Source organism: Pseudomonas fluorescens, assembly GCF_001648775.1.
Classification (GTDB): domain Bacteria; phylum Pseudomonadota; class Gammaproteobacteria; order Pseudomonadales; family Pseudomonadaceae; genus Aquipseudomonas; species Aquipseudomonas fluorescens_M.
The window spans coordinates 1-461,373 of the sequence record NZ_LVEJ01000010.1; the positions used below are offsets into that span (position 1 = coordinate 1).

The 461,373-nt window shown below is 58.9% G+C and carries 374 protein-coding genes, 4 tRNA genes, 4 pseudogenes and 1 riboswitch (1 of these 383 only partly in view); of the genes and pseudogenes, 196 read left to right on the top strand and 186 right to left on the bottom strand.

The window, feature by feature from the left end:
* Positions 1 to 82 precede the first annotated feature (82 nt).
* Positions 83 to 294, top strand: a riboswitch (cobalamin riboswitch).
* A 99-nt stretch (positions 295 to 393) separates the two neighbouring features.
* The 6 genes from cobW (at position 394) to A8O26_RS10265 (ending at position 10,902) form a co-directional block, all read left to right on the top strand.
* Entirely contained in the window at positions 394 to 1,467 is a 1,074-nt protein-coding gene (gene cobW / locus A8O26_RS10240; RefSeq protein ID WP_064117889.1) for a cobalamin biosynthesis protein CobW, read from the top strand.
* A 3-nt stretch (positions 1,468 to 1,470) separates the two neighbouring features.
* The gene (cobN, locus tag A8O26_RS10245) at positions 1,471 to 5,319 is read left to right on the top strand and encodes a cobaltochelatase subunit CobN (protein ID WP_064117890.1); all 3,849 of its coding nucleotides are present in this window, start codon (positions 1,471 to 1,473) and stop codon (positions 5,317 to 5,319) included.
* Between the two features lie 214 nt (positions 5,320 to 5,533).
* Positions 5,534 to 6,538: an ATP-binding protein gene (locus tag A8O26_RS10250; RefSeq protein ID WP_064117891.1), complete on the top strand. Its 1,005-nt coding sequence runs from the start codon at positions 5,534 to 5,536 to the stop codon at positions 6,536 to 6,538.
* A gap of 2 nt (positions 6,539 to 6,540) precedes the next feature.
* Positions 6,541 to 7,203: a VWA domain-containing protein gene (locus A8O26_RS10255; RefSeq protein WP_081265172.1), complete on the top strand. Its 663-nt coding sequence runs from the start codon at positions 6,541 to 6,543 to the stop codon at positions 7,201 to 7,203.
* A gap of 186 nt (positions 7,204 to 7,389) precedes the next feature.
* Positions 7,390 to 9,036 carry a phospholipase D-like domain-containing protein gene (locus A8O26_RS10260; RefSeq protein ID WP_064117893.1) on the top strand — a complete coding sequence of 549 codons (1,647 nt, stop codon included), beginning with the start codon at positions 7,390 to 7,392 and terminating at the stop codon, positions 9,034 to 9,036.
* A gap of 309 nt (positions 9,037 to 9,345) precedes the next feature.
* Positions 9,346 to 10,902, top strand: coding sequence for a TerC family protein (locus tag A8O26_RS10265; protein ID WP_064117894.1), 1,557 nt, complete (start codon positions 9,346 to 9,348; stop codon positions 10,900 to 10,902).
* Between the two features lie 177 nt (positions 10,903 to 11,079).
* Here A8O26_RS10265 and A8O26_RS10270 read toward each other — a convergent pair whose 3' ends face one another.
* The gene (locus tag A8O26_RS10270) at positions 11,080 to 11,517 is read right to left on the bottom strand and encodes a thioredoxin family protein (RefSeq protein ID WP_064117895.1); all 438 of its coding nucleotides are present in this window, start codon (positions 11,515 to 11,517) and stop codon (positions 11,080 to 11,082) included.
* 335 nt (positions 11,518 to 11,852) lie between these two features.
* Between A8O26_RS10270 and A8O26_RS10275 the strand changes: the two genes are divergently transcribed.
* The 8 genes from A8O26_RS10275 (at position 11,853) to A8O26_RS10310 (ending at position 18,525) form a co-directional block, all read left to right on the top strand.
* Positions 11,853 to 12,701, top strand: a complete 849-nt coding sequence (locus A8O26_RS10275) for a transporter substrate-binding domain-containing protein (RefSeq protein WP_064117896.1) — start codon at positions 11,853 to 11,855, stop codon at positions 12,699 to 12,701.
* 51 nt (positions 12,702 to 12,752) lie between these two features.
* Positions 12,753 to 13,415, top strand: a complete 663-nt coding sequence (locus A8O26_RS10280) for an amino acid ABC transporter permease (RefSeq protein ID WP_003225455.1) — start codon at positions 12,753 to 12,755, stop codon at positions 13,413 to 13,415.
* 9 nt (positions 13,416 to 13,424) lie between these two features.
* Complete coding sequence (locus tag A8O26_RS10285; protein ID WP_064117897.1) at positions 13,425 to 14,087, top strand: amino acid ABC transporter permease; 663 nt, start codon at positions 13,425 to 13,427, stop codon at positions 14,085 to 14,087.
* Positions 14,084 to 14,875, top strand: coding sequence for an amino acid ABC transporter ATP-binding protein (locus A8O26_RS10290; protein ID WP_064117898.1), 792 nt, complete (start codon positions 14,084 to 14,086; stop codon positions 14,873 to 14,875). The genes A8O26_RS10285 and A8O26_RS10290 overlap by 4 nt, the downstream gene beginning before the upstream one ends.
* A gap of 30 nt (positions 14,876 to 14,905) precedes the next feature.
* Positions 14,906 to 15,295 (top strand): RidA family protein, encoded by a 390-nt coding sequence (locus tag A8O26_RS10295; RefSeq protein WP_016984340.1) that lies wholly within the window; start codon positions 14,906 to 14,908, stop codon positions 15,293 to 15,295.
* 147 nt (positions 15,296 to 15,442) lie between these two features.
* A complete protein-coding gene (locus A8O26_RS10300; protein WP_064117899.1) occupies positions 15,443 to 16,207 on the top strand; it encodes an IclR family transcriptional regulator in 765 nt (254 codons plus the stop codon).
* Between the two features lie 39 nt (positions 16,208 to 16,246).
* Positions 16,247 to 17,461 carry an amino acid deaminase gene (locus A8O26_RS10305; RefSeq protein ID WP_064117900.1) on the top strand — a complete coding sequence of 405 codons (1,215 nt, stop codon included), beginning with the start codon at positions 16,247 to 16,249 and terminating at the stop codon, positions 17,459 to 17,461.
* A 131-nt stretch (positions 17,462 to 17,592) separates the two neighbouring features.
* A complete protein-coding gene (locus A8O26_RS10310) occupies positions 17,593 to 18,525 on the top strand; it encodes a sugar kinase (protein ID WP_064117901.1) in 933 nt (310 codons plus the stop codon).
* A gap of 116 nt (positions 18,526 to 18,641) precedes the next feature.
* Here the strand turns inward: A8O26_RS10310 and A8O26_RS10315 are convergent, their stop codons facing one another.
* Together A8O26_RS10315 and A8O26_RS10320 are read right to left on the bottom strand one after the other, a co-directional pair.
* Positions 18,642 to 18,917: a peptidylprolyl isomerase gene (locus A8O26_RS10315; RefSeq protein ID WP_007912322.1), complete on the bottom strand. Its 276-nt coding sequence runs from the start codon at positions 18,915 to 18,917 to the stop codon at positions 18,642 to 18,644.
* Positions 18,918 to 18,968: 51 nt separating this feature from the next.
* Positions 18,969 to 21,506, bottom strand: a complete 2,538-nt coding sequence (locus tag A8O26_RS10320; RefSeq protein WP_064117902.1) for a PAS domain-containing hybrid sensor histidine kinase/response regulator — start codon at positions 21,504 to 21,506, stop codon at positions 18,969 to 18,971.
* Between the two features lie 131 nt (positions 21,507 to 21,637).
* Here A8O26_RS10320 and A8O26_RS10325 point away from each other — a divergent pair, with 131 nt between their 5' ends.
* Positions 21,638 to 22,744: a PilT/PilU family type 4a pilus ATPase gene (locus A8O26_RS10325; RefSeq protein WP_064117903.1), complete on the top strand. Its 1,107-nt coding sequence runs from the start codon at positions 21,638 to 21,640 to the stop codon at positions 22,742 to 22,744.
* A gap of 6 nt (positions 22,745 to 22,750) precedes the next feature.
* Here the strand turns inward: A8O26_RS10325 and A8O26_RS10330 are convergent, their stop codons facing one another.
* From A8O26_RS10330 to A8O26_RS10375, 10 genes are all read right to left on the bottom strand, one after another.
* On the bottom strand, positions 22,751 to 24,706 hold the full coding sequence (locus tag A8O26_RS10330) for an acetoacetate--CoA ligase (protein WP_064117904.1): 1,956 nt from the start codon (positions 24,704 to 24,706) through the stop codon (positions 22,751 to 22,753).
* 67 nt (positions 24,707 to 24,773) lie between these two features.
* Positions 24,774 to 25,547 carry a 3-hydroxybutyrate dehydrogenase gene (hbdH, locus tag A8O26_RS10335; protein WP_064117905.1) on the bottom strand — a complete coding sequence of 258 codons (774 nt, stop codon included), beginning with the start codon at positions 25,545 to 25,547 and terminating at the stop codon, positions 24,774 to 24,776.
* A 7-nt stretch (positions 25,548 to 25,554) separates the two neighbouring features.
* The gene (locus A8O26_RS10340; protein WP_064117906.1) at positions 25,555 to 26,946 is read right to left on the bottom strand and encodes a GntP family permease; all 1,392 of its coding nucleotides are present in this window, start codon (positions 26,944 to 26,946) and stop codon (positions 25,555 to 25,557) included.
* 285 nt (positions 26,947 to 27,231) lie between these two features.
* Complete coding sequence (locus tag A8O26_RS10345; RefSeq protein ID WP_064117907.1) at positions 27,232 to 28,638, bottom strand: sigma-54 interaction domain-containing protein; 1,407 nt, start codon at positions 28,636 to 28,638, stop codon at positions 27,232 to 27,234.
* Positions 28,639 to 28,784: 146 nt separating this feature from the next.
* On the bottom strand, positions 28,785 to 30,359 hold the full coding sequence (locus A8O26_RS10350) for an ABC transporter ATP-binding protein (RefSeq protein ID WP_064117908.1): 1,575 nt from the start codon (positions 30,357 to 30,359) through the stop codon (positions 28,785 to 28,787).
* Between the two features lie 9 nt (positions 30,360 to 30,368).
* The gene (locus A8O26_RS10355; RefSeq protein ID WP_064117909.1) at positions 30,369 to 31,391 is read right to left on the bottom strand and encodes an ABC transporter permease; all 1,023 of its coding nucleotides are present in this window, start codon (positions 31,389 to 31,391) and stop codon (positions 30,369 to 30,371) included.
* A complete protein-coding gene (locus A8O26_RS10360) occupies positions 31,391 to 32,452 on the bottom strand; it encodes a microcin C ABC transporter permease YejB (protein WP_064117910.1) in 1,062 nt (353 codons plus the stop codon). Before A8O26_RS10360 ends, A8O26_RS10355 begins: the two co-directional genes overlap by 1 nt.
* Positions 32,452 to 34,320 carry an extracellular solute-binding protein gene (locus A8O26_RS10365; RefSeq protein WP_064117911.1) on the bottom strand — a complete coding sequence of 623 codons (1,869 nt, stop codon included), beginning with the start codon at positions 34,318 to 34,320 and terminating at the stop codon, positions 32,452 to 32,454. Before A8O26_RS10365 ends, A8O26_RS10360 begins: the two co-directional genes overlap by 1 nt.
* A gap of 132 nt (positions 34,321 to 34,452) precedes the next feature.
* On the bottom strand, positions 34,453 to 34,734 hold the full coding sequence (locus A8O26_RS10370; protein WP_007912303.1) for a peptidylprolyl isomerase: 282 nt from the start codon (positions 34,732 to 34,734) through the stop codon (positions 34,453 to 34,455).
* Positions 34,735 to 34,833: 99 nt separating this feature from the next.
* Positions 34,834 to 35,703, bottom strand: coding sequence for an esterase/lipase family protein (locus A8O26_RS10375; protein ID WP_064118356.1), 870 nt, complete (start codon positions 35,701 to 35,703; stop codon positions 34,834 to 34,836).
* A gap of 333 nt (positions 35,704 to 36,036) precedes the next feature.
* On the opposite strand from A8O26_RS10375, the gene A8O26_RS10380 reads away from it, so the two are divergent.
* Positions 36,037 to 37,116, top strand: coding sequence for a hypothetical protein (locus A8O26_RS10380; RefSeq protein WP_064117912.1), 1,080 nt, complete (start codon positions 36,037 to 36,039; stop codon positions 37,114 to 37,116).
* A gap of 54 nt (positions 37,117 to 37,170) precedes the next feature.
* On the opposite strand, the gene A8O26_RS10385 is transcribed toward A8O26_RS10380, so the two are convergent.
* On the bottom strand, positions 37,171 to 38,247 hold the full coding sequence (locus A8O26_RS10385) for a 3-deoxy-7-phosphoheptulonate synthase (RefSeq protein ID WP_064117913.1): 1,077 nt from the start codon (positions 38,245 to 38,247) through the stop codon (positions 37,171 to 37,173).
* A 617-nt stretch (positions 38,248 to 38,864) separates the two neighbouring features.
* Between A8O26_RS10385 and A8O26_RS10390 the strand changes: the two genes are divergently transcribed.
* The 8 genes from A8O26_RS10390 (at position 38,865) to A8O26_RS10425 (ending at position 43,793) form a co-directional block, all read left to right on the top strand.
* Positions 38,865 to 39,626: a carbon-nitrogen hydrolase family protein gene (locus A8O26_RS10390; protein ID WP_064117914.1), complete on the top strand. Its 762-nt coding sequence runs from the start codon at positions 38,865 to 38,867 to the stop codon at positions 39,624 to 39,626.
* Positions 39,623 to 40,066: a GNAT family N-acetyltransferase gene (locus A8O26_RS10395; RefSeq protein ID WP_064117915.1), complete on the top strand. Its 444-nt coding sequence runs from the start codon at positions 39,623 to 39,625 to the stop codon at positions 40,064 to 40,066. Before A8O26_RS10390 ends, A8O26_RS10395 begins: the two co-directional genes overlap by 4 nt.
* 127 nt (positions 40,067 to 40,193) lie before the next feature.
* Positions 40,194 to 40,835: a response regulator transcription factor GacA gene (gene gacA, locus A8O26_RS10400; protein ID WP_024012761.1), complete on the top strand. Its 642-nt coding sequence runs from the start codon at positions 40,194 to 40,196 to the stop codon at positions 40,833 to 40,835.
* Between the two features lie 2 nt (positions 40,836 to 40,837).
* Positions 40,838 to 42,661, top strand: a complete 1,824-nt coding sequence (gene uvrC, locus A8O26_RS10405) for an excinuclease ABC subunit UvrC (RefSeq protein WP_064117916.1) — start codon at positions 40,838 to 40,840, stop codon at positions 42,659 to 42,661.
* A 32-nt stretch (positions 42,662 to 42,693) separates the two neighbouring features.
* The gene (gene pgsA, locus A8O26_RS10410; RefSeq protein WP_016984200.1) at positions 42,694 to 43,254 is read left to right on the top strand and encodes a CDP-diacylglycerol--glycerol-3-phosphate 3-phosphatidyltransferase; all 561 of its coding nucleotides are present in this window, start codon (positions 42,694 to 42,696) and stop codon (positions 43,252 to 43,254) included.
* Between the two features lie 60 nt (positions 43,255 to 43,314).
* Positions 43,315 to 43,390: transfer RNA gene (locus tag A8O26_RS10415), tRNA-Gly, on the top strand.
* A gap of 47 nt (positions 43,391 to 43,437) precedes the next feature.
* Positions 43,438 to 43,511 (top strand) — tRNA-Cys (locus A8O26_RS10420).
* A gap of 195 nt (positions 43,512 to 43,706) precedes the next feature.
* Positions 43,707 to 43,793 (top strand) — tRNA-Leu (locus tag A8O26_RS10425).
* 136 nt (positions 43,794 to 43,929) lie between these two features.
* On the opposite strand, the gene A8O26_RS10430 is transcribed toward A8O26_RS10425, so the two are convergent.
* The 10 genes from A8O26_RS10430 to A8O26_RS10475 all read right to left on the bottom strand — a co-directional run bounded on the left by A8O26_RS10430 (position 43,930) and on the right by A8O26_RS10475 (position 54,363).
* The gene (locus tag A8O26_RS10430; protein WP_064117917.1) at positions 43,930 to 44,214 is read right to left on the bottom strand and encodes a hypothetical protein; all 285 of its coding nucleotides are present in this window, start codon (positions 44,212 to 44,214) and stop codon (positions 43,930 to 43,932) included.
* A gap of 279 nt (positions 44,215 to 44,493) precedes the next feature.
* Positions 44,494 to 44,724 (bottom strand): hypothetical protein, encoded by a 231-nt coding sequence (locus A8O26_RS10435; protein ID WP_008082703.1) that lies wholly within the window; start codon positions 44,722 to 44,724, stop codon positions 44,494 to 44,496.
* Between the two features lie 118 nt (positions 44,725 to 44,842).
* Entirely contained in the window at positions 44,843 to 45,073 is a 231-nt protein-coding gene (locus tag A8O26_RS10440) for a hypothetical protein (RefSeq protein WP_064117918.1), read from the bottom strand.
* Positions 45,074 to 45,144: 71 nt separating this feature from the next.
* Positions 45,145 to 46,782 carry an ATP-binding cassette domain-containing protein gene (locus tag A8O26_RS10445; RefSeq protein WP_064117919.1) on the bottom strand — a complete coding sequence of 546 codons (1,638 nt, stop codon included), beginning with the start codon at positions 46,780 to 46,782 and terminating at the stop codon, positions 45,145 to 45,147.
* 144 nt (positions 46,783 to 46,926) lie between these two features.
* Entirely contained in the window at positions 46,927 to 47,964 is a 1,038-nt protein-coding gene (locus A8O26_RS10450) for a DNA topoisomerase IB (RefSeq protein ID WP_064117920.1), read from the bottom strand.
* A 71-nt stretch (positions 47,965 to 48,035) separates the two neighbouring features.
* Complete coding sequence (gene modC / locus A8O26_RS10455) at positions 48,036 to 49,115, bottom strand: molybdenum ABC transporter ATP-binding protein (protein ID WP_064117921.1); 1,080 nt, start codon at positions 49,113 to 49,115, stop codon at positions 48,036 to 48,038.
* A gap of 3 nt (positions 49,116 to 49,118) precedes the next feature.
* Positions 49,119 to 49,799: a molybdate ABC transporter permease subunit gene (gene modB / locus A8O26_RS10460; protein WP_008082690.1), complete on the bottom strand. Its 681-nt coding sequence runs from the start codon at positions 49,797 to 49,799 to the stop codon at positions 49,119 to 49,121.
* The gene (modA, locus tag A8O26_RS10465) at positions 49,800 to 50,567 is read right to left on the bottom strand and encodes a molybdate ABC transporter substrate-binding protein (RefSeq protein WP_064117922.1); all 768 of its coding nucleotides are present in this window, start codon (positions 50,565 to 50,567) and stop codon (positions 49,800 to 49,802) included.
* A 169-nt stretch (positions 50,568 to 50,736) separates the two neighbouring features.
* Positions 50,737 to 51,801, bottom strand: coding sequence for an NAD(P)H-dependent flavin oxidoreductase (locus A8O26_RS10470; RefSeq protein ID WP_064117923.1), 1,065 nt, complete (start codon positions 51,799 to 51,801; stop codon positions 50,737 to 50,739).
* A 108-nt stretch (positions 51,802 to 51,909) separates the two neighbouring features.
* Complete coding sequence (locus A8O26_RS10475) at positions 51,910 to 54,363, bottom strand: hypothetical protein (protein WP_064117924.1); 2,454 nt, start codon at positions 54,361 to 54,363, stop codon at positions 51,910 to 51,912.
* A 189-nt stretch (positions 54,364 to 54,552) separates the two neighbouring features.
* On the opposite strand from A8O26_RS10475, the gene acuI reads away from it, so the two are divergent.
* The gene (gene acuI, locus A8O26_RS10480) at positions 54,553 to 55,536 is read left to right on the top strand and encodes an acrylyl-CoA reductase (NADPH) (RefSeq protein WP_064117925.1); all 984 of its coding nucleotides are present in this window, start codon (positions 54,553 to 54,555) and stop codon (positions 55,534 to 55,536) included.
* Positions 55,537 to 55,600: 64 nt separating this feature from the next.
* Entirely contained in the window at positions 55,601 to 56,059 is a 459-nt protein-coding gene (locus tag A8O26_RS10485; RefSeq protein ID WP_064117926.1) for a GyrI-like domain-containing protein, read from the top strand.
* Here A8O26_RS10485 and ada read toward each other — a convergent pair.
* From ada to A8O26_RS10505, 5 genes are all read right to left on the bottom strand, one after another.
* Complete coding sequence (gene ada / locus A8O26_RS10490; RefSeq protein WP_064117927.1) at positions 56,056 to 57,123, bottom strand: bifunctional DNA-binding transcriptional regulator/O6-methylguanine-DNA methyltransferase Ada; 1,068 nt, start codon at positions 57,121 to 57,123, stop codon at positions 56,056 to 56,058. The two genes, A8O26_RS10485 and ada, sit on opposite strands and share 4 nt — an antisense overlap.
* A gap of 87 nt (positions 57,124 to 57,210) precedes the next feature.
* Positions 57,211 to 57,876: a DNA oxidative demethylase AlkB gene (alkB, locus tag A8O26_RS10495; RefSeq protein WP_064118357.1), complete on the bottom strand. Its 666-nt coding sequence runs from the start codon at positions 57,874 to 57,876 to the stop codon at positions 57,211 to 57,213.
* A 5-nt stretch (positions 57,877 to 57,881) separates the two neighbouring features.
* Positions 57,882 to 58,592 carry a 2OG-Fe(II) oxygenase gene (locus A8O26_RS10500; RefSeq protein ID WP_064117928.1) on the bottom strand — a complete coding sequence of 237 codons (711 nt, stop codon included), beginning with the start codon at positions 58,590 to 58,592 and terminating at the stop codon, positions 57,882 to 57,884.
* A 92-nt stretch (positions 58,593 to 58,684) separates the two neighbouring features.
* Complete coding sequence (locus A8O26_RS29935; protein WP_172828142.1) at positions 58,685 to 58,858, bottom strand: hypothetical protein; 174 nt, start codon at positions 58,856 to 58,858, stop codon at positions 58,685 to 58,687.
* A gap of 28 nt (positions 58,859 to 58,886) precedes the next feature.
* Positions 58,887 to 59,189 (bottom strand): DUF1883 domain-containing protein, encoded by a 303-nt coding sequence (locus A8O26_RS10505; protein ID WP_016984992.1) that lies wholly within the window; start codon positions 59,187 to 59,189, stop codon positions 58,887 to 58,889.
* A 210-nt stretch (positions 59,190 to 59,399) separates the two neighbouring features.
* Here A8O26_RS10505 and A8O26_RS10510 point away from each other — a divergent pair, with 210 nt between their 5' ends.
* Positions 59,400 to 59,756, top strand: coding sequence for a hypothetical protein (locus A8O26_RS10510; protein WP_064117929.1), 357 nt, complete (start codon positions 59,400 to 59,402; stop codon positions 59,754 to 59,756).
* A 70-nt stretch (positions 59,757 to 59,826) separates the two neighbouring features.
* Positions 59,827 to 60,057, top strand: a complete 231-nt coding sequence (locus tag A8O26_RS10515; protein ID WP_008082673.1) for a hypothetical protein — start codon at positions 59,827 to 59,829, stop codon at positions 60,055 to 60,057.
* A gap of 3 nt (positions 60,058 to 60,060) precedes the next feature.
* Here the strand turns inward: A8O26_RS10515 and A8O26_RS10520 are convergent, their stop codons facing one another.
* Together A8O26_RS10520 and A8O26_RS10525 are read right to left on the bottom strand one after the other, a co-directional pair.
* On the bottom strand, positions 60,061 to 60,354 hold the full coding sequence (locus tag A8O26_RS10520; protein ID WP_404943022.1) for a hypothetical protein: 294 nt from the start codon (positions 60,352 to 60,354) through the stop codon (positions 60,061 to 60,063).
* A gap of 129 nt (positions 60,355 to 60,483) precedes the next feature.
* The gene (locus tag A8O26_RS10525; protein WP_007912238.1) at positions 60,484 to 60,669 is read right to left on the bottom strand and encodes a hypothetical protein; all 186 of its coding nucleotides are present in this window, start codon (positions 60,667 to 60,669) and stop codon (positions 60,484 to 60,486) included.
* 258 nt (positions 60,670 to 60,927) lie between these two features.
* Here A8O26_RS10525 and galU point away from each other — a divergent pair, with 258 nt between their 5' ends.
* The 9 genes from galU to gorA all read left to right on the top strand — a co-directional run bounded on the left by galU (position 60,928) and on the right by gorA (position 72,178).
* Complete coding sequence (gene galU, locus A8O26_RS10530; protein WP_007912230.1) at positions 60,928 to 61,767, top strand: UTP--glucose-1-phosphate uridylyltransferase GalU; 840 nt, start codon at positions 60,928 to 60,930, stop codon at positions 61,765 to 61,767.
* A gap of 433 nt (positions 61,768 to 62,200) precedes the next feature.
* Positions 62,201 to 63,634, top strand: coding sequence for an NAD(P)/FAD-dependent oxidoreductase (locus A8O26_RS10535; protein ID WP_064117931.1), 1,434 nt, complete (start codon positions 62,201 to 62,203; stop codon positions 63,632 to 63,634).
* On the top strand, positions 63,631 to 64,482 hold the full coding sequence (locus tag A8O26_RS10540) for a HemK/PrmC family methyltransferase (RefSeq protein WP_064117932.1): 852 nt from the start codon (positions 63,631 to 63,633) through the stop codon (positions 64,480 to 64,482). The genes A8O26_RS10535 and A8O26_RS10540 overlap by 4 nt, the downstream gene beginning before the upstream one ends.
* Before the next feature lie 21 nt (positions 64,483 to 64,503).
* On the top strand, positions 64,504 to 65,769 hold the full coding sequence (locus tag A8O26_RS10545) for an aminotransferase class I/II-fold pyridoxal phosphate-dependent enzyme (RefSeq protein WP_064117933.1): 1,266 nt from the start codon (positions 64,504 to 64,506) through the stop codon (positions 65,767 to 65,769).
* A gap of 48 nt (positions 65,770 to 65,817) precedes the next feature.
* Entirely contained in the window at positions 65,818 to 66,153 is a 336-nt protein-coding gene (locus tag A8O26_RS10550) for a chorismate mutase (protein WP_064117934.1), read from the top strand.
* Entirely contained in the window at positions 66,150 to 68,219 is a 2,070-nt protein-coding gene (gene pabB, locus A8O26_RS10555) for an aminodeoxychorismate synthase component I (RefSeq protein ID WP_064117935.1), read from the top strand. The genes A8O26_RS10550 and pabB overlap by 4 nt, the downstream gene beginning before the upstream one ends.
* A complete protein-coding gene (locus tag A8O26_RS10560; protein WP_064117936.1) occupies positions 68,219 to 69,088 on the top strand; it encodes a prephenate dehydrogenase dimerization domain-containing protein in 870 nt (289 codons plus the stop codon). Before pabB ends, A8O26_RS10560 begins: the two co-directional genes overlap by 1 nt.
* Before the next feature lie 98 nt (positions 69,089 to 69,186).
* Positions 69,187 to 70,713 (top strand): MFS transporter, encoded by a 1,527-nt coding sequence (locus A8O26_RS10565; protein WP_064117937.1) that lies wholly within the window; start codon positions 69,187 to 69,189, stop codon positions 70,711 to 70,713.
* Between the two features lie 106 nt (positions 70,714 to 70,819).
* A complete protein-coding gene (gene gorA, locus A8O26_RS10570) occupies positions 70,820 to 72,178 on the top strand; it encodes a glutathione-disulfide reductase (RefSeq protein WP_008082669.1) in 1,359 nt (452 codons plus the stop codon).
* Here the strand turns inward: gorA and A8O26_RS10575 are convergent.
* The gene (locus tag A8O26_RS10575) at positions 72,175 to 73,191 is read right to left on the bottom strand and encodes a DNA-binding protein (protein ID WP_064117938.1); all 1,017 of its coding nucleotides are present in this window, start codon (positions 73,189 to 73,191) and stop codon (positions 72,175 to 72,177) included. The two genes, gorA and A8O26_RS10575, sit on opposite strands and share 4 nt — an antisense overlap.
* A 178-nt stretch (positions 73,192 to 73,369) precedes the next feature.
* Between A8O26_RS10575 and A8O26_RS10580 the strand changes: the two genes are divergently transcribed.
* The 3 genes from A8O26_RS10580 to ahpF all read left to right on the top strand — a co-directional run bounded on the left by A8O26_RS10580 (position 73,370) and on the right by ahpF (position 76,695).
* The gene (locus tag A8O26_RS10580; RefSeq protein ID WP_064117939.1) at positions 73,370 to 74,308 is read left to right on the top strand and encodes a site-specific integrase; all 939 of its coding nucleotides are present in this window, start codon (positions 73,370 to 73,372) and stop codon (positions 74,306 to 74,308) included.
* Between the two features lie 136 nt (positions 74,309 to 74,444).
* On the top strand, positions 74,445 to 75,008 hold the full coding sequence (ahpC, locus tag A8O26_RS10585) for an alkyl hydroperoxide reductase subunit C (RefSeq protein ID WP_007912224.1): 564 nt from the start codon (positions 74,445 to 74,447) through the stop codon (positions 75,006 to 75,008).
* Between the two features lie 124 nt (positions 75,009 to 75,132).
* Positions 75,133 to 76,695 (top strand): alkyl hydroperoxide reductase subunit F, encoded by a 1,563-nt coding sequence (gene ahpF / locus A8O26_RS10590; RefSeq protein WP_064117940.1) that lies wholly within the window; start codon positions 75,133 to 75,135, stop codon positions 76,693 to 76,695.
* Positions 76,696 to 76,947: 252 nt separating this feature from the next.
* On the opposite strand, the gene gloA is transcribed toward ahpF, so the two are convergent.
* Positions 76,948 to 77,469 (bottom strand): lactoylglutathione lyase, encoded by a 522-nt coding sequence (gene gloA, locus A8O26_RS10595; protein ID WP_064117941.1) that lies wholly within the window; start codon positions 77,467 to 77,469, stop codon positions 76,948 to 76,950.
* Positions 77,470 to 77,607: 138 nt separating this feature from the next.
* Between gloA and A8O26_RS10600 the strand changes: the two genes are divergently transcribed.
* Positions 77,608 to 78,126: a DUF4946 domain-containing protein gene (locus A8O26_RS10600; protein WP_064118358.1), complete on the top strand. Its 519-nt coding sequence runs from the start codon at positions 77,608 to 77,610 to the stop codon at positions 78,124 to 78,126.
* A gap of 218 nt (positions 78,127 to 78,344) precedes the next feature.
* On the opposite strand, the gene A8O26_RS10605 is transcribed toward A8O26_RS10600, so the two are convergent.
* The 3 genes from A8O26_RS10605 to A8O26_RS10615 all read right to left on the bottom strand — a co-directional run bounded on the left by A8O26_RS10605 (position 78,345) and on the right by A8O26_RS10615 (position 81,468).
* On the bottom strand, positions 78,345 to 78,710 hold the full coding sequence (locus tag A8O26_RS10605) for a histone-like nucleoid-structuring protein, MvaT/MvaU family (protein ID WP_016774912.1): 366 nt from the start codon (positions 78,708 to 78,710) through the stop codon (positions 78,345 to 78,347).
* Between the two features lie 234 nt (positions 78,711 to 78,944).
* Positions 78,945 to 80,480, bottom strand: a complete 1,536-nt coding sequence (locus A8O26_RS10610; RefSeq protein ID WP_064117942.1) for an EAL domain-containing protein — start codon at positions 80,478 to 80,480, stop codon at positions 78,945 to 78,947.
* Positions 80,481 to 80,595: 115 nt separating this feature from the next.
* Positions 80,596 to 81,468: a LysR family transcriptional regulator gene (locus A8O26_RS10615; protein ID WP_064117943.1), complete on the bottom strand. Its 873-nt coding sequence runs from the start codon at positions 81,466 to 81,468 to the stop codon at positions 80,596 to 80,598.
* Between the two features lie 76 nt (positions 81,469 to 81,544).
* Between A8O26_RS10615 and A8O26_RS10620 the strand changes: the two genes are divergently transcribed.
* Positions 81,545 to 82,492 carry a DMT family transporter gene (locus A8O26_RS10620; protein ID WP_064117944.1) on the top strand — a complete coding sequence of 316 codons (948 nt, stop codon included), beginning with the start codon at positions 81,545 to 81,547 and terminating at the stop codon, positions 82,490 to 82,492.
* Positions 82,493 to 82,737: 245 nt separating this feature from the next.
* Positions 82,738 to 83,814, top strand: a complete 1,077-nt coding sequence (gene hppD, locus A8O26_RS10625) for a 4-hydroxyphenylpyruvate dioxygenase (protein ID WP_007912211.1) — start codon at positions 82,738 to 82,740, stop codon at positions 83,812 to 83,814.
* A gap of 127 nt (positions 83,815 to 83,941) precedes the next feature.
* On the opposite strand, the gene rarD is transcribed toward hppD, so the two are convergent.
* The 5 genes from rarD to A8O26_RS10650 all read right to left on the bottom strand — a co-directional run bounded on the left by rarD (position 83,942) and on the right by A8O26_RS10650 (position 91,119).
* On the bottom strand, positions 83,942 to 84,823 hold the full coding sequence (gene rarD / locus A8O26_RS10630; RefSeq protein ID WP_064117945.1) for an EamA family transporter RarD: 882 nt from the start codon (positions 84,821 to 84,823) through the stop codon (positions 83,942 to 83,944).
* Positions 84,824 to 84,963: 140 nt separating this feature from the next.
* Positions 84,964 to 87,084, bottom strand: a complete 2,121-nt coding sequence (locus A8O26_RS10635) for an acyltransferase family protein (RefSeq protein ID WP_081265174.1) — start codon at positions 87,082 to 87,084, stop codon at positions 84,964 to 84,966.
* Positions 87,085 to 87,193: 109 nt separating this feature from the next.
* Positions 87,194 to 88,207, bottom strand: coding sequence for an aldo/keto reductase (locus tag A8O26_RS10640; RefSeq protein WP_064117946.1), 1,014 nt, complete (start codon positions 88,205 to 88,207; stop codon positions 87,194 to 87,196).
* A 69-nt stretch (positions 88,208 to 88,276) separates the two neighbouring features.
* Positions 88,277 to 89,176 carry a LysR family transcriptional regulator gene (locus tag A8O26_RS10645; RefSeq protein WP_064117947.1) on the bottom strand — a complete coding sequence of 300 codons (900 nt, stop codon included), beginning with the start codon at positions 89,174 to 89,176 and terminating at the stop codon, positions 88,277 to 88,279.
* Positions 89,177 to 89,808: 632 nt separating this feature from the next.
* Positions 89,809 to 91,119 carry an MFS transporter gene (locus tag A8O26_RS10650; protein ID WP_064117948.1) on the bottom strand — a complete coding sequence of 437 codons (1,311 nt, stop codon included), beginning with the start codon at positions 91,117 to 91,119 and terminating at the stop codon, positions 89,809 to 89,811.
* Between the two features lie 172 nt (positions 91,120 to 91,291).
* On the opposite strand from A8O26_RS10650, the gene A8O26_RS10655 reads away from it, so the two are divergent.
* From A8O26_RS10655 to A8O26_RS10670, 5 genes and pseudogenes are all read left to right on the top strand, one after another.
* Positions 91,292 to 92,410 carry a sugar diacid recognition domain-containing protein gene (locus A8O26_RS10655; protein WP_064117949.1) on the top strand — a complete coding sequence of 373 codons (1,119 nt, stop codon included), beginning with the start codon at positions 91,292 to 91,294 and terminating at the stop codon, positions 92,408 to 92,410.
* Between the two features lie 217 nt (positions 92,411 to 92,627).
* A complete protein-coding gene (locus A8O26_RS10660) occupies positions 92,628 to 93,770 on the top strand; it encodes a glycerate kinase (RefSeq protein WP_064117950.1) in 1,143 nt (380 codons plus the stop codon).
* Positions 93,771 to 93,971: 201 nt separating this feature from the next.
* Positions 93,972 to 94,691, top strand: a pseudogene (locus tag A8O26_RS30585) (MCP four helix bundle domain-containing protein); the annotation flags it as partial.
* A 309-nt stretch (positions 94,692 to 95,000) separates the two neighbouring features.
* Positions 95,001 to 95,597, top strand: a pseudogene (locus A8O26_RS30590) (methyl-accepting chemotaxis protein); the annotation flags it as partial.
* 41 nt (positions 95,598 to 95,638) lie between these two features.
* The gene (locus A8O26_RS10670; protein ID WP_064117952.1) at positions 95,639 to 96,826 is read left to right on the top strand and encodes a pyridoxal phosphate-dependent aminotransferase; all 1,188 of its coding nucleotides are present in this window, start codon (positions 95,639 to 95,641) and stop codon (positions 96,824 to 96,826) included.
* Between the two features lie 117 nt (positions 96,827 to 96,943).
* Here A8O26_RS10670 and A8O26_RS10675 read toward each other — a convergent pair whose 3' ends face one another.
* From A8O26_RS10675 to A8O26_RS10695, 5 genes are all read right to left on the bottom strand, one after another.
* Positions 96,944 to 97,921, bottom strand: coding sequence for a 2-hydroxyacid dehydrogenase (locus tag A8O26_RS10675; protein WP_064117953.1), 978 nt, complete (start codon positions 97,919 to 97,921; stop codon positions 96,944 to 96,946).
* Between the two features lie 18 nt (positions 97,922 to 97,939).
* Positions 97,940 to 99,238, bottom strand: a complete 1,299-nt coding sequence (locus A8O26_RS10680; protein ID WP_064117954.1) for an MFS transporter — start codon at positions 99,236 to 99,238, stop codon at positions 97,940 to 97,942.
* 108 nt (positions 99,239 to 99,346) lie between these two features.
* Positions 99,347 to 100,324: a sugar kinase gene (locus A8O26_RS10685; RefSeq protein WP_064117955.1), complete on the bottom strand. Its 978-nt coding sequence runs from the start codon at positions 100,322 to 100,324 to the stop codon at positions 99,347 to 99,349.
* On the bottom strand, positions 100,317 to 101,099 hold the full coding sequence (locus A8O26_RS10690) for a sugar phosphate isomerase/epimerase family protein (protein ID WP_064117956.1): 783 nt from the start codon (positions 101,097 to 101,099) through the stop codon (positions 100,317 to 100,319). Before A8O26_RS10690 ends, A8O26_RS10685 begins: the two co-directional genes overlap by 8 nt.
* 151 nt (positions 101,100 to 101,250) lie before the next feature.
* Positions 101,251 to 102,279: a LacI family DNA-binding transcriptional regulator gene (locus tag A8O26_RS10695; protein WP_064117957.1), complete on the bottom strand. Its 1,029-nt coding sequence runs from the start codon at positions 102,277 to 102,279 to the stop codon at positions 101,251 to 101,253.
* A gap of 223 nt (positions 102,280 to 102,502) precedes the next feature.
* Between A8O26_RS10695 and A8O26_RS10700 the strand changes: the two genes are divergently transcribed.
* Positions 102,503 to 105,343: a hypothetical protein gene (locus A8O26_RS10700; RefSeq protein WP_172828143.1), complete on the top strand. Its 2,841-nt coding sequence runs from the start codon at positions 102,503 to 102,505 to the stop codon at positions 105,341 to 105,343.
* Between the two features lie 247 nt (positions 105,344 to 105,590).
* The gene (locus A8O26_RS10705; protein ID WP_253756807.1) at positions 105,591 to 108,236 is read left to right on the top strand and encodes an autotransporter outer membrane beta-barrel domain-containing protein; all 2,646 of its coding nucleotides are present in this window, start codon (positions 105,591 to 105,593) and stop codon (positions 108,234 to 108,236) included.
* 60 nt (positions 108,237 to 108,296) lie between these two features.
* Here the strand turns inward: A8O26_RS10705 and A8O26_RS10710 are convergent, their stop codons facing one another.
* The 3 genes from A8O26_RS10710 to A8O26_RS10720 form a co-directional block, all read right to left on the bottom strand.
* Complete coding sequence (locus A8O26_RS10710) at positions 108,297 to 108,938, bottom strand: DUF1345 domain-containing protein (protein WP_016984456.1); 642 nt, start codon at positions 108,936 to 108,938, stop codon at positions 108,297 to 108,299.
* A gap of 181 nt (positions 108,939 to 109,119) precedes the next feature.
* Positions 109,120 to 112,218, bottom strand: coding sequence for an efflux RND transporter permease subunit (locus A8O26_RS10715; protein ID WP_064117959.1), 3,099 nt, complete (start codon positions 112,216 to 112,218; stop codon positions 109,120 to 109,122).
* A 15-nt stretch (positions 112,219 to 112,233) separates the two neighbouring features.
* A complete protein-coding gene (locus tag A8O26_RS10720; RefSeq protein ID WP_064117960.1) occupies positions 112,234 to 113,391 on the bottom strand; it encodes an efflux RND transporter periplasmic adaptor subunit in 1,158 nt (385 codons plus the stop codon).
* 275 nt (positions 113,392 to 113,666) lie between these two features.
* Between A8O26_RS10720 and A8O26_RS10725 the strand changes: the two genes are divergently transcribed.
* From A8O26_RS10725 to A8O26_RS10735, 3 genes are all read left to right on the top strand, one after another.
* Positions 113,667 to 114,368, top strand: a complete 702-nt coding sequence (locus A8O26_RS10725) for a response regulator transcription factor (protein ID WP_007912171.1) — start codon at positions 113,667 to 113,669, stop codon at positions 114,366 to 114,368.
* Positions 114,369 to 114,372: 4 nt separating this feature from the next.
* Positions 114,373 to 115,674: an ATP-binding protein gene (locus A8O26_RS10730; RefSeq protein ID WP_064117961.1), complete on the top strand. Its 1,302-nt coding sequence runs from the start codon at positions 114,373 to 114,375 to the stop codon at positions 115,672 to 115,674.
* Positions 115,675 to 115,815: 141 nt separating this feature from the next.
* Complete coding sequence (locus A8O26_RS10735) at positions 115,816 to 116,019, top strand: hypothetical protein (RefSeq protein ID WP_064117962.1); 204 nt, start codon at positions 115,816 to 115,818, stop codon at positions 116,017 to 116,019.
* Positions 116,020 to 116,096: 77 nt separating this feature from the next.
* On the opposite strand, the gene A8O26_RS10740 is transcribed toward A8O26_RS10735, so the two are convergent.
* Genes A8O26_RS10740 through A8O26_RS10755 form a run of 4 tightly spaced genes read right to left on the bottom strand, consistent with a single transcriptional unit; the run spans position 116,097 to position 118,531 of the window.
* The gene (locus A8O26_RS10740; RefSeq protein ID WP_064117963.1) at positions 116,097 to 116,861 is read right to left on the bottom strand and encodes an anti-sigma factor family protein; all 765 of its coding nucleotides are present in this window, start codon (positions 116,859 to 116,861) and stop codon (positions 116,097 to 116,099) included.
* On the bottom strand, positions 116,861 to 117,385 hold the full coding sequence (locus A8O26_RS10745; protein WP_081265175.1) for an RNA polymerase sigma factor: 525 nt from the start codon (positions 117,383 to 117,385) through the stop codon (positions 116,861 to 116,863). The genes A8O26_RS10740 and A8O26_RS10745 overlap by 1 nt, the downstream gene beginning before the upstream one ends.
* A 22-nt stretch (positions 117,386 to 117,407) precedes the next feature.
* The gene (locus A8O26_RS10750) at positions 117,408 to 117,941 is read right to left on the bottom strand and encodes a tetratricopeptide repeat protein (protein ID WP_064117964.1); all 534 of its coding nucleotides are present in this window, start codon (positions 117,939 to 117,941) and stop codon (positions 117,408 to 117,410) included.
* Positions 117,942 to 117,970: 29 nt separating this feature from the next.
* Complete coding sequence (locus tag A8O26_RS10755) at positions 117,971 to 118,531, bottom strand: cytochrome b (RefSeq protein WP_064117965.1); 561 nt, start codon at positions 118,529 to 118,531, stop codon at positions 117,971 to 117,973.
* Between the two features lie 152 nt (positions 118,532 to 118,683).
* Here A8O26_RS10755 and A8O26_RS10760 point away from each other — a divergent pair, with 152 nt between their 5' ends.
* Positions 118,684 to 119,457: a class I SAM-dependent methyltransferase gene (locus tag A8O26_RS10760; RefSeq protein ID WP_064117966.1), complete on the top strand. Its 774-nt coding sequence runs from the start codon at positions 118,684 to 118,686 to the stop codon at positions 119,455 to 119,457.
* Between the two features lie 43 nt (positions 119,458 to 119,500).
* On the opposite strand, the gene A8O26_RS10765 is transcribed toward A8O26_RS10760, so the two are convergent.
* Both A8O26_RS10765 and A8O26_RS10770 read right to left on the bottom strand, forming a co-directional pair.
* Positions 119,501 to 119,980, bottom strand: coding sequence for a hypothetical protein (locus A8O26_RS10765; RefSeq protein ID WP_064117967.1), 480 nt, complete (start codon positions 119,978 to 119,980; stop codon positions 119,501 to 119,503).
* A 218-nt stretch (positions 119,981 to 120,198) separates the two neighbouring features.
* Positions 120,199 to 120,534 (bottom strand): DUF2834 domain-containing protein, encoded by a 336-nt coding sequence (locus tag A8O26_RS10770; protein ID WP_064117968.1) that lies wholly within the window; start codon positions 120,532 to 120,534, stop codon positions 120,199 to 120,201.
* A gap of 249 nt (positions 120,535 to 120,783) precedes the next feature.
* Here A8O26_RS10770 and ilvA point away from each other — a divergent pair.
* A pseudogene (gene ilvA / locus A8O26_RS10775) lies at positions 120,784 to 121,773 on the top strand (threonine ammonia-lyase, biosynthetic); the annotation flags it as partial.
* Between the two features lie 30 nt (positions 121,774 to 121,803).
* Here the strand turns inward: ilvA and A8O26_RS10780 are convergent.
* Together A8O26_RS10780 and eco are read right to left on the bottom strand one after the other, a co-directional pair.
* Positions 121,804 to 122,109 carry an NIPSNAP family protein gene (locus A8O26_RS10780; protein ID WP_064117969.1) on the bottom strand — a complete coding sequence of 102 codons (306 nt, stop codon included), beginning with the start codon at positions 122,107 to 122,109 and terminating at the stop codon, positions 121,804 to 121,806.
* 21 nt (positions 122,110 to 122,130) lie between these two features.
* A complete protein-coding gene (eco, locus tag A8O26_RS10785; RefSeq protein ID WP_064117970.1) occupies positions 122,131 to 122,616 on the bottom strand; it encodes a serine protease inhibitor ecotin in 486 nt (161 codons plus the stop codon).
* A 366-nt stretch (positions 122,617 to 122,982) separates the two neighbouring features.
* On the opposite strand from eco, the gene A8O26_RS10790 reads away from it, so the two are divergent.
* Positions 122,983 to 123,252 (top strand): DUF1652 domain-containing protein, encoded by a 270-nt coding sequence (locus A8O26_RS10790; protein WP_064117971.1) that lies wholly within the window; start codon positions 122,983 to 122,985, stop codon positions 123,250 to 123,252.
* On the opposite strand, the gene A8O26_RS10795 is transcribed toward A8O26_RS10790, so the two are convergent.
* A complete protein-coding gene (locus tag A8O26_RS10795; protein ID WP_064117972.1) occupies positions 123,249 to 123,647 on the bottom strand; it encodes a hypothetical protein in 399 nt (132 codons plus the stop codon). The two genes, A8O26_RS10790 and A8O26_RS10795, sit on opposite strands and share 4 nt — an antisense overlap.
* 89 nt (positions 123,648 to 123,736) lie before the next feature.
* Positions 123,737 to 124,006 carry a DUF2790 domain-containing protein gene (locus A8O26_RS10800; protein ID WP_064117973.1) on the bottom strand — a complete coding sequence of 90 codons (270 nt, stop codon included), beginning with the start codon at positions 124,004 to 124,006 and terminating at the stop codon, positions 123,737 to 123,739.
* Positions 124,007 to 124,502: 496 nt separating this feature from the next.
* On the opposite strand from A8O26_RS10800, the gene A8O26_RS10805 reads away from it, so the two are divergent.
* A complete protein-coding gene (locus tag A8O26_RS10805) occupies positions 124,503 to 124,799 on the top strand; it encodes a hypothetical protein (protein WP_064117974.1) in 297 nt (98 codons plus the stop codon).
* 108 nt (positions 124,800 to 124,907) lie between these two features.
* Here the strand turns inward: A8O26_RS10805 and A8O26_RS10810 are convergent, their stop codons facing one another.
* The 7 genes from A8O26_RS10810 to A8O26_RS10840 all read right to left on the bottom strand — a co-directional run bounded on the left by A8O26_RS10810 (position 124,908) and on the right by A8O26_RS10840 (position 135,308).
* On the bottom strand, positions 124,908 to 125,936 hold the full coding sequence (locus A8O26_RS10810; protein ID WP_216637706.1) for a tetratricopeptide repeat protein: 1,029 nt from the start codon (positions 125,934 to 125,936) through the stop codon (positions 124,908 to 124,910).
* Between the two features lie 138 nt (positions 125,937 to 126,074).
* Positions 126,075 to 126,854, bottom strand: a complete 780-nt coding sequence (locus A8O26_RS10815; protein WP_253756810.1) for a tetratricopeptide repeat protein — start codon at positions 126,852 to 126,854, stop codon at positions 126,075 to 126,077.
* Positions 126,855 to 126,859: 5 nt separating this feature from the next.
* The gene (locus A8O26_RS10820) at positions 126,860 to 127,792 is read right to left on the bottom strand and encodes a tetratricopeptide repeat protein (protein WP_064117976.1); all 933 of its coding nucleotides are present in this window, start codon (positions 127,790 to 127,792) and stop codon (positions 126,860 to 126,862) included.
* A 32-nt stretch (positions 127,793 to 127,824) separates the two neighbouring features.
* Positions 127,825 to 128,814, bottom strand: coding sequence for a tetratricopeptide repeat protein (locus tag A8O26_RS10825; protein WP_064117977.1), 990 nt, complete (start codon positions 128,812 to 128,814; stop codon positions 127,825 to 127,827).
* 2 nt (positions 128,815 to 128,816) lie between these two features.
* Positions 128,817 to 132,383, bottom strand: a complete 3,567-nt coding sequence (locus A8O26_RS10830) for a LysM peptidoglycan-binding domain-containing protein (protein ID WP_064117978.1) — start codon at positions 132,381 to 132,383, stop codon at positions 128,817 to 128,819.
* Between the two features lie 28 nt (positions 132,384 to 132,411).
* Positions 132,412 to 133,269 carry a DUF4123 domain-containing protein gene (locus A8O26_RS10835; RefSeq protein ID WP_064117979.1) on the bottom strand — a complete coding sequence of 286 codons (858 nt, stop codon included), beginning with the start codon at positions 133,267 to 133,269 and terminating at the stop codon, positions 132,412 to 132,414.
* Positions 133,260 to 135,308 (bottom strand): type VI secretion system Vgr family protein, encoded by a 2,049-nt coding sequence (locus A8O26_RS10840; RefSeq protein ID WP_064117980.1) that lies wholly within the window; start codon positions 135,306 to 135,308, stop codon positions 133,260 to 133,262. Before A8O26_RS10840 ends, A8O26_RS10835 begins: the two co-directional genes overlap by 10 nt.
* A gap of 374 nt (positions 135,309 to 135,682) precedes the next feature.
* On the opposite strand from A8O26_RS10840, the gene A8O26_RS10845 reads away from it, so the two are divergent.
* Positions 135,683 to 136,984, top strand: coding sequence for an OprD family porin (locus tag A8O26_RS10845; protein WP_064117981.1), 1,302 nt, complete (start codon positions 135,683 to 135,685; stop codon positions 136,982 to 136,984).
* 131 nt (positions 136,985 to 137,115) lie between these two features.
* Here the strand turns inward: A8O26_RS10845 and A8O26_RS10850 are convergent, their stop codons facing one another.
* From A8O26_RS10850 to A8O26_RS10895, 10 genes are all read right to left on the bottom strand, one after another.
* Entirely contained in the window at positions 137,116 to 137,709 is a 594-nt protein-coding gene (locus tag A8O26_RS10850; protein WP_437339879.1) for a hypothetical protein, read from the bottom strand.
* A gap of 72 nt (positions 137,710 to 137,781) precedes the next feature.
* Positions 137,782 to 138,720: a carbohydrate kinase family protein gene (locus A8O26_RS10855; protein ID WP_064117983.1), complete on the bottom strand. Its 939-nt coding sequence runs from the start codon at positions 138,718 to 138,720 to the stop codon at positions 137,782 to 137,784.
* A 13-nt stretch (positions 138,721 to 138,733) separates the two neighbouring features.
* Positions 138,734 to 140,230, bottom strand: a complete 1,497-nt coding sequence (gene xylB, locus A8O26_RS10860) for a xylulokinase (RefSeq protein WP_064117984.1) — start codon at positions 140,228 to 140,230, stop codon at positions 138,734 to 138,736.
* A 290-nt stretch (positions 140,231 to 140,520) separates the two neighbouring features.
* Positions 140,521 to 141,993 carry a mannitol dehydrogenase family protein gene (locus A8O26_RS10865; protein ID WP_064117985.1) on the bottom strand — a complete coding sequence of 491 codons (1,473 nt, stop codon included), beginning with the start codon at positions 141,991 to 141,993 and terminating at the stop codon, positions 140,521 to 140,523.
* Between the two features lie 15 nt (positions 141,994 to 142,008).
* A complete protein-coding gene (locus A8O26_RS10870) occupies positions 142,009 to 143,112 on the bottom strand; it encodes an ABC transporter ATP-binding protein (RefSeq protein WP_064117986.1) in 1,104 nt (367 codons plus the stop codon).
* A gap of 165 nt (positions 143,113 to 143,277) precedes the next feature.
* Positions 143,278 to 144,108, bottom strand: coding sequence for a carbohydrate ABC transporter permease (locus A8O26_RS10875; RefSeq protein WP_034154211.1), 831 nt, complete (start codon positions 144,106 to 144,108; stop codon positions 143,278 to 143,280).
* 8 nt (positions 144,109 to 144,116) lie between these two features.
* A complete protein-coding gene (locus tag A8O26_RS10880; protein ID WP_064118362.1) occupies positions 144,117 to 145,043 on the bottom strand; it encodes a carbohydrate ABC transporter permease in 927 nt (308 codons plus the stop codon).
* Positions 145,044 to 145,198: 155 nt separating this feature from the next.
* On the bottom strand, positions 145,199 to 146,509 hold the full coding sequence (locus tag A8O26_RS10885) for an ABC transporter substrate-binding protein (protein WP_064117987.1): 1,311 nt from the start codon (positions 146,507 to 146,509) through the stop codon (positions 145,199 to 145,201).
* A 340-nt stretch (positions 146,510 to 146,849) separates the two neighbouring features.
* Positions 146,850 to 147,755 carry an AraC family transcriptional regulator gene (locus A8O26_RS10890; RefSeq protein WP_064117988.1) on the bottom strand — a complete coding sequence of 302 codons (906 nt, stop codon included), beginning with the start codon at positions 147,753 to 147,755 and terminating at the stop codon, positions 146,850 to 146,852.
* A gap of 90 nt (positions 147,756 to 147,845) precedes the next feature.
* A complete protein-coding gene (locus A8O26_RS10895) occupies positions 147,846 to 148,733 on the bottom strand; it encodes a hypothetical protein (protein ID WP_064117989.1) in 888 nt (295 codons plus the stop codon).
* Between the two features lie 331 nt (positions 148,734 to 149,064).
* Here A8O26_RS10895 and A8O26_RS10900 point away from each other — a divergent pair, with 331 nt between their 5' ends.
* Positions 149,065 to 152,928 (top strand): hypothetical protein, encoded by a 3,864-nt coding sequence (locus tag A8O26_RS10900; protein WP_064117990.1) that lies wholly within the window; start codon positions 149,065 to 149,067, stop codon positions 152,926 to 152,928.
* Positions 152,929 to 152,969: 41 nt separating this feature from the next.
* Here the strand turns inward: A8O26_RS10900 and A8O26_RS10905 are convergent, their stop codons facing one another.
* On the bottom strand, positions 152,970 to 154,262 hold the full coding sequence (locus A8O26_RS10905) for a glycosyltransferase (RefSeq protein WP_064117991.1): 1,293 nt from the start codon (positions 154,260 to 154,262) through the stop codon (positions 152,970 to 152,972).
* A 286-nt stretch (positions 154,263 to 154,548) separates the two neighbouring features.
* Here A8O26_RS10905 and A8O26_RS10910 point away from each other — a divergent pair, with 286 nt between their 5' ends.
* Complete coding sequence (locus tag A8O26_RS10910) at positions 154,549 to 158,436, top strand: hypothetical protein (protein WP_064117992.1); 3,888 nt, start codon at positions 154,549 to 154,551, stop codon at positions 158,434 to 158,436.
* Between the two features lie 33 nt (positions 158,437 to 158,469).
* Here A8O26_RS10910 and A8O26_RS10915 read toward each other — a convergent pair whose 3' ends face one another.
* Positions 158,470 to 158,829 carry a response regulator gene (locus A8O26_RS10915; protein WP_064117993.1) on the bottom strand — a complete coding sequence of 120 codons (360 nt, stop codon included), beginning with the start codon at positions 158,827 to 158,829 and terminating at the stop codon, positions 158,470 to 158,472.
* Between the two features lie 264 nt (positions 158,830 to 159,093).
* On the opposite strand from A8O26_RS10915, the gene A8O26_RS10920 reads away from it, so the two are divergent.
* From A8O26_RS10920 to A8O26_RS10940, 5 genes are read left to right on the top strand one after another with little or no spacing between them, the layout of a single operon-like run.
* A complete protein-coding gene (locus A8O26_RS10920; protein ID WP_064117994.1) occupies positions 159,094 to 162,597 on the top strand; it encodes a response regulator in 3,504 nt (1,167 codons plus the stop codon).
* Positions 162,597 to 163,430 carry a CheR family methyltransferase gene (locus A8O26_RS10925; protein WP_064117995.1) on the top strand — a complete coding sequence of 278 codons (834 nt, stop codon included), beginning with the start codon at positions 162,597 to 162,599 and terminating at the stop codon, positions 163,428 to 163,430. The genes A8O26_RS10920 and A8O26_RS10925 overlap by 1 nt, the downstream gene beginning before the upstream one ends.
* On the top strand, positions 163,427 to 164,020 hold the full coding sequence (locus tag A8O26_RS10930; protein WP_064117996.1) for a chemotaxis protein CheB: 594 nt from the start codon (positions 163,427 to 163,429) through the stop codon (positions 164,018 to 164,020). Before A8O26_RS10925 ends, A8O26_RS10930 begins: the two co-directional genes overlap by 4 nt.
* Positions 164,014 to 165,228, top strand: a complete 1,215-nt coding sequence (locus tag A8O26_RS10935; RefSeq protein ID WP_064117997.1) for a hybrid sensor histidine kinase/response regulator — start codon at positions 164,014 to 164,016, stop codon at positions 165,226 to 165,228. Before A8O26_RS10930 ends, A8O26_RS10935 begins: the two co-directional genes overlap by 7 nt.
* Positions 165,229 to 165,272: 44 nt before the next feature.
* On the top strand, positions 165,273 to 165,650 hold the full coding sequence (locus A8O26_RS10940) for a response regulator (protein WP_064117998.1): 378 nt from the start codon (positions 165,273 to 165,275) through the stop codon (positions 165,648 to 165,650).
* 74 nt (positions 165,651 to 165,724) lie between these two features.
* Here A8O26_RS10940 and A8O26_RS10945 read toward each other — a convergent pair whose 3' ends face one another.
* The 3 genes from A8O26_RS10945 to A8O26_RS10955 all read right to left on the bottom strand — a co-directional run bounded on the left by A8O26_RS10945 (position 165,725) and on the right by A8O26_RS10955 (position 170,060).
* Positions 165,725 to 167,395: a response regulator gene (locus A8O26_RS10945; protein ID WP_064117999.1), complete on the bottom strand. Its 1,671-nt coding sequence runs from the start codon at positions 167,393 to 167,395 to the stop codon at positions 165,725 to 165,727.
* A complete protein-coding gene (locus A8O26_RS10950; protein ID WP_064118000.1) occupies positions 167,392 to 168,894 on the bottom strand; it encodes an ATPase domain-containing protein in 1,503 nt (500 codons plus the stop codon). The genes A8O26_RS10945 and A8O26_RS10950 overlap by 4 nt, the downstream gene beginning before the upstream one ends.
* Positions 168,895 to 169,004: 110 nt before the next feature.
* Positions 169,005 to 170,060 (bottom strand): tetratricopeptide repeat protein, encoded by a 1,056-nt coding sequence (locus tag A8O26_RS10955; RefSeq protein ID WP_064118001.1) that lies wholly within the window; start codon positions 170,058 to 170,060, stop codon positions 169,005 to 169,007.
* Positions 170,061 to 170,233: 173 nt separating this feature from the next.
* Between A8O26_RS10955 and A8O26_RS10960 the strand changes: the two genes are divergently transcribed.
* The 3 genes from A8O26_RS10960 to A8O26_RS10970 are packed head-to-tail and all read left to right on the top strand — an operon-like array spanning position 170,234 to position 173,529.
* Positions 170,234 to 172,369, top strand: a complete 2,136-nt coding sequence (locus A8O26_RS10960) for an FUSC family protein (RefSeq protein WP_064118002.1) — start codon at positions 170,234 to 170,236, stop codon at positions 172,367 to 172,369.
* On the top strand, positions 172,359 to 172,559 hold the full coding sequence (locus A8O26_RS10965; protein ID WP_064118003.1) for a DUF1656 domain-containing protein: 201 nt from the start codon (positions 172,359 to 172,361) through the stop codon (positions 172,557 to 172,559). The genes A8O26_RS10960 and A8O26_RS10965 overlap by 11 nt, the downstream gene beginning before the upstream one ends.
* Positions 172,560 to 172,563: 4 nt before the next feature.
* A complete protein-coding gene (locus A8O26_RS10970; protein ID WP_064118004.1) occupies positions 172,564 to 173,529 on the top strand; it encodes an HlyD family efflux transporter periplasmic adaptor subunit in 966 nt (321 codons plus the stop codon).
* 193 nt (positions 173,530 to 173,722) lie between these two features.
* Here the strand turns inward: A8O26_RS10970 and A8O26_RS10975 are convergent, their stop codons facing one another.
* From A8O26_RS10975 to A8O26_RS11010, 8 genes are all read right to left on the bottom strand, one after another.
* Entirely contained in the window at positions 173,723 to 175,144 is a 1,422-nt protein-coding gene (locus tag A8O26_RS10975; protein ID WP_064118005.1) for an efflux transporter outer membrane subunit, read from the bottom strand.
* Complete coding sequence (locus tag A8O26_RS10980; protein ID WP_064118006.1) at positions 175,141 to 178,332, bottom strand: efflux RND transporter permease subunit; 3,192 nt, start codon at positions 178,330 to 178,332, stop codon at positions 175,141 to 175,143. The genes A8O26_RS10975 and A8O26_RS10980 overlap by 4 nt, the downstream gene beginning before the upstream one ends.
* 15 nt (positions 178,333 to 178,347) lie before the next feature.
* Positions 178,348 to 179,601 (bottom strand): multidrug efflux RND transporter periplasmic adaptor subunit MexE, encoded by a 1,254-nt coding sequence (gene mexE, locus A8O26_RS10985; RefSeq protein WP_064118007.1) that lies wholly within the window; start codon positions 179,599 to 179,601, stop codon positions 178,348 to 178,350.
* A gap of 271 nt (positions 179,602 to 179,872) precedes the next feature.
* A complete protein-coding gene (locus A8O26_RS10990; protein ID WP_064118008.1) occupies positions 179,873 to 181,612 on the bottom strand; it encodes a dipeptidase in 1,740 nt (579 codons plus the stop codon).
* A gap of 243 nt (positions 181,613 to 181,855) precedes the next feature.
* Positions 181,856 to 182,371, bottom strand: coding sequence for a hypothetical protein (locus tag A8O26_RS10995; protein ID WP_064118009.1), 516 nt, complete (start codon positions 182,369 to 182,371; stop codon positions 181,856 to 181,858).
* Positions 182,368 to 183,102, bottom strand: a complete 735-nt coding sequence (locus A8O26_RS11000; protein ID WP_064118010.1) for a hypothetical protein — start codon at positions 183,100 to 183,102, stop codon at positions 182,368 to 182,370. The genes A8O26_RS10995 and A8O26_RS11000 overlap by 4 nt, the downstream gene beginning before the upstream one ends.
* A gap of 4 nt (positions 183,103 to 183,106) precedes the next feature.
* Complete coding sequence (locus A8O26_RS11005) at positions 183,107 to 183,604, bottom strand: PAAR domain-containing protein (protein ID WP_064118011.1); 498 nt, start codon at positions 183,602 to 183,604, stop codon at positions 183,107 to 183,109.
* A gap of 337 nt (positions 183,605 to 183,941) precedes the next feature.
* Entirely contained in the window at positions 183,942 to 184,856 is a 915-nt protein-coding gene (locus A8O26_RS11010; protein ID WP_034154182.1) for a LysR family transcriptional regulator, read from the bottom strand.
* Positions 184,857 to 185,125: 269 nt separating this feature from the next.
* On the opposite strand from A8O26_RS11010, the gene A8O26_RS11015 reads away from it, so the two are divergent.
* The 4 genes from A8O26_RS11015 to pgm all read left to right on the top strand — a co-directional run bounded on the left by A8O26_RS11015 (position 185,126) and on the right by pgm (position 191,355).
* Complete coding sequence (locus tag A8O26_RS11015; RefSeq protein ID WP_064118012.1) at positions 185,126 to 186,148, top strand: zinc-dependent alcohol dehydrogenase family protein; 1,023 nt, start codon at positions 185,126 to 185,128, stop codon at positions 186,146 to 186,148.
* 547 nt (positions 186,149 to 186,695) lie between these two features.
* The gene (locus A8O26_RS11020) at positions 186,696 to 188,156 is read left to right on the top strand and encodes a hypothetical protein (RefSeq protein WP_064118013.1); all 1,461 of its coding nucleotides are present in this window, start codon (positions 186,696 to 186,698) and stop codon (positions 188,154 to 188,156) included.
* 49 nt (positions 188,157 to 188,205) lie between these two features.
* Positions 188,206 to 189,603 carry a PLP-dependent aminotransferase family protein gene (locus A8O26_RS11025; RefSeq protein ID WP_064118014.1) on the top strand — a complete coding sequence of 466 codons (1,398 nt, stop codon included), beginning with the start codon at positions 188,206 to 188,208 and terminating at the stop codon, positions 189,601 to 189,603.
* A gap of 105 nt (positions 189,604 to 189,708) precedes the next feature.
* Entirely contained in the window at positions 189,709 to 191,355 is a 1,647-nt protein-coding gene (gene pgm / locus A8O26_RS11030) for a phosphoglucomutase (alpha-D-glucose-1,6-bisphosphate-dependent) (protein ID WP_064118015.1), read from the top strand.
* Positions 191,356 to 191,413: 58 nt separating this feature from the next.
* Here the strand turns inward: pgm and A8O26_RS11035 are convergent, their stop codons facing one another.
* On the bottom strand, positions 191,414 to 192,109 hold the full coding sequence (locus A8O26_RS11035; protein WP_064118016.1) for a pirin family protein: 696 nt from the start codon (positions 192,107 to 192,109) through the stop codon (positions 191,414 to 191,416).
* 277 nt (positions 192,110 to 192,386) lie between these two features.
* Between A8O26_RS11035 and A8O26_RS11040 the strand changes: the two genes are divergently transcribed.
* Complete coding sequence (locus A8O26_RS11040) at positions 192,387 to 194,861, top strand: UvrD-helicase domain-containing protein (RefSeq protein ID WP_064118017.1); 2,475 nt, start codon at positions 192,387 to 192,389, stop codon at positions 194,859 to 194,861.
* 49 nt (positions 194,862 to 194,910) lie between these two features.
* On the opposite strand, the gene A8O26_RS11045 is transcribed toward A8O26_RS11040, so the two are convergent.
* Positions 194,911 to 195,183 (bottom strand): DUF1652 domain-containing protein, encoded by a 273-nt coding sequence (locus A8O26_RS11045; protein ID WP_016983056.1) that lies wholly within the window; start codon positions 195,181 to 195,183, stop codon positions 194,911 to 194,913.
* A gap of 263 nt (positions 195,184 to 195,446) precedes the next feature.
* Here A8O26_RS11045 and A8O26_RS11050 point away from each other — a divergent pair, with 263 nt between their 5' ends.
* From A8O26_RS11050 to A8O26_RS11115, 14 genes are all read left to right on the top strand, one after another.
* Complete coding sequence (locus A8O26_RS11050) at positions 195,447 to 196,262, top strand: helix-turn-helix domain-containing protein (RefSeq protein WP_064118018.1); 816 nt, start codon at positions 195,447 to 195,449, stop codon at positions 196,260 to 196,262.
* A 52-nt stretch (positions 196,263 to 196,314) separates the two neighbouring features.
* Positions 196,315 to 197,721, top strand: coding sequence for an NAD(P)/FAD-dependent oxidoreductase (locus A8O26_RS11055; RefSeq protein ID WP_064118019.1), 1,407 nt, complete (start codon positions 196,315 to 196,317; stop codon positions 197,719 to 197,721).
* Positions 197,722 to 197,763: 42 nt separating this feature from the next.
* On the top strand, positions 197,764 to 198,108 hold the full coding sequence (locus A8O26_RS11060) for a cupin domain-containing protein (protein WP_034154173.1): 345 nt from the start codon (positions 197,764 to 197,766) through the stop codon (positions 198,106 to 198,108).
* Between the two features lie 58 nt (positions 198,109 to 198,166).
* Positions 198,167 to 199,252 carry a polyamine ABC transporter substrate-binding protein gene (locus A8O26_RS11065; RefSeq protein ID WP_007914896.1) on the top strand — a complete coding sequence of 362 codons (1,086 nt, stop codon included), beginning with the start codon at positions 198,167 to 198,169 and terminating at the stop codon, positions 199,250 to 199,252.
* A 468-nt stretch (positions 199,253 to 199,720) separates the two neighbouring features.
* On the top strand, positions 199,721 to 201,184 hold the full coding sequence (locus tag A8O26_RS11070; protein ID WP_064118020.1) for a serralysin family metalloprotease: 1,464 nt from the start codon (positions 199,721 to 199,723) through the stop codon (positions 201,182 to 201,184).
* A gap of 92 nt (positions 201,185 to 201,276) precedes the next feature.
* Complete coding sequence (locus tag A8O26_RS11075) at positions 201,277 to 201,699, top strand: AprI/Inh family metalloprotease inhibitor (RefSeq protein ID WP_155740651.1); 423 nt, start codon at positions 201,277 to 201,279, stop codon at positions 201,697 to 201,699.
* Positions 201,700 to 201,910: 211 nt separating this feature from the next.
* On the top strand, positions 201,911 to 203,686 hold the full coding sequence (locus tag A8O26_RS11080; protein ID WP_064118021.1) for a type I secretion system permease/ATPase: 1,776 nt from the start codon (positions 201,911 to 201,913) through the stop codon (positions 203,684 to 203,686).
* A complete protein-coding gene (locus A8O26_RS11085; RefSeq protein WP_064118022.1) occupies positions 203,683 to 205,032 on the top strand; it encodes an HlyD family type I secretion periplasmic adaptor subunit in 1,350 nt (449 codons plus the stop codon). Before A8O26_RS11080 ends, A8O26_RS11085 begins: the two co-directional genes overlap by 4 nt.
* Before the next feature lie 2 nt (positions 205,033 to 205,034).
* Positions 205,035 to 206,405 (top strand): TolC family outer membrane protein, encoded by a 1,371-nt coding sequence (locus tag A8O26_RS11090; RefSeq protein ID WP_064118023.1) that lies wholly within the window; start codon positions 205,035 to 205,037, stop codon positions 206,403 to 206,405.
* 324 nt (positions 206,406 to 206,729) lie between these two features.
* Complete coding sequence (eprS, locus tag A8O26_RS11095; protein WP_064118024.1) at positions 206,730 to 209,681, top strand: autotransporter serine peptidase EprS; 2,952 nt, start codon at positions 206,730 to 206,732, stop codon at positions 209,679 to 209,681.
* Positions 209,682 to 209,777: 96 nt separating this feature from the next.
* Complete coding sequence (locus A8O26_RS11100; RefSeq protein ID WP_064118025.1) at positions 209,778 to 212,855, top strand: autotransporter serine protease; 3,078 nt, start codon at positions 209,778 to 209,780, stop codon at positions 212,853 to 212,855.
* Between the two features lie 57 nt (positions 212,856 to 212,912).
* On the top strand, positions 212,913 to 214,601 hold the full coding sequence (locus A8O26_RS11105) for a polyurethane esterase (RefSeq protein WP_064118026.1): 1,689 nt from the start codon (positions 212,913 to 212,915) through the stop codon (positions 214,599 to 214,601).
* A 199-nt stretch (positions 214,602 to 214,800) separates the two neighbouring features.
* A complete protein-coding gene (locus A8O26_RS11110; RefSeq protein WP_064118027.1) occupies positions 214,801 to 216,654 on the top strand; it encodes a polyurethane esterase in 1,854 nt (617 codons plus the stop codon).
* 241 nt (positions 216,655 to 216,895) lie between these two features.
* Positions 216,896 to 217,270, top strand: coding sequence for a hypothetical protein (locus A8O26_RS11115; RefSeq protein ID WP_064118028.1), 375 nt, complete (start codon positions 216,896 to 216,898; stop codon positions 217,268 to 217,270).
* Positions 217,271 to 217,323: 53 nt separating this feature from the next.
* Here A8O26_RS11115 and A8O26_RS11120 read toward each other — a convergent pair whose 3' ends face one another.
* Entirely contained in the window at positions 217,324 to 217,548 is a 225-nt protein-coding gene (locus A8O26_RS11120) for a YgdI/YgdR family lipoprotein (RefSeq protein ID WP_064118029.1), read from the bottom strand.
* Between the two features lie 194 nt (positions 217,549 to 217,742).
* Here A8O26_RS11120 and A8O26_RS11125 point away from each other — a divergent pair, with 194 nt between their 5' ends.
* The 4 genes from A8O26_RS11125 to A8O26_RS11140 all read left to right on the top strand — a co-directional run bounded on the left by A8O26_RS11125 (position 217,743) and on the right by A8O26_RS11140 (position 224,305).
* Positions 217,743 to 219,395, top strand: coding sequence for a VRR-NUC domain-containing protein (locus A8O26_RS11125; RefSeq protein ID WP_064118030.1), 1,653 nt, complete (start codon positions 217,743 to 217,745; stop codon positions 219,393 to 219,395).
* On the top strand, positions 219,392 to 221,698 hold the full coding sequence (locus A8O26_RS11130; RefSeq protein WP_064118031.1) for an ATP-dependent DNA helicase: 2,307 nt from the start codon (positions 219,392 to 219,394) through the stop codon (positions 221,696 to 221,698). The genes A8O26_RS11125 and A8O26_RS11130 overlap by 4 nt, the downstream gene beginning before the upstream one ends.
* Positions 221,699 to 221,772: 74 nt before the next feature.
* A complete protein-coding gene (locus tag A8O26_RS11135; protein WP_064118032.1) occupies positions 221,773 to 223,692 on the top strand; it encodes a hybrid sensor histidine kinase/response regulator in 1,920 nt (639 codons plus the stop codon).
* Between the two features lie 76 nt (positions 223,693 to 223,768).
* Positions 223,769 to 224,305 (top strand): hypothetical protein, encoded by a 537-nt coding sequence (locus tag A8O26_RS11140; RefSeq protein ID WP_064118033.1) that lies wholly within the window; start codon positions 223,769 to 223,771, stop codon positions 224,303 to 224,305.
* Positions 224,306 to 224,662: 357 nt separating this feature from the next.
* Here the strand turns inward: A8O26_RS11140 and A8O26_RS11145 are convergent, their stop codons facing one another.
* The 4 genes from A8O26_RS11145 to A8O26_RS11160 all read right to left on the bottom strand — a co-directional run bounded on the left by A8O26_RS11145 (position 224,663) and on the right by A8O26_RS11160 (position 228,807).
* Positions 224,663 to 224,959, bottom strand: coding sequence for a hypothetical protein (locus A8O26_RS11145; RefSeq protein WP_064118034.1), 297 nt, complete (start codon positions 224,957 to 224,959; stop codon positions 224,663 to 224,665).
* Between the two features lie 186 nt (positions 224,960 to 225,145).
* Positions 225,146 to 226,489 carry a cation:proton antiporter gene (locus A8O26_RS11150; RefSeq protein WP_064118035.1) on the bottom strand — a complete coding sequence of 448 codons (1,344 nt, stop codon included), beginning with the start codon at positions 226,487 to 226,489 and terminating at the stop codon, positions 225,146 to 225,148.
* Between the two features lie 90 nt (positions 226,490 to 226,579).
* Positions 226,580 to 227,437 (bottom strand): glucose 1-dehydrogenase, encoded by an 858-nt coding sequence (locus A8O26_RS11155; protein WP_064118036.1) that lies wholly within the window; start codon positions 227,435 to 227,437, stop codon positions 226,580 to 226,582.
* Between the two features lie 215 nt (positions 227,438 to 227,652).
* Positions 227,653 to 228,807: a MalY/PatB family protein gene (locus tag A8O26_RS11160; RefSeq protein ID WP_064118037.1), complete on the bottom strand. Its 1,155-nt coding sequence runs from the start codon at positions 228,805 to 228,807 to the stop codon at positions 227,653 to 227,655.
* Between the two features lie 355 nt (positions 228,808 to 229,162).
* On the opposite strand from A8O26_RS11160, the gene fdnG reads away from it, so the two are divergent.
* The 7 genes from fdnG (at position 229,163) to A8O26_RS11200 (ending at position 238,234) form a co-directional block, all read left to right on the top strand.
* Positions 229,163 to 232,228 carry a formate dehydrogenase-N subunit alpha gene (gene fdnG / locus A8O26_RS11170; protein ID WP_155740652.1) on the top strand — a complete coding sequence of 1,022 codons (3,066 nt, stop codon included), beginning with the start codon at positions 229,163 to 229,165 and terminating at the stop codon, positions 232,226 to 232,228.
* A 14-nt stretch (positions 232,229 to 232,242) separates the two neighbouring features.
* Positions 232,243 to 233,178 (top strand): formate dehydrogenase subunit beta, encoded by a 936-nt coding sequence (gene fdxH, locus A8O26_RS11175; RefSeq protein WP_034154153.1) that lies wholly within the window; start codon positions 232,243 to 232,245, stop codon positions 233,176 to 233,178.
* Positions 233,175 to 233,840 carry a formate dehydrogenase subunit gamma gene (locus A8O26_RS11180; RefSeq protein WP_064118040.1) on the top strand — a complete coding sequence of 222 codons (666 nt, stop codon included), beginning with the start codon at positions 233,175 to 233,177 and terminating at the stop codon, positions 233,838 to 233,840. Before fdxH ends, A8O26_RS11180 begins: the two co-directional genes overlap by 4 nt.
* A 3-nt stretch (positions 233,841 to 233,843) precedes the next feature.
* The gene (gene fdhE, locus A8O26_RS11185; protein WP_064118041.1) at positions 233,844 to 234,770 is read left to right on the top strand and encodes a formate dehydrogenase accessory protein FdhE; all 927 of its coding nucleotides are present in this window, start codon (positions 233,844 to 233,846) and stop codon (positions 234,768 to 234,770) included.
* Between the two features lie 45 nt (positions 234,771 to 234,815).
* Positions 234,816 to 236,219, top strand: coding sequence for an L-seryl-tRNA(Sec) selenium transferase (selA, locus tag A8O26_RS11190; protein ID WP_172828150.1), 1,404 nt, complete (start codon positions 234,816 to 234,818; stop codon positions 236,217 to 236,219).
* Positions 236,216 to 238,132 carry a selenocysteine-specific translation elongation factor gene (selB, locus tag A8O26_RS11195; protein WP_064118364.1) on the top strand — a complete coding sequence of 639 codons (1,917 nt, stop codon included), beginning with the start codon at positions 236,216 to 236,218 and terminating at the stop codon, positions 238,130 to 238,132. The genes selA and selB overlap by 4 nt, the downstream gene beginning before the upstream one ends.
* 6 nt (positions 238,133 to 238,138) lie before the next feature.
* Positions 238,139 to 238,234: transfer RNA gene (locus A8O26_RS11200), tRNA-Sec, on the top strand.
* Between the two features lie 233 nt (positions 238,235 to 238,467).
* Here A8O26_RS11200 and A8O26_RS11205 read toward each other — a convergent pair.
* The 4 genes from A8O26_RS11205 to A8O26_RS11220 all read right to left on the bottom strand — a co-directional run bounded on the left by A8O26_RS11205 (position 238,468) and on the right by A8O26_RS11220 (position 244,369).
* A complete protein-coding gene (locus tag A8O26_RS11205; protein ID WP_064118043.1) occupies positions 238,468 to 238,827 on the bottom strand; it encodes a DUF6124 family protein in 360 nt (119 codons plus the stop codon).
* A 534-nt stretch (positions 238,828 to 239,361) separates the two neighbouring features.
* Complete coding sequence (locus A8O26_RS11210; RefSeq protein WP_064118044.1) at positions 239,362 to 240,657, bottom strand: OprD family porin; 1,296 nt, start codon at positions 240,655 to 240,657, stop codon at positions 239,362 to 239,364.
* Positions 240,658 to 240,986: 329 nt separating this feature from the next.
* Positions 240,987 to 242,690, bottom strand: a complete 1,704-nt coding sequence (locus A8O26_RS11215) for an amidase (protein WP_064118045.1) — start codon at positions 242,688 to 242,690, stop codon at positions 240,987 to 240,989.
* A gap of 302 nt (positions 242,691 to 242,992) precedes the next feature.
* Positions 242,993 to 244,369, bottom strand: coding sequence for an aspartate aminotransferase family protein (locus A8O26_RS11220; RefSeq protein WP_064118046.1), 1,377 nt, complete (start codon positions 244,367 to 244,369; stop codon positions 242,993 to 242,995).
* Positions 244,370 to 244,528: 159 nt separating this feature from the next.
* On the opposite strand from A8O26_RS11220, the gene A8O26_RS11225 reads away from it, so the two are divergent.
* Positions 244,529 to 245,134, top strand: coding sequence for a TetR/AcrR family transcriptional regulator (locus A8O26_RS11225; RefSeq protein WP_064118047.1), 606 nt, complete (start codon positions 244,529 to 244,531; stop codon positions 245,132 to 245,134).
* 9 nt (positions 245,135 to 245,143) lie between these two features.
* Here the strand turns inward: A8O26_RS11225 and A8O26_RS11230 are convergent, their stop codons facing one another.
* Positions 245,144 to 246,421, bottom strand: a complete 1,278-nt coding sequence (locus tag A8O26_RS11230) for an OmpP1/FadL family transporter (RefSeq protein ID WP_064118048.1) — start codon at positions 246,419 to 246,421, stop codon at positions 245,144 to 245,146.
* Positions 246,422 to 246,553: 132 nt separating this feature from the next.
* On the opposite strand from A8O26_RS11230, the gene A8O26_RS11235 reads away from it, so the two are divergent.
* The 3 genes from A8O26_RS11235 to aspT all read left to right on the top strand — a co-directional run bounded on the left by A8O26_RS11235 (position 246,554) and on the right by aspT (position 251,096).
* Positions 246,554 to 247,669 carry an AI-2E family transporter gene (locus A8O26_RS11235; protein WP_064118049.1) on the top strand — a complete coding sequence of 372 codons (1,116 nt, stop codon included), beginning with the start codon at positions 246,554 to 246,556 and terminating at the stop codon, positions 247,667 to 247,669.
* 96 nt (positions 247,670 to 247,765) lie between these two features.
* On the top strand, positions 247,766 to 249,379 hold the full coding sequence (locus tag A8O26_RS11240) for a mechanosensitive ion channel family protein (protein WP_064118050.1): 1,614 nt from the start codon (positions 247,766 to 247,768) through the stop codon (positions 249,377 to 249,379).
* Between the two features lie 25 nt (positions 249,380 to 249,404).
* The gene (gene aspT, locus A8O26_RS11245) at positions 249,405 to 251,096 is read left to right on the top strand and encodes an aspartate-alanine antiporter (protein ID WP_064118051.1); all 1,692 of its coding nucleotides are present in this window, start codon (positions 249,405 to 249,407) and stop codon (positions 251,094 to 251,096) included.
* 172 nt (positions 251,097 to 251,268) lie between these two features.
* Here aspT and A8O26_RS11250 read toward each other — a convergent pair whose 3' ends face one another.
* Genes A8O26_RS11250 through A8O26_RS11270 form a run of 5 tightly spaced genes read right to left on the bottom strand, consistent with a single transcriptional unit; the run spans position 251,269 to position 268,361 of the window.
* Complete coding sequence (locus A8O26_RS11250) at positions 251,269 to 253,365, bottom strand: HlyD family efflux transporter periplasmic adaptor subunit (protein WP_064118052.1); 2,097 nt, start codon at positions 253,363 to 253,365, stop codon at positions 251,269 to 251,271.
* Positions 253,365 to 254,711: an efflux RND transporter periplasmic adaptor subunit gene (locus A8O26_RS11255; protein WP_172828144.1), complete on the bottom strand. Its 1,347-nt coding sequence runs from the start codon at positions 254,709 to 254,711 to the stop codon at positions 253,365 to 253,367. The genes A8O26_RS11250 and A8O26_RS11255 overlap by 1 nt, the downstream gene beginning before the upstream one ends.
* Entirely contained in the window at positions 254,708 to 255,481 is a 774-nt protein-coding gene (locus A8O26_RS11260) for an efflux RND transporter periplasmic adaptor subunit (RefSeq protein WP_064118053.1), read from the bottom strand. The genes A8O26_RS11255 and A8O26_RS11260 overlap by 4 nt, the downstream gene beginning before the upstream one ends.
* On the bottom strand, positions 255,462 to 257,000 hold the full coding sequence (locus tag A8O26_RS11265; protein ID WP_064118054.1) for a TolC family protein: 1,539 nt from the start codon (positions 256,998 to 257,000) through the stop codon (positions 255,462 to 255,464). Before A8O26_RS11265 ends, A8O26_RS11260 begins: the two co-directional genes overlap by 20 nt.
* A gap of 45 nt (positions 257,001 to 257,045) precedes the next feature.
* Positions 257,046 to 268,361 (bottom strand): VCBS domain-containing protein, encoded by an 11,316-nt coding sequence (locus A8O26_RS11270; RefSeq protein ID WP_064118055.1) that lies wholly within the window; start codon positions 268,359 to 268,361, stop codon positions 257,046 to 257,048.
* 251 nt (positions 268,362 to 268,612) lie between these two features.
* Between A8O26_RS11270 and A8O26_RS11275 the strand changes: the two genes are divergently transcribed.
* Together A8O26_RS11275 and A8O26_RS11280 are read left to right on the top strand one after the other, a co-directional pair.
* The gene (locus tag A8O26_RS11275; RefSeq protein WP_064118056.1) at positions 268,613 to 269,413 is read left to right on the top strand and encodes a DUF2092 domain-containing protein; all 801 of its coding nucleotides are present in this window, start codon (positions 268,613 to 268,615) and stop codon (positions 269,411 to 269,413) included.
* A gap of 1 nt (position 269,414) precedes the next feature.
* The gene (locus A8O26_RS11280) at positions 269,415 to 269,993 is read left to right on the top strand and encodes a hypothetical protein (protein WP_064118057.1); all 579 of its coding nucleotides are present in this window, start codon (positions 269,415 to 269,417) and stop codon (positions 269,991 to 269,993) included.
* Here A8O26_RS11280 and A8O26_RS11285 read toward each other — a convergent pair whose 3' ends face one another.
* Both A8O26_RS11285 and A8O26_RS11290 read right to left on the bottom strand, forming a co-directional pair.
* A complete protein-coding gene (locus A8O26_RS11285; RefSeq protein WP_064118058.1) occupies positions 269,994 to 270,587 on the bottom strand; it encodes a hypothetical protein in 594 nt (197 codons plus the stop codon).
* Between the two features lie 87 nt (positions 270,588 to 270,674).
* Complete coding sequence (locus A8O26_RS11290; protein WP_064118059.1) at positions 270,675 to 271,340, bottom strand: NADPH-dependent F420 reductase; 666 nt, start codon at positions 271,338 to 271,340, stop codon at positions 270,675 to 270,677.
* Positions 271,341 to 271,439: 99 nt separating this feature from the next.
* On the opposite strand from A8O26_RS11290, the gene A8O26_RS11295 reads away from it, so the two are divergent.
* Entirely contained in the window at positions 271,440 to 272,327 is an 888-nt protein-coding gene (locus tag A8O26_RS11295) for a LysR family transcriptional regulator (RefSeq protein WP_064118060.1), read from the top strand.
* Between the two features lie 13 nt (positions 272,328 to 272,340).
* On the opposite strand, the gene proP is transcribed toward A8O26_RS11295, so the two are convergent.
* The 3 genes from proP to A8O26_RS11310 all read right to left on the bottom strand — a co-directional run bounded on the left by proP (position 272,341) and on the right by A8O26_RS11310 (position 274,964).
* Positions 272,341 to 273,843, bottom strand: coding sequence for a glycine betaine/L-proline transporter ProP (gene proP, locus A8O26_RS11300; RefSeq protein ID WP_064118061.1), 1,503 nt, complete (start codon positions 273,841 to 273,843; stop codon positions 272,341 to 272,343).
* A gap of 144 nt (positions 273,844 to 273,987) precedes the next feature.
* Positions 273,988 to 274,647 (bottom strand): DUF3313 domain-containing protein, encoded by a 660-nt coding sequence (locus A8O26_RS11305; RefSeq protein WP_064118062.1) that lies wholly within the window; start codon positions 274,645 to 274,647, stop codon positions 273,988 to 273,990.
* Positions 274,647 to 274,964, bottom strand: coding sequence for a hypothetical protein (locus A8O26_RS11310; RefSeq protein WP_064118063.1), 318 nt, complete (start codon positions 274,962 to 274,964; stop codon positions 274,647 to 274,649). Before A8O26_RS11310 ends, A8O26_RS11305 begins: the two co-directional genes overlap by 1 nt.
* Before the next feature lie 162 nt (positions 274,965 to 275,126).
* On the opposite strand from A8O26_RS11310, the gene A8O26_RS11315 reads away from it, so the two are divergent.
* From A8O26_RS11315 to A8O26_RS11325, 3 genes are all read left to right on the top strand, one after another.
* Positions 275,127 to 275,834: a response regulator gene (locus tag A8O26_RS11315; protein WP_064118064.1), complete on the top strand. Its 708-nt coding sequence runs from the start codon at positions 275,127 to 275,129 to the stop codon at positions 275,832 to 275,834.
* Complete coding sequence (locus A8O26_RS11320; protein ID WP_064118065.1) at positions 275,831 to 277,159, top strand: ATP-binding protein; 1,329 nt, start codon at positions 275,831 to 275,833, stop codon at positions 277,157 to 277,159. Before A8O26_RS11315 ends, A8O26_RS11320 begins: the two co-directional genes overlap by 4 nt.
* Positions 277,160 to 277,255: 96 nt before the next feature.
* Positions 277,256 to 278,440 carry a DUF2252 family protein gene (locus A8O26_RS11325; RefSeq protein ID WP_064118066.1) on the top strand — a complete coding sequence of 395 codons (1,185 nt, stop codon included), beginning with the start codon at positions 277,256 to 277,258 and terminating at the stop codon, positions 278,438 to 278,440.
* Between the two features lie 13 nt (positions 278,441 to 278,453).
* Here the strand turns inward: A8O26_RS11325 and A8O26_RS11330 are convergent, their stop codons facing one another.
* Positions 278,454 to 279,557, bottom strand: coding sequence for a GlxA family transcriptional regulator (locus A8O26_RS11330; protein WP_253756815.1), 1,104 nt, complete (start codon positions 279,555 to 279,557; stop codon positions 278,454 to 278,456).
* A gap of 47 nt (positions 279,558 to 279,604) precedes the next feature.
* Between A8O26_RS11330 and A8O26_RS11335 the strand changes: the two genes are divergently transcribed.
* From A8O26_RS11335 to A8O26_RS11360, 6 genes are all read left to right on the top strand, one after another.
* A complete protein-coding gene (locus A8O26_RS11335) occupies positions 279,605 to 280,600 on the top strand; it encodes an ABC transporter substrate-binding protein (protein WP_064118067.1) in 996 nt (331 codons plus the stop codon).
* A gap of 61 nt (positions 280,601 to 280,661) precedes the next feature.
* Positions 280,662 to 281,780 (top strand): aryl-sulfate sulfotransferase, encoded by a 1,119-nt coding sequence (locus A8O26_RS11340; RefSeq protein ID WP_064118068.1) that lies wholly within the window; start codon positions 280,662 to 280,664, stop codon positions 281,778 to 281,780.
* Between the two features lie 78 nt (positions 281,781 to 281,858).
* Positions 281,859 to 283,148 carry an NAD(P)/FAD-dependent oxidoreductase gene (locus A8O26_RS11345; protein ID WP_064118069.1) on the top strand — a complete coding sequence of 430 codons (1,290 nt, stop codon included), beginning with the start codon at positions 281,859 to 281,861 and terminating at the stop codon, positions 283,146 to 283,148.
* 25 nt (positions 283,149 to 283,173) lie between these two features.
* The gene (locus tag A8O26_RS11350; protein ID WP_007913292.1) at positions 283,174 to 283,731 is read left to right on the top strand and encodes a helix-turn-helix domain-containing protein; all 558 of its coding nucleotides are present in this window, start codon (positions 283,174 to 283,176) and stop codon (positions 283,729 to 283,731) included.
* 21 nt (positions 283,732 to 283,752) lie between these two features.
* Positions 283,753 to 285,099: a glutamine synthetase family protein gene (locus A8O26_RS11355; RefSeq protein WP_064118070.1), complete on the top strand. Its 1,347-nt coding sequence runs from the start codon at positions 283,753 to 283,755 to the stop codon at positions 285,097 to 285,099.
* Between the two features lie 83 nt (positions 285,100 to 285,182).
* Positions 285,183 to 285,479 carry a DUF3144 domain-containing protein gene (locus A8O26_RS11360; protein ID WP_064118367.1) on the top strand — a complete coding sequence of 99 codons (297 nt, stop codon included), beginning with the start codon at positions 285,183 to 285,185 and terminating at the stop codon, positions 285,477 to 285,479.
* Here A8O26_RS11360 and A8O26_RS11365 read toward each other — a convergent pair.
* Positions 285,448 to 286,257, bottom strand: a complete 810-nt coding sequence (locus A8O26_RS11365; RefSeq protein WP_064118071.1) for an AraC family transcriptional regulator — start codon at positions 286,255 to 286,257, stop codon at positions 285,448 to 285,450. The two genes, A8O26_RS11360 and A8O26_RS11365, sit on opposite strands and share 32 nt — an antisense overlap.
* A gap of 107 nt (positions 286,258 to 286,364) precedes the next feature.
* On the opposite strand from A8O26_RS11365, the gene A8O26_RS11370 reads away from it, so the two are divergent.
* From A8O26_RS11370 to A8O26_RS11390, 5 genes are all read left to right on the top strand, one after another.
* Positions 286,365 to 287,252, top strand: coding sequence for an EamA family transporter (locus A8O26_RS11370; protein ID WP_064118072.1), 888 nt, complete (start codon positions 286,365 to 286,367; stop codon positions 287,250 to 287,252).
* 90 nt (positions 287,253 to 287,342) lie between these two features.
* Complete coding sequence (locus tag A8O26_RS11375; protein ID WP_064118073.1) at positions 287,343 to 288,557, top strand: aldose 1-epimerase family protein; 1,215 nt, start codon at positions 287,343 to 287,345, stop codon at positions 288,555 to 288,557.
* Between the two features lie 150 nt (positions 288,558 to 288,707).
* Positions 288,708 to 289,268: a Crp/Fnr family transcriptional regulator gene (locus A8O26_RS11380; RefSeq protein WP_081265179.1), complete on the top strand. Its 561-nt coding sequence runs from the start codon at positions 288,708 to 288,710 to the stop codon at positions 289,266 to 289,268.
* A gap of 168 nt (positions 289,269 to 289,436) precedes the next feature.
* A complete protein-coding gene (locus tag A8O26_RS11385; protein ID WP_064118074.1) occupies positions 289,437 to 290,372 on the top strand; it encodes an SDR family oxidoreductase in 936 nt (311 codons plus the stop codon).
* 469 nt (positions 290,373 to 290,841) lie between these two features.
* Positions 290,842 to 292,209, top strand: coding sequence for an LLM class flavin-dependent oxidoreductase (locus tag A8O26_RS11390; RefSeq protein WP_064118075.1), 1,368 nt, complete (start codon positions 290,842 to 290,844; stop codon positions 292,207 to 292,209).
* A 205-nt stretch (positions 292,210 to 292,414) separates the two neighbouring features.
* On the opposite strand, the gene A8O26_RS11395 is transcribed toward A8O26_RS11390, so the two are convergent.
* From A8O26_RS11395 to A8O26_RS11405, 3 genes are all read right to left on the bottom strand, one after another.
* On the bottom strand, positions 292,415 to 293,491 hold the full coding sequence (locus tag A8O26_RS11395) for a flavin monoamine oxidase family protein (protein WP_064118076.1): 1,077 nt from the start codon (positions 293,489 to 293,491) through the stop codon (positions 292,415 to 292,417).
* Between the two features lie 68 nt (positions 293,492 to 293,559).
* Positions 293,560 to 293,901 (bottom strand): carboxymuconolactone decarboxylase family protein, encoded by a 342-nt coding sequence (locus tag A8O26_RS11400; RefSeq protein WP_064118369.1) that lies wholly within the window; start codon positions 293,899 to 293,901, stop codon positions 293,560 to 293,562.
* A gap of 14 nt (positions 293,902 to 293,915) precedes the next feature.
* Positions 293,916 to 294,689: an SDR family NAD(P)-dependent oxidoreductase gene (locus A8O26_RS11405; RefSeq protein WP_064118077.1), complete on the bottom strand. Its 774-nt coding sequence runs from the start codon at positions 294,687 to 294,689 to the stop codon at positions 293,916 to 293,918.
* A 166-nt stretch (positions 294,690 to 294,855) separates the two neighbouring features.
* Between A8O26_RS11405 and gcvA the strand changes: the two genes are divergently transcribed.
* A complete protein-coding gene (gene gcvA / locus A8O26_RS11410) occupies positions 294,856 to 295,767 on the top strand; it encodes a transcriptional regulator GcvA (protein WP_064118078.1) in 912 nt (303 codons plus the stop codon).
* A 6-nt stretch (positions 295,768 to 295,773) separates the two neighbouring features.
* Here gcvA and A8O26_RS11415 read toward each other — a convergent pair whose 3' ends face one another.
* Both A8O26_RS11415 and A8O26_RS11420 read right to left on the bottom strand, forming a co-directional pair.
* A complete protein-coding gene (locus A8O26_RS11415; RefSeq protein WP_064118079.1) occupies positions 295,774 to 296,409 on the bottom strand; it encodes a cupin domain-containing protein in 636 nt (211 codons plus the stop codon).
* Positions 296,410 to 296,412: 3 nt separating this feature from the next.
* Positions 296,413 to 297,156, bottom strand: coding sequence for an SDR family oxidoreductase (locus A8O26_RS11420; protein WP_064118370.1), 744 nt, complete (start codon positions 297,154 to 297,156; stop codon positions 296,413 to 296,415).
* A gap of 728 nt (positions 297,157 to 297,884) precedes the next feature.
* On the opposite strand from A8O26_RS11420, the gene A8O26_RS11425 reads away from it, so the two are divergent.
* Positions 297,885 to 298,289 (top strand): nuclear transport factor 2 family protein, encoded by a 405-nt coding sequence (locus A8O26_RS11425; protein ID WP_064118080.1) that lies wholly within the window; start codon positions 297,885 to 297,887, stop codon positions 298,287 to 298,289.
* A 138-nt stretch (positions 298,290 to 298,427) separates the two neighbouring features.
* On the opposite strand, the gene A8O26_RS11430 is transcribed toward A8O26_RS11425, so the two are convergent.
* Positions 298,428 to 299,531, bottom strand: a complete 1,104-nt coding sequence (locus A8O26_RS11430) for a Gfo/Idh/MocA family protein (RefSeq protein WP_064118081.1) — start codon at positions 299,529 to 299,531, stop codon at positions 298,428 to 298,430.
* Positions 299,532 to 299,754: 223 nt separating this feature from the next.
* On the opposite strand from A8O26_RS11430, the gene A8O26_RS11435 reads away from it, so the two are divergent.
* A complete protein-coding gene (locus tag A8O26_RS11435) occupies positions 299,755 to 300,975 on the top strand; it encodes an MFS transporter (protein WP_064118082.1) in 1,221 nt (406 codons plus the stop codon).
* A 1-nt stretch (position 300,976) separates the two neighbouring features.
* Here A8O26_RS11435 and A8O26_RS11440 read toward each other — a convergent pair whose 3' ends face one another.
* Positions 300,977 to 301,864, bottom strand: a complete 888-nt coding sequence (locus A8O26_RS11440; protein WP_064118371.1) for a LysR family transcriptional regulator — start codon at positions 301,862 to 301,864, stop codon at positions 300,977 to 300,979.
* A 228-nt stretch (positions 301,865 to 302,092) separates the two neighbouring features.
* Here A8O26_RS11440 and A8O26_RS11445 point away from each other — a divergent pair, with 228 nt between their 5' ends.
* The 5 genes from A8O26_RS11445 (at position 302,093) to A8O26_RS11465 (ending at position 307,484) form a co-directional block, all read left to right on the top strand.
* Positions 302,093 to 303,073 (top strand): MBL fold metallo-hydrolase, encoded by a 981-nt coding sequence (locus A8O26_RS11445; RefSeq protein WP_062378634.1) that lies wholly within the window; start codon positions 302,093 to 302,095, stop codon positions 303,071 to 303,073.
* A gap of 240 nt (positions 303,074 to 303,313) precedes the next feature.
* On the top strand, positions 303,314 to 303,994 hold the full coding sequence (locus A8O26_RS11450) for an alpha/beta hydrolase (protein WP_064118083.1): 681 nt from the start codon (positions 303,314 to 303,316) through the stop codon (positions 303,992 to 303,994).
* Between the two features lie 59 nt (positions 303,995 to 304,053).
* Entirely contained in the window at positions 304,054 to 304,809 is a 756-nt protein-coding gene (locus A8O26_RS11455) for an SDR family oxidoreductase (RefSeq protein ID WP_062378588.1), read from the top strand.
* A gap of 236 nt (positions 304,810 to 305,045) precedes the next feature.
* Positions 305,046 to 306,152: an alkene reductase gene (locus A8O26_RS11460; RefSeq protein ID WP_064118084.1), complete on the top strand. Its 1,107-nt coding sequence runs from the start codon at positions 305,046 to 305,048 to the stop codon at positions 306,150 to 306,152.
* A 120-nt stretch (positions 306,153 to 306,272) separates the two neighbouring features.
* A complete protein-coding gene (locus A8O26_RS11465) occupies positions 306,273 to 307,484 on the top strand; it encodes an MFS transporter (protein ID WP_064118085.1) in 1,212 nt (403 codons plus the stop codon).
* An 87-nt stretch (positions 307,485 to 307,571) separates the two neighbouring features.
* On the opposite strand, the gene A8O26_RS11470 is transcribed toward A8O26_RS11465, so the two are convergent.
* Positions 307,572 to 308,516, bottom strand: coding sequence for a GlxA family transcriptional regulator (locus A8O26_RS11470; RefSeq protein ID WP_064118086.1), 945 nt, complete (start codon positions 308,514 to 308,516; stop codon positions 307,572 to 307,574).
* Positions 308,517 to 308,821: 305 nt separating this feature from the next.
* On the opposite strand from A8O26_RS11470, the gene A8O26_RS11475 reads away from it, so the two are divergent.
* A complete protein-coding gene (locus A8O26_RS11475) occupies positions 308,822 to 309,544 on the top strand; it encodes an SDR family NAD(P)-dependent oxidoreductase (protein WP_064118087.1) in 723 nt (240 codons plus the stop codon).
* A 291-nt stretch (positions 309,545 to 309,835) separates the two neighbouring features.
* On the opposite strand, the gene alaE is transcribed toward A8O26_RS11475, so the two are convergent.
* On the bottom strand, positions 309,836 to 310,303 hold the full coding sequence (gene alaE, locus A8O26_RS11480) for an L-alanine exporter AlaE (RefSeq protein ID WP_064118088.1): 468 nt from the start codon (positions 310,301 to 310,303) through the stop codon (positions 309,836 to 309,838).
* Between the two features lie 23 nt (positions 310,304 to 310,326).
* Positions 310,327 to 311,250 carry a LysR family transcriptional regulator gene (locus A8O26_RS11485; protein WP_064118089.1) on the bottom strand — a complete coding sequence of 308 codons (924 nt, stop codon included), beginning with the start codon at positions 311,248 to 311,250 and terminating at the stop codon, positions 310,327 to 310,329.
* A 179-nt stretch (positions 311,251 to 311,429) separates the two neighbouring features.
* Here A8O26_RS11485 and A8O26_RS11490 point away from each other — a divergent pair, with 179 nt between their 5' ends.
* Positions 311,430 to 312,077 carry a hydrolase gene (locus A8O26_RS11490; RefSeq protein ID WP_064118090.1) on the top strand — a complete coding sequence of 216 codons (648 nt, stop codon included), beginning with the start codon at positions 311,430 to 311,432 and terminating at the stop codon, positions 312,075 to 312,077.
* 167 nt (positions 312,078 to 312,244) lie between these two features.
* Entirely contained in the window at positions 312,245 to 312,490 is a 246-nt protein-coding gene (locus A8O26_RS11495; RefSeq protein WP_081265190.1) for a hypothetical protein, read from the top strand.
* A gap of 87 nt (positions 312,491 to 312,577) precedes the next feature.
* On the opposite strand, the gene A8O26_RS11500 is transcribed toward A8O26_RS11495, so the two are convergent.
* A complete protein-coding gene (locus tag A8O26_RS11500) occupies positions 312,578 to 314,995 on the bottom strand; it encodes a hypothetical protein (RefSeq protein WP_155740653.1) in 2,418 nt (805 codons plus the stop codon).
* Here A8O26_RS11500 and A8O26_RS29770 point away from each other — a divergent pair.
* A complete protein-coding gene (locus A8O26_RS29770) occupies positions 314,984 to 315,271 on the top strand; it encodes a hypothetical protein (protein ID WP_155740654.1) in 288 nt (95 codons plus the stop codon). The two genes, A8O26_RS11500 and A8O26_RS29770, sit on opposite strands and share 12 nt — an antisense overlap.
* Positions 315,272 to 315,462: 191 nt before the next feature.
* Here A8O26_RS29770 and A8O26_RS11505 read toward each other — a convergent pair whose 3' ends face one another.
* From A8O26_RS11505 to A8O26_RS11525, 5 genes are all read right to left on the bottom strand, one after another.
* Entirely contained in the window at positions 315,463 to 316,761 is a 1,299-nt protein-coding gene (locus tag A8O26_RS11505; protein ID WP_064118093.1) for a carbohydrate porin, read from the bottom strand.
* 85 nt (positions 316,762 to 316,846) lie between these two features.
* Complete coding sequence (locus tag A8O26_RS11510; protein ID WP_064118094.1) at positions 316,847 to 319,252, bottom strand: glucose/quinate/shikimate family membrane-bound PQQ-dependent dehydrogenase; 2,406 nt, start codon at positions 319,250 to 319,252, stop codon at positions 316,847 to 316,849.
* Positions 319,253 to 319,662: 410 nt separating this feature from the next.
* Positions 319,663 to 321,474 carry a di-heme-cytochrome C peroxidase gene (locus A8O26_RS11515; protein WP_064118095.1) on the bottom strand — a complete coding sequence of 604 codons (1,812 nt, stop codon included), beginning with the start codon at positions 321,472 to 321,474 and terminating at the stop codon, positions 319,663 to 319,665.
* 239 nt (positions 321,475 to 321,713) lie between these two features.
* Entirely contained in the window at positions 321,714 to 322,607 is an 894-nt protein-coding gene (locus tag A8O26_RS11520; RefSeq protein WP_155740655.1) for an HNH endonuclease, read from the bottom strand.
* Between the two features lie 25 nt (positions 322,608 to 322,632).
* The gene (locus A8O26_RS11525) at positions 322,633 to 324,966 is read right to left on the bottom strand and encodes an AAA family ATPase (RefSeq protein WP_064118097.1); all 2,334 of its coding nucleotides are present in this window, start codon (positions 324,964 to 324,966) and stop codon (positions 322,633 to 322,635) included.
* Between the two features lie 392 nt (positions 324,967 to 325,358).
* Here A8O26_RS11525 and A8O26_RS11530 point away from each other — a divergent pair, with 392 nt between their 5' ends.
* Entirely contained in the window at positions 325,359 to 327,140 is a 1,782-nt protein-coding gene (locus A8O26_RS11530) for an amidohydrolase family protein (RefSeq protein WP_064118098.1), read from the top strand.
* Between the two features lie 110 nt (positions 327,141 to 327,250).
* On the opposite strand, the gene A8O26_RS11535 is transcribed toward A8O26_RS11530, so the two are convergent.
* The 6 genes and pseudogenes from A8O26_RS11535 to A8O26_RS11560 form a co-directional block, all read right to left on the bottom strand.
* On the bottom strand, positions 327,251 to 328,489 hold the full coding sequence (locus A8O26_RS11535) for a hypothetical protein (RefSeq protein ID WP_064118099.1): 1,239 nt from the start codon (positions 328,487 to 328,489) through the stop codon (positions 327,251 to 327,253).
* 182 nt (positions 328,490 to 328,671) lie between these two features.
* Positions 328,672 to 329,605, bottom strand: a pseudogene (locus tag A8O26_RS11540) (XdhC family protein).
* A gap of 12 nt (positions 329,606 to 329,617) precedes the next feature.
* Positions 329,618 to 330,970: a c-type cytochrome gene (locus A8O26_RS11545; protein WP_064118100.1), complete on the bottom strand. Its 1,353-nt coding sequence runs from the start codon at positions 330,968 to 330,970 to the stop codon at positions 329,618 to 329,620.
* Positions 330,971 to 330,987: 17 nt separating this feature from the next.
* On the bottom strand, positions 330,988 to 333,240 hold the full coding sequence (locus A8O26_RS11550) for a xanthine dehydrogenase family protein molybdopterin-binding subunit (RefSeq protein WP_064118101.1): 2,253 nt from the start codon (positions 333,238 to 333,240) through the stop codon (positions 330,988 to 330,990).
* Entirely contained in the window at positions 333,240 to 333,695 is a 456-nt protein-coding gene (locus tag A8O26_RS11555; protein WP_064118102.1) for a (2Fe-2S)-binding protein, read from the bottom strand. The genes A8O26_RS11550 and A8O26_RS11555 overlap by 1 nt, the downstream gene beginning before the upstream one ends.
* A gap of 77 nt (positions 333,696 to 333,772) precedes the next feature.
* On the bottom strand, positions 333,773 to 334,705 hold the full coding sequence (locus tag A8O26_RS11560) for an AraC family transcriptional regulator (protein ID WP_064118103.1): 933 nt from the start codon (positions 334,703 to 334,705) through the stop codon (positions 333,773 to 333,775).
* Positions 334,706 to 334,937: 232 nt separating this feature from the next.
* Here A8O26_RS11560 and A8O26_RS11565 point away from each other — a divergent pair, with 232 nt between their 5' ends.
* Complete coding sequence (locus A8O26_RS11565; protein WP_064118104.1) at positions 334,938 to 336,182, top strand: MFS transporter; 1,245 nt, start codon at positions 334,938 to 334,940, stop codon at positions 336,180 to 336,182.
* A 16-nt stretch (positions 336,183 to 336,198) separates the two neighbouring features.
* On the opposite strand, the gene A8O26_RS11570 is transcribed toward A8O26_RS11565, so the two are convergent.
* The 4 genes from A8O26_RS11570 to A8O26_RS11585 all read right to left on the bottom strand — a co-directional run bounded on the left by A8O26_RS11570 (position 336,199) and on the right by A8O26_RS11585 (position 339,114).
* Positions 336,199 to 336,660, bottom strand: coding sequence for a hypothetical protein (locus A8O26_RS11570; RefSeq protein WP_064118105.1), 462 nt, complete (start codon positions 336,658 to 336,660; stop codon positions 336,199 to 336,201).
* A 519-nt stretch (positions 336,661 to 337,179) separates the two neighbouring features.
* A complete protein-coding gene (locus A8O26_RS11575) occupies positions 337,180 to 337,635 on the bottom strand; it encodes a MaoC family dehydratase (protein ID WP_064118106.1) in 456 nt (151 codons plus the stop codon).
* A 16-nt stretch (positions 337,636 to 337,651) separates the two neighbouring features.
* The gene (gene panB / locus A8O26_RS11580; RefSeq protein WP_064118107.1) at positions 337,652 to 338,485 is read right to left on the bottom strand and encodes a 3-methyl-2-oxobutanoate hydroxymethyltransferase; all 834 of its coding nucleotides are present in this window, start codon (positions 338,483 to 338,485) and stop codon (positions 337,652 to 337,654) included.
* 14 nt (positions 338,486 to 338,499) lie between these two features.
* Positions 338,500 to 339,114: a LysE family translocator gene (locus A8O26_RS11585; protein ID WP_064118108.1), complete on the bottom strand. Its 615-nt coding sequence runs from the start codon at positions 339,112 to 339,114 to the stop codon at positions 338,500 to 338,502.
* A 137-nt stretch (positions 339,115 to 339,251) separates the two neighbouring features.
* Here A8O26_RS11585 and A8O26_RS11590 point away from each other — a divergent pair, with 137 nt between their 5' ends.
* Positions 339,252 to 339,707, top strand: coding sequence for an Lrp/AsnC family transcriptional regulator (locus tag A8O26_RS11590; protein ID WP_003212635.1), 456 nt, complete (start codon positions 339,252 to 339,254; stop codon positions 339,705 to 339,707).
* A gap of 144 nt (positions 339,708 to 339,851) precedes the next feature.
* Here the strand turns inward: A8O26_RS11590 and A8O26_RS30595 are convergent, their stop codons facing one another.
* A complete protein-coding gene (locus A8O26_RS30595; protein WP_064118109.1) occupies positions 339,852 to 340,064 on the bottom strand; it encodes a hypothetical protein in 213 nt (70 codons plus the stop codon).
* A 179-nt stretch (positions 340,065 to 340,243) separates the two neighbouring features.
* Positions 340,244 to 341,149: a LysR substrate-binding domain-containing protein gene (locus A8O26_RS11600; protein ID WP_064118110.1), complete on the bottom strand. Its 906-nt coding sequence runs from the start codon at positions 341,147 to 341,149 to the stop codon at positions 340,244 to 340,246.
* Positions 341,150 to 341,243: 94 nt separating this feature from the next.
* Between A8O26_RS11600 and A8O26_RS11605 the strand changes: the two genes are divergently transcribed.
* Positions 341,244 to 342,410, top strand: coding sequence for an MFS transporter (locus A8O26_RS11605; RefSeq protein WP_064118111.1), 1,167 nt, complete (start codon positions 341,244 to 341,246; stop codon positions 342,408 to 342,410).
* Between the two features lie 90 nt (positions 342,411 to 342,500).
* Here A8O26_RS11605 and A8O26_RS11610 read toward each other — a convergent pair whose 3' ends face one another.
* On the bottom strand, positions 342,501 to 343,415 hold the full coding sequence (locus A8O26_RS11610) for a LysR family transcriptional regulator (protein WP_064118112.1): 915 nt from the start codon (positions 343,413 to 343,415) through the stop codon (positions 342,501 to 342,503).
* A 213-nt stretch (positions 343,416 to 343,628) separates the two neighbouring features.
* On the opposite strand from A8O26_RS11610, the gene A8O26_RS11615 reads away from it, so the two are divergent.
* From A8O26_RS11615 to A8O26_RS11625, 3 genes are all read left to right on the top strand, one after another.
* Positions 343,629 to 344,960 (top strand): nucleobase:cation symporter-2 family protein, encoded by a 1,332-nt coding sequence (locus tag A8O26_RS11615; RefSeq protein ID WP_064118113.1) that lies wholly within the window; start codon positions 343,629 to 343,631, stop codon positions 344,958 to 344,960.
* 31 nt (positions 344,961 to 344,991) lie between these two features.
* The gene (locus tag A8O26_RS11620; protein ID WP_064118114.1) at positions 344,992 to 345,501 is read left to right on the top strand and encodes a nucleoside deaminase; all 510 of its coding nucleotides are present in this window, start codon (positions 344,992 to 344,994) and stop codon (positions 345,499 to 345,501) included.
* A gap of 188 nt (positions 345,502 to 345,689) precedes the next feature.
* Positions 345,690 to 346,811 (top strand): SMP-30/gluconolactonase/LRE family protein, encoded by a 1,122-nt coding sequence (locus A8O26_RS11625; protein WP_064118115.1) that lies wholly within the window; start codon positions 345,690 to 345,692, stop codon positions 346,809 to 346,811.
* 96 nt (positions 346,812 to 346,907) lie between these two features.
* Here the strand turns inward: A8O26_RS11625 and A8O26_RS11630 are convergent, their stop codons facing one another.
* The gene (locus tag A8O26_RS11630) at positions 346,908 to 347,720 is read right to left on the bottom strand and encodes a DUF1206 domain-containing protein (RefSeq protein WP_064118116.1); all 813 of its coding nucleotides are present in this window, start codon (positions 347,718 to 347,720) and stop codon (positions 346,908 to 346,910) included.
* A 111-nt stretch (positions 347,721 to 347,831) separates the two neighbouring features.
* A complete protein-coding gene (locus tag A8O26_RS11635; RefSeq protein ID WP_064118117.1) occupies positions 347,832 to 348,965 on the bottom strand; it encodes an aminotransferase class V-fold PLP-dependent enzyme in 1,134 nt (377 codons plus the stop codon).
* Between the two features lie 127 nt (positions 348,966 to 349,092).
* Between A8O26_RS11635 and A8O26_RS11640 the strand changes: the two genes are divergently transcribed.
* Positions 349,093 to 349,704 carry a dTMP kinase gene (locus A8O26_RS11640; protein WP_064118118.1) on the top strand — a complete coding sequence of 204 codons (612 nt, stop codon included), beginning with the start codon at positions 349,093 to 349,095 and terminating at the stop codon, positions 349,702 to 349,704.
* A 22-nt stretch (positions 349,705 to 349,726) separates the two neighbouring features.
* Here A8O26_RS11640 and A8O26_RS11645 read toward each other — a convergent pair whose 3' ends face one another.
* Positions 349,727 to 351,070 (bottom strand): MFS transporter, encoded by a 1,344-nt coding sequence (locus tag A8O26_RS11645; protein WP_367600744.1) that lies wholly within the window; start codon positions 351,068 to 351,070, stop codon positions 349,727 to 349,729.
* 253 nt (positions 351,071 to 351,323) lie between these two features.
* On the opposite strand from A8O26_RS11645, the gene A8O26_RS11650 reads away from it, so the two are divergent.
* Together A8O26_RS11650 and A8O26_RS11655 are read left to right on the top strand one after the other, a co-directional pair.
* On the top strand, positions 351,324 to 351,590 hold the full coding sequence (locus tag A8O26_RS11650) for a hypothetical protein (protein WP_064118372.1): 267 nt from the start codon (positions 351,324 to 351,326) through the stop codon (positions 351,588 to 351,590).
* A gap of 63 nt (positions 351,591 to 351,653) precedes the next feature.
* On the top strand, positions 351,654 to 352,583 hold the full coding sequence (locus tag A8O26_RS11655; RefSeq protein ID WP_064118120.1) for a ZIP family metal transporter: 930 nt from the start codon (positions 351,654 to 351,656) through the stop codon (positions 352,581 to 352,583).
* A gap of 29 nt (positions 352,584 to 352,612) precedes the next feature.
* On the opposite strand, the gene A8O26_RS11660 is transcribed toward A8O26_RS11655, so the two are convergent.
* From A8O26_RS11660 to xylA, 5 genes are all read right to left on the bottom strand, one after another.
* Positions 352,613 to 353,572 carry an EamA family transporter gene (locus tag A8O26_RS11660; protein ID WP_064118121.1) on the bottom strand — a complete coding sequence of 320 codons (960 nt, stop codon included), beginning with the start codon at positions 353,570 to 353,572 and terminating at the stop codon, positions 352,613 to 352,615.
* A 243-nt stretch (positions 353,573 to 353,815) separates the two neighbouring features.
* Positions 353,816 to 354,952 (bottom strand): sugar ABC transporter permease, encoded by a 1,137-nt coding sequence (locus A8O26_RS11665; RefSeq protein WP_064118122.1) that lies wholly within the window; start codon positions 354,950 to 354,952, stop codon positions 353,816 to 353,818.
* Entirely contained in the window at positions 354,953 to 356,509 is a 1,557-nt protein-coding gene (xylG, locus tag A8O26_RS11670; RefSeq protein WP_064118123.1) for a D-xylose ABC transporter ATP-binding protein, read from the bottom strand.
* 167 nt (positions 356,510 to 356,676) lie between these two features.
* Positions 356,677 to 357,678 carry a D-xylose ABC transporter substrate-binding protein gene (xylF, locus tag A8O26_RS11675; RefSeq protein ID WP_064118124.1) on the bottom strand — a complete coding sequence of 334 codons (1,002 nt, stop codon included), beginning with the start codon at positions 357,676 to 357,678 and terminating at the stop codon, positions 356,677 to 356,679.
* A gap of 149 nt (positions 357,679 to 357,827) precedes the next feature.
* Positions 357,828 to 359,144, bottom strand: coding sequence for a xylose isomerase (gene xylA, locus A8O26_RS11680; protein WP_064118125.1), 1,317 nt, complete (start codon positions 359,142 to 359,144; stop codon positions 357,828 to 357,830).
* A gap of 176 nt (positions 359,145 to 359,320) precedes the next feature.
* Between xylA and A8O26_RS11685 the strand changes: the two genes are divergently transcribed.
* Positions 359,321 to 360,499 carry a XylR family transcriptional regulator gene (locus tag A8O26_RS11685; protein WP_064118126.1) on the top strand — a complete coding sequence of 393 codons (1,179 nt, stop codon included), beginning with the start codon at positions 359,321 to 359,323 and terminating at the stop codon, positions 360,497 to 360,499.
* Between the two features lie 177 nt (positions 360,500 to 360,676).
* Here A8O26_RS11685 and A8O26_RS11690 read toward each other — a convergent pair whose 3' ends face one another.
* The 7 genes from A8O26_RS11690 to A8O26_RS11720 form a co-directional block, all read right to left on the bottom strand.
* A complete protein-coding gene (locus tag A8O26_RS11690; RefSeq protein ID WP_064118127.1) occupies positions 360,677 to 361,192 on the bottom strand; it encodes a cupin domain-containing protein in 516 nt (171 codons plus the stop codon).
* A 122-nt stretch (positions 361,193 to 361,314) separates the two neighbouring features.
* Positions 361,315 to 363,714, bottom strand: coding sequence for a TonB-dependent receptor (locus tag A8O26_RS11695; protein ID WP_064118128.1), 2,400 nt, complete (start codon positions 363,712 to 363,714; stop codon positions 361,315 to 361,317).
* A 67-nt stretch (positions 363,715 to 363,781) separates the two neighbouring features.
* The gene (locus tag A8O26_RS11700) at positions 363,782 to 364,729 is read right to left on the bottom strand and encodes a FecR domain-containing protein (RefSeq protein WP_064118129.1); all 948 of its coding nucleotides are present in this window, start codon (positions 364,727 to 364,729) and stop codon (positions 363,782 to 363,784) included.
* On the bottom strand, positions 364,729 to 365,238 hold the full coding sequence (locus tag A8O26_RS11705) for a sigma-70 family RNA polymerase sigma factor (RefSeq protein WP_064118130.1): 510 nt from the start codon (positions 365,236 to 365,238) through the stop codon (positions 364,729 to 364,731). The genes A8O26_RS11700 and A8O26_RS11705 overlap by 1 nt, the downstream gene beginning before the upstream one ends.
* A 129-nt stretch (positions 365,239 to 365,367) precedes the next feature.
* Positions 365,368 to 366,411, bottom strand: a complete 1,044-nt coding sequence (locus A8O26_RS11710) for an alpha-xenorhabdolysin family binary toxin subunit B (protein WP_064118131.1) — start codon at positions 366,409 to 366,411, stop codon at positions 365,368 to 365,370.
* A gap of 27 nt (positions 366,412 to 366,438) precedes the next feature.
* On the bottom strand, positions 366,439 to 367,638 hold the full coding sequence (locus A8O26_RS11715) for an alpha-xenorhabdolysin family binary toxin subunit A (RefSeq protein WP_064118132.1): 1,200 nt from the start codon (positions 367,636 to 367,638) through the stop codon (positions 366,439 to 366,441).
* 244 nt (positions 367,639 to 367,882) lie between these two features.
* Complete coding sequence (locus A8O26_RS11720; protein WP_064118133.1) at positions 367,883 to 368,788, bottom strand: helix-turn-helix domain-containing protein; 906 nt, start codon at positions 368,786 to 368,788, stop codon at positions 367,883 to 367,885.
* A 162-nt stretch (positions 368,789 to 368,950) separates the two neighbouring features.
* Between A8O26_RS11720 and A8O26_RS11725 the strand changes: the two genes are divergently transcribed.
* From A8O26_RS11725 to A8O26_RS11745, 5 genes are all read left to right on the top strand, one after another.
* Positions 368,951 to 370,309, top strand: a complete 1,359-nt coding sequence (locus A8O26_RS11725) for a glutamine synthetase family protein (RefSeq protein WP_064118134.1) — start codon at positions 368,951 to 368,953, stop codon at positions 370,307 to 370,309.
* 157 nt (positions 370,310 to 370,466) lie between these two features.
* Positions 370,467 to 371,555, top strand: a complete 1,089-nt coding sequence (locus A8O26_RS11730; RefSeq protein WP_064118135.1) for a polyamine ABC transporter substrate-binding protein — start codon at positions 370,467 to 370,469, stop codon at positions 371,553 to 371,555.
* A complete protein-coding gene (locus tag A8O26_RS11735; RefSeq protein WP_064118136.1) occupies positions 371,552 to 372,853 on the top strand; it encodes an NAD(P)/FAD-dependent oxidoreductase in 1,302 nt (433 codons plus the stop codon). Before A8O26_RS11730 ends, A8O26_RS11735 begins: the two co-directional genes overlap by 4 nt.
* Before the next feature lie 174 nt (positions 372,854 to 373,027).
* Positions 373,028 to 374,683: an intermembrane transport protein PqiB gene (locus tag A8O26_RS11740; protein ID WP_064118137.1), complete on the top strand. Its 1,656-nt coding sequence runs from the start codon at positions 373,028 to 373,030 to the stop codon at positions 374,681 to 374,683.
* Positions 374,684 to 374,699: 16 nt separating this feature from the next.
* Positions 374,700 to 375,251 (top strand): PqiC family protein, encoded by a 552-nt coding sequence (locus tag A8O26_RS11745; RefSeq protein WP_064118138.1) that lies wholly within the window; start codon positions 374,700 to 374,702, stop codon positions 375,249 to 375,251.
* On the opposite strand, the gene A8O26_RS11750 is transcribed toward A8O26_RS11745, so the two are convergent.
* A complete protein-coding gene (locus tag A8O26_RS11750; protein WP_064118139.1) occupies positions 375,209 to 376,513 on the bottom strand; it encodes a sensor histidine kinase in 1,305 nt (434 codons plus the stop codon). The two genes, A8O26_RS11745 and A8O26_RS11750, sit on opposite strands and share 43 nt — an antisense overlap.
* Before the next feature lie 327 nt (positions 376,514 to 376,840).
* Between A8O26_RS11750 and A8O26_RS11755 the strand changes: the two genes are divergently transcribed.
* The 6 genes from A8O26_RS11755 to A8O26_RS11780 all read left to right on the top strand — a co-directional run bounded on the left by A8O26_RS11755 (position 376,841) and on the right by A8O26_RS11780 (position 384,699).
* Positions 376,841 to 377,530 carry a histidine phosphatase family protein gene (locus tag A8O26_RS11755; RefSeq protein WP_064118140.1) on the top strand — a complete coding sequence of 230 codons (690 nt, stop codon included), beginning with the start codon at positions 376,841 to 376,843 and terminating at the stop codon, positions 377,528 to 377,530.
* A 47-nt stretch (positions 377,531 to 377,577) separates the two neighbouring features.
* Entirely contained in the window at positions 377,578 to 379,293 is a 1,716-nt protein-coding gene (arnT, locus tag A8O26_RS11760; RefSeq protein WP_064118141.1) for a lipid IV(A) 4-amino-4-deoxy-L-arabinosyltransferase, read from the top strand.
* Positions 379,290 to 380,807 (top strand): ArnT family glycosyltransferase, encoded by a 1,518-nt coding sequence (locus A8O26_RS11765; protein WP_064118142.1) that lies wholly within the window; start codon positions 379,290 to 379,292, stop codon positions 380,805 to 380,807. Before arnT (A8O26_RS11760) ends, A8O26_RS11765 begins: the two co-directional genes overlap by 4 nt.
* A gap of 224 nt (positions 380,808 to 381,031) precedes the next feature.
* Positions 381,032 to 382,045, top strand: coding sequence for an iron ABC transporter substrate-binding protein (locus A8O26_RS11770; RefSeq protein ID WP_064118143.1), 1,014 nt, complete (start codon positions 381,032 to 381,034; stop codon positions 382,043 to 382,045).
* Positions 382,046 to 383,644, top strand: coding sequence for an ABC transporter permease (locus A8O26_RS11775; RefSeq protein ID WP_064118144.1), 1,599 nt, complete (start codon positions 382,046 to 382,048; stop codon positions 383,642 to 383,644).
* The gene (locus A8O26_RS11780; protein WP_064118145.1) at positions 383,641 to 384,699 is read left to right on the top strand and encodes an ABC transporter ATP-binding protein; all 1,059 of its coding nucleotides are present in this window, start codon (positions 383,641 to 383,643) and stop codon (positions 384,697 to 384,699) included. The genes A8O26_RS11775 and A8O26_RS11780 overlap by 4 nt, the downstream gene beginning before the upstream one ends.
* Here the strand turns inward: A8O26_RS11780 and A8O26_RS11785 are convergent, their stop codons facing one another.
* Entirely contained in the window at positions 384,700 to 385,590 is an 891-nt protein-coding gene (locus tag A8O26_RS11785) for a site-specific integrase (protein WP_064118373.1), read from the bottom strand. It abuts the gene before it with no gap.
* A gap of 433 nt (positions 385,591 to 386,023) precedes the next feature.
* Between A8O26_RS11785 and arnB the strand changes: the two genes are divergently transcribed.
* The 14 genes from arnB (at position 386,024) to A8O26_RS11855 (ending at position 401,604) form a co-directional block, all read left to right on the top strand.
* Positions 386,024 to 387,172, top strand: coding sequence for a UDP-4-amino-4-deoxy-L-arabinose aminotransferase (gene arnB, locus A8O26_RS11790; RefSeq protein ID WP_064118146.1), 1,149 nt, complete (start codon positions 386,024 to 386,026; stop codon positions 387,170 to 387,172).
* On the top strand, positions 387,169 to 388,191 hold the full coding sequence (arnC, locus tag A8O26_RS11795) for an undecaprenyl-phosphate 4-deoxy-4-formamido-L-arabinose transferase (protein ID WP_064118147.1): 1,023 nt from the start codon (positions 387,169 to 387,171) through the stop codon (positions 388,189 to 388,191). Before arnB ends, arnC begins: the two co-directional genes overlap by 4 nt.
* Positions 388,188 to 390,179, top strand: a complete 1,992-nt coding sequence (arnA, locus tag A8O26_RS11800; protein ID WP_064118148.1) for a bifunctional UDP-4-amino-4-deoxy-L-arabinose formyltransferase/UDP-glucuronic acid oxidase ArnA — start codon at positions 388,188 to 388,190, stop codon at positions 390,177 to 390,179. Before arnC ends, arnA begins: the two co-directional genes overlap by 4 nt.
* Positions 390,179 to 391,063 carry a 4-deoxy-4-formamido-L-arabinose-phosphoundecaprenol deformylase gene (gene arnD / locus A8O26_RS11805; protein ID WP_064118149.1) on the top strand — a complete coding sequence of 295 codons (885 nt, stop codon included), beginning with the start codon at positions 390,179 to 390,181 and terminating at the stop codon, positions 391,061 to 391,063. The genes arnA and arnD overlap by 1 nt, the downstream gene beginning before the upstream one ends.
* Positions 391,060 to 392,712, top strand: coding sequence for a lipid IV(A) 4-amino-4-deoxy-L-arabinosyltransferase (gene arnT / locus A8O26_RS11810; protein WP_064118150.1), 1,653 nt, complete (start codon positions 391,060 to 391,062; stop codon positions 392,710 to 392,712). The genes arnD and arnT (A8O26_RS11810) overlap by 4 nt, the downstream gene beginning before the upstream one ends.
* Positions 392,709 to 393,053, top strand: coding sequence for a 4-amino-4-deoxy-L-arabinose-phosphoundecaprenol flippase subunit ArnE (gene arnE / locus A8O26_RS11815; protein ID WP_064118151.1), 345 nt, complete (start codon positions 392,709 to 392,711; stop codon positions 393,051 to 393,053). Before arnT (A8O26_RS11810) ends, arnE begins: the two co-directional genes overlap by 4 nt.
* Positions 393,050 to 393,454, top strand: a complete 405-nt coding sequence (gene arnF, locus A8O26_RS11820) for a 4-amino-4-deoxy-L-arabinose-phosphoundecaprenol flippase subunit ArnF (RefSeq protein WP_064118152.1) — start codon at positions 393,050 to 393,052, stop codon at positions 393,452 to 393,454. The genes arnE and arnF overlap by 4 nt, the downstream gene beginning before the upstream one ends.
* Positions 393,451 to 394,830 (top strand): UDP-glucose dehydrogenase family protein, encoded by a 1,380-nt coding sequence (locus tag A8O26_RS11825; protein WP_064118153.1) that lies wholly within the window; start codon positions 393,451 to 393,453, stop codon positions 394,828 to 394,830. The genes arnF and A8O26_RS11825 overlap by 4 nt, the downstream gene beginning before the upstream one ends.
* Positions 394,827 to 396,422, top strand: coding sequence for a glycosyltransferase family 39 protein (locus A8O26_RS11830; RefSeq protein ID WP_064118154.1), 1,596 nt, complete (start codon positions 394,827 to 394,829; stop codon positions 396,420 to 396,422). Before A8O26_RS11825 ends, A8O26_RS11830 begins: the two co-directional genes overlap by 4 nt.
* A gap of 36 nt (positions 396,423 to 396,458) precedes the next feature.
* A complete protein-coding gene (locus A8O26_RS11835; protein ID WP_064118155.1) occupies positions 396,459 to 396,977 on the top strand; it encodes a GNAT family N-acetyltransferase in 519 nt (172 codons plus the stop codon).
* A 197-nt stretch (positions 396,978 to 397,174) separates the two neighbouring features.
* Entirely contained in the window at positions 397,175 to 398,341 is a 1,167-nt protein-coding gene (locus tag A8O26_RS11840) for an MFS transporter (protein ID WP_064118156.1), read from the top strand.
* A 169-nt stretch (positions 398,342 to 398,510) separates the two neighbouring features.
* The gene (locus A8O26_RS11845; RefSeq protein ID WP_064118157.1) at positions 398,511 to 399,200 is read left to right on the top strand and encodes an HPP family protein; all 690 of its coding nucleotides are present in this window, start codon (positions 398,511 to 398,513) and stop codon (positions 399,198 to 399,200) included.
* A gap of 142 nt (positions 399,201 to 399,342) precedes the next feature.
* A complete protein-coding gene (locus tag A8O26_RS11850) occupies positions 399,343 to 400,449 on the top strand; it encodes an enoyl-CoA hydratase/isomerase family protein (RefSeq protein WP_064118158.1) in 1,107 nt (368 codons plus the stop codon).
* Positions 400,450 to 400,452: 3 nt separating this feature from the next.
* A complete protein-coding gene (locus tag A8O26_RS11855) occupies positions 400,453 to 401,604 on the top strand; it encodes an acyl-CoA dehydrogenase family protein (protein WP_064118159.1) in 1,152 nt (383 codons plus the stop codon).
* Positions 401,605 to 402,052: 448 nt separating this feature from the next.
* Here A8O26_RS11855 and A8O26_RS11860 read toward each other — a convergent pair whose 3' ends face one another.
* The 7 genes from A8O26_RS11860 to A8O26_RS11890 all read right to left on the bottom strand — a co-directional run bounded on the left by A8O26_RS11860 (position 402,053) and on the right by A8O26_RS11890 (position 410,055).
* A complete protein-coding gene (locus A8O26_RS11860; protein ID WP_064118374.1) occupies positions 402,053 to 402,928 on the bottom strand; it encodes an NAD(P)-dependent oxidoreductase in 876 nt (291 codons plus the stop codon).
* 177 nt (positions 402,929 to 403,105) lie between these two features.
* Positions 403,106 to 403,879, bottom strand: coding sequence for an enoyl-CoA hydratase (locus A8O26_RS11865; RefSeq protein WP_064118160.1), 774 nt, complete (start codon positions 403,877 to 403,879; stop codon positions 403,106 to 403,108).
* Between the two features lie 15 nt (positions 403,880 to 403,894).
* On the bottom strand, positions 403,895 to 405,022 hold the full coding sequence (locus tag A8O26_RS11870) for an acyl-CoA dehydrogenase (protein ID WP_064118161.1): 1,128 nt from the start codon (positions 405,020 to 405,022) through the stop codon (positions 403,895 to 403,897).
* 140 nt (positions 405,023 to 405,162) lie between these two features.
* Positions 405,163 to 406,356: an acetyl-CoA C-acyltransferase gene (locus A8O26_RS11875; RefSeq protein ID WP_064118162.1), complete on the bottom strand. Its 1,194-nt coding sequence runs from the start codon at positions 406,354 to 406,356 to the stop codon at positions 405,163 to 405,165.
* Between the two features lie 12 nt (positions 406,357 to 406,368).
* Positions 406,369 to 407,130, bottom strand: a complete 762-nt coding sequence (locus tag A8O26_RS11880) for an SDR family NAD(P)-dependent oxidoreductase (protein WP_064118163.1) — start codon at positions 407,128 to 407,130, stop codon at positions 406,369 to 406,371.
* A 16-nt stretch (positions 407,131 to 407,146) separates the two neighbouring features.
* Positions 407,147 to 408,811, bottom strand: a complete 1,665-nt coding sequence (locus tag A8O26_RS11885) for an AMP-binding protein (protein ID WP_064118164.1) — start codon at positions 408,809 to 408,811, stop codon at positions 407,147 to 407,149.
* A 227-nt stretch (positions 408,812 to 409,038) separates the two neighbouring features.
* Complete coding sequence (locus A8O26_RS11890) at positions 409,039 to 410,055, bottom strand: AraC family transcriptional regulator (RefSeq protein ID WP_064118165.1); 1,017 nt, start codon at positions 410,053 to 410,055, stop codon at positions 409,039 to 409,041.
* Between the two features lie 285 nt (positions 410,056 to 410,340).
* Between A8O26_RS11890 and efeU the strand changes: the two genes are divergently transcribed.
* The 4 genes from efeU to efeO (A8O26_RS11910) are packed head-to-tail and all read left to right on the top strand — an operon-like array spanning position 410,341 to position 414,568.
* Positions 410,341 to 411,189 carry an iron uptake transporter permease EfeU gene (gene efeU / locus A8O26_RS11895; RefSeq protein WP_064118166.1) on the top strand — a complete coding sequence of 283 codons (849 nt, stop codon included), beginning with the start codon at positions 410,341 to 410,343 and terminating at the stop codon, positions 411,187 to 411,189.
* Positions 411,190 to 411,197: 8 nt separating this feature from the next.
* Entirely contained in the window at positions 411,198 to 412,397 is a 1,200-nt protein-coding gene (gene efeO / locus A8O26_RS11900; RefSeq protein WP_064118167.1) for an iron uptake system protein EfeO, read from the top strand.
* Between the two features lie 18 nt (positions 412,398 to 412,415).
* Positions 412,416 to 413,714 carry an iron uptake transporter deferrochelatase/peroxidase subunit gene (gene efeB, locus A8O26_RS11905; protein WP_064118168.1) on the top strand — a complete coding sequence of 433 codons (1,299 nt, stop codon included), beginning with the start codon at positions 412,416 to 412,418 and terminating at the stop codon, positions 413,712 to 413,714.
* A 29-nt stretch (positions 413,715 to 413,743) separates the two neighbouring features.
* Positions 413,744 to 414,568 (top strand): iron uptake system protein EfeO, encoded by an 825-nt coding sequence (gene efeO, locus A8O26_RS11910; protein ID WP_064118169.1) that lies wholly within the window; start codon positions 413,744 to 413,746, stop codon positions 414,566 to 414,568.
* A gap of 121 nt (positions 414,569 to 414,689) precedes the next feature.
* On the opposite strand, the gene pssA is transcribed toward efeO (A8O26_RS11910), so the two are convergent.
* Positions 414,690 to 416,033: a CDP-diacylglycerol--serine O-phosphatidyltransferase gene (gene pssA / locus A8O26_RS11915; RefSeq protein WP_064118170.1), complete on the bottom strand. Its 1,344-nt coding sequence runs from the start codon at positions 416,031 to 416,033 to the stop codon at positions 414,690 to 414,692.
* Between the two features lie 216 nt (positions 416,034 to 416,249).
* Between pssA and A8O26_RS11920 the strand changes: the two genes are divergently transcribed.
* Both A8O26_RS11920 and A8O26_RS11925 read left to right on the top strand, forming a co-directional pair.
* A complete protein-coding gene (locus A8O26_RS11920) occupies positions 416,250 to 416,813 on the top strand; it encodes a TetR/AcrR family transcriptional regulator (protein WP_064118171.1) in 564 nt (187 codons plus the stop codon).
* 55 nt (positions 416,814 to 416,868) lie between these two features.
* Positions 416,869 to 417,348, top strand: a complete 480-nt coding sequence (locus tag A8O26_RS11925; protein WP_034153955.1) for a DUF1348 family protein — start codon at positions 416,869 to 416,871, stop codon at positions 417,346 to 417,348.
* 118 nt (positions 417,349 to 417,466) lie between these two features.
* On the opposite strand, the gene sfnG is transcribed toward A8O26_RS11925, so the two are convergent.
* The gene (sfnG, locus tag A8O26_RS11930) at positions 417,467 to 418,561 is read right to left on the bottom strand and encodes a dimethylsulfone monooxygenase SfnG (protein ID WP_064118172.1); all 1,095 of its coding nucleotides are present in this window, start codon (positions 418,559 to 418,561) and stop codon (positions 417,467 to 417,469) included.
* 358 nt (positions 418,562 to 418,919) lie between these two features.
* Here sfnG and A8O26_RS11935 point away from each other — a divergent pair, with 358 nt between their 5' ends.
* The gene (locus A8O26_RS11935) at positions 418,920 to 419,699 is read left to right on the top strand and encodes a TSUP family transporter (protein ID WP_064118173.1); all 780 of its coding nucleotides are present in this window, start codon (positions 418,920 to 418,922) and stop codon (positions 419,697 to 419,699) included.
* Here the strand turns inward: A8O26_RS11935 and nudC are convergent.
* The 4 genes from nudC to A8O26_RS11955 all read right to left on the bottom strand — a co-directional run bounded on the left by nudC (position 419,667) and on the right by A8O26_RS11955 (position 424,026).
* Positions 419,667 to 420,497, bottom strand: a complete 831-nt coding sequence (gene nudC, locus A8O26_RS11940) for an NAD(+) diphosphatase (RefSeq protein ID WP_064118174.1) — start codon at positions 420,495 to 420,497, stop codon at positions 419,667 to 419,669. The genes A8O26_RS11935 and nudC overlap by 33 nt on opposite strands.
* A 6-nt stretch (positions 420,498 to 420,503) precedes the next feature.
* Complete coding sequence (locus A8O26_RS11945; RefSeq protein ID WP_064118175.1) at positions 420,504 to 421,316, bottom strand: crotonase/enoyl-CoA hydratase family protein; 813 nt, start codon at positions 421,314 to 421,316, stop codon at positions 420,504 to 420,506.
* 204 nt (positions 421,317 to 421,520) lie between these two features.
* The gene (locus tag A8O26_RS11950) at positions 421,521 to 422,444 is read right to left on the bottom strand and encodes a magnesium transporter CorA family protein (RefSeq protein ID WP_064118176.1); all 924 of its coding nucleotides are present in this window, start codon (positions 422,442 to 422,444) and stop codon (positions 421,521 to 421,523) included.
* 7 nt (positions 422,445 to 422,451) lie between these two features.
* Positions 422,452 to 424,026 carry a RimK family protein gene (locus A8O26_RS11955; RefSeq protein WP_064118177.1) on the bottom strand — a complete coding sequence of 525 codons (1,575 nt, stop codon included), beginning with the start codon at positions 424,024 to 424,026 and terminating at the stop codon, positions 422,452 to 422,454.
* Between the two features lie 92 nt (positions 424,027 to 424,118).
* Here A8O26_RS11955 and A8O26_RS11960 point away from each other — a divergent pair, with 92 nt between their 5' ends.
* Entirely contained in the window at positions 424,119 to 425,219 is a 1,101-nt protein-coding gene (locus tag A8O26_RS11960; protein WP_064118178.1) for a GNAT family N-acetyltransferase/peptidase C39 family protein, read from the top strand.
* A gap of 59 nt (positions 425,220 to 425,278) precedes the next feature.
* Here the strand turns inward: A8O26_RS11960 and A8O26_RS11965 are convergent, their stop codons facing one another.
* Entirely contained in the window at positions 425,279 to 426,424 is a 1,146-nt protein-coding gene (locus A8O26_RS11965) for a PQQ-dependent sugar dehydrogenase (RefSeq protein ID WP_064118179.1), read from the bottom strand.
* Between the two features lie 52 nt (positions 426,425 to 426,476).
* A complete protein-coding gene (locus tag A8O26_RS11970; RefSeq protein ID WP_064118180.1) occupies positions 426,477 to 426,797 on the bottom strand; it encodes a hypothetical protein in 321 nt (106 codons plus the stop codon).
* A gap of 189 nt (positions 426,798 to 426,986) precedes the next feature.
* Here A8O26_RS11970 and A8O26_RS11975 point away from each other — a divergent pair, with 189 nt between their 5' ends.
* Positions 426,987 to 427,853: a Ku protein gene (locus A8O26_RS11975; protein ID WP_064118181.1), complete on the top strand. Its 867-nt coding sequence runs from the start codon at positions 426,987 to 426,989 to the stop codon at positions 427,851 to 427,853.
* A gap of 144 nt (positions 427,854 to 427,997) precedes the next feature.
* Here A8O26_RS11975 and lpxO read toward each other — a convergent pair whose 3' ends face one another.
* On the bottom strand, positions 427,998 to 428,897 hold the full coding sequence (gene lpxO, locus A8O26_RS11980; RefSeq protein WP_064118375.1) for a lipid A hydroxylase LpxO: 900 nt from the start codon (positions 428,895 to 428,897) through the stop codon (positions 427,998 to 428,000).
* 381 nt (positions 428,898 to 429,278) lie between these two features.
* Here lpxO and A8O26_RS11985 point away from each other — a divergent pair, with 381 nt between their 5' ends.
* Both A8O26_RS11985 and A8O26_RS11990 read left to right on the top strand, forming a co-directional pair.
* On the top strand, positions 429,279 to 430,865 hold the full coding sequence (locus A8O26_RS11985; RefSeq protein WP_081265182.1) for an ABC-F family ATPase: 1,587 nt from the start codon (positions 429,279 to 429,281) through the stop codon (positions 430,863 to 430,865).
* 261 nt (positions 430,866 to 431,126) lie between these two features.
* On the top strand, positions 431,127 to 432,314 hold the full coding sequence (locus A8O26_RS11990; protein WP_064118183.1) for an MFS transporter: 1,188 nt from the start codon (positions 431,127 to 431,129) through the stop codon (positions 432,312 to 432,314).
* A 124-nt stretch (positions 432,315 to 432,438) separates the two neighbouring features.
* Here A8O26_RS11990 and A8O26_RS11995 read toward each other — a convergent pair whose 3' ends face one another.
* Both A8O26_RS11995 and A8O26_RS12000 read right to left on the bottom strand, forming a co-directional pair.
* On the bottom strand, positions 432,439 to 433,476 hold the full coding sequence (locus A8O26_RS11995) for an alpha/beta hydrolase family protein (RefSeq protein ID WP_064118184.1): 1,038 nt from the start codon (positions 433,474 to 433,476) through the stop codon (positions 432,439 to 432,441).
* A 236-nt stretch (positions 433,477 to 433,712) separates the two neighbouring features.
* Positions 433,713 to 434,324, bottom strand: a complete 612-nt coding sequence (locus tag A8O26_RS12000; RefSeq protein ID WP_064118185.1) for an FMN-dependent NADH-azoreductase — start codon at positions 434,322 to 434,324, stop codon at positions 433,713 to 433,715.
* 125 nt (positions 434,325 to 434,449) lie between these two features.
* Between A8O26_RS12000 and A8O26_RS12005 the strand changes: the two genes are divergently transcribed.
* Complete coding sequence (locus tag A8O26_RS12005) at positions 434,450 to 435,358, top strand: LysR substrate-binding domain-containing protein (protein ID WP_064118186.1); 909 nt, start codon at positions 434,450 to 434,452, stop codon at positions 435,356 to 435,358.
* Entirely contained in the window at positions 435,355 to 435,714 is a 360-nt protein-coding gene (locus A8O26_RS12010; protein ID WP_038361199.1) for an MmcQ/YjbR family DNA-binding protein, read from the top strand. Before A8O26_RS12005 ends, A8O26_RS12010 begins: the two co-directional genes overlap by 4 nt.
* Before the next feature lie 106 nt (positions 435,715 to 435,820).
* On the opposite strand, the gene A8O26_RS12015 is transcribed toward A8O26_RS12010, so the two are convergent.
* Both A8O26_RS12015 and A8O26_RS12020 read right to left on the bottom strand, forming a co-directional pair.
* Complete coding sequence (locus A8O26_RS12015; protein ID WP_064118187.1) at positions 435,821 to 436,252, bottom strand: DUF1294 domain-containing protein; 432 nt, start codon at positions 436,250 to 436,252, stop codon at positions 435,821 to 435,823.
* Positions 436,249 to 437,079, bottom strand: a complete 831-nt coding sequence (locus A8O26_RS12020) for an undecaprenyl-diphosphate phosphatase (RefSeq protein WP_064118188.1) — start codon at positions 437,077 to 437,079, stop codon at positions 436,249 to 436,251. Before A8O26_RS12020 ends, A8O26_RS12015 begins: the two co-directional genes overlap by 4 nt.
* A gap of 304 nt (positions 437,080 to 437,383) precedes the next feature.
* Between A8O26_RS12020 and A8O26_RS12025 the strand changes: the two genes are divergently transcribed.
* The 9 genes from A8O26_RS12025 (at position 437,384) to A8O26_RS12065 (ending at position 445,750) form a co-directional block, all read left to right on the top strand.
* Entirely contained in the window at positions 437,384 to 439,018 is a 1,635-nt protein-coding gene (locus A8O26_RS12025; RefSeq protein ID WP_064118189.1) for a methyl-accepting chemotaxis protein, read from the top strand.
* 279 nt (positions 439,019 to 439,297) lie between these two features.
* Complete coding sequence (gene pnuC / locus A8O26_RS12030) at positions 439,298 to 439,861, top strand: nicotinamide riboside transporter PnuC (protein WP_064118190.1); 564 nt, start codon at positions 439,298 to 439,300, stop codon at positions 439,859 to 439,861.
* Positions 439,858 to 440,382 (top strand): AAA family ATPase, encoded by a 525-nt coding sequence (locus A8O26_RS12035; protein ID WP_064118191.1) that lies wholly within the window; start codon positions 439,858 to 439,860, stop codon positions 440,380 to 440,382. Before pnuC ends, A8O26_RS12035 begins: the two co-directional genes overlap by 4 nt.
* Before the next feature lie 357 nt (positions 440,383 to 440,739).
* On the top strand, positions 440,740 to 441,189 hold the full coding sequence (locus tag A8O26_RS12040; protein ID WP_064118192.1) for a hypothetical protein: 450 nt from the start codon (positions 440,740 to 440,742) through the stop codon (positions 441,187 to 441,189).
* A gap of 1 nt (position 441,190) precedes the next feature.
* The gene (locus tag A8O26_RS12045; RefSeq protein WP_064118193.1) at positions 441,191 to 441,766 is read left to right on the top strand and encodes a hypothetical protein; all 576 of its coding nucleotides are present in this window, start codon (positions 441,191 to 441,193) and stop codon (positions 441,764 to 441,766) included.
* Between the two features lie 73 nt (positions 441,767 to 441,839).
* Positions 441,840 to 442,862: a hypothetical protein gene (locus A8O26_RS12050; protein ID WP_064118194.1), complete on the top strand. Its 1,023-nt coding sequence runs from the start codon at positions 441,840 to 441,842 to the stop codon at positions 442,860 to 442,862.
* 63 nt (positions 442,863 to 442,925) lie between these two features.
* Entirely contained in the window at positions 442,926 to 443,606 is a 681-nt protein-coding gene (locus A8O26_RS12055) for a C39 family peptidase (protein ID WP_064118195.1), read from the top strand.
* Between the two features lie 44 nt (positions 443,607 to 443,650).
* Positions 443,651 to 444,397 (top strand): hypothetical protein, encoded by a 747-nt coding sequence (locus A8O26_RS12060; protein WP_064118196.1) that lies wholly within the window; start codon positions 443,651 to 443,653, stop codon positions 444,395 to 444,397.
* A gap of 45 nt (positions 444,398 to 444,442) precedes the next feature.
* A complete protein-coding gene (locus A8O26_RS12065; RefSeq protein WP_064118197.1) occupies positions 444,443 to 445,750 on the top strand; it encodes a transporter in 1,308 nt (435 codons plus the stop codon).
* A 64-nt stretch (positions 445,751 to 445,814) separates the two neighbouring features.
* On the opposite strand, the gene A8O26_RS12070 is transcribed toward A8O26_RS12065, so the two are convergent.
* The gene (locus A8O26_RS12070; RefSeq protein WP_064118198.1) at positions 445,815 to 447,140 is read right to left on the bottom strand and encodes a sigma-54 dependent transcriptional regulator; all 1,326 of its coding nucleotides are present in this window, start codon (positions 447,138 to 447,140) and stop codon (positions 445,815 to 445,817) included.
* A gap of 355 nt (positions 447,141 to 447,495) precedes the next feature.
* Between A8O26_RS12070 and A8O26_RS12075 the strand changes: the two genes are divergently transcribed.
* The 3 genes from A8O26_RS12075 to nhaB all read left to right on the top strand — a co-directional run bounded on the left by A8O26_RS12075 (position 447,496) and on the right by nhaB (position 450,928).
* On the top strand, positions 447,496 to 447,762 hold the full coding sequence (locus A8O26_RS12075; RefSeq protein ID WP_064118199.1) for a hypothetical protein: 267 nt from the start codon (positions 447,496 to 447,498) through the stop codon (positions 447,760 to 447,762).
* A gap of 279 nt (positions 447,763 to 448,041) precedes the next feature.
* Entirely contained in the window at positions 448,042 to 449,331 is a 1,290-nt protein-coding gene (locus A8O26_RS12080) for a delta-60 repeat domain-containing protein (protein WP_064118200.1), read from the top strand.
* 94 nt (positions 449,332 to 449,425) lie between these two features.
* Entirely contained in the window at positions 449,426 to 450,928 is a 1,503-nt protein-coding gene (gene nhaB, locus A8O26_RS12085) for a sodium/proton antiporter NhaB (RefSeq protein WP_064118201.1), read from the top strand.
* 124 nt (positions 450,929 to 451,052) lie between these two features.
* On the opposite strand, the gene A8O26_RS12090 is transcribed toward nhaB, so the two are convergent.
* The 3 genes from A8O26_RS12090 to gnd are packed head-to-tail and all read right to left on the bottom strand — an operon-like array spanning position 451,053 to position 454,371.
* A complete protein-coding gene (locus A8O26_RS12090) occupies positions 451,053 to 451,874 on the bottom strand; it encodes a Cof-type HAD-IIB family hydrolase (RefSeq protein WP_064118202.1) in 822 nt (273 codons plus the stop codon).
* A complete protein-coding gene (zwf, locus tag A8O26_RS12095) occupies positions 451,871 to 453,394 on the bottom strand; it encodes a glucose-6-phosphate dehydrogenase (RefSeq protein WP_064118203.1) in 1,524 nt (507 codons plus the stop codon). The genes A8O26_RS12090 and zwf overlap by 4 nt, the downstream gene beginning before the upstream one ends.
* Positions 453,391 to 454,371, bottom strand: coding sequence for a phosphogluconate dehydrogenase (NAD(+)-dependent, decarboxylating) (gnd, locus tag A8O26_RS12100; protein WP_007914838.1), 981 nt, complete (start codon positions 454,369 to 454,371; stop codon positions 453,391 to 453,393). Before gnd ends, zwf begins: the two co-directional genes overlap by 4 nt.
* A 273-nt stretch (positions 454,372 to 454,644) precedes the next feature.
* On the opposite strand from gnd, the gene A8O26_RS12105 reads away from it, so the two are divergent.
* The 4 genes from A8O26_RS12105 (at position 454,645) to A8O26_RS12120 (ending at position 459,556) form a co-directional block, all read left to right on the top strand.
* On the top strand, positions 454,645 to 454,824 hold the full coding sequence (locus tag A8O26_RS12105; RefSeq protein ID WP_064118204.1) for a DUF6026 family protein: 180 nt from the start codon (positions 454,645 to 454,647) through the stop codon (positions 454,822 to 454,824).
* Positions 454,825 to 455,021: 197 nt separating this feature from the next.
* Positions 455,022 to 456,770, top strand: coding sequence for a phosphoethanolamine transferase CptA (locus tag A8O26_RS12110; RefSeq protein WP_064118205.1), 1,749 nt, complete (start codon positions 455,022 to 455,024; stop codon positions 456,768 to 456,770).
* Positions 456,771 to 456,915: 145 nt separating this feature from the next.
* Entirely contained in the window at positions 456,916 to 459,162 is a 2,247-nt protein-coding gene (locus A8O26_RS12115; protein WP_064118206.1) for a TonB-dependent siderophore receptor, read from the top strand.
* 184 nt (positions 459,163 to 459,346) lie between these two features.
* Positions 459,347 to 459,556, top strand: coding sequence for a hypothetical protein (locus A8O26_RS12120; protein ID WP_064118207.1), 210 nt, complete (start codon positions 459,347 to 459,349; stop codon positions 459,554 to 459,556).
* 525 nt (positions 459,557 to 460,081) lie between these two features.
* Here A8O26_RS12120 and A8O26_RS12125 read toward each other — a convergent pair.
* The 3 genes from A8O26_RS12125 to zapE all read right to left on the bottom strand — a co-directional run.
* The gene (locus A8O26_RS12125) at positions 460,082 to 460,579 is read right to left on the bottom strand and encodes a GNAT family N-acetyltransferase (protein WP_064118208.1); all 498 of its coding nucleotides are present in this window, start codon (positions 460,577 to 460,579) and stop codon (positions 460,082 to 460,084) included.
* Positions 460,580 to 460,697: 118 nt separating this feature from the next.
* Entirely contained in the window at positions 460,698 to 461,279 is a 582-nt protein-coding gene (locus tag A8O26_RS12130; RefSeq protein ID WP_064118209.1) for a DinB family protein, read from the bottom strand.
* Positions 461,280 to 461,296: 17 nt separating this feature from the next.
* Positions 461,297 to 461,373 carry the end of a cell division protein ZapE gene (gene zapE, locus A8O26_RS12135; protein ID WP_064118210.1) on the bottom strand. The gene runs 1,042 nt beyond the window's last position, so the window shows 77 of its 1,119 coding nt (coding positions 1,043-1,119); the start codon falls outside the window, past its right edge — the gene reads right to left on this strand; it ends in the stop codon at positions 461,297 to 461,299.

The window sequence follows — 461,373 nt, forward strand, 5'->3', positions numbered from 1 at the left end:
AACCGCCAGCGGCAGCACCCGCAGCAACGGATATGCCCCCAATCCAAAAAACCCAAAACATTGACCCATAAGCAAGCCATGCGTAGCCTTGCGCTTTCGAGGTTCTTCGGCCCACGCCGAAGCTAAGAAGGGAACGCGGTCAATGCCGCGGCTGCCCCCGCAACTGTGAACGGTGAAATTCACTGCCACGCCACTGCCAGCTCAACCCATGAGCCAGCGGGAAGGCGCAGCGAATGCCAGGCCCCGCGCCTGAACACCGTCAGCCAGGAGACCTGCCTCGTCACAGATTCTCACTACAACCGGGCGGGGTGATCCGGTGGCGAACGCTTCCGGCGCGCACGCGCGTGGCCGGTTCTCGTCCCGTATGCCCGCCGCTTGCCAAAGGGCATACCGATGAAAACACTGGCCAAACTCCCTGTCACCATCGTCACCGGCTTCCTCGGCTCGGGCAAAACCACGCTGCTGCGACACATGCTCGACAACGCCCAAGGCCGTCGCATCGCGGTGATCGTCAACGAGTTTGGCGAGTTGGGCATCGACGGTGAAATCCTCAAGCAATGCACCATCGGCTGCACCGAAGAAGAAGCCACCGGCCGCGTTTACGAACTGGCCAACGGCTGCCTCTGCTGCACCGTTCAGGAAGAATTCTTCCCGGTCATGCGCGAACTGGTTGCCCGTCGCGGCGACCTCGACCACATCCTCATCGAAACCTCGGGCCTGGCCCTGCCGAAACCGCTGGTGCAAGCCTTCCAGTGGCCGGAAATCCGCAGCGCCTGCACCGTTGACGCGGTGATCACCGTGGTCGACAGCCCAGCCGTGGCCGCTGGCACCTTCGCCGCGTTCCCGGATCAGGTCGATGCCCAGCGCAAACTCGACCCGAACCTCGATCACGAATCGCCGCTGCACGAATTGTTCGCCGACCAACTGGCCAGCGCCGACCTTGTCATCCTCAACAAGGCCGACCAGACCAGCCCGGAAGACTTGGCCCGTGTACGCGCCGAAGTCGCCGAAGAACTGCCACCCGCGGTAAAAATCATCGAAGCCAGCAACGGTCGTCTGCCGCTGGACGTGCTAATCGGTCTCGGCGCCGGTTCTGAAGAGCACATCGACAGCCGCCACAGCCATCACGACCATCATCACGGTGAAAGCGATGACGACCACGATGACCACGATCACGACGCTTTCGATTCGATCTCCATCGAACTGCCGCAAGCCGACGAAAGCCTGCTGCTCGACGCGCTGACGCAATTGGTGGTCAAGCACGGCATCCTGCGTGTCAAAGGCTTCGCGGCGATCCCGAACAAGCCAATGCGTCTGCTGATCCAGGGCGTGGGCACGCGTTTCGACAAGCACTTCGACCGTCAATGGGGCGCCGATGAAGCGCGCGTGACGCGTCTGGTGTTGATCGGTCAGGAACTCGATGCGGCGCAACTCGAAGCGCAACTGCGCGCTGCGCTCAGCGTTTAAGCCATGCACCTGCTCAGGACCCAGCCCGGCGGATTCGTCTCGGATGACAACATTGCCGACCTTGGACAAACCCCCGCCGAACTGGTGATCCTGTGCAGCGGCGACTCCAGCCTGGCGCTGCTCGCCGAAGCCGCGCAGCAATTGCCCGAGGATTATCCGAGCCTGCGCCTGGCTAACCCTATGCAGGTGCAGAACCACGCTTCGGTCGACTTGTACGTCGATGAAGTGCTGCGTCACGCCAAGGTGATTCTGATTTCGCTGCACGGCGGCATTGCTTATTGGCGCTACGGCGTCGAGCGTCTGGTCGAGTTGGCCGAGCGCGGCGTGCAGGTGATTCTGGTGCCGGGCGATGACCGGCCCGATCCGGAGCTCAGCGACTTGAGCACCGTCAACGCCGAGGAACGTGACCGACTCTGGCAGTTCCTGCGCCAGGGCGGTATGGGCAATGCACTGGATTTCTTCCGCTGCCTGGCCAACCGCTGGCTCGCCCGCGATTACGCTTGGCAAGAGCCGCAAACCCTGCCGCGCACGGCGATTTACCATCCACAAAAAACCTCCGCCGCACTGAGTGACTGGCAAGCGGAATGGCTGCCCGATCAACCGGTCGCGGCGGTGTTGTTTTACCGCTCGCATCTGCAGGCGGCGAACACCGCGTTCATCGACGTTTTCTGCCAGCGCTTGCAGGTGGCGGGTTTGAATCCGTTGCCGATCGCGGTGGCCAGTTTGAAAGAACCCGGCTGCCTGACGGTGGTCGAGGATTGGCTGGACGAAGTCGAGGCGGGGGTTATTCTCAACACCACTGGTTTTGCCCAGTCGAGCCCGGAAGCGCCGCACTTGCGGCCGTTTCGCCGCAATATTCCAGTGATTCAGGCGATCTGCGCGCAGGACAACGAACCCGGCTGGCGCGCCAGCGAGCAGGGCCTCGGCCCGCGCGATCTGGCCATGCACATTGCCTTGCCGGAACTCGACGGGCGGATCATCAGCCGGCCGATCAGCTTCAAGGATCTGGCCTGGCGCAGCGAGCGCAGTCAGTCCGATGTGGTCTGCTATCGCGCGCAGCCCGAGCGCATGGATTTCGTCGCCGAACTGGCGCGGCGCTGGATCGACCTGGCGCGGGTGCCGAACGGCGAAAAACGCATCGCGCTGATTCTCGCCAATTACCCGACTCGCGACGGACGCATCGGCAACGGCGTCGGTCTCGACACGCCGGCAGCGGCGCTGAATATTCTGCGCGCGTTGCAGGCCGAGGGTTATCCGATCACCGCAGAGTTGCCGCAGAGCGGCACTGCGTTGATCCAGCAATTGCTCGGCGGCGTCAGCAACGATCTCGACACCATCGATCAGCGACCCTGCCAGCAAAGTCTGGCGATGGACGCTTACCTGACAATGTTCAACGCACTGCCCGAGGCCAATCGTGCCGCTGTGGTTGCGCGTTGGGGCACGCCAGAAAACGATCCGATGTGCCGCGACGGGCGGATGATGATCGCCGGCATTCGTTTCGGTCTGACCTTTGTCGGCATCCAGCCGGCGCGCGGGTATCAGGTTGACCCGAGCGCGGTGTATCACGACCCGGATCTGGTGCCGCCGCACGGCTATCTCGCGTTCTATTTCTGGCTGCGCAACACCTACGGCGCGCACGGTGTTATTCACGTCGGCAAGCACGGCAACCTCGAATGGCTACCGGGCAAAGGCGTCGGGCTGTCGGAGAATTGCTGGCCGGACGCGCTGCTCGGGCCGTTGCCGAATATTTACCCGTTTATCGTCAACGACCCGGGTGAGGGCGCTCAGGCCAAACGACGCACGCAAGCGGTGATCATCGACCACTTGATGCCGCCGTTGACCCGCGCCGAAACTTACGGCCCGTTGCGCAATCTGGAACTGCTGGCCGACGAATATTACGAAGCACAACTGCTCGACCCACGCCGCGCGCGGGAGTTGCAGCGCGACATTCTGCAACTGGTGCGCGATACGCAGATCGATCGCGAACTGCAACTCGATGCCGGGCTGGACAGCGACGCCGACGCCGCAATCTGGTTGCCGCGTCTGGACACGTATTTGTGTGATTTGAAGGAATCGCAGATCCGCGATGGCCTGCATATTTTCGGTGAGTCGCCGAGTGGGCGGTTGCGCATTGATACGTTGTTGGCGTTGTTGCGTATTCCGCGCGGAGACGGGAAGGGCGCGCAGTCGAGCCTGTTGCGAGCACTCGCCAAGGCATTCGAACTGGGTTTCGATCCGCTCGATTGCACGTTGGCCGACCCATGGACCGGCCCGCGTCCCGAAGCACTGCAAGCGCAAAGCGACGATTCCTGGCGCACCGCCGGCGACACCCGCGAACGCCTCGAACTGTTTGCCACACAGCTGATTTCCCAAGCCCTGCACGATCCCTGTGGGAGCGAGCTTGCTCGCGAAGGCGTCGTGTCAGCCAACACTTCATTCACTGACACACAGCTTTCGCGAGCAAGCTCGCTCCCACAGGGATCGGGGGGGGCTGATGTGAATGCGATCATCCAGTCTCTGCGCGAAGTCGTTGCCCCACGCCTCGATGCCTGCGGCCCTGCCGAAATGCGCGGCCTGCTCGATGCCCTCAGCGGCCGCTTCGTTCCTGCCGGCCCAAGCGGCGCGCCCAGCCGTGGTCGCCTCGACGTGCTGCCGACCGGGCGCAATTTCTATTCGGTCGACGTCCGTAACCTGCCCACCACCACCGCCTGGCGCATCGGTTTCCAGTCGGCCACGTTGATTCTTGAGCGGCACTTGCAGGACCACGGCGATCACCTGCGCCAGCTCGGCTTGTCCGTGTGGGGCACCGCAACCATGCGCACTGGCGGTGATGACATTGCCCAGGCCATGGCGTTGATGGGCGTGCGTCCGGTGTGGGCCACCGGCAGTCAGCGCGTCGATGATTTCGAGATTCTGCCGTTGAGCCTGCTCGATCGTCCGCGTGTCGATGTCACGTTGCGCGTGTCCGGGTTCTTTCGCGATGCCTTCGCCAACCTGATCCGCCTGTTCGACGCCGCCGTGCAAGCAGTGGCTGCGCTGGATGAGCCAGACGACCTCAACCCATTGGCCGCGAAAGTCCGCGCGGAACGCGAGGCGCTGCTGCAATCAGGCCTCGACGAAGACACCGCGCGGCGCCAGGCCGGTTGGCGGATTTTCGGCGCCAAACCCGGTGCCTACGGCGCGGGCGTGCAGGGCGCGATCGACGGGCGTTTGTGGCAAAGCCGCGACGATCTCGCCGAGGTTTATCTGAACTGGGGCGCTTACGCTTACGGCGGTTCCGACGAAGGCACTGCCGCTCGCGAACAGTTCGTCCAGCGCCTCAGCCAAGTGCAAGCGGTGCTGCAGAATCAGGACAACCGCGAACACGACTTGCTCGACTCCAACGACTATTACCAGTTCCAGGGTGGCATGCTCGCCGCCGTGGAGAGCCTGCGCGGTGAAGCCGCGGCGAGTTATCACGGCGACCACAGCCAGCCGGATCTACCGAAGATCCGCACCTTGAAGGAAGAGCTGAACCGGGTGATCCGTTCGCGCGCGGCGAATCCGAAGTGGATCGACGGGGTCAAGCGGCACGGCTATAAAGGTGCGTTCGAAATGGCCGCGACGGTCGACAACCTGTTCGCGTTCGATGCGACGACGCAGCTGATCGATGATCATCAATACGCGTTGTTGGCGGATGCTTATTTGCTCGATCCGGCGACGCGGGAGTTTGTGCGCGAGCATAATCCCCATGCGCTGCGGGACATGACCGAGCGGATGCTCGAAGCGCAGCAGCGGGGGATGTGGCAGGCGCCGGGGGCTTATAAAGAGGCGTTGGAGAATCTGCTGCTGGATATAGAGGAAGATATGTAGCCGGTCAAAAGCTACCCTCACCCCAGCCCTCTCCCGGAGGGAGAGGGAGCCGATTTGCGTTGGCTTTTAGGCCGGAGTTCAACCCGATTATTCAGGTCGGCGCAACTTGCAAGAACACCCGGATCAGTTCCCTCTCCCCCTGGGAGAGGGCTAGGGTGAGGGCCACCCCAACTGACACCCCACACTACCAACGACCACGAAAGAGAAACCCCAAATGACCGACACCCCGCATTTCCCGCTCTCCGCCGTGGTTGGCGCCGATGACCTGAAACTCGCACTGTGCCTCACCGCCATCGACCCGAAAATCGGCGGCGTACTCATCGAAGGCCCGCGCGGCATGGCCAAATCCACCTTGGCTCGCGGTTTGGCCGACCTGCTCGCCAGCGGCCAATTCGTCACCTTGCCGCTGGGCGCCACCGAAGAACGTCTGGTCGGCACCCTCGACCTCGACGCCGCGCTCAGTGCCGGGCGCGCGCAATTTTCGCCTGGCGTGCTGGCCAAGGCCGACGGCGGCGTGCTCTATGTCGATGAGGTCAACCTGCTGCCGGATCACCTCGTCGATCTGCTGCTCGACGTCGCCGCCAGCGGCACCAACCTGATCGAGCGCGATGGTATCTCCCATCGGCATTCGGCGCGGTTCGTGCTGATCGGCACGATGAACCCGGAAGAGGGCGAGTTGCGCCCACAATTGCTCGACCGTTTTGGTTTGAACGTCGCCCTCAGTGGCCACACGGCGCCGACCGAGCGCGGGCAGATCATTCGCCGGCGACTGGATTTCGACAGCGACCCGCAAGGGTTTTGCGCGCAGTGGGAAACACAGCAAAAAGCGTTGCGCGAACGTTGCGAAAGCGCCCGCGAAGCCTTGGCCGATATACCGCTGGACGATGTCGCCCTGGCGCAGATTACCGAGCGTTGCTTCGCTGCTGGCGTCGATGGCTTGCGCGCCGATCTGGTGTGGTTGCGCGCCGCTCGGGCACATGCTGCATGGCGCGCTGCTGAGGCTATTGAAGAACAGGATATCGACGCGGTCGCTGAATTCGCCTTGCGCCATCGTCGTCGCGAACAGCCCGCATCCAGCCCACAACAACCGCCGGCGCAAGCGCCGAGCAACGCGCAGACCGAGCCGGGCGAAGGGCAGGGCCAATGGGGCGACATGCCGGCCCCGGCACTCGCCACCGGCGCGCGCCGTGAAGTGCCGAGCTGGCCAAAAAAGCCTTAGGCATTCGCCCCCGATCCGACGCGGGGGCGAATGCCAGACCCCGCGCCGGTCGGCTCGACAACGGACGTCAGGGCAAGCGCCATGCCGCCCGCAGCGGTACGGTGAACTGGCCGGGAACGCTGCTCAATGGCCGCCCGCAAAGCCGTGAGGATCTGCTGTTTGCGCAACGCACGCGCACCTCGCATGAGTTGTGGCTGGTGATCGTCGATGCCTCGGCGTCTACCCGTCGCCATCAGGCCTTGAGCGATGCCAAAGGTCTGCTTGCGCAATTGTTCGATGACGCCTACCGCCAGCGTGCGCGGTTGGCGTTGTTGACCGCCAGCGGTTCTGCGCCGAAATGGCAGGTGCAGGGGTTGAAGGCCTCCAGCGGCTTGCGCGTGTGGCTGGATACACTGGGCGCGGGCGGCGGCACTCCGTTGCTGGCGGCGTTAACCGAGGCGCAACAATGGCTGACGCGGCGGCGCAAGCGCTTTCCCGCCGAGCAGCAGCGTTTGCTGGTGGTGACGGATGGACGCTTGAAAGACGGGTGCGGATTGCCGGCGCTGGGGTGTCCGGGGCTGTTGATCGATATCGAACGTGGACCGATTCGGCTTGGTCGGGCGCGGGATCTGGCGGCGGCGTTGGATGCCGAGTATCGACATATCGATGAACTGATTTCGATCTGACGGTGCCGGCGATTGATCGGCCGTCTTCGCGAGCAGGCTCGCTCCCACAATGGAATCGGGATTCGACGCAAACTCCCTGTGGGAGCGAGCTTGCTCGCGAAGGCATCGACTCGGTCTCCAAGCCAAACAACCAAAACCCGCATCCCTGCTCTATGCTGCACCCAGCCCAATCACAAGGAGTGAGCGATGCGCGTACTGGTCAAAAATCCCTCGGACGATTTCCGCGTCAAGGCCTACGCCGGCACCAACGGCGTACTGCTGGCGATGGACCTCGCCGAGTCCCGTCGCCAGGGTCTACTCGGCTTCGCCATCGAAAAGCAGCAGGGCGCCAAACCCTGGTTGTTCCTGTTCAACAGCCTGACCTTCCCCGGTAAAACCCACACATTTGCGCAATTTCATGCCACGCCAAGCGATAAAGCCCCGCTGCAGAAATTTCGCTGGGCCGATTACGCGGCCAATCCGGGGATGACGATTCACTACCGCGTGCACTTGGCGTACGGCACGCCGGATGCGCCGGTACTGGGCGAGGCGCTGGAGCTGACCATCACCTGCGACGATGGTCACCCCTGCGATCAAAGCGTGATTTTCAATCGCGCCGTTGCCGCCAGTCAGGCGTTTCAGCGCAAGTTTCCCGACCTCGACGCACAGATCAGCGCCAACAAAAACATGCCCATCGAAGCCTGGCCCGATGCCGCGCGACAGTGGCTGGAAAACGGTTTGCTTGGGCGTCTGCTGGGGTTTATCGAGCGCGCGGTCGATGCTCAGTGGGCGCTGGACATCGCGATTTACGAGTATCAGTTGCAGGTCATCGTCGACGCGGTCGATGCCGCGTTTGCGCGGGGGGTGCAGGTGCGCGTGCTGTATCACGCCCGGCCGGATGACGAAGACACCACCATCAATGAGGCGAGCCTGGCGAAACTGCCGGCGACCAGCAAGCTCGGGCGGGTCACCCACAACATTTTCCACAACAAATTCATTGTCCTCAGTCGTGTCGGCGAGGGCGGTCAGCGCACGCCGCAAGCGGTCCTGTGCGGCAGCACCAATTTCACCGCCAACGGCGTCTATCGTCAGGCCAACGTGGTGCATGTACTTGATGACGCGGCGGTCAGCGCGAGTTATCTGCGCACCTTCGAAGAGGTCTGGGCCACGCCTGCCGACGTCGGCGCCACGCGTGACTGGATCACCGCGCACAACCCGATGGACGCCACACAGCCGCTGTTTGCCGGGTTCTCGCCGCGCACCGGCGGCGCCGATCTGCGTGAGTTCGTCGAGATCATCGAGGCGGCGCAGAAGGACGTGCTATTCGTCACTGCGTTCGCCTTGCCGGACAGCATCCTCAACGCACTGTTGGGCCAGCCGCACGACGACATCCTGCGTTATGGCCTGCAGAACACCGCCAGCCGCATCACCGGGTTTCACGCCGACCGCAGCGCCGAATTCGCCGCCACAGCGTTGCTCAACACCGGCCTGGAAGGCTGGCTGCGCGAGAACATGAAGGGCCAGAAGGGCAACTTGCTGGTGCACACCAAAGCGGTGGTCACCGACTTCACCACAGATGCGCCGACGATCATCAGCGGCAGCCACAACCTCAGCGCTTCAGCGAGCAATGGCAACGACGAAAACTACCTGATCATTCGCGGCGACACCGCTCTGGCGGATCGTTACGGCCTCGAACTGTTGCGGTTTTACGAGCATTACCGCTTTCGCTATTTCGCGAAGAAACTGGCGTTGAAGCAGGTGAGTCCGTTGGCCGTGGATGACAGCTGGACCAACGATTACTACCTCGAAGGCGATTTGCGTCAGTTATCTCGGTTGCGCTTTGCCGGCCGCTGATAGCGCGGTGGAACAACTCCTTCAGCGGCTATTCGGTGCGTTTTACAGATTTTGAAATGATTTGCCGCTGTAGGAAATGTTCCCAAAGCCTGTACGCTCCAAGGCCATTTTTCATTCAGGATTTGCATGAACACCCTCTCGGAGCCTCCCAGTTTCAGCTTCCCCTCGCGCCATGGCGCGGTCTTGACGCACTCGCAACATCCAGTTTTTCGACTCCCGACTATCGTTGATAACGCGGCTTCAGAGCCTTCGCGTTGCACTTTGCCGTGTCCGGCAGCCTGAATTCACTGAGAGAGATCGAGACGTTTTATGGAATGGTTAGCGGATCCCACAGCCTGGTTGGGCTTGTTGACATTGATCGTGCTGGAACTGGTGCTGGGTATCGACAACCTGGTGTTCATCGCCATTCTCGCGGACAAGTTGCCGCCGCATCAGCGTGACCGTGCGCGGATCATCGGCCTGTCGTTGGCGCTGATCATGCGTCTGGGCCTGTTGGCGAGTATTTCCTGGCTGGTGACCCTCACGCAGCCGTTGTTCGAGGTGTTCGACAAGAGCTTCTCCGGCCGAGACCTGATCATGCTGTTCGGTGGTGTGTTCCTGTTGTTCAAGGCAACGATGGAGTTGCACGAACGACTGGAAGGCCACGTTGGCGAACGTTCGAGCAACACGGCCTATGCGCTGTTCTGGCCGATCGTGGCGCAGATCGTGGTGCTCGATGCGGTGTTCTCGCTCGACGCGGTGATTACCGCCGTGGGCATGGTCGATGAGCTGGCGGTGATGATGATCGCCGTGATCATCTCGATCGGTCTGATGATCGTCGCGAGCAAACCGTTGACGCGCTTCGTCAATGCGCACCCGACCGTGATCATGCTGTGTCTGGGCTTCCTGATGATGATCGGTTTTGCCCTGACCGCTGAAGGCCTGGGTTTCCACATCCCGAAAGGTTATCTGTACGCCGCCATCGGTTTCTCGATTCTGATCGAGGTGTTCAACCAGATCGCCCGGGCGCGTCGCAAGCGTTCGATGCAAGGCTTGCGGCCGATGCGCGAGCGTACGGCGCACGCGGTCATGCGTTTGCTTGGTGGTCGTAAACTGGCCGTTGAAGAAGTCGGTGAAGAAATCTCTGACCTGCTCGACGATGGTGACGCGCCGAGCGCCGAGCTGTTCGACCGACGCGAACGGGTGATGATCAGCGGCGTGTTGCAACTGGCCGAGCGGCCGATCCGCCGTTTGATGACAGTACGCGCCGATGTCGACAGCATTGATCTGGCTGACGACGCCGAAGCGATTCGCACCAAGCTGATGCATTCCTCTTACTCGCGCCTGCCGCTGATTCGCCACGGTGCGGTGGATGAGCCCTTGGGCTTCGTCCACAAGAAAGAACTGCTAAAAGAGTACCTCGCTGGCGTAGAGCCGAACCTCGAACACCTAGCGCGCAAGACGATCAACCTGCTCGACAGCTATTCGATCCTCAATGCGCTGGAGCAGATGCGCGCGGCATCGACGCACATTGCCTTTGTGGTCAACGAATTCGGTGATTTCGTCGGCGTGCTGACGATGACCGATATTCTTGAATCGATTGCCGGTGAATTGCCGGACGCCAGCGAAATCGAAGGCCCGGACGTGGTCGAGGCGCAGGGCGGGTTTATCGTCAGCGGTGCGTTGAACCTGGCGCGTGTGCGTCAGCGCACCGGGTTTGGCGCCGAGGCGACCGAGGACTATCAGACGGTGGCGGGACTGGTCATGAGCTTGCTCGACCGGCTGCCGATGAAGGGCGACCGTCTGGAGCATGCAGGCTGGCAGATGACAGTGGTAGCAGTTGAAGAGCGGCGTGTGACGCAGGTGCTGTTGGTTGCCGCCGCGTAGCATTTGAGTTGTCGGTCGGCTGTACTGGCCTATTCGCGAGCAGGCTCGCTCCCACATTGGAACGCGTTTCAAGGGTGGGAGCGAGCCTGCTCGCGAATACGATTTATCGTGCACCGCGGTATTCACGGATGGAAGGTGTGGCGATCCTTGCCGGTATGCTTTGGCTCATACAACGCCTCATCTGCGATACAGACTCCGCAGGCGGGCATGCGGGACAGTGTGCAGAGTTCGAAGTATCCGGCGTAACCAAGGCAGGTCATGCGGCCGTTTGCGAGGTGCAGTTGCCGCTTTGGTCCTGCCAATGTGCTCGGCAAAATCCCGTGCGAGCGTTTCCTCAGTGCCGATGCCTTTGAGCTTCTTCACCAGTTTGCCGTTCTTGTAAAACAGCACGGTGGGCGTCCCCGTGACCAGTGGATGACGCGGCGACTCGCCGGTATTGAGCATGTAGATATTGGCGCGATGCCGATACGGCTCGGCCGTCTGACGAAAGATCGGCCCGGCCCACTCGCAGGCGGGGCAGTGTTCGTTGGCGAAGTAGAGGATCACCGGGCGCCAGGTTTTCAGGGCTTTGCGGTAGGTGGGCGGCAAGGTAAAGAGGGGGATATTCGCGCTCATGAGCCTGTCCTTTCGGCCGTCGTTGAATCCGATGACGGTAAACCCGCCTGATCCCTGCGCCTACTGTCAGAGTTGACAGGTGTAATGCGCGTCGTTTTGTGTCAGGCGCCCCGAAACGTGGCGCGAATACCCCACGTGTGTAGCCAACGGTAGCGTGTCTTCAAGGGGGCTTTCGTAACAGCGCCTCTGTGCTTTTTTGCATCTCTTTGATTTCGTAAACATTTCGCTTCGCCGCAGATTCTCATCCAGTCCTGTGGCACACTTTCTGCTGTCTATTCCGTAGTAACAAACCGAGTTCCGGTATAGCGGAATAAACAGCCTCTGGAGTGCTTGCCATGCATCGCCGACCTTCCTTGTTCAAAGCGTGTGTTTTTGTTCTCGCGGCTTCGTCCGCTGTCATGGGCATGGCCCAGGCAGCCGACAGCAAGCTCGACAGTGTGCTGGCCCGTGGCAAATTGATTGTCGGTACTGGCAGTACCAATGCGCCGTGGCACTTTCAGGGCGCGGACGGCAAGTTGCAGGGGTTTGATATCGACATTGCGCGGATCGTCGCCAAAGGTCTGTTCAACGACCCGAGCAAGGTCGAGTTCGTGGTGCAGTCGTCCGATGCGCGGATCCCCAATCTGCTCACCGACAAAGTCGACATGAGCTGCCAGTTCATCACCGTGACCGCCAGCCGTGCGCAGCAAGTGGCGTTCACGCTGCCGTACTACCGCGAAGGCGTTGGCCTGCTGCTGCCGAACAACAGCAAGTACAAGGAAATCGAAGACCTGCAAGCCGCTGGCGACAGCGTCACTGTGGCCGTGCTGCAAAACGTCTATGCCGAAGAACTGGTGCATCAGGCACTACCGAAAGCCAAGGTCGATCAGTACGACAGCGTTGACCTGATGTACCAGGCGGTGAACTCCGGCCGTGCCGATGCTGCTGCCACCGACCAGTCCTCGGTCAAATACCTGATGGTGCAGAATCCTGGCCGCTATCGCAGCCCGACCTATGCGTGGAGCCCGCAAACCTACGCGTGCGCGGTGAAACGCGGCGATCAGGACTGGCTGAACTTCGTCAACACCGCGCTGCATGAAGCCATGACCGGCGTTGAATTCCCGACTTACGCAGCATCGTTCAAGCAATGGTTCGGTGTAGATCTGCCTTCGCCAGCAATTGGTTTCCCAGTCGAATTCAAATGATCCCGTGAGAGTGGGGCGATTTACTTCGCCCCGCTCAAGGTACTGCTGACCATGAACTATCAGTTGAACTTTGCCGCCGTGTGGCGCGATTTCGACACCTTGCTGGCGGGGCTCGGTCTGGGCCTTGAACTGGCCTTGGTGTCGATCGCCATCGGCTGCGTGATCGGCCTGCTGATGGCGTTTGCCTTGCTGTCAAAGCATCGCGCCTTGCGGGTGCTGGCTTCGGTGTACGTCACGGTGGTGCGTAACACGCCGATTCTGGTGTTGATTCTGTTGATCTACTTTGCCTTGCCGAGCTTGGGAATCCGTCTGGATAAGATCCCGTCGTTCATCATCACCCTGTCGTTGTATGCCGGGGCGTACCTGACCGAAGTGTTCCGCGGTGGTTTGCTGAGTATCCCCAAAGGGCAGCGCGAAGCCGGGCTGGCCATCGGTCTCGGCGAATGGCAGGTCAAGGCCTACGTCACGGTGCCGGTGATGCTGCGCAACGTCTTGCCGGCACTGTCCAATAACTTCATTTCGCTGTTCAAGGACACTTCGCTGGCCGCTGCGATTGCGGTGCCGGAGCTGACCTATTACGCGCGCAAGATCAACGTCGAAAGCTACCGGGTGATCGAAACCTGGCTGGTGACCACGGCGTTGTATGTCGCGGCCTGCTACCTCATTGCCATGCTGCTGCGATACCTCGAGCAGCGTCTGGCAATCCGCCGATAGGAGGCTGCGATGTACGAATCACCCAGTTGGTTACATGAGTTGTGGGTCGCGCGCGAACCGCTTTGGCAGGGCTTTTTGACCAGCGTGCAGGTATCGGCGCTGGCCATTGTGCTCGGCACGATGCTCGGCGTGGTTGCCGGTCTGGTGCTGACTTACGGCAAGTTCTGGATGCGCGCACCGTTCCGTTTCTATGTTGATCTGATTCGCGGCACGCCGGTGTTTGTGCTGGTGCTCGCTTGCTTCTATATGGCGCCGGCGCTCGGTTGGCAGATCAGTGCGTTTCAGGCCGGCGCGTTGGGCCTGACGCTGTTTTGCGGTTCTCACGTTGCCGAGATTGTGCGGGGTGCGCTGCAAGCATTGCCGCGCGGGCAGATGGAAGCGAGCCAGGCCATCGGCCTGACGTTTTACCAATCGCTCGGCTACGTGCTGTTGCCTCAGGCCTTGCGGCAGATCCTGCCAACCTGGGTCAACTCGTCCACCGAAATCGTCAAGGCCTCGACCTTGCTCTCGGTGATCGGCGTGGCCGAATTGCTGCTCAGTACCCAACAGATCATCGCCCGGAACTTCATGACCCTGCAGTTCTATCTGTTCGCCGGTTTTCTGTTCTTCGTCATCAACTACGGCATCGAATTACTCGGCCGGCACATTGAAAAGCGGGTGGCCTTGCCATGACTCAAACTCACGTTTCCCCACAGAATCAGGCGTTGCTGGACATTCGCGGCCTGCATAAACAGTACGGCGCGGTCGAGGTACTCAAAGGTGTCGATCTGAGCATGCAGCGCGGCAACGTGGTCACGCTGATCGGCTCCAGCGGTTCGGGTAAAACCACATTGCTGCGTTGCGTGAACATGCTTGAGGAATTCCAGGGTGGGCAGATCCTGCTCGACGGCGAATCCATCGGCTATGACGAAACCAACGGCAAACGCATCAGACACGCGGAAAAGGTCATCGCCCGGCATCGTGCGATGACCGGCATGGCGTTCCAGCAATTCAACCTGTTCCCGCATCTGACCGCGTTGCAGAACGTCACCCTGGGCTTGCTCAAGGTGAAGAAAATGCACAAGGACGAAGCCGTGGTGCTCGCCGAAAAATGGCTCGAGCGCGTTGGCCTGCTGGAACGGCGCAATCACTTTCCCGGTCAGTTGTCCGGCGGTCAGCAACAGCGCGTGGCCATTGCCCGAGCGATTGCGATGAACCCGAGTTTGATGCTGTTCGATGAGGTCACCTCGGCCCTCGACCCGGAACTGGTTGGCGAAGTGCTCAACGTGATCAAGGGGTTGGCCGAAGACGGCATGACCATGTTGCTGGTAACCCACGAAATGCGTTTCGCCTTCGAGGTTTCGGACAAGATCGTCTTCATGAATCAGGGGCGGATCGAAGAGCAGGGGCCTCCCAAGGAGCTGTTCGAACGCCCGCAATCACCGCGTCTGGCTGAGTTTCTCAAGAACACGCGGTTTTAATTTTTCGTTTTGTCATCAGGAGAAGTACCCATGAGCATTACTCGTTACGGCACCGGCAGCACCGCCGCTGGTGGCCAGCCCCGTCCCTTCGCTCGCGCCGTTGAAGCGGATGGCTGGCTGCATGTGTCCGGCCAGGTGCCGGCGGTGGATGGCGAGATCATTGTCGGCGGCATCGTCGAGCAGACCCACCAGACCATGAAGAACCTGATCGCGATTCTCGAAGAAGCCGGTTATGGCCTGGAAGACGTGGTGCGTGCTGGCGTGTGGCTGGACGATCCACGGGATTTCAGCAGTTTCAACAAGGTCTTCGGCGAGTACTTCAAGCCTGAACACGCACCGGCACGCGCCTGTGTGCAGGCGAGCATGATGGTTGATTGCAAGGTCGAGATCGATTGCATCGCCTACAAGAAAAAGGTCTGAAATCTTTGCTGATTTCTTCGCGAGCAGGCTCGCTCCCACATTTGAAATGCAATCCCCTGTGGGAGCGAGCCTGCTCGCGAAAGCGGCCTACCAAGCGACGCAATACTCTCGGTAAACTCCCGGCGACTTTGAATGGGAACCACTGAAATGACCGAAGACACCATCAAACGCCGGGCCCGCGGTCTGGACCGGGCGTTCGATATCCTCGATTTCCTCAAGGAAATCGGCCAGCCGCTGCGCCCGAACGACATCGCCAACGGCATCGGCAGCCCGAAATCCACGGTCTACGAACTGGTCGCTTCGCTGCTGGAACGACGGATTCTGGAGCCGGTGGGCAAGGACGGTCACGTCTATCTCGGGCGGCAGTTGTACTTCCTCGGCCAGGCGCACCTGCGTCATTTCGACCTCAGTCGCGAGGCCGATCACGCCTTGCAGGAAATCGTCAGCCAGACCCATGAAACCGCGCAGATGTGCCTGCTCAACGGGCGTAAATACACGGTGGCGTTGATGAAGGAGGGCGAGCGGCATTTCCGTATTTCCTCCGACATCGGTGAAAACGCGCCGATCCCGTGGACCGCCTCCGGACGCTTGCTGCTCGCGCATTTGAGCGATCAGCAAATCATCGATTTGATCGACGAGGACGATTACATCCTGCCGGATGGCGAACGCTTGCCGCTGGAGCTGTTCCTGGCGCAAATCCGCCAGGCCGGCATCGACGGATTTTTCTCCTTCGACAGCGTCGCCGACACCTTTACCCATTGCTTCGCCGCCCCGGTCAAAGACCCCGGCGGCGTGGCCATTTGCACCCTGTGCATCGTCGCCCCACGGGCCGACGCGAAAAACAATTACAACGACTATCGCCGGGTTCTGATCGAGAGCGCCAACAGCCTCGCCCGGCGCATCAACGAATAATCGCGGCTGCCTGCGGCCGTGAACACGAGGAGTTCGACCATGACGACTGCCATCAATACTGCTATGGAAAAGGGCGGCGCGGCCATTGGCGCGCAACTGGTACGCGACGTCAGCCTGCCGGCCCTGGTGCTGCACCGCGAGGCGCTGGAGCACAACATCCGCTGGATGCAGAAGTTTGTCAGCGACAGCGGCGCGCAACTCGCGCCACACGGCAAAACCAGCATGACCCCGGCACTGTTCAAGCGTCAGCTCGACGCCGGCGCATGGGGCATCACTCTGGCCAGCGCTACTCAAACCCGCGCCGCCTACGCCCACGGTGTGCGCCGGGTGCTGATGGCCAACCAATTGGTCGGCACACCGAACATGGCCTTGATTGCCGATCTGCTGGCTGATCCATCGTTCGATTTCTATTGCATGGTCGATCATCCGGACAACGTTGCCGATCTCGGCGCTTACTTCGCCTCGCGCGGGGTCAAGCTGAACGTGATGATCGAGTACGGCGTAGTCGGTGGCCGTTGCGGTTGCCGCAGCGAGCAGGAAGTCATCGCACTGGCCAAGGCCATCAACGCGCAACCGGCGCTGGCTTTGACCGGCATCGAAGGTTACGAAGGGGTGATTCACGGCGATCATGCGGTCAGCGGCATTCGCGAATTCGCCGCATCACTGGTGCGCCTGGCGGTGCAGTTGCAAGACAGCGGCGCGTTTGCCATCGGTAAGCCGATCATCACGGCCTCGGGTTCGGCCTGGTATGACCTGATTGCCGAATCGTTCGAAGCACAGAACGCCGCCGGGCGTTTCCTCAGCGTGTTGCGTCCGGGCAGCTACGTCGCCCACGACCATGGCATCTACAAAGAAGCGCAGTGCTGCGTGCTCGATCGCCGCAGTGATTTGCACGAAGGTCTGCGCCCGGCACTGGAAGTCTGGGCACACGTGCAGTCGCTGCCCGAGCCGGGCTTTGCAGTGATCGCGCTGGGCAAGCGTGATGTCGCGTTCGATGCCGGTTTGCCAGTGCCGTTGTTGCGTTACAAGGCCGGCGCGTTGCCGGCGGTGGGTGATGACGTCGGTGCGTGTAAAGTCACGGCGGTGATGGATCAGCACGCGTTCATGACGGTGGCGCCGGGCGTTGAGTTGCGCGTGGGTGACATCATTTCCTTTGGCACATCGCATCCGTGCCTGACGTTCGACAAGTGGCGTGTTGGGTTGTTGGTGGATGAGCAGTTGTCGGTGATCGAGAGCATGGAGACTTGTTTCTAAGGCTTGAAACCGAGTCGCGGCCATTCGCGAGCAAGCTCGCTCCCACAGGTGAAATGCATTCCAAGTGTGGGAGCGAGCCTGCTCGCGAAGGCGTCCGATCAAACGCCACTGAATCAACAGAGACCCCTTACATGAACACCCTTAGCCCCCTGGGCCCGAACATTCCGCGTATCGCCCTGATCGGCGAATGCATGATTGAACTGCAGCAGCGCGCCGACGGCAGCCTGCAGCAAAGCTTCGGCGGTGACACGCTCAACACTGCGGTCTATCTGTCCCGCGCCTTGGGCGACAAGGCACAGGTCGATTACGTCACCGCGCTGGGCGATGACAGTTTCAGCGACGCCATGTGCCAGATCTGGTCCGACGAAGGCATCGGCCTCGAACGGGTCCAGCGCCTGCCCGGACGTTTGCCGGGCCTGTACTGCATTCAGACCGACGCCAATGGTGAGCGGCGTTTCCTCTACTGGCGCAACGAGGCGGCGGTTCGCGACTGCTTCACCACCGCGGCTGCCGAACCGATTCTGGCTGCGCTGCCTGATTACGACGTGTTGTATTTCAGCGGCATCACCCTGGCCGTGCTCGGTGCGCTGGGCCGTGAGCGTTTGATCCAGACTCTGATTGAAGCGCGCGAGCGTGATGCGCGGATCGTTTTCGACAACAACTATCGGCCACGGCTTTGGGCCTCAGTAGAAGATGCGCGCGTGGCGTATCGCAGTGTGTTGCCCTACGTTGATCTGGCGTTGCTGACGGTGGATGACGAACAGGCGCTGTTCGGTTTCGCCGATTGCGATGCGGTGTTTGATGCTTACGCGCAGTTCGGCACCGCGGAAGTGGTGCTCAAACGGGGGGCCGAGGCGTGTCTGATTCAGTGTGACGGCGAAACGTTTGAAGTGCCGGCGCAGAAGGTCGAGAAGGTGGTAGACACCACAGCGGCGGGGGATTCGTTCAGTGCGGCGTATTTGGCCAGTCGCTTGATGGGGGACGGTCCGGCGGAGGCTGCGCTGGCGGGGCATGTGTTGGCGAGCCGGGTGATTCAGGTACCCGGAGCGTTGATTCCGAAATAGGTTTTGTATGGCCGCTTGCTGCGCAATCGGTTCGCGAGCAGGCTCGCTCCCACAGGGGAATGCATTTCAAAATGTAGGAGTGAGCCTGCTCGTGATAGGGCCCGAAAGGCAACCATTCAATCGCGGTAAAACACCTGCACCAGGTGATAACCGAATTTGCTCTTGATCGGCCCATGCACCGTGCGCAGCGGCTTTTTGAAGATCACCGCATCAATCGCGCCGACCATCTGCCCCGGCCGCACTTCACCCAGATCTCCACCGCGCTTGCCGGACGGGCAGGTCGAAAATTTCTTTGCCAGCACATCAAACGCTTCACCCTTGGCGATGCGTTGTTTGAGCTGTTCGGCCTCTTCGGCGGTTTTCACCAGAATGTGGCGGGCTTGGGCTTTCATCGTGCGATACCTGATAACGGGGTGACGGCGGGGCGCGGATTATGCCTCAAGTCACGGGGTTTGACTGATCATCGTGCGGATCTTGCTGGCGAGTAACTCAATGGCAAACGGTTTGGCGACCATGTCCATGCCGTCTTCGAGAAAGCCCTGACGTTCGGCCGCTTTCTGCGCGTAGCCGGTCATGAACAGCACTTTCAGGCTCGGGCGATGCTGCCGGGCAATTTCCGCCAGCTGGCGCCCGTTCATGCCCGGCAGACCGACGTCAGTGACCAACAGGTCGACGCGCAGATCCGATTCCAGCAGCGGCAGGGCGGTCTTCGCGTCTTCGGCTTCGAACGCCCGATAACCGAGCTCCTTGAGCAGATCGAGCACCAGCATGCGCACCGCCGGATCATCCTCGACGACCAGCACCGTTTCGCCGGCTGCCGTGGCCGAGAGCGGCTCGACGCTCGTGGCTGTTGGCCGCTGCGCTTGCAGCGCATGCAGCCGCGGCAGGTACAGGCGCACGCAGGTGCCTTGACCGGGCAAGCTGTCGAGGCTGACGTGCCCGCCCGATTGCTGGGCGAAGCCGTAAATCATCGACAAGCCCAGGCCAGTGCCTTGACCGATAGGTTTGGTGGTGAAAAACGGATCGAATGCCTTGGCCCTGACCGATGGCGTCATGCCGGTGCCATTATCACTGACCGCCAGCATCAGATAGTCACCGGCCTTCACCGGTTCCAGTGTGGTGATGTCACTGCCGTCGAGGTAGACATTGGCCGTTTCGATCAGCAGTTCTCCGCCGTCGGGCATCGCGTCGCGGGCGTTGATCACCAGATTGAGCAGGGCGTTTTCCAGTTGACTGACGTCGGTGCTGACCGGCCACAGATCTTGCGCCAGTTTCAATCTGAGTTCGATCGGATCGCCCTTGGTCCGCCGGATCAGGTCTTCCAGCGAGGCAATCAGCTCGTTGACGTTGAGCTGTTTGCGGTCCAGTGACTGGCGCCGGGAGAACGCCAGCAAACGGTGGGTCAGGGCCGCCGCGCGATTGGCCGATGACACCGCAGCTTCGGTGAAACGCCCGATCTCGTTGGCCCGCCCGTTGGCAATGTAGCGCTGCATCAAGTCGAGGCTGCCGATGATTCCGGTGAGCATGTTGTTGAAGTCGTGGGCAATGCCGCCGGTGAGCTGGCCGACCGCTTCCATCTTCTGGGCATGGCGCAATGCATCTTCGGCGCGCTCGCGCTCGAACATTTCGTTCTGCAGACGCTGATTGGCCTGGGCCAATTGCTCGGTGCGGGCGCTGACGCGTTCTTCCAGTGTTTCGTTGAGATTACGCAGCGCTTCTTCGGTTTTCTTGCGCTCGGTTTCGTCGATGACAAAGATGTAGAAACCGTTGACCGCGCCATCTGCACCGTGGCGCGGCAGGTAGTTCATCAACGCATGGCGGCTGCTGCCATCACGGTGGGTGGTGTACAGACTGAACGAACATGGCCGGCCGGACAGCGCTTCGGCAATGTACGGCGCGCGCAGGAAATAGGCTTCTTCACCGATCACTTCGCGAATGGTGCGGCCATAGAGTTCCTGCGGCGTCAGCCCATACCAGTCGAGATAGGCGGCGTTGTTCAGGCGAAAGCGTTCTTCGTGATCGACATAACTGATCAGGATCGGCATGGCGTTGATGATCAGTTGCAGTTCTGTCTGGCTTTGGCGCAACGCCTGCTCGGTGTGTTTGCGCTCGGTCAGGTCCAGGGCCGCGCCGAGGAAACGCACGGGCCGACCGTGGTGATCCTTGTAGCAACGGCCACGGGCAAACACCCAGCGCAACTCACCGTCAGGTTGCAGCAGACGATACTCCTCGGCGTATTCGGTGCCGTGGGTGATGCAGTGTTTGATGCTGCGGGCGATCAACGCGCGGTCTTCCGGGTGCACGCCCTGCAAGTAATCCGTGATGGGTAAGCGGCTGGCCTGCGTCGGATCGACGCCATGCAACTGGGCAAAATGCGCATCGGCGATGAAGCGATCTTCGCCGATGTCCCAATCCCAGGTGCCCACGGCGTCGGTGGCGGCCAGGGCCAGTTGCAGGCGCTCTTCGGTTTGCCGTTGCGCCTTGAGGCTGTCTTCGGAGCGTTGCTGCAATTCCAGTGCGATGCGCCGGCGTTCGTTGGTTTCAATCGCGGTGACCAGAATGCCGGCGACCTGCGCGGTTTCATCGCGAATCGGGCTGTAGGTCAAATCCAGCCAGAAGTCGCAATCCTTGCCGTCACGCTGCAGGGTAAAGCGTCGTTCGCTGTAGGTGCGCACTTGGCCTTGTAGGACGGCGCTGTAAATTGGGTCAGTAAAGTCGCGAAGTTCTGGCCATATAAGGTGTGCCGGCTGTCCGAAAGCGTGCGGATGCTTGCTGCCGGCAAGCATGGCGAAGCCGTTGTTGTAGATCTGCGTGAGTTGCGGCCCCCACAGCAGCAGCATCGGCATCGGCGAATGCAGCACGATGTCCACCGCGGTACGCAGGCTTTGCGGCCATTGACTGGCGTCGCCCAGTGCCGTGCTGTTCCAGTCAGTGCGGGCAATCAGCGCCTGAGCGTCGTCGTGGGTGGGTACAGCGTTCATCGCGTAAGTCCTGGGCATCGTTCGGTGAGGCGGCGTCTACTATCCTTCGGGAGGGTAGACGCACAATGTACCGCTGCGTCACGACAGCGGGCCATCTCTGATTACTGAAAGCTTCGTAGGTGAATTTGACCATGGAAATCGATGCGCTGTTAACACGCCTGGCCAGTCAGCACGGTTCGGACCTGTTCTTGTCCACCGGAGCGCCGCCCAGCGCGCGATTTCAAGGCGTGTTGACGCCGTTGGCCGAGGAGCCGTTCAAACCCGGTGACGTCGCTGCCATTGCCAACTCCCTGATGGACGCCGAACAGCGTCGGGAGTTCGATCGGGATCTGGAAATGAACCTGGCCATCTCGCGCGCCGGCATCGGACGTTTTCGGGTCAATCTGTTTAAACAGCGCAATGACGTGTCGATCGTGATCCGCAACGTCAAACTCGATATTCCACGCTTCGAAGACCTCAAACTGCCGCCGGTATTGCTGGAGACAGTGATGCTTAAACAAGGCTTGATTCTGTTCGTCGGCGCCACCGACTCCGGTAAGTCGACGTCACTGGCGGCGTTGATCGATCACCGCAATCGCCACAGTCGCGGGCACATCATCACCATTGAAGACCCTATCGAGTACATCCACCGCCATCGGCTGTCGATCATCAATCAGCGCGAAGTCGGCGTTGACACCCGCAGCTTTCACGCCGCGTTGAAAAACACCCTGCGCCAGGCCCCCGACGTGGTACTGATCGGCGAAATTCGCGACCGCGAGACCATGGAGCACGCACTGGCGTTTGCCGAAACCGGGCATCTGGTGCTTTCGACGCTGCATGCCAATAACGCCAATCAGGCCTTGGAGCGAATCATCAATCTGTTCCCCGAAGAACGCCGGCCGCAGTTGTTGCATGCGTTGGGCAACAATCTGAAAGCCTTTATCTCGCAGCGGCTGGTACGCACGATTGATGGGCAGCGGCGGGCGGCTGTCGAGGTCATGCTGGGATCGCCGACCATCGCTGATCTGATCCGGCGCAATGAACTGAGTGAGTTGAAAGTCATGATGGAAAAGTCCGCGGAGCTGGGCATGCAGACCTTCGACGCGGCGCTACACGCTTTGGTCGTCGAAGGTTCGATCAGCGAGGACGAAGCGCTCAAACATGCCGATTCGGTGAACAACCTGCGTCTGCGCCTCAAGCTGCAGGCCGATGCTGCACCGGCGCCACCCGCCTCGGGTGAGTGGGGCCTGATGGACTGAGTGGCCTCAGTCCCTGAGTTCAACACGGTCGCGAAATTGCTCCAGCGCTTGCGGGTTAGCCAGAGCGTCGGTGTTTTTCACCGGTTGCCCATGCACCACGTTTCTCACGGCAAGCTCAACGATCTTGCCGCTGATGGTGCGCGGTATATCGGTGACGGCAACGATTTTCGCCGGCACATGCCGCGGTGTGGTGTTGGCTCGGATCACTTGGCGGATCTGCGCTTGCAGTGGCTCATCCAGTTCGATGCCTTCCTGCAAGCGCACAAACAGCACCACACGTACGTCGTCCTGCCACTGTTGGCCAATGGCGACGCTGTCGAGTACCTGCGGGACTTTCTCCACTTGCCGATAAATCTCTGCGGTGCCGATGCGCACACCGCCGGGGTTGAGCACCGCATCAGAGCGGCCGTGAATCATCATGGCGCCGTGGTGCAGTTGTTCGGCGTAATCGCCTTGCGCCCAGACACCGGGGAAAAGGCTGAAATAGGATTGCTGCAGTTTGCTGCCATCCGGGTCATTCCACAGGCCTATCGGTATCGCCGGAAAGTGCCGGGTACAGACCAACTCACCTTTCTCGCCGATCACGAGTTGACCGGCGTCATTCCACACTTCCACGGCCATGCCAAGACTCTTGCCCATGATCTCGCCGCGCCTGACCGGTGACAGCGGGTTGCCGTTGACGAAGCACGAGACGATGTCCGTGCCACCGGACATCGAGGCCAGGCACACGTCGGTTTTGAAGTCTCGGTAGACGTAGTCGTAACTTTGCGGCGACAGGGCTGATCCGGTGCAGAGCAGGGTCTTCAGGCTGCCCAGATCATGGCTTTCGCGCGGTGTGCAGCCACTGCTTTCGAGTGTCGCAAGGAACTTGGGACTGGTGCCGAACACGGTGATGCGTTCGTCGTCGATCAGGTCGAGCAAACGCGCAGGGTCGGGATGAAACGGTGAGCCGTCGTACAGCACCACGGCGCTGCCCACCGCCAGGGCCGAGACCAGCCAGTTCCACATCATCCAGCCACAGGTGGTGTAGTAGAACAACCGGTCGCCGGGGCCAAGATCACAATGCAGACCGTGCTCCTTGACGTGTTGCAGCAGCACGCCGCCGGTGCTGTGGACGATGCATTTCGGCACGCCGGTGGTGCCGCTCGAATACAGCACGTAAAGCGGATGATCAAACGGCACCGCGACAAAATCCGGTTCGCCAGCGGCTTGGTAAAAGTCATCCCACAGGCTGACTTCGGCGTGGGTGCGGTAATCCGCGACGCGGGCCTGTGGGCGTGCGTACGGCACGATGATCAACTGTTGCAGCGAGGGCAGTTGTTGCAGGATTTCGTTGAGCTTGCCGGTCTGGTCTATTTCTTTACCGGCGTAGCGATAGCCGGCGCAGGTGATCAACACTTTAGGCTCGATCTGGCCGAAACGGTCGATCACGCCGTGGGTGCCGAAGTCCGGCGACGAGCACGACCAGATCGCCCCAAGGCTGGTGGTGGCCAACATTGCGACCAGGGTTTGCCAGGTGTTGGGCATGCACGCTGCCACCCGATCGCCGAGGCCGACGCCGCAGGCTTGCAAACTGGCCTGAAAGCCAGCGACCTGTTCGGCCAGCTCAGCCCAGGTCAACTGTTCACGCTGGCCGTTTTCCGCCACGGCGATGACTGCCACGGCATCGTCGCGACGGCGCAACAGGTGTTCGGCAAAGTTCAGCGTGGCGCCGGGAAACCATGTAGCGCTGGGCATCTGTGGGCCTTCACGCAGCACGGCGTCGGGCTGGCTGTGGAAGCGAATATCGAAGCAGTCGACGATGGCTTGCCAGAATTCACTGCGCTGCTCGATGCTCCATTGGTGCAGGGCAGGGTAGTCGTCAAGGTGCAGCGAATGACGCTGATTGACCGCGCGCCGAAAGGTGTCCATGCGCGACTTGGCGATGCGCTCGGCATCGGGTTGCCAGAGAATCCCGGACATTGGTTTGCCTCTTTTTATCTGAATCGTACAGGTTCAGGATCACACCGAACCTGTGCAGGAATGGGGCTTACTGCGCCAGCCATCCACCATCAATATTCCACGCTGCGCCACGCACCTGACTGCCGGCCTCACTGCACAGAAACAACACCAATTCCCCCAGATGTTGCGGCGTGACGAACTCCAGCGACGGCTGTTTTTCCGCTAGCAGATCATGCTGCGCCTGCTGCGGATCGACGCCCTTGGCCGCACGATCATCGATCTGCTTTTGCACCAATGGGGTCAACACCCAGCCCGGGCAGATTGCGTTGCAAGTGACATTACTGGTGGCGGTTTCCAGACCGATCACTTTGGTCAGGCCGATCACGCCGTGCTTGGCGGCAACATAAGCCGCTTTACCGGTCGAGCCGACTTGGCCGTGCACGGAGGCGATATTGATGATCCGCCCCCAACCTTTGGCGCGCATGCCCGGCAGGCTCAACCGGGAGCTGTGAAACACCGAAGACAGATTGATCGCAATGATCGAGTCCCAGCGCTCCACCGGGAATTCCTCGACCGCCGCAACATGCTGAATGCCAGCATTGTTGACCAGAATATCGACCCCGCCGAACTCGCGCTCGGCATAGGCGATCATCTCGGCAATCTGTGCCGGGTCACTGACGTCGGCGGGATGATGGCCGACCTTGCCGCCGTATTGCCCGACTTCGGCGATGACGGTGCAAGCATCGCCAAACCCGTTGAGAATCAGGTTGGCGCCAGCCTTGGCCAGGCTCAGTGCAATGCCCAGACCGATGCCGCTGGTGGAGCCGGTGACCAGTGCGGTTTTGCCCGAAAGAGTCGTCATGAATACCTCACACAATGCCAGTGGCGTAGAAAGTGCCGATCACTACGAAAACCGCGAGGGTCTTGATCAGCGTAATACAGAAAATGTCTTTATAGGCTTCACGGTGGGTCAGACCGGTGACCGCGAGCAGGGTGATCACCGCGCCGTTGTGCGGCAGCGTGTCCATGCCGCCGCTGGCCATCGCCGCCACACGGTGCAGCACTTCCAGCGGAATATTCGCCGCGTGGGCGGCGCTGATGAACTGGTCGGACATCGCCGCCAGCGCAATGCTCATGCCGCCCGACGCCGAGCCGGTGATACCGGCCAGCAGCGTAACGGTAATGGCTTCGTTGACCAGCGGATTGGGGATTTGCTTGAGCCAGTCGGCCAGCACCAGAAAGCCCGGCAGCGAGGCGATCACCGCGCCGAAACCATATTCGGAGGCGGTATTCATTGCCGCCAGCAGGGCACCGCTGACGGCACTTTTACTGCCTTCAGCGAGCTTGCTGCGGATCGCCTTGAAGCCAAACACCAGCACCATGAGGATGCCGATCAGCAGCGCCGCCTGCACGGCCCAGATCGCCGTGAGTTTGGCGATCTCGGTAGTCACTGGCGTGGCCATGCCCGGCAGCGCGAGGCTGTGGGTCTTGCCATACCACTGCGGTATCCACTGCGTGAACAGCAGGTTCATGATGCCCACCGCGAGTAATGGCGACAGCGCGAGCCACGGGTTCGGCAGCTTGAGATCTTCGGCGGTTTCCGGTTCGTTGCGCAACTCGGTGCCGTAGCCTTCACCCGCGCGTTGGGCCTTGTTGCGCTGGCGCTGCAGAAACAACATGCCGCTGCAGAACACGAAAATCGTGCCGATCACCCCCAGCCACGGCGCGGCCCACGCAGTGGTGTTGAAAAAGGTGCTGGGGATGATGTTCTGGATCTGCGGGGTGCCGGGCAGGGCGTCCATGGTGAACGAGAACGCACCGAGGGCGATGGTGGCCGGGATCAGCCGTTTAGGGATGTTGCTCTGCCGGAACATCTCCGCAGCGAACGGATACACCGCAAACACCACCACAAACAGCGACACGCCGCCGTAGGTGAGCAGGGCGCAGACCAGCACGATCACCAGCATCGCTTGTCGGGTGCCGAGCAAGCGAATCGCCGCCGCAACAATCGAACGGGAGAACCCCGAGAGTTCGATCAACTTGCCGAACACGGCGCCCAGCAGGAACACCGGGAAGTAGAGCTTGATGAAACCGACCATTTTCTCCATGAACACCCCGGTGAACGCGGGGGCGACAGCAGAAGGGTCGGTGAGCAGGACTGCGCCGAGGGCGGCAATCGGGGCGAAGAGGATGACGCTGTAGCCACGGTAGGCGGCAAGCATCAGCAGCGCGAGGGCCGCCAAGGCAATGATCACACTCATGGTGTGTCTCTCCAGAATTGTTATTTTTGTGGGTGAAGCGGGTGTGGGAGAGGTGTTAGCGAGATCTGTGCCAGATACTTAACTCTTTGAAAGATAAGAGTTATTTATTTTATCTTCGGCGGAGTGACCATGATTGTCTCTCTTTTGAGACTTGCGATGACAGGAATGACGCTTTCGCGAGCAGGCTCGCTCCCACATGGAGAACGCGTTCCAATGTGGGAGCGAGCCTGCTCGCGAAGCTTTTGATCATGTCCGTAAATAGAGACATCAGTCTCGATAATGAGATCAGGCAATCCCCAGCGACACCATTTTTTTGTAGAGCGTCGACCTCCCCAGCCCTAACCGAGCTGCGGCTTCCGGCACGTTTCCCGCACACTGCGCTAGCGTGGACGCGATCAATTGCCGATCAAAACGCTCTCGCGCCTGCGCGAATGTTTCCTGCTTCAATAGATTTAACGTCGGTGCCATAGTGTGCTCAACCGGCGTAAATGTACCGATGGCCGCGCGAATATCCTGCACCGTGAGGATCAAGTCATCACTGAGCAGCGCCGCCCGCTCGAGCACATTGCGCAACTCACGAATGTTTCCCGGCCATGCGTGTTGCCCAAGCAGCCCAAGGGCATCACGGTGCAGCTCATGCTGACTGCGCAGTTCTTCGAGGATCGCTTCACTGAGCGCCGGCAGATCATCCAGACGTTCACGCAGCGGCGGCACCTGGATCGGCAGCACGTTGAGGCGGTAATACAAATCGGCGCGGAATTCACCGCGTTTGATCGCCGCTTGCAGGTCCGTCGAGGTGGCGGCGATCACTCGCACGTCACTCTGGATCACTTCGTTGGAGCCTACAGGCTCGAATTCCTTTTCCTGCAACACCCGCAGCAGTTTGCTCTGCAGGGGCAACGGCATGTCGCCGATTTCATCGAGGAACAGCGTGCCGCCCTGGGCAATCTGCAATTTGCCGGTGCGCCCCTTGCGGTCGGCGCCCGTGAATGCGCCGGGCGCGGTGCCGAAAAATTCAGCTTCGAGCAATGCCTCGGGAATCGCTGCGCTGTTGATGCTGACGAACGCTTTGTGCGCTCGCGGCGAAGCGCTGTGAATGGCCTGGGCCAGCAGTTCTTTGCCGGTGCCGGTTTCACCGAGCAGCAACACCGGCGACTCGGCGCTGGCGCTGCGGCGGGCGCGGCGTTTGACTTCAAGGCTGGCGGCGCTGGTACCGATGAAATGCGCGAAGTTGTATTTGGTCTGCCGCGCGCGCAGCAGTGAGCGAGTCGAAGCCAGTTCTTCCTGCATGCTCAGGTAGCGCTTGAGCATCGGCGAGAGAGTGCGCAGTTCATCGAACAAGGCAAAACCGATCGCGCCGATCACCGTGCCAGCGTCGTCGTGGATCGGCAGGCGCATCACCACCAACGGTTCTTTCGGCGTGTCTTGCATGTCCAAAAGAATCGGCCGCCCCGTGCGCACCACCTCGCGCAGCAGGCTGCCGGGGATCACGCTTTCGCAGGGTTTGCCAATCGCGCCAGCGGCCGAATCCAGACCGAAGCGGCGCGCGTAACGTTCGTTCATCCAGACGATATTGGCGTCGCGGTCGACAATCACTGTGCCTTCGCTGGACTGTTCGATGATCTCGAACAGCGAGCGGATTGCCAGGGTGCGAACCCGTTGGTAGTCCTTGAGGCTTTCGGTGGTGTTCATCTGACGGCTGATCCTGATTGTTTGTTGCCAGTGCCGGCCCACAGGATCGTCGTTGTTCACAAAACCTGCGAACGATCAAATCCACTGTGGGAGCGAGCCTGCTCGCGAAGGCCGCGACTCGGTTTCAAGTCGAATGGAGATTATGCCTAGCCCGGATGCGCCGCCGCCAACAGCTCTTTGGTATATGGATGCTGCGGCGCATCGAACACCTCATGACTGGCGCCACGCTCGACCACTTTGCCGTCCTTGATCACAATCATGTCGTGGGCGAGGGCGCGCACCACCGCCAGATCGTGGCTGATGAACAGATAGGTCAGGCCGTGTTTTTCCTGAAGGTCGCGGAGCAGGGCGACCACTTGTTTCTGCACCGTGCGGTCAAGTGCCGAGGTCGGTTCATCGAGCAGGATCAGCGCCGGTTTCAGCACCAGTGCCCGGGCGATCGCGATGCGCTGGCGCTGGCCACCGGAGAATTCGTGCGGGTAGCGATGGCGGCTTTGCGGATCGAGGCCGACTTCCTTGAGCACGCGGATCACTTGTTCATCGCACTCATCGGCGCTCGACTCGCAATGCACTTCCAGGCCTTCGCTGATGATCTGCGCCACTGACATGCGCGGGCTGAGGCTGCCGAACGGATCCTGAAACACCACCTGCATCTGCCGCCGCCAGGGCCGCAACTGCTTCTGGTTGAGACCGTCGAGCGCTTCGCCCTGAAAGCGGATGCTGCCCTCGGAGTCGAGCAAGCGCAGGATCGCCTGACCCAGTGTCGACTTGCCTGAGCCGGATTCGCCAACGATGCCCAAGGTCTTGCCGCGCTGGATGCTCAGACTGATGCCGTCCACCGCACGCAGGTGTTGCTTGCGCTGAAACAGACCACCGCCGATGAGGAATTCAACCTTGAGGTTTTCCACCTCCAGGACGTTTTCACGATTATCGCGCGGCAAGGCTTCGCCTTCCGGTTCGGCGTTGAGCAATACGCAGCTGTACGGGTGCTGCGGTGCCGTGAACAGCGTTTCGCAGGGGGCCTGTTCAACGATTTGTCCGGCCTTCATGACACACACGCGCTGGGCGATGCTGCGGACCAGATTGAGGTCGTGGCTGATCAGCAGCAGCGACATGCCGAGCCGCTGTTGCAGGGATTTGAGCAGCAGCAGGATCTTGCGCTGCACGGTGACATCGAGCGCTGTAGTCGGCTCGTCGGCGATCAGCAACTCGGGTTCGCAAGCCAGGGCCATGGCGATCATGACCCGTTGCCGTTGCCCGCCGGACAGCTGATGGGGATAGGCCTTGAGCCGCTCTTTGGGTTTCTGGATGCCAACCAGTTCGAGCAGTTCGAGAATGCGCTGTTGCGCCGCTTTACCGCCGAGGCCACGGTGCAGCAGAAGGGTTTCGCCGATCTGCTTTTCGATCGTGTGTAACGGATTGAGCGAGGTCATCGGCTCCTGAAAGATCATCGCAATGCGGTTGCCGCGCAGTTCACGCAAGACCTTGGGGTCGGCACCGACCAGTTCCTCGCCGCGATAGCGAATGCTGCCGGTGGTCTGCGCTTCGCTTTGCGGGAGCAATTGCAGGATCGAGTGGGCGGTGACCGACTTGCCCGAACCCGACTCGCCAACCAATGCCAGGCATTCGCCGGGACGAATGTCCAGGCACAGGTCACGCACCACGTTCTGGCCGTGGAAGGCGACGTTGAGGTTGCGGATTTCTATCAGGTTATCAGTCATGGTCACGCTTCAGGATCGAGGGTCGAAGGCGTCACGTAACGCTTCGCCGATGAACACCAATAAAGAAAGGATCAGCGCCAGGGTAAAGAACGCCGTCAAGCCGAGCCACGGCGCTTGCAGGTTCTGCTTGCCCTGGCCGATCAGTTCGCCCAGCGAGGCACTGCCGGCGGGCATGCCAAAACCGAGGAAATCCAGCGCCGTAAGAGTAGAAATCGCCCCGGTCAGAATGAACGGCAAATAGCTCAGTGTGGCGTTCATCGCGTTGGGCAGGATATGCCGGACAATCACCTTGCGGTCGGTCAAGCCCAACGCGCGCGCAGCCTTGACGTATTCCAGGTTGCGCCCGCGCAGGAACTCGGCACGCACCACATCGACCAGCGCCAGCCATGAAAACAGCGCCATGATCCCCAGCAGCCACCAGAAATTCGGTTCGACAAAACCGGAGAGGATGATCAGCAGGTACAACACCGGCAGCCCCGACCACACCTCAAGCAAACGCTGCCCGAGCAGGTCGACCCAACCGCCGTAGTAGCCCTGCAAGGCGCCGGCTGCGATGCCGATCAGAGCGCTGACAAAAGTCAGCATCAACGCAAACAGGATCGATACTCGCGCACCGAAAATCACCCGCGCCAACACATCCCGCGCCTGATCGTCGGTGCCGAGCCAGTTGACCGAGGTGGGTGGGCTCGGCGCCGGTTTGTTGAGGTCATAATTTGGCGTGTCATCACTGAACGGGATCGGCGGGAACAGCAGCCAGCCGCCATCCTTGCGAATCAGGTTCTGTACATATTCGCTGCGATAGTCGGCCTGAAACGGCAGTTGTCCGCCGAACTCCTGCTCGGTGTGACGCTTGAGCACTGGGAAGTACCACTGTCCTTGATAGCTGACCATCAACGGCTTGTCGTTGGCGATCAGTTCACCGCCGAGGGTCAGCAGGAACAGACCGATGAACAGCCACAGCGACCACCAGCCACGACGGTTTTTCTTGAAACGTTCGAAACGGCGACGGCCTAACGGCGAGAGCTTGAACATCAGGCATTCCTCGCGGCGAAGTCGATGCGCGGGTCGACGAAGGTGTAGCAGAGGTCGCCGATCAGTTTTATCAAAAGGCCGAACAGCGTGAAGATGAACAGCGACCCGAACACCACCGGGTAATCTCGGGACACGGCCGCTTCGTAACTCATGCGGCCGAGGCCGTCGAGGGAGAAGATCACTTCGATCAGCAGCGAACCGGCGAAAAACACGCTGATGAAGGCTTGGGGAATCCCCGAGACCACCAGCAGCATCGCATTGCGGAATACGTGCCCGTAGAGCACGCGGCGCTCGCTCAGGCCTTTGGCCCGGGCAGTCACCACGTATTGGCGGGTGATTTCATTGAGAAACGAGTTCTTGGTGAGGATCGTCAGCGTGGCGAAACCACCGATCACCAGCGCTGTCACCGGCAATACCAGGTGCCAGAAGTAATCGGTGATCTTGCCGAGGGTCGACAGCGACTCGAAGTTGTCCGAAACCAGACCGCGAACCGGGAACCAGTTCAACGATGTACCGCCGGCAAACACCACGATCAGGAACATCGCAAAGAGGAACGCCGGCATCGCGTAGCCGATGATGATCGCGGTGCTGCTCCAGATGTCGAAATGGCTGCCGTGGTGCACGGCTTTGCGGATGCCCAGCGGGATCGATACCAGATAGGTGATCAGCGTCGCCCACAATCCGAGGGAAATGGTCACCGGCATTTTTTCCAGAATCAGGTCGGTGACGGTTGCGCCGCGAAAGAAGCTCTTGCCGAAGTCCAGTTGCGCGTAGTTCTTGAGCATCAGCCACAGGCGTTCATGGGCGGGTTTGTCGAAACCGTATTGTTTTTCAATGTCCTTGATCAATTGCGGATCGAGGCCACGGCTGGCGCGCGAGGTACCGCTCATGGTTTCGCCCGAACCACCGCCGACATTGCCGCCGCCGATGCCTTGCAAGTGTGCGATCGCCTGTTCCACCGGGCCGCCGGGCGCGGCTTGAATGATCACGAAATTGACCAACAGAATGATCACCAGCGTCGGGATGATCAGCAGCAGACGCCGCAGTATGTAAGCCCACATCAGTGCGCTCCTCCGGGTCTGCCACGGCCGATTTTTTCGGCGGTCATCTGTTGGTTGGTCAGCGCGGTACTGCTGATTTCCCACCAGCTCTCGATCGCTTCGTCATTGCTCGCCTGAACCGACGGGATACCAAAGCGGTTCCACCACACGGTCGAGGTGCCCGGCGGGTAATAGTTGGGAATCCAGTAGTAGTTCCATTGCAGCACCCGATCCAGCGCGTGGGCGTAATGCAGCATGTCCGATTGTGTTGAGGCGCGGATCAGGCCGTTGATCAAGGTGTCGACCGCCGGGTTTTTCAACACCATGTAGTTGTTGGCGCCGGGGTCGTTGGCCGAGGCGGAAGCGAAGTAATTGAGCAATTCGCCACCCGGAGAGGTGGTCACCGGATAGCCGGTGACGATCATGTCGTAGTCACGGCTCATCAGCCGATTGACGTACTGCGAAGAATCGATGCGGCGGATATCCAGGTTGATGCCGATCTGTTTCAGCGTGCGTTTGTATGGCAACAACAGGCGATCCATGCCGTTCTGGCTGACCAGGAAAGTGAAGCTCAATGGCTCGCCCTCGGCATTCACCAGTTGATCGCCGTCCGGTTTCCAGCCTGCTTGCTCAAGCAATTCGAGAGCCTGCAACTGCTTGTCGCGGATCAGGCCGCTGCCATCGGTTTTCGGCGCTTCGAAGACAGTGGTGAAGACTTCATCGGGAACCTGTCCGCGCAGCGGTTCGAGGATTTTCAATTCCGCCGCATCCGGTAGCGCACGAGCCGCCAGATCGGTGTTGGAAAAGTAGCTTTGCTGGCGGATGTACAGGTTGCGCATCATCTGCCGGTTGCTCCACTCGAAATCCCAGAGCATGGCCAGCGCCTGACGTACGCGACGATCCTTGAACATCGGTTTTTGCAGGTTGAATACGAAACCCTGGGCCGATTGAGGTGCTTCGGTGGCCAGGTGAGCCTTCTGCAGGCGCCCGTCGCTCAGGGCCGGGCTGTCGTAACCGATTGAGTAGCCGGTAGCAGAGAATTCGCGGTTGTAGTCATACGCGCCGCCGCGCAGCACCTGGCGAGCGACGTCGGTGTCGCCGAAGTACTCGATACTGAAGTGGTCGAAATTGTAGAGGCCACGACTGACCGGCAAGTCCTTGCCCCACCAGTCGGCATTGCGTTCGAACGTGATGCTGCGCCCCGAGTCGACCTTGCCGACACGATAAGGGCCGCTGCCCAGCGGCGGTTCATAGCCGCCACCGCCAGCGAAATCGCGACTCTTCCACCAATGTTCGGGAAACACTGGCAGGGTCGCGATGTCCAGCGGCAGGGTGCGGTTTTCATTGTTTTTGAAGTCGAATCGCACGGTCAGCGGTGCTTCCACTTCGACGCCTTTGACGTCGGCGAACTGCGTGCGATAACGCAGGCTGCCTTGGGTCATCAATAGATCGTAGGTGTAACGCACGTCTTGCGCGGTGATCGGTTTGCCGTCAGCGAAACGTGCCTTGGGATTGATGAAGAAACGCAGAGAAAGCCCGTCATCCGAGCGCTCCATTTTTTCCGCCACCAGGCCGTAGACGGTGTACGGCTCATCCATCGAGCGTTGCGCCAGCGGCGAGTAAAGCAGGCCATCGATCTGGGTGACGCCAATACCTTTGTCGATGTAGGGCAGGACATGATCGAAGTGGCCAATCTCGATCGCCGAGCGACGCATCGTGCCGCCCTTGGGGGCTTGCGCATTGGTGTAGTCGAAGTGGCTGAAGCCGGGAGCGTATTTGGCCGGCTCGCCATAAACGGTCAACGCGTGTTGCGGTGCCGCGTTCACGCCGGTGACGCCCGACAGCAGGGTGAGGGCGGTAAGCATCAATGTGGGGAAAACCAGTCGCATTGTCAGCCTTGGAGCGAGAAATCGATAAGCGCAATTTGTACGCGAGAGGCGCGTCTGTCGCCAGCCGTATGTGTAACTGAAACACAACGGCCCACCAGATGGCGGGCCGTTGGGGAGCAGTCAGGCGAACTATCAGTCCTGACGGCTGGTGACTTCCAGCAGGTGATAACCGAACTGAGTCTTCACCGGGCCTTGCACGACGTTGATTGGCGCGCTGAAAACCACGGTATCGAATTCCTTGACCATCTGGCCAGGACCGAAGGAACCCAGGTCGCCGCCCTGACGGCTGGACGGGCAAGTGGAGTTGGCCTTGGCGACTTCGGCGAAATCAGCGCCGCCTTCGATCTGGGCCTTTAGTTCGTTGCACTTGTCTTCGCTGGAAACCAGGATGTGGCGGGCAGTGGCTTTAGCCATGGGGAAAATCTCCAATCTATTTCAGTAAAGTGTGGAGCCTACCGGATTCAGTGGGCGAATTCTCGGCAAAGTTCCGTTCGACGGTCCTGCATCGTGCCTTCAGAGATCCGCGGCTTGCAGACGCGCTGCATGCTCGAGGTACAGATCGATCGGGTCGGGCAGGGCGGCTGCGCTGGTAATCGTACGGCGCACACTGCCCAGATGATCCAGTGGATAGTCGGAGCGAATCACGGTGCCCAGGTGTGAGCTGTAGCGGCCGACGAAGCCATCATTTTGTCCGGCCTCGGTAATGAAGTACTCCGCCAGTCCACGGCAGACCTCATGCACCGGGTCGAGCGTGGGCACTCGAGTCGCTGGCAGGGTACCGCTCCATGAATAGTAGCGGACACCGTCAACCAGCTCCGCGCCGTGTCCACCCCAGGTAGTTGGCAGACCTTGCGGGTATTTGTCATTGAAGTCCCCCACACCTGCGGTGGTCAGGGCGTTGAGAGCCGCCAGGGCATTCTGCGGAAGCGTCAGGCTGCCGCTCAATAACGTCAGGAACTCGGAAAACAGCGTTACTACATTCAATGCGACGGCTTCCGGCAACCGATCCGGGATCAGCGCCTTGCGCAGGAAGTCAGCCAGTTCTGAACCGTGATTCGGGCCGCTGACGGAGGTAACCGAAGCGACGGCGTGCGGCACATGCGCAGCAGCATATCGCGCCGTCAGTGCGCCTTGACTGTGTCCGATGAGATTGACTTTTTCAGCGCCGGTGCTAGTGAGCACGCGGTCGATTTGCTGCAGTAGCTGTTCACCCCTTGTTTCGTTGTCATGGGTGGCAGACAGGTGCGGGACCAACACCCGGTTGCCAGTTGCCTTAAGTGCCTCTTTTACCTCGTGGAAAAGTTCGAAATGACCGATTCGCTCAAATCCGAACAGGCCGTGTATCAACAGTATGGGATAGCGAGTTGTAGCATTCCGTTGCATGTTCTTACCTTTTTCACAGAAGTTCATCGGGAAAACTGTGAGCCACTCTAAAACACTCATGCCGTTGGCGAAGTAAGAAGAGGCCTAGGTTGTCCGACGAATCTGGATCAGGTGGCGTAGGGCGTTTCTGTTTCTCATGAGGCTCGAATCGGAAGTTGCGGACGTCCTCTGCTGAATTAATCGATTTTTTCGGTTACTGGCCTACTCGATCCGTAGCTTTTGCCCGATGGTTGCGGCGAACTGGGCTGACATCGAAGCCTTCAGGGATGGCGTTCAATATTCGTTGTCACGCCATCGATGAGATTGGCGTTTATCCAAGGAATGGAGCGGCGAATGAACACCCATGAAATCGAGTTTTGCTACCGGATGCGTCACCCTGTCAGTGTCGGCATTTCGGCAGAGCCGTTGCCAGCGCCATCGCTTGATTCACTGGAGGGGGCGGTGCTCGATCCGGCTCTGAACAGGGTCGTCGTGCGTGTCGCGCCTTATGCAAACATGGCGAGCGGAGATCAGTTGCTGTTGAGCTGGGAAGGCCTGGATGTCGAGGGTTTTAGCTACCAGCATGAGATGGTTCGTTTCGTCAGCGACTCGCAGGTTGGCAACGATGTCATTTTCGTCATCAAGGGCATGCACATCGCGGCTCTGGATGGCGGTTCCCTTGAGGTCTACTGGACGCTTGTCAGCGCGGGTTTGTCCGAACCGCTGTCGTCTGTGCGCCTGGCATTATCGGTAGGCGATACACCGTCGCAACTGTTGGCTGCGCATGTCGAAGGTGTCATCGGTGGCACGCTTGATCCCGCGCGGGTGAGGGAGGGGGTGCTTGTTACGCTGCAGCCTTATGGCCGGATGGCCGCTGGCGACCGGGTGTCGCTTATCTGTAACAACGGCGCTTCGCCGACGCCGTTCACCGATACCTTGAAAGTTGAAGCCTTTGCGGTTGCGCAGGCACTGTCATTCTGGGTTGCCCCGGAGTATTTTGCTGTGCAGCCTGGTGGCGAGTTGACCCTGCATTATCGCGTCGAACAAGCGTGTGGAGCAGTACGTGAATCCACGCCGGCAACCGTTCGCATGATTCCATTTCTGCGGGGCGAGTTGGCCGCGCCTGATGTGCTGGAAGCCGAGGATGGCTTGCTGTTGACGGAGGATGCGATCGATGGCGCGACCGTTGTGATCGGCAATGCTCAAACACAGGAAGGCGAATTGGTCTACCTCAAGTGTGACGGGGACTTGTTCAATCATCGGGATGACCGCGAGATCACGCGGGAGACCGCCGGCAAACCGCTGATTTTTATCGTTCCGCATCGTTTCTGGCGCGAGCACCTTGGGGGGACTGTTCGTGTCGCTTATACGGTTGAGCGATTGGACGACATCAGTCAGGAGTCTGCGGTGACGCGAGTGCAGGTAGAGGCCTGACTGTATTCGCGCCCGCCCTCCGGGTTCAACGAAACCGGAGGGCAAGCCACTTCATCAGCCTTGAGCGTGTGCGCGCAAACGTTGGGCGGCATCCCGCAACAGGTGTTCGGTTGCACTGAAACCCAGGCAGCCGTCGGTGACGGATACCCCGTAGCGCAGATTCGCGCTGAGCGGCTGACAGCCTTCGAACAGATGCGACTCGATCATCATGCCGATCAATGAACCGTCGCCTTGAAGGCGCTGTTCGAGCACGTCGTTGAAAACGGCGGGCTGACGCAGTGGGTCCTTGCCGCTATTGGCGTGGCTGCAATCCACCATGATCCGGCTGGGGATTTTCAATCGGTTCAAATCAGCATGGATTTTCGCCACGCTGTCGCGATCATGGTTCGGGCCCTGATGGCCGCCGCGCAACACCAGATGGGTGTCAGGGTTGCCTGGGGTCTGAATGATTGCTGGATGGCCTTGGCTGTCGACGCCGAAGTGCCGGTGTGGGTGGGCTGCCGAGCGCATCGCGTCTACTGCAATGGCTGCGCCACCGTCGGTGCCGTTTTTGAAGCCGACAGGCATGCTCAAGCCACTGGCCATTTCCCGGTGAATCTGTGATTCGGTGGTGCGGGCACCAATCGCAACCCAACTGAGCAGATCGTCGAAGTAGCCGGCAGCCATGGGTTGCAGTAGCTCGGTAGCCACTGGCAAGCCGAGTCGGACCATTTCCAGCATCAGTTCGCGGGAGAGTGTAAGTCCGCCAGCCATGTCATCGCTGCCGTCCAGATGCGGGTCGTAGGCCAGGCCTTTCCAGCCAACGGTGGTGCGCGGTTTTTCGACGTAGGCGCGCATGACCAGAAGCATTTCGTCGCGGACCTCGTCAGCAAGGCATGCGAGTTTGCCGGCGTACTCAAGTGCGGACTGTGGGTCGTGGATGGAACAGGGGCCAACAATGACCAGCAGGCGCTGGTCTTCACCATCAAGGATGGCGCGAACCGCTTGGCGGTGGGTGGCGACTTGCTGACTCAAGGCAGTGCTCAGCGGCAATTGCTGTTTGAGCTGCAACGAGCTGGGCAGACGCAGGGTCAGCGCTTCGTTGGCAGAATCGAGAGTGGACAGTGGCAGAGCAGAAACGGACGAGTTCATATTCGGTCTTCCTGGGCAGGCGGCGGGTGCTTCCCGCTCGCTCGGCCCTACTGGGGTGTTCGACAGTTGGCCGTATTGGCTATGTGTGTGTGCTTGCCACCTGTAGGTGACCGATCGGAGGCGGCAGGCTGTCCCGAGCGGAAGCTGGTAAATCGCCAGGCGCTAAAGCTGTCGTAACGGTAATAAGTGGCGTAGTTCATGGGTTGAATCCTCAAAGTGTCTGGTGTGTTGCTAAATAGTCAGGGCCTGAAAAAACAAAACCCCCGGTCGGGAAGCCGACCGGGGGTTGAGAAACTCTCTGGTGGCGACCCGTTTACATGGGCGCCGTGTGGGTATCAGGCGCGCCAGTGGCTAAACCAATACCCAAAATAAAAGCTGACCGGAGCACATACGTCAGTCGCCCGGGCAGCCGAAACCGAGCGCAGGGCGCTGGCGGTACGTAGCTGTGAAAGGGCGTTGAGCATGGTCTGTCTCCGATGAATGCGCCGAGCTTACTAGAGGCGGATACGCCTCAGCAATCGGAAATTGCTATTGCATCGGCAACCAAATACCTATTGATCAAGTGCTGCAGGAGTTGTGACACACTCTGCGTTTTAACCGCGCATCAAGGAAGAATCATGTCGACACTGATCATTGCCGCCGCCCAGGCTGTCTCCATCGCCGGTGATCTCAACGCCAATATTGCCAGTCATATGCGTTTTATGAGGGCGGCTGCGGAGCAGGGTGTCGAGCTTCTGGTTTTTCCAGAGTTGTCCCTGACCGGCTATGAGGGCGAGATGGCCGCAAGATTGGCGATTGATCCGCTGGATGCGGTGTTAGCACCGCTGCGAGACCTCGCCCACGAACTGCGTATCACCACTGTCGTTGGCGTGCCGATTCGCCAGAAAGCGAACTCTGCCGTGTTGATTGGTGCACTGATATTGGCGGCTGACGGCTCTTTCGGGGTTTACAGCAAGCAGCATTTGCACGCGGGTGAAGAGGTTTTCTTCGCGCCGGGTGCTGGTGGTCCGCCTCTGGTCTTTGGCGCTGATACCGTTGCCTTGGCAGTCTGCGCCGATTTTTCTCACGCCAGCCATGCGGCCGCAGCCGCCAGGCAAGGTGCCAATATTTATGCGGCTGGGGTATTGATCAGTGAAAAAGGCTACGCCTCGGATACGGACTTGCTTCAAGGCTATGCCCGTGAGCATTCGATGGTGGTGTTGATGGCCAATCATGGCGGACCTACCGGCGGGTGGGTGTCAGCGGGGCGCAGTGCGATCTGGTCTGCTCAGGGATCACTGATTGTCGAGGCGCCCGGGCCCGGTGACGTTCTGGTCGTTGCCCGGCGCGAATCCGGCGCATGGCAGGGGCATGTCGTGGCGTTGACGGAGGCGCAATGACCTACCAGTGGCGACGTGCAACACCCGAGGATCTGACATTTTCGCGAAATCTCACCTGTCAGAATATGTTGCGTTACTACCTGCATCATGACCTGTTGTGGCAGGACGAGGCTTTCGACGTAGCGTGGGCGGGGCGCGAGAACTGGTTGATATCGAGCGGTGATGAGGTGGCAGGTTTTCTCAGCCTCAGTCGGGATGCGCGGGCTTTGTATATTCGTGAACTGCAGATGGCTGAACCGTTTCAGGGGCAGGGCGCAGGTTCCTGGGCAATCGATCAGGTTATCGCGATGGCTCGCAAGGAGCGGCGTCCGGCATTGCGCCTGACGGTGTTCAAAAATAATCCGGCAAAACATTTGTATGAAAGAAAAGGACTACACGTTCAGGGTGAAGATGAGTGTTTCCTGCGAATGCAGCTTGATATCAGTACACCTGTGCTCTGAAACCCACGGCCTGCAAGCCCTGAAAGATGAAATGAAACTTTTTAAATGCGCCTTTCCGCTAGGTCTGTCCGGCACTTTTTGCTAAGGTGTCCGGCATCCCAATAAGACCATATCGCGAGGTGTCTGCTTGATTAGGGTGCTAGTGGTCGACGACCATGATCTCGTTCGTACAGGCATTACCCGTATGCTGGCCGATATCGATGGCTTGCAGGTGGTGGGTCAGGCCGAGTCAGGGGAGGAATCCCTGATCAAGGCCCGTGAATTGAAGCCCGATGTGGTTTTGATGGACGTCAAGATGCCTGGCATCGGTGGCCTGGAAGCCACGCGCAAACTTTTGCGCAGTCATCCGGATATCAAAGTAGTGGCCGTCACGGTGTGTGAAGAGGACCCGTTTCCGACTCGCTTGCTGCAGGCGGGTGCCGCCGGTTATCTGACCAAGGGTGCAGGGTTACCTGAAATGGTCCAGGCGATTCGCCTGGTGTTTGCCGGCCAGCGCTACATCAGCCCGCAGATCGCCCAGCAGTTGGCGATCAAATCCTTTCAGCCTACCAACGATTCGCCGTTCGATGCGTTGTCCGAGCGCGAGATTCAGATCGCCCTGATGATCGTTGGCTGCCAAAAGGTTCAGATCATTTCTGACAAACTGTGTTTGTCGCCGAAAACCGTGAATACCTACCGCTACCGTATTTTCGAGAAGCTTTCGATCAGCAGCGACGTCGAACTGACACTGCTGGCGGTGCGTCACGGCATGGTTGATGCCAGCGCCTGATCATGACTGAAGTATTCGATTCCGGCGCCTTTCTGTCGACGGTCAGTGGGCGTCCCGGTGTGTATCGCATGTTCGACAGCGATGCGCGCTTGCTCTACGTCGGCAAGGCCAAGAACCTCAAAAAGCGCTTGGCCAGTTATTTCCGCAAGACCGGTCTGGCGCCGAAAACCGCTGCCCTGGTCGGGCGTATCGCTCAGGTCGAAACGACCATCACGGCCAACGAAACCGAGGCGCTGCTGCTTGAGCAGACGCTGATCAAGGAATGGCGGCCGCCGTACAACATTCTGTTGCGCGACGACAAATCCTACCCCTATGTATTTTTGTCCGATGGGCAGTTCCCGCGCCTGAGCATTCATCGCGGCGCGAAGAAAGCCAAGGGCAAATACTTCGGTCCGTACCCGAGCGCTGGCGCCATTCGCGAAAGCCTCAGTCTGCTGCAAAAGACTTTTTTCGTTCGCCAGTGTGAAGACAGTTACTACAAGAACCGCACCCGGCCTTGTCTGCAGTATCAGATCAAGCGCTGCAAGGCACCCTGTGTCGGATTGGTCGAGCCTGAAGTTTATGCCGAGGATGTTCGTCACTCGGTGATGTTCCTCGAGGGCCGCAGTCACGCGCTGACCAATGAGCTGTCAACGGCGATGGAAGAGGCCGCGATCAATCTTGAGTTCGAGCGAGCTGCCGAGTTGCGTGATCAGATCGCACTGCTGCGTCGCGTTCAGGATCAGCAGAGCATGGAAGGCGGCACGGGCGATATCGATGTCATCGCCGCATTCGTCAATCCGGGTGGCGCCTGCGTTCATTTGATCAGTGTTCGCGGCGGTCGGGTGTTGGGCAGCAAAAATTTCTTTCCCCAGGTCGGGATCGAAGAAGACGTGTCTGAAGTCATGGCGGCATTCCTCGGGCAGTACTTCATCAGCAGTCCCGAGCGCGATTTGCCGAGCGAGTTGATCGTCAACGTGGTGCACGAGGACTTTCCGACGTTGATCGAGGCCATTCACGAGTTGCGCGGTCGCGAGTTGGCCATCAGTCACCGGGTGCGCGGTACACGTGCGCGTTGGCAGCAATTGGCAGTTACCAACGCCGAGCAGGCGCTGAGCGCACGCCTGGCCAACCGTCAACACACCGCTGCGCGCTTCGAAGCCCTGGCTGAAGTGTTGAATCTGGATGAGCCGCCACAGCGCCTGGAATGCTACGACATCAGTCATTCCAGTGGTGAAGCAACCGTTGCGTCCTGCGTGGTCTTTGGGCCTGAAGGCGCGATCAAATCCGATTACCGCCGCTACAACATCGAAGGCGTGACCGCGGGCGACGACTATGCCGCCATGCATCAGGCGCTAACTCGACGTTTCAGCAAGCTGAAAGAAGGCGAGGGCAAGTTGCCGGACATCTTGTTGGTTGACGGTGGCAAGGGTCAGTTGTCGATGGCGCGTGATGTGCTCAACGAACTGGCCGTTCCCGATCTGATCCTGCTGGGCGTTGCCAAAGGCGCAACGCGCAAGGCAGGCTTCGAAACGTTGTATCTGAATGATGCAGCGCACGAGTTCACCTTGCGTGGCGACTCACCGGCGTTGCACCTGATTCAGCAGATCCGCGATGAAGCTCACCGCTTCGCCATTACCGGACACCGCGCGCGCCGTGGTAAAACCCGCCGTACGTCAACGCTGGAAGGCGTTGCCGGGGTAGGGCCGACGCGGCGACGCGACTTGTTGAAACATTTTGGTGGATTGCAGGAGCTGTCTCGTGCAAGCATCGAAGAGATCGCCAAAGCCCCGGGGATCAGTAAAAAGCTCGCAGAGTCGATTTATGCAAACCTGCATAGCGAGTAGAATGCCCCTTCACCTCGTAGCCAGTTGTGCCGATGAATATCCCTAATCTGATTACCGTTCTACGCGTCCTGCTCATTCCAATCTTCATTTTGCTGTTCTATCTGCCTTACCAGTGGAGCTACATGGCCTCCGCCTCGGTGTTTGCCTTTGCGGCAGCCACAGACTGGCTGGATGGTTATCTGGCCCGTCGTCTGGAACAGAGCACGCCATTTGGTGCGTTTCTCGATCCGGTCGCCGACAAACTCATGGTTGCCGTGGCGTTGGTGCTGCTGGTGCAAGAGCACGGCAATCTCTGGCTGACCTTGCCAGCAGCGGTCATCATCGGTCGCGAGATTGTGGTATCGGCATTGCGTGAATGGATGGCCGAACTCGGTGCCCGCGCCCACGTTGCCGTATCGAATCTGGGCAAATGGAAAACCGCGGCGCAGATGCTTGCACTGGTCATCCTGTTGGCCAATCCAAAGGACTTCAGCTTCTGGGTTGTGCTGGGTTATGCGTTGCTGATGGTCTCCGCAGGCCTGACGCTGTGGTCGATGGTTCAGTACCTTCGCGCCGCCTGGCCACATCTGAAGACTGATGTTGAAAAGAAATAAAACTTTTTTGAATCAAGGGGTTGACGGAGCTTCTTAATTCTATAGAATGCGCATCACCAAGCGGGAATAGCTCAGTTGGTAGAGCACGACCTTGCCAAGGTCGGGGTCGCGAGTTCGAGTCTCGTTTCCCGCTCCAAGTTTAAAACGCGTTTGTTGTTGTGCTACTGATAGCAAACGTTTTGAGGCCGAGTAGCAAAATGGTTATGCAGTGGATTGCAAATCCACCTACGCCGGTTCGATTCCGACCTCGGCCTCCACTATAAACAAGCTCCGTAGATCCATGATTTACGGAGCTTTTTTATTTGCAGTGCGCTGCAAGATTTAGTCTTGAAAACGGCCATTGCGAACTTGCTTCACCGGGAACGGATGTATATATTTCCCGCTCGGCTGTTGAAGCCTTGATCCTGTCAGGATCGCCACTCAGCTGCCGGACAGAGCAACACCGCGCTACCGCCCGAATGGCGAAACTGGTAGACGCATGGGACTTAAAATCCCCCGCTCGTAAGGGCGTGCCGGTTCGATTCCGGCTTCGGGCACCATCTTGAATCAAGGGTTTGCCGGCGAAAGCTGATGCAAGCCCTTGTTTGTTTCCGGGGCAATGTTTCGACGACCACAAATTCCGAGCAGAACACCTGAAGCGAAAGCCCAGCCATCGAGCTGGGCTTTTTTATGGCCTTAAACAAATGCCTGATGAGCAAAGCCTCGAGGCAAACGCTGGCGGCCGGACATCGCTGTCAGCCGTTCAGTCCACTCCGCGCGCCAATTCGCTGCACCGTGAGTGGTTTTGGCATGCCTGGCTGTGCGTCGGGCGGCATTGCGCTGGTCTTTTCTCGCTTGTTTGTAGGCATCGGTGTTACGGCAACTGCGGCATTTCACACGGTTGAGTTCGCGGCTGGCAGTGAGGTGTTTACCTTTGTGACCACAAGCCAAATGCCCGTCGACGTTGAAATGGATAACCATGAACCGTCTCCTTTGTGACGTGTACTGGTTATGACATCTGACAGCCAAAGGTGTTCGCCGAGTCAAAACCCAGGCAAAAAAACACCCGCATGCGGGCGGGCGTTGAATGTGTCACTAAAGGAGTGATTTCACAGTAAGTGAGGGGAGGTGAAGGTTTTGTGAAAAAAAACAGACCCTCGCGCGCGAATATAAATGGCGGGCAACCCAAGGCCCGGTGACGTTACGCCGCCGCTGCAGTATCTCGCTTGGTTTTCGTGAGGACGATGATTTCGCTTGTGGTTATCTGAACCGAGGCAGCGGCCGATCAACAGGCTTGAGTGCTGACAGCGTGTTGCGAATCAGCGGCGCATCCTTTTCGATATCGTTCAGCCGATCACGAATACGCAGGGCCGTCGGGTGACCGCCTTGATGGTCGACCCAGTCGGCGATCTCTTTGCAAGCGGCCGCGAGGCGCGCCTGCCGGGCGTCGAGCAAGGTGAGGAGGGTGGTGATGGACTCTTTTTCGGACATGGAACACCTCCGTTCAATGAAACCAGAGCTGCAGCAAAAAGCCCGCGTGCTGCGAGCCTTCTGCCGTGGGGCGCTGCTCCTTCAGCTGGTTTCAGTATAGACCCGCTTTTGATCGACATCAGCCGGACGATTCGCGGGCCGGTAGTGGGGAACTGACTGCGTTGAGACGCGTGCATTCACGCGTTGCTTCTTTCTCCGTGTCGTAGCCATCGCCGATGAACCCGCCCGTGCGCGTGTCGCAGATTCGAAACCAGCTAATGGCTTCGGCGGGATCATGCTGGCTGTCTTCGGCGCGTCGACCGTGAATAATGATCTTGTTGCAACGCTTCACGACGAAAATGTCTTCCATGGCGTCACCGCAGCTGATTCGTGTCAGATCAACTATAGAACCCCTCAGCAATCGTGCAAAAAATAGTCAGTTCAGCTCGTCGGTTGCCACTGCCAGCCAGTGGAGTTCCAGCTCAAACAATGACTGGGGTTTAACGCGCGTATAAACGCCTGATCGTGGGAAACCGCGACAATGGCCCCGGGAAATGTCTGCAAGGCTTGCTCGAAAGCTTGCACAGACGCGAGGTCGAGGTGATTGGTCGGTTCATCGAGCAGCAGCAATTGCGCCGGTGTCTGCCGCCACAACGCCAGTGCGAGCGCAGCTTTCAAACGTTCGCCGCCGCTGAGCGCAGCACAGGGCTGAGTCGCGCGCTGCGCATCGAGTTGCAGGTGGGCGAGGTAGCTGCGCAAGGTGCCTTCGCTCAAAGGTGTGCCCTGGGCCTTCAATTGTTCAACGATCGAGGTTTTTGCATCCAGCAGGGCCAATTGCTGATCGAGAAAGGCGAAAGGCACATGGGTGTTGCAGGTGCCGCTCACGGGTAACTGTTCGCCGGCCAGCACTTTCAACAGCGTTGATTTGCCACAACCATTGGGACCGGTGATTGCCACGCGCATCGGCCCATGGAGGTTCAAATTCAGTCGACTCGCGGGTGAGGCAATCGCTAACCACGGTAAACACGCATCGACCAAGGTACACACTTGCCGACCATTTGGGACCACACTTCCCGGCAGGTTGATCAGCACACCTTCATCCGGCAGGACATTCGCATAAGCGCGGCGCACCCGCTCATCCAGGTCGGTTTTTTGTGCCTGATGACCCACCTTCACATGGCCCATGATTTCCCTCGCCGCGGCTTTCATGGCTGCCCGTTCAAAGCCGGAAACATTCGCCGTTTCTGCGTTTCGCCGGCTTCCGGCCGCGTGGCGCTGGATCGTGTCGTGCTCGCGTCGCAGTCGTGCGCGCGCTCGCTGGCGTTCGATTCGGGCTTGATCGAGCTGTGCTTGCGCTGCTGCCTGATGGATTTGGCGTTGCTCGGCGAACGCTGAATATTGGCCACTGAAGACTGTGACGCCCATGGGGGTCAGCTCGATGATGCGCTGCATGTGCTCGAGCAGTTGCCGGTCATGACTGACAACGATCAGGCCGCCGCGCCATGTTTGCAGGCTGTTCATCAGCCATTGCCGGCCCGCACTGTCGAGATGATTGCTCGGCTCATCCAGCACCAGCAGTTGCGCACGGCTCAGGAATGCACCGATCAGGGCGATTCGGGCTTGCTGGCCACCGCTGAGCTTTGCTGTCGGATGCGTTGCGGCAATACCGCTTAGGCCAGCCTCATCAAGTCGCTGTCGCAGGCGCTCGCGCAGATCCCAGCAATCACCGATGGTGTCGAAGTCTGCGGCAGTGGCGAGGCCCTGATCGAGTCGATCGAGTGCGGCCAGCACACAGGCTGTGCCGGTTGCTTCGGCGACGGTTTGTCCGGGTGTGGCGGCGAAGGTTTGCGCAACGTAGTGCACGCACACTGAACTCACCACGCTGCCGGCAGTGGGTTGCAAGTGCCCGGCGATCAACTGCGCGAGTACGCTTTTACCGACGCCATTGCGTCCGACAATGGCGGTGGGTTGATCATCAAATGTCAAATTCAGTGCATCGAACAGCGTCTCGCCATTGGCGAACTGAAAACCCAATTGATTCAGTGAGACGAGAGCAGGCGTACGCGAGACGTGAGTCATCGGCACCTCCAGAAAATGTTGTGAGCACAGACACGCGCCGGGGGCGGCATGTCGCGATTACATTTTTAGAAGGCCTGGTTGTTCACTTCTGCGGTCGTCCTGAGGAGGGAAAGGTGGCTAGCCTAAACGACGCTGCCTGGTCGATCAAGGCGCATCGGTCATGTCACTCATTCGTTCGAGAAACATCGCCAGTGCCACCTCTTCGGCACGCAAGCCTTTGCGCACGCGTGGGCGTGGCAGTTCGGCCAGCGCCCCGAGCATGAATTTTTCCACCACGGCGGGATGGATGTAGCACTTGCGGCACACTGCCGGCGTGTTGCCCAACTGCTTGGCCACACCCTTGACCATCTCGACGACGTGGCGCTTGGCTTCGGTCTCCGACTCGTGGGTCAGCTCGCGCAACACGGCCAGTGCCAGGGCGCTGCCGGCCCAGGTCCGATAATCCTTGGCGGTGAAGTCGGCGCCGGTCAGGGTTTGCAGGTAAGCATTGACGTCGGAAGAGCTGACGGTATGCCGTTCACCGTTTTCATCCAGATACTGGAACAGGTTCTGCCCGGGGATTTCCAGGCAACGTTTGATGATGCGCGCCAGGCGCCGATCCTTGACGGTGATCTGGTGTTCGATGCCGCTCTTGCCGCGAAACTGAAACAGGATCGCGCTGCCGTTGACTTCAACATGGCGGCTGCGCAGCGTGGTCAGGCCGTAGGACCGATTGTCCCGCGCGTATTGCGTGTTGCCGACGCGGATCAGCGTGGCATCGAGCAGGGTAATCACGGTCGCCATGACCTTGTCGCGACTGAAACCGGGCGCAGCCAGCAGCGCTTCGAGTTGTTTGCGCAATTTCGGCAAGGCCAGGCCGAACTCACGCAGGCGCGAATATTTGTCGGCGTCACGCACTTCGCGCCAGCGTGGGTGATAGCGATATTGCTTGCGGCCACGCGCGTCGCGGCCGGTGGCTTGCAAGTGGCCGCGCGGATCCGGGCAGATCCACACATCGGTGTAGGCCGGCGGTACGGCGAGGGCATTGATGCGTTTGATTTCGTCGGGGTCGGTGATCCGCTGGCCCGACGGCTCGAAATAGTTGAACTTGCCGCGCAGTTTCTTGCGGGTGATGCCGGGCTGGATGTCATCGACGTAGTGCAGGTCGGATGGCAGTGTGGCGGTCAGCTCGGTATCAAGCATGGCGGCTTCCTTCAAAGGGCGGCGGTGTGTAAAACGATTGACCGCACGCCGGGGCCGTCGTGCCGAATGATTTACGCCAGGACCGCAACCGCCTTGATCTGTGCCCAGAGTTGCTGGCCCGGGTGCACGCCGAGTTGATCCCGAGAGAACCGCGTGATGCGCGCCACCAGTGGCGTGCCGCCGGCGTCGAGACGAATCAGCACATGCGCGGCGTTATCCGCCGCTTGTTCGCTGACCACGGTGACCGGCAGCCGATTGAGGATGCTGCTGAACTCGGTGTTGTGCAGAGTGAGGCTGATGTCCCGCGCATGCACTTTGCAGCGCAACGCCTGACCGAGTGCCATCGGTGCATGCGTGACGCGAATGCTCATTTCAGTGGCCGGAAGTTGCAGGCTCAGCAATTGATAATCCGCGTCGTAGGCACAGACCTGACCTTCGATGATCACCCCGGCGTCGTCGCCCATCGCCATTGGCAGATCCAGACGTGCGAGGGTCTCGCCGATCGGACCACTGGCCAGGGCTTTGCCGTCGCTGAGCAACACCAGGTGATCGGCCAGTCGTGCGACTTCATCCTGCGCGTGGCTGACGTACAGCACAGGAATGTCCAGTTCGTCATGCAGACGTTGCAGGTACGGCAGTATTTCGCTTTTGCGCTGACTGTCGAGGGCGGCCAATGGCTCGTCCATCAACAGCAGTTTCGGGCTGGTCAGCAACGCGCGGGCGATGCCGACGCGTTGGCGTTCGCCACCAGACAAATGCTGCGGATGACGCTCGAGCAAATGCCCGATGCCTAACAGCTCGGTGGCTTGGGCCATGTCGACCCGGCGCTGGGATTTGGCGATGCGCTTGAGGCCGAACTGCAAATTGGCCAGCACTGACAGGTGTGGAAACAGGCTGGCTTCCTGAAACACATAGCCGAGGGCGCGTTTGTGCGGCGGCACGAAAATGCCGTTATCGCTGTCCTGCCAGATTTCGTCGTTGATCCGGATAAAGCCCTGTTCGGCCCGTTCGAGCCCGGCAATACAGCGCAGGCAGGTGGTTTTGCCAGAGCCGGAATGACCGTACAACGCGGTGACGCCACGCCCCGGCAAGTGCAGGTCGACGTCGAGGCTGAAGCCTGAATAAGCGATGTTCAGACGTGCATCAATCATTGATCAACTCCAACCCGCGCGGGTCTTGCGGCTGGAGTAGAGCGCCAGCAACACCAGAAACGAAAACACCAACATGGCCCCGGCCAGCCAATGCGCCTGCGCGTATTCCATGGCTTCGACGTGGTCGTAGATCTGCACCGAGACCACGCGGGTTTTGTCGGGGATGTTGCCGCCGATCATCAGCACGACGCCAAACTCACCGACGGTGTGGGCGAAACCGAGGATCGCCGCCGTCACGAAGCCGGGGCGTGCCAACGGCAGAATCACACTGAAAAAAGTGTCCCATGGGTTGGCGCGCAAGGTCGCGGCCACTTCCAGTGGGCGGGTGCCGATCGCCGAGAACGCGTTTTGCAACGGTTGCACCACGAACGGCATGGAATAGATCACCGAACCGATCACCAGCCCGGTAAAACTGAACGTCAAGGTGCCGAGGCCCAGCCATTGGGTGAATTGGCCGAGAAAACCGTGCGGCCCCATCATCAGCAGCAGATAGAAACCGATCACGGTGGGTGGTAGCACCAGGGGCAAGGCGACAATTGCCCCGATGGGGCCGCGCAACCACGAACGGGTGCGCGACAACCACAGGGCAATCGGAGTGCCGACGACCAACAGGATCGCGGTGGTCAGGGAAGCCAGTTTCAGGGTCAGCCAGATCGCCGCGAAATCGGCACTCGTCAGCGACATTTAGAGCTGATAGCCGTAAGACTTGATCACCGCAGCGGCTTTCGGGCCTTTGAGGTATTCAACCAGTGCTTTGGCGGCAGCGTTGTCTTTGCCTTTGTTGAGGATGACCGCGTCCTGTTTGATCGGGTCGTGCAGGTTGGCCGGCACGATCCACGCCGAGCCGCTGCTGACTTTGCCGTCCTTGTAGATCTGCGACAGGGCCACGAAGCCCAACTCGGCGTTGCCGGTCGAAACGAATTGGTAAGCCTGGGTGATGTTCTGGCCTTCAACGATCTTGGCTTTGGTCGCCTCGGTCAGTTTCAGCTTCTCCAGCACTTGGGTGGCGGCCAGGCCGTAAGGCGCGGCTTTCGGGTTGGCGATGGACAAATGCTGGAATTCATTCTTCTTCAGCACGTCGCCTTTGGCATCAACGTAACCTTCTTTTGCCGACCACAGCGCCAGGGTGCCGATGGCGTAGGTGAAGCGCGAGCCCTTGACGGTGTCGCCTTCTTTTTCAAGTTTTTCCGGGGTGGTGTCGTCAGCCGAGAGGAACACTTCGAACGGCGCGCCGTTTTTGATCTGGGTGTAGAACTGGCCAGTGGCGCCGTAGGCTGCGACCAGTTTGTGCCCGGTGTCTTTTTCGAAGTCGGCGGCAATCGCCTGGATCGGTGCGGTGAAGTTGGCGGCGACAGCGACCTGCACTTCATCAGCCTGCGCAGCGCCCATGGCGAAGACGGTGAGCAGGGAGGCCAGGCAGGTTGGGGCAAAACGTGAGGCACGAATGGTCATGTAACAGCTCCGTTGTTGGCGTGTGCAGAGGGCAGTTATTGTTAGGGGTGGCTGCGCCGATGCGAGGGGTGAAATCGCTATATAGATGAATATATAGCGAAATGCCGCTAAACGGAAAGTCTTGCTTGAACCCAGCGAGAGGACACTGAATTCCCCACGCTGTTCGGGCTCAACGACGAAGCAATTTCGCCAAGGCTCGGTGCGCCAATTGCCGGGTCAGGTCAGCGCTGCTGACGTCTGTCCCCAAGGTGAATGCCTGGCCCGCCCAGAGGTTGGCGAACTGCGCTTCATTTTTGGCTCGCAGTGGCATCAGTGCTCCGCCGGACAAAGGAAATGCGGGCGCCTTGGACGACATCGGGCCCAATTCGCGCATGATGCGATTGAGAATACCTCGGGCCGGGCGTCCGGTAAAAATATTGGTAATGGCGGTTTCACTTTCCTTGGCCGTGCGCAGTGCCTGGTGGTGCGCGGCACTGACTTTCGCCTCCGGAGTGAACAGGTACGCAGTACCGACCTGCACCGCCGATGCACCGAGCATCAACGCTGCGGCAACGCCGCGTGCATCGGCAATGGCACCGGCGGCGATCACTGGAATCTTCACCGCATCGACCACCTGCGGCACCAGGGCGAAGGTGCCGACCTGACTGCTCAGGTCTTCACTGAGAAACATCCCTCGATGGCCGCCGGCTTCGTAGCCCATGGCGATGATCGCGTCGCAACCGTTTTGCTCCAGCCACACGGCTTCATCGACGGTGGTGGCCGAGGAAAGGATTTTTGCCCCGGTGGCCTTGACCCGATCGAGCAAGGATTTCTCCGGCAGGCCGAAGTGAAAACTCACCACTTGCGGGCGAAACTCTTCCAGCACTTCGCAGGCTGCCGCATCAAAGGGTGCGCGGTTAGACACCGGTGTCGGTGCATCGAAGTCGACGCCGAGTTCGCGGTAATACGGTTGCAGCAGGTTCTTCCAGTCGCGCGCCCGTTGCTCATCCGGCTGCGGTGGCTGATGACAAAAGAAGTTCACGTTGAAAGGTTTGTCGGTGTGCGCACGAATCGTTTTCAACTCTTCGCGCAGCTGTTCGATGTTCAGCATCGCTGCCGGCATTGAGCCGAGGCCGCCGGCGTTGCACACAGCGATTACCATCGATGAGTTTGTCGCACCGGCCATCGGGCCCTGAATGATCGGCAACTCAATGCCGAGAAGGTCAAGAATGCGGGTATCTGGCCATTGGCTCATGACAGCGGTTCTCCGAACGACGAAACGGGCAGGGACGGCAGAAGCGGTTTTTAGCAGCAAAACCGCTTCGGGAGCCAGTTCGAAATTCAGAACAACGCATGCAGTTTTTCAGCGTCGATGAAATCCGCCACCACCACCGCCACCAAATGAATGGTTCATGAATTGCGAAGAGTTGTGGAAGTTGTTGGTGCGCTGATTGCCGAAGTTGCGCGCGGCGGATTCGCGGTTGAGGTTTTGCAACTGCGCATTGTTGTTCACCGGCGCGGCCCGTGTCGAACCACCACCGCCGACCATTGATTGCCAGCCATTGTCGGTTTTCTTGTAGACGTTGCCGTCGTGCCCGGCATAGACGTTGTCGCCAACGCGTGCCGCGCCACTGTTGCGTCCACGGACACCGCCATATTGGGTGGTGTTGCCGGTGTTGGGGTTGTACACGGCCCCGCGATTGGCGGTGACTTGTGTGCCATTGCGCGCATTGCCGGCGGTGACGCGCTCGCCGGCAATGGCGCCGCCGTTCGGACCGACTGCCACGCCACTGCGCCCGGCTGCGTAGTTGCCGGTGTAGACGTTGTGCACGGCGCCCCGTTGCCCGGCAGCCGCAACGCCGGTGCGTGAATTATAGGAAGCACCGACCTGACCCGCCCAGCGGTTACCGGTCCAGGCGTTGTAACCCGCGCCGTAGCGACTGACCGTCGCCCGATCACCCCACTGATGGTAGATGTTGCCGGTGGTGCCGGCCCAGCCGCCGGGGCCCCAGGCGACAGCGCCGCCGCGATAACCGTAAGCGGCGCCACCCCACGCCAGTGGTGCCGGATACAGATGCGGGCCCCACGCATAGCCCCAGCCATAATTGCCCCACCACGGATAAGCGCCCCAGCCCCAGCCCATTGCCACGGTGCTGCCGCCCCAACTCCAGCCAAATCCGAAACCAAAGGTCCAGCCGGTCCACGGCGTATAGCGGATGGCGACGCCGAAACCGTAGGTCACGGGCGGTCCATACCAGACGCTGCCAACCCAAGGCGTATACGGATAACCGGTGCCGTAGACCACGACGCCAGTCGCCGGATCGAGATTCGAGCCTTGATAGCCCGGCGTGTAGCCGACCACCACGGTATCGCCGCTGGACTCATAGACTTTGACGTAAGTGAGGTAATGCATGGGCGAGCTCGGCGGGATCGAATAGATCACCGCCGGTACGGATGTGGCCACGGTCCAAGGGCCGTTCACCGTGGTTGAGGTGAACCAGATGCCGTTTTCCACCGCATACCAACTGTCGTTGTCGACGCGAATGATCGGGGTGGCGCTGTTGACCACGTATTGCAGTGGCGTGTTGTCGATGGCTTTGAGTTGTGGCTCGCCATCGAACTGCGGAGCGCTCATCTTCACCGCGCTTTTCTTGATCGCCGAAGTTTGTGGAATGGTCGCGGCAATCGCCGCTTCCTTGGCCTGTGGAGTGCCGGCGACCGATGCCTTGACGTTTTCCTTCGGGCTGTCGTCGGGGATGTTGGCGAAGTCTGCCGGCAACTTGTCCGCCGGGGTAAATGTCCACGGCCCCTGCATGTCGCTGGCCCGGAACCAGCGCCCGGAGATCAGCACGTAACTGTTCTGATCGCCAATTTCCTTGAAGATGTGCCCGGTGGTATTGCTCACGTACAACAGGCTGGTGCCCTGAATGGGCAGCCACTGTGGTGCGCCGTCGGTGACCAACAGTTCGGTGGGGGCGGTGGCGATAAAGATTTTTGGTTGCGGCGGTTTGGCCAGGCTCGGCACTTTGTCTTTCGGATCACTCTGGCCGGTCAGCAGGTCGACTTGCCGGCTTTTGATGGCGGCCTGCTTGGCTTTCTCAAGATCGGCAGGTGGCGCGGCCAGACGTGTGTACTCGCCGTTCAACTGGTCGGCAACCATCCAGCCATCGAACACGTGCAGGTAATGTTTGCCCTGTGCGTCTTTCAACAACAGCGGCCGCGTGTTGATCACCCGTTGCAATGCCGTGCCATCTACCGGCCGATATGCCGCATCGCCATCGATATAGACGAGCAGGGCGGGGACGTCGGAGGTGATGATGGCCGGCGGGGTGTTTTCCAGTGGCGCGTTATCAGCCTGCTGTTCTGCCGACAACACGCCGACGGCGGCTTCCAGTTGATCGAGCGAGATGGTTTTCTTGCGGTTTTCAGCATCTTTTTGCAGCGCGGAGACCCAAGTGTCGGCCTGACTGGCATCCGCCGGGAAGTCGGCTTTGATGATTTTGTATTGATCGAGCGCGACCCAGCGTGTGGCTTTGTCGACCAGTGTGTGCGCGCTGAACTGGACGATGCCGTAGGTGGATTTGCCGTCGGCAGCGGTGGCTTCGACGGCCGCGCGGGCATTCAGGGTGTAGCCATCCCAACTGTCGAGTTGCGGCTGATACACCGTCAGTTTCGCCTTGCCGCTGGTGATCACCTGCGGCCACGCTGGTGCGCTCGGTGCTGTGTCGGCGGCCGGTGCGGCGGGGGCGGCCCACGCAGTGCCCAAGCTCAGCAGGCTCAGGATCAACAGCACAAAAAACCAGCGCGGGTAAGTCATTGTCAACTCCATCGACAGGCCGATTTCTGAAGGAATAATCGCGAAAGCACAACCGTCGGAAAAGCATAGTCGCCCGCCGTGGAAATACCCGGCCGATTCGCAGATTGGCTGAAAGTCGAGTGTGGCAATGTGTTGCGATGTGGTATTCCAATGGACGCAATCTTCACATCCATTCCACGAGAGGTCGCCATGTTCAACGCCATCCTGATCGATAAAGACGACAGCGGTTATCGCGCCAGCGTGCAGCAGATCAACGACGATCAATTACCCGAAGGCGATGTAACTGTACGAGTCGCCTACAGCACGCTGAATTTCAAGGATGGCTTGGCGATTACCGGCAGCAGTCCGGTGGTGCGCAAGTTTCCGATGGTGCCGGGGATCGATCTGGCCGGCACTGTAGAAAGCAGTGCTCACCCCGACTATAAAGCGGGTGATCAGGTGCTGCTCAATGGCTGGGGTGTCGGTGAAAATCACTGGGGCGGACTGGCGCAAAAGGCCCGGCTCAAAGGCGATTGGCTGATTCCATTGCCCAAGGCGTTTACCGCCGCACAAGCGATGGCCATCGGTACGGCCGGTTACACGGCGATGCTGTGCATCCTCGCGCTGGAGCGCAATGGCGTGACTCCGGATCAGGGCGAAGTGCTGGTGACGGGCGCTAACGGTGGCGTCGGCAGTTTCGCCATCGCGTTGCTCAACAAGCTGGGTTATCAAGTGGTGGCGTCGACCGGTCGACTCTCCGAGCATGAATATCTGAAACAACTGGGCGCCAGCGAAATTATTGATCGCGCAACCTTGTCCGAACCGGGCAAACCCTTGGCGAAGGAGCGCTGGGCAGCAGTGATCGATTCGGTGGGCAGTCATACATTGGCCAACGCCTGCGCCAGTACTCGCGCAGAAGGCACCGTCGCCGCCTGCGGTCTGGCGCAGGGCATGGACTTCCCGGCCTCGGTCGCGCCTTTCATTCTGCGCGGCGTGACCCTGGCCGGCATCAACAGCGTGACGCAGCCCAAGGCGCGCCGCCTGGAAGCCTGGGACCGTCTGGCCAAGGATCTGGACTTCGCTTTGCTGGCATTGATCAGCCACGAAATTGCCTTGAGTGAAGCCATCGATGCAGCACCGAAACTGCTCGCGGGACAGTTGCGCGGACGGGTTGTAGTTGACGTCAATCGCTGACAAAGTAAGCGCCATTGCGGCGTCGCGAGTGCCGCATTTCAATCAATAGGGAGTGGCACATTCGATGGAATTGAAACGGCAGTACGTCGATCCGTTCATTGTTTCAGGATTGCGCGTTCGCACTGACAATGCTGCAGAGAAAAAGGCAGAAACCGCGAAAATCGGTGCAGTCTGGGAGCAATTTCACCAAGAACAATTAGCGGCAGTCATTGCCGGTAAGCCAACTGAGTCGCCGGCTTATGGTGTGTACTTGAACTATGATTCGGATACTTCAGGCGCGTTTGATGTGATAGCCGGCGTCGCCGTAATTACGCCAGCGCCAGATTTTCAAACAGTAAAAGTCGAGGCCGGCGACTATCTGATTTTTGCGGCAGAGGGGCCGTTGCCCGGAGCGGTGATTGAGACGTGGGGTAAAGTCTGGACTTTTTTCAACGAGAATCCGCAGATTCAGCGCCGCTACGCCACGGACTTCGAGGCCTATACCGGCCCCGAATCCGTCTCGATCTACATCGGTATCCGCTAAGGCTGCGTTTCGCGCTCGAGCAGCTGTCGTTTGCGTTCGACACCCCAGCGATAGCCCGACAAATTGCCATCGCTGCGCACCACGCGGTGGCAAGGGATCGCCACCGCCAGGCGATTCGCCCCGCACGCCTGAGCCACCGCGCGCATCGAGGTCGGCGCGCCGATGCGCTGGGCAATTTCGGCGTAACTGGCGGTGCTGCCGAGCGGGATTTCACGCAATGCTTGCCAGACACGTTCCTGAAACGCCGTCCCGCGCACGTCCAGTGGCAGGTCGAGGCCAATGGCCGGCGCCTCGATAAAACCCACGACTTTGGCGATCAACTGTTCGAAACCGCTGTCCGCGCCGATCAGGTTGGCTTTACGAAACTGATCCTGCAAGTCACAGACCAGTTGATGCGGGTCGTCACCCAGCAGAATCGCGCACACCCCGCGCTCGCTCTGCGCCACCAGAATCGCGCCGAGCGAACATTGGCCGACCGCAAAGTGGATGTCGTTGTTCTGACCGGCAGCGCGGTAGTCTCCAGGTTTCATGCCCAACAGTTGGTTGGCTGACTCATAGAAGCGGCTGTTGGAGTTGAAGCCTGCGTCGTACAACGCATCGGTCACCGAGCCACCGCCGGCCAGGCGTTCACGGACTCTGCGCGAACGGTGGGCGGCGGCGTAGGCTCTCGGTGTGAGGCCGGTCGCGGCTTTGAACACCCGATGGAAATGAAACGGGCTCAAACCTGCGGTTTCTGCGAGTTCGTTCAACGGCGGTGGGTTCTCGGCGGTTTCGATCTGCCGGCAGGCTATTGCGACGGTCGCCGCATGCTGCGCCGCGACATCACTTTGATCCTTGCTGGCGCGTTTGCTAGGTCGATAGCCCGCTGCTTCAGCCTGTTCGGCGGTATCGAAAAATTCGACGTTCTGTGGTTTTGGCAGCCGGGCGAGGCTGCTCGGGCGGCAATAGATGCCGGTGGTTTTTACCGCGTAGACAAATTGCCCGTCCGCCTGCGGGTCGCGTGCAATCACAGCGGCCCAGCGTGGATCATTTTCGGTAGTGAGCGTGGTCGAAAGCGTTTTCATGATGGGTAATCCGTTGACCTGTTTGATTCAGGTTAACCAGCGTCGCCTGGCGCAACACTCCGGGCCTTGCGGTCAAATTTTGCGAGCTTACCGGGCGACACGAAACGTCAGATTGATCCGCTGTTCACCCAGGCGTGAATGCTGACCTTGCTTGATCGGCAGGACGCCGTGGAAGCGCAAGCGATCAACGCCGCCCCAGACCACCATGTCGCCGTGCAGCAGCGGGATTCGCTGGGTTTTGTCACTGCGGGCAAAGCCGCCGAACAAGAACATGGCCGGCAATCCGAGGGACAGGGAAACGATCGGCGCGGCGTAGTCCTTTTCGTCTTTATCCTGATGCAATGACATCTTTGCGCCAGGGACATAGCGATTGATCAGGCAGGAATCGGCATTGAAATCAGAGAACCCGGCTCGCTCGGCTGCCGAGTGTGCCAACTCGGTGAATGACCGCGGCATCTGCGGCCAGGGTAGACCGCTGAGCGGGTCGACACTTGAGTAGCGATAGCCACTGCGATCAGTGATCCAGCCCCACTCGCCGCAACTGCTGGTGCCGACCGACATGCTGAAACCTCCCGGCGTCATCATGTGACGCAACGGGGCCGCAGCGAGAACGGCGTCCAGCGCCGGCAGTATCTGATCGACAATCGGCAGGGCGAAGCCGCGCAACAGCCATGATTGCTCACCAATCCGTTCGGCTCGGGCGTGTTGTTCGGGTTCGTGGTCAGCGAACAGGTCGAGAGTTGTCGAGGACATGGCCATCAGGTTGCGTCGTGAAAGATGATGCCTAGGGTATGCCTTTTTCCGCTGTGCAGGCGACTGACGCCATGACGCATGGTCACCCGATAGTCGCCGCGCACGCCTTTGACCGGGCGTTGATTCACCGCAAAGATCAGCGCGTCACCTTGTTTCAGGTCCTGCACCAGCGGGCGCGATTGCATGCGCGGGCGTTGCTCGGTGAGCACGAATTCGCCGCCGGTAAAATCCTTCCCCGGTTCTGACAGAAGAATCGCGACTTGCAGGGGAAAAACCGATTCGCCGTACAAATCCTGATGCAGGCAGTTGTAGTCCTGCGCACCGTACTGCAATAAAAGTGGAGTAGGGCGCGACTGGCCGGCCGCATGGCAGCGCTGAAGAAATTCGCGGTGGGTCTGGGGAAAGCGCTCCGCCAGGTTCATGCGCTGGTACCAGCGATTTGCCAGCGGCAGCAGACGTGGGTAAAGCGCAGTGCGCAGGCGTTCGACGGTTGCGGGAAGCGGATAGCGGAAATACTTGTATTCGCCGCGACCGAAGCCGTGACGCGCCATGATGACCTGCGAGCGAAACGGTTCGGCTTGCGAATAGAGCGCACTCAAGCGCACACAAGTTTCTGGCGACAGCAGCGAGCGGATAATCGCGCAACCGTCGTCATCCAATTGCTGTTCCAGGCTTGCCCAGTCGAGCATTTCCAGCCGGGAGGGGGACATCGACATGCTGACTCCTTGATTCGAGATCGAGGTCGTCAGTCTGGACAGCGCGCTGCGGCAGAACACTCCGCCGCTTGCGGTCGAATTCCTGTCGCTACTTACAGGGCTTTGCTGACGGCAATGTCGCTGATCACTTCTTTCGGATCATGGAGCTTGTCGAGCTCAGCCTTGGCTTCCTCTTCAGTCCCGTTCACCAGCTGAGCGAACTCAAAACGGCGCTCACCGTTGAGTTTGTACTTGATGACGTATTTGGTCGTTTGGGCCACGGTCATGCTTACCTCTCTGAATGGGCGGAACGGCTCAGCTGAGTTTGGTGCTGGAGCGGCGGATGATCTTGATCGAATGCGTCAACGTCGGTTTGCGAGTCACGCTGATAGGGCGACGGTTGACGGTGTCGATGGTGATGTTCCAGAAACCGGTGCTCGGCGCAGTGATGCGGGCCGGAAAGGTGTCGAAAGCGCCGCCGTGATAGGTGTGACGTCCGCCATTTTTAAAGCTGCGGAAGTTGGCGTCGTTCATCAGACGGATGTTGCACATTTGCGAGCATTGGATGACGACGATGTCGTCTTCGTTGAGGTGCTCGCGCTGGTGAATAAATTTCATGGGCGCCTCCAGAAGGGCTTTTTCTACAAAATCAAAACGATAGCTTGTCAATGAGCGCAGTTTATCAGCCTGAACGGGTTATTATCTGGCCGTCGGGCGTTGCTTTGACAATTTTGAACAGATATTCGCGATTGGATGCGGGTTAAATGCAGAAGACCCCGGAGAAAAACGGCATTTGTGCTGTCGGACGGTCTTTAACGGAGGTTTTGTATGAAGTGGGGTGTGGTGTGTCTGCCGGTGGTTTTGGCTTTGGGTGGTTGCGCGAGTGTTTCCGAAATCAATGAAACGCTGCCGACCGTGAGCGTGATCTCTGGCAAGAAACCCCATGAATATGCGCAGTGCCTCGTCGATAAACTGGCTGACAGCCGTGGCGCACTGCAAGTCCAACCGCACAAGGACGGCGTGCGAGTGATCGTTCCGGGGAAGCTGTCCTCGGGCCCGGCCGCCGTGTTTGATATCGAAGATCGCTCCGGCGGCAGCAGCATCAAGCTGCATGAGCGCATGTCGAATGTGCCTGTACGTCCGCGCGATGTTCGCAACGCTGCCAATGCGTGCATTTCCGGCTGATAGACTATGGGTCATCAGCTTGATGCCGTCACAGTCATGCTGTGACGGCATTTTCATTTCTGGAGTCGCGATGAAGCGAGAGCAAGTACGGGAGCGCCACGTAGAGGGCCTGATCTCTGCCACCCATGTGATTCAGAACCCGGCGAATCCGGGGGAGTGGATCGTGTTTTTCAAGAAGAGCGCCGGGCGCAGTTATTTCCTGGTGGACGATAACGACGAAGTCGAGTCATTCAATCGACTCGACGATCTGATCGAAGTGGTGCGCGGCCTCGGCATCAAATTCGCCGAAATTCATATGTAAGGTCTATTTGCAGACCACGACAACGCTGCGGTTTTTGTAGTTGCCGACATCGACGCCCAGGGTTTTGTCGCTTTCTTTGGGCTGCGGCGTACCGTCCGTGCCGACGATGCGATAACCGGTGCCAGCGCACGATGCATCGGCTTTTTCGTAGCACGTGGCCCAGGAGTTGGCTTCGCCGGAGCAGTCGATCGACAGCCCTTGTTCGCCGTTGTTCAGGTACGTGGGTTGAGAGGTGGCACAGCCGGCCAGTGCCAATACCGCAATCAGTGGCAGGAATTTTTTCAGAGTCATGTTCATGGTCTTCAGCGAAGGGGACTAGACGCTCTGACAGCGCCGGTGTGAAAAGGTTATAGCGTTTGGCCACTTGTTTGTACGTGGGCACAAAAAAGCCCTGCTCAAGGCAGGGCTGGGGCATATCGCAGCAGATCAGTCCTGATCTTTGCCACGGCGCTTGGCCGATGCCGGAGTGTCCGTAAATACGGAAGCGACATCGGTCGCCATTTGCTCGCTGTCGAAAGGCCCGGCAATGTGTTCACCATTGGTGGTGGTCAGCGTCCACTTGCCGTCTTTCTTGTCGATCACATACCCGTTGATGATTTTTACCGCGGCCATCTATTTGTCTCGTTCGCTGGTTCAAAGGCGCCATGATACCGGCAAATGCTCGCATTGGGGGGCGATGAGCGTATGGTGATTCAGTTTGTCGGGCGCTTTGAGCTACGCTGATCTGGCTGCGCCAGGATGCCGATGGAACTATCGGCGAGAATATTTCTCTATGTTGGCATCGGTTAGCCAGTGCGGGGCATTGTAAGGTGCACGCCGCCTGATTAGACTGCGCCGAAACTCGTACACACAGCCCTTTCAAGGACTTATATGATCAAGAAATGCTTGTTCCCAGCAGCCGGTTACGGTACTCGCTTCCTGCCAGCGACTAAAGCCATGCCTAAAGAAATGCTGCCGGTGGTAAACAAGCCACTGATCCAGTACGGCGTTGAAGAAGCTCTGGACGCTGGCCTGACGGAAATCTCGATCGTGACCGGTCGTGGCAAACGCGCTCTGGAAGACCACTTCGACATCAGCTACGAGCTGGAAAACCAGATCAAAGGCACCGACAAAGAGAAATACCTGGTCGGTATCCGCAAACTGCTCGACGAGTGCTCGTTCTCCTACACCCGCCAGACCGAAATGAAAGGTCTCGGCCACGCGATCCTGACCGGTCGCCCGCTGATCGGTGACGAACCGTTCGCCGTGGTCCTGGCGGACGACCTGTGCGTCAACCTCGAAGGCGACGGCGTCCTGACCCAGATGGTCAAGCTGTACAAGCAGTTCCGCTGCTCGATCATCGCCATCCAGGAAGTCGACCCGCAGGAAACCAGCAAGTACGGCGTCATCGCCGGCGAAATGATCCGCGACGACATCTATCGCGTTCACAGCATGGTCGAGAAGCCAAAGCCGGAAGACGCACCGTCGAACCTGGCGATCATCGGTCGTTACATCCTGACCCCGGACATCTTCGACCTGATCGAACAGACCGAGCCAGGCAAGGGCGGTGAAATCCAGATCACCGACGCCCTGATGAAACAAGCCCAGAACGGCTGCGTCATGGCCTACAAGTTCAAAGGCAAGCGTTTCGACTGCGGTGGCGCTGAAGGCTACATCGAAGCGACCAACTTCTGCTTCGAGAACTTCTACAAGACTGGCAAGGCTTATTAAGAGCGCTTGATCGGTTTGTAGGTATGTCACACGGCTCGGCTCGTGTGACGCAAAAAAACAAACGCCCCGACTTGTTCGGGGCGTTTGCGTTTCCGCGAGAAGGAAAATTAATCTCCAGTCTTTTCCATATCTAAGTTCAGCCATCGTTGGCTGTTTTGCCGAAAAATCGATATTTTGTAACTTAACATTTAAGTTTGGTATGCGGCCGAAAAATATTAATTTAAGTTTCGATGATTAACTGATTGGTTAGCCTTCGTGTTTGTTAGGCTTTGCTGGCTTTTTGTTGGTTGAATGTGTGAAGGTATTTCAAAGATACAATATGAAACAAATGCTCTATTGAACTGGTATGTAGCGAAACTATAGAAATGTTTTGTTTTTAAAAAGGTGGAAATTCAATTCTCTTAAACCGTAAGTAATATTTTGAGGTCAAAACATGGAGTTCGACGTCATTGTTGTAGGGGCGGGTGCTGTGGGTGGTTCAATCGCGTATGAGTTGTCATCGCGAGGTTTAAAAGTCTGTCGGGTCGGCGAAACCGATCGTGCGAATGCAGCCTCGAGGGCTGCCGGGGCAATGAACGGTTGTTTTGGTGAGGTTACCAGTGGGTTGCTGGCGAGCGATTTTGGCCGCCTGAAGCTGGATATGGATCGTCAAGCCCAGCAACTATGGCCAAGCTGGGCGGAACGTTTGGCCGTTTCTTCTGGTAATCCGACATCCCTGTTCACTGCAATGGGGACTCACGTTTTGCTCAATACGGCGGGCATGGACGAAGTCGATAGCGTCAACTACGACACTATCGAGAGCACGCTGACTGAGTATGGCGAACCCTTCGAAGTCATCGATCCACGTAAAATGGAGTGGCTCAAGCCGAATCATCTCGTTCGTCCTCTACGAGGGCTGTACATTCCGAACGAACATTCAGTGAACTCCCACCTGTTACTGGAAAAACTGGATGCTGCATTTGTCGCTGAAGGGGGCACTCTGAAGAATGAGAATGCCGAGCGAGTGCTGGCAGAGGGCGGTGTAGTCACTGGTGTGGAGTTGGGCAGTGGAGAGGTACTTTGGGCACGAAAAGTCATCGTCGCTGCGGGCGTTCACTCTCTGGATTTGCTGAGTCACTTTGACGAGGTGGTTAAGAGGATTCCACCATTGTTCAGTGGGTATGGCGTGTCCATACTGGTGAAAATGCCGGAGGGGGGCGATCTGCCTAACTCCGTCATTCGTACCCCGAACCGTGCATTTGCCTGCGGCCTGCACTGCGTCCCCCGTGGTGATGGAATTCTATACCTTGGGGCGACCAATATTATTTCCGAGCAGCCTAAGAAATACGCGCTGATTTCGGATGTGCAGTTCTTGCTTGATTGTGCTGTCGATCAGTTGAGTTTAGATCTCCATGGAGCAGAAGTCATTTCCATTCAGGTCGGCAACAGGCCCATTCCGGCAGACGGATTCCCATTGATAGGTGAGTGCGGTATAGAGGGGCTTTGGCTCGCAACAGGCACTTATCGGGACGGGTTGCATCAGTCGCCGTTATTGGCAGGCTATATAGCTGACTGTTTGACTGGCATGAAAAGTAATAGTCTTGATCTCAGTCCGTTTACGCCAGTGCGCGCTCCACTGACCGGATTTGCCCGCGAAAACACTGTTAAAGAAACGGTGCAACAGATGTTTGCAACGGGCTATGAGTATCGCTGGGATATAAAACCTTATTGGTTTCCACTGCTGGATGAGGGGTTGTCGCGCAACTATCAAAAGTTGATAGATGATTTGCACCCGTCGTTTACTCCGCCACCGGAGTTGGTAGCGTTTTCTTATCTGTACGAGTCAATCCTGAATAAACTCTCCCAATATTACCGGGAGTGGTCATGAGTCTTACTGAACGTGAGTTCCTCGCTATTGACCAGGCGCGAGAACTGCTGAAAAAGTCCGGCGTCTGGAGTCTGGAAGAAGACCTGAGTTGTCTTGTGGATCGCTTTATCGAGCGCGCGGATAAGAGTTTGGCACTGGAGGAGTTCATGTTGGCGGTCCAGGAGCGCTGCAACCGGATTCCGCTCGGGCATATTGTCGGCACGGTGGACTTTGACGATTTGTCGCTTGTCGTCGGGAGTGGGGTGTTCATCCCGCGACCTCATAGCAGAGTCATTCACAAATGGATTGAGCGCAGTGCAGCGCTGGAGTCGGGCTCAAAGGTTCTGGATCTGTGTGCGGGCAGCGGCGCCATCGGTCTGGCGATTGCCCGGCGCAGACCTGATCTCGACGTCACTTGCGTAGAGTTTGATCCGATAGCCATCCAGTATCTCAAACGCAATATTGATCGCTTGTCGTTCAAGGGCGTACACGCAGACCACCTGCAGGCAGATATTCTCGACGAAAAGGCGTTTGCGCAATTTGATCAGCAGATCGACCTTATTGTCGCCAATCCTCCCTACGTTCCGCAGGCCCAGGAGTTGCTGCCCGAATGGGGTGAGCACCATCCTCCTGCGTCTGTTTATTCCGGGGCCGATGGTCTTGAGTTGATTCGGCAGATTATTGCTCTCGCCGACCGATTGCTCGTTCGCGATGGCTGGCTTGTGATGGAGCACGGCGAGGATCAGGCCGAAGCGTTGCGAGAACTGTTCAGGCTCGCTCATCTGGCAGAGATACAAACAGTGATTGACAAGGACCAGTCTGATGCGTCGGGCAGCTCGGTAATGACTATCGGCCGCAAGCCTCAGTAAATTTGGAAAGGAGCTTTAGCAATGGATGTGCAAGTCAAGCAAGACTGGATGAGCATTCGCCGTGGCAACACCACCGGTGCACTGACAACTGCCTATGAGGAAGGGTTGACGGGTTTTACCGTCACGAGTCGTATCGGCAAGCAGATCACCCTTCAGGAAGGAGGTGTGTACACCGAATTTGTGTCGTGCTCGTATTTGGGGCTCGAAACCCATCCTGCACTGATTGAGGCTGCACAACGGGCACTCAACAAATGCGGGCTGCACCTGTCCTCTTCTCGGAGTGCGATGCGTCCGCATTATCTACCTCACCTGGAGGATCTGCTTGGTCAGGTTTACAGAGGTAGCGCGGTTGCAGTGTTCACCTCTACCAGCAGTGTGCATCTGGGTGTTCTGCCTCTGTTGGGCAGTGGGTCATTGGCGGGCTATCCCATCAGAAAGAGAGTGCATTGGCTAATGGACAAAACTGCCCATGCTTCGATGCAAGTTCTGAGGGGGATTCTTGAGCAATTCGGTTCTGTTTCCAGAGTTGAATCTACTGATTTGGAGTCGCTGACCGACACGCTGAAAGAGTGCTCGAACAGGGGCGAAACCCCAGTGCTCTTGATTGATGGCATTGGATCAATGAGTGGTTTGGTACCCATAGCCGAACTTTCCCGGCGATTAGAGTCTGCGCAGGGATATCTATATGTAGACGATGCGCACGGTATTTCGATTGTCGGCCGACATGGTGCGGGTTATGCGTTTTTTGCGGTAGATCATTCGTTGCCTGCAAATATTATTCTGGCCGGGTCACTTTCCAAGGCTTTCGGCGGTGCAGGTGGTTTTGTCGTGGTCTCGGAATCGCAGGATGTCGAGATCATCCGAACTTCAGCAAACCCATTGATATTTGGTCACTCCATTATGGTGCCGATGCTCGCGGCGAATGTTGCCTCGGCGCAAATTCATCTCACTGATGAAATTGATGTGCTGCAACGGCGCCTCTGGAAAAACGTCCGCCTTTTAGATTCTGTCACCGATCACCAGTTGCTCAATGCTGGTATTCAATCGCCAGTCAGGGGGGCCTTTTTTGAAACCGAAGAGGCCGGATTACAGGCTGCACGGGCCCTGCGCGATCAGGGCATGCTGCTGTTCCCTGTCTTTTATCCGATCATCGCCAAAGGTAAGGCAATGCTGCGATTTGCAGTGTCGGCTGATCACAGTGAGCAAGAGATCAGATCGCTCGGGGTTGCTTTGCAAGTGTTGTCGCGAAACGGGACGTGGGCACCGAATCTCAGCGAACCAGCCTGAATATGACCGTCGTATACCTTGTAGAAATTGGCTAATGGAGGTGCATGTATGCAACAACAAGGACAGTTAACACAGACAGGAACGTCAAACATTTTGCAACCATTGCGAGAAAGGCTCGATTCGATAAATTTGCAGGTGGTTGATCTGCTTTCGGAGCGCATGAAGTTGTGCATGGATATTGCCGAGCTTAAAGCCGCACATGGCATAGCGATGATGCAGCCCGGGCGAATTTCCTATGTGCTCGATATGATCAAGGAGCGATCATTGGCTTCGGGGCTCAGGCCGGAATACACCGAATCGGTATTCAATCTGATCATTGCGGAGACGTGTGTGCGGGAAGACGTGCTGATCAATCAGCGTCTGAGTCAGAGCGTGTCCTCATGAAAATACTGATGATTGATAACTTCGACTCCTTTACCCATAACATCGCCCAATATCTTTTCGAGGTAACGGGGGTATCTGCAGACATTGTAAAGAACTCTGTTTCCTACAGCGAGCTGGGCATCGAACGATATGACGCTGTGGTGTTGTCGCCGGGCCCCGGATATCCTGCCGAAGAGGAGGATTTCGGTGTCTGCGGTAGTGTCATTTTGCATTCTCCTGTACCGATACTTGGTATATGCCTGGGGCATCAGGGTATTGCACAATTCCTTGGCGGTTCTGTCGGGCATGCCCCAAGTCCTGTGCATGGCTATCGCAGCCCCATTACGCATACAGGTAAAGGGCTTTTTCGGGACTTGCCCGAGCAGTTTGATGTGGTCAGGTACCACTCGTTGATGTGCACAAGTTTGCCATTAGAGCTTCAATGCACAGCCTGGACGCCCGAAGGCGTGGTAATGGCAATCGAGCACATCACTCGGCCTATATGGGGCGTGCAATTCCACCCGGAGTCCATTGATTCGGAGTATGGGCATGCGTTACTGAGCAACTTCATACGCATGGCGCTTGAACACAATGTCAGTGTGAGAAGTCGGCTGGAGTCCGATACGGAATGCGCTTCGTCAAAAAGCGCCTATGTCGCGGTGGGGGGCGAGCTGAATATGCAGCTCGCGTACCGCGAGCTGCCCGAAAACATGGATCCCCAGGCGGTATTTTCGTCCCTTTATGCAAATGACCGTTTCGCGTTCTGGCTGGACAGCGAAAAGTCGGAGAGACCGAATGCTCGTTACTCGATCATGGGCAGTGGGGAGGGGCAGGGCGCTATAAGGCTTGATTACAATGTCACTGATGAATACCTGACACTCGATGGGCCAAAAGGCAAAAAAAGTATCAAAGGCGACTTTTTCACCTTGGTTGCACAGATTTTTGAAGCCGTTCAGATCGCCACTCCACAGTACTTACCATTTGGTTTCAAGGGAGGTTTTGTCGGTTACCTGGGATATGAGTTGAAAGCACTGACCGGAGGAGGAAAGACCTATCGGTCGAGTCATCCGGATGCGGCATTCATGTTTGCGCCGCACTTTCTGGTCTTCGATCATCAGGACGGTAAAGCTTATCAGTGCATGATCACTGCCACGGGAGAGGCGGGCGTTTGGCCGGCGCTGCCTCGCATCGCCGAGCTTGTAGAAACGCCCGCCCTTTTTGGTGAAAAGTTCGTTCCTGGGGCTGTAGATCAACTGAAGCTTTCACTTGATGATGGACCGGATGATTACATTGCCAAGATCACTCAGTCGCTGCAGTACATTACCGATGGCGAGTCTTACGAGATTTGTCTGACTAATCGCGCAAAAATGGCATACGACGGTGTTCCATTGAGTGCTTACAAGCGAATGCGTCATGCCAGCCCCGTACCTTATGGGGCATATCTTTCATTTGCGCAGTTCTCGGTGCTCAGTGCATCGCCGGAGACTTTTCTCAGAATTGATGACAGCGGGATGATCGAGTCCCGGCCAATCAAAGGAACGAGGCCGCGCAGCAAGCTGCCTTTTGAAGACCAGAGGCTGCGTGACGAGCTTCAGGTTTCATCTAAGGACAGAGCAGAGAACCTGATGATTGTCGATCTGGTCCGCCATGACTTGAATCAGGTGTGTCGTCCAGGAAGCGTACATGTTCCCGAGATTTTCTCGGTCGAAAGCTTCTCGTCGGTACATCAACTGGTTTCCACAGTTCGCGGTCACCTTAGATCTGAAGTGGCAACGCTTGAGGCGATTCGCGCCTGTTTTCCGGGTGGCTCTATGACCGGAGCACCTAAGAAGCGCACGATGGAAATCATTGACGTGTTGGAATCCTCGGCACGAGGTATCTATTCTGGCGCTTTGGGATGGTTATCTTTCAGTGGTGCTGCAGAGCTCAGCATTGTCATACGCACAGCGGTTGTCCAGGACGGCGAGGCGACCTTCGGTATTGGCGGTGCGATCGTTGCACACTCTGATCCGCAACAGGAACTTGAAGAGACATTGGTCAAGGCTAGCGTGCCTTACTACAGTTTTATCGCAGGGAGCGAAGCGTGATGAACGACACGGTAGTCGTGCTGGGTGGTGCGGGGCTGGTGGGGGCCCTCTTCACCCGCATACTTATGCAATACGGATGCAATGTCCGCGTGGTGGATCGTAGGCCTCCAGAACAGCCCAGTGTTTTTCATGAGGTCGATGTCACCAACCCGTTCAGTAATACCGAACACATTTTTGAAGGGGCGACGGCGGTTGTTTTTGCTTTGCCGGAAAGTGTGGCGATTCGGTCAATACCTTGGGTGCTTGGGGCTGTTTCGAGCAATGTTTTATTTGTTCCGACTTGTTCTGTTCAGGATCCGTTTTACCGAGCTCTGAAGAATGAGTCTCCTCAACAGCCCTTTGTCGGGATTAACCCGATGTTTTCACCCAAGCTTTCCGTTCAGGGGCGTACCGTTGCTGTTTGCTTGGATACGGAAGATTCGCCTTCAACCTTTATCGAACAGTACCTGCTCGGCGCAGGAATGAAGATCAAGCGAATGACGCCTGTTGCGCACGACGAACTGATGGCGCTTTGTCAGGCGTTGCCTCACGCCGCCATTCTTGGTTTTGGCCTTGCGTTGTCCAAGTGCTCACTGGACCTTGAGAGCGCGCTGGAAGTGATGCCGCCACCTATGCGTACCATGATGGCGTTGTTGTCTCGCGTATTGGTGAATCCACCCGAAGTTTATTGGGATATTCAGCTGGAAAATGACCACGCCATCAAACATCGTGAGGCGTTGGCAGAGGGAATGAAGCGCTTGATGGAGAGTGTTCGTAGCCAAGATTACGATGGATTTAGCAATGATCTGCAAGGTGTTTCAAATGCATTGGGTCGTCGTTTGAATTCGGGGGCAGTCGATTGTCAGCACGTGTTTTCACTGCTGAACTGATCCATGTACGCCAGGGAAGTGCGTAGGAAAACGTTTCACGGGGGGGGAGTATGAAGAGTGCCCCGTGAAACACTCTTTTTGTCTAAGGAGTTTTATCCGTGGCATTAACAAATGAGTCTACCCGCAGTAACGCATCAAGGCGCTGGTTCGGCCTCGGCGTGTTGATGTTGCCAGTGCTACTGGTAACCGTTGATAACACCGTACTGGGTTTCGCATTACCCAAAATCGCCGAAGCTTTGTGCCCAAGTGCCAGTCAACAACTGTGGATGATCGACGCCTACTCGTTGGTGCTCGCCGGACTGCTGGTGTCCATGGGTAGTCTGGGAGATCGGGTCGGGCACCGCAAGTTGCTGCTTATCGGCTCGCTCGGATTTGCTGTGGTATCGGTGCTGACCGCCTATTCTGAGACGGCCTTGCAGTTGATTATCGGGCGTGCATGCATGGGGATTTTCGGGGCGATGCTGATGCCTTCCACATTGGCATTGATACGTTCGGTGTTTGAGGATCGAGAGGAGCGCAGGCTGGCTGTCGCGATCTGGGCCACGACATTGACCGTCGGTTCGGCTCTGGGGCCTTTGGTGGGCGGAGTGTTGCTGCAGTTCTTTGATTGGGGCGCGATTTTTCTGTTGGCGGTACCCGTTCTGATTCCGCTGTTGGTGTTGGGTCCGCTATTGCTTCCTGAGTCGGAGCGTGATGCATCTGGGCCGTTGGATCCGATCAGCATTCTTCAGTCGATGGCCGCCTTGGGTGGCATCGTCTACGGCATCAAGCATGCCGCCAGTGAAGGTGTTGACGGGGTCGTACTGGGGGCCTTTCTGGTCGGCGTATTGGCAGGCTGGATGTTTGTCCGGCGCCAGTTACGTCTTCCTGTGCCGCTGATGGATATGACTCTGTTCCGCAACGGGACTTTTAGCGGGTCTGTTCTGATCAATTTGATGAGTCTTGCGTTCCTCGTTGGTTTTGTTTTCTTCACCACTCAGTTTTTGCAGATTGTCCTGCAGATGTCGCCTTTGAGTGCGAGCCTAGCGTTGGTGCCGGGCCAAATCATGGCGATTGTGGTGGGAATGGCGGTCGTCCCGGTCGCTCAGCGTATGCCTGTGCATGTGCTGATACCGATTCTGGTGGCCTTCGCCGCTGTGGCGTTTTTACTCGTGGCCAGCGTGGGCAGTAGTCTTGCGGTATTGGTTGCGGCGTTCGCGTTGCTGAATATCGGAGTAGGCGCGATCGCTACGGTTTCCAATGACGTGATTTTGTCGGCGGCGCCCCCAGCTAAGGCCGGTGCAGCTTCCGCTATCAGTGAAACAGCCTATGAGGTAGGCGTCGTTTTGGGGACGACCCTGCTTGGTGGCCTGGTTACGGCTCACTATCGCGCAGACTTGCAGCTTCCAGCGTTTTTGAGCGATGCCCAGACGATGCTGGCAAGTGAAACGCTGGCTGGCGCTCATCATGTGGCGACGGGGTTGGCGGGGGATCAAGCGCAACAGTTAATGCAGCAGGCGGGAAGTGCATTTGAAGGCGGAATTGCATTGGTATCGTGGGTCGCTTTCGGTTTGGCATTCATAGCAGTTTTGATCGCCTGGCGTACGCTGCGGTTACCAAAGGCTCAGTCCGCAGAATGTCACTGAGCAAAAGCTTGCTGCTCGAACCCTTGGCATTGGTCATCGGCATAACGGCAGAGGCTTGCTCAATGAGCATCTGCAGGTATGCTGATCCCCTGCCGAGGAGATAGAAATGGCCTACGATTTTGACCTTTATGTGATTGGTGCCGGTTCCGGCGGTGTGCGCGCTGCGCGTTTTGCGGCCGGGTTCGGTGCGAAAGTGGCGGTGGCCGAGAGCCGTTATCTGGGCGGGACCTGTGTCAACGTCGGTTGCGTGCCGAAGAAGCTGTTGGTGTACGGCGCGCATTTTGCCGAAGACTTTGAGCAGGCATCCGGTTTTGGCTGGAGTCTGGGAGAGGCGAATTTCGATTGGGCGACGCTGATTGCCAACAAGGATCGCGAGATCAATCGCCTCAATGGCATTTATCGCAATCTGCTGGTCAACAGCGGCGTGACCCTGCATGAGGCGCACGCGAAGATTGTTGGTCCGCATGAAGTTGAAGTGAATGGTGAGCGCTTTACCGCGAAAAACATTCTGATCGCCACCGGTGGCTGGCCACAGATTCCGGAGATTCCGGGGCGCGAACATGCCATTGGTTCGAATGAGGCGTTCTTCCTCAAAGAGTTGCCAAAGCGTGTGCTGGTGGTCGGTGGCGGTTACATCGCGGTCGAGTTCGCCGGTATCTTCCACGGCCTCGGCGCGAACACCACGCTGCTGTATCGCGGTGATCTGTTCCTGCGCGGTTTTGATGGTTCGGTGCGCAAGCACTTGCAGGAAGAGCTGACCAAGCGCGGTCTGGATCTGCAATTCAATGCCGACATCGCGCGTATCGACAAGCAGGCCGACGGCAGCCTGAAGGCCACGCTTAAGGATGGTCGGGAGCTTGAGGCGGATTGCATTTTCTACGCCACTGGCCGCCGCCCGATGCTCGACAATCTGGGGCTGGAAAACACCGATGTGCAGCTCACCGACAAAGGCTTTATCAAAGTCGACGAGCAATACCAGACCAGTGAGCCATCGATTCTGGCGCTGGGCGACGTCATCGGTCGCGTGCAACTGACGCCTGTGGCGTTGGCCGAAGGCATGGCTGTAGCGCGTCGTCTGTTCAAGCCCGAGCAGTATCGTCCGGTGGATTACAAGATGATCCCGACGGCGGTATTCAGCCTGCCGAACATCGGCACGGTCGGTTTGACCGAAGAGGAAGCGCGCGAGGCTGGCCACGATGTGGTGATCTTCGAAAGCCGTTTCCGGCCGATGAAGCTGACCCTGACCGAGTGTCAGGAGAAAACGCTGATGAAGCTGGTGGTCGACGGCAAGACCGATAAGGTCCTCGGCTGCCACATGGTTGGCCCGGACGCCGGCGAGATCGTTCAGGGCTTGGCGATTGCCTTGAAAGCTGGCGCGACCAAGCGCGATTTCGACGACACGATCGGGGTGCACCCGACGGCCGCCGAAGAGTTTGTCACCATGCGTACGCCGGTCGGCGCTTAAGCGTCTTTCGATTTGGCTGAGTCTGGCGCTGCCGCAACGGTAGCCGCCAGACGCTGGCTTTCTTCCAGGCTTGCCTGAGCCTTGTTCAATTCCTTTTCCAGTGACTGGTTGAGCAGTGTCTGCTCCTCGACGTTCTGTTTGAGTGTCTGGCTTTCCAGTGTGGCCACGCGCAAGCGTTCCTGGAGGAGGGTGCGCTCGCTGTCGACACGGGTCGCTTGTTCCAGCAGTTGATCCTGGCGCTGATTGCTCTGTTTGAGTTGATCCTGCATCAGGCTCAGCTCGCGCTGTGTGCCACGGTTCTCGGTAAGCAGGCGTTCGTTGTCACGGTGCAATTGGGTGATTTCGTCCTGGCGCACCATTGCGCTTTGCTGTGCCTGACGCAATTCGGCTTGAATCTGCTGCACTTGTGCTTCGTGACGGCTCTGTTCCTGTTCGCGCTGCTCTTTGCTGGCGTTGCGATAGTGCTCGAGTGCATCGCGAGCGTGCAGGTGTTTCTCTTCCAGTGAGCGGATCTGCTCGTCCTTGTCCTGCAAGCGCAATTCAAAATCGGCCAGCGCCTGATTGAGCCCGGCATTGCGGGTTTGCTCGGTTTGCAGCATCGAGCGCGTATTGCCAAGCGCTTCGGATTCACGCGCCAGTGCCGCGCCTTGAATATCGTGCTCGTGTTCGAGCTTTTCCAGTGCCTGACGCGCCTGTTTCAGCTCCGACTCCAACGCTTCGCGCTGTTCCTCAAACTGCTCGCGGGCCTGCTCGATAGGCTCTTGCGCCTGCTCTTTCAGACGCTGAGCGAGGCGAGAGACGAGAGCGGTCAACTCATCATCGATTGGCTCTGCCGAGGCTTCAATAGGTTGCGCGCCGTCGTCCAGCTCTTTCAGGTAACGATGGATCGTGGTTTTCGAGCCGGTGTTACCCATTTCAATGCGTACTGCATCGATGCTCGGGTGTTCGCCACGGGCGAGGATCGCTGTGCGCGCGATCTGCACCAGTGCTTTGGTAATGCCGCCACGGGCCATGTGAACTCCTACGGTTACGTACTGTGGTACATGCCACTAAAGTACGCAGTGTACCATCTCAAAAATAAAGATAAACCTTTGATATTAAAGACGCGGGATATACTGGTATTACCCAGTGTCAGACGGCAAAATGCCTGTCTGCACCCTTCAATCAGTACGCCAGCGAGAAGTACAGCCCATGAGCGATCTGGATCGCTATCTGCAAGCCGCCACCCGTGACAACACGCGCCGAAGCTATCGCGCGGCCATTGAGCATTTCGAAGTGAAGTGGGGCGGGTTCCTGCCGGCCACGGCCGACAGCGTCGCGCGGTATCTGGTGGCGCACGCCGAGGAGCTGTCGATCAATACGCTGAAACTGCGTCTGTCGGCGCTGGCGCAGTGGCACAACAGCCAAGGATTTGCCGATCCGACCAAGGCGCCAGTGGTGCGCAAGGTCTTCAAAGGGATTCGCGCGTTGCACCCGGCGCAGGAGAAACAGGCGGAGCCATTGCAGTTGCAGGATCTGCAGCGTGTCGTCGATTGGCTTGAGCAGGAGGCGCAAACCGCAAAAGAGCAGCAGGATCGCCCGTTACTGCTCAAGGCTTACCGTGATCGCGCATTGATTCTGCTGGGATTCTGGCGCGGCTTTCGCAGTGATGAGTTGTGCCGATTACAGATCGAACATGTGCAAGCGCACGCCGGCAAAGGCATCACCTTGTATCTGCCACGCAGCAAGGGTGATCGGGAAAACCTCGGTCAGACCTACCAAGCGCCGGCGTTGTTGAAGTTGTGTCCGGTGCAGGCCTACATCGACTGGATCACCGAGGCGGCGCTGGTGCGCGGCCCGGTTTTCCGCAGCATCGACCGCTGGGGCAATCTGAACGAGGAAGGCCTACACGCCAACAGCATCATTCCTCTACTGCGCCAGGCGCTGCAGCGCGCGGGCATTGCCGCCGAGAACTACACCAGTCACTCACTGCGCCGCGGCTTTGCCACGTGGGCCCATCAAAGTGGCTGGGATTTGAAATCGTTGATGAGTTACGTCGGCTGGAAGGATATGAAGTCCGCGATGCGCTATGTTGAAGTCAGCCCATTCCAGGGGATGGCTCGGATTACGGATAACCCGGCTTCGTCGTAGATATCGTTTTCTTCTATTAATAGAGTCAGCTAATAGCGAAAACAAATCAGCAGCATCAGGTTTGCCAATGAGCCATCCGTCGAGTGAGTGGGTAGGATTCACCCATCGAATTCACAACCCTGACGGAGAGTCATCAATGCCTATCATCAACAGCCAAGTAAAACCGTTCAAAGCTACCGCGTTCAAAAACGGCGACTTCGTTCAAGTCTCGGACGCTGACCTGAAAGGCAAGTGGTCGGTCGTGTTCTTCTACCCAGCCGACTTCACCTTCGTTTGCCCAACCGAGCTGGAAGACCTGGCTGACAACTACGCTGCCTTCCAGAAACTGGGCGTAGAGATCTACAGCGTTTCCACCGACACCCACTTTGCTCACGCTGCCTGGCACAACACCTCGCCAGCCATCGGCAAAATCGAATACACCATGATCGGCGACCCGACCCACGCCATCTCCCGCAACTTCGACGTGCTGATCGAAGAAGTTGGCCTGGCTGACCGTGGCACCTTCGTGATCAACCCTGAAGGCCAGATCAAAATCGTTGAACTGAACGATGGCGGCGTTGGCCGTGACGCTTCCGAGCTGCTGCGCAAGATCAAGGCTGCTCAGTACGTTGCTGCTCACCCAGGCGAAGTTTGCCCAGCCAAGTGGAAAGAAGGCGAGGCCACTCTGGCACCGTCCCTGGACCTGGTCGGCAAGATCTAAGTCTGTGACACGCAACTCAGGGCGGTACGCCGCACCTTCTTAAGTACGCTGCACCGCCCCATAAAAATGCCCGGGCGAGATTCGCTCGGGCTTTTTTTCGCCTCAAATAAAGGAAATCGCCCGTATGTTGGACGCCAATCTTAAAGCCCAGTTGAAATCGTACCTGGAACGGGTCACCCAGCCGATCGAGATCGTTGCCTCCCTCGACGACGGTGCGAAATCCCGTGAAATGCTGGAACTGCTGAAAGACGTAACTAGTCTTTCGAGCCAAATTACGCTGATCGACAGCGGTGACGACGCGCGCAAGCCATCGTTTTCGATCAACCGCCCGGGCGCTGACATCAGTCTGCGTTTCGCCGGTATCCCGATGGGCCACGAGTTCACTTCGCTGGTACTGGCCTTGCTGCAAGTCGGCGGCCACCCATCGAAAGCCAGTGTTGAAGTGATCGAGCAGATCCGCTCACTCAAAGGCGAGTTCAGCTTCGAGACGTACTTCTCGCTGTCCTGCCAGAACTGCCCGGACGTGGTCCAGGCACTGAACTTGATGGCCGTGCTCAACCCGAACATCCGCCACGTCGCCATCGACGGCGCGCTGTTCCAGGACGAAGTCAACGATCGCAAGATCATGGCCGTGCCGAGTATCTACTTGAACGGTGAAAACTTCGGTCAGGGCCGCATGGGTCTGGAAGAGATTCTCGCCAAACTCGACACCGGCGCCATCGAGCGTCAGGCCGAGAAGATCAGTGCCAAGGAAGCCTTTGATGTGTTGGTCGTCGGCGGTGGCCCGGCCGGTGCTTCGGCCGCAATTTACGCTGCACGTAAAGGCATTCGCACTGGCGTCGCCGCTGAACGCTTTGGCGGACAGGTGCTGGACACCATGGCCATCGAAAACTTCATTTCCGTACAGGAAACCGAAGGGCCGAAACTGGCCACGGCGCTGGAAGAACACGTCAAACAGTACGACGTCGACATCATGAATCTGCAGCGCGCCGACAAGTTGATCCCGGGCAAAAACGGCGAGCTGCATGAAGTTCACTTTGCCAGCGGCGCGACCCTGAAGGCCAAGAGCGTGATTCTGGCAACCGGCGCGCGGTGGCGTGAAATGAACGTGCCGGGTGAGCAGGACTATCGCAACAAAGGCGTGGCGTACTGCCCGCACTGCGACGGCCCGCTGTTCAAAGGCAAGCGTGTGGCAGTGATCGGCGGCGGTAACTCCGGCGTTGAAGCAGCCATCGACCTGGCCGGTATCGTGTCGCACGTAACGCTGCTGGAGTTTGACGTACAGCTGCGTGCCGATGCCGTATTGCAGCGCAAACTGCACAGCCTGCCGAACGTCACCGTGATCACCAGTGCGCAAACCACTGAAGTCACCGGTAACGGCGAGAAGGTCAACGGTCTGCGCTACAAGGATCGCAACACTGACGAGGTGCGCACTGTCGAGCTGGAAGGGATCTTCGTGCAGATTGGTTTGCTGCCGAACACTGACTGGCTCAAGGGCACCATCGAGCTGTCGCCACGGGGCGAGATTATTGTCGATAACCGCGGCGAAACTTCGATTCCGGGGATCTTCGCTGCCGGCGACGTGACCACTGTGCCGTACAAGCAGATCGTGATTGCGGTAGGCGAGGGCGCCAAGGCTTCGCTGAGTGCTTTTGATCACCTGATCCGCACTTCGGCTCCGGCATAACGCCAAGCCAGAAATGAAAAAACCCGTGAGCGATCACGGGTTTTTTATTGCGCGTTAAAAGCGGCCCCTCACCCCAGCCCTCTCCCGAAGGAAAGGGAGCCGACCGAGGTGTCTGGCGCTGTCCGTCGACCTGAAAGATCCAGCCGATTATGGATTCAACGCCAATCGATCAAGTCGGTGTAAGTCTCCAATGTCCCCCAATCAGTTCCCTCTCCCTCTGGGAGAGGGTTAGGGTGAGGGGCCTTTCAGCTTTTACAGTGGCGCAGGCTGAATGATCTCGACCCAGTAACCGTCCGGATCCTTGATGAACGCCAGGCTCTTCATGCGGCCATCGCTCAAGCGCTTCTGGAAGTCGCAGCCCAGTTCTTCAAAGCGTGCACACGCAGCCACGATGTCCGGCACCGAAATGCAGATGTGGCCAAAACCACGCGGATCAGTGTTGCCATTGTGATAGGCGAAGTCGGCATCATTTTCGGTGCCGTGGTTATGGGTCAGTTCGAGAATGCCCGGAATCGACTTCATCCACTCGGTGCGGGCAGCGGCGTCGGCCGGGATCTGCGCTTTGTCGACCAGTGCGAGGAAGTACAGGCTGAATTCGGCGTCCGCGAAGTCACGTTTCTCGACCAGCGAAAAACCCAGCACGCGGGTGTAGAAGTCCAGAGACTTGGTGATGTCCTTCACACGCAGCATGGTGTGGTTGAAGACGAAGTTGCGGGTTGCGCTGTCTGGCGTGGCGGTGACGCCGGGGAAAGTGTTCAGTTCGTGCAGGCTCATGGGCCCTCCAATAACTATGGGCGAGTGAATGGGCGCAATGATACGCATGCCCGCCGGCATCGCCAAATGAAAGGCAGGCTTGCCCTGCGCGCGGGCGGGGCTCAGACTTTGCCGCTCAATCTGCGAGTGCGTCCGGCAATGATCCGACTGTTGAAAAGGCTCTTTGGTTTAATTGGTTTTTCTTTGGTAGCCGTTTGCGTTTCAGCAAACGAGCCAAGCATCACGTGGCCGGCAGGTTGGGAGGTTGAGGTACTCCCGGACACAGCGCCTCAGGTTTTTCGCCAGCGGGCGGTCAAGAACGATGCCGATGGCAATCAGGTGATGGTCATGGAGTTGACCATGACCCAGGTCGAGGCGGGCCATCAGGTCAATTTGCAGGGCGTGTTGCTGGAGATGCGCAAGTCGGTTCAGAAAGACTTTTTCCAGGGTGGCTATCAAAGTGTCTGCAACAAGGTGCATCCCGCTGCGCTGGGTTCTTTGTCGGCACTGGAAACGACTTGCACGGTGACCGAAAACGGTCGGCATGTGTTGTCGCAAACGTTGGTTGCGGCGGTCGATGCGGATAAGGCTTATGTTCTTTCGTATGCCGGTCAGGCCGAGGTTTATAAGGCGAGCGCGGAAGAAATAGTGGCGGTACGAAACAGCCTGAAACTTTAATCATCTGTTCTATTCGAAGGGCGGTTAGATACCCGAAGGGATTAAGCACAAAGTTTAAGCTCGGCGCGGACGGCAACACCAGGCATCAAATTGTTTAGCGCCGTGGCTCACCAACGTTACAGGTGAAAACCAAACTTTGTGATGAAATTCATTTCATTTGTTAGATATTGTCAATAAAAAAGCCCCGCATGATGCAGGGCTTTGTTGTTGGCGTGGGATTAACCGCGCAACCAGGAATCAACGGTGGCTGCACCGTACTGTTCCTTCCAGGCTTTCAGGCCACGGTGGTTGCCGCCTTTGGTTTCAATCAGTTCGCCGGTGTGCGGGTTCTGGTAAACCTTGACCACGCGAGCGCGGCGGGTTTTAGGTGCTGCAGACTGTTGCAGACCGGATTTTGCCGGGTTCGGATCGAGGATGGCGATGATGTCTTTCAGGCCTTTGCCGTAGGTTTTCATCAGCCCCTGGAGCTTTTCTTCGAATTCGATTTCTTTCTTGAGCCCGGCATCGTTCTTCAGCGATTCCAGCTGCTTGAGCTGTTCCTGAAGGGCCTTTTCAGCTGCACGAAATTCAGCGAGTCTGGACAATATCTTTACTCCAATAGTGTGTTTGGCTGATACCAACCGCAAACAAAGCTATAAGCCAAGAGCCTTGAAGCGACTCGGTGATAATGGCTCACCTGCCAATCTTGCAACAGGCATGAAAAATTGTAGTAGTTAATGAGCCAAGAGTAAATCCTGACTTTTTCTCCATGTAACAAACACAGTCTTTTGTATCAAATTGGTGCGCCTTGTCGCAGGGCGCGGCCAGACCGCATTTAGTTAATGGTGACTTAATGCGCTGATGAAATCCGCCGCCGCCATCGGTTTGCCGAACAGATAACCCTGCAGGAAGTTGACGTTATGTGCGGTCAGATAATCGGCCTGCGCCTGGGTTTCGACACCTTCGGCAACAATACCCAGATCGAGTTTGGCCGAGAGTTCGATAATGGTGTCGAGAATATGCCGCGACAGTGCGTCGATGCCGATCATGGCGACAAAACTCTGGTCGATTTTCAGGAAGTCGACATTGAACTTGCGCAGGTAGCCGAGGCTGGAATGCCCGGTGCCGAAGTCATCGATGGCGATCATCACCCCCAACTGATGCAGTTGCTCAAACAACTGCCGAGTGATGTCGGTGGGTTCGATCAGCTCGCGCTCGGTCAACTCCAATATCAGATTGATGCTGCCGGGTGCGAACGCGGCCAGCAGTTCGCGGCAATCGTCGACCAGCTCAAGGTCCTGGCAATGGCTGGCCGTGATGTTGATGCCGAGGTGGAAGGGTGTGGCGAACGAGGCGGATTGTGGCCCAAGCAGGGCGGCGGTTTGCTGCATCAAGGCGCGGGTCATCGGCACGATCAAGCCTGAGTGCTCGGCGAACGGGATAAACAGATCCGGGCGCACCAGTCCTTCTTTCGGGTGGTTCCAGCGCATCAGCACTTCGGCGCCCGACCATTTCTTGCTGTCGCCGTGCACGACTGGCTGGAAGTACGGAATAAACTCGCCAGCCTCCAGCGCCCGCAGCATTTCATGGCTGGGCGACGTCGAGCGTTTCTGCAAAACATGCCCGATCGCACCCGACACTACGCCAAAAAAGATCAGCAGGCTGAACAGCGGCGGATATTCATCAGCCATGTAGCGCCAGGTTTCGCCTTGGGGAAAACCGGCGGCAACGCTGTACGCATAGTGCGAAGAATTGAGCATGCTCTGGGCCACCGGCAGCGCCGGCAAGTGGCCTTGATGGACTTTGCCGTCGGCCGACAGCCAGTTGTTGCCGACCTGCAGTAACAGCAGGGTGTGCCGACCGATCAAGCGCAGAATATTGCTCAAGTGATAGCCGTCGAGTGTGGTCAGTGCGCCACCGCGCCCCTCACTCAGCCGATAAACCAGCAATGCGGTGTTGGGCGTCACCGGATTGCCGTTCATCAACCACAGTTTGCCTTGGGCGTAATCACCGGCGTTGACGGCTTCCTTGTAGTCACCGAATAACGAACTGCAATAAAGATTGTCGTCCCACACCAGATTGGTCGAGCGCACGAACGGGCGGCGGGTGACTTGCTCGCGCAGGGCCAGTTTGACGTTTTCGCACGTCTGCCCGGCCAGCGGCAGTAATTCCCGGGCAGCCTGCGCCGTGTTGTCGAGCATCAGGTCAAATTGGCGCAACGCCTCTTCTGCCGTCTGTTGCGAACCTTGCTGCAAGGTGCGTTCAGCCTGCATGTACAGAATCACACTGCCCAAAACCACAGGCAGCAGGCCGCTGAGCAGCGTGATGAAAAGGCGGGTGCTGCGTTTGCGGCGGGGTCTGACGGTTAACGGCATGGGCGCATCCTGTCGCGAGAAAGTGGGGCGCTCGAATGCAGGCCGGGCAAGGGCACGCCGCCGAAAAACAGATCAGCCAGAACGGATGATAGATGGCGCACAGCGCTTGTGCCGCTCATCGTTGATGCATTGCGCTGGCCAATTGAATAAAGGCCAATGCCGCCGGTGATGCCTGGCGCTGATCGAGCACCGCGAGACCGACCTGCCGCTGGACGACGGGATTCAGCGGCACTTTGACGTAGCCGTGCTGTGCCGTATCCGGCAACGACCCCTCAGCCACAACGGTGATCGCATCGCCACGGCTGACCGTGTCGAGGGTGCTGAGCAATTGCGAGCAGCGGTAGCGAATATTCGGCTGCAATCGCGCGGCATTGAACAGCCGCGAAACCAGCTCCGACGAGCCAGCCTCGGTAAGTACGAACGGGTCGTCACAGAGGTCATTCAGGCCGACGGCCGTGCGTGCGGCCAAAGGATGATCAGCCGGGAGCAGGGCGACCATTTGGTCTTCGATCAAGGCAAAGGTATCGAAGCGCTCTTGGGGAAGCACCACGAACCCGATATCGATCCGTCGCTCCTCCAGCCACTGGATCACTTGCCGGTCCGGGCCTTCATCAATGTGCACTTCGATGCCGGGATGCGCTTCGCGATAGCGCCGCAGAATAGTCGGCAGCAGCTTGATCGAAGATGTTGGACCGAATGAGCCAATGCGCAATGTGCCGCGTTTCATCCCCCGCGCATCGGCGGCCTCCTGGCGCAGGGTGTTGGCCAACCCGAGCATCGCCCGTGCGCGCAGCAGCAACTGTTCACCGATATCGCTGAGTTCCACTGGCGATTGATGCCGGCGCAGCAATTCGATACCCAACTCCTGCTCCAGCGATTTCAGCGCATGCGACACCGCTGATTGCGAAATGCCCAGACGATGGGCGGCGAGGGTGAAACCGCGCAATTCGGCCACCAGCGAGAAAATCTCCAGTTGCGTCAGGGTCATGAGTGAATGCTCATTTTACGATGATCAGGAATGAGATGAATGATACGCCATCCATTCAATTTCCTTGGGAAGCGTCATGCGTAATGTTCAACAAACCCACGCGCAATCGTCCGACATGCCGGTCTATCTAACGTTGGCCGCAGTGACCATGATCTGGGGCGGCACGTTTGTCGCCGGGCGCTTTCTGGCGGGCAGCCTCAGTCCGATGTTCGCCGCGAGCCTGCGTTTTTTGCTGGCAAGCGCCGCGTTGCTCGGCTTTCTGTGGGTGGCGCGGATGCCTCTGGCACGACCGACGCGTCGCCAGTGGCTGCAACTGACGCTGCTGGGGTTGTTCGGGATCTTCTTTTACAACCTGTGTTTCTTTTATGGACTGCAGTACATCAACGCGTCGCGCGCTTCGTTGATTGTCGCATTGAACCCGGCGCTGATCGGCCTCGCTTCATGGCTGCTGTTCAAGGAGCGTCTGGGGCGATTGAAAGTGCTCGGTATCGCCACGTGCATTGCTGGCGCAAGCCTGGTGATCGTCAGTCGCAACCCGCAACTGTTGGCCGCAACCGCAGATGCGTGGATCGGCGATCTGTTGATTTTCGGCTGTGTCGTCGGCTGGGGTGTGTATTCGCTGTGTTCCCGAGACCTCAACCAAACGCTGGGGCCGGTGCAGACCGTGACGTATTCGATTTTGCTCGGGACGGTCATGCTGTGGGCGCTGGCCGCAGTGCGTGGCGAGTTGAGCTGGACGGTGCTGTGCAATCTCGGCACGCCACAATGGCTGAGCCTGATCTACCTCGGCGTGTTCGGTTCGGCGCTGGCCTACATTGGCTACTATCGCGGCATTCGCCAGATTGGCGCGACGCGTTCCGGCGTATTCATCGCGCTCAACCCGTTGACCGCAGTGATCCTCGGCGCCGCGTTGCTTGGCGAACAACTCACGCCGGCCATGTGCGTGGGCGGCGTGTTGATCCTCGCGGGCATTTACCTGTGCAACAAAGCCTTTGCACCGGGCGTAAAAAAGCGGATTTTATAGAGAGAGCAGACAGGCCTATTTACGCTGTGTAGAATCGGGTTACGCATACAATAATAATCGTCTTCTGGCAGCAGAAGCCTCGCCCGCAAGAGCCTTGGGTCGACAATGAAGATATTCGGGTTTCAACTGATCTACGGTGACTTCCTCGCCCGCAGTGTGCGTGGCATCTCCTGTGCGCCACCCACCCACCTCGCATGACTGACAAATAACCCTGGTTAATTGATAAGAAATGATGAGGCGTCACCATGGCAGATTTATACGAAAACCCAATGGGCCTGATGGGCTTTGAATTCATCGAGCTCGCATCGCCGGTGCCGGGCACGCTGGAGCCGATCTTCGAGATCATGGGCTTCACCAAAGTCGCCACCCACCGCTCCAAGAACGTGCACCTGTACCGTCAGGGCGCGATCAACCTGATTCTCAACAACGAACCCAACAGCGTCGCTTCGTACTTCGCGGCTGAACACGGCCCGTCCGTTTGCGGCATGGCGTTCCGCGTCAAGGATTCGCAAAAAGCCTACAACCGCGCACTGGAACTCGGCGCTCAGCCGATCCACATCGAAACCGGTCCGATGGAGTTGAACCTGCCGGCGATCAAAGGCATTGGCGGTGCGCCGCTGTACCTGATCGACCGTTTTGGCGAAGGCAGTTCGATCTACGACATCGACTTCGTGTTTATCGAAGGCGTTGATCGCAATCCGGTGGGCGCCGGTTTGAAAATCATCGACCACCTGACCCACAACGTCTATCGCGGTCGCATGGCCTACTGGGCGAACTTCTACGAGAAGCTGTTCAACTTCCGCGAAATCCGCTACTTCGACATCAAGGGCGAATACACCGGCCTGACCTCGAAAGCGATGACCGCACCGGACGGCATGATTCGTATCCCGTTGAACGAAGAATCGTCGAAGGGCGCCGGGCAGATCGAAGAGTTCCTGATGCAGTTCAACGGCGAGGGCATCCAGCACGTTGCGTTCCTCACCGACGACCTGATCAAGACCTGGGATCAGTTGAAGAAGATCGGCATGCGCTTCATGACCGCGCCGCCGGACACTTATTACGAAATGCTCGAAGGTCGTCTGCCGAATCACGGCGAGCCGGTCGATCAGCTGCAATCGCGCGGCATCCTCCTCGACGGCGCGTCGGAGCAGGGCGACAAGCGTCTGCTACTGCAGATCTTCTCGGAAACCCTGATGGGCCCGGTGTTCTTCGAGTTCATCCAGCGCAAAGGCGATGATGGTTTCGGCGAAGGCAACTTCAAGGCCCTGTTCGAGTCGATCGAGCGTGATCAGGTGCGTCGTGGTGTGCTCGCTACCGAATAATCCGCTACCCCGCTAAAAACTGTGGGAGCCAGCCTGCTGGCGATAGCGTCTTCAGATTCAACATTGATGTTGACTGACAGATTGCAATCGCCAGCAGGCTGGCTCCCACATTTGTTTTGTGTTGCGCTTATGGGCGGCGTTGGCGCATCAGGTGTTTAAAGCCTTCGAAGACCAGCACCACAACCGCCAGCCAGATCGGAATGTACGTCAGCCATTCACCGGACTTGATGCTCTCACCGAGCAGCAACGCCACACCGAGCAGCAGCACCGGCTCAACATAACTCAACAAGCCAAACAGACTGAACGGCAGCAAGCGGCTGGCAATGATGTACACCACCAGCGCCGATGCACTGATCAAACCGAGCAGCGGGATCAGCCACATCAGCCCCGGGTATTGATCGAACACGCCAAAACCCTGCTCGCCGCCCTGCACGAACCAGTACGCCACTGGCAGCATCAGGGTCATGTCGACCCACAAACCGCCGAGGTTGTCGGTCTTCAGGTATTTGCGCAGCACGAAGTACAGCGGATAACCGACCACGACCACCAGCGTCGCCCAGGAAAAACCGCCGACCTGATACAGCTCATTGAGCACGCCCAAACTGGCGAAGAACACTGCAATTTTTTGCAGGTACGAGAGGCTTTCGCCGTAGGCAATCCGTCCGGTCAGCACCATCGCCAGTGGCAGCAGGAAGTATCCCAGCGAAACATCAAGGCTGTAGCCATTGAGCGGCGCCCACATGAACAGCCACAGTTGCACGCCGAGCAGGGCGGCCGAGACGATCAGCCCGCCGATCAGCTTCGGCTTCGCGGTCATTAGCCGGACCAGTTCCAACACCCGCCGCCATTCGCCCGACACCAGCATGAACACGGTCATGCACGGCACGGTCAGCAGCATCCGCCAGCCGAAAATCTCCACGCCACTCAACGGCGTGAGCAACGAGGTGTAGTAATACATGACGGCAAACAGCACCGAGGCTGAAACCGATAGAGCGATACCTTTAGACAAACTGTCCTCGCGGGGTTGATGGTCAAACGGGGCGCGAAGGATACGTGGTTTTTGTGCTGAATATTGGCCAGATGCTCAATATTCTCCACACGCACACATTGCTGTTAACAAGCGTAGTCAGTGTGGCCCGGCTCGAAACCTTATTGTGCAACCTGCAAGGGGTTGCCGAAGCGCTTGATATACATCTCGCCGAACTTGTAAGAGGCGTAATCGGTGATGTGCCCAATGTCACGATAGACCGGCAAACCATCGACGCTGGTCATGCACGCAGCGTCTTTGCACTGGACGATTTTCGGGTCAATGACGATCAATCCGGGGTATTCGGCTTTCAGGTCATTGAAGAGTTTTTCCAGCACCGGCTCCTTGGCCCCGGACCATGGCGCCGTTGCGCAGAGACTGCTTTGCTCGGCACTGCCCATCAACCCGCGCAACTTCACCTGTTGCAGCAGACAGGTATTGATACCCGGTGGCATGGGCAGGGTGTTCTCCAGAAACACTGGCGTCGCACCGGATTCGACAATGATATCCAACGCTTTACGGATCGCTACGCCGAGGCGTTGCTGCGACAGTTCCACGCTGCGAGGGTCATCGCGTCGGGTGACGATGTCATTCTTCAGATAGGCCTCCCAGAACTGGCCGACGATCACGTACTTGAAATGCCTCTTGGCGATCATCTCGTAATAGCGTTTAGCGGCGTTGTGGCATTTTTCAAACAATGCGTTCTTGTGTTTACTCTCGTCGTAGAGGTAGATCCCGGGCAAGGCCAGGCACGCCGGGTAGCCCTGTGTGAGCACGGCAAGATTGGCGTCCTTGGCCAGTGTTTCAACAAAGCCCCAGTAGTGATTGGAAAACGAATCGCCCATCAGCAATATTTGTGGTGCAGCCTGCGCGGCGCCCGACAGGCAGCCAGGATCGGCGCCATCGCTGACCCCCAGACATGCCTCCCGAGTGCCCGGAACAGCAGCTTTCAAGCCGTTGAACACATCGCTGTAACCTTGATTGAAGCGGCTCGGCCAGCCTTCGTTTCTGACGCTGGCAGCGTGCAGCAGCGACAGGCCGACAGCGGGCACAACCATCAGCACTACCAGCGTTTTGCCAAAGCCAAGTCTTGCCTTGCGGAACTTGTTTTCGATCAGCACATAGGAAAGCCAGGCGGTAAGGAAGGTGGCGACGAAGTAAACGATCGTGACTGGCGGGGTGAGGGCGATGCCCATGTAACTCATCACCGCGAGGATTGGCCAATGCCACAAGTACAGGGAGTAAGAGAGGGTGCCGATAAACACCAGGGGTTTGAACGCCAGCAACTTCGAGGTGATGCTCGCATCGCCAATACCCTGAAACAGCAACGCAGCAGTGGCGAGGCACACGGCGATGGCGTGGTATTGCGGAAAGCCCGGCAAGATATCGTCGCGGGTCGCGCAATAGATAATCGTCACAAGCGAAAGCGCACAGACCAGAGAGGCACTCAGACGACTGAGCCTGAACGTGCCCGTGCTGAAGATCACCGCACAGGAGCCGATCATCAATTCAAAAATCCGCGCGGTGAAGAAGTAGTAATTTTTATCAGGAACGTTGTAGGACAGGTACAACGCGAGTGCCATGGCCGCCACGGTCAAGCCGAACACAGCCATGTTGAAAACGTTTTTCGCCAAGTAGCGGTGGAGCAACCAGAGGCCCAGCGGCAGGGCCAGATACCATTGCCATTCGATGGCCAGCGACCAGGTGTGCAACAGCGGCAGGCTTGCCGCGTCGGGTGTGGCGTAACCCGTGGTCACCTTGGAAAAGTACTGGTTGGAGATGATTAACGAGGTGTACTTTTCGCTTTTGAGAAAGTCGATGTAGTCATCGGGCAAATACAGCAGCGTCGTGACCAGCAATGTGACGACCAGTAATGCCACAACGGCCGGTTGTAATCGCCAGATCCGCCGTGTGTAGAACCCTGAGAAAGTGAACGTGCCTTGGTGAAGCGACTTCATGATGATCGCGGTAGTCAGATAACCCGAGATCACGAAGAAGATATCGACGCCGATAAAACCGGACGGGAAAAGCGCAAGACCGCCGTGGAAAATCAACACCAGCAGAACCGCGATCGCGCGAAGTCCGTCAATGTCCGCACGGTAGGCCAGTGAGGGTTGGCGATCGCCGACTGTTGCAGGCTCTATGGCCGAAGAGGGCAGGCGCAGATCTTTTTTGTCGCCCAGGAGTTTAAGCAGCAACCCGCGCAGTGGCTTCCGGGAGAGCTCGGCGGAGCGATTGGACATGTGCTAATCCCTGGCAAATTCCGGACGATCGATCACTTTTTCCGTTGGATCGCGCTTGATTCATTCAAAAACAGCCGATTGTATCGGCTGTTGGGGGTTAGGGAAAAGCCTAAACCTGATGCGGTTTACGCCCCGACACAAAATGGCTCACATCGTTGAACCCCGGTGTCGACGCATGCCCCGGCGTCACCAGCGAGTCAATAAACGCTTCGTCCTCGGCGCTGATCTTCACCGCCTGCGCCTTGCTGTAAGCGTCCCATTGCGCCTCAGTGCGCGGCCCGACAATCGCCGAGGTGACCGCGCGGTTGTTCAATACCCAGGCAATCGCGAATTCAACCATGCCGACACCGCGCTGTTCGGTGTACTGATGAATCTGCTGGGCGATGCGCAAGGATTCCACCCGCCATTCGGTTTCCAGAATGCGTTTGTCCTGGCGCCCGGCGCGGCTGTTGGCGTCCGGTTTGATGTCCGGTGCGTATTTGCCACTGAGCACACCACGCGCCAGCGGGCTGTAAGGCACTACGCCGAGGCCGTAGGTTTGCGCGGCGGTGATTTGCTCGGTTTCGGCCTGGCGGTTGACGATGTTGTACAGCGGCTGGCTGATCACCGGGCGATCAACGCCAAGGTTGTCGGCGACGCGGATCACCTCGGCAATCCGCCAGCCGCGATAGTTCGACAAACCCCAGTAGCGAATCTTGCCCTGACGAATCAGATCGCCAATCGCCGACACGGTCACTTCCAGGGGTGTGTTGTGGTCTTCGCGGTGCAGGTAATAGATGTCGAGATAGTCGGTGCCGAGCCGGGTCAGGCTGGCCTCGATGCCGTTGAAGATATGTTTACGGCTCAAACCGCTGCGGTTCGGCAAGCCGTCCACCGGGCCGAAACCGACCTTGGTCGCCAACACCCATTCCTGCCGATGCCGGGCGATCGCTTCGCCGACGATCTCTTCCGAGCGGCCTTGCGTATAGACGTCGGCGGTGTCGATGAAATTGATTCCCTGATCCCAGGCCTTGTCGATGATGCGCAGCGAGTCTTCTGCGCTGGTCTGCTCGCCGAACATCATCGTGCCGAGGGTGAGGGTGGACACCTGCAACCCCGAATGCCCCAGTGTGCGATAGCTCATGCCGATATCCTTTTTGTCGCGGGGAAAGCCTTAATCAAATACCAGAAGCAGGTGACGCGGCAAAGTCATTTATCGGCGCAATGCCGCACAACGCTCGCGCAAAAATACCTGCAACACCTTGACCCGTTCGGACACTTGCACCCGATGCGGACAAAGCAGATTGAACGGCACACTTTCGCCCTGCCAGTCATCGAACAGCGTCAGCAAGCGTCCGGCCTGCACGTCCTGGGCGACGTCGAGCCAGGCTTTGTAGGCGATGCCATGCCCGGCCAACGCCCAGCGCCGGGCCACTTCGCCGTCGTCGCTGAGGTAGTCGCCATGCACTTCGACTTCGACGATTTCATCGTCGCGCGTGAACCGCCAGGTGTTGTAGGGCCGGCCATTACGCAAATAGAGCAGGGCGCTGTGCTCGCTCAATTCGCCGGGATGTTGCGGGGTGCCATGTTGTGCCAGATAGTCAGGGCTGGCGCAGGCGACACGCCGGTGCTGCGGCAGAATCGGCAACGCCACCAGTGTCGAATCGCTCGGCACGCCGAAGCGCAGCGCGACGTCAACGGTCTCGCGGAACAAATCGGCATGCCGGTCGTTGAGTAGCAATTGCAGCTGAATATGCGGGTGCTCGCGCTTGAAGTCGTCCAGCCACGGCAGCAACACGTTGCGCCCGAAGTCGGAGGGCGCCGCCAATTGCAGCACGCCGCTGAGGCCCTCGCTCTGCCGCTTCAGCGCCAGCTCGCCTTCGGCCAGTGCCGCCAGCGCCAGACGCACGCTCTCGAGGTATTGCCGACCTTCTTCCGTCAGACGCATGCTGCGTGTGGAACGCGCGAACAAGCGAATGCCGAGACGGGTTTCCAGGCGTTTCAGGGCAATGCTGGCGGCGGCCGGCGTCAGTTCGAGTGCCCGCGCGGCAGCGGAAATGCTGCCGGAATCGGCGACACGGACGAAGATCTCCAGATCGAGAATCGAGCTCATTGCTAAAAATCCTTTAAAGATCTTTGCGTTTTTGCGGGATTTTTCTGTGATTGGCAAGGGTTGACACTGCAATCAATCAACAATCGAGGGGGATACGTATGACCTGGACATTCGATCATCTGGCCTTCAATACCGCTGACGGTCAGACCTTGCAGGACAGTGCTTTAGAAGCCCCTCACCCTAACCCTCTCCCAGAGGGAGAGGGGACCGACCGTGGTGTTTGAGCGAGTTACGCCGACGTGCACTACCGAGTCGAACTCAGGCCTTGAAAAGCACCAAAATCGGCTCCCTTCTCCCGGTCGAACTCAAATCTTGAAAAGCACGGCAATCGGCTCCCTTTCCCCCCTCGCCCCCCTGGGGGAGAGGGGACCGACCGTGGTGTTTGAGCGAGTTACGCCGACGTGCACTACCGAGTCGAACTCAGGCCTTGAAAAGCACCAAAATCGGCTCGCTTCTCCCGAGTCGAACTCAAATCTTGAAAAGCACGGCAATCGGCTCCCTTTCCCCCCTCGCCCCCCTGGGGGAGAGGGCTGGGGTGAGGGGGAACAGATCTACCGAACACCACAAACCCCAAGCCGAACCCCCAATAAAAAACGGCCCTGAAAAGGGCCGTTCTTCCTCGCATCAAAACCTCAAGCGCGCAACGTCCGCGTCATGCGCAACGCGAGCAGACTCCCGCCCACAATCACACCCGCCAACAGATACAACGCCGCATCGGTCGACCCCGTGCTGTCCTTGACCCAACCCACCAGATACGGGCTGAGGAAGCCAGCCATCTGCCCCATCGAGTTGATCAACGCCAGGCCACCGGCCGCAGCGCCCGCGCTCAACATCGCGGTCGGCACCGGCCAGAACATCGGCAGGCCGGTCAGCGCGCCCATGGTGGCAATGGTCAGACCCAGAATCGCAATCGCCGGGTTAGCGGCGAAATTCACCGCAATCACCAGACCGATCGCGCCCATCAGCATAGGCACCACCAAGTGCCAGCGACGTTCTTTACGCAAGTCCGCCGAACGCCCGACCACCAGCATGAACACCGCCGCCAGCAGATACGGAATCGCACTCAGCCAGCCGATCACCAGGTTATCGCTGAAACCGAGGTTCTTGATGATCGACGGCAGCCAGAAGTTGATCGCGTACACGCCGCTCTGAATGCAGAAATAGATCAGGCCGAACGCCCAGATCGCCGGGTTCTTGAACACCGCCAACAACGAATCGGAGGTGGTTTTCGGCTTGTTCGCCAGGTCTTCGGCCTGATCGGCCTCAAGCACCGCGCGCTCATGCGGCGTCAGCCACTTGGCGTTGGCGAAGCTGTCGCTCAGGAGGAAATAGGCAAGGGCGCCGAGGATCACCGTCGGAATGCCTTGCAGCAGAAACATCCACTGCCAGCCGTCCAAACCACCTTGCCCTGCGGCGAAGTGATTGAGAATCCAGCCAGAGAACGGGCTGCCAAGCAAACCGGACACCGGGATCGCCGACATGAACAGCGCCATGATCCGCCCACGGCGGAAGGTCGGGAACCACTGCGAGAGGTACAACACGACGCCCGGGAAAAACCCGGCTTCGGCCGCGCCGGTAAACAAACGCAGGGTGTAGAACTCGGTGGGTGTGGTGACGAACAACAGGCAGGTCGACAGCGTGCCCCAGGTGATCATCATCACTGCAATCCAGCGCCGTGGACCGAATTTGGTCAACGCCAGGTTGCTCGGCACGCCGCACAGCACGTAGCCAATGAAGAAAATCCCGGCGCCGAGGCCGTACACGGTTTCGCTGAATTTCAGGGCGTCGAGCATCTGCAGTTTGGCAAATCCAACGTTGACCCGGTCGAGGTAGTTGAACAAGTAGCAGATGAAAATGAAGGGGATCAAACGCAGGGTGATGCGTTTGTAGACGGCGTTTTTATCGTCTTCGATGGTCTGGGTAGCTGCGGCGCTGTGCGACATAGCGGCTCTCTCTTTATTATGATTTTTTGCGATGCAAAGGGTAACGTTGATCGCCCTGAGAGTCTCGGTCACCTTTGGCCGGATTGTCTTTGTGCCTGAGCACAGGGTTTGCCGTCAGACCCTGTGCGGGTGAACAACTTGTCCGTGCCTGTTTTCAAGGATTCCAGCGCTTATGTTCGAACTCGATCACGACCTCGCCCAGGACATCGTCGACCGGGCCATGGCCATTTTGCCCTACAACGTCAACGTCATGGACAGCCAGGGGCTGATCCTCGGCAGTGGCGAGCCGGAGCGCATCAACACCCGTCACGAAGGCGCGCAACTGGTGTTGGCCAACGGTCGGGTGGTGGAGATCGATGCGCAAACCGCAGTGCATTTGAAGGGGGTGCAGCCGGGCATCAATTTGCCGCTGTTGCTCGATCAGCGCTTGATCGGCGTGCTTGGCATTACCGGTGAGCCGGAGCAATTGCGCACCTACGCGCAGTTGGTGCGCATGACCGCCGAAATGCTCGTCGGTCAGCGTAACCAGCAGGCCGAGCAGCAATGGCGGCGGCAGCGTTGTGATGATCTGCTGGCGCTGCTGCTGAGCGAGGCGGGGGATTCGCCGCGCCTGGTTGATGAGGCGCAGCAACTCGGGCTCAAACCGCAATTGACGCGGGTGCCGTATCTGTTCGAACTGGGTCTGGAGCATGGGCCGGGGCAAACGGTGGAGGCGCTGAGTGCCTGGTTGATGTCGCGTTATCCCGATAGCTGGTGCGTGAGTTCGGCCAAATCGTCACTGCTGTGGTGTCGTCCGGCGAGTCACAACGTCGAGCATGATCGCCTGCTGGAAAAACTCGATGGGCTGGGCTGGAACATTTTGCGTATTGCCGTCGGTGGCCAGGCGGATGGACTGACCGGGTTGCGTCGTTGTTATCGACGCGTCGGCGATTTGCTCGCCTATGGCCGTGAAGTGTTGCCGCATTCACGGCTGCTGACGCTGCATCGTTATCGCTTGCCGGTCATGTTGTGGCGGCATCGCAATGATGATGCGCTGGATGAACTGCTCAAACCGTTGCGCAAGGTCATCGCCAAGGACGCCAACGGCCAGTTGCTGGCGACACTGCGCAGTTGGTGCGAACACGACGGGCAGAGCCAGGCGTGTGCCGATGCCTTGGGGATTCATCGCAACAGTCTGCGTTATCGGATGGAGCGGATCGCCGAGTTGAGCGGGGTCGATCCATTGCGGCTCGATGGGATGTTGGCGCTTTATCTTGGGGTGCAACTGCTGCCACAGACAGATCCGAATTGATTGGGCGCCTATAAGGAAGCCTTCGCGAGCAAGCTCGCTCCCACAGGGGAACGCATTTCAAATGTGGGAGCGAGCTTGCTCGCGAAGGCGTCAGCGCCTTCAATAACAATCCTTTTGTGGAAATGAACAATAAACGCCCACGCCGCTTGTGCAGCGGACAGGCGTCAATGCGCAAGCCGACTGGCAGCATGAGGGGCATTGCAACTGGAGAATTCGCATGAAGATCGTCATCGCCCCCGATTCGTTCAAGGACAGCCTGAGTGCCCAAGGCGTCGCCGAGGCCATTGCGTTGGGCCTGGCGCAGGTCTGGCCGCACGCGACACTGGTCAAATGCCCGATGGCCGACGGCGGCGAAGGCACGGTCGAGTCGATTCTCGCCGCCTGTGAAGGCGAACTGCGCCGTACCCGCGTACGTGGCCCGTTGGGCGCGCCGGTCGACGCTGCGTGGGGCTGGCTGCCGCACAACCACACAGCGATCATCGAAATGGCCGAGGCCAGCGGTTTGCAATTGGTGCCGCTTGGCCAACGCGATGCCTGCATCAGCAGCACTTTCGGCACCGGCGAACTGGTTCGTGCCGCGCTGGACGCCGGCGCGCAGCGGGTGATTCTGGCCATTGGCGGCAGCGCGACCAACGACGGCGGCGCCGGAGCGGTGCAGGCCTTGGGCGTGAAATTGCTCGATGCGCAGGGGCAGACGCTGGTGCCCGGCGGCTTGGCATTGGCGCAACTGGCGCGTGTCGATCTGAGCGAACTCGATCCGCGACTGGCGCACGTGCGCTTCGATATTGCGGCGGACGTGAATAACCCACTCTGCGGTCCGCACGGCGCTTCAGTGATTTTCGGCCCGCAGAAAGGTGCCTCACCGGCGCAAGTGCAGCAACTCGATCAGGCCTTGGGGCACTTCGCCCAATTGTGCGCGCAGGCGTTGGATAAAGATGTGCGCGATGAGCCGGGCAGCGGCGCGGCAGGTGGTCTGGGGTTTGCCGCCAAGGCTTTCCTTGGCGCGCAATTTCAAGCCGGGGTTGAGGTGGTCGCCGAACTGGTCGGCCTTGCTGAAGCCGTCAACGGCGCGGACCTGGTGATTACCGGAGAAGGGCGATTCGATGCGCAAACCCTGCGCGGCAAGACGCCGTTCGGTGTCGCGCGGATTGCCAAACGGCACGCAGTGCCCGTAATCGTTATCGCCGGGACATTGGGCGAGGGTTATCAGGCACTTTACGAGCACGGCATCGACGCGGCTTTTGCCGTCACCAGCGGCCCGATGACGCTGGCGCAGGCCTGCGCCGAAGCACCGCGCCTGTTGCGTGAACGCGCCACCGACATCGCCCGCGTCTGGCAAATGGCCAAACACAACGTTTGAATCTGACTCACAGGGTGTTTCAATCTTGTAACACCCTGAAAAATAATTGCTCTTGACCCGCAATCTTCCTAAAGCCTGGCCGATACAAGGATCAGGCGCGCACAAAATCTCCTAAAACAGTGACGCCGGACTGAAGCCCGCCCTCCGGGCCAGTGATCACGGCATGGACGCTGGTAGTTTCTATCTTCCGAGAGTCCAACTATGTCCTTGCGTAACCTGAATATCGCGCCGCGTGCCTTCCTCGGTTTTGCCTTTATCGCCTTGTTGGTGATCGTGCTCGGCGTGTTCGCCGTCAACCGCATGACCACCATCCGCCAGGCGTCCATTGACATGGCGACGAATCAACTGCCCAGCGTCGGCTATCTCGGTGTCGTGACAGAAAACGTCCTGCGCCTGCGCATTCTGTCGTTCCGTATTCTGGTCAACCGTGATCCGGCAGGTTTGCAAGAAGCCCAGACGCGCATCGGCGTGCTGGTGGACAAGGTCCGCAGTGCCCAGGCCAGCTACGCCGCGCTGCCGGCTGGCGACGAAGAGACCGCACAATATCGGGCTTTCGCAGCAACGCTCGATAACTACCTGCAAGCGCAAAACCAGATGATGGAGCTGTCGCGCCAGGACAAAGTCGATGAGATGCGTACCCTGATCAACACGCGGATCAAGGACGGCACCGACCAGATGGGCGAACAGCTCAACAAACTCATCGCGATCAACGCCGCTGACGCGAAAGTCGCTTCCAGTCAGGCCGGCGAACATTACGACAGCGCCATTACCGGCATCATCATCGTTTCGGTGTTTGCCGCACTGGCCACGGTGTTGCTCGCCTTGCTGTTGACCCGCAGCATTGTCACACCGTTGAACCGCGCCGTGCAGGCCGCGCAAACCATCGCCAGTGGCAACCTCACCAAAAACATCGAAGTCGATGGCAAGGACGAACCGGCGCGCCTGCTCGAAGCACTGGCCGCGATGCAGACCAACCTGCGCAAAACCATCGAACAGATCGCCGGTTCTGCCACGCAACTGGGCGCCGCCGCTGAAGAGCTCAGCGCGGTCACCGAAGAGGCGTCCCGTGGCTTGCAACAACAGAACAACGAAATCGAACAAGCCGCCACCGCCGTCAACGAGATGACCGCCGCTGTGGAAGAAGTCGCGCGCAATGCCGTGTCGACCTCTGAAGCCTCGAACCAGTCGACCCACGCCGCCCGCGAAGGTCGCGATCAAGTGGTGAAAACCGTCGACGCGATCCAGACCATGACCCACGACGTGCAGAACACTGCGCAAATGATCGAAGGCCTCGCCGCGCAGGGCCGCGACATCGGCAAAGTGCTCGACGTGATCCGCGCCATCGCCGAACAGACCAACCTGCTGGCGCTTAACGCCGCCATCGAAGCGGCACGTGCGGGTGAAGCTGGACGCGGCTTCGCCGTGGTCGCGGACGAGGTGCGCGCCTTGGCCCACCGCACCGCGCAGTCGACCCAGGAAATCGAAAAAATGGTCGCCGGCATCCAGAACGGCACCGGTGAAGCGGTTTCGTCGATGCAGCAAAGCAACCAGCGCACCCAGTCGACCCTGGAAATGGCCCGAGCGGCCGGCGTGGCGCTGGAGCAGATCACCCAGTCGATCCATCAGATCAACGAGCGCAACCTGGTCATCGCCAGCGCCTCGGAAGAGCAGGCGCAGGTCTCGCGTGAAGTCGACCGCAACCTGGTCAACATCCGCGATCTGGCCACGCAATCGGCCGCCGGGGCGAACCAGACCAGCGCCGCGACCCATGAACTGTCGCGCCTGGCGGTGGATTTGAACGCGATGGTGGCGCGTTTCGTGATTTGAGATACGGTGAAGGCTGGAGACCGCGCAATCAGGAGACGTACATGCGCTATTCAGCCTTGACCCAACGAATCGCCGGAGAGGGGGCGTCAGCCTGGCAGATTCATGACCGAGCGCTGGAGTTGCGCGCCGAAGGTGTCGATGTCTTGCTGTTGAGTGTCGGCGATCCGGATTTCGATACGCCACTGCCGATTATTCATGGCGCGATCGACAGTTTGCTGGCGGGCGATACGCATTATTCCGAAGTGCGCGGTCGTTTGGCGCTGCGCAAGTTGATTGCCGAACGGCATCGTCGGCGCAGTGGTCAGGCTGTCGATGCCGATGATGTGATCGTCATGCCCGGCGCGCAGTGCGCGGTGTATTCGGTCGCACAGTGTTTGCTCGATCCGGGCGACGAAGTGATCGTCGCCGAACCGATGTACGTCACTTATGAAGGTGTGTTCGGCGCGTGCGGCGCGACGGTGGTACCGGTGCCGGTCCGTCCGGAAAACGGCTTTCGCGTGGATCCCGCCGATGTCGCCGCGCGGATCACCGCTAAAACCCGTGCGCTGTTACTCAACAGCCCGAATAACCCCTCCGGCGCGAGTCTGTCGCTGCTGATCTGGCAGGAGCTGGCGGCGTTGTGCGTACGGCATGACTTGTGGCTGATCAGCGACGAGGTCTACAGCGATTTGCTGTACGAAGGCGAGCATGTCAGCCCGGCGAGTTTGCCGGGCATGGCGGTACGCACGGCGACGATCAACAGCCTGTCGAAATCCCACGCCATGACAGGGTGGCGTATCGGCTGGATGATCGGGCCGCGGCCATTGGCCGAGCATCTGGTCAACCTGTCGTTGAGCATGCTGTTTGGTCTGCCGGACTTTGTGCAGAAAGCCGCGCAAATTGCGCTGGAAACCGATCTGCCGGAAGTGACCCACATGCGCGAGGAATATCGCTTGCGCCGCGATCTGGTGTGCGAACGGTTGCGCGGTTGCCCGGGGCTGCACCCGATTCGCCCCGATGGCGGCATGTTCGTGATGGTTGATGTGCGCCAGACGGGCCTTGGCGCTCAGGCGTTTGCCGAGCAGTTGCTGGAAGGTTATGGCGTGTCGGTGCTGGCCGGTGAAGCGTTCGGGCCGAGTGCGGCGGGGCACATCCGGATTGGTCTGGTGGTCGATCGGGTGAAACTGGCGGATGCCTGTGCGCGGATTGCGCTGTGTGCGGCGCAGCTGTTACAGGCGCGTAGTGCCTGATGGTTGTGTGTTGCCTGTTCCGGCCTCTTCGCGAGCAGGCTCGCTCCCACAGGGGAATGCGTTTCAAATGTGGGAGCGAGCTTGCTCGCGAAGGCGGCACTACAGCCACCGATTAACTCAGCCCTGCCAGGCTGATGGATTCACCAGATTCGCCGGTTTTTCCCCAGCCAGCGCCGCGAGCAAATTCTCCACCGCACAGCGCGCCATCGCTTCGCGCGTCTCATACGTCGCCGAGCCCATGTGCGGCGTCGCCACCACATTATTCAGTTGCAACAACGGCGAGTCATGCTGCAACGGCTCACGCTCGAACACATCCAGCCCCGCCGCACGAATGCGTTGATGACGCAGCGCCTCGATCATCGCCGCTTCATCCACCACTTTGCCCCGCGAGATATTGATGAAAATGCTTTCCGGACGCATCAAGGCAAACTGCTCGGCACCGATCAAACCTTCCGTTTGCGCCGTCAGTGGCAAGGTCAGGCAAATGAAATCGGCCTGCTTGAGCAGATCCTCAAGGCTGCGATATTGCGCATCAAACCGCGCCTCGACCGCCGGTTTGCGTGACTGGCTGTGATAGATCACCGGCATGCCAAAACCGAAATGCCCACGCTGGGCCAACGCTTCGCCGATGCGGCCCATGCCGATGATGCCCAGCGTCTTGCCATGCACATCGGTGCCGAAATGCGCCGGGCCGATGTTGCGATTCCATTGGCCGCTGCGCACCATGTTCGCCAGCTCGACCACACGCCGGGCGGCGGCGAGGATCAACGCAAAACCGGTGTCAGCGGTGGTTTCGGTGAGCACGTCCGGGGTGTTGCTCAGCAGGATCTTGCGCCGGCTCAGGTAATCGATGTCGTAGTTGTCGACGCCCACCGAGACGCTGGCGATGGCCTCCAATTGCGGCGCCAGATCGAGCAACGCAGCATCGAGCTTCAGGCTGGCGCCGAGCAAACCGTGAGCACGGGGCAGGGCATCACGCAGTTGCATGAGGCCGTCGGCGTCGAGGCTGTCGATCAGTGTCACGTCGCAGTGTTCCTGCAGACGCGCCATCAACGCTGGCGAGAGTTTCTTGTACAACACAACCTGCTTTTTCATCGCAATGTTCTCTTCAATTCAGGGATGCGCCGGCACCGGACGTGGCGCAGTGGCTTTGGCCACGACGCGATCACTGGCGCCGGGCTTGAGAAAAATCGTCAGCACCACCGACAGCAGCAACGCGCCGCTCATCAACAGATACGAAGCGCCGGGCGAACCGGTGGAACTGTTCAGGTAACCGACCAGATACGAACCGCCGAACGAGCCGAGCGCACCCATGCTGTTGATCAGCGCCATCGCGCCACCGGCGACGTTGGCCGGGAGAATTTCCGGGACGATGGCAAAGAACGGCCCGTAAGGCGCGTACATACAGGCGCCGGCAATCACCAGCAATGTGTACGACCACCAGAAGTGCTCAGCGCCCAGTGCGTAAGAGCCGTAGAACGCAATTGACGCGATCAGCAGCGGTGGCCAGACGAAACTTTTGCGCTTCTGCAACTTGTCCGAACCCCACGACACCGCGAGCATGCCGATCACCGCCGCCAGGTACGGCAGCGCCGACAGCCAACCGGCTTCGATCATGTCCATTTGTGCGCCGGCCTTGAGAATCGACGGCAGCCACAACACGAAGCCATAGACGCCGATGCTCCAGCAGAAAAACTGCAGCGCGAGAATGATCACCTTCGGCGAACGGAACGCCTCGGCGTAGTTCTTCACCGCTTTGATACCGACCTGCTCAGCGGCCAGAGCGCTTTCCAGATCCTGCTTCTCCTGATCACTCAGCCACTTGGCCTGGGCCGGACGATCATCGGCCAGACGCCACCAGATAAACGCCCAGATCACCGCCGGCAAGCCTTCAATGATAAACATCCAGCGCCAGCTGAAATGCTGCACCAGGTACCCCGAGACCACCGACATCCACAGCATCGTTACCGGGTTGCCGAGGATCAGAAAGGTGTTTGCCCGTGAGCGTTCGGCACGGGTGAACCAGTGGCACAGATACACCAACATCGCTGGCATCACCGCCGCTTCGACCACGCCGAGCATGAAGCGGATGACGATCAGCCAATAGGCGTTGGAGACCACGCCGGTCAGCGTCGCAAGGCCGCCCCAAAGGATCAGACTGACGAAGATCAGCTTCTTCACGCTGTGTTTTTGCGCGTAGATCGCGCCCGGCACCTGGAAGAAAAAGTAACCGAGGAAGAACAGCGCGCCGAGCAGCGATGACAGGCCCGGGGTGATCATCAGGTCGGCGGCCATGCCGGACGCGGCGGCGAAACCGTAGTTGGCGCGATCGAGATACGCCAGGCTGTAGGTGATGAACACGATCGGCATGATGTACCACCAGCGGCGGGTGGCGAGGGTTGCGGTTTTCATGGTCTTGCTCCTGAGCTTGTTGTTTTTGTCGCAGCAGGTTCAATTATTTGCAGTGACTAGGCGGGCCTCTTCGCGAGCAGGCTCGCTCCCACAGTGGATTTTCTGAGCTCACATAACCCCTGTGGGAGCGAGCCTGCTCGCGAAGGCGGCCTGAAACTCAACCGATAACTCCTGGCGGGTCGGCAACCCTTCCATATCCCCGCGACTCTGCACCGCCCGACTGCCAATCCAGTTCGCGCGCTGCACCGCCTCGGCAAAACCCTGATGTTCGAGCAGGGCACTGATCATCCCCACCGCAAAACCATCACCGGCACCGACCGTATCGACGACTTTCGCCACCGGCACTCCGGCGACAAATCCCGACGCCAGATGCGTGCGGTAATAGGCACCCTCCGGTCCGAGTTTGATCGCCACTGCTTCGGCACCTTGATCGAGATAAAACGCGGCGATGTCCGCCGGATCTTCAAAACCGGTCAGCAAACGACCTTCGCTCAACCCCGGTAACACCCAATGGGCGAGGGCGGCGAGGCGGTTGATCTCGCTGATCATCTCGCGCTCGCTGGCCCACAGGCTCGGGCGCAGATTGGGGTCGAAGGAAACGCTGCGCCCGGCCTCACGCATACGCGTCATCAGTTCAAACGACATGGCTCGCGCCGAGGCCGACAGCGCCGGCGGAATGCCGGTGGCGTGCAGATGGCGGGCGCCGAGCAGGTTGTCGGTGATCGACTGCGGCGACAGGTGACTGGCCGCCGAACCACGACGGAAGTACTCGACTTGCGGATCGCTGCCATCGTCATTGCGCGATTTGAACTGGAAACCGGTCGGGTGCTGTTTATCGACGTCGACGTGGCTGCAATCCAGACCTTCCTTGATCAAGGTCTCGACCACAAAACGCCCGAGCGAATCATTGCCGACCCGGCTCAGCCAAGCGACGTTGAACCCCAGGCGCGAAAGGCCGATCGCGACATTGCTGTCGGCTCCGGCGATGCGCTTGTGAAAGTGCTCGACCGCCGCCAGATCACCGGTCTGCTCAGCGACCAGCATCGCCATGGTTTCGCCGAACGAGAGAATATCGATCTCAGACATGAGCAGGCTCCAGACGGGATTGGCCGAGGCGGGCGAGGGCGGCGACGTGCTCCGTGGTCAGTTGCACCAGATCTTCGCCCTGCAACGGATATTCGGCGGCGCGCATAACGCCTTGGGCCATGTGCCGCAACAGTTGTTCCCACAGATGCAGGTCACTGACCGTCGGTGGCACCGCCACCAGTTTGCCGTCCGGCCGGCGGGCCACGGCTTTGCAATGCACGTAACCGACGTGGCGGCCCAACAGGCGCGCAGCGTTGGCGGCGGACTGGTCCTGCCACTGCCAGTTACCGATGTCGAAGGTCATCTTGATCGGCAAGTTGTGCTGCTCGACGGCGGCGAAGAAGCGCTGAAAGGGTTCGATGCGACCGCCGTGCAAGGTCTGGTCGTTCTCCACCAGCAACTGCACCGGGCTGTGCTTCAAGCGTTCGGCCAGGGCTTGCAAGTCGTTGGTGTCGGTGAAGTAGCCGAGAGAAACCTTCAGCCATTTTGAGCCGAATGCTTCGGCGTTTTGCAGTGCGCTGATCAACTCGGGGTTGGGGCGCGATTGCCCGGCGAGCCACAGCTCAGTGGGCGAGGAATAAATGCTTTGCAGGCCCTGCGCCTGAGTGGCGGCGCAGAGTTGCGCGGGCACTTCGCGGGTCAGTAATTCTTCGCGCCACTCGATGCGATCGGCACCGGCGGCGGCGAGCACGTCGATGAAAAAATCCTGCCCGCGCTGGCGCACAAGCTCGGCGCCATAGCTGGACAAACTGATGGAAACGGCGGGTTTATTCATTGTTATTGACCTCTGAAACCGGTTTCATTTTTGTTCAAAAAAATATCAGTGAAGGAGGGTTTGTTCTTGCGGGCCTCTTCGCGAGCAAGCTCGCTCCCACAATGGAATGCGATCAACCTGTGGGAGCGAGCTTGCTCGCGAAGGCGTCAGATCAGACACCACCAACCTCACGGGTCGACCCACGCTCAACCAGCACCGGCGCAAAATCCACCACCCGCGCCACCGCATCATCCCCACGCAAGCGCTTGAGCAAACACTCAAACGCCCGCGCGCCTATCTCCTGCGTCGGCTGAGCCAGCGCGGTAATCCCGCTGCCCACCAGCGGATACCAATCCAGATCGTCCAGGGCAATCAGCCCGACATCCTCGAACAGCCGACAGCCAATCTGGCGCAAGGCAGTCGTTGCGGCCAGCGCCGCCACGCCATTGGCGCAAAACAGCGCTTTGGGGCCGTTACCGGGTGTGTTTAAAAAGGTTTGAAGCTGGGTGCTCAGATCATCGCCGGTTTCCAGCACCGCCCCAGTCAAGGCCGAGCGTTGGGCAATCTGCGCCTGAAAACTGCTGACCCGCTCAATCCGCGAACTGGTGCCGTCATAGGGTTCGGTCACCAACAGCACATCGCGATAGCCACGCTGCTCAAGGTGCGCGAGGGCCATCTCCACCGCTTGCGGGTTATTCAACCCAACCATGTCGCTGTCGAGCCCGTCGACCTTGCGATCAACCAGCACCAGCGGCATCTCGCGGCGCAACTCGTGCAACTCGTCACGGTGATGACCCAGCGTATTCACGATCAGCCCTTCGATGTTGTAGGAGCGCAACAGCGCCAGATGCTGGCGTTCCTGCTCGTCATCGCGGTCGGTGTTGCACACCACCAGGCTGTAGCCGTGCGCACGGCAAGCGGTTTCCACCCCGTGCATCACGGCAATCGAATAAGGGTTTCGGATATCGGCGACGAGCATGCCGATCAGGCGCGTGCGCCCGCGTTTCAGACCGCGGGCCATCTGGTTGGGGCGGTAGCCGAGTTCGCAGATGGCCTGTTCGATGCGCAGGGCAATGGCGTCGGATAGCAGGGCGCGGTCATCGCCGATGAAGCGCGAGACGCTGGCCTTCGAGACCCCGGCGCGTTCGGCGACGTCGAGCATCGTCACGCGGCTGCGTTGGGCGGTGGAGAAATCATTCACGGTTGAGTCTTCTTATTGTCTGAAACCGGTTTCAGGAGACACCAATTTCTTCGATTGCGTCAAGTGAAGATCTGGCTGGAAGTGGATAGGTAGACCGCCGTTTCCGACAGACGGTAGTGACACCTGTCAGATCTGACAGTTGGCAGATGATGGGGGCGAGCGCCTAATTCGCTCATCGGATCAGCGATCGTTTTTACCAGCGGAATTTAAATTGACGTGGTGGATGGAAATCATGAGTTCAGTCGGTATTTCCAGAAATAGTCCCTCGAACGGTGTATTTGCCGCACCACTCTCAGTCGAGGGTATTGATGACAATGATCTGGATGGCTATATCCCCAGAGATATTTTGTTAAAGGGCACTCGTATCGTTATTCCTCGCCCGGATGACACCGGAGCTAATGACCAATTGATGGTGTTTTGGTTTCAGAATTCAAAAGAAACAACTATTTTTGACCAAAACTATCCATCGGGAATTGTCGATCCCTTCGTTTATGTGGCCTTGACGTCGCAACAAATGGCAACTGATGGTGTTGCGCAAGTTTATTACAAGTTTTGGAAGAGAGGTGGCGGTAATCCGGATGAGTCGCCACCACGCATGCTGACCATTGATCACAGGGCTCTTTTGAGCTTTCCGGAACCCTTGGCGGTGGACGCAACAATCTGGGGGTATTGGAATAACAATACGAACCCGCCATTGCCAAATGGTGGCACTCTTCGAATTCGCCCTCTTGATAATATTGCTCAGCCATTAGATGTCGCGTGGATTGTATGGAGAGGATATCGGAGTCTTAACGGAAGTGGTCCGGAGGTGGCGGAAGTTTATGGTCGCTGGAGTAAGGCACTTTCTGCTACAGATATAAAAAACGGCTTCAATTATGTAGTGCCGTTTCAAAATCATATTAGTTCGCTGATTGACAATGATTCCGCTATTGTTGTTTGCCAATTGTTCCGCGGCGGCAAGATTATTGCTGAATCAGAAAAAGGATTGGTGAAAGTCGATCGAGTAACACCTGGTAAACCTGGCCCTTTCGGCCTGACCTCGCAAGGAGAGACGATAATGGGAATTAAATTTGTACCTAAAAAACAACGGCCGATGTCTACTGGTGTTTCATCCGCCGCTGGGCCTTTTGCGGATATTTCAGTAGAAACATTGGCGGATGGTTTTATTGCAAAAGCTGTAATGGATTCCGGTAAGTTGATAATCAATTTCACTCGTACACCTGATGAATTGGATGGCGATAGTATTGATGTTAAATACCGTGAAAAAGGAGAGCCGAACTGGACTGATTACCCAATGTCCATCGACCTTGACCCGGTTGCCGAACGGCCGGTTGGCACCATCCCACTGCCGTTGGATGCCGGTTTGTTCGCTGAAAAGGCTACCTCACCCGGTCCGACTGTCTGGGAACTCATGATTGAGCTTTATAAAGGAGGGGGCGGTAACAAGGAGGACTCCAAACCTTTGGAATTCAACGTAGATCAGCTCGAACCGGTCAGTACAAAAAATCCTCCCAGAAAAATCAAGCCAACGCCAGTTCCGGTTTTTGTCAATGGAACCCCGCTTCCGCTGCGGAATATTGACCGGGACTGGATAACTACTAATCCGAATATGAACTTCACGATCAATATTACTTATTTCGGGCGTCGTCTTGACGACAATCTGACCGTCTGGTTGAGTTCCGCTACGCTAAATTCACCACGATTTGAAGTCTTTAATGGCCAGGTCCCCGCTGGTGGTACGTTCGATATTGCTAGCAGCGAGTTGCTTAAATTCACGAATGGACGCGTTAATTTAACTTATCGCTGGGATGACTGGCTGGGTAATCTGGGCGAGGAGTCAGTTTCTACTCCCATTCTGACACTGGCATTGCCGCAAGCGCCAGTGATATCAAGAGCTCCGCTGGTGCCAGAAACGGATCCAAATTACAGCGCGCCGCTCTATTGGGAAAACTTTGACGGCGGGATTGCGGCTATCGTCGAAAACGCCTCTATCACAAACGCGTTGGCCGGGGATAATGTCTTTGTAGTAGTTACAAGATCTGATGATCTCTCCAATTTTGTCGACACTGGAAAACAGCCATGGGCTAATGGCAATTTGAGCTTTGATCTTACCTACTCAAATCTCAATCAGATATTTAACGGTGCCGACGAACCCGTGGAAGCCACGATCCACTGTGAAATAGAGCGAACCAATATTCCGAATGCTGTTTCACCTTCTAGAACCATTACGTTGGCATTCGATATTGCGGGTGTGATACCACCAAATCCTCCTGATCTGGAAAATCCGGATCTGCAACTACCGGTTGTGAAGGGGATGTCTAACGTTGATAACGTCATCGCGGCTACTGATCGCGACAAGCCAGGTACTTTCAAAGTAACGAACGGTCTTGCAGATCCGGACATTGAACCGGGGCATACCGTCAAGTGTTATTTAGGGAGCTCCACTACACCTTTTGAGGTGTTTAGTCCGATTGTCCCTGTATCAGAGTTTGAGGTTGTGATTCCGGCAGGTGACATGGCTAAGTTGACACCCCCTAGCGATACAGCTCGTTACACTATCGAGAAAACTGGGGTCGGTAAAAATGTCAATAAATCCTTGCCGCAAACGGTAGTAGTCAATCGTATTCCGGTCGTACTCCCGGCACCTACTATCAGAATCCGCAGGCCTGATCTTCGCGACTATATCGAGTGCTACGCGATGACCAGTCCCACGAGCGGTTATGTTCTGGGACTGCAGATCGCAAAAGATCCGCTGCTGCCGGTGGGCACGGTTATCGAGGCAAAATTTGAAGCGCACTCGAATGCGCAGGGTACTGCGTTGATTGCCGGTACGGCGGCCTCGGCGCCTTATACCATTGCTGGGCCCACCGTGCCTGATGTTGCTGGCGTGGGTACCGCTGCACACTTCAAGGCCGCACAGCCTGTGCGACTCGGTCGGGAGGTATGGGGAAAATACTGGTATGAAGCCCAAGGTGGTCAGCAATCATCTACGCCGGTCATTAAACGTTTGGATACTATCAATAACAGCTTCCAGTATTGCGATCTGACAGAAGCGCCAGTCTAGGGCTGCGATCAATAGCGTTATTTTTTCATCGCGAGAGGGGCGATTGTCTCTCTCGCGATTTTTATAGCTATTCAGGAGAGTTTGATTATGCCTGCACTCTGGAAGGATAAATCACCGTGTATATAAGGACTATTCCTACATAAAACATTCGGTTTTCTTATTAGGCTGTCGGACGTTTTTTAGGTGCGCACTTGTAACACTGCCGAAAAAGCAGAGGTTGGAATTGTGCAGACTTGAGGAAGTACCCATGTCCCTTTCTATTTTCTCCAAACACACGAATATCATCAGACTGATGATCGCGGCGACATTGATCTCCGCGCCCCAGGCCTACAGTCGAACCCTGTTACCAGGCGAGAGTGAAGTGGTCACCAGTCCATCGGTGCCAGAAGCCTGGGTGGTGTCCCAAGGGGGAACGCTGACCATCGACAACTCGACAGCGCTGACCATCAGCTCACGAAGTGCCAATGTCATTTTTAGCGGTGGCCAAAGCCAGCGCATCGATGCAAACACCTCTTCGTTGAATATGTCCGGTGCTACGGTCAACAGCGCGGCGGGCCGGGGAGCCATCCAGCTACTCGACAGCACTGCTACGATCGACAACTCGACTATCACCAGCACCAACAGTTTCGGGCTTTTGCTGGGACGTAACATCAGCACCCCTGCATCATCCTCTGCCACCGTTACTGGCAAAAGTGTCATCACCGGCGCGATAGGCGGTGCGCAAGCGGTAGGTTTTGCCGTGCTCAACCTCACAGATTCCACTGTCGTTGGCACTGGGGCTACCAGTTATGGTGTGCAACTGGGCGGTGCAACACTTTCAGCGATGGGCAGCACGATTACCGGCGCACAGGACGGCCTGCAAATCGTGACCGACACGGTCGGCATCAACGCCAGCACCGTGACGCTCAACAACACCAGCGTGAGCGGCGGCACCGGATCGGCGATCGTGCTGGGCTCTTCCGGCGCTGCCGGTACAGTTGCGACAATCAGTGTTCTGGGGAACTCCCAATTGTTCGGTGGCAACGGCAATCTTTTACAAGCAACCAATCGCTCCACCGCCAATCTCACCGTTGATGCAAGCCAGTTGAGTGGCAACGTAGTGGCCGATACGGGCAGTTCGGTTTCTCTACTGATGCAGAACGGCGCCGCGCTGGAAGGTGATTTACAGAACGTGACCCAGATCAGTCTGGACTCCCGCAGCACGCTCAATGGCGATGTCCTGTCCGTTGCAGGTACAGCCTCAAAGGTCAATCTGAACAATAACGCCGTGCTCAATGGCAACGTTGAAAACGTCACCAGTCTGTCGCTGAACAATGGCAGCCAAATGACCGGCAATGTGTTGGCGGACACCAATGGCCGTGTCGAGCTGGACAATCGTTCGGCAATCAACGGCAACGTCGAAAACGTCTCAAGTCTTGTATTGAACAATGGCAGCAACCTCACTGGCGACGTCATCACGGCTGCCAATGGGAGTGTATTGCTGGACAATGGTTCGCTACTCACCGGCCAGATAACCAATTCGGGCAACCTGACCATCAACAATGCGGCGCAGTGGGTCATGACCGGCGACAATACCGTGCAGCAACTGGGCATGAACAACGGTGTCGTGCAAATGGGCACGAACGAGCAGTTCCAGCAACTGAATGTCGGCGATCTTTCCGGTCGCGGTACGTTTGCGATGGGCACGGATCTGGGCAACGGCAATACGGACTTCCTGAATGTCACCGGCAACGCGACTGGGCAACATCAATTGCAAATCGCTGCTACCGGCACCACGCCTGTCACCGCCGAAGCCGTGAAGGTCGGCAATATCGCTGCGGGCGATGCGAGTTTTTCGCTGGGAGGACGTGAGACGGTTGACGCGGGCACGTTCGTGTATCGGTTGGCCAAGGAAGGTCAGGGTCTGTACCTGAATCCAGACAAGGAAACCGTGAGTACTTCGAGTAACACCGCTCTGGCCTTGGCGGGCAGTGCTCGCAGTGTCCTGAATTCCGAGGCAGCCATGCTCAGCGATCAACTGGGTGACCGCAGCCTGAGCATCCGCCCAGAAGCATCGATGCGTGCGATGGATGACAGCTCGGTAAAACTGAGCAACAGCGTCTGGGTTCGCACTTACGGTAACCAGTACAACGTCGACAACGCGTATGGCGACGGTTACACCCAGAACCAGACGGGTATTACCGGTGGCGCCGATACGGTCGTCGATATTGCCGGGCGCGCATGGGTGCTCGGTGGATTTGTCGGCACGAGTCGAACAGACATCGATCTGAAATATGGCTCCAGCGCCATTGTCGACAGCGTGAACGCAGGTGTTTACGGCAGCACGTTTGATGTCGACAGCGGTGTGTTCGTCAATCTGATGGCCAAGATCAATCAGTTCGATAACAAAGCCAAAGTGACCATGAGCGATGGCACCCGGACCAAGGGTGACTACAAGTCTCTGGGATTAAGTGGTTCTGCAGCAATCGGCAAACATATTCGCCTCAAGGATGATTATTTTGTCGAGCCGCAGGTGCAGATATCAACGGGCGTTGCGCAAAGCGATGAATACAGGCTCGACAATGGCCTGCAAGTCAAAGCCGATACCATGCGTTCCGTTCAGGGCAAAGTCGGTGTTCGTGGCGGGCGCGTCATCACGCTGGATAACGGCAGTCTGCTGGAGCCAAGCCTGTCGACCGCGGTCAATCACGAGTTTGTCAAAACCAACGAGGTCAAAATCAACGACGACAGTTTCGATGATGATCGTGCCAGCAGCTCTGTGGAGTATGGCGCCGGTCTCAAGTGGACACCGGCTCAGCGTACCTGGCAGGTTTCCGGTCAAGTAGGCGGTAGCAAAGGAACAACCGTGAGTCAGGACTGGAGCGGTAGCCTGCGAGTCAGCTACTTCTTCTGATCGGTTACCGATGAAATGAAAAAGCCCTGACAGTGTCAGGGCTTTTTTTTCGGAAATTGTTCAGCCAAACAGTCCGGCGGCGATATTGATGGAGAATCCCAGTATCGCTGTGTTGAAGACAAACCCGATCAGTGATTGTGCCAATACGATCTTGCGAATATCCCGGGTCGCCACGCCCACATCCGCTGTTTGCACCGCCACGCCGATGGTGAAGGAGAAGTACAGAAAGTCCCAATAGTTGGGCGTGGTCAGTCCTTCGGCGAAACGCAGCGCCGGTTCCTTGCCATCCCACGTGTAATACAACCTTGCGTAATGCACGCAGAAAATCACTCCGATCAGCAGCCACGAACCGATCACCGTGAGTGCGGTGAACCCGTAATGCATGAGCTTGCGCGTGGTTTCCAGATCCTTGCTGCCAGCCAGTTCAAAGGTAATGGTGGCCAGGCTGGCCAGCGCGGCGATGCACACCACGAACAGCACCAGCCCGGCATTTTCATCTTCGACTTCAGCGATGCGTTTGACGTCCGGGGCCTTGGCGCGCACGGTCAGCCAGAACATCAGGATCAAATAGGTCCAGACACCCGCATTCCAGCCGATGAGGATTTTGCTGACGATGGAATCGGCGGGTGCCAACAGGCCGGTGGCGAGGCCGAACAGGGCGGCGGCAGACAGGCGAGGGTGGGTGCGTGCGAGAAAGCGCATGGGGACTCGATGGGCCAGGGTGGTTCAGACACCTTAGCCCAGCGATGGAGGATATGACCACAGGCTCGAGTTTATGACGATCCCTGTGGGAGCGAGCTTGCTCGCGAAGGCGTCGGTACATTCAACATAAATGTTGGCAGACCGGACGCTTTCGCGAGCAGGCTCGCTCCCACAGTTTGGATCAGTGGGGCTTGGTGAAGCGTTGTACGAGCTTCATGACAACGACGAAGAACACCGGGACGAAGATCACCGCTAACGTTGCGGTGATCATCCCACCGATCACGCCGGTGCCGATGGCCTGTTGGCTGGCCGAGCTGGCACCCGTGGCGATGGCCAACGGCACCACGCCGAGAATGAACGCCAGCGAGGTCATCACGATGGGCCGCAGACGCAAGCGCGCCGCCTGCAATGTCGCATCGATCAGGTCATGACCTTCGTCATACAGGCTCTTGGCGAACTCGATGATCAGGATCGCGTTTTTCGCTGACAGACCGATGATGGTGATCAGCCCGACTTTGAAGAACACATCGTTGGGCATCCCGCGCAACGTTACGGCCAATACCGCACCGAGCACGCCCAGCGGCACCACCAGCAACACCGAGGTCGGGATCGACCAACTCTCATACAGCGCTGCCAGACACAGGAACACGATTAGCAATGACAGGCCCAACAGAATCGGCGCCTGACTACCGGACAAACGCTCCTGCAACGACAGCCCCGTCCATTCCTGGCCCAGGCCTTTAGGGCCTTGCGCGACCAGTCTTTCGATTTCCGCCATGGCCTCACCGGTACTGTGACCGGGGGCCGGTTCGCCGGAAATCGCAATGGCCGGGTAGCCGTTGTATCGGGTCAGCTGCGCCGGGCCTTGCGTCCATTTCGCTTGCACGAAGGCCGACAGCGGAACCATTTTGCCGTCGTTGTTGCGCACGTGCATTTTCAGCAGGTCGTCGACCTGGCTGCGGCTGTCTCCTTCAGCCTGGACCACCACCCGTTGCATCCGGCCCTGATTGGGGAAGTCGTTGACATAGGAGGAGCCCACGGCCGTCGATAGCACGTTACCGATTTCGGCAAACGATACGCCCAGCGCGTTGGCCTGGCGGCGATCCACTTCCAGCTGCACTTGCGGCGCTTCGGCCAGCGCGCTTTCGCGCACGTTCATCAGCACCGGGCTTTTCTCGGCAGCGGCAAGCAATTCGGTGCGCGCCTGCATCAAGATCGCATGGCCGAGGCCACCACGGTCCTGCAAACGGAACTCGAAACCGCTCGACGTGCCGAGGCCATCCACGGGCGGTGGCAGTACCGAGAATGCCACGGCGTCCTTGATCTGACTCAGCGCGATATTGGCGCGATCGGCGATCGAGCTGGCGGAGTCGTCGCTGCTGCGCTGTGACCAATCCTTCAGTGTCGAAAACGCCAACGCTGCGTTCTGCCCGCTGCCGGAGAAACTGAAACCGAGAATCACCACACTGTCACTGATTCCCGGCTCGCCGGCGTTATGCGCCTCAAGCTGTTCGGCCACTGCTACGGTGCGATTCTTGGTGGCGCCAGGTGGCAGTTGAATATCCGTGATGGTGTAGCCCTGATCTTCCACCGGCAGGAACGAGGAGGGCAGACGCGCGAAGCACAGGCCCAGTCCCACCAACAGCACAACATAGATCAGCAGGTAACGCCCGGTACGCTTCAGCGCATAACCGACCCAACCCTGATAACGATCGGTCAGGCGTTCAAAGCGGCGGTTGAACCAGCCGAAGAACCCGGACTTCTCGTGATGCTCGCCCTTGGTAATCGGCTTGAGCAGTGTCGCGCACAGTGCCGGCGTGAGGGTCAGCGCGAGGAACGCCGAGAACAGAATCGACGTCGCCATCGACAGCGAGAACTGCTGGTAAATCACCCCGACCGAACCCTGCATGAACGCCATCGGAATGAACACCGCCACCAGCACCAGGGTGATGCCGATAATCGCGCCGGTAATCTGCGTCATTGCCTTGCGCGTGGCTTCCTTGGGCGACAGGCCCTCGGTGGCCATGATCCGTTCGACGTTCTCCACCACCACGATGGCGTCATCCACCAGAATGCCGATGGCCAGCACCATGCCGAACATCGTCAGCACGTTGATCGAAAAACCCAGCGCCAGCATGGTCGCAAATGTACCCATCAACGCCACTGGCACCACCAGCGTCGGGATCAGCGTGTAACGCACGTTCTGCAGGAACAGGAACATCACCGCGAACACCAGCAACATCGCTTCGCCCAAGGTGTAAACCACTTTGGTGATCGAGACTTTGACGAACGGCGAAGTGTCGTACGGGATCTTGTATTCGACGCCGGCCGGGAAGTAGCGCGCCAGCTCGTCCATCTTCGCCCGCACCAGGGTCGCGGTGTTGAGGGCGTTGGCCCCCGGCGACAACTGCACGCCGACGGCGGTGGACGGTTTGCCGTTGAGACGTGTGCCGAACTGATATTCCTGGCTACCGATTTCGACCCGCGCGACGTCACCGATACGCACAGTGGAGCCGTCGCGATTGGCCTTGAGCACAATGTCGGCGAACTCTTGCGGCGTCGACAACTGGCCTTTGACCAGAATGGTCGCGGTGATTTCCTGGCTCGACGGATTCGGCAGATCACCAATGCTGCCGGCGGACACCTGGGCGTTCTGCGCGACGATGGCGGCGTTGACATCGGCCGGCGTCAGGTTGAAGGCGATCAGCTTTTGCGGATCGATCCAGATGCGCATGGCCCGTTCGGCACCATACAACTGCGCCTTGCCGACACCGTCCAGACGCTTGATCTCGTTCATCACGTTGCGCGCCAGATAATCACTGAGCGCGACGTCATCGAGTTTGCCGTCGCTGGAAGTCAGGGTGATCAGCAACAGGAAGCCGGACGAAACCTTTTCGACCTGCAAGCCTTGCTGATTGACCGCTTGCGGTAGGCGCGATTCAACAACCTTGAGGCGGTTTTGCACGTCGACCTGCGCCAGTTCCGGGTTGGTGCCCGGCTGGAACGTGGCTTTGATCGTCGCGCTGCCGAGGCTGCTCTGCGATTCAAAATACAGCAGGTGATCGGCGCCGTTGAGCTCTTCCTCGATCAGGCTGACGACGCTCTCATCGACGGTCTGCGCCGAGGCACCGGGGTACACGGCGTAGATTTCAATCTGCGGCGGGGCGACGTCGGGGTACTGCGCCACCGGTAATTGCGGGATGGCCAGCGCACCGGCCAACAGGATGAACAATGCGACTACCCAGGCAAACACCGGGCGGTCGATAAAGAACTGCGGCATAGAAAAGCGTCCTGCTTACTGACCAGAGGTCTGGGCAAGTGGAAGAGGGGTGTCGTCGATCTGCACTTTCTCGCCGGGACGGGCGTGTTGCAGGCCTTCGATGACAATGCGGTCGCCCGGTTTGAGGCCGCCAGTGACGATCCAGCGATCGTTCTGCACCGTGCCCAGTTGCACCGGTTGCTGGGCCACGCGCATTTGCTCGTCAACGGTCAGCACTTGCGCGATACCGGCGCTGTCACGCTGCACCGCACGTTGCGGCACGGTGATGCCGTTCTGGATCGTTGCCTGCTCCAGACGCACGCGGATGAAACTGCCCGGCAGCAAGTCGAGGTCCGGGTTAGGGAATTCACTGCGCAGAATGATCTGCCCGGTGCCCGGATCGACAGTGATGTCGGCGAACAACAGTTTGCCCGGCAATGGATAGAGGCTGCCGTCGTCCTGAATCAAGGTCGCTTTGACTTGATCCTGGCCGACCTGCTGCAGTTGCCCGGAACGGAACGCGCGGCGCAACTCATTGAGCTCACGGGTCGACTGGGTAACGTCGGCATGAATCGGGTTGAGCTGCTGAATCAGGGCCAGTGGCGTGGTTTCGTTCTGGCCGACCAGCGCACCTTCAGTGACCAGCGCGCGGCCGACGCGGCCGGAGATTGGTGCAGTGACGGTCGCGTAACCGAGGTTCAGTTTTGCGCGCTCCACCGCCGCCTTGTTGGCGGCGACGTCAGCGGCGGTTTGCCGGGCATTGGCGCGCGCGTTGTCGTAGTCCTGGCCGCTGATGGCCTTGTCGTCGATCAACTGGGCGTAACGCTGCTCCTGCAACTTCGCCTGGAACGCATTGGCCTCGGCCTTGCGCAGCGCGGCTTCGGCGCTGTCGAGGTCAGCCTTGAACGGTGCCGGGTCGATGCGGAACAACACATCGCCCTTTTTCACGTCGCTGCCTTCGCGGAAGGTGCGTTGCAGCACCACACCCGGGACCCTGGCGCGCACTTCGGCAATGCGTGGCGCGGCAATCCGTCCGCTCAGTTCGCTGCTGATCGACAGCGGATGAGTCTGGATGGTCTCGATGCGCACGGTCGCTGGCGGCGCCTGTTCTTCGGCGTTCGAGGATGAATCACAGGCGCTCAGCGTCAGCGCCATTGCGATCAGGCCGAGCCCGGCCAGCAGATGTTTCGACATGTACAACCCCCAATATTGATGCCCGCATCCTACGGACAGACGCCGAGATTAGCGGTGAAGCTTTGTAGGCGCTGTGTGAAATTGTGTAAGGGTTTTACTCAGGGACGGGTGAGGGCGTATATCCTTCAGGCCTTGAATTCTTTTGTGACGGTTACACCGCATTCGCGAGCAGGCTCGCTCCCCCATGGGTTTTGTGAACAGTGCAAAACTATGTGGGAGCGAGCCTGCTCGCGAATGCGGTCTGACATCCACCACAGCAATATCTGGAACACCTAATGCCCAACATCCTCCTGGTCGAAGACGACACCGCCCTCGCCGAACTGATTTCCAGCTACCTGGAGCGCAACGGCTATTCCGTCAGCGTGATCGGCCGTGGCGACCATGTGCGTGAGCGAGCGCGGGTCAATCCGCCGGATCTGGTGATCCTCGACCTGATGCTGCCGGGCCTCGACGGCCTGCAAGTCTGCCGCTTGTTGCGCGCCGACTCGGCGACGCTGCCGATCCTGATGCTGACGGCCCGCGACGACAGCCACGATCAGGTGCTGGGGCTGGAAATGGGCGCCGACGATTACGTCACCAAACCGTGCGAGCCGCGCGTTCTGCTGGCGCGGGTGCGCACCTTGTTGCGCCGCAGCAGCCTCGGTGAACCGCTGACCGCCAATGACCGCATCCTCATGGGCAATCTGTGCATCGACCTGTCCGAGCGCACCGTGACCTGGCGTGATCAACCGGTCGAGCTGTCCAGCGGCGAATACAACTTGCTGGTGGTATTGGCGCGCCACGCCGGCGAAGTGTTGAGCCGCGACCAGATCCTGCAACGTTTGCGCGGCATCGAATTCAACGGCACCGACCGCTCGGTGGACGTGGCGATTTCCAAGCTGCGCCGCAAGTTCGACGACCACGCCGGCGAGGCGCGCAAGATCAAGACTGTGTGGGGCAAGGGCTACTTGTTCAGCCGTTCCGAATGGGAATGCTGAGCTGATGTTTCGCATCCTGTTTCGCCTGTATCTGGTGACGATCGTCTCCTACAGCGCGGCGATCTATCTGGTGCCGGATCTGGTGGTCATGGCGTTCCGGGATCGCTTCGTCACCTACAACCTCGACTATTCGCGCGGTCTGCAATCGCTGATCACCCGCCAGTTTCACGCGGTGCCGCACGATCAATGGCCGGCGCTGGCGGCGTCGATGGACAAGGATTTCCAGCCACTGCACATCGTCTTGGCTCGCATCGATGATGCCGAGTTCAGCACCATCGAGCAGCAGCGCCTGCGCCGCGGTGAAAACGTCGTGCGCATTGGCGATTGGGGCTGGCGCACGCTGGCGGTGACGCCGCTGGATGACACCACTGCGGTGCAAATGGTCGTGCCGCCGGACCCGATGGACGTCAATCTGTTGTACTGGAGCATTAACGTCCTGATCGGCGCGAGCCTGCTGGCCTGTCTGTTGATGTGGCTGCGCCCGCACTGGCGCGATCTGGAACGCCTCAAAGGTACCGCCGAACGCTTCGGTAAAGGCCATTTGAGCGAACGCACGAAAATCGCCCAGAGTTCCAACATCGGCAGCCTCGCCAACGTCTTCGACACCATGGCGGGTGACATCGAAAACCTGCTCAACCAACAACGCGATTTGCTCAACGCCGTGTCCCACGAACTGCGCACGCCGTTGACGCGTCTGGATTTCGGGCTGGCCCTGGCGCTGTCTGATGATTTGCCAACCGCCAGCCGCGAGCGCTTGCAGGGTCTGGTCGCACACATCCGCGAGCTGGATGAACTGGTGCTGGAGCTGCTCTCCTACAGCCGTTTGCAGAATCCCGCGCAGTTGCCGGAGCAGGTCGAGGTGTCGCTGGATGAGTTCATCGACAGCATTCTGGGCAGCGTTGATGAAGAACTCGAGTCGCCGGAAATCGTCATCGACGTGTTGCTGCACGGTCAGCTCGAACGCTTCTCGCTCGATCCGCGCCTGACCGCGCGCGCGATCCAGAACCTGCTGCGCAACGCCATGCGCTATTGCGAAAAGCGCATCCAGATTGGGGTGCAGGTCAATGCCGAGGGCTGTGAGATCTGGGTGGACGATGACGGCATTGGCATTCCCGATGATGAGCGTGAGCGGATTTTCGAACCGTTCTATCGACTCGATCGCAGTAGGGATCGCGCCACCGGTGGGTTCGGCCTTGGCTTGGCCATCAGTCGCCGGGCACTGGAAGCGCAGGGCGGCACGTTGACGGTTGAAGGCTCACCGTTGGGCGGTGCGCGCTTCAGGCTGTGGTTACCAACGCTGACGTAATTCCGATCAGTGGTAGCGATTCCATCTTTTACCTGTCAGGTTTGACAGTATCCATCTCACGTGTCGCCCAGTTAAATGATGCATCGATGCAATGCCTTCGTCACTGCATCGACTAATTCAAAAACTCGTGAGGATAAGGCCATGGATGAAAAAGGAATCAGGAAAAATTCCCCTTATTCAGCCAGGAAGCCTATCAAAGGAACCGTCGCGAGGATTTATAAACTTCTGTGGCTTGCGACTGATAACGTGCAGGTCGTTGTGAATCTGGATGAAGGACGCGGGACAGCAGCAATTTCGGCCCCCAAAGACCAATATTCTGTTGGCGACAGAATCGGTGATGAGTAACCAGAATGCCTTTGAATACACACTGCGCAACGAGTGCAGCCTGACTCCCCGTCAGGCCGCACTTTAAAATGCTCATTTTACTTTGCGGACATGTTGCCATTCGCTAACAGTTCGCCCAGTTTTTCCAGGTCGCTTGCGGGGTTGCGGCCAATCAACATCCACGCGTGCTCACGCTCGGTCCAATACACCACATTCATCTCATGCCGCCGCTCGTGCGCCAACGGCTGACTGCCGCTGTTCGAACGGGTCACGCACAGCGCCAATGGACCGTGCTTTGCGTCCAGATAAACAATCTGCGCGATGGGCACGCCGTCGTACTCAAGCATTTGCGCTCGTTTGAATTCGGCACCCGGCAGCTTCAACGTGGCAGGCGACAGGTTCAGCCCAAGGCGCGCATCGACCGTGCGCAGTTGCGCGCGCTGGGATGCGTCGTCAGTCGGCAGATGATCAAGCGTCTGCGGCACGTACAGCGCCATGTAATCGCCCACCAATCCACGCCAGTTGTTCGATTGCGCGGCATGCCAGCCGAGGAATAACCGGTCGGCCAACACGCCACCGGCCAACAGCGCTGCAGCCGCGCCACCGATGAACCAGCGACGGTTGAAGCCCGGGCGCTGAGGTGAAGGAATGGCATCCAGCCGCGCCTGCAAACGGTCCAGCGGCGCCTGTTGCGCCAGTTCGTCATAGGCGTTCTTGTACGGCAGGTTGCTGCGGCTGAGCCATTGCACGCGCAGGCTGAGCAGCGGGTCTTCGGCAATGGCATGGTCGAGTTGATGGCGATATTCGCCGTCGAGTTCGCCATCGAGGTAGGCGACCAGTTGTTCATCCGAAGGTGTGTTCATCAATGGTCTCCTTCGGTGGATTTCGGCACCGCTTGCAGGGGCGGATATTCGGCAAGTTTCAGGCGGGCGGTGGCCAGACGGCTCATCACCGTGCCGATCGGTACTTGCAGGATTTCGGCAACTTCGCGGTAGGACAAGCCTTCGACATAGGCCAGATACACCGTTTCGCGCTGGGTTTGCGGCAAGGCATCGACGCGGCGAATCACCTGCGCCGCCATCACGTGAGTTTGCGCGACGTATTCACCATCGAACGCCAGTTGGCCATCGGCTTCGACCTGGCCAGTTCCCTGACGCACGCGGCGGGCGCGTACTTCATTGAGCCAGATCGAGTGCAGAATGCTCAGCAACCAGCGATCCATGCGCGTGCCGGCCACGTATTGCGCCGAACGTTCCAACGCGCGCACACACGTCGCCTGGACCAGATCCTCGGCCACATGCCGATTGCGCGACAGCAGCAAACCGTAGCGCCACAGGCGCGCCAGGTGCTGTCCGAGTTCTGCTCTGAAGGCCTGATCGCTGACGATGATGGCGGTCCTTATTAAATGCTCAGGTTTTCGTTGAATCGTTGATGGCTTCGGCCAGGTCCTGATATTCCTCGCACGCCGTGCCGCAAATCGATTTGATCTGCTGCAACTGCTCTTGCGCCAGGTCGACGCGGCCTTTGATCACATAGGCCTCGCCGAGGTATTCGCGCACTTGCGCGTACTGCGGATCGAGTTTTACCGATTGCAGGTAATAGCCGATGCCTTCGTCGGTGCGCCCCAGTTTGCGCGTGGCATAACCGCGATAGTTGAGGGCCTTGGCGGTGTTCGGCTGTTTCAGCGTGTCGAGCAACGCCAGGGCTTCTTCGTAGCGACCGACCTTGGCGAGGCGATAGGCGTAGTCGGTACGGTCAGCGTCCGGCAGCAGGCTGCTGGTTTGCAGCACGCACTTCTGCGTTTTGCTGTCCCAGACCTGGCCTTTCGGGCATTCGGGCTTCTGCACCGGATCTTCTTCATCACCGTTGGCGAGGGCCAACTGGCTGGACATCGCGGCGACCAGCAACAACGGGGCGGCGAACATAACGGAACGGATAGTCATGGGCAAGGCTCCAGTGTGAAAGTGGCACTTCAGTTCGAAACGCGCCCCGGCAACATGCGGCGCAAGGTGTTGTCGCGCAGGCCGTAGTGATGCACCAAGGCAACCACGGCATGCAGAGTCGCCAGAATAATGATGGCCCAGGCCACCTGTTCATGCAGGCCACCGAAGGTCGACTTCATGCTTTTATCGAAGGCGATCAAGGTTGGGACATCGAACAGGCCAAAGAAGTTGAAAGGTTCTGCCTGGGCCCAACGCAGCAGGAAACCCAGCACAATCTGACTCAACAGCAGCGCGTACAAGGCCAGATGCGCGGTTTTTGCCAGAATGTTCATCACCCCCCGATTGGCCGCCGGCAACCGGCGCCCCTTGAACAAGCGCCAGAACACCCGCGCGATCACGATCACCGCCAGCAAAATGCCGAACGAGATGTGCAAGGCCTGCAATTCCTTGCGCAACGGCGTGCCTTTGGGCAGCTGTTCCCAGATTTGTGCGCAGGCAAACAGACCGATCACCAACAGCGCGGTCAGCCAGTGCAGGCTCATGGTCAGACGATCGTAACGGACGGGCAGTTCATCGGTAGCGGGGCGCATGGGTCATCCTCATCGGTAATGTTCAGTTAACACCCAAGGGTGAATTTTTATTCATTGCATTGTCAGTGACTGTTCAGGGCAGGGGTAAATTCAAGCGCTATGCTCGTCAGCGTCTGCCATCGATCCGATGTTTTGCCGTAAGGAGAGTTGCCATGAACGACCACGTCCATCACTCAGCCGCTGCCGGCTATAAAACCGCTGCCGACACTTACGTCAAAGGCCGGCCGGATTATCCGCCGCAGGTGACGGAGTGGCTGAAGGTGACGCTGGGTCTGGATGGGCACAAAACCGTGATTGATCTGGGCGCTGGCACTGGCAAATTCACCGGGCGTCTGGTGGCGACGGGCGCACAGGTGATCGCAGTGGAGCCGGTGCCGCAGATGCTGGAAAAACTCTCCGACGCCTGGCCTCAGGTTCTGGCGGTGAGCGGCACGGCAACCGACCTGCCGTTGCCCGATGCGTCCGTCGACGTGGTGGTCTGTGCGCAGGCGTTTCACTGGTTCGCCAGCGCCGAGGCGCTGACGGAAATTGCTCGAGTGCTCAGACCCGACGGCAAACTGGGCCTGATCTGGAACCTGCGCGACACGCAAGTCAGTTGGGTGCCCAAGCTCGATGCGATCGTCAACGCGCTGGAAGGTGACACGCCGCGCTATTACACCGGTGCCTGGCGCCAGGCATTTCCGCATCCGGCGTTCGGCGCGCTGCAATTGCAGCAGTTTCACAACGGTCATACCGGATCGCCGGAAGACGTGATTTTCAATCGCGTGCGCTCCACCAGTTTCATCGCCGCACTGCCGGAGGCGCAGCGGGCGAAGGTCGATGAACAGATTCGCGCGTTGATTGCCGCAGAGCCGCAACTGCGCGGCAAGGATGTGGTGACGGTGCCGTACGAAACGGCGGCGTATGTTGCGGTGAAGCGGGGGTGATGCAGCCGCGCTGTGAGAGGCATTCGGCTGCCCGGATAGCGCGTTATTCTTTGTCCGGCGTTCCAGACAGTCTAGTTGTCAAACCGCTGAATTTGAACACGCCTTTCTTAACGGCAACTGTCTTCTCTCCAGTCAGGGTTTTACCTACAAACTCAATAGTACCCTCCAGTCGGGGATCGTTGACTGACGGTACAAGCGTTAGAGTCATCTTGCCTGTCGTTGAAAAGTACGATGTCAAATTAGCCAGGTTACCAAACGCATAGCTCGCTCGATAACGACGGTCGTCCTCGCTAAGAATGTGGTCGCCCGTGTCGGCGTTTTCAGGGACGTAGACACTCAGCCATGCATATTGAGGGCGAGGGGATTCAGAGATGACCTGCTCACCAAGGCCTTGCCAATAAGGGCCCGGATCAGGTGAGAACCCTTCGGTCAAACGCACTTTGCCCGCGTTGAACAGCGGGCGCACACCTGCTTCCGTCTCCGCAGTAAATTCCCCGGTAGTGTCTTTCTCGAAATCACTCATCGCCAATGCTCCTGATGTATGAACTCAGTGGGAGGAAGCTCCCGGTGAGGATTCAAGTTACTGCATCAGGTTTCTCCGCATAACTGTCAGAGTTGACAGTTGACATCGAGGTTGATGAGGCATTCTTGATCGAGATACACCTTGCCGTTACAGGCACCATCCCGTGTAGGAGCGAGCCTGCTCGCGAAAGCCATCTGACCGACGCGCAATAATCCGGATCAACTCACCCGAGCCAGATCCGCCGCCTTGCGCCGCTCGCGAACCCCACGCACCACCAGATACAACAACGGCCCAACCGAAACAAAAACCGCCGTCACCAACACATACGGCACCACCGACCAGACCGACTGCCCACGCGACCGCGCATCCTTGAACATCCAGACGCCCGCCAGTGTTGCCAGCAGATACAGATCAATCACCACCTGCGCGGTGTCGGGGCGTGACATCAGGCTGATGCCGAAATCGATCAGCGATTGCTCAGCCTGGAGCATTACCGAAACCGTGTAACCGGCAAAAGCGAGCAAAGCCGTGAGGGGCAGGGCGATCGACATCATGCAATCCTTCCTTGGTGTGATGAGAGAAGCGCCAGACTAACGCCGTCGAGTTAACTTGGCCATTGACTTGCCAGTAGCGCGCAGGCTAATTTCCAGCCCATGACTTCGACTGTATCGCGTTGCCAGCCAATTATTATTACCGCCATTCCTCATTTGGCGGGCTAGCTCACGACTGCAGCACCCAACCCGCCCTAGAGGCGGGTTTTTACTTTCTGTCTCCGGGGTTTTGAAAAATGTCAGGAGACGACCATGCCACACAGCCCCGACCAGCAAGCCCTGCTTGAGCACTATGTAAAAAAGATCCTGGCCGCGCCGGTGTACGACATCGCGGTGCGCACGCCTTTGCAGGCGGCGCCGGCCTTGTCCGACGCGTTGGGCAACCGCATTCTGCTCAAGCGCGAAGACCTGCAACCGACGTTCTCCTTCAAGATCCGTGGCGCCTACAACAAACTGGTGCAACTGAGCGACGAACAGAAAAAACGCGGAGTCATCACTGCCTCGGCCGGCAATCATGCGCAAGGTGTGGCGTTGGCGGCGCGCGAGTTGGGGATTGCCGCGACCATCGTCATGCCGCAGACCACGCCGGAGCTGAAAGTGCTGGGGGTGCGCAGTCGCGGTGCCGAAGCGTTGCTGCATGGCGAGAGCTTTCCGTTCGCGCTGGCCCATGCGCTGCAACTGGCGGAACAGACTGGACGCACCTTCGTGTCTCCGTTCGATGACCCGGAAGTGATTGCCGGGCAGGGCACCGTGGCAATGGAAATCCTTCGTCAGCATCAAGGTGCGCTGGATGCGATCTTTGTGCCGGTGGGCGGTGGCGGGCTGATCGCCGGCATCGCCGCTTACATCAAATATTTGCGCCCGGAAGTGCGGATCATCGGCGTTGAATCCGAACATTCGGCGTGTCTGAAGGCTGCGCTGGAAGCCGATCAACGCGTCGTATTGCCCAATGTAGGTACGTTCGCCGATGGCGTGGCGGTGGCGCAGATTGGCGCATTCGGGTTTGAGGTTTGCCGTTTCTGCGTCGACGAAGTGATCACCGTCAGCAATGACGATCTGTGTACTGCCATCAAGAATATCTACGACGATACCCGCTCGATCACCGAGCCTTCCGGCGCGCTGGCCGTTGCAGGGATCAAGCAATACGTGGCGCGAACCGGAGTGCGCGAGCAGACGTTCGTGGCGATCGACTCGGGCGCCAACATCAACTTCGACAGCCTGCGGCATGTCGCCGAGCGCGCCGCCGTGTGCGGTGTCTCGGCGTGAAGCGGCTTACGGCAGCAAAGGGCGCAGGAAGCTGCGCTCGTAGCTGACGATGAACTTTTTTTCGACCAGATCGGCAACCAGCGCGGTACTTTCCGGGTCCGTCAGCGCGATGTGCCGATAGCTTTCGTAGTCCGCCAGTGACGGAAAACTGAACAGGCAATAGGCGATATTGCTTGCACCTTCGGACGGCAAAAAGTAGCCGTGATGCGTGCCGCCCAGTCGTTCGACGATGCTGAGCCAAGCCTTGGCGTAGGCCTCGAACTCGGTTAACTGGTAAGGATCGATGACATATCTGACGTGGCAGGTAATCAAGCAGGATGCTCCTTGCTCAGGTTATTCCTGAAGCGCTGTACCGACTTTGTCCGAGGCCGACCAGATGCGATAACGCACTTCGACGTCTGACGGCGCATACACCACCACCGGCAATTTGCTGTTGTAACGCAACATGAAGCCGTCGCCGACGACAGGCACGAATGCGCGTTTCTTCTGGCTGCCGGGCGGGCAGGCCATCATCGTGCTCATCGGCCCGATGACTTTTTCCAGGCGGTAGAACGGATAACCCCAGCCTTCGAGATTCTTCTCATCGAGCACGCCGCCCAGGCGCTGGCGATTGCAATCCACCTCGAGGGTTTTGCCGGCAAGGATTTCCACCTGGAAGTTCTCTTCCTGCTCCTGCTTGGGCAAATGAATGACCTGACGGCTGAACCCGGCTTCAGCCTTGGGGTACGGCGCGACGTCTTCGAGCTTGGCCGCGTGGGCGAGAGTGGACAGGCTGGCGATGATCAGCCCGGTGGTCGCGTAAACGCGTAAAGAACCCATGGAAGCCTCCGTGCGGGTGTAGGGTGGTCAATGGGCATTCTTACTGCCATGGGCGCTGAATGCAAACCGGCGTCGACTTGCAAATTGCAGTGCCCCAAGGGCATTTCTTGCATTTTGCAATTGGCAAAATACTGGCCACGTCGCCAAGTGCTTGATTTTGCGAGGGTCAAAACGAGCCGATGAAAGGCACGCTTTATGCGTCCTTTTAGTGCGGCGCACCGGGTTTGGGCGCCTACACTCCAATGGGCATTTCGCAGTACCACCGCTTGTCGCACCATGGAAACAGCGGGGACACACCCGTGCAGGGGCAGCAACGGTCAGCGTGAATACTTGATTGGCATCTCACAGTAAGGAGAGGGTTTCGCCATGTTTCTGTCTGCCTTGGAACTACGCAATATCATTGAAAGCAGTTTCCTGCCGAAACGCTGCCAGTGCACGCTGTCGCCAGACTTGTCGATGACCGTCAAGGTTTTCGGCGATCACCAGACCGATCAGGTCGATCTGTTGGTCAGCGGCATCGACGCCAGCCACCTCAATGGCTGTCGTGAAATCAATGAACTGATCGCCGGGTTGCGCTCGGATCTGAACAAGCAAGCTGTACAACATCACTACAGCCCACGCTCCAGAGCCATCTAACGCACCGTTTCACCCAGTTCGACCGTCACGCGCCGGGCCTGCACAAAACCAAGGCCCAGCGCGAACTCGACCAGCACCGCGAGCAAAATCCCGGGGCCGGCATGGCCGTTCAGCCATTCGGCAAAACCCAGCACCGCCAAACCAAAACAACCGACGATAAACCCGTTGCTCAGCGCATTGCGCCCCAGCGACGGCGGCGCGTTGCGCACCAGATAAAACATCACCCCCAATGCCGCAAACAGTACCGCACTGCGCCGCGCGACAAACCCGGCACCTTCGGAATATTCAATGCTCCAGATCGCCAGCAGGATGTCCGGGACAAAGCCCCAGACCAGCGCCAACACAAAACACAACGAAGAAGTGATGCTCGACAACGTGCGAAACGACAACTGCATGGCCAATCCTTGCGGCAGTGAGGAGGGCCCCGAGCATAACCGCCGAAACTCCCCACGCCTACCGCAAACCCGCAAATCAGACGTTTCTGTCAGTTCTGGAAGTTGCACGCGTCAGATAATTTCCGGTAGCTGATTTCCTCAGGCTTACCGGCGTTATCGATGTACTTCATGTCGGCCGTGACCACCTTGCAGGTTTGCGTTGGCGGCTCGGTCAACGACACCACCTTGGCCACCTGCAGCGGCATGCCGTACTCATAGGGCACGGCTTTGGACGTGGCGGACGTGTCATTGGCCTGGGCCAGCCCGGCGAACGCGGTGCAGGCGAGGGCGGCGCTGAGCAATAAAGGGCGAATGTTCATGAAAGGACTCCCGTGTGGCGGTTCTAGAGTTCGGCGTGATGCACCCGAACCTGCCGCACTGGGCAACAGCCAAAATGGCTGAGGGCGTGCGGTTCAGTAGAGTTTTTGACCACGGCGTTAAGGGATGGTTAACCGAGCTGAACGCCGGCTGTCAGGGAGTGCGGCGGTTTTCTTTGGAAGGTTTGGCGAATTCCTACAAAGGCTGGTGCCTTGTCTGCTTTCGGCGGGTGGAGTGGGGCGGTTATTGTCGGTTGCCGCTGCAAAATCAGTGGTTCGGGTTTGGTCACCTGAGAAAAGTTCGTTGCATATGTGCCATCATTTGCCCCGCGCGGGTCTTCTGGTCCGCGAAGTGCACTGCTGTGGCGGCTGTGTGCAGGACGCCTTCGGGCGAGCTGAGTTTTGAACTGTTCTCGGTTGACCAAGCCTGTACACGGCCGCCTCCCACCGTTTGGTCACGGCTATGGCGGTTACCTTCTAATACAGTTGAGTAATCAAAATGCCAATAATTAAACTGCTACAAAACCGCTATCTCCCCCTCAGCAGCAACGTCACCGAAACCCCGACACTGCTCATCGACACCCAAGCCAACCCGAAAGACATCCTCGAAGCCGCCGTCCAGCGCATCCGCGCCGCCGCCGACCTGCTCGAAACCTTGCATTGCCTGTGTTTCAAACACGCTGACGTGCAGGATATTCCGCACATCACCCATGCGCTTTACCTGCTGACGCAGGATGGCAATGATTTGCTGCAGGTGGCGCAGCAGCAGATGTTGAGTTGGACCGCGCCGGTTTGATGGGCTAGTGAAAACGGCAGGAGTGAACAGCCGAATTTACGCGGGCTGATTCACTTGCTGCCGGTTAATGAAGGCGGGGTGTTGTGCGACTAACGCCTCGGGCTACGGTCAATCTCCCAGCTTGTCAGGGAAAAATGAGAGGGGTGGGTGTGTAGCTTTCCACTGTGTTGCGAAAACTTTTGATTGCTCGATTTGCTCGGGTGTCATTTTCTCAGCGATTTTTTCTATCTTCCGGTCAACATAATCTTGAATGCCTCCGGCATCATTCAAGTCTTTCATTAGATAGAACATCGCATAGCCTTCGACTAGATTCAGTGGGTAGCCAATTTTATCTGGCGTATGCGAAATGTAAGCACCATAGTTGCTCATAGCATCTTGCTCGCCAGTTTCAGCTGCAATTTTTAGCCAATGATGGACAGCCTGCATGTCGCCGTCCCTGTAAAGAATTTCCAGATAGTTATTCATCGCTTTAGGGTATCCACCCTCTGACGAAAGCCTTAACCAATTTCGGACCGATTCGTCGCGTTTCCCAGGGATAAAAAAGAATCCCTTCCCCTGCCGCTCACTCACCGCCATCCAATACTGCGCAAGTGGGTAACCAGCGTTTGCTGACTTTTCAAGCCATTCGTCATTCAAAGTTATTTCATACATCAAGAATAGAGACTCAGCGTCACCGCTGTTCGCTTTTGCCAACGCTAGTTCTTTGGCATACGCAAACCACTGAGCAGGACTTTTGGAACTGGCAGGGCAGTTATCCATTATCTTGCACAGATCCGAATTTTTACGGCCTAGCTGGATCATCGCGTATATGGAGCCATTCATCGCAGCCGTTTCATACCAGTGCTGTGCTTCGGGCGTCATGTATCGGTTGCGCTTTCTTAGCGCTTCGCCTAGGTAGTATTGCGATTCCACGTTTCCAGCTTGCGCTTCTTTTTCTAATACAGGAAAGGCTGCATCAAGCTTTAACTGGTTGTATAAAGTAATACCTGCAGATACTTCGTGCGCTGGCAGCGACGCAAAAGTAGGCGTGGCACTTGTTAATAGTGTCGCGATAATAAAATATCTAAATAGCCTCACTGGCGTTAAAGTCCTAACTTGTCGGGAAAAAATGAGAGTGGTGGGTGAGTGGTTTTCCACTCTTTAGCTATTCTTTCTGAATCTTCAATCTGTGCTGGTGTCATTTTTTCGCGAATTTCTTCACCTTTTCGCTCAACATATCTTCCGATTCCGCCAGCATCACCTAGATCTTTAAGCAATGTAAAAAGCGCATAACCTTTAACTAGATCTTAGGGGGTAATCCAGTTTGTCCGGAGTGTGGGAAATATAGGCGCCATAGCTGCTTACTGCCAATTGGTAACCACTGCGGGCTGCTAACTCAAGCCACTGGCGAATACTTGCTGTGTCGCCTTCTCTATGTAAAATTTCCAGGTAATCCATCATTGCTTTTGGATATCCGCCTTCCGACGAAAGCAAAAGCCATTTTTTTACAGATGCATCACGTTTTCCTGGAATCAAGAAGAAACCTTCGCCCTGACGTTCGCTGACCGCCATCCAGTACTGCGCGAGCGAGTATCCCGCGTTTGCGGATTTCTCTAACCACTCACGATTCAGAGTGATTTCATACATTAGATACAAGGATTCGGGATCGCCTTCCTGCGCCTTTGGTAGAACTAATCCTTTAGCTTGTGCAAACCATTCCGCTTGGGTTTTCTTGAATGGAGGGCAGTTGCCAATCTTCTGACAAAAGTCATTTTTGTGTCGGCCCAGTTGAATCATTGCGTAGATATTGTCTTTTTCTGCTGCCTTTTCATACCAATATTGCGCTTCAGGTGCCATGTAGCGACTTTTTTTTCGAATGATTTCTGCTAAGTAATATTGAGAATCGGAGTTCCCATCGTTGCTTTCAATTTGGAGTTGTTGAGTCGCTGCGTTTATTCTAAGTTGATTGTATAAGACCAATCCCGAAGCTCTTTCAGGGACACTGTCTGCCGCCAGGCTTGGCTCTGCCCAAGAAAAAAGAGCAATTAATAACGGCCAAGTCAAGAATTTGGTCATTCTGGTTATCTGCCTAGCTTTTCGGGGAAGAAGGAGAGGGGCGGGTGAGTGGCTTTCCATTCCTCAGCGACAGCTTTTGAGTTCTCTATCTGTTCAGGCGTCATTTTGCTCCCAATTTCTTCGAGAGTATCTTGAACGAAATCTTGAATCGCGCCTCCACCATCCAGCTCTTTCAGCAGGCTAATCAGTGCATAACCTTTAACAAGGTCTAGGGTATAACCAACTTGGTCAGGCGCATGGGCAATGTAAGAGCCATAACTGCTAATTGCTTTTTGATCGCCCGTTTCAGCTGCTGCCTGAAGCCAATGGCGCACCCCTTCAAGATCGCCTTTCTTATACAGGATCTCAATGTATTCCATCATTGCTTTTGGGTTGCCGCCTTCAGAGGCAGCTTTCAGCCATTTGCTGATGGCCTCATCACGTTTTCCAGGTATAAGAAAAAATCCCTCACCTTGTCGATCACCGACGGCCATCCAATATTGCGCGAGCGCATAACCTGCGTTTGCAGATTTTTCCAACCAAGTACGATCGAAAGTTATTTCATACATTAAATACGAAGACTCAGGGGTGTCTGTGCTTGATGCCATTTTTTTAGCCTGAATCAACCAATCAGCGCTTGATTTTTTACTCGCGGGACAATTGGTCATTTTTCTGCAGAGGTCATCGTTTTGGCGGCCTAGCTGAATCATGGCAAATACAGAACCATTATTCGCAGCGGTTTCGTACCATTGCTGCGCTTCAGCAGTCATGTACCGGCTTCGCTTTCGAAGTGCCTCGGCAAAGTAATACTGTGAATTCACATTTCCCGAGTCGGCCTCTTTTTTTAGTTCGCGAATCGCCAGGTCTAATTTTAGCTGGTTGTATAACACCACTCCCAGGGTTGATTCATTTGTTCGCGAATCTGCTGAGCTGTTTGCAGAAAGAGCGGCGATCAGCATTGCTAAAATAATTCTAAATACTCGCACTGCTATTAATAACCTAGCTTGTCAGGGTAAAACGAGAGAGGCGGGTGGTTGGCCTTCCACGTTTTTGCGAGCTCTTTTGCTTTTTCTATTTGCTCTTTTGACATGTTTTTTTCTATGTCGGGTAATGTGCCATTGACGTCTCGTACTACATTGCCTCCACCATTAAGTTCCAGCAGGTTTGAAAGTAAAGCATATGATTTTATTGGGTCGAATGCGAAACCGTATTTTGAGTTTTCTTCGCCTATGTAGGATGCATATCCAAATACACCTTCTACGTAGCTCGAGTCAGCTGCTTTTTCGTTCCAGTTTCTGAACGAGGCTAAATCATTTTTTTCGATCATGATGGCGGCTAACCCCATCATTGCAAGTGGATAACCATTTTCAGCAGACGCCTTCATCCATCGTTCGATAGCTTGGTTGCGTCTCGAGGGAAGTAAAAATGAACCACTTCCTTCTTGGTACTTCGTCGCCAGACGGAACTGCGCAAATGCGAATCCGTTCTCTGCTGACTTCTCCAACCAGTCATCATTGCCTGTCATTTCATATAACAGGTACATTGATTCGCTATCTCCCTGCGTTGCGCGTTGAATTGCAAGGCTTTTAGCTTTAATTACCCAACTGCTAGGAGAGTCTTCACCTGGTGGACAGTTTTTCATAGTTGAACACAAGTCGTCTTCAATTCTCCCAAGGCGAATCATAGAGTAGATGTTCCCCTTTTTTGCGGAGCCTTCGTATGCTTTTTTAGCTTCCGGAGTCATGAAGCGGTTATTTTTTCTTAATGCTTCACCCAGATAATAAAGTGCTTCGTCATCACCGCCTTCGGCTGCTATTTTTAGTGGTTCGATTGCAGAAATAGCTTTGTATTGATTGTAAAGCTCTATACCTTTTTTCTTTGCCTCAAGTTGTTGTGAGGTAAGCTCCGCGTGCGCGCTTACACACATTAAAAGAAAAACTGCAAAAAAAGGTATTCGGATTAAGCTTGACTTTATTTTCAATTTTATGCGCTCGCAGGGGGCAAGTATTTTACGGATGTTCTCGGTATATAACTGTTTTCGCCCATTACAATTTTACAAGTTCCATCAATACGCTGGCCTAATATTTTTGAATTTTCCTTGTAGCGTGTTCTTGCTTTATTTCCCCTTGGGTCGGTAAAGCTGAGCACCGGATCACCCATGAAAGTATCGAGTAAATGACGGTTTTCACAATATTTTTGACCGATATCAACTGGTTCAGTGCCAAACTTATTCATGCTTGCGCAAGCTAGTTCGAATTGTTTTTGAGCTTCTTCCAGTTTGTCCTTTTCTTTTGCATTGGTGACTATGTGGTCGATAATTATCCCAATTGCTATCTGCTGAGTTAGATGTGCTTTTTCTTTTGGATAGGTTTGTTTGCTAAAAGTTGGCGACGTGTCGCTTTCTTTTGTATTGGCGGCAATTGAGAACTCTTCGGGGGTGGAGGTAAGAGTCATTAAAATGGGGCCGAGTGCTGCCGGAGTGGCTTCCACAACCCATGCTTTTAGTTCATCTGGATTCTGGTACTCAACAATAGCATGAGCGATTGGGCCGCCTTTTCCTCCGCTGGTCATTGCGTCATATAAGTCCATGACTAAACTCCAACCCATAAGATAAGACATTTCCACACTAAGCCCAGCTGCTCCTAATGCGTTCAGCGCGGATGCGAACTTACCTGCTTCAGGGTCCATCCACTCTACCTTTCTGCCTTTCGCTTTGTGCAGTTCCTTGCGGTACAAGTTGATGAGGTCAACTACTGCCTCATAACCAACTTCGAATTTAAAGCTACCGTTAGCACCAGGACCCAGCACTACCGCCGCTTTCAAGTTCAAAATAAACCGCCCCTTATCCAGAGACACCTGCGCCGTTCCCTGAAAGCCCGCACCTAACGCGACTCCAACGGAGCCGCTCAGCTTGGCCATTGTCAGCCATGGATTCGCGCTTTTCGCGTCTTTAGCGCTGCCAACGCCCATCGTTGGCGCGGTGCGCAGGGCGACGAGTTCTTTAGGCGGTGCCCAGTTCATTACTCCGGTGAGTTCAATCGCGGCTTGCAAGCCTCCAAACACGTTGAAACTGGCTTTTGCGCCGTTTTCGACTTGCACTTTGGCGAAGCGGCCGCCTCGCAGTTGATCTGTGCTTTTGGTATCGGCGTAGGTGCCGGATTTCGACTGGTGCTCAAGATCGGGAGTAGGGCTGTTGTCGCCGCTGTCGGCCTTGGCTTGTTTGGCGGCGGCGTGATCGGCACGTTCTTCTTTTGCAGAGGCATCTTCACGCTGTGCGCGTTTTACCGGGCTCAGTGACGCCCCGTACTTGACGTTGCCGAAGATCGGGCTCAACTCGACGCTGCCGGCTAGCAGCAACGATGCTCCGGCGTAGCCCCATGCCTTCACACCAAAGTGGAAGGAGAAGCGGCCGAAATTCATTTTTTGCGGGCTGCCGTCCAGGAAGTAATCAAGCGTGATCTCTGGAGCACTGGCTTTGGCAGGCATGTCGACTTTCATCAACTGAACTTCGCCACGGGCGAGGTCGAGGCTCAGTCCCATCTCGCCAGATATCTGGAAGCCCTCGGCGGCAGACATTTTGGGGCCTTCGAGCTTTACTTCGCCGTGAATGTTTGGCTGTGGAGGTGTCAGGCAACGGACCAATTGCGCCTGAGGGCTGGCATCAAAAAGTCTTACTTTGCCGCGCACACTTTTCTTGAACACCAGTTGCTGAAGGTGTTCGCCCCAGTTGGTCAGGGTCGCGTCGTCTTCGAGTTCAGTGACCTCATAGCCTTGCTTTTTCAAGTAAGCATAAAAGTCTTTGGCTTTGAACCAGCCTTTTCCATCGAAACAGTCTCCGACCTGATCGCTGAATTTTATTGCGCCCTGATCTAGAAGCCATTGGCGGAACGAGTTGATTTCGCTGTTTTTATCGGAGCCTTCGGTAGCGTCCGCGGGCAAACTTTCAGTTACCTTTTTTATTGAACCGACTGCTTTTTTTGAATCCTCTTTCAGGATCTTTTTTGCGTCTTTCAGGTTCGCCATGCTGAACCAGCCCAGGGGCGTACCCTTGGCATCCGAAAGACTGACTTCACGCAGCGGAAAGCCCGGTTTCACCATGCGGTCGACCGGTTTTGGCTGGAACTCTTCCGGGTCCCAAATCAGATAACGCGCAGGCTTGCTGTTGCTGACATTGCTTTGGGCTTTTGCTTGAAGGTCGTCTTTGGTCTTTTGCAGGCTATCCCATTTGGTACGTTCCACATCAACCAGGCCCGCCGGCGCTTGGGCGTTCTGGCCTGTTGCCTCGATCCAGCGTTTGTATTTCTCTTGAAGCTGCGCTGTAACTTCCGCCTGCTCTTTCTCGGTATCCAGATACAGTTTGAACTGCTCGATGCCGGAAGGAAGGCCGTCACTGATCAGCGCGAATTCTGGAAGTGCAATGCCGTATTCAGACGCTTTGATAATGGATTCAGTGTAAGCATGGTAATCAAGCGCATCGGCGTTTTTGTAGAGCGTCAAGACATACCCGACCAGATCGGCGGTGCAGTCATTCATGCCGCTGCAGATGTTTTCGTAGCTTTTTTTCTTTTCCGCCAGGGCTTTCGCAACGTCTTCCAGCGGGACTTGCTTGAAGTCTTTGTTGCCGAGGAGTTTCTTGCGGGCTTCCAGATAGGCTTGCACCCGTGCGCGCGCCTCAATCGCCTCTTTGGAATAAAGCGAGCCACTTTCGTAGGTGTAGCCTTCCAGCTTCGCGGCCGCTACCGCTTCTTTTTTCAGCGCATGCCACTCAGCCCTCCGCTTGTAAAAATCGGCATAGGCTTTGTGGACGTCCTGGTCAGTAGCCAGGTCTGCCGTTAGACGGTCCATGCGCGATTGCGCGGTGTCCTCTTGTGGAGACTGTGCAGGAGCCGCTGCCGGTTTGTTTCCGTTAACTTCGTTTTGCCTCTTTTTGGCGGTGGCGGGATCGATTTCGATCTCATCTCCCATCGCTTCAAATTCTTCCATACGCGTACGCTTCGCGCCCGTGAGGAAGTTGCTCAACTTGGGCTCAAGGAAGTATTCCAGCAAACCCGATTCCTGCAGCCCGTTCAGGCGTGCATCACGTGGTTTGCTGGGGGCAATCATTTTATCCAGCGCGAACATCGATTCTTTGATAGCGGACTTTGCTCGCTCGGGGAGCAGCCAGAATTCTTGCTCTTCGGTGGCGTAAATCGCGCTGGCAAACTTTTTAGAACACGGAGGCGCGTGGGGTTTGAAGGTCTTTGAACTCTGATCTGGGGTGTCCTTGACCGGATCCAGTTCAACCAGGTCCTCAGCGGAGCACTGAGTGGGCGCTTCCGGGGCTGCCTGCGCAGGCGCTTGCGACGCGGCGGGCGGCTGAGCTGCAGGCGCGGCAGGCGCGGCGGTCGCTTGAGCGCTTTTGGGCACGCTCAGGTTCCATCCGACTTTGACGTTATCCGCATTGGTGATGAAGGGGTTGAGCTGGCGAAGTTGCGCCACGGTGCTGTTGTAGCGCGAAGCGATCTGGCCCAGGGTTTCGCCGGGCATGACGGCGTGATTCGTGATTTCCATGGTGATTCCGTTCTGTTGTCGCGTCGCCCTAACGTTGGGCGACGGCGGCTGATTCCAGGAGCCGATCTACTTTGATAAACGACTCGTCCTTAGATTGCAGGATCGCCATGATCTCAGGCTGTGTTGCGAATAGCGGACCGTTCACGGCATGGCCAAGCTTGAGCAGGTGATCACCGTCATAAATGTTGCTTTTGAGCAGCAGGTCGAGGTTGTCGGCGATGTCGTTCAAGCGCTCATCGTCTGGCTCTTCAAACGCTGCGTATTCCTCATCCACCCAATAAGCCCATCCCAGGCGCGCTTGAACTTGCGCGGCAGCCTCAGGAAGATTGAATGCCGCTTTGTCACCAAGCCACGTCGATTCCTCGTTGGCTTTCCAGGCCAACCATGGACCGCGCTGCTGACCGAAATGGATCGGCGCAGGGCAGTAGACAGCGTTCCAGCAACCGAGCAACTGGTCGAAGGTTTTCCCCGCGGTAAACGCCAGCGCTGCCCACAGACTCGGTTTGTGGAAGCTCAACAAGCTTTGCCCACCGGAACCGTCGTTGGCTCTGAGCAGCCAGCGCGCGTGAGCCAATGCTTTTTCGGGATCAGGTGTTGAGATTGCAATTCCCGAAAAGCGTTCCTCACAAAGTGTTGCCGCTACGTTTGCCACTTTGCTGCCCCGAGGGGCCACCAGCCACAACGGGCCATCAGGAATCTCGGCGAAGTCGGTGCTGAAAAACAGCCCTTGAGAAACCACCGGTTCGCCTACTCGATAGAGTTGACTCAAGGCTTGCGGCTGAAGCCCCTGGTCGATGATGAAGCAGAGCGACTCGCTCGCAGCCGGCAGGTCGGAAAAGTTGTAGCGAGGCTCTGCGAGCAGAGTGTTCAGCGCTTTTACATGCATGTGCAATCCTTACGGCTGCAAGCGCCGTTGCTTTGTTTTCCGCACAGCGGTGTGATACCGGACTCATTCAGGCGGGCGGGGAGTGGTGCTTTACCAGCCTTATCGGCATCCGCCACTTTCATAGGCCCCGGCAACAGAGGTGCCGCAGGCGTCCCGACCCCAGGCGAGCCGCCGGTATTGATCTTCACCTCGGCGCCGCTGATGGTCACACCACCGGCATCCACCTTCACAAAACTCCCACCAGCCTTGGCCGTGAGCTCCATTGCGCCTTCGACCACAACCTTCTGGCCGGCGTAGTAATGGATTTCTGACCCGGCCTCGACAAACTGCGCAGTCCCCACCTTCAAATGCTGTGTCACACCCACCGTCAGGTGATCATCCGCACGCATCTCGCTAATCCGATCCAGATGCGTAATCCGGTGCTCTTCAACCTTGAACTCGCTCAGCGTATTGGCTTCAACGGTGTCGTGCCGTTCGTTACCGACGCGAATCTTCTGGTCGTGCTCGATGTTCTCGTCCCAGTCGCGCTGGGCGTGGATGTAGATCTGCTCGGCGCCTTTCTTGTCTTCGATGCGGAATTCGTTGTAGCCCTTGCCGCCCGGTGAGCTCAGGGTCTTGAAGGTGCTGCGGGTTTTGTTTGCCGGCAGGTCGTAGGGGACGACGTTTTCCTTGTGGTACAGGCAACCGGTGACCAGTGGCTGGTCGGGATCGCCTTCGAGGAAGGTGACGAGGACTTCCATGCCGATGCGCGGGATGGCGATGCCGCCGTACGCTGCGCCGGCCCAGCCGCTGGCGACGCGCATCCAGCAGGTGGTTTTGTCGTTGGATTGACCGTCGCGGTCCCAGTGGAATTGCACTTTGATGCGGCCGTATTGGTCGCAGTGGATTTCTTCGCCTGCGGGGCCGGTGACGACGGCGGTCTGGCTGCCGAGGACTTTCGGTTTCGGGTGCTCAAGGGCAGGGCGGTAGTGCGCGTCCCAGGGGGTGGCGAGGAAGCTGTTGCGGTAGCCCTGGTGGAAATCGCTTTTGTGGTCGGTGACGTCGCTGGTGACGTTTTCGCCGAGCACTTGCGGTTGTTTGCCTTCGTGGAAGACTTCCAGCAGCAGCCACAGGTCGTTCCACTCGGCGCGCGGGTGTTCGGCGAGGGTGAGGAAATGGCCGCTGGTGAGGGTCGGTTCGTCACCTTTACCTTCGGCGAGTTTGTAGTCGCTGCGATGGCGTTCGAGGGCGCGGGTGGAGAGGAACTTGCCGCGCTCGCGGGTGGTGAAGCGGCCGGGGTAGTCGTAGTCCTCGAGGTCCGGGGCGAACTCGGTTTTCACCGCGCCTTCGGGGAGGATCTTCGGTTTCTCGAAGTCGTAGTCGCGACGGCTGACGCGGGTGGTGCGGGTTTCCAGGCGCAGGTTGAAGCGCTTGATCACCGGTTTGTCGGCGGCCATGCCGGAGTCTTGCTGGTAGCTCACCGGTTTCAGCTTGCGGAACACCGTCTGGTCGTCGCCGAACACCAGTTTGTGGCCGCTGCTGCTGTGCTGGAAGTGGAAGTGAATGCCTTCTTCTTCGCACAGACGCTGGATGAAATGCAGGTCGGATTCGTCGTACTGCACGCAGTAGTCGCGCTGCGGGTATTCGGCGCCGAGCTGGAAGCTGTAGGCGTCGGCAAGGATGCCGCGATCCTCCAGCACCTGGGCGATGATCTTCGGTACGGTCAGTTGCTGGAAAATCTGCTGATCGTGGTTGTGCCGCAGGTACGCCAGTTGCGGTACCAGGCTGAGGCTGTAACGGGTCAGGGTCTTGCCGGAATCGCCCTGCTCGATGCGATAGACCAAACCATGGATCTTGCCTTCGCCGGTGGCGCCAAAGGTCAGGATGCCGGGCTTGTGCAGCAGTTCTTCGAGTTTCAGGTCGGGGCGGGCGCTGACCAGTTCGAGGTCAAAACGGAACGGTTCGTTGAGGGCTTCGCGACCGGTGAAGCTGAGGACTTGCAGGTCGGCGTTGGCGCCTTCAAGCGTGAGGGTGATGTGGGTTGCGTTGGCGTCCAGCATGCCTTGAATTCCGTCCGTTGAATAAGCAGGGGACAGATGATGGAGGATTAAACCGCCTCGTTCAAGGCGCAAATGCCGTAGGAACCCGTTCCGCGAAGCCTGGGGGAAACCCTTAGACAAGGCCTTTCGCCCAATGAATACGGGCGGTTCGGGGAGGCGCCCGGCCACAAATCAGCTGACTCTGAGCGTACGGGCGCAGAGGAACAGGCAGTCAGTTTCAGACTAAAGTCGCCTTTAATGCGTAAAAGCCATCTGCCATCATCGCTGTTCACCCCTGCGTGTTCACTTCTTCCCGGCTCAGACTGACCCGGGACGGGAGCTATTTTTCTGGCTTATTGCGCCCGTGCGCAAACGCTGCATTGTTGGAGTTTTTCATGCGTCCCCCATTTCCCCTCATCACCCCGCGCCAGTCGTTTGGCTTCGGAGCCTTTGTGCTGTGCGCAGGTTTTACCGCACAGGTTCAGGCCAGCGGATTCCTTGAAGACACCACGGCGAAAATCGAGTCGCGCACGGTGTACTTCAACCGCGATTTCCGTGATGGGAACACCTCGAACGCTCAGGGCGCCTCCAAGCGTGAAGAGTCGGCACAGGGCTTTATTCTTAATCTGCAATCGGGCTACACCGAAGGCACGGTGGGTTTCGGTATCGATGCACTGGGCATGCTTGGGTTTCAACTCGATTCTAGCCCGGACCGCAGTAACAGCGGCTTGCTTCCATCGAGCGGCAACGACCCGCGTGGTTCGAAAGGGCAGTACGCAAAAATGGGTTTGACCGCCAAGGTCAAGGTTTCGGACACGGTGCTGAAGTACGGCGCGCTGCTGCCGGATCTGCCGCTGCTGAAATACAACGACGGTCGTTTGCTGCCGACCATGTTCAACGGCGCCATGTTGACCTCTAAAGAGCTGAAAGACCTGACCTTCATGGCCGCGCGCCTGGACAAGTACACCGCGCGCGATTCCACTGATTCGCAAGACATCCGCGTGCACTGCAAGAACAAGCGCTACGCCTGCAACACCACCGCCGATCATTTCGACATGTACGGCTTCGACTACAAGATCAACGATCGCCTGACCGCGCAGTATCACTACGCAGAACTGGAAGACATCTATCGGCAGCACTTTGTCGGGCTGCTGGGTAATCAACCGTTAGGCGGCGGTGTACTCAAGGCGGATCTGCGGGTGCTGAAAAGTGCTGACAGCGGCGATGCCAAGGCCGGTTCCATTGATAACCGTGCGTTGAGCGGCCTGTTGTCCTATGCGCACTCTGGTCACACGTTCAGCGCCGGATGGCAGCGCATGAACGGCGATAACTCGATGCCGTACCTCGATGGCAGCAACCCGTATTTGGTCAACTATGTGCAGGTCAACGACTTCGCCGCCGCGCAGGAACGTTCCTGGCAGTTGCGTTATGACTATGACTTCAAGGCCATTGGCATCAACGGTTTGAGCTTCCTGACCCGTTATGTGAACGGTGATCACATCAAGGTGTTGGGCAGTGATCAGGAAGGGAAAGAGTGGGAACGCGACAGCGAGTTGAAGTATGTGATTCAGACGGGCACGTTCAAGGATGTGAGTCTGCGTTTGCGTAATGCGACGTATCGCACCAACTACGAGAAGTTTGCCCGGGATGTGGATGAGACACGGTTGATTGTGAGTTATAGCTTTTCGGTGTTGTAAGGCATTGATCTGTAGCGTCTGATCGACTGCTATCGCGAGCAGGCTCGCTCCCACATGGGTTCAATGTCGGACACAGCCTCTGTGTTCACTGAAGATCTATTGTGGGAGCGAGCCTGCTCGCGAAGGCGTCCTTACAACCAATGCCAGAACCGGCTCCAGAACCCCCGATTCAAATCATCCTTGCACCCGGCATACTGCCGCGCATACACATCCGAACGATTCTGCACTTTGCGCGCCGTCGGCATCAGCCAGGCTTTGCTCGCGTAGGTCTTGTTGCGAAAGCCGCCCCAGCCTTCGTGATAGTTGAGGTACTGGTTGTAGGCGTCGTACTTGTACACGCCGTTGATCGAGTAGGTCTTGTCCATGTACCAGCCGACAAAGTCGATGGCGTCGTCGAAGTCTTCGCGATCGGCTCCGCCGCGGCCAGTACTTTTCTGATAGTCGGCCCAGACTTCATCCTTGGCTTGCGCGTAACCCGAGGCGGTGGAAACGCGGCCCCACGGGATGACCCAGAGCAGGTATTTGCGCGGCGTCTTGGCGTCGTAGCGGTAGCCGGATTCTTGATACATGATCGCAAAGGGCACCTGAATCGGCACGCCCCAGCGTTTTTGCGTGACTTGCGCCGCGTCGTACCAGTCGCTTTTTTCGCGGAAGATTTCGCAGATGTCTTCCGGCGAACGGGGCGGCGAGGTGCCGCACCCGCTCAGTAGCGTTGCCAGTGTCATTAGTCCAAGCGTCTGCCCGTAATTCAAAAGCCGTTATCCCGTCGTGCGCAAAAAGGCCGACAGTCTACGCGCTCAGCTCAATTGGTGACGATAGGGCAGATCCGGGCCGGTCTTGCTGCAGGTCAGCGCGGCGGCTTGTACGGCGAACTTGAGCATGGCGTCGATCTGCTCGCGAGCGAGTTGCTGCACGCCCTCGACCGAGTCCAGACCGTGCTCGGTCAACCAGGTGATCAACGCAGCCTGGAAGGTATCGCCCGCGCCAACGGTGTCGGCGATCTTCACCGAGGCCGCCGGCACTGACCATGTGCCGTGCTGGCGGCTGAACACCGTGGCGCCGTCGCCGCCACGGGTGAGGAAGACGATCTGGCAGCGATGCTCGAGCCAGCCTTCAATCACGCGCTGCGGGTCCTGTTCGGGATAGAGCAGGCTCAAGTCCTCATCGCTGACTTTGATCAGATCGGCCAGTGGCACCAACGTGGCGATGCGCTCGCGCCACAGGTCGATGTTCGGCTCGGGATTGAGGCGCACGTTCGGGTCGAGGGTGATCAGGCGCTTGCCACTTTCACGCTGCACCAGTGCGAGCAGGGTGTCGCCGATCGGCTGCACCACCAGCGAGAACGAGCCAATGTGCAGGCCGCGTACCTCAGGGCCCAACACTGGCAGATGCGCAAGACTCAGTTGTCGGTCCGCGCAGCCTTCACCGCGAAAGCTGTAGTGCGGCGAGCCATTGGCGCCCACGGCGACCATGGCCAGCGTGGTCGGTGCGGCGAACTCCACCAGATAGTCCGGGCACACACCTTCGTCCTGCAGCACTTGCTGCAAACGACGGCCGAGGTAGTCGGTAGACAGTCCGCCAAACAAGGCCGAGTCCACGCCCAGACGGCGCAAACCGACGGCGACGTTGAACGGCGATCCGCCGGCAATCGCCTTGAAATTCACTTTCGAGGCCAGACCGCTGGCGTCGTCTTCGCTGAAAAAATCAAACAGGGCTTCGCCACACACCAAATACATAATTGTTTGCTCTTTATAGGGTTGCGACATGCTGTTGATAGCGTTCGTAGGCCTGCTGGAACGCCGCGACGTTGGCGGCGATCGGCAGGGTTTCACTGCTCAGGTCCAGCGTCACGCAGCGCTGGCACAGGTCGGCGAGGCTGTCTTCGTGGCCGTTCGACCAGGATTTGCACCACGCCGCTTGTATCGCCGCGCCAAGGGCGGCGGCTTCGCTTTGCTCGGTACAGATCACCGGGGTGTTCATGATGTCGGCGACGATCTGCCGCCATACCGCGCTTTTCGATCCGCCGCCGATCAGGCAAATGCTGCGGCTTTGTAAACCATTCTGGCGCAGCAAATCCAGCCCGTAGCGCAAACCGAAGGTGGTGCCTTCGACGGCGGCGCGGCACAGATTGGCCTGCGTCAGGTTATCCAGCGTCAAGCCGTGCAGGCTGCCGGTGGCATGGGGCAGGGCGGGGACGCGCTCGCCGTTGAGGAACGGCAGCATGTTCACGCCGTCGGCGCCGATGGGGGCCTGGGCGACGAGGTGGTTGAATTGTTCCAGGTCGAGATTGAACAACTCACGAATCGCCCCGGTGGCGTTGGTCAGGTTCATGGTGCAGATCAGCGGCAACCAGCCACCGCTGGAGGAACAGAAGGTTGCGACCGAAGCATCCGGGCTGACTTTCGGCACGTCGGAGTACGCATAGACGGTGCCCGAGGAACCGAGGCTCATGGTGATCGCGCCGGGTTGAATATTGCCGGTGCCGATGGCGCCCATCATGTTGTCGCCGCCACCGCTGGAGACGAGCGCGTTGGGGTTGATGCCGAGCTGTTCGGCTATCGCCGGAAGGATTGTGCCGACCGCTTGGTGCGCGTCAATCAGCTCCGGTAGCGCGGCTTGCAGGCGCCCGCTGGCGTCGATGTCGCGCAGCAGTTGCAAGTCCCATTGGCGGGTGCGTACGTTGAAATAGCCGGTGCCGGAGGCGTCGCCGTATTCGCTGCAGGCGCGGCCGGTCAGCCAGAAGTTCAGGTAGTCGTGGGGCAGCAGGATGCGCGCGATGCGTGAGAACACCACGGGGTGCTGTTCTTTGGTCCAGAGCAGTTTCGACACGGTGTAGCCTGGGGCGATGACCACGCCCAAGCGTTCCAGCGAGCCTTTTTCGCCGCCCAGATGAGTCAGCAGACGATCGTTTTCGGCGCTGGTTTCGGTGTCGCACCAGAGCTTGGCCGGGCGCAGGACTTCACCTTGATCGTCGAGCAGGACCAGGCCGTGTTGCTGGCCGGAGACGCCGACGCCGAGGACCGCCTGACCGTCGACATTCGCCGCCAGTAGTGCGCGGCGGGTGGCGAGGGCGAAGGCGTCCAGCCATTGCTGGGTATCTTGTTCGCGGCGACCGTTGGCGCCGCTGATCATCGTGTGCGCGGCGGCGCCCTGACCGAGGACTTGACCGCTGGCGGCGTCGAGGATGATTGCTTTGGTGCCTTGGGTGCCGCAGTCGATGCCCAGGAAGAGTTGTTGTGTTGTCATGTGTGAACCACTCGGGGTGTGGTGAAGATCAAGAGCTTACCCCCTCACCCCAACCCTCTCCCCCAAGGGGGCGAGGGGGAAAGGGAGCCGATCGGGGGGCTGTTCAAAACCTGAGTTCGACTCCGGTTCTCTCAACCGGGGCTGTTCAAAACCTGAGTTCGACTCCGGTTCTCTCAACCGGGGTTGTTCAAATCCTGAGTTCGACTCCGGACGTTCAGGTCGGTGTAACTTGTACAAACCACTCGGTCAGTCCCCTCTCCCTCTGGGAGAGGGCTAGGGTGAGGGGCTTTTCAGGCGAGAATCCGCTCCAGAGTCCGCGTCACACCCTCCTCGCGCAAGCTATTGCAGCACCACTCAAACGCCGCGACAAACTCCGCCGAACGTGGTATCGCCGTGCCGAAAATCTCCTCAACCGCCAACAAACGCTGGGTAATTAAAGCATCGTCCGCCACCAACGCCTGACAAAACGTCGCCCGTGGATCAGGAATCGAATAGGTATCACCATTCTCATCCACACCCTTCAAATACAACGCCCACGCCGCCACCACCAACGCCGCACGCTTGGTCTCCTGCCCATCGGCAATCAACCGGTTGATCGTCGGAATGGTGAACTTGGGAAACTTCGACGAACCGTCCGAACACACCCGCTCCAACTGATCGGCAATCGCCTGATTGGAGAAGCGCGCCACCAGCGTGTTTTTGTAATCGGTCAGATCAATACCCGGCACCGGCGCCAGTTGCGGCGTCACGTCCAGATCCATATAGGCGCGCATGTAACGCACGAACAGCGGGTCGTTCATGGTCTCGTGAACAAACCGATAGCCCTTCAAAAAGCCCAGATAAGTCAGCGCCAGATGGCTGCCGTTGAGCAATTTGATCTTCATTTCTTCGTAGGGCGAAACATCGTCGGTGAACTGCACGCCGACCTTTTCCCAGGCCGGACGACCGTTGACGAATTTATCCTCAAGCACCCACTGCACAAACGGTTCGCAGACCACCGGCCAGGCATCGTCTACGCCGTGTTTGTCGGCCAGTTGCAAGCGGTGCGCGGTGCTGGTCATCGGTGTGATGCGGTCGACCATGGCGTTGGGGAAACTGACGTTGGCGTCGATCCAGCTGCACAGATTGCTGTTGCGCAACGTGGCAAATGCCAGCAGCGCCTTGCGGGTCACGGCGCCGTTGTGCGGCAGGTTATCGCAAGACATGACGGTAAACGCCGGGATGCCCGCCGCCCGGCGTTTTTCCAGGGCTGCACACAAGAAGCCGAACACGGTTTTTGGCGCCTCGGGATGGGCCAGATCGTGCTGGATCTGCGGCAGGTGCGCCATGAACTCGCCGTTGCTGTCGTCGATGCAATAACCGCCCTCGGTGATGGTCAGCGAGACGATGCGGATCTGTGGGTCGGCAAGTTTATCGATCAACGCCTGAGCGCCGTCCTCGGCCAGCAGCATGTCGCGAATCGCGCCGATCACACGGACTTCGGTGTCGTCGCTGTCACCGAGTTCGAACAGGGTGAACAGGTAATCCTGTTCCTTGAGGTCATCGCGGGCGCGGCGGTCTTCGGCGCGCAGACCGACGCCGCAAATGGCCCAGTCGAGGGCTTCGCCGGTGTTCATCAGGGCATCGGTGTAATACGCCTGATGCGCGCGGTGGAAGCCGCCGACACCGATGTGCGCGATGCCCTGGCGCGTGTCGCTGAGGCTGTAGACCGGCAGTTGCACTTCGGCGGCCAAACGTTGGAGATTCTGTTGGTTGAGTTTCATCGGGAGTTCTCGAAATCAGGCCGCAGCGCGCAGCGGACGGGTCAGCGCGACACCTTCGGCATCGAATAAATGGCAGTGTGCAGGGTCCAGGTGCAGGCTCAGTTGTTCGCCGTAACGGCTGGCCAGATCACCGCGCACGCGCATGGTCAGAGCTTCGCCGGCGTTGGTGGTGACGTGGCAGAAGGTGTCGCTGCCCAGACGTTCGCTGACGTCAGCAGTGACTTGCAGGGTGCAGTCGCCCGGTTGTGCAAGTTCCAGATGTTCCGGACGAATACCCAGGGTCACGGCGCTGCCGACACTCAGATTACCGGCGCTGAACGGCAGGGTGATGCGCGTGCCGGCGTCCAGTGAGACCTCGCAGCTCTGGCCGTCGACGCGGGCAATCGTACCTTTGAGAAAGCCCATTTTCGGCGTGCCGAGGAACCCGGCGACGAACAGGTTGGCGGGGTTGTGATACAGGTCCAGAGGCGAGCCGACCTGTTCGATCTTGCCGCCATTGAGCACCACAACCTTGTCGGCCATGGTCATCGCTTCGACCTGATCGTGGGTCACGTAGATCATCGTCGCTTGCAGGTCTTTGTGCAGGCGCAGCAGCTCCAGACGCATCTGCACGCGCAGCGCAGCGTCGAGGTTGGACAGCGGTTCGTCAAAGAGGAAGATTTTCGGGTTGCGCACGATGGCGCGGCCAATCGCAACGCGCTGGCGCTGACCGCCGGAGAGCTGCTTCGGCTTGCGCTCAAGCATCGGCCCAAGCTCAAGAATCCGCGCCGCTTCGCCGACTTTCTTCTCGACTTCGGCTTTCGGCACGCCGGCCAGATCGAGGGCGAACGACATGTTCTTCTTCACGGTCATGTGCGGGTACAGCGCGTAGGTCTGGAACACCATCGCCAGATCACGCTTGGCCGGGCTGACTTCAGTGATGTCGCGGCCATCGAGTTCGATGGTGCCGCCACTGACTTCTTCGAGGCCGGCGATCAGGCGCAGCAGGGTGGATTTACCGCAGCCCGAGGGGCCGACGAAGACCACGAATTCCTTGTCGTTCACCTCAAGGTCGATGCCTTTGATGATGGAGAAACCTTCGAAGCCTTTTTGCAGATTCTTGATTTTCAGGTTGGCCATGATGATGGGCCTCCGCAATTTATTATTCAGATGAACCGGATCGGCTTTTCTGTGGGAGCGAGCCTGCTCGCGAAAGCGGTGTGTCATCCAACCCTGATGGCGACTGACACGGCCCCTTCGCGAGCAGGCTCGCTCCCACAGGGGATAGTGTTGGGTTCGGGATCTTCATTTCACGGCGCCAAAGGAGAGGCCGCGTACCAGTTGTTTCTGGCTGATCCAGCCGAAGATCAGAATCGGTGCGCACGCCAGGGTCGACACCGCCGACAACTTGGCCCAGAACAAACCTTCCGGGCTCGAATACGATGCGATCAACGCAGTCAGTGGCGCAGCTTTCGAGGAGGTCAGGTTCAGCGACCAGAACGCCTCGTTCCAGCACAGGATCAGCGACAGCAGCACGGTGGAGGCGAGGCCACCCTTGGCGATCGGCAGCAATACGCGAACCATTTCCTGCCACAGCGTGGCGCCGTCGAGGCGGGCGGCTTCGAGGATGTCTTTGGGGATGTCCTTGAAGTAGGTGTAAACCATCCAGACCACGATCGGCAGGTTGATCAGCGTGTAGATCACGATCAGCGCGATGCGCGTGTCGAGCAGGCCGAAACTCTTCGCCAGCAAGTAGATCGGCATCAGCACGCCCACCGGCGGCAGCATTTTGGTCGAGAGCATCCACAGCAGCGTGCCTTTGGTGCGCTGGGTTTCGTAGAACGCCATCGAGTACGCTGCCGGCACCGCGATCAACAGGCACAGGGCCGTGGCACTGAAGGAAATCACCACCGAGTTCCAGGCGAAACTGAAGTAATCGCTGCGCTCGTTGATGTGCAGGTAGTTCTCCAGCGTCGGCGTGAAGATGAACTGCGGCGGCGTGGCGAACGCGTCGATTTCGGTTTTGAAACTGGTCATCACCATCCAGAAGATCGGGAAGAAAATCACGATCGCGATGGCCCAGGCCAGGGTGCCGAGCAGCAGGCTTTGCAGCCGGCGGGATTGTTGGAGAGTCATGGCAGGCCTCAGGCTTTGTCAGTCAGGTTTTTGCCGATCATCCGCACCAGAATGATCGCGGCGATGTTGGCGATGACCACGGCAATCAAGCCACCCGCCGAAGCCATGCCGACGTCGAACTGCACCAGCGCCTGGTTGTAGATCAGGTAAGCGAGGTTGGTCGAGGCGTAGCCGGGGCCGCCGTTGGTGGTGGTGAAAATCTCGGCGAACACCGACAGCAGGAAGATCGTTTCGATCATCACCACCACGGCAATCGGCCGCGCCAGATGCGGCAGGGTCAGGTGCCAGAAGATCGCGATCGGCCCGGCACCGTCCAGGCGCGCAGCTTCTTTCTGTTCCTGGTCGAGGGACTGCATGGCGGTCATCAGGATCAGGATCGCGAAGGGCAGCCATTGCCACGAAACAATGATGATGATCGACAGCAGCGGGTAGTGCGCCAGCCAGTCCACCGGCTCGGCACCGAACAGCTTCCAGACGTAGGCGAGGATCCCCGAGACCGGATGGAAAATCAGGTTCTTCCAGATCAGCGCGCCTACCGTGGGCATGATGAAGAACGGCGAAATCAGCATCACCCGCACAATGCCGCGACCGAGGAATTCACTGGCCTCCAGCAAGGCACTGATCAACACGCCGAAGACCACGCTGATCAGCAACACGCTGCCGACCAGCAACAACGTGTTGGTAGCACCGGGCATGAAGCCCGAGTCGGTCAGGAAATAGGTGAAGTTCTCAAACCCGACGAACTGGTTTTCACCGGGGTAGAGCAGGTTGTAGCGGATCATCGAGAAGTAGATGGTCATGCCCAGCGGCACGATCATCCACAGCAGCAACAGGGCCACCGAAGGGCTGACCAGAAACCAGCCGGGGTTGCGTACGCGGACTTTGCGCTGGGGTTGCGACAAGTCGAGGTGGGCTTTGGCAGTTGAAGTATTCATGGCGATCACAACCGAGTCATACAGACCTATGGAGATCCCATGTGGGAGCGAGCCTGCTCGCGAAAGCGCTGGATCAGTGCCATGTGTATTGGCTGGCACGACGCCTTCGCGAGCAGGCTCGCTCCCACAGGAGGCAGGAGCAAGTCGTTCAGCGGTTACTTGGGATAACCGGCGCGCTTCATCTCGCGTTCAGTGGTTTGCTGCGCGGCAGCCAAGGCTTGATCCACTGTGGTCTGGCCGATCAGCGCCGCCGAGAACAGCTTGCCGACCTGCGTACCCACGGCCTGGAACTCAGGAATGGTCACCAATTGAATGCCGATGTACGGCACCGGTTTCAGCGTCGGTTTGCTTGGGTCGGCCGCTTTCAGCGACTCCAGGGTGACTTTGGCGAACGGCGCGGCGCTCATGTAGGCGTCGCTGTAGGTCGAAGCGCGAGTGCCCGGCGGGACGTTGGCGATGCCGTCGGTCTTGGCCACCAGTTCGCCGTACTCTTTGGACGTCGCCCAGGCGCTGAATTCCTTGGCGGCGTCTTTGGCCTTGGAACTGGTCGGAATCGCCAGCGCCCACGAGTACAGCCAGGCCGAGCCTTTGTCGGTGACCTGATGCGGGGCGAAGGTGAAGCCAACGTGGTCGGCGACCTTGCTCTGGGTCTTGTCGGTGACGAACGAGCCGGCGACGCTGGCGTCGACCCAGATCGCGCATTTGCCGCTGTTGAACAGCGCGAGGTTTTCGTTGAAGCCGTTGCTGGACGCACCCGGCGGGCCGGATTTCTTCATGGTATCGACGTAGAAGTTGAGGGCGTTTTTCCACTCTGGCCCGGTGAATTCCGGCTGCCATTTTTCATCGAACCAGCGCGCGCCGTAAGCGTTGGCGACGGTGCTGATCAGCGCCATGTTCTCGCCCCAGCCGGCTTTGCCGCGCAGGCAGATGCCGTACTGTTCTTTGTCTTTTTGGGTGAGTTTTTCCGCGAACCCGGCGATCTGTTCCCAGGTCGGACGCTCGGGCATGGTCAGGCCGGCATCCTTGAACAGGTCGGTGCGGTAGTAGGTGATCGAGCTTTCCGCGTAGAACGGCAAGGCGTACAGCGAACCCTTGACTGACAGGCCCTCACGCACCGACGGGAACACATCGTCGAGCGCGTAACTGGGGGGCAAATCCTTCATCGGCTCCAGCCAACCCTTGGCGCCCCACAGTGCCGCTTCGTACATGCCAATGGTCAACACGTCGAACTGGCCGCCCTGGGTGGCGATGTCCGTGGTCAGACGTTGACGCAGGACGTTTTCTTCCAGCACCACCCAATTGAGCTTGATGTCCGGATGCTCGGTCTCGAAAGTTTTCGAGAGCTTTTGCATGCGGATCATGTCGCTGTTGTTGACGGTGGCGATGGTCAGGGTCTGGGCGCCAAGGCTGACGCTGCTGAGGGTCATGCAGGTGAGGGCAAGCAGAGCTTTTGCAGTGGGTTGCATCGTGCACTCCTTTTCTGCGTCCGGTGGGAGGCAGAAAGACAGTTATTGTTTTTGTGTCTTCCGGGGCAGGAAGAATGTGCACTGATTACAGCCTTCAATTGCCGGACTGACAAATCATCCCTAGCACTTGAATCGATACTTTTTTGCACTGGGGTTTGTCGGGGTTAACGCAGGGAAGGGCTTTGCAGCGGTCCGGGGCTGTCGGATGCGTACAGGTTTTCAGAACGCTGCTATGTAAATGTGGGAGCGAGCCTGCTCGCGAATGCGTAGCTTCAGCCGCCAAATCTGTAGCTGATACAGCGCGTTCGCGAGCAGGCTCGCTCCCACAGGTATGGGGTTATCAGAGGTGGTTTTGTTCGGTCAGGCGTTGCACCGCCAGGCGTCGATAATGCGACGGCGTCATGCCCTTGAGCTGCTGAAAGCGCCGGTTGAAGTTGGAAATATTGTTGAACCCCGACTCGAAACACACCTCGGTCACCGGTTTGTCGCCATCGGCCAGCAATTCGCATGCCTTGCTGATGCGCAGGCGATTGACGAATTCGATGAAGTTGCGCCCCGTGGCCTGTTTGAACACACGGCTGAAGTAGGTTGGCTTCATGCCCAGATGCTCGGCGACTTCTTCCAGGGTTATCTCCCGGGCGTAATGCGTGAAGATGTAATCGACCGCGCGGTTGGTGCGATCGATGTTGTGTTCATCGGCCAGTTGCGGCGTTGTCGCGCCAGACAACAGTTGATAGTCGTCACAGGCCGCAAGCAACTCCATCAGAATGAAAAAGTGCCCAAGGCGGGTAATGCCTTTGGAGTCGGCAATGCGCTGCATCAACGTCATGGCGTGGCGGATCGTGCGTTGGCTGCGGAACTCGATGCCGTACTGCGCGCGTTCGAGCAGCGGCGCCAGTGTCTTCAGCTCGGCGAACACCTGATGGCCACTGTCGAACAGCTCATCGGTGAAGTTGACCAGCATGTCGCGCTTTTCGACCACTTCGTCTTCCGCCACCTGGCTGATCCAGTTGTGCGGCAGATTCGGGCCGGTCAGGAACAGCGTCTCAGGATAGAAGTTGCCGATGTAATCGCCGATGAACACCTTGCCGGAGCTGGCGACGATCAGGTGCAGTTCGTATTCCTTGTGAAAGTGCCAACGCACTAACGGGCAGGGAAAACCGTGCTGACGATAGATGATGGACAACCCGTTGTGGTCATCCATCAACTCGTACGAAGGGTCGGTCACGCGGGCGGTTCGAGTCATGACGGGCTGCTTTTTTTGTTATCGCCTGCCGATCATGCCTCGTTTGGCGTGTGCTACGCCAGTTTGCGGTTGTCTGTTCGTCCGCGCGCCTCAACCGGCCTGTAGACGCAGTGCCACGGTTTTATCGAGGGCCTTCTGCACATTGGCCATTTGACAGAAAAACACGATGTTGGAGTTTTTAAGAAAGTCGAAGTTGATGATGTTGCAGCGCTTCGCCCAGTCGGTTTTGCTTGGGTCAAACCACAGGTCCAGTTCATTCAAAATGCGCTGCGGGCCGCCAACGGTGTAGCTGGTGGCCGACAGCGACCAGAAGTCCCACTTGGGAGGAGTGAGTAGGACGTTGGCGATGTAGCTGTGCAGGTCGGAGGTGTTGACCAGCGTCTGGCCGATCCAATGGTGGTCGATCTGCAGCAGGAAGCGACTGTCTTTGTTCTCGCGGGTCATGGGAGCGGCAACCACCAGACGTTGCAGCGGGCTGATTTTCTTCAACTGGCCAAGTGTGAGATGCCGATTGTTTTCCGGAATTAGCCGTTCGCCGAGGTGCGTCAATATCAGCTGTTTGAACGCTGCATAATTGAATGCAGTATCGCCCGAGGCGAGTTCATGGAAATCGAGAATAATGAACTCATTGGGACTTCTTTCAAGAAACGCTTTTATGTCGCGTACCAAGTCACCCAAGTTGCGCGTGGAGCGATAGTTGTTGTGCTGAAAACGGAACTTGTCGAGGTCTTGCCCCTTGTTGTCGTACACCAACCGAAGGTCCAGCGCCCTGGCACCGCGATTCAGTTGTGAGAAGAACGAGATGTCCTGGCAGGCGAGCCAGTTTTTCCCTGGATACAGTGGGTAAGATGCCTCCCAGTCACAGCCGGCATTGTGCGTGCCAGGCAGTGTCAGTTCACGAAGCGTGAGGTTGTCCAGTTCCGCAGTTGCGGCCATCCATTGGTGCGTTGTGAAGTCTTCTTGGTTGTAGTTGTTCATGTTGCACATCCTCTTTACGGTAATAACGGTAAGTGTCGGAGGGTGTTTATAAGGTGGTTTATTTATTGTGCCAATCGTTGTTTTGATGCAAGTAGTGTAGTAGTTGAAAGTTACAGTTTGATAGAGGATTTCATGGGTGGGGTGTGCAATTAATTGTTCCGTTTTTGCTGTTTTAAAGTGTGCTGATAATAATTTGAAATTAATCTGTGCTTTTATTGTGTTGATCAATATTACTATTCTGGCGTTTCCCGTTGTTGTGCTGGAAGTGAACAAGGATTGTTCACTGGCATGATGAGATGTAAGGGCGTACCTCGTTCAGGATGAAATATTTATGATGCCTTCGTTATATGGACATTTGCCCGGCATTGATCTTCACGCGGCACTCGCAGAGTCCGCGAGCAGGCAGCAAAAATGGGATGAGCAGGAAAAACAGCGTGTCGTTGAAGCGCTCACTGAGGCTATCGCGCAAAAACCGGACGCGGCGCATGTGGATGTTCAGGCGCTTTTTGTTGCGCGAGTCAGTGGCTCTGCGCTGGATGCCATTCATGCGCCGGCACGCAGGGCCTTGTTGGCGCTCATCGACGAGCAAGGAATCCGCAAACAAAACGCCCTGACCGCCGACACACTGATCGGCGTCGACCCCAATGCCCGATTGTTTGCCGTGATTGACGGTTATCAATGGCCGTTGTCCACGGCGTTTGTCGGTTCCGCGCTCGATGAAGATGAACTCGGCAGGTTGGCTGCGTGTGCGGCGCTCACTGGCGGCTATGTGTTCTCCGCTGAGGTGATTGGAGTCGAACAGTGGCTGCGATTTGAACAGTTTATTGTGCCGACCAGCGTTGCCGATACGAAAAACCTGATTGCGTTTGTGCAGTTCAAACTGCCGGCCAGGCCGCCCTTGGGTGACTACCATGAGCTGCTCAGGGCACCGGTGAGTTCGCCATTCCACCTGTCGCAGGCAGACAGGTCGATCATCAGGGAGATGTGCGCACAGTCGGCATCCGCCAGCGCCAGCTTGTTTCAGTTCCTCAATATCAAGAATTTCAATCTGATTCCGCCCAATGATCGGCGTCGGCACGCGGCGAGCCTGTTGCACGCGCTGCTGAATCGGCCCCGGGCGAGGGCGCTCGGCAAGGCGCTGCATGAACGTCTTGAGTGGCATCTTGAGACGGATGACAGCGCAACGAGTGAGCGGCAGCTCAAACTCATGATTGCCGCGGCACTGATTATCAGCTTGAGCCCTGCGCAAGAGCCCGACGCCGGTTATGACGTGTATCGGCCGGAGACTGCGCAGTGGACGGCGCAGCAGGTGCAGGAAGATCTCGAGCGTTATCTGGTCGACAACGGCCGGGTCGATGCCGATCACGCGCCCTTGGCCGCCTATCTCTTGCTGTGCGGTAACGCCCCCGAATGTGTCGTCAAGGAAACACCGGTCGGCCTGTCGCTGGAAAAACCGCTGTGGGTGGTTTTAACGCAAGCCGTGGCGTTGATCGAACTGGCGGCGCCGGGCGCATCACGCATGATGACCCATGCGCAAATCATGGCGTTTTCGCAGCTCTCGCCGGTCACGATCGAGCTGCAGCAATTGCACGAATTGACGGCCGTCATGCCGATCGTCCACTGGGCAGTGATGAACAGGGTGATCCCTTATCGCGCCGAGAAAGACTACGACAAGGACACTTTGCTCAAAGCCACGGCGTACTTCACTCGATACATCGAAGCGCTGCATCAATTGGAAAATGGCTTGACCATGGCACCGCCGGATCGGCGAAAGCTCGGTGTCGCCGAGCTGACCAAAGTCTTGCCGAAAGGACCCTACCTGGAACAAAAGGCATTCAGCTTCAACTATCAGGGCTCGATCCGCGAAAGAAACTGGCTGGACGCGCTCAACTTCGTTAATCCAGCCGGCATCGTCATAGAAGCTTATGACTACCTTGTCAGTGAAACCGGAGCTGATGAGATGCAATTGTCGAAGTTGCTGCGCCTGCGCTTCTCCATGCTGGATTTATACCTGTCTGGTGATCTGCTCGAAGACGGGCGACTCTCCAGCCGGTTCAAGACTCGCGACAATTTCAATCCTCCCGCCGGCGCTTTTGCCAACTTGTCTGAGTTACCGGCGCTCGACACGTTGTACGAGGCAGCCTTCGAGCAGTACTACCAGCAGGTGCAGGAAAGTCTGACTTCGGTGATCAAAATGACCATTGCCAGTTTGCCCGAGGCGGACAGGGACGTGCTCAACAATGGCAACCTGAGCCTGTATACCGTTCGCCAGGAGGTCAGCAATTTCACCCCGGGTTTCGAGACTCAAATGCAACGCGATGAGATGAAAGGGCGCTATGGCCTGATCCTTTGCAGTTCCAATGGCAATGAACACCGTTGCTACGAATTGTTCACCTTGCGTGGTGTGTGCCGTGAACGTCCCGCGTTCGTGGGGATGCTGCAAAGCAGCGGCATCATCGATGATGTTCCGAGCCTTTCTTACGTAGGTGGCAACACCGCTTTTCAGCCGAAAAACCGATGGCGTCTATGGCCTCTGGACTTCGCCGCCTACCGTGAGGGCAGCGAACCGCGCAATGGCGAAGTCTCCAGAGTGGTGGTCGAGAAACTCTGGCAAATCGCTGTACAGGCAGAGGATATCCAGCCGGTTGCCTTGTTTTTCTCGGCACAATTGCACCGTTTCGCCGACTTCATCATCACTCATCATCCCGTCGCTCCGCGCCAGGCGTTGTACGACGCGGTGACGCCGCGCACAGAACTGGAACAGTGGCGCCTGGGCAAGGATGCAGTACAGAACGCATTTATAGACTTGGTAGTTCCATTTAAAAGGTGTGTTGAAGACATCAAAACGGGCAATGCGCCACGGGTGGTCGAGGGCATTGGTGGTTGCATTCTGGACGGTCTGGCGGTGCTGGGACTCCTGATCGGTCTGGGCGCGACGGTTGTCAGCGTGATTGTCAAAAGCGCTTCAACGACGGCAAAAATGCTCAGCATTGCCAAGGCTGGCGGGCGCGTCGTCGCGGCGCTGGCGAACCCGGTCGATGGCGTGCCGACGCTGGTCTGGAAAGGTCTGCGCAAGGTTCCGCGAGGCCTGCTGTTACTGAGCGACGGTGCGGTCAGTGCCGCACACACGGCCACCGGGCAATTGCGAAAGTTGACCGGTACGCAGCGGGCTCAGGATTTGATCGAGGCGGGGCGACTCCGCGGTCATTGGCGCGCCCCGGGCAAACGGGCTGAAGCCGTCAATCTGGCCGTGCTGCAAGAAGATGCCCATTGGTATGCGATGAGCGAACTGGCCAATGGCAGTTGGAATTGGCGGGTTAAATATCACCAGTTAATGAGTGCGCCGCCTGCGCGGTGGTTCTTTAAGGTCAAGGACTTTGGTTTCACCCGCTTCTACGTCAAGAAGGCGCTGCGTATTGCCAGGCTTAAACTCGATAACGCCATTTCCCAGTTCATAGGATCACCCGCCGAATTAGTCCGTGACGTGGTCAAGTACGTATTTGGCAGCGACAGTACCGCCGCGCTGAAACTGGTCTTCGAAAATCTATCCGCCATGCGCAAGGATCTGGACTCGCTGACATTGGCCAATGTTGCTTTCAAGCAAGGTGACAACGGGGTGTTGGCGGCGTTGCGCCCAGCCGCTTACAAGCGGTGGAAAAACGGCATCGAGACGGGGGCCGAACTGGAGGGAGAGGCCAACAAGTTTCTGGATATCTACCCCGAACAACTGGATGACTATTATCGTGTACTGAACTATGACAATCCGGGCGATGCGCTGTTGAGCGACGTGTTGATTCATGAAATGGCGCACGGCGCGCCGCAGGCGTTGGATCTTTATCACACGCGTGCGCTGGTCGATCGGTCACCGGCCGAGTTTGATATCACCGGTTTGCTTGAGCTCGCCCGCAATGCCGACAAGGCGCACCCGGACACCTTGCTCAATCCGAATGTCCGAATGGCTCATCGAGAGGGATTCAGGGAGTTCGAGGGGGCGTTATCCAGCCGATTGCCGATCATTCGCAGCCATCCTGCGTTGGCGAACGCGCAATCGTATGCATTGGCCGCCAGTTTGCTGAGTCAGCGCAAAACCCACGCTGTGGAGTTTTACCAGAATATTTATGAAATCGAGCGTGCACTCGATATCACCGATGATGACCAGTTCATCCAGTACACGATATCGCTGGTTCTGGCGTGAAGGCTGCAAGCCGGGCACTGCCCGGCTTGTGTGGAACGGAATCAGGCGTTGCGGTTTTTCGCTTCAATCCACTGAGACATGTATTGAGTGCTCTTGTGCAAATGATGGCGCAGCATAGTGCCGGTGAAATTGCGCGTTCTGAGTGCCTGTAGATGCTGCTGGCAGAATCGCAGTTTCTCAATCAGCGCCGGGCCATGTATGTCGCGCTGATAGCGCTCGCCAAGCAAGGTGTTGGCGGCTTGTTGTGCGGCGTGCCATTGGCTTTCGTCCTGATAGAGCTGAACGGCACGATGGGCGAACTCGCTGGCGCTGTGCGTGACAGCACCCGGCCAGACGGCATCGCCGTGCATGCCCTCGGCGCCAATCGGCGTGGTGACACTGGGCGTGCCGCACAACATCGCATCGAGCAGTTTGCCCTTGATACCCGCGCCGAAACGTAACGGCGCCAGACAAACCCGCGCTGCGGACATGACCTGTAAGGCATCCTCGGCCCAGTTCAATACATGAAAACCTTGTGCGGCGTTGTGCAACGCCGTGGCTTTAGGGGGCGTGTAGGCGCCGTAGATGTGCAGTTGTGCCTGCGGCAATTGCTGGCGAATCAGCGGCCAGACCGTCGATTTCAGCCAGAGCACCGCGTCCCAGTTCGGCGCATGCCGGAAATTGCCGATGCTGAGGAAGTGCGCGCGCTCGCCAAATGCTTTCGGTGCGGCGGTCGGCAGATCAACCATCAGCGGGCACCAATGCAATTGTTGGCGCGGCAAGCCGAACTGCTCGATCAGCAAGTCGATTTCCACTTCGGAAATCATCAGGTTCAGATCGCAGCGGTACAACGCCGCGACTTCGCGCTTGGCCAGGTCAGTGTTGGCCATCAGTTCGAATTCTTCGCGCAGTGCCGGAGCAAACAAGGCGCTGAAGTCATCCTGAGCGTGGTCGGCTTTCAAGTGCTCCTTGAGGCGCTGGTGGCGCGCGTGGCGCAGGCTCTGCAGGTCGGACGTTTCCAGCACGCGCAGGGCGCCGGGGCACTGTTGTTCGACGCGCCAGCCGAATTGCTCCTCCATCATGAACTGATCGAACAGAACGATATCCGGCGCCAGTTCGCTGATGAACGTATCAAAGCTGCTGTTGTTGAGTTCGATCGGCACTTCACGAATGCCCAGAGCCGTCAGATCCGCCTTGTGCTCGCCGACGCCGGCGGGACTGCTAAAGGTGATTTCCCAGCCTTGTTGCAAAAACGTTTCGAGAATCTGCATGACGTGCCCGCTGGCCGCCGAGGAACGTGGCTCGGGCCAGACGTAACCGATGACGAGGACTTTGGTGGCGTGCGGATGAATCATGACAGGCATCTCTGTAAGGCGAACAGGCGGAAAAGTTTGCCATTAAACCACAAAGTTTGATCATGATTAACTTGTATGCGTTTTTGTTGTTTAAGTGAGTGTGGTTATTGCTTGATGTGTATTGTTGGCTTGATCCGGGTTGTTTATATAATTTGAAACTTAGTAGGGCTGTTGGTCAGTGGCTGTTCTGCATACTCTTGGATTCTCGTAAATGTGCTGCAAGTAATCTTCTTGTCGGACATTTGGGTTGGACTTATTCAGAATAATATTCAAGAGATAAAAATCAATGACAACGTTACTGGTCGACAATCTATCTGACAGTGATTCAAAAGCTGCTCTTGTCAGTCGTATCGAAAACCGCGAGCAAGCGGACCAACTGGAAAAAGACAGCATCATCAAGCGGTTGAAAGAGGCCATCGCCGATCGTAAAGAGACGGTGAAAGTTGCCTTGCAGTCGCTGTTCATTTCCCGGGTGCCCGGTTCTACGTTTGATGATGTGAATGAACCTGCGCGTATTGCGCTGGTGAAAATCATTGATGAATTGCGCATCCGCCAAATGAATTTGATCTTGGGTAGGCCCTTGATCGGGTTTGATGAGCAATCCGGTTTTTTTCACCAGGTCGATGTCGATCGCTGGCCGCTTACCCATGGCCAGGCTGATTCCAGTGCTATAGAAGATGAACTGGGCATGCTCACTGAGTGTGCCGCGCAAACCGGTGGCTATTTGTTTTCGGATGAAGTGATCAGTGTTCATCAGTGGCTACGTTTCAACAAATATATCCTCCCGACCCGTGTCGCCGAGACGAAAAACCTAATCGCATTCCTTGAGTTTAAGCTGCCGTCAAGCCCACCGTTGGGCGACTACCATGAGCTTCTCAGATCATCTGAAGATTCACCGTTTCATCTGTCGGTGGCTGACCGGACGATTATCAAAGAAGTTTGCGCGCAGGCGGCATCCGGTCGTGACAGCTTGCTGCAATTTCTCAACATCAGAAATTTCAATGTGATCCCAGCCGTTGAGCGGCGTCAGCATGCCGCGGTCTTTCTCGAGACGTTGCTTGGCAATTCGAAGGCGAAGGCATTGGGAATGACGCTGCATGAGCGTCTTGAGTGGCACCTTGAGACCGATGACAGTGCAACGACCGAGCGGCAGCTCAAACTCATGGTCGCCGCCGCACTGATTATCAGCCTGAGTCCCTCTCAGGGGCCACTGCCCAACGCCGCTTACGAGGTGTATCGGCCGGAGACCGCAGAGTGGACAGCGGAGCAAGTCCGAGATGATCTGGAGCGTTATCTGGTCGATAGCGGCCGGGTCGATGCCGATCACGCGCCCTTGGCAGCCTACCTTTTACTGTGCGGTAGCGCACCTGAGTGTGTTGTTCAGCAGACGCCAGCCGAACTAACACTGGACAAACCGGTGTGGGTGGCTTTGACGCAAGCCGTGGCTTTGATTGAGCTGACTGCGCCAGGGGCATCGCGCTTGCTGTCCTATACGCAAATCATGGCGTTCGCGGAACTCTCGCCAGTAACGATTGAACTGCAGGAATTGCACGAAGTGACGGCCATTCTTCCGATCCTCAATTGGGCGGTGATGAATGGTGTCGTCCCGTATCATGCCGAGAAAGACTACAACAAGGAAACTTTGCTCAGCGCCACTGCGTACTTCACTCAATACATTGATGCATTGCATCAATCGGGAAAGGGGTTGACCAGTACGCCTCCTGATCGCAGAAAGCTCGGTCTGGCCGAACTGGAAAAGCTAATGCCTAAGGGGCGGTACCTCGAACAGAAGGCTTTTAGATTCAATTATCAGGGCTCTATTGGCGAAAAGAGTTGGTTGGATGCGTTCAACTTTATCAATCCTGCGGGTATTGTCCTGGAGGGATATAACTACACCGTCAGCGAAATCGGTATTGATGAGATACAACTGTCGAAAGTGCTTCGACTGCGATTCTCGATTTTAGACTTGTACTTGTCTGGTGATCTGCTCGAAAACGGGCAACTTTCCAGCCGGTTCAAAGCAAGCGACGATTTTAATCCTCCCGCTGGCGCTTTTGCCGATTTATCCAGGTTGCCCGCCCTTGATGCGCTGTACGAAGCGGCGTTCGAGCAGTACTACAAGGGCGTGCAGGAAAGCCTCGCTTCAGTCATCAAAATGTCCATTGCCAGTTTGCCGGAGTCCGACAGGTATGCGCTCAACAATGGCAACTTGAGTCTGTATACGGTTCGCCAGGAGACCAGCAATTTCACACCAGGGTTAGAGACACAAAAACAACGCGATGAGATGAAAGGGCGCTATGGCTTGATCGTTTGCAGTTCTAACGGCAATGAACACCGATGCTACGAATTATTTACGTTGCGAGGCCTGTGTCGTGAGCGTCCCGCGCTCCTGGGGCAGTTGCAAAGCAGCGGCATCATCGATGAGGTTCCGAGCCTTTCCTTCGTCGGTGCCCGGACTGATTTTCAGCCCCAGAAGCGATGGCAACTATGGTCTCTGGACTTCGCGGCATACCGCGATGGCAGCGAACCGCGCGGTAGCGAGGCCTCCAGAGTTGTGGTCGAGAAACTCTGGCAGGTTGGCGTGGAGGCAGAGGATATCCGTCCTGTCGCGTTGTTTTTTTCACCGCAATTGCAAAATTTCGCCAACTTCATCATGACTCACCATCCCGTCGCACCTCGTCAAGAGTTGTACGACGCAGTGACTCCGCGCACAGAACTGGAGCAGTGGCGCGTAAGTAAGGAGGCCACGCAGAACGCATTTTTAGACTTGGTCGTTCCCTTCAAAAAGTGCGTTGAAGACATCAAATCGGGAGATGCGCCCCGAGTGGTCGAGGGCATTGGTGGTTGCGTCCTTGATGGGTTGTCCGTGTTGTTCTTGCTGATCGGTCTGGGCGCCACGGTTGTCAGTGTGATTGCCAAAACCGGGTCAACGACGGCGAAATTATTGAGTATTGCCAAGGCGGGCGGGCGCGTTGTGGCCACCTTGGTCAATCCTGTCGATGGCCTGCCGACACTGGCCTTGAAAGGTGCACGCAGGGTTCAACGAGGGTTGCTGTTGTTGAGTGACGGCGCGGTCAGTGCCGCGCACACGGCGTCTGGGCAGCTGCGAAGGTTAACCGGTGGTCAGCGATCCAGCGATCTGATCCAGGCCGTGCGCCATACTCATGTGAACCACGGCACTTGGCGGGCCGCCGAGAATGCGGTCGAGGCAATCGATCTGGCGGTGTTGCAACGCAACAACCAATGGTATGCGCTGAATCTACGAACCGGTGGAGCATGGGGGCCGAAGCTGAAGAACTTGAAGCTCGCGGACTTTTCACTGCTGCGGCTGTTCCGTAAACCCAAACCCCATAGCTATACCCGTGGTTACGTTAAAAAAGCGATTCCACACGCGAAAGGCAAACTTGATAACGCCATTTCGCAACTTGTGAGGAATTCTCGAGAGCAAGAGATCCGCGATATGGCGAAGTGCTTGTTCGGCAGTGACACCGACGAAGCGCTGACGCTGATTGCCGACAACTTACGCGCAATGCGCCAGGATCTTGACCGTGTGACGCTGGCCAATATGTCTTTCCGGCAAGGCCCGGAAAAAGTGCTGGCAGCATTGCGTCCGGCAGCCTACAAACGCTGGAAAACCGGTATTCAGACAGGCGCTCCATTGAAAGGCAACGCACAAAAATTTATCGACATCTACCCCGGAGAACTGGATGACCACTTTCGTGTGGCGAACTATAACGAAGCCAGACTCAGTGACGTACTGATTCACGAACTGTCTCATGGAGCGCCTGACTTGCTGGATTTGTATTACTGTCAGACGTTCGCCGGCAAGGTGCCGGCCGAATACGACGTCATTGGCTTGGCTGAACTGGCTCGGGACGCACGAAAGGCACATCCCAAGAACCTGTCCAATCCGCATCATGAACTGGCTTACCCCAAGGGATTTGAAGAGTTTGAAGCAACTCTCGACTCGCGTCGCACGATCGTTCGTAAAAACCCCGCACTAGTGAATGCGGAATCTTATTCAGTGGCCGTGGCGATGCTGCATCAACGAGAAACCGACTATGCGGTGTTCAACTTCAATCTTTCCGCTCTGCGCAATGCCTTGAAGAACACCGAGCAAGGGCAATTTCTCAAAGGCACGTTACTGCTTAACATGACAAAACATCCTCACTGAAAACAGCAAGCCGGGCATGGCCCGGCTTGCTTCTTAGTTGAGGAGGCTTTTGACTTTGTCGCGCAACTGATCAATTGAAAATGGCTTGCCGATGGAATGCATGCCCGCAGGCACTTCGATGGTTTCGGCATAGCCACTGGCGAACAGGATCGGCAGCGCGGGGCGCAGCTTGCGCGCCTCGGTGGCGAGTTCGCGGCCATCCATGCCCGGCAGGCCGACATCGGTCATCATCAAGTCGATGGGCTTGCTCGCGTCATTGAGTATTTCCAGCGCCTGCTCGCTGCCATCCGCCTCCAGCACCTTGAACTCCAGTTCCTCCAGCACATCGACGATCAGCATACGCACGATGTCATCGTCTTCGACTACAAGGATGGTGGACTGGGTGGCGGACATAATGGGGCTCTCAAAAAATGGAATTCAGGTGCGTCGGCCGATCAAAACTACCGGGCTCTTGCATGAGTAAGTGGCGCATAGCCACAAGTTCCCGGATTGATACAAAAAAGAATAGGCGCAAACAGGCCGGCAAGGATAACCGTTGGCCATCGCGCGAGCGCGGGCAAATGTAGGAAATTGCGGTTAAACCTGTGAGAAAAATGGATCCATGCCGCTGTTTTGGGGCAAACTCCCTGTTTTTCAACAGTTCGACAAGGCTGCCCCATGTCCTCTCCGTCTACGGTTGATGAGCAACGGTTTCGCAAACTCCTGAGCCGCAACATCAGTCTGCCCTTGGGCGTTGGTGCGCTCAGTGCCGTGTTCTTCGTGTCGCTGATCACTTATCTGCTGTCGGTTATCCAGTGGGTGGAGCACACCGATCGGGTGATCAATAACGCCAACGAAGCGGTGAAACTCACCGTCGATCTGGAAACCGGCATGCGTGGCTTCCTGCTCAGTGGCGATGAACACTTCCTCGACCCGTACGAGACCGCCAAGCCACGGATCACGGTGGCGCTCAACACCTTGCTCGAACTGACCGCCGACAACCCGGTGCAAACCGATCGCCTGCGCCGTCTGCAGGCCTTGCAGACCGAGTGGGCGAATTACGCGCAATCGATGATCGATCTGCAGCGCAGCAGCGGCGACTATAAAGGCGCGGTCAAGGCCGGGCGTGGCAAACGCCTGACGGACGAGATTCGCAAGCAGTTTGAAGATGTGATCGAAACCGAGCAGGTGTTGCGCACCACGCGCAATGAAGACGTGCGTCGCACGACGATCTGGAGCATCAGTCTTTATCTGTTGTTCATCGCCGGTATCAGTGGCTTGCTGGCCTACATCGGCCGTCGCGATCTGGTCAATCTGTCGACCAATTACAGCGCCAACCTCGCGGCACAACAGGCCAGCGCCGGGCGTCTGGAGCAACAGGCGTGGCTGCGCAACGGCCAGACCGAACTCGCCGAGCAAGTGTTGGGGCAACTGACGCTTAATCTGTTGGGCCGCAACATTCTGCAGTTCTGCGCGCAATACATGGGCACGGCCGTGGCCGCGCTGTATGTACGCGAAGAGCACGGTGGCCTCAAGCGTGTGGCCACTTACGGTTTCTCCCGCGAGCAGGAAGAACAGGATCAGTCGATCTACAGCGGCGAAGGCATCGTCGGCCAGGTGGCGCAACAGGCACGACTGATTCGTCTCGATTCGGTGCCGGCCGATTACTTCAAAGTCAGCTCCGGCCTCGGCGAAGGTTTGCCGCACAGTGTGCTGGTGGTGCCGACCAGCGATGATGAACGGGTCAACGGTGTGATCGAACTGGGCTTCTTGCGCCCGTTGACGGATCGCGATATCGAACTGCTGGAACTGATCGCCGGCAACATCGGCACGTCGATCGAAGCCGCGCGCTACCGTCAGCGTTTGCAGGAAGTGCTGGCGGAAACCCAGCAGCTCAACGAAGAGTTGCAGGTGCAGCAGGAAGAGCTGAAAACTGCCAACGAAGAACTCGAAGAGCAGTCGCGGATTCTCAAGGAATCCCAGGCGCATCTGGAAACCCAGCAAGTCGAACTGGAGCAGACCAACGAACAGCTCGCCGAACAGGCGCAGACCCTGGCCGAACAACGCGACGCGATGGACTTGAAGAACACCGAACTCAATCAGGCGCAAGTACAGCTCGAAGAGCGCGCGGAAGAGTTGCAGCGTTCGAGCAAGTACAAGTCCGAGTTCCTCGCCAACATGTCCCACGAACTGCGCACGCCGCTCAACAGTTCGTTGATTCTGGCCAAGTTGCTGGCCGAGAACCCGCAGGACAATCTCAGCGCCGAACAGGTCAAGTTTGCCGAGTCGATCTATTCGGCCGGCAACGATCTGCTCAACCTGATCAACGACATTCTGGATATTTCCAAGGTCGAGGCCGGCAAGCTTGAGGTGATCCCCGAGAACACCAGTGTCGCGCGTCTCGCGGACGGCTTGCGCAGCGTGTTCGAGCCCTTGGCGGCGGACAAGCGCCTGACCTTCAGCGTTGACCTGCAACCCGATGCGCCGGTGACGCTGTTCACTGATCGGCAACGTCTGGAGCAGGTGATCAAGAACTTGCTATCCAACGCGGTGAAATTCACCGAGTCCGGCGCGGTCAGCCTGACCATCAGCGGCCAGCCCAATGATCGCGTGGCATTCATCGTGCGTGATTCCGGGATCGGCATTGCCGCGGATCAGCAGGACAGTATTTTCGAGGCCTTCCGCCAGGCCGACGGTACCACCAACCGCAAGTACGGCGGCACCGGCCTGGGGCTGTCGATCTCGCGCGATCTGGCAACATTGCTCGGCGGCTCGATCAGCGTCAGCAGCGCGCCGGGGCAGGGCAGTGTGTTCACCCTGGTGTTGCCGCAGCAGTACAGCGAGACGGCGGATAGCCGATCCGCACCGCTGACGCTCACTCCGCCGGCGGCCTTCGTCAGCGCGCCGGTTGCTCAGGCGCCGGCAGCCATGGTTTCGCCGTTGGCGCCGGTGCACATTCCGCGCTTTGCCGATGACCGCGACAAGGCACCCTTCGCCACCCGCTGCATTCTGGTGGTTGAGGATGAGCCGAACTTTGCGCACATCCTCTACGACCTGGCGCATGAACTGGGCTACCAATGCCTGGTCGCCCACGGTGCTGACGAAGGCTATGACCTGGCGAAAGAATTCGTCCCGGATGCGATCCTGCTGGACATGCGTCTGCCGGACCATTCCGGTCTGACCGTGCTGCAACGCCTGAAAGAGCACGCCGAAACCCGGCACATCCCGGTGCACGTGATTTCGGTCGAAGACCGCGTCGAAGCGGCGATGCACATGGGCGCCATCGGCTATGCGGTGAAACCGACCACCCGCGAAGAGCTCAAAGACGTGTTTGCCCGTCTCGAAGCCAAGCTCACGCAGAAGGTCAAGCGCGTGCTACTGGTCGAAGACGACGACTTGCAACGTGAAAGCATCGCGCGACTGATCGGCGACGAAGACATCGAAATTACCGCCGTCGGCCTCGCGCAAGATGCGCTGGAGCGGCTGCGCACGACGATCTACGACTGCATGGTCATCGACTTGAAGCTGCCGGACATGCTCGGCAATGACCTGCTCAAGCGCATGTCCACCGAAGACATTTGCTCGTTCCCGCCGGTGATTGTCTACACCGGGCGCAACCTGACCCGCGATGAAGAGGCCGAACTGCGCAAGTATTCGCGTTCGATCATCATCAAGGGCGCACGCTCGCCGGAGCGTCTGCTGGACGAGGTCACACTCTTTCTGCACAAAGTCGAATCGCAGTTGTCCCATGAACGGCAGAAGATGCTCAAGACCGCGCGCAGCCGCGACAAGGTCTTCGAGGGTCGCAAAGTGCTGCTGGTGGACGACGATGTGCGCAACATCTTCGCCCTGACCAGTGCGCTGGAGACCAAAGGCGCAGTCGTGGTGATCGGTCGTAACGGCCGTGAAGCGATTGAGAAATTGAATGAAGTCGAGGACATCGATCTGGTGTTGATGGACGTGATGATGCCGGAAATGGACGGTTTTGAAGCCACCATTGAAATCCGCAAGGATCCGCGCTGGCGCAAGCTGCCGATCATCGCGGTGACGGCCAAGGCCATGAAGGACGATCAGGAGCGCTGCCTGCAGGCGGGCGCCAATGATTACCTGGCCAAGCCCATCGATCTGGATCGCCTGTTCTCGCTGATTCGCGTGTGGTTACCGAAGATGGAACGTATTTAGTGGAACGCAGTAGTTCAATCGAGCGAAACAGCGAAATAGAGTTGCGCCTGCTGATCGAGGCCATCTATCTGAAGTACAGCTACGATTTTCGCGATTATTCCGGCGCGTCGATCAAGCGCCGGGTGCAACATGCGCTGAGCCAGTTCGAGTGCGCGACGATTTCGGCGTTGCAGGAAAAGGTCCTGCACGACCCGACCGCGTTCATGCAACTGTTGCAGTTGCTGACGATTCCGGTCAGCGAGATGTTTCGCGATCCCTCGCACTTCCTCGCGATTCGCAAGGAAGTGGTGCCGTTGCTGCGCACCTATCCGTCGATCAAGATCTGGATCGCCGGGTGCAGCACGGGCGAGGAGGTATACTCGATGGCGATCCTGCTGCGCGAAGAAGGCTTGCTCGATCGCACGATCATTTATGCCACCGACATCAATCCACGGTCGCTGGACAAGGCCAAGCAAGGGATTTTCTCCATGGAGAACGTCCGGGCGTACACCGCCAACTACCAACAGGCCGGTGGCCAGTGCTCGTTTGCCGACTACTACACGGCCGCGTACGGCTATGCGATTTTCGACAAGAGCCTGTGCGAGAACGTGACGTTTGCCGACCACAGTCTGGCGACTGACAGCGTGTTCTCCGAAACCCAATTGATTTCCTGCCGCAACGTGCTGATCTATTTCAACAAGAAGCTGCAGGACCGCGCCTTCGGGCTGTTCCATGAATCGCTTTGCCACCGTGGCTTTCTGGTGCTGGGCAGCAAGGAAACGCTGGATTTTTCCAGCTATGCCAATCAGTTCGAACCGTTGGTGAAGCAAGAACGGATCTATCGCAAATCATGAACGAAACTACGGATCTGCCTCGAATCGAGGCGATTGTGGTCGGGGCTTCCGCCGGTGGCGTCGAGGCCTTGTTGACCCTGCTCGGGCCGCTGCGCGAGGGTTTCGTATTGCCGATCATCATCGTGCTGCATCTGCCGGAAGAACGCCGTAGCCAGTTGGCTGAAGTGTTCGCCCGCCGTCTCGGCATGCCGGTTCACGAGGCCAGCGACAAACAGGACATCGTCGCCGGCAGGGTGTATTTCGCAACGCCGGGTTATCACCTGTCGGTAGAACAGGATCGCAGCCTGTCGTTGAGCCTTGAGGACCGTGTGCATTACTCCCGGCCTTCGATCGATTACCTGTTTGAATCGGCCGCCGATGCCTATGGGCCCGCGCTGGCCGCTGTGTTGCTGACCGGCGCCAATCACGATGGCGCGCGCGGGTTGGTCGAAGTCAAGCGCCGTGGCGGCTTGACGATCGTCCAGGACCCCGAAGAAGCGCAGGTCGCCACCATGCCTCAGGCTGCCTTGAAAATTCAGCAGCCTGACCATGTCCTAACCATTCACGGCATCGGCCGTCTGCTTGTCGAGCTGGAACGAATCGCATGCTGAGTAATATCCAAGCCAAACTGTTGATCGTCGACGATCTGCCAGAAAACCTGCTGGCCCTCGAAGCGCTGATCAAACGCGAAGACCGCACCGTCTATAAGGCGCTGTCGGCTGACGAAGCGTTGTCGCTGCTGTTGCAGCACGAATTCGCCATGGCCATTCTCGACGTGCAGATGCCGGGCATGAACGGCTTCGAGCTGGCCGAGCTGATGCGCGGCACCGAGAAAACCAAGAACATCCCGATCATTTTCGTCAGCGCCGCCGGCCGCGAACTGAACTATGCGTTCAAGGGCTACGAGAGCGGGGCCGTGGACTTCCTGCACAAACCGCTGGATATCCATGCGGTGAAGAGCAAGGTCAACGTCTTCGTCGATCTGTACCGCCAGAGTAAGGCGATGAAGCAACAGGTCGAAGCGCTCGAGCTGGCCCGCCGCGAACAGGAAGCGTTGCTGCAGCAATTGCAGAGCACGCAACTGGAGCTTGAGCAGGCGGTGCGTATGCGCGATGACTTCATGTCAATCGTCGCCCACGAAGTGCGCACGCCGCTCAATGGCCTGATACTCGAAACGCAATTGCGCAAGATGCATCTGGCCCGCGACAACGCCGCCGCGTTTACCCTGGACAAGATGCACGCCATGGTCGACCGCGACGAGCGCCAGATCAAAAGCCTGATCCGGCTGATCGAAGACATGCTCGACGTGTCGCGGATTCGCACCGGCAAGTTGTCGATCCGGCCGAACCGTTTCGACTTGACGCAACTGGTCAGCAATCTGTTGCAGAACTTTGCCCAACAGGTCGAGGCGGCGGAAACCGAAGTCAGCTTTACCGCGCCGCATCCGGTGGAAGGCTATTGGGACGAGTTTCGTATCGAACAGGTCGTTTCCAACCTGCTGACCAATGCCCTGCGTTATGGTGGTCGCAGCCCGATCCAGGTGCGGGTTTACCGTGAAGGCAATGAGGCGCGAGTCGAGGTGCAGGATCGCGGGATCGGCATCAGCGCCGAGAATCAGAAGCGTATTTTCCAACAGTTCGAACGGGTTTCCGCCAAGACGGTAGTGGCCGGGCTCGGACTGGGTCTGTTCATTTCCGAGCAGATCATTGCCGCCCATGGCGGTTCCATCGTCGTCGAGAGTGAAATCAACGAAGGCGCCCTGTTTCGCGTTTGTCTGCCGATCGAGGAAAACGGCAAATCCGACGCAACCTCTGAGTGACCACACGGTCGTATCAGCAGCTATTGACCGAACAAAGGCTTCCCATGAGCGTAGATGCACAAGATGTAGTACTCGTCGTCGAGGACGAACCGGTTATCTTGATGGTCCTGACCGATTATTTGTCGGGGCAGGGTTATCGCGTGTTGCAGGCCGAAAACGGCGAGCAGGCGTTCGAGATCCTGGCGAGCAAACCGCATCTGGACATGTTGATCACCGATTTTCGTTTGCCCGGCGGCATCTCTGGCGTGCAGATTGCCGAACCTGCGGTGAAGTTGCGACCGGATCTGAAAGTGATCTTTATCAGCGGTTATCCGCAGGAAATCCGCGAGACCGGCAGCCCGATCACGCACAAGGCGCCGATTCTGGAAAAACCGTTCGATCTGGATGTGTTGCAGGAAAAGATTCAGGAGTTGTTGGCCTGATTATCCTGCGCTGACGGACGCCGACCTGAAGGAGCTGTCGCAGTTTGCGACAGCTCCTTCAGTGTTTTTCGGGGTCAGTTTTTGATCATTTCGCGGACTTTGGCCGTGAGCAGATCGAAGGTGAAGGGTTTGGTGATCATCTGCATCCCCGAATCGAGGAAACCACCGCGCACCGCCGCATGCTCGGCATATCCGGTGATGAACAGCACTTTCAGGCCTGGCCGGTATTGCCGGCCAACTTCCGCCAGTTGCCGGCCGTTCATGCCCGGCAGCCCGACGTCGCTGATCAGCAAGTCGATGCGTTGCGCCGAGTTGAGGATCGGCACGGCGCCATCGGCGTCGCTGGCTTCGACGAAGGCATAACCCAACTCGCTGAGCACCGCGCTGACCAACACACGCACGGCGGGGTCGTCTTCGACAATCAGCACGGTTTCGCCGTCCAGCGCTTCCGGCGCTTGCTCGACATTAGTGGCGGGGCTGGCCAGTTCTTCGCCGCGGAAACGCGGCAGATAGAGTTTGACCGTGGTGCCTTGATCGATTTCGCTGTCGATCGAGACATGGCCGCGCGATTGTTTGCTGAAACCGTAGATCATCGACAGGCCTAAACCTGTGCCCTGACCGATCGGTTTGGTGGTGAAAAACGGATCGAACGCGCGGTTGATCACGCTCTGCGGCATGCCACTGCCGTTGTCGGTGACACTCAACATCACGTAATCACCCGGTTCGAGGTTGCTGTAAGCCTCGGTGAAGTCGCGCTTGAGCACCTGATTGCTGGTTTCGACAACCAGTTTGCCGCCCTCGGGCATGGCGTCGCGGGCATTGATGACGAGGTTGAGCAGGGCGCTTTCCAACTGATTTGGATCGGCTTCGGCGACCCACAGTTTGTCGTTCAGGCGCATGTCCAGCTGAATGCTTTCGTTGAGGCTGCGCTGCAACAGTTCGCCCATCGACAACACCAGCGTATTCATCTGCACGGCTTTGGAGTCGAGTGACTGGCGGCGCGAGAAAGCCAATAGCCGGTGGGTCAGGCCTGCCGCGCGGTTGGCGGAGGTCACGCCGAGGTCGATCAGGCTGTCGAGATCGTCGGTGCGTCCACGCGCCAGACGCCGACGCAGCAGTTCGAGGCTGCCGATGATCCCGGTGAGCATGTTATTGAAGTCATGGGCGATGCCGCCGGTCAATTGGCCGACCGCTTCCATTTTCTGCGACTGACGCAGCGCCTCTTCGTTATGCCGCAGTTGTGCGGTGCGTTCCTCGACCTGTTGCTCGAGGGTTTCCAGCGTCGATTGCAGACGGCGCTCGCTTTCACTCAGGTCGATCAGTCGATCACGTGCTTCGTACTGTCGTCGTCGCCCGCGCAGGGCGGCGGAAACCAGGCTGACCAAGGTCGCCGGGTGAAACGGCCGTTCAAGGAAGGTCACGTTGCCTAATTGACCGCTGAGCCGCGAGGAGGGGCCTTGTTCCTGGCCGCCGTGATGGGTGAGCAAGACGATGGGCAGATCCGACCATGCCGGCTGTTGTTCAAGGTGCATGAACAACGCCTCGATCTCAGGGCCGCGTAAGGCTTCGGCAGCGATCAACAACAGGCCGGCACCGAGTTCAAGTTCGCTGCAGAGTGCGCTAAGCCCCGGTGTGATCAGCCCGCCGTAGCCCGCTTCATTGAGGATCATCTGCGCAATCTGGCTGTCACGACCCACGGGCGCCAGTATCAGCGCCCGTTCGGCCAGTGGCGTGGTCAGCGTCACAAGGTCTCTTCCCGAAGCAGCGGGTTGCTCGCGCCGAGGTAGGTGGGCACGCCGCGCAGCACACCCTGGAAGGCTTCCAGCGGCTCGCCGATGGTCATGCCTTGGGTGGAAATTCGGTACTCACGAATGGTCGATTCGTGGCTACCGGTGCGTTTCTTGATGATGGAGATCGCCCGGCGGACTTTGCCGATGGCTTCAAAGTAGCGCAACAGAATCACCGTATCGGCCAGGTAAGTAATGTCCACCGGCGCCTGCATGTCGCCGACCAGACCGTGCTGGGCAACGGTCATGAAGGTCGCGGCGCCTTTGCGGTTCAAATACAGCAGCAATTCATGCATGTGCAGCACCAGGGCGTTTTCTTCCGGCATCGCTGCCTGATAGCCGTTGATGCTGTCGATGACCACGGTTTTGATCTCGCCTTCATCGACACAACGCCGCACCCGGTGCGAAAACTCACCCGGTGACAGCTCGGCTGCGTCTACCTGTTCAATCAGCAGGTTGCCGGTGGCTTGCAGAGCCTTGAGATCGATGCCGATGTTATTCATGCGCTCGAACAGCAGACCGAGTTCTTCATCGAAGATAAACAGCGCAGCCTTTTCTCCACGCCCCACCGCAGCCGCCGCGAAGATCATCGAGATCAGCGATTTGCCGGTGCCCGCCGGGCCGAGGATCAGGGTGCTCGAGCCAGTCTCGATGCCGCCACCGAGCAGGGCGTCCATTTCCTTGATGCCGCTGGTCAATTGCAGGCGCGCATAGTCGCCGCGATGTTCGGCCGCGACCAGACGCGGGAACACGTGCACGCCGTCGCCCATGATGGTGAAGTCATGGAAGCCGCCGCGATACTTCTGGCCACGGTATTTGACCACCCGGACACGCCGGCGCTCGGCGCCATAGTTGGGGGTCAATTCTTCGAGGCGAATCACACCGTGAGCCACGCTGTGCACGGTTTTGTCGAGGGATTCGGTGGTCAGGTCGTCGAGCAGCAGCACCGTAGCGTCATAGCGTACGAAGTAGTGCTTGATCGCGAGGATCTGACGACGGTAGCGCAACGAACTCTGCGCCAGCAGGCGAATCTCCGACAGGCTGTCGAGCACCACGCGGGTCGGCTTGAAGCGCTCGACCACTTCGAAAATCTGCTTGGTGGCTTCGCCCAGTTCCAGGTCGGAGGAGTACAGCAAACTCTGCTGATGCTCGGCATTGAGCAGGCTTTCCGGTGGCGTCAGCTCGAAAATCTCGATGTTCTCGCCCAATTCCCAACCGTGCGAGAGCGCACCTTGGCGCAATTCGCGCTCGGTTTCCGACAGGGTGATGTACAAACAGCGTTCGCCGGCGCGTGCTCCGGCCATTAGAAAATGCAATGCGACCGTGGTTTTGCCGGTTCCGGGTTCACCTTCGAGCAAAAACACATGTCCACGAGACAAGCCACCGGCCAGGATGTTATCCAGACCTTCGATGCCGGTGGCGGCTTTTGCACTGATCAACGCGTTAGATGTAGACAAAAAATGCCCTCTCATGACTAGGGGAGTCGAGGCGCTTTATTGAAAGCGGTCGCCTGAATTACTTGACCCTTTGGCGTGATGGCAGTTCACAATTTTCTTCTGGATTTGCTTCACAGCCCTTGCTGCAGGGCTGGATCGTCGGGATTCAACTGTTCGAGTTGCGCCAGCAGGATCTGCACATTTTGCAGTTGGCCGCTCTCTTTCCAGTAATTGATCAACAGCACTCGCGCCTTGCGATCGGCCGGATGACGCTGGACGATTTCCTGCAATTGCTTCTGCGCCGCTTCCAGCTCTTCGGCGCTGTGCAAGGTGGTCGCGAGGTCGTAGCGGTAATCCTTGTTATCAGGCTCAAGTTCCACCGCTTTCGACAAGCCGAGCAGGGCGTATTCACGCTGACCGTGGTGCAGCAGCCACAGGCCCAAGGCATGTTGCAGATAGGCGGAATCGGGCTGGGCTTTGAGTTGTTGGGCAAGCAACTGTCGGGCGGCGTCGCTCTGGCCCTGACGGTCGAGCACGTCGATCTGCATGACCAGCGCCTGCAGATTGCCGGGCTCCAGACGCAGGGTGTTATCGAGGGCGACCTGGGCTTCTTTGAGTTCGACGTTATGGATATACAGGCGCGCCAGTTGCGCGTAAGTGGCAGCGCTTTCCGGCTCGGCCTTGAGCGCTTGCTCCCAGCCATCGATCGCTTGCTGCAACGGCGCGAAATACAAACCCAGTTCGTCAGGCGTCAAGCCGAGCAGGGCATTGATCGCGGCAAAGCGCACCGTCTGATCTTCATCATCGAGCATGGGCCCCAGTAACAGGCTGCGTTGCCCGCCGGGCACCAGGCCCACGACGCTGTGGATCGCTGCCAGCCGCACCTCGGGCGCTTCGTTTTGCAGGTCGGCATCTGCCAGTTTCAATGCCTGCGGGCTCGGATAGTTCGGCAATTCGCCATGCAACCAGACCCGGCGTTTGATCGACAGATCCGGGCGGCCCATCTGCTGATACAACTGCCGCGCCGCGCCCGGTTGCCCGGTGCGCGCGGCGTTCAACGCTTCGCTGTAACCACGTCGAATGGCTTCCGGAACGACTGGGGCGGTGCTGCGCAGGGACAGCCACGCCACGACGACAATGAGCAAAAGGGCAAGGCTGATGAGCAAGTAGCGGCGAGAAGCAGGCATGCAGGTTTCCGTGAACTGACGTTCTATTGGCAGAACGGCAAGCTTCGGTCAGCGCGCGCCGTGAGTCAAACCCAATGCCTGCGAAACGCCCTACACATCGCGTCGACGCTTTGAGCCGTCGGGCTTGGCTGGCAGTGTCTACGCTTGCAGGAGTTGTGCTGACGAGTGTGCCCATGCAAGCCCTGTTCAATTACTTCAAAGCGGTGATCCATCCCGGCCAGGCGGTGCTGCTGTTTGCCCTGCGAACCATTGCCGCCGGGCTGCTGACCCTGTATCTGGCGTTTCTGTTCGACCTCGACCAGCCGAAATGGTCAATCATGGCGGTGGTGATCGTCAGCCAGCCTTTGTCCGGGATGGCCCTGGCGCGCAGTTTCGGTCAAGTCATCGGCACCACGCTGGGCGCGGTGGTGGCGGTAGTGATCATGGCGATTTTTCCGCAGGCGCCATTGCCGTTCATTACCACACTGGCGTTATGGCTGGCGCTGTGCACGGCGGGCGGAACGTTGCTGCGCTACACCAGCTCTCAGGCGTTCGTCCTCAGTGGCTACACCGCCGTGGTGGTGGCGATGCTGGCGATACCGGATCAGGACGGCACCTTTTTACTGGCGGTCACCCGCGTCACCGAAACCTTGCTGGCGGTGGCGTGTGTCTGCGTGGTCAGTCTGCTTACGGCGCGGCCGGAGGCGGTGGCCAAGGGGTATTTCGCCAAGGTCGATCAAGTGATCAAACTGGCTGCCAGCCATGCCGCTGCGGTGTTGCGCACGGAGGAAAGCGAGGCTGATTTCCAGCGCCGGCAAATGCAACTGCTCGGGGAAATAAGTGCCCTGGAAGGCCTGCGTCGGCACCTGTATTTCGATGCGCCACGTCTGCGCAGTGCCAACAATCTGGTGCTGCTGCTGGGTAATCAATTGATGTTGCTGACGTCGCGATTGACCGCTTTGCGTCATCAGCGCGAGTTGCTCACCGAGCGCTGGGAAGGTGATCTGCCGCTGGACGTCCAGCGCCTGCGTGCCGAGGAATTGGCCTTGCTCGATCAGTTGGCGCAACAAGGTCGGTCATTACCTGCCCAGGCGCGACATCAATTCATCACGCTGCAGCAACAGTTCGAAGCGCTGGCTTATCAGGCCGAGCAACTCACCGAAGACATGAGCGCGACCCTGCGTTCGCTGGCATGGGCGTTGCGCTGGGAACAGGCGCGGCTGTTGCACCAGTTGGAACAGATACTGGAGCTGAGCGATGCCATTCAGGATGGCCGTGAAGCCAGTTGCCTGTATCGCGGTCAGGCCAGTCCGCTGCACCTGGATTTCACCCTGGCGACGATGAACGCCATCCGCGCCTTTACCGCGTTGCTGGTGGCCGGGTTGATCTGGATCGAAACGGCGTGGGATGGCGCGCGGGGCGGGATGATTCTGGTGGGCATTCTGTGTTCGTTGATGGCGACGTTCCCGCGTCCGCTGATGGCCGCGCAGAGTTACGCCCGCGGCCTGGGTCTGGCGTTGCTGGTGTCAGCGCTTTATCAATTCATGCTGGTGCCGGCGATCAGTGATTTCGAATGGCTGGCATTGTTGCTGGCACCGTTGCTGTACGTGATCGCGGTCGGTCTGGCGAGCCCGGCGACGGCGGGCATTGGCATGGGGCTGGGGTTGTCGAGCTTCCTCATGCTCGGCCCGCAAAATATCGGCACGGGCCAGAACACAGCGATTCAATGGTTCGAATTCGCCGGTGCTTACGTCAGTGCGGCGATGTTGGCACTGATTGTCTACGCGTGGATCTTTCCGTTCCGCCCGGCATGGCGCATTCGCCGCTTTTATAACGAAGCGCGCGAGCAGGTGTATCAACTGAGCAAAATGCCCGCCACCGATGAGCAGCAGTTCGCGTTCGAAAGTCGCATGGTCGATCGCTTGACCAGCATGCTCGGCTTGTTGCCAGCGGTTAATGATCGCGTGATGCAGCAACTGTATGAAATCAGCCTTGCTTGCGTTGCACTGGGTGTCGCGATGCATCAACTGCGGCAGCAGGCACAGAACAATTCGTTGCTGACAGAGGCGTTCAGTCGGCACTTGGCTTCGGCTTTACGCAAGACCGGGCGTTTTGTCGCCGGTCGCGCCGATGTACAGCTGCAATCGTTGCTGAGCACGCTACACACCTTGGGCGATGAACTGGATGAGTTGCACGTCGCCAGTCATGAGCATCTGTGGTCGGTGTTCCGCATGCGCGTCGCCTTGTTGATCGTGGTGTCATTTCTGCAACGTCACGGCGAGCAGTTGCAAAACCCCGCAGCGGAAGGAGAACCAGCCCTTGCCCATTGATTTCGAGATTGGTGGCGTTTACCTGCCGCCGATTGCCCAGTCACTGTTGCTGGCCATCCCCATCTTCATGGTGCTGGACTGGGGCTTGCGCCGCCTGGGCGTGTTGCGTCTGGTCTGGCATGAGGCGCTGTTCGAAGGTGCCTTGTATGCCTGCGTCTGTGCCACGCTGATTTTGCTCATGGGAGCCTGATGACTTGAAAGTATTGCTCACGCGATTGACGACGTTGGCGGTGGTGATTCTGGCGATCGTGCTTGGCTGGTTTGCCTGGGAACATTACACCCGTGCGCCCTGGACCCGCGATGCCCGGGTGAGGGCCGACGTGGTGACGTTGTCGGCAGATGTCTCGGGGCGCATCGTCAGTCTGGCGGTGCAGGATAACCAGCATGTCGACAAGGGCCAGCTATTGATGGAGATCGACCCGGCGCGCTACCGATTGGCGGTCGAACACTCCAGGCGCTCGGTTGAAGTGGCGAAGGCCACCTTGGGCCAGTCGCAGGCGGCGATTGTCGCCAGTGAAGCACTGCTCAAGCAGCGCCAAAGCGAAGAGCGTCGGCGTCGGACGCTCAAGCAAGGGTTTGCGATTTCCGGGGAGGAGTGGGAGAAATCCAGCACCGACGTGGCGGTGGCGCAGGCCGACCTGTTGCGCAATCAGGCCAACCTCGGCCTGGCGGAGGCCAATGTGCAATTGGCGATCGCCGCGCTGACCCAGGCTGAACTGGACTTGCAGCGTACCCGCGTCGAATCGCCGGTCAGCGGTTATGTGACCAATCTGCTGACCCGTGAAGGTGACTACGCCGTGAGCGGAGGTGCCTTGCTGGCACTGGTCGACAGCGATTCGTTTTACGTCAGCGGCTATTTCGAAGAAACCAAATTGCCACGAATCGAGGAAGGCGACCGGGTGCGGGTGCAGTTGATGAGCGGCGAAACCTTCGGTGGCACGGTGCAGAGCATTGCCTTCGCCATCGCTGACCGGGAAAACGCCCCGGGCAGCCGCTTACTGGCCAACATCAATCCGAGTTACACCTGGGTGAAGCTGGCACAGCGAGTACCGGTACGGATCGAGATCGACCGCGACTATGCGGGGAAGAATCGCTTGCGCGCAGGCACCACGGCCACCGTCACCGTCCTGGAAAACTCTCAGTCTGAAGAACACCGTTAACCCTGTGGGAGCGAGCCTGCTCGCGAAAGCATTGGATCAGCCCCGTTGGTGTCGCCTGACACACCGCATTCGCGAGCAGGCTCGCTCCCACAGGATTTCATTGATCAAAAAATAAAAAAGCCCCGCGACCGAATGATACGCGGGGCAAAAAATTGGTTGGTTGCGGCCAACCAAAGGAGCTCTTTAACAACTGTTACTGACTGGCGACCGTCTCCGGTTGCCAGCCGCCGCCAAGGGCTTTGTAGATCGCGACAATGCCGCGATACAGATCGACTTCGGCCTGGGCCTGGCTGTCTTCGGCATTCAACCGTTCACGTTGGGCATCGAGCAGCACGAGGAAGTCGGTGGTGCCTTCGCGATAGCGAATTTCCGCCAGATCGGCAGCCTTGCGGCTCGATTCACTCTGGCGAATCAGCGAGATCAGGCGTTGCTGACGCTTGCCGTAATCGCTGAAAGCATTTTCCGATTCTTCCAGTGCCAGCAGCACTTGTTGCTCGTAAGTGGCCAGGGCGCCTTCGGCATCGGCATCGGCGCCGCGCAAACGGGCGCGCACGCTGCCAAGGTCGAACGCCGCCCACGTGATGCTCGGGCCGAGTGCCCAGGCGTTGGCCGCCGAGGAACCAATTTGCGAACCGCGCCCGGCCGTCCAGCCGAGGAAGCCGCTAAGGCTGACCCGTGGGAACAGATCGGCTTTCGCCACACCGATGCGCGCCGTGGCCGAAGCCAGTTTGCGTTCGGCGCTGAGGATGTCCGGACGACGTTGCAGCAACTCGCCCGGATCACCGATCGGCAGAGCCTTGGCAATCGCCGGCAGGTCTTTCGGGCTGAGATCGACGGTCAGCTTGTCCGGACGCTCACCGAGCAGGGTGGCGATACGGTTTTTCTGCCGAACCTGTTCAGCCTGCAACTGCGGCACGCTGGCTTCGACCGAGGCCAGACGCGCATCGGCACGTTCGACATCGAGCTGATCGCCGACGCCGGCATCACGCAGGCTGATGGTGATCTTGCGTGACTCCACCTGATTGTTCAGGTTGGCCACGGCGATCTTTTCCCGCAACTGAGCGCCGCGCAGTTGACCGTAAGCGTCGACCAGTTCGGCAATCATGGTGACTTGCAGTTGGTACAGATCGGCTTTGGCGGCCTCTTGATCGGCGTCACTGGCTTCCAGATTGCGCTGGATGCGCCCGAACAGGTCCAGTTCCCAGGCCATGTCCAGACCGAGGTCATAGCGTTCGCTATTGACCCGGTTGGTAGTCTGGCCAGGAATTTGACCCTTGGCCAAGTCACTGCTGGCGCGGCTGGTGATGGTTGGCATCGCATCGTTGCTGGCGTCGTCGCGGATTGCCCGGGCGGCTTTCCAGCGGGCGAACGCCACGCGCAGTTCACGGTTGCCTTGCAGCGATTGCGTCACCAACTGGTTGAGGGTCGGATCGTCGAATTGCTGCCACCAGATGCCTTCGAATTTCGAGCGGTCGAAGTTCTTTTGCCCGGCGGCGCCGTCGGTGACGGCCGTGATGTTGGCCGCCTCCGTGGCTGGGGTCTTGTAGTCGGGGCCGACGGCGCAGGCACTGAGGGCCAACACCAGCAGACTCGGCAGGAAGACTTTCAGACTCATTGTTGCGCCTCCAGTGGCTTTTGAAGATTGAGCGCCTTGGCCGCTTTGCGCTGCTCGCCGCGTTCAACAAAGTTACGGATCAGTACGTAGAACACTGGGGTCAGCAACAGGCCGAAGAAGGTCACCCCGAGCATCCCGGAGAACACCGCCACACCCATGGCGTGACGCATCTCGGCACCGGCACCGCTGGAGAACACCAGTGGCACCACACCCATGATGAACGCGAAGGAGGTCATCAGGATCGGCCGCAGACGCAGACGGCAGGCTTCCAGTACCGCCGCGAGCGGGTTGAGGCCTTCTTCCTGTTTGTCCTTGGCGAATTCGACGATCAGAATCGCGTTCTTACAGGCAAGTCCCACCAGTACGATCAAACCAATCTGGGTGAAGATGTTGTTGTCACCGCCCGAGATGATCACACCCGTGATGGCCGACAGCAGGGTCATCGGTACGATCAGGATCACCGCCAGTGGCAGGCTCCAGCTTTCGTATTGCGCGGCGAGTACCAGGAACGCCAGCAGTACGCAGAGCGGGAACACGAACAGCGCGGTGTTGCCGGACAGAATCTGCTGGTAGGTCAGGTCGGTCCACTCGTAGGTCATGCCGTTCGGAAGTTCTTCCTTGAGCAGTTTCTCGATGGCTTTTTCGGCCTGGCCGGAGCTGTAGCCCGGTGCAGCTGCGCCGTTGATTTCTGCGGTAATGAAGCCGTTGTAGTGCATCACGCGATCCGGGCCCGAGGTGTCGCTGACCTTGATGAAGGTCGCCAGCGGGATCATTTCGCCTTTGTTGTTACGCACTTTCAGCTGACCGATCTGATCGGATTCGAGGCGGAACTGCTGCTCGGCCTGAACGTTGACCTGATAGGTGCGCCCGAAGCGGTTGAAGTCGTTGGCATACAGCGAACCCAGGTAGATCTGCAGGGTGTCGAAGATGTCGCTGACGGCGACGCCGTGGGTCTTGGCTTTTTCACGGTCGATGGCAGCATCAACTTGCGGCACGTTCACGGTGTAACTGGTGAACAGCCCGGCCAGTTCCGGCACGCTGTGGCTCTTGTTGATGATGTTCATGGTTTCTTTGTACAGCTCGTCGTAGCCCAGGTTGCCCCGGTCTTCGATTTGCAGGCGGAAACCACCAATGGTGCCCAGACCTTGTACCGGCGGTGGCGGGAAGATCGCCATGTACGCCTCTTGAATGTTCGCGTATTGGCCGTTCAAGGCACCGGCGATTGCGCCGGCGGACATGCTCGGGTCTTTACGCTCGTCGAACGGCTTCAGGGTCACGAAGACGATGCCGGCGTTCGGGCTGTTGGTGAAGCCGTTGATCGACAGGCCCGGGAACGCTACGGCGCTTTCCACGCCTGGCTGTTTAAGGGCCAGGTCGGACATGCGTTTGATCACGTCTTCGGTGCGATCCAGGCTCGAAGCGTCCGGCAGTTGCGCGAAGGCGACGAGGTATTGCTTGTCCTGGCCGGGGACGAAGCCGGTCGGCGTGCTGGAGAAACCGAAGAAGGTCAACACCATCAGGCCTGCGTACAGCAGAAGGGCGATGCCGCTGCTGCGGATAACCCGACCCACTGTGCCGACGTAGCCATGGCTGGCACGGTCGAAGAAGCGGTTGAACGGACGGAACAACCAGCCACCGAAGATCTTGTCGAGCACTTTGGAAAAGCGGTCTTTCGGTGCGTCATGGCTTTTCAGCAATACCGCGGCCAGCGCAGGCGACAGGGTCAGCGAGTTGAAGGCCGAGATCACCGTCGAGATAGCGATGGTCAGTGCGAATTGCTTATAGAACTGACCGGTGAGGCCAGAGATGAAGGCCGCCGGAATGAACACCGCACACAGCACCAGCGCCGTCGCGATGATCGGGCCGGTCACTTCACGCATCGCCCGTTTGGTCGCTTCGACGGGTGTGAGTCCGAGTTCAATGTTCCGTTCGACGTTTTCCACCACCACGATGGCGTCGTCCACCACGATACCGATCGCCAGTACCAGGCCGAACAGCGACAGCGCGTTGAGCGAGAAGCCGAACAGGTGCATCACCGCAAACGTACCGATCAACGACACCGGCACCGCCACCAACGGAATGATCGAGGCGCGCCAGGTTTGCAGGAACAGGATCACCACCAGTACCACGAGGATCAGTGCTTCGAAGAGGGTGTGAACCACCGCCTCGATCGAGCCGCGCACGAAGATTGTCGGGTCATAGACGATGCTGTAGTCCATGCCTTGCGGGAAGCCTTTCTTCAGCTCTTCCATCTTGCCGCGAACTTCGTTCGAGATGTCGATGGCGTTGGAGCCTGGACGCTGGAAGATCGGGATCGCCACCGCCGGCTGGTTGTTCAGCAACGAACGCAAGGCGTATTGGCTGGAACCCAGCTCAACGCGAGCGATGTCCTTGAGGCGAGTGATTTCACCGTTGTCGCCTGCGCGAATGATGATGTTCTCGAACTCTTCCTCGGAAACCAGACGGCCCTGAGTGTTGACCGACAGCTGGAAGCTCTGGGCATTCGGCGCAGGGGGCGCGCCCAACTGGCCGGCAGCCACTTGACGGTTCTGCTCACGAATCGCGGTCACGACATCGGTCGCGGTCAGATTGCGCGAAGCGGTTTTGTTCGGGTCGAGCCAGACACGCAGCGAGTAGTCGCCCATACCGAACAACTGCACGTCACCGACACCACCGAGACGAGCGAGCTCATCCTTGATGTTGAGGATCGCGTAGTTGGACAGGTAGAGCATGTCGTAGCGCTTGTCCGGGGAGGTCAAGTGCACAACCATGGTCAGGTCGGGCGATGCCTTGTCGACGGTGATACCGATGCGCGTCACTTCCTCGGGAAGCTTCGGCTCGGTACGGGTCACGCGGTTTTGCACCTGCACCTGCGCGTTGTCCAGGTCAGTGCCCAGGGCGAAGGTGATGGTCAGGGTGATCTTGCCGTCGGCGGTCGACTGCGAGGACATGTACAGCATGTTCTCGACGCCGGTGATGGCCTGCTCCAGTGGAGCGGCCACGGTTTCACCGATGACTTTTGGGTTGGCGCCCGGGAAGTTGGCACGCACCACCACGGTCGGCGGCACGACTTCCGGGTATTCGCTGATCGGTAGCTGGAACAGCGAGATCGCACCGGCGATCAGGATCAACAGCGAGAGCACCGCTGCGAAAATCGGCCGTGAAATGAAGAATTGGGAAAAATTCATCGGAGTTGTCGTCCCTTAACCGCGTGGGGTCGTAGCAGCCAGCTTCACAACCGATCCCGACGCGCCTTTGGCAGGGGCGACTTTGGGCAGGTTGCTGGCTTCCAGCGCTTGACGTTGTTGAGCGAGTGCCGCGATCGTTTGTTCGCTGGCCATCGGGATCACTTCAGGGGTGACCGGTGAACCAGGACGCACCCGTTGCAGACCCTTGACGATGATCGTGTCGTCCTTGTTCAGGCCGGTACGGACGATGCGCAGGCCTTCGATTTTCGGACCCAGTTCGACGGCGCGGTATGCGGTTTTGTTGTCCGCATCCATGACCAGTACGAACTTCTTGCCGAGGTCGGTACCGACCGCTTCGTCGTTGATCAGCATGGCGTTGTAGGTGCCGCTGCCGACCAGTTTCAGGCGTGCGTACAGGCCCGGGGTGTAGGTGCCGTCGCTGTTGTCGAACACCGCGCGACCACGGATGGTGCCGGTTTTCGGGTTGACCTGGTTGTCGACAAAATTCATCTGACCGAGGTGTGGGTTGCCGTCTTCGTTGGACAGGCCCATGTACACCGGAGTGGTCGCACCGCGCTGACCGTTGCGGGCGAGCTGGGTGTATTTGAGGAAGACACGCTCGTCGGCATCGAAGTAGGCGTAAACCTTGTCGGTGGAGACGACGCTGGTCAGCGGGGTGGTGTCGGCGGTCACCAGGTTACCGGCGGTGATTTCGGCACGGCTGACGCGGCCACTGATCGGTGCGGTTACGCGGGTGAAACTGAGGTTCAGTTTGGCCAGGTCCAGTTGCGCTTGCAGGGCGCCGACGGCGGCGCGGGCTTCTTGTGCAGCGCTGGTGCGCGAATCGGCCAGTTCGGCAGAAATCGCGTTGCTGGCGCGCAGACGTTCGCCACGGCCGGCTTCGTTTTCACTGCGGGTGGCGTTGGCGCGGGATTGGGCAACGAGTGCTTCGAGGCGGCGCACCTCAGCCTGGAACGGACGCGGGTCGATCTGGAACAGCAGGTCGCCTTTCTTGACCAGGGCGCCTTCGGTGAAAGCCACCTCGTCGATCTGGCCGGAAACCCGTGGACGGATTTCAACGGTTTCCGGGGCTTCGAGGCGCCCGGTAAATTCGTCCCACTCGTTGACCGGTTGTTCGATCACCTTGGCCACGCTGACTTTGGTAGCAGGCGCGGTGGCGGCAGTCTCCGGAGTCTTGCCGCAGGCGCTCATCACCAGTACGGCCAACATGGCCAACGGGAAGCGCAAATGTTTGAGTGACTGTTCCATGGATGCATCCGCCAATGTATTGAAGATGGGCGGATGATGCTCGGCGGGGTGTGATGGCACGAATCGAATGAAGCAAAGGTAACTATCATCCGGAATGATATAAGACCCGAATGAGCCCTCTAGCATGCACCTTTCGTTAGGTGGCTATCAATCTTTCTGAAGGCAATTCTGTGTTGCCCGGTGTGCAAAAGTCAGGAGTGAGGCTGCGCGGCGGGGATTATCTGGCGATTAAAAAGTTGAACCCGCCGAAGCGGCGGGTTCAGGAGAGCAATCAGAGTTTCGGCAACTGGCCGATCCGACCGATCATTTCCGTGACGATCTGCAGATCCAGCTGGAACTGCTCCACGGTCTTGAATTCACCATCGGTGTGCCCGGTGTATTTCACGTTCGGCATGGCCAGACCGAACTGCACACCGTTCGGCAATTCATGCACCGAGGTGGCGCCTGCGGAGGTGCCGAACTCGTGTTTCATGCCGAGGTTTTCAGTCGATACTGCCAACAGCGCCTTGACCCATTCGCCCTCAGGATTGCGGTACATCGGCTCCGCGATCGAATAGTCGAAGGTTACGGCTACGTGGCTTTTCTTGTCCCATGCCGCCAGTTTCTCAGCGATCTCAGCCTTGAGCTTCTCCGGCGACTTGCCCTTCGGTACACGCAGGTTGACCGCCAGTTTGAAGGCTTTGTCATCCTTGCCGACGTAGGTCAGCGAGGTTGTCAGCGGGCCCATGAAGGAATCGGAGAAACCGACACCCAGCTTGTTGCCCAGATAATCCAGGCCCCAGTTGTCAGCGGCATAACGCGCCGCATCGGTGATGTGGTTGTGTTTGAACGCGACCTTGCCATCAAGGCTATTAATAAAGACCAGCATGCGCGCGACCGGGTTAACCCCGGACTCGGGTTCGGAGGAGTGCGCGGATACGCCAGTCACCGTCAGTTTGACGTCTTTGCCATCGACCTTGGCGCTGACCTGGAAATCGCCGCCATTGCGCTTGGCAAACTCGTCACCGGCCTTCTGCAGGCTGGCAGCCAGTTCCGCAGGTTTGTCGGTGGTCAGGGTGGCGACCGACACCGAAGGAATCTGATTGGTCGCCAGACCGCCGGTCATCGAGATGATTTCCGCACCTTTGCCTTCGCCTTTGCGCTGGGCAAAGTTGGCCATGACAGTGCCATAACCCTTCTCGGCAATCACCACCGGGTAACCGCCATCGAGCGCGAGGTTGTAGTTCGGCGTCGGATTGTGTTCGAAGTAGTACGGAATCGCATCGCCCGTGGTTTCTTCGGTGGTGTCGACCAACAGCTTGAAGTTGCGCACCAACGGCAGCTTTTCTTCTTTGATAACTTTCATCGCATACAAGGTCACCACGATACCGTTCTTGTCATCCTCGGTGCCGCGACCATACATGCGGTCGCCGATCAGGGTGATCTTGAACGGGTCGAGGCGGGTACCATCCTTGAGCACCCAGTTTTCCGGCGTTACCGGCACCACGTCGGCATGCGCGTGAATACCCACCACTTCATCGCCGCTGCCATCGAGGGAAATCTCGTAGACGCGGTTGTCGATGTTGCGGAATTTCAGATTGAACGACTCGGCCAGGCTCTTGATCTTCGCGGCGATCTTGATGAATTCCGGGTTGTCGTGCTGTTCGACGCCGTCTTTGCGAAAGGTCGGGATCTCGACCAGTTCGCGCAGGGTTTCGGTGGCGGCAGCGCTGTATTTCGCTCGCGTGTAGATGCCCAGCAGACGATAGATTTCGTTCTGCTGCTCAGCCGTCAGGGTCTTGTTATCCAGGTACGCGCCAATAGCCGGGCCGATGTCGGCGGTCTTGGCCAGATCACTCTTGCCCAGGCTACCGAGGAACTGACGGAAGTCGGTGGCTTTGTCAGCGCTGAAGGACTTGAGGATTTCAGCACTCTGTTGCGGGGTGATATTGGCTTGCGCGGGCGCGGTGAATACGGCAAGGCCGCCCAGTATCAAGGTGGTGGCAGCCAGTTTTTTGAAAGGGACATTCATTACGAAGGGCATTCCTTTGCAGGGCAGTGAGTTAGGCGTGTCTCAACGTTGAGACACATACACTTACAAACTAACACCGTGCCAGAGCCTTGCGGGAGTCCTGAAACGGGATGTGTCGCACAGAAATGCAAAAGAGGCGCACAAATGAAAAGCCCGGGGAGGGGGCCCGGGCTTTTTTATGGGTGCAATCAACTGACGACCAGAGCTTCGCCAATTCCCTGCGCAAGGCTCAGCAAAGGGCGGTTATCTGAAGATCTGTTCAATCATGATCCTGGCCGGGATGAATAACGTGTTCGTGTAATAGGCCTCATACCCATAGGCAGTAATGCGCACTTTGCAAGGAATCGAGGCTTGCGACGCCAGTAATGGTTTGATGGCGTCGTAGTCATTCAAGTCGCGTTGCGTTCCATCCGGATTGGTGTAGTAAAAGATCAGATCGGAAGAGAATCGGTAGTTGGGCTGGGCCTGACTGCTCGCGGTAACCCGTCCTTCGGCTTTTACAGCGATTGGATGCTCCGATGAGAACTCCATGTCTCGATTGAGAGAGCAGATCAGAGTAGGGCTGAGTTGATTGGAACTTTCGTAATCATTGAAAGCGTTCTGCAAATCCACAGTGGAGTTGAAGTGTGCCGTGAACAGATTGGCGGGGCCGAGCTCAAACGACGATAACGTGAGGTCGGCGGGTGGAATACTGGCCGTTTTTACGCAGCCAGTGCAGAGAAGAACGCCCAGGTAAATGACCGCGCGGAAGCTGTTCATTGGCCAAAGATACCGTTGATTGAATCAAAAATCAGATCGCAAGCGGACTTCGTTCCTTGCACAGGTTCGAAAAACATCCAGTCAGCAGAAGCATGGTGCTTATCAATGGTTTTATTGATGGTCGGACCTGCTTCGATAATCCAGCGCTCGCCGAAGTCAGCGACACCGTCAGATTGGTCGGGTGTACTGGCGTTGGCGCGGATGTTGATCCATGTTTCAGCGACAGGCGTTGGTTCAGAGAAATAAATGTCGGAACCCAGCCATACGAGGAACCCTTCACCCACGGGATCGAGTGTCACCAGATATTTGATGGTGTAACCGGCTTCGGACAGGATCTGTGACAGATGCGCACCGTTCCAACCGCCGAGGCTGTGGCCGACGATGTAAACCGGGCAGGATTTGTTGGGAATGTTGTCGATGAAGTGGGTCTGGATATCGCCGGAACCCCTTGCATCCTTATAGCTTTTAGGGAGGCCCGTGTATTTCGCCTTCAGTTTAGCGTTGCCGGCTATTTTGGCGTCGAGCAGTTTTTGGGCGTCATCGATATTGTGGAACGCGCCCTGGAAATAGTATTTCTCCTGATCGGCAGCCCCACCGATGAAAAAAACGATCGCCTTCTTTACTGCAACGGGAGCCGTCTTTACCGACTGATCCTTCACCAGTGTTAACGTCGGCGTGACTGCCAGACTCGCGGTATTGCCATTGGGAAGCTGGATTTGCTCTGCCGGCATGTTTTCAATCTTCCAGGAAGAGTTTGAAGGTTTCTGCCACGTGTGAACTCACGACGTGGGTGAAGCCCAACGAATCGCTGGTTCCGTACTCGAAGCTGCCGTTAGCGCGTTGAATGGCGTAGCCATGATTAGGCATCGGTTCACCGGTGCTTTCGTCAATCAGTTTGATCCTGTCGCTAAAGTGCACCGGCATCGGTAGCAGACCGCTGAAAGGTGCCGAAACGAATGTGTCACCGATGATGACTGTTCCGGAGCCGCCCACCACGACGTTGCCGTGTCCGCCTGTGCTGTCTATGGTCGCAGCGTTCAAGCCATTGATGAAAACTGTCGAACTGACGCCGCCGGTGATTGGACTGCCACAAGCGGATTTGTCGGTCATCCGGGCGGCAGCAAGCCCGTCAAAGTTCACATTGGGCGAGCCACTGGCAATGGGATTCGTGCCATGTCCCGGAAGAGGGCAGCTAGTGGGGTCCGTGAGGCGTGCAGCAGATTTTCCGCTCATGCGAAGTTCCGTTTCAAGAGGTCAGATCGGGCAGCTGTGATGGATAGCCGTAGCGTAGAGCGCCAAGGCTGTCCGTTGGATCGGCAGCCTTAAGCGGTCGTAGAATCGGGAATGGCGAAGGTGTGGTGGCAGTTCTGCGAGACATTGACCCCATGTGCATCCGGACGGATACGAGTGTTCGCCTTCAGTCACACCGGTGGTGTTTGAAGAGGCGAGGGGTACAAGCGCTTGCATACGTGAAGTACGCATCAAATTTTACCGTCCCTGGAAATTTCGTTGCGAAGAATGCCGCAAGCTACGCTTGCGTTCAATAATATTCAGAACTGCCAGCGCTGATTCAGAGACTATCCGGATCCCCAAAAAACATCTGAATCCGCGACCGTAACCACCGCTCACCCGGGTCATTATCCTGCGACCCCCGCCAAGCCATATGCAGCTCAAACGTACGCGTCGGCAACGGCGGATCCTCCGCACGAACCCCACCAGCCGCTGTCAACGCATCCGCCGTGTAATCCGGCACGGTCGCCACAATGTCAGTACCCGCCAACAACGTACTCAAACCATTGAACTGCGGCACAGCCAATACCACATGCCGCTTGCGCCCCAGTTTCTCCAGCTCTTCATCAATAAAGCCACTGAGGTCGCCGGCAAACGACACCAGCGCATGCGGGCGCGCGCAGTAGTCGTCCAGGCTCAAAGGCCCCGGCACGGTATCGGCGCGCAGCAGTTTTGGCGCGCTGCGGCGCAGGACCTTGCGCTTGGCGTTGGCCGGCAGGTCGGTGGTGTAGCTGACGCCAATGGATATCTCACCGGAGGCCAACAGGCCCGGCATCAATATGTAGTTGACGCGACGGATCACCAGCACGATGCCCGGCGATTCGGCGCGCAGGCGTTTGAGCAGCATCGGCAGCAGGGCGAATTCGACGTCGTCGGACAAACCGATCCGAAAGACCGAAGTGCTGGTTGCCGGGTCGAATTCGGCTGCACGGCTGACCGCCGTCGAAATCGAATCGAGGGCGGGCGAGAGCAGGGCGAAGATTTCCACCGCGCGGGCGGACGGTTCCATGCTGCGCCCGGTGCGTACGAATAAGGGGTCATCGAACAGGCTGCGCAGGCGCGAGAGCGCCGCACTGATCGCCGGTTGGCCGAGGAACAGCTTTTCTGCCGCCCGGGTCACACTGCGTTCGTGCATCAATGTTTCGAATACGATCAACAGGTTCAGGTCGACACGACGCAGGTCATTACGATTCATCTGGAGTCCTGGCAGAGTCATCAAGCTTGACGAGAGCGGCCATATGAGAACAATGGCCGGCATGAATCTTACGGGGAAAGGCTGGTACTCTGCACCGGAAAATTCAGCTTTACTGAGACGGTGGCAGCAGTTTTTCATGGATTTTGCCAATGCCGCCCCTGCTGCGGAATCAATGACAGGCATGTCGACTATTAATAGCCACTGATAGTCTTGGGTCGAAAGCCCAGATAGAGTTCATGGCATTAGAGGTTACTTTGACGAGGTTTGCGATGTCCCGCACGATCCGTTTTCACAAGTTTGGTCCGGCCGAGGTGCTCAAATGCGAAGAGCATGCGGCCGCTCAGCCAGGTCCTGGCGAAGTGCAGGTGCGTGTCGAGGCGATCGGCATCAGCTGGTATGACACCCTCTGGCGTCAGAATCTGGCCTCGTCTCAGGCGCGACTGCCTGCCGGTCTTGGTCACGAGATGGCCGGTGTAATCACAGCTGTCGGCGACGGTGTCGATGATCTGGCAGTGGGTGACAAGGTCGCCAGCTTTCCGGCCGAGAGTGCGAACGACTACCCGGTCTACGGCGAGTCGATCGTGCTGCCGCGTACCGCGCTGACCCGTTATCCGGATGTGCTCAGCCCGATTGAAGCCAGTGTGCATTACACACCGCTGTTGATCGCCTACTTTGCCTACGCCGATCTGGCGCGGGTCAAACCGGGCCAGTTCGCTCTGGTGACTGATGCCAGTCACTGCGCCGGCCCTTCGTTTGTCCAGTTGGGCAAGGCCATGGGTGTACGGGTGATTGCCGCCACCAAAGAGGCGGAGGAACGCGAGTACCTGCTGTCCCTTGGCGCAGAAAAGGTGATTGTCACCGAAGAGGAAGATCTGTTGATGCGAATCAACAAGATCACCGACAACCGCGGTGTCGACGTAGTTTTCGACGGCCTCGGCGGCCCACAGATGTCACTGTTGGGTGATGTGCTGGCGCCGCGTGGCAGCCTGGTGTTGTACGGCCTGCAGGGTGGCAACCAGACTCCGTTTCCGGCCTGCGCAGCGTTCCAGAAGAATATCCAGTTCTTCGTGCACTGCATCGGCAACTTCACCGGCAAGCCGGAACTGGGCATCACGCAGGATCACGTCGCTCTGCAACGTGCTCTGCGAGACATCAACCAGTTGACCGCTGATCGCGTGTTGGTGCCGCTGAAAACACGTGTATTCCCGTTCAACGAGTTCGTCGAGGCTCACCGCTACATGGACGAATGCCCATGCCGCGAGCGTGTCGCGCTGCAAGTCGAACCTGCGTAAGTCTGCTCGTCAGAGTCCGTGGCTCCACGGACTCTTCTGCGTTTATTCCTTCTGAAAAACAGATCTGCGCGGGTGCTGCATCCGCGGTCGTTCAGCAACTGAACTGGTTTTTGCCCTCGATCTGTATCTTCTAATCACACTTTAAGCCCTGATAATTGAATGATTACTTTCATCTCAAGGAATGAGTCATGGCTGTGCATTCAATTTGCCCCGAGCAATATCATTCGGCTAGCTCTTCTGGTCGTGCCAATTTTTGTTTAATTGCTGTAGGGCTATTCGGAAACCACATCTCTTTTTCTTGTACTCATTTTCCGTGGGATGCTGTGGGAAGTTTCCTAGGAATATTTAACGTTAAAATAACTCGTTGAAAAACAGTAAGTTAAAGTTGTTTTGCGGGCGACTTGCGGATTTCTGATGCTCAAGTGTTTCAAATAACTACAAATTTGTAAGTGTTAGCATCTGAGCGTCTATTACTTATTGATGAATTGTCGCGAAGCAGGCGTTTGAACTGCTGCGGCAGGAATCTTTTTATACCGGGTAAATACCGATGAGCACGATCCATGATCAGGCAATGAACTATGTCTACCAGCAAGTCTTGCAACGTTTGCTGAGTTTCTTCTCTCGCGCAGAGCGCACGGCATTGCAGTTGCTGATTCAGCGACTGGTCGTGGCCGCTGGCGGCATGGATAACATTGGTCACTTCAAAGTACTGGTAAACCAGTCCGGCTCTCGCGACAGCTGCTACACACTGGCGTTGCTGCGGGCCGCGCAATTGAGCCTCGCCGTCCGGGCCCCGGCGACCTTCCAGCTGCGCGTGGCGACCCTGCGCTGGAACGGTGACAGCGCAATGGCGTTGCAAAACATGCACCGCAGCTACGCCGCGCTGTTTCTCTACGACGATCCTCGGGTCGAATTGCTGATGGTCGATCATCGCGAGGTGTTGCCGTTCGATTATCAGACGCCGATCTGTGACGGCGGGCGTGAAGCCAATCGGATAAATCTGCTGCTGATCGCACATCGGCGAACCTTCAGTGAAACACTCGAGTTGTGGGATGACGCGTATCTGGCTACCGCCGAGTATTACGGCCAGATTGCCCGTTGGAACAATGGCGTCGACGCAATGATCGGTGCTGAATCGCCGCGCCGGCAGCAGCACTTCATGAGCGGCTTGAGTCGCGCGCTGCAAAAAGCGGCAATTGCCGGGCCGCTGGCCAGTACCGCCGGTTTTGAGCTGCTGTTCCCGTTACTCGACGGGCTGGGCGGAGATTTCTACCGTGAGTTCTACGCCGACGAAGAACAGATTACCTGGCGCCCCGAGGGTCAGTACGAGGCCTGTCGGCGCACCGGCTTCGTCAATATCAACGACATGATCGTCGGTAAACTTGAAGAACGCTGGCCCTTGCTCACGGAGTTCCTTGGCTTCCAGGTCGATGATTTGACGCTGTATCAAGGTGATGACGAGTACGCAGACCCCTTGGTCGCCGCGCATTTGCGCGGTCTGCAGGCGCAAATCATTGAAGGCCGAACCTACGAGGCCGGCATCAGCGAGCATCTGCAGAACACCTTGCTGGAGATGCGTCGCAAGCAGGTGCCCGAGCCGGTGTGCGAGCAACTGCTCGCCGGTTTTGGTGATCTGCACGATCCCGACCTTTTGCGTGCACAGTCGCAAGCATGGCTATTGGCCAATTTCGACCTGAACGAAGTGCAGCTGACCTGCCTTTTGTTTGCACCTTTCATTGATCACGGTGCCGGTCTCGAACAATTTTTGCGTCATTGCCATCCGGGCATGTTGGTGGCATTGCCGGATCTGCACCGGGCAATGCAGGGCCAGCATGCGCCGGAGCAGGTGCTGAAATGGATGACCGAAGTCAGTGGGTTGCCGGTCAGCTTCATTGTGCGTCTCTACGCCATGGGGCCAATGCCCGCCGTCTGCGAAACGCCTTCGTTAGAAGACGATCTGCGTGTAGCGGCTGTAGCGCCTGACGTCGATCGGTCGGCGGAAGGCTGATCGTGAGCGATTGTCGAGGATATGAATCGATGTCCGTGGAGGCGGGCTCGTGAAAGCGACGCGAGAAACCGACTTCGTTTATCAGGCGGTTTATCGGTATCTGACACAACTGATCGGTGAAGTGGGCAGAAACTCGGCAGTGCGCTTGCCCTCATTGCGCCAGCTGGCAGAGCGCTTGAATGTGTCGATCTCGACGGTGCAGTACGCCTACTCGCTGCTGGAGAAGGAAGGGCGGGTCTATTCGATAGCCAAGTCCGGGTATTACGCACAAGCGCTGCCGACTGTGGACTTGCTCGGCGACGGCAGTGATTTACTTGAAACTGTTTACATCAATGCCAGACGTCCGGGTATGTGCGTGTTGAGCGCCGACGATCCGGCTTCGCTGCAACCGCTGGACAGTCCATTACTGATGCTTGAGCGCGAATTGTTGCGCCAGTATCCACGCCAGTCCCAATGGTTGGTGCAGCCGTGCGGTGACCTGGAACTGCGCACCGTACTGGCGGCGCGCTACACCTCGTCGACGGTGAATAGCTGGCAGGCAGACGACGTCTACATCGGCGCCGACTTGCGCGGAGTGCTGGAAATACTGATTTCGGTGCTTGAGTTGCGCCGAACCACCGTGGTGGTCGAATCACCGTGTGACTGGGTGATTCTGCGCCTGCTGGAAGCGGCCGGCGTGCGCGTTATCGAGTTACCGATGCTGACCGAAGGCGTGATCGACCTGCAACAGCTGGAGTCACTGCTCAAAAAGGAGCCGGTACGGTTGGTGCTTTTGTCCGCCGTGCTAAGCATGCCCCGAGGCAGCCTGATGCCTCCCGCCACTCGACAGGCCATTGCGCATCTGCTCGGCTGTCACGGTGTCTGGGTGCTGGAAAACGACTGTTACAGCGAACTCGATGAGAGTGGCGACTCGCAACGTCTACGCGATTGGCTGGACCCTGATCGTTTGCTGGTGTTTTCCACGTTCGAGAAATTCATCGGCGCCGAAGCGCCTTTCGGGTTTGTCCTGTCGCGCCATTGGCGTAGCGAACTGCAGCGCCATTTCCTGTTGCGCGCGTTTCGTTTGTCGCCGATCCGCCAGAAGGCGGTTGCCAGGTTGCTGGGCGGCGGTCGGCTGGATCAGCATTTGACGATTCTGCGGCGGATGCTCAAGGAGCGCCGTACGCAATTGATTCAATTGTTGCGCGAGCGTGGCGATGCGTTGCAGATTGTCGAGCCGCAGGGCGGGGCAACGGTTTGGGTGCGTTCGCTGCGACCGGTAGACATGGGCAATGTGTTCCAGCGCCTGCTCAGGCAGCAAATCATTATCGCGCCGGGCGAGTTGTTCAGCCTGCAGGGCCTGCATGCGCACCATCTGCGTTTGAGCCCGCTGGAACATGGCGATCACGATCTGGCCAGCGTCGTCGGGCTGTTGGGTGACGCCTTGCGTCTGGCACCTGAAGATTAACGTTAAAAAACATCGGGAGATGGCCGGATACATCTCATCGCACTGCGGTCAAACTGCCAGTAAACTGCGCTGTATTCTCGAACCACTCTATTTCAGAGGTTTTGCATGACTCTCAGTCCTTTTGCGGGCAAACCGGCACCGGCAGAATTGTTGGTCGACATCCCGCGACTGGTAACGGCTTATTACACGGGCCAGCCGGACGCCTCGATTTCCACACAGCGTGTGGCATTCGGTACCTCCGGGCACCGGGGCAGCTCCTTCGATTTGAGTTTCAACGAATGGCACGTTCTGGCCATTAGCCAGGCAATCTGCCTGTACCGCGAAGCACAAGGCATCACCGGGCCGTTGTTCGTTGGCATCGACACTCACGCACTGTCGACTCCCGCCGGGGCGAGCGCGCTGGAAGTGCTGGCGGCGAACGGTGTGACGGTCATGATTGCCGAAGGCGATGAGTACACGCCAACACCGGCGATTTCCCATGCGATTCTCTGCTACAACCGTGGTCGCACCTCGGGGCTGGCTGACGGCGTGGTCATCACGCCTTCGCACAACCCGCCACAAAGCGGCGGCTACAAATACAACCCGACCAATGGCGGCCCCGCCGACACCCACATCACCAAGTGGATCGAAGCCAAGGCCAACGAACTGCTGGCCAACAAACTGGCGGGCGTGAAGCGCATCAGCTACGAGCAAGCGCTGAAGGCCAGCACGACCCATCGTCACGATTACGTCAATACCTACGTCGCCGACCTGATCAATGTGATCGATTTCGACGCCATTCGTGATGCCAAGCTGCATCTGGGTGTCGATCCACTGGGTGGTGCAGGGGTGCGTTACTGGTCGGCCATCGCTGAGCATTACCGTCTTGATCTCGACGTGGTCAACAAGCAAGTCGACGCGACTTTTCGCTTCATGACCGTCGACTGGGACGGTCAGATCCGCATGGACCCCTCGTCCAGTCACGCCATGCAAGGTTTGATCGGCCTCAAAGAACGTTTCGACGTCGCGTTCGCCTGTGACCCGGATCATGACCGCCACGGTATCGTGACGCCGTCCGGTGGCTTGCTGGCGCCAAACAACTATCTCGCGGTGTCCATCGATTACCTGTTTCAGAACCGTGCGCAGTGGCGCGCTGATGCCGCCGTTGGTAAGACCGTGGTCAGCAGCGGCTTGATTGATCGGGTGGCCAAGCGTTTGGGCCGTCGCCTGTACGAAGTGCCGGTCGGTTTCAAATGGTTCGCCGAAGGTTTGTTCGACGGTTCGTTGGGTTTTGGCGGGGAGGAGAGTGCCGGTGCATCGTTCCTGCGCAAGGACGGCGGCGTGTGGAGCACCGACAAGGACGGTCTGATCCCGGCGTTGCTCGCTGCGGAAATGACCGCGCGCACCGGTCGCGATCCAAGCCAGGCTTACAAGGCATTGACCGATGAGCTGGGTGAGCCATTCTCGGTACGCGTCGACGCCAAGGCCAATCCGGAGCAGAAAGCGCTGCTGAGCAAGCTGTCGCCGGCGCAGGTCACCTCGACTGAACTGGCGGGCGAGAAGATCCAGAGCATCCTCAGTCACGCGCCGGGCAACGATCAGGCGATTGGCGGTCTGAAAGTCATGACCGAAAACGGCTGGTTCGCCGCGCGTCCGTCGGGCACTGAAGACATCTACAAGATCTACGCTGAAAGTTTCATCAGCGACGACCATCTCAAGCAACTGGTGGTTGAAGCGCAGACGTTGGTGGACGGCGCCATTTCCAGCCAATGATCTGAAGCAGTACATAAAAAGGGCGACTTTTAAAGTCGCCCTTTTTTTCGTCCGCGATTTATGCCAAATCCACCAGCACAATTTCGCTGTCTTCAAGCGCCGTGACGGTCAGCACCCGTTCATGCGCCACCGCCACGCCGTCCCGAGCTTGTGCACGCAAGCCGTTGACTTCAATCAAACCCGTGGCAGGGACCAGATAAGCCCGGCGACCCTCATCCAACAGATATTCCGCGGTTTCCCCGGCCTTGATGTTGGCTGCAACCAGGCGCGCATCGGCACGAATACGCAGGCTCTGGTCGTCGCCGTCCTTGCCGCTGGCCAGTGTCACAAAGCCTTCGCGCTGACCTTTCGGGAATGGTTTCGCTCCCCAGGACGGTGGCGCGCCGGTTTCGGTGGGCAAAATCCAGATCTGGAAGATCTTGGTGTCCTGCGCTTCCAGGTTGTATTCGCTGTGCGCAATGCCGGTGCCTGCGCTCATCACTTGCACGTCGCCAGCCTCGGTGCGGCCCTTGTTACCGAGGTTGTCCTGGTGGGTGATTGCGCCTTCACGTACGTAGGTGATGATTTCCATGTCGCGGTGCGGGTGTTGCGGGAAACCGGTGCCCGCCGCGATCACGTCGTCATTCCATACCCGCAGGTTGCCCCAACTCATGCGTTGCGGGTCGTAGTATTCGGCGAACGAAAAGTGGTGATGGGCATCCAGCCAGCCGTGATGGGCGCCGCCCAGTGAGCTGAAAGGTCTGAGTTCAAGCATGATCGTCTCCTCAAAAGGTTCGTCAGGGGGCGCACGGTCAGCACCCATTGCGAATCCGGTGGTGTATGACGGCGATCATCTATCAGGTAAACATCGATAAAAAGCGTAAAAAGTGCGGCATGAGTATCGAATTAGCTGATAAATCAAAGGCTCGAAATCGTCTCATCGCACCTTCAGTTCATCGCCTAAGCCAATGAGCTGTAAGCATTTCGCTAGAACTCACGCGCAAATAAAGCCACCATAGCCCCCAACAGCCTCAGCCCTGGAGTCCGTCAGCGTGGCGCAACACACCCCCGATCTTCCTCCCGAACTTCGTCCTTTGGCCGAGATGCCTTGGTTCAAGCGCTTGGCTGCGCGTTTCTTTGGCCATGGTTTGACGCGTCTGCGCGCACAACATCGGGCGTCCTGGCTGCACGGGCAGGCGGATGGTTTTCGCAGCGGTCACACCGCTGGCGTCGAGTACGGCTTTAAAGAGGGCAAGCTTGAGGGGTTGGAGGAAGGACGGCAGGTGCTGCTGATCCGTGACAGCCGCAACACTGAGCATCGTCCGCCGAGCGTCGACAACCATCTGTTCGATGACTGGCGCCTGCCGCTGACCGCCGACTTGAAGAAGCGCATGAAGGCCGACGTTGCGCGCTTGCTGCCCGAGCACGCCCAGCCAAGCGTCGCACAATGGAAGATGATTTTCAGCGACACGCCGTCAACCTCCGTGGTCGCTGGCGCGGGCGCCGGCAAGTCGACGACGTTGGTGCTGCGTATCCTGCTGCTCACGCACTACCTGGGTTTTGAACTCGACTCGATGACCGTGGTGACCTTCACCCGCGAGTCGCGCAAGGATTTCATCAATAAACTGATCGAGCTGTTCACGCTCTGGGGCCAGGCCCTGAGCTTGAAACAGGCGCGGGAACTGGTGCGCACCTTCCATTCGCGCATTCTGCCGATGGTTCGCAGTTTGCCGGGCTTCGAGCGTTTGCAGGCTTTCGAGAACCTGAGCAACCGGCCACAGGGCGCAGACGAAGAGGTCGACAGCAATCCGTTTGACTTGCGAATCAACGACGCCCAGCGTCAGCAACTCAATGCCTGCTATTACCGTCTGTTCAACGAGGACGAACGTTTTCGCCAATTGATTCAGCCGTTGTCCCGCGCCGGATTGCAGCTCAAGGAATTGGAGCGCGATCACCCCGATGTGCAGAAGCGCATGGCGGTGACCGAACTGGCGTCTCGGCGCGATGAAGAGCTGTGCGACGCCATTGAAGATCTGTGGTTTCGCGCCGGCGCCTGGCCGATCAAAGGCATCGAGCCGAACCGCCAGACCTTCGACATCAACGGCTCGACCTTTCAGTGCCATGGCTACGTGCCGAGTCTGGATGCCTGGGTTGTGCTCGGATTCGATCCGCGAGAAAACCCGCAAGTGTGCCGCCCAAACGCCAAGCTGAGCGTGCGCGCAGAGTGGGCAGTAAAGCGCACCCTGTTTCAAGCTTTCTGCCGTAAGCCGTTGATATGGCTAGATAGTTACGAGTCATCAAAGAGAGTGCTGGCCACTTTGGCAGGCGACGCGAGTGCCGGTCCGGGTTTCGACTACAAGGTCAAGGGCGAACTGGCCTCCGCGCCGTTGCTGGATTGTTTTGTCGCCGCCGCCGGGTTCATCGAGAACCTTGGCCTGGATGTGCCGGACGCGGTCGGTCGCATGAGTTTCGCCAAGGACGACCCGGACCGGTTTTTCTTCGAGGCGCTGAGCCTGTTCTGGCGCGCATTCGAGGATCACTTGCTCGACCAGAAACCGCCGGTCATGACTTACAACCGCATGTTCGCGCTGTTCAGCGAACATTCGCCGGAAAACCTCAAACTGCTCGGCGATGCGCTGCTGCGGCCGATGGCGCACCTGATGATCGATGAATTTCAGGACGTATCGCCGCAGATCGTCTCGTGGATTCGGGCCAGCCTTACGGAAATCCGCAGTCGGGGCCCGGCCATGCATGTCGGTCGCGGCGCGCAGCGCTCCTCGTTGCTGTGCGTGGGCGATGACTGGCAGTCGATTTACGGCTGGCGCGGCAGTTCGCCGAGTTACTTCATGGAGTTCAACAAGGAATTCCCGTCACCCAGCACCACGCGGGTGATGCTTAGCGACAACTATCGCAGCCATCAGCACATCATCGACGCCGCAGAGCATATCGTTCGCGCGGCGCCGGCGATTGCTGGCAAGAAAGCCAAAGCCAGTGGCGCAGTCAAGCCGCTGCAACCGGTCAACGTGCTGGAGCGCGATGATCAAGCGCTGGGGCAGCGACTGGCCGAGCACTATCGACAGGGCCATTCGATCTTGATGCTCTATCGAAAAAGCAGCGATAAGTCATTGATTGAAGAGCATATTCAGTCAGTAGTTAATGTTGATTCGAGCTTGCCGTACGAAGCGCGACGGCTAAAACAACTGACCTATCACAGCGCCAAAGGCTTGCAGGCTGACGCGGTGTTTCTGCTCGGCGATTGCCAGCACCTGACCAGTTCGCCGTACAAAAATCAGGTCTATCGCATGGCCGGACTGGGCAAAAGCGGCGACAGCGAACCCTACGACAGTGCACAAAAGGACGAAATACTGCGCCTGGCCTACGTCGGCATCACCCGGGCGGTCAGCCATTGCTACTGGTATGTCGAGCCGCAAGACGCGCAAGCGGTGAACATGCCGCGCGCGTCCGAACGGGTCACCAAGGGCAAGCCGTTTTTCGTTGATCACCGTGTGGGAAAACAAACTGCCTGAGCACAAAAAAGCCCGCATCAATGCGGGCTTTTTGTTTTCAATCAACAGGTTATGCGTAACTCCTGAAAGACTCCGGAGGTACGAAAGCTTCCAGCTCGTCCTCCACAGCCTCGATAATTCGCTCGACATCGGCGGCATTCATCACCGTCGCGCACGGGATGCCGGCAATCGCGATCATGGTTTCGCCACTGGCGCGATCAAACAGACGGGCAATCATGCTGCCCGGCGCGTCCATCGTTGCCTCGAAACCCATGGGATGAAAATGCCAGCGCATCAGCTGGCATGCATTGGGGAACGTGACTTTGCTTGACCCTTTATTCATGTGTTGCCCGCCTTCTTCATCGAGCGCTTCCGTTTGCTCATGTTAGGTGGGAAGAGCCTTCATTGGCTCAACCGGTGACTGACATTAAAAGTAGCATCCCGGTGTGAAATTCCTGTGAGATTTTTCAGTTCTTTTTGCGATTGCTTCGCATTTTTTGATGTAAGTCACGGCCTACGCAATCGTCGCCAGAATGCCACTACGGATTAGTCATTGAAGCCAGTGCCGAACTTGGGCAAGCTCGATTCTTTTTCGCCGAGCCCCTTATGCACGCCGACGACGACGGCCCCGAACAGACTCCGGCCACGGCTGCCACGGTCATGCGCTATCACTTGAGCTGGAAACACCGCGATCTGGACAGCGTCATGGCGCTGTATCACCCGGACATCCAGTACAACGATTTTTTCCAGAACCGCGTGCTCGGCCTCGACGAATTACGCGAGTACGTACGCGTGAGCATGCCGCGAGAATCCGACGAGTTGCTTGAGCATTGCGACCGGATTCGGATCGACGGCAATACCGCGTTCATTCAATACGAAGTGACCTTGCGCGGTGGTGAAGGACTGGTGTCGTTCCGCTCCAGTGAAGCGATCACGGTCAGGGACGGGCTGATCTGGCGCGTCAACGAGTACGCCTCACTGGTGCGCACGCACAACGAGGGCAGTAAAACGCCGAGCCAGCGCCCGGCGGTCAGTCGTCTGGGCCTGTCGCCGCGCCAGTTGAGCTTCATGGCTGACGATCTGCAGCAATACTTCGAGCGGCAGCAGCCGTATCTCGATCCCGAACTCGACCTGCAACGCGTGGCCAAGGAGTGCGGCTACAGCCGCAATCAGATTTCCTACCTGCTGAACCAGGTGCTGGGGCAGAGCTTCTATCGCTACGTCAATCAGGCGCGCCTGCAACATTTGCTGCGCGCGCTGGAAAATGCCGTGCCGCCAGTGCGCATTGATGAGCTGGCCTTCGCTGCCGGGTTCAATTCGTTGTCGGCGTTCTACAGTTGCTTCCGCCAGCACACCGGCCAGTCACCCAAGGCTTACGTTAAACAAATTTCTTTGCGGACACGCGCGCAAGACTTCTCCTGAGCCTGCGCACTAGGATCGACGCCATCGAAGAATTTCAGTGGCGGAGTCTTGCATGCCAGCGTGGCGCACTATCAGTTTGTGGATGGACCAACTCGACGAGCCGCTGACCGCGCGGCCTGAGTTGCAGCGAGACCTGGACGTCGACGTGGCGATCATTGGCGCCGGTTACACCGGGCTGTGGACCGCGTATTACCTGAAAAAACTCGCCCCCGGTCTGGATATTGCCATCATCGAGGCACAAACCGCCGGTTTCGGCGCCTCTGGCCGCAATGGCGGCTGGCTGATGGGCAACATGCTCGGCGAAGATCGTCTGCTCGCCGGGTTGTCGCCGCAGCAGCGCCGCGCGTCATTCGATCTGCTGCACAGCATTCCTGATGAAGTGGAAATCGTTCTCGAGCGTGAAGGCATCGACTGCGATTACCGCAAGGGCGGCGTGCTGTATTGCGCGGCACGTTACCCGGAGCAGGAAGCCGCCTTGCGTGAATATCTGGCCAAGTTGCACGCCCAAGGCCTGACCGACGACGATTACCGCTGGCTCAGCCCCGAACAGCTCGCGCAGCAGATCCGCGTCGCCAAGCCTTATGGCGGCATTTACGCACCTCATGTGGCGACCATCCACCCGGCAAAACTGGTGCGCGGCCTCGCGCGGACCGTGCAAAACATGGGCGTGAAGATTTACGAAAACAGCCCGGTCACCCATTGGCAATCGGGCAGCCTGCGCACGGCCAAGGCCAGTGTGCGCAGTCGCTGGATTGTGCCGGCAGTCGAGGGCTATTCGGTGACGTTGCCGCCACTGGGCCGCTATCAGTTGCCGGTGCAGAGCCTGATTGTGGCTACCGAGCCATTGTCCGCCGCGACCTGGGACGAGATCGGCCTCAACCGTGGACAAGCCTTCAGCGAATTCAGCCGCCAGGTCACTTACGGCCAGCGCAGCGCGGATAACCGCCTGATCTTCGGTGCCCGTGGCGGTTATCAATTTGCCGGCAAGCTGCGCCACAACTTCGACCTGACCCGCGATGAAGTCGAACTGCGCCGCTATCTGTTCGGTGAACTGTTCCCGCAACTGAAAAACGTACAGATCACTCACGCCTGGGGCGGCAACCTCGGCATGTCACGGCATTTCAAACCGCACATGCTCTGCGATCGCGCCAACGGCATCGCGCTGTCCGGCGGCTATGGCGGGGAGGGCGTCGGCGCGAGCAACCTGGGCGGTCGCACCCTCGCGGACCTGATTCTTGAGCGCGACAGCGAATTGACTCAGCAGCCGTGGGTGCTGCCGGACGGCGGGATTCATGCGCTGCGCGCCTGGGAGCCGGAGCCATGTCGCTGGCTCGGCTACAACGCGATCATCAAAAGCTTCGTCCATGAAGACCAGACCCTGGCCAATCCGGCGACCGCGCCTTGGCGGCGCAAACTCGCCAGCCAGGTTGCGGGTTTCATGGAAGGTTTCATGCACTAAACGCCGATTGATTTTAAGAAAGCCCAAAAGACAGGTCAGACCATGAGCATTACCCAGTTTAAAAACACTGCAACCCTGCAACTGGATGAGTCCAACCCGGTCGCCGTACCCCTCGGTGAACCGGTGGCGATCGCTTCGACCACCAGCGTCGAGCGCGATGACGGCGTTGAAACCGGCGTCTGGGAATGCACGCCCGGGCGCTGGCGTCGGCAGATCACCGCGCAGGAGTTCTGCCATTTCATTTCCGGGCGTTGCACGTTCACCCCTGACGGGGGTGGCGAAACCCTGCACATACAAGGTGGCGACGCACTGATGTTGCCGGCCAACACGCTCGGTGTCTGGGATATCCAGGAAACCGTGCGCAAGAGCTACGTGCTGATTTTCTGATTGTTTGATCCTTTGATTGCCTGCCAACAAAAAAGAAAACCCACACAGGAATCGATCCATGATCCGCAAGACCCTCGCTCTGGCACCGCTGATGCTCGCCGTTTCCCTTGCTCAGGCAGCGGAAACGGTCAAGGTTTACAACTGGTCCGACTACATCGCACCGGACACCACCAAGAACTTCGAGAAAGAAACCGGCGTCGGAGTCACCTATGACGTCTACGACAGCAACGAAACCCTCGACGGCAAGTTGATGACCGGCAAATCCGGTTACGACGTGGTGTTCCCGTCCAACCACTTCATGGCCCGACAGATTCAGGGCGGGGCACTGAAGAAGCTCGACAAGAGCCAGTTGCCGAACTGGAAAAACCTCAATCCGGTGCTGCTCAAAGCGCTGCAGACCAACGACCCGAACAATGAACACGGCTTCCCGTACCTGTGGGGCAGCACCGGCATCGGCTACAACATCGCCAAGGTCAAAGCGGTGCTGGGCGACAACGCGCCGGTGGATTCCTGGGACCTGATCTTCAAGCCCGAGTACATGGAAAAGCTGCAGAAGTGCGGCGTGGCGATCCTCGACAACGGCCCGGAATTGCTCCCGGCGGCGCTCAATTACCTCGGCTTGCCGCACCACAGCAAGAATCCCGAGGATTATAAAAAAGCCGAAGCACTGCTGATGAAAGTGCGGCCGTACGTAAGCTACTTCCACTCCTCGAAGTACACCAGCGACCTGGCCAACGGCGACATCTGCGTAGCCGTCGGCTTCTCCGGCGACATCCTGCAAGCCGAAAACCGCGCCAAGGAAGCGAAAAACGGCGTCGACATCGGTTACGCGATTCCCAAGGAAGGCGCAGCGATCTGGTTCGACATGGTCGCCATGCCCGCCGATGCGCCGGACGAGAAGGCCGGGTACGCGTTCATGAACTATCTGCTGCGCCCGGACGTGATGGCTGGCATCAGTAACTATGTGCACTACGCCAACGGTAACGAGCAAGCGGACAGCCTGATCGACCCGGCGATCAAGAACGACACCAAGGTGTATCCGAGCCCGGAGATGATGGGCAAGCTGTTTGCGCTGGAGGCGATGCCGCTCAACATTGACCGGATCCGCACGCGGGTGTGGAACAAGATCCGCACCGGTAGCTGATCACTCAGGCATGCCTGAATCCCTGTGGGAGCGAGCCTGCTCGCGAAGGCGCCGGGTCAAACAACATTGATGTTGAATGACCGACCGCTTTCGCGAGCAGGCTCGCTCCCACAATGTCTTTCAGCGTTTTTAAATGGGTGATATCAATACACTGGCATTGCACTAATAAAGTGCAGCAAAGTGAGACGCGCCTAACAAAAAACAACTTACCGATATTTAATATTTAAATAGAAAATCGTCAGACAATTAGGCAAAAGCTCCGCAACTAAAACATTCTTTCGACCCCGCACGCTTTGTTTACGGCAGTTTGCCGAAACAGTCCGAATTGATCTCAAAAAAATCCTTTACGGCAGATTTCAAATTGTGTCAGGTTTCTGATGCCTTCATTGGGCGAGTGATAGGACGATCTCGCCAGAGAAAGTCCTATCGGACAAAAACTGTTCCATTGCTAAACAAGGAAGTGTGTTTATGTCGAAAGTTAAAGCTAATGCTATTGATACCGCCGAACAGGCTTTTTTGCTGTCCGCGGCGCCACAATCCCTGGCGGCAGCCAGCTCGGCGTATAACCAGATCAATAGCTTCAGCCATCAATACGATCGTGGCGGCAACCTCACGGTCAATGGCAAACCCTCCTTCTCGGTCGACCAGGCCGCCACCCAGTTGCTGCGTGATGGCGCGCACTGGAACGACCTTGACCACAGCGGCAAAATCGAACTGACCTACACTTTTCTGACCGCCAAAACCGCCAACTTCAGCGGCCTGGGTGTCACCGGGTTCAGTCAGTTCAGTGCCCTGCAGAAGGCTCAGGCCGTGCTCGCCATGCAATCCTGGGCCGACGTCGCCAATGTAACCTTTACCGAAGCGGCCAGAGGTGGCGATGGTCACATGACCTTCGGTAACTACAGCGGCGGCCAGGAAGGTGCAGCAGCGTTCGCGTTCCTGCCAGGCACCGAACCTGGCTACGACGGTCAGTCGTGGTACCTGACCGGCAGTGGCTACGACGTCAACAAAACCCCGGGCCTGAGCAATTACGGGCGTCAAACCCTGACGCACGAAATCGGTCACACCCTGGGCTTGTCTCACCCTGGTGATTACAACGCCGGCGAAGGCAACCCGACTTACAAGGATGCTTCCTACGGGCAAGACACCCGCGGTTACAGCCTTATGAGCTACTGGAGCGAAAGCAACACCAACCAGAACTTCAGCAAGGGCGGCGTAGAAGCCTATGCTTCCGGCCCGCTGATGGACGATATCGCTGCCATCCAGAAACTCTACGGTGCCAACACCACCACCCGTACCGGTGACACCACCTACGGCTTCAACTCCAACACCGGTCGCGATTTCCTCAGCGCGTCGTCGTCGAGTGACAAAGTGGTGTTCTCGGTGTGGGATGCCGGTGGCAAGGATACTCTGGACTTCTCGGGCTTCACCCAGAACCAGAAGATCAACCTTAATGACGCCTCGTTCTCCGACGTTGGCGGCATGGTGGGTAACGTGTCCATCGCCAAAGGCGCGATCATCGAAAACGCCATTGGTGGTTCGGGCAACGATCTGCTGATCGGCAACAGCGTGGCCAACGAGCTCAAGGGCGGTGCCGGCAACGACATCCTCTACGGCGCGGGCGGTGCCGACAAGCTGTGGGGCGGCGCCGGTTCGGACACCTTCGTGTTCGCTGCCAGCTCTGACTCCAAGCCAGGTGCGATCGATCAGATCCTCGATTTCGTCAGCGGTCTCGACAAAATCGATCTGACCGGTATCACCAACGGTGCAGGTCTGCACTTCGTCAGCAGCTTCACCGGTGCTGCCGGCGATGCCATCCTGACCTCGTCGGGCGGCAACAGCCTGCTGTCGGTGGACTTCTCCGGGCACGGCGTGGCCGATTTCCAGGTCAGCACCGTTGGCCAGGCAGCGACCAGCGACATCGTGGCGTGATGTAACGGGGAAAGCGGCGCGTCATGCGCCGCTTTCTTTACTTGCATCGGTCGAATCGGTAGGCAAGGCTACGCGCCGGAGCGAAAATTCCCATGATCAATAAAGCTTTTACCTACACGGTAGCGGCGTGGCTTTCGGCGGCGCTCATGATGATTTCAGGAGAAACCAGTATGGCAAGCAGCCTCAGACTTGAAGAACCCTCGGTATTTGCCGGGCCTTGGCAGGCCACCTTGTCGACCCGGAATGACGATGCACAGGCGAAAAAACTGCAGGACAAGCCTTCGAACACCTGCATCATCGAACTGGCGGTAAACAAGACGTTGGGCAAAGGTGCCGACTGCCTCGGCGCATGGCTTGAAGAAACCCCTGTCGGCTGGTTTCCCGATCCCGATGGCCTGTCGATCACCGGCAAGGAAGGCTCAAGAATCCAGTTTTTCAGCCGACAACGTGATGGGTTTTATCTGACGACTTTGAAGTCTGGGCTGGTGATTACACTAGAGCGTGCTACGCAATAGTCTTGATCCTCCAGTAAGCGACAAAGTTTTAATATAAAGCGTCACGCTGTGGTTATAAGCAGACAGGATCGATTGCAACTGCACCGCATTAAATCGCGGAAGTTGTTATGAAAGTGTAAGCAGCCACTTGAAATGAAAATGCCGACTGTGCGCGGATAACTAATTGCAGTCTTGCCAAAGATTGGCGAGAGATATCTTTCAGGAATAATCAATGAAGATGGCGAAGGCCCCAGCCACCGCTCCCTTATTCAAGGCATTGGGTGACTATAAGAGCATCCTGATCAGCGTCGGCTGCTTTACTGCACTGATTAACGTGCTGATGCTGGTGCCCTCCATCTATATGCTGCAGGTCTATGACCGGGTGCTGTCGTCGCAGAACGAAACGACCCTGGCGATGCTGTCGCTGATGGTGGTCGGTTTCTTCGCTTTTATCGGCCTGCTGGAAGTGGTGCGCAGCTTTATCGTCATCCGCATCGGCAGCCAGTTGGAGCGCCGCTTCAACCTGCGTGTTTATCAAGCGGCGTTCGAGCGCAACCTGTTCAAGGGCGAGGGCAACGCCGGGCAGTCGCTGGGCGATTTGACCCACATCCGCCAATTCGTCACCGGGCCTGCACTGTTCGCGTTTTTCGATGCACCGTGGTTTCCGGTTTATCTGTTTGTGATTTACCTGTTTAACGTCTGGCTCGGCGTGCTCGCTACCGCGGGTGCGCTACTGCTGATCGCGCTGGCGTGCCTCAACGAATACATGACCAAAAAGCCGCTGGGCGATGCCGCTGGCTATTCGCAGAAATCCAGCCAGTTGGCCACCAGCCACCTGCACAACGCCGAAACCATTCAGGCGATGGGCATGCTCGGTTCGCTGCGCAAGCGTTGGTTCCAGGTGCACTCGCGCTTCCTCGGCCTGCAAAATCAGGCCAGCGATACCGGTGCGGTGATCAGCTCGTTGAGTAAAACCCTGCGCCTGTGCCTGCAATCGCTGGTGCTGGGACTCGGCGCATTGCTGGTGATCAAGGGCGACATGACCGCCGGGATGATGATCGCCGGTTCCATCCTGATGGGCCGCGTGCTCAGCCCGATCGACCAGTTGATCGCGGTATGGAAACAGTGGAGCGGGGCGAAGCTGGCGTATCGCCGCCTCGATGCGCTGCTGCAAGCGTTCCCGCCCAGCGACGAGGCCATGGCGTTGCCCGCGCCGAAAGGCCAGATCACTTTTGAGCAGGTCAGCGCCGGCCCGCCGGGTCAACGTGCAGCGACCTTGCACATGGTCAATTTCAATCTCGCTGCCGGTGAGGTGCTGGGTGTGCTCGGCGCTTCCGGTTCCGGCAAGTCGACGCTGGCGCGGGTGCTGGTCGGTGTGTGGCCGACCCTGAGCGGTATCGTGCGCCTGGACGGCGCCGACATTCATCGCTGGAACCGCGATCAACTCGGTCCGTACATCGGCTACCTGCCGCAGGACATCGAACTGTTCAGTGGCAGCATCGCCGAGAACATAGCGCGCTTCAGTGAGGCTGATCCGCAGAAAGTCGTCGCCGCCGCGCAACAGGCTGGCGTCCACGAAATGATCCTGCGTTTGCCGCAAGGCTATGACACGCAACTGGGCGAGGACGGCAGCGGCCTGTCCGGCGGCCAGAAGCAACGCGTGGCACTGGCGCGCGCCATGTACGGCACGCCGAGCCTGGTGGTACTGGATGAACCGAACTCCAACCTCGACACCGTCGGCGAAGCGGCATTGGCCAGCGCCATCGCCGCGCTTAAAGCCCAAGGCACCACCGTGGTGCTGGTGACCCACCGCTCTTCGGTGCTGGCCCAGGCTGACAAATTACTGGTCCTCAATGATGGCCGGTTGCAGGCCTTCGGCCCAAGTCAGGACGTGCTCAAGGCACTCTCCGGCCAACAGGAGCAACAACGTGAGAAACCTGCGCAAGCACCGGGCGGGCTCAGCATGAGCCGACAGTATCAGCCCTCGACAAGGAATTCGGGTGTATGAGCAGCGCGAGCATGAACACTGAAAACGAAGCGAGCATGGAACACGCCTACATCACCGAACGCCCGGAACGTGACGCGAAGTTCTTCGCACGCATGGGCTGGATTCTGGCCATTGTTGGCGCCGGCAGTTTCTTCACCTGGGCGGCATTGGCGCCACTGGATCAAGGCATACCGGTGCAGGGCACGGTCGTGGTGTCCGGCAAGCGCAAAGCCGTGCAGTCGATGAGCAGCGGTGTGGTCAGCCGGATTCTGGTGCGCGAAGGCGAGATCGTGAAACAGGGCCAGCCGCTGTTTCGTCTCGATCAGACCCAGGTCGCAGCCGACGTGCAATCGCTGCAAGCGCAGTACCGCATGGCCTGGGCGAGCCTGGCGCGTTGGCAGGCCGAGCGTGACAACCTCAAGCAAGTGACCTTTCCGGCCGAATTGAGCAGCGATCCGGACCCGCGTCTGGCACTGGTGCTGGAAGGTCAGCGGCAACTGTTCAGCAGCCGTCGCGAAGCGTTCTACCGCGAGCAGGCCGGATTGCGCGCGAGCATCGAAGGCGCCACCGCGCAACTGGCCGGCATGCGTCGCGCGCGTACCGACCTCAATGCCCAAGCCGATTCGCTGCAGCAACAATTGAGCAACCTGCAACCGCTGGCCGACAACGGCTACATCCCGCGTAACCGCTTGATGGAATACCAGCGGCAACTGTCGCAAGTGCAACAGCAACTGGCGGAAAACACCGGTGAAAGCGGGCGTGTGGAGCAGGGCATCCTCGAATCGCGGCTGAAGTTGCAACAGCACGGCGAGGAATATCAGAAGGAAGTGCGCACGCAACTGGCCGATGCGCAGTTGAAGAGCGTCACCCTGTCCGAGCAACTGACCTCCGCCGGTTTCGACCTGCAACACAGCGAGATTCTCGCCACCGCCGACGGTGTCGCAGTCAACCTTGGTGTGCACACCGAAGGCGCAGTGGTGCGTCAGGGCGAGACGCTGCTGGAGATCGTTCCGCAAGGCACCCGGCTGGAAGTGGAAGGGCATTTGCCGATCAACCTGATCGACAAGGTCGGCACGCATTTGCCGGTGGACATTCTGTTTACCGCATTCAACCAGAGCAAAACTCCGCGCGTGCCGGGCGAAGTCAGCCTGATTTCCGCCGACCAGATGGTCGACGAGAAAACCGGCGTGCCGTACTACGTGTTGCGCAGCAGCGTCAGCGATCAGGCCATGGAGAAACTCAACGGTCTGGTGATCAAGCCCGGCATGCCGGCAGAAATGTTCGTGCGCACCGGTGAGCGTTCACTCCTCAACTATCTGTTCAAACCGCTGCTCGACCGGGCCGGCTCCGCGTTGACCGAGGAATAAGGATGTTCGGCTGTATGAATAAGCTTTCGATGCTGGCGGCAGCGTTCGCGCTGCTGGCGGGCAACAGTGCAATGGCGGCGATGGGGCCGTTCGAGATTTACGAACAAGCGTTGCGCAATGACCCGGTGTTCCTCGGTGCGATCAAGGAACGCGATGCCGGCCTGGAAAACCGCGCGATTGGCCGTGCCGGCCTGCTGCCGCGCATCGGTTACACCTACAACAAGGGGCGCAACACGTCGAAAGCCACCTCGCTCGATGAGCGCGCACGTAACCGTACTGACGAGCGTAACTACAACAGTTACGGCTCGGCCCTGACCCTGCAACAACCGTTGCTCGATTACGAGGCCTATGCCGCGTATCGCAAAGGTGTCGCGCAGTCGCTGTTTGCCGACGAGAACTTTCGCGGCAAGAGCCAGGAGTTGCTGGTGCGCGTGCTGGACAACTACACCAAGGCGTTGTTTGCCCAGGACCAGATCGACATCGCCCAGGCGAAGAAGAAGGCGTACGAGCAGCAGTTCCAGCAGAACGAGCACATGTTCAAGCAGGGCGAGGGCACGCGCACCGACATTCTTGAGGCCGAGTCGCGCTATGAACTGGCGACCGCCGAAGAGATCGAGGCGCGCAACGAACAGGATGCTGCGCTGCGCGAACTGGGGGCACTGGTCGGCACGCCGGCGGTGGATATTGGCGATCTGGTGCCGCTGGATCAGAACTTCCAGACGTTCACGCTGCAGCCGACCAATTACGACACCTGGCACGAGATAGCGGTCAGCAATAACCCGAACCTGGCCTCGCAACGCCAGGCCGTGGAAGTCGCACGCTATGAAGTGGAGCGCAACCGCGCCGGGCATCTGCCGAAAGTCAGCGCGTATGCGTCGATGCGCCAGAACGAGTCGGAAAGTGGCAACACGTACAACCAGCGCTACGAGACCAACACCATTGGTTTCGAAGTCAGCGTGCCGTTGTATGCCGGTGGTGGGGTGTCGGCTTCGACGCGTCAGGCCAGTCGCACCATGGAGCAGGCCGAATACGAACTGGATGGCAAAACGCGCGAGACGCTGATCGAGCTGCGTCGGCAGTTCAGTGCCTGCTTGTCGGGGGTGAGCAAATTGCGCGCGTATCAGAAAGCGCTGAGTTCGGCTGAAGCGCTGGTGGTGTCGACCAAGCAGAGCATTCTCGGTGGTGAGCGGACCAATCTGGATGCCTTGAACGCTGAACAGCAGCTGTTCACCACGCGCCGCGATCTGGCGCAGGCGCGGTACGACTATTTGATGGCCTGGACGAAGTTGCATTACTACGCCGGGACCTTGAACGAGCAGGATCTGGCGCGGGTGGATGAGGCTTTTGTGGTCGCTCACCAGCCCTCACCCTAACCCTCTCCCAGAGGGAGAGGGGACTGACCGGGGGATATTTCAGAAGTACACCGACGTGATCGAACGTCACTGAATCCATAACCGACGCGGTTTTTCAGGTCTATGCATGACGCAAGACAACTCGGTCAGCTCCCTCTCCCTCGGGGAGAGGGCTGGGGTGAGGGAAATGCTCTACCGAATCCATAATCAACCCGGTTTTTCAGGTCGATGTAAGACGTAAGACACCTCGGTCAGCTCCCTCTCCCTCGGGGAGAGGGCTGGGGTGAGGGGAACAGGCAACACCGCAGAAGAACCTGCATAAAACAATAAAAGTGAGTGGTGAACATGGACGTACGCATCAAGCCGATTTCGGTCGGCACCCTGCTGCTTGTGATTTCTGCAACCCAGGCGCAGGCCCAATACCTCGAAGCCGGCAAACCCGGTGACCCCGCCAGTTGGCGCAGCGCCGAGTTCCTGCGTGACTGGGGTCTGGACCGCATGCAGGCCGAGCAAGCCTACGCCGCCGGCATCACCGGCCAAGGCGTGAAAATCGGCGCGCTCGACTCTGGTTTCGATGCCGCCCACCCCGAGTTCGCCTCGGCTCGCTATCACCCGGTATTGGCCAGCGGCAGCTACATCGACGGCTCTCTGTTCAGCGTCGACGGCACCCTCAATCCCAACAACGACTCCCACGGCACCCACGTGGTCGGCACCATGGGCGCGTCACGCGACGGTACCGGCATGCACGGCGTGGCCTACAACGCGCAGATCTACGTTGGCAACACCAACAAGAACGACAGCTTCCTGTTCGGCCCGAATCCCGACCCGCGTTATTTCAAAGCGGTGTACGACGCACTCGCCGAGGCTGGCGTGCGCGCGATCAACAACAGTTGGGGCAGTCAGCCGCCGGATGTCAGCTATCGCACACTCGCTGATCTGCACGCTGCCTATGCCCAGCACTGGAACAAAGGCACCTGGCTGGATGCCGCTGCGGACGTCTCCCGGCGCGGCGTGATCAACGTGTTCAGCGCCGGCAACAGCGGCTACCCGAACGCCAGCGTACGCTCGGCGCTGCCGTACTTTCAGCCAGACCTTGAAGGTCATTGGCTGGCAGTGTCGGGCCTGGATCAAAGCAATCAGCAGAAGTACAACCAATGCGGGCTCGCCAAATACTGGTGCATTACCACGCCGGGGGCGAAGATCGACAGCACCATTCCCGGCGGCGATTACGCGATCAAGTCCGGCACCTCGATGTCGGCGCCGCATGCAACCGGCGCACTGGCGCTGGTGATGGAACGCTACCCGTACATGAACAATCAGCAGGCCCTCGAAGTGCTGTTGACCACCGCGACGCAACTGGATGGCTCGGTGACCGACGCGCCCACCGAACGGGTCGGCTGGGGTGTGGCCAATCTGAACCGGGCGATGCGCGGGCCGGGGCAATTGCTCGGAGCGTTCGACGCCAGTCTGGCGGTGGGGCAGAGCGATGTCTGGAGCAACGACATCTCCGACAAGGCGCTGATCCAGCGCCAGAGCGAAGACCTCGCCGAACACACGGCCTGGCAGCAAACCCTGCAAGACAAGGGCTGGCAGAACGGCGTTGCGGCGGGCGCCAGCCAACAGGATCAGACTGATTACGCGGTCGGCAGCGCCCGTGATGCGGCAGCGGCGAGCCGGGTGTACCAAGGCAGTCTGATCAAGTCCGGCGGCGGACATCTGACCCTGACCGGTGACAACAGCTATCGCGGCCCGACCACGGTCAATGGCGGCTTGCTGACGGTGAATGGTGCGCTGACCTCAAGCGTCACGGTCAACGACAGCGGCACACTCGGCGGTTCCGGTCGGATCGGCGCGTTGACGGCCAACAGCGGTGGCCGTATTGCGCCGGGCAACTCCATCGGCACATTGACCGTGGCCGGTGACGTGAACTTCGCGCCAGGTTCGACCTACGCGGTTGAACTGTCGCCGACCAGCAGCGACCGTATTGTTGCTGGCGGCACAGCCAACATCAGCGGCGCGACCGTCAGCCTGTCGCTGGAAAACAGTCCGACGCTGCTCAGCACCACCGAGGCGCAAAGCCTGCTCGGGCGCCAGTACGACATTCTGCAAGCGGCCGGCGGTATTCAAGGCCAGTTCGGTGCCGTGCTGCCGAATTACCTGTTCATCGGCGGCAGCCTTGATTACGCGGCCAACGGTATTCAACTCGACATCGAACGCAACGCGACAACCTTCAGCAGTGTCGGTCTGACACCGAATCAACGTTCGGTCGCGTCTGCCGTTGAGAACCTGGGCGCGGGCAATTCGGTGTACGAAAGCCTGTTGCTGTCGCCTGACGCCGCTTCCGCCCAACACGCCTTCCAGCAACTGAGCGGTGAAATCTACCCGGCGTTGAGTTCGATGCTGATCAATGACAGCCGCCAGTTGCGCGACGCGGTGGGCGAGCGTCTGCACGACACCAATGCGGCGCAGAACAATGGCTGGGTCAAGGCCCTCGGCGCGTGGGGCAGCACCGATTCAAGCCACGACACGGCGGGCTACAACACTTCGATCGGCGGCCTGCTGGCCGGTGTCGATGGCGCGCTGGACGAGCAGACGCGCATCGGTCTGGTCACCGGTTACAGCGACAGTTCATTGAGCATGGGCTCGGGCACGCACTCATCGGCCAAAGTCGACAGTTATCACCTCGGCGCTTACGCCGGCCACGAAATCGGCGCCTGGCGCTTGAGCACCGGCGCGGCCTACAGCTGGCATCGTGCTGATGTGAAGCGCGACTTGCAGTACGGCAACGTCAGCGCCAAACAGAAAGCCAAGGTCGACGCGACGACGACTCAGGTGTTCGGTGAGGCGGCGTATCGACTGCACCTACAACCGCTGGCACTGGAGCCGTTTGCCAATCTGGCCTATGTGCATCTCAACACCGAAGGTCTGACCGAGAAGGGTGATGGTGCCGCGCTGAAAAGCTCCGGTGATCAGCGTGACGCGGTGTTGAGCACCCTCGGCGTGCGGGCGCTCAAGACCTTCAATCTTTCGCCTCAACAATCATTGGACGTGAGCGGCCACCTCGGCTGGCAGCACAGCCTCAGCGACATCGATTCCGAGCAGCATCTGCGCTTTGCCAGCGGTGGCACGCCGTATTCGGTGGAGAGCTCGGCGCTGGTGCGCGATGCGGCACTGGTTGGCGTGCAGGCCAGTTTGGCGTTGAGCAAAGACGTACGTGTGAACCTCGATTACAACGGACAACTGGCCAGTCGCGAGAAGAGCCATGGCGTTGGCCTGAGCCTGAACTGGCAGTTCTGACCCACTGTGCCTGACGCAAATCCTGTGGCGAGGGAGTGCACGGCGCCACATCGAGACAAACGGATTTTTCGCAACATCACTAAGGAAGGTCGCTGGATGAATAACAACAATACCCCCGCGCAAACGGGTGGCCGCTTTGCCCTGAAAACCCTCACGCTCGCCGTGCTCTGTGCCATCGGCACGGCACACGCTGCGCCGTACGTGGAAAACGGTCGCACGGGCGATCCGTCGAGTTGGCGCAGCAGTGAGTTCAAGGCCGATTGGGGCCTGGGCGCGATCGGCGCGGATTACGCCTACGCCGCCGGTTATTCCGGCAAAGGCGTCAAACTCGGCATCTTCGACCAGCCGGTGTATGCCGCACACCCGGAATTTTCCGGCAGCAACAAGGTGGTGACACTGGTCACCAGCGGCATTCGTGAATACACCGACCCGTACATCCCGGTCAAAGCCGGGGATGCGTTCCGCTATGACGGTTCGCCCTCGGTCGGCTCCGACGGCAAACTCGGCGCCCACGGCACCCATGTCGGCGGTATCGCCGCCGGCAGCCGCGACGGTGGCGTGATGCACGGTGTGGCGTTCGGCGCGCAGATCATCAGTGCCGACAACGGCGACCCGGGCCCGGAAGACGGCATCGTTCGCGGTAACGATGGCGCGGTGTACAAGGCCGGTTGGGATGCCCTGATCGCCAGCGGCGCGCGGATCATCAACAACAGTTGGGGCATCGGCATCACCGACCGTTTCGACCTCGGTGGCCGCGATCCGGCGTACCCGCACTTCACCGTCAATGACGCGCAGTTGCAGTTCAACGAGATCCGTACGCTGCTCGGCACTAAACCCGGTGGCGCCTACGACGGCGCGATTGCCGCCGCGCGCAGCGGTATCGTGACGATCTTCGCCGCCGGCAACGACTACAACCTCAACAACCCGGACGCTATCGCCGGCCTCGGCTATTTCGTCCCGGACATCGCGCCGAACTGGATCACCGTCGCCGCGTTGCAACAGAACCCGGACCTGGCCAGCGCCAACCCGTACATCATCAGTACGTTCTCTTCGCGTTGCGGCTACACCGCGAGTTTCTGCGTCTCGGCGCCGGGCACGAAAATTTTCAGCTCGATCATCGAAGGCACCAACGCTGACAACCTGACCACCGGCTACAAAAACTACAACGGCACCTCGATGGCTGCGCCACACGTCGCCGGTTCCATGGCGGTGCTGATGGAGCGCTTCCCGTACATGACCGGCGATCAAGTCGCCACGGTATTGCGCACCACCGCCACCGACCTCGGCGCGCCGGGCATCGACGCTTTATATGGCTGGGGCATGATCAATCTGCGCAAAGGCATCGACGGACCATCAATGTTCGTCACTGAGCAGGACATTCCGGCGGAATTCCGTATCGATGGCGCTTATGGTTCCGGCCAGTTCGTTGCCGATCTGCCGGGCATCGGCGCGATCATCGATCAGGGCAAACCGACCGAACGTGTGTGCAATGACATCACTTGTGGCCTCGACACCTGGCGCAACGACATTTCCGGCCACGGCGGTCTGACCAAGCAAGGCCTCGGCACCCTGGTGCTGACCGGCAACAACACTTACAGCGGCCCGACGCTGGTCAATCAGGGCCGCCTGGCCATCAACGGTTCGCTGCAATCGGCGGTGACGGTGAATGACGGCGGTATTCTCGGCGGCAATGGCCACATCGGCGCGCTGTCGGTGAAAAGCGGCGGTACGGTCGCACCCGGCAACTCGATCGGTACGCTGAACGTGGCTGGCGACGTGACGTTTGCACCGGGTTCGACCTACGCCGTAGAGCTGTCGCCGACCAGCAGTGATCAGATCATCGCCACCGGTAAAGCGGTTATCGAAGGCGCGACGGTGAGCATGTCGCTGGAAAACAGCCCGACGCTGCTGACCACCAACGAGGTGCAAAGCCTGCTCGGCACGCGCTACAACATCCTGCAAGCGGCCGGTGGTATTGAAGGACGCTTCGGTCAGGTGTTGCCGGATTACGCCTTCCTCGGCGGCACGCTGGCGTACTCGGCGGATGGCATCCAGTTGGCGGTCGGGCGTAACGACGCCTCGTTCGCCAGCGTCGGTCTGACACCGAACCAACGCGCCGTGGGTGCGGCGGCCGAGCGTCTGGGCGCGGGCAATGCGCTGTTCGAAACCCTGTTGCTGTCGCCCAATGCGGCATCGGCACAGCAAGCGTTCCAGCAGTTGTCCGGCGAGATTCACCCGGCGATCGGCACCATGCTGATCAACGACAGCCGTTACTTGCGTGAAGCGGTCGGCGAGCGTCTGCGCGAGCGTGACCTGTTCAATGCCGGCGCACCGACTGACGATCGCAGCAACGTCTGGGTCAAGGTGCTGGGGTCGTGGGGCGAGAGTGATGGCGGTAACAAGAATGCCGATTCCAACAGCTCCATCGGTGGCCTGCTGGCCGGTGTCGACGGCTTGATCGCTGAAGATACTCGTCTGGGTTTCGTTACCGGTTATAGCGACAGCTCATTGAGCATGGGCAGCGGCACGCATTCGTCGGCGTCGGTCGACAGTTACCACTTGGGTGCGTACCTGGGGCATCAGATCGATGCACTGCGTCTGACCGTCGGTGGCGCTTACAGCTGGCATCGCGTTGACGTCAAACGTGACCTGCAGTTCGGGGACGTCAGCGGTAAACAAAAGACCAAGCACGACGCCGCGACCACGCAAGTGTTCACCGAGGCCGCTTATGATCTGGGTCTGCAACCGATGAACCTGGAGCCGTTCGCCAATCTGTCTTATGTGCACCTCAATACCGAAAGCTTCACCGAGAAGGGTGATGCTGCAGCGTTGAAGGGCGGCGAAGACAATCGTGATGTGGTGCTGTCGACCCTCGGCGTGCGCGCCAAGCGCAGCTTCGCACTGTCGGATCAGCATCAACTGGAACTGGGCGCGAGCCTCGGCTGGCAGCACAACCTGAGCAATGTCGATGCCGACAGCCATCTGGCGTTTGCCAACGGCAACAGTGCGTTCACCGTGCAGAGCGTGTCGATGGATCGTGATGCGGCGGTGGTCGGTGTGCGCGCAGGTCTGGCGCTCAATCGCGATGTACGAGTGAACCTCGATTACAACGGACTGATCGGTTCGAACGAGAAGGACCACGGTGTGGGTCTGACCCTCGACTGGCAGTTCTAAGGTGTACCGGCAGTTCGTTTGAGAACTGCCGGTTTTTGAAGGAAGAGAGAGCACAACATGGGATTGTTCGATTATAAAAATGCCGATGGCAAAGCGTTGTACAGCGACGCCATCGCACTGACGCTGTATGCCTACACGCCGACCGGCAAGCCTCTGCCGGCCACCGCCTGGGCGCCGGTCACAGCGACGGCGCTGGGTTATCAGGGCAAGGTCGGGCCGCAGGGCACGTTCTTTGGCGAGAAGGACGGCTTCACCAGCGCCGAGGCCGAAGTGCTCGGCAAATACGACGCCGCCGGCAAACTGATCGGCATCGGCGTGGCCTTTCGTGGCACCGGCGGGCTGGGTTACAGCGATACCTTCGGCGACCTGAAAAACAACCTGCTGGCTGCCATCGGGCCGTCGGATTACGCGAGCAACTACGCGAAAAACGCCTTCGACAATCTGCTCAAGGCCGTCGCGGCGTTTGCCATTGCCAATGGCATTGCCGCCAAGGACGTGCTGATCAGCGGCCACAGCCTCGGCGGGTTGGGCGTCAACAGCGTTGCCGAATTGAGCGCGAGCAACTGGGGCGGCTTCTTCAAGGACGCCAATTACATTGCCTTCGCCTCGCCAACCCAGAGCAGCACCGGCAATAACGTGCTCAATATCGGTTACGAGAACGACCCGGTGTTCCGTGTGCTCGACGGCACTACGTTCAGCAGCGCGTCGATGGGCAAACACGACAAGCCGCACGACTCGACCACCGACAACATCGTCAACTTCAACGACAACTACGCGTCCACCGCGCAGAACCTCGTGCCGTTCAGCATCATCAACCCGATGAGCTGGTCGGCCCACGGCTCACTGGGGTACGCCGATGGCCTGAATCGGGTGATCGACTCGAAGTTCTACAACCTGACCAGCAAGGACTCGACGATCATCGTCTCCAACCTGGAAGAAGCGTCCCGTGGCAAAACCTGGGTCGAGGATCTGGGGCGCAGCGGCGAGCCGCACACCGGCAGCACTTTCATTATCGGCACCCAAAGCAACGACTGGCTGAAGGGCGGCGCGGGTAACGACTTCCTCGAAGGCCTGGGCGGCGATGACCGTTTCCGTGATGACGGCGGCTACAACATCCTGCTCGGCGGCCAGGGCCACAACACCTTCGAACTGCAGAAACCGTTGCAGAACTTCAGCTTCGCCAACGACGGTGACGGCACGCTGTATGTGCGCGATGCCTACGGCGGCATCAGCATGACCCGCGACATTGGCGCGCTGGTGAGCAAGGAGTCGGGCTCGTGGTGGGGCAGCAAGGAAATCACCTGGGGCGTCACGGCCAAGGGTTTGACCAATGGCAACGAACTGACCCAGTACAACCACTCGCTCAGCGGCGACGGCTATGGCAATGCGCTGCACGCCACGGCTGACGGCGACTGGCTGTTCGGCCTCGGTGGCGACGACAAACTGATCAGCGACAAGGGCCATGTGACCTTCGTCGGTGGCGCCGGCAATGACGTGATGACGGCGGTGGGTGGCAACAACACCTTCCTGTTCAGCGGCGCGTTCGGTTTCGATGCCATCAACGGTTATCAGGGCAGCGACAAACTGGTGTTCATGGGCGTCGAAGGCGCGGGGCAGGGCTACGACTACAAGCAACACGCGTCGCAGGCCGGCAACGACACCGTGCTGAAGATTGGCGAATATGCCGTGACCCTGATCGGGGTGGGAGTGGCTAACCTGTCGGACTCCAGTTTCATGTTCGCGTAGATCCAATGTGGGAGCGAGCTTGCTCGCGAAGAGGGTGTATCAGTCAGCATTTTTGTAGCTGACACACCGCTTTCGCGAGCAAGCTCGCTCCCACAATGAAAGGCAACAAGTAGTACTGAAATGCTCCGGGGCGTCCCCCGAGGGGCGCCCTGGCTGTGAGCTATCTCTGACAATTCCAACAAAGAGAGAGGCAATAGCAATGGGTGTGTATGACTACAAGAACTTCGGCACAGCCGATTCCAAGGCATTGTTCAGCGATGCCATGGCAATCACGCTGTATTCCTACCACAACCTCGATAACGGTTTTGCCGCCGGTTATCAGCACAACGGTTTCGGCCTTGGCCTGCCCGCTACGCTGGTCACGGCGCTGCTCGGCGGCACCGATTCGCAAGGGGTGATTCCCGGCATTCCGTGGAATCCCGACTCGGAAAAACTCGCCCTCGACGCCGTGAAAAAGGCCGGCTGGACGCCTATCACCGCCTCGCAACTGGGCTACGACGGCAAGACCGACGCCCGGGGAACCTTCTTCGGCGAGAAGGCCGGCTACACCACCGCGCAAGTGGAAATCCTCGGCAAGTACGACGCCCAGGGCCATCTGACGGAACTCGGCATTGCCTTTCGCGGCACCAGCGGCCCGCGGGAAAATCTGATCCTCGACTCGATCGGCGACGTGATCAACGACCTGCTCGCTGCCTTCGGCCCCAAGGACTACGCGAAAAACTACGTCGGTGAAGCGTTCGGCAATCTGCTCAACGACGTCGTGGCGTTTGCCAAGGCCAACGGCCTGACCGGCAAAGACGTGCTGGTCAGCGGCCATAGCCTCGGCGGCCTGGCGGTCAACAGCATGGCCGACCTGAGCGGCGGCAAGTGGGGCGGGTTCTTCAGCGATTCCAACTACATCGCTTACGCCTCGCCAACCCAGAGCAGCACCGACAAAGTGCTCAACGTCGGATACGAAAACGACCCGGTGTTCCGCGCCCTCGACGGCTCGACCTTCACCGGCGCCTCCATCGGCGTGCACGATGCGCCCAAGGCGTCGGCCACTGACAACATCGTCAGCTTCAACGATCACTACGCCTCGACCGCGTGGAATCTGCTGCCGTTCTCGATCGTCAACATTCCCACCTGGATCTCGCACTTGCCGACCGCGTATGGCGACGGCATGAACCGCGTCATCGAATCGAAGTTCTACGACCTGACCAGCCGCGATTCGACCATCATTGTCGCCAACCTCTCGGACCCGGCGCGGGCCAACACCTGGGTGCAGGACCTCAACCGCAACGCCGAAACCCATAAGGGCAGCACGTTCATCATCGGCAGCGACGCCAACGACCTGATTCAGGGCGGCAGCGGCAACGACTATCTGGAAGGGCGTGCCGGCAACGACACGTTCCGCGACAGCGGTGGCTACAACGTCATGCTTGGCGGGCAGGGCAGCAACACCCTTGACCTGCAAAGCGCGGTGAAGAACTTCGACTTCGCCAATGACGGCGCCGGCAATCTGTACATTCGCGACGCCAACGGCGGGATCAGCATCACCCGCGACATCGGCAGCATCGTCACCAAGGAGCCGGGGTTTCTCTGGGGCTTGTTCAAGGACGATGTGACCCACAGCGTCACGGCCAGCGGTTTGAAGGTCGGCAATAACGTCACCGCGTATGAGTCGAGCGTCAAAGGAACCGCTGGCGCCGACACGCTCAAGGCGCATGCCAGTGGCGATTGGCTGTTCGGCCTCGATGGCAACGATCACCTGATTGGCGGCGCCGGCAATGATGTGTTTGTCGGCGGTGCCGGTAATGACCTGATGGAGTCTGGCGGCGGCGCGGATACGTTCCTGTTCAATGGTGCGTTCGGGCAGGATCGGGTGGTCGGTTTCACGTCCAATGACAAACTGGTATTTCTTGGCGTACAGGGTGTTTTGCCGGCGGAGGACTTCCGCGCCCATGCCGCGACTGTTGGGCAGGACACGGTGCTGACGTTCGGCAACGATTCGGTGACGTTGGTGGGGGTGTCGCTGAACAGCCTGAGTGCTGACGGTATTGTGATTGCCTGATGTTGATGGGGTGCCGGTAAGGGCCCTTTCGCGAGCAAGCTCGCTCCCACACTGGATCTGTGTCGTTTGCAAATCCCCTGTGGGAGCGAGCCTGCTCGCGAAGAACGATAACTCGGTTTCAAAAGTGACTCGATGGCCACGACCTGACTCAAAACCCTGCAAAAACAGGAAATGCGGCCTAAAGCCAGCACGTGCGCACACGTTCTATAGCTAGCCGCCATCGAGCACAGGAGATTCAAACGTGAAAGGTTTCAAGGGCTTTATCGGTATCGTCGGACTGGCGTTGTGTTCGGCCAGCGTCTGGGCCGATCTGCCTCAAAGTTCGATTCTGAGCCGTTACGGCATCAGCCCTGATCAACTGCCGAGCCCGGCCACAACCGAAGTGGCCGAGCCGGTCGAAGAGAAAAGCCTGTTTCAGATCCAGCCCGAACAGCCGTTCGTGACGATTCGCCTGGGTGACGGCAAGCAGCCGCAAACCACCGGCAACCTGAGTATCGACCGCATGGCCCAACAAGACCTGGAACGCTGCCAGCGTTTGCAGGGCGAAGTGGTCAGGCGCGGTGGCACGTACATGCCTTGCGACGGCAGCCTCCCGGGCCTACGGGCCTTCGAATAGCACTCAACGTTGCTCGTTCCCACGCAAAGCGCGGGAGCGAGCAGTGCAGCGCGTCAGTCTTCCTTGCGCACGGTGGCCACTTCATCGGCGCGTACTTTCACCTTGGCGCCGGAAATGTCCTCGAATTCATAGAAGCCGTCCTTGGTTTTGGTCTTCGGCATGTCCTTGGTCAGATATTGCGTGCCGTTCTGCAGGGTGACCACGGTCTGCGTCGAGCAGCCGCCCAATACCAGCAGCGCGGCAACCGCCAAAGGAATGCCCAATGTCTTGATGTTCATAGCCACCTCTTGATCCTCATTCCATGTGATACCGAGCATTGTCGGTCTTCTAACGCGGTTGGTGCCATTGCGGTGGAAAAAGTTCGATGTCCTGATCAAAAAATGCCATTGATCTTTTTCCGTTTGCACCGGACAGGGCAGAGCTGTTATCTGTACGCATAACCAGTACTCGCTCGCCATGGCCCTGAATTCCCGTGACCGCCAATCCCCTCGACGACCCGTTCTATTACCTCAACAACTTCCGGCAAGTGCTTGATTGGCTTGAGCTTCGCTATGCCGATGTGATGAGCGCGACGGAGCATGCCTTTATTCGCGACTTCCGTGCATTGCCCAAGCCGGCGCAAGGCTTGCTGGTGCGGATGGTGATGCGCAAGGGCGTGCACTTTCGCGCCGGCAAACTCGCCTATGCGGAAATTGGCGACATCGCTGTGGCCGCACAGCCGCTGCTGGATCACGGTTGGCTCGATGAGCACGCGGCGCTGAGCATGGCAGAGGTGTTTGACGTCTTGCTCAAGGCCGAACTCCTGCAAGCGTTCGCTGCGTTCATCGAACAACCCAAAGGCCGCAAGGACGATTGGCTGCCGCTACTCGCCGAGCAGTTCGCCGACACCCGTAGCCTGCGCGATTGGGCGCCGTCGCTCGACGAGCGTCTGTTCAGCCTGACCATCATGGACCTGTGCGATCGCTTGCGGCTGATGTTCTTCGGCAATCTGTATCAGGACTGGTCGGAATTCGTCCTGGCTGACCTCGGTATCTTCACCTACGAAAAAGTCGAGTTCTGCGCCGATTCCCGAGGCCTGCGCAGCCGCGAAGACGTCGACGCCTGCCTGTTCCTGCACAACTGCCAGTTGCGTTTCGAAGCCGGGGAACCCCTGCAAAGCATTGTCGAGCAAGTCACCACGTTGCAGTTCGACAACCCGTGGTTGCAACGTCGGCGTGGCAAGGTGCTGTTCCAGATAGGCCAGTACTGTGAGCGCATCAGTGAATTTGCCCTGGCCCTGAGTATTTACCGCGACTGCGCCTACCCCGGCGCGCGGCTACGGATGATCCGCGTGCTGGAGCGCTGCGCCGAATACGCCTTGGCGCTGGAACTCGGCACGCTCGCCGAGCAGGCCCCCGAAAGCGCTGCCGAACAACAGGGCCTGCAACGGATGTTGCCGCGTCTGCGACGCAAACTCGGTGGCCCACCGTTGAAACGGGCCGCGCCACGACCGGTTGAACGCCTTGACTTGCAGTTGCCGCGCAGCGATCCGGCGCTGTCGGTGGAGTATTACGTGCAGGCGCATTTGCACGAAGACGAGGGCCCGGTGCATTACGTGGAAAACAGCCTGATCAACTCGCTGTTCGGCCTGTTGTGCTGGCCGGCGATTTTCGCGCCGCTGCCGGGGGCGTTCTTCAATCCGTTCCAGCGTGGCCCGGTGGACCTGCTCAATGAAGACTTCCAGCAACGCCGCGCCGAACTGTTCGGCGCCTGCCTGGCGGAACTGGATGACGGTCGCTATGCGCAGACCATTCGCGAACGCTTCGTCGGCAAATGGGGCATCCAGTCGCCGTTCGTCTTCTGGGGCGCGCTGAATCAAGACTTGCTGGAGCAGGCGCTGGCCTGCCTGCCCGCCGAACACCTCAAACACTGGTTCAGCCGCTTGCTGCTCGACATCAAGGCCAACCGCGCTGGCATGCCCGACCTGATCCAGTTCTGGCCACAGCACAAAACCTACCGAATGATTGAAGTCAAAGGCCCCGGCGACCGCTTGCAGGACAATCAATTGCGCTGGCTGGAGTTCTGTCACCAACACCAGATGCCCGTTGCCGTGTGTTACGTGCAATGGGCGGAGCAGAGCGCTTGAGCTACAGCATTGCCGTGCGCGCGTTGTGCGAGTTCACCGCGAAGACCGGCGACCTCGACCTGCGTTTCACGCCATCACCCACGGCACTCGAAGGCATCGCCGGGCACCGCACCGTGGCCTCGCGGCGCAGCGATAAATATCAAAGTGAAGTGGCGCTGGAAGGCGAGTTCCTGCAATTGAAGGTCAAGGGCAGGGCGGATGGCTACGACGCGGCGCAAAACTGCCTGGAGGAAGTCAAAACCTACCGTGGCGACCTGAGCAAGCAACCGGGCAATCACCGGCAACTGCACTGGGCCCAGGCCAAGGTCTACGGCTGGTTGATGTGCCGCAAACTGGATCTGCCACAGATCAACCTGGCGCTGGTGTATTTCGACATTGTCAGCGAAAAGGAAACCTGTCTGGTCGAAGCGTTCAGCGCGCAAGCCCTGCAAGCGTTCTTCGAACAACAGTGTCGATTGTTTCTGGCGTGGGCCGATCAGGAAATGGCGCACCGCGAGGCGCGTAACCGGGCGGCGCAGCAACTGAGCTTTCCCCATGCGGATTTTCGTCCCGGTCAGCGGCATCTGGCCGAATCGGTGTTCAAGGCCGTCAGCACTGGCCGTTGCCTGATGGCGCAGGCGCCCACTGGCATCGGCAAAACCCTCGGCACGTTGTTCCCGATGCTCAAGGCGTTGGCGCCGCAGCAACTGGACAAGGTATTTTTTCTCACCGCCAAGACCCCCGGCCGCCAATTGGCGCTGGACGCCAGCCAGGCGTTGTTCGATCAGTCGCCGGGCTTGCCGTTGCGCGTGTTGGAGATGGTCGCCCGGGACAAGGCCTGCGAGCACCCGGACAAAGCCTGTCATGGCGAATCCTGTCCGTTGGCGCAAGGCTTCTACGATCGCCTGCCGGCGGCGCGTGAAGCGGCCAGTCGAGTCAACCTGCTCAATCAGGCGGCGATGCGCGAGGTGGCCGCGCAGCATTCGGTGTGCCCGTATTACCTCAGCCAGGAAATGGCCCGTTGGGCTGACGTGGTCGTCGCCGACTACAACTATTACTTCGATTTCAGCGCGCTGCTGTTTGGTCTGGCGCAACTCAATCAATGGAAGGTCGCGGTGTTGGCGGACGAGGCGCACAACCTGGTCGAGCGCGGCCGGCAGATGTACAGCGCCAGTCTTGATCAGGCGACGCTGGGCAGCGTGCGCAAAGCGGCACCCGAAGCACTGAAAAAGTCCCTGCAACGGATCAACCGTGAATGGAACGCTTTGCACTCACCGCAATTGGCGCCGTATCAGGCCTATGACAAGGCGCCGGAAAAACTTCTGCAAGCAATCTCTTTGTGCTGCGCGGCCATCGGCGATTACCTCAATGATCACCCGCAAGGACTCGACAGCGGCCTGCAGAATTTCTATTTCGACCTGCTGCAATTCGCCCGCGTGGCAGAGCTGTACGACGAGCACTATCTGTTCGACATCAGCAAACGCGACCTCGAGCGCAAACGGCCGCTGTCACAGCTGTGCCTGCGTAACGTGGTGCCGGCGGCGTTCATTGGCCCGCGCCTGAAAGCGGCGCGCAGCAGCGTGCTGTTTTCCGCCACCCTCAGCCCGCGCCACTATTACGCCGATCTGCTTGGAACCCCGGCCGACACCGTGTGCATCGACGTCGAGTCACCGTTCAGTGCCGAGCAATTGCAGGTGCACATCGTCAGCCGCATCTCGACGCGCTTCACCCACCGTCAGGCTTCGCTGGAGCCCATCGTCGAACTGATCGCCCGCCAGTTCAGCGAACGCCCGGGCAACTATCTGGCGTTCTTCAGCAGCTTCGATTACCTGCAACAGGTGGCGACGTTACTGGCCGAGCGGCACCCGCACATCACGCTGTGGCAGCAGTCGCGCGGCATGGCCGAAGGGCAGCGGCAGGCGTTTCTCGAGCAATTCACCGCTGACAGCCAGGGTGTCGGTTTTGCCGTCCTTGGCGGCGCGTTCGGTGAAGGCATCGACTTGCCCGGGGCGCGTTTGATTGGCGCCTTCATTGCCACGCTGGGGCTGGCACAACTCAACCCGGTCAACGAACAGCTGAAGCGGCGCATGGCCGCGCTGTTCGGCGCCGGCTATGACTACACCTACCTGTACCCCGGCTTGCAGAAAGTGGTGCAGGCCGCCGGCCGGGTCATCCGCACACGTCAGGATCGCGGCGTGGTGATGTTGATCGACGACCGCTTTGCCGAGAGCCGGATCAAACAGTTATTGCCCAAGTGGTGGGCCGTGGATCGTGCACTTGCCAATACGCTCAAGGCTGATCCAGCAATTAACATCACGGTTTAGCAGGCGTGGCCTTTTCAAACGATGGGTTTGACGCATACTCCTGCTAATACTCTATGTGCTGTGAGTCGTACCTGATGATCAAGAACACCAAAACCGCTGCGATCGAAGAGATGCGCTTTCGGCTGCTGATAGATGCAGTGGTCGATTATGCGATCTACATGATCGATCCGGACGGCATCATCACCAGTTGGAACAGCGGCGCGAAGCGTTTCAAGGGCTATGAAGAAGCCGAGATACTCGGCGAGCATTTCTCACGGTTTTACACCGCCGACGATCGCGCCGCCGGCATGCCGCAAAGGGCACTCGATACGGCGATCCGTGAAGGGCGCTTCGAGGGTGAAGGCTGGCGTGTGCGCAAGGACGGCACCAACTTCTGGTCGCACGTGGTGATCGACCCGATCATTGATCCGAACGGCAAGCTCTTGGGTTTCGCCAAGATCACCCGCGATCTGACCGACCGCAAAATGGCCGAGGAAACCCTCAAGCAAAGCGAGCAGCAGTTCCGTTTGCTGGTGCAAGGCGTCACCGACTACGCGATTTACATGCTCAGCCCTGAAGGCCGCGTCAGTAACTGGAATCAGGGGGCGCAGCGGATCAAAGGCTATTTGCCGGAAGAAATCATCGGCAAGCACTTTTCGATTTTCTACACCCCCGAAGACCGTGAACTCGGCGAGCCGCAGCGCGCGCTGGAGATCGCTACCCGCGAGGGCCGTTTCGAGAACAAGAGCTGGCGCATGCGCAAGGACGGCACGCGTTTTCTGGCGCACGTGGTGGTCGATGCGATTCGCGGCGAAACCGGCACGCTGCTCGGGTTTGCCAAGATCACCCGTGATGTCACCGAGGCCCATCAAGCCCAACAGGCACTGGAGAAAACCCGCGAGGCGTTGTTCCAGGCGCAGAAAATGCAGGCCATCGGTCAGCTCAGCGGCGGCATCGCCCATGATTTCAATAATTTGCTGACGGTGATCCTTGGCAACCTGGAGATTCTGCAGAAGCGTACTGGCGATGACCCGAAAATCAACCGCTTGCTGGAAAACGCCACCCAAGGTGCGTTGCGCGGTGTCTCGCTGACGCAACGGATGCTGGCGTTCGCCCGGCGACAGGAACTCAAGACCGAGTCGGTTGATCTTCCACAACTGATCCAGGGGATTACCGGGCTGTTGCGCAGTTCACTGGGGCCGGGGATTCGCATCGAAACTCGCTTTCCAGAAGACCTTTCGCCGGTGCTGGCCGACACCAACCAACTGGAACTGGCGGTACTCAATCTGGCCACCAATGCCCGCGACGCGATGCCCGACGGCGGTAGCGTGGTCATCAGCGCGCAGCCGGAAGTCGTGCTTGAACAGAGCCATTCAACGCTGGCGGCAGGGCGTTACGTCTGCCTCAGCCTGGTCGACAGCGGAGAAGGCATGGATGCCGACACCTTGGCCTCGGCCAAGGATCCGTTTTTCACCACCAAAGGTTTGGGCAAAGGCACCGGGCTAGGCTTGTCGATGGTCCACGGCTTCATCGAGCAATTGGGCGGACGTTTCATCCTCAGGAGCGAAAAGGGCCAGGGCACGGCCGCTGAACTCTGGTTGCCGGTGGCCGGCGAGACCGTGACGCGCCAACCTCTGTTGCTGCCTGTCGAACCGATTACGGTGCCTCGGCTCAGTGTTCTGGTCGTGGATGACGACTCGTTGGTCCTGACCAGCACCAGCCTGTTGCTTGAGGACCTCGGTCATCGGGTGGTCAATGCCACTTCGGGGGCTCAGGCGCTGGCGCTGTTCGATCAGCACGAGATGATTGATCTGATGATCACCGACATGGCCATGCCGCAGATGAGCGGAGCGCAACTGGCCCATGCGGTGCGTCTGCTCAAGCCGGATTTGCCGATCATTCTCGCCACCGGTTATGCCGAACGCCTTGAGGGTTTCGCCGCGCAGTTGCCGCGTCTGCCGAAACCGTTCAACCAGATGAATCTGGTGGAGGTCATTGCCCAGGCGATGAAATGACGCCCGGCAAATCCGACTGAACTTGTCAGAATGCGCGCGCTTCTAAACGCTTTCCCCCTCCCGGAGCGTGCGTCTCTTGCCTCGCATACTGACCCAGCCGACGGCTGAAGAAACCCTGACCGAACATAACGCCAAGATGTTCGGCTCACCCAAGGAACGGCTGGATTTTTATCGTCGCGAGATCCAGTACGAAACCAGCATTCTGGCGAACCGTACCGATGCCTATCTGGCGGCGCAGTCCTTTCTGGTGATCGCCTTTGCTTCGTGCATGGCCAACCTCAACCCGGAGTGGGGCAAGTTGTTCACGCTGGTGGTGCCGCCGTTTCTGGCGTTGCTCGGTCTGCTCAGTTCGTTGAATGCCTGGCCGGGCATTCGTGCGGCGTATGACATCATCGATCACTGGCATTTCAAGCAGAGTCACTTGCTGCACAGCGAGCCGTTGATGGGGCTGGCGTATGACGAATCGCCGCTGTTCAGCGAGATGGAGTCGAGCCACAAGGGCTATCGCAAGTCGCTGCTGTTTTCGGTGCGCACGCCGTGGATCTTTGCGACGTTCTGGGTGTTGTTGGGGAGTTATGCGGTGTTTATTCAGGTGACCAATCCAGGGGGGTAATTGGTCTTCACGCAAAAGCCCGGCTCAGGTAGCCGGGCTTTTTCATTCGCTTGGATTTTGTGGTGCACTTTTGATCGATCCCCCTCACCCCAACCCTCTCCCCCAAGGGGGGCGAGGGGGAAGGGAGCAGTTCTTGGTTGTACTCAAGATCTGCGTTCAACTCGATATCTCAGGTCGGCGTACCTCAACCATTCACCTCGGTCAGTTCCCTTTCCCGGAGAGGGGGAAGGGAGCCGATCTGTGGTGTGGTCAAAATTTGTGTTCGACGCGGTATTTCAGGTCGATGTAGCTCGAGCATTCAACTCGTTCGGTTCCCTCTCCCTCCGGGAGAGGGCTAGGGTGAGGGGCTTTTGCGGATCACTCCACCGTTTCGAGCTGGCGGCGCAACGCCACCGAGTTCTGCGAGGACATCGGGATCGGCGGGAAGTCCTCGTTCAAGACGCACAAATGGTCGATGGCGTCTTCAAACATCAAATCGGCTTTCTTGCGCAGGGCTCGGTAGTGCTCGAATTGTTCGATGTCCAGATTTTCCACTTCAAGCAGCGCATTGGCCGCTCGGTTGAGAGTGTGGGCGTTATCGAACAATTGACGATTGCGTTCCAGAGCCAGCGCTCTGCAAGCCTTGATTTGCGCAGGAGTCGAGCATTCTTTCATGACCGTAACCTTATTCTTCGGGATTCCTTTTCACAGGCTGAACGCCGCAGGGGAACCGAACCTGCCGGGCCCCGCCGAATCAATCCGGCGGGGAGTTATGCTTGTGACTGTCGACATTCGCGCAGGGATCCATTTTTTTTCAGAAAAAAATTCGATGGTTTCCTGCGAAGATTCCCAGCAAAAAAATCAGCTTTTTTGTTCCTTGCGTTGTTCGTAGCGAGCGAGGATCGGTTGTGTGCTGATGCCGTGCAGCAAAATACTCAGCGCCACCACCGACAGCGTCAGGTCGGTACACACGCTGGCCACCGAGTCGGTCAGCTCGTGGTTCAAGGCATAAAACAGATAGAACAGGCTGCCGATGCCGCGGATGCCAAACCAACCGATCAACAGCCGTTGCCGCCCCTCCAGTAGCCGACCCCACGGCATCAAGGCCACACAGACCGGGCGAATCAGGCAGAACAACACACCACCGACCCACAACGCGCGCCAATCCCAATGCGCCACCAGCACCACGCCGAGCAGGGTCACCAGAAACACTTCCATCGCGCGTTCGACCAGACCGCCGAACGACAACATATCGCCCATCATGATGCCGGCCGCGACCTGACTGCTTTCCAGCCTTGCGGTGTCGCCATGCACGGCGTGTTGCGGTTCGACGTTTTGATGGCCGACCACCGGCTGCACCAGATGTTCTGCGGGCGGCTGGCTGGCGCCGGTGGATTTCACTTCGACTTGGCGCAAACCGAGTCCGGCGGCGAATACCGAGAGAAAGCCATAACCGCCAATGGCTTCGGCAACCACATAGGCCAAGGCGATCAGCGACAGCGCCAGATAATCGTTGGGGCTCAAGGTGCTGTCGTCATTGCGGATGCGCAGCGACAGGGTCACGCGACCGATACCGCGGCCCATCCAGTAACCGGTCAAAAGGCCCGCAGGCACTGCCCACAAGACGCTGCGCACAACCCAGCCCTGCCACTCGGCGGCAGTGCCATCACCGTGAAGCAACAACAAGCCGAGGATCACAAAAGGGAAAGCGATGCCGTCATTCAGTCCGGCTTCACCGGAAAGGCCGAACCGCACGCTGTCGACATCCCGCGCATCGTTGACCTGCACCAATGCGGCAAGCACCGGGTCGGTCGGCGCCAGAATCGCGCCGATCAACAACGACGGCCCCCACGGCAACCGCAACCCCCAATGCAACAGCGCGCACACGCCGACAATCGTCAGCACCATCACCGGCCCCGCGAGGCCAAAGGCAATTCGCCAGCGCTTGTCGCGCAGCGGCAAACGCAGTTTCAGCCCGCAGACAAACAATGAAAAAAGCACCGCGACTTCCGTCAGGTGCTCCATCCACAACGAGGCGTCTTCCAATGGCAGTTTCAGCAGGTCGAGACCGCTGGGGCCGATGCCGATCCCCAGCAACAGACAGACCGCCGAGGTAGTGACCGGCATCCAGCGCAGGTACGACGAGGTCAGTGCCAGGGTCAGCAACACGGCGCCGAGCACCGCCACCCACACGACAAAACTCATGATGTGCCGCCCTCAAATGGTCGATGTGACGGCAATCGCACCGTGTTCAATGAGTCTTCAGCCTTACTGTAGGCGCTGGCGCAGGGATCATCACAGCATCGGCTTGCCGCCCGTCACGCCGTAACGCTGACCGGTGATGTAACTGGCTTCGTCCGAGGCCAGCAGCACATAAATCGGCGCCACTTCCACCGGTTGGCCGGGGCGGCCGAGCGGGGTGTTGCCGCCAAAATTCTGCACTTCATCGTCGGGCATGGTCGAGACGATCAGTGGCGTCCAGATCGGCCCCGGTGCTACGCAGTTCACGCGGATTTCCTTGGGCCCGAGCATTTGCGCCAGACCACCGGTGAAGTTGGCAATCGCACCTTTGGTGGTGGCATAGGCGAGCAGGGTGGGTTTCGGTAAATCGGAGTTGATCGAACTGGTGTTGATGATCGACGAACCGGCGCGCATGTGTTTGATCGCGGCCTGGCACAAGCGGAAAATCGCCGTGATGTTGACGTCGAAGGTCATCACCCATTCCTCGTCGGGGATTTCTTCGAAGGTTTCGTGGGTCATCTGGAACGCGGCATTGTTGACCAGCACATCGATGCGGCCGAAGCGTTCGACGGTCTTGTCGACCAAGGCCTGGCAATGGGCTTTCTGCGCAATATCGCCGGGCAAGAGCAGGCACTGGCGGCCGGCCTGTTCGACCCAGCGCGCGGTTTCCTGGGCGTCTTCGTGTTCATTCAAATACGCCACGGCAACGTCGGCGCCTTCACGGGCGAAGGCAATTGCCACCGCGCGGCCGATGCCGCTGTCAGCACCAGTAATCAGAGCAATCTTGCCGGCCAGTCGGCCTGAACCGACATAGCTTTGCTCGCCGCAGTCTGGATACGGTTCCATCTTGCGTTGCGAACCAGGCACGGCTTGGGCTTGTGCGGGGAAGGGTGGTTTTGGATAGTCGGTCATCGCAGGTCTCCGAGGTCTCAGGGCGGGTATGGGCGGTTGACCCGGTGCGTTTGCCGTGAGTTCGATCGGATTTACGACGCATTTTCCGATTTGGAAATGCAAAACCAATGTGGGAGCGAGCCTGCTCGCGAAAGCGGTGTATCAGTCACCATCTGTATTGAATGACAGACCGCCTTCGCGAGCAAGCTCGCTCCCACAGGGGATCATCTGAGGTTTCAGGTATTGCGTTGGGTCAGGGCGCGTTCCATGCGGGCGATGCCTTCTTCGAGCAGCGAACGCGGGCAGCCGAAGTTCAAGCGTACGAACTGCTGGTGTTGATCGCCGAAGTCCAGACCCGGGCTCAGACCCACCTTGGCCTGCTCAAGAAAGAACTGTTGCGGATTGTCCAGATCCAGCGCCGAGCAATCCAGCCATGCCAGATACGTGCCCTGCGGCACATTGATGCTCACGCCCGGCAAGCGGCTGCGCACCGCTTCAACCAGATAGTCACGGTTAGCCTGCAGGTAGGTTTTCAATTCAGCCAGCCACGGAGCGCCTTCGCTGTAGGCCACGCGGGTCGCCTCCATGCCCAGCGGGTTGACGCTGTCGACCATGCCGCAACGGGCGTGGTTGACGCGTTCGCGCAGGGCGGCGTCCTGAATGATCATGAACGAAGTCTTCAGGCCGGCGATGTTGTAAGCCTTGCTCGCCGACATCAGGGTGATGGTGCGTTGGGCAATTTCCGGACTAAGCGATGCGGTCGGAATGTGCACGCGACCGTCGAAACACAGCTCGGCGTGGATCTCGTCGGAGATGATCCAGGCGTCCTGCGCCGCGCAGATCTGCGCCACCGCTTGCAGTTCTTCACGGCCGAAGACCTTGCCGATCGGGTTGTGCGGGTTGCTCAGCAGCAGCGCGCCGCCACCGTTCAACGATTCACGCAGCACGTCCAGCGGGGTGGCGTAGGTGCCGTCGGCCTGCGCGACGAACTCCAGTTCAACCTTGTTCAACCCCCAGTGGCCCGGCGCGTGACGCAGCGGCGGGTAGTTCGGCACTTGCACCACAACGTTTTGCTGCGGCTGCACCAGCGCTTTCAAAGCCATGTTGAAACCGGACTCGACGCCCGGCAGGAAGATCAGTTCTTGCGGCTCCACCTTCCAGGCGAACTTGTTCCAGAGGTCGGCGACGATGGCTTCACGCAGGTTTTCCTGCGCCACGCTGTAGCCCACCAGCGGATGCAGCAAACGTTGCTGTAGCGCCTCGATCACCACCGGCGGCGCGGCGAAATCCATATCAGCGACCCACATCGGCAACACGTCGGCCGAATAGCGGCTCCACTTGGTGCTGCCGGTGTTGTGGCGGTCGAATACCTGATCAAAATCGAAAGTCATGCGCGGTCTCGTGAAGGCGGGAATGGTCCTGCCGAGCATTCTAAGCCTCATCCCCTGTGGGGGCGAGCCTGCTGCTTATAAGGTTCACACAATACCTGTGGGAGCGAGCTTGCTCGCGAAGGCGTCGGGTCAGTCAGCATCGATGTTGAATGACACACCGCTTTCGCGAGCAAGCTCGCTCCCACAGGGTTGGTGGCCTTCAGTGAAAGACCCGACAAACGGCCGACGGTCGGTTTTCACACAGATCGTGTGGTCATTGTCTACAGTGAAAAGGTCGGCACGCGTTTGCCGCAACCGTGATTGTCCAGATAAAACCCGGCTCAAGTACCGGGTTCCACCTGATCAGGAGTGCACGATGGATCTCAGCCGTCGTCAGTTCTTCAAGGTCGCCGGTATCGGCCTTGCAGGCTCGAGCCTGGGCGCGTTGGGCATGGCCCCGACGCTGGCCTTCGCCGAGCAGGTGCGCCACTTCAAGCTTGCCCACACCCATGAAACCCGCAACACCTGCCCGTATTGCTCGGTCGGTTGCGGTTTGATCATGTACAGCCAGGGCGATAACGCGAAGAACGTAGCGCAAAGCATCATTCACATCGAGGGCGACGCCGACCACCCGGTCAACCGCGGCACTCTCTGCCCGAAAGGCGCAGGCCTGCTCGACTTCATTCACAGCCCCGGTCGTTTGCTCTACCCGCAAACGCGCAAACCGGGCAGCAGTGAATGGACGCGGATCAGTTGGGACGAGGCGCTCGACCGCATCGTCGACCTGATGAAAGCCGATCGCGACGCCAACTTCATCGAACAAAATGCCAACGGGCAAACGGTGAATCGCTGGCTGACCACCGGTTTCCTCGCGGCGTCGGCGGCGTCCAACGAAGCCGGTTACATCACCCAAAAAGTGATTCGCAGTCTCGGCATGCTGGGGTTCGATAACCAGGCGCGTGTCTGACACGGCCCGACGGTGGCAAGTCTTGCCCCGACGTACGGCCGTGGTGCCATGACCAATACCTGGACCGATATCGCCAACGCGAATCTGATCCTGGTGATGGGTGGCAACGCAGCAGAAGCGCATCCGTGCGGCTTCAAATGGGTGACCGAGGCCAAGGCGCACAACGCTGCGCGGCTGATCGTGGTTGATCCGCGTTTTACCCGGACCGCTTCGGTGGCCGATTACTACGCGCCGATCCGCACCGGCACCGACATCGCCTTCATGGGCGGGCTGATCAATTACCTGCTGACCGAGGACAAGATCCAGCACGAGTACGTGCGCAATTACACCGACGTGTCGTTCATCGTCAAAGAAGGCTACGGCTTCGAAGACGGCATCTTCAGCGGCTACGACGTCGCCAAGCGCAGCTACACCGACAAGTCCGGCTGGGGTTACGAGCTGGGCGACGACGGCTTTGCCAAAGTCGACCCGACGCTGCAACACCCGCGCTGCGTCTATCAGTTGATGAAGGTGCATTACAGTCGCTACAACATCGACCTCGCGAGCCAGATTTGCGGCATGCCGGTCGACGCCATGCAGAAAATCTGGGAAGAGATCGCCACTTGCTCGATTCCGGGCAAGACCATGACGATTCTCTACGCCCTCGGCTGGACGCAGCACTCGATCGGCGCGCAGATCATCCGCAGCGCGGCGATGGTGCAACTGCTGCTGGGCAACGTCGGCATGCCCGGTGGCGGCGTCAACGCCTTGCGCGGTCACTCGAATATTCAGGGCCTGACTGACCTCGGTTTGCTCTCCAATGCACTGCCGGGTTACCTGACATTGGCCAGCGACAGCGAACAGGACTACGGTCAGTTCATCCACAAACGTACGCAAGTGCCGCTGCGTCCGGGGCAACTGTCGTACTGGCAGAACTACAGCAAATTCCACGTCAGCCTGATGAAGTCCTGGTACGGCGCCAACGCTACCGTCGAGAACAATTGGTGCTACGACCATTTGCCGAAGCTCGACATCCCCAACTACGACGTGCTGAAGATGTTCGACCTGATGAGCCAGGGCAAGGTCAATGGCTACTTCTGCCAGGGCTTCAACCCGATCGCCGCGCTGCCGGACAAAAACCGCGTGATGGGCGCACTGGCGAAATTGAAATGGCTGGTGGTGATGGACCCGCTGGCCACCGAAACCTCGGAGTTCTGGCACAACGTCGGGCCGTACAACGATGTGAAAAGCGAAGAGATCCAGACCGAAGTCATTCGCCTGCCCACCACCTGTTTTGCCGAAGAGGACGGCTCGCTGGTCAACAGCAGCCGCTGGCTGCAATGGCACTGGAAAGGCGCCGATGGCCCGGGCGAAGCGCAGACCGACATTCGCATCATGGCCGAACTGTTCCTGCGCCTGCGCAAGCGCTATCAGGACGAGGGCGGCAAATTCCCCGATCCGCTGCTGAAACTGACCTGGCCGTACAAGATTCCCGACGAACCTTCGCCGGAGGAACTGGCCAAGGAAATCAACGGCAGCGCTGTCGCCGATTTCACTGATGCCACGGGCGTCGCGGTCAAGGCCGGCTCGCAATTGGCCGGATTTGGTTTGCTCAAGGATGATGGCAGCACCGCGTCCGGTTGCTGGATTTTCGCCGGTAGCTGGACCGAGGCTGGCAATCAAATGGCGCGGCGCGACAACAGCGATCCGTTCGGTATGCACCAGCATCTCGGCTGGGCGTGGGCGTGGCCGGCCAATCGGCGGATTCTCTACAACCGCGCTTCGGCAGATGTCTCGGGCAAACCGTGGGATCCGAAAAAGCGTCTGGTCTGGTGGAACGGCAAGGCCTGGGGCGGCACCGACGTGCCGGACTACAAGGCCGACGTGCCGCCGGAAGCCGGGATGAACCCGTTCATCATGAACCCCGAGGGCGTCGCGCGATTCTTCGCCGTCGACAAGATGAACGAAGGCCCATTCCCCGAACACTACGAGCCGTTCGAAACGCCGATCGGCATCAACCCGCTGCACCCGCAAAACAAGAAAGCCACCAGCAACCCGGCGGCGCGAATCTTCGATTCGGTCTGGGAAACCCTCGGCGAGGCCAAGGACTTCCCGTACGCCGGCACTAGTTACCGGTTGACCGAGCATTTCCACTTCTGGAGCAAGCACTGCAAGTTGAACGCGATTGCCCAGCCTGAGCAATTCGTGGAAATCGGCGAAGTGCTGGCGAAAGAGAAGGGCATCGCTGCCGGTGATCGCGTACGGGTCAGTTGCAAGCGTGGCTTTATCGAAGCGGTGGCGGTGGTGACGAAAAGGATCCGGCCATTGCAGGTCAACGGCCAGGTCGTGCATCAGATCGGCATCCCGCTGCACTGGGGGTTCACCGGCCTGACGCGTCACGGTTACTTGACCAACACCCTGGTGCCGTTCCTCGGCGATGGCAACACCCAGACCCCGGAATCCAAGTCATTCCTGGTCAACGTGGAGAAGCTCTGATGGAGAATCTTTAAATGGCCAGCCAAGACATCATTGCCCGCTCGGCCACCACCACGGTGCCGCCATCGGTGAGGAATCAGGAGGCGGTGGCCAAGCTGATCGACACCACCAAATGCATCGGCTGCAAGGCCTGCCAGGTCGCCTGTTCGGAATGGAACGAGCTGCGCGACGAGGTCGGCCACAACCACGGCACTTACGACAACCCGCAAGACTTGAGCGCGGAAACCTGGACGTTGATGCGCTTCACCGAGCACGAAACCGATGCCGGCAACCTCGAATGGCTGATCCGCAAGGACGGCTGCATGCACTGCGCAGAGCCGGGTTGTCTGGCGGCGTGCCCGAGCCCGGGCGCGATCATCAAGCACGCCAACGGCATTGTCGATTTCGATCAGGATCACTGCATCGGTTGCGGCTATTGCATCACCGGTTGCCCGTTCAACATTCCGCGCATTTCGCAGAAAGACCACAAGGCCTACAAATGCACCTTGTGCTCGGACCGGGTGGCGGTAGGGCTGGAACCGGCCTGCGTAAAAACCTGCCCGACCGGCGCGATCGTCTTCGGCACCAAGGAAGACATGAAGGAACACGCCGCCGAACGCATCGTCGACCTGAAAAGCCGTGGCTTCGAGAACGCCGGTCTGTATGACCCGGCAGGCGTTGGCGGCACCCACGTGATGTACGTGTTGCACCACGCCGACACGCCAACCATCTATGCCAATCTGCCGCAAGATCCGGCGATCAGTCCGTTGGTGGGCCTGTGGAAAGGCATCAGCAAACCCTTGGGCCTGCTGGCCATGGGCGCGGCGGTGCTGGCCGGGTTCTTCCATTACGTGCGTATCGGTCCGAATCGGGTTGAAGAAGATGAACATCCAACGCCACCTGACACCTCAGTGCATGTCGTTGATCCGGCGGTGCACACCTTCGATCCACGCGGGGAGGAGCGGCCATGAGCAACAAGACGATCCTGCGTTACACCGCCAACCAGCGCACCAATCACTGGCTGGTGGCGATCCTGTTTTTCATGGCCGGGCTGTCCGGGCTGGCGTTGTTTCATCCGTCACTGTTCTGGTTGAGCAACCTGTTCGGCGGCGGGCCGTGGACGCGGATTCTGCATCCGTTCATGGGCGTGGCGATGTTTGTGTTGTTCCTCGGCCTGGTGTTCCGTTTCTGGCGCGCGAACTTCTTTATCGACAATGACTGGAAGTGGATGCGGCGCATTGATCACGTGTTGGTCAACGATGAAGAAAGCGTGCCGCCGGTGGGCAAATACAACGCCGGGCAGAAGCTGCTGTTCTGGACTTTACTGCTGTGCATGCTCGGTTTGCTGTTCACCGGGCTGGTGATCTGGCGCGCGTATTTCAGTGCGTATTTCGGCATCACCGTGATCCGTTGGGCGATGTTGTTGCATGCGCTGGCCGGGTTTGTGCTGGTGCTGAGCATCATCATTCACATCTACGCCGGGCTGTGGATCAAGGGTTCCGTGGACGCGATGCTGCATGGTTGGGTCAGCCGCGCCTGGGCGAAGAAACACCATGAACTCTGGTATCGCGAGATCACCCGCGATGAACGTCAAACGGACGTGCCGGAACGACCGATCACTAAAAAGGGCTGACGTTTGCCAACCATTCTTGAACCTGGGGAAATCGAAGCGGCGGCGAGTTCGCCGCCGTTTCTGCATCTGCCGCCTTCGAACCTGTTTGCGCTGCGGGCTGATCGACTGGAGCATCTGGCCGAGGGGCATGCGCTGGCGGAGTATTTGCGGCTGATTGCCGGATTGTGCCGGGTGCAGCAGAAGGTGTTCGATGATCCGCCACTGGTGGCGCCGTTTGATCAGCAACGGATCGAGGCGTGTCAGCAGCACGGTTTGCCGCCGTTTGCCGCCGACACGTTGGTGCGTGAGGAGGGCTGGCAGGCTTATCTTGAGGCTTTGTTGCAGCGTTATGATCCTTCTGAAAATCTCGCTGTTATTGATGCAGTGACGACGTTGCGGGTCGCCAGTACCGGCCAATTACGCGCGTGGGCCGTGGCTTTGGTCAGCGGCCAATACTCAATGGTGCCGGCGCAACTGGTGCCGTTTCTCGGTGCCGCGCTGCAAACAGCCTGGAGCCATTGGCTGCTCAGCGCGCCGAATCTGCAACTCAAACCCGGCGACAGCCTCAGCCAATGTCCGGCCTGTGGTTCGCCGGCGATGGCCGGGGTGATCCGTCACCGCGGCAAGCACAACGGTTTGCGTTATCTGGTGTGTTCTTTGTGCGCCTGTGAATGGCATGTGGTGCGGGTCAAGTGCGTGTATTGCGAGTCGAGTAAGGGTCTGGATTATTTCAGCCTTGAGGATGATCGCCATGCGGCTAATCAAGCGCCGATAAGGGCGGAAGTCTGTCCGGGCTGCAACAGCTATCTGAAACTGATTTATCTGGAAAATGATGCTGACGCCGAAGCGCTGTCAGCGGACCTGAGCAGTTTGCTGCTGGATATGCGTCTGGCGCAGGACGGTTGTCAGCGCTTGGCGCCGAACTTGTTGCTGGCACCCGGAGACGAGTGACAGCAGGGTCTACACTCTCGGCGAACGATCTGTTTCCAGGAGTGGCTGATGTCCCTGCGGTTACCTTCCATTGATGGTTTGTTGCGTCACCCGGCGTGTGTGCCTTTACTTGAGCGTCACGGGCGTGAGTCGTTGTTGGCGAGTTTGCGCCAGTTGCTCGATGAGCTGCGGCCCGGTGTGTTGAGCGGGCAATTATCAGCCGTCGAAATCAGCCCCGAAGTGCTCGCCGGCCGCGTCGGTGAACGCCTCGCCCAGCAACAGCGCAGCAACGTGCGCCGAGTGTTCAACCTCACCGGCACCGTCCTGCACACCAATCTGGGCCGCGCCTTGTTGCCGGACGAAGCCATCGACGCCGTGCAAATGGCCGCGCGTTATCCGCTCAATCTGGAATTTGATCTGGCCAGCGGCAAACGCGGTGATCGTGATGATTTGATCGAAGGCCTGATCCGCGAACTGACCGGCGCCGAAGCCGTCACCGTGGTCAACAACAATGCCGCCGCCGTACTGCTGACACTCAACAGTTTGGGCGCACGCAAGGAAGGCATCATTTCCCGTGGCGAGCTGATCGAAATCGGCGGCGCCTTCCGCATCCCCGACATCATGGCCCGCGCCGGCGTGCGTCTGCACGAAGTCGGCACGACCAATCGGACTCATGCGCGCGATTACGAAGCGGCGATCAGCCCGCGCAGCGGTTTGATCATGCGTGTGCATGCGAGCAATTACAGCATCGAAGGATTTACCGCGCGGGTGCCGACTTCGGAACTGGCCGAGTTGGCCCATCGACATGGTTTGCCGTTGCTGGAGGATCTGGGCAGTGGCAGTCTGTTGGATCTGACGCGCTGGGGGTTGCCGGCCGAACCGACGGTGCGGCAGGCGCTGCTCGATGGCGCTGATATCGTCACGTTCAGTGGCGACAAATTGCTCGGAGGGCCGCAGGCCGGGCTGATCGTCGGGCGTAAAGAGCTGATCGCGAAGATCAAGAAGAACCCGCTGAAACGCGCATTGCGGGTCGATAAAATGACCTTGGCGGCGCTGGAGGCGGTGCTCGGTCTGTACCGCGATCCGGATCGCCTGGCTGAACGTCTGCCGAGCTTGCGTCTGTTGACTCGCCCGCGAGCTGACATCTTCGCCCAGACCTTACGTTTGCAGCCGTTCATGGCTGAGTTGTTGGGTGAGCGCTGGCAGGTCAGTGCAGTCGAGGCCTTGGGCATGATCGGCAGTGGCAGCCAACCCGTCGCGCGTTTGCCGAGTGCGGCGCTGTGTTGTCGCCCGCAAGTCTCGAAGCGTTTACGCGGTCGTTTCCTGCTGAATCTGGAAGCAGCGCTACGTGCATTATCGATCCCGGTGCTCGGGCGCATCGACGACGACGCTCTGTGGCTGGACCTGCGCCAACTCGACGATGAACCCGCATGGCTCGCGCAATTGCCGCAGTTGCAGGTCGCGCCGTGATCGCCGGCACGGCGGGGCACATCGACCACGGCAAGACCTCGCTGCTGCAAGCCCTGACCGGACAAACCGGCGACCGCCGCCCGCAGGAACGCGAGCGCGGGATGACCATCGATCTTGGCTATCTGTATGCCGAACTCGAACCGGGCGCGGGGCTGACCGGGTTTATCGACGTGCCCGGCCACGAGAAATTCACCCACAACATGCTCGCCGGTGCGCAGGGCATTGATCTGGTGTTGTTGGTGGTCGCAGCGGATGACGGCGTGATGCCGCAGACCCGTGAACATCTGGCGATTGTCGAACTGCTCGGTATTCCGCGCGCGTTGGTGGCGATCACCAAGTGTGATCGGGTCGAGACGGGCAGGGTGGAGCAGGTGCAGCGGCAGATTCTGGACTTGCTTGAGCCGGGGCCGTTTGCCCAAGCGCCGATCTTCACGGTGTCGAGCGTAAGCGGCCAAGGTGTCGATGAGTTACGCCATGCGTTGCTGCTAACGCAACGTGAAGTGCAGGAGCGCAGTCGCGAAGGCGGTTTTCGGCTGGCCATCGACCGTGCGTTCAGTGTCGCTGGCGCGGGGATTGTGGTCACGGGCACGGCGTTGTCGGGCACGGTTACCGTCGGCGACAAACTGATGCTCGGGCCTGCCGGGAAATCCGTTCGGGTGCGCGGGCTTCATGCGCAAAATCAGCCTGCCGATCAGGCGTTCGCCGGGCAACGGGTGGCTTTGAATATCAGCGGCGAACGTCTTGAACTCGCGCAGATCCATCGCGGCCAATGGTTGCTGGCCGAGTGGCTGCACGCCCCGACGCAACGGCTCGACATCGAGTTTCAACTGTTGCCCGGCGAACGCACCTTCGAACATTTCCACCCGGTGCATGTGCACCTCGGCACGCAAGACGTGATTGCCCGGGTGGCCTTGCTTGAAGGCCCGCGCTTGAGTCCCGGCGAGCGCATGTTTGCGCAACTGCTGATCAATGCGCCGGTGCATGCGGTGAAAGGTGATCGACTGATCTTGCGCGACCAAAGTGCGCAACGCACCCTCGGTGGCGGTCAGGTGCTCGATCCGTTCGCCCCGGCGCGGCAACGTCGCAGCCCGGAGCGTCTGGAGCAATTGCGCGCCTTGATCTCAGGGGACGAATTCGAACAGGTCTTGCCCGTATTGCTCAACTCCAGCGCGGGAGGCCTCGACCCGCTGCGCCTGGAGCGCCAATTCAATCGCCCGCGCTCCACCTGGGCGTTAGCGGAAAACGTGCGCCTGATCGACACCCGCCAAGGCCCGGTGCTGTTCAACGTGCAACGCTGGGCGCAACTGAAATTCACCCTGCTGGAACAACTGGCGCAGTTCCACGAACTGGAACCCGACCAGATGGGCCCGGATCGTGATCGCCTGCGTCGCTTCAGTGGTTTGGCGCTGGAGCGTTCGACGTTTGTCAGTTTGCTGGATGAATTGCTGGCGGCCGGATCGATTCAGGCAAGCGGGCCATGGCTGCATTTGCCGGATCATCAGGTGCGCCTGAATGCCGAGGACGAAACCCTTTGGCAGCAACTGCAACCGCTATTCGAAAACGCCGAATTCGACCCGCCATGGGTTCGTGATGCTGCCAAAATGCTTAGCCAGGACGACGCCGTGGTCCGTCTGCTGCTGCGCAAACTGGCGCGGCTGGGTTTGATGCATCAAGTGGTGCGCGACCTGTTTTTGAGTGATGGGCAACTGCACCGAATGGCCGACGTGTTGCTCAAACTGGCCAAGGAAAACCCGCAGATCCAGGTGACAACCTTCCGCGATGCGCTAGGCTTGGGACGCAAACGCTGTATTCAGTATCTGGAATATTTCGACCGCGTCGGCCTGACCCGCCGCATCGGCGAATCCCGCCAGATCCGCCCCGACAACGCGCTGGCCAACGCCTGCGCACAATGAGTTAAAGGAAGGCAATCGCGCCCGGTGGCGCGGCCGGGCTTCAAACCCGGTTGGGGACGGCATCCGTTCCCGGGCAGGTTCGACTCCGGCTGCCTTCCGCCAGTTTTTCCTCCGGACCTCCCCGATCCAGTGTGGGAGCGAGCCTGCTCGCGAATGCGGTTTTTCAGTCAACCTCTCACTGACTGACCTAGCGCCTTCGCGAGCAGGCTCGCTCCCACAAATTCGGCGGTGGAACCGCAGCCGCGTGAGCGACAGAAATCCCCTGTGGGAGCGAGCCTGCTCGCGAAGGCGTCGGCAGCCAAACCACCTCACTCAAGGCTTGTCACAGATCCCTGCTACTGCGGCAATTCCAGATTATCCAGTGCGCGATTCACCGCCAGCTCCCCGAGCATGATCAATTGCGCAATCCCCAACTGCGTCCGGCGCTGCGACGCAGGGATGAGATTGGCGAAGTCATTGGCGATGGTTCTGGCTGAGGCGAGTGTTTCGCAAGCGTTGGCCAACAGTTCTTCGTTTTTGAAGTCTGCGGTCACGGCATACATCGAGCGGGTTTTGCGTTGAATGGGAGGGGAGCTGGGCGGACATAGGTAATGGTCGAGCGCGCGGTCGGCGGCTTCATGGAGTTTTTTTGAGTCGAGAGATTCGTAGGGGGAGGTGGGGTCGGTTTCGGGTGGGTTGGGTGTTGGTTTGATCATGGTGAAGCTCCTAGAGTCATTGGAGCTGCCAGCGTTCGCTGCGAGACGAATGGGGGTGGCAGCTATACGCGGGTCGCAGACCGGGACTCTAGAACCGGCAGACCCGAAGGTCTCCCACGTACAGCCGCCATAAAGAAAGCGGGTGTTGTGCGTCCAGAGATCAACGGGCTGCGAGACCCGATCACTGATGTGTCAGCGACCGCACCACAATAGAACCCGCCCCCAAGGCGCACAAGCCGGCGGATTCTGGCGTAGCTGTAGGCAATGGCGCAAGAATTTGTAGCCTTGAAGGCGTGTCTGGAGGTGTCTTTTAAACACTGGAGTTTAAAAGGCAAAAAGTCGGGCGACTGGCTGGGTGCAAACGTGGTTTGTCCCTGTTACCCCCAGGGTTTGTGACGGACGCAGAAACCTGTGGGAGCGAGCTTGCTCGCGAAGGCGTTTTGTCAGGCGAAATCAATGTAACTGATCTATTGCATTCGCGAGCAAGCTCGCTCCCACGGTTGAATGATTGCAGGCAGGATTGACCGTGTTGCGTCAGAACCCCAACGGGTACTGAATGACCACGTAAATCCGGTCAATATCATCGCCAGCCTGCGCCTCATTGGCCCGGTGCGAGACGTGCGATACCTGCACCGACAAATCCTTCGCCGCGCCTGACTGCACGACATACTTCAGATCAATATCCCGCTCCCAATGCTTGCCGCCATCGCCTTGCTGCGGCTGGTAACTGCCGCTGTCAGGATCGAACGGGTTGTAGGCGCCGCCCTTGGGCGCGTGGGTGCCGTCGATATGGCTACCGGACACGTAACGGGTCATGAATCTCAGGCCGGGAATGCCGAAGGCGCCGAGGTCGAGGTCGTAGCGCGCTTGCCAGGAGCGTTCGTTGGCGCCGTTGAAGTCGGCGTATTTGATCGAGTTGGCGAGGTAGATCGAGTCGCCGCCGACGAAATCGAACGGGGTGTCGCCATTGATCCGCTGCCAGCCGAGCATCACCGCGTGCGGGCCGAAGGCGTATTTGCCGGACAGGCTGAACGCGGTGTTGTCGATGGCGCCGGCCAGCGCGCGGCCGGTGTCGCGGGTGTGGTAGAGGTTGGCGTCGAGTAGCACGCCGGATTGCTTGAAGTGCAGATTGCCGTAGTACTGGTGCCAGGTGTCGCTGAGATCAGAAGCGTATAACGCACCGCCGACCGGGCTGTCGGTGAACAGGTCGGCGCCGAGAAAACTGATGCCGCCGGCCTCGGTATTGGCGCCGTAACCGTAGAAGTCGCCTTTACCCGAAGAACTGTCCTGATTCTTGAACGCGGTGAAGTGCCCGGCCACCAGATTGATGTGGTCGAACTCGGCACTGTTGAGCAGAAAACCGGTGGCGTACTCCGGTTGCAGGCGTTTGTCGGAGGTGTCGAACACCGGGGTTTCGACGGTCATTTCACCGAAGGCGAGGGTGGTGCGCGAGGTTTTCAACTTGAGTGCGCCGCCGGCGCTGGAGTATTCGTTTTCGCTGCGACCGTCGCTGTCGACGGGCAGTAGACCGGTGCCGGAATGGCCCTTGCCACCGTCCAGTTTCAGGCCGGCGAAGGCATGCGCGTCGATGCCGAAGCCGACCGTGCCGGGTGTAAAACCGGATGAGAAGGTACCGATAAGCCCCTGAGCCCACTCCTGTTTGTAGTTTTTGCCCGACGGTGAGGGCGAGCGGTAGTCGTTGCTCAGGTAAAAGTTGCGGCTGAGGACTTCGCTTTTGGAATCGTCGAAGAAACCGCTGGCGTGGGCGGTGGTGGTCAGACCGCAGAGCAGCGCGAGCAGGGTGAGGCGCGAAGGGGCGCGGTCGATCATGGTCAGTGGCCAGCGGCAATTGAGGTGGCTGGGATGATCGCGGGAATGTAGGGCAGGGGATTGAGCGGATGTGCTGAATTTACGGGGCTACACAAAACCTGTGGGAGCGAGCCTGCTCGCGAAGGCGGTACATCAGGCTACATTTCTGTCGGCAGACACACCGCTTTCGCGAGCAGGCTCGCTCCCACAGGGGATTTGGGTTGAATGAGGGGTTTGTGACTGGAGCTGAAATCTGTGTGGCTTGCCAGCGATAGCGGCGTGTCAGTCAAGTTTATCCAGGCTGACACACCGCCATCGCGAGCAGGCTCACGCCTACAGTTTTGACCGCGTTACGCCAGTGGCGGCGTGCGTGGCGGGATCTGGCGTTTGCTGCCGGTCGATTCAAACGCGGCGGCCAAACGCAGCAGGCTCGAGTCGTCGTAGGCGCGACCGGCGAAGGTCAGGCCGACCGGCATGCCGATGTCGGCCATGATACCCATCGGTACGGTGACGGTCGGCACGCCCAAGTGACGGATCGCGAGGTTGCCGTTGGCCACCCAGATGCCGTTGCTCCAGGCGATGTCGGCCGAGTCCGGGTTGACATCGGCGTCCGCCGGGCCAACGTCAGCGACCGTCGGGAACAGCACGGCGTCGAGCCCCAGTTTATCCATCCAGTCCTCAAGATCGATACGTCGAGTCTGCTCCAGACCGCGCAAGCCATCGGGCACCGTGGAAATTTCATTCCACGGCGTGATGCCACGCTCAGCCATGCGCACGTACTCATCCATGCCCGCCACCAGATCGCCTTCACGGTTAGGCAGCGTGCCCGGTTCGTGCGGGAAAATCTTCGCCCCGTCGACGTCGACCAGACGATTGAGTTTCGGGTCACCGTTGGCCTGCAGGAAATCGTCGAACGCCCAGGCAGTCAAATCCCACAGTTCATGGTGGAGGAACTCTTTCGAGACCAGACCACGGGTGAACACCGTCGGCGCGCCGGGACGATCGCCTTCGCAGTTGGACACCAGCGGGAAATCGGTTTCGATGACTTCGGCACCGGCGGCTTCGAGCGCCTGACGTGCCTGCTTCCACAAGTCGATCACCGAGGCGCGGGTGTTGATGCGCTGGCCGGTCGGGCCACCGATACCCGGTGCGTCGCTGGTGCCGGCTTCAGGGTCGGCATTGATGAACATGCGCGGCACGGCGAAACGCTTGCCGGCCAGCGCCTTGGCGTCGGCGGCCAGTTCGCTGTAAGCGGCGGGGCGCACGGAACTGACACTCGGGATCGGCACCCACGGCTGCAGGCGCCACAGGTCGCCACGGGTGTCCGGGTCTTCGGCCACCACGATGTCGAGCACTTCGAGCAAATCAGCCATGGTGCGCGCGTAAGGCACGACCACGTCCATGGTCGGCGTCAGCGGCCAGTTGCCACGCACCGAGATCACCCCGCGCGACGGCGTGTAGGCGCACAAACCATTGTTCGACGCCGGGCCACGCCCGCTCGACCAGGTTTCTTCAGCCAGACCGAAGGCGGCGAAACTGGCAGCGGTGGCAGTGCCGGCACCGTTGGACGAACCGGAGGCAAACGGCGCCGTCAGGTAATCGGCGTTGTAAGGACTTTCGGCGCGGCCATACACCCCGCGCTGCATGCCGCCATTGGCCATCGGCGGCATATTGGTCTTGCCCAGGCAAATCGCTCCGGCGGCGCGCAGACGTTCGATGGTGAAGGCGTCGCGATGGGCAACCAGATCGGCGAAGGCCGGGCTGCCGGACGCAGCGGTCAGGCCCTTGACCAGATAGCTGTCCTTGGCGGTGTAAGGAATGCCATCAAGCGGGCCGAGGGTTTCGCCCTTTGCACGGCGGGCATCGGATGCCCGCGCTTCGTTGAGCGCTTCAGGATTGCGCACGATCACGGCATTCAGCGCCGTCGGTGTGTCAGCGCCGTCATAGGCATCGATACGGGCCAGATACGCCTGCACCAGCTCCACCGAAGTGGTCTGGCCGGATTCCAGCGCGGCACGCAGTTGGACAATGGAAACTTCGGTGACTTCGATCATGCGGTCACCGCCGTTGGAATAGAGGTGTTTTTCCTGGAATGGGTGTTCATAGCGGTTCTCGTTGCACGGCTTTACGCGACAAGGTTAAGACTGGCGCCTATTTAACACCAAGCGGCGCGCGGAGTAATCGGCGGGATTGTTGTTTGTACGACAATGACTCCTCGGTGAGCCCTTCGCGAGCAAGCTCGCTCCCACAAGGATTGCATTTCAAATATGGAGCCAGGGAGCCAAGTGGAATGCATTCCAAATGTGGGAGCGAGCTTGCTCGCGAAGGCGTCAGCCCAAACAACCCATCATTCCATTTACAAAACCCCGTACTCCCGCGCCGTGCGATCCACCGCAATCCGCGTCTTGTCGATCAGCTCATTCAGCTCCGTACGCGTGGCAATCAACGCTGGCGCCATGATCATCCGCCCCAACGTCGAGCGAATGATCAACCCTTCCTCGAAGCCAATCGTGCGGCATCGCCAGGCAATATCGTTTTCATTGGCAAAGCGCTTGCGCGTGGCCTTGTCCTCAGCGAATTGCAACGCGGCCACCAGACCAACGCCCTGAATCTCACCGACCAACGGGTGATTGCCGAACACCTCGCGCAGGCAATTCTGCAGATACGGCCCGGTGTCGGATTTCACCTGCGCGACCACCCCTTCATCACGCAAGGCCTTGAGATTGGCAATCGCCACAGCGGCCGCCACCGGGTGCCCGGAATAGGTCAGGCCGTGGGCAAACACGCCACCTTTCTCGACCAATGCTTCAGCCATGCGCCGCGACAGAATCAAACCGCCCATAGGGATGTAACCGGAGGTCAGGCCCTTGGCGATCGACAGCGTGTCAGGCTCAAAACCAAAGGCCTGATGCGCGAACCATTCGCCGGTGCGACCGAACCCGCCAATCACTTCGTCCGCACACAGCAACACGTCATATTGACGGCAGATGCGCTGAATCTCGGGCCAGTAAGTGGCCGGCGGAATAATCATGCCGCCCGCGCCCTGGAACGGTTCGGCGACGAAGGCTGCGACCTTGTCGGCGCCCAGTTCGAGAATCTTCTCTTCCAGTTGCCGCGCGGCTTGCAGGCCGAATTCTTCCGGGCTGAGGTTACCTTCGTGGGCGAACCAGTACGGCTCATCGATGTGCGCCACATCGGGAATGGTGCCGCTCATTTCATGCATGAATTTCATGCCGCCCAGCGCCGTCGCCGCCAGGGTCGAGCCGTGGTAGCCATTCCAGCGGCCGATCATGATTTTCTTTTCGGGCTTGCCCATCACCTGCCAGAACTTGCGCACCGTGCGGATCAGCACTTCGTTGGCTTCGGAGCCGGAGTTGGTATAGATCGCGTGGCTGTAGTGCTTGGGCAGCAAGCTGAAGAGCAACTCGGACAGCTCGATCACCGCCGGGTGAGTGGTGTGGAAGAACATGTTGTAGTAGGGCAGTTGTTCCAGTTGTTTAGTCGCCGCTGCCGCCAGATCCTTGCGCCCGTAACCGAGGTTGGTGCACCACAGCCCGGACATGCCGTCCAGGTATCGATTGCCGTCGTTGTCCCACAACGCCAGGCGATCGCCGCTGACCATCACCCGTGGGCCTTCCTCGTTGAGGGCCTTCTGATCGACGAACGCGTGGATGTGGTGGGCCGCGTCGGCAGCTTGATAATCACGGGTGGTGCGGTCGAATTCGGCGGACATGGCTGATCTCCAGATAAACGGGATGAGTGAGTGCGTTCATTCCAGCGTTGCACGGGTAAAGTTTTGTCACTTAAAAATATTTTTGTAAAGAAAATATTTGTCGATGAAAAAACATTTCCGTAGGCTGAGCGTCATTGGCAAGGAATCATCAGAGGCAACATGAGCGGACTCAGAGAGCGGCAGAAGGAACAGCGCCGGGAAATCATCGCCGCCGCAGCGCTGGAGCTGTTCAAGCGCAACGGTTTTGCGGCGACCACGCTGGACCAGATCGCCGTGCAGGCGGGCGTTTCCGCACCGACGGTGGTGAATTATTTCGGCGGCAAGCAGGAAATTCTGCTGGCCTTGCTCAAGCAACCTGACGAGCAAGCCATGCGCGAGGCGCGGGCGAATCTGGACGATGCCAGCGATCCACTGGAAGCGTTGTGCACGTTCGAAGGGCTGATGACCGATTACCAGCTACAGGCGATGCCGGCTTCACTGTGGCGGGAACTGGCACCGTTTCTGTTGACGGGTGAGCTGGCCGAAGCGATGAGCCCGTGGAACGCCGCCGTGATCGAAGAGACCAAAGCGCTGCTTCTGCATTTCCAGCAGACGGGAAAAGTACGCGAATCGATTGATCTCGACGTCGTGGCAACGTTGTTCAACCAGTACGCGAACATGGCGTTCATTCGCTTGGCGACGCAGGAAACCCCGGACCGCACCGCGCACGCCTTGCACATGCGCGGGGTTCTGCACTTGTTGTGTCACGGCATGCTGGAGCGCTGATCGGCCCGATCAAAACCGCCAGGTCACGCCACCACCAACAATATGTAACGCACTGTTGGGATAGCTGCCCGACAGCGTCTGCCCATTGCGCTTGGTTTGCTGCACATCCATGTCGCCAAGCCACACCAGCGTGTAATTGAGGTTGATGTCAGTGTCTTCCGCCAGTTTGTAACTCAGGCCGGTCGCCAGTCGCCAGGTCTCGTTCATCGGGTTGTCGACGGTGCGATCCTTGTCTTTGACGGCGGAGCTGTCGTAGCCCACGCCCATGTTCCAGCGCAGTTTCGGGCTGAGCTGATTTTGCGCACCGATCGACAGGTGCCAGGTGTCTTGATACTTGCGGTCGACCGAGCGGGACACGTCGCCGGCGGCGCTGTCCACCGACACACCGATGTCGGCAAAGTCGCTCCAGTCCTGCCAGTTCACCGAACTCAGCAGCGTCCATTGTTCGTTCAGTTGATGGGCAATGCTCAGGGTCGCGGTCTGCGGAATGTTCATGTCGATTTCCAGCTCGTCGACATCCAGCCGCGACAGCGCCAGATTGAGCAGTGGATTGCGAATACCGTGGACTGATGGCGAATCCTTGAACTCCAGTTTGACCTTGCTGGTGTAGGCCAGACCGACGGTGGTGCGCTCATTCACCTGATAGCGCAGGCCGAGATTGATTCCGGTGCCGATGTCGGTGTCCTTGTACTGCAACTTTCCATCTTCCTGAAACGGCGTGCCCGGCAGGAAGGCGTTATTGTCGATGGCCATTTTTGTGTAGTAGTAGCCATAGACCAGACGCGGGCCAATGCCCACCGACAGGTCATCGGTGATCTTGTAGGCGAAAGTCGGCTGCATCGAAATGCCGATCAGCGTCGATTCCTGGCTGAAGTAGCGCCCGGCCCAGTCATCATCGTATTTCACGCTCAGGCCGAAGTTGCCATACATGCCGAAGCCGATACTGGCGCGATCATTGAGCTCATGGCTGATAAAGAAACTCGTGCCTGGAAGGATCGGCAGTGGGTTGCCGCCCTCGTTGCCGGAAAAGTCATTGTCGCTGTCGCGATCAAAGCCCAGCCCACCGAAGATGGCCTGACCGGTCAGGCTGATTTGCGTCCCCTTGAGCGCAGCAATACCGGCCGGGTTACTCATCAGCACGCTCGGGTCGGTGGCCAACGCGGCCGAGCCGGCATTGGCCAGCCCCGCACCTTCCTGACCCGCTTCATACAGATCAATACCCCCCGCCAACGCCTGACCACCTGAGCCTGCCAGCGCGAGAATAATCAGGGAATGCGTAGATTTCATCCCGGCGTCCTTATCAATGAAGATCAGCCTTCAGGTTTAGTCGTGAATTGGCTGGAGCACCAGTCGAGCCGATCGGCCAGTTGTGAACTAGGCTCAGATCGGTTCAACGGTGGCCCAATCAGGAGAGCCGAAATGGAAGACAAACCGCTGATAGCGTTTCAGAGTTCCAGAGCACTGCTGGACGTGCTCATTCGAGCGGGTCTGATCACCATCCTGGTGCTGTTCTGCTACGACATTTTTCATCCGTTTCTCAATGTCATGCTCTGGGCGCTGATCCTCGCGGTCACCCTGTATCCGCTAAACCAGTTGCTGGGCGCGAAACTCGGTAATCGCTACGGCTGGGCGGCAATCATTCTGGTGCTGCTGGGCCTGGTGATTTTGATGCTGCCGTTAAGCCTGCTGGGTGCTTCGATTGCCGATTCGATCAAGGGCAGCATGCACACGTTCGAAGCCGGGCAGTTCGAGATACCGCCGCCACCGGCCAGTGTCGAAGGCTGGCCGCTGATTGGTGCGCCGCTGTACGGCATCTGGATGCACGCGTCACAGGATCTGAGCTGGGCGTTTCAGGAATTGGCGCCACACCTCAAGGACTGGAGCAAAGTGGTGTTGCATCAAGCCGCCGGTGTCGGAGCCGGCATCGTGGTGTTTGTGATTGCCTTGATCGTCGCCGGGTTGATCATGCACCACGGCGAGCGCGGCCACCGGACAGCGATTGCTGTGACCACACGCATTTCCGGGCCGGTGCGCGGCCCGCAGATTGCCGAACTGTGCACGGCGACCATCCGCGCCGTGGCGCAGGGTGTGGTCGGCATCGCGTTTATTCAGATGCTGTTGGTCGGCGTGGCGCTGGTGGTCATGGGCGTACCCGCCGCCGGCATTCTCGCCTTGATGGTGTTGCTGCTGGGCATCACCCAATTACCGGTGCTGCTGATCACGCTGCCTGTGGTGATCTACGTATTTGCTCAGGACGGTGTCAGTGTCAGCACGATTGTTTTTGCGGTGTGGATGGCGATTGCCGGGCTCTCTGACAATGTCCTCAAACCCATGTTGTTGGGTCGCGGGGTGGCGGTGCCGATGCCGGTGGTGCTGATCGGCGCGCTTGGGGGCATGGTCACCAGCGGCATTATTGGTTTGTTCACCGGGCCGGTGATTCTTGCGGTTGGCTATGAGCTGTTCATCGGCTGGGTGTATCAACCGGCCGATGTCACCGAGCTTCTGGAGAGCCAGCGCAAAGAAAATCTGCCGTGACATTTATTGGCCTGAGGGAATCTGACAACCGTTCATCGCTCAACTACGCTGGCTTACGTATCCCTCTCTGACATTTGGGCGTAAGGAAACAGGCGCATGCGAAGCAGGCTGCTGGCGGTTTGGATAGTAGTGTTCGCAGCGCTCTGGAGCGGGCTCGGCTGGGCGGCCGATGAGGCGACAAAACCGGTCGACGAAGCGGTAGAGCTGAAGGTCGCCAACCGCAGCATCATGCTGTTTCGCGCGACCATACTGGGCGAGGCGCCGGCCTCGCGGGTCAAGCGCGCGAAAATGGTCATCAGCGAGGCGCTGGACGAAGACGCGGCGCTGAACATCACCACCGACTCGATCCAGAACAGCTACATGGTGCTGATCGGTGACAAGCGTGCCTTCATCGTCGCGCCCAAGGACATCGACAGCCTCGAATACTCCTCGGTGCAACAAGCCGCCGAAGGCGCTGCAGAAAAACTGCGCCAGGTGGTCACTGAAACCCGTGAGGCGCGCAACCTGCAGATGATCCTGCGCTCACTGGGACTGGCCGCCGTGGCCACGCTGATTTACGTTGTGTTGCTGTGGTGTCTGGCGTATCTGCGCCGCAAGTTGCTGGCAAAACTCCCCGCATTGATGGATCGCCACACCCAGGCGCTGAAAGTCGGGCGGGTACAACTGATCGATTCCAACTTCCTTTATCCCTTGGTCAGCCGTTTGCTGTTGCTGCTGCGCTGGCTGCTGATTTTGCTGTTGACCTACGAATGGCTGGGTTTTGTCCTGTCGCGGTTTCCCTATACGCGGCCATGGGGCGAAAGCCTCAACAACTACCTGTTCGAGCTGGCCGGGTATTTGTTGCAAGGCATCGTCGATGCGATTCCCGGACTGGGCGTGGCCCTGGCGATTTTCTTTATCGCCCGTGGCGTCACTGCGTTCACCCGGCGGATCCTGCGGCGCATGGCCACGCCGGGGACGTTCAGCTGGCTCAATCACGAAACCCTGCAACCGACCCAACGCCTGACGGCGCTGGCGGTCTGGCTGTTTGCTCTGGCGATGGCTTATCCGTATCTGCCGGGTGCCGGTACCGATGCGTTCAAAGGCTTGTCGGTGCTGATCGGCCTGATGATTTCCCTCGGCGCGACCAGCGTAGTAGGGCAGGCTGCCGCCGGTTTGATCCTCACCTACACGCGCACCTTGCGCCCCGGCGAGTTCGTGAAAATTGGCGAATACGAAGGCACCGTCACCGAGCTGGGCATGTTCACCACACGGATTCGTACCGGTCTGGGTGAAGTGCTGACGCTGCCCAATTCGATGATCACCGGCACCGTCACCAAAAACTATTCACGCACCGTGCAAGGTCCCGGTTATGTCGTCGATACGGTGGTGACCATCGGCTACGACACGCCCTGGCGTCAGGTCGAGGCGATGCTGCTGGAAGCGGCGAAACGCACGCCGGGCGTGCTCGAAGATCCGCCAGCGCAGGTGTTCCAGACCGCGTTGTCGGATTTCTACCCCGAGTACCGGCTGGTCGCCCAGGCAATTCCGAGCCAGCCGCGCCCGCGCGCGGTGTTGCTGAGCATGCTCCACGCCAATATTCAGGACGTGTTCAATGAGTACGGCGTGCAGATCATGTCGCCGCACTATCTGGGCGATCCGCAACAAGAGAAGTGGGTGCCAAGGGACAAGTGGTACACCGCGCCAGCTCAAGAACCGAAGGATCAGTGACCGCCGCTCAAAGGGAGTTCGCCCCATGCTCGAATTCATCCTCCACGCCTTACGCACTGACCCGGAAATCGCCGTGTTTCTGGCGATTGCCCTGGGTGTGTTTATCGGTCGGATTCGCATCGGCAGTTTTCACTTGGGCTCGGTGGCCGGTGCGCTGCTGATGGGCTTGCTGATCGGGCAGATCGGCCTGGAAGTACCGGCGGGCTTGAAGTCGGTGTTTTTCGTGATGTTCATCTACGCCGTTGGTTTCAAGAGTGGCCCGGAGTTTTTCGGCAGCCTCAATCGCGGCACACTGAAACTGGTGGTGCTCTCGGTGGTGCTGTGCGCCACGGCGCTGGGGGCGATTCTGCTGATGTACTCGGTGTTTGATTTCGATGCCGGGTTTACCGCCGGCCTCGGTGCCGGCGCGCTGACCGACACGGCGATCATGGGCACCGCGACCAGCGCGATCAATCAACTGACAATTGATGCTGCGGCCAAGGCGCAACTCAACAGCCACATGGCAATTGCTTACGCGATTACCTACTTGTTCGGCACCATCGGTTTGATCGTGTTTGTCGGCAGCATTGCACCGAAGCTGCTCGGGGTGAATCTGCGCGAATCGGCGCGTGAACTGGAGCTGGAACTGGGTATCGCCAAGGAAGAGGAGGCGATCACCGTGCCCTATACGCGCATGGTGGTACGCGCGCATCAGGTCGCGGAAAACGGTCAGGCCGCCGGGCTGCGCATCATCGATCTGGAACAGCCACACGAATCGCTGACCGTCGAGCGCGTGATGCGCGCCGGCAAAGTTATCGAGCGTGACGAAGACTTTGTGCTCATGGCCGGCGACGTCATCGGCGTTTACGCCTTGCGCGATGCGGTGGGCAACCTCAGTCACTGGGTCGGGCCGGAGATCGATCATCCCGAAGCCCTGTCGTTTCCGACCCGTGAGGTAGACATCGTGCTGACCTCGGCGGAGTTCGCCGGCAAAACCATCCATCAAGCCAAATCGCGCCTGGCCACCGACCGGCGACTGGGATGCTTCGTCAACAACATCAGCCGTCAGGGCTACGACTTGCCGTTGCTGCCCAACACTGTGCTGCGGCGCGGCGATGTGATTTCGCTGACCGGGCGCACTGCCAGTGTCGAGGCGATTGCCAAGCGCTTGGGGCGCATCCGCAAGAACAACTACAAAAGCGATATCGCCATGCACACCCTGGGCATGGTGCTCGGTTCGTTGCTGGGGTTGTTGTCGACCCACATTGGCATGATCCCGGTGGAGCTGGGGATCGGCGGCGGGGTGCTGGTCGCCGCGCTGCTGATTGGCTGGTACAACTCGCGCCACCCGGAAATCGGCGCGTTGCCGCCAGCGGCGCAATGGGCGTTTTCCGAGTTTGGCTTGACCGCGTTTGGCGCGGTAGTCGGTTTGCTCGCCGGGCCAGCAGCCTTTGCCGCGATGAAAGAGCAAGGCCTGGCGCTGTTGCTGTCCGGCGCGGTGGTGACGATTCTGCCGCCGCTGGTGGCGCTGTATTTCGGCCGCTATGTTCTGCGCTTGCACCCGATGATTCTGTTTGGCGCATTGGCCGGCGCGCAGACGGAAGCGGCGTCGATGAACAAGATCATCGAACAGTCGGGGAGTAACACCCCGGTGATCGGCTTTACCGTGTGTTATGCGATTTCCAACGTGCTGCTGGCGGTGTGCGGGCCGATCATTATCTTCGTCGCCGCCGGCTGAGATATCGAAAACACAACAGCCTCCGTGGCGAGGGAGCTTGCTCCCGCTGGGCCGCGAAGCGGCCCCTGTTTTAAAGCTTGGGCCTGCTGCGCAGTCCAGCGGGAGCAAGCTCCCTCGCCACAGGTTCTCCCCTGGCACAGGTTCTCCATGGTTTCAGGTGCATACCTTTGGGTCAAAAACCACTTTCGCGCATCAACACTGCAAGCACATGAGTCACACCGTCCCCGAGCAAGCTGCGACGCTCACCCTCGATTTTCAGATGCCCACGGGTCTCGCGCAGGCTCGGCAACGGCTCATCCAGCTGAATCAATACCTGAAACAACGCACTGCTCGGTATCAACGCGTGTTCGGCATTGGTGGTCGGCACCGGCCCGCCAAAGCGCGAGGACAACATGCGGTGCGACAACTGACCAGCACGGGTGCTACCGATTTGCACCACGCGACCGCTGAGTGGCGCGGTCTGGCCATCCGGATAAAAGCGCACGCGATCGCCAGTGGCCATGCGATGCACCTGATCCTGCGCGACATACGCGTCAACCTGCCAACTGCGCGGATCAATCAGCATGCCCAGCGATTCCTGCCGACCAACCCATTGCCCCGGTTTCCAGTCCGGATTGACGTCCAGCCAGACGCCGGCAAACGGTGTTTGCAAGTTCAGCCGGGCGATTTCCGAGCGCGCGGCGCGGGCTTCTTCGAACTGCACGTTAAGGCGCTGACGGGTCACGGCGTCTTCGGCCAGACCGCCGGGGTCGGCGATCAGCCCCGATAATCTCGCTTCGTAACTGCGGGCATTGGCTTCGCTGGATTGCAGGCGTGAAGCGATGTCCGGCTCATCAAGGGTGATCAGGGTTTCCCCAGCCTTGACCGGGCCGTCCGGGTGAATCGATTGCAGGCGTGCCGGGTAGGGCGCGTACACGCGTAATTGATGCTCGGCACGGGCCACGCCGACCGCATCGATCTGCGTGCGCCACGGCATCGCCAGACCCACCAGAATCGCCAGCAACAGCGCATAGAACGCCAGTTTTCGGCGACTCGGAATCGCCGCCCGATTTTTCCACCAGTGGCCCAGTTCGCGCATCACGGGCAGGGCGATAAACCACGACAGTTCGACCATGAACAGGAAAATCCCCAGAACCTTGAAGAAAAACAGATAGACCGCCAGGGCGATCCCCAGAAACAGCACCAGGCGATACACCCAAGTGATGATCGCGAAGGTCACCAACAAGCGGCGCTGACCCGTGGGAAAGGTTTCCGGCCAGTCCTCTTGCAGCCCCAGCAGATTGCGCCGCAACGTCACGCGCGCGAGTGCCGAGGCGCGTTCGTGCAGGTTGGGGAAATCCAGCAGGTCGGAAAGAATGAAGTAGCCATCGAAGCGCATGAATGGGCTGGCATTCAGCGCCAGTGACAACAACCAACTGGTGGTCGCCAGGTACAGCAGCGCATTGCGTAAGGCGCCCGGATCGCACAACGCCCAACCCAGCGTCGACAGTCCGGCCAGCGACAGTTCGGTGACGATGCCTGCCGAGGCAATGGCCAGTCTTTGCCGCGAACGACTGAGTTTCCAGCTCTCGCCGGTGTCGGTGTAGAGCATCGGCCACATCACCACAAACGCGATGCCCATGTGCCCGACACGCAAGCCCAGGCGCGTCGCGACCAAGGCATGGCCAAGTTCATGCAAGGTTTTTGCGACGATCAGCGCCAAGGCGAAACTGAACAGGCCTTCGGTGGAAAACGACTCGACCACGGCGCTGGTGAACACGTCCCACTGCTGCAATACCAGAATGATCCCGAGCAGGCTCAGGCTCAGCACCACAATCCCGGTCAACGGGTGAAACACCCAGCCCAGTGCCCGAGCCAACACCTGCAACGGCTGTTGCGGGCGCAGCAACGGAATGCGGAAAAACAGGTAATGGTGCAGCCACCAGCGCCAGGTCAGCCAACTGCCTTGCTCGCTTTTATCCTTCAAACGTTCCAGCGCGGCAGGCCCGGCGCGCAGCAATTGATGCTGTTCGAGAAACTGGCGGAAATCGAGGACTTGCTCGACATCGGGTTTCAGCGCGGTGTCGTCGGCAATCTGCTCGCTGATCTGCCGTGGTGACTGACCCCAGCGCAGCAGGCACTCGAATTCCAGCCAGCCGATACGGTAGAAACGATTGATCACCGTGTCCTGAATCACCCACGCCGGTTCGCCGTTGCTGCCATGGGCCGCTTCGCTCAGGCGCAAGTCTTCGCGCAGCGGCGGCACAGGCAGGTCGGCGGGTTCGTGCATTACCAGCCACTCCACGCACGCAGTGTCGCCAGCGGCCGGCGCAACAAGTAATAACCGAGCATGACCCGTCCGCCGTAAATCTTCGCCGTGCCGTGCAGGCCGAGGCGTGCGTGTTCCGGGGTGCCGTCGATACTGGCGAGCAAGCGATAAGCGACCACACCTTCATCGCTGGGGCGTGCCTGATAGCTGGTTTCGAGGATCTGCCCTTTGAGTGGGGTCAGCGGGTAGGCGGTGAGGAACAACGTCACTTCTGCGCCCGGTTCCAGGGCGATCGCGTCGGCCACGGCCAATTGAATCAGCATGGCCGGTTGCGCCGGGTCAGCCACTTGCATGATGCGTTCGCCAGTCACGACCGGTTTGCCCAGCCAGTCATTGGGATCGCTGAACACCGCGACGCCGCCGCGTGGCGACAGCACTTGCGTGCGTTTGAGTTGCGCCTGCACCGCCGCCAGCTCCGCTCGCCGTTGCTGCGCGCGCCCGGCAAGCAAGGTCAGTTCACTTTTGCTTTGCGGGTTGTCGAACGCGCGCTGACTGGCCGCCTGCAATTCGGCATCGGCCACCGCAACTTCCTTGCCGAGCACTTCGGCGCGGCTGCGCAGGGTGGTTTCATCGAGGGAAAACAGCGGCGTGCCGGCGCCCACCGGTTGATTGGGCCGAACCTGAATCTTTTCGATCACACCATCGATTGGCGAACTGATGATCTGCGCCTGCCGCGAGACGATTTCCGTCGGCGCCAATGCCGTTTGCCGCACCGGCAACAACAGCAGCGCAGCGAGCACAATCGCTACCAGCAGCAATTGCTTGCGATTCGGCCGCCAGCGCCTGAAACGCTTGCGCCGGGTCAACGCCGACCAGCAATACGCCCACGTCGCGACCAACCCTTTGAGGTGTTGCCACAACACCGCCGGCGGTTCTTGCTCCAGCAACAGGATCAGCAGGCCCAGCCGTTGATTGTCGCGATCGTGCAGCGGAATGCACCATAGCCCCGACGGCCACCATTCGTTCCAGCCTTCGGCAATGTCTGCTGGCGGCGCGGCGGTTTCCTGAGCGAGCCATACTGGCTCCGCGTCGGGCACTTGCGCCGCGACCCAGCGACTGGCGCGGCGCAGCCAGACCAGATACGGCGAATCCTCACTGGGCCGTGACAGGCCAGAGACGTTGAGCAATTCCAGCGACGATTCACGCTGGGCAAACACCAGCGCCTGATGAAACTGCAACAACGGGTATAAGTCGTTGGCCATGCTGAACGCCAGACTGTTCAGCGAGTCAGCGGCCATGGCTTTATCGCGCAGTGCATCGAGTTCGAGCAGCAGGTGAGGGTGGGGCAGCGGCTCGTTCATGGTCATGGGCGAGCGGCTTGTTCGAATTGCGCCGTGCCGCTCATGCCGGCCATCAGGTCGGGGTATTTGTTGTTGAGTTGGGCTTCCAGTTCAACGGTCTGCGCCACCGCATCGACCCGCGAGTTAATGGCGCTGACATGAGCCGGGTAGGTCTTGCCGGTTTCATGGATGCTGACTTGCAGCGGCAAACCGGGCTTGAGGTCTTTAAGCAGGTTCGACGGCACGTTCAGACGTACTTTCAGCGCACCGTCGCTGACCAGATCGAACAGCGGCGTACCGGCCGAAACGGTTTGGTAGGGCTTGACGTAAACCTTGGCCACGCGCCCGGAAAACGGCGCGAGCACCTGGCAGTAACTGCTTTGCGCCGCGCCCATGGCCCGCGCGCCGTCAGCCTTTTGCACTTCGGTATTGGCCATCGACACTTCGATATCACCCACCGCGTTGAGCTGACGCAATTGCTGTTTCGCTTGCAGGTTCTGTTTGGCCATGGCCAGTTCCGCCGCCGCGACTTTCGAGCGCGCTTCGGCTTCATTGCAGTTGAAGCGGGCGAGCAATTCGGACTTGGCGACCTGCTCGCCGAACCCGGCTTTCAACTCACCAAGAGTGCCGGCCATCTGGCTGGAGAGGGTGGTTTCCAGTTCGGCGGCGAGCAGCACACGAATCGCGCTGGCACTTTCCAGCGCGGGGGCCGACGGGCTGTCTTCAGCGTGGACGGGCAGGATCAGACTGGCCAACAACAGGGCCCCGACACGGGACTCACGGGCGATTTTGCGCATTCGGCGTTCCTTGCGAAGTGGCGGCGAGCAGGCGTTGTTGTTCTTGTTCATTCAAGGTGCGCTGGATTTCCCGGGCCAGGGTCTTGATGTCGTGTTGCGAGATTTCCTTGGGCAGCACGTCCAGCCCCACCGAGTTGTACATCCGCCCCCACGCAGCCTGCGCACTGGAGAACGCCGCTTCACGCTGATAACGCGACAGCAGATAACGGCCCTCGGAGCGAATCACTTCCAGTTCCGAGCCCAGCGCGCCGGTTTTCGCCGCTTGCGCGTAATCGAGCAGGCTGCGGTCGACGCGCAGGCTGTCTTCGGCAAACTCCACTTCCTGCCGCGCCAGCTGATAGCGCAGGGTGCCGACCCGTACTTGGGTGAGAATCGCCATCGACAGCGCTACGCGGCGGGTATCGTCGGTTTCACTCTGGGATTTTTCCGCCGCGTTCAACGACGGCAGTTGCAGCAGGCGAATGAGGTTCATCGACACTTGCAGGCCGGTGCTCATCCAGTCGTTGTTGTAGAGGTATTTGTTGGAGTCGTACTTGTAGCCGAAATCGACGCTGACGTTCGGCCACAATTGCGCCTTGGCGATTTCCAGATCCTTTTGATTGACGCGTTTGCGGTACCACTCTTCCATGATTTCCGGGCGGTTCTCCAGCGACAGCTGTTCCAGCCGCGCCATGCTCTGACGAACTTCCGGCAGCGGCGGGTCGGGCATGTCGGCGAGGATCATTTTCGAGCCCGGCGGCAACGACATCAGCGCCGACAGCTCAGCCTGGGCGAACTCCAGATCCTGACGGCGCACGGTCAGCAGGTAGATCGAGTCGAGCAGCGCGCGCTGATAAGCGAGGATTTCCTGACGCGGCAGCAGGCCACGGGTTTCCGCCTGGCGGGCAGAGGTCAGTGCGGTGTGGGTGCGCATCAACAGTTTGTCGACTTCCGGCATCAGGCGTTGAGCGCCGAGCGCGCGCCAATAAGCGTTGCGCACGTCCTGCAGAACGTTCTGCGCGACTTTGCGCCGGCGTTCTTCGGCCATGAGGATCTGGTCGGATTTTTGTTGCGTGCGGTAATACGCCACGCCGAAATCCAGCAGGCTCCAGCTCAAGCCCAGACCGTAGACTTCGCGATAGCGTTCTTCCGAGGTCGACGGACGCAAGCTGACCTGGCGGTCTTCGATGCCGATCGAGGTGCCACCGGAGTCGTTGTCACGCCCGGCGTAACCGGCCGAGGCGACCAGACGCGGCAGCATTTCATGGCTGGAAACATCGCGCAGGTCCGAGGCCAGCGCGCTTTCCATCAATTTGAGGCGATAGTCGAGGTTGTATTTCAGCGCCCGCGCGGCGGCTTCGTAAAAGGTAATCGGCGCGGTGACCGGCTCCTGACCGGAATACATGCGTGACTGGTCGGCAATGATCCGTTGGCGGTTTTCTTCATCGGTGGAGGGTTTCGGCTCCGTGGATGAGCAAGCACTGAGCAACAGTGCAGAAGCGATGGCGGTACTGAGAAGCCGGGTCGCGTGTAGGCGCATGTTCATTCCTTTGCATTCTTCGAGTTTTTCTTCAGGTCGACCGCTTTATCGGGGTGTGCGCCGCTGCGCTGCATCGCGCAATTGCGCGCTGAAGCCCTTGGCCCGGGGTTTTTCATGAGGCTTTTCCAGGTGTGCCGGACTGTGCGTCAAGTCGGCCGGGTTCAAGGTGAACAACGACGGATCGCTCAACAAACCGTCGGCGCTCAAACCGGTGCGGCCCTGACGCCCCTGAATCCACAGCAGGTCCAGTTCGCTTTCGAGGCGACTGGTACGCACCGCTTGCTGAACGAATTGCCCCGGCACCAGGCCCAGACCGTTGCCCACTGATTCGCTGGTGAACTCGCCGACCGCCGCCAGCCGCAGGTTGCTGCCATCGACGCCCCAGGCCGACAGCTCGGAGATTTCTGCCGCACGCTCGACCACCGGTGTGACAAACACCGCCGGCTGCGGATCAGGGATCAGGAAATTGCGGTTCAGGGTGTTCGGGTCACGCTCGAAGTTGTTGCCGCCCGGTGCCGGTATGAACGGCGTGGCGATGTCGAGGGTGATCACCAGTTCCGCCTGATCGCTGGCGCCGGCACGGTCGTTGATCGTGTAGGTGAACACGTCGCGCAGAATCTGCCCTAGACCGGCGGCGGCGAGGACGGCGGGGTTGTTCTGGTCGATGGTGTAGGTGTAGCTGCCGTCGGCGTTCAACACCAGCGTGCCATAGAGACCGATGATGGGCTGGCCAATGACACCGGACGTGCCGCCATCCGCCTCGGCGCCAGTGCGAATGCCGACCACGACGAGGCCGTCGTTGTTATCGACGTCGCCATCGTTGGGCAGCACGTTGCCGGTGGTTTGCGGGGCAGGGGACTGGTCACTGGCGAACCCGCTGTCGTTCTGCGCGACCGGCGCGTCATTGGCGCCCTGAATGACCACGGTCAGGCGTGCGTCCGAGGTCGCGCCGGCCGTGTCGACCATGCGGTAGGTGAAGGTTTCACTGAGGGTTTCGCCCGCCGTGCGCAAGGCCTGGACCACGGGGTTGTTGTTGTCGATGACGTAGGTGTAGCTGCCATCGGCGTTCAACGTCAGTTGCCCATAGAGGCCGATCAACACTTGCCCGGCGCCGGTGGACTGGCCGGCCTGATTGCTGACGCTTTGCACCTGTTTGCCTTCGCCATTGGCGACGCTGTCGACGTCGGTATCGTTGTCCAGCACGTTGCCCGTGGCGTTGCTGCCCGGCGTGCCGTTATTGACGCCGCCAGCCTCGACCGCCGTGGCGCTGTCATCGACGGCGACCGGCGTGTCATTGCGGCCATCGACGGTGATGCGCAACTCGGCGCTGCTGGTGTCGCCCCAACGGTCGACAATGGTGTAGCTGAACACTTCATTGAGCGTCTGGCCGCTCTGGCGCAAGGCCTGGACGGCAGAGAGATTGTTGTCGACGGTGTAGGTGTAGCTGCCGTCGGCGTTGATCAGCAGGTCACCATACAGCCCGCGCAGTGAAGTGCCGACGCTGCCGACCGTGCCGATTGCGTTGACGGTGCCGGTGTGAATGCCGATCACCGACAGCGGATCGCTTTCGGCGTCGGTGTCGTTGTCCAGCACATTGCCGCCGGGGTTGAGGCCAGGTTGATCGTTGTTGCTACCACCGGCCTCGATCGCCGTCGCTGTGTCGGTGTTGGCCACCGGTGCAATGTTGCGCCCGCGAATGATGATGTGGATTTCCGCCAGATCGTTCTGCCCGCCACGGTCGCTGACCTGATAGGTAAAGCGCTCATTGAGAAATTGCAGCGGCCCCAAAGCCAGCACCGCCGCATTGTTCGAATCGAGGTTGTAGGTGAAGCTGCCATCGGCGCCGATGATCAACTGCCCGTAGAGGCCGTTGATCAGCGTGCCGTTGCTGTTGTCGGTGCCAGCCGTGACCCCGGCCAGACTGCCGCCGGCGTCTTCAGTACCCAAACGGATACCGGTGACGGTCTTGCTGTCACCCTGGTCGACGTCGGTGTCATTGGGCAGCACGTTGCCGCTCGGGTTGACGCCGTTGCCGTTGCCGTTGTCGGCCACGGCCAGCACGGTGTCGTTGGCCGCCACCGGCGCATCCCAGGCACCGTCGATGCGGATGCTCAGTTGTGCGCTGTCGGTGGCCCCGGCGATATCGCGCAGGCGGTAGGTGAAGGTTTCCACCAGCGAATCGCCGACTTTCAGCGCCTGCACGGCGGCGAGGCTGTTATTGACCACGTAGCTGTAAGTACCGTCGGTGTTGAGGGTCAGCGTGCCGTACAGACCATTGAAGGTCTGCGCGCCGGCAACGGTGGTGAAGGTGCCGCCGGCCGCTTCGCTGCCCGTGCGAATTCCGGTGACGAGTTTGACGTCGTTGGCATCGACATCGTTGTCGTTGGTCAGCACGTTACCGCTCGGATTGACCCCGGGCGTGCCGTTGAAGGTGCCGCCGGCCTCGACCGCCACGGCACTGTCGTCGCTGGCGACCGGGTTGTCGTTGGCCCCGCGCACGGTGATGGTCAGCGTCGCAGTGCTGGTGGCGCCGGCCAGGTCGCGGATCTGATAGGTGAAGGTTTCCGTGAGGGTGTCGGCATTGCTGCGCAGTGCCTGGACCTGCGGATTGAGGTTGTCGACCACATAGCTGTAACTGCCATCGGCATTCAGGATGAGAACGCCGTAGGTGCCATTGAAGCCGCTGCCGATCAGGCCCACCGATGAGCCTTGATTGACCCCGATGACACTGAGCACTTCGCCGTTGCCGTCGACATCACTGTCATTGCTCAGCACGTTGCCACTCGGATTGGTTCCGGGCGTGGCGTTGTTCAAGCCGCCGGCTTCAACGGCGGTGTTGCTGTCGTTCTGCGCGATCGGGGTGTCATTGCGTCCTTGAATTGTGATGTTCAACGTCGCGCGATCGCTGGCGCCGGCGGCGTCGATCACCTCGTAGCTGAACGCGTCGAGCAACGTATTGCCGGCGCGCAAGGCCTGCACGGCGGCCATGCTGTTGTCGAGGCGATAGCTGTAGCTGCCGTCGGTATTCAGTGTCAGCCAACCGTAAGTGCCGCGCAGTTCCGTGCCCAATGTGCCCGGCGTCCCGGTGCCAGCCTCTGAGCCGGTGCGTACCGAGGACACGGCGCGGGTTTCGCCATAGTCGTAATCAGGCAGATCGCCGGGGACTTCGCCGCCGTCGACATCCGTGTCGTTGTCCAGCACGTTGCCGGTCGGGTCCTGACCGGGCTGGCTGTTGTTCAAGCCACCGGCCTCAATGGCCACGCCGGCATCATCATTGGCCAGCGGATTGTCGTTCTGCCCGCGAATTAACACGATGATTTCCGCCGTGTCGGTTTGCGGTGTAGCACCGACGCCATCGCTGACGGTGTAGGTGAAGCGCTCGGAAAGCAGATCGACGCTGCGACGCAGCGCCTGAACGTCAGGGTTACTGTTATCGACTTCATAGACGTAGCTGCCGTCGGGGAAAATCGTCAGCGTGCCGTACAGCCCGGCAATCACCGTGCCGCCGAGATTGACCGCGATGGGCGTGCCCGGGTCGCCGCTCGCACCGGACTTGATCAGCGTGACCGTCAACGGGTCGCCATCGGGGTCGGTATCGTTGGCCGTGACGTCGCCCGAAGGGTTGACGCCCGGCGTCAGGTTGTTGAACCCGCCAGCTTCGGTGGCCACCGCAACGACGTTTTGCGCCACCGGTGGATCGTTGACGCCATGCACGGTAATCACCAGTTGCGCGGTGTCGGTCAGGCCGGTGGTGTCGGTGACGCGGTAGGTGAAGAACTCGGTCAGGGTCTGACCCGGCGCCAGCGCCTGTACCAGCGCATTGGTGCTGTCGACGTCGTAGAAAAACGAGCCATCGGCACCGATGCGCAGGGTGCCGTAGAGACCAGCCACCACGGTGCCGTTGGCGGAGGTTGTGCCCGTTGCCACACCGCTGAGCACGTCGACGGCCGGGTTGTAACTGGCTTCGCTTTTGTTGATCACGCCGTTGACCAGCAACTGGCTGCTCGGCTGATCGTTGGCATCGACGTCCTGATCGACGCCATTGCCACCCGGTTGGGTGATTGGCCCCGGACGGCTGGGAAACTGAATCACGTTGCCAGTCGGGTTGCTTTCCGAGGCGGTGCCGTTGGTGGACGCGGCTTGTGCCGACGCCGCGTCATCGCTGGCCACCGGGTTGTCGTTGGCGCCCTGGATGACGATGCGCAATTGCGCGACATCGTCCAGGCCGCCGGCATCGGTCAGCCGGTAGCTGAAGAACTCGACCAATTGTTGCCCGGCGCTCAACCGCTGCACCGTGGCGTTACTGTTGTTGACCACGTAGCTGTAAGTGCCGTCGGGATTGATGGTCAAGGTACCGTAGAGCCCGGAAATGGCGGTGGCCCCGCTGACAGCGGTGAAGTTACCGGCGCCGGCCTCGGCCACCGGACGAATACCGGTCACGGTGCGGGTTTCGCCGTTGGCCGCGCTGTCGACGTCCTGATCATTGGTCAGCACATTGCCGGTGGCATCGCTGCCCGGCGTGCCGTTGTTGACGCCGCCGGCCTCGATGGCCACGCCGTCGTCGTCGATGCCTTGCGGCGTGTCGTTGGCGCCCTGAATGGTCACGCTCAACGTGGCCGTCGAGGTTTCACCGGCAAGGTCAGCGAGGATGTAATTGAAGTTGTCCTGCAAGGTCTGGCCCGACACGCGCAAGGCCTGCACGGCGGCGTTGTTGTTATCGACGACGTATTGATAGGAACCGTTGCTGCCAATCACCAACTGACCGTACAAGCCGTTGATTACTGTTACACCGAGCACTGGTGTTTGAATGCCGGCGCCGGGGCCGACCGACACCAGGTGCAACTGATCGGCGTTGGTGGCGATGTCGACGTCGGTGTCGTTAGTCAGCACATTGCCGCGCGGGTCGATACCGGCGGAGGCGTTGTTGGTGCCGCCGGCCTCCAGTGCCGTGGCGCTGTCGTTGACGCCGACCGGGTTGTCGTTGACGGCGGCGAGGATGATTTGCAGGGTGTCGGTGTCGGTCAGTGCATCGGCGGCCGTGCCGGGAATCCCGTCGCCGTCGGCATCGCCGTAGTTGCCACGGTCATTGCTGAGCACGGTGAGGGTGTCGGTGCCGTTGAAATTGGCATTGCCCAGATACTGCAGGCTGGCCAGCGCAGTGTTGATGTCGGCGAGATTGCCGGTCAGGGTCAGACTCGCGGTGTTGGCACCGCTCACCGTAACGCCCGGCACTGTCACACCGAGGAACAGCGTGCCGTGAGTGACCGTAAGAATCACGCTGATCGCCCGATCGTTGACGTTCGGGTCGCGGTCGGCATCGACATCGGCAACGCTGATGCCACCGATATTCAGCACCACATCTTCCAGGCCGTTTTGCGTGCCGGGGAGGGTGTTGACCGGGGCGTCGTTCTGCTCGACATAGCCGGCGTTGGCGCTTTGCGTGTCGGCATCGCCCAGGCTGATGGTGATCTGGCCGAGGGGGCCGGCGTCGCTGTCGACGCGCACGCGCAAATCACCCAGCGGTTGCGGATAACTGACCAGACCCGCCGGCACATCGATGCGGAACACGCCGAGCGGCAGTACGCCGAAGTGGTACTGGCCGTTGGCGTCGGTGGTGGTGGTGAATTGCAGGTTGTCGGCCGTGGTGTCGAGGCGGCCGTCGGCGCCGGCCCAGGTCAGGGTCACGGTTTGCCCGGCCAGACCGGCGCCGTCCGGTGTGGCGCTGGCGGTCGGGCTGGCGGTGTCGTTCCACAAGGTGCCGGTGATCACGCCGAGCCCGGCGCTGTCGCGCAAGATGTACTGGTTCGGGCCGACGGTGCTGCCATCGCGTTCGCCGGTGGTAGTGCCATCGACGCCGACGCTGTTGCCGCCCCAACTGGTGAAGTCTTCGGGCAAGCTGCTCCAGGTCAGTGTCGCGTTGCTGCTGGCGACAATGCTCGCGTTCGGCAGGTCGACCGAGTAGCGCACCTGAATCTGCGCGCCGACATCCAGTTGATCGAAATTGACGCTCAAACCGCCGCTGCTGCTGAAACTGACGCCGGCCGGCAGGTTGCCCGGGCCGTAACTCACGCCGTTGATGCTGACGCTGAGCAGGGTGTAATTGCTGCCGCCGGCAAAGCTGTCGCTGATGTTGGTATCGAACGCCGGCAGGCCGCCGTTCTGGGTGAAGCTCAGTTGCACCGTGGCGTTGCCGGTGCTGCCGCTCGGGTTCGGGTTGAAGGTGACGATCTGCTTGTCGAGGCTGCTGAAGCTCGGCTCGACCACGCGTTCAAACACCGTGTCACTGACCGCACGCCCGGCACCGTTGACGATTTCCTGCGCGGTCACTGCCAGTTGCGCGCCGGCAATGTTGGCGGCAATGTTGGTCACACGCACGTTGAACTCGATCGAGATGCCTTCCAGATCGTCGTCGTTGCCATTGCCGTTGACCACGTTGCCGAGGTTGAACGTCACCACCTGGCTGCCATCGGGGTTGGTGACGACGGTCAACCGGCTCGGGTCGAAGATGCCTTGCGGCGCTAGGCCGGACAGGTCGGCAGTGATCGGCAGGGCCTCGGGGCTGTTTTCGTTGCCGTCGATATTCAGCGTGCCACCGACGATCAGGTTGGCGTCGCTGGTCAGCCCGCCGTTGGAAATGAACGCGATGCGCAGGGCATCGACCAGCGCATCCGGTGAGATGAACTGCAAGCCGTTGGCCAGGGTGATCTGCACTTGATAGTTGGGGTTGTTGCCTTCGGGTACCAGCACCACCACGCGGTAGCGAATCACTTCGCCGACGGTCACTTGTTCGACGGTTGCGGAGGTCGGGTTCGGCGCCGCCGTGTCCGGCAGGCCACCGACACGGGAGATTTCGATGGCCTGAGCCACAGGAATCAACAAAGTCGACAGGTTGCGGTAATCGTTGAGGGTGCCGCCATTGAGCACGCCGTCAACGCCGGTTCGTTCGCCAGCATTGCCACCGTCGAGGCTGGTCCATTGCACGCTGGCGACGTTGGCGATGTTAGATAACGCTGCGGCGCTGGCGTTGACGATGCCGCTCAGTTGCAAAACGATACTGCCGCCCTTGGCGATATCGATATTGGCGCCACTGGCGGTGCGCAGCTGCCCGCCGACGATTTCAAACGCCACGCCACCGTTATTGGTCGCACCGTTCTGATACAGCACACCCACCAGCGTGACGTTGCTGAGCTGGGTCGGCAGGGTGTCGAGGAAACTGATGTCGAACGCACTGAAATCGCTGCTGCCATTGCCGTTAGTGATGGTGATATTGAAAGTCACCGTGTCGCCCTGGTCATAACCGCCCAGGCCGGAGGTGGAAGTGATCACTTGATTGATCTGCAGAGTCGGCTCGCGCACGGTCACCGTCGGTTGGCCACCGCTCAGGGCAACGTTGCGATCCAGCGTGACGGTACCGTTCGGCGTGTCGCCATCCGGATCGCTATAGATCAGTTGCGCATTGTTCTGCAGCGAGACGTTGGCCTGGTTGGCGATGACGTTGTTGGCCACCAGTTGCAGACGAATCACGAAGGTGTTGTTGCCGGTCTGGTTGTCCGCCGAGACGCTGGAAACGCTGAAGGTCCAGCGCCCGTCGACACCATCGCCACCCAGTGCGCCGCCAATTCCGGCAAAACCGCTGACCAGCACGCTGCCAGCGAAATCGGCGCCGAGCGCGCCACTGCCGGCGCGGGTGGTGATGATCTGGTAGCCGAGGCCGCCATTGAAACTGGTGTCCAGGCGCATGCCCGGTGGAATCAGGTCTTCGATGCGCAGGTTTTGCGTGGTGCCTTCCGGCAGGGTGATGACGATGTCGTAACGCATGCTTTCACCGACCACCAGATCGCTGCCGGTGGTGTGGCTGGCGCTGGAGTCGCCATTGTCCAGTGTGCCGTCGGCAAAGACTTTGCTGATGACCGGAGCGGCGATTTGCTGGCTGGCCAGGTCGGTGAGGTCGGTCGGGGTGAAGTCGGTGCCGTTGTTGACGCTGGCGTAGTTGCTCAGGGTGGCGGTGGATTGCAGGCTGCGGCTGGCCTCGATGGTCGCGCTGACCACCACGTCATAGCTGATCACCACGACGTTGGCGCCGCTGCTATCGGCCGTCGTGCCGCTGCGCCCGGCCAACAGACTGGCCTGGCCACCCGCATCGAGGAAGGTGATTTGATTGCCGCTGACGCTGTAGTCGGTGCCCAGCACCAGCAAGGTGCCGTCGCCGCGATAAATCTGCAGATTGGCCGCCGCCAGACTGCCGCCGACAAAGTTCAAACCGGAGGGCAGGGTGATGCTGGTGCTGACGTCAAACGCGCCGCCGCCACCGCTGTTTTCAATCGCCGTGACCAGGCGCAAACGGTCGGCGCCGTCGATGTTGCTGATGTTGCCGTCGACCGCCGACAGATCGGTGACGCTGCCATTGAATGGCTTGCCCGTGCTGCCCGGCGGATTCCAGCTACCGCTGGTGCCGGTGACCGTGCCATTGGAGCCGGAGACCACGCCGTGCTTGATATTGAGCACCGGCTCGGCGACGGAAACGATCGCGACAACGTCGGAGGAAATCAGCGTGCGGTCGGTGAGGGTGGTCTGCTGGCTCGATTGTGCGAGCACGTCCAGCGAGCGCTGGTCGGCAAACGGCTGATCGCCCACTTTGACGGTGAAGCGAATGACAATGCGACTGCCCGTGGTGGTGTTGGTGGCAAAGCTGCCGAAGTCGAACACCACCGAGTTGCCGTCGGCGCTGGTCACGCTGACCACGCCGCCGGCGTTGGTATTGCCCGGGCCCAGTTCCCACTGACCGATGTCACTGCCTGAGCCCCAGGTAATCCCGCTGACATTGAACAGCGGCAACGGCAGGTACGCGGTGAGTTTGAATTGCTCGTAATCGCCGGTGACCAGGTCGTAGCTCAGTTCGAAGGTCACCTCATCGCCGGGACGTAACTCGCCATTGCCCGGTGGTGCGCCGTTATTGACCTCGACCAGACTGATGTCGACGTTGCTGGTGGGGATGATGCTGGTGGTGCTCGAGCCGTCGGTTTCGCTCTCGCCGGTGAGGTTGAACTGATCGACGAGCAGTGTGCCGTCCACGGTGGCGGTGTTGCCCAGCTCGTCGCCTTCGTTGATGTCCGGGTGCGGATTGCCTGATGGCGGTTTGTAGGTCTGGCCGACGATGGCCGAATAGCTCAACACCGCGACCACCGCGCCCTGCAAGGTATCGTCGAACGCCAGATCGCCGTTGAGCCAGCCACGGATATTGGAAAACGCATTGCGCAACGATTGGGCAATGTCGAACACCATCGAGGTGCTGCCATCGGCGTTGTTGACCACGCTGGTGACCAGGGTGATGGTCTGCACGACGCCGTTGATGGTCACCGTGAGGGTCGGCGTGCCGCTCAAGGTCTGGCCGTCGCTGAGCTGATCGCGGATCACCAACTGGCCTTCGTTGAAGAAGTCCTTGCCGAAGGCAAAGTAGTCGGAAATCGCCAGGTTGAGGCTGTACTGCAGCGTGTCTCCGGGGCTGATGCCGGTGTGACCTATGTCGTTCTGCATCGTCGCGGTTTTCAGCAACGTGATCGACTTGGCGATGAACTGCGTGCCCTGACCGGTGCCGCTGAAATCGATGGTGGTGTTGGGGGCGGTGAGGTCGCGCGGATCCAGCGGCACCCATTGCCCGGAAGCCGTCGGCGGGCCAAGGGTCACGGTGACCGCGTCGCCGGTCACCGGGTTGAGCACCGGTTGGCCGTTGGCGTCGACTTCCGGCACGTAGAACGCGACCACGGTGTCGGTCTTGCCGGTGAGGCTGTCGTAGGCGACGGTGAACGAGTTGATGTAAACGTCATTGGCCGCAATCAGCACGGCGATTTCCGCAGGATTGGTCACCACGGTGCCGTCGTGCAGGGTGATCGACGTCAGCCGCCCGCCAGCGCCGGGGGTGATCGAGTTGACCTGAATATTGTCCGGCAGCGGTTGCGTGACGACGACATTGCTCAGCGTCTGCCCCGGCGCGGGTGTCGCCGACAGCGTCAGCGTGCGCACATAGTTGGGGCCGGTGGCGGTTTCGCCTTCCGGGGTGTTGATGGTCTCGCTGACGGTGATCACCGTCGGGTGTACGACGAAGGCCGCGGTGCCGGCCTGAATCAGGCTCGGGTCGTTGGTCGGGTTGTCCAGCGCGTCGTTACCGAATTCAAAGCCGCCACTGGCGCGAATAGTCAGGTCGGGCGTGCCGTTGGAAAACGCCGTGTCGGCCAGATTGCTCAGGCTGGCGGTGATCTGCACGCCGATCACCGGTTGCTGATTGGTAACGCTGGCGAACGGCAGTTCGATGACCACCAGTTTGTCGCCGGCGCGCATGCCGTAGGTGGCGGCGTTGATGATCAGGAAATTGCCGTTGGCGTCTTTGGCCAATGGATGCGTGGCGTTGCCGCTGGCATCGAACGTCACCACGTGGCTGATCAGGTTTTGCCCCAGATACGTGGCCGAGATGAAGTTGACGCCGTCATCGCCATCCTTGCCGGTGACCGGCATTGCCAGGTTGATGAACGGCGCGTAACCCACCTGGGTCGAGGTATTGCTGAAATTCACGGTGAAGGTGAAACGGTCGCCGAGCAGTACATCGCTGCCGCCGGTAGATACCGTCGCGGTCGGCGCGGCATCGGCCAGCAAACCGTCGAAATGCGCCATGGCAAGGCCGCTGATGGCGATGCTTTTATCGATGTCGCCGACGCGGGTTTCCAGCGTCCAGTCGCCGCCGGCCTTGCTGCTGCCGGTGTCGTTGCTGGAGGCGCCGACATCGGCTCCGGTCCAGCGTGCCAGTTCGCTGACCAGGGTTTGCCCGGCCACACCGGCGCCGACATCGCAGCCGTACAGCTGAATATCGGCGCCTTGGGTCAGATTGTTGCGCCATTGTTCGAGGGTCTTGCCCAGCGAGTCGATGTTGTCCGAGGTGACCGTGCGGTTGCCCAGGGTGAACTGCCCGGCGGCGCCGTGCGACATGATCTGGATCGAATCGACTTTACCCAGTTGCGCGAGCGCCGCAGAGATCGCCGCGAGGCCATCGTCGCCGACATTCACCACGATCGCCGTGACATTACCCGGCAACTGCGCGACCAACTGCTCGCGGTTTTCGATGCGACTGTCGATGACCAGCAGACTGCGCGCGGCCGACGGTGCTTGCTCGGTGGCGGCACGGCCTTCGGTTGGCGTGGCGTGCGGGACCTGGGCATCCACGGCAGCTGGCGGCGCCGCGGGATCGCTGTGATGTTGATCGACGGCGGCCGACGCGGCAGCGCCGTCGAACAGGATTCTGGGCTCCAGCGCCAATGCCTGACGTTGCGGGCGTAAATGTGCGCCGGAAAATCCACTCCGTGAACCTTGCATGATCGGCCCTCGTACTGCCTGCTGAATCCTTCCAATGAGTGCCGACGCCGGGCGACGGACAAATTCAGCGTAGGCCGTTTCTTACAGTTTTCCAGCGAACTTCAGTGACTTGCGCCGAGTCGGGATAACAGCCTATGGCCATCAGTGCGCGGGGTTATTGTGCGCATTGGCGCACAGCAATAGTGAGGTCTAGGCTGGTCAGTCAGTCGCCCTTCGGGCGCAACGCCCACCCAGGGACAGGAGCGCAACCGATGAAAGCCCCAGCCAGTATTGTCTGCCTGATGTTCACGTTGCTGCTCGCGCCGGCCGCCCGCGCCGAAGACCCGCCCGCCACGCCGCCCGCAACGCCCGCTGCCGAGGCCAGCGACGACACGCCGTTGATCAACCCGCAAGTGGTCGACAAGCTGATCGACATGGGCAATTACCTGCGCAGCCTGCCGAAATTCCAGGTCGATGCCCAAGTCTCGCGCGACACCGTTCTGGAGTCCGGGCAGAAGATCAAGACCGAGTCCGCCAACACCCTGAAAGTGGTCGGCCATGATCGTTTGTATGCGAAAAGCGAAGGCGATGTGCGCACCCGCGAGTTTTTCTATAACGGCAAAAAACTCACCCAGTATTCGCCGTACCTGAAGTACTACACCACGGTCGACGCCCCGGCCACCGTGGCGGAAACCCTGCACAAGGTCGAGAACTTCTACGGGGTGCAGGTGCCGATGGAGGATCTGTTTCTGTTCGGCAGCGATCAGGCGCAGATCGATGCCTTGAAAGCTGCGCTCTACGTCGGGCCATCGATCATCAAGGGCCAGCTCTGCGACCACTTGGCGTTTCGTCAGGAAGGCATCGACTGGCAGTTGTGGCTGACCCGTTCCGATAAACCCTTGCCGTGCAAACTGGTGATCACCACCACCGACGATAAGAGTTTTCCCGAGTACAGCGCGGTGTATCAGTGGAACCTCAAGCCGAGCATCCCGGACACGCAATTCACCTTCAAACCGGGCAAAGGCGATGTGGCGATTGCGTTTAAAAAAGCCAGCGATCAGGGAGGGCAGTGACATGAACAAGTCGATGACGTGGAGTCTGTTGTTGTCGCTGGCCACCGCAATGTTGCTGACTGCAGGTTATGTCGCCGAAGCCGATGCCCGGGGGCAACGCGCCCAAGGGCATGCGCGCGCCAACGTCAACCGCGCGCCTGCGCCGAATGCGCAACGGGCGCAGCGGATCAATGCGCCGCAGCGTACCAACAACGTCAGTGCCGGCAATCGGGTCAATTCAGGCAATCGGGTCAATGCCGGCAACAATGTCGGCAATCGCACCTACGTGAATAACAGCAATCGCAACGTCAACCGTAACGTCAATATCGACAACAGTCGCGATGTCGATATTGATGTCGACGGCCATGGCCGCTATGGCTACGACGATCACTACCATCCGGTGGCGACTGCGGCGGCGGTGACGGCAACCGTCGCGGTCACGGCAGCGGTGGTGGGGGCGATCTTCACCCCGGCACAAATGCCCAGCAGTTGTGTGCAGGTGATTCGCTACAACGTCGCGTATATGCAGTGCGGCTCGACCTGGTACCAGCCGCAGTATCAGGGCAGCGATGTGACGTATGTGGTGGTCAACGCGCCTTGATCAGCCTTTCGGCACCCAGGGTTGCATCTGCGCGAGCATGCCACGGCCGCCACGGCGTAATCCGGTGGCCAGGGTCAGCCACGACAGGTCGGTCACGATGACATGGGCGGCCGGCACCAGTCGCACTTCACCGGCGGTGCCGCCGGCGGGCCCACCGTCCGGCATGAAAATCGTCAGCCAGTCATCCACGCTTTCAACGATCAGACACAGGCGAAAGCCTTCGCCCTCGGCGATTATGCCGACTTTGGAACCGTCCTCGTTTTCCAGTCCGGCAAACCGCGCGGTGGTGTCCTTGAACAACTGATAACCCGGCAGGTTGCTCAGCAGTTTGTTCTCGGTGGCTTCCATGGCCCGCGCCGCCGCCGAGGTGCGCGCGAGCAAGCCGGCGAGAAAACACAAAACGATCAGGCCCAACAACGTCGCCACACTCACCAGCGTCACGCCCGCGACGTCATAGCCCTTGAACATCGGCAACAGCTTTTCGACCGGCCCACGCAGCAGGTGAATGGCTTTTTCGATCAGCACGACGATCAGCACCAGCGGCAGGATGAACAGCAGACCGCCGATCACGGTGGTCTTGATGAACTTGTACATGACGGCTCCTTGAATGACGGGCGATGCGGATTCAAGGCTAGCTGATCTCTGTCCACCTGCCGGAAGGGCTCAGCGCTGGAGTGAGCGTTACCCGTGCCGCCAACTGCCCAAGGGCAATTCGACCTCGCGCTCGGCGGTGGCCAAGGCTTTTTCTAGCCCGGACTTGTCCAGCGGCGCGCAGTAGGCCGGTTTTGCCCGCTCGAATCGCCAGCTCTCGTCGAGGCTTCCGGCGTCGACCGCATCAAAACCGAAGTCGTCCAGCAACCCCACAACCAACGCCTTGGCCTGCGTGTCATCCGCTGCGATGGGCAGGGCGCGCCGCTCGCTGGAATCATGCGGGCGGCCATCCGTGAGCAAGTCCGCCGCAAGAATGGCGTTGAACACCTTAACCACCGTGGCGCCCGGCAAATGCTCGGCGAGCAAGCGGCTCGTAGTGGTCTGGAACGTGTCGAGTGCAGCGATGTGGCCGTCGCGATCCGGATAATAGTTATTGGCGTCGAGCACGGTTTTGCCCTCGAACCAGGCTGGGGGCAGGCTCGTGATGTGTTCGTAAGGGATGGCCAGCAACACCACGTCGGCAAACTGCGTGGCCTGTTCGGCGGTGCCGATCTGGCAGCCGGTGATGCCGGCGAGCACGCTGCTCATGGTCTTTGGACCGCGTGAGTTACTGAGCATCACTTCGTGCCCGGCGGCGAGGGCGATTTGCGCGACGGCGCGCCCGATGAAGCCGGCTCCAACGATTCCAATGCGCATGGTGTGTTCCTCTATCAGGTGGGGAGCCTCTATGATGATTGCTGACCGAATGCAGATAAATTGCACTCTGTTACTAACATTCAATAACAGGAGTTTCGAATGGATCGACTGGCCAGCATGGCGGCTTTCGTGATGGCGGCCGAAGCCGGCTCGTATGCCAGCGCCGCGCAACGCCTGGACATGTCAGCGCAAATGGTCGCCAAGCACGTGGCCGCCCTTGAGCAGCGGCTCGGCGCACGCTTGCTCAATCGCACCACACGCCGGCAAAGCCTGACCGAACTGGGCCAGGCCTATTACGAGCGCTGCAAGCACATCGTCAGCGAGGCAGAAGCCGCCGATTCGCTGGCGCAAGTCATGAATGACACGCCGCGCGGCAAACTCAGGATCAGCGCGCCGGTGACGTTTGGCTCCTACAGCCTGATGCCGTTCGTGACTGATTTCTTGCGTGAGTTTCCCGAAGTGGAAATCGACTTGCACCTGACCGACCGCGCAGTGGATCTGGTGGAGGAGGGTTATGAGGTGGCTTTTCGGATCGGTCCGTTGGCGACGGCCAGCCTGACCGCGAGGCCATTGGCTCCGTATCGATTGATCGTCTGCGCGGCACCACGCTATCTGGCCGAACGCGGCACGCCGCAAGTGCCCGCCGATCTGCAACAGCATGAGTGCCTGGGTTATGCCTATTGGTCGCGGCCCGTCGACCACGAGTGGTCATTTTTCAACGGCGCCCAGGTCGAGCGCGTGCCGGTGAGCAGTCGCTTGCACGTCAACGAGAGCAAGGCGTTGTTGTCAGCGGCGGTCGATGGTTTCGGGATTGTGCTGGGGCCTGCCGATTTTCTTGAGCCGGCGTTGCGTAGGGGGGAGTTGGTCAGGTTACTGGAGTGCTTTGAGGCGCCGAGCAGACACATGCATCTGCTGTACACGGCGCATCGGCAGAAGACGGCGAAGGTTCGCCAGTTCATCGATGCCGCGGTCAGGCGCTTTGCCTGACCGGGCATCCGCCTTAGTTAATGCGCGGGTGCTGCTGCACCAACTCTTTGCGCTTGGCTTCCAGCGCGGCGATTTCGGCATCGATGTCTTCGATTTTCTGCTCGATGTTGTCGTGGTGTTCTTGCAGCAGTTCCTTGGCTTCTTCAAGGTCTGACGCGGCCGGCGCAGCCCCACGCAGGGGCTTGTTGGCGGTTTCCTTCATGGTCACGCCGGTGGCCAGACCGACCACGGCGATGACCATCAGGTAATACGCCGGCATGTACAGATCATTGGTGCTCTCGACCAGCCACGCGACCACGGTCGGGGTCAGGCCGGCGATCAGCACCGAAACGTTGAAAGCCGCCGCCAGCGCGCTGTAGCGAATGTGCGTGGGGAACATCGCCGGCAGGGTCGAGGCCATCACGCCGATAAAGAAGTTCAGCAACACGGCCAGCATCAGCAGGCCGGCGAAGATCAAACCGATCTTGCCGCTATTGATCAGCATGAACGCCGGAATCGCCAGAATGAACAAACCGATGCTGCCGACAACGATGAACGGCTTGCGGCCAATCTTGTCGCTGATGAAGCCGATTGCCGGCTGCACGAACAGCATGCCGACCATGATCGCGATGATGATCAACACGCCACGGTTTTCGCTGTAGTGCAGATTGTGCGACAGGTAGCTCGGCATGTAAGTGAGCAGCATGTAATAGGTGACGTTGGTCACCGCCACCACACCGATGCAGGTCATCAGGCTGCGCCAGTGCTTGGTCGCGACCTCTTTGAAGGAGACTTTCGGGCCACCGGCGAGGCCTTCGCGATCGCCTTGCTCAAGCTTTTCGACGTGCTGCTGGAACGCCGGGGTTTCTTCCAGGGCGTGACGCAAGTAGAGGCCGATCATGCCCAGCGGCAAGGCGAGGAAGAACGGCAGGCGCCAGCCCCATTCTTCGAACTTGGCTTCGCCGAGCGTCGTCGAGATCAGCACCACCACACCGGCACCGAAGACAAAACCGGCGATCGAACCGAAATCCAGCCAACTGCCGAGGAAGCCGCGTTTGCGGTCCGGCGCATATTCAGCGACGAAGATCGACGCGCCGGTGTATTCGCCACCGACCGAGAAACCCTGAGCCATTTTTGCCAGCAACAGCAGGATCGGCGCCCAGATGCCAATCGAGGCATAGGACGGAATCAGGCCGATGGCAAAGGTGCTCAGCGACATGATCACGATGGTCGCAGCGAGGACTTTCTGCCGCCCGTACTTGTCGCCCAGTGCGCCGAAGAACAAGCCACCCAAAGGCCGGATCAGGAAGGGTACAGAGAACGTCGCCAGCGCAGCGATCATCTGCGTGCCGGGGTCGGCGCCGGGGAAGAACACTTTGCCGAGCACATAGGCGACGAAGCCATAGACACCAAAGTCGAACCATTCCATGGCGTTGCCCAGCGCGGCGGCGGTGATCGCCTTGCGCATCTTGGCGTCGTCGACGATGGTGATGTCGTTCAGGCCGATTGGCTTGACGGTTTTCTTGCGTGATTTCATCCGGGTCTTCTCTTTGCTGATCCATCTTGCCGCGTAGATGCCATCGATTTGATGGCGCGTGCTCTTTGGCTCAGATACATGAGGACACGAAATAATTCACTGCTCGCTGCTTTTTTTCCCTACGCGCCGACTGCGGATAGCGGTTTACCGGCGGATCGCCGCGTACGAATGCCCCATATCACTGGCCCAGCCATCCAGCACGGCCTTGACGTCGTCGGCGGTCAACACCTGCTTGTCGTTCTCCAGCGGCAACCCGGTGCCTTTGCGCACCACTTCGGCAATCACTTCGCCGGTCGAACCGTCCTCGAACGACACCTCGGTGGCGACTTCACTGTCCTGATCACGGATGCCGGTGGCCGTACTGACGCCGGCAGCGACGAGGGTCACCGGCAGCCACTCATAAAAGCGCAAACCCTGCGTAGAGGTCGCCACTTGAGTGATGGCGGGGCGCACCACCAGGGTGTTCGGCCCCGGTTGATTGACCAGATGCAGGACCTTGCCCAGTTCCAGGCGCAGCGCCGCGTCGTAGTAGTCGGTGACCCCGGACAATGTGCTCAGCGGAATCCGCGGCGTCGGCTCGGCACTCGGGTAAAACTGACTCGGCGCCAGATAAACCTGGGTGTATCGACCTCTGGCCAGGGCCGGGCTGACCCACGCCAATACCGGCTTGCCGGACGGCGACTGGCGTTCGCTCAGCACGCTGTAATCATGCAGAAAGCCGCTGTGCTCGACCTTGTTACTGCTGCAGGCCGACAGGCTCAGGCTGGCGACGATGGCCAGCGACAGCGAACGAGTACGGGGCATTAACGGCTTTCCTTGCGAGGTTGCGTGGTGAGGCTGTCGGAGCATTCGATGTGCAATTGGCCGTGGCTCATGATCCATTGGATGAGGTCGGCGGCGGCAATGCTGTGGACGTATTCGACCCAGTGCGCATTGGTCGGGCTGAACTGCTCGAAGTAGCGGCGCAGGACGATGCGGCTCTGATCGTCGGAAACGCTCAGGCACGACTCTTGAAACACAATCGGTGTGTCCGGCCCCAGTGCGGCGGTGCGCTGGCTGAGGATCAAGGGACGATTGCTGTTGTGCCCCTCGGCGCAATGGTTGTCGTTCAATAGCTTCATGTGAACCCCCTGGTCTGGAATGGCTGCAGAGTGCCCGAGGGGTTTTGCCGGAGGATGTCCGCTTGATGTCGGCGGCGTAGAAATGTTGCTCGATTGAAATAAATGACCCCGGCGGCGAAATGGCTTTAGATTGGCTCTTTTTCGGTGCAGGGACCTGTGACTGTGAGCAGACTGCTGTTCGTCGACGACGACGTGGAAATACTCGCGCTGCTGAAGAAGTTCTTCGTGCAGCACGCCTATGAGGTCGACGTGGCGCCCCACGGCGAAGCGATGTGGGCGGCGATCGCAGAGAACCGTCCGGACACGATCATTCTTGATCTGATGATGCCGGGTGAAAGTGGCCTGAGCCTGTGCCAGAAGGTGCGCGCGCAACTGGGCATTCCGATCATCATGCTCACGGCCATGGCCGAGCTGAGCGATCGCATTGTCGGCCTCGAACTGGGCGCCGACGATTACCTGACCAAGCCGTTCGCCCCACAGGAACTGCTCGCTCGCGTGCGTGCCTTGCAACGCCGTGCCGGTGAACAGAAAAGCCTCGTCGAACCGTCGCGCCCCGTGATTGCCTTCGCCGGTTGGCATCTGGACATTACCTGCCGCGAATTGCGCTCGCCGGAAAACGTGATGATTCCGCTGTCCGGCGGCGAGTTCGATTTGCTGGTGGTGTTCCTCGAACACCCGCAGCGCATTCTCACCCGCGAGCAGTTGATCGACCTGACCCACGGTCACGGCCATGACGCCTTCGATCGCAGCATCGATGTGCAGGTCAGTCGCCTGCGCCGCAAGATTGAACCGGACAGCAAGCGCCCGGACCTGATTCGCACTGTGCGCAATGGCGGTTATCTGTTCACCGCCAAGGTCAGCCACTCGTGATCCGCCGACTGTGGCGTGGTGACACGCTGAGCCGGCGTATTGCCCTGACCATCGTTGCCGCGATGGTCGCTTCGCTGGCGCTCAATGCCCTGTTTTTTCAGGTGGCGGGGATCTGGGCACGGCCACCGATTGAACGCACCGGTCTGCTGGAACAGATTGCCGCGACCTCACGGGTGATCGAGGCGGCCCCGGCCGACCTGCGCCCGCAACTGGCAGCAGCGGCGAGCAGCGCCATGCTGCAAGTGTCGTGGAAAGCGCAGCGCGTTGACTTCGGCCTGCCCAATAAAGGCGTTCGCATCGACGCGAGCAGGGTGCCGGTGCTGCAGCAGTTACTGGGTGATGATCGAAAGATCGAAGCGTTCAACCCCGGCGACTGGCCGAACGACAATCCCCAGGCGCATTACGCCGCACTCGTGCAATTGGTCGATGGCAGCTGGTTGGCATTTATCCCGCCTGAGCGCAGTTGGGGTTTGGAGCTGGGCACGCGGATCGCGATCATCATCACGTTGGGATTGATTGCCACGTTGCTGGTGGCGTGGATCGCCACGCGTCAACTGGCCAACCCGTTGCAGCGTTTTGCCCGCGCCGCCCGACGTTTCGGCACCGACCTGCGTGCACCGCCGATCAAGCCCGAAGGCCCCGACGAGATTCGTCAGGTCATTGTCGCCTTCAACACCATGCAGGCGCAGATTCAGCATTTCATCAGCGAGCGTACGCACATGCTGGCGTCGATCTCCCATGACTTGCGCGCACCGTTGACGCGCATGCGCCTGCGCAGCGAGTTCATGGAAGACCTCGATCATCAGGGCAAACTGATTCGCGACGTTGAAGAGATGCAGTCGATGATCAACGCCGCGTTGGCGTTCTTTCGCGAGGACACTCACCGCGAGCAGACCACCGCGTTCGATCTCTCGGAGCTGCTGCAAACCATCGTCGATGACTACCGCGATCAACACATCAACGTCGACTTCGCTGGCCCGGCACATCTGGTGTATGAAGGCCGACCGCTGGGGATCAAACGGGTGATCGTCAATCTGCTGGAAAACGCGGTGAAGTACGCGCAGCAGCCGGGGATTGCGTTGCGGCGTGAGGAGTATTCGATCTGCATCGAGGTCAGCGACGACGGCCCGGGTATTCCCGAGGCGGCGCTGGAGCGGGTTTTCGATCCGTTCTTTCGCCTGGAGGCCTCGCGTAACCGCGACACTGGCGGCGTTGGCCTGGGTCTTTCGGCGGCGCGGGCGATTGTGCGCGAGCAGGGCGGTGAGTTGACGTTGAGCAATCGTGACGGTGCAGGATTGTTGGCGCGCGTTGAGTTGCCGCTGTAAGGGCTGAACAGGCGTGGTTGAATCTCTCTGAAACACTTTGAAACATTCGTGCGTCGCGAGCGGTCAACCGGTCACATTCTGCATTAAGAAGCGTCCATGAAAACCCCGCGTCCTTCCGCCCGACTTGAACCGCTGTCGCAACTGCGCAATCTGAAAATGGCCCGATCCGCGCACGCTTATGTGCGCGGCAGCACCGTGCAGTTTTACGAATGGCTGCACAGCCAACCGGGCCGCAGCCTGCCCAAAGGCCCGGCGGTGTGGATCTGCGGCGATTGCCATGCCGGCAATCTGGGCCCGACCGGGGATCTGAAAGGGCAGATCGATATCCATATTCGTGACCTTGATCAGACCGTGATCGGCAACCCGGCGCATGATCTGGTGCGCCTGGCGCTGTCGCTCGCCACAGCAGCGCGCGGCTCCGACCTGCCCGGCGTGGCGACCGCACGCATGCTCGAAGAAATGATGCGCGGCTACGAGCAAGCCTTTGACGGCGATCTCGAGGAAGACCCACCGCGGCCGGCGCAGGTCAAAGCCGGAATGCGCAGCGCTGTGCAGCGTACCTGGAAACATTTGGCCGAAGAGCGCATCGAGAACACCAAACCGACCATTCCGCTGGGCAAACAATTCTGGGCACTGTCGCGCGATGAGCGCGCCGCGTTGAAAACGCTGTGCGCCACCCCCGAAATCCACACGCTGGTGACGTCGTTGAAGGGCCGCTCACAGGATGATCGGGTGAAAATGCTCGACTCGGCGTATTGGGTCAAAGGCTGCAGTTCATTGGGGTTAAAGCGTTATGCCGTGCTGCTGGGCGTGGGCAAGGGCGATGACGAGGAATATTGCCTGCTCGATATCAAAGAAGCCGTCGGCGCCGCCGCACCGCGCGCCGCCCGCGCCGCCATGCCGCGCGACAATGGCAAACGCGTGGTCGAAGGCGCGCGGTTTCTTTCACCCGGGCTGGGCAATCGGATGCTGGCGACACGCATGCTCGACCACGGCTTTTTTGTCCGCGAACTGTTGCCGCAGGACATGAAGCTGGAACTGGATCAATTGAGTCAGCGCGATGCGATGCTTGCGGCCGGCTATCTGGCACGGGTCGTCGGCGTCGCGCATGCCCGACAAATGGAGCTGGCGACGCGGTCCGAGTGGATGGCGGATTTGCAAACCTGCCGCTCGAAACGTCTGGATGCGCCGTCGTGGTTGTGGACCAGCGTTGTGCAATTGGTCGGCAATCATGAAAAAGGTTATCTGGAACATTGTCGGCGCTATGCGTTACAGCATTGATCCAAGAACCGAACTACTGGGCCAGCCCGGCGAGTGCAATGCCCAGCGGCTGAGTCGCACCCGACGTCGCGGCCTTCATTTCACTGCGGTAGCCGTGGGGGCTGGTGCCCAAGTGCTTTTGGAAGGCGCGGCGCATCCGTTCCTCACGGCCAAAACCCGCCGTTTCAGCAATCCGTTTGATCGGCTCGCTCGTGGTTTTGAGTAATCGAGTCGCGGTCTCCAGACGCAGGTTCTCCACCGCTTGCGCTGGGGTTTTCCCGGTGGCGGCGACATAGGCGCGGGCGAAATGGCGCGCGCTCATGCCGAACTGTTCAGCCAGCCGCTCTACGCGCAAGTCGCCATTCAGGTTAGCGGCAATCCACGCATGCAATCGGGCCAGACGCCCGTCCGGATCGGTGCGCAACGCGTTGGACTGCGCGTTGAGCGAGGCGCTCAGTTGCGGCTGCTCGGCGCCGCGCCAGAGGAACACCGTGAAATAACGTGCCAGCGCCAATGCCACTGGCGCGCCGAGGTCCTGTTCCACCAGACCGAGTGCCAGATCAATGCCGGCGGTGGCGCCGCCGCAGGTCCACAGATTGCCGTCGTGCAGGTACAACGCATCGCTCTGACAGCGTACCGCCGGGTAACGCGCCTGCAGTTCAGCGGCGAATTTCCAGTGCGTGACCACCTCGCGGCCATCCAGCAAGCCGGCGGCGGCCAGGGCAAAGCTGCCGGTGCCAATCGAGCAGAGACGACGGATCTGTGGCGCACGAATGCACAACCAGTCACAGGCGTGCTCATCCGCTTCCAGCGCCGCCATGCCCGGGCCGCCGGCGACGATCAGGGTATCGATCTGCGGGGCCATCTGGTCGATCTGCTCAAGCGAACAGGTCGACACGCTGATGCCGGAAATCGACATGACCTGTCCGCCCTGCGGCGACGCCACCAACAACCGATAGGGCGGGTGGGCAATGAAGTCGCCACCCAGCACGCGCGGTATGGCGGCGAAGACTTCCAAAGGGCCGGCCGCATTCAGTAGCAACAGGTTATCGAAGGCCAGCACCACGACTGTGCGCAGCGGCAGCGGCGGGATGTCCGACATGGCAGTAAAGGAGGGGTGTTTGGCATGGAGCGGCACGGCGGGCCTCGACATACTGGGTTCATAGCAAAAACGAGGGCACGACAATGCCGGTAAAACCTTCTGCTGCCAAGCATCCACTCACCAGACAATTCGTGCCGTATCTGCGGGCACTGCTATGTGGCGCTGCGTTGCTGCTGACTGATTCGGCAACAGCGGCAGACACGGCATTGAAAATGGGCGACCAGAGTGGTTTGACCCAGGCCTTGCTACACGCCGCGGGGGAAGACCAAGGCATCACCTATGCGCTGTCGTGGCATCCGTTTCTGGCCGGCACCACGATGCTCGAAGCCTTGAGCGCCGGGGCGATCGATGCCGGTGTGGTGGGCAATGCCCCACCGGTCTTTGCTCAGGCCGGTGGTTTTGATGTGCGCATTGTTGGCGTGGCGAGCGGTGCGCAAAACAACAATGCGCTGCTGGTTCCTCAAGGTTCGACGGCCACGCAAGTCGCCGACTTGAAAGGCCAGCGCATCGCCGTGGCCAAGGGCAGCAGCGGCCATTATTTGTTACTGGCAGCGCTGCAGCGAGCCGGCCTCACCCCACGCGATGTGAACATTGCCTACGTCAGCCCGGTGGATGCGCAAAATGCGTTTGCCAGCGGCAAGCTCGATGCCTGGGCGGTGTGGTATCCCTTTGTTGGTCAGGCCACATCACGCGGGGCACGGGTTTTGGTGGATGGCCGCGACTGGCAGGAAACCGGCCTGAATTTCACCGTCGCCAGCCTGCAGGCATTGAATGATCCACAGCGTGCAAGGCAACTGGGCGATCTGCTCGCCAGACTGGCCCGAGCTCAGGCGTGGGCCACCGCGCACCCTCAGGAGTGGGCCGAGGTTTTCGCGCAAACCACGCGGCTTCCCGTCGCGTTGGTGCAGGAGATGCTTGCGCATCAGGCTCTGCGCTATGTGCCGATCGAGCCGACAGTCATTGCCTCGCAGCAGCATCTGGCCGACCTGTTCGCCAGCGAGCGCCTGATTCCGCGACCGCTGCAGGTTCAGCAGATCTTTGACGCTCGCTTCAACCCGTTACTGCCAAACAACCCTTAACCCATTCAGTTCACCTTGCCGCGTTGCTGGCGGCGGGTTTTCACACGCCTGGAGAAAAGCCATGCCTACCCTCGAAACCACCACACTCAAGCGCCGCAAAACCGGCCTGATCGCTGTCGATCAGGCGCGCAGCGCTGGCGGCTACACGTTGTTCGCCCCGCAAACGGCGGACGGCAATGTGTTCTTGATCGACCTTGACGGCGAAGTCGTCCATCGCTGGAAACTGCCGCAGCGCCCCGGCCGCGATGCCGTGATCCTGCGCAACGGCAACCTTGGTTATAACGGCAACCACCCGGATTCACCGGACCTGTTTCCGGGCTGGTCGGTGTGGCACGGCGGCGCGTTCAGCGAAGTGACGCCAGAGGGCGAAGTGGTCTGGGAACACACCGATCTGCTGCATCACCACGACGCGCAGTGGCTGGACAACGGCAACCTGCTTTACACCACCGCCGAGCCGTTGAGTGCTGAATTGGCCCGTCGCGTAGTGGGTGGCATTCCCGGCAGCGAGGCGCCGGGCGGGGTGATTTATGCCGACGTGGTCAAGGAGGTCGATCGTCAGGGCAACGTGGTGTGGGAATGGCGCAGTTGGGAACATCTGCGACCTGAAGACTATCCGCTGCACGAATGCTTTGAACGTCACCACTGGCCAATGACCAACGCGGTCACACCCGGCCGTGACGGCAAGGTGATTCTCAGCCTGCGCAGTGTTTCATCAGTGATCGCCGTGCAGCGCGGCAGCGGTGAAGTGCTGTGGCGATTGGGCCACGATCTGGTCGCGCAGCAGCATTGCCCGAGTGAACTGGAAAACGGCAACGTGCTGGTGTTCGACAACGGCATCTTCCGTCCGCACGTGAGCATGCCGCACTCGCGCATTCTTGAAATCAATCCGTCGACGCAACGCATCGAATGGCAATACGCCGATACGCCGGGCTATGCGTTTTTCACCCCGTTCATGGGCGGCGCGCAGCGTTTGCACAACGGCAACACGCTGATCACCGAAGCCAACTTCGGCCGCTTGTTCGAAGTCACCCCGGCCGGTGAAGTGGTCTGGGAGTACGTCAATCCGCATTTCGCCACGTACCCCGATGCCGCCTCCCGTCGTTATTTGCCGGGCGAAAACAACGCGATCTTCCGTGCCCACCGTTATCAGCGCGCAGACCTGCCATGGCTGCGTGACTGAATAACCCGGGTTGCCGGCGTGAAATTTATTCTGTAGATTTTCATGAAATTATAAAAAGATAATTTCATGAGGTCGCGAATGTTTCAGCAATCCAGCCAGCACGTCGACAGCTATTACGCCCACAGTTGCGCCGATATTCTGCGCGATCGAGCGGTGCTGGAAGGCGAACATGACGCCGACGTAGTGATCATCGGCGCCGGTTTCAGTGGCCTGCACACGGCGCTGCGCCTGGCCTTGGCCGGCAAACGCGTCACATTGCTGGAGGCCAGTCGAGTGGCGTGGGCGGCGTCGGGTCGTAACGGCGGGCAGGCGATTCTTGGCTGGTCGTGCGACATGCCGCCGCTGGAAGCTGCGCTCGGTTATGAGCGGGCGAGACGGCTGTGGGACGGCATGCGCTGGGCGGCTGGGGAATTACGCGATTTGCCCGGGCGGCATGGTTTCGATTGCGACTATCGGCCCGGGCATTTGTGGACGTCGGTGATGCCGCGCCGGGTCAGCCTGCTGACGGAATGGCAACACGAGGCCAGCCACAAGTGGGGGCACGATGCCTTGCAGTTCATTCCTCGAGAACAACTGTCGGAATGGCTGGCCACTGATCGTTATCAGGCCGGGCTTTACGACCCGCACGGCGCGCACCTCAATCCGCTGAAACTCGCGCTGGGTCTGGCGGCCGCCATTGAGCGCGCCGGCGGACGTATCCATGAACAAAGCAAAGCGTTGAGTTATCAGGAGGAGGGCGCAGGTTTTCGCGTCAACACTGAGCGCGGCTCGGTGCGCGCCGATGTGCTGGTGCTGGCCTGCAACGCTTATCTCGATGAACTCGACCCGCAACTGTCCCGTTGCATTCTGCCGGTGGGCACTTATCAGATCGCCACCGCAGCGCTCACCCCTGAACAGGCCAACGCGCTGTTGCCGCGCAACGTTTGCGTGACCGACAACCAATTCGTCCTCGATTACTTCCGCCGCACGCCGGATAACCGTTTGTTGTTCGGCGGCGGCTGTACTTATCTGGGTGGCATGCCCAAGGATATTGCGGCGGCGACGCGGCCATTTCTCGAGCGGGTGTTTCCGCAGCTTAACGGCGTCGACATCGAGTTTGCCTGGGGCGGGCATATCGACCTGACGATCAATCGAACCCCGGATGTCGGCGGCGCGGGCAATCGGTATTGGCTGCAAGGCTACTCGGGCCACGGCGTATTGCCGACATTGGCCGCTGCACGTGCGGTGTCTGACGCGATTCTTGGTGATGCGGATGAATTGGCGTTGTATCAGGGCCTGAGCAATGGTTGTTTCCCCGGCGGCAAGCATTTCGCCGCACCGCTGGAGGCGATTGGCAAAGCCTGGTATCGCCTGCGCGACAGTATCTGATGAGACCTTTTTCGGAATCCATGGCATGAACAAGCAAGAAGAAATCGCCGCGCTGGCGATCCTCATCCACGACCTGCGCAAGCACAAGAAATGGACCCTCAAAGAGCTCGCCGACAAGATCGGCCGTTCGGTGGGCTTTCTGTCGCAAGTCGAGCGTGGTTTGTCGCGGCCCACCGTGGCGGACCTGACCGCGATCAGTGAAACCTTCGGCGTGCCGACCACCTATTTCTACAGCCTGCCCAAGCCTAAAGAGCTGCCGTGGGTCACGCGACCGGACGAGCGCCGCACGCTGTATTACGCCAACGGCATCACCGACATTCTGGTGTCGCCGCAGATCCGCGCGTCGTTCTCCATGCTCGAAAGTCATCTCGAAGCCGGTGCCAGCAGTGGCGACCGCCATTTGACTGACAGCTCGGAGCAGGGCGGTTACGTCCTCGAGGGCGAACTGACGCTGTGGCTAGGCGACGATGAAGAACCGACCACGTTGAAGGCCGGCGACAGCTTTCAATTCGACAGTCACACCCGCTGCCGCTACGGCAACCTCACCGAGCAGCTGACTCGCGTGCTCTGGGTCTACACCTGATAACAACAAAGGATAAACACGATGGACGCTGTCTGCGCTGACCTGCTCGCTGAAGTACGGGCGTTTCGCCAACGCTACCCCGAGGTGCGTTATGTCGACCTGATCTCCCTGGACATTCCCGGGCACTTTTACGGCAAGCGCTATCCGGTCGACATGCTCGAAAAAGTCGCCGCCGGCAGCGCCCTGAAACTGCCGCAGAACTGCGTATTGCTCGGCGTACAGGGCGGACTGTTCAAGATTGGCGACTACTGCTTCAACGATGGCGACCCGGATGCTGTGCGCCGTTTGGTCCCCGGCACACTGAAGCCGGTGACCTGGGAAGCGCAGCCGCTGGGGCAGATGCTGATCACCTCGGACGGCACCGAAAACCCGATCGAATTCGAACCGCGTGAAGTCCTCGCGCAGGTGCTCAATCGCCTGGCGCGCAAAGGCATTCATCCGGTCGTAGCGTTCGAGCTGGAGTTCTACCTGTTCGATAAAAAGCTGCGCGACGGCCTGCCGCAATTCCCCCGCGACGACCTGAGCGACGATGCCGATGATCAACCGAACATGCACATCGAACGCCTGTCGCGGTTTGCGCCAGTGCTCGATGACATGGTCGAGGCGACGCGCGCGCAAGGCATCGACGCCACGGTGATCACCGCAGAACTTGGCCCCGGTCAATTCGAAATCAACTTCGGCCACCTCGACGATGGTTTGCGTGCGGCGGATTGGGCGGCGTTGTTCTGCCGCAGCACGCGCGGCGTTGCGCTTAAACACGGCTATCGCGCCAGTTTCATGGCCAAGCCGTACTTGCAGCATCCGGGCAGCGGCATGCATGTGCATGTCAGCCTGTACGACGCTGACGGCCATAATCTGTTGGCGGCGAATCAACAACAGGCGTTGCGCCATGCGGTCGCCGGTTGCCTGGAATTGCTGCCGCACAGCATGCCGATCTTCGCCCCGAACCAGAACGCCATGCGCCGCCTGGGCGGCACGGTGAACACCGCGACCAAAGCCAGTTGGGGATTTGAGGACCGGGATGCCTGCTTGCGGATTCCCGAGTCAGATGAGCAGAACCTGCGCATCGAGTATCGACTGGCCGGCGCGGACGCCAATCCGTATCTGGTATTGGCGGCGATTCTGGTGGGATTGGAACATGGGCTGGAGTCCGGTCAAGAGCCGATCGCGCCGCTGAACGAAGATCGCGCTAGCGGGATTGGTTTTCCGACGGAGATGTTTGAAGCGGTGAGGGCGATGCAGCATCAGCCGCCGTTGCGTGAAGGGCTGGGCGCTGAGTTTGTCGATGTGTATTGCGAGAATAAACGCCAGGATCATTTGGCGTTTATGCAGGAGATCAGTGCGCGGGAGTATCGCTGGTATATGTGATGGCGACATCGACGCGTAGCGAGCCGGTGCGGGAAGTGTTCCAATTACGGGGTGTCCCGTCAGTGACAGAAGGTAAAACAGCAATGAACGATACCACCGATGATGCGTTCTACGATCGCGCAGACGCGCATATAAGCCTGTCGAACGAGCAGCTTAAAGTGTTCGAAAACCTTGGCAAAGTCAGCGCATCGATGATGTTTGGCACCACTCGATTCAATGCTTGGGTGAGCGCGCGCAGCTTCAAGTCAGGCGAGGAAATGGCCCAGGCTCGCGAAGCGATGTTGAAGTATTTCTGTGAGCAGTACAGGATGATGCTCGAGGATAACCTTGACGACCATATCAACAACTTCAGCCAGTACATGACTGCGAAAGATGCCTGACTGGTTGTTCGACGACATAACGGCTCGGCACTTCCCCGAGTAATTGCTTGAACACCGTGGCAAACGCGCTGGAACTGCTATATCCCAACGTCATCGCGATCTGGGTGACCGGTTGACCCTTGCCCAGCATGACAACGGCGGCGAGCAGACAAGCCTGTTGTCGCCACTCGATAAAACTGATGCCGGTATGCAGTCGAAAATGTCGGGTAAAGGTGCGCCGGCTCATGCCCGCACGTTCGGCCATCTCATCGATATCCACTTCCAGCGAAGGTTGATTCAGAAACTCGCGACACACCGACGCCAGACGGGGTTCTGTGGGTAGCGGGGCATTCAGCGACAGTACGGGCATGGCAGCAATTTCGTGCAGCAACAAGCTCATCAAATGACCGTCGCGCCCTTGGCAGGAATAGCGCGCAGGCACATCGATGGCTTGCAGCAGCAACTGGCGCAGCAATGGCGACACATCGAGCACTTGGCACTGGCCCGACAAGCCCAGTCGCTGCGCCGCCTGTTTGCGGATGTAGGTGTTGTGCAGGGTGACCGGCCCACGCATTTGCATGGAGTGGGGGAGTTGCGCGGGCACCCAGATGCCGCGCTGGGGCGGAACGACCCAATTGCCATTGTCGGTGAACACAGTAATAACGCCGCTGGCGGCATACGCGAACTGACCCCGTTGATGATCGTGCCGCGGGAATAACGTGCCGTCCGCGTAATCAACGGCGGTCACGACCGCATCGCGTGGGGTGTTCTGGTAAGGATGGCCGGTGATTGTGCGCATGGCCCGATTCTAATGAAAGATGGCCTGTGACTGAAAGCGGGCCAGCTCGATTACTTGCATATTTCTCCGGCACGAGCACTTCCGCTCGGCGTCGGGAACGATTGAACATGCAAAAGAAACACCTTCTCCTCGCGATCCTGGTCACCGCGGTCTGGGGTTTGAATTTCCCCGTGACCAAGTTGGGCCTGGCCGACATCGATCCGTTATTGCTGACCGCGTTGCGTTTCGCCCTGGCTGCGTTGCCCTGGGTGTTTTTCGTGGAGCGCCCACGGGTAGCGTTTCGCTGGTTAGCCGCTTATGGGCTGATCTTTGGCGTGGCGATGTGGGCGTTGATCAATCAGGGGATCGCGTGGGGCGTGCCGCCTGGCACGGCGTCGTTGCTGATCCAGTGCAGTGCATTTTTCACCGTGGGCTGGGGCGTGATCTTTTTTGGCGAGCGTCTCGCGCGCCCGCAATTGCTGGGTGCACTGTTGGCGGCCGCAGGGTTGCTGGGCATCGTCTTGTGCAGCCCCGGCGACGCGTCGAGGGCAGGGCTGGCACTGGTCATTGCCAGCGCAACGGCCTGGAGCGTCGGCAACGTCATCATCAAGGTGTCGAAGGTGCGCGAGATCTTCGCGTTCGTGGTGTGGGCCAGCCTGTTTCCGCCCATCCCGCTCATGTTGCTGACGTGGTCACTGCACGGCTCGGCCCCCTTCATCGCACTGCCTTCGCAGCTCAATGCAATGACCGTGTTTTCACTCGCGTTCCAGGTCTACGCAGCGACACACTTCAGTTATTGGGGCTGGAACCTGCTATTGCGCGAATACCCGATATCGCGCGTGGCCCCGCTGTCGCTACTGATACCGGTGTTTGGCATCTTCAGTTCAATGCTGATCCTTGGCCAACAGCCGAGCCCTGCGAATTGGGGCTTGATCCTGTTGGTGCTGGTGGCGATCGTTTTGGGTTCAGGGTACTTGCAGGGCTTGTTATCACGCCGTCGTGCGCGAATCGCCTGATCATCGACCAGCGTTGCGTCGCCATTGGAGCTTGCTGAAACGTTTCACCCGGTTTATAAAAAGCGCACAACTCCAAGAAAGGCTGCTGCCATGACCCCGCTCAAACTCGTTGTTGCCCTCAGCGCACTGTCCGCTGCCTCCCACGCCATGGCCTGGGATTACGTCCTGCTCGACGCCGACAAAGCCGCCCAGAACTGGCAGATCACCAGCCAGCAACTCGGCGTAAAAACCGACAAACCCTTCAGCGTTACCCTGCGCACCTTGCATGGCGGTCGGCAGGAAGGGGTCAGTATTGTCGACATCGATAACGGCACGATGAAACTCTCGGTAGTGCCGACACGGGGAATGAATGTCTTGCAGGCCTCGGTCGGCAACGTGCGCATGGGCTGGGATTCGCCGGTCAAGGAAGTGGTCAATCCGTCGTTTATCGAACTCAATGGCCGCGGTGGTTTGGGCTGGCTGGAAGGTTTCAATGAGCTGGTCGCCCGCTGCGGATACGAATGGGTCGGCCACCCCGGCGTTGACAACGGCGAACTGCTGACCCTGCACGGTCGAGCCGCCAACATTCCTGCGAGCAAAGTCACCCTGCACATCGATGAAAAACCACCGTACGCCATCACCCTGCGCGGCGAACTGAAAGAGCAGGCGTTCAAGAAGGTCGACTTCTCCGTCGCGACGGAACTGGTCACCGAACCCGGCAGCGCAGTGTTCGCCCTCAACGACACCCTGACCAACAACGGCGACTATCCAAAGGAATACCAGGCGCTGTATCACAGTAATTTCAGCACCCCGTTCCTGGAGCAGGGCGCTCGTTTCGCCGCGCCGGTGAAACAAGTGTCGCCGTTCAACGACAAGGCCAAGGGCGATCTGCCCGAATGGCAAACCTACCGCGCACCGACCAAGGATTACGACGAAACGGTTTACAACGTGGTGCCGTATGCCGATGCCAAGGGCGATACGTTGACCGTGTTACATAACAAGGCCGGCAGCCTGGGCGTTTCGGTTGGCTTCAATACGCAGACACTGCCGGTGTTTTCCCTGTGGAAAAACACCGATACCCAAGGCCAGGGCTATGTCACGGGGTTGGAGCCGGGGACAAGTTTTTCCTACAACCGCCGTTATCAGCGGCCACTGAACCTGGTGCCAACCATCGGGCCGAAGGAACACAAGCAGTTCCGCATCAGCTACAGCTTGTTGGCGGATAAGGTGGCAGTGGACAAGGCCTTGAAGCAGGTGAGCGAGATTCAGGGTGGGCGCGAGACTGAGGTGCGGCAGACGCCGTTGGTTGATCTGACCAAGGGGTGACACCGGGCAGGGCATAGTCGGTCGATGGGGTACTTGCAACGACAGGGACTGTCGGCGCTTGGCCGAAAGCTGCCGCTTAAGAGCGGCTGCTTTCGGCCATAAGCGGCCTGTCGACACCGGCGCACCCAATCCTTGTGCGATACTGCGTTCATGAAACTAGACACTGTCCTAGGCGGCTTCTTCCTAACGTTCGGCAAAGACCTCCACATAGAGGCCAACCATGCTCTATTACGGTCGGGTGACTTCGCTAAAAACCTCTACCTCATCAAAGCTGGTGCAGTGCGGATCTGCGTGCGCGACCCAGAAGGTACGGATATCAGCGTCCAATTCTTTTTTGAGGGCGAGGTCGTTAGCTCTCTGGAGAGCCTGGTTAGCGGCTGTCCAAGCGAGTTGGAAATTATCACGATGGAAGCGTGCCACCTGTGCGTGCTAGACCGGGACACCGTTCTGGCGCAGATCCTGTCGAAACCAATCTTGCAGACTCAGTTGCTGGCACTCACGCAGTTGCGACTGGCCGACTACATCAAGCTCTACACCAGTGCCATCTCGCAAACCCCTACAGAACGATATCTGGGCATGCTCTCCACTCAGCCAGATCGATTGGCAAGAATCCCCATGCACGTGCTTGCAGGTTATCTCGGGGTGACCCCAGTTCACTTGAGCCGAATTCGGCGAAAGCTGAAAGCGAGCGCAGACAAAACCGGCATCTGAACATATGTAAATGACAACATAACGCCAGAGAAGCACGATTGGCCTTCACCACTGCTCTGGCCAATCTCCGGCAGCTAACGGGCTGATGTTTCGAAACAGCCCCTACCCTTAGTTACCACAGTAGTGATGAGACTTTTCAAGCATCCATCCACTTCTGGAGGTACCTCGATGGCATTGAATTTACTGGCTGTACTGCAGATTTCCGGCGCAGCACTTCTGACTTGGGCATTGGTCAAGCTAGCACGGTGGCTTTGGATCTACCTCTGGCTACCAGCGCGATTCAACGGCCAATCTTTAGCCAAACGCTACGGTCAAGGGAGCTGGGCATTCATCACTGGTGCCAGCGACGGTTTGGGCAGAGCTTTCGCCCGCGAATTAGCACACTGCGGCTTTAACCTGATCTTGGCAGCACGTACCCAGTCCAAACTTGACCGCCTCCAGAGCGAGTTGCAGGAGTTGGGGGTTCAAGTTCGAACTGTCGCGCTTGACCTGTCGGATTCGGCCCCACACACCTATCAAGCCCTGGCCGCCGCCGCAGAGGATGTTGATCTTTCGGTGCTGATCAACTGTGTAGGCACCACAGTACATCGGCGTTATGCGGATGTGCCGACTGCCACTCTACGCCGTTTGCTGGCAGTGAATGTCAGTACCACCGCTATCGTGACCCATACGTTGCTGCCTGGACTCCTCAGGCACGCCTCCTCGACGGGAAGACGTGCAGCACTTCTTAACGTAGGCTCCATAGTGGGGCGCTTTTATTGGCCGGGTACGCAGATCTATGGAGCCTGCAAGGCTTTCGTTGATCATCTCACTGTTCCGCTGGCATTTGAGTATTCAGATCAACTCGACGTTTTGTCCTTCCAGCCCACCGTCATGGCGACAGCTATGGCAGCAGGCACAGAACCTGCTGCCATCACCATTCCACCAGAAATGGCTGCCAGCGCAGCACTGTCTCATTTAGGCCACACACTCTCATCTCATGGCCACTGGCGACACGGTCTACTGGCAGCCCTTTTCACCATCCTTCCCGCCCGTGTACTAAATGCAGTGCAACTCAGCGGAGCGTTGGAGATGGGGAGAGTTGAAATGACCAAGGGCGAATAGGCCCTGGGCGTCGAGTGTCCCCTTTGCTTGCTTCTCGCCAATGCACCCCAGACCCCAATAGCAGCTTTAGGTCGGTAGCTGCTTCGCTAAGGGCATCTCTGGGGCGGACGCAGACAGCTGCGACAGACCGCTTCTGGCCGATTGCTGCCGGCCGTGAAGGGCAGCAGCCGACCCATTGCTGCCAGTGAGCAACGGCAGAGTCGGCCAAAAGCGGGCGGCGGCGTGATGGCTGGTCGTAACTGATATCGGCAGCGCCAAGGCACATACCACCGGTAAAAAACCGTTCACGTACATCGCTATTGCCTAACAGAATGTTGCTCAGCCAACAGCTAAGTAACATTCTGTTAGGTAATAGACAGCCAAGGCTGTTTACCTCACTTTAAAAGCCCCGCTACTACAGGCCTCTTGGCCAGGCACGGTACTTGCGTAGTGCTGCTGATTTCCAAGTTTTGGTTTAGTCGGGATTAGCATGAGCAAACGTATTCGAGTCAACGCTTTTGATATGTCGTGTATCACTCACCAATCGCCTGGCCTGTGGGCGCACCCAGAGGATCAGTCCCGGCGCTACAAAGAACTCGATTACTGGATCGAGTTGGCCAAGCTATTAGAGCGCGGCAAGTTCGACAGCCTGTTTATCGCCGACGTGCTGGGGGTGTACGACACCTACCAAGGCTCGGCAGATGCCTCCATTCGCCGCGCCATGCAGATTCCAGTACATGATCCGATGATGCAGGTGTCAGCCATGGCCGCCGCCACCAGCAAGCTGGGTTTTGGCATCACGGTGTCCTCCACCTATGAGCAGCCTTACGCGCTAGCTAGACGTTTCAGCACTCTGGATCACTTCACCAAGGGTCGTATCGCCTGGAATGTGGTGACCTCCTACCTGGAAGGCGCCGCCCGCAACCTTGGACTGGACCGGCAGATGCCCCACGATCAGCGCTATGAACGCGCCGAAGAGTTTATGCAGGTTTGCTACAAATTGTGGGAAGGCTCGTGGGAATCGGATGCGGTAGTCGATGACACCGCCTCGCGGATTTATGCCGACCCTGCCAAGGTGCATGAAATCGGGCACAAGGGCCGTTTCTTTTCGGTACCCGGGTTGCATTTGTCCGAGCCCTCGCCGCAGCGCACGCCCGTCATATGGCAGGCTGGCACGTCGGGCACTGGCCGCGCGTTTGCCGCCCGCCATGCTGAAGCGGTATTTACCGTGGCGCCCACGGCAAAAATCCTGCGCGGTTATGTCGACGACATCCGCCGGATCGCCCGCGAGCAGGGCCGCGACCCGCAGAGCGTGAAAATCTTTACCGAAATCACCACCATCGTCGCGCCGACCGATGCGCAGGCCCAGGCGCGCTACGAAGAGTTGTTGAAATGGGTGGATCTGGAAAGCGGGCTGGCCTTCTATGCCGGTATTACTGGTATAGACCTCTCGCAGTTGGACCCGCACCAGCCACTGCAATATGTCGACACGGACTCGGCGCGCTTTGCACTGGAGATTTTCTCCAAGGCTGACCCGAACCGTACCTGGACGCCGGATGAAGTCGTGCGCTATGTCGGCATCGGCGCCATGGGGCCGGTGATTGTTGGGTCGCCGAGCACCGTGGCTGATGAGCTTGAGCAGTGGATGGATGAAGCCGATATCGATGGGTTCAATCTGGCGTATGCGGTGACGCCGGGCACATTCGAGGAGTTTATCGATTTGGTGGTTCCGGAACTGCAACAACGCGGTCGTTACTGGAAGGATTACGACGACTCCACGACATTGCGCGAGCGACTGTATAAACCAGGAGAGTCGCTGGTTCGCGATGACCATCCTGCCGCGGCCTACCGGCGCTGACAGACCAGTCCCATCCTGCGCCTTCAGCGCGTAAGGTGGGTACTCTAGAAGTCTGCTTCTGACAGATTGCTTTCTGTAGTCGAGCAGGATCCTTAGGTGTCGCCAGCTAGGGCACTTCTTCGCGGCGGGGCTACAACGCTGAATAGCGCAACACGAAAGTGAACGCCGCCACTTGCCAACTAGCTCACCAGTTCCTATTTTCAATCTAATGCAACCTGCTAATCACCACCTGAGCTGCATCCAGTGCGCCTTCCATGTAGCCATTGTGCTCCAGCGAAGCCTCAGTACCTGATACCAGAAGCACATCCGACCAGATATCTTTGGTTGCAGTGTCGGTGCGCCCGGAGTGATGCGCCTCCGTTGCCAAACGATCCCCGTCTGCGGCAGTTAATTCATCCCATGCCCAGTCTTTGATGTAGTGAGCCAGAGGAGTGGTAGCATCGGTGCCAAACAGCCGGCCCATTTGTTGATTACAGGCTTCAAGCAGCGCGCCTTGATCCATCGTTTTTCTGGCAGATGCAGGTAAGCCAATAAACCCGAACAACGCGGCGCTGCCTGCTGGGTCGCAGGCGTCATGAATTTCCACCATCGGGCCGATATGGCTTTGAGCCGTTCCTGATAGACCCGCGGCCCTCCAGAATGGCGCTGGGTACAGCGCGACATATTTGGCGTGCGGTGCCATCCAGGTCGGGGTCTCAGCCCACTGGGTCATCCGCGAGGCCGCAACTGGCGGATCGAATTCAATGCTCTGAGCCAACAGTCGCAACGGCATTGCACTGATGACATGGGTGAACTCAACGTTTTCCAAAGATGACGGTTCATCGGATGCCTTTAAAAAGGCACTGGAGTTCCGCAGCGTCACCTTGGTAATCCGGCAGTTCAGGAGAATGTGCTCAGCAGGCACTTTAGTGGCGAGCGCGTCTATTATTTGCTGCACGCCGCTGTGGATGCGCATAGACGTGTTTCCCGATTCCCAACCAACCATACGTCTTGGCGGCTGCTGGGGTGAGCGCTCCAATAGAGTAGCGCCCTCTGTATGTTGCGCGAAGGTGGCAATCTCAAGCTCTTCTACCAGCGCAGCCATGCGCGGCTGGAAGTCGGGCCACATCCATGCGGGACCCAAGTCATGCCTTGGCCCCGGGCCAGGCGTCGATAAAATTCGGCCACCGAGCCGGTCACGAGCCTCAAACAGTTGGTACTCCACGTTCATTTGCGACAACAGGTACGCCGTGTAAAGGCCGCTGAGACCGCCGCCTATGATTGCTACCTTGACCGTGTTCATGGTGTTCCTCGAAACGAAAACCCGCAGGCCAATTGCTTGATCCTGCGGGCAGGCTTGTCAGCAGTTGATCACTTGTCTTCGAGTGCTGCGTAGGCGTCCAGCACCCGTGCCGAATAGGTGACGGCCGCTCCAGCATTGAGGGCGATAGCAACGCCCAGCGCCTCGGCGATCTCTTCGCGCGTAGCACCGTGTTTTGCCGCCGCCTTGGTATGCACCGCGATGCAGCCATCGCAGCGGGTAGTGACGGCGACCGCCAGGGCGATCAGTTCGTGAGTCTTGGCATCGAGATGACCGGTTTTTGCCCCGGCACCGTCCAGCACTTGCAGGCCCCGAACCGTATCCGGCGAAAGCTTGGCAAGATCGCCAACGCGGCTCAGGAGTGTTTCCCGATAATCATTCCAATCCATCATCATGGCTCGCTCCTTTAGATTCGGCCGGCAGTCACACCGCCATCGACTGGCAACAAGGTGCCGGTGATCCACGAAGCCTGTTCTGAGGCGAGAAACAACATCGCCTCGGCCACATCCGCTGGCTGGCCGTTACGCCCCAAAGGGTGGAAGGCATTAAAAGTCGGTAGCACGGCTGCAACCTGATCTTTGTCCATGAAGGTGTTGTAGACCGGTGTCTCCACCACGGCGGGGGCAACGGTGTTGATGCGGATGTTGCTCGCCGCCAACTCGATGGCCAGATTACGCGTCAGCGCGTGAACGCCAGCGTTCGCCGCTGAGTAAGCAGCCGACGGCGTGGCACCGATGGCTTGAATGGCCCACAGCGAGCCAGTCTGTACGATGGCTCCGCCGCCGCGTTGTTGCATGGCCTTCGCCGCCGCCTGGGCCATGAAAAATTTGCCCTTGAGGATGATGTCGACGAAGCCGTCGTATTCCTGCTCGCCCACTTCCAGGAAGGGTTTAGGATTAAAAATTCCGGCATTGTTGATCAGGATATCGACGCCACCGAATTCGGCAGTTGCCAACGCGACGAGTGCCTGGGCAGTGGCAGGCTGGGAGATATCGGCAGCGAGCGTGCGCACATGGGTGCCGGGCGGGTCGATCTGCGCGGCGGCTTTTTCGAGTTTCGCAGCATCACGCCCGGTAATCACTACGCTGGCGCCTTCGGCAACCAACCGCGCTGCGACCTCTTTACCGATACCTGAACCGCCGCCGGTAACGATAGCTACTTTGGAAGAAAATCTTTTCATCATTGTGTTCCTTTTGCTAGAGATAGGGAGTCGCCGGAATCAACGGGTCGACTCGGTCACCGGGCCTGTTGGCTGTAATGCTTCGGCATGGCTGCTATTCTTCGCTCAGCTCGCAATGGCGACAAATCAGAAGATTTTTCCAATCATTAAAGAAATTCTTTTCCATATGACTACGCCAACCTATCTCAATGCACTGCGAGCTTTTGAAGCCGCCGCTCGTCACCAGAGTTTTTCAGCCGCGGCGACGGAGTTGCATGTCACCTCGGCAGCGGTAGGGCAGCAGGTGCGCACCCTTGAAGCCTGGCTTGGCGTGACGTTGTTCCATCGCGCATCGAGCGGCTCTACGCGTCTGGTTCCGACCGATGTGGCGAGGGAGGCGCTGCCAGATATACGCGAGGGTTTTGATCGCTTGCGCGCAGGGTTGGAGCGTTTGAAAGAGGGATCGCTTAACACTGGCCTGACCGTAACCGTCAGTCCGGCGTTTGCGGCGAAGTGGCTGCTACCCCGTATCGAGCGTTTCCAGCTGGCTCATCCGCAAACCGATGTCCTGCTGGATACCAACCTGCGCCCGGTGGACTTCGTCGCCCAGGGTGTGGACATTGGCGTTCGCTATGGCGCCGGACAGTGGCCCGGATTGACGGCCACCAAGTTGATGGATGAAGAAATGTACCCGGTGTGCGCACCGGGTTATTCGTTGCTCAAGAAAGGGCGGCTGCCGAAAGGGAAGCTTGCCGAAGCGACATTGATCCATGATCTGTCGATGGCAGTTGATCTTGCCTATCCCACTTGGCGTACCTGGCTCGACGCCGCAGGCTACGCGGATATCAATGCCGATCATGGCCTGCGCATCAATAACTCGGCGGCGGTCTTGCAAGCAGCGGTTGACGGGCAGGGATTGGCGCTGGGGCGCAGTGTGATGGTGCGCGAGGATTTGGCGGCGGGGCGGCTGATCCGCCCCTTCGGTGAAACCACTTGTCCGCTCGCATTTGCCTATTACGTGGTTCACCGTCCAGAAGTGGCGGAGTTGGCGAAGATCAAGGCGTTCCGCGACTGGTTGATCAGCGAAGCCGACGCTTGAGCAGGATCAAGGCGCAGTGCATCGCTTGATCCACAAACGTGTGCCGGCTTGCCCGGCTTGCGCTTGCAGGGGCATGCCTCTGGGCAGGCGAAGCCAAGTCATTCGCTCAAGCAGATCCTTGCCTTCAACGATGGATCCGGCCAGTACCAGAACTTCCATCCCGTAAGGGTTGGCTAAAGACAGCAATGCGCCAGCCTCCAATCGCTCAAGCTTGACTTGCTCGCTAGTGCTACAGAACAGCAACTGTGCAGATGACGTGTCATCTTCGCGCTCAGACTGCACAACGCATTCCTGGGTATCTTGCGGATCGAACTGTTGCAGCCTCACAAATATCACGCAGCCCTGGTCGGAGCGTGGGGCGTGCCGGCTACCTGGAGGGTTGCGAACGTAAGTACCGGCAGGGTAATCGCCTCTCTCGTCCTGGAACGTGCCTTCAAGAACGAAGAACTCTTCGCCACCGGGGTGGCTATGTACAGGGAACACGCTTCCGGCTGCGTACTTTACTAGCGAGGTTGCTCGGGCCTTTTCTCCTCCGACACGATAGAGCATGCGTCGCTCAACGCCGGAGGAGGGAGAGGGCACCCACGGCAGGAGTGCCCCATGCACCAGCGTGCGATGATCGAGATCAGTGTTCAATTGCATGGCTTATAACTCCGCGCGCCCGCCGTCGACCACCATTTCAGCCCCCAGCATGTAGCGAGAATGGTCGCTGGCGAGAAAACACACAACTTCTGCTATTTCGTCAGCTTGGGCCATTCTCCCGACAGGCGCCTGGCTTCCCGTTTTCGCAACGTACTCGGCAAAGTATTCCTCGGTTTGACCTGATTGGCGATACAGCGGTGTGATAACCGAACCTGGGCTGACAGCATTGACTCGAATCTGTTGATCCAGCAATTCTGCTGATAACGTGCGAGCGAATGACCGCACAGCGGCTTTGGACGCGGAGAGTAGCGATCTACCGGGCGCGCCAATCTGGTTTAGCCAGGAGGTGTTAAGGATGATGCTGCTGCCTTTGGGCATCACCGGCACCAGCGCCTGCACGGTGAAGTACACACCTTTGACGTTTACGCCCAGCAGATGGTCGATCATGGCGTCATCTGTTGCTGCCAAAGGCGTTCCATAAGCGACCCCTGCGTTGGCGAACAGAATATCCAGACCGCCGAACGCCTGTTCAACCTGTTGGCGAACCCGTTGCATATCGGCCTGAATGCTGACGTCGGCCTGGATAGCAATAACCCCAGAGCCAAGACCGCTGGCGGCTTCCATCAAGCGATTCATATTCTGCCCGGTGATAGCGACCTTCGCGCCGTACGCGATCATCCGCTGAGCCGTAGCCAGGCCAATTCCTGAAGAACCGCCAGTGATCAGTGCTGCTTTTCCAGTCAACATATCGAAACCCTGTGCAGAAAACATTTCAAGACAGGGTGTCTTGTGCGGTCTCGACTGGCGAGGCAGATTTTCGTGTGGTCATCTAAAGAAAAAATTGCGGGACGGCGGGGTAGTCTCGACCCATCGCATGAGACAGAAATCGACCCATAGCTGCCCTTCGCGGATGGCTGCTTATGGCCGATTTCCTGCTTGTCGCGAAGTCCTGAAAATCGACCCTTGGCTGGCAGCAAAGGTCGTCCGATAGCGGGCTATGAACGCGGAAATGTCGCAGTATGATCTCCCCCGTTTTTGTTTCTGCAAATCATCGAGATTTCAGGCGTTTTTGAACAACGCCTTTGTCGTTTCGTACACGCGCACGATCACGAGGAAGCCTTTAACCAATACTCGTAAGCTATGAAAGGCGGCTAAGCGCCTGCCGTGGACTCAGATCTACCGTTGCTCCTCATGCTTAACAACGACGACTTGTGTATAGAAAGTCCTCGGTCAGAGTGAACGGTTTGGCATGAAATGTCGGTTTTTCGGCTTATACGGTTAAATCCTCAGGACTAGGATGTATTGCCTACAGCGTGCGGAACTCTGATGCGTTGTCCTTTGTTCGCTCTTTCACAACCGGACTTGACGGAATTTGAAAGCGCTCTAGAGGCCAACCCTGTCGTTTTAACTGTCCATTAGGACTCGCATGGCCTGCGTTCTATTTCCCCAAGCTCAACATACAATCAGGAGCAACTATGAATCTTGAAGTAAAAAACAAATCTATCGTACTTAAAGCTTTCGATGCTTTATTTAATCAACGTGACTACGATGCAGCCGAGGAGTATTGGTCTGCGGACTATATTCAGCACAGTGCGCTTATCCCTCCAGGACGGCAGGGTTTATTTGACTTGATCAAAAGTCTGCCCAATACACTGATGTATGAACCCAGCGTCATAATGGCAGAGGATGACAAAGTGATGGTTCATGGCCGTTTCTCTGGAAACGGTAGTCCGACTGCGCTCATCGCAGTAGACATTGTGCGTCTCGAAAATGGCATTCTGGTCGAACACTGGGACGTGCTCCAGGACGAGGCGACCACAGTCAGTTCTGCCAGCGGCCTACCGATGTTCGGCGCACGTTTCCCGGATTCAATTGAGTAAAAGGGCGGGCTGCGACGATCCAATTATGGCCTCTGAGATTAAATGGCGCTTCGGGGCGGGCATGTGTCCGCCCCGGCTGCGCCAACGAGGTTTCATACTCGATAGTTCAATATCGAGGGATTTCACAAGCATGAGTCGTCACACGATCCGTTTCAGGGGAGTTTGAGTCCCGCTCTTTGCCGCATCCAGCAACTGATGCAGGCGCAATGCATCGTTGAACGTCGCCGCCGCATGGGTGCCTTCGGCAACATCCTGCGCATACACGTGATAGAGCTCTGCCAGTTCAAGCACGGCTGACGGCAATGACGAGGCCGGCAGGCGCTGATAATTCTCAGGCACGGGCAACACTTCCAGCGTCAGGTTATCGCCATGCGCGCCCTCGACGACATAGTCGTCGCCGACATCGCCAAACGCCGAACGGTTGGTGATTTTCAGATCCCCCTGGTCGCCGGTGATGTCGATCTGCACACCCGAGCCGTTGCGTTTGCCGCCTTCGATGTGGATCGAAATGACGGCGCCGTCTTCGAGCATGCCGCTGAGCACGAGCTGGTCGGGGGCGGTGCTGTCCAGCACTTCGCCGGTTTCCTTGATGGTCACTTTCGGGAACTGGTTGACCATCAGCCCCGAGACGCTCACTGGCCAGCCGGTGGCGGTTAAGAGCATGTCGAGGAAGTGTCCGGCGTAGATGGCAATGACGCTGGAGAAGTTTTCCTCGGGGGCGGTCCAGCGCAGGGCGTTGGGGCGCAAGGCCTGGAAGTAATTCATGCTGACGTGCATCCGCACGGACCGCACCTTGCCGACGTAGCCTTGTTGCAGCAGGTCTTGCAGGTAGCGGTTGTGCGGCGCGTGGCGGCGTTGCAGGCCGACGATGTGACGCACGCCGGCGTCTTTGGCCAGGTGCAGCAATTGTTCGGAGTCTGCGGTGGTGGTGGTCAACGGCCATTCGCAGTAGACGTCTTTGCCGGCAGCGATGGCGGCACGCACGGTTTTTTCGTGTTGCGGGGCGGTGTTGAGCACCACGACCAGATCGACTTCAGGGTTATTGACTAACGCGTCGACAGAGTCGGCGACCTGGCTGATGGCGTACTCGCTGGCCGCGGCTTCGGCGCGTTCACGGCGTTCGCTGTACACCGCTTGCAGGTGATATTGCGGCAGCAGATTAAGCACGCGCAGGTGGCCGTGGCGAGCCCAGTTGCCAACGCCGATGATGCCGACGCGAATAGGGGAGTGTGCAGTTGTCATGGGAATGTCCTCGTAGGGTTTGGCTGACGAGGTGAAGTCTAGGGAGCGCAGCCCTGCGGAAAAACCGGCCAAAGGGCCGAACACTGCGGACAGGAAAGGCGCTAATGGCGGCACGCCTGTTCGATTGCGGAACGATTGATCCGCAGTGATCGGAGCTGCGCACTGTTTTTCCGCAGTGATCAGATACCTAGCATGGCGCCACTCATTACTGTGGAGCTTTGCCATGAACGATCTGTCTGCATCACCGGCCACCGCTGCGCTCGCGCCAGCTGAGCCGTCCTCCTGGCGCGACTGGCTGTCGGTGTACGCGGTGGCCCTGGGCGCTTTTGCCTTTGTCACCACCGAATACCTGCCTGTCGGCGTCCTGCCGCAAATTGCCAATAGCCTGGGCATCACCGATGGTATGGCCGGGTTAATGGTGACTGTGCCGGGCATGGTAGCGGCAGTGTCGGCGCCGGCGATCATGCTGGGCGCGGGGCGCATGAATCGGCGACACCTGTTGCTGCTGTTGACCCTGTTGCTGGTGGCGTCCAACGTCGTTTCGGCGGTGGCACCGTCATTGCCGATCATGTTGTTGGGGCGCGGCTTGTTGGGGGTGGCGCTGGGTGGTTTCTGGGCGGTGGCGATTGCGGCGGCCGGGCGGTTGGTCAGCGAGTCAAAAGCGGCGAAAGCGACGGCACTGATCTTTGCCGGGATTACCTTGGCGACGGTGTTCGGTGTGCCGTTTGGTACGTTTGTCAGCACGCTGTTTTCGTGGCGGATGTCGTTTGCCGTGACCGCAGGGCTCGCGCTGCTGGCGCTGATTGCGCAAGCGTTGACCTTGCCGTCATTGCCTTCCAGTGAAGGCTTGAAGTGGCGCGCGCTCGTGGCATTTGTATCACGCAGCAATGCCCGCCGCAGCATGCTGTTGCTCGGTACGGTAGTGGCGGCGCATTTCACGGCGTACACCTACATTGCGCCGTTCCTTGGGCATGACGCGGGTTTCTCGCCGAGTGCGATCACTGCGATTCTGTTGGGCTTTGGCCTGGTCGGCATGTTGGCGAACTTCGCCATGGCCGGGAGCATCACCACGCACCTGCGTGCGTCGCTGGGCGCCGTGGTGTTGCTGATGGTGATTGCGCAATTGGCCTTGCCCGGGTTGCAGGGTTGGGGCGTGACGTTGGCGGTGCTGGTGTGGGGTGTTGCCTACGGCGCAATTCCGCTGGGTGTGAGCAGCTGGATGCAACTGACGTCGCCGCAATTGCCGGAAGCCAGTTCCGCCATGTTGGTGACCACGTTTCAGGTGGCGATTGCTTCGGGTTCGCTGTTTGGCGGCTTGATGGTTGATCACGCCGGCGTGTCTTCAGCGTTGTGGCTGGGCGCCGCCATCGGTGTGCTCGGTTTGGCGGTGATGCTCAGTTTCGGTCTCGGCAAAGCGCCGATTGCCGAGGCACTGCAACGCTGATTCAAACCTTCAAGATGTTGTCTTTGAAAAAATCGATCAACACTCGCAACCTTGGTGCGGTCTGCTTCGACGCAGGCCAGAGCATCCACAGGTTGCCGGTGTGGTCGGTGTAGTCCGCCAACACCACTTTCAACCTGCCATCGGCCAACGGCTGACGGATTGAAAAATCCGGTAGGCAGGCAATCCCCACCCCATCGATCGCCAGGTACGTCAGCGGATCCATCGTGGTGCAGGTCAACGCCCGCGTCAGGTTCGGCTCGATGTGCGTATCGTCGACGCGCAGCGGCCAACGCTCGATCATCCCGGTGGCCGGAAACTTGTGCAGCAGGCACACGTGGCGGATCAAATCGTCCGGGTGTGTCGGATCACCATGACGCTCCAGATACGCTGGCGACGCCACCAACTGCAATTGATAACCCCCCAGCTTGCGCGCCATCAGCCGCGAATCCTGCGGCGCGCCCGTGCGGATCACCGCGTCGAACCCTTCCTCGATCACGTCCACCATGCGGTCGGACATGTCCACGTCCAGCTCGATGTCCGGGTAGGCACGCATGAACCCGGCCAGTACCGGCATGATCAACACGTTCTGGATCGGCACGCTGATGCGCACCTTGCCGCGCGGGGTGGCGGACAATTCCAGCAATTCCATTTCTGCCGCTTCCACTTCGCTGAGGATGCGTTTGCAGCGGTCCAGGAACAGCTCGCCTTCGGTGGTCAGGGTGACACTGCGGGTGCTGCGATGGAACAGCCGCACCCCCAGGCGTTCTTCCATGCGCGCCACGCTCTTGCCTACGGCGGAGGAGGAGATCTCCAGCAAGCGACCGGCTTCGGTAAAGCTGCGGGTTTCGGCGACTTGAATGAAGGCCGTGATGCCGCTGAGGCTGTCCATCATTTGAGGTGTGCTCGGTGCTGGGAAAGGGTTAAGGCAGAGTAGAGGCGGGCGGGGAAATTGGAAAGGGAAGTAATAGGGAGCGAGGCGTTGGCGTTGGCCGCGTTTTTAATACGACCTCTCGAATGCTGAACTAAGATCAACAGCCAGTACCGTAGGTCGCTAGTGGGAGTTGCCGGTTGGCTTCGTCCCTTTGCAGTGCTCCTCTACCAACGAAAAGGAATGGGAATGAAACTCTCCACGCTAGCTTCTCGCGCCGTCTTTGCAGTAACGCTGGCTATCGGCGCAGGACTTTTCGCAGTCGAGCCGGTTCAGGCCGCAGCGCCTATGCAACACAAGCAAGTCCCGGGCTTCTATCGCATGATGATGGGCGATTTCGAGGTCACCGCCCTCTTCGATGGCGGCATCAGTATTGATTCATCGCTACTCAGCGGCGACCCGGCCCTCATCCAGTCGCTGCTGCTGCGATCGTTTTTCGATGATCCGCAAAAGGTGTCTGGTTCGGTAACGGGCTATCTCATTAATACGGGTTCAAAACTCATCCTCATCGACACGGGCACCGGAGGCCATTGGGGAGGGCCGTCACTTGGCAAGCTCACTGACAACCTGAAGGCTGCTGGCTACAAACCCGCACAAATCGACCTGGTGTTGCTGACCCATATGCACGCCGACCACATTGGCGGAATCTACGACGCCAAAGGCCAGCGCGTGTTCTCGAAGGCACAGATTTCCATGATGAAGACCGAGAGTGACTTCTGGCTGTCGAAGGACATTGCGGAAAAAGCGCCGGAGGGCGCAAAAATATTCTTCCAGATTGCCCAGGCTGCTGCTGCGCCTTATCTGGCGGCTGGCAAATGGAAGCCATTGCAGGGCATGGATGAAATCGTGTCGGGCATTACTCCCGTTGCCATCCCGGGGCATACGCCTGGGCATGTGGGCTACAGGGTTTCGTCCAAGGGCCAATCGCTGCTGATCTGGGGCGACGTTGCCCACGTCGTCGCTGTGCAAATGCCACATCCCGAAGTGGGTATCGCGTTCGACGCTGACGGACCGACCGCAATCAAGACCCGCGAAGACCTTTTCGTGAAGTTGGCAGAGGGCAAAACCCTGGTCGGTGGTGCTCATATGCCGTTCCCTGGCTTTGGGCGCCTGCGCAAGGAAGACACAGGCTATTCATGGGTGCCGGTAACCTTCATGAACCTGAACTGATGGCCCAACCGACAAGGGATAAAGCCACCTGCTGATGATCATTCAAACCAAGGGTGATCACTGTGCAGAAAGTTGCCTTAATGCTGGCTGCACTCTCTGCAGAGTATGCCAATCCTGCAGCCAGTGAGATGTCCCGAAACGTCGGTATTTCGACCCATCTGCTTCTTAGCTCGCGCCTAGCATAGACCCTGAATTCACAGCACGGGCAACCCGCCCGTCTACCCGAAATCAGGAGAAGGCATGAGCACTATCGAACACGTCATTCTTGTACACGGTGCCTGGGCCGACAGCACCAGCTGGAACAAATCGCGCGCCTTGATCGAAGCCGCCGGCCTGAGTACGACCACGGTCAACCTGCCGCTGACGTCGCTGGCAGCAGATGCCGACGTCGTGTCCCAGGCCATCGCCGCCGCTCCAGGACCGGTGTTGCTGGTGGGCCATTCCTATGGCGGTGCGGTCATCAGCGAGGCAGGTGTTCACGCCAAGGTGGCGGGCCTCGTCTATATCAACGCCTTTACCCCTGACATTGGCGAATCAGCTTTGGGGCTGACCGCATTGGCCGAGCCGTCGCTGATGAGTGCCGAGATCCGCATAGATCAGGCGGGTTCGTCGAGCCTCACTTACGAGGGTGTCCATGAAGGCTTTGCTCAGGATGTGAGTGCGCAGGAGAAGCGTCAGCTGTTTGAAAACCAGCGTCCGACCGCTGTAGCGGCACTCACCGCACCACTCACTCAAGCCGCCTGGCAGGACAAGCCCAGCTGGTATCTGGTGGCGACCCTTGATAACGCCATAGCACCGGCACTTCAAGAGCTGATGGTGAAGAAGATTGGCGCCGTCAGCGACCATGTCAATGCGGGCCATTGCTCAATGATTTCCAAACCTGCGGTTGTCGCCGACCTGATCATTCGCGCCGCCAAGTAACCGATATTTCCCCTTCATTGTTCACGCTTTGCATTTCTGTAATCTCAGAGGACTCACCCATGAAACTCACTCAAAACACCATCTTCATTACCGGCGGCGGCTCTGGCATCGGCCGTGGGCTGGCCGAAGCACTGCACAAACTGGGAAACCAGGTAATTATCTCAGGTCGGCGCAAGGGCCATCTGGAAGCCGTCGTTGCAGCCAACCCGGGCATGCACGCGGTCGAACTGGATATCACCGATCCAGCCAGTATTACCGCGGTCGCGAAACAGTTGATCAACGAATTCCCGCAACTCAATGTGCTGATCAATAACGCCGGGATCATGTTGCCGGACACTGCCGCCGGCCAAGTGGATGACGAATTGCTAGCGTCGACCATTACCACCAATCTGATGGGCCCCATCCGCATGACTTCGGCGCTGATCGAGCACCTCAAGAAGGCCGATGACGCCTATGTGGCGTACACCTCTTCAGTACTCGGTTTCGTGCCCATGGCGCTGACGGCGGTGTACAGCGCCACCAAGGCCGCGCTGCACTCTTATGCACTGTCTCAGCGCTTCATGCTGCGCGATACCTCGGTCAAGGTGCTGGAAATCGCGCCGCCATGGGTACGTACCGAGCTGATGGATAGCTCCGAAGCGGAACTGGCGATGCCATTGGATGAGTTTATTGCCGAGACGATAGCGGTGCTGGGTACGGACGCGGTTGAAATTCTGGTCGAGCGGGCCAAGCCATTGCGCGCTAATGCAGGGGCGGATGAACACGCCTTTGTCACTGAGTTCAATGCTCAGCTATTGGCACTCTACGCCCAGTGAGCACCCTACGGCGCTTGCATGAGTGCGGGCGCCGTTATCCGGACATCGACAGTTCGATCTCCATGATCGCCAGCATTACAGCCAAAAAGTCCGAAGTGATGGGAAACGCGGCCCATTTATTCACTCCGGGAAATCACCTTTACTGATGCCAAGCGCCCCAACCCCGAAAGCCCACATGGCTATCGACCCGGGCGGATATCCAATGGCTCTACACATACACTTCAATCGAGGCAACCATGTCCAAACTTCATTCCCCAGTTAAAGTCGGGCGGTTCACCTTCGCCCACCGCATTGTATTGGCGCCTCTGACCCGGATGCGTGCCGAAGATGGCGCTCGCCCTGGCGCCCTGATGGCCGAGTACTACGCTCAGCGCACTTCCGAAGGCGGATTCCTGATCGGTGAAGCAACAATTGCCGCACCAAACGGCAACGGCTATCTCGGCGCACCAGGCCTGTTCGACGACAGCCAGATCGTCGGCTGGAAACACGTCACTGACGCCGTGCACGCTAAAGGCGGCAAAATCTTTCTGCAGCTTTATCATGCGGGTCGCCAATCCAATGTCGACGTGCAGCCTGCAAACAGCATCCCCGTCGGCCCATCGGAAGTCCCGCACGGCGGCGTTGCTTACACCACCGAAGGTTGGGTACCCAATACCCCGAACCGCGCCCTGACCATCGAAGACATCGCAGGCCTGGTGGAAAGCTTCCGCACTGCTGCCGAACGTGGCGTGAAAGCCGGTTTTGACGGCGTGGAACTGCATGGTGCCAACGGTTATTTGATCGACCAGTTCCTGCAGGACAACAGCAACAAGCGCACCGACATTTACGGAGGCTCGTTCGAAAACCGCGCACGCTTTCTGCTGGAAGTGACCAACGCGCTGATTTCGGTGTGGGGCAGTGATCGAGTGGCGGTTCGTGTCGGCCCGAGCGGCACCTGGGGTGACATGGGCGACAGCGATCCAGAAGGCCTGTTCACCTACGTCGCGCAACAACTGGCGCCGCTGAACCTGGCTTACCTGCACCTGATCGAGCCGCGCATCCTGGGCAACATCGAGGACGAGAATGCCGACCCGGCGCCGGTCGCTGCCCAGCTGATGCGCAAACACTACAAAGGCGTGATCATTGCTGCCGGTGGCTTTGACGGCGAATCCGCCGAGGCCATCCTTCAGGCTGGCGACGCCGATCTGGTGGCCTTCGGTCGCCACTTCATCGCCAACCCGGATTTGCCGGAGCGCCTGCGCCACAATCTGCCACTGAACGCTTATGACCGTCCGACCTTTTTTGGCGGTACCGAGGTGGGTTACACCGACTACGAGTTCTATAAAGAAGAAGCGATTGCGTAACGTCTTTCGCCAAGCTCGAGTTGCTTTAGCGCAGATACCAAACGAAGCCCCCTCGCGGGGGCTTTTTTATGTGTACACGCGATCTACAGGGCGCCATCACTTTTTCACAGCTGGAATACCATGAACTCAACCCAATTCATCAAAAGCAACCGGCCGCTGTATTGGCTGGCCTTAGGCACGTTTGCCGTCGGTACCGAAAGCTTCATGATCGCGGGCTTGCTTCCCGGAATGGCGAAGGATCTTGGCGTTAGCGTTGCCACGGCGGGTCAGTTGGTCACGGTATTTGCTCTGGCCTATGCACTGAGCTCTCCAGTGCTGGCTGCGCTGACCGGGAACCTGAACCGGCGCAGGCTGCTGATTGGTGCCATGGCGATATTTGCGCTGGCCAATCTGCTGGCCTTCACGGCCAGTGGTTATTGGTCGTTGATGGCCGCGAGAGTGGTGCTGGCACTCGCGGCGGCAGTGTATGTACCCGGTGCGAACGCACTGGCCAGCGTGGTCGTGCCTCCCGAACAGCGTGGCCGCGCCATCGCTATCGTCAACGGTGGCCTGTCGCTTGCCATTGCCCTGGGAGTTCCGGCGGGCACGGTACTGGGGGCGGCAATGGGTTGGCGCGCCACGTTCGGCAGCGTCGCGATCATTGCCGCGTTGGCTGTTGCCGGTTTGCTGATAGGCCTTCCACGCGAGATAGGAACCGGACTCGCTACTGCCAGCCTGCGCCAGCGAATTTCAACTGCGGCTCAGCCTGCGGTATTGCATACGTTGCTGATCACTACGTTGTGGGCGATGGCGAGCTACACCACTTACACCTATCTCGCTCCGCTTTTGGAGGCCACCACCCTTATAAATGGCCCGGCAATAGGTTTCGTGCTATTTGGCTGGGGTGTTTCAGCCGCAATCGGCCTGGCCATCAGCGGCCGGGCGGTAGACCGAAGAGGTCCGCGCGCAGTGATCCTGCCAGCGTTGGCGACATCCACTACCGCGTTCGTCGTCCTGTCGCTGGCGCCGCACTTTATCGGCAAACAGTTTGTCATTGTGCCGATAGTCCTCGCCATCGCTGCCTGGGGCGTGGCGCACTGGGCTTTTTATCCTGCACAGCAAACCACGCTGGTCGGCGTGGCCGGCGTTGCGAGCGCGCCAGTGGTGTTGTCGCTCAACGCCTCCTTCATGTACCTCGGTTTCTCACTGGGTGCGGGTCTCGGCTCTCTGACATTGCACTACAGCTCATTGGCCAACCTTGGCTTTGTCAGTGCCCTCTGCGCAGCAACGGCCTTGGCCTTGGCCTACACATCCGGCCGCCGACCTGCACCGCAACTTCAACCTTCAAATTAAATAATCTATACGCTCTAAAAGTAGCGTTCCAAGAATGAATAACGGCGGCCAATGGCCGCCGTTATTCTGCTGCGAAAAAATAGAAGCTTATACCTCAGCGTTGGAACCGAAGGTCCGGCGCAACGATTGCGGGGATTGACCATACACGCGCAGGAAGGCCCGGCGCATGCGTTCACGGTCGCCAAAGCCGGTCTCCGAGGCCACCGCCTCAAGCGTTAGTCGCCCCTGTTCGATCATCAATCGGGCGGCCTCCAGACGTAGATTCTCAATGGCCTTGGCGGGTGAGCTTCCGGTCTGCTCGCGAAAGCTTCGACTGAACTGCCGAGGGCTCAGGCACGCTGCATCCGCCAGGTCTTCTACGGAAAGGTCGCGGCGCAGGTTTTTTCGAGCGAAGTCCAGCGATTGCTGAATGCGGTCGGAGCTCGGACTCAGTTCCAGCATCGCCGAATGCTGGGACTGCCCACCCGCGCGGCGATGGTAAAGCACCAGCCGCTGCGAGACGGTCCGGGCCAGCGCGGCACCGTAATCCTTCTCGACCATACCGATGGTTAAATCGAGCGCAGCGGTCATGCCTGCCGAGGTCCAGATCTTGCCATCGATGATGAAGATGCGATCTTCTTCTACCTTAATTGCGGGGAATCTATCGCGCATTTCCTTGGCGCGAGCCCAGTGCACTGTGGCTCGACGGCCATCGAGCAATCCGGACTCGGCAAGCGCGAAAGCACCGACGCACAAAGCGCCTACCCGCCGTGAATGTGCATTGGCTTCAACCAGAAAGGAGTGAATACCGTCCGACGCCGAACTGCGATCCATTGCACCACTGATCAAGACGGTATCGAAATCAGTCTTGTTGAACTGCTGAGTATCAACCGACGTGAACAGGGAGCTGGCGACCAAGCCTCCATGCTCGGATAGCACACTGATGTCGTAGAGTTTTTCACCCGCGGCCAGGTTGGCAAACTCGAAAGCTGAAAGCGCAGCAAGGCTCATCACTTGAAAATCGGGCCGTACGATTAACGCCACACTTTGCATAAAAACTCCCGTTCGCCCAGTTGAACACTGGCTTGACGCATGAATGTCTGGTGACAGGCGAAACGTAAGCATGCGCGAAAATCGCGGGACTGCAAGCAGAAACGCGATTTCGAGGGGGTTAGCGTTTTGCGCCGGATAAATTCAGTAAGACCGATACTGAGCTACGAGAAACTTCGGAATGCCAACATTTCCGGCCATAAACTTGACCAGACCAAGGCCGAAAATGATGGTTTTACGGCCTTTACCGACATACGGGCGTTCACTACTCTGGCCCTATTACATGCACCGCCTTTGGAGCAAACCGCATGACTCATAAAGGCACGGCCGTTATAACCGGCGCGGGTACAGCAATAGGCATAGCTTTCGCCCACCGACTGACTCAGCGGGGCTACGACTTGATTTTAATTGCGGTGGATCGGCCTCAATTAATGACGCTTGCTGCAGCGCTCACTGACTCCAGCGGACGATCGGTGGAAGTGCTGAATGCTGATTTGGCAGTGTCCGCCGAAGTTGTCCGCATCGAGGCCTTGTTAAGCCAGGACGCCAGTATCACATTGCTCATCAACCATCACGACATCACAGAGGAAAATGAGATAGGGGCCACAATCGCCTTGGGGATCACTGCTCCCGTACGCTTGTTCTACGCATTGGCAAATGGTTTCGTAAAGAGGGGCGCCGGAACGGTTATCAATCTGGTGCCCGTATTCGAGGCGAGTTCCGGTGCTGCCATTGAGTCGGCGAACAGCGCTTTTTTGCTCTCGCTATCCCACGCGCTGCGGCAGCATTTCAATAAAGTCGCAGTACGCGTTCAAGCAATTTTGTATGCAGGTTCACAGCAAACCCAATATCAAGGCGCAGTGGCCATTGTGGATGCCGCGCTAGAGGATTTTGATTCTGGAGAAGCCATCTCGCTACCCAAGTTTGCCGATCGGGTGATATGGAATAAATTCGAGGTTGCCCGACTGGAATTGCTCAGTCGGGTAGCAGGGGGTCCCAATATCGTCTCACCTGCACGTCTGCTCCATTGACCTAGGGTGGGTAGCGAATGCATGTCTCCCCGTTAAGTGATTACAGGTATCCTCGTCCAAATAGAGCGGATATCCGACCATCTTAGTTCAGGACCTCTGGGCACGACATAGGTCATCCTGTTAACCAAGCTGTTGGACGCGGCGCACCTATCCTGGTTTGCTAATGATGAAAATCCCCGGGTCGCTTCTGCCGGGTAGACTGCTCATGACGGTGAGCCACTTTCCGCAAACGGCCGCTTTGGGGCGATTTCGGCTTGTGACGACAGGCAGCTATTGGCCGACAACAGCCCCTCACCCATTCAACGACATCGGCCTGTCCCCACCCGGAGGCAGGCCAAACACCTTCCGCACGCCATTAAGAAACGCCCCATAAGGCCGTCCCAGAACGAGCATCATCACGGCCGCGCCAAGCGTGCCGCGCAGCAGACCACTTCCCGATGCACCACTGAAGGCAATGATCGCTGCATAGATCGGCACCTGAAAACTGACGAGGGCGAGACTGTCCCAGAACAACCTCGACGCCCGACCCGGACCGGCGTGCGTCATCACCCAATCTCGCCACAGGCCGTAAGGTCTCGCGACCGGAATCATCAACGCTGCGCCCAGCAGGCGCGCGTGCAGTACCTGATCCCACGTCATTCCGGCAATGAAACGTTCGTTGAGGATGCCGGTGGTGGTGAAGAACAGGATCAGCGCCGTGGTGTCGGCGAAAAAAGGCAGTCCGACGCGAGGGCTGTTGCAGGCGTTGCGGCACTTCATCTCTCCTGTCGTTGCGTCAGCATTCAGCTATACGCCGGCGCTTCATCGTGCTGTGACATCGGCAACACCGCGAGGTGCGGGGATTCGCCGAAGTACTCGATCAGCAATTCGGTGAGGACGCGAATTTTGCGCGCAGGATGCGGGCCCGGTGGGCGGATGATGTAGGCGCCGGCCGGAGGCGGTGGATGGTTGGTCATGATCGGCACGAGTGCGCCGGATGCCACGTGCTCATGGGTGAGGCAGTCGGGCAGGTAGGCGAGGCCCACTCCGGCGAGTGCGGCGGCGACGAGGGCGATGCCGTTGTCGGCCTTGAAGCGTCCTTGAGCGCGTACCGTGATGACCTTGTCGCCATCCATGAATTGCCAGGCTTCGGTGCCCTGCATCAGTGCTTGATGGCCGATCAGTTCATCCGGCGTCGCGGGTGCACCGTGCTTCTTGATGTAGTCCGGGCTTGCGACGAGCTTGCCGTAGACCGGACCGATACGCCTTGCGATCAGATTGGAGTCCTGCAGATAGCCGACCCGGATGGCGCAATCGTAGCCCTCGGTGATCAGGTCGACGAAGCGATCGCTGTAGCAGGTCTGAATGTGCAGATGAGGGTGTCGGCGGGCCATTTCCGCCAGCACCGGCGCAAAGTGCGACGGGCCGAAAGACAACGGCACCGCCACGCGCAAGCGTCCGCGCAGGGCGCCGGCGGGCAGGATGGTTTCCTTGGCGATGTCGATTTCGCTGCAGACTCTGGCGGCGTAATCGCGGAACGTCGCGCCGGCCTCGGTGAGTGCCGCACCGCGTGTCGAGCGTGCCAACAGTTGCACGCCGAGTTCCGCTTCAAGCCTGGCGAGTCGTCGGCTGACGATCGATTTGGAGACCCCGAGCCGCAGTGCAGCCTGTGAAATACCCCCGGCATCCGCCACTTCGACGAAGGTTTGCAGTTCATCGATATCCATTCTCGCGTTCCCCTTTGCGCGACACAGTTCGCCTCGGGATGCTACTACTGCAGCGGATATGGGAACAGCACAATGGCTGTTCCAGGCGCGGCGTCACTTGTGCGTGCTCTGGAACCCATTAGCCGCACGGGCCCCGGCCGCTGAATCAACGTGCGAACCCAATACAAAAGGACCTGCAAATGGCAAGCGAAACAATCCGTAACCCTCACACCGATCAACTCCTGACCCCTGAGAATTCGGCGTTGATCGTCATTGATTATCAACCGGTTCAGGTGTCCTCGATCCGCTCGATGCCGCGAGATGAACTGGTGTTCAACATCACCAGCGTCGCCAAGGCTGCGGTTAACTACAACCTGCCGATCATCCACTCCACCGTCAATGTCACGACCGGTCGCAACAAGCCGCCTATTCAGGAGTTGCAAGCGGTACTCGGCCACCTGCCAACCTATGACCGCACCTCGATCAACAGTTGGGAAGACACCGAGTTCAAACAGGCGGTCAAGGCGCTCGGGCGCAAGAAATTGATCATGACGGCACTGTGGACCGAAGCCTGCCTGGCGTTCCCGGTGCTCGACGCGATCCAGGAAGGCTACGAGGTTTACGTGCCGATCGATGCGGTGGGCGGCACATCGCTCGGCGCACACGAGGCGGCGTTGCGCAGAATGGAACAGGCGGGTGCGAAGCTCATCAGCCGCGTGCAAATGTACTGCGAACTGCAGCGCGATTGGGCGCGCGAGGTGACCGTGCCAGGCTTTATGGGCGTGTTCGAAAACTTCGACGGGTTCAATGCTGAAAAAGCGCTGGAGGAGGCGGGCAAAAAAGCCTGATTGTCGGGCGGCTACTGAAGGCAGCGCTGACGACCGTCGGCGCTGCCTCCATTTTTAATCCTGCAAAATAATCTGAACCGCGTCGGGACCTGCTCGCCTAATGATTAGCTTGTGGTCAATCGCACAGGCGCTGTGCCAATACCGGCACACTCCGAGAGGTGGTCAACGTGGCTAAAGACGAGAAGAAAGGCAAAGACAAAGGTGAGGCTTCGAAGGCCAGCAAGGACTTGAAAGACAAAAAGTCATCACCTGAGAAGAAATCAGCGGCGGCGTCGGCGCTGTCTAAATCTTCCGACAAGAAAGACAAGAAAAAAGACGCCGAACCGAAGAAGTCTGCGAAAAAAGCGGACAGCAAGCCTGAGAAGGCCAAGGACTCGAAGAAGGCTGATAAGCCGGCGAAAAAGAAAAAGTGATCTCTGTAATCCGCCAGGGCTTTACGCCCTGGCGATCTCGCCGGCGAACATTCAATAGCAGGCCTCTTGGCGGTTGCCGAATGCAGCTTATTGAACGGACTCAACGCGACTTTTGCGAGCGCGCAGAATACAAGGCAGCAATTGCCTGACTGGACCTGGAGCAGGGAGTGGCGACTTGTTGAACCCTGCAGTGCTCACACACTTCTTGCAGAAGCCGGCGCCCTTGGTGGGAGCCCGATTGAAGTAGCTGTCCTTGGTAGCCGTCACCGATTCATGACCGACGACACCGCACCAGAACGTAAGCTTTGTTTTGGTAGTGCTTACCACCTGAGTGTTCGGGTCAAACGGCCCTTCGTGATAACTGACAGTGGGCGAATAGCAGGGTTGGGTGAGCGGTTTGTGCCTGTGAAGTTCATGTCGGAGCAGCACCATGACCGCCTCAAGGTCGCTTATGGATTTGCCGCGATTGCCAATTTCGCCGTTACTAACGCCACACGCGTTGCACACATGAGTGGTGGGCCTGGCTTTACCCGCCCGCTGGAGGTTTCGCCAAGAGATCGAAAAATCTGGATGCGGACGACCATCCGGCAGAGTTTCGCCACAGTTAAAGTGTTCGTCTGTCCTGCCTTCAACATCAAAACCGGTAACGTAACGTACGTTCGGGTACATTCCGCGCAATGTGCTGAGACGGTGAAAAACCGTGCCCATCAAGACATCTCCAGGACCTACCGTCACCCCGGGATAGCAGCACTCAAGACAAGCTGACGGAATAAAGCTGCGATCCTGAAAAAAACCTCGTTGAAACCGGCGCAGATCAGGCCTGAGAAGCACAAAAGAATGCTCGCCCGCGGCGCACACAACCTTTGCCGCCATCTGTCCCTCCTGATAGGGAAGATCCTCGATAACCTTTAGTCCTAACGCCTCGATGCTGAGGTTGAAATCAATGCGGTATTGAACCTGCGGGGCAACCTGCTGAGCCGATATCCCTAATGCCACGCTTCGGCAGGTAGGGCATTCGAACTCGCCATTGTTCATATGTAATTGAGCATGCTCGGGGTTATGGATGGCAGTGACATGCTTACTATCACAGATAAACCGAAAATAGCGGGAATCATTCGGTGTTGTTCGCAGATTGTCGATGAAATTTCGGGGCAAGCTGAAATTTTCTTCCCAGAGATCGAGGCGTTTTTGACTGCGTGCCTGACCTGTTTTCTCGCCCTTGCAGGCGCTGCAAAAAGTCCGGACTTTACCCTCGGCCAGACTTCTTGCCGCCACCTCGTTCAGGGTGGTGCAGACACTGCACTCGTAGGTGACCAGAGTGGTGCGAGTGATGCGCTCCCGTAAGGGCGAGACAAGTTTGTGCTTTCCTAAATTGGATATCACCTTGGCCTGGAACAGTTGCAATGGATTTTGACAGGCGCTATTCCAATTGGCCCAGATGATGTCCAAATCCGGCGCCGCATTTATGGGATGTCGACCGAGCGTGGCTAACAGTTCGAGAATGGTGCGCAAAAAGGTTTCCGGGTCGAGATCCAGGTTGGGCACCACGACCAGTGAAATGTGTGATTTCTCGCACTGTTTGACCTTGAACACGTCGCGCCGTTGAATTTCCTCCAGCCTGTCCCTTGCTTCCTGCGTATTGGTCAGCGCCATGAAGTGCTGAATTCCCTGATACTCGAAAGCCAGCCCATGCTCCGGATTGAAGCCATCGAGTTCCAATACCGAAACGGTTCCGGACTTCGCAATGTAGCGAAGGAAATCACCGTAGCGGCGATTGAAAACCCATGATGTCGAGGGAAACAATGCCTGCATGATGATTGCAGTCAGCTTTTCTGCCTTTCTGATCCAGGTCTGCCCCCAGTACAACTCCTTGATCCGCCCTGGTGTATCGGTTCGAATATCCCCCAAACGATTCTTGTACCTGATCATCAACCCTTTGCCGGAGTGCTGCTCATAGGAAAGGATTTCTGCACCATTCAGATGGGCCGATCTGATCAGTTTTTCGTTGTAGACTCGATCCTTTCTTTCCCGGTGACAGATCTTCCGCAGACCAGCCAAACTGATGTACGGGGTGTTGACAGGGCTGCGCATCAACCGGGCTTCGGTCCGAATTTCAAAAAACGGACCCGGGCTTGTCTTTCCAGGCGCTTCCGTCCCTTTGTAGCGAATCAAGCCGTTGGGGAAGCACTGGGTAAATTCTTTGTACGCAATGACGGAGTCCTGGTAATAGCGCTCGACCTTCTCGCCAGGCCTGCGGCCCTCACGAAGTGCTGCGGAAATGGCACCGCGTCCAAGGCATTCAGGTTGCCACCCAAAGTCGGTTGGCAGTTCGTTGGGATCGGGGAACAACTGGTAGCGAGTTTTAGAGGAAGCGGGCGTGCCGCAAGTGTTGGCGGTTACCACTAATCGATGGGACGGAAAACGAGTGCTTATTTCATTGATTAACGCGTTGGAGTGTCGACAGATCGGACACCCTGCACCGTAGAGCACGTTATGAATCAGCATCATCCATCCGCCCTCGCTGCCCGCTTTACAGGTCAGACAGTGGAAGTCTTGTTTGGATTTGGCCAAAAACGTCACGTCGGTATTGCACAAGAGTTGAAGCTGTCCAGACCTGCCCGAGGAAGAATTGCCTGCGCTGAGCAGGACGTTTTGCTCGCTGTACATCAGTCGATTGATTCTATCCATTTGCTTGAACAACTTCCCTGGCTGGTGGCTTGGCATTATGCCAACGATTCCACATTCGACCATCAAAAGGAAGCGATGGAGCGGGCGTTTTGACGTCTGCGAATGACACCGAACCAAGAGCATTTTCAAGTATTTGGAACACAGGAATTGGGCCTGAAAAGTGCGATTTTCCCCTAATATTCCTGCGTCCGCTCTTTCACCCCATCTTCTGTAGGGAAATCGCCCACCAGTTCGGTAAATTAGCTAGGTGGGACGATGTCATATGGTCTTCGATTCAGTCGGCATCAAAGCGCCGCTTTGACCTGCAAACCAAACACCAGCGCGTTATCGATGTCCTGCCCGGAAAACGCGCCCGGCTCGATGATGTATTGCACATTCGGCCGCAGCGTCAGCCAGGGCGTGGCTTGATAGCCATAACCGAGTTCGATCAATTGCTCGGCGCTGTCCAGGTTGGGGAACGCGGTGCCATTGTTCAACGCGGCGTCCTGTTGCACGTCGCGGCTGCGCGGGTTCGGCACGGCGCGACCGTAGCCCAACGCGAGTGTGTCACGCGGTCGACCTTCGAACGGTTTGTACAAAACCACGCCGGTGCCGTACCACTTGCTGAACGGTGACGCCGCTTCGCTGGCGGCCGAGTATTGACCGAAGGCGTGCAGGCTGCGGCCTTCGGACGTCGGCGAGCTCCAGACAGCTTGATCGATCAACAGGTAATGACCGCCGCGACCGGACACTTCTTTGTCGCTGCCGATGCGTTTTACGTCGGAGCTGTCGTAGTAGTAGCCGAGCTTGTATTCGCCGGGCAGGGCGCCCGCGTGTTTGTACACCAACTCGATGGGCACCACGGTGCCGGTCGTGTGTTTCGGGTCAAGGTGCCAGGCACGGCTGGAATTGCCGTTGCTTTCCGGGTCGACGTTGAACGCGGCCACGCGCAATTGCCAGGCGGACGACAGGTCATATTTGACCCGCACGCCGAGGCGGGCGTTGGGGTAGTTGGTCCAGCCGCTGCCGCCGGACATGTTCAGCGGATGGCCGCAGAAACCGGCGTTCATGAAGTTGCAGAGGATGCCGCTGTCGAGGCCGCCGAGGTCGTTGCCCATGGCCATGTAACCGAGTTTGACGTTCAGCGCCGGGGTGAACAGCGTGCGCTCGTAACTCAGTTCGGTCAGGCGCGTGTAGAGGCCGCCGTAGTTTTCCTGGATTGGCAGACGGTTGCCGACCAGATCTTCCGAGGCGCTATTGCCGCGACGATCGTTGATGGTCAACTGAACCTTGCCGGCGTTGTCGACGCCGTACAGCTTGCTCAGATCGAACTGCACGCCGAGCTTGATGTTCTGCGAGTAGCGCGCTGAGCGGTGCAGGCCACCGTCGGCGTTGTAAGCGGTTTCGCCGCTGTAGTCGCCGGTGAATTTGACGCCTTGTTCATCCATCTGGTGACGCAGTCCGCCCCAGTCACCCGTAAGGGTGCTGCGGGTCAACAGATCGGAATCGTTGTCGGCCAGCGCTGGGAGGGCGGTGGTGCAAGCGAAGCCCATCAACAAGCCTTTGAACAGATCGGAACGCGAAAAACAAACAGCCGATAGCATGTAAATCTTCCTGCAGAAAACTTGAGCAATAGGGGAAAAGCAGCGCGGCACCCGAAGGTGCCGCGCTTTACGTGAACAGCGTGGTTTACGGCAAGGCGTAAGCCATCACGTAGTCGCCGCGATCGGTCGACTGACGCGCACCACCGGCGGTGATGACGACGTATTGCTTGCCGGTTTTCGGCGACACATAAGTCATCGGGCCGCCCTGACTGCCGACGGGCAGACGGGCTTTCCAGACTTCTTCACCGTTGCCGCTGTTGAAGGCGCGCAGGTAGAAGTCCTGAGTGCCGGCGATGAAGATCAGGCCACCTTGCGTCGACAGCGTGCCGCCGAGGGTTGGCAGACCGATCTTGATCGGCAGGTGCATGCGGATGCCCAGCGGACCGGTGTCTTCAACAGTACCGACTGGCACTTGCCATGCGACTTTCTGGGTCTTCATGTCGATCGCGGTCAGCGTGCCGAACGGCGGTGCCTGGCACGGAATGCCGGCCACGGACAGGAAGCGGTTTTTGTTCACCGCGTAAGGCGTGCCTTTCAGCGGAACGGCGCCCATGCCGGTGTTCAGCGCTTCGCCACCACCAGCGGCCTTGCCCTGGTTCTGCGACGGGATCATCTGAATCCACAGACCCAGACGCATGTCGTTGACGAAGATGAAACCGTGTACCGGGTCAGTCGAGAGGCTGCCCCAGTTCATGCCGCCCAGCGAACCCGGGAAGCTCAGCGATTTATCAGTGCCCGGCGCGGTGTACAAACCGTCGTAACGCATGCCTTTGAAGTCGATGCGGCAGAGCAGCTGATCGTACGGAGTGGCGCCCCACATGTCCGATTCGGTCAGGTGCTGTGCACCGATCTGCGGCATGCCCAGCGATTTTGGCTGGGTAGGCGAGTACGGTTCGTTCGGGATGTTCGCCGCTTTCACCGGTACTTCTTTAACGTCGGTCAGCGGTTTGCCGGTGGCGCGGTCGAGCACGTAGATCTGCCCGGCCTTGGTGCCGATGACCACGGCCGGTACGGTTTTGCCGTCCTTGGTGAAGTCGATCAGGCTCGGCTGCATGGGCAGGTCGAAGTCCCACAGATCGTTGTGCACGGTCTGGAACACCCAGCGCTCTTCGCCGCTGGTCGCATCCAGCGCGAGGACCGAAGCGCCGTAGGTGTGATCGAGTTTGCTGCGCTCGACACCATAGATGTCGGTGGAGGAGCTGCCCATCGGCAGGAAGACCGTGTTGGTGGCCGGGTCATAGGACATTGGCGCCCAGCTGTTCGGCGTGCTGCGCACGTAGGTGTTGCCGTCGGCCGGCGCTTTTTTATCCTGCGGGTTGCCCGGGTCGAACGCCCAACGCATGGCGCCGGTGATCACATCAAAACCACGGATCACGCCGCCGGGCATGTCGGTTTGCACGTTGTCAGCCACGCGACCGCCGACCACCACGGTGGTACCGGCCATCAACGGCGCGGAAGACAACTGATAGTAGCTGTCCGGCACATTACCCAGACCGGCCTTCAGATCAACCTGACCGTTGTTGCCAAAGCCCTGGCAGAACTCGCCGGTGTCAGCATCGACTGCGATCAGACGGGCATCAATGGTGTTGGTCAGCAGACGGCGCTGGCAGTTGGCGGCCGGCGCAGGCTTGGCTTCGATGATGGTCGAGTTGCTCGGCTGAGCGATGGCTTTGGTGGCATCGAAATAGGCCATGCCACGGCAACGCTGCCAGACTTTCGACTGGGCGTTGATCGCGTTCTTCCACAGTTCCTTGCCGGTGTCGGCATCCAGCGCAATCAGGTTGTTGTGCGGGGTGCAGATGAACACCTTGTTGCCGACCTGCAGCGGGGTGAGCTGGTCTTCGGCGCCGTTGCCATCGCTCTCGGCGACGTCACCGGTGTGATAGGTCCACGCGACTTTCAGTTTGTCGACGTTCGTGCGATTGATCTGGTCCAGCGCGGCGAAGCGGCTGCCACCTTCGGTATTACCGTAGTGCGCCCAATCCTTCTGCGCCTGATCCGGCTCGACCGGGGTCACACCCGGGCCAGTACCGGTCGCAGCAACCGTCGGGTGAGCAACGAACATGTTGCCGGCAGCCACTGCCAGCCCAATCGCCAGCACAGCGGCAACGCCGTAAGCGCCGCGACCTGGAACGCCACCGCTGGCCCGTTTGAGCAACGGGTAGACGAGGGCAACGGCCAGACCGACCGCGCTGAACATGAACAGCCGCGAGAACACCGGCCAGAACACCAGCCCGGCATCACTCACCGCCCAGATCGCGGTCCCGACCAGGAACGCGGCGAACAACCACGCACCCGCCGGCTTGAAGCGCGCGATCAGCAGACCGGCAACAGCCATCACCAGCCCACCGATCAGGAAGTACCACGACCCTCCCAGGCTGACCAACTTCACGCCGCCCGCAGCCAGCGCCAAGCCGAGCAGGGCGATGATCACGCCCAGCCCGACCAGAATGAATTTTGATATGCCCGAGAGGCGTTGACTCTGCTTCACGTTGAATGTCCCGTTGAAATGAGGCGGGCATTATATAGATAGGTAACTACCTAGTTAAATCATAAATTCAGTAATAAAGCATTGTCGGTTGTTGAATAAAGCGTTTGTGCCGGGAATCGCGTTCTCACTGGGCTGGATAGGTCTTTGAAATGTCGGTAAAACACGCATTTCTGTCAGGAAAAATGTGGGTTATGACAGCTCGGCCATTGAGTCGCGATCAGTGTTCAACCGACGCACGGCAGTAAAATCAGCTTAGCCCACATATTGCTCAAGCCCTGCGAGCAAGGATTCGAAAGCCAACCTGCATGGTCAGCCAGACGCCAAATGTGCGGCGATTGCGGGAATTCTGTCAGCCACGCCCCAATGGGGTCTGATCAACTCACATGCCCGCAATCGCCAGATAAACACCGCTAAAGCGTTTTCATGTACTCAATCAGCGCGTAACGATCGGCGTCGAGGAACGATGATGCTCCATAGTCGTGACCAGCATTTGAATTGCCTGGCAAAGAAGTGTCGAAGGTGAAAGGGCTACCAGGTCCGAAAGCATCTACAAATCCGACTTTCTCCGGATCGAACATGATTGAGCCTGTTTTGAAGCTGGAAGGTCGTTTATCTGGTGGGAGCAGCAGGTCATACAATGTGCGCACCGAGCCATTATGCAAATACGGCGCTGTTGCCCAGATGCCGGTCAAAGGACGCGCCTTGTAGGCCAGTGTCGGGTATTTCTTTTTGTCCTGGGCCAGCGCATAGCAGGCCTGGAGCCGTCGACTTCTTTCTGACTGGAAGGCCCGCAAAAAGCCGAACGTACCCTTGCGGATGACACGTGACGGGGCTGGCTCGACGTTCATAAAGTCCTTCAAGGCAAGTGCAACGATGTCGTGTTTTTGATTCAACAATATTTCCCGCGCCGTTACACCCAACTGAGTTACCAAAGTCGATTGATCAGTGATTTCGCCAAAAATTTTGTTGAGATGTATGCCCCTCAGTTTTCCCGGATCGCTGATAAATTGCACAGCGTTGCACGCCATCCAGGGATCAGTTGTGATTGAGCGGTTTGTTTCCGTCTCGGCGCTGATGGTTGACATCTTGGCGACGATTTTGGCTTTCAGGTCATCACGTGGCAGTGGCAGATGGCAGCTCGAACAATTTTGCGCAAACAATTCGGCACCGCGCTTCTGTTTGTTCTCATCTATACCCCCAAGCTTTTCCGGCCACTTCGGTGGTTTCAAGCGCGTAAGAGTGCGTTCAAGCTGGTCGAGGTTGTCGATGCGCACGCTTGAGGGGAATCCTTTGAAGTGCGTATCGGAACGAAACGAAACATCGCCGAAGACACCGACCACTTCAGATGCGTTACGCGCGAGGGCACCAATATCCAGTCCATTCGATCCCAGTTTCAAATTAGGGGCGACACCGTTCCACTGCACTTTATCGTGCTGCGGTGTATTCCACAGGAACGGGTAGCTGACTGGAGCATCGGAGGGATTTGGAGTCGGTTGCGGCGCGCCGTTAAGTTGAGCAACGCGATTGAGAATATGCCCAACGGCATCTACACGCCCCGGACCATACACAAGGTCGGTGTGATTGAGCGATGCGCCTTCTTCCAGGAACCGGTTCAAGGTGTCCAGTGCAGTGGACAATAACTGGCGATTGGCTTGAGTGTCCGTGCCTGCCAGCACTTTGCTGGCAAAACGATCGAATTTTTCTTTGTCGTTTTGGGTATCTGACAATGCTTCGCGAAAGGCGTGAAGAAACTTTTGAAAGTCAGCGTTGGTAGGTCCGCCCGGTATTTCCCACGTGTAGCCGTCGAAGGACACATTAGCGGTATGGCAGGCTGCACAGTTCATTCCCACCCACGGCTCCTGATCCGATTGGCCGTCTTTCCAGCGCAAACGAGAAAACGTCAGCGCTTTGTCGCTCTCTTTATCAACTACGAAGCCGCGCGGCAACCGGTAACTCTGGTAGGCAAACACTAGCGTACTGGGTGTATAGCCATATGTCTGGACGTTGGCGTCAGACATGAAGGGGACTTTCGATCCTTTGATCTCTAATGCCGTAATCCAGCTGAGAGGAAGCAAACGTGACCCTTGTGAAGTGTCTCGCCAGACGGCGAGGTCTTTGGCACTCCAGTTTTGGTCTAGGGTGTAATCGTTTGCCAATACAGCGGCCGAGATGAGGGATCCAGCACCGATGCTTGCGGCTACCAACACGGACTTCAATGTCATTTCTTCGATCCTTCATGGCTGATGCCAGGCTTTTTTATGATTGTTTGGGCTCGTAGAGTTTTTGACCTTCTGAAAACGTGGATAAAAGGCTCACTGTCACGTTATGAAGCCCTGTTAGCAGCGTAGAAGGCTTTTGCAAAAGTGCTGGCACTTTGTCATGAGCGATAAACGCCGCTTAGGTCCTTATCAGGATTGCAAGGCGCATGGGTGCTCTAATCAAAGCGAAACGGATTAGAGCTTTACTGCTGGATCAACTTGAATGTCCTGTCAGATAAAGCGCTATGAAGGCTTTGAAGCACGGCTTCCAACTCACCACCTTCTTTGACTTCAAACCGCTCAATTGTCTCTAGCGAAGCTTTCAGTGCCGGATTCGCGTTGACGAGCACTTCTTTGCCTGCAATATGCTTGAGCAAATCTTCACAGAGTTTTTCCCCTTGCCGCGTGATGCCTCTGTACAAGGTGATGCTGTAATCATTGGTTTGTACGCGGATGAAGCGTATGTGATCGTTGTATTTGTGGAACCTGGGATGAAACATTTCTGTGAAAGAAGCAGGCGATGGATAGGCCTCCTTATTTTTTTTCGTGGGGCAGGACCAGTCTTTAATGCCCTTCAGACCGTTGCAATCCACGCATGCTACCGAGAGGTTCCAGAAATGAAACGAATAGTGCTCGTAGGTCTCTCGCGGCAGGATGTGCTCAATGGGCTTGGCATTACCATTTTTGAACAGCCATCGCCGACAGTAGCAGCAGCGATCGCCTTGCTCTATCGCAATAAAATCTCGGAAGGCTCCCTTGATATCACTGATTTTTGGTGTGGCTACCTTCGCGCGTGTGCGCCTCTTCTTTGCGGCCGGAGCAGGGACCGCTTGCGCAGCAGCTGCGTCAAGGTCTGCTTCTTCGGCCAATGTGCCTTGGTCCAGAGCAACCGCAGCGGTGAGATCATCTTTTTCCTTGGTATGCTGATTGGAGAAGTCACTCCAGAGGTTACGCTTTTCGGGTGTCTTACCGTCTTGCAATAATTTGAATCTGTTGATTGCCTGAATGTGGAAGCGGGAAATATTAAACATTACCCGCCTACGTACCTTCTCGTCAGAATGGCATTGTGATTTGTAATCATCAAAGATGAGCTTCATTTCTGCTTCGTCCAAGACACAATAGTCAATCATTGTTGTCAGCCTCGACTACTTCATTCATGTGCTCGTCTGTCATGCGCTTCTCACGCAGAAGCATTTCTATCGCGGCGTACGCTTTACTTATAAGATCCAGGTCTTCCTGTTGTCCGGGCGGTATATAGGCACCTGGTTCTTTTTGCATGGCTGACTTTATTTTGTCCAGATCAGCCAGCGGATCGCGATCATCGTCCCCTGAGTTCGTCCTGGCTCCCATTGTACTGGCAACCAACCGTGCACAGGCCTCATGGACTCCCCGATTGTGGGGCGTGTAGGTGCCAAAGCCACCAAGAATGATCGATTCAACCGAATACCTGTCCTTCTCGCTCAGCTCTCTCAGTAATCCCATACCCAGGAGGAAGCTGTGGCTATGCTCATCGTTGGCGTTGCTGATCAGGGTCGGGGCATGAGTCGCAACTACGAAGGAACAACCGAAGCGTTTAGAGAGCAAGTGGAACACTCTGGGTAAGGTTTGCTGCCATTGAAGGTGCAAGCTGATCTCGGGCTCGTCGACCAGAAAAACCTTTCCAGGCTCAGCACTGGTGATGATGCTGAGGAGCAACTGATTAATATTTTGCTCGCCAGAACTTAGGGATGAGTAGGATATTATTCGCTGACTTTGCCCTTCGTTTTGAGGCCGGACGAGACCAAATTCATACTCCTCAAGGCGATCGGGAATACGGTTGTCACTGGCTGATGGTGACATTTGCATAAACCGGATCTCTGTCGGTGTCTCCTCTAGCGCCATCTCTGGCTTCAGGGTCAGATAATAGCGTGCAATGTAGCCCAGACATGTCTGACACTCAGTTAATGCATCAAGTTTTTGTTGATCAACAAAAACCTTGGCGGCCAGCGTGACGATACTTTTAGTGAGTTGCGAGGGTGAAATTGATTGAACTCGAGTGCGCACACCTTTGTATTCGAAACCGAGCTTCTGGGCCACTTGACCAAAGGGAAAGCGGTCATGGACTCCCGTCGAGATACCCACCGTTTTTCTTTGAAGGGTGCTCATTTGCTCAATCAGTTCACAGAGGATCAAAGTCTTCCCTGCGCCGTTATCGCCAATGACGTAGATGCAGGCGGGACGATTTGAGTCGTTCAATAAGTCAATGATTTTCTGGGGGTTTGCAGCGTTATTGAACGTTTCGCCATCAAGTTTGTGTGTACGGATAAAGCTTTTAGGCGAATGAATTTTTATAGAGTGGACACGGTCTGGTATGTGCGTGCTGCAAAGTGTTTTGACGTTGCGATATCCTTCGTGAAACTGGGCGTTGAGTATCGTTGCAACTTTTGACGGTGTGTGTTTCAAGTGGCTTGCAAAGCTACGCCCCTCATGAGTATTGAAAATATGTGCGGCAAGAATGGCTCGTTCTTGAAGATCCAGGGTTTTCAAGGATTTATTGGTATCTGAAACATCTACATAGAGTGTCGTATCGTTAAAGCGACGCACTCCTCGACTGAGGATAATCAATAATCTGTCCTTCCAATTCCCCTTGATCTCTACTGAGCTAAAGCATATCACTGCGTCAAGTCGAATGGCTGTCAACATATCCGAGCGGGACATTTTGTTCAGATGATTCTGGTAGGTTTTATCAGCAGGCAAAACCAGCATGAATCTGGCAGGCTCTCTGTGAGAACTTATAAACTCCAGAGAATGGTTGAGAGAAAAGGAGTCCGGTCTTGTTAAGTCAAGGCATGTGTCAATCAGGTACGACGGAGTATGAGTGGCGGTTATATTTGCTGAGAATTTGGTAAATAATGGATGGATCTCGTTGATCAATAACTTTAATGAGATCAATTTGCCCAGTGTTTTTGAACCTGGCTGCCCCATTGGAAAGGAATTGTTGTCAGTATGGCGAATCTTACCCAGAGATAATTCCGCGGTGATGGGAGAAACTTCAAAGATCGGTGTTTTAGTGGTCGATTGAATGCTGCCCACCAATGCTGCGACTACGACAGGGTGGCTCGTGGGGATCTCAAAATTCCCACAAATATAACTATCAATTAAATAAGTCGCAGTCTTGATCTTCTGATCTACTTTGTAGGATATGCCTCGATCTTGTCGAAGTTGCCTTAAACGATGCTCAAGGCCTTCTCTCAGCCTGACTTCTTCGCTCCTGTCCAAGCGTAATAATTCGAGTAATTCAGCGCTTGTATCTCTTATTTGGTACTCGAATTCGGAAGAGAACGCAATGTCCCGGATTAGATGGAGGGCGGCCAGAAGGCATGTTTGCTGATACGAAACGTTTGGATGTTCGTCACGAACATTGAGCATTGCATCAGCTATCAGGCGCGTCACAATAATGCTTTCGTCATATTCCATATAAATTCTCTAAATCCTGGCACCTGAAGGGGGTAGTGGCACAATGATATTCTTCGCAGAGAAAAACCACGACTTCTTTATCGCGTTATCTTCTTTGCTGTCCATAAGGCTCTCCTAGACTGGGTAAAACTTCGATCAAATCGGAGAACCAGGAGCGCCCATGTCCACTCCCACTAAGATTCGTACCCCGCGCGAGCTGATCGTTATTGCACATCTGGAGGCTGGATTACGCGCCCGAGCGAGGGGCATCGTATCGACGACAGGCACTGACACGGACGGATTAATTTCGGGACGCGCTAGCTGATCGCGGGAGCTGACAGTGAAGTTGAAAAGAAACAGGAAGCTGCGGCATACACCGCCTTCACTCCGACCACATCAAGGAAACTCACTGCATGGACATCAATCTGACCCGGCGACAAGCTCTCACCTTGGCATTGATGTATAGCGCGACACTTTCGGGATGCTGTTATCTACGGCCGAAGATCAAACCCTATTGCCCCACATCCCTCGCAGTAAGTTTTCCCAAGGGGCCGTTAACGATTGATACCCATTGCCACGTGTTTAACGGCTCAGACCTGCAGGTTTCAGCGTTTCTCTCCAAAGTGCAGGTCCATGACGGGGATGGCGCTGTGGCGCGCGCCTTTGAAGCGCTAACTGATCTTATCCAGAATATTTCCTGGGTGTTGGCTCCCCGTGGTGAGCGGGAACTGGTGGAGTTGGCCTCGCTGCAAGCCTGTGAAGGAGAGAGCACCACTTTTCAGCGTGCGAGTCTGCAGCAGCGTCCATACGATTATGGGGGAGCCGGGGCTTTGCATCAGCAAGCCCACAGGGTAGGGCGGGAGGAGCTGCAGGCCGCCCTGAAGCGCACGCCGAATATGCAAGCGCTGTTGCACTCGGCTCGGGCTGCAGAGCTGATAGCACCGGATGAAATCACACAAACGCAATTGGCGGCTGCACTGTTGATCGAGAACATACCGGAGAAGGCTGAAGATTACGTCGATGGCCGATCAGAAAAGGCCTTTTCAGCCATGTCCCTCAGTGAGAAGGCTGCCACCGGTGTAATTAAGTTTTTGCTGCAGAATTTCCAATACCGCTATGTGTCTGCGCACGACTACCTGCGGACCTACAACATTCCAGGCAAGCGTGTCGTGGACCTCATGCTGCCCAGCATGGTTGATTACGACTGGTGGCTTGCCGAGGGACGGTCGACACAAACGAGCCTGCCAGTACAGGTACAAGTGGCGGAAAGGATCTCCATTCTGACCGGGGGACGCGTTCATGCTTTCGTGCCGTACGACCCACTGAAACAAGTTGCCTTTGAACTATACGGTACGGGAGAAGACGCCTTGGGACTGGTGCAGCACGCAATCCAGTCTCAAGGTTGCGTCGGTGTGAAGCTCTATCCGCCAATGGGCTTCGCACCGTTAGGGAATGCTGATCTGAGAATGCCCGACGGCACCAGTTACTGGGCACGCGACTGGTTACCTGACCTGACGGACCGGCCCGACATTGGACAACGGCTCGATAAGGCTATGCGCGAGTTGTTCGATTGGTGCGTGGCGTTGCACGTTCCAATCATGGCCCACACCAATATTTCAAACGGCGTCACGCCCGAGTTCGAGGCGCTTGCTGGCGTGAAATACTGGGCGAAAGCCCTGAATGACTATCCCGGCTTGCGAATCAGTTTCGGGCATTTTGGAGGCGCCGGCGGTGAGAAAGCACTCAGTCACGCCAAAGAATTCGCAGACCTGATGTCCGCCGTGCCTGGAGCGTCGGGGCAATTCGCTTACGCGGATGCTGCCTACTTTTCCGAGGTGTTGGACGGCGATCCCAAGGCACTGGAAACGCTCAAAGAGCTTTATGACGATACAGTCGCGAAGGGTGGCGCGGCACTGGCCAATCGATTCATGTACGGTACCGACTGGGAAATGACATTGGCCCACGGCAATGTTGGCGGCTACCTGAAAGACTGGATCAAACTTATCCAGGAAATTGAAGCGAGACCTGCCATCAAGCAAGCAGGGGTTGCAGGTCTATCGGAGAAATTTTTCGGTCAGAATGCGGCTGACTGGATTGGTCTGCGCAAGGGGCAGGAAAGTCGCAAACGTCTGGACGACTTCTATGCTGCAAACGGAATTGACACACCCGACTGGGCCGTGAAGCTGGATGGTTGAAAGATTGCCGATGGCTCCTGCTGCAGAGGGTCATCGGCGTTTTGCTCTTCTCGTACTGTTGGCGCAGAAGTTGGGTATCGTCGAAGGGGCCGCGACAATCACTCTCACATTCAGCTTTTTATGTGCCTGCGTATTATATCGTCGATAAGTAAGCCCGCACCTGGATCCAGGGAGATGCTGATCGCACCCTCTCTATATTGTATTGTGACCGGTGCCGTGATTTCCTTACCAACTCTTACACCTTTTATAATCGCATAGTCATTGGGCTTTATTATTAGCCTGAGGCTTTTGGCTATAAATGGCGCTCCAAATTCCCTCTGGAGTAACTCTGGACTTACGCTGGAAGATATCCGAGGATCGGCATAGGCTGAGTCAGCGTTTCTATCGTAGTGATAAAATAACTGTTCAATGAGAACTCCATCGACCTGGTCGGTCGTCAGTATTGAATTCCCGCTTAAAAGGTCCAGTGGGTTAATTTCATGATTCTTTATGGCAAATGAGAGAATTCGCAAAAAGATCTGAGCAGCTTTGAAGTCAGGGTTGCTTCCATCAGACTGCAGACTTTCGGAAAGATGTAGGCGAGTGATGAATATTTTGTCATTTTCCACCACCAGGTTCAGGTCTACTCGAGCGGGAATGGGTTTTACACCGATTGGCTTGACACCATACCATTCATAATATCCTCCGAACCTTTCATGCATAGGTGTTTCTGGCTTTATTCCGTTGTTGATGTCCGATTCGTAATACAGGAGGGTTGAACATAGTGATTCAGCCAATTCTTCAGTAGGGGTGATACTCCAGATCCACTGATCAATATTTATAAAACGCCGGTCCTCGTCGTCAATCAATTTTGCCAGCAGATGAGTTCCGGAACCGGCTAGATAGCAAGTGCCAAAATTGATGGTGTTGATTTCTTTATCTGGTCGATGGGTGTAGGGCGTTCTATTGCCATTGACGTCGTTAATCACTCCAAGTATATGGAAGTCCTTTGCCTTGTGCCCCATTGCTACCAGAACCTGGTCGATAATAGTGCTGTCAATCAAGTAATCGGGATCGAAAGTCGAGGCAATATTGAACTTTTCTGAAAGCATTGCCCAAAACTCGAAGGCTGGACGGCAATCCCCGGCAAAGGCTAGTAGACCGCCGTTGTTAGGTAGGACGATTGTTTTTCTGCCTAATCGCACTACGTGCCATGGGCCGTCTTTTCCAACCCAATCTGTCTGGATGTAACCCAGTGAGGGGATCCACACGTGTTTGTTGTTTCGATGATCTTCACCGTCAGAACTCAAGAGACAGTCGGCAATGATATGAGGGTCGGTTTCAGCGTTAATTATTGCAATGACGGTCATAAGGATTGGTTCTCAGTATCTTTAGAATGAGCAGGTCGGTGATTTGAGCGTCCGTTGCGCGGCGCTCTGTTGCCTGAAGGCTTCTCGACCTAAATATGGCACAACACCGCCTGACGCAAGTCTTCGGTCACTCACAACTTTGCGCCTGTGGCGGGAAGGTCAACACGGCGTAAAGGGGCCACTCATTCAGCCAGCGCCTTGCCCCTGGCAACTGAAAACGCTTGCGGCAGGCGCGCACCATTCTTCGCGGCAAGTATCTCCGCCATCACGCTAACGGCGATTTCCGCAGGCGTCTTGCTGCCGATGTAGAGGCCGATCGGCCCGTGCAGGCGTTCAAGCGACGCCTCGGTCTCGCCAAAATGCTCGCAGCGCTTCGAGCAGGGCCAGATCGTCGAGTTTGGGGTCATGACTCAAGGCGACGATGCAGGTGCGCAGATCGACCGCAAAGTCGCGGACCACGTCATCCGGCATGCCAATGATGCGCTCCACGCCATCCACCGCCCAGGTCTCGATGTACTCGGGACGCGGATCGCACACCGCCACTTTGAAGCCGTTGAACAACGCCATGGTCGCTAGATACTCGGCCAGCGCACCGGCCCCGATCATCAGCATCCGATAGCCCGGCCCTAGAGTGTTGAGCATCTGCACGCCATCGAAACTGAACTGTTCCGGCGTTGCGGTCGGTTCGAGCATCACTTGTCCAGAATCCAACGTCAGGCGACGACGAACCAATTGCCCGGCGTCCAATTGCAACAGCAACTCATCAAGCGACTGCCACGCCGGGTTGAATTCAAGGATCAGTTCCAGCGTGCCTCCGCAGGGCAAGCCAAACCGATGCGCCTCATCGGCGCTGACGCCATAGCGCACCACGTGCGGCGTGCTGTCGCTGAAACCGTTACCGCCATGGGCGGTGGTATAGCGATGGATCAGATCGTCTTCGATGCAGCCACCGGACACGCTGCCCACCACGCGACCATCGTCACGCAAGGCCATCATCGACCCCGTCGGACGCGGTGAAGAACCCCAGGTCCGGGCCACCGTGGCGAGCACAACACGCTCGCCGGCGGCGAGCCAGTCCCGCGTCGTGCGCAGGACCAGCAAGTCGATGCTTTCCATCCAAACCTCCTCTTAGCGCATCTGCAGAATGATCGGACTGCTGCTGGCCGGATCGGTGTGCTCACGCAGTTTGCCGACTGTCTGCGCATCGACAGCACCGCCCTGATTGCCCCAGGTGCTGCGCATGAACGTCAGCACTTCGGCGATCTGCTGATCCGACAACTGCTCGCGGAAGGCCGGCATGCGATAGGCATCCGGCACGCCGGCCGCCACGACACGTTGCGAACCATTCAGGGTGATGTTGATCGCCGAGGCACTTTCCTTGGCCAGTGCAGAAGTCGCGCCGGCCAGCGGCGGCATCCATTCAGGTTGACCTTTGCCATCCAGACCATGGCAGGAAGCACAGCGCGTCACGTAGGTATGAGCACCGGGCGAGTCCAGACGTTGCGCTGCCGAAACCGCTTGATACTGCCACGGCGCGCCATCCCGTTCGCGATCCCCTGGAAGTGACTTCAGGTAGTGGGCAATCGCGCTCAGATCGTCATCGCTCATGAACTGCGTGGAGTTGTTGAACGCTTCGGTCATCGAGCCGTAGACCACCGCGTGTTGGTTGCGACCGGTCTTGAGGAACTGCACGATTTCCGCCTCACTCCAGCGGCCCAGGCCGGTGTTGTGATCATCGCGCAGGCTCGGCGCGTACCAGCCATCGAGCAAGGCGCCGGCGAGGTACGGCTTACCGGTTTCATCCAGAGCCTTTTCGTTGAACGCCAAGCCGCGCGGCGTATGGCAACTGCCGCAGTGCCCGGCGCCCTGAACGAGGTAAGCGCCACGGTTCCACGCTTGATCCTGCGACGGTTTCGCCACATAAGGCTCGGCGTCGACAAACACGCCGTTCCACAGTGCAATCGGCCAGCGCAGGTTCAGCGGAAACGGAATCGCACTGGGGATGTTCGCCTGTTTCACCGGCGCCACGCCTTTCATGAAAAACGCATACAGCGCACGCACATCATCGTCACTGAGCTTGGCGTAGGACGGGTAGGGCATCGCCGGGTACAAACGGCGGCTGTCGGGGGCGACGCCGTGGCGCACCGCCCGGTCGAAGTCCGCCAGGCTGTAATGGCCGATGCCGGTTTCCGTGTCGGGGGTGATATTGGTTGCGTGAATCGAGCCCAGCGGCGTGGCCATTTCCAGACCGCCGACGAACGGCGCACCGCCCGGCACGCTGTGGCAGGCCACGCAATCGCTAAGCCGGGCGACGTATTCGCCACGCGCGACCAGTGCCGGGTCGATGTCGGCCACGGCGATTTGATGGGTTTCAAGGCGCGAGGCGGGCTCGCGGGTGACATACCAGGCCAGCAGGCCTGCCGCGACCAGGCACGGCACTGCCAGCCAGCCTGCGGTTCTTGCGAATCGGCTGTTATTCATGGACGCTCCGGCGCTGATCAAGTGAAGGTGTGGCGGCTCATGGGCAGGCTGCGCACCCGCTGACCGGTTAGCGCTGCCACCGCGTTAGCGACGGCGGGCGCGACCGCAGGCAGCGGCGGTTCACCGATGCCACCCATTTTTTCGCCACTCTCGACCACACGCACATGGACCCGAGCCATCCGCGCAGGCGGCAGGATCGGATACAAGTCGTAGTTGCGCGCCCGGGGTTTGCCATCAATCCACACAGCTTCTTCCACCAGGGTTTGCGACAGTCCCAGCGCCACGGCGCCATTGACCTGCGCTTCGACAATCGCCGGGTTGACGATGCTGCCGGGGTCAATCGCCTGCCAGATGTCGTGCACCTTGACCTGACCGTTCTCGATAGAGACCTCGGCGATCACCGCCGTCTCTGTACCGAACGGCGAAGCCATGGCCACGCCGCGTGCACGTTTGCTGCCGTCTTCGGCGGTAAACGGCCCGCGCTTCCAGCCTCCGGATAGCTCACCCACCGCTTGCAGCAGGGTGGTCAGGCGTTTGTTGTCACGCAGCAAATGCAGGCGCAGGTCGAACGGGTCTTTGCCGCCCTTGTCGGCCAGCTCATCGAGGAACGATTCATAGAAGAAGTCGTTGAGCGAGTTGCCCACCGAACGCCAGTAACCGAGCATCGCCGGGCCTTTGACGTAGATCTGCGCGATGCGCTTGTTGGGGATCGCATAGGACTTGCCTGACAAGCCTTCAAGCGCTGTGGGGTCGAGTTTTTCACCCTGCTTGCCGGCGAGCGCTTCGGTCGGGCCTTCGGTGGCACTGATCGCTTCGATTGCCAGCGGCCAGCCGTCGCTGTCCAGCGCAGCGCGGAAATTCACTGCAGCAACGGGGCGCAGCACGTCGCGCAGGAACTCTTCTTCGCGGCTCCAGATCAGCTTGACCGGGCGGCCAACCGCTTTCGCCAGTGCGATCGCTTGCGGATACGGACTGGCTGAGTCATAGAGGAAATGCCGGCCGAAGAACCCACCCAGCAGTGGCGAATGCAAGGTGATGCGTGAAAGATCGAGGCCTGTACGCTTGGCGATGTCCGCGCGATACATGTCCGGCGCCTGATTCGGCAACCACACTTCTAGCGAACCATCCGGGTTGAATCGGGCCAGTGCCGACGGCGGTTCCAGTTGACCGTGGTTCAGGTATTGGTTGTGGTAAGTGGCGTCGATGCGGGTCTTGGTCTCCTTGAGAATCGACGCCACGTCGCCTTCGTTTTCATCATCTTTGGCCGGGCCTTTGTCTTCAGCGAGGCGTTTGAACCAGGCATCGCTGGAAAAGTCGGCGGGCATCGGCCGCACTTTGCTCTCGGCCGTTGGCTCTAGCCAGTCGACCTGGATCGCCTCGACGGCACGTTTGGCGTGCCACCAGCGCTCGGCGACCACCGCCACGGCCCCCGGCAGACGGTGCACGGAATGCACGCCTTTCATTGCCTTGACCTGCTCTTCGTTGCGCAGGTTGCCCACGGTCATGCCCAGGCGCGGGGCATGTTGCACGGCAGCATGGAGCATGTTGTCGACCTTGAGATCGATGCTGTACAGCGCCTTACCCGTGGATTTGTCGTAGGCATCGAGGCGCTTCACCGGTTTGCCGATCCAGCGGAACTGGCTCGGATCACGCAGCTTCACGGAAGCCGGATCAGGAACCGGCAGATCCATCGCGCGCTCGGCCAGTTCACCGTAAGCCAGCGAGCGGCCCGACTTGGCGTGCACGACTTTGCCAGGCTCGGTGGTCAATTCACTCACCGGCGCGCCAAGTTGCTGCGCGCCCGCCTGCAATAACATGGCGCGGGCGAGGGCGCCGAGGCGGCGCATGACCGGGTAACTCATGCGCACCGACATACTGCCGCCGGTGATGCGCATGCCGTTTTCCATCACCACGTAAGCCTCGCCGGGCGGCGCCGCTTCGACCAGAAAGGTCGACGGATCGGCATCGAGTTCTTCACCGACAATCTGCGCCATCGCGGTGAACGTGCCTTGCCCGCCTTCCATGAACGGGCAGAGCAGACGCACGCGGTTGTCGGGGCGGATCTCGAGAAACGCCGGGACCTGCGTGCCGCGTTCGGCCGTCGCCGCTGCCGCTGCTGCTTGCACGCGTGTTGCACCCAACGGCAGGCCGAAGCCGAGGACCAGTGCGCCGACGGCAGTACCGGTCAGAAAACGTCGGCGCGACACATTGATCGGTTCGTGCAGATCCAGCACCGAGGCTTGCTGTGAAGGGTCGATACGAACGGTCATCACGCGTCTCCCTTGCCGGCCAGTTCATGCACGGCGGCATGAATGGCGTTGTAAGTTCCGCAGCGGCACAGATTGACCATCGCCGCCTCGATTTGCGCATCACTCGGTTTGGGATTTTGTTTGAGCAGCGCCGTTGCGGCCATCACCTGCCCGGACTGGCAGTAGCCGCACTGCGCGACCTGCAGATCAACCCAGGTCGAGACCACCCGTTTGCCCACTTCATCGCTTTCGATGGCCTCAATCGTGGTGACCTCGCGGCCGACCACACCCGCCACTGGCGTGACGCACGAGCGCACCACATTGCCGTCGACCAGCACCGAGCAGGCGCCGCATTGCGCCAGCCCGCAGCCGTACTTGGTGCCGGTCATGCCCAGATCATCGCGGATCACCCAGAGCAAGGGCGTATCGGCATCGGCGTCGACCTGATAGGTCTTCTGGTTGATTCGTAGTTCCATGATTCACCCGCTGATCATCGGTTGACGTGCATTGTTATGAGCGGTGACACGCGGCGAGGCGCATCAGCGTTTTTCGTTCAATTGGCGACTGTGCCGAGCGCTTCTGCCTCGAACGGCTGCCCGCGCAACAGGGCAATGTCACGACTCGGCGCGGTGCCGAACAGGCGGCCATATTCGCGACTGAACTGCGAAGGACTTTCATAGCCGACCGCAAATGCCGCCCGCGACACGTCCAGGCGTTCTACCAGCATCAGTCGGCGCGCCTCATTCAGCCGCAGCCATTTCTGGTATTGCAGCGGACTCATGCCGGTGAGTTGGCGGAAATGATGGTGAAAGGTCGGCGCGCTCATCTGCACCCGCGCGGCCAGATCGTCGATGCGCAGGGCATCGGTGTAGTTGACCTTGAGCCAGTCAATCGCCTTGGCGATGCGATAACCCTGGCCATCGACGGCCGTGATCTGCCGCAGCCGCGCGCCTTGGTCGGTATGCAGCAACCGGTAGTGGATTTCGCGCAGAATCAGCGGCGCCAGGACCGGGATCGCCTCGGGTTCATCGAGCAATGCCAGCAGGCGGTCGAGCGCGTCCTCGAGCGCAGACGACAGGCTGCCAATCGCGGCGCCCGTGCCCGTTGCTGGCTGCCGCTTGGCCGGCAAGCCGCTCTTGGTGATGACCTCGGCGAGCATGCTGACATCCAGTTTCAGCACCAGACCGACACAGGGCTGTGTGGGGCTGGCGAGCATTACTTCGGAGTTGGCGGGCAGATCCAGTGAGGTCACCAGAAACCGTGAAGGGTCGTAGCTGTACCCCTCACCACCGACCCACAAGCGCTTTTCACCGCGACCGACGAGAATCAGGCTGGGTTCGATCATGCACACGGCGGGCGGTGCCGGCTGGTCGCGACGAAACAGCGACAAGCCGGGGATGGCCGTGGCGAAATCACCCGGTGCGCTCATGCGCGGGTCAATGTTCAGCGCCAGTGGTGATTCATGGCGCAGGGGGGGATCGATCATGGCGGGTCACTCCTGTTGATCGAACTCTAATCCGCGCAAGAGACGTTTCCTATCCATCACCCTGCATCGCCAGAGGATCAGGCAAGCATTCAAGAGGAATGCGCTAGGGAAGCGCCGGATCGACCGGGAGAATGTGTCTATCTGTTACAGGGGGCAGTGCCTGGATGGGCGACAAACTGCTTGCCCCTGCGCATCGCACCCATACGTTTTTCTCGCACCACAGGTAGTTCTGATGACCTTTCCTTCTACAGATCCTTCTAAAACAACAGGCGGCTGGAGCGCTGTGCTGGCCATGTCGTTGGCCGCATTCGCTTTGGTCGCTTCAGAATTCATGCCGGTCAGCCTGCTGACGCCGATTGCCGCAGACCTGCACATCACCGAAGGCCAGGCCGGGCAGGGGATTTCCGTGTCCGGTGCCTTTGCCTTGATCACCAGCCTGTTGATCGCCTCGGTCGCCGCGCGCATCGAACGCAAGAAATTGCTGCTGGGCCTGACCTTGCTGATGATCGTCTCCGGAACGGTCGTCGCGGTCGCGCCGGGTTACCCGTCATTCATGTTTGGACGTGCGTTGATCGGGATCGCGATTGGTGGTTTCTGGTCACTGTCGGCGGCGACTGCAATGCGTCTGGTGAAGCCTGAACAGGTGTCGCGAGCGCTGGCCATCGTCAATGGCGGTAACGCTCTCGCCACGGTTATCGCCGCTCCGGCGGGGAGTTTTCTGGGCTCGCTGATCGGCTGGCGCGGCGCATTCTTCTGCGTGGTTCCAGTCGCGGTGCTGGCCGCCGTGTGGCTGCTGATCAGCCTTCCGTCGTTCAAGGCCGAACGCCAGGCCGGTAGCGGCAACGTCCTGCGGCCGATGAAGCAATTGCCAGTGGCCTTGGGCATGATCGCCGTCAGCGTGTTTTTCATGGGCCAGTTCATGCTGTTCACCTACCTGCGGCCCTTTCTTGAAGGCGTGACGGGCGTCAGCGTTTCTACGTTGTCCTTGATGCTGCTGGGGTTGGGACTGGCCGGTTTTATCGGCACTTTTTTGATCGAACGGTTTATGGGGCGCGGCCTCTACCGCACGTTGACCGTCATCCCGCTGATCATGGCGGCCATCGCACTGGCGTTGGTCAGCTTCGGCAAATCACCGTTGCTGACCGCCATGTTGCTCGGACTCTGGGGACTGGTTGCCACCGCCGCGCCGGTTGGATGGTGGACATGGCTGGCGCAGACGCTTCCGGATGATGCGGAGGCCGGAGGCGGCTTGCTAGTGGCGATTGTCCAACTGGCGATCGCCGGCGGCGCAATTATTGGTGGTCTGGCTTTTGACTTGAGTGGTTATAAAGCTACGTTCGAGCTCAGTGCCGCGGCGTTGGTTGTCGCGTCTGTGCTGGCCTGGCTGGCGGGGCGCAATGCCACGGAGGTTCATCTTGTTGAGTCGGCAGTTCATTCGGACGCTGTTCCCGGCGAAGCTGAGTCCCGATTTGTCTGATCAAGCAGAAGGCTGCTCAGTGCGCCAATGACGGTTGGGTCGCGACCGAGACAGTGAAGACCACGACAAACAGCACGACGATTCCCCAGAACAACACCATGACTGTCACCATGACGGCCTTAAGGCCTTGATAAAGCCTGCGCAGCCAATGGCCTTCGGGTTTTGCTTCTGCGCGGGTTCTGAGTACGCCTTTCAAATAGAAGCCTAGGAGCGCCAATAGCGCGCCATCTATTGCCAGTGCAGGCAGGCCGGCTATGGGGAAAATGCTTTCCCACCGATAGAAAGAAGACCGGCTCAGAAAGACCACATAACACGTCAGGCTGCCGTAGGGCAGTGCTCTCCACCATTTGCCGGCCAGCGCGCCGACCATCAGGCACATGATCACCATGAACGGGCTGAGGAGAATATGGAGCATCCACTCCAGTACGTTGGGCAAGTAGTCCGGGGAATGGATGTTGCGCCAGAGGTGTTCCAACATTGATCGGGCTCCTGCCGTCCATGAAGTAAGTGCTGCTGCGGTGCTTCCGTGCTGCAGCACAGTATCGGCATGTTTTTGGGTTACATAAGGGCTGTTGGCATTTCGTCATCCTCTAGCGGCCGCTCGCGCCACGGTCATCAACCCTCGCTCTACCACGCTCTGTTTATCTCTGTTGATCCCCCGATTTAGCAGGTCTTTGATTGATTGCACCGATCAGACGGCCCCACTATTCCCGTTATGCTATACGTCAGCGCGGCCCGATTTTTGTGTCGTTTGGGGAGAGAAACCTGGCGTTCGCCAGGTGAGATGAAGCATTACGGTTGCACAAAGTGCGAAGGGCAATCCCACCGAGATCGACACTTTGTAGGCCAGCAATAGTCCCGCTGCGCAACCAACGAAAGCGGCTAAAACGAGAAAGCCGGCGTCTGCCATTTCCATTCCCGGTCGAATAATTAATTTTAGTAAGCCATGCATCTGTAAATTCTCTACAAAAGGTGTTTTTGCATCGCCCTGAAAGGCCTAGGTCTCATCAATCGTTATTGATACAAGTAGTTCTCTCTCGGCGTCATTGGGAATTAACCCTGTCGTTTCCGCGAGCAAGACAGCCAGGCCGCTACTGTTGGTCACGATTACCTCGGCTTGAGCCCGATTACCCTCATCGATCCCCATGATTTTCCACACGCATGTAAGCTCATCCCCCATATAAACGGGGCGCTTGAAGCGCAGACTCATGGAGGTAGCCAACCACCCCAACTGCCCTCCGATCTCTGTGATCAATGTCGCAGTAAGCAAACCGTGAGCGATGACACCATCAAAGCCTTTGGCCTCTGCATACTTGGCATCGGAATGCACTGGGTTGTGATCGCGCGATAGCGCTTCAAACTGGACGATGTCTGCGTCCGAAAAAGTGCGTTTGATTTCAAAAGTGTCACCTTCCTCCAGGCCTTCTATCGCCTTCTGGCGCAGTGTGCTCATTGCGATCTCCGATGCTCTAAAAAGTATGTTCTGGCCCAGGGAATGAGCCCGATTCGACATCTTTAGCAAAGGCTTGAGCAGCGTCACTCATCACCTTTCTCATATCCGCATACTGCTTGACGAATCGCGGCAACTGACCATCCCTTAGCCCCGCCATGTCCTGCCAGACAAGCACCTGTGCATCGCAGCCATTACCAGCACCAATTCCTACGGTAGGGATGGAGACTGTCTCGGTGATCCTCGTTGCTACATCGCCTGGGACCATCTCTATCAGCAGGCCAAACGCCCCAGCACGCTCGAAGGCAACGCTCAAATCAATCAACCGCTGCGCGTCTTCGCCTTTGCCCTGGATGCGGTATCCGCCCAGCTGATGTTCTGCCTGTGGGGTAAAACCGATATGGGCCATAACTGGTATGCCAGCGGCTACCAACATCTCTACCTGCGCAAGCATCTCGATCCCACCTTCGAGCTTTATGGCGTGAGCGCCGCCTTCCTTCATGAAGCGCACTGCGGTATGGAAGCATTGCTCAGGCGATCCCTGATAAGAGCCAAAAGGCAAATCGGCAATGACCAACGCTCGTTCGGCAGCATTCGAAACCGCCCTGACAAGAGGAAGCATCTCGTCAACTGTTACTGCCAACGTCGAGTTATGTCCAAACACGTTGTTGGCTGCGGAATCGCCGACGAGCAGTACTGGAATTCCTGCCGCCTCAAACACTGACGCTGCGTACATGTCATAAGCAGTCAACATGGCCCATTTCTGACCCCGTGCCTTCATGTCCTGTAAATGTGGAATTCGTACCCTTGCGCGAGGAGGGCTGTTATAGGGGGCGTTGATTTGATCAGACATTTCACTTCCTCAATTCAAATGGCCAGCCGCTCGGCAGCTAGAACCACAGCGATTACGATCATCGCGGCTCCCGATATCCGACTCACATGGGTTGCCGCTGCTGGTCGTGAAGCAAGCACCGCACCAGCGCCATAGCCGACCGCGAGATAGACGACACCGCAACTGACACCATGAATCAGGCCTAGAGCGACAATCTGAGCCCCTACTGGCCATGCGGCTGACGCATCAGTGAACTGAGGTAGTAGCGCCAGGAACAACAATAGGACTTTCGGGTTGAGACCGCTGACGCATAGTCCTTTTATCGCCCAGGCCATCCAGGCACCTTCATCGTGGGATGTCCCTTGAGCAGGCAGCGAAGGCTTGAGCAACATGTTGAGGCCGAGCCATAAGAGATAGGCCGCCCCCATCAGCGTTAACGTCAGCAACGCATAGGGAATTTTGACCAGCACTCCCCCCACACCTGCGGCGACGATCAGCGTGGCCACAAGATGGCCGGAAAGCATGCCGACTACGGCGGGTAAGACGCGGCCTCGCAAACCTGCCGAAATCGCGTAGGCCCAGTCGACCCCGGGCGTGATAACAAACAAAAATGATACGGCCCAAAACGCCATAATCAGAGAAACAGTCACGATCAAATCCTTCCTCTTCCATCAATTCAAAGCGCCGCTTGACCCTGAAAAACCGTGATAGAAGGATAATGAAAGCGAAGTGGTATTATCTTTCGAAGATACCTGTCGAAGCTGAATGAATTAGAAGGTTTTTCCTAATGGATCGTGTGGACAAGAAGATTCTTGCGCAACTACAGCAAGATGGTCGTCAGTCACTGACGGAGCTGGCCGACCGCGTAGGTCTAAGTTTGTCTCCATGCCATCGACGCGTTCGGGCGATGGAAGATCTGGGAGTGATCAAGGGTTATCGAGCTCAACTATCCGCAACTGAGTTAGGACTCAATTTCTCGTCCCTGGTATTCGTGACGCTCCGAGAGGGACACCAAAAAGCAGTAGCTGATTTTGAAGATGCTTTACCGCGAATTCCTTACATCGTCCAAGCTCAGAGACTTTTTGGCGATCCTGATTACTTGCTAATGGTGGTGACAGCAGATCTTCCTGCATTTCAAAAACTATACGATGAGGAACTGTCGAGGTTACCCAACGTACAGCGTCTGACATCGACGTTGGTGATGAAGCACGTGATCATTGATCGTCCGCTGCCGTTGGAATGAAGTTCAAATATTGCGGATAACGCAGGGAAGTCGTCAGGCTTTGTCGAATCGCCCCAGAGCTGAGATGCGGATGCTCTGGGGCCGGACTTAGAATGCCTAATCCGACCGCATCTGGGGCCCACGGCTAAAGACTAAATTCATAGGTTAAAGGCTGGGAGACAAGCGTGCCGCAACCACCAAGCCGTCCAGCCATTCCTGATGACCGTTGATCATCGGATTGGGTTTGGCCTTGGCGAGATCCTCCGCTGGTTTCCCCGGCAGGGGGCGGTTTTCATGGAGTGACGGATGATGCTCTGGAAAAACTTGGAAGATCACGTCGAGTGACAGTGTCGGTGACCAGCTCAGTTTCCAGACCATCTGTGACGGAGTCGTTCTTGGGCTCGCGGGGCACCTTTGAGCTATTGTCTGTTACTGATAGCCGCCCCTTGCGAGCGTCAGCAATGGGTAGATAACGACCATATACTGATGGCTGCTTATGGCCAAAAGCAGTCTTTAACGACGGCCATCCACCATCACGAGTATCCGCAAATATCAGCTTATGCCCCGGCTGACATCCGGTGATGTTCCACCAAAAAGTCCACGAATAATCGCACCCGCGCCGGCATCGCCGCGCCGCCGACGAATACCGCATGAATAGGTTCCTGGTCCCCGGGATTCCACGCGTCCAGCAGCGCAATCAGGTCGCCGCGCTGGAGATCCTCGCTCACGCTGAACTCTCCGATACGGGCAATGCCGGCACCTACACGCGCGAATTGTGCCAGCGCTTCACCACTGCTGCATTCGATGTTGCCGCTGACCTTCAGGGAAAACGCTTTGCCATCGCGGATAAACGGCCAGTTGGGTTCGGCACGCCGGAAGTTGAAGCGCAGGCAGTTGTGCTGGAGCAGGTCTTCCGGTTCCTGTGGGACGCCGTGACGCTGCAGATACTGCGGCGATGCCACCACGACCTGGCCGGTGGTGCCGATCCTGCGTGCGGTCAGCGGGCTGTCGGGCAGATGGCCGAAGCGCACTGCGACGTCGGCTTGTCCGGCAAGAATGTCGACCACTTCGTCGCCGAGGGTGAGGTCGACGACGATGTTCGGGTAACGGGCGCTGAAGGCTGCGATTAACGGAACGATGGCCAGCCTCCCATGGCCAAGAGCGGCACTGACCCGCAATCGCCCTCTGGGCACGCCTTGATCGGCGATGGCTTCTTCGACCTCATCCATGTCGGCGAGGATCCGCCGGGCGCCGCGCAGGAACGCTTCGCCCTCGGCGGTGAAGGTGATCGCTCGGGTGGTGCGCAATAGCAGGCGGGTGCCAAGCCGTTGCTCGGTGCGCGCGATGATCCGACTGACTGCCGAAGGTGTCAGGCCCAGTGCACGCGCGGCGGCCGACAGACTGCCTTCCTGCGCCACGGTGGTGAACACGCTCATTTCACCTGACCTGCCGTTGAAATCCACTTGTGCCTCCTACGCAAAGGTGATTGCCAAAAACGCTATCTACCGCCTGAAAGGGCGGGATCGTAGCATTGGCAGCATAGATAAGGAGCTTTCCATGCGTATCAATCCACCACTTGTTGCACTCGCCATCGGTGCCTTCGGCATCGGCGTTACAGAATTCGCCCCCATGGGCATGTTGCCGGGTATCGCTGCTGATCTGGGCGTTTCCATTCCTGCTGCGGGTTTGCTGGTCAGTGCTTATGCGCTCGGCGTATTGCTCGGCGCACCGCTGATGACCCTGACCACCGGCAGAATTCCCCGACGCTATTTGCTGATAGGGCTCATGGCGATTTTCACCCTGGGTAATCTGATGTCTGCACTGGCGACCGATTACTACAGCCTCATGGTCGCCAGGGTGGTGACCTCACTGAACCACGGTGCCTTCTTTGGCGTTGGCTCCGTCGTCGCCGCTACCCTGGTCGCCCCGGAAAAACGTGCCGGGGCGGTTGCGGCGATGTTCATGGGCCTGACCCTGGCGACCATCGGCGGTGTGCCGCTGGCGGCCTGGTTTGGCGAACTGTTCGGTTGGCGCACCGCTTTCTGGGGTATTACCGGCCTGGGCGTAGTGACGATGGCCGCGTTGTGGTTCGCCTTGCCCAACGTGCGGGCGCCGCAAAGCGCCGGTGTCATGGCGGAAATCCGGGTGTTGGGGCGCGGCCCGGTGCTGGCCGCGCTGGCCCTGACCGTCGTCGGCTCGAGTGCAATGTTCACCGTCTTCACCTACATCGCGCCGATCCTCAGCAGCGAGACCCATGCGTCCACCGCCTTCATCACTGCCATGCTGATGCTTTACGGTGTTGGGCTTACGCTGGGCAACATGTGGGGCGGCAAGGCCGCTGACCGCTCGATCGATCGCACCCTGATTGTCTCGCTGAGTGTACTGATTGTGGTCTTGGTGGCATTCACCGTACTGATGCGCTGGCCGCTGCCGGCCGCCGTGGCCATCCTGATCTGGGGTATTGCCAGTTTCGCCCTGGTGCCGCCGCTACAGATGCGTGTAATGGAAGCGGCGAAGGACGCGCCCAATCTGGCCTCGGCGGTCAACATCGGCGCCTTCAACTTCGGCAACGCGATTGGCGCAGCGCTGGGCGGCGCGGTGATCAGTAGTGGGCTGGGTTATCCGGCGATCTCCCTGGCCGGCGCGGCAATGGCGGGTCTGGGGCTGCTGATGGTGTTGGGGTTTGCGTGGCGTTCCAGAACGATTCAAGCGGCAACGGTGTGACAAGCTCCGGTCAGCCTGAAACAACCGAGCTGGCGTAACGACAAAAGCTCTTGATCGAGGCCCGCTCTGGCGGGCCTCTTGGTCCCCACGTCAAAGTGTGGTGATCTGCCCATTGCGATCCAGTTCATACACCTTATTCCCCTGCAATTTCTCCTTCAGCCACCGCTCCGCTTTACCCAGCGGCCGTTGCCGCGCCCAGAGCAAATCCACACCAATCTGCCAGTCGGTATGCGGATACGCCGAAAGCTGCAGTTCCACCAGCTCACCCTTGGCCAGTTCACGCTGCACAAGTTGACGGGGCAGGGTGGCCCAGCCGAGCCCGGCACGGACCATTTCCAATAACGCCAGATAGCTTTCCGCTTGCCACAACTGGGTCGAGCGCAGGTATTCGCTGCTTGGCAGTTTGCTTGCGTGGGCGCTGAAGGCCAGGCGGCGATGGACGTGCAGGTCGTCGAAGGTGACGTTATCGAGTTGCGCCAGTGGATGATCGGGATGGCAGACGTGGAGCATGATCAGTTTGCCCAGTTGCTGGAACGCCAGTTCCTTGGGGTAACCGGGCTGTGAGAACGCCACACCGAGTACCGCTTCACCGCTGCTGACCAGTTCGCTAACGTCGCCATACACCGGATGACGGATGATCAGGTCGACAAAGGGGAACGCGGCTTCGAAGGCTTTGAGCACCGGCATGATCGGGCCGTACGGCGTTTCAATCGCCAGTGTCAGGCTAGGTTCGACGTGTTCCGAAAGGCAGTCAGCGTGAGCTTCGAAGGTCATGCAGCGTTCGAGCACGGCCTCGGCCTGCACCAGCAATTTGTGGCCGCTGGCGGTGAGGGCAGGGCTGCGGTTGCTGCGGTCGAACAGGTCGACCCCAAGGTCGATTTCGAGGTTGGCAATCGCCGCGCTGATGGTCGATTGGGTCTTGCCCAGTTGGCGCCCGGCGGCGGAAAACGATCCGCTTTTGACCACTTGGACGAACATCAACAGTTGATCGAGTGAGAAGCGCAAGCGGTGAACTCCCGGATCGAAAATGAGGGTTTGCAGCGGCTAACGAACGCCTGATTGTGCCATCGAAAAAAGCGATGGTTGCTAATTTGTTTCATCGTAATAAACGTTCAACTATGGCCCCGCGTCAAACGATCTCCGGGGCGGATCTGACTTTCAACGCCCCTGAGCATGCCTGCGATCTCATCAGATGTTGCACCTTCAGGAGCGTGTGAAATGACCCCACAACGCATTCATCCGGTGGACGAGGTTTTGCCACTGCGACAGTTGTTCACGTTTGGCTTGCAGCATGTGCTGGTGATGTACGCGGGAGCGGTGGCGGTGCCGCTGATTCTTGGCAGTGCGATGGGGCTGACCTCGGCGCAGGTGGTGTTGCTGATCAACGCCAACCTGTTGACCTCGGGTGTGGCGACGCTGATTCAAACCCTCGGCTTCTGGAAATTCGGCGCGCGGCTGCCGCTGATTCAGGGCTGCTCGTTCATTGCCTTGGCGCCGATGATCATGATCGGCAAGGAATTCGGTCTCAGTCAGATTTTCGGTGCAGTGATCGCCGCCGGCTTTATCACCATTGCCTTGGCGCCGGTGTTCAGCCGCTTGCTGCGCTTTTTTCCGCCGGTGGTGATCGGCAGTCTGATCACCATCATCGGCATCTCGCTGATGCCGGCGGCGGCGATCTGGCTGGGCGGCGGCAATCCCGACTCGGCGGATTTCGGCAATCCGGCCAACCTTTTGCTGGGCCTGGCCACGGTCAGCGTGACGTTGGTGATCTACGCCAAATGCAAGGGTTTCCTCGGCAACCTCAGCGTGCTCATTGGTCTGTTCGTCGGCAGCCTGATCGCTGCGGCTTGCGGCATGACTCACTTCAATCGGGTCAGCGAAGCCGCGTGGTTTGAGCTGAGTGCGCCGATGGCCTTCGGCGCGCCGGAATTCGCGCCGGTGCCGATTCTGATCATGACCCTGGCGATGCTGGTGATCATGGCCGAGACCACCGGCAACTGCCTGGCGATTGGCAAACTGACCGGCAAACCGACCACGCAACAGACCCTCGGCAACGCGTTCCGCGCCGACGGTTTGTCGACCATGCTCGGGGGCTTGTTCAACAGTTTTCCTTACAACGCCTTCACCCAAAACACTGGTTTGATTGCGCTCTCGAACGTGAAAAGCCGCTTCGTGGTGGCCGCTGCCGGGGCAATCATGGTGCTGATGGGCTTGTTCCCGAAACTCGGCGCGTTGATCGCGGCAGTGCCGACGCCGGTGCTCGGTGGCTGCGCGATCGTCATGTTTGGCATGACCACGGTGGCGGGGATTCAGGAACTGTCACGGGTGCAATTCGAAGGGACGCGCAACGGCATCATCGTCGCGGTTTCGGTAAGTGTCGGCGTGCTGCCGATGTCCTTTCCGGCGCTGTTCGAACACGTCGGCCCGACTCTGAAACTGGTGCTCGACAGCGGGATCTTCCTCGGCGCGATCACCGCCATTGTCCTCAACATCCTGCTCAACAACGATAAAAAATCGACCGAAACCATCGGCGCTGAACTGGCCGACTGACTTTTTGTTTTCCACTGCCCAGGAGTTACCCATGAATCAATTCACTCAGCTCATCCCGGCTGGCGTCAGCGAGCTTGATCTGACCTTGCTGCGCCAAACCATTGCCTTGTCCGAGGCATCGAAACAGCGCGGTCGCCATCCGTTCGCGGCATTGGTGGCCGACCGCAACGGCAAGGTGATTGTCGAAGCGGGGAATAACTCGATGCCGCCGGAGGGCGATCCGACTCAGCACGCGGAGTTGGTGGCGGCCGCAGCGGCGGCAAAACTGCTGTCGCCGCAAGAGCTGGAACTGTGCACGCTGTACACCAGCGCCGAACCTTGCTGCATGTGCGCCGGCGCGGTGTATTGGACCGGGATCGGGCGGGTAGTTTATGCCTTGTCGGAGCATGCGTTGCTGGGATTGACCGGCGACCATCCGGAGAACCCGACGTTCTCGCTGCCATGCCGCGAGGTGTTCGCCAAGGGGCAGCGCAAGGTCAGGGTTTTGGGGCCGATGCTAGAGGGGGAGGCGGCTGAGCCGCATAAAGGGTTTTGGCGTTAAATGAATCGACGCTAGCGCTCAGGAGAGGGGATTGCCCAGTCAGTTCCGCTGGTTGATTCCTGAGTCTGCTGGCGGTTGTCACCGTTGTATGCGTCCTATAGCCGTCGCAATGAGGCACTTGTACGATGTCCTATCACAAGGTATTACTACGTCTCCCACAAAAAAAACAAAACCACGGAGATCGCTACATGGACTCATCCCTGTCCGCCAAGCCTGAAAGCCTCGCCCGAGCGCAAGGCAACACCCGCCGCAGCTTCCTGAAAAAATCCCTCGCCGTTTCCGCCACACTCGCCACCGTCGGCAGCGTCGCACTGCCCCGATTCTCCGAGGCCGCTGAACCCTTGAGTCAGCGCTACCCGGATCCACTGATTCACATCCTCGACGACAGCTTCCTTGAACTGCGTATTTTCAACGCCAGTGTTGAAAAACTTGCCACCGGTATGCGCTGGGCCGAGGGGCCGGTCTGGGTCGGTGATGGCCGCTATTTGCTGGTCAGCGACATCCCCAACAATCGCATCATGCGCTGGGACGAAATCACCGACACTTTCAGCGTGTACCGCGAACACTCCAACTTCTCCAACGGCATGTGCCGGGATCGCCAAGGGCGTCTGATCGTCTGCGAAGGCTCCACCACCACCAGCGAAGGCCGCCGCATCACGCGCACCGAAGCCAATGGCACGATCACCGTGCTGGCCGACAGCTTCGACGGCAAGCCTTTCAACTCGCCTAACGACATCGTCTGCAAAAGTGACGGATCGATCTGGTTCAGCGACCCGCCATTCCAGACCGGCAACAACTACGAAGGCCACAAAATCACCCCGAGCCAACCTCACGCCGTGTACCGCATCGACGGCGAAAGCAAAAAAGTCACGCGGGTCATCGACGACCTCAACGGCCCCAACGGCCTGTGCTTTTCGCCCGATGAAAAAACGCTGTACGTCGTTGAAGGTCGGGCCAAGCCCAATCGGCTGATCTGGGCGATTGCCGTAAAGGACGACGGCACACTGGGCGAACGTCGCAAGCACATCGAAGGGCTGGAGTATGCTGCGATCGACGGCATCAAATGCGACGAAGCAGGCAACCTGTGGTGCGGCTGGGGCGGCAATGGGGATCCCAAGGCTGACCTGGAAAAACTCGACGGCGTGCGCATTTTCAATCCGCAGGGCAAGGCCATCGGGCACATTTCTCTGCCGGAGCGCTGCCCGAACCTGTGCTTTGGGGGGCGCGAAGGGAATCGGCTGTTCATGGCCAGCAGTCACTCGATCTACTCACTGTTTGTGAATACTCGCGGGACTACGTTTGCGCTGTAAATCCGACGTACACCTCGCGATAGTTTCGTGAGTATCGAAACAGTAGCCTGCAGCGCATCCGAGGACGCGCTGCATTTTCGGCTGTTTAATGAAGCCCTACGGTTTGGATACGCCCGGCACGTCCATATTGATCTTGCGCCAGAACGCTTCAGAAAAGCTGTAAACCGAGAAGGCAATCAACCCCAGGGCCATCAACATCAAAATCAGCCAACCCGCGGGAAGATTCTGCAGCGCATCGAGCGCTTCTTTCAGACCCGGTGGATCCACGGCTTGATAGGTGGAACCGCTGATTGCCAGGAGCAATGCAATTTCTATAAACACCACTCCGCGAGCGATCAGACCAAACCGGGATACCGGGCGGACGTAGCGCATAACATCTTCGTCGGCCTCAAAATACTTTTCGAACGTCGCTTTCCAGCCCTTGATGAGGTGAGCAATGCCGACACCCAGCGGAACGACAGCGATCACATACACCAACACATTCGAGTATTCCCACGACAAGAGATGCGCCAGCCAATCTTTGGTTTGCCCACCGGTATTGCCCGAGCTTTTGATGCCGCTCAAGAGCAGGCCCAATGCAAAAAACGCCAGAGCCCCGTTGACCAGACCGCCTGCCAACAGGCCGGCGCGAATCACCAGTCCTTTGAGTTGTTTGCCGTGATGATCGACATCACGCGTCGCTTGCAAGACACGCCAGGCCGCAAAAGCGAGCAGACCTGCCACCACCAGTCCGACTAAAAAATAGCCGAATGGCTGGCCTAGCAAAGCTTCCAGACTCTTGTGGCTGTCTTTGGGTCTGGTCGAATCCCGGGCGGCGAGCAATGCGAAAATACCGATGATCAGATACAGCACTCCCCGAGCGGCGTAGCCTCCCCGAGCAAGTATGACGAGGCTGTGTTGTGCGGACATGAGGTGTATTCCTGAAGGGGCGTAGGAGAGCAGACCCTTCTTGCCAGGAGGGGTTCTATTTCGCCTTCCTGGCACTCAAACGTTGGTTATCTGCGGCAGGCAGAGGAGGGCTTACTCAACCATCACCTCATCCAGTGCCTGCTCCAGCAGGCTGACCGTGCGCTCGATATTCTGCAGCTTCTCCAGCCCGAACAGGCCGAGGCGGAAGGTCTGGAAGTCGGCCGGTTCGTCGCATTGCAGTGGCACGCCGGCAGCGATCTGCAGGCCGTGCTGGGCAAATTTCTTGCCGTTCTTGATATCGGCATCATCGGTGTAGCTCACCACGACGCCGGGTGCCTGAAAGCCCGCAGCGGCCACGCTTTTGATGCCTTTGCCGGTCAACAACGCACGCACCCGATCACCCAGCGCCTGTTGTTCATCGCGAACCTTGTCGAATCCGTACGCTTGCGTCTCTTTCATCACGTCGTTGAACCGCGCGAGGGAATCGCTGGGCATCGTCGCGTGATAGGCATGTCCGCCCTGTTCGTAGGCCTGCATGATTTGCAGCCACTTTTTCAGGTCGCAGGCGAAGCTGCTGCTTTGCGTTTGTTCGATGCGTGCAAGCGCCGCATTACTGAACATCACCAGGGCGCAGCAAGGGGAGGCGCTCCAGCCTTTCTGTGGGGCGCTGATCAGCAGGTCGACGGCGCATTTGTGCATATCCACCCAAATGGTGCCGGAGGCGATGCAGTCCAGCACGAACAGCCCTCCCACCGCATGCACGGCGTCGCCGACGGCCCGCAGGTACTCATCGGGCAGGAGAATTCCGGATGAAGTTTCAACGTGGGGCGCGAAGACCACCTGCGGTTTTTGCGCCGCGATGGCGGCCAGCACTTCGTCCAGAGGTGGCGGGGCGTAGGCTGCCTGGCGCCCGGTCTCGATTGGCCGGGCTTTGAGCACTGTGGTGGCCGCCGGGATGTTGCCCATCTCAAGGATCTGGCTCCAGCGATAACTGAACCAGCCGTTGCGTATCACCAGGCATTGCTGGCCGGTGGCGAATTGCCGCGCCACCGCCTCCATGCCGTAAGTGCCACTGCCCGGAACCACCGCTACCGCCTCAGCGTTGTAGACCTGTTTCAGGGTCGTGGAAATGTTCTTCATCACACCTTGAAAGGATTGCGACATGTGGTTCAGCGAGCGGTCGGTGTAGACCACGGAATACTCGACCAATCCCTCGGGATCGATGCTCGGATAGAGCTTGGACATGGTGACTCCTTTGGCAGAGGGCTAAACATCATTGGCAAGCAAGTGTAGGCAAAGGGCAGGGATCAGCTCATTGATTTGCGCAAATGAGGTTAGAGTACTCAGCAATGTCTCAATCGTTGCGTGAACCATGAAGCTGCCGCTGTTTATTTCTCTGGATGGGCCCAAGGGCACCGGCAAAACCACATTGCTGGAGGCCGTTACCGCTGCGCTGCGGGCGGACAAGCACAAAGTCATCCGGCTGTGCGAGAGAAAAAGCGATCCGTACCGCGGCGAAACCATGGCCCTCGTCAACCAACTCGCCAGACATCCTTCCCGGGATCTGGAGTGGGCGGTGTGTCAGCGCCTTGCGGATAGCCGAAGCTGGATTTCCCGGCAGGTGCTGCCCAAACAGCCGTTGGACAGCATCATTCTGATCGACCGCTGGTATCCGTCGGATGCCGCATTTCGCCATAGCGTGCCGTTTGCCGAGATTCTGCAGTTGAACATCGAGCGAGGCGTGCGCGTGCCGGATCTGCATGTCGGCGTCGTCACCACACCGGATATTTCATGGGCGCGGGCAACGGCCCGATCACGAGGCCTGGGCGGCACGGTGATCCAGAAACACGCCGAGCACGTCGTGTGCAGCGAGATGTTCGAGCAGGCGGTTGCCGATCACGGCTGGGTGCTGTGCCGTAATGAAGGAACCATCGAAGCCGCAACAACTCAGGTGGTTGCAGAGATCTATAAAGTGCTTGGCTGAGTGTCGAAGGGTGGCGCAAACCTCACCGAGCTTCACAGTGTGGTGAAGGCTCGCCGCTCAACGCATCCACCATCGGCGGATGCTCCTGCACCGCCTGACGCAAGTCTTCGGTCACCCGCAGTTCCGCACCTGTCGGCGAGAACGTTGCTGCAGCCGCAAACGGCGCGGGATTGGCCGGAACCGGGCGTTTGCCACGGCGCCACAGGAAGAAGGTGACCATGCACAGATTGACCAGCGCAAACACCCAGAACAAACCATTGGCACCGAACGAGTTCATCACCGGCGAGATCATCATCGGACTGAGCGCCGAACCCAGAGAGTTGATCAACAGCAAGCCCTGAATCATCGGCACCAACGCTTCGGCCGGGGCACGGTCAGCAGCATGGCTTACGGCTACGGGGTAAAGCGCAAACACTCCGCCGCCTAGCAGAAACAACATCGCCGCTAGCATCGACGTGGACAACGGCAGCAATACGATCACCAGCGATAGCACGGTGCACGCCACCGTCAGAATGGTCAGTACCTGCAAGCGATCCTTGCGATCGGACCAGCGCCCGACCGGGTATTGCAGGAGCATCGCGCCGAGGATCGTCCAGGCCATCATGCTGCCGACCTCACCGACATTCAGCCCGCTGCGCTGCAGATACAACGGCAGCAACGTGTAAATCGCCGCGATGGTGACGCCCGAGCCGAAACAGCCGACCAGCCCGGTCGGCGTCACGCCCAGCAGTTGCCGTGGCTTGAGCGGCTCAACCTGATCGAGCAATGGCGACACTCGCGGCAGGATCACAATCGGCAGCACCGACAACGAAGCGAGCATGCCGGCGACCATAAACGGTGCACTGTCGCTCAACCCGGTGATTTTCCCCAGCGTTGCCTGCCCCAGCACACCGGCGCCGTACAAGACGATCATGTACAACGCGAGCAAGCGCCCGCGAATCTTTGCGTCGCCCGCCAGCAACAGCCAGCTCTCGATCACCAGAAACACGCCGACCGTGGCCCAGCCATTGATCAGGCGCAGCGCGAACCAACCCCAAGTGTCATAGAACAATCCCTGCAGCAGAATGGTCACGGCGATCAACGAGGCAAAGCTGCCGTAGGCGCGGATATGGCCGATGCGCAGAATCAGGCGGTCATTGAATACGGCGCCCAGGGTCAGACCGATGAAGTAAGCCGATGAAACGATGCCGATCATCGTGGTCGACGCACCGGCAGCGTCGAGTCGAAGGGTGGTCAGCGAAGACAGAAAACCGTTGCCCAGCGCAACAATGAAAAGCCCGAGCAGGGGCGCCAGCGCCATGGCCAGCAAACGCGGAGACATAAAAACCTCTAGAAATCGAACAGCGCCACGTGCGCCTCTGCGCATGCGATTGCCAAGCCGGGGTGTGTGGTGCGGGCGCCCGCCAGACGGGCAGGGCGGTTGTATACGTTTCGGTCACCAGATCCGGCGACTGCAAGAGCGCGCGGATTCTAAGGCTTGTGCAGGATTTGCCAATAGCTGTTGACTGCGACGCTTGGACGCAGGCAAACAAAGGCAGAGATATAACGACAAGCTTTCAGTCATCCGCTTTTCTTCAGACATTTTGAACCTAACCCCAAATCAGCCGCTCAACCGGGAAATGTTCGGGGTGGGCGAAATGAACGCGTTCAAGAATCAACTGACATTCGCACAAGAAACCAAATTACTCGCTTTGGCTGCCTGGCAACGTGCACTGGAAAATCTTGAGTTACGCATGGACTGCCCAGACGCCTATCACGATGAACTGCTGCGCCAGTCGGATGAAATGGATCGCTTGGGCATACTCAGCTGGGACGAGTGGCGCGACCTGCGAAGAGAAGCAGACGTTGCGTACCTGCGCGCAGTCGCTGGAGACGATTACCATTGAGGTCATGTACGGTCGTTATGCGGATCCGCTGAAAAGATCGAATCAACGAAACAGGCGGTTGCCATGCCCGAACCGTTGACCTCATCAGCCGCACCAGCTCGCTCCTGGTTCGCTCGATTCTCAGAGTCTGGATGGGGCGGGCGCGTCTTCTGGTCGATTCTGATCGGCGTGACAGTCTTTCTGCTGATTAGCGGCTATGGCGCCTTCGTCGGGGCCAACAAACAGAATCTGTACTTCGCCTTTATCGGTGGCATGACCGGCTTCGCTGCCACGGCAATGGGCGCTGTCGTAGCGATCGCGTTGCGAGACATCGCCGCCCGAACCCAAGACATCATGCTCGGCTTCGCCGCCGGAATGATGCTGGCGGCCAGTTCGTTTTCGCTCATTCTGCCTGGCATAGAAGCGGCTCAGGCGCTCTGCGGTAACCCGTTGCTCGCAGCCTGCGTCGTCGTTGCAGGATTGGGATTGGGCGTTGCGCTGATGGTCGGCCTTGATTGTTTCGTCCCTCACGAACACGAGAAAAGCGGACGCCGGGGGCCGGACGCGCAGCGCATCAATCGTGTCTGGTTGTTCGTGCTGGCAATCACACTGCATAACCTGCCGGAAGGCATGGCCATTGGCGTGAGCTTCGCCAACGGCGATATGAAGGTGGGACTGCCACTGACGACTGCCATCGCCATTCAAGACATTCCCGAAGGTCTGGCTGTTGCCCTGGCATTACGCGTAACCGGCATCTGCGCACTGCGCGCAGCGCTGATTGCGGTGGGTTCGGGGTTGATGGAGCCGATTGGCGCCGTTGTCGGACTGGGTATTTCCAGCAGCTTTGCGTTGGGATATCCCATTGCGCTCGGTTTGGCAGCCGGGGCGATGATTTTTGTGGTGTCCCATGAGGTCATTCCCGAGACTCATCGCAACGGTCATGAGACCCCGGCCACCTTGGGACTGATGCTCGGCTTTGGGGTGATGATGTTTCTCGATACTGCTTTGGGTTAATCACGCACCTGACCACTGGAGAGAACCCCTCACGCACTGACTTTAACCTCAGCATTGACCACTGATTTATGATAAGTCAGCAAAACGATGCCCATGACCACAATCACCCCGCCGACAATCTGTCCTCTACTGAGCATTTGGTCCAGCACGATCCAGCCCATCAGCAGCGTTGCCAACGGCTCGATGTTCATGACCGGCGCATTGCGCGGCATGTCGAGTCGAGGTACCGAAATGAACAGGACGATAAAACCTGTGCCGTACAGCACCACCAAAGTGGCGAGGGCCAGCCATCCGGTCGAGGTGGCGGGCAGGTTCAATCCGCCGGGAAGGGCGCCCGTCAGTCCTGCCAGGTTGACGCTGCTGAACACGATGAAAATGGTTAGCAAACTGCGCACCGAGCCGCGTACCTGAGACAGTTTGTGGTCGGTGATCCACAGCGCGCAGGCGAACACGCTGGCGGCGCAGAACGCGAGCGCGACGCCGGTCAGCCATTGCGCACTGACGTCTGTCGTGGTCGAGAGACGCCCGGGGACGTCCAGCACAAACACCAGGCCCAGCAGAATCAACCCCATTAACGTCGCAGTGCGTGCGCTCGGTCGCTGGCCACCCAGCGCCCAAGTGAGCAATGCCAGCAGAATAGGGAATACGTTCGCCACCAGCAGGGCCAGCGCCACCGGCACCCGCGCGACAGCGGAATACAGACACAGACTCTGCGCAGTGATCAGCAGCCCCAGCAACAGTTGCCAGCGCCAGGCACCCGCCGGCAAGCGCGGGCTTTGTCTTTGCCACAGCACCAGGATGGCGAGCACCAGCAAGGTCCCGCCGGAACGCATCAAAATCGCCAGCAGCACACCCGCACCGTCGTCAAATGCGACTCGCGCCGCCACATGATTGCCGGCAAACGCACAGCCCATGCACAACAGAATGATCACCGCCAGATAACGGGGGTAGGGTGGCGGAACGGTTTGCGTAGCGGTAGGGCGAGGCATGGCAGATCTCAGGATTGTTAGCCGTTCGAACGACTTGGTTTTATTAGGTTGTCGTACAACTAACCGGTTTGTACCGTATCCGACGGCGATGGGCAAGAACCCCATACAGCGTAAACACGGGGCTGCAGCACTCTACGCCTGACCTTTAGTGCCTTGAGAAAAAATAGAGATCGTATGACTTTGTGCAGCGAGACAAATCAGGTCTGGCCAGTTACGGAGGGGCGAAACCCCCTCCGTCACGGCTCAACGGCGCCCGGTCCGCGTACTCACATCCACCCAAACCGCCAACACCAAAATGCTGCCCTTGACGATCATCTGCCAATAGCTGTCGACATCAAGCATCGACATGCCGTTGTCGAGGCTGGTGATGACCAGCGCGCCGAGGAGGGCGCCGTACACCGTGCCGGAGCCGCCGCGCATGGAGGTACCGCCGATAAAGCACGCGGCGATGGCGTCGAGCTCACCCATGCTACCGGCCGAAGGCGAACCGGCAGCCAGGCGCGCGGTGTTGACCACGCCGGCGAGGGCGCACATGACGCCCATGATCCCGAAGATCCACAGCTTCACCGCCTGCACATTGATGCCGGACAGGCGCGTCGCTTCCATATTGCTGCCCACAGCGTAGACACGGCGACCGAACACGGTCTGGCTGGTCACGTAGCTGAACACACCCAGCAGAATCAGCAGCAACAACACCGGCACGGGAATGCCGTCGTAGCTGTTGAGCGTCTGTACGAAGCCGGCAAGCACGGCACCGATCACCAACACGCGGATGATGTCACGCACTAACGAGTGCGCCGCGAGGCCATGAAGAGCACGATTACGCCGTTGTTTCCAGGTGAGGAACACGGTCAGCGCGAACAACAAAATGCCCAGGCCAGTGCCAATTGCATGGGGCAGGTAACCCTGGCCAATGTAGACGAGCTCCGGCGATACCGGCGCGATGGTCGTGCCGCCGGTAATTCCCAGCAAAATCCCGCGAAAAGCCAGCATGCCGCCCAGACCGACGATGAAGGAGGGTATGCGCAGGTAAGCCGCCATGTAGCCATTGGCGAGGCCAATCATCAGGCCACACAGGGCGACCAGACTGAGGTTGGCCAACAGCGGGATGTGATAGACCACATCAAGAATGGCCGCGAGGCCACCGAGCAGGCCGAGCAACGAGCCAACCGACAAATCGATCTCGCCGCTGATGATCACCAGCACCATGCCGCAGGCGAGAATGCCGGTAATCGACATCTGCCGCAGCAGATTGGAGAGGTTGCGCGGGGTCAGGAATCCGCCCTCGGTCTGCCAGCTGAAGAACAGCCAGATCAGCACCACGGCAAACACCAGCGCGAGCATTTTGTAGCGGGTGAACAGTTGTTTGACCTGATTCATTTACACGGATTTCCGATCATTATTGTTATGGCTGCCAGGCGGGGTGAGGGCGGCGGCGAGTACCTGTTCCTGGGTGAGTTCATGGTTGATGAAGTCGCCACGCAACTGACCTTCGCCAATCACCAGCACGCGATCGGAAACACCCAGCACTTCGGCCAACTCCGACGAGACCATGATGATCGACACACCGGCAGCGGCCAGTGCGCCCATCAATTTGTAGATTTCGTATTTGGCGCCGACGTCCACGCCTCGGGTCGGCTCATCGAGAATCAGTACCCGGGGTTTGGCCAACAGCATCTTCGCCAGCACGGCTTTTTGTTGATTGCCCCCCGACAGGCTGGTGATCGGCAGGAACGGGCTGGCGGTCTTGAGGTGCAGCCGTGAGATTTCCCGGTCGATGCAGCCCAGTTCGGCTTCGGCATCGATGCGGGTCAGCTTCGAATAGTTGTCCAGCACGGCGAGGGTGATGTTCTGGCCGACGCCCAAGTCTGGAATGATCCCTTGGCGCTTGCGGTCCTCGGGCACCAGGCACAGGCCGGCACGGATGGACTTGAGCGGCGTGCGCGTGTCGATGGGTTGCCCGTCCAGCCAGACTTCACCCTCGTGGCGGCCGGGGTAAGCGCCGTACAGCGCGGTCACCAGTTCGGTACGGCCGGCGCCGACCAGCCCGGCGATGCCGAGGATCTCGCCGCGCTTGAGCACGAAGGAAACATCGTCGACTCGTCTGCGCTTGGGGTTGTCGACGTCGTAGCAGGTGATGTGGCGGGCCTCGAAAATCACTTCGCCAATGTCGTGTGGCTCGCTGGGGTAGAGGTTGCTCATTTCCCGTCCGACCATCTGCGTAATGATCTGCGCAATGTCCATGTCGGCCATGGCGGTGGTAGCGATGTGTTTGCCGTCGCGGATCACCGAAATGGTGTCGCACACGGCGGCCACTTCATCGAGCTTGTGCGAGATGTAGACGCAGGCAACGCCTTTGGCTTTGAGGTCGCGAATGATGTCCAGCAACACCTCGATTTCCGAACGGCTCAAGGCCGAGGAGGGCTCGTCGAGGATCAGCAGGCGGGCCTTTTTGTTCAGGGCCTTGGCGATCTCCACCAGTTGCTGATAGCCGCCGCCGTACTGCGAAACCGGCAGTGAAACGTTCATGTCCGGGACTTTCAGTTCGCGCATCAGCGCTTCGGCGCGGTGAATCATCGCCGGGTAATTCATGCGCCCGCCGGGCAGCGTCAGTTCATGGCCCATGAAAATGTTTTCGGCCACCGACAGGTCGGGCACCAGCGTCAGTTCCTGGTGAATGATGACGATACCGGCGGCTTCCGTTTCGCTGATCGATTGCGCCCTGAGCGGTTGTCCGTCCCAGAGGATTTCACCGTCCCAGGTGCCGTGGGGGTAAACCGCCGAAAGGATCTTCACCAGGGTGGATTTGCCAGCGCCATTCTCGCCGCACAGGCCAACGCACTCGCCCGGTTTGACCTTGATGTCGATGCCGTTCAGCGCTTTGACACCGCCGAAGGTTTTGACGATGCCGTTCATTTGCAGCAGATAGTCGGACATGGAGAGGGCTCGTATTCCAAAGACTCACACACCACTGAACCTGGGTGGGAGCGAGCTTGCTCGCGAAAGCGGTGGTTCAGCTGGCATCGATGCTGAATGTGCTGCCGTCTTGGCGAGCAAGCTCGCTCCCACAAGGGTTTTCGTATAAACGGAGATTTGTGATCCGGTCACTTCCCGGCAATTTGCGCTTTGGTGTAGAAGCCGTCCTGTTCGAGCAGGTCGATGTTGTCCTTGGTCAACGGGGTTGGCGTGAGCAGGATGGTGTCGACCTTTTTGCTGCCGTTGTCGTACTGCGAGCTGAAAGCGGGTTTTTCGTTGCGCGCCAGTTGCACCGAGAGCTTGGCCGCTTCGGAGGCGATGAGTTTCAGTGGCTTGTACACGGTCATGGTTTGCGTACCGGCGATCACTCGCTTGACTGCGGCAAGGTCGGCGTCCTGCCCGGAAATCGGCACCTTGCCGGCCAACTGCTGCGCTGCCAGTGCCTGGATCGCGCCACCGGCGGTGGCGTCGTTGGAAGCGACAATGCCGTCGATTTTGTTGTCGTTGCGGGTCAGGGCGTTTTCAACAATGCTCAGCGCTTCGGTCGGGTTCCATTCCTTCACCCACTGCTGGCCGACGATCTTGATATCGCCCTTGTCGATGGCCGGTTGCAGCACTTTCATCTGGCCTTCCCGCAGGATCTTGGCGTTGTTGTCGGTGGGCGCACCACCGAGCAAAAAGTAATTGCCCTTGGGCGCGGCATTCAGCACGCCGCTGGCCTGCATCTCGCCGACCTTTTCGTTATCGAAGGAAATGTAGGCGTCGACATCGGCGTTGAGAATCAGCCGATCATAAGACACGACCTTGATCCCGGCCTTCTTCGCTTCGGCCACCGCGTTGGTCAGCACCGTGGCGTTGAACGGCACGATGACGATGACATCGACGCCCCGGGAAATCAGGTTTTCGATCTGGGAAATCTGCTTTTGCTCGTTGGCATCGGCCGACTGTACGAACACCTTGGCGTCCATTTTTTCTGCTGCCGCGACGAAGTAATCCCGGTCACGCGACCAGCGTTCCAGGCGCAAATCATCGATGGAGAAACCGATTTTCGGGTGGGCAGCGTCAGCCATCACCGGCAGTGACAGCAGCGCCAGGGCAGTGGCCAATAACGTACGTTTCACGTTCTTCATAGTGGGGCGTCCTTTTATTGTTGTTGGAAAGACACGGCCTGACGATGAGTATCGGGCAGGTAAAACTGTAGAGAATCCGCAGGCGCCGCATGCACAGATTTGTCGTTGAAATGTCACCGCATGAATTCGCCCGCAGACTCCCTGTGTGATCAGCGATAGATAAACCGGTTAACGATGTTTTCGAGCATTTCCTGGCGGCCGCTGACGGCTTGCGGGTTCAACTCGTTAGTGAATGCGTGCTCGGCCAACGACTCAAGGTTGAAGTCGCCGGCCATCACCGCCTGCCCGAACGGCTGCTGCCAGCCGGCGTAGCGTTGATCCTTGAGCTGTTGCAACTGGTCGTTCTGGACCATGGCGGCGGCGCGCTCCAGAGACAGGGCAAGAACGTCCATCGCGCCGACGTGGCCATGGAACAGATCGATCTGATCGAGGCTTTGTCGGCGCACCTTGGAGTCGAAGTTGAAGCCGCCATTCTTGAACCCGCCGGCCTTGAGAATTTCATAGGTGGCCAGGGTCATTTCTTCGACGCTGTTGGGGAATTGATCGGTGTCCCAGCCGTTTTGCGGATCACCCCGGTTGGCGTCGATGCTGCCGAAAATCCCCAGCGAAACGGCCGTGGCAATCTCGTGATGGAAGCTGTGCCCGGCCAAGGTCGCGTGGTTGGCCTCGATGTTGACCTTGATTTCGTGCTCCAGCCCGAACTGCTGGAGAAAGCCGAACACCGTGGCGCTGTCGTAATCGTATTGGTGTTTGGTCGGCTCCTGCGGCTTCGGTTCGATCAGCAGGTCGCCGGTGAAACCGATCTTGTGCTTGTGCTCGACCACCATGCGCATGAAACGCCCGAGTTGTTCACGCTCGCGCTTCAAGTCAGTGTTGAGCAGGGTTTCGTAGCCTTCGCGACCGCCCCACAACACGTAGTTGGCGCCTTTCAGACGATGGGTCGCGTTCATCGCACTGAACACTTGGGCAGCGGCGCAGGCGAACACTTCAGGATCCGGATTGCTCGCGGCGCCGGCAGCGAAACGCGGGTTGCTGAAACAATTGGCGGTGCCCCACAGCAGCTTTATTCCGCTGGCTTCCTGGTGTTGCTCGAGGTGATCAACCATCTGCGCGAAGTGGTTGCGATACTCCTTCAGAGAGCTGCCCTCCGGGGCGACATCGGTGTCATGGAAGCAGTAATAGTCGATACCCAGTTTGGAGAAGAGTTCGAAGGCGGCGGCGGCCTTGCCGATCGCCAGTTCCATCGGGTCGCCGGCGTGTTGCCATGGGCGCTTGAAGGTCCCCGCGCCGAATACATCGGAACCCGGCCAGACGAACGTGTGCCAGTAACAGGCAGCCATGCGCAGGTGTTCGCGCATGGGTTTGCCGAGGATGAGTTTGTCGGCGTCGTAGTGACGAAAGGAGAGGGGAGAATCGCTATCCGGACCTTCGAAGCGAATCGGATCGACATCGGGAAAATACTGCATGGACCTTGTCCTTGTTGTTCTTGGCGGTGTCTCGATACTAGCAACGGCCCAGTGCCCGCTGATTATGAAAAACATCAACACGGGGTGCGATTTTGCGTATTGAGCTTCTTCGGCCACGCGCCTAGTCTGTGCAAACCGTCTCCTTTAGAAGGGGATTTCGAACAAGCATAAAAACAATGAAAACCGTACCGCCTGTTCACCGCATCGCCCTGTTGTTCAACGGCAGCAAGATCTACGACCGTGGCATCATCAGCGGCATCGGCAATTACCTGAGCAGCACTCGCGCTTCCTGGGACTTGTTCCTGGAAGAGGATTTTCTCTGTCGTTTGAAAGGCATCGAGCGCTGGCAGGGTGACGGGATCATTGCCGATTTCGACGATCCGCTGATTGGCGAGGCGCTGGCCGATATCCAGATGCCGGTAGTAGCGGTAGGGGGCTCGTACGAGGATAAACGCGCCTATCCGAAAGCGATTCCCTACGTCGCCACCGATAACAACGCGCTGATGACACTGGCCTACACGCATTTGATCGAGGCGGGACTGCAGCGTTTTGCCTGCTTCAGCCTGCCGGAAGCGCAAGCCAATCGTTGGGCTCAGGAGCGCGAAAAAGCCTTCCGCAAACTGATGAAACGCGACGGCCTGCACGGCGAAATCTATCGCGGCATGGGCACCAGCGCGCCGCTCTGGGACAGCGCCGTCGAACAACTGATCGCCTGGCTGCAAAGCCTGCCCAAACCCATCGGCATCATCGCCGTCAGCGACGCTCGCGCCCGGCAACTGCTGCAAGCATGCCTGACTGCCGGCATTGCCGTACCGGAGCAAGTGGCATTGATTGGCATCGACAATGATCCGCTGACCCGCAGCCTGACCCGGGTGCCGCTGAGTTCGGTTATTCAGGGCACGGAAACCATGGGCCGTACCGCTGCGCAATTACTCCATCAGATGCTCCATGGAATGCCGTCCACCGGCACGCAGATCCTGATTCCTCCGGATGCTGTGAACGTGCAGGTGTCGAGTTTGCACCAACCATTGGGCAATCCGTACGTCATGCAGGCGCTGCTGTTTATTCGTCAATATGCTTGCCAGGGCATTAAAACGGCGCAGGTGGCGGCTTATGTTGGTGTGTCGCGTTCGTCACTTGAAGCGCATTTTCGCAGCGAGCGAGGCTGTAGCGTGCATGACGAGATTTTGCGTTTCAAATTGGCAGCGGCCACCAAAGGCCTGACAAGTACCGACTCGGTGATTGCCGACGTTGCGCGCAGTTGTGGGTTTAAGTCCGCGCAGTATTTGCATACGGTGTTTCGGCGAGAGTTTGGGTGTACGCCGCGGGAGTATCAGCAAGGAGCGGGATCGTAGCAATGGAGACAGGCGTTACTGCCAGGGCACGTAGCGTAATACATGATTTAACATAATATACATTACACGTAACAAGACATTTCAGAATCAGCCACGTTGCCCTCAGCTTTTCAATCTCCAGCAGCACCCCAAATCCCCGCCAGTACGTTTTCGCAGCTCTCAACAAATCTACGCGTCTCAACCCTCATCACGCGTCAGCTTTTCAATCAGCGTTCGATGCTGTGGAAATTGCGCCGTCAGTTTCCGCCGCTGACTCATTTCCATGTCCGCAAAATCAAACCCAGGTGAAACCGCTTCGCTGATCAAACCGAAGCCATTTGGCCCATCGAGTAATCGCGACGCTTTCCAGATACCGCCCGGTACGTGTAATTGCAGATGCTGTTCTGCTAAAACGTCGCTGCCCATGACCAGTGTTTCCAGCTTGCCGTCGGCATGAATCAGGCTGTACTCGATCGCATCGCCCGTGTGGAAATAATGCAGGATGTCGGATTGATTGAAATGAAACTGGCCCACCGGTGATTGCGCTGTCAGCAAGTAATAAATCGAGGTCATCAGGTACCGCGGGCCACGGGTGGTTTCGAGCAATCCTCGATGGTCGGCCTGATAGGTTCTGCGGAAAAAGCCGCCTTCAACATGAGGCTCCAGATTCAACGCATTGATCAGCTCGTGTGCGTTTACCGGGCGTTGAGTCATGGTCTACTCCGTTGAAATGGCAGCTCTTTTTTGATAGCTCAACTAAACGGCTATTTAGTGTAGTTAACAGTAGATCGACGATTTTCGATACAATTACCCTGCTGACTAACCTTGCCGTTCAATCAGAAATCCACCGTCGCTGACAGCAAATAAGTCCGCGGAGTCGACAGCGTCAACCCCGGCTCGCTGTCATCCGAGGCGCCCGCTGAACTCCAGTAGCGTTTATCCAACACATTCTCGACATTGGCGCGCAAGGTAATGTGTTTGTCATCGACTTTGAACGCGTACCGGGCGCCTACGTCGAAGCGTTCCCAGGCATCGATTTCCTTCTCGTTCGATTGATCGAGATACTGCGAACTGGAGTATATGCCGCGCCCGGTCAGTGTCAGCCCCTGCACCTTCGGCACGTCCCATTCAGCCCCCAGATTGACATTGTATTTCGGCGTCGCCGGCGCGCGGTTGCCATCAAAGGTGCCGTTTGTGGTGTGGGTCAGTTCGCTGTCGATGTACATCACGCCTCCGAGCAACCGGAAGCCTTTCAGCGGCTCGCCGAATACGCTCAGCTCAACCCCGTCGTTCTGTCGTTTACCGTTGGGGCCAAAGACCCGCGTCGTTGCGTTGGTTTCATAGGCTGGCTGCTTGATGCGGAACACTGCAGCGGTCAGCGCATAGGCACCTGCGTCGTACTTGGCACCGACTTCAACCTGGCGGCTGATGAATGGCGGGAAGATTTCGTCCTCGTTGACCGACGTTGACGGAGCGATTTTGCCCTGGCTCAGACCTTCCATGTAGTTGGCGTACAGCGACAGCTTGTCCGTCGCTTTAAACAGAATGCCGCCCGATGGCGAGACCTTTTCTTCGTCATAGGCCGTGTCGCCTTTGATGTCATCACTCCAGTCATCGACTTTGACACGCTGCCAGCGAGCGCCCAGCGTCAACAACAGTCGATCATCGAAAAAGCCCAGGGTGTCGGACAACGCCACGCCGCTGAAGCGGTTTTCGGTGTAGACCTTGGCGTCGTAGCGCGTGGGTGTGCCTGGCTTCGCGGTTTCCACCGGGTCATACAGATTGCTGCGTCCGGCGGCATAACGCGCACCGCCATTTTCGAAATCCATATAGAAGTAGCTGGCGGCCAGGTTGACTTCATGGCTGACCGGTCCGGTATGGAACCAGTTACGCACGCCAGCCGTGGCAGTCCGGACGTTCTCGTCGCGGGTAAAATCGCGCGGTTGCACACTGAAATCGCCGGCATCGTTGGTGACGGAAACGGCGTGCCGCAGGAAGTCGTGATTGCTTTTGCGGGCGCCCACGCCGCCGTACAACATGACCGAATCACTGACGTCGAACTCGCCGTTGACGGTGCCAAAGGTGTCTTTGGTGCGCGCCTGGCTCCAGGGTTGCGCGTAGTTGTGCCGTACATCGTTGGCGTTCGGCACCTTGGCGTTCGCAGCGACTTGCACGCGCTCCTGCGGCGCATCGGTATCGCGTTCGGTGTGACCGACATCGGTCGACAGCCGCAGACGCTCACCGCGAAAATCCAGGCCCAGCACGGCCATGTCGCGATCAACACTCTGGTGATCCCATTCAGTGTCACCCGATTGTTTAACGCCGTTGAAACGCAGACCGAACTGATTGTCCTGACCAAATCGCCGGCCGACATCGACAGCGCCGCCGAGTTGATTGTTGGAGGCGTAATTGGCGGTCAGCGAGGTGATCGGTTGGTCGGTGGCGTGCTTGGGCACGACGTTGATCCCCCCTCCTACACTGCCCCGCGGCGATATCCCGTTGATCAACTGGCTCGGGCCTTTGAGGATGTCGACGCGATCAGCCATTTCCATGTCGATGGTGTAAGTCGGCAGCACGCCGTAGAGGCCATTGTAGGAAACGTCGCTGTTAAACAGACTGAAACCACGGATGGTGAATTGCTCATAGCGTCCACCGGCGGGGTTGGTCGCACGCACCGATGGGTCGCTGGCGATCAGATCACCCAAGGTGCGGGCCTGCTGGTTTTTCACCGTCTCGCTGGTGTAAGTGGTCATGCTGAACGGGGTTTCCATGAAGTCTTTCGAACCCAGCAAACCCTGCGAGCCACGCCGCGCGACTTGACCGCCGGCAAAGACATCGGCGCCTGTCGAATCGCTCGCACCGAGGATCGAAGTTGGCGCCAGTTGCAGGCTGCCGGCCTCCGGTGCAGGCACCAAGGTGTAAGCCTGATCGCCCACCGGTTGCAGTTGCAAACCAGAGCCCAGCAACAACCGGGTAAACCCCTCCTCCACGCCAAACTCGCCGGACAAACCATTGCTGCTGCGCCCGCTGACCAACGCGGGGTCGACCGACAGATTGACGCCAGCCAACCCGGCAAACCGCGTCAACGCGGCACTCAGACTCCCCGCCGGCACCTGATAACTGCGCCGGGCGTCTTCGGCCCAGCTCGACTGGATCAACACAGGGCTGGCACTCAGGCTCAGCACAAGGCTCAACTGCAACAACGGACGCAAACGACCTGGAAATACTGCGGGCATTGGAAGAAGCTCTCGATTTTGTTCACTTACCTGCAATGACCGGCGAGGCGAAAAAAAGGGACAGGCTTCAGACGATATTTTTTCGCGGCGTCAGTGTTACCCAGAAACGCGTGCGCGAATGCACCTCCAACGACAGGCTCGCCGCCAGCAGGGCCAGCACTTTATCGGTGTCGTCGAGGCGGAAACTGCCGGTGACACGCAGACTTTCAAGTGTCGGCTCCCAGCGCAGAAGACCCGAGCGATAACGGCTCAACTCGCGCAGGAAATCCCCCAACGGCTGGTTCTGCGCCATCAACACACCGTCACGCCAACCCGGCATCAATGTATCGAAAGCGGTAACGGTTCCTGCGCCAGACGCTTGCAGGCTGACCTGCTGCCCTTGATTCACCACCAGCGCTGGCCCGTGCAACGGCTGCAATTGCACCGTACCGCTGACGACCGAAACAGTGCAGTCACGCGCATTGAGGCGCACGCACACCTCGCTGCGACTGACGATGATCCGCCCGTACGGCGCGTTGACCGTCAACGCCGTGCTACCTGGAACACTGAGCGCCATTTCGCCGCGCACCAACGTCAACTGATGGCGGGTCAGATCGACGTTCACCGCACTGGCGGTGTTCAGTTGCAAGGTGCTGCCGTCAGCCAACCGTGTTCGCGTGTGCTCGCCGGTGGACGTCTGCAAATCCGCGCGCCAGACGTCGAGCGGCAACTGGCGACTGATCAACCACGCCGCAGGCACCAAAGCCGCCAGACCCAGCGCCCTTTTCAATGCCGCGCGCCGCGCCAGATCCGGGCGATCGAGTGTGGCCATGGCCAATTCTGTCGGCAGACTGGCAAAGCGCTGGCGCAGCAGTTGAATCTTCTGCCAAGCGTTTTCATGGCGGCTATCGCTGTCGCGCCAGTGCTTGAGTCGCAGATGATCGGCTTCACTGGCCTCGCCGGATTCGAGCAATGCCAACCACTGTGCGGCGGCATGGGCGACGTCACGCGCTTCGGTGCCGGGCGCGATACGCATCATAGATCCAACATCAAGCAATGCTCGTAAGCCTGCGCCATATAACGTTTTATGGTGCGCTCCGAGACCTGCAAGCGTTCGGCGATTTCACGGTACCCGAGGCCTTCGAGCTGACTCAAGAGAAATGCCCGACGCACCGCTCGCGGCAAACCATCGAGCAGTTCATCCAGCGCTTGCAGGGTTTCCAGCAACACCCAACGTTGCTCGGGCGACGGCACGCATTCTTCGGGCAACTGAGCGAGGGCTTCAAGGTAGGCTTTTTCCAGACTGCGGCGGGTGTAAAAGTTGCTCAGCAGGCGTTTGCCCACCGTCAACAGATACGCACGCGGCTCGCGCATGTCGGCGATCGGTTGCGCACTGCAGAGTACGCGCAGGAAGGTGTCCTGACTCAGGTCCGCCGCATCCCACGCGTTGCCCATACGCCGACGCAGCCAGGTTTCCAGCCAGCCGCGATGATCGCGATACAGGTCATGCAGGCTCTGCTCCGAGGGCGCCACTGCTTCAATCATGTCAAGAAAACCCGCGCGATAAGAATTCAAATGAGACTGATTCTAATTAAGTTCATTCGCGATACAAGGTCTTTTATTGTCGACAGGCCATCCGGGCGCGGTCAGCCGGAAGCTGGCCGCGCCCTCCCCTCAGCCGATCATGACGGCGTTGTAGTCACTGCTCAGCCCTTCCAGATGGGCGTGATAACGCTTCAACAGCATGCCCAGATCATTTGGCGTGTAGTCGCCGCCGTGCAGACGTTCAAGCGCCATGGCAAAGCCTTTCCAGACATTGGCGATCGCCATCACCTCCTCCCCGGCGACCCTGCGCAAGCGGCTGATGTCGACCACCGCGACAGCGTCGGCGAGGACATCCTCGGCCGCTTGCAGCTCATTGTTCAACGCAGCCACTGACTGCGTGATGCTCTCGATTTCCTTGTCGAGATGGTTACGTGAGGTCGCCAGTTCGCTGTACTTGATGCCGTCGGAGACAACGCCCAGAATTTTGCGCACCAGCTCGATTCCCTGCTTCACGGCCTCTTTCTTCGGGTTCGCCATGTCGATGCTGTTCAGCGCTTCAGCGGACGGAATGTAGTTTTTATACAGATCGGCCAGGTTGAACTCGCGGATCACGTCCTGTGCCTTGATCAGCGCGTTGCGTTGTTCCTCGCACGTAGCCTTGTTGCGCCCATGATCATTGAGTTGCTGCAGAATCCGCACTTTGCGGCTCTTGGCCACGTTCAATGGCTCATCCGCACGCGCGTCGATTTCAACTTTGTAAACGCTGCACACGTCGTCTTCCAGACGCTGCGCGCACTCGACGAACCGCACCTCAACGCGCGCCAGCATCGCTTCGATATTGCTTTTGAGGTTTTGAATCTCGGCGCTGATCATCTCGCGCTCTTGGTTGTTCAGATCCTTCCTGCCCAACGCTTCGCGCAACTCGGCAAGCGCTGCGAAGTGGCTGTCGCCCGAGGCATTGTTCAATGCCGTCAGCAGCACCGGCAGCGATTCGCGCAGGGCTTGATCGGTGTTGTTCAGATAAGCGCTGACGTGTTGTGCGCGTTCTTGCAGGACGTCGTCGTGCTCATGTCGGAAACGCGCCAGCCGGGAAATATCGCGAATGGTCTGCACGATCTTTCTGACGTCGAACGCTGGAATGTGCTGGGTAGTGATAGATGTCACGCCGTTCATGGCAATTCTCCTTGAGTCAGTCGGCAATCAGTGGAAGCTCTTTTTGTATTCTTCCAGGGCGTCGTTGAACGTCGCCACCAACTCCCCCGCCGTGTTTTTCACGTCACGCCATGGATCGATCACCAGCGCGAACTCCGCGACAAACGAGGTCAGGCGCAAGGCATCGTCGATGCGCTCGAACTGCTGTGCCGAGGCGTCGACCTTGCTCAGGATGGTTTGCCACAAGGTATTGAGAATATTCAGCGCCGCTTCGGCCCCGGCCATGCGGATGCCGATATCACCGAAGTTCGACATCGAGCTCTCGATCGCGTTTTGCAGGTTCTCGCGGCCGCTGACTGCCTCTTCCAGAGCATCGACTTCGCTTTTCAGCGCGTTGCGTTCCTTGCGCGCGGACTCGGCCTTGGGGCCGAAGATCGAGCCGGAAATCGGCCAGAAAATCGGCAATCCTCCGGAAAAAGACATGCCGACGTAATAGTCGTAGTCCTTGTCCAGTTGAGTGATCCGGGCTTTCTTGTCTTTGATCGTTTGCTTGCTGCTGGCGATGGATTCGACCAGGTTGTGGCGCTCCATCAGGTCGTACTTGCCCTTCACTTCGGATTGCAGGCCGAACACCCGTTTGCCGTTCGACAGGTCGCCGCCAGACAGTTCGATCTTGAAGTTGGAGATGCGGTCCTTGAGTTCCTGGGTCGCGCCTTGCTGACGTTGAATATCAACACGCATCAGTTTGATGATCTCGGTGACCGCCGAGGCGACTTCGCTATCATCGGCGGTGTACTGGATGCCGGCCAGATCGTTGCCGGACATCTGCCCGAGCGTGGTTCGGACGCGATCCATGATGGGCATTTCCTTGATCACCGAAATGATCTCGCCGCCACTGCTGACAATGTTCTTGGCGGCCGAAGCAAGATCGATGCTTTGCTGGATGATCTTGCTTTCGACGGCGTCCCAACCGGCCGCATGGATGCGGATTTTCTTGAACAGGACCTGGATGTCGGACGGCTCAAGACCGGCAACATCGATTTTCTTGTACTTGAGATAGGCCTCGACTTCCGGCAACTCGCCGGGCAGAGACAGGCCTTTCTTCACGTACTGTTTGATCTTGATCACATCTTCTTTGGTCAGTACACCGGCGTCGCGCGCAACGCCTGGATACTGCCCGGAAATCAGATGAAGGACTGCCTGGGGAAGGTTGTTGCTGCTTTGCGTTTCATTCAATGGAACAGCCATCTGGATCGCCTCAATGCTTGAAAGCCGACGCACCGTTGCATCGGCCAGCTGAAAGCTAGATGGCGTTTTTCGACAACTCCAAGGAGTCAAACAACATAAAATAAACTAGCCATGGCTATGATTTATAAGAATTTAATCATCAAGGATGGTTAATTCTGAAATATCACGCCACACCTATCGGAAATGTCCTGCGACGAGGGACTACAAGCGCTTCCGTCAGCCACTCAACACGCTGCCAGCGCGTTTACTTCTGTGCGCGCTTGAGCGTTTCACTCGGCAGCTCATCGAACAGCGCCCGGTAGCTGCTGGAAAACCGCCCCAAATGCCAGAACGACCAGTGCATCGCCACCTCGGCAACCGTGGTTTCGCTTGGCCGGCGCTTGAGCAATTCGCGCCGCGCACTGTTCAGCCGGCGCAGGCGCAACCAGTGGCTCGGGGTCATCCCGGTGTAGGCCTTGAAGGCCTGCTGTAATTGACGCAACGGCACGCCGGCAACGTGGGAAAGTTCGAGCAGGTTGAGGGTGTCTTCCGGTGAGTCGGCGGCCCATTCGCCGACACGTTTCATGATCGTCCGCTCTTCGGTGCGCCGCTGCAGGCCCCCGCTGTCCAGGCTTGTGCGCGCGTTATCGAGGATGAACAGACAGTCCTCGAGCAACTGCTGAGTCAGCGCCTCTTTACTAGGATTATCAATAGCTTGCGTCAACTTCGTGAGAGTTGAGCTTAACCAGCGACTGAACAACGCATTCTGCCCGCCGTTGAGCGGCGCCATGAACAGGCCTTCGAGTTTCGCCACATCGAGACCGTGCTGGCGAACGAATTCCGGGCCGAACACCACCGCGATTTCCTGGTAGTTCTCCGGGGTGATCCAGATGTTGCGGCTGTCTTCATTGAGCAAATAAAGCGCGTTGTCACTGCGATCGAAACAGAACGCCAAGGCACCCGATGGCGCGCTGAAATTCTGCTCGACGCGGGTGTTCATCTGCTCTTCATAGACCTCGACACCCTGCAGATCCAGATACCGGATCTGCCCGGCGAAATGGCCCGGCGACATCTGTTGGTAATGCTGAACCCAGCCCGGTGTGGCACGGACTTGCTCGGCCACATCGGCGGTGTTGAACGCTTGAACCTGGAGCGAATTGCGCGTTGTCATGGGGTGACCTTGCGCACTCTTTTGGTGCGCTTTGGTGCTGCTTAAAGTGGATAGATGGAACTGCAAGGCTCGCCCAAGATAGTCGTCAACGCGCCACAGGGGAAGGGGCGGAAGATGAAACCCGCCCTCCCCGGCGTCTATAAAACCAATAACGAGGTCTTTATGAATGCCCCTTTCGATCAGCTGTTCACGTGGCTGAAAGATCACAAGATTACCGAAGTCGAATGTGTGGTCAGCGACCTGACCGGCATCGCCCGCGGCAAGATCGCACCGACCAACAAGTTCCTGCATGAGCGAGGCATGCGTCTGCCGGAAAGTGTGCTGCTGCAAACGGTAACCGGGGATTTTGTCGACGACGACATCTACTACGACCTGCTCGATCCTGCCGATATCGACATGGTCTGCAAGCCCGTGGCTGACGCGGTCTATGTGATTCCATGGGCGATCGAGCCGACCGCCATCGTCATCCACGACACCTTCGACAAGTTTGGCAACCCGATCGAACTGTCGCCGCGCAACGTGCTGAAGAAAGTCTTGCAGCTCTATACCGACAAAGGCTGGAAGCCGATCGTTGCGCCGGAAATGGAGTTCTACCTGACCCAACGCTGCGAAGACCCGGACTTGCCGCTGAAGGCACCGCTGGGCCGCTCGGGCCGCGCGGAAAGCGGTCGTCAGTCGTTTTCCATTGATGCGGCCAACGAATTCGATCCGTTGTTCGAAGACGTCTACGACTGGTGCGAACTGCAAGGTCTGGACCTCGACACGCTGATCCACGAAGACGGCCCGGCGCAGATGGAAATCAACTTCCGTCACGGCGACGCATTGGACTTGGCTGACCAGATCACCGTGTTCAAACGCACCATGCGTGAGGCCGCACTCAAGCACAACGTTGCCGCGACGTTCATGGCCAAGCCGATCGGCGATGAGCCGGGCAGCGCCATGCACATTCACCAGAGCGTGGTGGACATCGCCACTGGCAAACCGATCTTTGCCAACGCTGACGGGCAGATGAGTGAACTGTTCCTGCACTACATTGGCGGTTTGCAGAAGTACATCCCGAAAGTGCTGCCGATGTTCGCGCCCAACGTCAACTCGTTCCGCCGCTTCCTGCCGGACACCTCGGCACCGGTCAACGTCGAATGGGGCGAAGAAAACCGCACCGTCGGCCTGCGTGTACCGACTTCCAGCCCTGAGGCGATGCGCGTGGAAAACCGTTTGCCGGGCGCCGATGCCAACCCGTATCTGGCCATCGCGGCGAGTCTGCTCTGCGGTTACATCGGCATGGTCGAAGGCATCGAGCCGAGCGCTGCGGTCCAGGGCCGCGCTTACGAACGGCGCAATCTGCGCCTGCCGATCACCATCGAAGAAGCGCTGACGCAGATGGAAGAGTGCGAGACCGTCGCGCATTACCTCGGCGACAAGTTCGTGCGTGGCTACGTCGCGGTGAAACGTGCCGAGCATGAAAACTTCAAGCGCGTGATCAGCTCGTGGGAGCGTGAGTTCCTGATGCTCAGCGTCTGAAACACAACACTTACCCCTGTGGGAGCGAGCTTGCTCGCGAAAGCGGTCACTCAGTCACAACTGATGTCGCCTGACACTCCGCCTTCGCGAGCAGGCTCGCTCCCACAAGGGGAATAGCGAACCACCTGAAAAATCCAACAATTTAAGAGGTGTAGATATGCGTCTGTTGAAAACCATGGTTCCCGCCGCTCTGGCCCTGATGTGCAGCATCGGAGCCCAAGCCCAACCCCAGGTCAGCGTCTACAACTGGACCGATTACATCGGTGAAACCACCCTCGCCGACTTCCAGAGCAAAACCGGGATCAAGGTGATCTACGACGTTTTCGACTCCAACGAAACCCTTGAAGGCAAGCTCCTCGCCGGTCGCACCGGTTACGACGTGGTGGTGCCGTCCAACCACTTCCTCGCTCGCCAGGTGAAGGCCGGGGCGTTCCTCAAACTGGATCGCGCGCAACTGCCGAACTTCAAAAACCTCGACCCGAAACTGCTCGAACTGCTGGAGAAAAACGACCCGGGCAACCAGCATTCGGTGCCGTACCTGTGGGGCACCAACGGCATCGGTTACAACGTCGACAAGGTCAAGCAAGTGCTGGGCATCGACCACATCGATTCCTGGGCCGTGCTGTTCGAACCCGAGAACCTGAAAAAACTCACCCAGTGCGGCGTGTCGATGATGGACTCTGCCGACGAAGTCTTCCCCGCCGTGCTCAATTACATGGGCATGGACCCGCGCAGCGAAAACCCCGAAGACTATAAAAAGGCTGAAGCGAAACTGCTGAGCATCCGTCCGTACATCACCTATTTCCATTCCTCGAAATACGTCTCGGACCTGGCCAACGGCGATATCTGTGTGGCGTTCGGTTATTCCGGCGATGTGTTCCAGGCGGCCAACCGCGCCAAGGAAGCCAAGAACGGCGTGAACATCGCCTACGCCATTCCGAAAGAAGGCGCCAACCTCTGGTTCGACCTTCTCGCCATTCCTGCCGACGCCAGCAACACCAAAGAAGCCCACGCCTTCATTAATTACCTGCTCGATCCGCAAGTGATCGCCAAGGTCAGCGCATCGGTCGGTTACGCCAACCCGAACCCTGCGGCCAAGCAGTACATGGATCCGGCGCTGGTCAACAATCCCGAGGTGTATCCGCCGCAAGAAGTCCTCGACAAGCTCTACATCTCTACCACCCCGCCTCAAGCGATCATGCGTCTGATGACTCGGTCCTGGAGCAAAGTGAAGTCGAACAAATGAATCAGTACACCGAGGAACACGCCCGCTCCTATTACGCCGCTTCAGCGCGGGCGAGCACACCTTATCCGCGCGTGGACGGTGACTTGACCGCCGATGTCTGTTTGATCGGCGGCGGGTTCACCGGGGTCAACACCGCTATCGAACTGGCTCAGCGCGGGCTCTCGGTGGTGTTGATCGAGGCCCGGCGCATTGGTTGGGGCGCCAGCGGGCGCAATGGCGGTCAGTTGATCCGCGGCATCGGCCATGAGGTCGAAGGTTTCGCCAAATACGTCGGTCAGCAAGGCGTGCGCTATTTGCAGCGCGCCGGCATCGACTCGGTGGACCTGGTGCGTCAGCGCATCGCCGACAACGGCATCGAGTGCGACCTGCGTTGGGGCTTTTGCGATCTGGCCAATACCCCCGCGCAGTTCGCTGCGTTCAAGGATGAGCTGGTCGATCTCGGCGAACTCGGTTACGCCCACGAAACCCGATTGATCGGCCCGGAGCAGATCCGCCAGCAAGTGGTGAATTCCGACCTCTATGCCGGTGGCCTGCTGGACATGGGTTCCGGTCACCTGCACCCGCTGGATCTGGTGCAAGGCGAAGCGCGGCTTGCCGCATCGCTGGGCGTACGGATTTTCGAGCACAGTGAGGTGCTGGAAATCATCCACGGCGCGACCGTGCAAGTGCGCTGTGCCCACGGCACGGTGCGTGCCGGCAGCCTGGTGCTCGGCTGCAATGCGCATCTGGACGAACTCGAACAGCAACTCAGTGGCAAAGTCCTGCCGGCCGGCAGTTACATCATCGCCACCGAACCGTTGTCCGAGGCGCGCGCCGCGCAACTGATCCCGCAGAATCTGGCGGTGTGCGACCAGAAAGTCGGCCTTGATTACTACCGGCTCTCGGCCGATCGGCGCTTGCTGTTTGGCGGTGCCTGCCACTACTCCGGGCGCGATCCGGCGGACATCGCCGCGTACATGCGGCCGAAGATGCTCAAGGTCTTCCCGCAATTGGCTGACGTGCGCATCGACTACCAGTGGGGCGGCAAGATCGGCATCACCGCCAACCGTTTCCCGCAGGTCGGCCGGCTCAAGCAACACCCGAACGTGTTCTACGCGCAGGGTTATTCCGGCCATGGCCTGAACGTCACGCACTGGTGCGCGAAACTGCTCGGCGAGGCGATTCACGCCGGCCACAGCCAAGGCATGGACGTGTTCAGCGGCGTGCCGCACATGACCTTCCCCGGCGGCCCGGCGCTGCGTTCACCGCTGCTGGCACTGGGCATGTTCTGGTATCGCCTGCGGGAAATGCTCGGCTGACGCAAAATCGTACTTGTGGCGAGGGAGCTTGCTCCCTCACCACACATCGCTCAGCGCTCATTTGTTTCTTGTCTGCGAGCTATACACATTTGCTCTATCGCCAAGCACTTCTATATTGATGAGGTGCTTTTGCGTTCCTGACGCTCAGTGCCCAATCAATCGAGGAGGACATGGATGAAGTCGTCAGCCACCGACGAGCCGCGAGCGCCAGGCCAAGCCCCAGTCAAAACCCGCCGTTTCGGCATTTCACTGGTCTGGATCGTGCCGATTGTCGCGGTGCTGGTGGGCATCTCGCTGGTGGTGCACAACCTCATGCAGGAAGGGCCGACCATCACCGTGACGTTCAAGACCGGTGACGGTCTCACGGCCAATAAAACCGAAGTCAAATACCGCAACGTCGTCATCGGGCATGTCTCGGATGTCGAACTGGCCGACGATCACAAAAGCGTGAACGCGACGATCAAACTGGCCAAGCAGGCGGAAAGCTTTACCCGTGAAGATTCGCAGTTCTGGGTGGTGCGGCCACGCATCGGCGCCGGTGGCGTCTCGGGCATCGATACGCTGCTGTCCGGCGACTACATCGGTGCCGACATTGGCGAGGCGAATAACCGCGCGAAAACCTTCAAAGGCCTGGAGAACCCGCCGCCCATCACCTATGGCGAACCGGGCAAAACCTTCTCCTTGCACACCTCGGACCTGGGCTCGCTGGACATCGGCTCACCGGTTTACTACCGCAAGATCCCCGTCGGCCAAGTGGTGTCCTATGCACTGAATCCCGATGGCAAAGGCGTCAACATCGAAGTGTTCATTCATTCACCGAATGACGCCTACGTCACCGAAAACACTCGTTTCTGGAACGCCAGTGGCGTTGATGTCAGCGTCGGTGCCAATGGTTTCGCGGTAAAAACCGAATCCCTGTCGACCCTGTTGGTGGGCGGCATCGCCTTCCGCGCACCGGATTACAGCCCCAACGACACGGTCGCGGCGGAAAACAAAGACTTCGAACTGTTCGCCGACCAGACCGCCGCCCTCGCCCCGCCCAACGGCAAGGCGCAGTACCTGAGCCTGCGTTTCGATCAGGCCTTGCGTGGGCTGAAGGTCGATGCACCGGTGGAATTCCTCGGCGTCGAAATCGGTCGGGTGGTCGCGGTCAATCTCGACTTCGACGAAGTCAAACGCACGTTCCCGGTCAACGTCGGCATCGTTATTTACCCGCAGCGCCTCGGTCGGGCGCATCAGAAAATGCTCAAGGCCTTCAATGGCGACGAAAACGACGAAGCCACTGGTGCGCGGCTGCTCGGCACTTTCATCGAAAACGGCCTGCGCGCCCAGGCCCGTAACGGCAACCTGCTCACCGGCCAGTTGTACATCGCGCTGGATTTCTACCCGAAAGCGCCGAAAGTCGCGTTCGATCCGACGGCACGTCCGATCAGCATCCCGACCCTCCCGGGCAGCCTCGAACAATTGCAGGAAAAACTCGAAGCGATGGTCAACAAGATCAACGCATTGCCAGTGGAGCGTATCGCCAGCAACCTCGACAGCAATCTGGTCGAGCTGCGCAAAGGCCTGAGCCAATTCAACGCGAAGACCTTGCCGGGCGTGCAGAGCACCCTCGCCGACGTCAGCAAGACCTTGCAGTCCGCCAGCTCGACCTTGGCTGAAGATTCGCCGCAGCGCGAGAAACTCACCGAGACCCTCGATGAGCTCGGACGCATGTCGCGCTCCCTGCGTGAACTGTCGGACTACCTGGGCCGTCATCCGGAATCGCTGATTCGTGGCCGTCCCGACAACGCGGCACCGCTGGACCTGAAAGGACCGCCACGCAATTGAGCACAGGAGCTAACCCATGGCTTTACCGCTGAAGATCACCGTGCTCGCTGCGTTCCTGTTGCTGGGTGCCTGCCGCAGCGACCCGATCAGCTTTCACACGCTGACCCCGGTGCAACTGGGCAGCACTCGCGCCGGCGCGCAAATCCCGATTGAAGGCATCAGTGTGCCGCCGCAAGTCGATCGCCCACAAATCGTCATCCGCCAAGGCAACAGCGGCCTGGCGATTCTGGAAACGCAATGGTGGGGCGCCAGCCTGGCCGATGAATTACGCAGTGCGCTGGTCGATCAACTGAGCAATACCAGCGGTCGTGGCAATGTTTCAGTGCGCATCGACGTGCAGCGCTTCGATTCGATTCCGGGGCAGTACGCCTTGATCGATGCGAAGTGGCGTCTGCGCCCGCTCGGCGATACCGACAATGGCCTGGTCACCTGTCGCTCGACGCTGCAAACGCCCTCAGGGCCGAGCATCGATGAATTGGTCAGCGCCCAGCAGAACAACGTCAAACGCCTGGCGGCGCTGATCAGTCAGGCCGCCGGCAATCCGCGCGGCTGTCCGCCCTCCTCCTGAGTCAGCGTCACAATAAAACGACAGCCGTTGGGTTCGCGGGTGCTGAGTTGCACCTGCCAGTCTTGTTGGGTACAGATCCGCTGGACCAATGAGAGCCCCAGGCCGAGCCCTTCTCCGCGCTGTTCATCACCGCGCACGAAGGGTTGGAACATGGCATGGCGTCGTTCTTCCGGGATGCCAATGCCGCTGTCTTCGACCACGAAACGGTTGTCGTTAAGGGTCAGCCGCACAAAACCGTGGTCGGTGTAGTGCCAGGCGTTGCGCAACAGATTGCCCATCACGGACTGCAAAAAAGTCAGGTTAAAGCGCTGCGCGCCGACCTGTTGCGGATCGTAAATAAACTCCAGGCCCTTTTCACGGATCAAGCAGCCCCAGACTTCAATCTGCGCATCGGCGACGTCCTTCAGTGTGCAGGTGGATTGCACGCTGACTTCTTCAGGCTTGCGCGCCAGCATCAGAAAGGTTTCGACCAACTGGCGCATTTCGTTGCTGGCCCGAGCAATTCGGCTGACTTGCGCCGTTGAACGCGGGTCGAGTGACGGGTTGGCCAGCAGCAGCTCGCAGGACGTCGCCAGCACCATCAATGGCGTGCGCAATTCATGACTGACGTCGCTGGTGAACAGTTTCTCCCGCCCCAAAGTGGAGCGCAGCCGCCCCAGCGTCTGATCGAATGACAGCGCCAGTTCGCCCACTTCATCGGCGGCGTAATCGGGGTGCAAGGGCGGCGCCACTTCGATGAGCTGATCACGATGGCGCACTTGTCGGGCCAGACGAATCACCGGGGCCATGACCCGTCGCGCGAGCAAGCGACCGAGGACAACCGCTAGCAGCAGGCTGAGGATGAACCCGACAATCACCACGATAAACAGCAAATGCTCGCGTTGTTCGAGGCTTTCCTGGTCGCGCAGCAGCACGTATTTGCGTCCACCGACGGCTTCGACCATGGCATAGAAGTCATCACCATGGAATTTGATTTCCTGAAAGCCGATCGGCAGCGCCGCCAATTGCCGGGTCAGTGCCAGTGGTCCTTGCCCGCCCTCGAAAAAGAACAACTCGCTTTTTTCCGGTTTATGGCTCCACTGGCTGATGTCGTCCATCGCCAATAACCGGTGCAGACCACCGCTCAGCGTGGTGGTGGTCAATTTGCGCTCCACCACATGCACGGTCGCGACGATGCCCAATGCAAACACACCGGCGACGAAGGCGCTCATCAGGGCAAATACGATCACGATCCGTTTCGTCAGGCTTTGCTTGAAATCCATGCGTTCGGCTGGCTCCTGTGGTGGTTCGGTGTCAGGCAACCATAGCCCAACGCTGCACGGTTGTTCGACAGGACTGAACTTCACCGCAACGGTGCAGGCCTGGTAAGACCCTGAGGAACAAAAACAGCATTTGAGTTTATTTATCAAATAGCCGCTTTAGTTACCCCGCTCAACTTCTGGCAATTTTTTCACATGTTCTTCACTGCGCCCCGACGCGGCTGAACATAGTGTTCAGCCTGCATTCAAGTAAACAGTCGTAAAGTTGCTCGCTGCCCAAGCCCTTACGTTGCACTGAATGAACTATCCGGCGTTTAAAGAGGCAACATTGTGGCGCAATTATTTCAGTTAAAACATTTATCCTGGCACCGCCGCACGCCTCGCTTTCGGTTGTTTATTGCCCTGGCGTGCGTCGTCGCGGTGGCCATTCTGGTCAGCGGCTTTGTCTGGTGGCCACGCTCGCCGACCGACCTCGATCATGCCGGACGCAACACCACGGCCGAATGGCTCAATGCCTGGCAGGCAGGTGAAGTGGTCGCTTTGGTGCGACACACCGAACGGTGTGACCGATCGAGCAATACCTGTCTGGGCCCGGCGGATGGCATCACCGAAGTGGGCAGCACCGCGGCGCAGGTGGTCGGCCAGGGCTTCGTGAAACTGGGCATGCAGCAGGCGATCGTGTTGAGCAGCCCACTGACCCGCACGGCGCAAACCGCGCATTACATGTTCGGCCACGATGCCAGCAGCGAAGACTGGCTGGCCACGTGTGGCCCGACGCTTCGCGATGAAATCGTCGCGCGCAAAGTTGCGCAACAAAATCTGGTGCTGGTCACCCACAGCGGCTGCATCAGTGATTTTGAAAAACAAACCGGCTTCCCACACGCCATTGCCGCGGAATACGGCAGCACCTTACTTGTACGAATTAATCATCAGAAACAACTTACCGTGCTGGGCATTATCAATACCCCGTTCTGGAAAACTTTAAACGTCACACCTGAACATTTAAACAACAGCCACTGACTCCAGCGTTTTAGCCCGACACTTTCAATTCGCATCAAGGTCCAGTCATGACGTCCGATAATCCACCGTTGCGCCACGCTGCCCGTCACTTGCTTCAACCGCCATCGATGATCGAACGCTGGGCAATCCCCGGACTCGTTCTGGCGTTTGTGCTGTTTTATCTGTTGCCGCTGGTGACCCACGGCCTGTGGATTCCCGATGAAACCCGCTATGGCCAGATCAGCCAGGAAATGCTCCTGAGCGGCAATTGGGTCGCGCCGCACTTCATGGGCATTCGTTACTTCGAGAAACCGATTGCCGGCTACTGGATGATCGCCATCGGCCAGGCGATTTTCGGTGACAACCTGTTCGGCGTGCGCATCGCTTCGGCCGTCAGCACTGGGATTAGTGTCTGGCTGGCTTATCTATTAGCCCGCAGGCTCTGGAACAACCCGCGCATCAGTGCGGCCTGTGCCCTGCTGTATATGAGTTTTGGTTTGGTCGCCGGCCAGGCAGGTTATGCCAACCTCGATCCGCAGTTCACCTTGTGGGTCAATCTGAGTCTGGTGGCGGTGTGGTTTGCCATCGACAGTTCCACGGCCAAGGCGCGTCTCGGTAGTTGGGCGTTGTTGGGTGCTGCCTGCGGCATGGGCCTGATGACCAAAGGTTTTCTTGCCCTGCTGTTACCAGTGCTGATCGCCCTGCCCTACATGATCTGGCAGCGGCGTTTCGGCGAACTGCTGCGTTATGGCCCCGTGGCTGTGCTGGCCGCCGCGCTGGTCAGCGTGCCGTGGGCGCTGGCCGTGCACGTGCGGGAGCCGGACTTCTGGCGATTCTTCTTCTGGCATGAACACATCCGCCGTTTTGCCGCTGGCGATGATGCCCAGCATGCCCGGCCATGGTGGTTCTACTTGCCGCTGCTGTTCGCTTCGACATTACCGTGGGCGCTGTTGTTGCCGTCGACACTGATCCGCACGTGGCGTGAAAAGCGCGAAGCGAAAACCGCGTTTCTGGGGTTGTGGTTCCTTTTGCCGCTGATCTTTTTCAGCCTGAGCAGCGGCAAACTGCCGACCTACATCATGCCGTGCCTGTTTCCGCTGGCCTTGCTGATGGGCTACACCGTGGTGACGTGGCTGCAGCAGCGCAATACGCGGGTGTTGCGCCTCAACGGGGTGATCAACACGCTGCTGGCCAGCGTGGCCTTGATCGCCCTGATCTATCTGCAGGCGAGCAAAGCAATCTACGAAAACACCGAGATGTTCAGCCTGTCGCTGGTGTTTATCGTGCTGATCGGCTGGATTATCGCCAATGCCCTGCAAATCATGCGGCCGCTGACGCTGTGGGCGATGCCGGCACTGGGCATCGGTTTGCTGATTGCGTTGCTGCCTGCGGCAATGCCAGCGCACATCGTTGCCAGCAAGATGCCTGACCAGTTTATTGCCGAGCATCAACCGGCGCTGAGTGAAACGTCTGCGCTGCTGAGCAATGATCTGGGCGCGGCATCGGCATTGTCCTGGCGCTTGAAACGCCCTCAGGTGGATCTGTTCAACACGGTCGGCGAGCTTAAATACGGGCTCGAGGATCCGGCGATGGCGGCACGCAAAGTCGGCCTCGACGATGTCGGCCAATGGATGACCGACGCGCGCAAAAAAGGCTCTGTGGGGGTGGTCATGCGCGTCAACAGCACACAGGAAGCCGAGGAAATCGAACGGTTGCCGGCGGATGGCAAGCATTACCAGCGCGGCAATCTGCACATCTACATTTTTGCCCGGCGCCAGCCATGACAGCGTCGATTAAAGAACGCCGGGCGTTATGGCTTCTGCTGGCAGCGACGGCCGTGATGTTGCTGCTCGGCTTGGGCAGTCGCGAACTCTGGGGGGCGGAAACCCGTTGGGCCAACATCGCGTTGCAGATGCTGCAAAGCGGTGACTACTTCGATCCGTACCTCAAGGGCGATCCGTATTACGACAAGCCCTTGCTGTCGTACTGGCTGATCACCGCGTCTTCCTGGCTGACGGGTGGGCTGGGGCCTTGGTCACTGCGTTTGTCCTCGGTCGTTTCGGCGTGGTTCAGCGTATGGCTGGTGTATCTACTGGGCGAGCAACTGTTTCGCAAAGGCACCGGGCTGATCGCCGGATGGATGCTGGCGACGACGTTCTATTTCGTGTTCTGGGCGCGGGTCGCCACGGCCGACATCCTCACCGTCTGCGGAGTCCTCGCAGCGGTGTGGTGGTATTGGCGCGGGCCGGACGACACGCGGCTCTGGCGCTATGCGGTGTTCTTCGGGTTACTGGCGTTGACGTCGCTGTTCAAGGGGCTGATCGGTTTTATCCTGCCGGGGCTGCTGTTGTTGCCGCATCTACTGCATGACGGGCGCTGGAAACGCCATTTCAACCTGCGCGTGTGCGCGGCGCTGCTGATCGCCGGGGCGTTCTACATGGCGCCGTTTCTGTTGTCGCATGTCTATGGCGCGTCGAACTTCAGCCAGAGTGGCCTGGACTTGGTGCTGCGGGAAAACGTCGTGCGGTTTTTCCAGCCGTTCGACAACATCGGTCCGATTTATACGTATTTGTTGTACCTGCCGGTGTACACCCTGCCTTGGGCGCCGTGCTGGATCATTGCCCTGTGGGTGGCGCTGCGTCACTGGCGCAACATCGAGCCAAACACCCGTTGGTTGATTCAGGGGTTGGCCCTGTTGTTGATCTTCTTCACCGCCAGCGGCAGCCGTCGCAGCTATTACGTGTTGCCACTGGTGCCGTTCGCGCAATTGCTCGGGGCGTGGTGGATCACTCGGCGAATGGCGACGCGCAACCTCGCAGGGCGTGGCTTGCACATCGGTTTTGCCATCGCCACTGTGGTCATGGTCGCTGTGCTCGGCATCCTCTACCCGTGGACCAACAGCGCTGGTGGCGTGATCCGTTTCGGCGAGAACGTGCGTGAACAAGCGAGCCAACAGGCACCGCTGAATCAGTGGCGAATGGTCATGGTCGAAGTCGACAACAAAGTGCCGATGTACCTGCAAACCGGCGGTGCGCCCTTCTATTACGTGCCAGAAACCGCAGACTTCCCGCGCACCGGCGACAGTACGGCGCTATGGGCCTGGCTTGAGCGCAGCAGCGGCCAACACTTCGATCCGCTGCGCACGATCATCGTGGCCCAGTACCGCAATGGCGATCCGTTGCCACTCGATTACCTGCGCGCCGATCACCGGGTCATCACCACCACGCCGACGCGGGGCGAACAGGTTTTCCACGGCCGCCAGGACCAAAGCGTCGCCTACCTGCCCAACCCCTCCTGAACACGCTCCTGATTATCTATGACGCAGGATGACGCACGGCAATCGTGCGTCAGCGAGTCGCTGCTAATCTGAATGGCAATGACATGTATTAACGGTGTGTTTGACGTTTTTTTCTCATTTGCCTCACTACATTGCCTGCGGCTGAATATCTGCAAATCATTCGCATTGAAGTCTGCCCGCGAGTGTCTGCCCATAACGTCTAAAAAATCAGGAGCGTTACCGTTATGAATCCAAAGGCCCCGTCCTTTTTGAAACGCGCATTGCTGGCCACCGCCCTGCTCAGTGCCGGTCAGGCGTTTGCCGCTGACAGCGTTGGCCTGCTGGTCTACAACGCCCAGCATGAAAGCCTGACCAAAGCCTGGGTGGCCGGTTTCACCGAAGAGACCGGTATTCCAGTGACCATTCGCAACGGCGACGACACCGAGATGGGCAATCAACTCGTGCAAGAAGGTGCGTCCTCGCCGGCCGATGTGTTCCTCACGGAAAACTCCCCGGCGATGGTGCTGGTCGACAACGCCAAGCTGTTCGCGCCCATTGCGCCGGCGACGCTGGAACAAGTCGATGCGGCGTATCGCCCGGCCCACGGCCAATGGATCGGCATCGCCGCGCGTTCCACGGTGTTCGTTTACAACCCGGCGAAGCTGGCTGAGAAAGACTTGCCCAAATCCCTCCTTGATCTGGCCAAACCGGAGTGGAAAGGACGCTGGGCCGCCTCACCGGCCGGCGCGGACTTCCAGGCCATCGTCGCCGCCGTGCTCGAGCAGAAAGGCGAAGCCGCCACACTCGACTGGCTCAAAGGCATGAAAACCAACGCCACCGTGTATCGTGGCAACAGCGCGGTGCTCAAAGCGGTCAACGCCGGGCAGATCGACAGCGGCGTGATCTACCACTATTACAGCTTCGTCGATCAGTCCAAGACCGGCGAAAACAGCAAGAACACCAAGCTTTATTACTTCAAGCATCAGGATCCGGGCGCGTTTGTCAGCACCTCCGGCGCAGGCGTGCTGGCCTCCAGCAAACATCAGGAGGAAGCGCAGAAGTTCGTCAAATACATCACCGGCAAAGAAGGCCAGGAGATTCTCCACAGCGGCACCTCGTTTGAATACGCCGTGGGCAAGGACGCACCGTCCAACCCGACACTGACGCCACTGAAGGATCTCGATGCGCCAAAAGTCGATGCGTCGAAGCTCGACAGCAAAAAAGCCGTTGAGCTGATGACCCAGGCCGGAATCCTCTAAGTGCTTCCCGAAACCCTACCGGCGCAGGTCGCAGCGGCCTCCTCCGCCAGCCTCAGGCTTAAACCCCGCGCCCTCAGCGGTCGCGGGGGCTCATGGGTGGTCGCGCTGGCGATCGGCGTTTCATTGTTGTCGTTGCTGCCGATCGCGTTTGTCCTCGGCGTGTCATGGGCCACCGGTTGGGCAACCATCGAGACCCTGGTGTTTCGCCCACGGGTCGCGGAACTGCTGATCAACACCGTGCTGCTGGTGTTGATCACCTTGCCGCTGTGCATTGTGCTTGGCACTGCATTGGCCTGGCTGACCGAGCGCACTAATCTGCCCGGTCGACGCCTGTGGTCATTGCTGGCCGTGGCGCCGCTGGCGGTGCCGGCATTCGTTCACAGCTATGCGTGGGTCAGCCTGATTCCGTCGATTCACGGATTGCCCGCCGGCGTGCTGGTGTCGGTGATCGCTTATTTCCCGTTTCTTTACCTGCCGGTTGCGGCGACGTTGCGCCGTCTCGATCCGGCGATTGAGGACGTTGCCGAATCCCTTGGCCTCAAGCCTTGGGCGGTGTTCTGGCGGGTAGTGCTGCCGCAACTGCGTCTGGCCATTTGTGGCGGCGCGTTGCTGGTCGGGCTGCACCTGCTGGCCGAGTACGGCCTCTACGCGATGATTCGTTTCGACACCTTCACCACGGCGATTTTCGACCAGTTCAAATCAACCTTTAACGGCCCGGCGGCGAACATGCTGGCGGGTGTTCTGGCGTTGTGTTGTCTGGCGATGCTGACCGTCGAATCCGCCGCTCGGGGCAAGGCGCGTTACGCTCGCGTCGGTTCCGGCAGTGCGCGTGAACAACGCACGGTGTTATTGGGGCGCGGCAGCGTCATCCTCGGCCTGAGCCTGCAGATGCTGACCTGCGTGCTCGCGCTCGGCGTGCCGTTACTGACATTAGGTCGATGGTTGATTGCCGGCGGCTGGGACGTTTGGGGCGGTGATGAATTGCTGCCGGCGCTGCTGCAAACCCTGTCGTTGGGCGTTGCCGGTGCGCTGTTGACCAGTCTGGCGGCGATTCCGATTGCCTGGCTGTCGATCCGCGCGCCGGGCAAATTGCAGCGCCTGCTCGAAGGTTGCAACTACATCACCAGTTCCCTGCCGGGGATTGTCGTGGCACTGGCACTGGTCACCGTGACCATCCATTTCGCCCGGCCGATCTACCAGACCACCCTTACCGTGCTGCTTGCCTATCTGCTGATGTTTCTGCCGCGTGCCTTGGTCAGCCTGCGCGCCGGTTTCGCCCAGGCACCGGTCGAGCTGGAGAACATCGCGCAAAGCCTCGGCCGTTCGCCGTTGCGCGCCTTGTGGCTGATTACTTTGCGTCTCGCGGCACCGGGCGCTGCTGCCGGTGCCGCACTGGTGTTTCTGGCGATTACCAATGAATTGACCGCGACCTTGCTGCTCGCACCCAACGGCACCCGCACGTTGGCCACCGGTTTCTGGGCCATGACCAGCGAAATCGATTACGCCGCCGCAGCGCCTTACGCCTTGCTGATGGTGCTGCTTTCGCTGCCACTGACGGCCATCCTCTACCACCAATCCAGGCGCACCGCTGGCCGATGAATGCACTCGAACTGATTTCCCTGAATAAATCCTTTGGCGCGCAGAAAGCGCTGGATGACATCTGTCTGTCAGTGCCGACCGGCAGCCGCACGGTGATTGTCGGCCCGTCCGGCTCGGGCAAAACCACACTGCTGCGGATGATCGCCGGTTTCGAATTCCCCGATGCCGGCAGCCTGACCCTCAACGGTCAGGTGCTGGTTGACAGCAGTCACGCCGTGCCCGCGTACCAACGGCAGATCGGTTACGTGCCGCAGGATGGCGCGCTGTTCCCGCACATGACCGTCGCCGCCAACATCGGTTTTGGCCTGGCGTTGACCGGTGCAGCGCGCACCGAGCGCATCCAGCAACTAATGGACAGTGTTTCGTTGGACGCGAACATGGCCACCCGTTGGCCGCATGAACTGTCCGGCGGCCAGCAGCAACGGGTCTCTCTCGCCCGGGCACTCGCACAACAGCCGCGCCTGATGTTGCTGGATGAGCCGTTTTCCGCCCTTGACACCGGCCTGCGCAGCGCCATGCGCAAAATGGTTGCGCGTTTGTTGGAGGACGCCGGTGTCACGACGATTCTGGTGACCCACGATCAAGGCGAAGCGTTGTCATTCGCCGATCAGTTGGCGGTGATGCGCGGCGGGCGGCTGGTGCAGTCCGGGCACCCGATGGACCTTTACCGCTTTCCCCACGATGAACAGACCGCGCATTTTCTCGGCGAAGCCGTGGTGATGCCGGCGCGCATCGAATCGGGTCTGGCCCACTGCGATCTCGGTCCGGTGCCGGTCAACAGCAACGGTTTCATCGGCAATGCGCAGATCATGCTCAGGCCCGAACAGTTGCAGTTATCCGGCGCCGTGCTCGGCACCCAAGGCTGTCGTGCCGTGGTCACCGAACGCGATTTTGCCGGCAACACCTGCACCCTCACCGTCGAGCTGCGCTCAGCGGTCAATCAGAATCCCGGGCGGTCGCTGCTGGTGCGCAGCTCCGGCATGCACGCGCCGCCCGCTGGCAGCGACGTGCAGTTATCGGTGCTCGGTGCGGCCCACGTATTCGCGACGTCCTGATCACAGATCGAAGCGATCCACCGCCCGCCGCCGCTCGTTGTCATCGCGCACATCGTAGTTGGCGGTGGTCTGGATGTTGCTGTGGTGCGCCAGCTTCTGCGCGATCGACAGGTCATGTTCCTCGATCACCCGGGTGATGAACGAACGGCGGAAATCATGAGGCATGATCTTCACCCCGACCTGCGTGCCGCGCTGGCGGGCGATGTAGTAAATCGCGTGTTTGGTGATGCGCTCGCGGGTGATGTGGCTGCCGCGCCGGATGCGATTGAACAGAAAGGCATCATCGCTCTCGCCTTCCTTGAGCTGCGAACGGCGCAGTTCCAGCCACGCGTCGAGTTTGGCGAACGCCCACGCCGGGGCGTACTTGATCAGTTGTTTATTGCCCTTGCCGGTAACGGTCAGGCTGCGCTCAGTGAAGTCGACCTGCTTCAAGTCCAGGTCCACCGACTCCGATTTACGCATGCCGGTGCCGTACAACAACGCAATCACCGCCGCGTCACGCAGGCCTTGAGGGCGTGGATCGGCGGCGCAGACTTCCATCAATTCGTGAATCAAGGTGCGCTTCAAGTTGCGCCCCTGAGACAACCGCGTGCCGGCGATGCCTTTGACTGAACGCATCTTCAAAAGATGATCCTGGCTGATCAAACTCATCCGCCACGCTTCATTCATCACCCCACGCACGGCATTTACATACAGCGAAGAAGTGTTCGGCGCGTAGTTGTCTTCGCGCAAAGCAGCGACCAGGGCGACAACATCCTCAGGTTGTAACGCGTGCCAGGGAATATCCTCGACATTCATGTCTTCAAAGCCGAGACGGTCGGCCGCATCCTGCAAAACGTAGCGCATGGTCAGCTGGCTCGAGGGTGCCAGGCGCGCCAGATACAGGGTCATCGGATTGGTTGGGCGGGTTTGCAGCGGTACAACGGACAAGTCAGTCAAACGTAAAGGCCTTGAGTAAAAGCAATTCAACACAACAACTAATAACTGCAACATTCCCAGTATAAGAGGGACACTTCTGTAGGACTTTTCTACTAAAAATGACGATAAGCGGTAGAAGTCTGAACAGTGGCTGTATGAGCTTCAGATAAACGATTCGCCAACCGGTTTTTCATGTTCCTTTCACAAAAACGGGCATAACCTTAATTCCAACAGATCCCGTGTCGGCGCCGTCCAAACTGCCGCGCGAAGCCACAAAAGTCAACCGAACCCCGACGGTAAGTCGTTTCAGCAACTTATTGATGCAAAGGAATTTTTTGCGTCTACGCTGAGATTGGATCCTATTTGATGAGTTGGTTTTCTTCTGATTGTTTGTGATGAGGTGTTCATGAGTCAGGCGTTTCTCCCCTTCTCTCGTCCGAGTATCGGCGATGAAGAAATTGCAGCCGTAGAACAAGTCTTGCGTTCCGGCTGGATCACTACCGGGCCGAAAAACCAGGCACTCGAAGAGCAATTCGCGCAGTACGTTGGCTGCCAACATGCGGTGGCACTTTCGTCCGCCACCGGCGGTATGCACATCGCCTTGTTGGCCTTGGGCATCGGCCCGGGCGACGAAGTCATCACCCCGTCGCAGACCTGGGTGTCGACCGCCAACATGATCTCGCTGCTCGGCGCCACACCGGTGTTCGTCGACGTCGATCGCGACACCCTGATGACTGACGCCGCTCTCATCGAAGCGGCAATTACTCCGCGAACCAAAGCGATCATTCCGGTGCATTACGCCGGCGCTGCGTTCGATCTCGATCCGCTCTACGCGTTGGCCGACAAACACGGCATCGCGGTGATCGAAGACGCCGCCCACGCTGCCGGCACCCGTTACAAGGGTCGCCACGTTGGTGCGCAAGGCACGGCGATTTTTTCCTTCCACGCGATCAAGAACATGACCTGTGCCGAAGGCGCGATGTTCGTCACCGACGACGAAGCGCTGGCCAGCCGCGTGCGCATGCTCAAGTTCCATGGTCTGGGCGTTGACGCCTACGATCGCCTGACCGGTGGCCGCAAGCCGCAGGCGCAAGTGATGGAGCCAGGGTTCAAATATAACCTCGCCGACATCAACGCCGCGATTGCCCTGGTACAGCTTGAGCGCCTGGACGCGATCAACGCCCGCCGCACTGAACTCGCCGCGGCCTACCGGCAAAAACTCGAAGGCCTGCCGGTGCAACCGCTGGCCGTGCCCGCCTACGCCCAACAGCACGCCTGGCACCTGTTCATCCTGCGCATCGACAGCGAGCGCTGCGGCATCGACCGCGAAGCCTTCATGAAAGGTTTGCAGGACCAGGGCATCGGCACCGGCATCCATTTCATCGCCACCCACCTGCACACCTGGTATCGCCAGCGTGACCCCGACCTGTATCTGCCCAACACCGAATGGAACTCGGCGCGGCTGTGCTCGATTCCGTTGTTCCCCGACATGAGCGATCAAGACCTTGATCGCGTGGTCGGCGCCATCGCCACCCTTATGGATAAACGCCTGTGAAAACCTATCCGATCCGCTGTGTGTCGATCGTCATCCCGGTCTACAACGAACAGGACAGCCTGCCGGAACTGCTGCGCCGCACCGAAGCGGCCTGCCGCATGCTGCGTCACGACTATGAAATCGTCCTCGTCGACGACGGCAGCCGTGATGAATCCGCCAATCTTCTTGAAGAAGCCGCGAGCCGTGAAGACAGTCCGTTCGTGGCGGTCATCCTCAATCGCAACTACGGCCAGCACGCAGCAATCATGGCCGGTTTCGAACAGTGCAAGGGCGATGTCGTCATCACCCTCGACGCCGACCTGCAGAACCCGCCGGAAGAAATTCCACGGCTGGTCGCCGAAGCCGAAAAGGGTTACGACGTGGTCGGCACCGTGCGCGGCAACCGCCAGGATTCGGCCCTGCGCCGCTACCCGTCGAAGCTGATCAACCTCGCCGTGCAGCGCTCTACCGGCGTCGCCATGAGCGATTACGGCTGCATGCTCCGCGCTTACCGCCGCACGATCATCGACGCGATGCTCGCCTGCCGTGAACGCAGCACGTTCATCCCAATTCTGGCCAACAGCTTCGCCCGCCACACCACGGAAATCGTCGTTGCCCACGCCGAGCGTGAACACGGCGATTCGAAGTACAGCCCGATGCGCCTGATCAACCTGATGTTCGACTTGATCACCTGCATGACCACCACGCCGTTGCGCCTGTTGAGCATTGTCGGTTTCACCATGGCCGGTCTGGGTCTGCTGTTTGCGTTCGCGCTGATCGTCATGCGTCTGGCGTTCGGTTCCGGATGGGCCGGTGACGGCATGTTCGTGCTGTTTGCCGTGCTTTTCGTGTTCACCGGCGGCCAATTCATCGGCATGGGCCTGCTCGGCGAATACCTGGGGCGCATGTACAGCGACGTGCGCGCCCGCCCGCGTTTCTTCATTGAAAAAGTCTTGCGCAGCCACGCCGCCGAGCCGGCGCCTGCGGTCACTGTTGACGGTCTCTCTTCTACTTCTACTACCGGTCAGGTTCACTCATGAGTGCAAAAACTGTTGTCTTCGCTTACCACGATATTGGCTGCGCCGGCATTCAAGGCCTGCTCGACAGCGGCTATGACATTGCGGCGGTGTTCACTCACGCGGATGACCCGAAAGAAAACGCTTTTTACGGCTCGGTCGCACAACTGTGCGCCACCAAAGGCATCCCGGTGCATGCGCCGGAAGACGTCAATCACCCGCTGTGGATCGAGCGGATTGCCAAGCTCGATCCTGACTATATTTTCTCCTTCTACTACCGCCACCTGCTGAGCGAGCCGCTGCTGTCCCTGGCCAAACAAGGCGCGTTCAACCTGCACGGTTCGCTGCTGCCACGCTACCGTGGCCGCGCCCCGGCCAACTGGGTGCTGGTCAACGGCGAAACCGAAACTGGCGTGACCCTGCACCGCATGGTCAAGCGTGCCGATGCCGGCGCCATCGTCGCCCAGCAACGCGTGGCCATCGAGCGCAGCGACACCGCGTTGAGCCTGCACGGCAAACTGCGTGTTGCCGCCACTGACTTGCTGCGCGACACCCTGCCAGCGATGCTGCAAGGCAAGATCAGCGAAACCGCGCAGGACGAATCGAAAGCCACGGTGTTTGGTCGTCGCACGGCAGCGGACGGCAAACTGCTCTGGGCGAAACCGGCCGAGCAACTGTTCAATCTGGTGCGCGCCGTGACTCAGCCGTATCCGGGCGCGTTTTGCGCTGTCGGTGAGCACAAGCTGATCGTCTGGAGCGCCGAAGTCGTCAAGGGCAACGACGGTCAGGCACCAGGCCGCGTGATCAGTGTCGATCCGCTGCGCATTGCCTGCGGCGAAGACTCGCTGCTGATCCTGTCCGGTCAGCGCAACGACAACGGTCTGTTCCTCAGCGGCCCGCAACTGGCCAACGAACTCGGTCTGGTCGACGGTTCGCTGCTGCGCGGCGCCGAATCCGGCCGTGCGCCGCGTCGTACGCGTGTGCTGATCCTCGGCGTCAACGGCTTTATCGGCAATCACTTGTCCGAGCGCCTGCTGCGCGACGACCGCTACGAAGTCTATGGTCTGGACATCGGTTCCGACGCCATCGATCGTCTGCGCAGTCACCCGCACTTTCACTACGTCGAAGGCGACATCAGCATTCACTCCGAGTGGATCGAGTACCACATCAAGAAGTGCGACGTGGTCCTGCCGCTGGTGGCCATCGCCACGCCGATCGAATACACCCGTAATCCACTGCGCGTGTTCGAACTCGACTTCGAAGAAAACCTGAAATTGGTGCGTTACTGCGTCAAGTACAACAAACGCGTGATCTTCCCGTCGACCTCGGAAGTCTATGGCATGTGCCAGGACAAGCATTTCGACGAAGACTCGTCGAACCTGGTGGTCGGCCCGATCAACAAGCAGCGCTGGATCTATTCGGTGTCCAAGCAACTGCTGGACCGGGTGATCTGGGCGTACGGCGCCAAGGGTTTGAATTTCACCCTGTTCCGTCCGTTCAACTGGATGGGCCCGCGTCTCGATCGTCTGGATTCGGCACGCATCGGCAGTTCCCGCGCCATCACCCAGTTGATCCTTAATCTGGTCGAAGGCACGCCAATCCGCCTGTTCGACGGCGGCGAGCAGAAACGCTGCTTCACCGACATCGCTGACGGCGTCGAGGCTCTGGCGCGGATCATTGATAACGACAACGACGCCTGCAACGGTCAGATCATCAACATCGGCAACCCGGATAACGAAGCCAGCATCCGCCAGTTGGGCGAAGAGCTGCTGCGTCAGTTCGAAGCGCATCCGCTGCGCGACAACTTCCCGCCGTTCGCCGGTTTCCGCGACGTCGAGAGCAAGGCGTTCTACGGCGCCGGTTACCAGGACGTCGAGCACCGCAAACCAAGCATCGCCAACGCCAAGCGCCTGCTCGACTGGACGCCAACCGTGGAAATGCGCGAGACCATCGGCAACACGCTGGATTTCTTCTTGCGTGAAGCCATGCTCGAAATCGCGGACAAGCGCTGATGCAAGCAGGCCTTCGCATTGATGTCGACACCTACCGCGGCACCCGTGAAGGGGTGCCGCGGTTGCTGGAAATGCTCGACGAGGCACAGATCAAGGCAACGTTTTTCTTCAGTGTCGGCCCCGACAACATGGGCCGGCATTTGTGGCGCCTGATCCGCCCGCAGTTCCTCTGGAAGATGCTCCGCTCCAACGCTGCCGGCCTGTACGGCTGGGACATTCTGCTGGCCGGCACCGCGTGGCCGGGCAAACCGATTGGCCGCGACCTCGGGCACCTGATGCGTCAGGCCCGCGCTGCCGGTCACGAAGTGGGTTTGCATGCCTGGGATCACCACGGCTGGCAGGCCAATGCCGGGCGCTGGAGCAACGCGCAACTGATCGAGCAGATCCGTCAGGGCGTCGACACCTTGAGCGACATTCTCGGCGAAAAAGTCGAGTGTTCGGCCGCTGCCGGTTGGCGTGCCGACGAGCGCGTGATCGAGGCCAAGCAAGCCTTCGGCTTTCGCTACAACAGCGATTGCCGGGGCCAACGCCTGTTCCGACCGTTGTTGGCTGATGGCACGCCGGGCACGCCGCAGATCCCGGTGGACTTGCCGACCTTCGATGAGGTGGTCGGGCCCATCGTCGCGGCGCGCGACTTCAACGGCTTCATTCTCGATCACTTCCGTGCGCAACAGCTCAACGTCTACACCATTCATGCCGAAGTGGAAGGGATTCTGATGGCTGAGGATTTTCGTCAACTGCTGGCCGAAGCACGCCAGCGCAACATCGAGTTCAAACCGCTGGGCGACTTGTTGCCCGAGTTCTTCAACACCTTGCCCGTGGGTCGTGTACAACGCGGCGCCCTCGACGGCCGTGAAGGCTGGCTGGGAGTGCAAGGCGCATGACTAAACGCTGGGCATTGCCGTTGCTGCTGTTGGCGATTTGTCTGCTGGCCTACTTGCTGCCGCTGGGCACCCATGGCTTGTGGATTCCCGACGAGACACGCTACGCGCAGATCAGTCAGGACATGCTGCTGAGCGGCAACTGGGTGTCGCCGCACTTCATGAGCCTGCGCTATTTCGAGAAACCGATTGCCGGTTACTGGATGATCGCGCTGGGTCAGGAGTTGTTCGGGCAGAACCTGTTCGGTGTGCGCTTCGCGTCTGCCCTGAGCACTGGGTTGAGCGTGCTGCTGTGCTATCTGGTCGCCCGCCGCTTGTGGAACGAGCCGCGTAAAAGCTTCGTCTGCGCCCTGCTCTACATGAGTTTCACCGTGGTCGCCGGTCAGGCCGGTTACGCCAACCTCGATCCGCAATTCACCTTCTGGGTCAACCTGAGTCTGGTGGCGCTGTGGTTTGCCGTCGACAGCCACACCAGCGGTAAGCGCATGGCCGCCTGGGCGGTGTTGGGGCTGGCCTGCGGCATGGGTTTCATGACCAAGGGTTTTCTCGCCTGGCTGCTGCCGGTGCTGATCGCCCTGCCGTGGATGCTCTGGCAGAAGCGCTGGCGTGAACTGCTGATGTTCGGTCCGGTGGCGATTGCCGTGGCGATCATTGTCAGCCTGCCGTGGGTGCTCTCGGTGCATGCGCAGGAGCCGGACTACTGGCGGTTCTTCTTCTGGCACGAGCACATTCGCCGCTTTGCCGGTGATGACGCGCAACACGATGCGCCGTGGTGGTTCTATCTGCCGCTGCTGGTGGCGTTCAGCCTGCCGTGGGCCGGCCTGCTGCCGACATCGTTGAAACAGGCCTGGCAAACCCGCGCGCAACCAAAAGTCGTGTTCCTGCTGCTGTGGCTGCTGATGCCGCTGCTGTTCTTCAGCCTGAGCAACGGCAAGCTGCCGACCTACATCCTGCCGTGCCTGCTGCCGCTGGCGTTGTTGCTGGGCAGTGCACTGGCCGACCGCTTGCGTCTTGAGCAAGGTCGCGCGCTGAGCATCAATGGCCTGCTCAATCTGACGCTGGGCGTCGTTACGCTGATCGCGCTGGTCTATCTGCAACTGACCAAACCGGTCTACGACCATGAACTGCACAGCATGGTGCTGGTGTTCATCGCGTTGATCGGCTGGATCATCGCCAACCTGTTGCAAGCCTTCCTGCCGCTGCAATGCTGGGCCGCGCCGGCGCTTGGCAGCCTGTTGCTGATCGCGGTGTTGCCGGCGGCACTGCCCAAGTCGGTGGTCGCCAACAAGACGCCGGATCAGTTCATCAGGCATCACGTCACCGAACTGGCGCAAACCGAACACCTGTTGAGCAACGACCTCGGTGCCGCTTCGGCACTGGCCTGGCGCCTAAAGCGCCCGCAAGTGGCGTTGTACAACACGATAGGCGAATTGAAATATGGCCTTGCCTATCCTGACGGCATTCAACAGCGGGTCGATCCCGATCAAGTGCAACAGTGGATGCGTGAGGCGCGCCGCAGCGGTTCGGTCGGCGTGGTGATGCGCGTCAAGGGGCAGGACGAACTGGACGAAATCGACCGATTGCCGAAGGACGGCATCCGTTACGAACAGGGCAACCTGGTGATCATGATCCTGCCCAAGGAGGCGTCATGAGCCTGTTGCTGCTGTTGGCCGCGTGCCTGTTGACGTGTCTCGGGCAGATTGCGCAGAAATACGCCGTGGAGAGTTGGCGCGACGTCGATTCTTCGCTGATCGCCAAACTGCGTTCGCCGTGGTTATGGCTGGCCCTGCTCGCTCTCGGCTGCGGCCTGTTGGTCTGGCTGCTGGTGTTGCAGCGTCTGGAAGTCGGCATCGCCTACCCGATGCTGAGTCTCAATTTCGTGCTGATCACCCTGATCGCGCGCTTCGTCTTCCGTGAACCCATCGATCGCCAGCATTGGCTCGGCGTGGCGTTGGTGATCGGCGGCGTGGTGTTGCTGGGGCAGCAGTCATGAATCCGCGTCGTGGAATCAGCTTCGCGTTGGGCAGCGTGTTCCTCGTCAGCGCTGCGCAACTGGGCATGCGCTGGAGCATGACCCGTCTGCCCGCACCCGAGCAATGGCTGCACATCGACAGCCTCGATTGGCACGCGCTGGCCGTGGTCATCGCGGCGATTGTTGCCTACGCCCTGTCGATGCTTTGCTGGCTCGTCGCCCTGCGCGACCTGCCGCTGGGCCGCGCCTATTCGCTGCTGAGCATCAGCTACGCGCTGGTGTACCTGCTGGCGGCCAGTCTGCCGCTGTTCAACGAATCCTTCAGTTTCACTAAATCACTCGGCGTGGCACTGGTCATGCTCGGGGTCATCACCATCAACACTCGTCCGGCTCGTGCGCCCGAATTCAGGAGTGCTCCATGAAAATCACAGTATTTGGCAGCGGTTACGTCGGTCTGGTGCAAGCGGCTGTGTTGGCCGAGGTCGGCCATGATGTCGTGTGCATGGACGTCGACCAGAAGAAGGTCGATCTGTTGCGCCAGGGTCACGTCAGCATTTTCGAACCGGGGCTGGCCAGCCTGGTGCGCGAAGGTCTCGACTCGAAACGCCTGCAATTCACCACCGATGAAAAACTCGCCGTGCAGCACGGTCGGGTCGGGTTTATCGCGGTGGGTACGCCGTCGCGTGAGGACGGCTCGGCGGATCTGCGTTACGTGCTGTCGGTGGGCGATGCGATTGCCCGTCATCGTGAGCAGCCGCTGATCATCGTCGAGAAATCCACGGTGCCGGTGGGCACTGGCGACACCCTTCGCACGCACATCGAGAAAGCCTTGATCAAGGTCGGTCGCCTGCTGCAGTTCGATATCGTCTCCAACCCGGAATTTCTCAAGGAAGGCTCGGCGGTTGCCGACTGCCGCCGTCCGGATCGCATCGTCATCGGCTGTGAAGGTGATGAGGTGCGCGACGTGATGCGTGACCTGTATTCGCCGTTCAACCGCAACCATGACCGCATCATGTTCATGGACCTGCGCAGCGCCGAGCTGACCAAGTACGCCGCCAACTGCATGCTGGCGACCAAAATCAGCTTCATCAACCAGATCGCCGAACTCGCCGAGCACCTGGGTGCCGACATCGAGTCGGTGCGTCAGGGCATCGGTGCCGACACGCGCATCGGTTACCATTTCATCTACCCGGGCTGCGGTTATGGCGGTTCGTGCTTCCCCAAAGACATGCGCGCGTTGATCCACAGTGCCGAAGAAGCGCACTGCTCCAGCGACTTGCTGCAAGCGGTCGAGGCGATCAACCAGCGGCAGAAACACAAATTGTTCGAGCGTATCAACGCGTTCTACAAGGGCGACCTGCGCGGCAAGACCTTCGCCCTCTGGGGGCTGGCGTTCAAACCCAACACCGATGACATGCGCGACGCGCCGAGCCGGGTTCTGCTGGAAGAGTTGTGGGCGGCCGGTGCCAGCGTGCGCGCCTTCGACCCGGAAGCCATGCAGGAAACCCAAAACCTTTACCCCGACGAGTCGAAGCTGATGCTGATGGGCACGCCGGAATCGGTATTGCCCGGCGCCGATGCGTTGATCATCTGCACCGAGTGGCAACAGTTCAAGGCGCCAGATTTCGACCTGATCAAACAACGCCTCAACACCCCGGTGATCTTCGACGGCCGCAACCTGTACGACGCCGAACGTCTGGCGCGCAACGGCTTCCATTACTTCCCGATGGGCCGTGGCGAATCGCGCACTTTGCCGATCCCGCTGCAACAGTGGCCACACGCGTCCGACGTCGCTTGATTACGCTGTCGCCTGACATTCGCCGGCAGTCCCTGATCGCAGGGCTGCTGGCGTTTTTATTGTTCATGGCCGGGGTCTACGGGCAGGCCCCGATCGGTTTCGACTCGCGGTTTGTGTTGTTCGCGCAGGAAATGCTGCGCCATGGGCCAACGGTGTTTCCGACCACTTATGGTCAGCCGTACGCCGACTATTCAGCCGTGTCGACGCTGTTCATCTGGTTGCTCTCGCTGCCGTTTGGTGCGGTCAATGCGTTGACCGCGTGGGCGCCGAGTGCGATCGCCGGGGCGCTGATCGTGACGTTGATGTATCGCCTGTTGGCGCCGTATTCGCGGCGCTGGGCGTTGATCAGTATTGCGCTGCTGATGCTCACCGGTGGCTTTGTCACTGAAGTACGTGCGGTGTCGCAGGACTTGATGCTCGCGGCGGTGGCGTTTGCGGTGTTTTATCTGGGTTATGCCCATGATCATTTTGGTGGCAGACGTCACTGGCCGTTGATCTTCGCTTTGCTGTTGCTGGGTTTCGGTATTCGCGGGCCGATGGGGCTGGTGGTGCCGACCGGCATGCTCTGCAGCTATTACCTGATCAACCGTGAATGGTCGCGGTTGCTGGTGTTCGGTGTGCTGGCTTCGGCGTTGCTGGTCGCGTGTGTCGGGCTGTTGTTGTGGCTGGCGCAGGTCAGCGGTGGCCCGGTGTTTCTGCGGGACGTGATCCGCATGCAGTTTATGGGGCGCATGGACGGTAGCGAAGGCGTCAGCGGTTCGCTGTATTACTTCACCAGTTCGCTCGGCAACTATGCGCTGGCCTATCCGTTGGCATTGCTGGTGCTGGCGGCGGCGTGGCTGAGCAAACCGCAGCAGCGTGGCCCGGCGTTGCGCCTGGTGCAGTTCTGCGCGGCGGCGGGGTTGATTGTGATGGTCGGGCTGTCGATTCCGCAGGCGAAGAAGGCCCGGTATGTGCTGCCGATGCTGCCGATGGCGGCGATCATTGCGGCGTATCCGTTTCAGGTTGCGCACGGTTGGGTGTTCCGTTGGTTGCGCGGGTTGATGCTGGGCTTGTGGCTGGTCACGCCGGGATTGTTGATGGTGGTGTTGCTGGTCGCGCGGCGGCGCTTTCCCGAACAGTTGAGTGACGTGTCGGTTGTCTTGATCGTGCTGGGCGTGCTGCAACTCTTGGCGTTGTCACGCTTGTTGGTCCCGCGTTGGCGCCCGGAAGTGCTCGCGCTGTGTGCGGTGTTGGCCCTGTGGACGGTGTATGCGGCGGTGTTCGAACCGGTAGAGCGGCGTCTCTACGACACGCAAACGTTCAGCCGCGCAGCCTTTGCTCAGGTTCAGCAAAACCCGGCGCCACTGGTACTGCACGGCATGGGCAAGGACGCGAAGGCGATCAAGTTCATGGTCAATCTCCCGCAGGATCTGCAACCGCAGTTCAGCGACAGTATCCAGCAACTGGAAGCGATCAAGGGCCCGGCGTGGCTGATGATGGATCGCAATGACCTGCCCTCCCTCAAGGGCACGCCACTGGAAAGCGCGCAGCCGGTGTTGAACGGGCGTTTCGACAAAAACGACTATGTATTGCTGTGGCTGAAACCGTAACCTGTCGAGCTCTTGACCGACAGGATGCGCCTCACCATGACCTTCGACGTACGCCGCGCCAGCCTTGCTGACGCGGTAGCCCTCCCCGCGATCGAGCGTTCGGCAGCGCAATTGTTTCGTCTTGATCCGCCGTTGGCGTGGCTGGCTGATGCCCAGGTGCCCGATGTTGCCCAACATCGGCTGGCCATCGAACAGGCATACGTGTGGGTTGCTGAAAATAGCGATGGGCAACTGACTGGATTTGTTCGTGCTGTAGACATCGATCAGCACATGCACATTGAGGAGCTATCCGTCAGTCAGGCTTTTCAAGGACAAGGCATTGGTCGCGCACTGGTTGCGGCCGTCATCGAACAAGCGCGCGCGATGCAGTTGAACTCAGTGACGCTGACCACCTTCCGCGATCTGCCGTGGAATGCGCCGTTTTATCAGCGGTTGGGGTTTGTCGAGTTGGCGAATGTACAAGCCGATCGCCATTTGCGCGATGCGCTGCAAGCCGAAGTCCGTTATGGCTTTCCCGCAGAACGCCGCTGCGCGATGCGCCTGCGCCTGATTTGAAAGCAATGAAGATCCTTGTGGGAGCGAGCCTGCTCGCGAAAGCGCAGTGTCAGTCAACATTGATGTATCTGACCCAACGCATTCGCGAGCAAGCTCGCTCCCACAGGGATAGTGTTGTGGCAGCTTGACCGGTGGTGATTGCCCGGTGAGGATGGCGTACGCCCGCCAGGCATTTGAAATAAGGACATTGACCCTTCGTGGCCACCTACTCGCGCCTCATCCGCCGGTTGATGATCAGCTCGCTGACCGTTGTTATCAGCCGCGCGCTGATCAGCCCGCTACTGACGCTGTTCCTCAGCAACAAGCTCGGCCTCAACCCGCAAGACGTCGGCCTGCTGCTGGGCATCGCAGTGTTCAGCGCCACCCTGTTGTCGCTGTACGGCGGCTACATCATCGATCGGCTGGACAAGCGCCAGTTGCTGATCCTGACCATGCTCTCCAGCGGCATCGGCCTGATCCTGCTGACCTTCGCGCAGAATCTGTATCTGGTCACCCTGGTGCTGATCATCAGCGAAACCGCGTCGGCGCTGTTCCTCATCTGCTCCAAAGCCATCCTCAGTGAAAACCTGCCGGTGGGCCAGCGAGTCAAGGCGTTTTCCCTGAACTACACACTGACCAACATCGGTTACGCCGTCGGCCCGATGATCGGCGTGGTGATTGCCGGCATTCAGCCGTCAGCGCCGTTTATCGTCGCGGGCGCGATTGCCATCGGTAGCATCTTTCTGCTGTTCGGTGCCGTGCGCGAAGTGAATCCGGTCGCCGCGGTCGCTCAGCCACAAAGTTTTCTGAAAACCCTGATCATTCTGAAAAACGACCGAACGATGATCCTGTTTACCCTGGGCTGCCTGCTCAGCACGCTGGTGCACGGGCGTTTCACCCTGTACCTGTCGCAATACCTGCTGGTCACTCACACCCAGCAACAGACGCTGGACACCATGGCCGCCCTGCTCGCCTGCAATGCAATCACGGTGATCCTGTTGCAGTACCAGATCGGCCGCCTGCTCACCCGTGAACACCTGCGCTACTGGATTGCCGGCGGCACTGCGTTGTTCATCGTCGGGCTGATCGGCTTCAGTCTGGCCGACAGCCTGGTCGGCTGGTGTGTGGCGATGTTCATCTTCACCTTGGGCGAGATGATCATTTACCCGGCCGATTTTTTGTTTGTCGACACCCTCGCCCCGGAGGAACTGCGCGGCAGTTATTACGGTGCGCAGAACCTCGCAGCCCTGGGCGGTGCGGCCAGTCCGGTCATGTGCGGATTTTTGCTGATGCACACGCCGGCGCCTAGCATGTTCTATGCCCTGAGCGCACTGGCAGCTGTGGGCGGCTACTTGTGCTTCGTCAGTGGCCGTCGCGTCGTTTAAATTCAAAATTAATGCACTAAATCTGCATTAATATGAATTTGTCAGCATCGAGTTTGCCCGGCACACTGTGCACGTTCCTCCCCCAATGTTGGAACACTTCGAGGGCTTTCCGGATATGCCGGACAAGTCCTTTTTTTTGCCTCGAATTTGCTGCAAGGATCAGGTTTACATGCTCGCTCGCTGGTTGCCCGCCGCCATCAATACCCGCCCCACCGAATGGAGCCGCGCCGCCATCGGCATGGCGCTGGGCACGTTGTTCAGCGTGTGGCTTTGCGCGCAGGTGTTCGGCCATGAAGTCGCCTATCACCTGATCGGCCCGCTGGGCGCTTCGGCGGTGTTGCTGTTCGCCGTGTCCTCGGGCGCCCTCGCCCAGCCGTGGTCGATTCTCGGTGGCTATTTGTGTGCCGGCGTCGTTGCGTTGCTGATTGCCCACGTACTCGGCCGAACCCTTGGCAGCGCCTGTCTGGCCGCGGGCATGGCGCTGATTCTGATGTGCTGGCTGCGTTGCCTGCACCCACCCGCCGGCGCGTTGGCATTGACGCTGGTACTGGCCGATCCCGCGACCATCGCCATGGACTGGAAAGCCATGGAACCGGTGATGCTCGGCGCGGCTTGCATGCTGCTCAGTGCCCTCGCCTACAACAACCTGACGCGAATCCGTTACCCGAAACGCCCGGCTGAACCGGCGCCTCTCGTGGCCTCGGTCGACACGCAGGCGATCACCGCCGAAGACTTGAAACTGGCATTGGCGGACATGGAGGCGTTCATCGATGTCACTCCCGAGGATCTCGAACAACTGATCCACGCCAGCGAACTGCATGCCAAGCGTCGGAGCATTGGTGAAGTCTTCACCCAGTAATCTTTGCTATTTCGACTAAGGTAAAAACGCAAACTCCCCCTGCACATATCCCCGTTGTACACGGCAAATTTGCACTGTTACGATCCGTTAACGCTCGCGCGCGAGCTTTTCGAATAAAGACAATAAAAGCAGGGAGTTACTGATGACAGCTCAGGCTTCATCCCCGCGGACACCGTCCATGGATGCCACGCAAAACGAAGTGCTGGCCGAGGTTCGCAATCATATCGGTCACCTGACCCTCAATCGCCCCGCCGGTCTCAACGCCATTACTCTCGACATGGTGCGTCTGCTGCAACAGCAGCTCGATGCCTGGGCAACTGACGCCGACGTGCATGCCGTGGTCCTGCGCGGTGCCGGCGAAAAAGCCTTCTGCGCCGGCGGCGACATTCGTTCCCTGTACGACAGTTTCAAAAGCGGCGATACGCTGCACGAAGATTTCTTTGTCGAGGAATACGCCCTCGACCTGACCATTCATCACTACCGCAAACCGGTGCTGGCGCTGATGGACGGTTTCGTCCTCGGCGGCGGCATGGGCCTGGTGCAAGGCGCCGATCTGCGCGTGGTCACCGAGAAGAGCCGGCTGGCGATGCCGGAAGTGGCGATCGGTTATTTCCCGGACGTCGGTGGTAGTTATTTCCTGCCGCGCATTCCCGGTGAACTGGGGATTTATCTCGGCGTCAGCGGTGTGCAGATCCGCGCGGCCGATGCGCTGTATTGCGGGCTGGCCGACTGGTACCTGGACAGCAGCAAACTGGCGCTGCTCGACGAAAGACTCGATCAGATGGAATGGCAGGACACGCCGCTCAAGGCCCTGCAAAACCTGCTCGCCAAGCACGCCGTGCAAACTCTGCCTGATGCGCCGCTGGAGGCCTTGCGCCCGGCCATCGATCACTTTTTCGCCCTGCCGGATGTACCGAGCATGGTCGAACAATTGCGCGCAGTGACCGTCGCCGACAGCCATGAGTGGGCGACCACCACTGCTGACCTGCTGGAAACCCGCTCGCCGCTGGCCATGGCCGTGACGCTGGAGATGCTTCGTCGCGGCCGCCATCTGAGCCTGGAACATTGCTTCGCACTGGAGCTGTATCTGGATCGCCAGTGGTTTGCACGTGGCGACCTGATCGAAGGCGTCCGCGCCCTGCTGATCGACAAGGACAAGACACCGCGCTGGAACCCGCCGACCCTGGCTGCGCTGGACGCGGGCCATGTCGCGGGTTTCTTTGAAGGCTTTGATGAGAGCGGGAGCTGAGCCATGCACGATCTCGAACTGACTGAAGAACAAGTAATGATCCGCGACATGGCCCGGGACTTTGCCCGTGGCGAAATCGCGCCCTACGCGCAGGCATGGGAAAAGGCTGGCTGGATCGACGATGCGCTCGTTGCGAAGATGGGCGAATTGGGTTTGCTCGGCATGGTGGTGCCTGAAGAATGGGGTGGCACTTACGTCGATTACGTCGCCTACGCCTTGGCCGTGGAAGAGATTTCCGCCGGTGACGGTGCAACCGGCGCGTTCATGAGCATCCACAATTCGGTCGGCTGCGGCCCGGTGCTCAACTACGGCAGCGAAGCGCAGAAAAAGACCTGGCTGGCGGACTTGGCCAGTGGGAAAACCATCGGCTGCTTCTGCCTGACCGAACCGCAAGCCGGCTCCGAGGCGCACAACCTGCGCACCCGCGCCGAACTGCGTGACGGCCAGTGGGTGATCAACGGCGCCAAGCAATTTGTCAGCAACGGCAAACGGGCGAAGCTGGCGATCGTCTTTGCGGTGACCGATCCGGACCTGGGCAAGAAAGGTATTTCGGCGTTTCTGGTGCCGACCGATACCGCCGGTTTCATCGTCGATCGCACCGAACACAAGATGGGCATCCGCGCCTCTGATACCTGTGCGGTGACGCTAAACAACTGCAGCATCCCCGAGGCCAATCTGCTCGGTGAGCGCGGCAAAGGTCTGGCGATTGCCCTATCCAACCTTGAAGGCGGACGCATCGGCATCGCCGCACAAGCACTGGGCATCGCCCGCGCAGCGTTTGAAGCGGCGCTGGTGTATTCGCGCGACCGCATCCAGTTTGGCAAACCGATCAATGAACACCAGAGCATTGCCAACCTGCTGGCCGACATGCACATGCAAATCAACGCCGCGCGGTTGATGATCCTGCATGCGGCGCGGCTGCGTACGGCGGGCAAACCGTGCTTGTCAGAGGCTTCGCAGGCGAAGCTGTTTGCCTCGGAAATGGCCGAGAAGGTCTGCTCGTCGGCGATCCAGATTCATGGCGGCTATGGATATCTGGAGGATTATCCGGTCGAGAAGTACTACCGCGATGCGCGGATTACCCAGATCTACGAAGGCTCGAGCGAGATTCAGCGGATGGTCATTGCGCGGGAGCTGAAGCACTATCAGTTGTAACTGTGTGGCCCCCTTTCCCTCACCCCAGCCCTCTCCCAGAGGGAGAGGGGGCCGACCGAGGTGTCTGGCGTTATACGCCGACCTGAAAGACCGGGGCGATTATGGATTCAATAAAGCAGGCGTAACATCCCCCATTCAGTCCCTTTCCCAAAGGGAGAGGGGGCCGACCGAGGTGTCTGGCGTTATACGCCGACCTGAAAGACCGGGGCGATTATGGGTTCAATAAAGCAGGCGTAACATCCCCCATTCAGTCCCTTTCCCAAAGGGAGAGGGGCCGACCGAGGTGTCTGGCGTCATACATCGACCTGAAAGACCGGGGCGATTGTGGATTTCGGCGATTGTGGATTCAGTGATGGGCTCTCAGGTCGGCGTAAATCATCAATATCCCCCGATCAGTCCCCTCTCCCTCCGGGAGAGGGTTAGGGTGAGGGGCTTTTGATTTTAGTGCTCAGTTCTGCCCGGAACGCCTGATCGCCCTCACCCCCAACGCCGCCAGATCACTCTCCCCCTCACCCAGCGCCACCGCATCCAGCAAGTTATCGCGCAGCACACTGGCAACCGGCAGCGGCACATGTTTCGGCTCGCCAGCCTTCAACGCCAAGCCGACATCCTTCAAGCCCAGGCGCAACGTAAACCCGGCGCCCTCGGTTTCGCGCCCGGCAATCTTCGGCCCATAAACCTTGTAGGCCGGCGCCGCAAACAAGGTGTTGGTAATGAAATCGACGAAATCGTTATTGGCCACGCCATAGCTCTGGGTCAACGCCATCGCCTCGCCCGTGGCTTCGATGGCGCTGATCAGCATCATGTTGGTAGCGATTTTCAGGATGGCGGCGTTGACCGGGTCTTCACCCATTGGCCAGGTTTTCTGGCCCATGACATCAAGCAACGGCTGCACCTTGCTCAGGGCTACCGCAGGTCCGGCGACGGCGATGTTGAGCGTGCCCGCCTCAGCCAGGTCATTGCGACCGAACACCGGCGCGGCGATCAGTTCGACCTTGGCGCTGGCATGCAGCGCGGCCATTTCCCTGATGAAATCGACGGACAACGTGGCCATGCTTAGATGAATCAGGCCCGCTTTGCTGGCAGCCAGCGCACCGCTGTCGATCAATACGCTGCGGGTCACGGCATCGTCGGCGAGCATGCTGATCAGCACATCGACATCGAAGGCGTCGCGAGGATGGCTCGCGGCAATGGCGCCCTGCTGCACCAGTTGCTCGACCGCCGCTTGGCTGCGGTTCCACACCCACAACTGATGCCCGGCCTTGAGCAGATTGGCGGCCATGCCCTTGCCCATGGAACCCAGCCCGATAAATCCGATACGCATGTCGACCTCCGCAATGGTTTGCATGATTGCGGACAGACTAGCGGGAGTCGCCAAGCCTTAAAAGCTTCGCGAGCAAGCTCGCTCCCACAAGGATTTCCGGTGAGCATGAATCCTGGACACACCAACAGACCATGTGGGAGCGAGCTTGCTCGCGAAAGCGTCAGTCAGGTCAGCACATTACTTGCCAGTAAACTCCGGTGCACGCTTGGCGACGAACGCCGCCATCCCTTCCTTCTGATCCTGCGTGGCAAACGCGGCATGGAACACCCGACGTTCAAAACGCACGCCCTCCGTCAAGCTGACCTCAAAGGCACGGTTGACGCTCTCCTTGACCATCATCGCAATCGGCAGCGACTTGCTGGCAATCACCGCCGCCACCTTCAGCGCTTCGTCGAGGAGTTCATCACTCGGCACAATCCGCGCGACGATGCCGCAACGCTCAGCCTCAACCGCATCGATCAAACGCCCGCTCAGGCACATTTCCATGGCCTTGGCTTTGCCGACGGCGCGGGTCAGGCGCTGGGTGCCGCCCATGCCCGGCAGCACGCCGAGGTTGATTTCCGGCTGGCCAAATTTGGCGTTATCACCGGCCAGAATGAAGTCGCACATCAACGCCAGTTCACAGCCACCGCCAAGGGCGAAACCGTTGACCGCCGCAATGATCGGCTTACGGCGGTTGGCCACGCGGTCGCTGTCGCTGAACAGGTCATCCATGTAGATCTGCGGGTAGGTCAGCTCGGCCATTTCCTTGATATCGGCACCGGCGGCAAAAGCCTTTTTCGAACCGGTGAGGACGATGCAACCGATGTTGGCGTCGACTTCCAGTGCATCGAGGGCCTGGTTCACTTCGCTGACCAGTTGCGCATTCAGGGCATTCAGTGCCTGCGGGCGGTTGAGCGTGATCAGACCGACGCGGCCGTGGGTTTCCAGCAGAATGGTTTGGTAAGTCATGATGAAAATTCCTTGTCAAAGATTGCGCGAAATGACCATGCGTTGAATGTCGCTGGTGCCTTCGTAGATCTGGCAGACGCGCACGTCGCGGTAGATCCGTTCCAGCGGGAAGTCGTTGAGGTAACCGTAACCACCGAGGGTTTGCAACGCCATCGAACAGACCTTCTCGGCCATTTCCGAAGCGAACAGTTTGGCCATCGACGCCTCGACCAGTGCCGGTTGACCGCTGTCACGCAGGGCCGCCGCGTAATGCACCATCTGCCGGGCGACGGCGATTTGCGTGGCCATGTCGGCCAAGCGGAAAGCCACGGCTTGATGCTCAATGATCGGCTTGCCGAAGGTGTCACGTTCACGGGCATAATCGCGCGCGGCTTCAAATGCCGCACGGGCCATGCCCACCGATTGCGAAGCGATACCGACGCGCCCGCCTTCAAGGTTGGCCAAGGCGATTTTGTAGCCCTCGCCCTCTTCGCCCAAACGGTTGGCCACCGGCACTTTGACGTCTTCGAAGAGGATCTGGCAGGTGTCGGAGGCGTGTTGACCGAGCTTGTCTTCGACACGCGCGACTGTGTAGCCCGGCGAATCGGTCGGCACGATAAACGCGCTGATGCCGCGCTTGCCGGCGCTCGGATCGGTGACGGCAAACACAATCACGATCCCGGCGTTTTGCCCGGAGGTGATGAACTGTTTGCAGCCGTTCAGCACGTAGTGATCGCCTTCCAGCCGCGCGCGGGTTTTCAGGCTGCTGGCGTCGGAGCCGGCCTGCGGTTCGGTCAAGGCAAAGGCACCGAGCATGGCGCCGCTGGCCAGCGGTTTTAGGAAGCGTTCGCGCTGGTCGTCATTGCCGAACTTGAGGATCGGCACGCAACCCACCGAGTTGTGCACGCTCATGATCGTCGAGCAGGCGCCGTCACCGGCGGCGATTTCTTCAAGGGCCATGGCGTACGCCAGATAACCGGTGTCGCAGCCGCCCCACTGCTCCGGCACGAGCATGCCGAAGAAGCCCAGTTCGGCCATTTGGCCAATGGCTTCCTTGGGGAAACGGTGCTCGCGATCCCACTCGGCGGCGAACGGCTTGAGGCGTTCCTCGGCGAACTGCCGGGCCATGTCGCGGATCTGGGTTTGGTCTTCGTTGGGAATCATGGTGAATCCTTACTTCAGGTTCAGACACAAATCCTGTGGGAGCGAGCTTGCTCGCGAAAGCGGTATGTCATTCAACTTCGATGTTGGCTGACACGATGCCTTCGCGAGCAAGCTCGCTCCCACAGGGATTGGCGTTTGTTTCAATACACGCATTCCACGGCCATGGCTGTGGCTTCGCCGCCGCCGATGCAGATTGCAGCGATACCGCGTTTGAGGTTTCGCTGGCGCAGGGCCGACAGCAACGTCACCAGAATCCGCGCGCCCGACGCGCCGATCGGATGGCCCAGCGCACAGGCACCCCCATGCACGTTCAACTTGTCATGCGGAATTTCCAGGTGCGTCATCGCCGCCATGCCGACCACGGCAAACGCCTCGTTGACCTCGAACAGATCGACATCACCCAGCGACCAACCGGTTTTCTTGATCAGCTTCTTGATCGCCCCAATCGGCGCCACCGGGAACAGGCCCGGGGTATCGGCGAACGCTGCATGACCATGGATCACAGCCAACGGTTTCAGCCCGAGTTTCTGCGCTTGCGACTGACGCATCAGCACCAGCGCCGCCGCGCCGTCAGAGATTGAACTGGAGTTCGCCGCTGTCACCGTGCCGCCTTCGCGGAAGGCCGGTTTCAGCGAGGCAATCTTGTCCAGTTTGGCTTTCGGTGGTTGTTCGTCGTGGCTGATCAGCACTTGTTCTTTGCCGACGGTCACGGTCAGCGGGACGATTTCGTCCTTGAAGCTGCCGTCCTTGATCGCCTGCTGCGCGCGGGTGGTCGAGGCGATGGCAAAGGCGTCCTGCGCCTCACGGCTGAAGTCATTGGTTTCGGCGCAATCCTCGGCGAAGGTGCCCATCAGGCGCCCTTTGTCGTAAGCGTCTTCGAGACCGTCGAGGAACATTGAGTCGAGCACCCGACCATGGCCCATGCGGTAACCGGCGCGGGCACGATCGAGCAGGTACGGCGAGTTGGACATGCTTTCCATGCCACCGGCGATCACCACATCGGCGCTGCCGGCAATCAGCATGTCGTGGGCGAGAATGGTGGTTTCCATGCCCGAGCCGCACATCTTGTTGACGGTGGTGCAGCGGGTCGATTTATCCAGCCCGGCGCCGAGCGCAGCCTGACGCGCCGGTGCCTGACCGAGGCCGGCAGGCAGCACGCAACCGAACAACACTTCATCGACCGCATCGCTGGCGACACCGGCACGCTCAACCGCAGCCTTGATTGCCGCAGCGCCGAGTTGCGGCGCGGTGAGGCTTTTCAGTTCGCCCTGAAAACCGCCCATGGGCGTGCGCACGGCGCTGACGATAACAATCGGATCGTTGGAAATAGTCATGACAAATCCTCCTTACTTGGCGGCCATGCGCAAGGCGCCGTCGAGACGGATCACCTCGCCGTTGAGCATGCTGTTTTCGATGATATGCCGAACCAGCGCGGCGTATTCGCCAGGCTTGCCCAGACGCGGCGGGAACGGCACGCCGGCGGCCAGCGAGTCGCGGACTTCCGGGGTCATGCCGGCCATCATCGGCGTTTCGAAAATGCCCGGAGCGATGGTCATCACACGGATGCCGAAGCGCGCCAGCTCACGGGCGGCTGGCAGGGTCAGGCTGGCGATCGCGCCTTTCGAAGCGGCATACGCTGCCTGGCCGATCTGGCCGTCGAAGGCTGCAACCGATGCGGTGTTGATGATCACGCCGCGCTCGCCGTCAGCGTTGGCCTCGGATTCGGCGATGGCCGCCGCGGCCAGACGCAGCATGTTGAAGCTGCCGATCAGGTTGACGTTGATCACCTGCGCGAAGCTGCTCAACGCGTGTGGGCCGTTCTTGCCGAGGATCTTCTCGCCACGAACGATGCCGGCGCAGTTGACCAGACCATTGAGACTGCCAAATGCGGCGACGGTCGCTTGCACGGCGGCTTCGGCAGCGGCTTCGTTGCTGATGTCGGCGACGACACTCTGTGCGCCGAGACGTTGAGCCTGAGCGGCGACCGCTTCGGCGTTCATGTCCACCAACATCACTTTGGCGCCGGCACTGACCAGCAATTGCGCGGTGGCGGCACCGAGGCCGGAGGCGCCGCCAGTGACGATAAAAACCTTGTTCTCGATCTGCATGACTGTAGGTCCTGATTCAAGCTGAAACGTTAGGCGCCGCGGCCTCTTGAGCCTTGGCGATTTCCTGGTTGCGCAAGATAAAGCGCTGCAATTTGCCACTCGGGGTCTTGGGCAATTCGCTGACAAATTCGATTTCACGTGGGTACGAATGCGCGGCCAGACGTTTGCGCACGTGTTGACGCAGTTCTTCGGCAAGCTCCGGCGCCGCACGGTATTGCGCGCTCAGCACCACGAAGGCTTTGACCAGTTCGGTGCGCTCCGGGTCCGGTTTGCCGACGACTGCCGCTTCGACGACTGCCGGGTGTTCGATCAGCGCGCTCTCGACATCGAACGGGCCGACGCGATAGCCGGACGTGGTGATGACGTCATCGCTGCGGCCGACGAAGCTGATGCTGCCGTCACCGTTCCATTCCACGGTGTCGCCGCTGAGGTAGTAATCGCCGACGAAGGCTTTGGTCGGCGCGCCTTCGTAACCACCGAACCAGCACATCGGCGATTGCGCACGGTCGATGGCGAGAATGCCCGGCTGGCCGACGCCGAGTTCGTTGTACTGATCATCGAGCACGACGATGCGATGGCCCGGCGAGGCGAAACCGGCGGCGCCGAGGTGCACCGGATGCTCGAGACCGTGGTGGTTGCACAGCACCATGCCCAGTTCGGTCTGGCCGTAATGGTCATGGATGACCACGTCGAGGTTGTCGGCGAACCAGCGGATCACTTCCGGGTTCAGCGGCTCGCCGGCGCTGCTGACGATGCGCAACTTGCCCTTGATCGACTTGGCGAACTGATCTCCACCGGCAATCAGCAAGCGATAAGCCGTCGGCGAACCGGTGAGGTTGGTGATGCCGTATTTGTTGATCACCCGGCAGGTGCTTTCGAGGGTGAACGGGCCATCGTAGAAAGTGATCGGATGGCCCATCGACAACGGCCCGGTGACGCCGAAATAGATGCCGTAGGCCCAGCCCGGATCGGCGACATTCCAGAACGAATCTTCCGGGCGCAGATCGACGGCGTCGCGGGTGTAACTCTGGAACGCGACGATGGCTTTCAGTGGTACGGACAGCGCTTTCGACGGGCCGGTGGTGCCCGAGGTGAACATCAGCAGAAACGGGTCTTCGCCGGTCAGCAGCAGCGGTTCGCAGACGCTGGAATAATTGGCCAGTTCGGCCCAGAAGCTGTAATCGCCACGGACGATGCCCTGGCCTTTAACGCCGCCAACGGTGACGAGTGTCGGGCAGTCGGCGACTTCAGCGAGTTTCGGCCGGTTGACCGCGTCAGTGACCACGACTTTGGCGCCGGAGCTGTTCAGGCGATGTTCGAGGGCTTTGGGGCCGAATGCGGTGAACAGCGGCTGATACACCGCGCCGATGCGCCAGGTGGCGAGCACGGTGATGAGCAATTCGATGTTGCGCGGCAGCAGGCCGGCGACTTTGTCGCCCTTCTGCACGCCTTGGGCGAGGAGGAAATTGGCGAAACGCGCGGCGTTATCCTGCAGTTCACTGAAGGTGTACGTCGCACTGGCGCCGTCGCGGCCCTCCCAAAACAGCGCGATGCGCCCCGGCAAGGCATGGCGGTCGCAGCATTCGACGCAGGCGTTGAGCGCCTCAAGCGTACCGCTGAGTGCGGCGTCCACGGTGTGCTGATAGTTGAACTGTTCAGTGGCAGACAAGTAATCGCGCATTGCCAGAATCCCTCTGTGTTTTTATTAGGTTGGGAACCGTAAACAACAGAGGGATAGTCGCGCTGTGCGGGGCTTGGGGCAATGGTCAAAGCCATCAAAGTGGCTGACTGGTTTGGCCAAGGTTTAAGTTTTTTGTTGCATGGACTGGCGCTTTCGCGAGCAGGCTCGCTCCCACAGGGGCGATGCATTCCAAATGTGGGAGCGAGCCTGCTCGCGAAGAGGCCGGGTCAGACAACCTCATTCAGGATCAGCGTGCGATAGTGGCCCGGATTCGATCCCGACCACTTGCGAAACGCCTTGTAGAACGAACTCGCATCAGCGAACCCCAACCGACTGGCGATCTCGACAAAACTGATAGAAGGTTCCGCCAGCCAGACAATGGCCAATTCCTTGCGCACACTGTCCTTGAGGCCTTGATAGGTCTGCCCTTCCTCGGCCAGACGGCGGCGCAATGTCGAGGCCGACATGCACAACTGCTGCGCCAGCGCTTCAGTCTCCGGCCATTGCTCGGCGGGCAACTGGCGCAGATCCTGCTTGATCCGACTGGCCAGGCTTTCCGGGTCGCGGTACTTGACCAGAATGTTCGCCGGCGCCTGGGCCAGAAAGCGTTTCAGCTCTTCGGCAGAACGTTTGATCGGCAGATCAAGGCAATCGGCGGAGAAAATCATCCGCGTACGCGGCCGATCAAAACGCAGGTTCTCGGAAAACATCACCCGGTAGTCATCGGTGAAGTCCGGCGCCGCACAGCGCAATTCAATCGCCAGAATCGGAATCCGCCGCCCGGCCAGCCAACAGGCGACGCCGTGGACGATCATCCAATAGGTGAAATAGGTGAAGGCGCGGCGGGGCTCGGGATCATCTTCGAGCAGAACGATTTCCGCCAGACTTTGCTGATGCACCAGTTGCGCCGGCATGCGCTCGAGCATCAGTGACAGAAAACTCAACCCCGAGCCCAAACCCGCCGCCAGTGTCGGTTGCGCCATCGCACTGCGGCAGAGGAACTCCAGGCTGCCGGACTTGAGCTTGCGCGGATCCATGCCGAAAAACTCGTCATCGCCGCGCCGGGCCAGCAGGCGCCAAAGCCTGGCGTACTGCGAGGCCGGCACCCTGGCGTGCTCATCGCGCAGCAACGCCGGAGCAATCCCGACCTTGTTCAAGACTTCTTCCGTGGCCACGCCCGGGGCACAACTTTGCAGCAGTGCTTCACGCACCAGTTGAACGGCGATGGTGTCTTTTTCCGACATGGATCGCGGTAAACCTTGTTGTTTTTAATTGACCGGCATCTTACCCCAAACCCGACTCCGATCCCTTGTGGGAGCGAGCTTGCTCGCGAAAGCGTTGGTTCAGTCACAGAGATGTCGACCGGTCAGCCCCCTTCGCGAGCAAGCTCGCTCCCACAGGGTTCTGTGTTGGGGCAAAAATTCAGGCTGTTCAGCTACCGTTCAGGTTCATGTCAATGATTGTCATGTGAGAATGCTTGTCATTATGTTACAACTTGTAACCTCTTCGAATGACTTAGTGGATGTCGAATGCTCGTTCCCTTTCTGATCATGCTGCGCGAAGGCATTGAAGCCGCGCTGATCGTTGGCATCATCGCCAGCTACCTGCAACAGACCGGCCGAGGCCAGTGGATGCCTGCCGTGTGGATCGGCGTTTTTCTCGCCGCCGCACTCGCGCTGTTGGTCGGCGGTGGCCTGGAACTGGTCAGCGCGGAATTCCCGCAAAAGCAGCAGGAGCTGTTCGAAGGCATTGTCGGACTGGTCGCCGTGGGCATTCTCAGTTCCATGGTGTTCTGGATGCGCAAGGTCGCGCGTTCGATCAAGCATTCGCTGCAAGCCTCGCTGGATGAGGCGCTGACGTCCTCCAGGCACCAGGTGATCGCGCTGATCGCCATGGTGTTTTTCGCCGTGGCTCGCGAGGGTCTGGAAACGGTGTTCTTCCTCCTCGCCGTATTCCAGCAAAGTGAAGGCCCGGGCGCGCCGATCGGCGCCCTGCTCGGCCTGATTCTGGCGATCATCGTCGGTTTCCTGATCTACACCGGCAGCATGCGCCTCAACCTTTCCGCCTTCTTCAAGTGGACTGGCCTGTTCATTCTGGTCGTGGCCGCCGGGATTCTCGCCAACTCGGTGCAGGCCCTGCATGAAGCCGGGCTGTGGAATCACCTGCAAACCGTGCTGTTCGACTTCAGTGCGACGCTGCCGATGGACGGCCCTGTGGGCTCGGTGCTGGCCGGCATGTTCGGGTACCAGGACACGCCGACCGTCAGCACCCTCGGCGCGTATCTGATTTATTTGGTGGTGGCGCTGGTGATGTTCTTCTACCCCGCCGCGCCGGCGACCCCCAAAGCCGCCAAATCGTCTTCAGTTTCCAGCCAATAAGGGCATTCATGTCAAAGCCTAATACTCCTCAGGCCTCCCCTCCCCGCGCCTTGCGCTGGGCCGTGGCCGGTTCAGTGGTGGTGATGTTCGCCGCCGGTGGACTGTTTTATTACGCCTCGAAAATGGCCGCGGCCAAGCGTCAACACAACCACGATGAAGTGGTGGTCAACATTCATCCGGGCAGTTGCGAACCCAACGCGCTGACGGTGCCGGCCGGGCGCGCCAGTTTCCGAATCGTCAACCGCTCCGAGCGCGCCGTGGAATGGGAAATTCTCGACGGCGTGCTGGTCGTCGAAGAACGCGAAAACATCGCTCCCGGCCTAAGCCAGGTAATCAACGCCAACCTGCAACCCGGCGATTACGCGATCACCTGTGGCTTGCTGAGCAACCCGCGCGGCACCCTGCACGTGACGCCGACGGCTGCGTCGGATGCCGCCGCCAAGGCCAAACCGTCGATGGTCGCCTTCGTCGGGCCGCTGTCGGAATTCCGCGTGTACCTGGCCAGCCAGAGCAGCGCGCTGATCAAAGCCGTGACCGCGCTTAACCAGGCGATTGAAAGTGGCGACCTGGAGCAAGCGCAAGCGTTGTACCTGCCGGCCCGCGCGGCTTATCAGCATCTGGCCCCGGCCGCCCAGCGTCTGGCCGAACTGGACAACAACATCAACGCCCGCGCCGACTACTTCGAGAAGCGTGAGCAGGATCCGGCCTTCGTCGGTTTCCATCGCCTCGAATACGGCCTGTTCCAGCAACGCAAACTCGATGAACTGGCGCCGGTTGCCCAGCGCCTGCTCGGCGACGTCACCACGCTCAAACAGCAATTGCTCGCCCAGAGCCTGCCGCCGGAGCAACTGGTGAGCATCATCGTGCGCAACCTCAACACCTTGGCCGACGTCCGCGCCGCCAGCGGTGAAGAAGAACGCTACAGCCACAGCGACCTCAACGGTTTCGCCGCCAACGCGCAAACCGCGCGCAAAGTCGTCGATCTGCTGCGGCCGATGCTGACCAAGTCGGCCGCCGACCTGTTGCCGAAAATCGACCAGGCACTGGCGGACTTCGACACACAACTCAACCGCTACAAGATCAAGGACGGCTACGCCAGCTACGACTCCGTCAGCGGCGAACAACGCAAGCAGATTGCCGACAAGGCCCAGGCCCTGGCCGACGCGCTGGATGGCATCGATCCCGCCCTTGGCCTCTCCGGCCTGTAAGCAGAAGACGAATTCGCGATGAAAGATTCAGAAAACCTCAACCTGCAACGTCGCCGTGTCCTGATGGGCATGGGCGCCGCCGGTGTCGCCCTCGCAGGTTCAGCCCTGAGCTGCCCGGCGATGGCCGCCGCGCCGGCACAAGTCACTGAAGCACCCAGCAGCGACAAGACCGAAGACCGCCACGATTTCCACGGTGTGCACCAGACCGGCATCGTTACCCCGCGCCCGGCCTCGGGCATGCTGGTTTCATTCGACGTGTTGGCCAGTGATCGTGAAGATCTGGAGCGGCTGTTCCGCACGCTCAACGAGCGCATCGCGTTCCTGATGAAGGGCGGCCCGGTCGCGCAGATCGATCCGAAACTGCCGCCACCGGACTCCGGCATCCTCGGCCCGAACGTCACGCCGGATAACCTGACCATCACCGTTTCCGTCGGTGAGTCGCTGTTCGACGAACGCTTCGGTCTGGCCGACGCCAAGCCCAAGCGCCTGCAACGCATGGTCGGTTTCCCCAACGATGCACTGGAAGCCGATTGCTGCCACGGCGACTTGAGCTTGCAGTTCTGCTCCAACACCACCGACACCAACATTCACGCCCTGCGCGACATCGTCAAAAACCTCCCTGATCTGCTGCTGGTGCGCTGGAAACAGGAAGGCAGCGTGCCGCCGCAAGCCCCGGCGAAACCGGGTGTGCCGGCGCAATCGGCGCGCAATTTCCTCGGTTTCCGTGACGGTTCGGCCAACCCGAACTCCAACGACGCCAAAGCCATGGACAGCATCGTCTGGGTGCAACCGGGCAGCGATGAACCGGCCTGGGCTGCGCATGGCAGCTATCAAGCGGTGCGGATCATCCGCAACTTTGTCGAGCGTTGGGACCGCACGCCCTTGCAGGAACAGGAAAGCATCCTCGGTCGGGTGAAAACCTCCGGCGCACCTATCGGCGGCAGCCATGAAACCGAGGTGCCGGATTACCACAAGGATCCAGAAGGCAAGCTGACCAAACTCGACGCGCACATTCGCCTGGCCAACCCGCGCACTGCTGCGAGCCAGGCCAACCTGATCCTGCGTCGGCCGTTCAACTATTCGAATGGCGTGAACAAAAACGGCCAGCTCGACATGGGCCTGCTGTTCATCTGTTACCAGGCCGACCTGGAAAAAGGCTTCATCACCGTGCAGACCCGCCTCAACGGCGAACCGCTTGAGGAATACCTCAAACCGGTCGGCGGCGGGTACTTCTTCACCCTGCCGGGTGTCACGGGCGACAAGGACTTCATCGGTCGCTCGCTGCTCAATGCCACACAACCGAAAACCGCTGCATAAAAACAACACTCAACACTGGAGCCGCCCCCATGAAAAAGACGCCACTCGCGTTATTGCTGACCCTTGGTTTGCTCAACACCCCGCTGTCGGCGTTCGCCGCGACAGCACCGCTGGATCTGGTCGGGCCGGTGTCGGACTACAAGATCTACGTCACCGAGCAACTCGATGAGCTGGGCAGCCACACCCAGCAATTCACCGACGCGGTGAAGAAAGGCGATCTGGCCACCGCGCAAAAGCTCTACGCACCGACCCGCGTTTACTACGAGTCGATCGAGCCGATTGCCGAGCTGTTCAGTGACCTCGATGCGTCCATCGACTCGCGCGTCGACGACCACGAAAAAGGCGTGAAGGCTGAAGACTTCACCGGTTTCCACCGCATCGAATACACGCTGTTCTCGGAAAAAAGCACTGCCGGCCTGAACGAGCTGGCAGACAAGCTCAACAGCGACGTCAAAGACCTGCAAACCCGCGTCGCCGGCCTGACCTTCCCGCCTGAGAAAGTCGTCGGCGGTGCTGCTGCACTGCTGGAAGAAGTCGCCGCGACCAAGATCTCCGGTGAAGAAGATCGCTACAGCCACACCGACCTGTATGACTTCCAGGGCAACATCGACGGCGCGAAAAAAATCGTTGACCTGTTCCGTCCGCAGATCGAGAAACAGGACAAGGCTTTCGTTGCGAAGGTCGACAAGAACTTTGCCACCGTCGACAAGATTCTGGCCAAGTACAAGACCAAGGATGGTGGTTTCGAGACGTATGACAAGGTGAAGGATAACGACCGTAAAGCGCTGGTCGGGCCGGTGAATACACTGGCTGAAGACCTGTCCACGTTGCGTGGCAAGTTGGGTCTGAATTAGGTTTTTGTAGCGTCGGTCTGGCCCCTTCGCGAGCAAGCTCGCTCCCACATTTGGAATGCATTTCCTGTGGGAGCGAGCTTGCTCGCGAAGACTTTATCAGCCGCGCTAGATAATTTCGATTTTAGAGAATCCGGTAGAGCAACCGCTCAATCCGCACCCGACTCACCCGCTTGAGAAACTTGGCCACCCCGGCCGGGTATTCCGGCAGCGTCTCCAGACTCTGGAAATTCTCGATCCGCGTGGTGTGGCGGAAAATCTCTTCCAGCTCCTTCGCTCGCGGTTCCAGCCATTCCCCTTTCGGATCATCGATCAACAACGCGTTTTCCAGATCCAGGCGGAACGCGCGTGGATTGAGGTTGTTGCCGGTCAGCAGCGTATAGCGCTGATCGATCCACATGCCCTTGAGGTGATAGGTGTTGTCGCCATCACGCCACAAGTGCAGGTTCAACTGACCGCTGTCGATGTTGCGCTGATGGCGCTTGGCGAAGCGACGCAGGCTGATCTCGTACAGATACGGCAGCGCGGCGATCACCTTGAACGGCTCGCTCGGCGGAATGTAGAAGTCGTTGGCGGTCTTGTCGCCGACCACGATGTCGATCTTCACACCACGGGCCAGTGCGCGATTGATCTCACGGATCACGCCCAGCGGCAGGTTGAAGTACGGCGTACAAATGGTCAGTTGCTTTTGCGCGCTGGCGATCAGTTCGAGGATCGCCCGGTTCAACGGGTTGTTCTTGCCCACACCCAACAACGGGCTGACCGACAAACCTTCATGCGCGGTGCTGCCGGCGCTGGTGTCGTACGTCGCGTATTTGAGGCGGCTGCGCAGGTCGCCGATGTCGTTGCGCAAGCTGCGAGTGGTCGGCAGGTTGGGCAGATCGAGGCGATGCACCGCTTTCGATTCGATCAAGCCGTGTTTGACCAGATGATGCATCGAGTCGGCCAGTTCAGCGCTTTGCAGGACGTGATAGCGGTCGAAACGGTATTTGTCGAACTTGTGCAGGTACACATTGTTCAGGCTTGCGCCGCTGTAGACCACGCAATCGTCGATTACGAAGCCCTTCAAATGCAGGACGCCGAACAGTTCGCGAGTTTGCACCGGCACGCCGTAGACCGGCACTTCGCTCTGGTGCGTGCGGGTCATTTCCTGATACCACGCCGAGTTGCCCGGCTGCTTGCCGGCACCGATCAGACCGCGCTGGGCGCGCAACCAATCGACCACCACGGCAATTTCAAGCTCGGGGCGTTTGAGCTTGGCGGCGTGCAAGGCATCGAGGATTTCCTGACCGGCTTCGTCTTGCTGCAGATACAGCGCGACGATGTAGATGCGCTGCGTCGCCGTGGCGATTTTCTCGAGCAGGCAACGACGGAACTCGGCGGCACCGGACAGAATGGTCACGGCCTCGGCGGTCAGCGGAAAGCTGCGCAGTTTGGGCAGCAAGGAGCGTTTGAAAAGCAACGGCATAGGGCTCGCAATGGGTCGAATCCGAAGAACCCGAGAGCTTACACCATCACATCCTTCGGGTCTTGTTAGTGTCTGTAATGGCCCCTTCGCGAGCAGGCTCGCTCCCACAGGGGAATGCATTTCAAATGTGGGAGCGAGCCTGCTCGCGAAAGCGATTTCACCAGCAATAAAAATACTTGCTTGACCATGGAGAACAATCGTTCTACTGTTCGCCACATGAACGAAATCACTAGCAACGACACACGCGACATCATCCTGGATGTCACCGAAAAGTTGATCTATAAAAGTGGCATCGCTGCCACCAGCATGGACCTTCTGGTGAAAACCGCCGGTGTCTCCAGAAAAAGTATCTACCGTTACTTTGCCGACAAGGACGCCTTGACCGTCGCCGCCCTGCAACGCCGCGACATACGCTGGATGCACTGGTACCGCAGCGCTGTCGATCAGGCCGAAACCCCGGCCGATCGCCTGCTCAACCTGTTTACCGTGCTCAAGAGCTGGTTCGCCTCGGAAGGCTTTCGCGGCTGCGCGTTCATCAACACCAGCGGTGAAACCGGCGACCCTCAGGATGCGGTTCGGCTGGTCGCCAAAGAACACAAACAGAAGCTGCTCGACTACGTGTGCGAGCTGTGTACCGAACATGGTGCCGAGGATCCGCAACTGCTGGCCAAACAGCTGCTGATCCTGATTGACGGCGCCATTACCGTAGCGCTTGTGATGGGTGATCACAGTGCCGCCGATAATGCGCAATGCATGGCGCGAAAGTTATTGGACCTGTAACGCCTTAATAAGCCGGACTTGTTGTTCAATTATTAATTAGATCGGGAGACTGAACATGTCTACTGCAGCCCAGGTACGTCCGCCATTGCCGCCCTTCAACCGCGAATCGGCGATCGAGAAAGTTCGACTGGCCGAGGATGGCTGGAACTCCCGCGACCCGGAACGGGTATCGCTGGCCTATACCCTCGACACAAAGTGGCGCAACCGCGCCGAGTTCGCCAACAACCGCGAAGAAGCCAAGGCCTTCCTGACCCGTAAATGGGCGAAAGAGCTGGATTACCGTTTGATCAAGGAGCTCTGGGCTTACTCGGATACCCGCATCGCTGTGCGTTACGCTTATGAATGGCACGATGATTCGGGTAACTGGTTCCGCTCCTACGGTAACGAAAACTGGGAGTTCGATGAGCAGGGCCTGATGTTTCAGCGCTATGCGTGCATCAACGACATGCCGATCAAGGAAAGCGAACGCAAGTTCCACTGGCCACTGGGGCGTCGCCCGGATGATCATCCGGGCCTGTCCGACCTCGGCCTGTAATTTCAAATAGATCGAATGTGGGAGCGAGCTTGCTCGCGAATGCGGTGTATCAGTAATCACAACATTTACTGAAAGGACGCCTTCGCGAGCAAGCTCGCTCCCACAGGGTTCTCTGGGATCAAACCACCGCAGCGGCATGCTGCGAATGCGCCTTGGCCTCAAGTCCGCGAACCAGCGGCAACACCCGCCGCCCGAAATACTCGACCTCTTCCTGAAAGTGCAGAAACCCCGCCAGCACCAGATCCACCCCCACCGCTTTCAACGCGACAATCCGCTGGGCAATCTGCAACGGCGTGCCAATCAAATTGGTCTTGAAACCATCGTTGTATTGCACCAGATCCTCAAACGTCGATTTTGCCCAGTTACCCTCACCCTCCGGCGATGCCCGGCCCGCCTGTTTCGCTGCGTCGCCAAAGGCATTCACCGCCTCCGGGTCGGCCTGTTCGATAATCTGCGCGAGCACGGCCCGCGCCTCTTCTTCGGTATCGCGGGCGATGACGAAGGCATTCACGCCGACCTTCACCGAATGATGATTCGCCGCTGCTTTGGCACGAATATCGTCGACCTGCGCCTTGATCCCTTCAACGCTGTTGCCATTGGTGAAATACCAGTCCGAGACTCGCGCCGCCATATCCCGCGCCGCACGGGAACTGCCGCCCTGGAAGATTTCCGGACGGCCCAACGGTTTTGGTTTCAAGCTGTAATTGTCGAAGCGGTAGAAGTCGCCGCGAAAGGTGAAGTTGTCCTGGCTCCACACGCCCCGTAGCGAACGAATGAATTCTTCGGAGCGGCGATAACGCTCGTCATGCTCCAGCCAGTGCTCACCGATGGCCTGGAACTCACCTTTGAACCAGCCACTGACGATGTTTACCGCGATGCGACCATTGGTGAGTTGGTCGATGGTTGCCAGTTGCTTCGCCGCCAGCGCCGGTTGCCACGGACCGGGCAGAATCGCGGCGATCACTTTGAGTTTGCTGGTGGCAGCGAGCAGTGCATGGCTGAACGCGACGGACTCGTGCTGAAACTCGGCACCGTAACCGGCGGTGAAGCGGATCTGCGTCAGCGCATATTCAAACCCGGCGGCCTCGGCGATCTGCGCCAGTTTGCGGTTGTAGTCGATGCCCCAATCGGTGCGCTGCTCGATCTTGCTGACCACCAGCCCACCGCTGACGTTCGGCACCCAGTAGGCAAATTTCACGGCTTGCTGACTCATTGGCGTGTCCTCGGGACATGTGGGGAGATGGGAGAGGTAGAGCAGCAAGCGTGCCAGGGCTGGAATGCCCGTTTTTGTTGGTGTTCGGCGTTGAATAGATGTTTTGGAGAGGGGAGATTTGTTGGCTGGATGTTGAGTGGGCAACAGTAGATTTTGCAGTGGCTGGAAAGCCGCCTTCGCGAGCAAGCTCGCTCCCACAGGGGATTTGTAGTGAATATCGATATTGCGAACAACCCAAAAACTGTGGGAGCGAGCCTGCTCGCGAAGGCGTCAGACGGGTCGCCGCAACACTTGGAAATGAGTAACATGACCGCCCTCCCCGCAGCCAAATCTGCGCCCTGCCGAATAAGCCGATTCCATGCCTTTCGAACTCAGCGTTGACCTCACCACCCTGGCCATTCTGGCCTTCGTCGCTTTCATAGCCGGTTTCATCGATGCCATCGCCGGCGGTGGCGGTCTGTTGACCACCCCTGCCCTGCTGACGGCCGGCCTGCCGCCGCATCTGGTGCTCGGCACGAATAAACTGAGTTCGACGTTTGGCTCGGCCACCGCCAGTTTCACCTTCTACAAGCGCAAGCTGTTCCACCCGCGCCAATGGACCCACGCGATTGTTGGCACTCTAGTCGGCGCACTGACCGGCGCCATCGTCGCCCATTACCTGCCGGCCGAATGGCTGAACAAGATGCTCCCGGTGATCGTCTTCGCCTGCGGTTTGTATTTGCTGTTCGGCGGTACGCCAAAAGCGCCGCTGGACAGCGACGCACCGATCAAAAAGAAATGGCAGTCGACCCAGGGTTTCAGCCTCGGTTTCTATGACGGCGTGGCCGGCCCCGGCACGGGCGCATTCTGGACGGTGAGCAGCCTGCTGCTCTACCCGATCGATCTGGTCAAAGCCAGCGGCGTGGCGCGCAGCATGAACTTCGTCAGCAACATTGCGGCGCTGTCGGTGTTCGTGTTTTCCGGGCAGGTGGACTGGATCATCGGCCTGAGCATGGGCCTGTCGGTGATGGTCGGCGCGTTCTTTGGCGCGCGCACCGCAATCAGCGGTGGCGCCAAGTTCATTCGCCCGGTGTTCATCACCGTGGTGCTGGGTTTGACCGTGCGCCTAGCCTGGCAGCACTGGTTCAGCGTGGCCTAAGCGCCGCGCCACGTAGACGTCGATCAGGTAACGGGCAATCGACTTTGACGCCGGCAACGGCGGCAGGTCGTGCACGTTGAACCACTGGGCGTCTTCGATCTCGTCTTCCTGACAAACAATCTCGCCACCGGCATATTCGGCATGGAAGCCGAGCATCATCGAGTGCGGGAACGGCCAGCACTGGCTACCCAGGTACTGAATGTTCTTCACTTCGATCTGCACTTCCTCACGCACTTCCCGAATCAGGCAATCTTCGGCCGATTCGCCAGGTTCGGCGAACCCGGCCAGCGTACTGTAAACGCCAGTGACGAAACGCGGAGAACGTGCCAGCAGGATCTCGTCGCCACGGGTGATCAGCACGATCATGCTCGGCGAAATCCGTGGATAACTGCGCAAATCACACGGCTGGCAATACATCGCCCGCTCACGCGGCACCTGCGTCATGGCCTGGCCGCAGTTACCGCAAAAACGGTGCTCGCGGGCCCACGTGCCAATCTGCGCGGCGTAACCGAGCACTTTGTAGATCGTGTGCTCGCCGTCGAGCATGAACGCCCGCAGACCTTTCCAGTTGCAACCCGGCACCTCGCTGGCGCTGCGCAGTTCGAGCAAGTACACCGGCTCGCCGTCGAGATGGCCGATGCCGTGCTCGGCGAGGACTGACAAATCCTGACGCTTGAGCCATTCGCGCGGGAACAGCGCGCCGTTGTCGTCGAACAGAAAACCGTCCGGGCTGCGCGCCACGGCCCAGCCGCCAGGTTGATCGGTGTCGAGTACTGCAGTGGTCCAGCGAGCTGTCATGGTTTCTCAGTCCAGAAATTCGGGTTTCTGTTTGCTCATGTGGGCGGCCATGGCCACGCGCAAGTCGGTGGATTGCAACATGGCGGCGTTCCAGGTGGCAACGTATTCGAGACCATCGTCGATGCGGTGGTCGCGCATGTAGCTGATCATTTCCTTGGTGCCGGTGATCGCAATCGGCGACTTCGAAGCGATCTCGCGGGCGATGTCGATCACGCCTTCGAGCAGCGCGTCTTTGTCGCTGTAGATGCGATTGACCAGGCCAATGCTGCGCGCCTCGTCAGCGCCGAAGGTGCGACCGGTGTAAGCCAGTTCACGCAGCATGCCGTCACCGATGATCCGTGGCAACCGTTGCAATGTGCCAACATCGGCGGCCATGCCGATGTCGATTTCCTTGATCGAGAATTGCGCGTCTTCGGCGGCGTAGCGCATGTCGCAGGCGGCAATCAGGTCGATGGCACCGCCCAGGCAATAGCCCTGAATGGCCGCGAGCACCGGTTTGCGGCAGTTATCGACGGCATTGAACGAGGCTTGCAGGGTGAGGATCTTGCGGCGCAGCAGGCGCGCGTTGCGGCCGACGTCCTTGCCCAGTTCATTGGCGACGCCGGCGAGCATCATCAGGTCGATGCCGGAGGAAAAATGCTTACCGTTGCCGCTGAGCACCACCACGCGCACTTCGTCGGTGTCGTCGATCCACTGGAAGATCTCGACGATCTCGCTCCAGAACGCCGCGTTCATCGAGTTGATCTTCTCCGGGCGATTGATCTGCACATGGGCGATGTTATCGGCCAGTTCGACGCTGAAGGCGGAGTATTGAGTCATGGCAGTGATCCTTTACCGGGCTGAAAATGAGGCCCGAACTATAACAAGGCATCACAGCGGCGGTTCGGCCAAATGCGGGACTGTCTTGAGTTTTACTTTGCCTGTGCCGGCCTCTTCGCGAGCAAGCTCGCTCCCACAGGGGGAATGCATTTCGAAATGTGGGAGCGAGCCTGCTCGCGAAGGCGTCCGATCAGTCACTACAAATCATCTGGCCAAACGCCGCAACCCAAACAACATCCCCCCCGCCCCCAACAACATCACCGCCAGAAACACCGGATAGGAAACCCACCACGGCGTCCCCGCCGTCATCATGCTGAATTCCGACATCCCGCCAATACTCGCAATCAGGTTCAACGGCAGAAACACCACGTTGATCAACGTCAGCTTGCGCAGCAGGTTGTTCATGCTGTTGTTCATCAGGTTGCCGCGCGCATCGATCAGCCCGGAAAACACCGTGGAGTAGATTTCCGCCTGCTTGTAGCACTGGTTGTTTTCGATGATCAAGTCGTCGATCAGGCCGAGCGCTTCACTGCCGAAGTGTTGTTTTTCCGCGTGATTGCGCAGCCGCGTCAGCACCGCGCCGTTGCTGTGCAGGGCGTTGATGTAATAGATCAGGCTTTCACTGAGGTTGAACATCTGGATCAGATGCTGGTTCTGCATCGAGGCGTTGAATTTCTGCTGCAACTCGCGGGCGACCAGTTTGATCACCTTCAAGTGCCCGAGGTAGTGATGGATGTTGTTGAACAACAGGTCGAGCAGCACATCCAGTGGCGTATTTAACGCCTGACGTGTGCCGAGGCCGTGCAACGGCGTGTCATCGGTGGCAATCACCAACAGTTGTCCCGGGGAGAACAACAAACCACACGACGACACTTCAAACGCCAGGCTGCCAGCCCCGGAATAGTTTTCCGGACGCTTCCAGATCAGAAACAGGTGATCGGGATGAAACTCGATCCGCGAGACCTCATCCGGATCCAACGCCGAGGCCAGCGCGTGTTCATCGACCTTGAAATGGCTGTGCAGCAAGTCACGCTCGGCGGCGTCGGGATTGCTGAACAGCATCACCTCGGCGTCCAGTCGCTCAACCCGCTGCAAGGCGCCGTGGCTCAATGCGAAGCGACTGATCATCGGCGCATCACCACGCCTGGCCGCGACGTTTGAGCTCCAGGCGCCGTACGAACTCTTCGAGCACCAGTGAATACAGGTCGTCCTGTAAATAAGCGTCTTCGATGCCGGCGTCGAGGTTAGGGTTGTCGTTGACTTCGATCACCACGACTTTGTCGCCGGCCTGTTTCAGGTCGACGCCGTAGAGGCCGTCGCCAATCAGGTTGGCGGTTTTCACCGCCAACTCGACCACCGCGCGCGGTGCTTCATGGATCGCCAGCGTGCGGCATTCGCCGTTGACGTCCTGGCCTTTGGCTTTGTGGTTGTAGATCTGCCAATGGCCCTTGGACATGAAGTACTGACAGGCGAAGATCGGTTTGCGATTGAGCACACCAATGCGCCAGTCGTATTCGGTGTAGAAGAACTCCTGCGCCAGCAGCAACACCGAGTGCTCGAACAGTTCGGCAGTAGCCTCAAGCAACGCTTGCTGGCTTTCGACCTTGATCACCCCGCGCGAGAAGCAGCCATCGGGAATCTTCAGCACCAACGGAAAACCGAGGCGTTCGCCGACCCGCTCGAAGTCTTCGGGTCGCTCCTTGTAGAGAATTTCGGTGGCGGGCATGCCCAGTTGATGGCTGTTGAGCAGATCGGTCAGATAGACCTTGTTGGTGCAGCGCAGAATCGACGTCGGATCATCCATCACCACCAGCCCTTCACTTTCGGCCTTCTTGGCGAATCGGTAAGTGTGGTTGTCGACGCTGGTGGTTTCGCGGATCAGCAAACCGTCGTACTCGGCCAGCCGCGCGTAATCCTTGCGCTCGATCAGCTCGACATCGATGCCCATGGTTTTGCCGACCCGGACGAAATTCGCCAGGGCTTTGGCGTTGGACGGCGGCAACGTTTCCTGCGGATCGTGCAGGATCGCCAGGTCATAGCGGGCAACTTGCGGCGAGCGCGGCGCCCGCCAGATTTTACGGCTGAAGCCATCCAGCGCGTTGGCGAACTGATCTTCCTGATCATCGCGCAACTTGTGCAAAGTGCCAGACTTTACCCCTTCGATGTGCCAACCGTTAGTTCGGCGAAACTCAACTAACAAAATCGGACACGGGAATAACTCAAACAACTGCCGGGCCAGATCCTGTAACGGCTCGATATGTGTTCGGCCGAAATACAGGGTCAGGGTAAAGCCTTCGGTGTCGCTGTAAAGATGATGGCTGAGCGCCTTTTCGAGGGTTTTATCCAGATCGTCGAGGGCCAGCCCGTAGAGTGATTTTCGCGTCAGCTCGCTGATCGTCCGCACCGATGGAATCACCTTGTGACCACGGGCTTCCGCCAGCAGCGAGCAGTAATAGCCGTGGCCCAGGTACTTGTAGCTGCGGCACAGGTTGATCACCTGCACGCGCTTGCCCGGCTCGGTTTCGCGGGTCTGCTCCAGGTATTCCTGTGCAGTGATGATGCCCTCGCTGGGAAAATACGAGGCCCAGTCTTCCTTGCGCTCGACAATGATCAGCACTTGACTGGAAGTTCTAGTTGCTGAATTTAAATAAGTTGCCGCCGGCAAACTTTGCTCGGATACTTCGCGCCAATGACCCTGTACCGCTGACATAGAGATTGATCCGTTGGAGAACAAGACCTTTTCTATTAAGCACGAAGTTTTTCGAAAGTCTCGTTTCGTTACGCAACTTTTACGGTGGTCATATGAGTGCTGTTTTTCGCCCGGCAACAGTTGAAGATTTGCCAGCGCTGCTGGCATTGGAAATGCAATGTTTCACCAGCGACCGGCTGACCAGTCGCAGCTTCCAGTGGATGATTACCCGCGCACACGGGCAGTTGCTGGTGGCAGAGCGCGAGGGCCATTTGCTCGGTTACGCCCTGGTGTTGTTTCACCGTGGTACCTCGCTGGCACGCCTGTATTCCATCGCGATTGCCGCTGATGCGCGGGGCGAAGGCCTGGGCAAGCACTTGCTGCAACGGATCGAAGCGATCGCTCTGCAACACGATTGCGCCTACCTGCGCCTCGAGGTGCGCACCGACAACCCTGCAGCGATTGCCTTGTATGAACGCAACGGTTATCGGCGTTTTGCCTTGATTCACGATTACTACGAAGACCATGCCGATGCGCTGCGTCTGGAGAAACGCATTCTTCAGCACCGCGATTCGCGCAGTATCAAGGTGCCTTATTACCGGCAAACCACCGATTTCACCTGCGGCCCGGCTTGCCTGTTGATGGCCATGGGCGCGTTGCAGGCACAGCGGTTACTGGAGCGTCGCGAAGAATTGCAGATCTGGCGCGAAGCGACCACGGTGTTCATGACCGCCGGCCATGGCGGCTGCAGCCCGCAGGGTTTGGCGCTGGCCGCATGGCGCAGAGGTTTTCGCGTGAGGTTGCAGTTGAGTCTGGCAGGCCCGTTGTTTCTCGACGGGGTGCGCGATGCGCATAAAAAAGACGTCATGCGCCTGGTCCATGAGGAGTTCATGACGCAGTTGGCCGAGACCGACGTCGAGCAGTTGCTTGGCACATCGCTCGACCTGCCGCGCTTGCTCGATGCGGGCGGACAACCGCTGGTGCTGATCAGCAGTTATCGCCTGACCCGATCGAAGTCCCCGCACTGGGTGATGGTGACCGATTGCGACGAGGACTTTGTTTATCTGCATGACCCGGATGTCGATCACAGCCAGCACCGACAGCCGATGGACTGCCAGCATGTGCCGGTCAGTCATGGCGAGTTCGAGAAAATGTGTCGGTTTGGCCGGGGTAAGTTGCGCGCTGCGGTGGTGCTGTTTGCCCGCAATGGCTAATTGTCTGTGGCGAGGGAGCTTGCTCCCTCGCCACAGGATTTGCCTTCACCCGACGGAGTCTATTTCAGGCCGACTTTGTACAGAGAACCCTTCGATTCATCTGTCAGCACATACAGATAGCCATCCGGCCCCTGTCGCACATCGCGGATGCGTTGCTTGAGTTCGCCGAGCAGGCGTTCTTCATGCACCACCTTGTCGCCATCGAACTGCAAGCGGATCAGTTCCTGAGTCACCAGCGCGCCAATAAACGCGTTGTGTTGCCACGGTTTGAAGCGATCAGCATCGTAGAAGGCCATCCCGCTCACCCCCGGGGATTTCTCCCAGACATGGTGCGGTGCAACGGTGCCTTCGACGGTTTTACCCTGCGCCTCCGGGATAGGTTGCATCGAGTAATTGATGCCGTGGGTCGCCAGCGGCCAGCCGTAGTTTTTCCCACGTTCGATGATGTTCACTTCATCGCCACCGCGTGGACCGTGCTCGTTCTCCCAAATTGTGCCATTCCACGGGTTGAGCGCGGCGCCCTGCGGGTTACGATGGCCGTAAGACCAGATTTCCGGGCGCACACCGGACTGACCGACGAAGGGATTGTCATCCGGTACTTTGCCGTCCGGATAGATGCGCACGACTTTGCCTTGCAGTTTGTCGAGATCCTGCGCGGTCGGCCGGTCGTTGTTCTCACCGAGGGTGATGAACAGGTAGCCGTCACGGTCAAACAGCAGCCGCGAGCCGAAGTGGTTGCCGACCGAGAGTTTCGGTTCCTGACGGAAGATCACTTTGAAATCCTTGAGGCTTTTCAAGTCATCCGACAAGCGACCGCGCCCCACCGCAGTCCCGGCCTTGCCACCTTCTCCGCCGCCCTCGGCGTAAGACAGGTAAATCAGCCGATCCTGTTTGAAGTCCGGTGATAACACGACATCGAGCAAACCACCCTGCCCCTTCGCCCAGACGTCTGGCACGCCGCTGATCGGCGCGGAAATTTTACCGTCGACACCGACCATACGCAGGTTACCCGGCCGTTCCGTCACCAGCATGCCCTGGCGATCCGGCAAGAATGCCAGGGCCCACGGGTGTTCGAGCCCTTGGGCGATCGTGGTGACTTCAAGTGTGCCCTGCTCGCTTTGCAACTCCTTGGGTGTTGCGGCAAATGCCGGTGCGCTGATCAGCGCACCGACGCACAGGCTGGCTAAAAGGGTTTTACGCAACATGCACGATTCCTTTTGTTCATTTGAATGGCTGACAGAACCTCAGTCCTGCCGTTCAACGGTTGCTGCCGGTGTCCCGCGATGGCGGGTTGGGAATGAAGGTGGGCGGTGTGCTCGGCACCGAACGGATCGGCTGCCCGTTGCCAATGCCACGGTTCTCGACTGTTGGCTGACGCGGTGTCGGCACCGTGTTCGGTCCCCGAATGGCGGGAGCGCTGGGCTGAGTGCCCTGCATGCTGTTGGGATTGGCCCGGCGAATCGGGCTGTTGTAAGGGTTATTGCTGGTGCCGGTCGGGCTTTGCGCCAATAAGACGTCGGCATGAACCAGACCGCCACTGAGAGTCAGGACGACGATGCCAAGCAGAATTCGGTTCATGACGCAGCCTCTCGATGGGCATGGGATAGAGCCTTCGAGTCCACGCTACGCCGTGGGTTCGGATTTGTTAACCCGTCCGCGTTAAACAACATGTAACACGGCTTGACCAAGTCATCTGAAACCACCGCAATCACTGGAAACTTTCGCGTCAGCAAACAGGTCACCTGATCATCACTCGGAGAACACACCATGGCTCGGGCAATCTGGAAAGGCGCGATCAGTTTCGGTCTGGTTCACATCCCCGTCGCGCTGGTGTCGGCGACCTCTTCGCAGGGCGTCGACTTCGACTGGCTCGACAGCCGCAGCATGGACCCGGTGGGCTACAAACGCGTCAACAAGGTGACCGGCAAAGAGGTGACCAAGGAACACATCGTCAAGGGTGTGGCCTACGAAAAGGGCCGTTACGTGGTGCTCAGCGAGGAGGAAATCCGTTCGGCGCACCCGGTGTCGACGCAGACCATCGATATCTTTTCCTTTGTCGACGCCGAGCAGATTCCGCTGCAGAACATCGACACGCCGTACTACCTGGCGCCGGACAAACGTGGCGGCAAGGTCTATGCGTTGCTGCGCGAAACCCTGAGCAAAACCAACAAAGTCGCCCTCGCCCGCGTGGTGCTGCATACGCGGCAGTATTTGGCGGCGCTGATGCCATTGGAAGATGCATTGGTGTTGGTGAAATTGCGTTGGCCGCAGGAAGTGCGCAGCCTCGATGAGCTGGCGCTGGGCCCTGAAGTGACCAAACCCCAGTTGGCCAAGGGTGAACTGGACATGGCCAAACGGCTGGTGCAAGACATGAGCGCGGACTGGAAACCCGAGGACTACAAGGATGAGTTCGAAGACAAGATCATGGCGCTGGTCGAGAAGAAAGCCCATGAAGGCAAGATCGAGGATGTCGAGACGGTGGGCGGTGAAGAAGAACGCAAAACGGCCGATGTTATTGATTTGACCGAGCTGCTCAAACGTAGCCTTGGCGGGAAAGCGCCGGCGAAGCCAAAGGCGAAAGCAGAGAAAACGGCGAAATCTGCGCCGGCGAAGAAAACCAAGAAGGCTTCCTGAGATTTTTGCTGTGATTTTGATGGCCCCTTCGCGAGCAAGCTCGCTCCCACCGTGGATTTGAGTGATTGCAAATTTTTGCATTCAACCCAAAACCCTGTGGGAGCGAGCTTGCTCGCGAAGGCGTCAGACACGTCGCCGCAGAATCTAGATCAGAATGAACACCGCCAGCAATCCACCGAAGATCGCCCACTTTTCCATGTAGTAGCGTTTGCGATTGCGCTTTTTCAGCTCTTTACCGCGCAGGCGGATCTTGTAGATGCGGGTGAACAAGCGGTTGATGCCACCGGTGCGGTCACCGGCATCGTTCGGCGCGCCTGCCGCCGACATCACGGTGCGGCTGAACCAACTGTTGAACGCCGCGGCCCAGCGATACTTCATCGGCCGCTCGATGTCGCAGAACAAAATGATGCGGTTTTTGTCCGTGGTGTTTTCGGCGTAGTGAATGAAAGTCTCGTCGAACATCACCGCTTCGCCGTCGCGCCAGTGATAGTTCTCACCGTCGACATTGATGTAGCAGCCGGCATCGTTCGGCGTTTCCAGACCGAGGTGATAGCGGTAAGAACCGGCGTACGGGTCGCGGTGGCGCACCAGTTTCGAACCGGGAGGCAGCTCGGCGAACATTGCTGCTTTGATCGAGCCGATGCTCTGCACCAGTTCAGTGGTGCGCGGGCACAGCTTCATCGCCGATGGATGGCTCTCGCCGTACCACTTCAGGTAGAAACGCTTCCAGCCGCTTTTGAAGAACGAGTTGAAACCCACGTCGTCATACTGGTTGGAACGCTTGATCTCACCGGCACGCAGAAGATTCTGGCCTTCTTCGCGAATTTCTTCCCAGTGCGCCTGCAACGGGCTCAAATCGGGAAACTCGGCCGGGTCGAGATACGGCTTGTTGGGCTTTTTCGAGAACAGGTACAGAAAGCAGTTGATCGGTGCGAGGAACGTCGAGTGATCGCTCAGTTGCCGACCCAGTTTGTGGCGCACACGACCACGAAGATGAACGTATGCAATGGAAATGACATAGATAGCAGCAATAATGAGTTTCACGGAAATCGTCACACGTCAAAAGTGAACAAACTGCGCGCCAGGCAGCTCGAGGCCAGCGTCTTATGCAGTGGTCTGGAAACAAATGGCACATCCTTGAGCCCGCGCCGTTGAAAGGCGCTGGGTGAATAGATGGCATTTTAGCCATACTTTGTAACCGATAGTTAACCCTCAACTGTGAAAATCTGTCCCGCGTTTGCGCCAATCGGCGATCTTGGCGTCATCGCCCTATCGTTTAAAGAGCCAGACCAGTACAATCGCCGCCAAACTTTACGCGCCCCCCTTGGTTGATGACGGGAACCTCCCCGCTTCAGCGCACTTTGACTCGGGCCAAGCGCTCCAGCCGCACCCTCGCTTTTTAAGAATGCTTCGCAGGAAAAACCCTTGATTTCTACAGCTAATATCACGATGCAGTTCGGCGCCAAGCCGCTCTTCGAAAACGTTTCGGTCAAATTCGGCGCGGGCAACCGCTATGGCCTGATCGGCGCCAACGGTTGCGGCAAGTCGACCTTCATGAAAATCCTCGGCGGCGACCTCGATCCGACCGGCGGCCAGGTCATGCTCGAGCCGAACGTGCGTCTGGGTAAATTGCGCCAGGATCAGTTCGCTTACGAAGAATTCACCGTGATCGATACCGTGATCATGGGTCACGAAGAACTGTGGAAGGTCAAGGCCGAGCGCGACCGTATCTACTCGCTGCCGGAAATGAGCGAAGAAGACGGCATGGCCGTGGCCGAGCTGGAAACCGAATTCGCCGAAATGGACGGTTACACCGCCGAGTCCCGTGCCGGTGAACTGCTGCTGGGCCTGGGTATCGGCATCGAGCAACACTTCGGCCCAATGAGCGAAGTCTCGCCAGGCTGGAAACTGCGCGTATTGCTGGCGCAGGCACTGTTTTCCGATCCGGAAGTGCTGTTGCTCGACGAACCGACCAACCACCTGGACATCAACACCATTCGCTGGCTGGAAAACATCCTGACCCAGCGTAGCAGCCTGATGATCATCATCTCTCACGACCGTCACTTCCTGAACAGCGTGTGCACGCACATGGCTGACCTGGATTACGGCGAGCTGCGCCTGTTCCCGGGCAACTACGACGAGTACATGACCGTGGCGACCCAGTCCCGCGAGCAACTGCTGTCGGACAACGCCAAGAAAAAAGCACAGATTTCCGAACTGCAATCGTTCGTCAGCCGCTTCTCGGCCAACGCCTCGAAAGCCAAGCAGGCCACTTCCCGCGCCAAGGCGATCGACAAGATCCAGCTGGCCGAGGTCAAGCCTTCGAGCCGCGTGAGCCCGTTCATCCGCTTCGATCAGAACAAGAAGCTGCACCGTCAGGCCGTCATGGTCGAGAAGATGGCCAAGGGTTTCGACGGCAAGCCACTGTTCAAGGACTTCAGCTTCCAGGTTGAAGCCGGCGAGCGCGTCGCGATCATCGGTCCGAACGGTATCGGCAAGACCACCCTGCTGCGCACCCTGGTCAACGAACTGACCCCGGATGCCGGCAGTATCAAGTGGACCGACGCCGCCGAACTGGGCTACTACGCCCAGGATCACGCGCACGATTTCGAAGACGACGTCACCCTGTTCGACTGGATGGGTCAATGGACTCAGGGCGAGCAGATGATTCGCGGTACTTTGGGCCGCATGCTGTTCTCCAACGACGAGATCCTCAAGTCGGTCAAAGTGATTTCCGGTGGTGAGCAAGGTCGCATGCTGTTCGGCAAGCTGATCCTGCAAAAGCCGAACGTGCTGATCATGGACGAACCGACCAACCACTTGGACATGGAGTCGATCGAGGCGCTGAACCTGGCGCTGGAAAACTACCCGGGCACGCTGATCTTCGTCAGCCACGACCGTGAGTTCGTATCGTCCCTGGCCACGCGCATTATCGAGCTGAGCCCGGATGGCGTGACCGACTTCAGCGGCACCTACGATGACTACCTGCGTAGTCAGGGTGTAGTGTTCTAAAACGCTGCTGAAAACTGAAAAGCCCTGTCCCTGTGACGGGGCTTTTTGCATTTCAGGGTGAGGAATTTGCTGGTGCGGCGACCTTCGCGAGCAAGCTCGCTCCCACAGGGGAATGTATTTCAAATGTGGGAGCGAGCTTGCTCGCGAAGACGCCAGTAGCTGCGACATCAATCTTTTGGGAAAATAGTTAGCCTGCTTTCTTTTATCGCAAGCCCAAGCCATGATGCGAACTCTCCCACCGCCGCCCGCGAACGAGCCCTCATGTCTGCACAGCAACAGCCCCCGCAAAGCTCCATGGCGATCACCCTGCAGATCGTCTCCATCGTGTTCTACACCTTTGTTGCTTTCCTCTGCATCGGTCTGCCGATTGCGGTATTGCCCGGTTACGTGCACGAGCAATTGGGTTTCAGCGCGGTCGTGGCCGGGCTGGTGATTGGTTCGCAGTATCTGGCCACCCTGCTCAGCCGGCCCATGGCCGGGCGCATGTCGGACACGGTCGGCACCAAACGGGCGATCATTTATGGCTTGTGGGGGATCGTGCTGAGCGGTGTGCTGACGCTGGCGTCCACCCTGCTGCAGGACTTTGCGCTGGCAAGCCTGATCATTCTGATCATCGGACGCCTGCTGCTGGGCATCGCTCAAGGGCTGATTGGTGTGGGCACGATCAGTTGGTGCATGGGCCAGGTCGGGGTCGAACACACGGCGAAATCGATTGGCTGGAACGGCATCGCTTCCTATGGTGCGATTGCCATTGGTGCGCCGCTGGGTGTGGTAATGGTCGCCGATTACGGCTTCACCAGCCTCGGCATTGCCCTCGCGGTACTGGCGGCCGGCGCATTGCTGCTGATCCGCAACAAACCGTCGGTGCCGGTGATCCGTGGCGAACGCCTGCCATTCTGGGCGGTATTCGGGCGCATCGCCCCGTATGGCGCCAGTCTCACCCTGGCCTCGATCGGCTACGGCACGCTGACCACGTTCATCACCCTTTATTACCTCAATCGCGGCTGGACCGGTGCGGCGTACTGCCTGACCGTGTTTGGCGTGTGTTTCATCCTGTCGCGCCTGCTGTTCATCTCGGCGATCAGTCGGTTTGGTGGTTTCAGGTCTGCGATCGCCTGCATGACCATCGAAACGCTGGGGCTGGTGATGTTGTGGCTGGCGCCCTCCACGGCGTTCGCCTTGATCGGTGCGGGGCTGGCGGGGTTTGGCCTGTCGCTGGTGTACCCGGCGCTGGGGGTCGAGGCGATCAAGCAGGTGCCGAGTTCCAGTCGCGGCTCGGGCTTGGGCGCTTATGCGGTGTTCTTTGATCTGGCGCTGGCGATTGCCGGGCCGCTGATGGGCGCGGTGGCGTTGAATCTGGGGTATTCGTGGATTTTCTTCAGTGCGGCGCTGTTGTCGGTGATCGGGCTGGGGTTGACCTTGCTACTGATGCGCCGTGCAACTTCCTGAACAATCGACGCAAAACCAATGTGGGAGCGAGCTTGCTCGCGAAGGCGGGGAGTCAGTCAGCACATGTATTGACTGACACTACGCCTTCGCGAGCAAGCTCGCTCCCACAGGGTTCTATGGCTGGCTATTGATCTGCGGTTTGCATCCCCGCCCGGGTCGGTTGACCCAGTGCATGAGAGAAGAACCGCCCGGCCTCGGAGATCAGGTTGCGATGGATGTCCTCGCGATCCACGCCATCGGCATCGGTGCACAACGCCGGCATGGCACGGATCTGTTCTTCGTTGCACGGCGCCATGAACACGAAGTGCCCTGCCCCGGCCAGCAATTTGAAATCCGGTGCCGTCGGCAGTTTGCGCGCCAGCGCCGCCGCGTTCTTGTCGAAAGCCACCAGTTTGTCGCCATCGCCGCTGTAGAGCAGCACCGGCACATGCACGTCCGCCAAGGTGTGGCGGCCGAATTTCAAACTCAACGGCGCCATCAACAGTAAGGCGTGCACCCGTGGGTCAGCCACCGGCTGCAAGTCATCGCGATCGACGATCAATTCACCCTGAGTGTTGCAGGCATCACGGTCATCCGGACGCTCCTGACAGTAACGACGCAGACGATCCAGATCAGGTTGCGCGCCCGAAAGAATCAACGCGGTCTCGCCACCCGCTGAGTAGCCGATCACGCCGACCTGATCGGCGTTGACGTAAGGCGCGAGCATGCGGTCGCCGAGGGTGGCGGTAATCGCTTCGGAAATCTGGATCGGCCGCCCGTAGAGATTGCTCAGGGTGCCGAGACGGCTGTGGTCTTTGGAGTTGTCGCCGGGATGGATCACCGCGACCACGACAAAGCCTTTGCGCGCCAGCGAGGTGGCGAGGTCGTGCAAGGCCAGCGGCGTGCCGGTGTTGCCGTGCGAAAGCATCAGCATCGGAAAGCGGCCAATGGCGACTTTGGTGTCTTCGCCGGCCTCCACCGAATAGCCTTCGAGCAGGCTCATGTGTTCGCGATCGCTGGACGGATAGAAGGCGATGGCGCGCATCGGTTGCAGGTCGAGCGGATCGAGGAAGGTCATCTCGTGATAACCGACGCTCCACACCGGATGTCGCCCAGGCGCAGCCTGCACTGAATTCAGGCTGCCAAGCAGGCAAATCAGTAACGCTGCACAAAGACGCATCATGGGATGCCCCACCCTGTTGTTACTCAATAGACAGATCCGTTGCATTGCGGGCCAGAAATGCCGGGGATTCGGCGTTTCGGTACGACACTGCACTCAGACGCTGATCGTGTGACTGCATAACCCGGGCCAGATTATGTAACAGTCAGAAACAAAAAACTCCGTAACTGGCCCTTGCAGAACCAGAATACAGAGTTTTTTGAGTGTTACCTGAACATCAGCTGTTCTTTACGCAAGCCTTACGCGGCGGCGAACAGTTGCTCGCTGATTTTCGCTTGAGCGGCGGTCATCGCGTTGTTGCGCACTTCGTCGCCATACGCCAGGCCTTCAGCACGAACGATTTCGATGTCGGTGATGCCGAGGAAGCCCAGTACCAGCTTCAGATATTCTTCGTGAGCGATGCCGCTGGCCTGACCGGCGTGGATGCCGCCGGAGGTCGACACGATCACCACTTTCTTGCCACCGCACAGGCCTTCAGGGCCGGCTTCGGTGTAACGGAAAGTCTGACCGGCAACGGCCACGCGGTCGATCCACGCTTTGAGTTGGGTCGGCACGGTGAAGTTGTACATCGGTGCAGCGATCACCACGGCGTCGGCAGCGATGAACTCGGCCAGGGTCGAAGCGCTCAGTTCGGCTTCGTGCTGTTGCGCGGCGTTGCGCAATTCAGCGGTGGTACCGGCGGCAACCAGAGTGGTCGACGAGAAGTGGCTGATGGCGTCGGCGGCCAGATCGCGGTAGGTCACCACGGCACTTGGCTCGGCGGCCTGCCAGGCTTTGACGACTTGGCCACTCAGCTGACGGGAAGCCGAGTTGTCGCCCAGAATGCTCGAATCGATATGCAGCAGTTTCATGTGGAATCTCCTGGAAGGAATCGCCGGTGGCGACGGAATGGAGACAATCCTACGGAAGAAACCAATGGATGATTAGCCGCCGACAATGCGATAGTTCGTCCCACTGATAGAACAGTTGGACAGCCATGCAAGATCTCAACGATCTCTACTATTTCGCCAAGGTGGTCGAGGCCGGCGGTTTCGCCGCCGCTGGCCGCTTGTTGGGCATTCCAAAATCGCGCTTGTCACGGCGCATTGCCGAGCTGGAAGAACGCCTCGGCGCGCGACTGTTGCAACGCACCACGCGCCAATTGAATCTCACGGCGGTTGGTGAACGGTATCTACGTCACTGCCAGGCGATGCTGCTGGAAGCGGAAATGGCCGATGAAGCGGTCGCCAGCATGTCCAGCGAACCGCGCGGACGTCTGCGGGTGTCCTGCCCGACCGGACTGGCGCGGGAAATGTTGCCGTGGGTCATCAGCGAATTTCTCGGCAAATTCCCGCAGGTGCAATTGGAGGTGGTGCTGCTCAATCGCCGGGTCGATCTGGTCGCCGAAGGTTTCGATGTGGCGCTGCGCGTGCGTGAGCTGGGCGACGAAGACCCGCTGCTGGTCACTCGCCGCCTGCGTCAGGCGCAAATGGTCGTGGTCGCCAGTCCGGCGTTTATGCACGGGCAGGCGATCAATCACCCGCAGGACCTGAAGAACCTGCCGGTGCTGGGCGCGCTTGAAGCTGATCGCATGGTGCACGTGCGGTTACTCGATCAACAGGGCAACCCTTTCGAGTTGAACATGGAAGCGCGATTGGGCATCGATGATTTTGTCGTGCGCAAAACCTGCGTGCTGGCCGGCCAGGGCTTTACCCTGTTGCCGATGATGTATTGCGAAGCGGAACTGCAAAGCGGCGCGCTGGTGCAATTGCTGCCTGAGTGGTCGCTGCCTGGTGGCTGGCTGCAAGCGGTGTATCCGCACCGACGCGGGGTGATGCCGGCGGTGCGCGCATGGATCGATCACTTGGTCGAGTCGTTCAATGCCTGTGGGGAGCGGTTGATATGAGCAAGGGAAAAATGAGCGAGGCCGATGTGGCGGCGTTCTGTCTGGCATTGCCCGGTGCACGGGAAGATTACAAATGGGGCGGCGTGCGGGTGTTCTCGATTGCGGGCAACAAGATGTTTGCCTTGCAGGGGCTGCGTGGGGATTCGCTGGCGTTCAAGGTCGACAAGGATTTGTTTCTCGGCCATTGCGACCGCCCGGGGATTCACCCGGCGCCGTATCTGGCGCGGGCACAGTGGATCATCATGCACCCGCCCTACCCGTTGGCTGCCGAGGAGTTGCGCGGGTTGTTGCAGCGTTCGCATCAACTGGTGGTGAGCAAGTTGCCAAAGAAAACCCAAATCGGTTTATTGCTGTAAACCCAATCCCCCTGCTCGCGAAGAGGCCGTGTCAGACAACATCATCGTTGAATGAAAGTCCGCTATCGCGAGCAGGCTCGCTCCCACATTGGTTTTTTGCAGTTCTTTAGAACAGCGCCAGCAGGTTCGAGCCTAGAAACAACTGGTCGATCCAGAACACCTGATGCAGCAGCACAATCACCCAGAACAGAATCTGAAACGACACCTTGCGCGTCTTGTGCCGGAATACCTGCTGGGCGATCAACGCGCCCGGCCAGCCGCCAGCCAGTTCCACGGCATGCAGGATGTTCTCCGGCGTGCGCCAGGCATCCGTGCGCGCCTTGCGCTTGTCTGCCCAGTACATGAAGAACGCCAGGACGCTGACGATCCCGTAAGCGGCCAACGGCACCAACGAGATCCCGCGCAGCCACATCGATACAGAGCCGAACAGCGGCAGCGCGCAGACGATCAGCAGTACCAGCAGTTTCAGTTTTAGATTCTGAATGTTGTTGCCGCCCGAAGGTCGCCCTTCGGGCCGGCGTGCGCGGGAATCACTCATGGCCTGGCCGCCGCCCAGTCAACCCAGCCAAACTGCCAGGTCGCCAGAATCAGCAGGCCAAACACAATCCGATACCAGGCAAACGCCGCATAGCTGTGGCTGGCAATGAACTTGAGCAAGCCACGCACGGCAATCATGGCGAAGATGAACGCAGTGACGAAACCGATGGCGAACACCGGAAAGTCCGCCGGAACGAACAAATGGCGGTACTTGTAGCCCGAGTAAACCGCGGCACCGACCATGGTCGGCATGGCCAGAAAGAACGAGAACTCGGTGGCGGTCTTGCGCGACAGGCCGAACAACAGGCCGCCGATAATCGTCGAGCCGGAACGCGAAGTACCGGGAATCATCGCCAGACACTGGGCGAAGCCGACCTTCAATGCGTCTTTCCAGGTGATCTCGTCGACCGTTTCGGCGTGCACCTCATGCTGACGCTTTTCCGCCCACAACATGATGACGCCGCCCACCACCAGCGCGGTCGCAACGGTAATCGGGTTGAACAGGTATTCGTGGATCAGGTCGGCAAAGATCACGCCCAGCACCACGGCGGGCAAGAAAGCGATCAGCAGATTGGCGGTAAAGCGCCGTGCGCTCGGCTGGGTCGGCAGGCCGATGACCACGTCGAGAATCTTGCGCCGAAACTCCCAGACCACCGCGAGGATCGCGCCGAGCTGGATGATGATATTGAACGCCATGGCCCGTTCGCCGCCGAAATCGAGCAAGTCGGCAACGATGATCTGGTGTCCTGTACTGGAAATGGGCAAAAACTCCGTCAGCCCCTCTACAACTCCTAGTATCAGTGCCTGCAAGGCAGTCCAAAGATCCATCAATCCCCCAAAGAGCGATGCGCGCCGGCATGCCCCGATAGTATTTTTTTACGTTCACTGCGATCAGCGTAGCTGTTTATGGCTGTACCGATTCCGCACGCACAGGATCCACACGAAACGGTCAAAATTCCGTGAAATATCAATTTGGATTCAGGTTTTCACGCGCGGGGCCGAAATCCTAACAGACAAGCCTTAATAGCGCTGCCGCGTTATACGACTTGGGTCGCGTATGCCCGCTCACAAATTCGTGGTTGGATGCTGGCGGTCGTTTATTACAAGAAAAAGAATCCGGAGTGACAGCGTTATGAACAGCTTGCGCAGTGTGTCGATCAGCCGACGCTTGTGGCTCATCTTGATTGTGGCAGTGGTCATGTTGCTGACCTTGGGCATGTTGATGCTCAAGCAGATTCACGACGACCTGTATCACGCCAAGGCCCAGAAAACCCAACATGTCGTGCAGACCGCCAGCGGCCTGCTGACCTATTACCACGACCTCGAAACCGCCGGCACCCTCAGCAAAGAGGCCGCGCAGAAACAGGCCCTGACAGCGATTCGCGGTTTACGTTACGACCAGAGCGATTACTTCTGGATCAACGACCTCACGCCCGTGATGGTCATGCACCCGACCAACCCGAAACTCGAAGGCCAGAACCTCTCGGCGATCCGCGATCCGGACGGTTTTGCGGTGTTCAACGAAATGGTGGCCATCGCCAAGGCCAAAGGTGCCGGCATGGTCGACTACCGTTGGCCGAAACCGGGCGCCAGCGAGCCGGTGGCCAAGACCTCTTACGTCAAACTGTTCGAACCGTGGGGCTGGGTGCTCGGTTCCGGGGTTTACGTCGACGATGTGCAGGCGGAATTCCAGGGCCAAGTGATCAAGGCTACGGTCATCGGTCTGGCGATTGCCGTGATCATGGCGCTGCTGGTGATTCTGATCGCGCGCAGCATCGTCCGGCCGTTGCAGGAAACCGTAAACGCGATGGCCAACATCGCCAGCGGCGAAAGCGACCTGACCCGCAGCCTTGATACCCACGGTAAGGATGAAGTGACTGAACTGGCGCATCACTTCAATGCCTTTACCGCCAAACTGCGTCGGGTGATCGGTGACTTGCAGGTGTCGGCCAGTGCGCTGGGCCAATCGTCCAGCGAGCTGGGCAACGACGCCTCGCAGGCGCAGCAACGCAGCCAACAGCAATCGCAGCAGATGGAACTGGTGGCCACGGCGATCAATGAAGTGACCTATGGCGTGCAGGACGTGGCGAAAAACGCCGAGCACGCGGCTGCGGAAATGCGTGACGCCGAAGCGCAGGCGCAGCAGGGCCAGATCAACATCGATGGCAGCTTGCAGCAGATCGACAAGCTGTCCGGCACGATTGATCAGGCGGTTGAAGTGATTCGTACCCTCGCGGCTGAAAGCACCCAGATCGGCAGCGTACTGGAAGTGATCCGTTCGATCGCCGAGCAGACCAACCTGCTTGCGCTCAACGCCGCGATTGAAGCGGCCCGCGCCGGTGAGCAAGGTCGCGGGTTCGCCGTGGTCGCCGATGAGGTGCGCTTGTTGGCGCAGCGTACGCAAAAATCGACGGCGGAAATCCAGTCGATGATCGAGCGTTTGCAGAATCATTCCGAAGCGGCGGTGAAGGTCATCGGTGACAGCAGCAAAGCGTCGCAATTGACCATTGAGCAAGCCGGGCTGGCCGGCGCCAGCCTGAATGCCATCGGCCAGGCGCTGCGCAATCTCAACGGCCTGAACGCCTCGATTGCCAGCGCCACGCTGCAACAGGCGCATGTGGTCGAGGACATTAATCAGAACGTGACGCAAGCGGCCGGTCTTTCGCACAGCACGGCGATCGCTGCCGAGCAATCCAGCGCCGCCAGCGTACGGCTTGGCCAGTTGAGCGAACAACTCAACAGCCTCCTGCGCCAGTTCCGCGTCTGACCCGTGTAACTCTGGTGAGCCCACCCCTCACCCCAGCCCTCTCCCCGAGGAGAGGGGGCCGACCGAGGTGTCTGGCGTCCAACACGGACCTGAACAATCGAGTCGATTATGGATTCAACCAAGATCTTCAGGCCGGCGCAGCTCCAAAGCATCCCCCAATCAGTCCCCTCTCCCTCTGGGAGAGGGTTAGGGTGAGGGGCTTTTGAGCTACAGCGGTCATCAGAACCTAGCCCAATGCAGTACAATCCGCCCCTCCTCAATTTCCCCCAAGGAACCCCCATGTCCGGGCTTGAACTGTTTGCCGCCGCCCTCGGTGTGATCGCCGTCTGGCTGACGGTCAAACAGAATCCGTGGTGCTGGCCGATCGGGCTGGTCATGGTGTTGCTGTACAGCTGGATCTTCTTTGAAGTGAAGCTGTATTCGGACATGTTGCTGCAAGTGATCTACGCCGCGCTGCAAGTGTATGGCTGGTGGCAATGGACCCGCGCCGGGACGATGCATGACGGCCGAGAGGTCTCGCGCCTCGATCAACGCTCGATCCTGATCGGGCTGGGCATCGGCGCTATCGGCAGCTTGCTGCTCGGTGCGGCCATGGCCCACTGGACCGACGCCGCGCAGCCGTGGCTCGATGCCGCGCTGACCGGTTTCAGCCTGGTGGCGCAACTGTGGATGGCGCAGAAACGCCTGCAATGCTGGGCACTGTGGTTCGTGCTCGATGTGATCTTTGTCGGCTTGTTCATCTATAAAGGGCTGTACCTCACCGCGGCGCTGTACGGCCTGTTCACCTTGCTGGCCATTCAGGGCTTTCGCGAATGGCGCGCTGATCCGGCGTTGCGCACATGAAGGTCGTGGTCCTGACCGGCCCCGAATCGAGCGGCAAGAGCTGGCTGGCGGCGGGCCTGCAACAACGCTTTGGTGGCTTGCGGGTGGACGAGTACGTGCGCCGCTTTATCGAGCTCAACCCCCGTGACACCTGCCTGGCCGACATCCCGGATATCGCCCGGGGCCAATTGCAATGGGAAGATCAGGCACGCGCGCAACAGCCTGCGCTGCTGATCCTCGACACGCACTTGCTGAGCAATATGCTCTGGAGCCAGACGCTGTTCGGCGATTGCCCGGCCTGGCTGGAAGCCGAATTGTTGGCGCGGCATTACGACCTGCATCTTTTACTGTCCCCGGAACAGGTCGACTGGACCGCGGATGGCTTGCGCTGCCAGCCGGACCTGGATGAGCGTCTGGCGTTTTACCAAGCCACTCGCGACTGGCTGGAGCAGCATCGGCAACCGCTGCAGATCATTCGCGGCAACTGGGCCGAGCGCCAGACGCAGGCCTTCGCCGCCGTCGAGCAACTGCTGACTGAGTGACCCGCTCGACGGGTGCCCTTCCCCGAGGTTTTCCCCTGTTTCGGGGGCAAAGTGTCCGTTCCTGAAACAGTCGTCCAAGCGCAAAGTGGCCGTTTCAGCGCTGTTCATTGCTTTGTCATCCGAGTTGTTACGTGGCTGATACACAGCGGCGCAAACCCTTGTTCCAGAGCTTTATTCAGCCAATAGACAGGTCCACGTGACCTTGCGTGTTTCAGCCATGAAACAGCCCGTGTATCAGGCCTGCGCGTCAATCCCCCAAGCTATTGAAATTCAAACACATTTCAAAAGCGGCACAGCTTTCGCTCTCTCCTTCACAACGCTGACCAAGGGCAGCCCACTGAAGAAGGAATTGCAGCCGTGGGGAATATCAATAAAGCCTTTACTTGCCTCCTGCTGATTGGATCAGCCGCCAGTACGTTGGTGAGTTTCAACGTACAGGCAGAAGGCAACGGTGTGATTGTTCTCAATCGCGATGTCCAGCCGATTCCTATCGGTCGCAGCGGCGGCAAAGACCCCTACCCGACCACCGTCAATGCCAACCCTTCCGGCCGCATCAACCAGGCGATGAACAGCACCGAACTCAACGACGGTGACTTCGCCAGTGTAGCCAGTGGTTCGTCGATTCGCGGCGGTATGTCGACCGCTACCGGTAGCCTGCCGGGAACCAATGTGCTGACCAACCCCAATGGTCTGCCCGGCATGAGTGCCGGTCATGGCGGCGGCGGTGGCAGTTCCATCTCCAACACCGTCAACCGCGCAATGGGCGCCGGCCTCGCTCCGCTGACCCGCATGGCTGGAGGCCAATAAGATGAATCGCACTCTGCTCCTGCTTGCCCTCTTCGGTTGCGCCAGTGCCATGGCCGCCGAACCCGGTTCAGTGAACAACGCAACTATTCAGGACACCGGCATCCAGTACCGCGGCAACTACAACATCAACCAGGCCGCTGGCGACCAGATGCAACAGACCAACACCAAGGCCATTGCCATCGGCACCTCGGCCAGCGCCACCACCACCGTTCGCCAGCATATCGACACACCGGGCAACCCGTCGACGAATGCCAGCGCGACCATTGGCGGCACCTCTTTCAGTAATGGCAACGGGATCCTCGGTGTGAACCAGGGTGCCGGCGCCAACAACCAGATGGCCAACGTGACACGCGTCAGCATCAGTGCTGCCCCGCAGAGCGTTGACGATAGCGCCCTTTCACAACAGAACGTGGTGCTTTTACCGAGCTCAGGAGCAACTGGTACCTCACCCGGCAGTCGCCAGGTCACGACAAGTGATCAGGCCTTCACCGGCAGCCGCGGGGTAATCCAGGTGAACCAGAGTGCCGGGGTGGGGAACCGTATGGCTAACACCCTGAGCATCCGGGTCGCTGACTGACCCAAACAACAAAAGCAGTGCAATTAGAAAGTACCAACACTTAACCAACTAATAAGCACGATGGAGAAACACCATGAAACCTACAATGGCTCTCAAACCACTGGTTTTCGCACTTGCAGCAGTGATGGCAATCGCAGCACAGGCAGGCGGTCGTGATGACAATGATCACGGTCATGGTAACGGGAACGGCAACGGTCATGGCAATGGCCATGATCCAAAAGGCCCTACCCTCGAAGAACTGCTGCAAATCGGCGCTGGCGCCGGTGCCGCAGTGCTCGATACGCAAAACAGCGACGGCAACACCGTGCTCAATCAAGGCACAAAAAATAATGCCACTATCGATAACTCGGCAAACGGTTCCAACGGCAACCTCGGCATGAACAACGCCGGTGGCGATGGCAACCAACAAGACAACGCCGCTGCACTGGCCACCGCCGACGAAAGCTTCATCTTCGGCACCGCTGTCGCTGCTTCCAGCGCCACTCAGGTCAATAACAACAACGTTGTTGCAAACGCCTCCACCAACAACAATGCAACCTTGAACAACGTGGGTAACGGCGGTTCCGGCAACATTGGCGTGAACAACGCTGCCGGCAACTTCAACCAACAGAAAAACAACCTGGCGATCGCCGTATCCGGTGGCCGTGTGGCCCAGGCTGCTGCCGCTGCCAACCAAAGCTCTACCGGTCTTAACGTAGGCAACTACGGTACTCAGACCTACAAAACCAATACCCTCACTGGCACTGTTGCTGCCGTCGGCGTGTTCGGCGCCGTGGGTGAAGCTACCATCAAAGATGACGATCACGGTCACGGCGGTGGCGGTTATGGCAACAACGACAAAGGGCATGGCGGCAGTGGCGGTAGCAAAGATCAGAAAGCTACCTTCGAAGCCGTGGGTGTCTTCGGTCTGGCTGGTGTGACCACTCAACAAGTGATGACCCCAGACGGCTGGAAAAACCCTGTGACCAACAATGCTACGCTCAGCAACGTTGGCAACAACTTCTCCGGCAACGCTGGCTTCAACAACGCCGCAGGTGCTGGCAACCAACAAAGCAACTCGCTGTCCATCGCTGCAGGTTGCAAAGCCTGCATGTAATCGCGATCGAAACGAAAGCCCCGGAAACGGGGCTTTTCCTCAGTCCGCAAAGGCGTATCGATCATGCGTAAGACTGCCCTTTTCGCTCTGCTTTGCCTGTCTGGCCTGACCCAGGCCGCGCAGATGCCAGTCGCTGCCCTCCCCGGCGGCGTACTCGTCTACAAGAACGTGCAAAGCATTCGTGAGCGCAAGTTTTCCGACATCGTCGAACAGAAAACCGATTTCAGCTGCGGCGCTGCTGCACTGGCGACGGTGTTACGCCAGGCCTATTGGCTCGACGTCGATGAGGAGCACATCATCAAAGGCATGCTGGTCAACGCTGACCAGGACCTTGTTCGTACTCAAGGGTTTTCCATGCTGGACATGAAGCGCTACATAGAAAGCATCGGCATGCGCGCCAGGGGTTACAAGATTCCGCCGGAAAAACTCGATGCTGTAACCATCCCGGTGGTGGTACTGATGGAAATTCGCGGCTACAAGCATTTCGTGGTTCTGCAGCGTTCGGACAAGGATTGGGTTTACATCGGAGACCCGGTATTAGGCCACAAGCGCTACAAACACGATGACTTTGTCAAAGGTTGGAATGGAATTGTTTTCGCCATCGTTGGCCCCGGATACGACAAGGCGAATGCCCTGCGTAGCCCACCGGTGCCATTGACCGCCAAGAACAAGCTGGATGGTTTCAACCCTGTCAGAGATGCTGAATTGATGGACTTCGGGTTCATACAGAGCGACTTCTTTTAATCGCCGATTATAAAGAATGGGGCTGGATGTCCCGGGAGCAGCAGATGAAAACCTCATACTGGCTGGCCGCCGCCTGCCTGGCAGCGAGCGCGTCAGGCTATGCCAATGCAGGATTCAAGCCTATCGAGATACAGGACAAGGAGTTGTCCGAACTACGTGGACGTTACGTCATGCCGGGGCGGATTATCAGCTTCGGCATTGTCATGAGCAGTACCTGGCGCAACGCCAGTGGCGATCTGATCGGGGCCGCGACCTCGATGCAACTTCAGGCAGCAACGGTCAAACCCGAATTCTATGTGCAGACGATCAAGGAGCACGGCAACGGCAGCACCCTGCCAACCGGCACCGGCACGATCACCGGTGGCGCCGGCCTCGACAGCAGCCAGGGCGTGACGCAAAGCGTGCGTGCCGCTGGCGATAGCAACACGGCCTATAACAATGTTGCCATTAACGTTTCGGAAGCCAATCAGGCCCCGGCGCTGGTGCCCGCACAAGGGCAGGCACTGATGGCCGGGCAGACTATCGGCGGCAGCAATGCTGCGGGCAGCGTGGCCGTTTCGGCCAACGGCGGTGGGGTACAAATGGCCATTCAGGCCTCTGGCAATCAGGGCACCGCCCTGCAACAGGTCGCCCAAGGCGGCTTGCTGCAGAACACTCGTTTGCTCGGCAGCGCCAACGTGGTCAACAACATGACTCAACTCAACGTCGTCCTCAACAATAACGGCATGAGTGCCGGCGCACTGGACTGCAACCTGACGCAACTCAGGGCACTACGCAATATTGGATATTGAACTACGCTGAGTCTCGATCATTGGGCTTAAAGGGACGGCTTATTCATGTATCGATCAGTATCACTGCGTGCCGCTGTTTGTTTGAGCACCCTTCTACCTGCAGCCATGCTGCAAGCGGCACCGGACGCCGATGTAGAAGTTCTGAAACAAGAGCTTCTGGAGCTGAAGCAACGTTACGAAGTACAACAAAAAGCCCTGGCGGTGCTCGAACAACGGGTCCGTCAGGTCGAAGATCAACCGGCGGCGCCACAACCCAAACGCCTGGCCAAGTCGCCGTCGGACCTCAAAGGCAATCCAAAAGTGGCCACCGGCACCGGGGCCGCAGCGGCGTCGGGGGGCGCAGCCGGGGGCAGTGGTGCTTCTTACGGGCAATCGCTGGCAGATGATTCGCAACCGGCACAAAGTGTGTCCAACCTGTACGACGAGGCCAGTGGCTTCTTCGGCGGTGGCAAATTCAGCTTCGAAACCGGTATCACCTACTCGCGCTACGACACCCGTCAGTTGATCCTCAATGGCTTCCTGGCACTGGACTCGATTTTCCTCGGGAACATCAACCTCGACCGGATCAAGGCCGACACCTGGACGCTTGACCTCACGGGCCGCTACAACTTCGACAATCGCTGGCAGTTCGACCTGAACGTGCCGGTGGTCTACCGCGATTCGACCTATCAGTCCGGCGGTGGCAACGGTGGTGCGTCCAACGTCACGACCGAACAGGACGTCGACCGCGACCCGACCATCGGCGACGTCAACTTCGGTATCGCCTACAAATTCATGGACGAATCGGTCAACACGCCGGATGCCGTGGTCACCTTGCGCGTCAAGGCGCCAACCGGCAAGGATCCGTTCGGTATCAAGCTGCGCCAGACCGATGCCAACTCCAACCTGTTCGTGCCTGACACCTTGCCTACCGGCAACGGCGTCTGGTCGGTCACCCCGGGTATCTCGCTGGTCAAGACGTTCGACCCGGCCGTGCTGTTCGGCAGCTTGTCCTACACCCACAACCTGGAGGAGTCGTTCGACGACATCAGCTCTACGGTCAACCAGAAAACCCCGGGCAAAGTGCGCATAGGCGACAGCTTCCAAATCGGCGCAGGTATCGCTTTTGCGCTGAACGAGAAGATGAGTATGTCGTTCTCGGTGTCTGACCTGGTGCAACGCAAGAGCAAGCTGAAACAGGATGGCGGGGATTGGGAATCGGTGGTGTCCAGCGACGCCAACGCCGGTTACTTCAACGTCGGCATGACCATTGCGGCCACCGACAACCTGACCATCGTACCCAACCTGTCCATCGGCATGACGGATGATGCCCCGGACTTTTCCTTCAGCCTGAAATTCCCGTACTACTTCTAAACGTGCAGCCACACAAAAGGCCCGTTGCGATCCTCTCGCAACGGGCCTTTTGTGTTTCCCCGCCCTAGCGGATCTGGTGCTTGTGCAGCAATCGGTAAAACGTCGGGCGGGACACGCCGAGGACTTTCGCGGCAACGCTGAGGTTATCGCTGTGCCGGTTCAATACGTCGCACAATGCCTGGCGTTCCGCACGCGTCTTGTAGTCTTCCAGCGTACCCATCGGTGTGGCGATCGAATGCTGGCTGATCAAGCCCAGATCACGCGCCTCGATCTGCCGGCCCTCGGCCAGAACCAATCCACGCCGCACACGGTTGGCCAGTTCACGCACATTGCCCGGCCAGTCATGCTTGCCCATGGCAATCAGCGCGTCTTCGCTGAAACTGCGGGGGCGGCGACCGGTTTCATGGCTGTAGAAGTGCGAAAAATGGTTGGCCAGCATCGACAGATCACCGTGACGCTCACGCAGCGGCGCGGTGACCACTTGCAGGACGTTGAGTCGGTAATACAGGTCTTCGCGAAAGCGCTTCTTCTCGATCGCCGCCTCAAGATCAACGTGGGTTGCCGCCAGCACACGGACGTCAACGGGGATCGGCTGACTGCCGCCGACGCGTTCGATGTGTTTTTCCTGGAGAAAACGCAGCAGGTTGGCTTGCAACTCCAGCGGCAGATCACCGATTTCATCGAGAAACAGCGTGCCGCCGTTGGCCGCTTCAATGCGCCCGACCTTGCGCTGATGTGCGCCGGTAAACGCGCCTTTTTCGTGGCCGAACAGCTCGGACTGAATCAGGTGCTCGGGAATCGCCCCGCAATTGATCGCCACGAACGGTTTGCTGTGTCGCTGCGACTGGCGATGCAAAGTGCGCGCGACCAGTTCTTTACCGGTGCCGCTTTCGCCGCGAATCAACACCGGCGATTCGGTCGGCGCCAATTTGCTCAGTAACTTGCGCAGCTCGCGGATCGGTTTGCTGTCACCGAGCAACTCGTGCTCAGGCTGGTCGACGTGAATTGTGCCCTGCCCGCGCAAACGTGCCATGCCGAACGCGCGGCCGAGGGTGACCTGGACGCGCGACACGTCAAACGGCAAGGTATGGAAATCGAAAAACCACTCGCACACAAAGTCGCCGACATTTTGCAGGCGCAAAACTTCCTGATTCAGCACGGCGATCCATTCAGTACCGCTGCGGCTGATCAGTTCTTTGACGGCTTCGGGGCGTTCGAGGTGAAAGGGTTGTAATCGCAGCAAGCCGACGTCACAACTGCGGTCGGCGGCATTTTCCAGGGAACAACTGTCGACATCCCACCCTACCGCGCGTAAACCGGGTAATAAGCGGTGGCAGTCGTCGCACGGATCGACCACCAATAAACGTCGTAACGCAGGCGCTTCGCTCATGACTGTTCCTTGGCGCCAAATTTTAGGAAAAGGTTGTAAAAACAGTCATTTGGCAGACCTGGCTGTAACATTAGCAAGAATTTGACAGCACCTTGTATCGATTGCTTATAGGTGTACAAGCTAACTAGTTATAAGGGCCGGCTTTGTTAGTTAGCTATCGACTGATTCCAGTAACAAAGCTTTCATTGCGCTTTCAAAAGCGCTCGCGAAATCGGCTATATGAAAGAAAGTGGAAATTTCTTTGTTTCGAGTGTGACCCGCTTGCGGGTTGCGTGCATCAGTACAAGTAACCAGCCGAACGGTAAGCCCAACCGACGGCACATCACTTGATTGGGCACTACAGAGAGAAGACCCCATGACCGCCCCGCTCCGTATCAACGAAGCTCTTTTGATTGCCAACCACGCGTTCAAACCGTTCCAGTGCGTGGCCTGGGCGCCACAAGACGGCAATGGCGAACTAAGCCTGACCGTGATCGACCGGACCAATTCGCGTATTGGCCGCAAACAAATTCCAAGCAGCGCCTACTCCGATCCGGCGCAACTGGAACAACTGCTGCAGCAAGCCCGCGCGGAACTCAGCGAAGAAGGCTACAGCTTGCAATCGTGGTCGATGCCACACTAATCGCCGGATCATGCGGATGACGTTAAGGTCATCCGCCCGCTTCGCTTAGTTGTAATCTTTTTATCGTCAGCTACTTTTGTACAACTATTGGCAACAGGCTCAGGCGTAACTGCTTGGCAGGCTTGCAATTGGTTCAAAAAGACACTGTTCTGGCACAGTACGACCCTCCACCTGTTAGTTCTTACAGTTGTACTTCTTTCTGTTCAGGGATTGAATGTTCCGCTCATGCAGTTACCCAGCCGGTTCCCGGTGATGGTCAACTCGCAAGGAGATGCGTGCATGTCCAGCCTGAACGCTTATGCGCTCCCGACGTTATTGAATAATGCCGGTCAACTCGACACAACTTTTGCCGTCAATGGCGTTGCTCAGGTGTACTTTGCCGGTAGCGTGTCCAGCCTGACTCAGGATGTCGCGCTCGATGCGCAGGGGCGAATCCTCGTCGCGGCAAAAATCGGCAGCGCCGAAGGCAGTCGTTTCGGCCTCGCCCGCCTGCTCGCCGACGGCTCCGCCGATCTGACCTTCGGCGATCACGGCAGTGTGATCAATACCTTCGCCCCGGGCTTCGAAGCCACCGCCGGCAAGGTGCAGGCGTTGCCCGATGGGCGAATCCTGCTGGCCGGTCTGCATTATGAAAACAGCCATCGCACCTTGCCCGCCCTGGCCTTGTTCGATGCGCTAGGTAATCCGGATCCCTCGTTTGGCGAGAATGGCCGTCAGGTGGTTCGTCTGCCTGGCGATTTATCCATGGGGTCCCGCGATAACTGGCTGCCACCGGGCGTACCGGGCGCCGAGGCCTGCGACTTCGCGGTACAGCCGGATGGCCATATCTTGCTGATCGCCAACCATCACTTTGAACTGGCCGACCATGCCGGCATGCTGATTCGGCTCAAGCCCGACGGTCGTCTGGACGAGACGTTCAATGGTCGCGGCTTCGTGATGATCCGGCACCTGCTGCTCAATACCTGGCTCAGTCGTTTGTTGTTGCAGGACGATGGGCGCATCGTCGTCGCCGGTTCCATCGATTTCCCTCAGGAAGGTTTGTTGGCGCGCTATCTGCCTGACGGCCGTCTGGACGAGCGTTTCGCGGTGGATGGCTTTCTCGCCTTCAAGGCTCATGGCAAAAGTGCTCAGGTCAGTCAGGTGCTGGAATCGGCGGACGCCCTGCATTGTTTCGGCAGCAGCCGCGACCCGATCCGTTGCCTGGCGTACAGCCTGCACCCCAACGGTCGTCCGGACCTGCACAGCAACGGCGGTCAACCGCATCTGCTGGAGATCGGCCCGAGCGGCTGCCAATGGAGTGCAGCGCAGTGCATGGCGGACGGTCGAATCATCGCTGTCGGTGCGACGATTGGCGGGGTCGAGGCTGACTTCATTGTCGCTCGCTATTGCTCCAACGGCTGTCTGGACGACAGTTTCGGCGGCGGTCGCGGCTGGTTGCGTACACGCCTTGGGCGCAGCCTCGACACCGCCAACTCGCTGGCATTGCAGGCAGACGGCGCGATTCTGGTGGGCGGTTATTCACTGGATGGCAACTACCGGGCGATGGTCGCGCGGTATCTCAATCTGTAAGCCCCTTCTACCGGGGTATTTTTTCGCCAGTTACAACTTGAACTTGTCCGACACATGCGGCAACTTGCGCGCTTCTTAATACAAGGAGCAACCGATGTCCGGTTCAATGGCGCAGGCGTTCGCGCAAAACTTCCTCGGGCACTCGCCACGCTGGTACAAGGCGACCATCGTCGGCTTCCTGATCCTCAATGCCCTGGTGTTGTTCACAGTCGGCCCGGTCGCTGCGGGCTGGTTGCTGGTGATCGAATTCATCTTCACCCTGGCCATGGCCCTCAAGTGCTATCCGTTGATGCCCGGCGGTTTGTTATTGATCGAAGCCCTGTTGCTGAAGATGACCACGCCGCAGGCGCTTTATGATGAGCTGGTGCACAACTTTCCGGTGATCCTGCTGCTGATGTTCATGGTCGCCGGCATCTACTTCATGAAGGACCTGTTGCTGTACCTGTTCTCGCGGCTGTTACTCGGCGTGCGTTCGAAAGCTGCACTGGCGTTGATGTTCTGTTTCTTGTCGGCGTTTCTCTCGGCGTTCCTCGATGCCCTCACCGTGACGGCGGTGATCATCAGCGCCGCAGTCGGTTTCTACTCGGTGTATCACCGCGTGGCGTCGGGCAATGATCCGCGTCAGGACAGTGAGTTTGGCGATGACCAGCACCTGCCGAAACTGCATCATGACGATCTGGAACAATTCCGCGCGTTTCTGCGCAGCCTGTTGATGCACGGCGCGGTCGGCACAGCGCTGGGTGGCGTGTGTACGCTGGTTGGCGAACCGCAGAACTTGTTGATCGGCCATGAGATGGGCTGGCACTTCGGCGAGTTCTTTACGAAAGTCGCGCCGGTGTCGCTGCCGGTGTTGGCGGCAGGCCTGGTGACCTGCGTATTGCTGGAGAAACTGCGCTGGTTCGGTTACGGCACACTGCTGCCGGACAACGTGCGCGCGGTGTTGGCCAACTATGCCGCCGAAGACAACGCCGAACGCACCACGCGCCAACGCGCGGCCCTGCTGGTGCAAGGCGCTGCGGCATTGATCCTGATCGGCTGCCTGGCTTTTCACATCGCTGAAGTCGGCCTGATCGGCTTGATGGTGATCGTGTTGATCACCGCATTTACCGGCATTACCGACGAGCATCGGCTGGGCAGCGCGTTCAAGGACGCGATGCCATTTACCGCGCTGCTGGTGGTGTTCTTTGCCGTGGTCGCGGTGATTCACGACCAACAACTGTTCGCGCCGTTGATTCAGTGGGTACTGGCGCTGCCGGTCGAGCAACAACCGGGCATGCTGTTTATTGCCAATGGCCTGTTGTCGGCGATCAGTGACAACGTGTTTGTCGCGACCATTTACATCACCGAAGTGAAACAGGCATTCCTCGCCGGCCACATGAGCCGCGAGCATTTCGAAACCCTGGCGATCGCGATCAACACCGGCACCAACCTGCCGAGCGTGGCCACGCCCAATGGTCAGGCCGCGTTTCTGTTCCTGCTGACCTCGGCGATTGCACCGCTGGTGCGTTTGTCTTATGGGCGGATGGTGTGGATGGCGTTGCCGTACACCTTCGTGATGGGCTTGCTCGGTTGGTATGCGGTGAGCTACTGGCTCTGACAAGCACTGAATAAACCTGTGGGAGCGAGCCTGCTCGCGAAGAGGGAGTGTCCGACAACTGATTCGTTGAATGACACACCGCTTTCGCGAGCAGGCTCGCTCCCACATTGTTTTTTCGGTGGTGTCAGCGAGGGAGGATGTATTTCTCGATCGCTTGCGCCACGCCATCTTCGGTGTTCGGCGCAGTAACCACGTCGGCCTGACGCTTCACCGCCTCCTCCGCCTGGCCCATGGCAATCGACCAGCCTGCGCAATGAAACATCGCCGGGTCGTTGCCGCCGTCACCAATCGCAGCGGTCTGCTCCAGCGGTATGCCCAAGTGCTCGGCCAGGGTCGCCAGCGCGGTGCCTTTGTTGGCTTCCAGCGCGGTGACGTCCAGATACACCGGCTGCGAGCGCGACACCTGCGCCATGCCGTTGACCTTGGGCAGCAAGCGCGCCTCGAGTTCGATCAACAGTTCGGTGTTGTGACTGGTCGCGACGATCTTGTCGATGCGCTCCAGGTACGGCTCGAAACTCTCGACCACCACCGGCGGATAACCGAGACCGTGCTGTTCGCGCGGCACCATCGGCCCGTGCGGATCCTTGAGCAACCAGTCGCCACCGCTGAACACCCAGATTTCCACATCCGGTTGATCGGCGAACGTTGCCAGGGCAATCAGCGCGGTTGTGGCCGGCAGGTAATGCGCGACCAACAAACTGCCATCGGGATTGACGATAGTGCCGCCGTTAAACGCCGCTGTCGGCAGGTCGACGCCCAAGGCTTCGATCTGCTGCAACATGGCTTTTGGTGGCCGGCCCGTGGCGAGGCTGAACAACACGCCAGCCTCTCGCAGCGAACGCACCGCATCGATGGTGCGCTGGCTGAGCGTGTGATCGGGCAGCAACAACGTGCCGTCCATATCACTGAGCAGAAAACGGATAGGTTGTTTCGGCGCGTCACTCATCCGAGGCCATGCCAGACGCGACCATCGCGAGTCAGCAAGTCTTCGGCGGCTTGCGGGCCATCTTCACCGGCGGCATAAGTCTGCACACTGGCGTCCTGCTGCCAGGCGTCGAGGAACGGTTGCACCGCACGCCAGCCGTTCTCGATATTATCGGCACGCTGAAACAGCGTCTGATCGCCGGTCAGGCAGTCGTAGATCAGGGTTTCGTAACCGGTTGACGGCTGCATTTCGAAAAAGTCTTTGTAAGCAAAACCCAGCTCGATGTTGGCCATGTTCAACGCCGGCCCCGGCCGTTTGGCCAACAGGTCGAACCACATGCCTTCGTTTGGCTGGATCTGGATGCGCAGATAGGTCGGCTGCAATTCGTCGACTTCGGTGTCACGGAACTGCGCGTACGGCGCCGGTTTGAAGCAGATGACGATTTCGGTGTCACGCACGCTCATGCGCTTGCCGGTGCGCAGGTAGAACGGCACGCCGACCCAGCGCCAGTTGTCGATCATCACTTTCAGCGCCACATACGTTTCTGTGGTGCTGTCCGGCGAGACGTTGGGCTCTTGGCGATAACCAGTTAGGGACTTGCCGTCGACCGAGCCGGCGCTGTATTGGCCACGAACCGAATTGGCCCGCGCCTCTTCAGTCGTCCACGGACGAATCGCGCCAACCACCTTGGCCTTCTCACCACGAACCGCGTCGGCGCCGAACGCCGCCGGCGGTTCCATGGCAACCATGGCCAGCAACTGGAACAGGTGATTGGGCACCATGTCACGCAGCGCGCCGGTGTGTTCGTAAAAGCTGCCACGGGTTTCGACGCCGACAGTTTCCGCCGCGGTGATCTGCACGTGGTCGATGTAATGGTTGTTCCAGAAGGCTTCAAACAGGCTGTTGGAGAACCGGCTGACCAGAATGTTCTGCACGGTTTCCTTGCCCAGGTAATGGTCGATCCGATAGATCTGCTTCTCGGACATCACCTTGAGCAAACAGGCGTTCAGCGCTTCGGCGGTTTGCAGGTCGGAACCGAACGGCTTCTCGATCACCACCCTTCTGAATGCTTCGGGGGTTTCTTCGAGCAAGCCAGCGCTGCCGAGTCGGCGCACCACTTCACTGAAGAAACGCGGCGCGGTGGCCAGATAGAACACCGCATTGCCGGTGCCGCTGTCGGCGATTTTCGCCGCCAGCGCGGAATAAGTGCTGTCGTCGAGGAAGTCGCCCTGGACGTAGCTGATACCTTTGGCGAGCTTGGCCCACAAGGCCGGATCAAGCATCTGATCGCCCTTGCCGACCTTCGCCGCCACTTCGGTACGGATGAAGTCTTCGAGCTTCTGCGCGAAGGCCTCATCGGTAATGGCGTTGTGGTCAACGCCAACGATCCGCAGATTTTCGTCAAGCAAGCCGTCGCGACTGAGGTTGTACAGCGCCGGCATCAGCAAGCGCTTGACCAGGTCGCCGTGGGCACCGAACAAAAACAGCGTGGTCGGTGGTGCGGGTTCTGCCTTGGATTTTCTGCGGATCGTATGGGTCATTTCTTCGGTGTCTCCACATGGCCGCCGAAGCCGAAGCGTTGGGCCGAAAGAATCTTGTCGCCAAAGGTGCCCTGACCGCGCGAGCGGTAGCGCGAGAACAGCGAGTTCGACAGCACCGGTACCGGCACCGCTTGTTCCATGGCCGCTTCGATGGTCCATTGACCTTCGCCGCTGTCGGCGACGGAGCCGGAGAAACCGTCGAGTTTCGGATCGCTGGCCAGTGCATCGGCGGTCAGGTCGAGCAACCACGACGACACCACGCTGCCACGACGCCAGACTTCGGCGATGTCGGCCACGTTCAGATCAAAACGCTGATCTTCCGGCAAGCGCTCGCTGGATTTGGTCTTGAGGATGTCGAAACCCTCGGCGAACGCGGCCATCATGCCGTACTCGATGCCGTTGTGAATCATCTTCACGAAGTGCCCGGCACCGGCAGGACCGGCGTGGATGTAGCCGTGTTCGGCGCGATGGTCATCGGACTTGCGATCCTTGGTGCGCGGGATGTCACCCATGCCCGGCGCGAGTGCGGCGAACAACGGGTCGAGGCGCTGCACGGTTTCAGCGTCGCCGCCGATCATCATGCAATAGCCACGCTCCAGGCCCCAGACGCCGCCGGAGGTACCGACGTCGATGTAGTGCAGGCCCTTCTCGGCCAGAGTCTTGGCGCGGCGAATGTCGTCCTTATAGTTGGTGTTACCGCCGTCGATGATGGTATCGCCGGCTTCGAGCAGCGTGCTCAGGGTGTTGATGGTGTCTTCGGTCGGCGCGCCGGCCGGCAGCATGACCCACACCGCGCGCGGTTTGGCCAGGCCGGCAACCAGTGCCGGCAAGTCGGCGACGCCGGTGGAGCCCTCGGCGACCAGGTTATCGATGAAAGCGGTATTGCGGTCGTAAACAACGGTGGTGTGACCGTTGAGCATCAGACGTCGCGCAATATTGCCGCCCATGCGGCCCAGTCCAATAATCCCGAGTTGCATGTGCTGATGCTCCTTACTACAAATAAATGTGTGTCATTGGTTATAGCCCAACGCGACTGATGGAGGTTAGTCCAGAGCGTTGCGATGAAGTTTCCGGGCATTGTGCCCGATCCAGACTGATAACGCCCCGAATCCTGTCGAAGACACACCGACCATGAAAAATAAAAAAGTTCCATTCACAGGCAAAAGAAATCAAAATCGGCGCCGATAGTAAGTCTGCACCCGCCACGCGGGGCGACCTACAGTTGATGCACGCCATTTGCGAGGTGAGCAATGGGCACAGTACACACAGCAATGCCGCCACAAACCCTGTACGTGACGATTCGTCGCGATGAATTGCGCCAGTTGAAAGACGAGCGTGACCAGTTGAAGCAGCAACTGGCCCAACTGCAATCGGCTTATGGCTTGCAGTCGAAACCCTTGCCGGTCGTTCAGCGTCACCCGCACGCCTGATCCTCCCCTCCCCTCGGGAACCGCAGCCGCTGTTCCCGACGCGATGTGCCCCCTCGCCAGTCAGGCAAACTAACAAACTTTTCACATTCGCTTCGTAATACTCCGCCCCATTCTGGCCGTACCTGCGTGTACGGCCTCCGTTCGTCGGCTTCATGGATGTTCCGGCGGTGGTTGTAACGAATGAGCTGGAGCGCCGAATGGCATTGTTCAAACGCAGCAAAACGACTGCGACAGGTTTCGACTGGGCCGGTCTTCTCTGGCTATTTGTATTTTTCTGGTACTTCTCGGGTATCACCCAACTGCTGATCCAGCTGACCGGCACCTCCGGTTTTAGCGGATTCCGTCAGGCGTTCTTCATGAGCGCGCTCTGGCTGGCGCCGATGCTGCTGTTCCCCAAGCGCACCAAACTGCTGGCGGCATTGATCGGCGTGGTGCTGTGGGCTTGCTCGATGGCCAGCCTGGGTTACTTCTTCATCTATCAGCAGGAATTTTCGCAGAGCGTCATCTTCATCATGTTCGAGTCGAACATCTCTGAAGCGGGCGAGTACATGACCCAGTACTTTGCCTGGTGGATGGTCGCAGCGTTCCTCGCCCACACCGCGTTCGCCTACTTCCTGTGGACACGCCTGCGCCCGGTGTACATGCCCCGTGGCCGCGCGCTGGTAGCAGCGACGGCCATCGTGATCGCAGTAGTCGGTTATCCGCTGGTCAAACAGACCATGAGAATGGGTAACTTCGAACAGGGCTTCGAAAAATTCGAAACCCGTATCGAGCCGGCGGTGCCGTGGCAGATGGCTGTGGCTTATCACCGTTACCTGGATACCCTCGCCGACATGCAGGGCATGCTGCATAACGTCAGCAAGATCCCGCCTCTGAAAAACCTCAAGGACGCGGCGGCCGATCAGCCGAAGACCTTGGTGCTGGTCATCGGTGAGTCGACCAACCGTCAGCGCATGAGCCTCTACGGCTATCAGCGCAACACCACGCCGGAACTGGACAAACTCAAGGATCAACTGGCGGTGTTCGACAACGTCGTCACCCCGCGCCCGTACACCATCGAAGCATTGCAGCAAGTGCTGACCTTCGCTGACGAAGAGCATCCGGATCTGTACCTGTCCACGCCATCGCTGGTCAGCATGATGAAACAGGCAGGCTACAAGACCTTCTGGATCACCAATCAGCAGACCATGACCAAGCGCAACACCATGCTCACGACGTTCTCCGAACAGGCTGACGAGCAGGTGTACCTGAACAACAACCGCAACCAGAACGCCGCGCAATACGATGGCGACGTGATCGAGCCGTTCAACAAGGCACTGGCTGATGCGGCCCCGCGCAAGCTGATCGTTGTGCATTTGCTCGGCACGCACATGAGCTACCAGTACCGTTATCCGCCGACGTTCGACAAGTTTCAGGACCGCACCGGCGTGCCAGCCGGCGTGCGTGACGACCAGGTACCCACCTACAACAGCTACGACAATGCCGTGCTGTACAACGATTTTGTCGTGTCGAGCCTGATCAAGGATTACGCCAAATCCGATCCGAACGGCTTCTTGCTGTACCTCTCGGATCACGGTGAAGACGTGTTCGACTCGGTGGGCCACAAGACCTTGGGTCGCAACGAAAACAAACCGACCGCACCGATGTACACCATTCCGTTCATGGCCTGGGCATCGCCGAAGTGGAAAGCCACCCACGACTGGAACTTTGTCGGCGATCTGGATCGCCCGTACAGCAGTTCGCACCTGATCCACACCTGGGCCGACCTCGCGGGTTTGAGTTTTGATGAACTCGACCACAGCAAAAGCCTGGTCAGCGACAGCTTCAAGGCGCGCCCGCTGCTGATCGGCGACCCCTACCAGACCGAACAGCGCGCGTTGATCGACTTCAGCCTGATGAAGCCGAAAAAACCCGAGGCGGCCGTCGCGGACGCCACAGAGCAGTAAAACCAAAGGGGCCTCCAACGGCCCCTTTTTTAATGCCCGAAACACCTTCAGATAATAATATTTCTCGTTTGTTACTAAATCGCATCCAGCCTCTTCGTCTTTGAACCAAAGGAAACTTTCCCTCGACGACAAGGAGTCGGCTGCGATGTTCGCGCCCATTACCCGTTCCATGACCCTCACCCTGGGTCTCTGCAGCGCTGCTTTGAGCGCTGATCTGTTGGCTGAAAACGATGCTGAAAAGCCACCGGAGTCCGCCGCACCGGCTCTCGAACTGGCCGCGACCAACGTCAGCGCCGAAGGCCTGGGCAGCACCACCGAAAACACCGAGTCCTACACCACCGGCGCCATGAGCACCGCGACCCGCCTGAACCTGTCGATCAAGCAAACCCCGCAATCGGTGTCCGTGGTGACCCGTCAGCAGATGGACGATTTCAAACTCGGTACATTGACCGAAGCCATGCGCCAGACCACGGGCGTGGTGGTCCAACATCTCGACTCGGATCGGGTCGGCTATTCGTCGCGCGGCTATGCGATCAATAACTTCCAGATTGACGGGATGCTCAACACTTTCGGCCGGATGAAGTCCGACGCCGATACCATCATCTACGATCGCATCGAGGTGGTACGCGGTGCGACAGGCCTGACCACGGGCGCCGGCGATCCGTCGGCAACCATCAACATGGTGCGCAAGCGGCCGACCGCCCAATTGCAGGCGCTGGCCGGGGTCAGCGGTGGCAGCTACGACGATTACTACAGTTACGTGGACGTCGGCGGACCGCTGGCCTTCGATGGCCGTTTGCGCGGCCGCACGGTGCTGGCGTATCGCGACAGTCAGTCGGTCCGCGACAAATACGCCCTGCAACGCGAGGTGGGCTACGGCATTCTCGAGGCCGATCTGACCGAGTCCACCGTGTTGGCGGTGGGGTATGACTATCAGGACAAACAGGTTCAAGGCACATCCTGGGGGACGGTGCCGTACTGGAATGCCGATGGCAGCAAGGCCGGGCTCGGGCGGTCGACCAACATGGCGACTTCGTGGAGCTCCTGGCCGCTGCGCGACAAGACGGCCTTCGCCACGCTCGATCAACAGCTGGCCGGCGGCTGGCACCTGAAAGCGGCGTACACCCACCGCAAAAGTGATTCCGACGGCAAGACTTACTACGGGGGTGGCGGTTTCCCCGAGGCTGATCGCAGCGGAATGACCGCCTATATGGGGCACATGATCGGCGATCAGAACATGAAGGCTTACGACTTCAACGTCTCCGGCCCTTACTCGTTGCTGGGGCGTGAACATGAGTTGATGCTCGGTTATGGCGAAGCCGAATACCGCGCCGATTCGCCCTACACCGTTGACGGCCCGCGCGCGGCGGATTACGAAAGCATTCGTGACTGGAAGTACATGGGCAATATCGGCAAATTCCCTGACACCGTGACTGGCCTGAACGGTTCCAAAAGCAAGACCCTGCAGAAGGCTGGTTACCTGGCCACGCGCCTGAGCCTCACCGACGAATTGCATGCCGTGCTCGGCAGCCGTTATGGCAGTTGGGAAGAATCCAGCCGCGACAGTTACTACGACAGCCAATTGCAGTTGAGCAGCGTCGATGCGACCAGTCAGCGCCAGAATGACATCTGGACACCCTACGCGGGCCTGCTCTACGACCTGACGCCGGAATACACCGCGTACGTCAGCTACACCGACATTTTCAAGCCGCAAAGCAATCGCGACAGCAACCGCAAATACCTGGAGCCGGTGGTCGGCAGCAATTACGAGTTGGGCCTCAAGGGCAGTCTGCTCGAAGAGCGCCTGAATCTGTCGACCGCGCTGTTCTGGAGCAAACAGGACAACATCGCCGAGGTGGATGACTCGGTACCGCCAGACCCGGCGACCGGCGAGGAGTTCTACAAGAGCGGTGGCAAGGGCAACAAGGTCAACGGCTTCGAAGCCGAAGTGTCTGGGGAAATCCTCGCTGGCTGGAACATGACCGCCGGCTACACCTACACCCACTCGGCCAATGGCGAAAAGCAACGCAGCAACACCAACCAACCGCTGAACATGTTCCGCTTGTCCACGGCTTATCGCCTGCCGGGCAACTGGAACGCGCTGACCGTGGGTGGCGCGGTGAACTGGCAGAGCGACGTCTACGGCACTGCCAATCGCCCGGTCGGGCGCGGCGCCAATGGGCGCATCATCACCGAACGCACGCGCATCAGTCAGGACGCCTACACCGTCGTCAACCTGATGTCGCGCTACGAGTTCGATCGACACCTGTCGGCGTCACTCAACGTCAACAACCTGTTCGACAAGAAGTACTACGACAATGTCGGCTTCTACAACGGCGTGTACTGGGGTGACCCGCGCACCGTCACCCTGAGCCTCGACTGGAAGCTCTGACCCCACCTCCAGGCACGGCACACCGTGGTTTCAGGTGTGTCGCGTCTGTCCGATAGTGCCTCGCAACATGCTGCAAAACCTACACTGAACGGGCGTTAACCCGGTGTTAATTCATGCCGCACAGACTCTCTTTCGAGATCTGCTTCATGGACGAACGGCTCCCACTTGTTCAGTAGGAGGCACCATGAAAATCACTACCGCAATTCTTGCCGGGCTGTTTGCCTTGGGTTCTGCCAGCGTTTTTGCCGAAGGCGGCGCTGAGCGCATGCACTATTACTACGACAACTTCCCGGTCCACCACGACCAGAGCGCGCAGAAGAGCGACGCCAACGCGAAAGAAATTCGCGTTCCCGCCGATCAGACGGCGCAAGTGACCGAGTCGTACCGTAACTGAGATCGACCGAGCAACCGATGGACCTTCCATGGCTCCGCTCTGGCCTGGGAGAAGACAGTTTGGCGCCCTGATTGGGCGCCTTTTTTATGGGCATTGAGCGGGGTGTTCGACCTTATGCTGTCGCGAGTTCGCAGAGAGGGTTGGGTCAGCAAGATCCAACCCCCTCACCCCAACCCTCTCCCCAAAGGGGCGAGGGGGAAAGGGAGCCGATTTTCATGCTTTTCAAAACCTGAGTTCGGCTTGATGTTTCAGATCGGCGTATCTCGCCCAAACACCTCGGTCAGTCCCCTCTCCCAAGACACAGGAGCTGTTTTGTGTGCTTTTCGAAACCTGAGTTCGGCTTGATGTTTCAGGTCGGCGTACTTCGCCCAAACACCTCGGTCAGTCCCCTCTTCCAAGACACAGGAGCTGTTTTGTGTGCTTTTCAAAACCTGAGTTCGGCTTGATGTTTCAGGTCGGCGTACTTCGCCCAAACACCTCGGTCAGTCCCCTCTCCCTTTGGGAGAGGGCTAGGGTGAGGGGCTTCTAGGCTTGGAGGTTTTTGATCCAGAACAGCATCTGCCCGTGGGCCGGGTCGAACATGCCCGGCGCGAAGCCGAACTTGCGATAGGAGCCCTGCGCCACGGCGTTGCCTTCCAGCACTTCGAGGGTGATCTTGCAGCAACCGCGCTGACGGGCGATTTCTTCAACTTTTTGCAGCATTTTCTGGCTCAGACCCAAGCCGCGGAATTTGCTGACCACGGCCACGTCATGCACGTTGACCAGCGGTTTGCAGGCAAACGTCGAGAAGCCTTCAAAGCAGTTGACCAGCCCGGCCGGCTCGCCCCCGACGAAGGCCAGCACACTGAACGCATGCGGGCGTCGGGCCAGCTCATCAGGCAGTCGGCGCAGCAAGTCAGGGTCGAGCGGATGACCGCCGCCCATGGGGTCTTCTGCATAATGATTGAGCACGATACCGATGGCCTCGGCGTGCGTTGGATTGCTGTAGCTGGCTTGAAGTACAAGAATTTCTGCGGAATCCATTTCCATCCCCGAACACACAAAAGCCCCGGCGCGCAAAGTGCGCACTGAAAGGCAACCTGACCTTAGCGCGGGCGTGATCCGCCGGGCAACCGGCAAATGCAAAAGATCGTTCGCTTGATCAGTGGCCCCAGATCAACTCTTCAGTCCAGCCCAGTTCGGCAAAGTCTTCGGCGCGCAGAGTGCTTTCGCCGGCGCAAAAGAATTCATCCAGTTGCGGCGGCTGCACCGGCGTATCACTGAGCATCGCGTGCACCTGGCCACGGTGATGGATCTGATGCTCGAACAGGTGCGAGAGCATGCGCAGACGGCTGTCGTGCTGCGGTGTGTCGCGGGCGATGGTGACGATGCGGGCCAGCTCGGCATCGCGCAATTGCTCGCAATAAGCGATCAGTCGCCGATCGACGTGGGCCTGCTCTTCGCGCAGTGGTTGCGCGTCAGTGAACGGCTCGTCCTGATTGAAAAACACATAACAATCCGGATGCGGCTCCGCACCACGCAACTCGCGTTCCAGCGCATCGACGTAGAACCAGTCGCAGGTCAGGATGTGATTGAGGGTCAGGCGAATGCCTGGAAAGAAGCTCACCCGTGGCGCCACTAGATCGGCCGCGTCAAGTTGCGTCCAGGCCTTGGCCAAACGGTGATTGGCCCAGGCATTTTGGTAAGCCATGGTCAGCAAATGATGGGACAGCGGCTGGGTCATGATTGCGCCCTCTTCACTCAAGCTTCGGCAAAGCGCTGCAGTTGCATCTCCTGCAAACGACTGAGGGTGCGGCGGAACGGGAATTCCAGATAAC

Bases quoted from the DNA above. Each gene is read 5' to 3' on its own strand.
- cobW (WP_064117889.1), top strand. From the start codon at position 394: ATGAAAACACTGGCCAAACTCCCTGTCACCATCGTCACCGGCTTCCTC.
- cobN (WP_064117890.1), top strand. From the start codon at position 1,471: ATGCACCTGCTCAGGACCCAGCCCGGCGGATTCGTCTCGGATGACAAC.
- A8O26_RS10250 (WP_064117891.1), top strand. From the start codon at position 5,534: ATGACCGACACCCCGCATTTCCCGCTCTCCGCCGTGGTTGGCGCCGAT.
- A8O26_RS10260 (WP_064117893.1), top strand. From the start codon at position 7,390: ATGCGCGTACTGGTCAAAAATCCCTCGGACGATTTCCGCGTCAAGGCC.
- A8O26_RS10265 (WP_064117894.1), top strand. From the start codon at position 9,346: ATGGAATGGTTAGCGGATCCCACAGCCTGGTTGGGCTTGTTGACATTG.
- A8O26_RS10270 (WP_064117895.1), bottom strand. From the start codon at position 11,517: ATGAGCGCGAATATCCCCCTCTTTACCTTGCCGCCCACCTACCGCAAA.
- A8O26_RS10275 (WP_064117896.1), top strand. From the start codon at position 11,853: ATGCATCGCCGACCTTCCTTGTTCAAAGCGTGTGTTTTTGTTCTCGCG.
- A8O26_RS10280 (WP_003225455.1), top strand. From the start codon at position 12,753: ATGAACTATCAGTTGAACTTTGCCGCCGTGTGGCGCGATTTCGACACC.
- A8O26_RS10285 (WP_064117897.1), top strand. From the start codon at position 13,425: ATGTACGAATCACCCAGTTGGTTACATGAGTTGTGGGTCGCGCGCGAA.
- A8O26_RS10290 (WP_064117898.1), top strand. From the start codon at position 14,084: ATGACTCAAACTCACGTTTCCCCACAGAATCAGGCGTTGCTGGACATT.
- A8O26_RS10295 (WP_016984340.1), top strand. From the start codon at position 14,906: ATGAGCATTACTCGTTACGGCACCGGCAGCACCGCCGCTGGTGGCCAG.
- A8O26_RS10300 (WP_064117899.1), top strand. From the start codon at position 15,443: ATGACCGAAGACACCATCAAACGCCGGGCCCGCGGTCTGGACCGGGCG.
- A8O26_RS10305 (WP_064117900.1), top strand. From the start codon at position 16,247: ATGACGACTGCCATCAATACTGCTATGGAAAAGGGCGGCGCGGCCATT.
- A8O26_RS10310 (WP_064117901.1), top strand. From the start codon at position 17,593: ATGAACACCCTTAGCCCCCTGGGCCCGAACATTCCGCGTATCGCCCTG.
- A8O26_RS10315 (WP_007912322.1), bottom strand. From the start codon at position 18,917: ATGAAAGCCCAAGCCCGCCACATTCTGGTGAAAACCGCCGAAGAGGCC.
- A8O26_RS10320 (WP_064117902.1), bottom strand. From the start codon at position 21,506: ATGAACGCTGTACCCACCCACGACGACGCTCAGGCGCTGATTGCCCGC.
- A8O26_RS10325 (WP_064117903.1), top strand. From the start codon at position 21,638: ATGGAAATCGATGCGCTGTTAACACGCCTGGCCAGTCAGCACGGTTCG.
- A8O26_RS10330 (WP_064117904.1), bottom strand. From the start codon at position 24,706: ATGTCCGGGATTCTCTGGCAACCCGATGCCGAGCGCATCGCCAAGTCG.
- hbdH (WP_064117905.1), bottom strand. From the start codon at position 25,547: ATGACGACTCTTTCGGGCAAAACCGCACTGGTCACCGGCTCCACCAGC.
- A8O26_RS10340 (WP_064117906.1), bottom strand. From the start codon at position 26,946: ATGAGTGTGATCATTGCCTTGGCGGCCCTCGCGCTGCTGATGCTTGCC.
- A8O26_RS10345 (WP_064117907.1), bottom strand. From the start codon at position 28,638: ATGAACACCACCGAAAGCCTCAAGGACTACCAACGGGTTCGCACCCTG.
- A8O26_RS10350 (WP_064117908.1), bottom strand. From the start codon at position 30,359: ATGACTGATAACCTGATAGAAATCCGCAACCTCAACGTCGCCTTCCAC.
- A8O26_RS10355 (WP_064117909.1), bottom strand. From the start codon at position 31,391: ATGTTCAAGCTCTCGCCGTTAGGCCGTCGCCGTTTCGAACGTTTCAAG.
- A8O26_RS10360 (WP_064117910.1), bottom strand. From the start codon at position 32,452: ATGTGGGCTTACATACTGCGGCGTCTGCTGCTGATCATCCCGACGCTG.
- A8O26_RS10365 (WP_064117911.1), bottom strand. From the start codon at position 34,320: ATGCGACTGGTTTTCCCCACATTGATGCTTACCGCCCTCACCCTGCTG.
- A8O26_RS10370 (WP_007912303.1), bottom strand. From the start codon at position 34,734: ATGGCTAAAGCCACTGCCCGCCACATCCTGGTTTCCAGCGAAGACAAG.
- A8O26_RS10375 (WP_064118356.1), bottom strand. From the start codon at position 35,703: ATGCAACGGAATGCTACAACTCGCTATCCCATACTGTTGATACACGGC.
- A8O26_RS10380 (WP_064117912.1), top strand. From the start codon at position 36,037: ATGAACACCCATGAAATCGAGTTTTGCTACCGGATGCGTCACCCTGTC.
- A8O26_RS10385 (WP_064117913.1), bottom strand. From the start codon at position 38,247: ATGAACTCGTCCGTTTCTGCTCTGCCACTGTCCACTCTCGATTCTGCC.
- A8O26_RS10390 (WP_064117914.1), top strand. From the start codon at position 38,865: ATGTCGACACTGATCATTGCCGCCGCCCAGGCTGTCTCCATCGCCGGT.
- A8O26_RS10395 (WP_064117915.1), top strand. From the start codon at position 39,623: ATGACCTACCAGTGGCGACGTGCAACACCCGAGGATCTGACATTTTCG.
- uvrC (WP_064117916.1), top strand. From the start codon at position 40,838: ATGACTGAAGTATTCGATTCCGGCGCCTTTCTGTCGACGGTCAGTGGG.
- pgsA (WP_016984200.1), top strand. From the start codon at position 42,694: ATGAATATCCCTAATCTGATTACCGTTCTACGCGTCCTGCTCATTCCA.
- A8O26_RS10430 (WP_064117917.1), bottom strand. From the start codon at position 44,214: ATGGTTATCCATTTCAACGTCGACGGGCATTTGGCTTGTGGTCACAAA.
- A8O26_RS10435 (WP_008082703.1), bottom strand. From the start codon at position 44,724: ATGTCCGAAAAAGAGTCCATCACCACCCTCCTCACCTTGCTCGACGCC.
- A8O26_RS10440 (WP_064117918.1), bottom strand. From the start codon at position 45,073: ATGGAAGACATTTTCGTCGTGAAGCGTTGCAACAAGATCATTATTCAC.
- A8O26_RS10445 (WP_064117919.1), bottom strand. From the start codon at position 46,782: ATGACTCACGTCTCGCGTACGCCTGCTCTCGTCTCACTGAATCAATTG.
- A8O26_RS10450 (WP_064117920.1), bottom strand. From the start codon at position 47,964: ATGCTTGATACCGAGCTGACCGCCACACTGCCATCCGACCTGCACTAC.
- modC (WP_064117921.1), bottom strand. From the start codon at position 49,115: ATGATTGATGCACGTCTGAACATCGCTTATTCAGGCTTCAGCCTCGAC.
- modB (WP_008082690.1), bottom strand. From the start codon at position 49,799: ATGTCGCTGACGAGTGCCGATTTCGCGGCGATCTGGCTGACCCTGAAA.
- modA (WP_064117922.1), bottom strand. From the start codon at position 50,567: ATGACCATTCGTGCCTCACGTTTTGCCCCAACCTGCCTGGCCTCCCTG.
- A8O26_RS10470 (WP_064117923.1), bottom strand. From the start codon at position 51,801: ATGAGCCAATGGCCAGATACCCGCATTCTTGACCTTCTCGGCATTGAG.
- A8O26_RS10475 (WP_064117924.1), bottom strand. From the start codon at position 54,363: ATGACTTACCCGCGCTGGTTTTTTGTGCTGTTGATCCTGAGCCTGCTG.
- acuI (WP_064117925.1), top strand. From the start codon at position 54,553: ATGTTCAACGCCATCCTGATCGATAAAGACGACAGCGGTTATCGCGCC.
- A8O26_RS10485 (WP_064117926.1), top strand. From the start codon at position 55,601: ATGGAATTGAAACGGCAGTACGTCGATCCGTTCATTGTTTCAGGATTG.
- ada (WP_064117927.1), bottom strand. From the start codon at position 57,123: ATGAAAACGCTTTCGACCACGCTCACTACCGAAAATGATCCACGCTGG.
- alkB (WP_064118357.1), bottom strand. From the start codon at position 57,876: ATGTCCTCGACAACTCTCGACCTGTTCGCTGACCACGAACCCGAACAA.
- A8O26_RS10500 (WP_064117928.1), bottom strand. From the start codon at position 58,592: ATGTCGATGTCCCCCTCCCGGCTGGAAATGCTCGACTGGGCAAGCCTG.
- A8O26_RS29935 (WP_172828142.1), bottom strand. From the start codon at position 58,858: ATGACCGTGGCCCAAACGACCAAATACGTCATCAAGTACAAACTCAAC.
- A8O26_RS10505 (WP_016984992.1), bottom strand. From the start codon at position 59,189: ATGAAATTTATTCACCAGCGCGAGCACCTCAACGAAGACGACATCGTC.
- A8O26_RS10510 (WP_064117929.1), top strand. From the start codon at position 59,400: ATGAAGTGGGGTGTGGTGTGTCTGCCGGTGGTTTTGGCTTTGGGTGGT.
- A8O26_RS10515 (WP_008082673.1), top strand. From the start codon at position 59,827: ATGAAGCGAGAGCAAGTACGGGAGCGCCACGTAGAGGGCCTGATCTCT.
- A8O26_RS10520 (WP_404943022.1), bottom strand. From the start codon at position 60,354: ATGAACATGACTCTGAAAAAATTCCTGCCACTGATTGCGGTATTGGCA.
- A8O26_RS10525 (WP_007912238.1), bottom strand. From the start codon at position 60,669: ATGGCCGCGGTAAAAATCATCAACGGGTATGTGATCGACAAGAAAGAC.
- galU (WP_007912230.1), top strand. From the start codon at position 60,928: ATGATCAAGAAATGCTTGTTCCCAGCAGCCGGTTACGGTACTCGCTTC.
- A8O26_RS10535 (WP_064117931.1), top strand. From the start codon at position 62,201: ATGGAGTTCGACGTCATTGTTGTAGGGGCGGGTGCTGTGGGTGGTTCA.
- A8O26_RS10540 (WP_064117932.1), top strand. From the start codon at position 63,631: ATGAGTCTTACTGAACGTGAGTTCCTCGCTATTGACCAGGCGCGAGAA.
- A8O26_RS10545 (WP_064117933.1), top strand. From the start codon at position 64,504: ATGGATGTGCAAGTCAAGCAAGACTGGATGAGCATTCGCCGTGGCAAC.
- A8O26_RS10550 (WP_064117934.1), top strand. From the start codon at position 65,818: ATGCAACAACAAGGACAGTTAACACAGACAGGAACGTCAAACATTTTG.
- pabB (WP_064117935.1), top strand. From the start codon at position 66,150: ATGAAAATACTGATGATTGATAACTTCGACTCCTTTACCCATAACATC.
- A8O26_RS10560 (WP_064117936.1), top strand. From the start codon at position 68,219: ATGAACGACACGGTAGTCGTGCTGGGTGGTGCGGGGCTGGTGGGGGCC.
- gorA (WP_008082669.1), top strand. From the start codon at position 70,820: ATGGCCTACGATTTTGACCTTTATGTGATTGGTGCCGGTTCCGGCGGT.
- A8O26_RS10575 (WP_064117938.1), bottom strand. From the start codon at position 73,191: ATGGCCCGTGGCGGCATTACCAAAGCACTGGTGCAGATCGCGCGCACA.
- A8O26_RS10580 (WP_064117939.1), top strand. From the start codon at position 73,370: ATGAGCGATCTGGATCGCTATCTGCAAGCCGCCACCCGTGACAACACG.
- ahpC (WP_007912224.1), top strand. From the start codon at position 74,445: ATGCCTATCATCAACAGCCAAGTAAAACCGTTCAAAGCTACCGCGTTC.
- ahpF (WP_064117940.1), top strand. From the start codon at position 75,133: ATGTTGGACGCCAATCTTAAAGCCCAGTTGAAATCGTACCTGGAACGG.
- gloA (WP_064117941.1), bottom strand. From the start codon at position 77,469: ATGAGCCTGCACGAACTGAACACTTTCCCCGGCGTCACCGCCACGCCA.
- A8O26_RS10600 (WP_064118358.1), top strand. From the start codon at position 77,608: ATGATCCGACTGTTGAAAAGGCTCTTTGGTTTAATTGGTTTTTCTTTG.
- A8O26_RS10610 (WP_064117942.1), bottom strand. From the start codon at position 80,480: ATGCCGTTAACCGTCAGACCCCGCCGCAAACGCAGCACCCGCCTTTTC.
- A8O26_RS10615 (WP_064117943.1), bottom strand. From the start codon at position 81,468: ATGACCCTGACGCAACTGGAGATTTTCTCGCTGGTGGCCGAATTGCGC.
- A8O26_RS10620 (WP_064117944.1), top strand. From the start codon at position 81,545: ATGCGTAATGTTCAACAAACCCACGCGCAATCGTCCGACATGCCGGTC.
- hppD (WP_007912211.1), top strand. From the start codon at position 82,738: ATGGCAGATTTATACGAAAACCCAATGGGCCTGATGGGCTTTGAATTC.
- A8O26_RS10635 (WP_081265174.1), bottom strand. From the start codon at position 87,084: ATGTCCAATCGCTCCGCCGAGCTCTCCCGGAAGCCACTGCGCGGGTTG.
- A8O26_RS10640 (WP_064117946.1), bottom strand. From the start codon at position 88,207: ATGAGCTATCGCACACTGGGGCATTCGGGGTTGCAGGTGTCCACCCTC.
- A8O26_RS10645 (WP_064117947.1), bottom strand. From the start codon at position 89,176: ATGAGCTCGATTCTCGATCTGGAGATCTTCGTCCGTGTCGCCGATTCC.
- A8O26_RS10650 (WP_064117948.1), bottom strand. From the start codon at position 91,119: ATGTCGCACAGCGCCGCAGCTACCCAGACCATCGAAGACGATAAAAAC.
- A8O26_RS10655 (WP_064117949.1), top strand. From the start codon at position 91,292: ATGTTCGAACTCGATCACGACCTCGCCCAGGACATCGTCGACCGGGCC.
- A8O26_RS10660 (WP_064117950.1), top strand. From the start codon at position 92,628: ATGAAGATCGTCATCGCCCCCGATTCGTTCAAGGACAGCCTGAGTGCC.
- A8O26_RS10670 (WP_064117952.1), top strand. From the start codon at position 95,639: ATGCGCTATTCAGCCTTGACCCAACGAATCGCCGGAGAGGGGGCGTCA.
- A8O26_RS10675 (WP_064117953.1), bottom strand. From the start codon at position 97,921: ATGAAAAAGCAGGTTGTGTTGTACAAGAAACTCTCGCCAGCGTTGATG.
- A8O26_RS10680 (WP_064117954.1), bottom strand. From the start codon at position 99,238: ATGAAAACCGCAACCCTCGCCACCCGCCGCTGGTGGTACATCATGCCG.
- A8O26_RS10685 (WP_064117955.1), bottom strand. From the start codon at position 100,324: ATGTCTGAGATCGATATTCTCTCGTTCGGCGAAACCATGGCGATGCTG.
- A8O26_RS10690 (WP_064117956.1), bottom strand. From the start codon at position 101,099: ATGAATAAACCCGCCGTTTCCATCAGTTTGTCCAGCTATGGCGCCGAG.
- A8O26_RS10700 (WP_172828143.1), top strand. From the start codon at position 102,503: ATGGAAATCATGAGTTCAGTCGGTATTTCCAGAAATAGTCCCTCGAAC.
- A8O26_RS10705 (WP_253756807.1), top strand. From the start codon at position 105,591: ATGTCCCTTTCTATTTTCTCCAAACACACGAATATCATCAGACTGATG.
- A8O26_RS10710 (WP_016984456.1), bottom strand. From the start codon at position 108,938: ATGCGCTTTCTCGCACGCACCCACCCTCGCCTGTCTGCCGCCGCCCTG.
- A8O26_RS10715 (WP_064117959.1), bottom strand. From the start codon at position 112,218: ATGCCGCAGTTCTTTATCGACCGCCCGGTGTTTGCCTGGGTAGTCGCA.
- A8O26_RS10720 (WP_064117960.1), bottom strand. From the start codon at position 113,391: ATGTCGAAACATCTGCTGGCCGGGCTCGGCCTGATCGCAATGGCGCTG.
- A8O26_RS10725 (WP_007912171.1), top strand. From the start codon at position 113,667: ATGCCCAACATCCTCCTGGTCGAAGACGACACCGCCCTCGCCGAACTG.
- A8O26_RS10730 (WP_064117961.1), top strand. From the start codon at position 114,373: ATGTTTCGCATCCTGTTTCGCCTGTATCTGGTGACGATCGTCTCCTAC.
- A8O26_RS10735 (WP_064117962.1), top strand. From the start codon at position 115,816: ATGGATGAAAAAGGAATCAGGAAAAATTCCCCTTATTCAGCCAGGAAG.
- A8O26_RS10740 (WP_064117963.1), bottom strand. From the start codon at position 116,861: ATGAACACACCTTCGGATGAACAACTGGTCGCCTACCTCGATGGCGAA.
- A8O26_RS10750 (WP_064117964.1), bottom strand. From the start codon at position 117,941: ATGACTATCCGTTCCGTTATGTTCGCCGCCCCGTTGTTGCTGGTCGCC.
- A8O26_RS10755 (WP_064117965.1), bottom strand. From the start codon at position 118,531: ATGCGCCCCGCTACCGATGAACTGCCCGTCCGTTACGATCGTCTGACC.
- A8O26_RS10760 (WP_064117966.1), top strand. From the start codon at position 118,684: ATGAACGACCACGTCCATCACTCAGCCGCTGCCGGCTATAAAACCGCT.
- A8O26_RS10765 (WP_064117967.1), bottom strand. From the start codon at position 119,980: ATGAGTGATTTCGAGAAAGACACTACCGGGGAATTTACTGCGGAGACG.
- A8O26_RS10770 (WP_064117968.1), bottom strand. From the start codon at position 120,534: ATGATGTCGATCGCCCTGCCCCTCACGGCTTTGCTCGCTTTTGCCGGT.
- eco (WP_064117970.1), bottom strand. From the start codon at position 122,616: ATGGGTTCTTTACGCGTTTACGCGACCACCGGGCTGATCATCGCCAGC.
- A8O26_RS10790 (WP_064117971.1), top strand. From the start codon at position 122,983: ATGTTTCTGTCTGCCTTGGAACTACGCAATATCATTGAAAGCAGTTTC.
- A8O26_RS10795 (WP_064117972.1), bottom strand. From the start codon at position 123,647: ATGCAGTTGTCGTTTCGCACGTTGTCGAGCATCACTTCTTCGTTGTGT.
- A8O26_RS10800 (WP_064117973.1), bottom strand. From the start codon at position 124,006: ATGAACATTCGCCCTTTATTGCTCAGCGCCGCCCTCGCCTGCACCGCG.
- A8O26_RS10805 (WP_064117974.1), top strand. From the start codon at position 124,503: ATGCCAATAATTAAACTGCTACAAAACCGCTATCTCCCCCTCAGCAGC.
- A8O26_RS10815 (WP_253756810.1), bottom strand. From the start codon at position 126,854: ATGACCAAATTCTTGACTTGGCCGTTATTAATTGCTCTTTTTTCTTGG.
- A8O26_RS10820 (WP_064117976.1), bottom strand. From the start codon at position 127,792: ATGCTGATCGCCGCTCTTTCTGCAAACAGCTCAGCAGATTCGCGAACA.
- A8O26_RS10830 (WP_064117978.1), bottom strand. From the start codon at position 132,383: ATGGAAATCACGAATCACGCCGTCATGCCCGGCGAAACCCTGGGCCAG.
- A8O26_RS10835 (WP_064117979.1), bottom strand. From the start codon at position 133,269: ATGCATGTAAAAGCGCTGAACACTCTGCTCGCAGAGCCTCGCTACAAC.
- A8O26_RS10840 (WP_064117980.1), bottom strand. From the start codon at position 135,308: ATGCTGGACGCCAACGCAACCCACATCACCCTCACGCTTGAAGGCGCC.
- A8O26_RS10845 (WP_064117981.1), top strand. From the start codon at position 135,683: ATGCGTCCCCCATTTCCCCTCATCACCCCGCGCCAGTCGTTTGGCTTC.
- A8O26_RS10850 (WP_437339879.1), bottom strand. From the start codon at position 137,709: ATGACACTGGCAACGCTACTGAGCGGGTGCGGCACCTCGCCGCCCCGT.
- A8O26_RS10855 (WP_064117983.1), bottom strand. From the start codon at position 138,720: ATGTATTTGGTGTGTGGCGAAGCCCTGTTTGATTTTTTCAGCGAAGAC.
- xylB (WP_064117984.1), bottom strand. From the start codon at position 140,230: ATGACAACACAACAACTCTTCCTGGGCATCGACTGCGGCACCCAAGGC.
- A8O26_RS10865 (WP_064117985.1), bottom strand. From the start codon at position 141,993: ATGAAACTCAACCAACAGAATCTCCAACGTTTGGCCGCCGAAGTGCAA.
- A8O26_RS10870 (WP_064117986.1), bottom strand. From the start codon at position 143,112: ATGGCCAACCTGAAAATCAAGAATCTGCAAAAAGGCTTCGAAGGTTTC.
- A8O26_RS10875 (WP_034154211.1), bottom strand. From the start codon at position 144,108: ATGACTCTCCAACAATCCCGCCGGCTGCAAAGCCTGCTGCTCGGCACC.
- A8O26_RS10880 (WP_064118362.1), bottom strand. From the start codon at position 145,043: ATGAATACTTCAACTGCCAAAGCCCACCTCGACTTGTCGCAACCCCAG.
- A8O26_RS10885 (WP_064117987.1), bottom strand. From the start codon at position 146,509: ATGCAACCCACTGCAAAAGCTCTGCTTGCCCTCACCTGCATGACCCTC.
- A8O26_RS10890 (WP_064117988.1), bottom strand. From the start codon at position 147,755: ATGACTCGAACCGCCCGCGTGACCGACCCTTCGTACGAGTTGATGGAT.
- A8O26_RS10895 (WP_064117989.1), bottom strand. From the start codon at position 148,733: ATGAACAACTACAACCAAGAAGACTTCACAACGCACCAATGGATGGCC.
- A8O26_RS10900 (WP_064117990.1), top strand. From the start codon at position 149,065: ATGATGCCTTCGTTATATGGACATTTGCCCGGCATTGATCTTCACGCG.
- A8O26_RS10905 (WP_064117991.1), bottom strand. From the start codon at position 154,262: ATGATTCATCCGCACGCCACCAAAGTCCTCGTCATCGGTTACGTCTGG.
- A8O26_RS10910 (WP_064117992.1), top strand. From the start codon at position 154,549: ATGACAACGTTACTGGTCGACAATCTATCTGACAGTGATTCAAAAGCT.
- A8O26_RS10915 (WP_064117993.1), bottom strand. From the start codon at position 158,829: ATGTCCGCCACCCAGTCCACCATCCTTGTAGTCGAAGACGATGACATC.
- A8O26_RS10920 (WP_064117994.1), top strand. From the start codon at position 159,094: ATGTCCTCTCCGTCTACGGTTGATGAGCAACGGTTTCGCAAACTCCTG.
- A8O26_RS10930 (WP_064117996.1), top strand. From the start codon at position 163,427: ATGAACGAAACTACGGATCTGCCTCGAATCGAGGCGATTGTGGTCGGG.
- A8O26_RS10935 (WP_064117997.1), top strand. From the start codon at position 164,014: ATGCTGAGTAATATCCAAGCCAAACTGTTGATCGTCGACGATCTGCCA.
- A8O26_RS10940 (WP_064117998.1), top strand. From the start codon at position 165,273: ATGAGCGTAGATGCACAAGATGTAGTACTCGTCGTCGAGGACGAACCG.
- A8O26_RS10955 (WP_064118001.1), bottom strand. From the start codon at position 170,060: ATGCCTGCTTCTCGCCGCTACTTGCTCATCAGCCTTGCCCTTTTGCTC.
- A8O26_RS10960 (WP_064118002.1), top strand. From the start codon at position 170,234: ATGCAAGCCCTGTTCAATTACTTCAAAGCGGTGATCCATCCCGGCCAG.
- A8O26_RS10975 (WP_064118005.1), bottom strand. From the start codon at position 175,144: ATGAGTCTGAAAGTCTTCCTGCCGAGTCTGCTGGTGTTGGCCCTCAGT.
- A8O26_RS10980 (WP_064118006.1), bottom strand. From the start codon at position 178,332: ATGAATTTTTCCCAATTCTTCATTTCACGGCCGATTTTCGCAGCGGTG.
- mexE (WP_064118007.1), bottom strand. From the start codon at position 179,601: ATGGAACAGTCACTCAAACATTTGCGCTTCCCGTTGGCCATGTTGGCC.
- A8O26_RS10990 (WP_064118008.1), bottom strand. From the start codon at position 181,612: ATGAATGTCCCTTTCAAAAAACTGGCTGCCACCACCTTGATACTGGGC.
- A8O26_RS10995 (WP_064118009.1), bottom strand. From the start codon at position 182,371: ATGAACAGCTTCCGCGCGGTCATTTACCTGGGCGTTCTTCTCTGCACT.
- A8O26_RS11000 (WP_064118010.1), bottom strand. From the start codon at position 183,102: ATGCCGGCAGAGCAAATCCAGCTTCCCAATGGCAATACCGCGAGTCTG.
- A8O26_RS11005 (WP_064118011.1), bottom strand. From the start codon at position 183,604: ATGAGCGGAAAATCTGCTGCACGCCTCACGGACCCCACTAGCTGCCCT.
- A8O26_RS11010 (WP_034154182.1), bottom strand. From the start codon at position 184,856: ATGAATCGTAATGACCTGCGTCGTGTCGACCTGAACCTGTTGATCGTA.
- A8O26_RS11015 (WP_064118012.1), top strand. From the start codon at position 185,126: ATGTCCCGCACGATCCGTTTTCACAAGTTTGGTCCGGCCGAGGTGCTC.
- A8O26_RS11020 (WP_064118013.1), top strand. From the start codon at position 186,696: ATGAGCACGATCCATGATCAGGCAATGAACTATGTCTACCAGCAAGTC.
- pgm (WP_064118015.1), top strand. From the start codon at position 189,709: ATGACTCTCAGTCCTTTTGCGGGCAAACCGGCACCGGCAGAATTGTTG.
- A8O26_RS11035 (WP_064118016.1), bottom strand. From the start codon at position 192,109: ATGCTTGAACTCAGACCTTTCAGCTCACTGGGCGGCGCCCATCACGGC.
- A8O26_RS11045 (WP_016983056.1), bottom strand. From the start codon at position 195,183: ATGAATAAAGGGTCAAGCAAAGTCACGTTCCCCAATGCATGCCAGCTG.
- A8O26_RS11050 (WP_064118018.1), top strand. From the start codon at position 195,447: ATGCACGCCGACGACGACGGCCCCGAACAGACTCCGGCCACGGCTGCC.
- A8O26_RS11055 (WP_064118019.1), top strand. From the start codon at position 196,315: ATGCCAGCGTGGCGCACTATCAGTTTGTGGATGGACCAACTCGACGAG.
- A8O26_RS11060 (WP_034154173.1), top strand. From the start codon at position 197,764: ATGAGCATTACCCAGTTTAAAAACACTGCAACCCTGCAACTGGATGAG.
- A8O26_RS11065 (WP_007914896.1), top strand. From the start codon at position 198,167: ATGATCCGCAAGACCCTCGCTCTGGCACCGCTGATGCTCGCCGTTTCC.
- A8O26_RS11070 (WP_064118020.1), top strand. From the start codon at position 199,721: ATGTCGAAAGTTAAAGCTAATGCTATTGATACCGCCGAACAGGCTTTT.
- A8O26_RS11075 (WP_155740651.1), top strand. From the start codon at position 201,277: ATGATCAATAAAGCTTTTACCTACACGGTAGCGGCGTGGCTTTCGGCG.
- A8O26_RS11080 (WP_064118021.1), top strand. From the start codon at position 201,911: ATGAAGATGGCGAAGGCCCCAGCCACCGCTCCCTTATTCAAGGCATTG.
- A8O26_RS11085 (WP_064118022.1), top strand. From the start codon at position 203,683: ATGAGCAGCGCGAGCATGAACACTGAAAACGAAGCGAGCATGGAACAC.
- A8O26_RS11090 (WP_064118023.1), top strand. From the start codon at position 205,035: ATGTTCGGCTGTATGAATAAGCTTTCGATGCTGGCGGCAGCGTTCGCG.
- eprS (WP_064118024.1), top strand. From the start codon at position 206,730: ATGGACGTACGCATCAAGCCGATTTCGGTCGGCACCCTGCTGCTTGTG.
- A8O26_RS11100 (WP_064118025.1), top strand. From the start codon at position 209,778: ATGAATAACAACAATACCCCCGCGCAAACGGGTGGCCGCTTTGCCCTG.
- A8O26_RS11105 (WP_064118026.1), top strand. From the start codon at position 212,913: ATGGGATTGTTCGATTATAAAAATGCCGATGGCAAAGCGTTGTACAGC.
- A8O26_RS11110 (WP_064118027.1), top strand. From the start codon at position 214,801: ATGGGTGTGTATGACTACAAGAACTTCGGCACAGCCGATTCCAAGGCA.
- A8O26_RS11120 (WP_064118029.1), bottom strand. From the start codon at position 217,548: ATGAACATCAAGACATTGGGCATTCCTTTGGCGGTTGCCGCGCTGCTG.
- A8O26_RS11135 (WP_064118032.1), top strand. From the start codon at position 221,773: ATGATCAAGAACACCAAAACCGCTGCGATCGAAGAGATGCGCTTTCGG.
- A8O26_RS11145 (WP_064118034.1), bottom strand. From the start codon at position 224,959: ATGAAAGAATGCTCGACTCCTGCGCAAATCAAGGCTTGCAGAGCGCTG.
- A8O26_RS11150 (WP_064118035.1), bottom strand. From the start codon at position 226,489: ATGAGTTTTGTCGTGTGGGTGGCGGTGCTCGGCGCCGTGTTGCTGACC.
- A8O26_RS11155 (WP_064118036.1), bottom strand. From the start codon at position 227,437: ATGACCGACTATCCAAAACCACCCTTCCCCGCACAAGCCCAAGCCGTG.
- A8O26_RS11160 (WP_064118037.1), bottom strand. From the start codon at position 228,807: ATGACTTTCGATTTTGATCAGGTATTCGACCGCCACAACACCGGCAGC.
- fdxH (WP_034154153.1), top strand. From the start codon at position 232,243: ATGGCCAGCCAAGACATCATTGCCCGCTCGGCCACCACCACGGTGCCG.
- A8O26_RS11180 (WP_064118040.1), top strand. From the start codon at position 233,175: ATGAGCAACAAGACGATCCTGCGTTACACCGCCAACCAGCGCACCAAT.
- A8O26_RS11205 (WP_064118043.1), bottom strand. From the start codon at position 238,827: ATGATCAAACCAACACCCAACCCACCCGAAACCGACCCCACCTCCCCC.
- A8O26_RS11210 (WP_064118044.1), bottom strand. From the start codon at position 240,657: ATGATCGACCGCGCCCCTTCGCGCCTCACCCTGCTCGCGCTGCTCTGC.
- A8O26_RS11215 (WP_064118045.1), bottom strand. From the start codon at position 242,690: ATGATCGAAGTCACCGAAGTTTCCATTGTCCAACTGCGTGCCGCGCTG.
- A8O26_RS11220 (WP_064118046.1), bottom strand. From the start codon at position 244,369: ATGTCCGCCGAATTCGACCGCACCACCCGTGATTATCAAGCTGCCGAC.
- A8O26_RS11225 (WP_064118047.1), top strand. From the start codon at position 244,529: ATGAGCGGACTCAGAGAGCGGCAGAAGGAACAGCGCCGGGAAATCATC.
- A8O26_RS11230 (WP_064118048.1), bottom strand. From the start codon at position 246,421: ATGAAATCTACGCATTCCCTGATTATTCTCGCGCTGGCAGGCTCAGGT.
- A8O26_RS11235 (WP_064118049.1), top strand. From the start codon at position 246,554: ATGGAAGACAAACCGCTGATAGCGTTTCAGAGTTCCAGAGCACTGCTG.
- A8O26_RS11240 (WP_064118050.1), top strand. From the start codon at position 247,766: ATGCGAAGCAGGCTGCTGGCGGTTTGGATAGTAGTGTTCGCAGCGCTC.
- aspT (WP_064118051.1), top strand. From the start codon at position 249,405: ATGCTCGAATTCATCCTCCACGCCTTACGCACTGACCCGGAAATCGCC.
- A8O26_RS11250 (WP_064118052.1), bottom strand. From the start codon at position 253,365: ATGCACGAACCCGCCGACCTGCCTGTGCCGCCGCTGCGCGAAGACTTG.
- A8O26_RS11255 (WP_172828144.1), bottom strand. From the start codon at position 254,711: ATGACCATGAACGAGCCGCTGCCCCACCCTCACCTGCTGCTCGAACTC.
- A8O26_RS11260 (WP_064118053.1), bottom strand. From the start codon at position 255,481: ATGCGCAAAATCGCCCGTGAGTCCCGTGTCGGGGCCCTGTTGTTGGCC.
- A8O26_RS11265 (WP_064118054.1), bottom strand. From the start codon at position 257,000: ATGCGCCTACACGCGACCCGGCTTCTCAGTACCGCCATCGCTTCTGCA.
- A8O26_RS11270 (WP_064118055.1), bottom strand. From the start codon at position 268,361: ATGCAAGGTTCACGGAGTGGATTTTCCGGCGCACATTTACGCCCGCAA.
- A8O26_RS11275 (WP_064118056.1), top strand. From the start codon at position 268,613: ATGAAAGCCCCAGCCAGTATTGTCTGCCTGATGTTCACGTTGCTGCTC.
- A8O26_RS11280 (WP_064118057.1), top strand. From the start codon at position 269,415: ATGAACAAGTCGATGACGTGGAGTCTGTTGTTGTCGCTGGCCACCGCA.
- A8O26_RS11285 (WP_064118058.1), bottom strand. From the start codon at position 270,587: ATGTACAAGTTCATCAAGACCACCGTGATCGGCGGTCTGCTGTTCATC.
- A8O26_RS11290 (WP_064118059.1), bottom strand. From the start codon at position 271,340: ATGCGCATTGGAATCGTTGGAGCCGGCTTCATCGGGCGCGCCGTCGCG.
- A8O26_RS11295 (WP_064118060.1), top strand. From the start codon at position 271,440: ATGGATCGACTGGCCAGCATGGCGGCTTTCGTGATGGCGGCCGAAGCC.
- proP (WP_064118061.1), bottom strand. From the start codon at position 273,843: ATGAAATCACGCAAGAAAACCGTCAAGCCAATCGGCCTGAACGACATC.
- A8O26_RS11305 (WP_064118062.1), bottom strand. From the start codon at position 274,647: ATGCCCCGTACTCGTTCGCTGTCGCTGGCCATCGTCGCCAGCCTGAGC.
- A8O26_RS11310 (WP_064118063.1), bottom strand. From the start codon at position 274,964: ATGAAGCTATTGAACGACAACCATTGCGCCGAGGGGCACAACAGCAAT.
- A8O26_RS11325 (WP_064118066.1), top strand. From the start codon at position 277,256: ATGAAAACCCCGCGTCCTTCCGCCCGACTTGAACCGCTGTCGCAACTG.
- A8O26_RS11335 (WP_064118067.1), top strand. From the start codon at position 279,605: ATGCCGGTAAAACCTTCTGCTGCCAAGCATCCACTCACCAGACAATTC.
- A8O26_RS11340 (WP_064118068.1), top strand. From the start codon at position 280,662: ATGCCTACCCTCGAAACCACCACACTCAAGCGCCGCAAAACCGGCCTG.
- A8O26_RS11345 (WP_064118069.1), top strand. From the start codon at position 281,859: ATGTTTCAGCAATCCAGCCAGCACGTCGACAGCTATTACGCCCACAGT.
- A8O26_RS11350 (WP_007913292.1), top strand. From the start codon at position 283,174: ATGAACAAGCAAGAAGAAATCGCCGCGCTGGCGATCCTCATCCACGAC.
- A8O26_RS11355 (WP_064118070.1), top strand. From the start codon at position 283,753: ATGGACGCTGTCTGCGCTGACCTGCTCGCTGAAGTACGGGCGTTTCGC.
- A8O26_RS11360 (WP_064118367.1), top strand. From the start codon at position 285,183: ATGAACGATACCACCGATGATGCGTTCTACGATCGCGCAGACGCGCAT.
- A8O26_RS11365 (WP_064118071.1), bottom strand. From the start codon at position 286,257: ATGCGCACAATCACCGGCCATCCTTACCAGAACACCCCACGCGATGCG.
- A8O26_RS11370 (WP_064118072.1), top strand. From the start codon at position 286,365: ATGCAAAAGAAACACCTTCTCCTCGCGATCCTGGTCACCGCGGTCTGG.
- A8O26_RS11375 (WP_064118073.1), top strand. From the start codon at position 287,343: ATGACCCCGCTCAAACTCGTTGTTGCCCTCAGCGCACTGTCCGCTGCC.
- A8O26_RS11380 (WP_081265179.1), top strand. From the start codon at position 288,708: ATGAAACTAGACACTGTCCTAGGCGGCTTCTTCCTAACGTTCGGCAAA.
- A8O26_RS11385 (WP_064118074.1), top strand. From the start codon at position 289,437: ATGGCATTGAATTTACTGGCTGTACTGCAGATTTCCGGCGCAGCACTT.
- A8O26_RS11390 (WP_064118075.1), top strand. From the start codon at position 290,842: ATGAGCAAACGTATTCGAGTCAACGCTTTTGATATGTCGTGTATCACT.
- A8O26_RS11395 (WP_064118076.1), bottom strand. From the start codon at position 293,491: ATGAACACGGTCAAGGTAGCAATCATAGGCGGCGGTCTCAGCGGCCTT.
- A8O26_RS11400 (WP_064118369.1), bottom strand. From the start codon at position 293,901: ATGATGGATTGGAATGATTATCGGGAAACACTCCTGAGCCGCGTTGGC.
- A8O26_RS11405 (WP_064118077.1), bottom strand. From the start codon at position 294,689: ATGAAAAGATTTTCTTCCAAAGTAGCTATCGTTACCGGCGGCGGTTCA.
- gcvA (WP_064118078.1), top strand. From the start codon at position 294,856: ATGACTACGCCAACCTATCTCAATGCACTGCGAGCTTTTGAAGCCGCC.
- A8O26_RS11415 (WP_064118079.1), bottom strand. From the start codon at position 296,409: ATGCAATTGAACACTGATCTCGATCATCGCACGCTGGTGCATGGGGCA.
- A8O26_RS11420 (WP_064118370.1), bottom strand. From the start codon at position 297,156: ATGTTGACTGGAAAAGCAGCACTGATCACTGGCGGTTCTTCAGGAATT.
- A8O26_RS11425 (WP_064118080.1), top strand. From the start codon at position 297,885: ATGAATCTTGAAGTAAAAAACAAATCTATCGTACTTAAAGCTTTCGAT.
- A8O26_RS11430 (WP_064118081.1), bottom strand. From the start codon at position 299,531: ATGACAACTGCACACTCCCCTATTCGCGTCGGCATCATCGGCGTTGGC.
- A8O26_RS11435 (WP_064118082.1), top strand. From the start codon at position 299,755: ATGAACGATCTGTCTGCATCACCGGCCACCGCTGCGCTCGCGCCAGCT.
- A8O26_RS11440 (WP_064118371.1), bottom strand. From the start codon at position 301,864: ATGGACAGCCTCAGCGGCATCACGGCCTTCATTCAAGTCGCCGAAACC.
- A8O26_RS11445 (WP_062378634.1), top strand. From the start codon at position 302,093: ATGAAACTCTCCACGCTAGCTTCTCGCGCCGTCTTTGCAGTAACGCTG.
- A8O26_RS11450 (WP_064118083.1), top strand. From the start codon at position 303,314: ATGAGCACTATCGAACACGTCATTCTTGTACACGGTGCCTGGGCCGAC.
- A8O26_RS11455 (WP_062378588.1), top strand. From the start codon at position 304,054: ATGAAACTCACTCAAAACACCATCTTCATTACCGGCGGCGGCTCTGGC.
- A8O26_RS11460 (WP_064118084.1), top strand. From the start codon at position 305,046: ATGTCCAAACTTCATTCCCCAGTTAAAGTCGGGCGGTTCACCTTCGCC.
- A8O26_RS11465 (WP_064118085.1), top strand. From the start codon at position 306,273: ATGAACTCAACCCAATTCATCAAAAGCAACCGGCCGCTGTATTGGCTG.
- A8O26_RS11470 (WP_064118086.1), bottom strand. From the start codon at position 308,516: ATGCAAAGTGTGGCGTTAATCGTACGGCCCGATTTTCAAGTGATGAGC.
- A8O26_RS11475 (WP_064118087.1), top strand. From the start codon at position 308,822: ATGACTCATAAAGGCACGGCCGTTATAACCGGCGCGGGTACAGCAATA.
- alaE (WP_064118088.1), bottom strand. From the start codon at position 310,303: ATGAAGTGCCGCAACGCCTGCAACAGCCCTCGCGTCGGACTGCCTTTT.
- A8O26_RS11485 (WP_064118089.1), bottom strand. From the start codon at position 311,250: ATGGATATCGATGAACTGCAAACCTTCGTCGAAGTGGCGGATGCCGGG.
- A8O26_RS11490 (WP_064118090.1), top strand. From the start codon at position 311,430: ATGGCAAGCGAAACAATCCGTAACCCTCACACCGATCAACTCCTGACC.
- A8O26_RS29770 (WP_155740654.1), top strand. From the start codon at position 314,984: ATGAATCAGCATCATCCATCCGCCCTCGCTGCCCGCTTTACAGGTCAG.
- A8O26_RS11500 (WP_155740653.1), bottom strand. From the start codon at position 314,995: ATGCTGATTCATAACGTGCTCTACGGTGCAGGGTGTCCGATCTGTCGA.
- A8O26_RS11505 (WP_064118093.1), bottom strand. From the start codon at position 316,761: ATGCTATCGGCTGTTTGTTTTTCGCGTTCCGATCTGTTCAAAGGCTTG.
- A8O26_RS11515 (WP_064118095.1), bottom strand. From the start codon at position 321,474: ATGACATTGAAGTCCGTGTTGGTAGCCGCAAGCATCGGTGCTGGATCC.
- A8O26_RS11520 (WP_155740655.1), bottom strand. From the start codon at position 322,607: ATGAAGCTCATCTTTGATGATTACAAATCACAATGCCATTCTGACGAG.
- A8O26_RS11525 (WP_064118097.1), bottom strand. From the start codon at position 324,966: ATGGAATATGACGAAAGCATTATTGTGACGCGCCTGATAGCTGATGCA.
- A8O26_RS11530 (WP_064118098.1), top strand. From the start codon at position 325,359: ATGGACATCAATCTGACCCGGCGACAAGCTCTCACCTTGGCATTGATG.
- A8O26_RS11535 (WP_064118099.1), bottom strand. From the start codon at position 328,489: ATGACCGTCATTGCAATAATTAACGCTGAAACCGACCCTCATATCATT.
- A8O26_RS11545 (WP_064118100.1), bottom strand. From the start codon at position 330,970: ATGAATAACAGCCGATTCGCAAGAACCGCAGGCTGGCTGGCAGTGCCG.
- A8O26_RS11550 (WP_064118101.1), bottom strand. From the start codon at position 333,240: ATGACCGTTCGTATCGACCCTTCACAGCAAGCCTCGGTGCTGGATCTG.
- A8O26_RS11555 (WP_064118102.1), bottom strand. From the start codon at position 333,695: ATGGAACTACGAATCAACCAGAAGACCTATCAGGTCGACGCCGATGCC.
- A8O26_RS11560 (WP_064118103.1), bottom strand. From the start codon at position 334,705: ATGATCGATCCCCCCCTGCGCCATGAATCACCACTGGCGCTGAACATT.
- A8O26_RS11565 (WP_064118104.1), top strand. From the start codon at position 334,938: ATGACCTTTCCTTCTACAGATCCTTCTAAAACAACAGGCGGCTGGAGC.
- A8O26_RS11570 (WP_064118105.1), bottom strand. From the start codon at position 336,660: ATGTTGGAACACCTCTGGCGCAACATCCATTCCCCGGACTACTTGCCC.
- A8O26_RS11575 (WP_064118106.1), bottom strand. From the start codon at position 337,635: ATGAGCACACTGCGCCAGAAGGCGATAGAAGGCCTGGAGGAAGGTGAC.
- panB (WP_064118107.1), bottom strand. From the start codon at position 338,485: ATGTCTGATCAAATCAACGCCCCCTATAACAGCCCTCCTCGCGCAAGG.
- A8O26_RS11590 (WP_003212635.1), top strand. From the start codon at position 339,252: ATGGATCGTGTGGACAAGAAGATTCTTGCGCAACTACAGCAAGATGGT.
- A8O26_RS30595 (WP_064118109.1), bottom strand. From the start codon at position 340,064: ATGGTCTGGAAACTGAGCTGGTCACCGACACTGTCACTCGACGTGATC.
- A8O26_RS11605 (WP_064118111.1), top strand. From the start codon at position 341,244: ATGCGTATCAATCCACCACTTGTTGCACTCGCCATCGGTGCCTTCGGC.
- A8O26_RS11615 (WP_064118113.1), top strand. From the start codon at position 343,629: ATGACCCCACAACGCATTCATCCGGTGGACGAGGTTTTGCCACTGCGA.
- A8O26_RS11620 (WP_064118114.1), top strand. From the start codon at position 344,992: ATGAATCAATTCACTCAGCTCATCCCGGCTGGCGTCAGCGAGCTTGAT.
- A8O26_RS11625 (WP_064118115.1), top strand. From the start codon at position 345,690: ATGGACTCATCCCTGTCCGCCAAGCCTGAAAGCCTCGCCCGAGCGCAA.
- A8O26_RS11630 (WP_064118116.1), bottom strand. From the start codon at position 347,720: ATGTCCGCACAACACAGCCTCGTCATACTTGCTCGGGGAGGCTACGCC.
- A8O26_RS11635 (WP_064118117.1), bottom strand. From the start codon at position 348,965: ATGTCCAAGCTCTATCCGAGCATCGATCCCGAGGGATTGGTCGAGTAT.
- A8O26_RS11640 (WP_064118118.1), top strand. From the start codon at position 349,093: ATGAAGCTGCCGCTGTTTATTTCTCTGGATGGGCCCAAGGGCACCGGC.
- A8O26_RS11645 (WP_367600744.1), bottom strand. From the start codon at position 351,070: ATGCGCAGAGGCGCACGTGGCGCTGTTCGATTTCTAGAGGTTTTTATG.
- A8O26_RS11650 (WP_064118372.1), top strand. From the start codon at position 351,324: ATGTTCGGGGTGGGCGAAATGAACGCGTTCAAGAATCAACTGACATTC.
- A8O26_RS11655 (WP_064118120.1), top strand. From the start codon at position 351,654: ATGCCCGAACCGTTGACCTCATCAGCCGCACCAGCTCGCTCCTGGTTC.
- A8O26_RS11660 (WP_064118121.1), bottom strand. From the start codon at position 353,572: ATGCCTCGCCCTACCGCTACGCAAACCGTTCCGCCACCCTACCCCCGT.
- A8O26_RS11665 (WP_064118122.1), bottom strand. From the start codon at position 354,952: ATGAATCAGGTCAAACAACTGTTCACCCGCTACAAAATGCTCGCGCTG.
- xylG (WP_064118123.1), bottom strand. From the start codon at position 356,509: ATGTCCGACTATCTGCTGCAAATGAACGGCATCGTCAAAACCTTCGGC.
- xylF (WP_064118124.1), bottom strand. From the start codon at position 357,678: ATGAAGAACGTGAAACGTACGTTATTGGCCACTGCCCTGGCGCTGCTG.
- xylA (WP_064118125.1), bottom strand. From the start codon at position 359,144: ATGCAGTATTTTCCCGATGTCGATCCGATTCGCTTCGAAGGTCCGGAT.
- A8O26_RS11685 (WP_064118126.1), top strand. From the start codon at position 359,321: ATGAAAACCGTACCGCCTGTTCACCGCATCGCCCTGTTGTTCAACGGC.
- A8O26_RS11690 (WP_064118127.1), bottom strand. From the start codon at position 361,192: ATGACTCAACGCCCGGTAAACGCACACGAGCTGATCAATGCGTTGAAT.
- A8O26_RS11695 (WP_064118128.1), bottom strand. From the start codon at position 363,714: ATGCCCGCAGTATTTCCAGGTCGTTTGCGTCCGTTGTTGCAGTTGAGC.
- A8O26_RS11700 (WP_064118129.1), bottom strand. From the start codon at position 364,729: ATGCGTATCGCGCCCGGCACCGAAGCGCGTGACGTCGCCCATGCCGCC.
- A8O26_RS11705 (WP_064118130.1), bottom strand. From the start codon at position 365,238: ATGATTGAAGCAGTGGCGCCCTCGGAGCAGAGCCTGCATGACCTGTAT.
- A8O26_RS11710 (WP_064118131.1), bottom strand. From the start codon at position 366,411: ATGAACGGCGTGACATCTATCACTACCCAGCACATTCCAGCGTTCGAC.
- A8O26_RS11715 (WP_064118132.1), bottom strand. From the start codon at position 367,638: ATGGCTGTTCCATTGAATGAAACGCAAAGCAGCAACAACCTTCCCCAG.
- A8O26_RS11720 (WP_064118133.1), bottom strand. From the start codon at position 368,788: ATGACAACGCGCAATTCGCTCCAGGTTCAAGCGTTCAACACCGCCGAT.
- A8O26_RS11725 (WP_064118134.1), top strand. From the start codon at position 368,951: ATGAATGCCCCTTTCGATCAGCTGTTCACGTGGCTGAAAGATCACAAG.
- A8O26_RS11730 (WP_064118135.1), top strand. From the start codon at position 370,467: ATGCGTCTGTTGAAAACCATGGTTCCCGCCGCTCTGGCCCTGATGTGC.
- A8O26_RS11735 (WP_064118136.1), top strand. From the start codon at position 371,552: ATGAATCAGTACACCGAGGAACACGCCCGCTCCTATTACGCCGCTTCA.
- A8O26_RS11740 (WP_064118137.1), top strand. From the start codon at position 373,028: ATGAAGTCGTCAGCCACCGACGAGCCGCGAGCGCCAGGCCAAGCCCCA.
- A8O26_RS11745 (WP_064118138.1), top strand. From the start codon at position 374,700: ATGGCTTTACCGCTGAAGATCACCGTGCTCGCTGCGTTCCTGTTGCTG.
- A8O26_RS11750 (WP_064118139.1), bottom strand. From the start codon at position 376,513: ATGGATTTCAAGCAAAGCCTGACGAAACGGATCGTGATCGTATTTGCC.
- arnT (WP_064118141.1), top strand. From the start codon at position 377,578: ATGACGTCCGATAATCCACCGTTGCGCCACGCTGCCCGTCACTTGCTT.
- A8O26_RS11765 (WP_064118142.1), top strand. From the start codon at position 379,290: ATGACAGCGTCGATTAAAGAACGCCGGGCGTTATGGCTTCTGCTGGCA.
- A8O26_RS11770 (WP_064118143.1), top strand. From the start codon at position 381,032: ATGAATCCAAAGGCCCCGTCCTTTTTGAAACGCGCATTGCTGGCCACC.
- A8O26_RS11780 (WP_064118145.1), top strand. From the start codon at position 383,641: ATGAATGCACTCGAACTGATTTCCCTGAATAAATCCTTTGGCGCGCAG.
- A8O26_RS11785 (WP_064118373.1), bottom strand. From the start codon at position 385,590: ATGACCCTGTATCTGGCGCGCCTGGCACCCTCGAGCCAGCTGACCATG.
- arnB (WP_064118146.1), top strand. From the start codon at position 386,024: ATGAGTCAGGCGTTTCTCCCCTTCTCTCGTCCGAGTATCGGCGATGAA.
- arnA (WP_064118148.1), top strand. From the start codon at position 388,188: ATGAGTGCAAAAACTGTTGTCTTCGCTTACCACGATATTGGCTGCGCC.
- arnD (WP_064118149.1), top strand. From the start codon at position 390,179: ATGCAAGCAGGCCTTCGCATTGATGTCGACACCTACCGCGGCACCCGT.
- arnT (WP_064118150.1), top strand. From the start codon at position 391,060: ATGACTAAACGCTGGGCATTGCCGTTGCTGCTGTTGGCGATTTGTCTG.
- arnE (WP_064118151.1), top strand. From the start codon at position 392,709: ATGAGCCTGTTGCTGCTGTTGGCCGCGTGCCTGTTGACGTGTCTCGGG.
- arnF (WP_064118152.1), top strand. From the start codon at position 393,050: ATGAATCCGCGTCGTGGAATCAGCTTCGCGTTGGGCAGCGTGTTCCTC.
- A8O26_RS11825 (WP_064118153.1), top strand. From the start codon at position 393,451: ATGAAAATCACAGTATTTGGCAGCGGTTACGTCGGTCTGGTGCAAGCG.
- A8O26_RS11835 (WP_064118155.1), top strand. From the start codon at position 396,459: ATGACCTTCGACGTACGCCGCGCCAGCCTTGCTGACGCGGTAGCCCTC.
- A8O26_RS11845 (WP_064118157.1), top strand. From the start codon at position 398,511: ATGCTCGCTCGCTGGTTGCCCGCCGCCATCAATACCCGCCCCACCGAA.
- A8O26_RS11850 (WP_064118158.1), top strand. From the start codon at position 399,343: ATGACAGCTCAGGCTTCATCCCCGCGGACACCGTCCATGGATGCCACG.
- A8O26_RS11855 (WP_064118159.1), top strand. From the start codon at position 400,453: ATGCACGATCTCGAACTGACTGAAGAACAAGTAATGATCCGCGACATG.
- A8O26_RS11860 (WP_064118374.1), bottom strand. From the start codon at position 402,928: ATGCGTATCGGATTTATCGGGCTGGGTTCCATGGGCAAGGGCATGGCC.
- A8O26_RS11865 (WP_064118160.1), bottom strand. From the start codon at position 403,879: ATGACTTACCAAACCATTCTGCTGGAAACCCACGGCCGCGTCGGTCTG.
- A8O26_RS11870 (WP_064118161.1), bottom strand. From the start codon at position 405,022: ATGATTCCCAACGAAGACCAAACCCAGATCCGCGACATGGCCCGGCAG.
- A8O26_RS11875 (WP_064118162.1), bottom strand. From the start codon at position 406,356: ATGACTATTTCCAACGATCCGATTGTTATCGTCAGCGCCGTGCGCACG.
- A8O26_RS11880 (WP_064118163.1), bottom strand. From the start codon at position 407,130: ATGCAGATCGAGAACAAGGTTTTTATCGTCACTGGCGGCGCCTCCGGC.
- A8O26_RS11885 (WP_064118164.1), bottom strand. From the start codon at position 408,811: ATGCGCGATTACTTGTCTGCCACTGAACAGTTCAACTATCAGCACACC.
- A8O26_RS11890 (WP_064118165.1), bottom strand. From the start codon at position 410,055: ATGTCGGAAAAAGACACCATCGCCGTTCAACTGGTGCGTGAAGCACTG.
- efeU (WP_064118166.1), top strand. From the start codon at position 410,341: ATGCTCGTTCCCTTTCTGATCATGCTGCGCGAAGGCATTGAAGCCGCG.
- efeO (WP_064118167.1), top strand. From the start codon at position 411,198: ATGTCAAAGCCTAATACTCCTCAGGCCTCCCCTCCCCGCGCCTTGCGC.
- efeB (WP_064118168.1), top strand. From the start codon at position 412,416: ATGAAAGATTCAGAAAACCTCAACCTGCAACGTCGCCGTGTCCTGATG.
- efeO (WP_064118169.1), top strand. From the start codon at position 413,744: ATGAAAAAGACGCCACTCGCGTTATTGCTGACCCTTGGTTTGCTCAAC.
- pssA (WP_064118170.1), bottom strand. From the start codon at position 416,033: ATGCCGTTGCTTTTCAAACGCTCCTTGCTGCCCAAACTGCGCAGCTTT.
- A8O26_RS11920 (WP_064118171.1), top strand. From the start codon at position 416,250: ATGAACGAAATCACTAGCAACGACACACGCGACATCATCCTGGATGTC.
- A8O26_RS11925 (WP_034153955.1), top strand. From the start codon at position 416,869: ATGTCTACTGCAGCCCAGGTACGTCCGCCATTGCCGCCCTTCAACCGC.
- sfnG (WP_064118172.1), bottom strand. From the start codon at position 418,561: ATGAGTCAGCAAGCCGTGAAATTTGCCTACTGGGTGCCGAACGTCAGC.
- A8O26_RS11935 (WP_064118173.1), top strand. From the start codon at position 418,920: ATGCCTTTCGAACTCAGCGTTGACCTCACCACCCTGGCCATTCTGGCC.
- nudC (WP_064118174.1), bottom strand. From the start codon at position 420,497: ATGACAGCTCGCTGGACCACTGCAGTACTCGACACCGATCAACCTGGC.
- A8O26_RS11945 (WP_064118175.1), bottom strand. From the start codon at position 421,316: ATGACTCAATACTCCGCCTTCAGCGTCGAACTGGCCGATAACATCGCC.
- A8O26_RS11950 (WP_064118176.1), bottom strand. From the start codon at position 422,444: ATGATCAGTCGCTTCGCATTGAGCCACGGCGCCTTGCAGCGGGTTGAG.
- A8O26_RS11955 (WP_064118177.1), bottom strand. From the start codon at position 424,026: ATGTCAGCGGTACAGGGTCATTGGCGCGAAGTATCCGAGCAAAGTTTG.
- A8O26_RS11960 (WP_064118178.1), top strand. From the start codon at position 424,119: ATGAGTGCTGTTTTTCGCCCGGCAACAGTTGAAGATTTGCCAGCGCTG.
- A8O26_RS11965 (WP_064118179.1), bottom strand. From the start codon at position 426,424: ATGTTGCGTAAAACCCTTTTAGCCAGCCTGTGCGTCGGTGCGCTGATC.
- A8O26_RS11970 (WP_064118180.1), bottom strand. From the start codon at position 426,797: ATGAACCGAATTCTGCTTGGCATCGTCGTCCTGACTCTCAGTGGCGGT.
- A8O26_RS11975 (WP_064118181.1), top strand. From the start codon at position 426,987: ATGGCTCGGGCAATCTGGAAAGGCGCGATCAGTTTCGGTCTGGTTCAC.
- A8O26_RS11990 (WP_064118183.1), top strand. From the start codon at position 431,127: ATGTCTGCACAGCAACAGCCCCCGCAAAGCTCCATGGCGATCACCCTG.
- A8O26_RS11995 (WP_064118184.1), bottom strand. From the start codon at position 433,476: ATGATGCGTCTTTGTGCAGCGTTACTGATTTGCCTGCTTGGCAGCCTG.
- A8O26_RS12000 (WP_064118185.1), bottom strand. From the start codon at position 434,324: ATGAAACTGCTGCATATCGATTCGAGCATTCTGGGCGACAACTCGGCT.
- A8O26_RS12005 (WP_064118186.1), top strand. From the start codon at position 434,450: ATGCAAGATCTCAACGATCTCTACTATTTCGCCAAGGTGGTCGAGGCC.
- A8O26_RS12010 (WP_038361199.1), top strand. From the start codon at position 435,355: ATGAGCAAGGGAAAAATGAGCGAGGCCGATGTGGCGGCGTTCTGTCTG.
- A8O26_RS12015 (WP_064118187.1), bottom strand. From the start codon at position 436,252: ATGAGTGATTCCCGCGCACGCCGGCCCGAAGGGCGACCTTCGGGCGGC.
- A8O26_RS12020 (WP_064118188.1), bottom strand. From the start codon at position 437,079: ATGGATCTTTGGACTGCCTTGCAGGCACTGATACTAGGAGTTGTAGAG.
- A8O26_RS12025 (WP_064118189.1), top strand. From the start codon at position 437,384: ATGAACAGCTTGCGCAGTGTGTCGATCAGCCGACGCTTGTGGCTCATC.
- pnuC (WP_064118190.1), top strand. From the start codon at position 439,298: ATGTCCGGGCTTGAACTGTTTGCCGCCGCCCTCGGTGTGATCGCCGTC.
- A8O26_RS12035 (WP_064118191.1), top strand. From the start codon at position 439,858: ATGAAGGTCGTGGTCCTGACCGGCCCCGAATCGAGCGGCAAGAGCTGG.
- A8O26_RS12045 (WP_064118193.1), top strand. From the start codon at position 441,191: ATGAATCGCACTCTGCTCCTGCTTGCCCTCTTCGGTTGCGCCAGTGCC.
- A8O26_RS12050 (WP_064118194.1), top strand. From the start codon at position 441,840: ATGAAACCTACAATGGCTCTCAAACCACTGGTTTTCGCACTTGCAGCA.
- A8O26_RS12055 (WP_064118195.1), top strand. From the start codon at position 442,926: ATGCGTAAGACTGCCCTTTTCGCTCTGCTTTGCCTGTCTGGCCTGACC.
- A8O26_RS12060 (WP_064118196.1), top strand. From the start codon at position 443,651: ATGAAAACCTCATACTGGCTGGCCGCCGCCTGCCTGGCAGCGAGCGCG.
- A8O26_RS12065 (WP_064118197.1), top strand. From the start codon at position 444,443: ATGTATCGATCAGTATCACTGCGTGCCGCTGTTTGTTTGAGCACCCTT.
- A8O26_RS12070 (WP_064118198.1), bottom strand. From the start codon at position 447,140: ATGAGCGAAGCGCCTGCGTTACGACGTTTATTGGTGGTCGATCCGTGC.
- A8O26_RS12075 (WP_064118199.1), top strand. From the start codon at position 447,496: ATGACCGCCCCGCTCCGTATCAACGAAGCTCTTTTGATTGCCAACCAC.
- A8O26_RS12080 (WP_064118200.1), top strand. From the start codon at position 448,042: ATGTCCAGCCTGAACGCTTATGCGCTCCCGACGTTATTGAATAATGCC.
- nhaB (WP_064118201.1), top strand. From the start codon at position 449,426: ATGTCCGGTTCAATGGCGCAGGCGTTCGCGCAAAACTTCCTCGGGCAC.
- A8O26_RS12090 (WP_064118202.1), bottom strand. From the start codon at position 451,874: ATGAGTGACGCGCCGAAACAACCTATCCGTTTTCTGCTCAGTGATATG.
- zwf (WP_064118203.1), bottom strand. From the start codon at position 453,394: ATGACCCATACGATCCGCAGAAAATCCAAGGCAGAACCCGCACCACCG.
- gnd (WP_007914838.1), bottom strand. From the start codon at position 454,371: ATGCAACTCGGGATTATTGGACTGGGCCGCATGGGCGGCAATATTGCG.
- A8O26_RS12105 (WP_064118204.1), top strand. From the start codon at position 454,645: ATGGGCACAGTACACACAGCAATGCCGCCACAAACCCTGTACGTGACG.
- A8O26_RS12110 (WP_064118205.1), top strand. From the start codon at position 455,022: ATGGCATTGTTCAAACGCAGCAAAACGACTGCGACAGGTTTCGACTGG.
- A8O26_RS12115 (WP_064118206.1), top strand. From the start codon at position 456,916: ATGTTCGCGCCCATTACCCGTTCCATGACCCTCACCCTGGGTCTCTGC.
- A8O26_RS12120 (WP_064118207.1), top strand. From the start codon at position 459,347: ATGAAAATCACTACCGCAATTCTTGCCGGGCTGTTTGCCTTGGGTTCT.
- A8O26_RS12125 (WP_064118208.1), bottom strand. From the start codon at position 460,579: ATGGATTCCGCAGAAATTCTTGTACTTCAAGCCAGCTACAGCAATCCA.
- A8O26_RS12130 (WP_064118209.1), bottom strand. From the start codon at position 461,279: ATGACCCAGCCGCTGTCCCATCATTTGCTGACCATGGCTTACCAAAAT.